Below are 447507 nucleotides of genomic sequence, written 5' to 3' on the forward strand. Positions count from 1 at the left end.
TATACGCGCCCGGCGAACGCGACGCCGAGGAGAGCCGGCGCCTGCGGCTGGCGGTGTTCACGGGGCTGGCCCGCATCCGCACCCTCGACGCGCGCCTGGCCAAGGCCCGCGCCGAGATCGACATCGCCCGCCTGACGGGCCGCGCTCCGTTCGGAGGCTGACCATGAAACTCGACGCACGCATCCTGACCACCACGGCCGCCGTGGTCGTCGCCCTGGGGGCCGGCTACGGCCTTGCCCAGCTGACCAATCGCCCTATCCCGCGAGCCGAGGCCGGTGAAACCGAGCATGGCGAGGACCACGCCGCCGAAGAGGGCTTCGTCGCCCTGACCGCCGAGGCCGCCTACGCGGCCGGCGTCGCGGTCGTGACCGCCGCCCCGGCGGGCGTCGGCGACCTGCGGCTGACCGGCCGGGTGGTCGCCGCCCCCGGCGGCCGCGCCGCCGTCGCGGCGCCGGTCAGCGGCTCGGTCGAACGGGTGCTGGCCGCGCCCGGCCTGACCATCGCCGCCGGCGCGCCGCTGGCGAGCATCCGCAGCGCCGAGGCGGCCGCCTTCGCCGCCGAGACCCGCGCCGCCGCCGCCGAGGCCCAGGCCGCTCGCGCCGCCCTGGCTCGCGAGGAACGCTTGTTCGCGGCCGGCGTCACCGCCCGCCAGGAGGTCGAGGCCGCGCGCGCCTTGGCTGCCCGCGCCGAGGCCCAAGCCGTCGCCGCCCGCGCCCGCAGCGCCGCCTCGGGCGGTCCCGGCGCTTCGGGGCTGGTGACGATCCGCAGCCCGATCGCCGGCGTGGTGCTGGCCCTGCCGGTCGCGCCGGGCGGCTTCGTCGCCCAGGGCGGACCGGTCGCCGAGGTGGCCGATCCCGGCCAGGTCGAGGCGGTGTTCAACGCGCCCGCAGAGGCGCTAGCCGCGCTGAAGGTCGGGACGTCGCTGCGCATCCTCGGCCCCGACGGGACCGAGACCGACGCCGTGATCGTCGGCGTCGCCCCCATGGCCCAGGACGCCACTGGCGCGGCCGTGGTCCGCGCCCGGCCGCGCGGCGGCCGGCTGGCGGCGGGCGCGGCGGTCAGCGCCGCCTTCGCCACCGGAAGCGGCGGCGCCCTCGCCGTGCCGTCCGAAGCCGTCCAGACCCTGGAAGGCGCGCCGGTGGTGTTCGTCGCCGAGGCCAAGGGCTTCCGCGCCCGGCCGGTGACGGTGGGCAAGTCGGGCGCGGGCCTGACCCAGATCCTGTCGGGCCTGAAGGCCGGGGAGCGGGTCGCCGGCCGCGGGGCCTTCGTGCTGAAGGCCGAACTGGCCAAGGGCGAAGCCGGGCATGGGGATCACTGAGCCATGCTGAGCAAACTCGTAGCCTTTTCGGTCCGCCACCGCTTCGCCGTGGTGGCCGCGACCCTCGCCGTCGCCGCGTTCGGGGTCGTGGAGCTGTTCAAGCTGCCGATCGACGCCACGCCCGACATCACCAACAAGCAGGTGCAGGTGACGACGGTCGCGCCTGCCCTGTCGCCCGAGGAGATCGAGCAGCGGGTGACGACACCGGTCGAGACGGGCCTGGGCGGCGTGCCGGGCCTGGTCGAGACCCGCTCGATCTCGCGCAACGGCTTCAGCCAGATCACCGCCGTCTTCGAGGAAGGCGTCGACATCTATTTCGCCCGCCAGCAGGTGGCCGAACGGCTGGAGGCAGTGCGCGGCGACCTGCCGGCCGACGCCAAGCCCGCCATCGCCCCGGTGACCACGGGCCTGGGCGAGGTGATGATGTGGACGGTCGAGTACAGGCCGGTGAAGTCGCCGCGCGCCGGCGTTCCTGGTCCCCAGCCCGACGGCAGCTACCTGACGCCCGAGGGCGAGCGGCTGGTCTCGGAGAAGGACAAGGCCACCTATCTGCGCACCGTGCAGGACTGGATCGTGACGCCGCAGCTGCGCACGACCAAGGGCCTGGCCGGGGTCGACGCCATCGGCGGCTACGTCAAGGAGTACGCCGTGCGGCCCGATCCGGCGCGGCTGGCGGCCTATGGCGTGGGCCTGAACGAACTGGTCGAGGCGGTGGAGCACGCCAACACAGTCGCAGGCGCGGGCTACATCTCGCGCGGCGGCGAGGCCTTCGTGGTGCGGGCCGACGCGCGGGTGACCTCGCTGGCTGACCTGGCCTCGGCGCCGGTGACCAGCCGGGGCGGCCTGGTGGTGCGCGTCGCCGACGTCGCGGCGGTCGAGATCGGCCAGGCCGCGCGGCTGGGCGCGGCCCAGGAGAACGGCGAGGAGGTGGTGATCGGCACGGCCCTGATGCGGGCCGGCGAGAACAGCCGCACGGTGGCCAAGGCGGTCGGCGAGCGGCTGAAGGCCATCGCCCCGTCCCTGCCGCCGGGCGTGGCGGTCAAGACGGTGCTGGACCGCACCGACCTCGTCGACCGCACCATCGCCACCGTGCGCCGGAACCTGGCCGAGGGCGCGCTGCTGGTCGTGGTGGTGCTGTTCCTGCTGCTGGGCAACGTGCGGGCGGCGCTCATCACCGCCCTGGTCATCCCGCTGGCCTTCCTGGTCGGGGTGATCGGCATGAACCGCTTCGGGGTCAGCGGAAACCTGATGAGCCTGGGGGCGCTGGACTTCGGCCTGCTGGTCGACGGGGCCGTGGTGGTGGTCGAGAGCACCCTCACCCGAATGGGCGCCCGCCGTGCGCTGGAAGGCCGCGACCTGACCCTGGCCGAGCGGCTGGAGGAAGCCGCCGGCGCCGCCGCGAAGATGGCCAAGCCGGCCGCCTTCGGCCAGGCGGTGATCCTGCTGGTCTACGCCCCGCTGCTGGCGCTGGAGGGCGTCGAGGGCAAGATGTTCCAGCCGATGGCGGCGACGGTGATGCTGGCCCTGGCCGGCGCCTTCGTCCTGACCTTCACCTTCGTGCCGGCGATGACGGCGCTGCTGGTGAAGGCGCCCACGACGGCGCACCAGGAAACCCGGGTCGAGAGCCTGGCGCGACGGCTGGTCGAGCCCGCCACCCGCTGGGCGGTCGATCGGCCGCTGGTGGTCGGCCTGGGCGCGGCGGGCGCGGTGTTGGTCGGGCTGCTGGTCTTCCTGTCGCTGGGGCGGGAGTTCATGCCCACCCTGGATGAGAAGGACGTGCTGGTTCAGGCCCTGCGCACGCCCAGCGCCTCGCTCGAGCAGTCGATCGAGATGCAGGGACGGCTGGAGAAGGCGCTGCTGAAGGTTCCCGAGGTGGCCTTCGTGTTCTCCAAGACCGGCACGGCCGAGATCTCCACCGACCCGATGCCGCCGTCGATCAGCGACACCTTCGTGGTGCTGAAACCGACGCGCGACTGGCCCGACCGCAGCCTGAAGAAGGCCCAGGTGGTCGAGAAGATCGAGCAGGCGGCCGCCGGCCAGATCGGCTCGGCCTACGAGATCACCCAGCCGATCCAGATGCGGTTCAACGAACTGATCTCGGGCGTGCGCTCGGACGTGGCGGTGAAGATCCATGGCGACGACCTGGCCGCCATGGAGCGGACGGCCGGCGAGGTGGCCGCCGCCCTGGGCAAGATCCGGGGCGCGGCCGACGTGCGGGTCGAGCAGGTCTCGGGCCTGCCGATGATCACCGCCGAGGTCGATCGGGCCGCGGCGGCGCTCTATGGCCTGCACGCGGCCGACGCCGCCGACGCGGTGCAGATCGCCCTGGCCGGTCGCGAGGCCGGACGGGTGTTCGAGGGCGACCGGCGCTTCGACGTGGTGGTGCGGCTGCCCGACGCCGCCCGCAACGACCTGGCCGTGGTCGCCCAGACCCCGCTGGCGATCAACGACGGGGCGGGCTTCGCGCCGCTGGGCTCGGTGATCCGCTTCAAGGAGGGCGAAGGTCCCAACCAGATCAGCCGCGAGAACGGCAAGCGCCGCATCGTGGTGCAGGCCAATGTGCGCGGCCGCGACCTGGGCGGTTTCGTCGACGAGGCGCGTGCGGCGATCGGTCGCGAGGTCGAGCTGCCGCCCGGGTCCTGGACCAGCTGGGGCGGGCAGTTCGAGAACCTGCAACGAGCCGAGGCGCGGCTGGGCCTGTTGGTTCCGGCCGTCGCCCTGCTGATCGGCGGGCTGCTCTACCTGGCGCTGGGCTCGGCCCGGCAGGCGGCGCTGGTGTTCGCCTGCGCGCCCCTGGCGCTGGTGGGTGGAACCCTGGCCCTGGCTGCCCGGGGCATGCCGTTCTCGGTGTCAGCCGCCGTCGGCTTCATCGCCGTGTCGGGGATCTCGACCCTGAACGGCCTCGTGCTGCTGCAGGCCATCGGCGAGCGGCTGGAGGCGGGCCTGGCGCCGGCTGTCGCGGCCGTCGAGGGGGCGATGTCACGGTTGCGGGCGGTGCTGACCACCGCCCTGGTGGCCATGCTGGGCTTCCTGCCGATGGCCCTGGCCCACGGTGCGGGCGCGGAGGTGCAGAAGCCCCTGGCCACGGCGGTGATCGGCGGCCTGGCCGTGGCCACCCTGCTGACGCTGGTGGCCCTGCCGAGCCTCGCGGCCCGGCTGGCGCGCCCGACGAGGGCTCGCGACCTCTGACGTCCGGTCGCGGCGTCCGGGGAAAGTCGGCGCGCCGACAACCCTGCGACGCCGCGACCAGCTACACACGTAGAGATGTATTCACCCGAGACGCGACCATTACCCCTCCAGTACTGCAAAATAGTGCGCATCACATATGCGCCCCAGGAAACCGTAGCGCTTTTTAATTAGGCCGATCGATGTATTTACTTACCAATCCATTAAGATCTTAATTCCCTCCGAAGGGGGAAACCTCTTCTTCGCCCGTAACAATAGAAGCTCGGGCAGGACATTAAGAGGAGGAAATGCGAATGAATACTCTGCGCAATCTGATCTTGGAGGAAGACGGCGCCGCCGCGGCGGAATACGCCCTCATCCTGGCGATCATCGGCAGCGCCATCGCCGTGGCGGCCGTGCTGCTGGGCACCAACATCGGCACCGCCATCACCGACGCCGCCACCTGCGTGGCCAATCCGTCGGCTGCCAACTGCTGAACCAAGTCGTCGGCGACGCGGGCGGCAAGCCGCGTCGCCGACCCATGGCGAAGGGCTAGGACAGGCCCGACGTCGACGTGGGGAGGGGGTCGAACGATGCAGACCAAGACCATCATATCCCTGGGCGCAGCCGCGGTGCTGGGCCTGGGCGCCGTGCTCGCCGCGCGAGTCTACATGAGCGCCGGACGCGATGACGCCCCGGCCCTGAAGGAAACCGGCTCGACGCCTGTCGTCGTCGCCTCGCAACCCCTCGCCAGGGGCTTCAAGCTGCAAGGCGCGGTGCTGAAGGTCGCCCACTATCCGGCCGACGCCGTGCCCCAGGGCGCGTTCCGCACCATTCCCGAGGCCGCTTCCGGCCCCGGCGGCGCCCGCATCGCGCTGAAGGACATCGCCGCCAACGAGCCGATCCTGGCCGACCGGGTCTCCGGCGCGGGCGGACGCTCCAACCTCGCCAGTTCTCTGGGCGAAGGCATGCGGGCTGTGTCGCTGCGCGCCAACGACGTGGCCGGCGTCGGCGGCTTCGTGCTGCCCGGCGACCGGGTGGACGTCATGCTGACCCGCAGCAAGGACAACAACCAGCCCGAGACCAGCCTGACCCAGGTGCTGGCCGAGAACGTGCGGGTCGTGGGCGTCGATCAGTCCGACGACCAGAGCGCCGACAAGCCCGTGGTGGTCAAGGCGATCACCGTCGAGGTGACGCCCGACCAGGCCCAGGCCATCACCCTGGCCCAGGCCGTGGGCGCGCTGTCGCTGGCCCTGCGCCAGATCTCCGACCAGTCGCCGCTGGGTCGCCGGACCATGACCCTGGCCGACCTGTCGCGCGGCATGGGTCCGACGCCCGTCTCCAGCCCGGCCGCGGCCGCGCCGGTGCGGGCCTCGGCGCCGCGCCGTCCGCCCGTCCGCCGTCCCGCGACGACGACCATGCCGCCGATGTCGACCGAGGTCCGCGTGACGCGCGGCGTCGAGACCACCGGCTATCGGGTGGGGCTGTGACCATGGCCGCGCCCGCTCCTCATCCCTCCAGCCGCGGCGCCAGGACGGCGCGCGGCGCAGGATCCGCTCACATGACCCTGAAACACACGCTGCTGGCCGCGGCGGCCGGGTTGCTGCCGCTGATGGCGGTCGCCCTGCCGACCACCGTAAAGGCCCAGCCCGCCGCCCTCTCCGACGCCGCCATCCGCAAGGTCGAGGTCAATGTCGCGGTCGGCAAGGCCCAGGTGCTGGAGCTGCCCGCTCCGTACACGGACATCATGATCGGCAACCCCGACACCGCCGACGTTCTGCCGCTGACTTCACGGTCGGTCTATGTGGTCGGCAAGAAGTTGGGCGGCACGACCCTCACGGCCTACGGCCCGGGCCGCCGGCTGGTGGCCGCCGCCAACGTGGTGGTCGGCGCCGACGTCGAGACCCTTCGCCAGCGGATGCGCGAGGCCCTGCCCGACGAGGACGGCCTGAAGGTGGCCTCGGGCAACCAGTCGATCGTGCTGTCGGGCACGGCCAGCAGCGGCGCGATCGCCGGCCGGGCCGCGGCCCTGGCCGAGAGCTACGCCCCCGGCCAGGTGGTCAACATGCTGTCGGTGCAGGGCAGCCAGCAGGTCACCCTGTCGGTGCGCATCGTCGAGATGGAACGCGCCACGGCCAAAGCCCTGCGGCTGAACATGAACACCGCCAACCCGGCCTCGGCGAACTACCACAACTTCGTCATCGGCACCGGCGACACCGGGGTGGCCAGCACCCTGACCGACACCTTCGGCCTGCTGAAGTTCCCGCTGCGGGCCGGCGACGTCGACCTGGACGTGCTGTTCGACGCCCTGGAGACGAAGGGCCTGGTCAAGACCCTGGCCGAGCCGAACCTGACGGCCATGTCAGGCGACACCGCCAACTTCCTGGCCGGCGGCGAATTCCCCGTCCCCGTGGCCCAGAACCAGAGCGGCGGCCAGACGACGATCACGGTCGAGTTCAAACAGTTCGGCATCGGCCTGGCCTTCACCCCCACCGTCCTGCAGGACGGGCTGGTGAACCTGGTGGTCAATCCCGAGGTCTCGAGCATCGACCCCAACGCCTCGTTCGTCAGCAACGGCCTGCGGATCCCCGGCATCAAGGTGCGGCGGGCCAAGACCACGGTCGAGCTGCGCGACGGCGAGTCCTTCACGATCGCGGGCCTGATCCGCGACGACTACCAGGACCAGATCCGCCAGTTCCCGATGCTGGGCGACCTGCCGATCCTGGGCTCGCTGTTCCGCTCCACCAGCTACCAGCGCAACCAGACCGAGCTGGTGATCCTGGTCACCCCGCATCTCGTGCGGCCGACGCGGGCCCGGCAGGCGACGCCCGCCGACCGCTTCGTTCCGCCGTCCGACACCGAGCTGTTCCTGCTGGGCAAGACCCAGTCGAGTCAGCCGTCCACGTCCAAGGGAGGGGCCGATGCGCCTCAAGGCCATGTCCTTCAATAGGATCCTGCTCGCCGCGGCGTCGCTCGCCGCTTCCGGGGCCGCCCTCGCCGGCTGCGCCGACGCCCGCAAGGACCTGTCGCCCGACTTCGGCGTGGCGCTGCGGTCCAACCTCGCCGCCCAGATCGCCGATCCGGAGGCCCGCTACGAGGGCGTGCTGCAGCCGGGCGGCGACGGGGTCCGCGCGACCCTGGCGGCCACCCGCTACGGCAAGAACCAGGTGATCCAGCCGGTCCAGGCCAGCACCTCCAGCATCGACAACAAGGGAGCGGCCAAGAGTCCGGCCAACTGACCATGTCGCGCGCTTCTTCCCTTCTCCGGCGTTTTGTCCAGGACCGTTCGGGCACGGTGGCCACCCTCACCGGCGTGGCGCTGATCGGGCTGGTGGCGATCGGGGGCCTGGCCTTCGACGTCAGCCGCGCCCTGGCGCTGCGGGCGGAACTGGAGAACGCCGTCGACGCCGCCGCCCTGGCCGGCGCCAGCCAGTTGGACGGCGCCAGCGGCGCCATGGGCCGGGCCCAGACGGCGGCCATGGGCAGCCTGGTCAGCAACCGTCAGGCCCTGGGCGACACCTACGAAAGCAACGTCGCCGTCGCCGCCAGCGACATCACCTTCCTCTCCAGCCGCGATCCGGACGTCACGGCGAGCACCGACGCCACCGCCAAGTTCATCCGCATCAACCTGGCCCCCAGGTCCCGGGGCCTGGTGTTCGGGGCGCTGACCGGCGCGTCCGGCTTCAACGCCACGGCGCGGGCGGTGGCCGGCTACGGCACGGCGATCTGCAAGTCGCCGCCGCTGATGATCTGCAATCCGAACGAGGCCGCCAGCCTGACGTTCGACGGCGACAACTATATCGGCAAGAACTTCGTCCTGACCCCGCCCCCGGGCGGCAACGGGGCCTGGGGACCGGGGAACTTCGGCTTCCTGTCGGTCGGCTCGGGCGCCGCCGACGTCAAGAACGCCATGGGCCGCAGCCCGCCCCTGACCGAGTGCTTCGGCACCACGGTGCAGACCCAGACCGGCAACATCGCCTCGGCCGACGACTACTTCAACGTCCGCTTCGACATCTACAAGTCTTCGGCCAGCGGGCTGAAGAGCGACCCGCTGTACCTGCCGGCGATGAACACCATGGTCGGTTCCAAGACTGCGGCCGGCAACAGCGCCTGCACGCCCAGCGTCTCCGTGCCCAGCAACAGCTGCTCCAGCAGCGCGGCGGTCGCCGCCGGCATGGGCCTGCCCCGCGACTGCAACCAGTCGAGCGTGGTCGGCAGCGGCATCTGGAACGTCGCCCAGTACTTCGCCACCAACCACTCGGGCATCAACCCGACCACCTACACGCCGCAGGTTCCCGCGGGCGCGACCGGCACGGGCTGGAACGCCTTTGGCCCCGCGCCGGTGGCCGGCGCCACCAGCCCCACGCGCTACCAGGTCTACAAATGGGAGCTGGCGATGCTGAACGGGACGATCTCCAAGCCCGCCGGCGCCTTCTCCGACAGCCAGACCGCCACCAGCGGCTCGCACGACTACGCCGCGCCCCAGTGCAACAAGACCGGCGCCCAGATCACCCCCGATCGCCGCACGATCTCGGCCGTCATCGTCAACTGCAACGCCGACAACGTCCACGGCAGCTCGACGGTGCACGTCATCGCCTATGTCGACCTGTTCCTGATCGGCCCGGCCGTCAGCAACTCGATCTACGGCGAGGTCATCGGCGCGACGACGGACGTCTCGGCCGTCGGCGCGGAGACCAAGCTCTATTCGGTGCGGCTCTATGACTAGCCGCCCCGCCCTCTTCCGCCGGCTACTGGCCGGGCGCAGCGGATCGGCGGCGGTCGAGTTCGCCCTGGTGCTGCCGTTCATGGTGCTGCTGTGCTTCGCCTTCGTCGGCGCGGGACGGCTGTTCTGGAACTACCACATCGCCGTCTCGGCGGTGCGCGACGCGGCCCGCTACGCCGCCCGCCTGCCGATGGACTGCGCGGGCTTCACTGGAACGAGCGCCGCCCAGAACCTGACCAACACCCAGAACCTCACCCGCACCGGCACGGTCGACGCCTCGGGCACGCCCCTGATCGCCACCTGGACCAGCAACGCCACGGTCACGGTCAGCTTCTCCTGCGTCGCCAACAGCGGCGCCTATCTGGGGCGCTACGAGGACATGACCGGCGTGCCGCGCGTGCAGGTCTCCGCCACCCCGCCCTACATCGAGTCCTTCGGCCCGCTGACGGGCGTCACCCTCACCTCGTTCACGGTCAGCGCCCAGGAGGCGTGGACAGAATGACCCGCCTCACACCTCTCATCCGGCGGCTGGCCCGCGACGACGGCGCCGCCACGGCGACCGAGTTCGGCTTGGTCTGCTTCGCCTTCGTCTCGATGCTGCTGGCCGTGATCGACATGGGCCGGCTGGGCTGGACCATCAACACCGCCAAGACCGCCACCCGCGAAGGCGTGCGCCTGGCCGTCGTCAGCCCGATGATCGCCTCGGCGATGGCCAACTACGACGGGCTGACCCAGAACATCCCTGGCGGCGGAACGGCGCCGAACGTGACCTTCAGCTGCGCCGGGTCCTCGTCCAGCTGCACCCAGACGGCCGGGACCACCCTGGCCGGCAACACCTTCAACAACAGCACCTTCAACGCCGTCGTGACGAAGATGCAGCACTACGATCCCGAGATCACGGCCGCCAAGGTCACCGTCACCTATCACCATGTCGGCATCGGCCGGGTGGGCAACCCCTACGCCCCCGACATGGAGCCGCTGGTCAGCGTCAGCGTGACCGGCCTGACCTTCCAGAGCGCCGCCCTGCAGATCTTCGGCGTCGCGCCTTTCACCCTTCCCACCATGACGTCGACACTCAGCGGAGAGAGCCTGTCATGAGCCTGCTCCATTTCGGTCGCCCGAAATCCGTCGCCCCACCGCCCCCGCCCAGCCGCCCCACAGCCTGGCGCGTGGGGCTGTGCGGCGTGGGCCTCGGCGCGGATCCGCCGGTGGCCATGCTGTCGGCGATGTTCCCGGCCGTGACCTTCCGGTTGCTGGATTGCGCCTGGCCCGAACGCGCCGCCCATACCTTCGACCTGCTGATCGTGGGGCTGAACGGCGCCGATCCGGCCGAGGTCGAGCGGATGACCCAGCGTATCGCCAGCAGCGCCGCCCGCATCGAGGTGTTGGTAGCCATGCGCGGCGCAGAGATCGACGCCACCCGCCGGCTACTGCACCAGGGCGCGGCCGACGTGCTGCCGGCTCCGGTCAGCGACACGACCCTGGCCATCGCCCTGGAGCGGATCTTCTGCCGGCTCGACACCGGCCGGGCCCACAAGCGCAGCGGCGAGATCATCAGCGTGCTGAAGGCGGGCGGCGGGGTCGGCGCGACCTCGCTGGCGGCCCAGACGGCGGTCATGCTGGCCGGGCGCTCCGGCGGCTCCGGCGTCTGTCTGGCCGATCTGGACGTGCAGATGGGCGTGGCCGCCCTCTATCTAGATGTCGGCGACGCGGTGACGGTGGGCCAGGTGCTGGCGGCCGGCGGCGCCGTGGAGGAAATGCCGTTCGCGACGTCCCTGCCCTGCCACCGCAGCGGCGTGGCCGTGCTGGGCGCGCCGCAGGAGATGATGCCGGTCGAGGCGCTGAGCCCGACCGTCGTCGACGGCCTGATCGCCGCCCTGCGCCGCGACTTCGAAACCACCCTGGTCGATCTGCCCACGGTCTGGACGGCCTGGACCAACCGCCTCCTGCGCCAGTCGCAGCGCATCGTCCTGGTCACCCACCTGTCGGTGCCGCACGTGCATCTGGTGCGCCGACAGCTGCACATGCTGGCCGCCCAGCGCCTGGACGACGTGCCTCTGACGCTGGTCTGCAACCAGGTCGAGCCCGACAACGCCAGCGGCCTGTCGCTGAAGGCCGCCGAGCAGGCCATCGGCCGCCCCTTCGACCTCGTGGTTCCCGAAGACCGCAAGCTCATGCACCAGGCGATCAACCAGGGCGTGGCGCTGAGCGCCGTGCGCCGGGGGACCAAGCTGGAGGCGGCGATCACCCGCCTGGCCGACACGCTGGTTCCCGCCCAGCCCGTCGCGCTCGCCCAGGCCGGGAGATAGCCATGCTGTGGAGTGAAGAAACCCACCGGATCGAAAGCCAGGCCGCCGCGGCCGAATTCGCCCAGGCCCCGCCGATCGACGACGCTCTTGGCCTGAAGGTGCGGCTGCACCAGCGGCTGATCGACCTGCTGAACCTCAGCCTGCTGGACCGCACCCCGCGCGAGACCCTGCGCCAGGAGATCCGCGGCGCGGTCAGCGGCCTGCTGGCGGACGAGAAGCGCCTGCTGACCCCGGCCCAGACCGACCAACTGGTCGATGAGATCCTGGACGAGCTGCTGGGCCTGGGCCCGCTCGAGCCCCTCCTGAAGGACGACACCGTCACCGACATCCTGATCAACACCCACGAGATGGTCTATGTGGAGCGGGCCGGCCGCCTGCAGCGCACCAATGTGCGCTTCCAGGACACCCGCCACCTGGTGCGGATCATCAACAAGATCGTCGCGGCCGTGGGCCGGCGGATCGACGAGAGCCAGCCGATGGTCGACGCCCGTCTGGCCGACGGTTCGCGCGTCAACGCCATCATCCCGCCGCTGGCCGTGGACGGCCCACTGGTCTCGATCCGCAAGTTCTCGCGCGTGCCCCTGGCCATGGACCGCCTGGTCGAGCTGGGCAGCATCACCCGCGAGATGGCCCTGGTGCTGGAGGCCGTGGTCCAGGCCCGGCGCAACGTGCTGATCTCGGGCGGCACCGGCTCGGGCAAGACCACCCTGCTCAACGCCATGTCGGCCTATATCGACGACCACGAGCGGATCATCACCATCGAGGACTCCGCCGAGCTTCAGCTCCAGCAGTCGCATGTCGGCCGGCTGGAGACCCGCCCGGCCAACATCGAGGGCCAGGGCGAGATCCAGCAGCGCGAGCTGGTGCGAAACGCCCTGCGCATGCGGCCCGACCGCATCATCGTCGGCGAAGTCCGCTCGGGCGAGGCCTTCGACATGCTGCAGGCCATGAACACCGGCCACGACGGCTCGATGACCACGGTGCACGCCAACACCCCGCGCGACGCCCTTTCACGGGTCGAGCAGATGGTCGGCATGGCCGGGCTCGACATCCCCGCCCGCTCGGTGCGCGGCCAGATCGCCTCGGCCATCCACGTGGTGGTGCAGGCCGAGCGGATGGAGGACGGCGCCCGCCGCATCGTGTCGGTCTCGGAGATCACCGGCATGGAGGAGGACGTCATCTGCATGCAGGAGATCTTCCGCTTCCGCCGCGCGGGGCGGACGATCGACGGCAAGGTCGCGGGCGCCTACGAGGCCACCGGCGTTCGGCCGCGGTTCATGGAAGTTCTGCACGCCCGCGGCGTGGACCTGCCGTCGAACCTGTTCTCGCCTGGCCGGATCTCGGGGTGAAGCCATGGACAGCCTGCTTTTTCCGATGGCGCTGGTGCTGGCCTTCGTCGCCGCCGTGCTGGCCGGCCAGACCATCTTCGACCTGCTGCTATCGGCCCGCGAGCACACCCAGAGGGTCAATCGCCGCCTGACGCTGATGGCCGGCGGCATGAGCCAGGACAAGGTCTATGAGGCCCTGGTGCGCGACCCGCGCGGCAGCTGGATCGATCGCTCGTCGTTCGGCGCCCTCTACGGCAAGGCCGTGCTCTATCTGCGCCAGTCGGGGATCACCGCCGGGCCGTTGCAGGTGATGGGCGCCACGGCGGCCGTCGCCGGCGGCCTGTGGCTGCTGGCGCTGGTGTTCCTGCGCAGCCAGCCGGTGGAGACGCCCGTCTCGCAGGTGCTGGTGACGGCGATCGGCGCGGCGGCCATCAGCATGGCGGTCGCGGCCATGTGGATCATCAATCGACACGCCACGCGCCTGGCCAAGCTGGAGGAACAGCTGCCCCTGTCGCTGGACGTGATGATCCGGGCCCTGCGCGCCGGCCATCCCGTGATCTCGGCCGTCGGCCTGGTGACCCAGGAGATGCCCGACCCGATCGGCAGCGAGTTCGGCCTGGTGCTGGACGAGACGACCTACGGCGTGGAGTTCCGCGACGCGCTGGCCAACCTGGCCCGGCGCACCGGTTCGCCGGACGTGGCCTTCTTCTCGGTCAGCATCGCCATCCAGAGCGAGACCGGCGGCAATCTGGCCGAGATCCTGGCGGGCCTGGCCACCGTGATCCGCGGCCGCGCCTCGCTGGCCAAGCGGATTCGGGCCCTGGCCAGCGAAGGCCGGATGTCGGCCCTGATCCTCAGCCTGCTGCCGGTGTTCTGCGTCGGCGTGGTCAGCGTCTTCCGGCCCGAATTCTACACCAGCAAGTTCTCCGATCCCGCCTTTTGGCCCGTCGTGGCCGGCGTGATCGGACTCTATTTCATCGGCCAGCTGATGATCCGCCGGATCGTCAACTTCAAATACTGAGGCCGCGACATGGACGCTCTCTTCTCCATCGCTCTGCAATTTGGGGTCTTCCTGGCCGTCGCGGCCATGGCCCTGCTGGCCTTCCGCCAGGTCGAGGCCGGCTCGGCCCTGCGGCGGCGCATGCGCGAGCGGGCCGTCAGCGGGGCGTCCCTCGCCGCCGGTCCGGCCGGGGGCCTGCTCAAGGACACCAAGCCCAAGGCCTCATGGCTGGGCTGGCTGCAGTCCAGGACCACGAGCGGTGACGAGAAGAAGCGCTCGCGCCTGGCCAAGACCCTGGCCGAGGCCGGTTTCGACTCTCCCGCGGCCGTGCCGCTCTACTTCCTGGCCCGGGTGATCGGGGCCGTGGGCCTGCCCGCCGCCCTGCTGATCGCCCAGAAGCTGTCGCCCAATCCGGTCGTCGGCCTGCCGGTGATCGCCGGCGCGCTGCTGCTGTGCGGCCTCGGCCTGGTGGTTCCGGCCATCTTCATCGACCTGCGCGCGGTGGGCCGCCGCGAGCGGCTGGAGCACCAGTTCCCCGACGCCCTGGACCTGATGGTGGTCTGCGTCGAGGCGGGCCTGGGCGTGGACGCGGCCTTCATCCGCGTCAGCCACGAGATCGCGCCCTCGCACCCGGAGATCTCGGGTGAGTTCGGCCGGGTGTCGCAGGAGCTGCGGGCCGGGCGCAGCCGCGCCGACGCCCTGCGGCGGATGGCCGACCGGGTCAATGTCGACGCCCTGCGCGCCTTCGCGGCCCTGATGATCCAGACCGACAGCCTGGGGGCCAGCATCACCCAGACCCTGCGCTCCTATTCGGGCGAGCTGCGCGAGCGGCGGTTCCTGCGCGGCGAGGAGAAGGCGATGCGCATCCCCGTGCTGCTGACCCTGCCGCTGGTGGCCTGCATCCTGCCGGTGATCATCACCGCCCTGCTGCTGCCGGCCGGGCTCGACGTCGTCCACAACCTGATGCCCGCCCTCAAGAGGCACTAGAGGAGAAGCCAAGATGCGACGCTTGCTGATCGCCCTGCTGCTGATCCCGCTTTCCGGCTGCGCGACGCTGTCGCGCCTGGCGGCCCTGGTCACGCCGCACCGCCAGCCCCCGCTGGAGATCCGCGCCCTGGCCGCCCTGCCCGCGCCCGATCCCGCCGCGGCGGTCGATCGCCTGTACGGCCGCGCCGCCGAGGCCATCAACGCCCGCGACTACGCCCTGGCGCTGGAGCTGCTGCAACTGGCGGCGACCCGCGCGCCGGCCGACGTGCGGGTGCTGAACGCCCAGGGCGTGGTCTATGACAAGCTGGGCCGCTTCGATCTCAGCGCGCGCTACTACGAACGGGCGCTGGCGGTCGATCCGAGCTCGCGCATCGTGCTCAGCAACATCGCCTATTCCGCCCGGCTGCAAGGCCGCGAGGTCGCGCCGGGCGTGCTGCAGGCCGCCGCGCCGCCGGCGCCGGCGCCCCAAGCCACCCCCTTGGCCGGCGGACCGCCCGACGACGTCGCGCCGCTTCCCGGCGGCGGGTCCTGAGACTGATCCAGGAGACCTGGGATGGAAATCGACTTCGTCCGCCTGGCTGGTTCGATCGCCTATGCCGGTTTCTTCATCGTCGCGGCGCTGTGGGACATGTGGAGCCGCAAGATCCCCAACTGGATCCCGGCCGCCCTGCTGGCCCTGTTCCTGACGGCGCAGTTCCTGTTCTGGCCGGCGCCCAGCTGGCTCTCCAGCCTGATGGCCTTCGGCCTCGTCATGCTGGCCGGCGTGCCGATGTTCGCGCGCCGTCTGGTCGGGGCCGGCGACGTCAAGCTGATGGCGGTCGCGGCCCTGTTCGCCGGCATGGAGAACCTGCTGCTGCTGACCATCGCCACGGCGATCGCCGGCGGGGCCCTGGCCCTGGTCGCGCTGGTCGCCCGCCCCTACGCCGTGGCCATGCCCGGCTGGATCAGGACCCGGGCCGGCGTGCCCTATGGCGTGGCCATCGCGGTCGGCGCCCTGCAGGTCGGCGTGGACTCGGGCCTGCTGGCCGTCAGCCACCGCCTGGTCCACCTTCAACTCTGAAAGTAGTGAAACTGCATTTCACTGCATTTACAGAGATATCGCGCGCCAGGAGAAACCGCGACGATGCGCCTCGATTTGATAGCGTTGTCTTCTCCACATAGTCTTTTTGACTACCCAATGCAGGGTATGCGACGCCCCACGAAATAATATCAAATCAATTACACAAGCCTTCAGTGTCGAAATTAAACAAATCTGTTTTTGAATTGCAGCAGTCACAATCCGTGGATGCAACGCAGACTTAAAACAAGATCTTGTTGTCGGGGACTGGAAGGCGACCAGACGGGGCGTCACACATGGGACTGATCAAGATGATCGAGGTGGTGGATTCGGAAGTCGAACGCGGCGTGTTCGAACCGCACGTCGCCAACGCCATCCTCAACCTGCTGAATTTCGGAGTCATCGTCTCCGACAGCGAGGGCTGCGTCTACGCGGCCAACGACCTGGCCTGGAGCTACGTCGCCCACGGCGACGGGCTGTCCGAGAAGGGCGGGCTGCTGACGGCCGAGAACGGCTTCGAGGCCGAGGCCCTGCACAACCGCATCGCCGCGGCCGTGCGCCAGGGCCGGTCCGGGGCCATGCTGATCCACCGCTCGCGCAGCCAGAAACCCCTGGTCGTGCTGGTCGAACCGTTCAGCACCGACGACAGCGGCTTCCGCTGCGCCCTGGTCACGGTCCGCGAGGTCGGCCGAGCCTCTCCCCGCATCGCCGAGCGCGCGCGGATGATGTTCAACTTCTCGCCGGCGGAAGCGGAGATCGTCGCCCGCGTGGCCCAGGGCCTCGAGCCGGCCGAGATCGCCGCCGAGCGCAAGGTCAGCATCAACACCCTGCGCGTCCAGATGGCCTCGGCCATGGTCAAGGTTGGCGTGCACCGCCAGGCCGAACTGGTCTCGGTTATTTCTTCCGCCGACATCATCGAATGAGATAAATTCTCGGCTCTATTCTTGCCATTAGTAAGGCTGCATTATTGTGGAGCGACCTGTATATGTTAATATTTACAGGTCGCGAGGGCAAATCCCCCCGTTTTGTCACCGCCGCGACGATGACCGGTTCGTCGGGGCTGTCCGCAACGCCTCGACGCTCCTCGGCGGAGCCGCCCCGCCCGTCGAGCGCCGGATCAGGACATCAGCACCCCCTCGTCCTGATCCGGCGTCGGTCGATCGCCGCCGCTCGCGCACGACAACCAACACAACCCAACATTCACAACACCCCTCACGGGATTTTTTATTGTCCAGATTGGACATAGTAAGAATGCATTACGCACGCATCATTAGAAGCATCGCCTAACGAATATTCTATTGCGACAGTCTGTCATTCTTACTAATGGTTTTGTTTACCATGTTTTAGGGTGCGGTGCTTAACCATCACCCGGGATGATCCTCCCATCATCCTCACTCCTGGGGTTTTAAATGCGCTTTCCGATGATCATGGCCGCCGCCTTCACCGTCCTGGCCGCCACCACCGCTTCCGCCGCGCCGGCCAGCTACGAGCTTCGCCTCGAAGGGCACGTGCCGGTCATCTGCCGCGTCAGCCTCGACGCCTCGACGGCCTCGAGCACCGAGTCGACCGACCTCGGCCGCATGACCGAGTTCTGCAACAGCGCCGCCGGCTACGAAGTGCGCCTGACCCACGCCCAGGGCCTGAGCGACGCCGCGGTCTATGTCGACGGCGAGAAGATCCAGCTGTCGTCGACCGGCGTCACCCTGATCAGCCGATCGAGCACCGCCGCCTCGCAGAGCCACGCCCTGCGCCTGGATCCGGGCGCGGACGCCGGCCAGGTCGGCGACCTGTCGGTGAACATCACCGCCCTCTGATCCTTCGCGCCCGCCCCTCTCGGGCGCGCGGATAAAAGAAAGCCCCGTCGGCGCGCGCCGGCGGGGCTTTTTCAGGCTGGGCCGAGGTCACATGCAGGAGACGGGAGTCGTACCGGTCGGCACCGCCAGAGGAGTCACGGTCACCGTCAGGATGTCCTGGTAGTTGGGCGCCGGGACCTTGCCCGCCCCGCCTTCCAGCAGGGTCGGCGTCACCGCCAGGTACTGTCCCGACAGGCCGGCCCGCGCACAGGTCACGGTGCTGAAGGTCGGCGAGGCCGTGGTCTTGGTCTGGCCGAGGAAGGCCAGCTGGTAGGGAATGCGCTGGTTGGTCGTGGCCAGGTTGCCGCCCGGATAGGTCATCCGGAACTGGTTGGCCGAGGTCAGCGCCACCGAGTACGGACCCGAGCTGGCGACGCGGACATTGCCCGTGCGCTGCTTCACCGAATTGGGCGTGGTCGGCAGGTCGGCCGTGGCCAGCGTTCCAATCTCGCCGAAATCCAGCGCGGGACCGACGAAGCTGGCCTGCAAGGCGCTGAGCACGTTGATGCGGATGTCGAGCGAGTTGGAGATCACGCCGGACTCGTCGGCCGCGCCGCCGGTGCGCTTGCAGTAGTATTTCTGGTCCAGATAGAGATCCGTCGTCCCGGCCGGCAGGTCGGCGCCGCTGGGCACGGTGATGGTGACCATGAAGGTCTTCACGTCGGGCTGGCCAACGCCGCCGAAGTTCAGCTCGACCTCGTTGGGATTGACGTTGTTGGGGTCGAGCACGTGCCCGGGCGGGTTTTCCAGGATCTGCCCGCCGGTCGAGGTCTGAACGATCGTCAGGCTCGACGGCGTGTCCGGCCGGCGCAGGTAGATGAAATCGACCTCCTGCGTCTTCTTGCCGCCCACCGCCGGCGGACGCCGGGCGGTGATGGACAGGGTCTGGACCGTCGTGCCGCTCGGATTGAACGGGTCGAAGGTGCCCGACAGGACGACGGGATCGAAGGTCACGCACTGGGCCAGGGCCGAGCCCGAGGCCAGCAGCGATCCGCCGAGGCCGGCGGCCAGGCCGAGAAGCAGGATATGCGATCGGCGTTTCATGTCAGCCTCCGGACGCGGCGGGCTTGAGGTCCCCGGCCTTGACAAAGCCCTCGGCGCTTTCCGGCACGTCGAGGTAGTAGACGGTCGGGGGCGAGGTCCCCATTTCGAGCCGCCAGCGGCCGGGCCTCAGGCCCGAGGCGCCGAAGCGGCCCACGCGGTTGGTGAAGATGGTGATCGGCTCGGCGCCCTCGCCGCTCTTGGCCATTTCGACGGCGCGGCCGGACACCAGGGCCAGCGGCTGGCCGTCAGCGTCGACCAGGCGGCCGATGGCGGTGACCGAGTAGTCCGACCCCACCACCAGGCGGTAGCCCGAACGATACGGCGGGAAGACCCGGAACGAGCCGGAGCCGAGATCGTAACCGGCCGGGGCGTTGGGCGCATCGACGGTGATCGTGCGCTCGGCGTAGGCGGCCAGGCCCGTCTCCAGCGCCGTGCCCATCTGGCCGGAATTGGAACTGTAGCCGAACGGCGTGGGGTTCACGACGATGTCCGCGCCCTTCAGGCTCTTGTGGCCCTGGATGATGGCGAAGCTGTCGTAGATCGGCCGTCCGACCGACACCGCGCCGTCGGCGAAGCCGATCGAGGTGCCGACCCGCATCGAGGTGCGGCCGTTGTCGGGCCCCTCGAAGGCCTGGAAGTGGGACAGGCCCAGCTCCGCCCGGTTGGCGATGTAGTTGACGCTGCCGTTGAAGGCGGAGTCGTCGGGCGAGCGCGAGACCTCGGCGAAGGCGTTGTAGGAGCCCACGCCCTGGCCGTGGATCGTCTGGTAGGCGATCCGCGCGCGGTCTTCGCGGCCGTCGTACTCGGCCCGCAGGCTGGAGTTGTTCGAGAACTGCCAGGACAGCGAGATCAAAGCCGAGGTTTCACGGCGTCCGGGCACGTCGTCGTACATGAGGTTGGCCGTGACCGCGAGGCTCGAGGTCAGGCGGTAGCCCATGCCCAGACGATAGGCGCTGGCGTCCGGGAACGCGTCGCGTCCGGCCGAATAGCGCCCGTCGAAGCTGGCGTAGATCGCATCGCTGAAGGCGTGCGAATAGCCGACCCCGACCTCGTAGGCGTAGCGGTTGTCAGGAATGAAGGTCCCGACCGGACCGAAGTCGCGGCTGCGGGTCTCGAACGACAGGTTCAGGGCGTCGGCGCGGCCGCCGGAGAACTGGAACAGCCGCTGGAAGCTGACGATCGCCGCATAGCCCGAGCCGTAGACATCGATGTGCGACAGGGCGAAGTCGACGCCCAGCGTGCCGATCTTGGTGCCGAACAGACCTTCGGCGCCCATCATGACGGTGGTGTCGTCGGCCTGGCCGTTGACGCCCAGGGTGACCCGGTCGGTGATGCCGCGGCGATAGAAGGCGCTGACCGTCCATTCCTCGGTGTAGTCGGGACCGTCGAGCAGCAGCGGCGCCTTGACCCCGGCGAACAGGCCGAATTCCGACAGGCCCGGATCGAGCTGGGCGCGGTCGAAGAAGACGTTGAACTGCAAGGTCTCACGCCGGCCAGTGTCGTCCTCGATGACCAGGCGGACGTCGTTGGAGCCCTGCGCGAACGGGAAGTCGCGCACATTGTAGCGTCCGGGATCCAGGCGCAGGCGCCGGGTCAGCTGGTTGTTGAGGATCACGCTGACGTCGGAGGGCCGGGCCAGGGTGAAGCTTTCGCGGCCGCGCGGGCGGGCGATCGTCTGCGGCTGCAGCACGCTGTAGGAACGGAAGATCGAGATCCCCGCCATGTCGGGCGCGGACTGGAAGCCGCGACCGACGGGCTGCAGGTCGCCGGCGGTCCAGCGCAGCACGTTCTTGACGTCGTCATAGACGAAGCGCGTGCCCAGCCGCTGGAAGTCGTTGTCAGCTCCCGGCTGCCAGACGGCCTCGTTCTCGAACACCAGCCCGTTCATGCGCAGCGCGCTGTCGAGCAGGAAGGTCGGGTCGCCGAAGCCCTCGTCGAAGCCTTGCTCGACGTAGTCGACGGAGCCGCGGATGTTCATGTAGCCGCTGAAGCCGGCCGGCGGGAGGTAGGTCCCCACGCCCGTGCGGTCCATCGGCGCGACCTGCAGGCTGCGCACCACCTTCAGCTCGGCGGGGATCACGATCCGCAGCTCGAGCGCCCGGGGGTCGTAGGTCATGCTCATGTTGGCGGCGGTCACCGCCTCGGGCGAGACCGTGCTGCGGCCGGCCAGCGACGAGCGCAGGGCCGCGATCGCCGGGGTGTCCAGCAGCGGAGCCAGCAGGCTCAGCAGCCGGTCCGACGGCATCGACAGCTGGCCGTCGGCCGAGATCGCCAGCGGCATGTCGCCCAGATAGTAGTCGCCGGTCTTCAGCGGCACCGTCAGGTTGACGTCGCGGCCGGTCGGATTGAGCTGGCGGCGAGCGTCGGCGGCGGTGGCCGCACCGGGGGAAGGCGCGCTGGTCGGCTCCTGAGCCGCGGCCAGCATCGCGTAGGGGATCGGCTCGGCCAGGGCTGCCAGGGGCGCGACGAGGGGCGTCGCGCCAGCCAGGCATCCCGCCAGCAGCCAGCGGCGGTAGGTCAAGGACCTAGCGCCCTTCGTCGGACGAGAATTGAGCCTCAAGGGAGCCTCCTGCTGCCGCCGTCAAGGGCAGTTCGATGGGAACGGCGATCCGCCGCGTCTGGCCGGGGGCGATCAGGCCGAAGCCGATCGTCTGTTGGATCTCCGGACCGGGAATGGTCCGCGTGAAGACCGCCTTGCCCGCGGCGTCCTTCTCGATGATCCGCAGCTTTCCGCGGGACAGGTATCCGTGCGTGTTGGACGTGTTGGCCACGTAGACGATCGGCACCGGCTTGCCTTCTGCGTCGGTTCCGATCTCGCTCTTGGACAGGGCCAGGGACGGCTTGCCGCCGGCGGGGCCGACGCTGGCCAGGACCTGGAAGTTGTAGAGGATCTGGATGGCCGACTGGCCCTCCGGCAGCTTCACCGGCATCTGCGCCACGGTGACGTAGTAGTGCTTGCTCTGCGCCAGGGCCGGATCGCCCACCCACTGGATCCGGAACGACTGCGTCTCGCCCGGCTGGATCACCGCCTGGGGCGGGAAGATCAGCAGGTCGTTGGTCGGCGCGTCGCTGGGATGGGCGCCCTTGTCGTCGAAGGACAGCTCCTCGGCGTGCAGCTCGACCGGCAGCGGGTTGGCGAAGGTGTTCTGCACCGTGACGATCTGGGACATGCCCCGACCGGTCGGCTTGAGGTCGATGACGACGGGCTGGACGGTCATGGCCAGGGCGCTTCCGCCCAAGCCCGGCGTCCCCTGCGCCGCCAACCCCGCGAGGGCCAGCAGGGCCGCGCAAGCGGCTCCCAGCAAGCGCCCCCGGTAGGTCTTCGCCCCGGGTATTTTCGAACGAGTCATTCGGTGTCCGCTCCTCATGGGTGTTCGAGAGTTCAGTTCTGGGCTTCCAGTTCGACGACGAGCGTTCCGGCGTAGTCGCCGGCCACCATCGGCGCCCCGCCGCCAGCCACGGCGACGACGAGGTTCATCTGTCCGGCCGCGCCGTTGGCGGTGACCAGGTCGATCGGAGTCAGGGCCGTGCTCGAGCCTGACGCGCTGGCCCCGGCCCAGTCGGCCGTGACCTGGAAGTCGAGGCTGTCGCGGAAGCCCGCGGCCGGCGCGGCGCCGGCGGTGCGCGACAGGCCCGTGCCGTCGGTGCGCACCACCAGGCGGTGGGCCGAGTTGCAGACCACCGGGAAGGCCAGGCTGATCGAGGCGTCGCGCGGCTGGGCCGTCTGGGGATCTACGAACTGCGTAAAGCGCACGACGCCGGCCTGGCCGCCCTGGGCGGTGAAGCTGGCGTTGGCGCCGCTGGCCGCTGAGGGCGGCGACAGCACGCAGGCGCTGGGCGCCTGGGCGATCAGCTCCAGTTGGCTGGCGGCCTGGTCGCCCGTGGTGTTCACGGTCTGGGCCGAAGCGATTGGAGCCAAGGGGGCGACGACGCCCAGCGTCGCGGCGGCGGCGAGGATGAGGACGGTCTTCATTGGGGTTCCACCGTCAGTCGCAGGGTGTCGCGGTAGACGCCGGACACCAGCGGAGCATTGGTCTGCAGGTTCGTGGCGCCCGGCTGGATATCCAGGCGCAGGGTCACGTCGCCGACGACCGGCTGGTCGACCGCCTGGGCGCTGTCGCGGATCTGGCGGGCGCTGGCGTCGGCCTCGAAGCGGTTGTTGATCGGGCCCCAGGCCAGGGTGGCGGTGTAGGGCACAGCGTCGCTGAAGCCGGTCGGGGCCGGGGTCAGGCCCAGTTCCGAGCGCCACAGGCCGTTGTTCTGGCTCTCCAGCACGATCTGGTGGGCGTAGTTGCACACCGCCGCGAAGGTCACCTGGGCCGAGGCGGCGCGGGTCGACAGGGTGACGGGGTCGGTCAGCTGGTCGACCTGCAGCGTGCCGCCGGTCAGGGTCAGGAAGTTGACCAGCTGGCTCGCGCCGAGCGTCGGCGAGGCGATCGTGCAGACCTTGGGCACCTGGCCCTGGACCACGAAGTCGCGGGTGTTGTCGTCGGTCTGAGCGCGGGCGATCTGGCCCAGCAGCAGCAGGGTGACGGCCGAGGCCCCGGCGAGAACGGCGGCCTTCATGCGATTGGTGCTGGTCATGGCGCCCTCCCCGCTCAACTGATCGCCGCCAGGGTGACGACGATCGCCCCCTGATAGGTGTCGTCGGCGACCGGCCTCAGGCTGGGACCGCCGGCGGTGGCGAAGTCCGACAGACTGATGGTGATCTGGCCCGATCCGCCGGTGTCGCGGGTCTGGGTGGCGGCGGCGTTGGCGGCGTCGCCCGTGGCGTAGCTGGCGTCCACCGTGGTCCAGCCCGAGGCCGTGGCCGTGTAGTCGACCCCGCGCGAGAAGCCGTTCGGCGGCGTCGTCGTGAAGGCCTGGGCCGTCATCTGGGTGGCGGAGATGGTCAGCTGGCTCGGAGCGCCGCACTGGGTTCCGGTCAGCACCTTGGGCGGCGCCGACAGCGTCGACAGCAGCAGGCCCGTGGTGGTGTCGATCATCACCCCGACGTCGAACAGGTTGTCCCCGTCGGAGAGGTCGCCGATCGTGCAGATGTTGTCAGGCACGGTGGCGGTGATCTGGATCGGCCCGGCGCTGTCGGACGGTCCGTAGGTCTGGGCCGAGGCGGCGCCCGTCATGGCAAAGGGGGCGATAGCCAGAGGCGCCAGGGCGAGGATGAGAAAGGTGCGCCGCATGGTTCAGCTCCCCGAAGCGGCCAGGCCCGCATCGGGCCCGAGGGTGATGGTCACGAGCGCGAGGTACGCGCCCGGCTGCAGCAGGTCGTCGCTGCTCACGGCGAAGTCCGAGACCACCAGGGTCAGGTCGGTTTCCTGCGGCGCGGGATTGGTCGCGCTGGAGCCCGTGCCCGAACTGCTGCCGGCGCTGGTGCGAACCGTCGCCGCCGTCGCGCCCCAGGCGCTGATCGTGCAGGTGTAGTCCACGGAGCCGACGAAGCCGGTCTGGGTGGTGGCGGTCACCGCCAGCGGCGAGGCCGAGATGGCCAGGGCCGCGCCGGCGTAGTTGCAGAAGGTGCCGGGCAGCTGGATGGACTGGCTGGCGATGGTCGTCAGCCGGCCCACCCGCGCTCCCGAGGCCTCGGAGATCTGGCCCAGAGCCAGGGTCCCGGGATTGGGCGTCCCCAGCACGCAGACCTGGGCCACCTGGGCGTCCAGGCCGACGGTTCCCTGGACGGGATCCTGGGCTTGGGCGCCGGTCGCGACGGACAGCGAGCCGAGGGCCGCGAGAGCCGCCGCAAAGCTCGTAACGCCCTTGGCGAAACAGGTCCGGTGCTGGATCATGACGACCTTCCTCCCCTTCAGGTGGCCGGAGCCAACGTCACGGCCACCGAGCCCGAATAGGACCCGGAGATCAGCCGGCCGCCGGCGGGCGTGGCCGCGTCGGCGAAGCTGACGACGATGTCGCTGGCGAAGATGCCGGTGGTGCTGGCCGAGCCGCCGCCGGACGTGACGGTGGTGTCGGACGCCGACACCGAACCGCTGGCCGGAGCGGCCGAGGCGGTGGCGGTGTAGTCGATCCGGCGTTCGAACCCGGTCGGCGCCGTGGCGGTGAAGCTGGTGTTGAAGATCGGCTGAGCCTCGACCGCCATGGTCGCCGACACGCCGTTGCACCAGCCGTTCAGCGTCGCCGTCCGGCTCGTCAGCTTGGCCTGGTCGAGGCGGCCGATGGCCGCGACGTCGCCGGTCTGCAGCGACAGTTCGCCCAGGTCGAGCACGACGTTGTCGGTGACGAACAGGCAGCGGTTGGCCACCGTTCCATTCACCTGGACCGTGCCGGTGACGCTCTGGGCCTGGGCCTGCCCCCCGGCCGCGACGAGCGTGAAGCTCGCCGCGGCGGCGGTCAGGAGAAGGGCGCTACGCATGGCGTTTCTCCCCTTTCCGCGCGATCACGAGGGCTCGATGGTGATCGAGATCGTGCTGGCGTAGTTGCCGGCCATCAGCAGCGCGCCCGAGGCGGTGTTCAGCGCGTAGGCCTTGACCGTCAGGTTGCCGGCGCTGTTGGCCAGGCTGGTCGACAGGTTCTGGACCGTGGCGGCCGGCAGGGCGGCGGCGGTCACGTAGCTGACCGTCTGGGTCGTGCTGTTGGCCAGGGCGGCGTCAAGCGCGGCGGTGTAGTCGATCACGCCGGTGTAGCCGGTCGGGGCCGAGGCGCTGGGGGTCAGGGCCAGGCGGGTCGAGCTCAGGGTCACCTTGGGGGCGGCGCTGTTGCAGTTGACCCGGAACTGGGTGGAGCCGCCGGGGCTGGCGTTGGTCGAGCCCGACAGGGTGGTCGACAGGGTGCCGTCGGCCTGGGCCAGTTCACCCAGCGGGATCGAGCCCGAGAAGGTGCCGCCGCTGCCGCCGGTGATGACCACGCACTTGGCCGCGACGGAGCCGGTGACGTTGACCGTGCCGGTCACCGTCTGGGCCATGGCGGCCGGGGCGATCGCCAGGCCCAGAAGGGCGGCGGCGCCGATGAGGATCGTCTTGTTCATGTCTTCACTCCCAAATGTCGCGCCGGCGGACCGGCTTCTCTCTGTTGTTCGGGCCGAGGCCCCCTCCCCCTGAAAGACGCCGGATCCGCCGGGGGAGCGGACCCGTAAGCGCGGTCACGGCGAGACGCTGAGCGTCACCGTGAGCGAGTCCGAATAGGTGTTGGCGGCCGCCAGGATCTGGGCGCCGACATAGGCGCCGCGATGAACCCGCACGTAGGAGCCGCTGGTGTCGTAGGACGAACCGTTCAGGCGCAGGCCCTGGCTGGCCGAGGCCGGCCCCTTGAAGCCGCACGTCGCGCCCGAGGTCGTCTTCAGGTCGCCGGTGTCGCAGGTGGCGTTGACCGTGCCGACGCCGACGTCGCCCACCAGGTTCAGGTCGACCAGATAAGGCGCCAGGTTGGTGTAGCCGGTCGCCGGGGTGACGCTGGAGGCCAGCAGGCCGCCGTTGCTCGAGATCACCGCCGCCCGGAACGGCACCGTGCACTGCAGGGTGAACGGGAAGTCGGCGGTGAAGGCGTTGTTGACCTCGCCGACGTCCTTCGTGCCGCTCGGCGCGGCGCCAGGCGAGAAGCCGCAGCGGCCGCCCACCGAAGCCGTCACCGGAATGGACAGCACGATGTTGGGGGGCGAACCACCGGCGTAGGCGGTGACCTGGGCGCGGCTTTCACCAACGCTCGCAACGAATAGAGCGCCCGCGAGCAAGCTCCCGCCAAGTATCCAGTCCTTCAAGGACGGCTTGCGCTGGCTGCGCAGAGCGCGAGGAAGCGTCGATAGCTTGTCGGCCATGTTCCGATCCCCGTTTCTCTTAACAAGTTCTTAATGAACGATTGCAGAGAACCGAGGACCTGAAATCCCCCACCTTGGGTACAGAATACAGTTTCACCCAACGGGGGAATTGATGGAAATTGAGGAGAATATTGGAAAACTAAATTGATCTTAGTAATGCAGATCGATGATCTGAATTTGGATGATAATCATTATCAGCGACTAATGCGTCAAACTGACGCGAAAGCGCCCCCATTTATCCTAGGTTGTGGATAACTCGGCCGTAACTCGATTTAAGTAAGGCATAAAAATGGCGCGCCCTAAGTAGCCGCGCCGCAAGGGAGGGAATAGGCCGATGGATGGTTCCCACGCTTCGCTCATCGACATCAGCGCGATACGCTTCTGTCTGGATGAAGACGAGATCGCCCGCATCGTCATCGACTCCCACGGGACCGTGCTGTGGCGTTCGCGCGCCGCGGCCGTGATGCTGTCGGGCGCGAGCCCGCTGGTCGATCGCGGCGGCAAGGTCGGCGGCGTCGACCGCCGGGCCCACCAGTTCCTGGTCGAGCGCATGGCCGAGGCCCTGGCCGGCCAGGAGGTCTGCCAGATCATCGACTGCGACCAGGATGAACGCTACCTGATGCGCATGCGCGTGGTGCGGGACGGCGACGACCGCGCCCTGGTCATCGTGCTCAAGGATTTCGACGCCCCGGCCCACCTGCCCCGTCTGGAAGCGATGTTCGGGCTGAGCACGATGGAGGCCCGGATTCTGGCCGAGATCATCGCCGGCAACAGCGCCGAACGGATCGCCGACCAGAAGGGTGTCTCGATCCTGACCGTCCGCACCCACATCAAGCACATTCACGGCAAGATGGGCGTGCGCTCGAAGGAAGAGATCCTGGCGTCGGTGATCAAGATCTTCGCCTGACGGCGCCTAAAACAATCGATCCTGGAGCCAGAGAATGGCGGGATAAGCCGCCAGCCAGGTCCAGAAGAAGCGGTTGAGGCCGAACAGGCAGGCGTTGGCCAAGTGGAAGGCCGCCGCCACGACCAGGCCCGCGATCAACGCCGGCCGCGACAGCAGGGTCAGCGGAAAGGCCAGCTCGAAGGCCATCACCGCCCACGACATGGCCAGCAGCAGGCGCGGACGCGCCGTCCAGCCGCGCAGGCTCTCAGCTACCGGATAGGCCGAGAACTGGAACACCTGCCGCAGCGCCACGCCCGAGCGCCAGTCGGGGTTGATGATCTTCACCCAGCCCGACACGACGTAGGACAGCATCAGCTGCGCGCCGAGATAGCCGAAGAACAACTCCTTCAGACGCGGCGCGGGCATGAGCGCCGTCAGCGTCAGACACCACAGGGCCAGCAGGCCCATGCGATCGCTGCCGCCGTTGTAGGGCCCCTGGAAGCGCCGCAGCACCATCAGCGACACCAGGGCCAGGCCGACCAGCGGCCAGGGCGAGACCAGTCCCGCCACGACCAGCAGGCATAGCACGATGCGCGCGGCGAACAGCGGACGATCCGGGCGCGAAACGGACAGATGCTCCAGGCTCTGCTGGATCAGGGCCAAGGCCAGCAGGACCTGGCTCAAGCGGGCGGCGACCTCCAGGGTCATGCCGCGTCCTTCCACCGGCGCGGCTTGGCGGTGAACAGCACCTCGCCGACGATCGCCCCGTCCTCCCAGGCCAGGAACAGCAGCCGAAAGCACAGCCAGCCGCCCGTCTCCGGACCGAAATCGGCGGCGATCCGGCGGAAGATCTCGTCCTCGCTGTGGGCGGTGGGCTGATCGACCAGGCGCTCGGCGCAGCTGACCAGGAACAGGTCCTCGTTGCGGCCCGGGTTCCAGAACAGGCGCGACAGCATGGCGGTCGCCGAGACGCGCCGCGGCCGAGGCCGAAACTCCCGCCATTCGGGAGCCGCGTCGGGCGAGGCCAGCAGCGCGTACTCGATCCGCGGCGACGGCGCGATCACGTCGAAGAAGTTCCACGACGGGATCAGGGCCGGCAGGAGGAGCTTCAGCGACTGCAGCATGGCTCCAGCAGGACGACGGATGAAAGGCCCGAGTTACGCGCCCCGCGCCGTCGTGTCGAGCATCACCCTAGCGGCGGGTCGCTCGCGGCTCGGTGGGCGTCGTGACCGCCAGCGGGCGCTCGACCGGCGGCGCGGCCGGCGCGAAGTCGGCCTGTCCGCCGCCCGCCCGGGTGAGAGGCAGCGGATCGAGCCCGCCGCGTCCCGCGCGATCCAGCGCCACCAGCAGGCCCTCCCACGGCACGGCGCCCTTGCCCCGCACCTCGCGCAGGTGGGCCGACGGATCGTAGAGCCGCACGCCGGTGGTCAGCACGCCCATCTCCAGCAGGCCAAGCTGACGCAGCAGAGCCGCCTCGGCGACAAAGGCGTCGCGGCGCGACCCCAGCAGGGCCAGTTGCGCCTCGCGCAGGGTCTGCTCGGCCACCAGCACGTCGAGCGTCGAGCGCTGGCCGACCCTGAACTCCTCGCTCATGCCGTCGAAGGCGATCTCGGCGGCCCGCACCTGGGCGAGCTGGACCTTGATGTTGGCCCGACCGGCCGCGGCCTGGTTCCAGGCCGACAGCACGTTCTGGATCACCTGGCGGCGCGCGGCCTCGACCCGCAGCAGGTCGGCGCCGTTGCGGTTCAGCGCCTCGCGGTACGAGGCCTGGTAGGCGCCGCCGGCGAACAGCGGCTTGCTGACCGCGATGGTGGCGGTCCAGGCGCTGTCCTGGTCCTGGCTGTAGAACGGAGCGAATTCGCCCGACGTGCCATAGGCGGTCCGCGCGGTCACGGTCGGCCGGGCGGCCGTCTTGGCCAGTTGGGCCTGCAAACGGCTTTCGCGTTCGGTCAGGCGGACCTGCTCGAGATCGGGATTGTCGCGCTCGGCGCGGTCGAAAGCCTCGTCCAGCGTGCCCGGCAACAGCGGCAGCGGAGTCTCGGGATCGAGCTCGCCGGGGTTCTCGCCGACCAGGGCGGCGTAGTTGGCCCGGCTGGCCTCCAGCTGCACCTGGGCGGCCATGATCTGGGCCAGGGCCGCCTCGCGCTGGGCCTGGGCCTGGGCGACGTCGGTGCGGGTCACCTCCCCCGCCTCCTGGCGGGCCTTGGTGATGTCCAGCTGCCGCTCCAGGGCCGCCAGGTTGTTGCGCCGAACCTCGAGGCTCTGGCGGTCGCGGCGGACGTCGGCATAGGCGGCGACCACCTGCAGCAGCAGGTCGCCCTCGGCGATCCGCAGGGCCGCGCGGCCGCCGCGGATGCGCAGGGCGGCCGCGTCGATCGCGCCGCTGGCCTGACCGCCGCTGTAGAGCTGCTGCTCCAGGATCACCGTGGCCTCGCCCTGGTTGGTCTCCAGGCGGCGGCCGACCGTAGGATCGGCCACCAGGCGCAGGGCCTGGGCCGCGTCGCCGAACCGGTTGTCCGCATAGTCGCCGGTCAGCCGCAGCTCGGCCGACGGCCGCACGCCCGCATGGGCGCGGACATAGACCTCGTCGAGGGCGCGCAGTTCGTAGCGCTGGCTCTGCAGGGAGGGATTGCTCTGATAGGCCCGCGCCAGGGCGTCGGCGAGGTCTTCGGCCCGGCCGGCGGCGGGCGTGGTCGCGGTCAGGCAGAGAGCGAACGCGGCGAGGCTGGTCCGCCTCACGGCGTCAGGGCGTCGCGCTCGAACGCGTCGCTCCCCGCTTCGCCGCCCGCAACGCCGCAACCATTGGCCCGCGCCGCCGCCAGGGCCCGCTCGAACCCCTTCAGGCGAAAGCGCTTGGGCGCCTGGTCGCGACCGGCCCGAATGGTCACGGTGCGCGCGCCGTCCAGCTTTTCGTGCGGGATCAGCACGACGCCGCCGGTCGGGTTGAACAGGTTGTCGGTCGACAGCGGCTCGCGCCGGGACGCCAGGGTCGGGAAGTCGTCGCGCCAGGCGACGGGCGGCTTGTCGTCGATGCTGTACCAGGCCTGCGCCACGTCGACGTCCTCGCCCAGATGGAAGCCGAGCACGTCGCGGGCATAGGTGATGCGCCCCTGAAGAACGGTCGAGGGCGCATAGAGCCGGCAGCGGGTCAGGCCCGTGAAGCCGTCGCGCTCGATGCGCATCTCCCAGCCCTTGAGGTGATAGGCCTTGGTCTTGACCTTGTAGCCGGCGCGCCGATGCATCCCTTCGGTCGGGAACGGGATGGAGTGCGGCAGGCTGGGCCAGGAAAGGCCCAGGGCGCCCGCCGCGGCGAGGGAAGCGATCAGCACGACGACACGAACTCAGGCTTGGGGCTGCGGGGGATAGGAGACGACCACGCGCTGGCCGTCGGGGTCGACGGTGTGGAACTTGAAGGTCTGGCCGGGGAAGACGTTGACGGCGAGATCGGCGAGGATCTCGTCCTGGCCGCCGAAGGGGGCGACGAGCTCCACCAGCCAGGGGCGATCGCCAGCCTGCCATTCGTCGGCCCGCAGCTTCTTGGCGCCGGCCACCAGGCGCTCTTCGGTCTCCTCGGAGACGAAGGCCCAGAAGGCCACGGCGGCGGGGCTGTTAGGGCCGTTCCAGATGCGGAACTGCTCGAGCAGCACGGCCGGCATGGCGAACCATTCCAGGTCGCCGATGAACAGCTGCTTATGCACCGGCGACTGGGTCAGCAGCCAGGTGATCTCGCCCAGGACCTGGGACACCGTCTTCTGGGGAGCGGTCGCGGAAGCAGCGCCGTCGGCCATGATCGAAACTCCGTTAGGTCGGCCGGCTCTCCATGATGGAGGGCCGGCCTTGCACTTTAGGGTAGTAGCAAGAACGGCTTAGGCCGTCAGGAGCGGCTGGGCGGCCGCGGCCTTGAGGCCGGCCGAAGCCGCCAGCGGCGTCTCGCGCGAGGCCCCGTCACGGCTCCAGACCGCCGCCCCGCCGCCGGCCTGGCCGCCGAAGCCGGCCATGGCCTGGCGCAGCAGCGCCTGGTTCTGGACCAGCGCCGGGTCGAGCGCGCCGGAGGCGGCCAAGCCCAGACCCTGGCCGGGACCGGCGTCCATCGCCGCCAGTCGCGCGGCCAGCGAGCCGCCGCCCAGCAGGTCCGAACCAGCCTCCTGACGCCACCAGGCGCCCGAGGACTGGCTGGCTCCGCCATAGGCCGAGCCGGTGTCCAGCGGCTCGCCGCCGGCCAGCGACAGACCCAGGCCCGTCGAGCCGAAGCTCACCCCCAGGCCAGAAGCGCCGGCGGCCGAAGCCCCCTGCCCCGGGGCTTCCCCCAGGCCCGAGGCGCTCACCGACCGGGCCGCCTGGGCGTAGCCCTGGTCGACCACGTCCTGGCGCGCCTTGGCCGCGGCGTTAAGGTCGTTAGCCTGGGCCTGCTGCGTCGAGATCAGCCGGACCTTGCCGCTGGTTTCCTGGCCGGTCAGCCAGCTGGCCTTTTCCGAGGCGCTCATCTTCGTCCAGCGCTGGGCGATGGTCGCGTCGACGCGGTCGTGATCGCTGAAGTCCAGCTGGGCGGCGGCCTTGACCTCGTTGTAGCTGGCCCCGATCGCGTCCAGCAGGCCCTTGCGGGCCTTGATCCGCGCGGCCTTGGCCAAGGCCTTGGGATCGTTGGACAGACGGCCAAGCTCGCCGTCTTCGTCGGCCGCGCCCCACTCGGCCTGGTAGTCGCCAGCGTAGAGCCCTTCCGAGCCCAGCACCCGCCGCGCCAAGGCCACGTCGTAGCCCTCGCCCGTGCGGCCGTCGGCCCAGATGAAGCTGATCGTGTTCTGCACGAAGCTTTCGGTGGTCTGGTCGCGGGTCTGGCCGGTGGCCAGGCCGCCCAGGTTGATGGCCGCGATCCCGGCCTGCTCCAGGGTCCGCAGTTCCTTGGCCGTCGAGCGACCGTTCTGGTTGGCGTCGACGAACAGCAGGATCCTGGAGAAGTCCTTGTCGTTCTTGTCGAGCAAGCCGTCGCCATTGCTGTCCCAGGTGCGCAGGCCTTCCAGGTCGCTGGTCGCGCCCGGCTTGTCCTGCACGAACGACAGTTCCGACAGCTGGTTGATCGCCCCGTCGCCGTTACGGTCGACCGCCAGGAAGCCGTCGCTCGGGCCCACCCAGCCGATCCGCGAGATCCCGCCGCCGGCCGTCTTGACCACCACGCTGGAGCTGTCGACCGCCGACAGATCCAGCCCGTCGCCGTCCAGGTCCAGCGCGATCGGATAGGCGTAGTCGTAGTTGTAGGTGATGCTCTGGGTCCAGGCGATGTCGAGCTTGCGCAGGTCGATTGAGGTCCCGCCGGCCAGCACGTACTCGACCGTGTTCAGGCTCTCGTACAGCACCTCGCCGGTGTAGCCGTTCTTGACCACGGTCTTGTAGCCGCCGCCCTGGATCTTGATCCGGTCGTCGACCTGGGAAGCGGTCTTGCTCAGGTTCTCCAGGTCGCGGGCGCCGATATACAGATCTCCGCCCACCACCTCGTAGATCACGTCATCGGCGGCCACGGTCGAACCGAACACGATCGTGTCCTCGCCGCCGGCGTCGATGATCGTGTCCTTGCCGTCGCCGCGATCGTAGGCGAACTGGTCGTCGCCGCCGGAGGTGCTGATGGTGTCGTCGCCCCGCCCCGCGATGATGACGTTGCCCTTGTCCTCCCACGCCGTGCCGGAGCCGGTGATGTAGTCGTTGTTGTCGTAGGCGGCGATCAGGTCGTAATAGCTGCTCGTACCGTTGATCGTATCGACGCCGTCGCTGCCGCCACGCCCGAAGTCGATCGAGCCCAGGTCCAGCGCCCCGCCGTCCTGGCTGGCGAGGGACTTGATCTTGGTGTTGTTGCGCTGGGCGAAGTTGCCGCCGATCCGGACCTGGGAACTGTAGCCCCGGACCCCGACGTCGAGCCAGCCGCCAGCCCCGCCGGCGGTGCCGAACCAGAGCTCCGAGAACTTGACGCTGTCGCCGAACGACAGCGTGTTCCAGCCGGTGTTGTCCTCGACGATCGTGTCGGCGCCGTCGTTGCGGTACATGATGTAGGTGTCGGCTCCGGCGCCGCCGTACAGATAGTCGGCGCCCGCGCCGCCGATGAAGGTCTCGTCGGCGTTCCCCCCACCGATGGAGTCGGCGTAGATCGTGCCGATCACGCCTTCAACGCTGGTGTAGCTGTGGGTGGAGACCGAACCGTCGACGCCGCGAACCTGGCCCGTCCCCGCGCCCAGGCTGATGGTCAGGGCGGCGACCGTGGAGGTCTGGCTCTCGTAGTGCCCGGTGCCGTAGGAAACCCAATACTCCGAGTTGTCCCACTGGTCCCGCTCCCAATAGCCGTCCTCGACCCACACCTGGTAGGTCGAAGTCCCGCTGGCGAAGCCCTCCGAATAATCGACGAAATCATTGCCTTCGCCGCCGACGAAGACGTCGTTGCCGGTGGTGGCGGTCAGCCAGTCGTCGCCGTCATAGCCGTCGAGCCAGTTGTCGCCGCCGTTGTAACCCTTGAGTTCGTCGCCGCCTCTGGAGCCGCGCACGTTCTCGAAACTGGAGATGACATCGCCCTCGGCGTCGCCGCCCGCCGCGAAATTGATCGACAGGTCGATAGAGACCGGAGACGAGGATCCGACATAGCTCAGCCAATCGAAGCCGCCCCAGCCGTTCAGGACGTCGGCGCCCTCTCCCCCTTCGATGGTGTCGTTGCCGCCCCAGCCGTGAAGCTCGTCGTTGCCGGCGCCGCCGCTGATCGTGTTGTCCAGATCGTTGCCGCAGAACCAGTCGTTGAACGACGAGCCCTTGATGCTCTCGATGTTGATGATCACGTCGCCGTAGGAATAGAGCCCGGTCGGCGACCAGCTCCAACCGGCGGTGTTGCGCATGTCGAGATAGGCGCTGGCGGTGAAGCGCTCGTAGGAAATCGTGTCGTTGCCGTCGCCGCCGTCGTGCCAGTCCTGTTCGCCGCCGCCGTCGACATCGACGATGAAGGTGTCGTTTCCGGCGTCGCCGTTCATCTGGTCCTGGCCCGCGCCCCCGACGAGGGTGTCGTCGCCGTCGCCGCCCGACATCAGGCCGACGCCATTGCCGTCATGACCCGCCCCGCCCGACAGGTAGTCGTCGCCTGCGCCGCCGATCAGGGTGTCGCGCCCTTCCCCGCCGAGCAGAACGTCGTTCTGGTCGCCCCCGTCGATCGTGTCGTCGCCGGCTTGGCCGTCCAGCCAGTCCCAGCCGCTGCGGCCGTAGAGCGTGTCGGCGTATTGACTACCGACGAGGATGTCGTCGCCGCCGGACCTCGTCACGGTGTTGACGTGCTCGATGTACTCGTAGTCCCAGCCGTTCCAGACGTATTCGTAGGTGATCTCGGTCTCGGTGTGGCTGTCGTCGAGCACCACGCCGCCGCCGTTCCAGCGGTACTCCATGTAGTCGGCGCCGGAGGTCGCGCCGCCAGCGTTGACCCAGGTGTAGCCGATCTTGTCCAGGCCGTTGATCGTCACCGACCGGCCATCGGCCGAGGCCGTGGACAGGACCGAGAACAGCCCCTCGGTCCCGCCCGCCGCCGACACGGTGAAGTCCACGCCGTTCCATTGGAAGTTGGCGTTCTCGTAGGCGACGCCCTTGCTCTTCATGTCGAAGCTGTCGAGGAAGCCGCGCAGCCCGCCGTAGAAGTCCGAGGTCGTGAACTTGTCGAGGCCCAGCTCCATCGCCCTTTGCAGGGTGATCAGCCAGGGGTTCGCCAGCGACTGGTTCTCGAGCGCGGCGACGATCCTGTCGATGCTCGTCTGGTAGCTGTTGTAGAAACTCAGTTCGTCGGAGGTCAGCGCCCCCAGGCCCTGGGCCGCGAACTTGTCGATCAGCGCCTTGTGCGGCGGATGGTCGTAGAAGTTCTGTTCCCACTGGCTGAGGCTGGCGTAGGCCCCGGTGATGATGCCATCCACCAGACTGCGGTTCTCGGTGTAGAAGAGGTAGTCGCTGGCGATCTTGAGATCACCCGCCAGCGACGTCAGGTCGGCGGCCGGCGACCTGGCGATGGTCCGCTTGGCGAAGATGTCGCCGCCGACGATCTTGGTGTTGCGGATCGCCGTCAGCGTTCCGTATTCGACCGCCTGGTCCGAAGAGGCGAAATTGTTCTGGACGCCGTTGATCTTCACCCAGATCTGGTTGCCGGTATGGCCGTAGACCTGGGTGGTTCCCACGCCGTTCAGGTTGGAGACATAGGCCGTGGTGTTGGTGTAGGCGACCATGTCGATCAGCGCGTTCAGCGTGTCGCGCGCCGTCGTCGCCATCGCGGTGACGAGTTCGCGATTGCCGTTGTTGGCGACCGTGATCGCGCCCAACTGGTACTGCGCATAGGGCACCTGCAGCACCGTCTCGGCGTTGGCCGACGGAATCTTCGGCTTCTTCTTGCCAAACAGGTTGCCGATCAGGGCCCCCAGGACGAAGCCGATGAAGGCGCCCACGCCCGGAATGATGGCGTTGCCGAGCATCGTGCCCGCCTTGACGCCGAAGAAGGCGGCGAAGCCTTCTGCCGCCGCCCCGATCAGTCCGATGCCCTCGAGCGCCAGATAGGTGCCCACGGCCGAGCCGATGGACGACAGCGCCACCCCGGCCTGGGTCTGGGGCGAGACGACCATGGCGCCGAGCTTGGCGCCCAGGAACGAGCCGACGGCGCTGGCCAGCAGGCCCGACAACTGAGCGGGCGGCGACTGCCCCACGGGCGGCTTGATGATGCTCTCTGTGAAGAAGCCGTCGAAGATATGGGCCGGCCCCAGTGACGAATTGAACAGGTTCGACAGCGCCTTGCCGATGACGGTCGAACCGGTGGTGTTGAACAGCTCCGCGCCGAAGCCCTTCAGCCCCAACGCCTCGCCAAGCTCCATGGTGAGCAGCGAACTCACCGTGCCGATCACGGCCTGGCCCATGCGCGCGGCGACGTCGGCGCCGAACGAGGTCTTGGTGTCGAGCGCCCCGTTCATCGATTGCGAAGAGACGTTCTCGAACTTGGCGCCGCTGATCAGGCTGCCCGCCAGGCGCTCGCCGAACTCGCCCAGCAGCGAAGAATAGACGATGCCTTTGATGGCGTTGCCGCCCGCGAGGAAATTGCCAAGGGACGAGCCGATCGAGTCGCCGATGTCGCCGGCGACTTGCCTCACGTACATCGCGTCGATCGCCTGCTGATACTGCACGATCAGCCATTCGTTCTGCGCGTCGATGCTCTTGTCCGACGTGTACGAGATCTGACTGTAGAGCGCCGAGGGATTGACGGCGTTGGCCGAGGCCGCCCCGGCATAGCTTCCGTTCTGGATCGCCGCCTGCGCCGCCGCGACGAACTCGGCCACGTTCGGCACGGTGGCCCGTCCCCACACGTAGAAGGGCGCGGATTTGCCGGTGCTGCCCGCCCAGGGATTCAGCGCCAGGAAACCCTCGTTGTAGGCCCAGCGGACCAGGTGGTCGATGCTGCTCTGGGGTAGATGGTTCTGCTTTACGAGTTGGCCGATCTCGGCGCCGATCAGGTTGTTCCACCGGTCGGCGGTCATGTTGGCCGCCCAAGGCAGGGCCGAAGCGGTGTTGTTGACCTGGCCATGAAGCAGGTCCACGGCCTGATTGTGCAGAATGGCTGCTGGCGCTTCGGCCACTTCGAGCGTGTCGCCCAAAGCGGTGGCGACCGTCTTGTTGTAGATGAACGAGAGATTGGCCGCCGCGAACATGTGGGCGAGACCGTTTCTCTTCTGGTTCGCACCCAGCTTGAAGTAGGTCTCCCCGAACGTAAGGCTCAGAACGACATTATATCTGTCGCTAGAGAAGTTCTGGTTCTTGACGTAGTTCTCGGAGTGCCCCCGAAGGAGCTTCGCCGCAAACGCCGCCTTCCTGGCCGCGTCCTTCAATTTTACCGTGAGGGCCCCCACCATCAACGAATCTCCATGAAGAGAGCGCTCGCGCTCGCCAAGTTTCCGTTTTGAGCAACAACCATCTTGCCGGGGCGGCTACAGGTGCGGCCTCCGACGTCCACCGGACGACCATCCGATGACTTCACGCTGTAGATTTTCGAAATCTTGCACTTCGATATTTCTACGACGACGTTTCGTTCTTCGTTCGTGAAGTTCAGGTAGATCGGATATTTCATGGAGTCACAGAATTCCCCCGTCGACTCCCTCAATATCTCGGGAGCATTGGAGAAAATCCGACGCTCCGGCGACAACAGGCAGATCAGGTCGGGGTCTTCGGACAACGCGCTGACCACCAGGGGCGTCCGCTCCCTGGGAACTTGCACCACCCTTTGGGCGACCTCGCCGCCGCATCCGGACAGCGCGGCCGCGGCCAGCAGTCCGCAGAAGACCTTTACCGCCCTCATCGCTCCCTCCCCGCTTCGCTGACGGTCTTGGCGACCGGCGACCAGATGAAGTCGATCACCCGGCGCTTGCCGGTGACGATCTCGACCGAGGCGCTCATGCCGGCTGACAGCAGAGCGCGACGCCCCTCTACACTAAGTTGAGTAGTTGACAGTTTCACCCGCACAGGAAAAACGAGGCCGCGCTTTTCATCGACGATGGCGTCTGGGGAGATCTGCACGACCTCGCCCTTCAACGTGCCGTAGCGGGTGAAGGGATAGGCCTCGAGCTTGACGACGGCGTGGTCGCCGGTGCGCACGAAGCCGGCGTCCTTGTTGAGGACCAGGGCCTCGACCACCAGGGCCTCGCCGTCGGGAACGATGGTGACCAGGGCCTTGCCGGTCTCGGCCACCTCGCCCAGCGTGGTCACCGACACGGCCTGGATGACGCCGCCGACCGGAGCGGTCAGGGTCTGGAGCTGGCGCTTCTGCTCGGCCTTGCGCAGGGAGTCGGCGCGGGTGGCGGCCAGCCCCTCGGCCTCGGCGCGCTCCTGGGCGGCCTGGCCGACGAACTGCTCGCGCAGTTCGGCGGCGTCGCGCGACAGCGAGGCGACCTGGGCGCGGGCCTCGTCGAGGCGGCCGCGCTGGGAAATCAGGTCCTGCTCGGCGGCGACCATGGCCTGCTCCTGCTGGAGAAGCTTCTGGCGGGCGCCGTAGCCCTTGGCCTCCAGGCCCTTCTGGTCGTCGAGCTGGCGCTGCAGGATCGGCAGGGTGCGCTGCAGCTTGACGATCTCGGACTCGGCCTGGCGAGCGCTGGCCTCGGCGCCGATGCGGCGCTCGCCCAGGGAGGCGCGCTTGGCCTCGTAGGCCTGGATGCGGGCGGCCACCAGCTGGCGCTCGGCCTCGACCGCGGTCGGCTCGGAGTCGGGCGGCGCGATCACGGCTCCGCCGCGACCGGCGGCGTAGCCCAGCAGGGCGTTGGCGCGGGCCAGGGTCAGGCCGGCGGTGGAAAGCTCGGTCACCGCGCTTTCGGCGTCGGCGTCGGCCACCGTGGGGTCGAGAGCGATCAGCAGCTGACCCGGCCGCACCCGCTCGCCCTCACGCACGGCGATGGCGCGGACCACGCCGGGGTCGGAGGGTTCGACGCTGCGCAGGCGCCCCGTGGGCACCAAGCGGCCTTCGGCGACGGCGACCATGTCGACCTTGGCCCAGCACGACCAGGCCAGCGCCCCGAAAGCGGCGGCGACGATGGTCCAGCTGATGGCGCGGCCGATCGGCGACGGCGGGCTTTCGACGATCTCCAGCGCCGCCGGCAGGAAGGCGGTCTCGACCCGCTGGCGGGCGGCGCCGGCGCGACGACGGCGGCTTTCCTCGCCCCAGGCCTGGGTGAAGACGCGGACGTGGGCGGCGAGACTCATGCCTCCACTCCGTGATGGCCATGCATCTGGGCGCGCCAGAGCTGGGCGTAGCGGCCGCCGGCGGCCATCAGCGTGTCATGGGTGCCGGTCTCGGTGACCTGGCCGTTCTCCATGGTGACGATGCGGCTGGCCATGCGGATGGCGCTGAGCCGGTGGGCGATGACGATCACCGTCCGACCACGGACGATCTGGCGCATATTGGCCTGCAGGATCGCCTCGCTCTCGGCGTCGAGGGCGCTGGTGGCCTCGTCGAGGATCAGGATGCGGGGATTGGTGATCAGCGCCCGGGCGATGGCGACGCGCTGGCGCTGGCCTCCCGAGAGGTTGGAGCCGCGCTCCTCCAGCACGGTGTCGTAGCCTTCGGGCAGCTCCAGGATGAAGTCGTGGGCGCCGGCCATGCTGGCGGCGGCCATCACCGCCTCCATCGACAGCGACGGGTCGGCCAAGGCGATGTTTTCGCGCACCGAGCGGTTGAACAGCAGGTTCTCCTGGAGCACCACGCCGACCTGCCGGCGCAGCCAGGCCGGATCGACCTGGGCCAGATCGACGCCGTCGACCAGCACGCGGCCGCTCTCGGGCACGTAGAGGCGCTGGACCAGCTTGGTCAGGGTGGACTTGCCCGAGCCCGAGGGACCGACCACGCCGATCACCTCGCCCGGCTCGACCGCCAGGCTGACGCGACGGATGGCCTCGCGGCCGCCCGGCTTGTAGCGGAAGGTGACGTCGTCGAAGGCGATGCGCCCCTCGATGCGCGGCAAAGCCGCCCGCGATGGCGAGAACTGGGCCTCGGTGGGACTGTTGAGCACGTCGCCCAGGCGCGCGATGCCCACGCGGGCTTCCTGGAACTGCTGCCACAGGCCGGCCAGTCGCAGGACGGGCTCGGCCACCCGGCCGGCCAGCATGTTGAAGGCCACCAGCTCGCCGACGGTCATGTGGCCGGTCAGGGCCAGGCGCGCGCCGATATAGAGGATCAGGACGGTCGAGGCCTTGTTGATCAACTGGATCGCCTGGCCGCCCCAGATGTTCAGCCGCGCGGCCTTGAAGCCGGCGGCGACATAGCCGGCCAGCAGGCGCTCCCAGCGGGTCTGCATCTGCGGCTCGACGGCGGCGGCCTTGAGGGTCTGCATGCCGGCGACGCTCTCGACCAGGAAGGCCTGGCTTTCAGCGCCGCGCTGGAAGCGCTCCTCGATGCGCCGGCGCAGCGGGCCGGTGATCAGGCCCGCCGTCAGGGCGTAGAGGGCGATGGCGATCAGCACGATCAGCATCAGCCACGGCGAGTAGAACCACATCACCACGAGGAAGATGATCGTGAACAGCAGGTCGATGACCAGGGTGACCGACGACGAGGTCAGGAACTCGCGGATGGTCTCCAGTTCGCGCACCCGGGCGATAGTGTCGCCCACCCGCCGGCTCTCGAAATAGGCCATCGGCAACGCCAGCAGGTGGCGATAGAGCCGCGCGCCGAGCTCGACGTCGACACGGCTGGTGGTGTGGGTGAACAGCGCCGCGCGCAGGCCGCCCAGCAGGGTTTCCAGCAGGATCACCGAGCCGAGGCCGATGGCCAGCACGTCCAGCGTGGTCAAGCCGCGGTGCACCAGCACCTTGTCGATCACCACCTGGAAGATCAGCGGCGTGGCCAGGGCGAAAAGCTGCAGGGTCAGGGAGGCTGCCAGCACCTCGCCCAGCAGGCCGCGATACTTGACCAGCGCCGGAATGAACCAGGTGACGTCGAACTTGCCGCCGCCGGGGACCTCCGAGCGCGAGGTGACGAGCACCGCCTCGCCGTCCCAGACGGCGAACAGGTCGTCCATGGACAGGGTCTTGGGCGGCTGGCCGGGCCACTGCACCAGCACCTCGCCCGCGACCGCGCGCGCCACGATGAAGAAGTCGCCGGCGCGCCCCTTGGCGATCGCCGGCAGGGGCGCATCTTCCAGCCGTCGCAGCGGCAGGCGGGTCATCTTGGCCTTGGCGCCCATGCGGCGGGCGAGGCGAACCAGATCGCCCGCATCGGCCGGCGCGCCCTTGCCCAGGGCGTGGCGGAGCTGCTGAGGATCAGCACCGATATGATGAAACCCCAGGATGAGAACGAGGCACTCCAGGCCTTCGTCCCCCTCCGCACGCGAACTGGTCACCCTACGCCCCACCACAACCAACGCGGGCAGATTACGCTTGTCACGCTAAACTTTGCAATTGAGAAACAGCATCTCAAGCGTGAAAATTATGTGTCGACAACCGGACTCTCAATCGCCGCCTACTCCGTTGTCAGCAAGGCGGATCGCCGCTCACGGGACGCACTTCCGAAATGTGTCAGACATGTCAAAAAATCAGCTGATCAAGGCGCAGGCCCGAGGCATGTGCGATCGCGCGGAGCCAAGGTTTAGAAGCGATTGACCATCATGGCGCCCCCCCATGCGCCGACGCAGTCGATTGTCCGCGAGCGTATTGAAAAGCTTGCCTTTCGGCGCTGAAAAACACGCGCTTTCGGAGGATGATCGGCGCTGGTTAGGCCGGGGCGCGGGGCGTAAAAATCCGGCGCAGGCAGGTCACTCCCTCATAGCTAGAGCGCCCCGCCGAGATATCAGCGTCATCGGACGCGTCGAGCTGCAACCAAAGGAGCAGCAACCAAGGACCGGTCGGCGCGCGAGGGCCGACCGGTCCTGTCTGGCTCAGAAGCGCTTGGTGAACGACAGGGCCACTTCGCGGCCGCGGTTGTAGGCCACCTCGGCATAGCCGGAACTAGTGCTGAGCGAGGAGTTGCCCGCCACCGGGTAGATCTCCTTGGTCAGGTTGTTGACCGACAGCTGCGCCTTCCAGTCGGCGACCTTGTTCTCCAGCACCACGCCGACGTTCAGCTTGGTGATGGCGTCGAGCTGGGCGATCTCCTTGGTGTTGCCCGCGTCGAAGAACTGGCTGTCGGTGTAGACGATCTCGCCGCGCGGGATCAGGGTCAGATCACCCGACAGGTCGACGGTGTAGGCCACCGAGACGTTGCCCTGCCACTTGGGCGTATAGGGCAGCTGGCTGTTGGTGGTGACGGCCGTGGTGGCGCCGACGATGGTGGAGACCTCGTCGATGCTGTCGTCGAGGTAGCTGAAGCCCCCTTCTATGACGAGCTTGTTGGTCGGCACGTAGGTGTACTCGACCTCCAGGCCCTTGATCGTCGCCTTGCCGGCGTTGAACAGGTAGGGCGCGGTGCCGACGCGGTAGGTGAACTGCAGATCCTCGTAGGCGGTCGAGAAGATGTCGGCGTTGATCCGCAGCTTGCCGCCGAGATCGAGCTTGGCGCCGATTTCGGTGGTCTCGGCCGTTTCCGGCTCGAACGACGGCGGCTGGCCCGAGGCGACGACGCCGTTGAAGCGGCTGTTGAAGCCGCCGCCCTTAAAGCCCTGCGACCAGCTGGCATAGGTCATCAGCGCCGAGTTCCAGCGGTACTGCGCCTGGAACGAGCCTGTCGTCGCCGAGAACTTCCGCTCATAGAGCTTGTAGGGCACGTAGAGGACGGTCGGGTTCGAGTAGTTGAACTGGTAGGGCCGCGAGCCCTTGGTCTCGTCGGTGTAGCGCAGGCCGGCGGTGACGCTCAGGGCGTCCGTCGCCTTGAAGGTCCACTGGGTGAAGGCCGCCCAGTTCTTGTTGCGGACCTCGTTGTTGTTGCTGTCGCGGGTGCCGGTCGGGGCGGTCGGCGGCGACAGGGTGACGGTCAGGATGTCGTCCACCGCCTGGCGGAACAGGAACAGCCCCGCCACACCGGTCAGGCGCGAGCCCGAATAGAGGGCCTGGAACTCCTGGCTGGCCTGGAAGCCCTTGCTTGAATAGTCGGTGGCCAGGATCGGGAACGGGGTGTTGTCGGCGTCGCGGCTGCCGGCCCATTCCAGGGTGCGATAGGCGGTGATCGACTTCAGGGTCAGGGCGTCGGCCAGCTTGTATTCCAGCAGCAGCGAGGCGCCGAGGTTCTCCAGGTCGCTGTTGACCGGATGCGTGCCGTTGTTGGCGTACTTGCCGGCGTTGTAATAGTCGTTGGCGCAGCGGGCGTCCTTGACCATCGGCACGGTCGTTCCGACCGACGCCATGCCCGGGCAGCCGGCGGCGTAGCTGACCGCTCGCGGGAAGGCCGAGGTCTCGTTGATGGCGGCGAACACCAGCGGCGCGCCGTTCTCGTCGGACTTGGTGTAGTCGCCGCGCAGTTCGGCGGTGAACTTTTCGGTCGGCGTCCAGCGGACCTTGCCGGTGATGGTGAAGGTGTTGACGTCGCCCAGCTTCTTGCCGTCGTAGAGGCGGGTGACGTAGCCGTCCTGCACGCGCGTGCCGTAGGTGAAGCGGGTCTTGACGGTGTCGGAGATCGGCACGTTCAGCGCCAGGATCCCTTCGCGCAGGTTGTCGGTGCCGAAGCCGGCCTTGAAGCTGCCGCCGAAGTCTTCGCCCGGGGCGGCCGTGGTCAGCAGGATGGCGCCGCCGATGGTGTTGCGGCCGAACAGCGTGCCCTGCGGGCCGCGCAGCACCTGCACCCCGGCGATGTCGCGGAAGTCCATGACCCCGCCGACCGCAGAGCCCATATAGACGTCGTCGATATAGAGGCCGACGCCAGGATCGACACCGGCGGTGGCGTCGGTCTGGCCGACGCCGCGGATGAAGATCTGGGCCGCCGACGAATTGCCGGTCAGCGGCGAGACCGGGGCGAACTGCAGGCTGGGCGTGGCGTCGTCGAGGTCGGCCGTGCTGTTGATCTGGCGGCGCTCCAGCATGTCGCCGGTGAAGGCCGAGACCGAGACCGGCGTATCCTGGAGGTTTTCGGTGACGCGGCGGGCGGTGACCACCACCTCCTCGATCACGAAGCCGCCCTGATCGGCCGGCGGCGGCGTCGTCTGGGCCAGAGCCCCCTGCCCCGCCCCGATCACTCCCGTGAACGCCGCCGTCGCGGCCAGGAGCATAGTCTTCCTACGCATCGCACCCCTCCTCCCTAGAGACCTTCGCCTTCGGCCTCCTCGTGGGAGACTTCTCAAGGACGGACCGAGATTTCGGCCAAGGTCAGCTAACAGCGTTCCGGGGACGCGACGGTTATAGATAAACGCGGGAACCTATAACCAAGCCCGGAGCCATCGCCCGGATCGATAGGACCCCCGCCAGGACAAGGAAAAGCCCGGCGCGAGAACGCGCCGGGCTCGAAGGTTTCGGAAGGAAAGCGGCTCGTCAGTTGCGCGAGACGGAATAGGTGATCTGGGCGTTGCGGGTGGCCAGGAAGGCCTCCAGCGTCAGCCCCTTCATGGAGGCGTAGATCTGCGGATTGGGCACGCCCAGCACCGCGCCCAGCTTTTCCAGCACGAAGAAGATGAAGCCGTAGCGGATCATGCCGCCCCAGTCGCGGCGGCGGATCAGATCGCGTTCCTCGTCGCTGAGGCCCGCCGCTTCGAACTCGGCCTCGGGATCGGTCAGGAACCGGGCGCGGGCGTCGGGATCGACGAGGTTCTGCAGGAAACGGTTGGCGCGATAGGCCTTGGCGCTGATCTCCAGGGTGAAGGGATAGGTGCCTTCGAGGTCCTCGACGCCTTCCAGCTGGCGTGTGGTCTCGTGGCGGATCCGTTCGCGCTCGGCCTGCGAAGTGTCCTCGCCCTGGTCCTCGTAACGGACGGTGGCGATGGCGGTCATCGACGGCAGGTAATAGGTGCGGTGATGGCAGGCGACCTTGTCCGACATCGCCCCGCGCATGATCAGCCACATGATCACCTCGGCGCTCTCGAAGCCGCCCAGCTTGGCGTATTCGGCATGGGTCATACTGGCCAGGCGATCGGGGTCGTTCTGCAGCATGTCGAGGAAGGCTTCGTCCCAGGCGGTGTTGTTGAACCCCGCCCGCTCGCCGTGAACCTGGTGCGACAGGCCGCCGGTGGCGACGATCACCACCCGCTTGTCCTCCGGCCAGGCGTCGATCGCCTTGCGCAGGGCCTTGCCGAGGTCGAGGCAGCGCTTGGCCGAGGGCGCGGGGAATTGCAGCACGCCGCATTGCAGGGGCACGATCGGGATCGGCCAGGTCTCTTCCGGCGGCGTCAGCAGGCACAGCGGCGAGAGGCAGCCATGGTCCAGCGGCTTGTGCTGGAACAGCGACAGGTCGAAGTCCTGGGCCATGACGGCGCGGGCCAGGTAGCGGGCGAACTCGGCGTGGCCCGGCACCGCCGGCAGGTCGCGCGGCCCGCCGCCCTCGTCGGCCACGGCGTACTGGTCGCCCACCCCGAGCGCGAATGCCGAATAGTGGTCGAACGAGAACGAGGTGACGTGGTCGTTGTAGATCATCACCAGGGCGTCGGGCTTCTGCTCGGCCAGCCAGTCCTTCAGCGGCTCGAAGGCCTCGAAGATCGGAGCCCAGACGGGATCCTGCGCCAGCTTGCGGTCGCGGGCGTAGCCGATGGTGGGGGTGTGGGAGACGCCGATCGCGCCGATGAGCTTGGCCATGGGTGCTCTCCTCAGGGCTTGGACGGCGCGCAGGCCAGGGCGGCGGCCTCGACGCGGCAGTCCTGGTGGAAGCGCGGGGCGATGAACCGGGCGGCGTAGGCGTCGCGGACGGCGGGCTCGGCGCTCGGGGTCTTGGGCGCGAAGTTCTCCGGCGCATCGATCGAACCCGAGCCCGTATAGGCCGCGACCTGCGGATAGGCGTAGACCGGCCGCACGCGCTCGGGCTTCAGGGCCGAGGCGTCGGGCATCGGCGCCTGGCGAACGTCGGCGCCGGCCGGCGGCGGACCCGTCATGGCCGGCATGTCGACCTTGGCGGCCTCGACGGCGTTCGGGGCTGCGCCGCCCTCGACCCAGGCCATCAGCGGGCTGACGATGTCAAATTGCGAGAGGCCGTCGCCGCCGAAGCAGTGATAGAGGCCGGGGAACAGGAACAGCCGCATCATGGCGTCGGCCTTGGCCTGGCCGAGCTCCGCCACCACGCCGTTGCGGTAGGCGATGGTGTTCAGCGGCGAGATGTGCGGGTCCGACCAGCCGTGCCAGAGGATCAGCTTGCCGCCCTTGGCCGCGAAGGCCGACAGGTCGGTGTCGGTGGCGTCGTAGAGGCGATGGGCCCAGCTCAGGCCCGCGAACTGCTCGGGCGTGAACTTGAAGTCGGCCAGGCTGTAGTCGGCCGGCGGATTGGTCTGCGACAACACGTACTTCACCGGCTGCTCGGCCATGCCCCAACTGCCCGGGACCTGGTCGGCCGAGCGGGGCACGAAGACGCCGGCCCAGGACAGTTCCGAGCCGACCTGCGGCTGGCCCAGGGTGAAGGGCTTGCCTGCCGCGTCGCGCGGGCCGTCATAGAGCTTGCGGGCGGTCTCGACCTCGGCGGCGGTCAGGCAGGCGTCGGTCGCCTGGCCCGGCTTGCACTGGGCCACGGCCGGGTCGAAGCGGCAGGCGCGCGGGTCGTCGATCTGGCCGTCCTTCAACCCATCCACCGCGTCGCACGAGGCCAGGGCGGCGGCGTGCAGGATCGGCAGGCGCGAGGCGATGAGGATCGCCTTGCCGCTGGCGTCCATGTTCGAGCGGGCCTGCCAGGCGTGGTAGAAGCTGTTCTGGACGGTGAAGACCATGGCCGGCGCGCCGGCGGCGACGCCGTCGAAGTCGCCGGGGAAGCGCTGGGCCTCCATCAGCGCCTCGCGGCCGCCGTCCGAGCAGCCCGAGAAGTAGCTGTAGCGCGGCGCCTGGCCGTAGAATTTCGCGATCAGGGCCCTGGAGGCGATCGAGGTCAGGTGCACGCCGCGATAGGCGAAGTCGATGCGGGCCTGGGGGTCGGCGCCGAACGCCCCGTCGCCCATGGCGGCCATGCCGCCCTTGCCCTCGTGGCCCATGTCGGTCGAGGCCAGGGCGATGGCGCCGTCCTTGACTGGGGTGCAGCCGTCGGCGTGCTCGGTGCGGATGCTCAGCACGCCGCACAGGCCGCCGCAGCCGACCTGAAGGTAGCGCTGGGTCCAGCCGCCGGCCGGCAGGCGCAGCTCGAAGCGGATCTTCGGGGCGATGACGCCCTGCACGGCGCAGAACGCCTTGTCGCCGGAACCGGAGAGCTTGGCGGAGGTGATCGTGGTCTTGGCGCCCACCGCGGCGCTGACATCGGCCGAGGCCAGGGCGGTGCAGTCGATCACCGGCTTCACGGCGGCGAGATTGGCCAGGGCCGGCGCCGGACGCGCGACGGCGACGCCCGCGCCGAACAGGGCCAGGAGGCCGGCCAGAACCGCCGACATGCCGAAGGAACGCAACGAAATCACCAACATCTCCGGTCTCTTCGGGTCATCTCCTCGACGCCGGTAGCAAGCCTTGCGGCCCGCCGCGCTATAACAAAATTCCAGGGGCTATAACGTTCTGGCCCGCGCCGTGGAGGTTTCGGCCACGAGCGGCGATTTTGGTTATAGCCGCCGCCCAAATTGCATAGCCGCTCCCCCGGGACCGGGTGCTAGCCAAGCCTCGGCCCGGCGCTTCTCGCGCCCGCGCCGCAGAGATTTTCGGCTTCGGAGCGCTCGCCTTGAACAAGGTCGTCACCAACCCGCCGCGGGCGTCGAAGGAAGCGGTCGAGGGCCTGGCGGCCTTCGGCGTCGCCACCATCCACGAGGCCCAGGGGCGCATCGGCCTGCTGTCGCCCAAGCTGCGGCCGATCTGGCCGGGCGCGCACGTCGCGGGCACGGCGGTGACCGTATCCTCGCCGCCCTGCGACAACTGGATGCTGCACGTGGCCATCGAGCAGTGCCGGCCGGGCGACATCCTCGTCGTCGCCCCGACCTCGTTCAGCGACGCGGGCTATTTCGGCGACCTCCTGGCGACCTCGCTGATCGCGCGCGGCGTCCGCGCCCTGGTCATCGACGCCGGGGTGCGAGACGTGGCCGTGCTGAAGGAGATGGGCTTTCCCGTCTGGTCCAGCGCCATCTCGGCCCAGGGCACGGTCAAGGCGGTGCTGGGCGACGTCAACGTGCCGGTGGTCTGCGGCGGCGCCCTGATCCGCCCAGGCGATGTGATCGTGGCCGACGACGACGGCGTGGTCGTGGTGGCCCGTAAGGACGCCGACGCGGTGCTGGCCGCCTCGGCCAAGCGCGAGGCCGCCGAGGTCGACAAGCGCGCCCAGCTGGCGTCCGGGGTGCTGGGCCTGGATCTCTACAAGATGCGCGAAAGGCTCGCCGCCGCCGGCCTCGTCTATGTCGAGAGCGAGGACGCCTGAGCCCATGCAGACGGCCATTCCCTGCGCCGTCCTGCGCGGCGGCACCTCCAAGGGTCTCTACTTCCGCGCGGAGGACCTGCCGGCCGACGAGGCCCTGCGTGACAAGGTGCTGCTGGCGGCCATGGGCTCGCCCGACGCGCGCCAGATCGACGGCATGGGCGGCGCCGACAGCCTGACCAGCAAGGTCGCGATCGTCTCGGCTTCGTCACGGCCGGACGCCGATGTCGACTACCTGTTCCTGCAGGTCTCGGTGGCCGAGGCCAAGGTCAGCGATCGCCAGAACTGCGGCAACATCCTCGCCGGGATCGGCCCCTACGCCATCGAGCAGGGCCTGGTCGCGGCACAGGACGGCCTGACGCCGGTGCGCATCTTCATGCGCAACACCGACGGCCTGGCGACCGCCCGCATCGAGACCCCCGGCGGGAGCGTGAACTACGAGGGCGACTGCCGGATCGACGGCGTGCCCGGTTCGGCCGCGCCGATCCCGATCGCCTTCGCCGATGTCGCCGGCTCGTCCTGCGGCGCCCTGCTGCCGACGGGCAACGTCGTCGACGTGATCGAAGGCGTCGAGGCCACCCTGATCGACAACGGCATGCCGGTGGTGGTGGTCCGCGCCGCCGACCTCGGCGTCACCGGCGACGAGGCGCCGGCCGAGCTGGAGGCCTATGCCGTGCTCCGCGCCAGGGTCGAGGCCATCCGCCTGGAGGCCGGCCGGCGCATGAACCTGGGCGACGTCACAGACGCCACCGTGCCCAAGATCACCCTGGTCTCGCCCCCGATGGCGGGCGGCGCCCTGTCGACCCGCAGCTTCATCCCGCACACGGTGCACAAGGCCATCGGCGTGTTCGGCGCGGTCAGCGTCGCCACGGCCGCCTGCCTGAAGGGCTCGGTCGCCGCCTCGGTCGCCAGCCTGCCGGACGCCTCGGGTGAGATCGCCGTCAGCGTCGAGCATCCGACCGGCGAGTTCACCGCCCTGCTGACCCTGTCGCCGCAGGGCGAGGTGGTCTCGGCCGCGCTGCTGCGCACCGCGCGGCTGCTGATGGCCGGCCAGGTCTTCGTGCCGGCCAGCGTCTGGGACGGCCGCCGATGAGCCCGCGCCTCGCCCTGATCGGCTTCGGCGAGGTCGGCCAGACCCTGCACGCGGACCTCGTCACGGCGGGGTTCGCCGACATCGTCGTCCATGACCGCATGCTTGCCGATCCGACGTCGGGACCGTCCAAGGCGGCGACCGGCGTGCGCACGGCGGGCGACATCGCCTCGGCCTGCGCGGACCGCGACCTCGTCATCAGCGCCGTCACCGCGGGTGAGGCGATCAACGTCGCCCAGACCGCCGCGCCGCATCTGGGCGAGGCCTTCTTCCTCGACCTCAACTCCGTCGCGCCCCAGACCCGCCAGGCCCAGGCGGCGTTGATCGACCGCTATGTCGAGGCGGCCGTCATGGCCCCGATCGCGCCCAGGCGGATCAGGACCCCCATCCTGCTCGGCGGACCGCACGCGATGGCGATCCTGCCCCTGCTCGAGCGCCTGGGGTTCACCGCCGAGGTGTTCGGCGACGCCGTCGGCGGACCGTCGGCCGTGAAGCTGTCGCGCAGCGTCTTCGTCAAGGGACTGGAGGCGATCGTCACCGAGAGCCTGGCCAGCGCCCGCCACTACGGCGTCGAGGCGCAGGTGCTGGCCTCGCTGAGCAACACCATCCCCCATCCAGACTGGCCGGCCCTGGCGCGCTATCTCCTCACCCGCCCCCTCGTGCACGGCCAGCGCCGCAGCGAAGAGATGGCCGAGGCGGCGGTGATGCTGGAGGCGGCCGGCCTTCCCTCGCCCATGGCCCGCGCCACGGTCGAGGTCCACGCCCGCCAGGGTTCGCTGGGTCTCGCCGCGGCCGGCGATCAGGCCACCGAGCTTGGGGACTTGCTCGACGCCATCGAGCGGCGGACAAAGTCCCTCGCCAGCCAACGGGAAATCTAGTGCGACGCTACCTGCAACAGCGCCTGAAGTTCCGGCACCTGCGCGTGATCGACGCGATCGCCACGCATGACAGCATCCTGCAGGCGGCGCGGACGCTGGGCCTCAGCCAGCCGGCCCTGACCAAGAGCCTGCAGGAGATCGAGGAGATCGTCGGCGCGCGGCTGTTCGATCGCCATGCGCGCGGGGTCGATCCGACGCCCTTCGGTCTCACGGTGGCCGCCGCCGCCCGCCGGCTGCTGGCCGAGATCGGCCGGCTGGAGGACGAACTCGACGCCCTGGAAGGCGGCGACGGCGGCCCGGTGGTGGTCGGCGCCCTGCCCGTGGCGGCGGCCGGCGTGCTGCCCGGAACCCTGGCTCGCCTGAAGATCGCCCGGCCCGACATCGAGGTGCGGGTCATCCAGGGCCGCACCGAGGAGCTGATCTCTCAGCTGTCGCGGCGCGAACTGGATCTGGTCATCGGCCGCCTCTACACCCTGGCCGAGCCCGACGGCCTGGTGCGCACGCCGTTCTATTCCGAGCCGATCTCGGTGGTGGCCCGGGCCGATCACCCGATCTTCGATCGCCGGGACGCGACGGCGGCGGTGCTGGCCGACTATTCGCTGGTGCTGCCGACGGTCTCGCAGCGCGTGGGCCAGGAGATCGACGTGCTGCTGGCGGAGATGGGCGTGGCGCCGCACCAGCCGCTGCGCTCCAGCTCGGTCGCCATGATCCGCGAGATCCTCTACGCCACCGACGGGGTGGCGGTGATCCCGCACATGATGCTGGCCGGCGACCTGCTGCGCGGGGCGCTGCGCCTGCTGCCGCTGCCGGCCACCGGACGTCCGCGTCCGGCCGGGCTGATCCGGCGCGGCGACACGGCCCTGCTGCGCAATACCCAGGCCTTCGTCGACGCCGCCCGCGCCTATGTCGGTGAGATCGAGAGCCGGCTGGCCGGACCGCCCGACTAGCCGGACGCGCCAACGACAAAAGAACCAGGCAGGGGCGAGGAAACAACGAGAATGCAACGACCAACGGCTCCCGCGCCATCCGAGAAGATCGGTCGCTATCGCTGGGTGATCGTCAGCCTGCTGTTCGCGGCGATGGTCATCAACTATGTGGACCGGCAGACGATCGGGCTGCTGAAGGCCGATCTCTCCCATGAGTTCGGCTGGAACGAGAAGCACTACGCCGACCTCGTCTTCTACTTCCAGCTGGCCTACGCCGTGGCTTACCTCGCCTGGGGCAAGATCATGGACAAGATCGGGGCCCGCTGGGGCTTCGGCGTGGCCTTCGCCATCTGGCAGATCGCCCATATCGCCCACGCCGCGGCCAAGGGCTTCGGCGGCTTCGTCTTCGCCCGCATGGGTCTTGGCATCGGCGAGGCCGGCGGCTTCCCCGGCGGCATCAAGGCCGTGGCCGAGTGGTTCCCCAAGAAGGAGCGCGCCTTCGCCACCGGCATCTTCAACGCCGGCACCAACATCGGCGCCATCGTCACGCCCCTGGTCGTGCCCGGCATCGTGCTGGCCTTCGGTTGGCAGATGGCCTTCATCGTCACCGGCGTGGCGGGGCTGATCTGGCTGCCGATCTGGCTGCTGGTCTATCGCCGTCCGCGCGAACACAAGAAGCTGGGCGCGGCCGAGCTGGCCCACATCGAGCAGGATCCCGCCGACCCGGTCGAGAAGATCGGCTGGGGCAAGCTGCTGACCAAGCGCGAGACCTGGGCCTACGCCCTGGGCAAGTTCCTGATCGATCCGATCTGGTGGATGTTCCTGTTCTGGCTGCCCGACTTCCTGGGCAAGCGCTATGGCCTCGACCTGAAGACCTTCGGCCCGCCGCTGATCGCCATCTACCTGCTTTCCGACGTCGGGTCGGTGGCCGGCGGCTGGCTGTCGTCCAACCTGATGAAGCGCGGCTGGTCGATCAACCACGCCCGCAAGCTGACCATGCTGATCTGCGCCCTGCTGGCCGTGCCGGTGATGTTCGCCTCGTTCGCCAGCTCGGTCTGGGTCGCGGTGCTGATCATCGGGGTGGCCACCGCCGCCCACCAGGGCTTCTCGGCCAACCTCTACACCCTGCCCTCCGACGTCTTCCCGCGCGGCGCCGTCGGCTCGGTCGTCGGCATCGGCGGCATGCTCGGGGCCCTGGGCGGCATGGTGTTCTCCAAGTACATCGGCCAGGTCCTTGAGACGATCGGCACCTACACCCCGATCTTCATCGTCGCCGGCAGCGCCTATCTCGTCGCCCTGCTGGTCGTGCACCTGCTCGCCCCGAAGATGGAGCCGGTGAAGATCTGAGGCGCGCGCCGCCCGGCCTATAACCGGGCGGCATAGCCGTTCCGATCATCCGATACGACAGGGTCCGGCGGCGCGGGCATTTTCCGGCCACGCGGCCCCGTCTGCGCGGTAAGGAAAGTTCTCTCCGTATGAGCCTGATCATCGACTGCCACGGCCACTACACGACCGCGCCGGAGCCCCACAACGCCTGGCGCGACGAGCAGGTGAAAGCCTTCGAGAGCAACAGCCCGCCGCCCCTCTACCCAGACATTCCCGACGACCTGATCCGCGAGTCCATCGAGGGCGCGCAGCTGCGGCTGATCCGCGAGCGCGGCGCCGACATGACCATCTTCAGCCCCCGCGCCTCGACCATGGCCCACCATGTCGGCGACGAGGGCGTCAGCCGCGCCTGGGCGCAGCGCTGCAACGACCTGATCAAGCGGGTGGTGGATCTCTATCCGGAGACCTTCGCGGGCGTGTGCATGCTGCCCCAGTCGCCCGCAGCCGACCTGCAAGGTTCGATCGCCGAGCTGGAGCGATGCGTGAACGAGCTGGGCTTCATCGGCTGCAACCTCAACCCCGATCCCGGCGGCGGCCACTTCGCCCATCCGCCGCTGACCGACCGCTACTGGTATCCCTTCTACGAGAAGATGTGCGAGCTGGACGTGCCGGCGATGATCCACGTCTCGGGCTCGTGCAACCACGCCCTGCACGCCACCGGCGCCTTCTACATCGCCGCCGACACCATCGCCTTCATGCAGTTGATCGAGGGCGACCTGTTCGCCGACTTCCCGAGCTTGAAGTTCATCATCCCGCACGGCGGCGGCGCGGTTCCCTATCACTGGGGCCGCTATCGGGGTCTGGCCGACATGCTGAAGAAGCCCGGCCTGGACAAGCACCTGATGGAGAACGTGTTCTTCGACACCTGCGTCTATCACCAGCCGGGCGTGAACCTGCTGGCCGAAGTCATCGACAGCAAGAACATCCTGTTCGGCTCGGAGATGGTCGGCGCGGTGCGCGGCATCGACCCGACCACGGGGTTCTATTTCGACGACACCAAGCGCTATGTCGACGCGCTCGACATTCCCGACGCCGACCGCCACGCGATCTTCGAGGGCAACGCCCGCCGGGTGTTCCCGCGTCTGGACGCGATCCTGAAGGCGCGGGGTCTCTAGCGGACGTTCCAGCCGGCGAGCACCGCTCGCTGGCTCATGCCCTTGGCCTCGGTTGCGGTGAGCGCGCGCCCGCGCCGGAACGCCGCCGCGCCCGGGCCGCCGGAGCCGAACTGCGAGAAGCGCACCGCCTCCGGTTGGAGCATGGTGCGCGGATTGCCGTCCTTGCCGGTGTACCACATCTCCGTCCAGCCCTCCGGCGCGAGGTGGTCGTCCATCCAGCAGTCGATGAAGGCTGCGGCCGCGACGTATTTCGGATCGCCGTACTGGCCGTCGGGAAACCGGCTGGACGGCCGCCAGGGCCGGCCGAGATAGACCGAGCCGCGCGCCGTGCCGGGCGCCTTGGTGAGCCTGCAGTCCTTGAAGACGAAGCCGAACGGCTGGTCGATCGGGGTGCTGGGCGCGACGACGTAGCCGTCGACCGGATCGACCGGACGCGGCAGCGAGCGGATCTCGCAATCGCGGAAGAACGCCCTGCCCGCCCCGAAGATGAAGTCGTAGCTGCCGGCGATCAGGCAGCGCTCGAACAGGCTGCGACCGGCGTCGGGAAACAGGGTGTCCTGGTAGCTGAGGATGTCGACATCGCTCAACCGCGCGCGATCCGAACCCTTGTCTAGCATCAGGGCCACGGCCTGCGGCCCGCCGCCGTCGTGCGAGTGCAGGCCGCCAGGCTTGCTCATTTCCGCCAGGCCGTCGAACGCGTTGCGGATGGTCAGGTTGCGGGCCGCGAAATCGGGCGCGCGCACGAACAGGGTCGGGGTGCGGAAGGTGCCCCAGCGCTTGCCGTCGGGCGCGATCAGGCCGGAGGCGGCCAGGTGGCTGATCACGCTGGCCTGGCGGTCCTCGCCGACCAGATGGACGAACGGCCTGTCGATCACGACCTGCTCGTCCCAGACGCCGCGCGTGACCAGGATGCGGAACGGCTGCTTTCCATTCTGGGGCACGGCGGCGACGGCGGCCGACAGGCGCTCGTAGGTCGGGGCGGAGAAGCGGCGGGCGTCTTCAGGCCGCTTCAGCACGGCGTCGTAACGCGGCGCCGCAGCGGCCATGCCCGGGATCAACAACAAACCGGCCGCCACGGCCCGGCGCGAAACGATCGTCATCGAAGCCTCGAAACAAAAAGACGGGCGTCGGCCGTGAAGGATCGGCCGACGCCCAACATTCCCCTGGGAGGAGGAAGCCTAGAACGAATACCGGAAGCCGAAATTGTACTGCCGGCCGGTGTGGGAATAGACGTAGACGCTGTCGCGCTGGCTGTCGGTGTACTGGTCGTTGAACGCGTCAGTCAGGTTCAGGCCCTCGAAGGTGATCTTCAGGCGCTTGTTGATCGCGTACGAAGCCGAGGCGTCGACGGTGAAGGTGTCGCGCACCCCGTCGATGTCGTTGGTCGAGGTGCCGCTGGGCACCGCGGTCAGGTACTTGTCGCGATAGGCGCCGGAGACCCGGGCGCTGAACCGGTCGTCCTCGTAGTAGAGGGTGGCGTTGAAGGCGTTCTTCGACAGGCCGACCAGGTCGTTCTGCACGAAGCCGGTGGCCGAGCGCGACGAGATGTAGTCGATCTTGGAGTCGACGATCGTGACGTTGAAGATCGCCCCGGTGTGGCGCAGCGGCCCCGGCAGGAAGCTGAACGGCTGCTGATAGCTGATCTCGATCCCCTTCAGCGGCCCGCCCTTGGTGTTGACCGGCTGGCTGAACAGGAAGGTGTCGTTGGCCGACACGCCGGCCAGGCCGTCGAGCAGGCTGACCGGGAAGCCCGACGCGGCGAAGGTCTGCGAGATCCGCTGGGTCTGGATGTAGCTGTCGATGTCCTTGTAGAACAGGCCGACCGACAGCAGGGCGTCCTTGGCGAAGTACCACTCGGCCGACAGGTCGTAGGTGGTGGCCCGGATCGGGTCGAGGTTCGGGTTGCCCGAGCTGACGCTGAACACCCCGACGACGCTGAGGCTGCCGCCCGGCGTCAGGCTGCCGAGGTTGGGACGGGTCATCACCTTGGCCGCGCCGAAGCGCAGCAGGAAGTCGGGCGTGACCTCGGCGGTCAGGTTTAGGGCCGGCAGCACGTCCTCGTAGTCGCGCTTGACGGTGGCCTGCTGGGCCGCGCCGGACACCAGCTGGTAGCCGGTCGAGCTCTGGTCGGTCTTGACGTAGCGCACGCCGACGTCGCCACGCAGGGGCCAGGCGAAGCGGTCGGTGTTGAAGTCCAGCTGCACGTAGGCGGCGGTGTCCTTCTCGGTGACGCTGCGGATGTTGCCGCGGGCGGCCGAGTTGCTGGCGCCGGACAGTTCGAACAGGCCCGTGCCGCTGTAGATGTTGAACAGCTTGGCGAAGGCGTCGAGGTCGGGGGCGGCCCAGCTGGTGGGATAGCCCGAGCCGCCGAGGTTCTTGCCGAAGCCGCTGACCAGCTTGGTCAGGGTCGCCAGGGTGACGCCGGCCGGCAGGGTCGGCACCACGGACTCATTGACCCGCGCCAGGGCCCAGGAGTCGAACTCGTACTTCTTGAGGTTCACGCCCGCCTTCAGGCGGAAGGTGTCGTTCAGCTCGTAGTCGCCGTCGAGCTGGGCGGTCTGGATGGTGTTGGTCACGCCCTGCGGCCGCAGGCGGATCTCCGAGCGCGCCGCGCCGAAGTTGTAGGCCAGCGGGTCGGTGACATCGAAGCCGAAGTTCATCGCCGGCAGGTTGGCGTTGTTCCGATAGTCGTAGGAGAAGCCGTCGGCGTTCTCGCGGTTGAGGATCACCGTCGTCTGGATCGGGTTGTCGAAGTCAGACTTCGAGAAGCCGACCAGGCCGGTCACCTTGAACCGATCGGTGAAGTGGTGATCGGCGGTGAAGGTGGCCTGGGTGTACTTGGTGTCGAGCTTGTCGAAGCGGGTCTCGCTCTCGACGTCGACGTCGTCGAACAGGCCGTAGACCATGTCGCCCTTGGAATTGACCACGCCGTCGCGGACGATGATCTCGGGCCGGCCGCCCTGGGCGGCGTTACGGGCGAAGGACAGGGCTTCCAGCCAGTTCTCGGTGCGGGTGGCCTTGAAGTCCGAATAGAGGAAGTCGGCCGAGATCAGGGTCTTCTCGTCGGGCCGGAACTGCAGCGAGCTGGTGATCCCCAGGCGCTTCTGGTCATGGGTCAGGCGGCCGTAACGCGGGAAGCGCGGGGTGAAGACGCTGGCCGAGCTGGCCTGGGTGAAGGTCGAGGCCGGGCTGAAGCCGCCCACCTCCGTGCCGTTCAGCCAGCCGCCAGAGCCGTGGCCCTCTTCCAGCAGATGGCGCTCGGTATAGGCCACCGAGACCAGAGCCCCCAGTTTTCCGTCGAACCAGGTGTTGGAGGCCAGGGCCGCGAAGCGCGGGTCCCAGCTTTCGGAGAGGTCGTTATAGCCCTGCTGGGCCGAGACCACGAAGGTCGCGCCCTTGTAGTCGAACGGCCGACCGGTCTGCAGGTCGACCGTCGCGCCCAGCGAGCCTTCCTCGGTCGAGGCAGAGGCGGTCTTGCGCACGGTGATGCTGTTGAAGAGCTCCGAGGCGAAGACGTTGAAGTCGAACGAGCGGTTGCGGTTGGCGCCGCCCGAACTGTCGGTGCCGCTGGCCGTGCTCTGGCCCTCGACGCCGTTGATGCGGACGCGGGTGAACTGCGGACCCAGGCCCCGGACGGTGATCTGGCGGCCCTCGCCGGCGTCGCGGGCGATCGAGACGCCGGGCACGCGCTGGATGGACTCGGCGAGGTTGGCGTCCGGGAAGTCGGCGATGTCCTCGGCCTTGATGACGTCCACGACGCCGCTGGCGCGCTTCTTGACGTTCAGGGCGCTGCCCAGGCTGGCGCGGAAGCCGGTGACGACCACCTCCTCGACGGCGGCGGGTTCCTCGATCGTGTCGCCGACCGGCTCGGACTGCTGCGGGATGGCGACCGGGGCGGTCGAGGCCAGCTGCACCGAGGCCTTCTGGCCCAACACCGCCGTGCGGCCGTCGTTGGAGACCACGGTCAGGTTGGCCCCGTCGAGCAGGCGCGAAAGGCCTTCGGAGACGGTGTAGGTCCCGCGTACGGCGTTGACCCGCTTGCCCTGGACGGCCGCCTGCGGCGCCAGGATCTGCAGGTCGGCCTGCTTGCCGAACTGCGGAATGCCCGTGGCCGCGGCCTGGGCGGGAATATCGAATTTACGAGCCTGCGCCTGGGCTTGCGTGCCCACCAGCACCGCCGCGGCGCCAGCCGCCAGCATCAAGGCCGACTTGCCGTAGACATATCGCGGACAACCCATTCCGCGCCCTCCCTGTTTTGTCGTTTCGCACGGCGCTTCTGGGAGCGCCTGTCTAGAGCGATGCGGCGGAAACCGGTTTCCGTCAGACATCGGCGAAATTTTCGAAAAATTCGTACGGAGCCCTATTCCGCCAGGCTCGCGCCGGCCTCGACGAGGATGGCGTCGCCGCGCACCGTCACGCGGGCGCCGAAGCTGGCGGCGGCGGCGCGGGCGAAGCTTTCGGGTTCGTTGGTGCGGAACCAGCCGACCAGCCGCTGGTTGGCCAGCCCCTGGTCGACGATGACGATCTTGCGGGCGTTGTAGCGGTTGAACTCCTCCGCCGCCGCGCCGAAGGCCTCGCCGTCGAGCACGATCTGGCCTTCGCGCCAGGCCAGTTCGCGGGTGATCTCCAGAGACGCGGCCGCCGGCCGGGCCGCGCCGGCGCTGTCGGAGACGAAGACCCGCTCGCCGGCCGCCACGCGGCGAGGCGCTTCGCCCGCGCCTGCGGACCAGACCTCGACCACGCCTTCGGTGACCAGCACCTCGCAGCCGCCGGCGCGGCGACGGACGGAGAAGGCGGTGCCGACCGCCCTCACCCGCACCGGCCCGCTCTCGACCACGAACGGCCGCTGCGCATCCTTGGCGACCTGGAACCAGGCCTCGCCCTTGTCGAGGCGGACCTCGCGCTTGCGCGGCTTCATGGCCACTTCCAGCGCGGTGTCGGTGTTGATGGCGGCCATGGAGCCGTCGGCCAGCGGCACCCGGCGGATCTCGCCCACCGCCGTGCCGTAGCGCGCCGCCAGCAGGCGCGGGACCAGCAGCGCCGCGACGCAGGCCGCCGCCGCGGCGACACCACCGCCAGCCAGCAGGGCGCGCCGCGATGGGGCCTTCGCCTTGACCGGCGCGGCCGCCTCCGGGCCGAGCACGCGAGCACGATCCAGCAGGGTCCAGCCGGCCTGGGCGCGCACATAGGCGCCGCGCCGGCGCGGATCGCCGGCCAGCCAGGCTTCGAGTTCAGCCGCCTCTTCGGCGGGGAGTTCGCCCTGATCGACGCGCACCACCCATCGGGCGGCGCGCGCCTCGATGTCAGCGGCGCTTTCGCGTTCGGTCATGCGTATTCGGCCTCCTCGCGGCCGTCGGTTGTTGCTGCGTTTCACCCTCGGCGAGGGCGGCGAGGATGGCGCGAAGCCCCCTCACGGATTCGTTCTCGACCACGTTCTCGGTCACGCCCATTCGGCGGGCGATCTCGCGCTGCGGCAGGCCCTCGATCTTGCGCATCTCGAAGATCCGGCGGCAGCGGTCGGGCAAGGCGGCGATCAGTCGTCGCACCCGCTCCAGCTCGCGCCGACCGCCGGCGATGCGCTCGGGCGAAGGCTCGTCGAGCTCGACGTTCAGAGAGTCGATCTCGGCCGCCGTGTCGATCCGCACCACCCTGGCCCGCCGAAGCTGCTCAAGCGCCACGCTGCGGGCGGCCTGGAAGAGATAGGCCCGCGGCTCGCCGATGTGCTCGACGGCGCTCAGGCCTGCCAGGCGGCAGTAGGTTTCCTGCACGATGTCGTCGACGTCGCCCGCGGCCGCGAACGCTCGCCTCAGCCAGGCGCGCAGGTCGGCTTCATGGGGCAGGATCTCCCGCCCAATCCAAGCCACGACACGCGTACGCCCGTCCGACACCGTTTCCGCCCGAGTTGTTCTGAAGGGAGCGATGCACGGCCGGGGAATTTCCGTCAAACCCGACGGCGGAAAAGTCGCCCCTCGTCCGCATGACGCGCCCGGAACCCAGGTCAAACAGCCGCGTTGTCCGCTTAGTTGAGTGGAGTTCCGCCGCTTCGGCTAGGAACTCGAGGGGGCGAAATGCGGGACACGGGGCAGACGGCCGACGAACACAAGCTGGACCAACGCCAACTGCTGGCGGCGTTGCGGGCCTTTCGACGTGGAGATTTCTCCGTCCGCCTGCCTGACGATCTCGACGGACTGGACGGCGAACTGGCCGAGGCCTTCAACGACGCCGTCGGCCTCAACGACCGGATTTCCAAGGAATTCGAGCGCCTGCGCGACTCGGTCGGCCGCCAGGGCAAGATCAACCAGCGCGCCGCCCTGCCCGGCGCCCTGGGCTCGTGGAACGACAGCGTCGAGGCGGTCAACAGCCTGATCACCGACATGGTCCACCCGACCGCCGAAATGGCCCGGGTGATCGGCGCCGTGGCCAAGGGCGACCTCTCCCAGACCATGGACCTCGAGAACGAGGACCATCCGCTGCGCGGCGAGTTCCTGCGCATCGGCAAGGTGGTCAACACCATGGTCGGGCAGCTGGGCTCGTTCGTGTCGGAAGTGACCCGCGTGGCCCGCGAGGTCGGCACCGAAGGCAAGCTGGGCGGCCAGGCCAAGGTGGCGGGCGTCGCAGGCGCCTGGAAGGACCTGACCGACAACGTCAACCTGATGGCCGCCAACCTCACCGGCCAGGTCCGCAACATCGCCGAGGTCACCACCGCCGTCGCCAACGGCGACCTGTCGCGCAAGATCACCGTCGACGTGAAGGGCGAGGTGCTGGAGCTGAAGAACACCATCAACACCATGGTGGACCAGCTGAACGCCTTCGCTTCGGAAGTCACCCGCGTCGCCCGCGAGGTCGGCACCGAAGGCAAGCTAGGCGGCCAGGCCCAGGTCGAGGGCGTCGGCGGCACGTGGAAGGAGCTGACCGACAACGTCAACCTGATGGCCGGCAACCTCACCGGCCAGGTCCGCAACATCGCCGAGGTGACCACCGCCGTGGCGCGCGGCGACCTCTCCAAGAAGATCACCGTCGACGTGCGCGGCGAGATCCTGGAACTGAAGGACACCATCAACGTGATGGTGGACCAGCTGAACGCCTTCGCCAGCGAAGTCACCCGCGTGGCCCGCGAGGTCGGCACCGAGGGCAAGCTGGGCGGTCAGGCCCAGGTGGAGGGCGTGGGCGGGACGTGGAAGGACCTCACCGACAACGTCAACTTCATGGCCGCCAACCTGACCGGCCAGGTCCGCAACATCGCCGAGGTGACCACCGCCGTGGCCAACGGCGACCTCTCCAAGAAGATCACCGTCGACGTGAAGGGCGAGATCCTGGAGCTGAAGTCGACCATCAACGTCATGGTCGATCAGCTGAACGCCTTCGCAAGCGAAGTCACCCGCGTCGCTCGCGAGGTGGGTACGGAAGGCAAGCTGGGCGGCCAGGCCAACGTCACCGGGGTCGGGGGCACCTGGAAGGAACTGACCGACAACGTCAACCTTATGGCCGGCAACCTGACCGGCCAGGTCCGCAACATCGCCGAGGTGACCACCGCCGTCGCGCGCGGCGACCTCTCCAAGAAGATCACCGTCGACGTGCGTGGCGAGATCCTGGAGCTGAAGAACACCATCAACACCATGGTGGACCAGCTGAACTCGTTCAGCTCCGAAGTGACCCGCGTGGCCCGCGAAGTCGGCACCGAGGGCAAGCTCGGCGGCCAGGCCCAGGTTCGCGGCGTGGCCGGCACCTGGAAGGACCTGACCGACAACGTCAACTTCATGGCCGCCAACCTGACCGGCCAGGTCCGCAATATCGCCGACGTGACGACCGCCGTGGCCAATGGCGACCTCTCCAAGAAGATCACCGTCGATGTGAAGGGCGAGATCCTGGAGCTGAAGAACACCATCAACGTCATGGTGGACCAGCTGAACGGCTTCGCCTCGGAAGTGACCCGCGTGGCGCGCGAGGTCGGCACCGAGGGCAAGCTCGGCGGTCAGGCGCAGGTCAAGGGCGTGGCCGGCACCTGGAAGGAGCTGACCGACAACGTCAACCTGATGGCCGGCAACCTCACCGGCCAGGTCCGCAACATCGCCGAGGTCACCACCGCCGTGGCCATGGGCGACCTCTCCAAGAAGATCACCGTCGACGTGCGCGGCGAGATCCTGGAGCTGAAGAACACCATCAACGTCATGGTCGATCAGCTGAACTCGTTCAGTTCGGAAGTGACCCGCGTGGCGCGCGAGGTCGGCACCGAGGGCAAGCTCGGCGGCCAGGCCCAGGTGAAGGGCGTGGCCGGCACCTGGAAGGACCTGACCGACAACGTCAACTTCATGGCCGCCAACCTGACCGGCCAGGTCCGTAACATCGCCGACGTCACCACCGCCGTCGCCAAGGGCGACCTGTCGAAGAAGATCACCGTCGACGTGCGCGGCGAGATCCTGGAGCTGAAGTCGACCATCAACGTCATGGTCGATCAGTTGAACGGCTTCGCGTCGGAAGTGACCCGGGTGGCGCGCGAGGTCGGCACCGAGGGCAAGCTGGGCGGCCAGGCCGCCGTGCCGGGCGTGGCCGGCACCTGGAAGGACCTCACCGACAACGTCAACATGATGGCCGCCAACCTGACCGGCCAGGTCCGCAACATCGCCGACGTCGTCACCGCCGTCGCCCAGGGCAACCTCAAGCGCAAGCTGACCCTCGACGCCAAGGGCGAGATCGCCTCGCTGGCCGACACCATCAACGGCATGATCGAGACCCTGGCCACCTTCGCCGACCAGGTGACCAACGTGGCCCGCGAGGTGGGTTCGGAAGGCAAGCTGGGCGGCCAGGCCAAGGTGCCGGGCGCGGCCGGCCTGTGGCGCGACCTGACCGACAACGTCAACGAACTGGCCGCCAACCTGACCACCCAGGTGCGCGCCATCGCCGAGGTGTCGACCGCCGTGACCAAGGGCGATCTGACCCGCTCGATCACGGTCGAAGCCTCCGGCGAAGTGGCCGCGCTGAAGGACAACATCAACGAGATGATCCGGAACCTGAAGGATCAGACGTTGAAGAACACCGAGCAGGACTGGCTGAAGACCAACCTGGCCCGGTTCAGCCGCATGCTGCAGGGCGAGCGCGACCTGTCGACGGTGTCGAACCTGGTGCTGTCAGAGCTGGCCGCCCTGATCAACGCCCAGCACGGCGTGTTCTATGTCTCGGACGCCGACGAGGCCGGCGACACGGTGCTGACCCTGGCGGCCAGCTACGCCGGCGCCCAGCGCCGCTCGCCCGCCACCCAGCTGCGCCTGCGCGAGGGTCTGGTCGGCCAGTGCGCGGCCGAGAAGAAGCGCATCCTGCTGACCGACCTGCCGGCCGACTACGTCAAGATCAGCTCGGGCCTGGGCGAGGCCGCGCCGCGCAGCATCATCGTGCTGCCGGCCCTGTTCGAGGGCGAGCTGAAGGCGGTGATCGAGCTGGCCAGTTTCGGCGCCTTCAACGAGACCCAGCAGGCCTTCCTCGACCAGCTGATGGAGTCGATCGGCATCGTGCTGTCGACCATCGCCGCCAACATGCGCACCGAGGGCCTGCTGGCCCAGTCGCAGCTGCTGACCTCGGAACTCCAGGCCCAGCAGGGCGAGCTGAAGAAGACCAACGACCGCCTCGAACTGCAGGCCGCGTCCCTGCGCCAGTCGGAAGAGCTGCTGCGCTCCAAGCAGGAGGAACTGCAGCAGACCAACGCCGAGCTCGAGGACAAGGCCCTCCTGCTGTCGGCTCAGAACAAGCAGGTCGAGGCCAAGAACACCGAGGTCGAACAGGCCAAGGCGGCGCTGGAGGAAAAGGCCGAGCAGTTGGCCCTTACCTCGAAGTACAAGTCCGAGTTCCTGGCAAACATGAGCCACGAACTGCGCACGCCGCTCAACAGCCTGCTGATCCTGTCGAAGATGCTCAGCGAGAACGCCCAGGGCAACCTGTCGGGCAAGCAAGTGGAGTTCGCCAAGAACATCCACAGCGCCGGCGCCGACCTGCTGGGCCTGATCAACGACATCCTCGACCTGTCGAAGATCGAGAGCGGCACGGTCACCCTCGACATCGGCGAGATGTCGTTCGCCAGCCTGCGCGACCAGACCGAGCGCACCTTCGCCCAGATCGCCCAGGACAAGAAGCTGGACTTCCTGATCGATCTCGACCCCGCACTGCCCCGGGCCATGTACACCGACGACAAGCGCCTGCAGCAGGTGATCAAGAACCTGCTGTCCAACGCCTTCAAGTTCACCGAGGCCGGCTCGGTCAGCCTTTCGGTCAGCCGCGCCGAGCGCGGCTGGGCCGAGGGCAACGACCACCTCAACAAGGCCGGCCAGGTGCTGGCCTTCTCGGTCGAGGACACCGGCATCGGCATTCCCGAGGAAAAGCAGCGGATCATCTTCGAGGCCTTCCAGCAGGCCGACGGCACCACCAGCCGCAAGTACGGCGGCACGGGGCTGGGGCTGTCGATCAGCCGCGAGATCACCCGCCTGCTGGGCGGCGAGCTGAGGGTGGTCTCCACCCCCGGCCAGGGCAGCACCTTCACCCTCTACCTGCCGCTGAACTTCAGCCCGACGGCGGCCTCCGCCCTCTCCGGCCCGACGCCGCGCCCGGCCGGCGCGCCGCCGGCGACCTTCGTCATCTCCACGGCCGACGCCCCCGCCTACGAGCCGGTCGAGACCGTGCAGGACGACCGCGACGGCATCGAGCCCGGCGACTCCGTAGTGCTGATCGTCGAGGACGACCCGCGCTTCGCCTCGATCCTGCTGACCCTGGCGCGCGACGCCGGCTATCGCGGGGTGGTCACCGGCGAGGGCTCGGCCGTGCCGTCCCTGGCGCGCCGGTTCTCGCCCGAGGCCATCCTGCTGGACGTTGGCCTGCCCGACATGGACGGCTTGGCCCTGCTCGACCTCCTCAAGCGCACCGCCGACACCCGCCACATCCCGGTGCAGGTGATCTCTGCCGACGATCGCGGCGGTCTTGCCCCGTCGATGGGCGCGCTGGGCTTCACCAGCAAGCCCGTCGAACAGGAAGCGGTGATCTCGACCCTGGACCGCGTGCGTCGCCTGGCCCACGGCGGCGCGCGAGCGCCGACCCTGGTCGGGGGCGGCAGCGATACGACCGGTCTGCTGCGCGAGGCCTTCGGCGACGTGCATGTGGCGCGTGACCTTTCCGCCCTCCCCGCCTTGGCCTTCTCGGGCGACGGCGGCGGCCTGGTGATCGAGGTCGAGCCGGGCGCGGCCGGGTCGGTTCTCGACGCCCTCAAGACTCGCAACCCGGCCCCCGGCGCGGTGGTGCTATACGCGCCCGGCGAACGCGACGCCGAGGAGAGCCGGCGCCTGCGGCTGGCGGTGTTCACGGGGCTGGCCCGCATCGCCCGCACCCCCGAACAGCTGATCGATCAGGCCGCCCTGCTGCTGCACGAGCGCGTGGACGGCCTGCCCGAGGCCGCCCGGGCCATGCTGGCCCAGAACCGCCACGCCGACGCCGTTCTGGCCGGCCGCACCGCCGTCGTCATCGACGACGACATCCGCAACATCTTCTCCCTGGCCAGCGCCCTGGAGGAATACGGCATCGCGCTGCGCTACGCCGAAAGCGGCCGCGCGGGCCTGGAACTGATGGATGGTCTCGACCAGGTCGACCTGGTGCTGGTCGACATCATGATGCCCGACATGGACGGCTACGAGACCATGCGCGAGATCCGCTCGCGCCGGCGCTTCGCCGACCTGCCGGTGATCGCCGTCACCGCCAAGGCCATGAAGGGCGACCGCCAGAAGTGCATCCAGGCCGGGGCGTCCGACTATGTCTCCAAGCCGGTGGACCTGGACCAGCTGATCTCGGTGCTGAGGGTCTCGGTGCAGCGGGCGGACGCGGCGCGGGCGGCCGGCGACAACGTGGTGGTGCTGGCGACGGCGGCGTCCTGATCATGGTCCCCGCCGTCCAGTTCCCGCCGGTCGAGACCGAGCCACAGCCGGTCACCAAGATCCTCATCGTCGACGACGACGAGCGCAACGCCTTCGCCGCCGTCCAGGCGCTGGAGAGCCTGGGACAGGAGCTGGTCATAGCCCGTTCCGGCGAGGAGGCCCTGCGGCGACTGCTGACCGACGACTTCGCGGTGATCCTGCTCGACCTGCACATGCCGGGCATGGACGGCTACGAGACCGCCGCCCTCATCCGCCAGCGCCGGCGCACGCGCAGCGTGCCGATCGTCTTCCTGACCGCCGTGTTCCGCGACGAGACCCACATCTTCAAGGCCTATTCGGCCGGGGCCGTGGACGTGGTGTTCAAGCCAGTCGATCCGTTCATCCTGCGCTCCAAGGTGCAGGTGCTGGTCGACCTGCACGTCAAGACGCTGGAACTGGCCCGCCAGGCCGAGCACCAGAAGGCCCTGCTGGAGGAATACGCCCGGGTCCAGGTCGAGAAGGCCGCGGCCGAGCGCTCGCTGCGCAGCAACGAGGAGCGCCAGCAGGCGATCCTGCGGGTGCTGCCGATCGTCTTCCACTCCCGCCTGGCCGAACCGCCCTACACCCCGCTGTCGCTGAGCGACAACGCCGAGCGCCTGACCGGCTTTCCGGCCGGCCAGTTGCTGGGCGAGGCCGCGCTGGGCATCGACCGGGTGCATCCCGAGGACCGCCCCGTGGTGGCCCGCGCCCAGACCGAGGCCATACGGACGGGCTCCTACAGCTGCGAATACCGCTGGCTGCGGGCCGACGGCGAGTACCGCTCGTTCATCGACCAGGGCGTCCTGGCCTTCGACGACGACACCGGCCGCGCCCTGGTGTTCGGCGCCCTGTTCGACAACACCGACCGCCGCGGCCTGGAAGAGGCCCTGTCCCACGCCCGCAAGATGGAGGCCGTCGGCCAGCTGACCGGCGGCGTGGCCCACGACTTCAACAACCTGCTGACCGTGGTGCTGGGCAATATCGACCTCGTGCAGCGCCGCTGCGGCGACGCCTTTCCCTATGCCCGGCAGATCACGGCGGCCCGCCAGGCGGCCGAGCGCGGCGCGGCCCTGACCCGCCAGCTGCTGGCCTTCTCGCGCCGGCAGCGGCTGGACCCGGCGACGGTCGAGCTCAATGACCTCGTCCGTGAGTTCTCGTCCCTGCTGCGCCAAGCGGTGGGCGACGCCGTCACCATCGAGGTCGAGCATTCGACCGAACAGGGCTGGGTGCATGTCGACGTCGCCCAGCTGGAAAGCGTGCTGCTGAACCTGGCGGTCAACGCCCGCGACGCCATGGACGGCGCGGGCCTGCTGAAGATTTCGGTGCGAACCGGCGCGGCCGGCCACCAGTTGGTGGTCAGCGACAGCGGCCCCGGCATGTCGCCGGAGGTGGCCTCGCGCATCTTCGAGCCGTTCTTCACCACCAAGGAGGTGGGCAAGGGCTCGGGCCTGGGTCTCTCACAGGTCTATGGCTTCGTGCGGCAGTCGGGCGGCGAGATCGAGGTGACGACCAGCCCCGGCGCCGGCGCGTCTTTCCGCATCGACCTGCCGGCCTGCGCGCCGTCGATTGTGGAAGCCCCAGTCGAAGGCCCCGCCGCCAGCGTGCCGGTCGGCACCGAGCGAATCCTGGTGGTCGAGGACGATCCGGCCGTGCTGGCCCTGGCGGTCGATACCCTGCGACCGCTGGGCTACCACGTCGCCGCGGCGCGCAACGCCGCCAGCGCCCTGCGCCGCCTGCGCAACGGCGACGGCTTCGACCTGCTGTTCTCAGACGTGGTGATGCCCGGCGGGATCACGGGCCTGGACCTGGCCCGCAAGGCCCGCGTCAAGCGGCCCAACCTGAAGGTGCTGCTGACCTCGGGCTTCATCGGCCAGGAGGCCGAGGACTGGGCCAACGAATACCCGATGATCGACAAGCCCTACGCGCCCTCGGCCCTGGCCGCGCGGGTGCGGGCGATCCTCGACGCGGTGAGCTAGGCGGGCGTTTTAGCCCAACCGGTCAGCCCATCCGGGCGCTGATCAGGAACCGGCTGCGGCTCTCGGCCGACTTGCGTTCAAGCGCCTGGCGCTCCTGCTGCTCGGTAGCGTCGAGCATGGCTTCCAGCAGGCGCGAGAAGTGCAGGCGCATGGCCTGGCGGGCGGCCTTGGCGTCGCGGCGGCGCAGGGCCTCGACCACGGCGGCGTGCTCGTTCTGGCGGGCGTCGCCGTCGTGATGGCAGATCGACTCGTGGGTGCGGCGCACCTCCGGATCTTCCATGCGGAACTTCCAGAGGGTCTTGATCGTGTGGATGATGACGCGATTGCCCGAAGCCGAGGCGATGGTCATGTGGAACTCGCGATCCACCGCCGTCGAGCGGGCGTCGTCGTCGCCGGCCTCGACCATCTCGATCAGCAGGGCGTCGAGCTTGGCGAGATCCGCGTCCGAGATGATCGGCGCGGCCAGGGCGGCGGCCTCGGATTCGAACAGCGAGCGGGCCTCGGTCAGCTCGAAGGCGCTGACGGTCGGCAGGGCGTCGCCGCCGGCGCTGTCGGGCGCGACCGGACCGCAGACATAGACCCCCGAGCCGGCCCGGATACGCAGAGTCCCGCGCGCCTGGAGCGCGATCTCGGCCTCGCGCACCGTCACCCGGCTGACGCCCAGCCGTTCGGACATCTCCCGCTCGCCCGGCAGCCTGGAGCCGGGCGGAAACTCTCCCGCCCGGACCATGCCGGCGATCTTGTCGGCGATTTCCTCGAACAGCCGGCGGTCGGCCATGGCGCCCCTCTAAGACGTTGTTGCGTCGCCAGATTTGCCCCAATCGGATTAAAATTGGAATAGCAAATTGGTTTGCACCACGGCCGCCAATCGGCCCTAGAAGCGCGCGCGTATCGAAGCGAAGAATTGCGGCCCGAAGTACTGGTAGTTGCGGGTGCTGCCCTGGATCGGCATCGAGTCGACCTTGACCTCGTTGAAGAGGTTGAGGCCCTGCAGGCGGATATCGACCTTCTTGTTCAGCTTGTATTGAGCCGTGAAGTCGAAGGCGTCGCCGCCCGAGATGTAGCGCAGCTGGGCGTTGCCGCCGACGAAGTCCTGATAGTAGCGCGAACGGTAGCGGTAGATGCCCTGCAGGCTCAGCGGACCAGCCTCGTAATAGAGCTGGGCCGACAGCACGTGCTTGGAATAGCCGTTCAGGCCCGCGGCCGGGATCATGCCCTCGGTCACCACGCCGGTATCGGGGTCGACGACGTCGCCCAGGCGGATGTCGTGGTTCTTGAAGTTGGTGATCGCGTAGTTGTAGCTCAGCTTGCCGCCGAAACCGTCGAGCGGCTTGGGCAACCAGCTGAACTTGTTGGAGAGCGTGAACTCCGCGCCGTAGACGTGGCTCTTGTCGTCGCTGTTCTGGGTCTGGGTGACCGGCACCGTGACGTTCTGACCGTCGATGACGAACTCTTCGTCGATGGTCACCGGGATGAAGCCGCCGGTGAACTGCTTGTAGTACAGCGTCGTCGCCAGGATGGTGTCGCGGTTGTAGTAGTATTCCAGCGCCACGTCGGCGTTCCACGACATGATCGGCTTCAGGCGCGGGCTGCCGCTGGCGACGATCTCGCCGATGGCGTCCTGGATCGAGGTGAAGTCCGTGCCGTCCTGCAGGGTGATGGTCCGCCCCGCCGCCAGGCTGCTGGGGGCCGGCCGCGACATGGCGCGGTAGAGCGCGATCCGGCCAACCGTCTTGGGATTCAGGTCGAAATTGGCGTTGACGCTGGGCAGCACGCGGAAGCTGGAAGCCTTGATCCGGGTGTCGTCGAACTCGCCGGTCTCGACCAGGCGGATCGAGCCGTCGCTGTTGTCGACCACTTCCAGGCCGGCCCGCAGGCCCTTGGAGACGACGCTGGTGTCGACGACGCGGACGCCGAAGTTGCCACGCACCGGCATGCCGGCCGCCTCGCCCTTGTAGGAGGCCATGACGTAGCCCGACCACACGGTCTCGGTGACGTCGGCGTTGGCCACCGAGCGGGTGTCGCCCGTGCCGCCGGGATCTTCCGAGCCCAGATAGTTGCGGAACTGGCAGAGGGTGTCGAAGGTCGCCCAGCTGTGGATCGAGCCGCCGGGGGCGTCGGACATGTAGTCCGACTGCGGGAAGTTGGTGCGGCAGGCCAGGTTCACCGCCCGGTCCACCGCCAGGCTGGCCTGGTCGATGGTGACCAGGTCGTCATAGGTGGTGTAGCGGCGGCGCGAGTAGCGCAGGCCGGCATCGACCTTGTTGATGAAGCCGTCGAGCGCGTAGCTGGCGTCGAAGCGGGTCGCGAAGATGCGGTCCTTCTTCTCCTCCTCCTCGCGGGTCAGGCGAGCGTCGTCGCTGAACAGCGACCAGTCGTCGAGCTTGAAGCGCGGGTCGATGGTGATGGTCGGCGCGAAACCGTTGCGGGCGTCGTAGACGTAGGGCACCCGCTGATTGTTGATCGCCGTGCGCACGCCGTAGATGTCGAGCGGATCCGAGCGCAGGCGGACCGAGCGGGTCAGGTCGGTGCGGGTGGTCTGGCTGTAGGAGATGTCGGCCTTCAGGGTCAGGCGATCGGTGGCCTCGAACTCGAAATTGCCGCCGCCGCCGATATATTCCTCTTCCCGCTGGAACAGGGTCGAGACCGATTGCAGCGTGCTCGAGCCCTCGGCGTAGAGCAGCCGGCCGTCATCGTCGTACTGCACGTTGTGCAGGTTGTAGCGGGTCTCGGCCAGGCCCAGGTCGTGGCGGTCTTCCTGGTAGTTACGCTTGGAATATTCGACGTCGAAATTGGCGTCGAAGCGGTCGTTGGGCTGCCATTGAAGAGCGCCGAAGAAGGCGTCGCGCTTCTCCTTGGCGGTCAGCTGGCGATAGGTCATCGAGTTGGGCGTCAGGTAGAACGGCGTGCCGGCGGCGGCCTGGGCGCGGCTCACCTCGGTGCAGTTGCCGGTGCTGACGATGCTGGGGTTGCAGGCCACCCAGGTGTTCGACGCCACGTAGGACTCGGCCGGGTCGTCGACCTGGTTGCGCTGGATCCCCAGCGAAATGCCGACATCGCCCAGCTTGCCCAGTTCGTACTGGTCGACATAGCTGGCCGTGCCGCGCCAGCCCCAGGGATCGGAGCCGGTGATCCGCTTCTGATAAGGATTGTAGTTGCCCTTGAGCTCCACCTGGGCCAGCCGCTTGCCGTAGTCGAGCGGCTTCTTGGTCTCCATCTCGATCGTACCGGCGACGCCGCCCTCGATCAGGTCGGCCTGCTGGGACTTGTAGATCTTGATGCCGTTGAACAGCTCGGACGGAAACTGGCCGAAGTTGACGGCGCGGTCGCCGCTGCCGTTCGAGGCCTCGCGGCCGTTGAAGGTGGTGGCCGACAGGAACGAGCCCAGGCCCCGCAGCGACACTTCGGTCGGGCCGTAGTTGCCGCGATCGGCGGTGGCGCCGGTGATGGTCATGATCGCTTCGCCGATCGACTGGCCCGGCAGGTCGCCGATCTCGTTGGCCGACAGGGCGTCGACGATGGCCGTCGTGTCGCGCTTCACCGCGATCGAATTCTGCATGGTCTGACGGACGGCGCTGACCACCACCTCATCGACCGAATTGTCGGTGATCGGCTGGTCGGCGGGCGCGGTGGCGACCGCTTCCTGAGCCGAAGCGCCGGCGGCGAACGCGATGGCCGAGGCGGCGACGCCGCAGCTCAGGACCGACCGCAGGACCGCGAACCGCGACTTGACGCCCAGAGTAGACTGGCCACGCGGAGTATTGGCGACGTGCATGTTTGCTCCCTCCCCTTCTTTTCTTATGCCGGAACCGTGCGACCTGACCGCAGGTGCGTCAAGGTGGATTCTCGGACCAATTTTAGAAATATTTAGGCCAATTTGAACTGGTCGATATGCATACCAATTTTCGCCAAGCAGGCGCGCGGAAGCGACCCCCGGCCAGGGCCGTGGCGCGAGGCCGCTTCCGCGTCCTCCCGCTTAAGGAACCAGTTGGCTGCGCAGCGCCGGCACGGCGGCGGCCAGGTCGTTGGCGACCAGCCGGGCGAACACCCGCGCGCCGGTCTCGCCGACGTGGGTGTAGTCGAACTTGCGCACCAGCTGGCCGCGCGGCCCGGTCTCGGTCGTCGGGACGTCGGGCTGGCGCGCCTCCTCCGCCGCGCGCGGCGGCAGGGTCGTGCCGGCCTTGGCGGCGGCCACCTCGTTCTCCAGCGGCTCGGCCTGGGCCAGCTTCATGGAGTCCACGGCGCCCAGCTTGCGCACGACGGCGGCGCTGGACTTGTTGAGATCCACCAGCGGCGTCTTGGTCTCGGCGGCGACCTTGCGCACCTCCTCCGACCAGGGCTCCAGCGTGTTCTTCAGCTGCCCCCCCGCGAACTCGCGGCGGGTCAGAGGGGTCAGCAGCACCGGCTCGGCGCCAGCCGCCCTCACCTCCTCGACGAACCGCTTCAGGTTGGCCGGGAACTCGGTGGTCATGTCGGTCCAGCGCTCGCCCTTGGACGACTGGTCGTTGTGGGCGAACTGGATCAGCACATAGGTGGCCGCATAGCCCTTCACCCGCGCCTCGTTCAGCGCGATGTCCCACGAGCCCTCGGCGCGATAGCTGCGGGTCGAGCGTCCGCCCCGGCCGAGGTTCAGGCAGTTCAGCGACGACTTGACGTGATAGTCGCAGAAGGCCGAGGCCCAGCCGCTGCCCGGGGCCATGGTGGAGTCGCCCACCAGAATGATCTTGTAAGGCTTGATCGGCGCTGCGTCGGTGCGCGGCTCACGATCCTTCTGCGGGCCGGGCGGCTGGGCCAGGACGGCGGCCGGAGCCGCCGCCAGGACCAGGGCCGCGAGCATCGCGGTTCTGATTTTCATTGGATCCTCCCTCCTTGTCTTTGCGGTCGCGGCCGGCCTTACGAGAAGGCCAGCCCGCCGTTGATGTCGAGATTGACCCCGGCCAGGAACGAGGCGTCCTGCGAGGCCAGGAAGGCCACGGCGGCGGCCACTTCCTCCGGCGCGCCCTCGCGGCGCAGCGGCGTGTTGCCGGCCACGGCGGCGCGGCCTTCGGGCTTGGAGAATATGTCGTGGAAGCTGGTGCCGATCAGGCCCGGGCACAGGGCGTTGACGCGGATGCCGCGCGGGCCCAGCTCCTTGGCCCAGCCGCGGGTCAGGGTCATCAGCGCGCCCTTGGAAGCGGCGTAGACGCTGGCCCCGGGGCCGCCGCCGTCGCGGCCGGCCAGCGAGGCGATGTTGATGATCGCCGCCCCGTCCGGGATGTGCGGCAGGGCCGCCTTGGTCACCAGGAAGGCCGACTTCAGGTTCAGGGTCATGACCTGGTCGAAGAAGGCCTCGTCCATGTCGGCCAGGCTCTTGCGGGCGACCATGCCGCCGGCGAGGTTGACGAGAATGTCGATCTTGCCGGTGACGCCAGCGGCGGCGGTCACCAGACCCGACACCTCGGCCGCGTCGGTGACGTCGGCGCGGTGCAGCACCGCCTTGCCGCCGGTCGCCTCGATGCGGGCCGCCGTCTCCTGGGCCGAGGCTTCGTCGCCGCGATAGTTCACCACCACGGTCGCGCCCTCGGCGGCCAGTCGCAGCGAGACCTCGCGGCCGATGTCGCGGCCGCCGCCGGTGACCAGCGCGACCTTGTCCTTGAACCTCATGGGGACCCCTCTTTTACTGAATGTCGGAAGCCGGCGCCGGCACGGGGCTTTCGCGCCCGCCCAGCAGCCAGAGAGCGATGACGCCCAGCGGCACGATGGCCGCCGCCAGGACGAAGATCGGGGCGTAGCCGTGACGGGTCATGACCGGCACCAGCCAGGTCGTGACCAGGGTTCCGGCCACGGCGGCGGTGCCGCCGACGCCGGCGATCGTGCCCACGGCCCCGCCGCCGTAATAGTCGCTGGGCAGGGTCTGGATGTTGTTGATGGCCACCTGGAAGCCGAACAGGATCACGGCGATCAGCAGCACCGCGCTCAGCGGATCGGCCGCCCGGGCCGTCAGCAGCAGGGCCGGCAGCATGATCACGCCGCCCAGGGTCACCGCGAAGCGCCGGGCGCTCAGGGTCTTCCAGCCGCGCCGGATCAGCGCGCCGGAGAGCCAGCCGCCGCCGAGGCTGCCCAGCATGGCGCCGACGAACGGCACCCAGGCGAAGAGGCCGATCTTGCGCACGTCAAAGCCGAAGCTTTCGGCCAGGTAGATCGGCAGCCAGGAGACGAACAGCCACCAGACCGGATCCAAGAAGAAGCGCGAGACGATGATCGCCCAGCTCTGCTTCTGGCGCAGCAGTTGGCGCAGGGTCGGCGACCAGCCGGCCTTCGCATTGGCCTCGCCACGATCGGCGATGTGGGCGCGCTCGGCCTCGCTCAGCCACGGGTGGGCGCCCGGGTCGGCGCGGTAGATGAAGAGCCAGGGCAGCAGCCACAGGAAGCCCAGGACCCCGACCACCAGGAAGGTCGCCCGCCAGCCCAAGAGCTCGAACAGCAGGGCCACCAGCGGCGCGGAGATGATCGCCCCGATCGCCGCCCCGGAATTGAAGATGCCTTGCGCCAGGGCGCGTTCGCGCGGCGGGAACCACAGGGCGTTGGCCTTGACCGCGCCGGGCCAGTTGCCAGCCTCGCTGATCCCCAGCGTCACGCGCAGCAGGGCCAGCAGGCCGAGCGAGCGCACCAGGCTGTGGGCGGCGATCGACAGCGACCAGACCAGGATCGAGACGGCGAAGCCCATGCGGGTGCCGATGACGTCGAACACCTTACCGAACAGCGACTGGCCGAAGGCGTAGGCGACCATGAAGATGGTCACCAGCAAGGCGTAGTCGGCCTTGTCGGCGCCGATGTCCTTCGACACCGCCGGCCACATCACGGCCAGGGCGTTGCGGTCTATGTAGTTGATGACGGTCGCCAGCCCGACGAGGCTGACGATCAGCCAGCGAAGCCCGCCCCTCATTGACCGATGTCCTCGCCGTCGAAGCGGCCGAAGTGGCCCTTCCAGCTGAAGGGCGCGCCATCGACGTTCGCCTTGTGGACGGCGCCGGGCTCGGCGCTGTCGGCGATGGCCAGGACGATCGTGCGGCCGCCGGCCAGGACGATGGTGACGACGTCGGCGTCGGCCGTCCGCACGTGGCGCAGGGCCTCGATGCGGCTGGTGCTGCCTTCGGTGGTCTCCGCCGACGGATCGTAGGCCCCATGCGGCTCGAGCACGCCGACGAAAGTCGTGTCGGTCGCGCCCTTCACCCGCTGGATCAGCACGGGTTCGCGGCGCAGGTTGAACTTCGGATCGTTGGCGCCGCTTTCGCCCAGGATCACCTCGGCCCCGGCAGGCGGCAGCATGCGCCAGGTGTAGAAACGCTCGCCGTTGATCCAGGTCAGGCGGGCGTTGGAAGCGTCGGGTGCGCCCGTCGCATCGACCCACAGGTGCTGGTAGCCGTCGTCCTTGCCCAGCACCGGGCGCTCGGCGAGGTTCTGCTTCAGCGGGAAGCCGGCGTCGATGATGTGGCCGGAAAAGTGAAGCGGCAGGTCGTACTGGGCCGGCTTGTCGCCGTGGACCTTCAGCAGGTCGAGCACCAGCGGCGGGCCCTTGCCGCCGACGTCGATCTGTACGATCGAGCGACGGAAGGTCACGCCCGGCCAGGCGCCGGCCATCTCGGCCGTGCTGATCTTCGCCTTCCCTTCGGCGGAGAAGAAGATCTGCTTCGGCGCCAGGGTGTTGGCGACCTTGACCTTGCCCTCGAACTGGCTGGTCTCGTTCACGACCAGGGTGTTGTGGGCCACCGTCTGCTTGGCCCAGGTCTCGTTTTCCTTGAGGTAGCGACCGCCGTCCTTGGCCTCGATATTGAGGAAACGGGCCGCGCCGTAGTCGGTCACGATCGAGCGGCCGGCGTCGTAGAGGATCCAGTTCAGCTTGTCGTAGTGGCCGTGACCCATGCCCTGGGCCGAGTTCTTGACCGCCACGACCTCGTCCTCGTCGCCCGGACCGGCGCGCATCACGGCGATCGCGCCCTGGTCGCCGTCGGGACCGTCGCGGAATAGCATCGAGGCGTAGGGGAACGGCCTTTCCTTGCCGGCCGCCAGGTCGCGGGCCACGGCCAGGCCGTCCGGCGTCAGGGTCGTGCGGCCCTGCCAGCGGGCGATCGACAGCAGCGACGGATCCTTGGTCGCGCCATAGGCGATGGCCACCGACTGGTAGAGCTCGTCGGTCTTGAGGCTCTTTTCCAGCAGGGCGTCGTTGAACGGGAAGAAGTAGCCGTCATAGGTCAGCTGCACCGCCGCGCGGACCGCCTTGGTCAGCACGCCGCCGCGGTATTCGAAAATCTTCCGCTGCGGCTCGTTCTCGTCGATGGCGTGGGCGAACAGCACGAAGGGCTGCAGGGCGTAGCGCTGGTAGTACGGCCCCTCGGCGTAGTAGCCGTCGGGCGAGAACAGCTGGTCGATCTGCTTGAGGAAGCCGACCTTGCCCGAGCGGTCCGTGCCCTTCAGGGCCTTCTCCACCATCACCTGGTCGCGCAGCACGTAGCCGGTCATGCCGACGGCGGCGCAGGCCCAGGTGGCGTGGTTGTGGATGATGTCGAAGACCTGCGGCTGGTCGTCGGCGATGAACTTGGCCATCGGCCGGAAGACGCCGTCGTCGATGGTCTTGCGGTCGGCGTCGCTGAGGGTGTCGCGGATCGCGTCGTAGCCCTGGATCGAATAGACCACCCAGACCGCGTCGTTCAGGCTCTGCCAGAACAGCTTGCCGGCGGAATTGTTCTTGGCGGCCGGGTGCAGCCCAAGGGTCGGATAGAGCTTGGCGTATTCCAGCAGCATCCGCCGGGCGTAGTCGGCATAGGCCTTGTCGCCAGTGGCGCGGTACAGCATGCCCGCGCCGTAGATGGCCATGTAGTTGCGCTTGTGCTGCTCGTGGGTGCGGCCGCCGCCCGGATCCTTGGGCACGGGCACGTCGATCCCGGCCTTCATGGCCGCGTCGACCTCCTTGCGCACCCGCTTCAGCTCGGCGGCGAACATCGGATAGCGCTCGCCTTCGCTGCGCATGGCCGCCAGATCCGCGCCGCCGACCAGAACAGGCCCCTGCCCGCTCGGTTGGGCCATGATGCCGACGGGCAAAGCCGCCGAGACCAGCAGGGCCAGAACCAGGCCGCCCGCGCGTCGCCGAATGTGTCGCACTCGTCTTACTCCCTCGATGCCGCCAGCTCTGTGGCTGGTCCGCAGGTTCGAGAAAACGGCATACGGCAGAGCGGACCATTTGTCCTAACAAATTTTCAGATCTCAGCCCATTTTTGGTCCGCGATATTGCCTATACCAATTTAGACCAATTTGGTACGGCGCTTGTTCGGCGGCTTACGGCCGTGGCGCGGCGAGCCCGGCGCCCCTGCGGGCCTCGGGATCGGGATGAGCATCAGGGATGAGAACGGCGCGAAGCCGTCAGTTGATCCGGCGCTTTTCCAGCTTCCGGGCCAGGGTGCGGCGGTGCATGCCCAGACGCCGGGCGGTCTCGGAGATGTTGAAGTCGGTCTCGACCAGGGTCTGGTGGATCCGCTCCCATTCCAGATTCTTCAGCGAGGTGGCGCGCTCGCCGATGGCCGCGCCGGCGTCGCCTTCGCGCTTGTCGAAAGCGGCCTCGATGTCGTCGGTGTTGGAAGGCTTGGCCAGGTAGTGGCAGGCGCCCAGCTTGATGGCCTCGACCGCCGTGGCGATGCTGGCGAAGCCGGTCAGCACCACGATCAGCATGTCCGGATCACGGGCGATCAGCGCCTGGACGCAGGACAGGCCCGACTCCCCGGCCAGCTTCAGATCCACGACGGCGTAGCGCGGCGCGAAGGTCTCCAGCGCCGCCAGGGCCTCTTCCAGGCCATGGACATGCACCACCTCGTAGCCCCGGCGCTCGAACGAGCGCTTCAGGGTGGCGGCGAACTTCTCGTCGTCCTCGACGATGATCAGCTTGCGCTCAGCGGGCATGACGCCTCCGGATCTGCAGCGAGGCCAGGGGCAGGGTCAGCACGACGCTGGCGCCGCCCTCGGGGCGGTTCTCGGCGCCGACTGCGCCGCCCAGCTTGCGCAGCACGTTGACCACCAGGAACAGGCCAAGGCCGCCCCCTGCCCGTCCCTTGGTCGAGTTGTAGGGCTTGCCGAAGTTTTCCAGCGTCTCGAGCGCGAAGCCCGGACCGTCGTCGTCCACCTCGATGACGATCAGCCCGCCGCTGACGCTCGCATGCAGACGCACCGCCTCGGGCGAGGCGTCCAGCGCGTTGTCGAGCACGTTGTGGATCACCTGCTTGAGGGTCGATTCCGCGACGATCGAGGTTGGGGTTACGAGATCGGTCTCGTAGGTCAGGACATCGCTGTTGCGGGTGGCGCGCCAGTCGGCCACCACCTCGTCCATGAAGGCCCGCAGGGTGCTGACCCGGACCTCGCCGCTGCGCGCCTCGCCGGCCGACAGCAGGACGCCGGTGACGATCTGCTTGCAGCGCTGGACCTCGCCGCGCATGTCCTCAAGCTCCTGGGCCAGTTCAGGATGCTTGGCGAACACCTTCATGCGCCGCCAGTCGCTCAGTATGACGTCCAGCGTCGCCAGCGGCGTGCCCAGCTCGTGCGCGGCGCCGGAGGCCAGGAGGCCCATGCGGACGATGTGGGTCTCTTCCGCCGCCCGCTGGCGCAGCTCGGCCAGGTGGGCGTCGTGGCGGCGCAGGTTGGTGTTGATGCGCGAGACGAACGTCACCAGCAGCACCGCGTCCAGCACCACCCCCATCAGCATGCCCATGATAAACAGGCCGAAGAAGGCCTGGTCACTGAGCCCCGTGGCGATGACCGGCCGGTTGAAGGCCACCAGCATCAGGAAGCAGAAGCTGGTCAGGAACACGATCGCCCAGGTGGCCCAGACCTCTAGCAGGACGACGCCCAGGATCACGTGCATCAGGTAGAGGGTCGTGAAGGGGTTGGTCGCGCCGCCGCTGAAATAGAGCTGGGCGGTCAGGGCCAGGGCGTCGAAGGCCAGGGCGGAGAAGAGGTCGTAGGGGCCGAGCGGCTTGGCGCTCTTCAGGCGCAGCAGGCTGGCGAGGTTCAGCACGACCAGCGCCGCCAGCACCAGCATCATCGCCGCCAGGGGCAGCTGGAAGCCGAGGCTGAAATGCACCGCCAGTATGGTGACGACCTGGCCGACCACGGCGATCCAGCGCAGGTGGATCAGCTGCAGCATATTCTGCCGGGCGATGGCGTCGGCGGGGTTCGCCGCGTTGTCCGCGGCCCGCGCCCCTGAAAGCCAGCCCGACATGCCGGCGATCAGGATGCGGGCGGTCGGCGTCATGGGGCCTCTTTAACCCGGTTCCGGCGCGCGTCGAACAGAACATAGGCGGCCGCCCCGCCGGTCAGCAGCGCCAGGCCGAACCAGGTCAGGGCGTAGACCAGGTGGCTGTTGGGGAAATTGACCACGGTCAAGCCGCCGATCGGCCAGCCGCCGGGATTGGCCGTGGCGTCGGCGTCGATGAAATAGGGCGCGGTCCGGCTCAGTCCCTTGGCCTTGGCGATGGCCTGAACGTCCCGGGAGTACCAGCGGTCGCCGGCAGGGTCGTTCGTGCGCAGGAAGCCGCCGTGCGGTTCGGTCAGGCGCAGGAGGCCGACGACGCTGACCGGACCAGCGGCCTGGGCGGCCGGACGCGTTCCGGGCGCGCGGTGATCGGCGGAAACGAAGCCGCGGTTGACCAGGACGTCGAAGCCCTGGTCGGTGGAAAGCGGGGTCATGACCCAGAAGCCGGGCCCTTCGCGGGTGACGGCCTGAACCAGGGTCTCGCGGTCGTGCAGGAAGCGACCCGTGAGGCGTACGCGGCGATAGCCGTCGGAGGCCTGGCTGATCCCCGCCCAGCGGTCGGGACCGGGGGGCGGGGTCGGCTCTGCATGGATGCGCTGCTCGACCCGGGCGATCAGGTCGAGCTTCCAGGCCCTGCGCTGGACCTGCCAGCCGCAGAGCGCCAGGAAGATCGCGGTGAAGGCCAGGCAGAGCCCGGCCAGGGCGATCGTCCGGGCGCCGCCGCGGCGGGCCGTCATCAGGGGACTTCCCGCATGTCATGCGGCATCGGGGCCATCATGTGGGTGTCGAGGTTGTGCATGACCCACAGCGAACCCGACAGCGTGATCACCACCACGACGAGGGTGAACACCAGGGCCAGCATGGTCCAGCCGCCTTCCGAACGCGAGTTCATGTGCAGGAAGTAGATCATGTGGACCAGCACCTGGATGATCGCCAGGCCCATGACGGCGATGGCGGTCATCTGGTTGCTCGGCAGGACATGGCCCATCACCAGCCAGAACGGGATGGCGGTGAGGATCACCGCCAGCACGAAGCCGATGACGTAGTCCTTCAGCGAGCCATGAGCGCCGCCGTCGTGGTCATGACCGTGGTCATCGTGCGCGTGGTGCGCATCGTGGCTGGCCGCGCTCATTTCAGGACTCCGAGCAGATAGACGAACGAGAAGACGCCGATCCAGATGACGTCGAGGAAGTGCCAGAACATCGACAGGCACATCAGGCGACGCTTCATCTCGACGCCGAGGCCGCGCTTGGCGACTTGGGTCATCAGCGTGACGAGCCAGATGATGCCGAAGGTCACGTGCAGGCCGTGGGTGCCGACGAGCACGAAGAACGACGACAGGAAGGCGCTGCGCTGCGGGCCGGCGCCCTCGTGGATCAGGTGATGGAACTCATAGAGTTCCAGCGATAGGAAGCCGAGGCCGAAGAGGCCCGTGATGGCCAGCCAGATCAGCGTCGCCGGCACCTTCTTGGCCTGAGCCGAGAGCATGGCGAAGCCATAGGTGATCGACGAGAACAGCAGCAGCGCGGTGTTCACCGCCACGATGGGCAGGTCGAACAGATCCGCCCCCGAGGGGCCGGCCGCATAGTTGCGGCCGAGCACGGCGTAGCACGCGAAGAGGACCGCGAAGATCAGGCAGTCGCTCATCAGGTAAATCCAGAACCCAAGCAGGGTCCCGTTCTCCGGATGGTGGTCCTCGGTCAGGTGGAAGCGGGTTTCGCCCGCTTCGGTCAGGGTCTGGGCGTGGGCCATGGTTACGCGAGGCTCCGCAGGGCTTCGGTCCGGGCGTCCTCGACTTGGACGACCTCCTCGGCCGGAATGTAGTAGTCACGCTTGAAGTTGAAGGTGTGGGCGATGGCCCCGCCGACCAGGGCGACGAACGACGCCACGGCCAGCCACCAGATGTGCCAGATCATCGCGAAGCCGACGACGATGCTGATGCCGGCCAGGATGATCCCCGCGCCGGTGTTCTTCGGCATGTGGATCGGGATGAACCCGGTGGTCGGACGCACGTAGCCGCGCTGCTTCATGTCATGCCAGGCGTCGACCTCGTGGATCACCGGCGTGAAGGCGAAGTTGTAGGCCGGCGGCGGCGACGAGGTCGACCACTCCAGCGTACGGCCGCCCCAGGGGTCGCCGGTCGGATCAGCCAACTGCTCGCGCTTCAGGTAGCCGACGACCATCTGCAGAACGAAGGCGATGATGCCGATCAGGATCAGAACCGCGCCGAAGGCCGAGATCACGAACCAGATCTGCAGGCTGTGGTCCTCGAAGTGGCTCATGCGGCGGGTCACGCCCATCAGGCCGAGCACATAGAGCGGCATGAAGGCGAAGAAGAAGCCGATCTGCCAGAACCAGAACGAGACCTTGCCCCAGAACGGGTCGAGCTTGAAGCCGAAGGCCTTGGGGAACCAGTAGACGATGCCGGCGAACATGCCGAACACCACGCCGCCGATGATCACGTTGTGGAAGTGGGCGATCAGGAACAGCGAGTTGTGCAGGACGAAGTCGGCGGGCGGGACGGCCAGCAGGACGCCGGTCATGCCGCCGATGACGAAGGTGACCATGAAGCCCACGGTCCACAGCATCGGCACCTCGAAGCGGATGCGGCCGCGGTACATCGTGAACAGCCAGTTGAAGATCTTCGCCCCTGTCGGGATCGAGATGATCATGGTCGTGATCCCGAAGAACGAGTTCACGCTGGCGCCCGAGCCCATGGTGAAGAAGTGGTGCAGCCACACGATGTACGACAGGATCGTGATGACGACCGTGGCGTAGACCATCGAGCTGTAGCCGAACAGGCGCTTGCCGCAGAAGGTCGAGACGACTTCCGAGAACACGCCGAAGGCCGGCAGCACCAGGATGTAGACCTCGGGGTGACCCCAGATCCAGATCAGGTTCACGTACATCATCGGGTTGCCGCCGAAGTCGTTCGTGAAGAAGTTGGTGTGCAGATAGCGGTCGGCGGTCAGCAGGGCCAGGACGGCCGTGAGGATCGGGAAGCTGGCGACGATCAGGACGTTGCTGCACAGCGAGGTCCAGGTGAACACCGGCATCTTCATCAGGCTCATGCCCGGCGCGCGCATCTTCACGATGGTCACGATCAGGTTGATGCCCGACAGGGTGGTGCCAACGCCGGCGATCTGCAGCGACCAGATGTAGTAGTCTACCCCGACATCTGGACTGTACGCCAAATTGGACAATGGCGGATAAGCCAGCCAGCCGGTGCGGGCGAACTCGCCGACGAACAGCGAGAGCATCACCGTCACCGCGCCGCCGACCGTCATCCAGAAGCTGAAGTTGTTCAGGAACGGGAAGGCCACGTCGCGGGCGCCGATCTGCAGCGGCACGACGAGGTTCATCAGGCCGGTGATCAGCGGCATCGCCACGAAGAAGATCATGATCACGCCGTGGGCGGTGAAGACCTGGTCGTAGTGGTGCGGCGGCAGGTAGCCGGCGGCGTCGCCGAAGGCCAGGGCTTGTTGCGCCCGCATCATCAGGGCGTCGGCGAAGCCGCGCAGCAGCATGATGATGGCCAGGATGATGTACATCACCCCGATCTTCTTGTGGTCGACGCTGGTCAGCCACTCACGCCACAGATAGCCCCAGACCTTGAAGTAGGTCAGGGCGGCCAGGACGGTGATACCGCCCAGCGCGACCATGGCGAACGTGCCGAGCAGGATCGGCTCGTGGAAGGGAATGGCGTCCCATGTGAGACGGCCGAAGATCGTTTTTACGAGGTCCGGGGACATGATGATCTCTAGGCTTTGATCAGCGCGCTTCGGCGGGCGCGGACTTGGGGGCGCAGAGCGCGGCGACGAACGAGCGGATGCCGCCCTCCCCGCGCCGAACCCGCTTGTCGTATTCGAGGGTGGTGACGTTGGTGGTCCCGGCCATGCCGAGGCCGCCGGCCTTGTCGATGGCCATCATGTCGTGCTGGCACATCTTGCCCGGCTCGACGCAGCGGTTGACCGCCTTGTCGAACAGGCCGGCCTCGACCGAGGCGAAGCGTTGCGGCGGCACCTTCTCGCTCGGCTTTTCCAGCACGAGGTAGCGCGTGCCGTCGAGGCGACCGTCGCTCTTGCGGACGTCGGCGGCCCACTTGTCGAAGTCGGCGCGGCTCATGCCGTGGAACTTGAAGCGCATGTGCGAGAAGCCCTCGCCGCTGTAGTTGGCCGAGAAGCCGTCGAACACGCCCGGCTTGTTGATCACGGCGTGCAGCTTCGTGCGCATGCCGGGCATGGCGTAGATCTGGCCTGCCAGGGCGGGCACGTAGAACGAGTTCATTACCGACGAGGCCGTCAGGTCGAAGTCGATCGGGGTGTCGACCGGGGCCGCCAGTTCGTTGACCGTGGCGACGCCCAGCTCGGGATAGATGAACAGCCACTTCCAATCGAGAGCGACGACCTGAACCTTCAGCGGCTTGACGCCTTCGGCCGTGCGGCCCGGCGCCAGGCGGTCGAGCGGACGGTACGGGTCGAGCAGGTGGGTGCTGGTCCAGGTGACGGCGCCCAGGATCATGATGATCACCAGCGGCGCGGCCCAGATCACGATCTCGAGCTTGGTCGAGTGGTGCCAGTCGGGATCGTACTTGGCCGTCTCGTTCGACTGCCGGTACTTCCAGGCGAAGAACAGGGTCAGGAAGATGACCGGCACGATGATGACCAGCATCAGCACGGTCGACAGGATGATCAGGTCGCGCTGCTGAACGGCGATATCGCCCGACGGGTTCATCACGACCCAGTCGCAGCCGCTCAGGGCGAGCAGCAGGGGCAGCAGGGCGAGCTTCTTCAATGGACTCGGAATCATGGGGAACCTGGACTTCGGACGCATTGGCCGGCGCGATAGTCTAACGCAGGAGGGCGCGACATTGGACCATTTGTCCTAGGGCGCCGCAGTGCAGCACGAAAATGAGGAGCCGAAGGCGCATCAAGGCGTTTGCCAGAACGGGGCAGTTGGTCTCATGCTCTCGTTCAGACCGTCGGCAAGGCGGCTGAAAAGAGTTTGGGACGGAACAACAGGAACAAGGCGCGTAGCTGCATGAATCAGGATTTCGCACTGCCGACGTCATCGGGCCTCGAGCGCGACGCGCGGCGATTGCACGCCGACCACAAGGGCGTCCGGCCTGGCGAGATCGCCATCGGCGTGATCATCGGGCGAACCTCGGAGTTCTTCGACTTCTTCGTCTACGCCATCGCTTCGGTGTTGGTGTTCCCTCACCTCTTCTTTCCGTTCGTGGACCGGCTGACGGGCGTCCTGTGCTCGTTCGCGATCTTCTCGCTGGCCTTCGTGGCCCGCCCGATCGGCTCGGCGATCTTCGGCGTCATCGACCGCAACTACGGCCGCGGCGTGAAGCTGACCATCGCCCTCTTCCTTCTGGGCGGCTCGACGGCCGCGATGAGCTTCCTGCCGGGCTACGCCACGGCTGGCGCCGCCGCGATCTGGGCCCTGGCGGCCTTCCGCATCGGCCAGGGCCTGGCCCTGGCGGGCGCCTGGGACGGCATGGCCTCGCTGCTGGCGCTGAACGCGCCTGAAAAGAAGCGCGGCTGGTACGCGATGATCCCGCAGCTGGGCGCGCCGTTCGGCTTCATGCTGGCCAGTGGCCTCTTCGCCTATTTCGTCGCCAGCCTGGGCTCGGCCGACTTCCTCGACTGGGGCTGGCGCTACCCGTTCTTCGCGGCCTTCGCGATCAACGTCGTGGCCCTGTTCGCCCGCCTGCGCATCGTCGCCACCGAGGAGTTCGGCCAGCTGTTCGAAAAGGGCCAGCTGAGCCCCGTTCCGCTGACCAGCCTGATGAAGGCGCAAGGCTCCAACGTGATCATCGGCGCCTTCGCCCCGCTGGCCACCTTCGCCATGTTCCACCTGGTGACGGTGTTCCCGCTGTCATGGGTCAGCCTGCACGACGACGGCGGCGAGGCGCTGAACTTCCTGCGCATCGAACTGGCCGGCGCCCTGGTCGGCGTGGTCGGGATCATGGTCTCCGGCTGGATCGCCGACCGCATCAGCCGCCAGAACCAGCTGGCGCTGTCGGCCGTGCTGATCGGCATCTTCAGCCTGGCGGCCCCGTGGCTGCTGGACGCCGGCAGCGTCGGCCAGACCGCCTATGTCGTGATCGGCTTCGCGATCCTGGGCCTGTCGTTCGGCCAGGCGTCGGGCGCGGTCAGTTCGGGTTTCCTGCGCAAGTTCCGCTACAGCGGCGCGGCCCTGACCTCGGACCTGTCGTGGCTGATCGGCGCGGGCTTCGCGCCCCTGGCCGCCCTGGCCCTGGCCAGCTTCTGGGGCCTGCCGGCTATCGGGCTCTACCTCGCCTCCGGCGCGGTCGCGACCCTGATCGCCCTGACCATCGACCGCCGCCGCCGGCTGCGCAAGGCCGCGCCCAAGGCCTGATCGAAGCCGTCAGCTCGAACAAAAAGGACGCCGCGGGCCCAGCCCGCGGCGTCTTTCGCATCAGAAGTCGGCCGACAGCGTGACCTGGAAGGTCCGGTGCGAGCCCGGCCGGAAGGTCGCGGCGGTGTTCACCGTGGTGCTGATCGTGCCCAGGTAATCCTCGTCGAAGATGTTATCGACGTTGATGCGGGCCTTGACCTGCTTCAGCGGCCCGACGCCGAAACCGTCGCCGAGATCCACATAGGCGTTCCAGATGGTGTAGCCGTCGGTCTTCTCGGTGTTGGTCATGTTGGTGTAGCGGTCGCTGAGATGGCGAGCCGAGACGTTGACCACGGCCCAGTCGACCGGCTCCCAGGTCACCCCGCCCTGGAACAGCCAGGTTGGGAAGTCGGGCAGCGTGTTGCCGGCGATGGCGTTGGTCCCGAAGTTGTTCTCGAACTCGGCGCGGTTGTACGACAGGTTGGTGTTGAAATAGATCTTGCCGCCCAGCAGCTCGGGCTTCCACTGGCCGCTGAACTCGGCCCCGTGCGCCTCCACGGCCCCGACGTTCTGGTAGAAGGTCTCGGTCGTCGTGCTGCCCGGCACCACCGAGGCGTAGGACTGCAGCCGGTTGTCGAAGGCGGTGTAGTAGACCACGACCGAGGCGTTGAACGTCGCCCGGTTGGCGCGGTAGCCTAGTTCCAGGTTCTGCGAGGTCTCCGGCTCGGGTCCGGGCACGCTCGGGCTGGCCGCAGAGAAGATGTCGTCGGCGCCGCGCGGCAGGGCCAGGTTCTCAGAATAGGAGGCGAACACCTGGTCGCGGCTGTTGATCGAGTAGACCAGGCCCACCTGCGGCAGGAAGCCGTCCTTCCAGTTGTCGGTGATCGTCGGCTTGCGCTGGGCGATGTAGTCGGCCGGGTTGCGATAACCGCTGATCTTGTAGTCGATGTCGGTCGACTTGAAGCCGACCTCGACCTTCAGGCGGTCGTCGAGGAGCTTGATCGTGTCCTTCAGGAAGAACTGCGTGGTCTCGCGGGTCGAGACGTAGTTGCGCTGCAGGTGCACCGGCTCGTTCAGCAGCGGCGTCCCGTCCGGGTCGCCGTTGACGGTGTTATAGCGCGCCTGGGTCCGGTGGTAGTCGTCCTTCTCCAGCCAGACGCCGGCCTGGACGGTGTGGGCGCCCGTCCGCCAGGTCCCACCGACCGCGACGCCCTTGCGGATGCCGTCGACGCCCGACAGGCCGTATTGCAACCCCTTGGGCGCGGTCAGGCCCGAGACGTAGGCCTTCTCGGCGTTGTAGCTGGCCAGCGAGGTGGCGTAGGCCTCCGGCGAGACGCCGTAGCCGCCCTTGTCCTCGTAATAGGCGGTCGAGCGGATCTCGAAGTTCTCGCCGATCGGCTTGTTCAGCGACAGGCCGTAGAGGTGGTCCTGCCGAGCGTTGACCGCGAACTTGTAGTACTGGTTGTAGAGCGCGTTCGAATAGGGAACCCCGGTCGTCGTGGCCGCCAGGCTGGGCACGTATCCGAGGTAGGCGAAGTCGCGCCCCTTGCGCCCGAAGGCGTCACCCGCCGTGCCCAGGTATTGGGCCTTGGTGATCGACGGGGAGTCGTAGTCGTAATAGTCGTTGTGCACGGTCTGGAACGTCAGGTTCCCGCCGCTCTCGAAGGCGTAGTCGACCTTGCCCTCGTAGTGCTCGCGCTTGATCGTGCCGGGGCCGCGCCACAGGTCGCCCTTGACCCACGAACCAGCCACATAGCCCGACAGATTGCCGATCTTGCCGCTCTCCAGGCGCAGGAAGCTGCGGCGCAGGTTGTCCTCGCCCCAGGTCTGGCTGGCCGAGCCGCCGGCTTCGGCGTCAGGCGTCTTGGTGAAGTAGTCGACGATCGGACCCAGCGAGGCGTAGCTGGGCAGGGCGACGTCGCCGGCGCCGGCCGAGGCCTGCACGCGGGCCAGGTTCTCGTTGTCGACATAGCGGTAGATCGGGCTGCCCCCGAACTGGTCGCTGCGCCCCATCGGAATGCCGTCGAGCAGGAAGCCGATCTGCTGGAAGTTGAAGGCCCGCACCGACACCGAGTTGCCGAACTCGTACATGCCCAAGGCGTCGTTGGCCTGGACGTTGAAGCCCGGCAGGCTCTCCAGCATCTTCAGGCCGGTGACACCGGCCGGCGCCGACAGCAGCGCCTCGCGGGTGATCGAGACCGTGGCCGTGGCCTGGTCGGTGCCGATGGCGACGCTGGCCTCGGACACGCGACGACCGGTGACCACAATGGCGTCGACTTCTTCGGGAGCGCTCTCCTGGGCCAGGGCCGGCGACGCGCCGCAGAACACGCTGGCGGCCATCAAGGCCAGCTTCCAGCGCGACGCGACGACGGGTTTCGATTGGGCTTTGGTCATGGCTATCCCCTGCTATTGACCCGACGAGCCTGACTCCCGACCCCAGGTCAAAAAACAGAAATCGCCATTTACTCAGCCCACTTTTCTTCGTGTTCCCGGGTGGCGCAAATGAGATGATTTAATATGCAGCCTGACCAGTTCTTGACTGATCGCGCACCACGACTTCGCTGGCCGCCTCCTTTCTGAAAAGTCGGAAGCTGATAAGGCTAGAAATCTATGAAGTCGGGTTACTCGTGCTGCGTGTAACATGAGTAACCCATAGCGCAGCGCCCGCCGCGTCAAGCGCACGGTCATCGGAAACGCCGCTTCGCCGCCGAACGCCCACGCGAGGGGCGCCCGGCGGGCGACAACGATCAAGCGATCCGCAACCGGACGATCCGTCCGGACCGGCTCAGCGGAACAGCGGCCTGTGGTCCAGGTGCGGCAGCACGTGCCGCGCGAAGAGGTCGGCTTCGGCGATGTGCGGGTAGCCCGACAGGATGAAGGCCTCGAGCCCGATCTCGCGATAGGCGTTGATCTTGGCCAGCACCTGATCGGGATCGCCGACGATGGCCGCGCCACAGCCCGACCGCGCCCGACCGATGCCGGTCCACAGATTGTCCTCGACATAGCCGTCGCCCGCCGAAGCCTCGCGCAGCTCGGCCTGGCGACGCACGCCGAACGAGGCCGCGTCCAGCGACTTGGCGCGGATGGCCTCGCCTTCCTTGGCGTCGAGCTTGGACAGCAGCCGGTCGGCGGCCGCCCTCGCCTCTTCCTCGGTCTCGCGCACCACGACGTGGACGCGATAGCCGAAGCGAAGGGTGCGGCCATGGGCGGCGGCGCGGGCGCGCAGATCCTCGATGGTCTCCTTCACCACCTCCATGCGGTCGGGCCACATCAGGTAGACGTCGGCGCCGTGGGCGGCGACCTCCCGGGCCTCGTGCGACAGGCCGCCGAAATAGAACGGCGGGCACTTGCCCGAGACCGTGCGCAGGCGCGGCGGATCGAGCTTCAGCTTGTAGAACTCACCCTGGAAATCGATGCTCTCACCGTTCAGCAGAGACCGCAGGATCGTCATCGCCTCCAGCGTGCGGGCGTAGCGCGGCCCGGACGCCAGGGTCTCGCCCGGCAGGTCGCTGGAGATGATGTTGAGGGTAAGGCGGCCCTCCAGCATCTGGTCCAGGGTGGCGATCTGGCGGGCCAGCTGCGGCGGCCACATCTCGCCGCAGCGGATGGCCAGGAGCAGCTTCAGCTTACGCAGGATCGGCGCCAGGCCGCCAGCGAAGGCCACGCCCTCGATGCCGAGATTGTAGCCCGACGGCAGCAGCAGGTTGTCGAACCCGCCGCTCTCGGCCGCCAAGGCGATGTCGCGGCAGTGGGCGTAGGAGGCCTTCAGCGCCGGATCGGGAACGCCGAGGAACTCGTAGTCGTCGTCGCAGAGCGCCGAAAACCACGAGACTTCGCAGGGAGGAAGGGTGCTCACGGCAGGGGAACTCCGCGGCTGGCGGTGAGGATCGCGTACCACTGGGTGCGGCTCAGCTTCACGCGCAGGGCGTCGGCCGAGGCCTTGATGCGCTCGGGCGTCTGCGAGCCGACGATGGGGATCGGCCGCGACGGGTGGGCCATGATCCAGGCGAGCGCGACGGCGGCGCGGTCGACAAGCTGCTCGCGGGCGATGACGTCGAGGGCCTCGATCACGGCGCGGCCGCGATCGTCGGTCCCCTGCCCCACCAGCCGGCCGCCGCCCAGCGGCGACCAGGCCAGCACGGCCAGGTCACGCTCCAGCGCCTGGTCGAGCACGCCGTCCGACAGCGGCTCGATGGTCAGGGGCGAGAACTCGGGCTGGATGCTGGCCAGGGCGAACGGCAGGTGGGCCTGCAGGGCCGCCACCTGGCTCGGCAGATAGTTCGACACTCCGACGGCGTCGATCTTGCCCTGCTCGCGCAGCTTGGTCAGGGCCGCGGCGATCTCGGCGGGATGGGCCAGAACGTCGGGGCGGTGGATCTGGTAGAGGTCGATCTTCTCGACGCCCAGGCGCTGAAGCGAGGCCTCGCAGGCGGCGACCAGATAGTCGGCGCTGGAGTCGTAGGGCACGCCCAGGATGATGCCGCCCTTGGAGGCCAGCACGAACTTCTCACGCAGGTGCGGGGCGTCGCGCAGCACCTTGCCGAGCAGGACTTCCGACGAGCCGAAGCCGTAGGGCGTGTCGGCGCCGTAGACGTCGGCGGTGTCCAGCAGGGTGATCCCGCTCTCCAGCGCGGTCTCGACCAGCAGGCGGGCGTCGGCGACCGATTCCCCCTTGAAACGCCACATCCCCCAGGCCAGCGGAGAAACGGAAATACCGCTCTTGCCGAGCGGACGGGGTTCGTGTGACTGGCGGCTCTCACTCATGGGTACATGCTTTCAGTTCGGGGGATTTGAAGATGGTTGAGAAGCTCAAGGTCGGTCTGATCGGGGTCGGCATGATGGGCAACGAGCATCTGCGCAACCTCGAACTGATGCCGGACGCCCACGTGGCGGCCATCGCCGATCCGACGCCGGGCTCGCTGGACTGGGCGCGGGCGACCCTGGGCGACAAGGCCAAGGACGTCGAGGCCTTCGCCGACGGCGCCGAGATGCTGGCCAAGGTCGAACTCGACGCGGTGATCATCGTCTCGCCCAACTTCACCCATCGCAAGGTGCTGGAAGCGGCGCTGGCGACCAATGTGGCGATCCTCTGCGAGAAGCCGCTTTGCAGCGACCTGGCCGACGCCCGCTGGGCGGCCGAAACCGCCGATGCGCGCACAGCGAAGACCGGCGCCCTCTTCTGGACCGCCATGGAATACCGCTTCATGCCGCCGGCGGCCGAATTCATCCGCCGGGTGCACGCCGGCGACGTCGGCAAGCTGGCCATGCTGTCGATCCGCGAGCACCGCTTTCCGTTCCTGGTCAAGGTGGGCGACTGGAACCGGTTCGCCGCCAACACCGGCGGCACCATGGTCGAGAAGTGCTGCCACTTCTTCGACCTGATGCGCCTGATCACGCGGGCCGAGCCGGTCTCGGTGTTCTGTTCGGGGGCCATGGACGTCAACCACCTGGACGAACGCTACGACGGCAGGACGCCGGACATCATCGACAACAGCTACACCGTCGTCGAGTTCGACAACGGCGTGCGGGCCATGCTGGACCTCTGCATGTTCGCAGAGGGCGTCGAGGAGCAGGAGACCCTGACCGCCACGGGCTCGGAAGCCCGGCTGGAAGCCCTGATCCCGCCCGGCGACCTGGTCTTCGCCCCGCGCGTGCCGCTGGGCTCGCCCAAGAAGATGGTCCGCGAGCACGTGCCGGTCGACGAGGCGGCGATGAAGGCGGGCACCCACCATGGTTCGACCTTCTACCAGCTGCGGGCCTTCCTCGACGCGGTGCGCGACGGCGGAAGCCCCGCCGTCACCGCCCGCGACGGCCTGATGGCCGTGGCCATCGGAACCGCCGCCGAGATCAGCGCCCGCGAGAAGCGGGTGGTGACGCTGGCTGAACTGGGGTTCTGAGAAACTCTTTTACTCCCGTCATTCCCGCCCCTGTGGCGGGAAACCCTCTTTCAGCCGCAGGTGCGAGTGAAGCGGACCGCCTGCGGTCCGCCGCATTTTCACGTGCGAGCGGACCCAGGGGTTCCCGCCACGAGGGCGGGAATGACGGGAAGTTAGGAGAAGTGTTTCAGACCCTTAGAACTCCTTGCGCACCGAGAGACCCCAGTAGCGGGCGTTGTCGCGCGGCACGTAGCGGACCACGCCGGCCAGGCCGCCATAGACCAAGTACGGCGAGTACGACTTGTCGGCGATGTTCTTGACCACCGCGCGGACCGTCCAGCCGTTCTCGACGCCGACCAGGCCGACGCCGGCGTTCCAGATGCCGTAGGCCTTCTGGATGGTGTCCGGCGTCTCGGCCAGCGAGTACTGGGTGTCGTCCTTCCAGCTGTAGTCGGTCGACAGCACGACGTCGAAGGCGCTGTTCAGGCGCGTGCGGTACTCGACGTCGGTATAGGTCTTCCACTTCGGGGCGAAGGGCAGCGGCTGGCCGTCGATGTTGCAGCTGCTGGCGGCGCCGGTCGGGCAGTTGAAGTGCTCGACCGTGGCGTCGGTGTAGGCGAACGAGAAGCCCAGCTTCAGGCCCTGGGCCGGACGCAGGGTGAAGTCGCCTTCGACGCCCTGGCTGGACACCGAACCGGCGTTGATCAGACGGCTGACGATCGCCGCCGGCGTGCCGGCCACGTCGGTGAAGTTGGCCTGGTAGTTCTCGTAGTCGGTCTTGAAGATCGCCAGGGCGCCGACGAAGCGGCCGCCCAGGGCCGTGCCCTTGATGCCCGCTTCATACGAGTCCGAGGTCTCGGGCTTCAGCGATATCTCGTCGATCGCCTGCATGTTGAAATAGGTGTTGTAGGCGGGGCCCTTGTAGCCGCGCGAGTAGGTCGCATAGACGTTGACCGTTTCGGCCACGTCGTATTGCAGGCCGGCGCGGCCGCTCCAGCCGTCCTTCTCCAGCGAGCCCGCGCTCGTGTGGTTGGGACGGATGCCGGTCAGGGCCACGGTCGTGGTGGCCTGGCGGTCATGGTAGTAGCTCAGCTCGTCGCGGATCGCGCGGGCGCCGAGGATGGCGCGGAACTTCGGCGTGAAGTTGATGTTGCCCTCGCCGAAGATCGCGTAGTTCACGCCGCGCGTGCCGTAGCGGGCGACGCCATAGTCGCTGACCGCCGAACCCGAGACGATGCGGGTCAGGTCGCGGCGATAGACCTCGTCGGTCTCGGCCTTCAGGTAGTAGAGGCCGGCCACGTAGTCGATCAGCCCGCCCTTGGGCGAGGTGATGCGCAGTTCCTGCGAGACCTGGCTGAAGTCCACCTTGCCGTCATCGAAAGCGGTCGGGATGGCCGCGGTGGCCACGGCCAGTTGGTCGAAGTCCTGGCGCTGGTGGTTCTTCCAGCTGCGGTAGCCGCTGATGGAGGTGATCGTGAAATCGCCCACCTTCCAGTCCGCCTGGGCCGAGACGCCGCCGTTGCGGTCCTCGACGAAGCTGCGGACGTCGGCGTTGGTCTTGGTGTTGTTGGCGCCCGCGGTGATGCCCGAGGCGGCCAGGGCCGCGACCAGGGTCGGGTTCGCCGTCACGACGTTGGTCGGATAGGCCACGCGGTCGCTCGAGGCGAAGACGCCGGTCGGCGGATCCTCGTCCGAACGGCTGAAGTCGGCGCTGAAGGTCAGGGTCAGGTCGTCGCTCGGCGTGGCGACGATCTTGGCGCGGCCGCCGAAGCGGTCGTAGCCGTTCACCGTCTGGCCGGTGGTGACGTTCTTGACGTTACCGTCCCAGCCGCTCTTCAGGATCGACAGGCTGGCGCCCAGCTTGCCGTCGATCAGCGGACCCGAGACGCCGGCCTTCAGGCGGTATTCGTCGCCTTCGTACCAGGCGGCTTCGGCGAAGGCGTGGGCGTCGGGGCCCGGGTTCTTGCTGACGATGTTGACCACGCCGGCCGAGGCGTTCTTGCCGAACAGCGTGCCCTGCGGGCCGCGCAGCACCTCGATGCGTTCCAGCTCGACCAGATCGAGCGTCGTCTGGCCCGGACGCGACAGCACGACGCCGTCGATCACGGTCGAGACCGAGGGCTCGACGCCCGGCGAGGTGGTGATGGTGCCGACGCCGCGGATGAACACGGTGCGGTCCTTGTTCGAGGCCCCGGTGCGGAAGTCGACCGTCGGGATCGTCGAGGCGATGTCCTGCAGGTTGTTGAGGTTCTTGGCGGCGGCCGCGTCGCCCGACACGACGCTGATGGCCACCGGCACCTTGGTCACCGACTCCTCGCGATAGCGGGCGGTGACCTTGACCTCTTCAACGGTGTTGGAGTCGGCGCCGGCGTCGGCGGCGAGCGCGGCCGAACCGGTGGCGAGAAAGGCGGCACCGGCCAGCAGGGCCAGGCGCAAGGTGTGGGCGCGGCCCCGGCGGGCGGCGGTACGAACAGTCATGGCATATCCCCAAGGGCCGGCGTTCGGCGTCGGCTTCCAGGGGAAGGTTCGTATTCCTACTAATCCGATGGGAGTAGAAAGATATTCTTGGCCGATCCTCGGATTTCCTAAGGGCGGCAAGGCTTCCCTAGCGTCACACCAACCGCCTGACTTCGCCTACTCCCGGGCCTTCAGCAGCACCGCCGGGAAGTCGGCCGGAACCGCCCCGTCGGCGTCGCGCAGCAAGTGGCGGCCTCCCACAGGCAAAGGCAGAGGGATCGACAGGCCGTCCTGCTCCTCCAGCCGCTGGAACAATCGCTCCGTCAGGCGCGCGACCACCGCCTCGTGGCCCGGGCTGTGGATCAGGTTCACCGTCTCGTTCGGATCGGCCTGCAGGTCGTAGAGTTCATCGATGTCCCAGACGCCGTGATAGTGGATGTACTTGTAGCGACCCTGGCGGATGGCGTGGACCGTCGGGGTCTGCGGGAAGTTGCGCTCCCAGTAGTATTCGTAGAGCAGCTCGGTGCGCCACGGCACGTCCTCGCCACGCGTCAGGGGCAGCATGTCCTCGCCTTGCAGGCCTTCGGGCGCCTCCAGACCGGCGACCGCCAGCAGGGTCGGCGCGATGTCGAGATTGGCCACCACCTGCTCGACCACCGTCCCGCCCGGGAACAGTTCGGGGCAGCGCGCCAGCATCGGGATGCGCATCGACTCCTCATAGGCCGTACGCTTGTCGATCAGGCCGTGCTCGCCGAACGCGAAGCCGTTGTCGCCCATGTAGAGCACCAGGGTGCTGTCGAGCTCGCCCTTGGCTTCCAGGTGGTCGAGGACGCGGCCGATGCCTTCGTCGACCGACAGCATCGTCTCGGCGTAGCGCTTGTAGTAGTGCGCCAGGTCCAGGTTGGTGTGGTACGGGAAATCGGCCCCGTGCCAGCTGTTACGCTGGTTCTTGACCCAGACCGGCTGGCCCTCGGCCTGCTCGGGGGGCAGGTTCAGGCTTTCCGGATAGCGGAACTCGGCGTCGTCGTAGCGGCCCAGGTGGCGCGGCGCGGGAATGAACTCGGCGTGCACGGCCTTGTGGGCCAGGAACAGCAGCCAGGGCTTGTCGCCGTCGCGGGCTTCCAGCCAGTCCATGGCGTAGTCGGTCAGCTCGTCGGTCAGATAGCCCTTCTGGGGCACGCGCTCGCCGTTGATGTTCAACCCATCGCCGTTGGGCCAGTAGTCGCCCTGGCCCTTGAAGCTGATCCAGTGGTCGAAGCCGCGCTGCGGGTCGTCGCCCTCCACGCCCATGTGCCACTTGCCGATGAAGGCGGTCTCATAGCCGGCCGCTTGCAGATATTCCGGGAAGAAGGTCACGTCCGGCCGGATCGGGTGGTTGTTGTCCACCACCCGGTGCTGGTGGGCGTAGAGGCCGGTGAAGATCGTGGCGCGCGACGGCGAGCACAGGGCCGTGGTGACGAAGGCGTTCTTGAAGTGCGCGCCCTGCGCCGCCAGTCGGTCGAGCACCGGGGTCTCGACGAAGGGCTGGGCGCCGGTGAAGCCCATGGCGTCGAAGCGATGGTCATCGGTCAGCACTACGACGATGTTGCGCGGCTTCACGCCGGGCTTGGCCTTCAGAACGAGGTCCTTGGGCAGCGGCGATGCGACCTCTTCGCTCGACGCGTCCCAGGAGACGGCGTGGAACGGCTTGTCCAGGCCCTCGGCGGCCAGCAGCACGCCGCGGGTGGTGGTGTCTTGCGACATGGATACTCTCTCGATCAAGCCTGGGCGGCCTGGAGGCGCGGCACGAAGATTTGCAGCCAGGCCACGGCGATCAGGTAGGAGACGGCGGCGATGGCCAGCAGCGGCAGGTAGCCCGCGCCGCGTTGGAGCAGCTCGCCCGCCAGCAGCACGATGCCCATGCCGGCGAGGTTGCCGCAGAAGGCGCCAAAGCTGGTCACCGAGCCCACCCGATCCTTGGGCGTGATGTCGGCGATGGTGGCGAACATGTTGGTCGAGAAGCCCTGGTGCGCGGCCAGGGTCAGGCCCAGCAGCAGCACCGCCAGCCAGTAGTTGTCGACCAGCACCGCCAGCGGCACCGGCGTCACCAGCAGGGCGCAGACCAGCATCGAGCCCTTGCGCACCGTGTTGATCGACAGGCCCCGGGCCAGCAGCCGCGAGGCGATCCAGCCGGAGAACACCGAGCCGACGGCCGCGAAGCCGTAGACCACGGCCAGGGGCTTGCCGATGTCGTGCATGCCGACGTGGAAGACCCGATGGAAGAAGTCCGGGGCCCAGAACAGCAGCAGCCACCAGACCTGGTCGGACAGCGCCTTGGCGCCGGCCACGCCCCAGGTGCGACGGTCCGACAGCAGGACCTTCAGGCCAATCTTGCCCGTAGGCTGCCCCGCGACCTCGACCGGCTTGTCGGGCGCGAGCTGCAAGCCGCGCGTCGAGACGAACCACAGGGCCACCCAGAGGAAACCGAGCGCGCCGACCACCACGAACGAGGCCCGCCAGCCGACCACCGCCGACAGCAGCGGCAGCAGCAGCGGCGTGACGATCGCCCCGATATTGGAGGCGCCGTTGGAGATGCCGAACGCCACCGACCGCATCCGCGCCGAGAACAGCGCCCCGATGGTCTTCACATAGGACGGCGTGCCCATCGACTCCGTCGCGCCCAGGGCGACGCGAGCCGCCGAGAACTGCAGCATGGTGTTGGCCCCGCCATGGGCCATGGCTGCTAGGCTCCAGGTCGCCACCCCGACGGGCGCGGCCCATTTGACGCCGAGCTTGTCGACGATGCCGCCGGTGAACAGGAAGGCGATCGCCGCCGAGAACTGGAACAGCGAGGCGAGGCGCCCGTAGTCGGCGTCGCTCCAGCCCATGTCCTGCTCGATGATCGGCTTGAGCACCGCGATCACCTGCCGGTCCACATAGTTGAGGATGCCGGCGAAGATGATCAGGCCCAGCAGCAGCCAGCGGCGGCGCTCGGCGGCGGTCTGGGCGGGCGTCTGACCCGCGGTCTGGGACACGGCTGCGGCGTCGATCATCGAACGGTCTCCAAAGCAAAGCCAAACCCGATGGCGACGCTAGGAATTACGCCTTAGACGAGGCCGCGCCGGGCGGGTTGGCAGAATTTCTGGACGCCCTGCCAGCACCGCCGCCGCGCCCAGCTTTACCGGCGGCAATATCCGACATGAGAACACCGCATTGGCCGCCGCCGCAAAGCCCGGTCTAGCGTCGCAGAAGGCCGCGCCCCTTCCGGGACTCGGGCCGCTCCCCTCCCCCGATCGCAAACCAGAGCCGACCACAGAAAGCTCGACGTCATGTTCCGTCCCCTCCTCCTCGCCACCGCGGGCCTGCTGGCCCTGGCGACCGCCGGCGCGACCCAGGCCGCCGATCTCGACGCCAAGGCCGTCCATGCCCGCGTCCTGGTGCTCGACAGCCACGTGGACGTACCCCAGGACCTGGGCGTCGGCGCCCACGAGGCGGCCGTCGACGGCGACGGCCAAGTCGACCTGCCCAAGCTCGAGCGCGGCGGCGTCGATGCGGCGGTGCTGGCGGTGTTCGTCTCGCAAGGCCCGCGCACGCCGGAGGGCTACGCCAAGGCCCGCAAGGACGCCGACGGCAAGCTGGCCGCCATTCGGGGGATCGCCGAGCGCCATCCCGACCGCGCCGTCCTGGCCCTGAAGGCCGCCGAAGTCGAGGCCGCCGCCAAGGCCGGCAAGCGGGCGATCATCGTCGGCTTCCTCAACGCCTACCCCTTTGGCGAAGACCTGGCGCCGATCGACGCCTACTACGCCGCGGGCGTGCGCAGCTTCGGCTTCGTCCACGCCGGCAACAACGCCTTCGCCGACTCCTCGCGTCCCAGCGGCGGGACCAAGGTCGAGTGGGGCGGGCTGTCGCCGCTGGGCAAGCAGGCGGTGGCCAAGCTCAACGACCTGGGCGTGATCATCGACGTCTCGCAGCTGACGCCGGACGGGGTGAAGCAGGTGCTGGCGCTCAGCCGCGCGCCGGTCTTGGCCAGCCACTCGGGCGTGCAGGGCGTGGTCGACAGCCCGCGCAACCTGTCGGACGCCGAACTCGACGCCATCGCCGCCAAGGGCGGGGTCGTGCAGATCGTCGCCTTCGGCCCATACCTCGTGAAGCCGGGTTCCGACTTCCCGCCCAAGGTCGCGGCCCTGCGCGCGCAATACGCCCTGCCGGTCGCCTATGTTCGCCCCGCCGACGGGACCGAGGCCCTGACGCCAGAGAAGCGGCTGGACTACAGCCACGCCGTCAACGCCCTGCTCCCCAAGGCGACGGTGAAGGACCTGGCCGACTCCGTCGACTACGCCGTCAAGCGCGTCGGGATCGACCATGTGGGCCTGTCGTCCGACTTCAACCATGGCGGCGGCGTCGTCGGCAGGAGCAATGAAGGCGAAGCCGCTAACGTCACGGCCGAACTGGTGCGGCGCGGCTATTCCGAGGCCGACATCGGCAAGCTATGGGGCGGCAACTACCTGTGCGTCTTCCGCGCCGTCGAGAAGGCCGCCAAGCGCTAGACCACGAACGCCGCCGGTTCAGTTGCCGCGATCCGCAACCAACTTTTCCGGCGGCGTCATTTCTCCGAACGCCGCGCGCTGGTCTTGGTGATCTTCAAGAGACACCAGGGAATCCAGCCTTGACCTACACCCCCGACAACGCCCGACCGATGATCGTCGGTCAGCCCGTCCTCGTCGTCATCGACGTCCAGAAGGGCTCGTTCATGGACTGGGCGCCGTCGGAGCGCCTGCCCCTGCTGCCCGACCGCGTCGAGCGCATGCACCGCGTGCGCACCCTGGTCGACGCCGCCCGCGCCGCCGACATCCCCGTGGTGTTCTTCAAGGAAGTGCACCGCCCCAACATGATCGACTTCGGCCGCGAGCTGGACGGCCGCGAGGACGTGCACTGCATCGAGACCTCGCCGGGCACCGAGTTCGCCATTGAAGAACTGGGCATCGTCGAGGGCGACTACCTGCTCGCCAAGCGCCGCTACTCCTGCTTCTACGGCACCGAGCTGGAGATCCTGCTCAAGGGCCTGAAGGCCGAGACGCTGATCCTCTGCGGCGGCTTCACCGACGTCTGCGTGCACTACACTTTCGTCGACGGCCACCAGGGCGACTACTACTGCCGCGTGGTCGAGGACTGCGTGACGGCCTCGTCGACGCCGGCCCACGACGCGGCGCTGAACGCCATGGAATACATGCAGACCGGCGCGCGCCGGATGTCGAACGAGATCGTCGACGGCTTCGAGGCCTACGCCGCCAAACAGGCGGAGAGCGCTGCATGAGCACCGCCGATCCCTACGGCGCCCAGGCCCATGCCCGCGCCCAGGGCGGCGCGGTGGTCGAGGCCATGCCCACCCTGCCCGCCTCGGCCGCGGTCGATCTGCCCGAAGGCGTCTCGCCGGACGACATGGTCTGGGCCGAGACGATCGCGGCCGGCGGCTATGCCTCGAAGCAGATCGCCCGTGGGACCCGCCTGCGCCTGACCGACCTGGCCGGCGACGGCTGCGTCTCGATGCTGCTGTTCAACGCCGAGCGCCCGGTCGAGCGGCTGAACGTGGCCGACACCCTGAAGATCCAGTGGAACGGCTATCTGGGCGCCGGCCGCTTCCTGCTGTCGGACATGGGCCGGGCGCTGATGAGCATCCTGGAGGACGAGGCGGGCACGCACGACGCCTTCTGCGGCCCGTCCACGCCCTGGAGCATCGCGGCGAAATACGGTCAGGCAGGCAACTACGGCCCGCATCCGTCGAGCCGCGAGCGGTTCGGCCTGGCGGTCGGCAAGTACGGCCTCTCCCGCAAGGACATCCATCCCTGCATCACCTGGTTCAAGGGCGCCAAGGTCGAGGCCGACGGCGCGATCACGCCGCAGGTCGGCCCGTTCGCTCCGGGCCGCAGCCTGCTGCTGCGGGCCGAGATGGACCTGATCGTGGTGCTGGCCAACACCCCGCACGTGATGGACCCGCGTCCCGACTACACGGTCACCCCCGTGCGGGCCCAGGCCTGGCGCGGCCCCGTGGCCGCCGCCGACGACCCGATCCGCACCGGCACGCCGGAGGGCCTGCGCGCCTTCCTGAACGTCGAAGACTACTACGCCCGCTAGGAGGGTCCGATGCGCGAAGACCTCAACACGACGGTGCTGCACGACGAGGTGGTGCCCGCCCGCGCACCATGGATGCACGACCTGAAGGCCGGCGAGACGCTGGAGATCATCGACCTGGAGGGCAACCAGGCGGTCGACTTCCTGATGTACGCCACCGCCGACGACGCCGAACGCTACAGCGCCCAGGACACCATCGCCGCCCAGGGCAACCTCTTCCTGCGCGACGGGGCGGTGCTGCTGTCGAACGAGGGCCGGCCGATGATGCGGATCGTGGCCACCAACGTCGCCTATCACGACACCATCGGCGGGGCCTGCTCGTGCGAGAGCAACACCCTGCGCTACGGCCATCACACCAAGAACCAGCACGCCTGTGTCGACAACTTCCTCGACGCCAACGGCCGGGCCGGCCGCAACAAGCGCGACATGGTCAGCAACATCAACTGGTTCATGAATGTCCCCGTCGAGGCCGACGGCGCCCTGGGCATCGTCGACGGCATCTCGGCGCCGGGCCTGTCGGTGACCCTGCTGGCGGAGATGGATGTCACGGTGGTGGTCTCCAACTGCCCGCAGATCAACAACCCCTGCAACGGCTTCAACCCGACGCCGGTGCGGATGGTGGTGCGGGCGTGACCGCCCGGGCCGTCGCTGTGGCCATCGCCGTCGGTGAAACGACCGCGCTGGAGGCGGCCGACGCCGCCCTGGCCCGCATAGCCGCCTACGACGCCGTCCAGCCCCAGGTCTGGATCGAGCGGCTGGATCCGGAAGCCGTCCGCGACTACGCCCGCGCCGTCGATGCGCGGATCGCGGTCGGCGAAGTCCTGCCGCTGGCGGGGGCGACCTTCGCCATCAAGGACAATATCGACCTGGCCGGCCTGCCCACGACGGCCGGCTGCCCGGACTTCGCCTATGCGCCGGAGGGCTCGGCCACCGTGGTGCAGCGGCTGATCGCGGGGGGCGCTATCCCGGTCGGCAAGACCAATCTCGACCAGTTCGCCACCGGCCTGAACGGCACGCGCAGCCCGCACGGCGCGCCGCACTGCGTGTTCAACCGCGCCTTCGTCAGCGGCGGATCGAGCTCTGGCTCGGCCGTCGCCGTAGCGGCGGGTCTCGTCGACTTCGCCTTAGGCACCGACACCGCCGGCTCGGGCCGGGTGCCGGCCGCCTTCAACAACCTGGTCGGCTTCAAGCCCACCAAGGGCCGCTGGAGCACCAGCGGCCTCGTGCCGGCCTGCCGGTCGCTGGACTGCATCAGCGTCTTCACCCGCGATCTCGACGACGCCGAACTGGTCGACGCGGTCGCCGCCGGCTTCGACGCGGCCGATCCGTTCTCGCGTCCGCTGGAGGATCGCCCGCGCGACGCCAAGCGTCTGGGCGCGCCCCTGCCCCATCAGCGCAACTTCCTCGGCGACGCGACCGCCGCCCACCTCTACGAGCAGGCGCTGGAGCGCTTCGCCGCCGACGGCGCGGAGATCGTGCCGATCGACATCGACTTCCTCAGCGAGGCCGCCCAGTTGCTCTACGGCGGCCCGTGGGTGGCCGAGCGGACGGCGGCGCTGAAGACGATGCTGGCCGACAAGCCGGACGCCATCGATCCCACCGTGCGGACCATCGTCGAGGCCGGCCTGGGCGTCACCGCCGTCGAGCTGTTCGAAGGCGAATACCGGCTGAAGGCCCTGGTCCGCCGAGCCGAAGCGATGTGGGACGAGATCGACCTGCTGGTCCTGCCCACCGCGCCGACCGCTTTCCGCATCGCCGAGATGAAGGCCGAGCCGATCCGGCTGAACGCGGCGCTGGGCCTCTACACCAACTTCGTCAACCTGCTCGACATGAGCGCCCTGGCCGTGCCGGCGGGCTTCCGGGGCGGCGATGTCGGCTTCGGCGTCACCCTGATCGGGCCGGCCCATGCCGACCGAGCCCTGATTGAAGCTGCTCGCCCCTACATCGCGCGGTTCGATGCGCCCGCTCCCGCCCTGGACCTTGGAGACAAGATGGAAACCGTCACCCTCGCCGTCGTCGGCGCCCACCTGCAAGGCATGCCGCTGCACTGGCAGCTGACCTCGCGCAACGCCCGCTTCCTGGGCGAAGCCAAGACCGCGCAGAGCTACCGCCTCTACGCCATCGCCAACTCGACCCCGCCCAAGCCGGCCCTGGTGCATGCCGAAGGCGGCGCGCCGATCGCCGTCGAGCTCTACGAACTGGACCTGGCCGCTTTCGGCAGCTTCACCGCCGAGGTGCCCGCCCCTCTGGCCATCGGCTCGGTGACCCTGGACGACGGCCGCACGGTGAAGGGCTTCGTGGCCGAGCCGCGCGCGCTGGACGGCGCGAGCGAGATCACCGGCTTCGGCGGGTGGCGGGCCTATATCGCCAGTCTTTGAGCGGCCATTTCACCCGTAAAATCCCCGCGAAAGCGGGGACCCAGGTGTTTTATCCTCGAGCGCCATGCGCTTCAGAAAAGCCTAGGCCCCCGCTTTCGCGGGGGTTTTTCGGTTTGGGGAACAGCTCAGCCTTCCGGCTCCTGCAACGCCCCCGGCGGGATCAGGCTCGAGCACAGGTTCGCCACCGGCTTGTCGTGCAGCACCTTCTCGACGAAGGCCGGCGAGTCCGCGCGCGAGCGCATCACCGCGCTGCCGTGGGTGGCGTGCGGGTAGTAGCGCCATTCGACGGTGTTGCCGGCCGCGCACATGGCCGAGACGAAGTTGTACTGGCTGACGGTCTGGGCGTCGGAGTCGGCCAGACCCGTGCCGATGAAGACCGGGGTCGGGATCTTCACGTCCGGAAAGTCGCTCAGGGCGTCGGCCCGCGCCTCGAGCGCGTCGATCGGCCGGCTGTAGAGCTTTGAGACCGGCAGGGCGATCTCACGGGCGAAGGTGCGCAGACCGCCCATGCAGGTGGTCTGGGCCTTTTCCAGCAGCGGGCGGCCCGCTTCGGCGATGTAGTCCTCGGCGCGGATGCCCTGCGGGTCGATCGAGCGCACCGTGCCAAGGAAGTAGAGGATCTCATAGGCCGCGTTCCCGCCGGCGTCGCGGTCGGTGTAGAGGCTGGGGACCGCCTCCTGCGGCGCGCCGCGGGTGTTGTTGGTGTGGGCCACGACGCCCGTGGCCACCGTACCCTTGATCTTCAGGTCGGGGGCGTAGCTCGGCGCCCAGTAGGCGGCGGCCAGGGCAGCGCCCGAGCCCTGGGACTGGCCCATGGTCACCACCTTGTTGGCCAGTTGGCCGGGATAGGCCTTCAGCACCGCCCGCACGCTGTCGAGCACGGCCAGGCCTTCCGATCGCGATTGCAGATACGGATGCGGGCCGGGCGTGCCGAGCCCGGCATAGTCGGTGGCGACGATGGCGTAGCCGGCTTCCAGCCAGGCCGACAGGTACTGCTGGTCGCGCTCGGAGCGCGGCATGAACGACGGGGCGCAGACGTCGGCGACGCCCGTCGTGCCATGGGCCCAGGCAATCACCGGCCAGCCGCCGGCCGGCGGCGCGCCCTTGGGGAAGAACACCGCGCCGGAGACCGTGACCATCTTCTTGTCGTCCAGCCAGTCGGTGGAGCTGTAGAGGATGCGCTCGGCCCGGCCAGCGCCGGCCAGCGCGTCCTCGGCGGGCAGCGCCTCCCGCCTCAGCATCATGCCGGGCAACGACGGCGTCGCGCCTGTCCAGCGATAGAAAGGCGTGACGCCGCCGTCTCCGGCCCAGCGGTCGGCCGAGGGCGGAACGGGTTGCGCCATGACCGGTCCGGCGACCATGGCCGCGGCCGCGAGAAGGCAGGAAAGACGGGTTCGAAGCATCGGCGGCGGATCCTGGCAGGCGCGAAAGCGCGGTTTCGACGCCCAGTCCGGTCGATCGCCTTAGTTGCCGAAAGCGGAAAGATCGCCTTTCCCGGCTCGCCGCCCGCTCGTCGCGTGACGGTCGCCGAACGACGAGTTTTCGCCAGCGACGCATCCCGCGCAAAATTCAGGCGCCGGCCATCAGCTTTTCAGCAAACCCCAGGGATTTCCGGTTTCTAGCCGCCGGCGATCTTAGCCCCATCCCGCCCGGTGCTATTCCGAACAGGCGTCGACCGTGGATCGCGAGCATCAGATTGCGTCGCTTCCCCGGTCTTCGGGAATGCCCGCATGGGCAATCATTGTTGTCGGACGAGCCAAGTATGGAACTGGGTCTGAAGCGTTTCACCGGCCGGGTCAGCGACAACGACCTGCGCCTGCTGCGCACCTTCGCTACAGTGGTCAAGCACGGCGGTTTCGTCGCCGCCGAGTCCGAGTTGCAGATCGGCCTGCCGTCGATCAGCCGCTACATAAAGGACCTGGAGATCCGCCTGGGCGCGCGGCTGTGCGAACGCGGCCGGCGCGGCTTCACCCTCACCGCCGAGGGCGCGCGGGTGCATGAGGCCTGCGAGAAGCTGTTCGACGAACTCGACCTGTTCGAGGCCCGGGTGCGCGACATCCACGCCAGCCCCGCGGGCGCCATCCGCATCGGCATGGTCGACGCCCTGGTCGGCGATCCCAACTTCCGCCTGCCGGAGGTGTTCGACGGCTACAAGGCGGCCTATCCGAACGTGCACTTCAACATCTCGACCACGACCTCGAACCTGATCGAGCAGGCGGTGATCGAGAACAATCTCGACGTCGGCGTGGTGTTCGAGCGCCGGCCGATGGAGCAGTTGCGCTACCACTTCCTCTACGAGGAGGTCAGCTGGCTCTACTGCACCGAGGACCACCCGGCCTGGCGTCTGCGCGCCCATGACGACCGGGTCGACCTGGAGGACATCGCCTCCTACGACTTCGTCGGCTACCCGTTCGAGCACGAGATGGAGCGGCTGGGGGTCAGCGGCCTGCTGAAGCGCACGGCGACGGTCACCCACATGGAGTCGATCGCCATGATGATCGCCTCGGGCCGCTATCTGGGCTTCCTGACCGAGCATCAGGTCGCGGGCATGGGCGGCGGCAAGCGCTTCCACAAGGTCGCCCCGGAGACCTTCTCCTACGCCAGCAAGATCTCGGTGATCACTCGCCAGGGCCATCCGCCGCCGCTGGTCGCGGCCTTCATCCAGCAGGTCGAGGCGGCCCGCGCCCGGGTGAACTGAAGACCGGGGTGAACGAAAAAGGGGCGCTCCGTGAGGAGCGCCCCTTTCTTCTTGCCCATTCGAGAACTCGCCACCCCGGCCGCAGCGAAGCGGAAAGCCGGGATGGCGCTCCTCTCGGAGACTAGAACTTCGCCTTCACGTTCAGGCCTACGGTGCGCGGACGCAGCGCCAGGCCCTGGGTGACGAACAGCACCGAGGGCTTCTGGATGATGGTGTCCTCGTTCAGCAGGTTCTTGGCGAACAGCGACAGCTGGATGTCGGCGACATCCACGCCGATGCTGGCGTCCACCAGGTCGTAGGACGGGCGGCGGTAGTCCTTGCTGGTCGTCGAGTAGGAGCCGTAGCTCTCGCCCGTGTGCGACCAGTTCACGCTGGCGAAGCCGTCGATGCGATCGGTGATCGCGTGGTCATAGTCGAAGCCCACCGAGAAGGTGTTCTCCGGCGTGCCCAGCAGCTTGGAGCCGTCGACCGCGCCGGTGCCCTTGGCGGCCTGCGTGATCTTGGCGTCGGTGACCGCGCCCGACAGATTGAGGGTCAGGTTGTCGGTCAGGGCCGCGCGCAGTTCGAACTCGCCGCCCTGGCTGCGGGCGTCGCCGGCGTTGCCGGTGATCACCGAGCCGCAGGTCGACAGGCGCACCGACTGCTGGACGTTCTTCCAGTCGATGTAGAAGGCCGAGGCGTTGAAGGTCACGCGGCCGTCGAACAGGCGGGTCTTGGCGCCGCCCTCGTAGCTCCACAGGCTGTCGGGGCGATAGCTCTTGGCGTCGGAGAGACCCAGGCTGCGCACATCGGCCGCGCAGAACGAGGTCAGGGCGTTGTTCTGGCCGCCCAGGCGGAAGCCCTTGGCGGCGTTGGCGTACAGCGACACCGACTTGGAGGCCTCGTAGGTCACCGCGAACTTCGGCGTCAGCGGCGCCGAGCGGGTGGAGGCGTCGTCATGGGCCGGCGCGCCATCGGCCAGCCAACCGCCCTCCTCCAGCGCATATTGGCTGGACGCCTTGACCTGGCGCAGGCCCACGGTGGCCTTGAGCTTGTCGGTGACCTTGAACGAGCCCTCGGCGAAGACGGCCATCTGGTTGTTGCGGCGCACCGAGTTGAAGTAGCCGATCAGGCCGCCCGGCGTGGCGTAGCCGAGCGCCGCCTGGGTCGTGGTCCCCAGTTCGGAGGCGACGGCGGCGTCGAGACCCAGCACATATTCGTGGTCGAGGCTGGTGATCTTCTGCTTGGCGAAATAGGCGCCGACCTGCCACTCGTAGCGCTTGCCGCTTTCAGCCAGCGACGGCGAGGCCAGGCGGAATTCCTGGCTATAGGTCGCCACGGCGTCCTTGTTGCGCATGATCCCCGGCAGGGCGGCGATCGTCTCGTAGGTGTCGCCATAGCTGTCGTCGAGCACGCTGGCGACGTACTCGCTGTCATAGATCGAGCCGTCGAACTGGCGGTCGAAGCTGCGATAGGCGTAGCCGCTGATCGAGGTGAAGGTCAGGTCGCCGAAGCGCTTCTCCACCGTCACGCTCGGCGCGAACAGGGTGTCCTGGCTGGGCTCGCGCACCGACCGGTTCTCCTGGAACTTGCCCAGCGACAGCTTGGTGATGCCGGTGTCGTCGGCGTCGGTCTGCTGCCACTGCACCGTCGAGCTGACCTTCAGGTCGTCGGTCGGCTCCCACAGGAAGCTGGCGCGCAGGGCCGTGGTGCGCTCGGCGTCGACGTTCTTGTTATCGACGACGCCGGCCGAATTGACGTGGTCGACGAAGCCGCTCTGGTACTCGCGCTGCACGGCAAGGCGGAAGGCGGCGTTCTCGCCGACCGGAGCATTGATCATGCCGCCGAACAGGTAGTTCACGCCGCCTTCGTCGGTGTGCGAGACCTCGCCCTCGGCGCTGCTCTCATAGCCGCCCAGCTTCGGCGTCTTGGTGATGAAGCGCAGGGTGCCGCCCAGCGAGCTGTCGCCGTAGAGCGTGCCTTGCGGCCCGCGCAGCACTTCGACGTGGTCGAGGTCGAACAGGCGCGGCAGGGTCACGCCGGTGAAGAACTGGTTCGGGATCGTCAGCGACACGTCGTTCAGATAGACGCCGACCGTCGCCGAACCCTGGGACGAGCTGATGCCACGCAGGCTGATGCGCGACAGGCCGCTGTTGCCGGTGTTGCTGAACGACAGGCCCGGGGTGCTGCGGGCAAGATCGGCGTAGTTGGCCACGTGCTGCTTGGCCAGTTGGTCGCCGGTCAGGACGCTGATGCTCAGCGGCACGTCGCGCACGTTCTCCGAACGCTTCTGGGCGGTGACGACCAGTTCGGGCACGACGTTGTCATCGGCCGGCGCCGTCGCGGTCTGCGCCCAGGCCAGGGTCGGCGACACGGCCGCCAGCATCCCGGCGACCATCAGCGTCGCCTTCAGGCCGCGCTTGCGTCGGCGAGCCGTCACGAAATCCGAATACATCACGATTATCCCCTTGAGCTTGAAAGCCTTCGGACGGGCCTGGCCTCTTGATCGAGGGTGCTGCGGACGCGGGTTCCTGGCGCTTTCCTCCTCCCGGAAAGGCCGCCCGCGTCTCGCTCAAGCCGGTCTCCATGCGAGGATTTGGCAGGAGCCCGCCAGCGAGAATGTCGCGTTGCACAATGATGGTTGCGCGAATTTGGAAGTGAACGGCGACGCTTCCCAAGCGGACCAGCGGTTCGTTACGCGGCCCGCCAAGCATGGTTGCTAAGAACGGCATCTACCCACGACACGCGCCGTGGTTCGTCGGAGGGGTCAGAGTCTCCCACGGAACCAACATGGCCGACGCCGCTATCGCCGACGCAACGCCCGCACCGGCCCCTTCGAAGGTGTCGAGCCGGGCCTGGATCGTCCTGGCCATGCTGACCCTGGTCTACACCTTCAGCTGGATCGACCGTTTCCTGCTGATCATCCTGGTCGATCCGATCAGCCGCGACCTGAAGGTCTCCAACACCGAGATCGGCCTGCTGACGGGCTTCGGCTCGTCCCTGCTCTATTCGCTGGCGGGCTTTCCGATCGCGCGCCTGGCAGACAAGGGCTCGCGCCGGGCGATCATCGCCGCCGCCATCGGGACCTGGAGCACACTGACCGTCATCAGCGGCTTCGTGGGCAACTTCATGGGCCTGGCGCTAGCGCGGTTCGGCATCGCGGTGTCATCGGCGGGATGCTCGCCGGCGGCCTATTCGCTGATTTCCGACTACTTCCCGCAGGCCCGGCGCGGGGCGGCGATCGCCGTCTACAGCCTGGGCATCTCGATCGGCATGTGGGCGGGCCTGACCTTCGGCGGCGTGCTGGAGGACCATTTCGGCTGGCGCAGCGCCTTTCTGATCGTCGGCTTCCCGGGGATGATCGTCGCCGCACTGTTCTTCCTGATCGTGCGCGAGCCGCCGCGCGGAACCTTCGACGCGGCCACCGAGGAGAACGCCCGCCAGTACTCGCTGAAGGAAGCGGCCGGCCACATCGTCAGCCACCCCTGTTTCCTGCCGATCGCCCTGGGCTTTGCCTTGATCTCGGCCTCGGCCAGCGCCTTCGAGAACTGGGTGCCGACCTACATGATCCGCGTGCAGCACATGAGCTCGACCGAGGTCGGCTCGCTGAGCGGGCTGCTGCAGGGCGTCACCGGCTTCGTCGGCACCCTGATCTTCGGCTTCGCCGCCGACCGTCTGGGCGGCCGCGACGCCCGCTGGTACCTGTGGCTGCCGATGATCGGCATCGGCGTCATGGGCCCGGCGATCCTGCTGTTCTTCCAGACCAGCGGCCCGACCGCCTATCTCTGCTACTTCATCGCCGAACTGGCCGGTTCGGCCTTCTCGGCCCCGCTGTTCGCCGCCGGCCAGATGCTGCTGCCGCCGCGCCTGCGCGCCGTCGGCATGGCCAGCATGCTGTTCGTGCTCAACGTCATCGGCATGGGCGTGGGCCCGTTCCTGACCGGCTGGCTCAGCGACCTGTTCGTCGCCCGCGGCGCGGCCGACGGCCTGGCCTCGTCGATCTCGCTGATGCAGCTCAGCGCGGTGGCCGGCGGCGCCTGCCTGGTGTTCGCCGCCGCCCGGCTGAAGCGCTCGATCCCGGCCTGACCGACGGCCCAAAGGGGTTGCGCCGACGCCCCGCAGGGCGTCTAAACCGCTCCGTGACCCTACGTTATCGCCGCCCCTCGCCCCCTGTCGCGACCTCTGAACACGAGGCCCGTGCGTGACCAGGCTGAGGCGGCGGGGCCTGGCGTCGATCAATTCCGAGGTCCGCGACGGCATCCTTCCCGCCGCCGACGGCGTCACGCGGGCTCCCGACGCGCCGGCGATCGACGACCGCAAGCGGCCGCCCTACCGCCTGGTGGCGGTCATCATCGCCTGCGCGCTCTTCATGGAGCAGATGGACGCCACGGTGCTGGCCACCGCCCTGCCGACCATGGCCCGCGACTTCGGCGTGCCCGCCCCCAGCCTGAGCTCCGCCCTCACCGCCTATCTCCTGGCGCTGGCGATCTTCATTCCGGCCAGCGGACGCCTGGCCGACCGCTTCGGCTCCAAGACCGTGTTCCGCCTGGCCATAGCCGTCTTCGTCGGCGGCTCGGTGCTGTGCGGCCAGGCGACCAGCCTGCCGCTGCTGATCCTCGCCCGCTTCCTGCAGGGGATCGGCGGCGCGATGATGATCCCGATCGGCCGGCTGGTGCTGCTGCGGTCCGTGGCCAAGCAGGACATGGTCTCGGCGATGTCGTGGCTGATCATCCCGGCCCTGATCGGCCCGATCCTGGGCCCGCCGATCGGCGGCTTCATCGTCACCTATCTGGACTGGCGCTGGATCTTCTACCTGAACATCCCGATCGGGGTGCTGGGCATCGTGCTGGTCACCCTGTTCATCGACGAGGTGCGCGGCGAGACGCCGGTGCGGGCCGATCCGGTCGGCTTCCTGCTGTCGGGCGCCTCGCTCGGCTGCCTGCTGTTCGGTTTCGAGATGACCAGCCGCAGCGGAGAGCTGCCCCAGGCCCTGGCCCTGATCGCCGTCGGCCTGATCGCGGGCGGACTCTATCTGCGTCACGCCCACCGGCGCGCCGACCCGATCCTCGATCTGTCGCTGATGGCCGTGCCGTCGTTCCGGCTGTCGGTGATCGGCGGCTCGCTGACCCGCATCACCCAGGGCGCCCAGCCGTTCCTGCTGCCGCTGATGCTGCAACTGGGCTTTGGCATGACCGCCGCGGCCAGCGGCTCGATCACCATCGCCGGAGCCATCGGCTCGCTGGCGATGAAGAGCCTGGCGCCGCGCATCCTGCGCCGCTTCGGCTTCAGAAACAGCATGATCGTCGGCGGCCTGGCGGCCAGCGCCGGCTACGCGGTCTGCGGTCTCTTCCGCCCCGAATGGCCGATCTGGCTGATCTTCCTGACCCTGATGGTCAGCGGCTTCTGCATGTCGTTCCAGTTCACCGCCTACAACACCATCGCCTATGACGAGATCCCGCCCGAGCGGATGAGCGCGGCGACCAGCTTCTACGCCACCTTCCAGCAACTGATGCTGTCGCTGGGCGTCTGCGCCGGCGCTCTGGCCCTGCACGTCGGCATGCTGGCCGGCGACCACGCCTCGCCGCGGCTGGCGGACTTCACCCTGGCCTTCCTGATCGTCACGGCGATCTCGGCCTCGGCGACGATCTGGAACCGCCGCTTCGCCCCGGACGCCGGCGCCGACCTCAGCGGACGCCCTCAGCGCGGCTGATTTTTCGCCCGCGGCCGAAACGCCTTTCGCACCCTGAAACGTCGTTCCCGACGCTCGTGTTGCGCGGCGCTCGGCCCTTGTCGGCCGTTCATGCCGCGAGACGCTTCAGCCCCGCAACAAGGCGCCCCACGCCGCATCCCAGGACTCCGAATGCGCGTCCTTCAGGCCGATCAATTCCGTCCGGATATATCGTATAATTTATTTTGACCTTGTCTGAGTTATATGCGTTCCTCCCTGTCACGAATTTGTCAGGGGAGAGGACAAATGCAGGTCCGAGGGAAGAATTGGTTGCTGGTCGCTACGAGCGCGGCGGCAATTATGGTTGGAAATCAAGCGCTAGCGCAGGACGTCAAGACGGACGCCGCAAGCGCTTCTGAAAAGTCAGACAAGAAAGCCGCGGACGACGCCAATGTCGTCGACACGGTTATCGTCAAGGGCATCCGCGGAAGCCTGAACGCGGCCGCGGAGCGCAAGCGCAAATCCGCTCAGATCGTGGAGTCGATCGAGTCCGAAGACGTCGGCAAGCTGCCCGACAACAACGTGCCCGAGGCCCTGTCGCGCATCACCGGCGTGCAGATCGAGCGTGTCCACGGCGAAGGCTCGAACGTCACCATCCGTGGCATGTCGGGCATCTCGACCACCATCAACGGCAACAGCAACAGCGTCGGCGAAGCCCGCTCGACCAACCTGGCCGACATCCCGGCCGAACTGCTGAAGTCGGTCCAGGTCTACAAGACCCGCACGGCGGACCAGGTGGAAGGCGGCATCGCCGGCACCGTGAACGTTGAACTGCGCCGGCCGCTGGATCTGCGCAACGGCTACACGATCGCCGGCAGCATCAAGAACGTCTACGGCAGCACCGGCGACACCAAGAGCCCCTACGCCAGCCTGCTGGTCGGCAACCGCTTCGACACCGCCATCGGCGAGATGGGCTTCCTGATCAACGGCTCCTACACCCGCAACAACTACGAGGAAGACTTCGTCGAGAGCGAGTCGCCCGACGAATTCTTCGAGAACACCATCTCGCGGGCGTCCCTGCCGGCGAGCCAGCAGAACATCATCGCCCCCTACGCGGTGAACTACGGCGTCGAACAGGGCAAGATCACCCGCCCGTCGATCAACGTGGTCGGCCAGTGGCGCTATGACGAACACCTCGATTTCGTCCTCGAGGGCTCCTATTTCGGCAGCGAGGAAAAGCGCGCGCGCGACCGCCTGCACGTCACCACCCGCGACCCGAACAGCAGCGTCTCGAACGTGGTGCTAGGCGACGACGGCAAGACGGTCGAGTCGCTGACGCTCACCCGCGCGGCCGGCGTCGACGCCAGCGCCCAGTCCTATTACGAGGAAGTCGACTCCGACAACTACACCACCAACGCCGAGGTCCACTGGCGCGGTGATCGCCTGCAGATCGACGGCGCCGCCCAATACAATTGGAGCTCGACGAACTACTACGGCATCCTGACCCTGGCGCACCTGCTGGACGCCTCGGGCAATCCGATCAGCTCGGTCAATGTCGACTTCAATTCGAGCAACGTTCCGGGCCGCGGCCCCTTCATCACCTTCACCGGCACCGATCTGAACCAGGTCGGCAACTACCAGATCTTCCAGGTCCACGACGAGCAGACCTACGCCAAGAGCCGCGAGTTCGTGCTCAAGGCCGACGGGACCTATCGCCTGAGCGACGACAAGTTCTTCCGCAGCATCGGCTTCGGGACGCGCTATACCGATCGCCACCTGACCCGCGACTACGGCTATCGCGACGCCTTCCCGACCACCAGCCTGACCGGCTTCGCGCCGGGCATCGGCGTTGCGACCAGCAAGCTCGCCGTCGGCGGCTTCTCCCCGACCTGGTACCACCTGTCCGGTCCCGACCTGATGGCCAACACCGCGGCTCTGCGCACGGTCGCCGGCTGGACGACCGTGAAGCCGTCCAATGACGTTGGCCAGAGCTATGTCGAGGACGAGAAGAGCCTGGCGGGCTACGTCAACCTGAACTACGCCGTGAAGAGCCGCTTCCCGATCGACGGCGTGGCCGGCGTCCGGATCGTCAAGACCGAAGGCGAGAACGTCAGCACCAAGATCAGCCTCGACCAGAACTGGAACCGGGTCGACACCCCGACCGAAGGCGGCGGCGACTATGTCGACGTGCTGCCCAGCCTGAACGCGGTGATCCACTTCACGCCGAAGATCCAGCTGCGGATGGCCTATACCTACAACATCCAGCGGCCGAGCTTCCTGGACATGTCGTCCTGGCAGACGATCCAGGCCAACAACATGGTCATCTATTCGGGCAATCCGGACCTGAAGCCGAACCGTTCCGAGAACTACGACGCCTCGCTGGAGTACTATTTCGGCCGCGGCGGCATCGTCTCGCTGGGCGCATTCCTCAAGAAGCCCGACGGCTACATCTACTACAGCGGCAGCACTGAAACCGTGAATGGCGCCGAGTACACCGTCTACAAGAACCGCAACGCCGGCCCGGGCGAGTTCCAGGGCTACGAGTTCAACACGTCGGGCTTCTTCGACTTCCTGCCCGGCAAGCTGCGCAACTTCGGCGCCAGCGCCAACTTCACCTATATGGCGAAGTACAACATCAACTACCCCTTCGAGGGGGATCAGCGGCTGATCCCGGGCGTCTTCGACGCCGACAGCACCTCGAAGTACACCTACAACCTGGCGCTCTACTACGACACGCCGCAGTTCAGCGCCCGCGTGGCCTACAACTACCGCGCCCGCTACAAGATCTTCGTCTACCAGGACAACCCCGAATACTCGCCGTACAACGACGCGACCTCGCGCCTGGATGCGGCTGTCAACTGGACCCCGGTCAAGCAGCTGACGCTGAGCTTCGAGGGCACCAACCTGCTGAAGGAAAACAACAACGTCTATTGGGGCCAGGACCGCATGCTGCCCCTGGGCGTCCGCGTGCAGGCCCGCACCCTGCAGGTCAGCGCCCGCTTCCGCTACTGACCAACACCAACCGGCGTCCGGCCCCAACCGGACGCCGTCAACGAGCGGCTCTAGTCCCCCAGCCGCTCCCAGGGGAGGAGGCGATCATCGCCCCTCCCCTTCTTCTTGTCCGCGTCACGGAGCCGGGTCGGTTATCACGGCGCGTCGTGACACAAGCCCCCGGGGCTTCAGATCGTCACCCATGAAAAAGGGGCGCGGACCGAATGGCCCGCGCCCCTCGCCTTTACGGCCCGAAAGGAAGCCTCAGCTCCCTTTCACCTTCACCATCACCACGCCGCGCGCCGGCACATCGAAGGCCTGCTCGCCAGCCGGCAGGTCGACGCCGCGCCAGAGGTCGCGCACGACCGTCAAGCCGGCGACGCCGGCGTCGGCCGCCTTCAGCTCGATCCGCGCCGGCTTGTCGCCACGGTTGAACAGCGCCACGGCCACCTGGCCGTCGGCCAGCGGCTTGCTCCAGACCTCGGACGTTCCGTCCTTGCGCTCGGCCTTGCCCTGCACGCCGCGGGCGTCCTGGTCGATGGCGATCACCTCGCGGTTCTCGAGAATCTTCAGCACCTCGACGCCGGTCTCGCGCAGGTCGTGGCCCATCATCAGCGGCGCCGCCGACATGGCCCACAGGCTCATGTGGGTCAGATACTCGTCCTTGGTCATCCCGCCGTTGCCGACCTCCAGCATGTCCGGATCGTTCCAGCCGCCGGGGCCGGCGAACTCGGGCTTGCCGTTCTTGTCGAAGCCGATCTTGGCCATGGTCGGATAGTCGTCGGTGATGTCGCCGGTGGTGCGCCACAGGTGGCCGCCGACCTGGCGGCCCCAGGCGCCGACGTCGAAGCGGCCGTACTGGCACAGCGAATAGATCATCGGCCGGCCGGTGGCCCGCAGCGCCGCGCCCATCTCGTAGTAGGTGCGCTTGACGGTGTCGGCGTCGGCATAGAACCACTCGCCCGAACACAGGTCGTACTTCAGGTAGTCGACGCCCCACTCGGCGAAGGTCTTGGCGTCCTGGGCCACGTGGCCGTAGCTGCCGGCGTAGCCCGCGCAGGTCTTGGGACCGGGCGAACTGTAGATGCCCAGCTTCAGCCCCTTCGAATGGACGTAGTCGGCCAGGGCCTTCATGTCCGGGAACTTGTCGTTGGGCCGCAGCACGCCGTCGGCGCCGCGCTCGCCCTGCCAGCCGTCATCGATATTGACATAGACATAGCCGGCGTCGCGCAGGCCGAAGGCGACCATGGCGTCGGCCATGGCGCGGACCGTCTTGTCGTCGATCGCCGCGCCGAACTTGTTCCAGCTGCTCCAGCCCATCGGCGGCTTGGCGGCCAGGCCGTCGGCGGCCAGTTCGCCCATCGGCGGCAGGCTGGTGGTGGTGAAGGCGCGGGCCTTGGCGTCGGCGGCCGTGCCCCGGCGGCCGTCCTGCTCGACATGGGCGTACCAGATGTCGCCGGCCAGGGAGACCCCGGCGCCCTTCAGGGTCGCGGTCCACTGGCGGGTGGGCTTGTCCTTGTCGTTGAGATTGCGCAGCTCGAAGGTCGCCACCCCGTCCTTCACGACGAGGTTCTGCATGTCCATCGAGCCGTACCAGGCGGTCGTCACGGTCCCGGTCGGCTTGCCGGCCTTCTGCTCGATCTTCATCAGGGTGACGCCCGGATAGGACGGCGCTTCGTCGAAGGTCCAGACGCCGGCCAGCCCCGGCTGGGCGGCGGGCGCGGCCATGGCGGCGTGCGAGGCGACGAGCCCCAGGGCGAGCGGGGTTAGCAGGCGACGCATGCGATCTCCTTAGTCTGAATAGGGTTCTGGATCAGGCTGCGAGCAGGCGCAGCAAAGCTCACGCCCGGCGCGACGCCAGAGCCTCGATAAATCGGTCAAGACGATCCGCGCGCCCGGCCCGGCGCGCGGATCGTCCATAGTCGGCTCAGCGCGCGGCCTCGCAGGGCGGCGCATGGCCCGAGCCGGCCTTGGGAAGCGCCGGGCTGGGGGCCAGCACCTCCCATTCCTGCACGGCGACGGCGGCGTAGGTCCCGCCGGCCGAAGAGGCGTCGAAGACCGCCCGCAGGCAGCGGGTCGTCACAGGCGCGAAGCTGGCGTCCTGGAAGGCGCCAACGTCCGCGCCGAAGCCCTTGGGAGCAGCGACCGGCTTCCAGCCGCCGTCCCAGTATTCCATGCGCCAGGCTTTGGGCGGGGCGACGCCGATACCCGAACCGGCCGGCTGGTCGCCCCAGAACCAGATGCGGGCGCCGTCCACGGTCACCGGCGCGTCGAAGCGGTATTCGACCCACTGGCGCGGGGGATTGTTCGGCGACCAGGTGCCCCAGGTGTCGGGCGGCAAGGGCGAGGCCTTGGTGATCCCGTCGTTCAGCGCCTTGATCCAGTATTGGACCGGGATCGGCTCGTTGGAGGCCGCCGCGGTCGCCTGGCCGGCGATGTTGCGGGTCGGGACCGGCGGAGCTTGCGGACGGCGGGTCGGGATCAGCTTGCGGATGGCCGGCGGGCTGACGCTGTCGTCCCACTCGATCGGATCGATGGCGACGCTGCGCCGGAAGTGGCCGCCGCCCGCCGCGTCGGCGGTGTGATAGGCCATGTACCAGCGACCCTTGAACTCCACCGCGCCCGAGTGCGAGGTCGTCGACGACACCGGGCCCAGCATCACGCCGCGATAGGTCCATGGCCCCAGCGGCGAGGTCGCCGTGCCGTAGGCGATGCAGGCATGATAGACGGCCGGGGTGCAGTCCGACTTCGGACCCGCGCGGTTGCCGGCGTAGAGCATGTAGTAGACGCCCTTGCGCTTCATCAGCCACGGAGCCTCGAAGAAGCCGGTCAGCCCTTCGACCTTCACCTCGCCCCCCTTGGGCGTGATCATGTCGGCGGCCAGCTCCATGCCGCGCAGCTGCCCGAACGTGCCCCAGTAGATGTAGACCCGGCCGTCGTCGTCGATCAGCACGGTGGGGTCGATGTTCTGGATGTCGTTGGCGACGGGGGTGGTCTGCGAGATGATCGGGCCGGACGGATGGGCGTCCACCCACGGCCCCGTCATGCTGTCGGAAACCGCCACGCCGATGGCGAAGCGGTCCCTGGCGTTACCGCCGGCCTGCAGCACCGGGGCGTAGAGATAGAACCTGCCGTTACGCCCTTTGACGATCTGGCCGGCATAGGCGCGGCCTTCCTCGGCCCACTTGAACACGGCCTGCGGCTTGGCGATGGCCGGATAGTGCAGCCAGTCGCCGGACGCCGGATCCTTGGTGGCCAGCAGCTGCCACTCGTTCATGATGAAGTCGTTGACGTCCGGCGCGGCCTCGTCGCGGCCGGCCAGGATCCACAGCGTGTCGCCGTCGACCACCGGGGCGGGATCGGTCGAGTAGTAGCGGCCGTCGGCCAGGATGGGATTGCCCGGGGCGTGCACCGTTTCAGGACCGGTCGCGCAGGCGGCGACCGGCGACAGCAGCAGGGCCGCGCCCGCGACCAGGGCGCGCTTAAACTCATTCCTCATCGGGATAGGGCCCCTTGCCGCCATCGGCGATCAGTTGGTCGATGCGGGCCTGGATCACCGGGATCGGCGCCGAGCCGATCTCGAGCACGGCGTCGTGGAAGGCGCGGATATTGAACTTGGGGCCCAGGGCCTTCTCGGCGCGGGCGCGGCCTTCCACGAAGGCCAGCATGCCCATGTAGTAGGACAGCGCCTGGCCCGGCCAGGCGATATAGCGATCGACCTCGGTGCCGATCTCGTGGTCGCCCATGGCGGTGTTGTCGTGCAGGTACTTCTGGGCCTGCTCGCGGGTCCAGCCCTTGGCGTGGAGCCCGGTGTCGACCACCAGGCGCGCGGCCCGCCACATCTGGTAGCTGAGCATGCCGAAGCGGTCATAGGGCGTCTCGTACATGCCCATGTCCTCGCCCAGCGCCTCGCAATAGAGCGCCCAGCCCTCGCCGTAGACCGACAGGTAGGTGTCACGGCGGAAGGCCGGCAGGTTCTTGTTCTCGGCCGCCAGCGGCATCTGGAAGGCGTGGCCCGGAGCGCTCTCGTGCAGGGTCAGGGCGACCTGCGAATAGAGCGGGCGCGACGGCAGGTCGTAGGTGTTGACCAGGTAGATGCCCGGCCCGCCGCGACCGCCGGTGTAGAACGGCGCGATCTCGTCGGGCACCGGCTTGATGGCGAAGCGGCTGCGCGGCAGGCGGCCGAACCACTGGCTGGCCTTGCCGTCGAAGGTCTTGGCGATCCAGGCCGCCCGATTGAGGAGCTCCTGCGGGGTCTTGGCGTAGAACTTCGGATCGGTGCGCAGATAGGTCAGGAAGGCCGGCAGGTCGCCCTGGAAGCCGACCTCCTTGATCACGTCCTGCATCCGGCCACGGATCTTGGCCACTTCCGCAAGACCGATGGCGTGGATCTCGTCGGGCGTGTGGTCGGTGGTGGTGAACTCGACGATCTTGGACTGGTAGTAGGCCTTGCCGTCGGGCAGGTCGTAGGCCGCCAGCGAGGTCCGCGCGCCGGGGATGTATTCGTTGCGCAGGAAGGCCAGCAGGCTGGCGTGAGCGGGCGTCACGTCTTTGCTGATCGCCTCGGCCGCTTGGCTGCGCAGTTCGGCCTGGACCGCGGCAGGGATCACCGACGGCATGGTCTTGAACGGCGCGTAGAACGGCGAGTCCTGCGGGGTCTTGGCCTCGGCGGCCAGCACCACGCCGGCGTCGCGGCCCTGCAGGGTGATCTTGGCCGCCGTGAAGCCGCGCTTCACGCCGCTGCGCATGTTGATGATCTGCTGGCCGTAGTAGCGAGGGATCTCGCGCAGCATGGCCACGTAGTTGCGGTAGTCTTCCTCGGTGCGGAACGACCCGCGCGACCACTCGGCCACGTCGCCCCAGAAGCTGGTGTCGGCGCTGAGCGGCTTCTCGTATTCGCGATACTTCTGCTCGGCCAGCAGGGCGTCGATCTGGCCCTTGTAGACGGCGAAGTTGATCTTGTTCTCGACCGACAGCTGGGCGACCGGCAGGGCGGCCAGCTGGCTCGACACCTCGGTCCAGCGCTTCAGGCGCGCGGCCTGCACGGCCGGACCGACATCGGGCAGCCGCTTGGGGGCGTTGGGATTATCCTCGTCCGGCGCGGCCTGGCTGACCCGCCAGTCGTACTCGGCGGTGTAGATCGCCTCGAACCGCTTGTCGGCCGAACCGGCGGCGGGGACCGCCCAGGCCGGCGCGGCGGCGAGGCCCAGGACGGCCGCGCCGGAGAACATCAAACCGCGACGGTTCATGCCGTGGCTCCAGCCTTGGCGCTGAACACCCGCACGCCGAACACCGGGCCGGCGCTCGACCGTTCCTTCGGCACGAAGCGCACCTTGACGCTGGTCTTGCCCTTGGTCAGGGCCTCGGCCAGCGGGTACTCGACGTCGAAGAACTTGCCCGGACGGTCGTTGTCGAGGACCTGGGTCGCCACCTTGGTCCCGTCGACCAGGATGTCGAAGGTCCGCGCGCGCTCGCCACCCCAATAGGTCGCCTGCAGGACCAGCGCCCCGGCCCGCACCTTCATGTCGAACTCGAAGAAGCCGCCGGAGCGGGCGTCACGGCCGTTACGGCCGCGATAGCTGACCGGATAGGAGATGTCGGAGGTCAGGTTGTGGTCGCGTTCGGGCTGCATTTCGCCCAGGTGCATGACGTCGACCGAGCGGGCGGCGATGTCGCGGGCCTTGGCCTGGTCGGCCAGGAAGGCGGCTTCTTCCGTCTTCCACGAGGCCTCGGTGAAGCGCTTGAAATAGACGGCGCTGCGGCGCTCGTACTGGCTGTAGAACGGCGCGAAGCTCAGGGCGCCCGGCCGCGAAACGCCGTCGACGGCGTAGAGCGCCTTCTTCGGCTCCACCGGCTTGAAGCCGGCCAGCAGGTCGGCCCCGACCATGGCCGGATCGGCGCTGTTCCATTCGGCTTCGCCGGGACCAAGGTCGGCGGCCAGCACCATGGGGCCGCGCAGGAAGGCGATGGTGTTGGGATCGCCAGGCGCCGCTTCCAGCCGCAGATCGAGCGGCAGGGCGATCGAGACCACGTCGCCGGCCTTCCACTTGCGCTCGACCAGGGCGTAACCGCCCGACAGCACCGGCGTCACCGCTTCGTCGTTGACGCTGACCACGGCCTTGCCATTGGCCCAGCCCGGCACGCGCAGGGCGATGGTGAAGCGGCCGGGCTTGGCCAGCTTGCCCAGGGTCAGGCGGCTTTCCGGCTCGAACGGATAGAGCGTCTCGAGCTTGAGGGCCGCGCCGCGCGCTTTCCACTGGGCGTCGGCCGGGATGTAGAGGTTGACCAGCAGGGTCCCCTCGCCTTCCCAGAAGATCGACTCGCCGTGCTTGGCGTGGCTCTCCATGCCGCTGCCGACGCAGCACCAGAAGGCGTCGTCGTCGGTGGTCGAGAAGCCCCGCGTCGACCCGGTCATCAGCGGCGTCATGTAGGTGAAGCCACCGGTCTTGGGGTTCTGCGCCGCCATCACGTGGTTGAGGTGCGCGCGCTCGTAGTAGTCGAACAGCGAGCCGTCCGGCTTCCAGCTGTAGAGCTGCCGGGTCAGCTTGAGCATGTTGTAGGTGTTGCAGTGCTCGCAGGTCTGCTCGGTGATGTGGTCGGCGATGCTGTCGGGCGACGAGAAGTACTCGCGGTCGGCGTTGCCGCCGATGACGTAGCTGTGGTGCTGGGTCACGGTCCGCCAGAAGAACCGCGCGGCGGTGGCGTCCTTCTCCTTGCCGGTCAGCTCATAGAGGCGGCCCAGGCCGATCAGCTTGGGCACCTGGGTGTTGGCGTGGAAGTTGGCCAGCTTGTCCTCTTGCGCGGCCAGCGGATCCAGGACCTTGCGGTCATAGATGCGCTCGGCCACGACCAGCCAGCGCGCGTCCTTGGTGCGGGCGTAGAGCTCGGCGTAGCTCTCGTTCAGGCCGCCGTATTCGCAGCCCAGCAGGGTCTGCATCTGGGCGTCGTCGAGGGCGGCGAACACCTTCTCGAAATAGGCGCCCAGCCCGGTCACGACCTCCAGGGCCTGGGCGTTGCCCCAGGCGGCGTGGATGTCGAGCAGGCCGGCGAACAGCTTGTGCACCGTGTAGAGCGGCGACCAGGAGCCGTTGAGGTCGAAGCCGCCCGAACGGATGTCGCCCTTCATGACCTCGCCGAAGATCTCCTCGCCGTCGACGACGGTCCCGTCCTTGCGCTTGCGCTGCAGGGCGCCGACGTAGCCGGTGCCGCGCTTGGCCTGGGCGAGCGCCAGTTCGGAGACGATGTAGTCGGCGCGGCGGCGGCACTCGGCGTCGCCGGTCTGCTGCCAGGTCAGCACCAGGGCGCTCATGTAGTGGCCCAGGGTGTGGCCGGCGATGGTGTCGGATTCCCAGCCGCCGTAGATTTCCCCCTTGGCGGGCAGGCCGGCGAAGATCATGAAGTTGTGCAGCAGCCGGTCGGGGCTGAGGCGCAGCAGATAGGCGTGGTTGACCTCGACCGCGGTCGCGAAGTCGGACGGCAGCAGCCGCACGTCGGAAAGCGGCAGCGGCGCGGCCTTGGTCGGAACGGAAGGCCCCTTGCCGGCGGCGAAGGCGCGGATCGGCTGGGCGGACGCCATAACGGCGGCGGTGGCGAGCAGCAAATCCCGGCGACTGGCGGACATCAAGGCACCCCAAACTTAATACGGTATACGAAATAAGTCAGACATATTTTCGAAGGTCAATCACCTGATTTGCAGGGACATGGGAAGCGGCGCCGAAACGCGCCCGACCTTCATGGCGGAGCCTACCGACCGAGCAGGCCGCGATCTCTATTCGTGCAGGCGAGTCAGGGGCTTGGCCGGCACGTCTTAGCCAGGCCGAATGGACGCCAGGGCTCCGCCTTATACAGACGCTTGCGGGGAGCGAGCACGGGACGTCAGCCGCCGCGTCGCCCCCCCATCCTCAAGCGTGCAGTCGGCAAAAAGTCTGATCATATATCGTATAATCTTCTTGACGACGCATCACGCCCCGTCGTTTCTGCAACGAAGTGAAACGGGGGTGAGCCTTGCGGACGAAGACGCGCATGTCGCGACGAGCGACCTTGTGGATGACGGCGGGCGCCGTCCTGGCCCTGTCCACGCCGGTGATTTCCGTCGCCGCGACAACGACCAAGTCCGCTTCGACCGCGACAGCCCCCTCCCCCCAGCCGCCGATCGCCGAACGTTACCGCAAGGCCGACGCCTTCCTGCGCCAGAACCTGGCCAAGCTGATCGTCGACGCCGACCTGCAGCCGGCCTTCACCGACGACGGCAAGGGCCTGCTCTATCTGAAGGGCAAGGCTGGCGAGCGGTTGGTCCGCTTTGTCGATCTGGCCACCAAGCAGGACCGCGTCCTGACCGACGACCGCGCCCTGGCCGGCAAGCTGTCGGCTGCGCTAGGCAAGCCCGTTGCGGCCGACGGCCTGTGGCTCGCCCGCCTGGCCTACGACACCGCCGGCGGCGCGCTCTCCTTCGACGCCCATGGCAAGCGCTGGACTCTCTCGGCCAAGGGCGAGCTTTCCGAGGCGCACGAGGCCGAATGGAACCCGGGCCTGTCGCCGGACGGCCGCTTCGAGATCGTCGCCCGCGACTTCAACCTCTTCGCTCGCGAACTGAAGACTGGCCGCGAGATCGCCCTGACCACCGACGGCGTGCGCGAACAGCCCTACGGCCGCGGCATCCCGCAACTGGCCGACATCCTGAAGGCCGGCCGCGAAGAGCCGGACATGCCGGTGTCGGTGCGTTGGTCGCCCGACGGCTCGAAGATCCTGACCTGGCGGCTCGACACCCGCGGCGTCGAGCGCCTGTCGATCACCCAGCAGAACCCCGGCGGCCTCTATCCGCGCAGCTTCGCCTACGTCTATCCGCTGGCGGGCGCGAAGGTGCTGCCGCAGGCCACGCGCCTGGTGATCGACGTCGACCAGGCCTTCAAGGACGGCAAGGCCAAGCAGGTCGCGCTGCAGATCCCCAGCGAGTCGCTGCTCTATCCGGCCGATCCGGACCTGGGCTGGATCGGCGATCGCGTCCGCGTGCAGTGGACCGAACGCGGCTATGGACAGCTCGCCGTCTATTCGGCCGATCCCAAGACCGGGGCTGCGACCGTGGTGGCGCGCGAGGCCGTCAAGCCGATCGTCACCGTGACCTCCACCCAGATCCAGCCGCAGCCCGAGCTCGGCGGCGAACTGGTGATCTCCGAGCGCTCGGGCTGGGCCCAGCTCTACCTGGTCAAGCCCGACGCCCCCGACGGCGGCGCGGCCCTGACGACCGGTAATTGGGAAGTCCTGTCGATCGAGCACATCGATCCGGCGGCCAAGAGCCTGGTGCTGACCGGCGTCGGTCGCGAGGCCGACCGTAACCCTTACGACCGCGCTCTCTATCGCACGGGCCTGGACGGCGCCGCGCCGCGCCTGCTGACGCCCGAGCCGCTGGACCACGACACCCGCGTCTCGCCGGACGGCCGCTGGTTCGTCGACGCCATGTCGAGCCCGACCCAGCCGACCCGCACCGTGCTGCGCGACGCCGCCGACGGAAAGATCGTGCTGGAGCTCGGCCGCGCCGACGCCAGCGCCCTGGCCGCCGCCGGCTACACCCCGCCCGAGCCCTTCCAGGGCGTGGCCGCCGATGGCAAGACACCGCTCTACGGCATGATCTTCCGCCCGGCCGGCTACGATCCCAAGCGCCGCTATCCGGTGATCGACAACGTCTACACTGGCCCGACCACCACCCAGGTTCCGGTCGAATGGAGCGAAAGTGTCCTGGCCGGCGGCAACAGCGTCGCCCAGATCGGCGCGATCGTGGTGATGATCGACGGCCGGGGCACCTCGCGCCGGGGCCAGGCCTTCCGCCTGCCCGCCTACCAGAACCTCGGCGAGGTCGGCCTCGACGACCACATCGCCATGATCAAGCAGATGGCGGCCAAGCATCCGGAGCTGGACGCGACCCGGGTCGGCGTCTACGGCGGCTCGGCCGGCGGCTACGACGCGGCCCGCTTCGTGCTGCGCCGGCCCGAGTTCTTCAAGGTCGCCGTCGCCTCGTCGGGCAATCACGACCTGCGCCTGGACAAGGCCTGGTGGCCGGAAGTCTCGATGGGTCTGGCCGACGAGGCCACCTGGGAGCGCAACTCCAACATGTCGGTCGCCGGCAACCTGCAGGGCAAGCTGCTGCTGGTGCACGGCGACATCGACGACAACGTGCCGGTCACCGAGAGCCTTCGCCTGGCCCAGGCCCTGATCAAGGCCGGCCGCGACGTCGACCTGGTGATCCTGCCCAACACCACCCACGCCGTCGGCCAGCCCTTCTTCCACAAGAAGCTGCGCGACTACTTCACCCGTAATCTGCTCGACGAAGCCCCGCCGCCGCTGACCACAGCGGCGACCTCGGCTCCGGTCACGCGATGAGGCGCCCGATGAACAAAGCACGCTCCCTTTCCCTGGCCCTGCTGCTGCTCGCCGGCGCCTCCGCCGCCCTGCCCGTCCCGATGACGGCTTTCGCGCAAGAACCGCCCAAGGAAGAAAAGAAGGTCTTCCCGCCGATCGCCAAGACGGCCTATCGCACCAAGCAGTTCCAGCTCGACCTGCGGACCGACACCCAGACCCTGGCGCGCCTGTCGCCGCTCGGCGAAGCGGCCTTCGACTTCACGCCCGGCGCCCGCGAGGCCGAGCGCGCCGAAAGCGGCTACGTGCACATCGGCGACATCCATCTGCGGGTTCGCGAGGCCGGCGGCGCCTGGCGTGACTTCAGCTCGGCCCACGCCCGCAAGCCGATCCGCGCCCTGAAGGCCGGCAGCGCGGTGTTGGCCGCCGCCGACATCACCGCCTCGCTGGGCGACGGCGCGCCGGTGCGTATCGAGCGCCGCTGGGTCAACGACAACGGCGTGCTGGCCCTGCGCTTCACCCTGGTCAACACCGGCAAGACGCCGCTGGAGATCGGGGGCCTGGGCCTGCCGATGGTGTTCGACAACATCATCACCGACCGCTCGCTGGAGGAGGCCCACGCCCAGGCCAGCTTCGTCGATCCCTATATCGGCCGCGACGCCGGCTACCTTCAGGTCACGCGTCTGAACGGCAAGGGCCCGGCCCTGCTGGTCCTGCCCGAGAAGGGCACGCCGCTGGAGGCCTACCGCCCGATCCGCGAAGCCCGCGCCACGCGCGGCGACGGCGACATCCTCACCGACAAGACCCAGCGCGGCCAGACCGCCGAGGGCTTCTACGACTGGACCGTGGCCAGCCTGGGCTTCGCCGAGAAGGAATGGAAGAACGCCGGCCAGCAGTGGAACACGCCGACCAGCGTCACCCTGCAGCCGGGCGAGAAGCGCGAGATCGGCGTGCGCTTCGTGGCCTCGCCCTCGATCCGCGCCATCGAGGACACCCTGGTCGCCAACAAGCGCCCCGTCGCCGTCGGCGTGCCCGGCTACGTGCTGCCCACCGACCAGCAGGGTTCGCTGTTCCTGAAGTCGCCCTCCAAGGTGGCCAAGGTCGAGAGCTTCCCGGCCGGCGCACTGACCGCCACGGCGAGCGGCGAAGGCAAGGGCTGGGCGCGCTATGACGTGAAGGCCTCGGGCTGGGGCCGCGCGACCCTGTCGATCACCTATGCCGACGGCCAGGTGCAGACGGTCAGCTACTTCGTCACCAAGCCGCTCGAACAGACCATGGCCGACCTTGGCCGCTTCACCACGGAAAAGCAGTGGTTCGACGACAAGGCCGACCCGTTCGGTCGCTCGCCGGCGATCCTCAGCTACGATCGCGAGACCAACAAGATCGTCACCCAGGACTCGCGGGTCTGGGTCGCGGGCATGAGCGACGAAGGCGGCGCCGGCGCCTGGGTGGCGGCGATCATGAAGCAGCTCGACAACCCCGACGCCGGCGAAGTCTCCCGGCTGGAGCGGATGGTCGACGAGACCGTCGTGGGCAACCTGCAGGTCGCCGACGGCCCGCAGGCCGGGGCGGTCAAGAAGAGCCTGTTCTACTATCAGCCCGACGAACTGCCGAACTACTACGACCCCAAGATCGACTGGCGCTCCTGGACCTCGTGGTCGAAGAAGGACGCCGGTGATCTGGGCCGGTCCTACAACTATCCGCACGTCGCCATCGGCCACTGGGTGCTCTACCGCCTGGCCCGCAACCACCAGGGCCTGGTCACCCGCCACGACTGGCGTTGGTACCTCGACCACGCGCGGATGACCGCCGTGGCGATGATGCGCGACGCCCCCTACTACGCCCAGTTCGGCCAGATGGAGGGCGACGTCTTCGTCGACATCCTCAAGGACCTGAAACGCGAAGGCATGACCGCCGAGGCGGCCGAGTACGAGGCCCTGATGAAGGGCCGCGCCGATCACTGGAAGACCCTGCCCTATCCGTTCGGCAGCGAGATGGCCTGGGACTCCACCGGCCAGCCCGAGGTCTATGCCTGGATGCGCTATTTCGGCTACCAGCCGCAGGCCGACGAGACCCGCGAGGTGATCCTCGCCTACGACCCCACCATCCCCAGCTGGGGCTACAACGGCAACGCCCGCCGCTACTGGGACTTCCTGTACGGCGGCAAGTATTCGCGCATCGAGCGGCAGATCCACCACTACGGCTCGGCCCTCAACGCGGTGCCGCTGTTCGACGCCTTCCGCGCCGATCCGGCCGACCTGCACCTGCTGCGCGTGGCCTACGGCGGCATGATGGGCGGCATCACCAACATCGACCAGGACGGCTTCGGCTCGGCCGCCTTCCACTCCTATCCCGACATGATGAAGTGGGATCCGCTGACCGGCGACTACGGCATGGGCTTCTTCGGCCATGCCTATGCGGCGGCGACCTATGCGGTGAAGGACCCGACCTTCGGCTGGCTCGGCTTCGGCGGCGACGTCAAGGCCGACGGCGCCGTGGTGCGGATCACGCCCAAGGACGGCGCCCGCGCCCGCCTGTTCGTCGCTCCCGTCGGCGCCTGGCTGACGCTGGAGGCCGGCAAGATCGAGGCGGCGACCTACGCCCCGGCCACCGGCGAGATCACGCTCACCCTCGCGGCCACCGATGCGGCCACCCCGGCGGCGCGCCTGCTGGTCGAGGCCACCACGGCCGGCGCCAAGGCCTACGTTCCGGCGGAAGGAACCTTCGAGCGCGGCGCCTACACCGTGCCGCTCGGCGACAAGGCCAAGACGATCGTCCTGCGTCCACGATAGATCCGGCGGACGCCCCTTCTACGAACGCCGTCGCTCTCGAGCGGCGGCGTTTTCGTTTGATTGGCGAGCGTGAGCAGCCGCTTCCTGCCCGAGCCAGGTCAGTTGTTGGTCAGCTTAGAGTTTTATCTGATATACGATGAACGAAGCAGCGCCGCCGGTCGCGGCCTTGGAAGATACTCCGTTCATCATGAGCATTATTGTTCGCACGCTCTCAGAGCAGACCTACGAAGTCGTCCGCCTCAAGATCCTGATGGGCGACATGTCGCCGGGAACCGCCGTGCGCCAGGACGCCATCGCCGCTGAGCTCGGCGTCTCCAAGATCCCGTTGCGCGAGGCCCTGAGCCGGCTGGAGCAGGACGGCCTGCTCAGCTCCTACCCCAATCGCGGCTACGTCGTACGCGGCGTCTCGACCGAGGAAGCCAGCGAGGTCTTCGTCCTGCGCCTGAAGCTGGAGCCGGGCGCGGCCGCCAAGGCCGCCGTCAAGGCCGGCCCCGAAGATCATGAGCGAGCCGAAGCCGCGCTGACGGCCCTGGAGGCCGCGCTCGGCAGGCCGGACGGCGACCACGTCAGCCACAACCGCGCCTTCCACATGTCGCTGGTCCGCCCCGGCGGCCACATCACCAGCCAGTTGGTCGAACGCCTGCAGATCCTGTCGGAGCGCTATGTGCGCATCCACCTGGAGCCCTTCGGTCGCGACGAGCGCGCCAGCCGCGAGCATCGGGAAATTCTCGAGGCGTGGAAGGCCGGGGACGCCGCCAAGGTCGAGGCCCTGCTCGCCGAGCACATCCAGGGCACGCTCGACGACCTGCGCCAGCAACTGGCGCTCAAGCAGGGCTGAACCGCGCGCCGCCCCTAGCGCAGCCGCGCCAGGACCCAGTCGGCGAGCGCCTCGCGTCCGGCGGCGGGATCCTCGTCCCCCCGGCAGGCGAACCAGATGGCCGACAGCAGGCGTGAGGCGACGCCAGCGGCCAGCACCACCTCTTCGGCGGAACGCCCGGTGACCCGGCCAAGGGAGTCGCGCAGGGTGCCGCCGTGGGAGTAGCGGATCACCGCCCCCGCCCCGGCGAGATCGGCGCGGCGCAGGGCCGCCAGGAACAGCCGACGGCGGCGCAGGACCGGGCTGGCGGGGCGTTCGGCGCGGGCGTGGAAGGTCAGCACTTCGCGCAGTCGCTCCAGGGTCAGCACCTCGTCGATGTGGGGCGCAGCCTCCGCGGCCTCGACGGCCTCGGCCTCCATGGCAGCCACCTGGCCGCGGATCGCGCCGCCGACCAGGTCCTCGACCGTGCGGAAGTAGTGCGTCACCGCCCCCGTCGTCACGCCGGCTCGGGCGGCGACGGCTCGGTGCGTCAGCCCCGCCAGACCCTTTTCCTCCACGACCTCGGCGGCGGCGGCGGCGATGCGCATGGCCGACAGCGGCACCGAGCCGTGCGGGCGGGCCCCTGCCGCGCGCTCGGCCGCCAGCAGGGCTCCGGCCTCGGGCCGGGCGGGAGCGTCCAGCCAGACGGCGGCGAAGTGATCGACCATGTCGCGCAGCACCGCCCGCTCCAGGGCCGGCGACCAGGGCGACAGGTGATAGAGCGCCTCGGACTCGAAGAAGGCGTGCAAGGCCCGCCCGGCGATCGGCGGCAGATCGAGCGCCTGGGCCGTCTCGCGCCAGAAACCCGCCCAGGCCCGCGTCCAGTCCAGGCCCGCGCCCTCGGCGACGGCTTCCTGGTAGAGCAGCGCCAGGGGACGAGCCGGCCCCGTCCATTCGATCAGCATGTGCTCCAGCGCCCGCGCCGCGCCGTCGGGTCCGGGTGGAAGCATGGCGACTTCGCGCGCCCGCGCCGCCAGCCAGTCGCTCGCCTCCTGCGCCCCGAGGGCGAAGGCTGACGATAACAACTGTTCCATTCCGCCCAGGTTGTAGTTGATGGCGCTGGGCGAAACGCCGGCCGCCCCGGCCACGGCGCGGGCCGTCGCCGCGGCGATTCCATCCTGCGCCACGAGCCGCGCGGCGGCCTGGACCAAGCGCGAGGCACGATCGGCGCTCTCGCTTGAATCCCGCATTGATTGAGGTTCCAGCGCGAAGGTCGCGAATGGCGGCGATACGGTCATGCCCCATGATCCTCAGCCGCCCCTGTCGGTGCAAGCCTCGCGCTCACCGAACGGCGACCTTCACGAATACGATACATAACGTTCGTTCCAGTTTCATGGAGGCTGGCTACTCGCCCCGCATCGCAGACGCCGAGACGTCGCGCTTCAGGGGATAGAGACATGCGACAGACTTCCGACCGCGCCGCGCTGCGCGCCGCCCTTTTGGCGAGCGCCGCGGCCCTGGCCATCGCCGCCCAGGCGCGCGCCGCCGACCTGCCCGTCGCCGACACGGCCGCGGCTCCGGGCGGCGACTCCGCCGCCATCAGCCTCGACGAGGTCGTGGTCACCGCCCAGAAGCGCAAGACCAACCTGCAGGACACCCCGATCTCGATCTCGGCCATGGACGCCGAGGCCCTGAAGGCCCGTAACGTCCAATCGGTCGAGGACCTGGGCGACGGCTCGATCCCTTCGCTGCGCGTGGCCCCGTTCTTCTCGCGCAAGTCGGCCCTGACGATCGGCATGCGCGGCATCGGCGCCCTGGGCGACGCCAACCAGCCGGCCCGCGACCAGGCCGTCGGCGTCTACGTCAACGGCGTCTATATGGGCCGCGCCCAGGGCCTGGGCTCGGCGCTTTACGACGTCGAGCGCATCGAGGTTCTGAAGGGTCCGCAAGGCACGCTGTTCGGCCGTAACACCGAAGGCGGCGCGGTCAGCATCATCACCAAGGCCCCGACCGGCCAGTTCGGCATGAACACCACGCTCGGCTACGGCAACTACAACGCCTACAAGGCCGAGACCCACATCGACCTGCCAGAGATCCACGACGTCAGCATCAAGATCGACGCCCTGCTCAGCAAGCGCGACGGCACCGTCACCAACCCCACCACCTCGGGCCAGCCGGACTTCAACAGCTACGACAAGCGCGGCGTGAGCGTCGAAGCCCTGTGGCGTCCGAACGACAACTTCAGCGCCGACTACGCCTTCGACTCCTCGTACGACGGCTCGACGCCCTACTACGTGCAGCTGGAGAAGAAGGGCCTCTACGCCCTCGCCCCGATGCTGAAGACGCAGTCCGACCGCGCCGAAAGCGCCAATGTCGGCGTGCCCCTGCAAGTGAGCGACGGCGACACCTGGGGCCACCGCCTGAACCTGAACTGGAAGCTGGGCGACAACCTCGAACTGAAGTCGATCAGCTCGTACCGCAAGCTGCAGCAGAACCAGTTCGACAACGGCTCGGAGATGCTCTCGGTCTATTCGCCGGGCGGGACCTTCGCCCGCTACAGCGTCGCCCGCTTCTGGCAGGACCAGGCCAGCGAAGAGCTGCAATTGGTCGGCAAGACCGATCGCATCGACTACGTGTTCGGCGCCTTCTATTTCCGTGAGAACGTGCGCGACAACGCCCAGACGCCGAACTCCCTGCAGTGGAATTCGACCGGCACCGCCTACAGCTACCTGTCGCTGAACTTCGACACGATCTCGCTGGACCGGGCCAGCCACGCCAAGACCACCAGCTACGGCGCCTTCGGCCAGGCTTCGTGGACGCCGGCCGTGCTCGACGACCGCCTGCACGTCACCGCCGGCGGCCGCTTCACCACCGACAAGAAGAGCGGCACGCTCGACATCGTCAACGGCGCCCTGCCCAGCTACGTCAACGGCGCCGGGACGACGATCACCGGCATCATCCCGTTCGACGCCAAGTGGAACCACTTCGACCCTATGGTCAGCGTCGCCTTCGACGTGACGCCGGACGTCAACGTCTATGGTCGCTGGAGCACCGGCTACAAGGCCGGCGGCGCCAATTCGCGCTCGCTGACCTACCGCACCTTCGATCCCGAGAAGGTCAAGATGTTCGAGGTCGGCGCCAAGACCGAGTTCTGGGACAACCGCGCCCGCGTGAACGTCGCGGCCTATACCGGCGACATCACCGACGCCCAGGTCGACTTCAGCGTCACCATCCTCAACCAGAACCGCGGCACGCTGGAAACCACCAACGCCGCCAGCGCCACGACCAAGGGCCTCGAGCTGGACTTCGCCTTCAAGGTCACCGACGGCCTGACGCTGTCGGGCGGCTACGCCTACACCGACCTTAAGCTGTCGAAGGCCTACAACCCCTTCACCGACACGATGGCGACCATCTATCCGCTCTACAGCCCCAAGAACGCCGGCAGCCTGGCGGCCGACTACCGTCGCCCGTTCCTCGGCGCGACGCTGAAGGCCCACCTGGACGGCAACTGGTCCGACGGCCAGTACACCACCACCACCGACCCGACGCTCAGCGACAAGTCGTTCATCGTCAACGGCCGCCTGACCCTGGCCGACATCGCCATGGGCGACAACCAGCCCGACCTGCAGCTGTCGATCTGGTCGCGCAACCTGCTCGACGAGTCGCACGCCTTCATGCGCAACACCAACGTCGCCCTGGGCACCTACGCCATCTACAACGAGCCGCGCACCTTCGGCATCGAAGCCAACGTGAAGTTCTAAACCCATGAAAACTCAAAAGATCGACCGTCGCGGCTTCATGGCCGCGACGCTGGGCGGCGGTGCGATGGTCGCCGTCTCCCCCGCAGTCACCCTCGCCGCAGCCCCGCGCCTCGAGGCCCAGGCCGAGCGCGCCGGCCCGGACGCCCTGCGTCTTAGCTGGACCGGCGCGGCCGCCGCCTCGGTGTTCGCCTCCAGCGATCCCGACGCCAAGCGCGCCGCCATGCGCCCGGCCAAGGTCGCCGTCGCCGGCGGTTCGGCCGAGGTCGAGGCCCCCGTCTCGCCGCGTCCGTACTTCCTGGTCGCCGCCGCCGACGGCCGCGCCACCCGCGTGGCCGAGCGCCTGCTGCCGCTGCAAGGCGGCCGCAACTTCCGCGACCTGGGCGGCTGGTACGCCGCCGACGGCCGCCAGGTGAAGTGGGGCAAGCTCTATCGCTCGGGCGTGACCAGCGGCCTGACCGACGGCGACCTCGACTATCTGGGCAAGCTGGGCGTCTCGGTGATCTGCGACCTGCGAAACCCGCAGGAACGGGCGGCCGAGCCCAGCGCCTTCCTGAAGGTCGCCGGCGCCAAGGTCGCGGCCTTCGACTACGACATGAACGCCTCGATGAGCATGCTGGCGGGCCTGAAGACCCGCGACCAGGCCGTCGACGCCTTCGCCGCCGCCTATGTCGCCTTCCTCGACACCCTGCAGCCGCACTTCACCGACATGTTCGCCCGGCTCGTGGCCGGCGAGGCGCCGCTGGCGTTCAACTGCTCGGCGGGCAAGGACCGCACGGGCACGGCCGCGGCCCTGATCCTGTCGATCCTGGGCGTCCCGCGCGAGACGGTGCTGGCCGACTACGCCCTGACCCAGGTCTACACCCCGCCGTCGATGTACAAGGCGCAGATGGCCAAGGCCGGCGCCGGCGCGACCGGCGGCATGACGGTCGAGCAGATGAAGGCCTTCGCGGCCATGCCGCCCGAGGTGCTGGACGTGATCATGGGCTCGGATCCGGAAGTCATGCGCCGCGCCCTGGGCCAGATCGACGCCAAGTTCGGCGGCCCGACCGCCCTGGCCAAGGCCCGCTTCGGCCTGACCGACAGCGGCGTCGCCAAGCTGAAGGCGACCTATCTCGTCTAAGGCTGGTCGGGCCTTGGAAAGGGTGCCGCGCCGCCTCCTTCGGGAGCGGCGCGGCATTTCCTCCCGACCCTCTCGACCGCGCTATAGGGCGGCTCCGACGGAGCCGCCCAGCGCTAGGTCCAGCGCCCTGTCGAGTTCGCCCTTCCACGCCGCCGGCGGCATGAAGGAATGGCGCACGCCATTGGCGACGAACAGCCGCGCCGAGGGCGTCTGGGCCACGAACGCCTCGACCGCGCCGCCGGCGCAGCCGTGCTCCTTGCCGCCCTCGACCAGCCCCCAGCCGACCTTGAGATCGACGGGGCGGTAGACCCAGCCGGGCACGTATTTCATCCGGAAGCCCATGGTATGCCCCTCGGCGTCGCCGACGGGATTGACCGTGTTTTGGTCCGGGCAGAAGCCGGCGGTGACCAGGCCGGCCACATCGCCGGGCCGCGCCTGGGCGGCGGCCGCGTAGGCCAGGGTCGCCCCGGCCGAATAGCCGCCGAAATAGATGGGGCCCTCGGCGTGATAGCGGCGCGCCCCGTCGGCCGCGACGGCCTTCATCTCGCCGGCGAGATCATAGGGCGCCTTGCCCTTGGCCATGCGCGCCATGGTCGGATTGACGTCGAGGCCGAGCGCGAGAACGCCGCGCTGGGCCAGGGCCTCGACCATCCGGCCGCTGGCCTCCCAGGGCTTCCAGCCACCGTCGCCCGACAGCACCACTGCCACGCCCCGCGGCGCTCCGGCGGGCGCGAAGACGTGAACAGCGCCGAGGTCCGCATAGGGATAGCTCGCCGTCTCGGCGGGAACGGACGCCGAGAGCGCGGCGGCTGCGGCCATGGCGACGACGGGAAGGGACATTCGGCTTGCTCCGAGGCTGGAACAGGGAAAGGCCGCGACGCTGGGGGGACGGAGCGCCGCGGCCTCTTGGGGACGGGTTTCGGGTTTTTAGTGTCTGGAACGGAGGGGCGCGGCGATCAGGCCGGCTTGGCGTGGCGCATGGCGTGAGCCTTCTTCTTGGCGGCGGTCTTGTGCACGGCCGGCTTGGCGGTCTTCGCGGCCTTGGCGGGGGTGGCGACCTTGGTCACGGTCTTGGCCGGCTTGGCGGTCGCCGGGGCCGAGGCCGGGGCGACCGCGGCGCTGGCCGAGGCGGCGACGGCCAGGCCGGCGGTCGAGAGGACGGCGGCGGCGAGGATGGCGCGGATGGTCACGATGATCTCTCCTAGGGCTGTCTTGCGGCGGGAAGCGCCGATGGAGATCACCCTGAAGCCGCGCCCTGACGCGTTGCGCTCACCAACCTTACAACGGCGCCAGGAACCGCCCCCGAACCTTACAAATCTGCGAGACGGGCGCCGTAAACCCGCAAGGGCGGTAAGGCTTTATGATCTCGCGCCGACGCTCACGGGCGCGGCCCAGGAACGCCCAGCCATGCCCCCTCGCCCACTGCCGATCGCCACACTGCTCATCGTCAGCCTGTGCGCCTCGACGCCGGCCCTGGCCTCCGCCCTCCCGCGCAAAACGCCGCCCTCCCGCACCGAGATCGCCAAGCGCGCCGCCTGCGAGAAGGTCTGGGCCGCCCAGAAGGTTCGCCACGGCGCGCGCCAGGCCTTCGTCGCCGCCTGCGTCGCCAAGGGCTAGCTCCTCGCGACGACGCGAGGCACTCTGACCTGTCGCCCAAGGAGTATCGATGAGCCGACGGATCCTGGTGGTCGAGGACGACGCCGACACCGCCGAATACATCCTCAAGGGCCTGCGCGAGGCGGGCTTCACCGCCGAGCACGTCGCCGACGGCCGCGACGGCCTCTACATGGCCAGCAGTTCCGACTTCGACGCCGTGGTCATGGACCGGATGCTGCCGGGCATGGACGGACTGTCGGTGACCAAGGCCGTGCGCGCGGCCGGCGTGCAGACCCCGATCCTGATCCTCAGCGCCCTGGCCCACCTGGACGAGCGGGTCACCGGCCTGCGCGCCGGCGCCGACGACTACCTGACCAAGCCCTTCGGTTTCGCCGAGCTGGCCGCGCGGCTGGAGAACCTGATGCGCCGCGGCGGCGCCAAGCCGGTCGAGACCAGCCTGGCCTGCGGCGACTTGACGCTCGACCTGCTGTCGCGGCGCGTGACCCGGGCCGGCCGGACGCTGGAACTGCTGCCGCGCGAGCTGAAGCTGCTTGAATACTTCCTGCGCCACCGCGACCGGGTGGTGACCCGCACCATGCTGCTGGAGGAGGTGTGGGACTATCGCTTCGACCCGCACACCAGCCTGATCGACACCCACATCAGCCGCCTGCGCAAGAAGATCGACGAAGGCTTCGACAAGCCCCTGCTGCACACCGTGCGCGGCTCGGGCTATCGCCTGTCGGAAGCGCCTTGAGCCGGCCCCGCCCCGTGCGCGGCGCCAGGCCCGCGACCCTGGCCCTGGTGGTGGCCGGCGCCGTCGCCCTGGCGTTGGCCATCGGCCTCTTCATCGTCGGCTTCGCCGGCGAGCGGCTGATCGAGCGTCGCCAGCATCTGGTCGCCGAGACGGCGCGCGACTACTTCGTCGCCTTCGCCCACGAGGACGGCCTGGCGGCCATGGCCCGCGCCCTGGACCGGCGCACGCGCAGCGAGGGCGGGGCCTTCGACTACGCCGCCTTCGACAACGACGGACGGCGGGTCGGCGGCGCCAGCCTGCTGACCGCCGAGCAGTTGCCGGCGCCGGGCTACAGCGTCCGCGAGATCGGCGACGCCGACTACGAGATCCTCGTCCAACCGATGTCGGTGGGCGGCACGCTGGTGATCTACGAAAACCTCACCGACCGCCGCGCCTTCCACTGGGCGATCGTCACCGCCGTCGGCGCGACCCTGCTGATCAGCCTGGTCATCGTCGCCGGCGCGGCCCTGTTCCTGGGCCGCCTGCTGATGCGCCGGGCCGAGGGCATCGCCCGCGCGGCCGAGGACATCGCCGGCGGGGACCTCGCCGCCCGCGCGCCGATCGCCGGGGCGGGCGACGTCTTCGACGACCTGGCGGTCGCCATCAACGCCATGCTGACGCGGATCGAGGAGCTGATGACCGGCATGCGCACGGTCACCGACAGCCTGTCGCACGACCTGCGCTCGCCGCTGACCCGTCTGCGAGGGGCGCTCAATCGCGCCCTGGACGAAGACCTCGCCCAGGCCGACCGCCTGGCGCTGATCGCCGAGGCCGAAGCTGAGTGCGACCAGGTGCTGGCCACCTTCAGCGCCCTGCTCGACATCGCCCGGGCGGAGTCGGGCCTGTCGCGCGACCTGATGGCGCCGCTCGACCTGGCCGAACTGGTGCGCGACATCGGCGACCTCTTCGAGCCGGTGATCGAGGACGCCGGCCAGGCCCTGGTCGTGACCGCCCCGGACGTCTCCGTTCCGTTCGTCGGCCACGAGCTGATCCTGCGCCAGGCCCTGGGCAACCTGCTGCACAACGCCGCCCGCTACGCCGGCGACGGCGCCCGCGTCGCCCTGTCGCTGGATACCGGAGAGGACGACGGCCCGCGCCTCGTCGTCGCCGACACCGGACCCGGCGTGCCAGCGGCCCAGCGCGGCCGGGTGCTGGAACGGTTCGTGCGGCTGGACGAAACCCGCTCAACGCCCGGCTCTGGCCTGGGCCTGGCCATCGCCGCGGCCTGCGCCAAGCTGCATGGCGGCCGCCTTACCCTGGGCGACAATCGTCCCGGCCTGCGCGTGGTGCTCGACCTGCCCGCCGCCGCGATCGACTGAACCTCACAGAAAATCCAGGTTCGCGCCAAGTCCCGGTGAGACGCCGGCGCGATCAAGCCCCTCGTCGTCAACGACAGCAGAGGGGCCAAGACCATGCGCGACGCCATCCAGAAACTCGACGCCGAAGCCCGTCGCCTGCTGGGCCACGGCTTTCGCGAACTGGAATCCGAGGAACGCCGGGTGATCCTGCAGATCGTCCGGCGCGCCGCCATCGCTCGCAACATCGCCGACGAGACGGATGAAGCCATGTCGTTCGGTCAGCGTCTGGCCGACCGCGTGGCCGAGATCGGCGGCTCCTGGGGCTTCATTATCAGCTTCGCCTTCTTCCTGGTCCTGTGGGCCGGGCTGAACGCGGGCGTCCTGCCGCGCCTGGGCCTGCGCCCGTTCGACCCCTACCCCTTCATCTTCCTCAACCTGATCCTGTCGATGATCGCGGCCGTCCAGGCGCCGATCATCATGATGAGCCAGAACCGTCAGGCCTCGAAGGACCGCGCCGCCGCCGAGCACGACTACGAGGTCAATCTGAAGTCCGAGCTCGAGATCATGGCCCTGCACGAAAAGCTCGACGCCCTGCGCACGCGCGAACTGGCCGACATGACCGCCCACCTGATCGTGCTCGGCCAGCAGACCGCCGAGGCCGCCCGCCGGGCTGAAACCGCCGCCGAAGAGATCGTCGCGGAGGTCGCCGGTGTCTGACGTCGCGCGAACCGGCTTTACCCCGGAGACGAAAGCCGCTCCCCTGCCCGTCATGGGCGTGGACACTCTGAAGACGATCCTTTCGCGACTGCTGCCGATCGCCCTGCTGGCGACGGCGGCCTTCGTGCTCTGGCGTGAGCTTCATCACCTGTCGCCGGCCGAGATCGGTCGCGAGATGCACGACTGGGGCGCGGCACGGCTGGCCATGGCCGGCGGGCTGGTCGCGCTCAGCTACAGCCTCCTGGCGGTCAACGAGCAGCTGGGGCTGCGCTGGGCCGGCGCCAAGGTGCCGCTGCGCGTGGGCCTGCCCGGCTCGTTCATCGCCTACGCCTTCGCCAACAGCATCGGCCTGACCCCGATCGTGGCGGGAGCGGTGCGCGCCCGGCTCTACGGCCGGCACGGCGCGGACGTCGGCAAGGTGGCGCGCACCACGCTCTATTGCGCCGTCTCCTTCGCCCTGGGCCTCTCCAGCCTCGCGGGGGTCAGCCTGCTGACCGCGCCGGCGGCGACCTTCGCGGTGCTGCATCTGCATCCGGGTCTGGCGCATGCGGTCGGCGTGCTGCTGCTGAGCTTTCCCATCGCCTATCTCGTCGCCTGCGCGACCCAGCGCGGTCCGCTGCGGATCTTCGGCCGCGCCTTCACCTTGCCGCCGCTGACCTGGGGTCTGGCCCAGATGGTCATCGGCGTGGCGGACAACATCGCGACCTCGGCCCTGGTCTGGCTGCTAGTCGGCGACGCCGCGCCGCCCTTCCCCGCCTTCGCCAGCGCTTACGCGGTCTCGACCGCGGCGGGCCTGTTCTCTGGCCTGCCCGGCGGCGTCGGCGTGTTCGAGGGCGCGATGCTGGCCCTGCTGCCCAACCTCGACCGCGCGGCCCTGACCGCCGCCTTCGTCGGCTATCGCCTGTTCTACTACATCGTCCCGCTGCTGGCGGCCGCCGGCCTGCTGCTGAGCCTGGAGTCCGGCGCGCGCGGCGCGGGCCTGGCCGTTCGCCGGGCCTGGCGGGCGACGGGCCCCACCGCCATCGCCGCCGTCTCCTTCGTGCTGGGTGGCGCGCTGGTGCTGATCGCCGTCGGGCGCATCCCGACCGACCGCCTGGGCCTGCTGAAATTGGTCGTGCCGCTGATCGTGGTCGAGACCAGCCACCTGATCTCGCTGGCCAGCGGCCTGGCGCTGATGGTGCTGTCGCTGGGCCTGTTCCGACGGCTGCAGACCGCAAGGCTGGCGGCCATGCCGGTGGCCCTGCTCGCGGCCTCGACCGCCCTGCTGCGGGGCCTCGACTTCGCGCCGGCCTGCGTGGCGCTCGCCCTGGCCGCGGCCCTGTTCGCGTCCGGACGACTGTTCACCCGACGCGGCGCGATCGAACGCGACGCCCTGGCGCCGTGGTTGGCGACCGGCGTGCTGGCGGTGTTCGTCGGCTCGATCGCCCTGGGGGCCTGGATCTACGAGCGCGCGCCATTCGAGACCCGGCTGCTGACCCACTTCGGCTATCACGCCGACCACGCCCGCTTCATGCGCAGCATCGCCTTCCTGGGGGCGCTGATCTTCGCCGGCGGCATCTGGCGGCTGGCGCGCCTGCCGCACGCCGAGGCCCGGCCGGCGCCGCGCGAGGCGCTGGAGGCGATCCGCCCGCTGGTCTCGGCCTCGCCCGACACCACCGCCCGCCTGGCCCTGACCGGCGACAAGGCGATCCTCGCCGCCGAGGACGGCTCGGCCTTCCTGATGTACGGCGCCGAGGGCGCGAGCCTGATCATGCTCGGCGATCCCGTGGGCGACCGCGAGGCCGGCAAGGCCCTGCTCTGGAAGTTCCGCGAACTGGCCGATCGCCAGGACGCGCGGCCGGTCGCCTATCACGCCAGCGGCGAGCGCATCACCGACTATCTCGACCTGGGTCTCTCGGCCATCAAGCTGGGCGAAGAGGCCCGCGTGCCCCTGGCCGACTTCGAGCTGGCCGGCGGGGCTCGCCGCAACCTGCGCCAGAGCTACGCGCGCGGCCAGCGCGAGGGCCTGAGCTTCGAGGTCGTCCAGCCGCCGATCGCCGACGACCTGCTGGCGCGCCTGCGGATGGTGTCGGACGCCTGGCTGCTCGACCATGGCGGACGCGAGAAGGGCTTCTCGCTGGGCCGCTTCGACCCCGCGGTGCTCCGCCACGATCCGATCGCGCTGGTTCGGCAGGGAGACGAGATCGTCGCCTTCGCCAACATCTGGACCGGCGGAGAGACCGAAGCCTCCATCGACCTGATGCGCCACTTTGCCGATGCGCCGCGCGGCGTCATGGACTTCCTGTTCGTCGAGTTGATCCTGTGGGCCAAGGCCCGGGGGTTCGCCTGGTTCAACCTCGGCATGGCCCCGCTGTCGGGCCTGGTCGATCATCGCCTCGCGCCCTTCTGGCACAAGGTCGGCCGCCAGATCGCCCGTCGCGGCGGCGCCTACTACGGCTTCGAGGGGCTACGGGCGTTCAAGAGCAAGTTCGATCCGGTCTGGACGCCGCGCTACCTGGCCGCCCCGCCGTCGGGCCTGGCCCCCGCCCTGATCGACGCCACCCGTCTGATCGGCCGCGAACCGCCCACCCTCACAAATCCGTAAGGTCGGCGGCAGGGAGAAGACAGCCGGGCCTGGGACAACACCCTCGCAGTCACGTCGAGGGAGCCTCCCCATGTCCATCCGCAAGATCCTGCTAGGCGCCGGCGCCGCCCTGGCCCTGGGCGCCGGCGGTTTCGTCGCCCTGCACGGCCGCCTCGCCGCCACCGCCGACGCGGGGACGGTCGCCGCGCCCCCGTCCCCGCCCGTCCCGATGGGTCCGCTGACCGAGACGCCCTTCCACTTCGGCTCGTTCGGCGCGGTGACGATCTATCGGCGGGCCGCCGAGCCCGGCCGGTTCGTGGTGCTGATCTCCGACAAGGCCGGATGGACGCCCGAGCTCACCGACCTGGCCCGTCGTCTGACGATGCAGGACGCCACCGTGGTCGGCGTCGACCTGCGCCATTTCCTGCCTGCCGCCGAGCAAGCGGCCGGAGGCCACGGGCTCTATCCGGCCGGCGACTTCTCCGAACTGGCGCAGGCCGCGCAGAAAACCCTGAAGTTCTCGGGCTATCACCGGCCGATCCTGATCGGACGGGGAGCCGGCGCGGCGCTGGCCTATGGGACGCTGGCTCAGTCGCCCGTCGGCATCTTCCAGGGCGGCGCGGGCCTCGACTTCCGCGCCGATCTCGCGACCACCCGCCCCCTGATCGCCGGCGACGGCGGCCTGGTCCACACGGCGGCGACGCAAGGCGGTTTCGCCTATGCGCCGAACCCGAAGCTCAGCACGCCGTTCGTCATCGTCGGCCAGGACGCAGCGCCAGCCCGCGCCTTCGCCGCCACACTGCCGCAAGGCCGTGTCGAGCCGGACCTGCCCCAGGCCCTGGCCGCGATCGCTCCCGTCGCCGTCGCAGCGCCACAAGCCTCCGCCGCCCGACTGGCCGGCCTGCCGCTTGTCGAGGTGCCGACGGCCTCGAACGGCGACACGCTGGCGGTGTTCTATTCCGGCGACGGCGGCTGGGCGGGCATCGACCGGGGCCTGGCCGAAGGCTTCGTGAAGGCGGGCGTGCCCGTGGTCGGCTACGACTCCCTACGCTACTTCTGGAGCCGGCGCACGCCGCAGGCCGCGGCCGACGACCTGGCCGCCGTGATCCGCCACTACCAGGCCGCCTGGGGCAAGAAACAGGTGATCCTGGCGGGTTATTCCTTCGGCGCCGACGCCCTGCCGATCATCGTCCAGCACCTGCCGGCCGACCTGCGCGGCCAGGTCCGCATCGTCGCCCTGCTCGGAACCGATTCCACGGGCGAGCTGGAGTTCCACCCCGGCGACTGGCTCGATGTCGGCGCCAAGGACAGCTATCCGATCGCGCCGGTCCTGGCCTCGCTGAAGGATCTGAAGATCGTCTGCGTCTATGGCTCCGAGGAGCACGGCGACGCCTGCCCGACCTTCCCCGCCCAGGTGCGCAAGATCGGCCTGCCCGGCGACCACCACTTCAACGGCGACTATGACGCCGTGGGTCGCGCCCTCAGCCAGGCGGCCGGCCTCTAGGCGACTTTGGTCAGGACGAAAAAGGAACGGCGTCTCAGAGGGAAGAGACGCCGTTCAGTTGTTCCCAGATCGTCATGAACCGGCCGATCTCGGCCGTTCCATTTCACGCCAGATCAGGCATGCTCGCCCGCGCGCCTGGCGTTGCGGAATCTTCGGTGCGACGTCGGCCAGCCTCCGGACTCGGTGGCGCGGCCTACCTCGACGACAGCGGTCACCCACTACACCGCCGCGCACGAAAATGAAACACACTTTCCCAGATGACCTTGACATGGAATATGCCTTCCACTTTTGTGTCAGCCAACGAAAGCGATGCTCAGCATCCGATAATCAAGTCCATTAGCGAGTAGAGAAACGCCATGATCCGCCCCCAGACGACGCGTCGGCGCCTCCTTGGTCTGGCAGCCGGACTCGGGCTGACGGCGGCGGCCGGCGGATTGCTGGGGGCCTGCTCGCGCGGCGGCCAGGACGCCGAGGTGGTGGTCAGCTTCAACGACCTTTCCCAGCCCTTCTTCGTGGCCATGCGCCGCGAACTGGAAGACGAGGCGACCAAGCTGGGCGTGAAGGTCCAGGTGATGGACGCCCAGAACAATTCCTCCAAGCAGATCGCCGACCTCGAGGCCGCCGCCGTGCAGGGCGCCAAGGTGGTGATCGTCGCTCCGACCGACTCCAAGGCGCTGGCGACCGCCGCCGACGAACTGGCCAAGCAGGGCGTGGCGGTGATCTCGGTCGATCGCAACATCGCCGGCGCGACGCCGCCCGTGCCCCATGTGGGCGCCGACAACGTGGCCGGCGGCCGCGCCATGGCCGACTGGGTGGTCAAGACCTATCCGGCCGGCGCGCGTGTGGTGGTGATCACCAACGACCCCGGCAGCTCCAGCTCGATCGAACGGGTCAAGGGCGTGCACGAGGGCCTGGCGGCCGGCGGCGCGGCGTTCAAGATCGTCACCGAGCAGACCGCCAACTCCAAGCGCGACCAGGCCCTGACCGTCACCCAGAACGTGCTGACCTCGATGCACGACAGCCCGCCCGACGTGATCCTGTGCCTGAACGACGACATGGCCATGGGCGCGCTGGAGGCCGTGCGCGCCGCGGGCTTCGGCCCGGCCAAGATCAAGGTGCTGGGCTTCGACGCCATCCCCGAGGCCCTGGCCCGCATCAAGACCGGCGAGATGGTCGCCTCGGTCGAGCAGAACCCCGGCCAGCAGATCCGCACCGCCCTTCGCCAGGCCGTCGACAAGATCAAGACCGGCGCCGCGCCCAAATCGGTCAGCCTGACCCCGGTGCTGATCACCAGCGCCAACCTGACCGAGGCCTCGCGCATCTCCGAGGTCAAGTAGGTCGCCATGACCCTCCTGGACGTCAGCAAGGTCAGCAAGCGCTTCCCCGGCGTGCTGGCCCTCGACCATGTGCGGCTGACCGTCGGAAACGGCGAGGTCCATGCCCTGCTGGGCGAGAACGGCGCGGGCAAGTCGACCCTGATCAAGATCCTGTCGGCCGCCCACGCCGCCGACGAGGGGACCGTGACCTTCGACGGCCATGCGCTGGACCCGCGCGATGCGCCCCTGCGTCGCCAGCAACTGGGCATCGCCACGATCTATCAGGAGTTCAACCTCTTTCCCGAGCTCAGCGTCGCCGAGAATATGTATCTCGGCCGCGAGCCCAAGCGGCTGGGACTCATCGACTGGGGCAAGTTACGCGCCGACGCCCGCAACCTGTTGGACAAACTGGGCCTGCCGCTCGATCCGAACGAGGTCGTCCGTCACCTGACGGTGGCCGAGCAACAGATGGTCGAGATCGCCAAGGCGATGACCCTGAACGCCCGGCTGATCATCATGGACGAGCCGACGGCGGCGCTCAGCAGCCGCGAGGTCGATCGCCTGCACGCCATCATCGCCGGCCTGAAGGCCCGCGGCGTCAGCGTGATCTACGTCTCGCACCGCCTGGCCGAGGTGAAGGCCATGTGCGACCGCTACACCGTCATGCGCGACGGCCGCTGGGTGGCCAGCGGCGATGTGGCCGACGTCGAGGTGGCCGACATGGTCCGGCTGATGGTCGGCCGCAATGTCGAGTTCACCCGCCGCGTCCGGCAAGGCCCGCCCGGGCCGGTGGTGCTGAAGGTGGAGGGCGTCAGCCCCCGCCGTCCTCGCCTCTCCGCGCCGAACTATCTCAAGGACATCCGCCTGGAGGTGCGCGCCGGCGAGATCGTCGGCCTGGCCGGCCTGGTCGGCGCGGGCCGCACGGACCTGGCCCGCCTGATCTTCGGCGCCGACGCCATTGCTTCGGGTTCGATCAAGCTGGACGACAAGCCGCTGAAGCTGAAGTCGCCGCGCGACGCCATCAAGGCCGGCGTCATGCTGGTGCCCGAGGACCGCAAGCAGCAGGGCTGCTTCCTCGACCATTCGATCCGACACAATCTCAGCCTGCCCAGTCTGGGCGGTCTCAGCCGCATGGGCCAATGGATCGACGAGAGCGCCGAACGCGACCTCGTCGAAACCTACCGCCAGAAGCTGCGGATCAAGATGGCCGACCAGGAGACCGCGATCGGCAAGCTGTCGGGCGGCAACCAGCAGAAGGTGCTGCTGGGCCGCTCCATGGCCCTGGCCCCGCGGGTGCTGATCGTCGACGAGCCCACCCGCGGCATCGACATCGGCGCCAAGGCCGAGGTGCACCAGGTGCTGTGCGATCTGGCCGCCCAGGGCGTGGCGATCGTCGTCATCTCCACGGAACTGGCCGAGGTCATGGCCGTCAGCGACCGCATCGTCGTCTTCCGCGAAGGCGCGGTCGTCGCCGATCTCGAGGCCGAAACGGCCACCGAAGAGGGCCTGATGGCCTACATGGCGACCGGCGCCCGTCCGGTCTCGTCAGGAATGGAACACCGCCCGCAATGACCGCCTCCCCCACCCTCTCCCCGGACCCGGCCGCCGAGCGCGCCGCGCCGCCGCCCGGCCGCCGCTTCGACCTGCTGGCCTTCGCGCGCAAGCACCGGACGATCCTGTTCCTGCTGCTGCTGATCGCCGTGTTCGGAACCGTCAACGAGCGCTTCCTGACGCTGCGCAACGCGCTGAACATCCTCAGCGAAGTGTCGATCTACGGGATCATCGCGGTCGGCATGACCTATGTGATCCTGATCGGCGGCATCGACGTGGCGGTGGGCTCGCTGCTGGCCTGCGCCTCGCTCGCAGCGGCCTATGTGGTCACCAACCTGATCGGCGGCTCGCCTGCCGCCTGGTTCGTCGCCCTGGCGATCTCCAGCGCCGTCGGCCTGATCGCCGGCTATGTCCACGGCAAGGTGGTGACCAAGCTGCACGTGCCGGCCTTCATCGTCACCCTGGGCGGCATGACCGTCTGGCGCGGGGCGACGCTGCTGCTCAACGACGGCGGCCCGATCTCGGGCTTCGACGCGGCCTATCGCTGGTGGGGCACGGGCCAGATCCTGTTCGTGCCGGTGCCGATCGTGGTCTTCGCCCTGGTGGCGGCCGTCGGCCACGTGGTGCTGCGCTACACCCGCTACGGCCGCCAGGTCTATGCGGTGGGCGGCAACGCCGAGGCCGCGCGGCTGTCGGGGGTCAACGTCGATTTCGTCGTCACCAGCGTCTACGCCGTGATCGGCGCCCTGGCCGGCCTGTCGGGTTTCCTGCTGTCGGCGCGCCTGGGCTCGGCCGAGGCCGTGGCCGGCACCGGCTACGAGCTGAGGGTCATCGCCTCGGTGGTGATCGGCGGCGCCAGCCTGTCGGGCGGCTCGGGCAATGTCGGCGGGACCATCCTGGGCGCCTTGCTGATAGGCGTCCTGTCCAACGGCCTGGTCATCATGCACGTCACCTCGTACTTCCAGCAGGTGGTGATCGGCTTGATCATTGTCGCCGCCGTCGCCTTCGACCACTACGCCCGCACCCACAAGGCCTGACTCGACTCGGCCGGTATCCAGGATGGCGACGATGCGTTCCTTTCGAGCCCTTCTGCTCGGCGCGGTCATGATCTCGACCCCGCTGGCGGCCCTCGCGCAGGCAGGGCCGCCTGATCTTACAAGCAAGGTCGATCCCTTCGTCGGGGTCGACGGCGGCGGGGTGACCGGCGGCAACACCGTGCCGGGCGCCGGCGTGCCGTTCGGCTTCGTGTCGCTGAGCCCCGACACCACCAACGCCGACACCAACGGCTACGACTCCAAGAGCCCGATCATCGGCTTCAGCTACACCCATGTCAGCGGCACGGGCGGCTCGGGCAAGTACGGCAACTTCCGGGTCACGCCGACCGTCGGCCCGCTGAAGCTGAACCACCTGCATTTCGGCAAGACCGACGAACGGGCCTCGCCCGGTTACTACGCCGTGGGCCTGGGCAACAGCGAGGCCGAGCGCATCAAGGTGGAACTGACCGCCTCGCGGCGGGTCGGCTTCCAGCGCCTAACCTATCCGGCCAATGCGCAGAGCCAGCTGATCTTCGACGTCAGTTCGGTGGTCGCCATGCGCGGGCGCGGCCAGCGGGTGCGGCTGGCCAAGGTGGAGCTGATCGACGACCACACCCTGGCCGGCGAGGTCACGGTCGAGGGCGGCTGGAATCCGGCGCCCTACACCCTCTATTTCCACGCCGTGGTCGATCGCCCGGCCAAGGCCTTCGGCTCGTGGACGGCCGGCCAAGGCTGGTTCGAGGCCAAGCCCGGCAAGGGCCGCGCCGAAGGCGGCTCGCAGGTGAAGAGCGCGGCCAACCGCCAAGGCCTGATGATCGAGTACGACACCGAGCGCGAGTTCTCCAACCGTCTGGGCGCCTGGCTGACCTTCGACACCACCACCGACCGCCAGGTGCAGATGAAGCTGGCCGTGTCGTTCGTCAGCGCCGACCAGGCCCGCGCCAACCTGGCCGAGGAAATGCCCGGCTGGGACTTCGACGGCTATCACGAGGCGGCCAAGGCCCAGTGGGCCCAGGCCCTGGCCAAGATCCAGGTGCAGGGCGGCAGCGACGAGCAGCAGCGGATCTTCTATTCCGCGCTCTACCGCTCGCACACCATGCCGCACGACCTGTCGGGCGAGAACGTCTGGTGGAAGTCCGACGAGCCCCACTACGAGGACTTCTACACCCTGTGGGACACCTTCCGGACGCTGCATCCGCTGATGACGGTGATCCAGCCGCAGCGCCAGCGCGACATGCTCCGTTCCCTGATCGACACCTACAAGCACACCGGCTGGATGCCGGACTCGCGCATCGCCGGCGCCAACGGCATGACCCAGGGCGGCTCGAACGGCGACATCCTGGTGGCCGACGCCGTGGTCAAGAAGCTGGGTGGTTTCGACCTGCCCCTGGCCTACGAGGCGCTGCGCAAGAACGGCGAGGTCGACAGCGACCAGCCCTTCCTGCAGGGCCGGGTGCTGAAGGACTACCTGAAGCTCGGCTACGTGCCCTTCACGCAGACCCGCTCGGCCTCGCGCACCCTGGAATACGCCTATGACGACTACGCCATCGGCGTGGTGGCCAAGGCCCTGGGCAAGACCGAGGACGCCAAGCGCTACATCGCGCGCTCGGGCAACTGGAAGAACATCTGGGACGATACGCTGGGCTGCGTGCGGCCGCGCTATCCCAACGGCGAGTGGGTCGAGAACTACAGCTGCACCTACGAGTATCCCGACCGTTCGGGACCGTGGTGGGACGCGGTGTTCTACGAGGGCAACGCCCTGCAGTACTCGACCTACGTCCCACAGGACGTGGCCGGGCTGATGGCCAAGACGGGCGGCGCCAAGGGGTTCGTGACCTGGCTCGACCACCTGTTCGACGGCCACTATTCGCAGGGCAACGAGCCCGACATCCTGGCGCCGTACCTCTACATCCACGCTGGGCGGCCCGACCGCACGGCCGAGATCGCCCGCCAGCTGATGGCCAAGCACTATCGGGCGACCCGCACCGGCCTGCCGGGCAATGACGACGCCGGGGCGATGTCGAGCTGGTACGTCTGGAACGCCGTCGGCCTCTACCCGAACGCGGGCCAGCCCTACTACTACATCGCCTCGCCGGTGTTCACGCGCAGCGCCATCGCGCTGGAAGGCGGCAAGACCTTCGTCGTCTCGGCTCCGGCGGCGTCGGAAGCCAACCGCTACGTGACGGCGGCCAAGCTGAACGGCAAGCCGATCGACCGCGCCTGGATCACCCACGACGAACTGGCCAAGGGCGGGGTGCTGGAGCTGACCATGGGGCCCGCGCCGTCGACCTGGGCGACGACCTTCACGGCGCCGCCGAACGGGCTTTAACAGAACTGTCTAAACTCCCTCCCCCTTGATGGGGGAGGGTTGGGGTGGGGGTGATGCGGCGCTGGACGCCGCGCGGTCGCCAACTCAGCAGACACCCCCATCCCCGGCCCTTCCCCCATCAAGGGGGAAGGGAGAAGTCACCCTCAATGGTTCTCGTGCGTCGCCACCTGCTCGGGAACAACCAGACGCACCCGGTCCAGGCCCACGCGGCCCACGCGCGCCGTCACCACCACCGTATGCCGTCCGGGCGACAGCGACGGCCCGACGACGGGCTTCAGCAGGTTGTCGAGCACGCCCTCGGCCCAGGCCGGCGAGCCGACCTTGCGCGGCAGGGTCACGCGCTCGGGCGGACCGCCGTCGATGCTGACGTCGAAGGCGATGTCCTGGGCCTGGCCGTCGGGGAAGATCGGCAGGACGCCCAACTGCACGCGGCGGCCGTCGGCGGTCGCCACATCGACCGCCAGCGTCAGGGTCGCGCCGGGCGCATCGGCCAGCATGACGCCGCGCCCGCGGCCAACGCCCTCGACCAGACGCCAGCCGGTGTTGGCGGCGAAGGCCTCGGCCTCGACGATCGGCGAATTGGCCGGCGCATTGCCATCGACCACGGCCAGGAACGCCGCCGGATTGGAGACCAGGCCAAGGCTAGGCGTCGGGATCGGACGGGCGCGGTAGATCCGCCACTGACTGTCGGCGGGCTCCTCCGGCATCAGCCAGCGCCACTTGCCGCCGGCGACTTGGTTGTTGAACCGGTCGGTCAGGGCCGTGATCTCGGCCTGGGCCTCGACGGCCGCGCCGCCGGCCGAGCGGGCCATGGCCTGCTGCTTGTCGACCAGTTCATTGTAACGCTCGGCCGCGAAGAACCGCATGTTGGCGGCGGCCGAGACGCGGATCGGGAATTCGACCAGCTCGAACCAGGCGTCAGCCAGCTCCGGCGGCACATCGGCGCTCGCCGCCTTGGTGTCGGCCGTCAGCTTGCGGAAGGCCCGCAGGCGGTCATTGACCTCGTCGGGGGTGTAGCTCGACAGGTGCCGGTTCTCGGCCTGGGGCTGCCATTCCAGGTGCTCGGGTCGGCGCTCGAAGTTCAGGCGGTAATAGGCGTCGAGCAGGTCGGCCGCCTTGCCGCCTAGCTGGGGGCCGAAGGCACGGCCGGTCCAGTCGGCCAGGAACTGGCGCTGGGTCTTGCCCCGCCAGCGGTCGATGTCCCAGGCCATCTCCAGGAAGTGGCTGGCGCCGATCTCGGCCGGCTTGATGTCGCCGACATTGGCGATCCAGACGCTGCGCGCGCCCTTGTCCCAGGCGTGGATCATCTCCTCCTGGACCAGGGCCGGCGGCGTCGTGCCCAGCCACAGATAGGCCAGCGGATAACCCAGATAGGACAGGTGGTAGTAGACCCCCGCCCCGCCCTTGCGGCCGGCTTCCTCGGCGCTGGGGAACTGGCGGATGTAGCCGAAATTGTCGTCGGGCCAGACGATGGTGACGTCGTCGGGGACCTTCACCCCGGCGCGGTAGATCTCCAGCACCTCCTTGTAGGGCACGAAGATCTGCGGAACCTTGGAAACGTCGCCCGAGACGTTCTTGGCCAGGACCTCGCGCTGGTCGGCGATGATCCTGTCCAGCAGCGCGACCTTCTCCTCCATGGTCTTGGGGCCGACCATGCCGGTATCGTGGATGCCGCGCATGCCCAGCGTCCAGAGGCTCTCATAGGGGCCGTTGGCCTTGGCGCGCTCTTCCCAATAGGCCTTCACGCCTTCGGGATTGGTCGCGTAGTTGAACTTGGCCGGGTCGTCCTTCCACTCACCGACATTGTTGCGCAGCATGGCCTCGGCGTGGGACGAGCCCATGACGATGCCGTACTCCTCGGCCAACTTGGCGTTTTCCGGATCGGAATTGAACGGCGCGGTCGTGTGGTGCATGGCCGGCCACAGGGTGTTGGCCTTCAGGCGCAGCAGCAGGGTGAAGATCCGGCGATAGGTCTTGGGCCCGATGTCGCCGCGCTCGGGATCGAAGGTCTTCACCGCCCACGGATAGAGGCCCCAGTCCTCGTCGTTGACGAAGACGCCGCGGTAGCGGACCGACGGCGGGCCGAAGCGATGGACGCCGGCGGCGACGAACAGCTTGTCGCGATGCTTGGGCGTGACGTCCGCCCACCAGGCCCAGGGCGACACGCCCATGGCCTGGGCCACCTCGTAGACGCCGAAGGCCGTGCCGCGCCGGTCGCTGCCGACCACCACCAGGGCCTTGTCGACGCCGGGCGCCGGGCGGTCGACCGAGGCGACGACGAAGCTCTCCCAAGCGCCGGAGAGCCGCGAGACGTCGATCTTCCTGGCCGCGACCAGGGCGTCGATGATTTTGCTGTGGCCCAAAGTGCCGACCAGGATGGCCGTCTTGCCCGAAGGAGCGCTCGACACGGCCGCCTGCTGGCCGGTGACGGTGTTGAGGTCCTCGGCTAGGTCGTCGGCGGCGTGGCGCACGACGGCGGCGTCGGCGGGATCGACCACGATGGTCGGCGCCCTGCCCGTCTCGACCAGCACGAAGCCGCCGCGCGAGAGGCTGTCGGTGAAGATAGCGCCAGCCTCGCCGCGTCTCTGGGCTTGGGCGGCCTGGACGGCGCCGAGGCACAGCACGAGCGCCAGGGCGCCGCGCCAGATCGACTTCGACATCTTCATAGGCCCAGGCCTCCCTACGCGTGGCGGGTCTTGTACTGGATAGGACGGCGACGACGCGCCAAACCTCAACGGCAGGCTGTCCCGGCGATCAACTCGACCTCGGAAACCTCGACCGCCTTGCCGGCGGTCAGCTCCAGGCGATAGCGGGCATAGGCCTTGCCGGACTTCAGGTCGAAGCTGCGGGTGGCGTGGCGATGCTCGAAGCGCTCGCCGCGCCGCTCGTCCAGCTTGACCCAGCGCTTGCCGTCGAAGCCGCTGAACCGCCAGGCGGTCGGATCGGCCTCCTTGGCGCCGACGCTGACGGTATAGGCCTTCAGGCAGGTCGTCGCCGAACGGGTGAACGTCGCCGACTGGCCGGCCGAGGCGGCCCAGACGGTCGAGGTCTTGCCGTCGGCCAGGGCCGAAACGCTGGCCTCGCTGCTCAGCACCGCGCCGTCATAGGCCCACTGGCCGGGCTTGTCGGTCATGGTGAAGCTCAGCACGCCGCCGGCCAGCACCTGCGCCTGGGTGATGAAGGGGCCCGGCAGCGGCTTTCCGTTCAGGCTGGCCGCGGCGATGTAGGGACGATCCGCCCCGGCGCCCTCCGCCACGACCTCCAGCGACCGCCCGCCCTCCAGGTGCAGCACGCTGCGCGGATGGCGCGGGCCGTGCAGGTAGAAGAGGTCGCTGCCCAGCTTGGGGAACAGGCCCAGGCGGTTGAAGACGTAGTTGGAGCTCATCGCCCCAGCGTCCTCGTCGCCCGGATAGGCGGTGGCGGTGAAGTGCTTGAACACCTCGCCCGACCAGTAGGACGACAGGTCCGACCGGCCCAGGGCATGGAACAGCCAGGGGGTGGCGAAGGACGGCTCGTTGGTGATGTCGATCAGGCCCGCGTCCAGGGCGTGGTTCAGGCGCTCGTTGAAGCGCACCCGGCCGCCCATGGCCTCGATCAGGCCCGGCAGGTCATGCAGCACGCCGTAGGAATAGATCCAGGCCGTGCCCTCGTAGTAGCCGACATTGTTGTGGACCTTGCCGTCCCAGCCGAGCTTGGGATCGATGTCCTGGAACTTGCCGTCCGGATAGCGCGGCATCAGGAAGCCCGCGAAGCCGTCGCTCGTGGTCTCCGGGTTCCAGATCTTGCGCCAGTTGGCCGAGCGCTTCAGCAAAGCGCCGGCCTCGTCCGCATGGCCGGCCTTGGCCGCGACCTGGGCGGCGAAATAGTCGTTGAGCGCGAAGCCCAGCGTCGAGGAGCCCGACTTGGCGCGCTGGTTGTTCGGCTCGGGGCTGCGGTCGCCGACGCCGAAATAGCCGCTCTCCAGATAGCGCGGGCGACGGCGCTCGAAGGCGTTGAAGTGGGTCAGCCGCCAGGCTTCGTTCCAGTTGACGCCCGCCGCGCCACGCAGGGCCGCTTCGCCCAGCACGTTGTCGACTTCGTCGCCCCCCTGCCCCACATGATAGTTCTGGCCGCCGATGATCGCGGTGTCGGCGGCGCCGAACTTGTCGAAGGTGTGGATCAGCGAATTGATATTGGCCACGTAGTCGCTGGGGCGCAGCACCGACATCAGCGGAAACAGCGTCCGGTAGGTGTCCCACAGGGTGTAGTGATCGTCCCAGTTGGGGCGCCCAAGCTCCTTGGCCGGCTGGTCCAGGCTGCGGTCCCGGGGATGGGTCGAGGCGTGGTACAAGGCCGTGTAGAACCGTCGGGTCTGCGCCGCGTCCAGGCCCGAGACCTCGATCTCGCCCAGCCGATCGTTCCAGGCCGCCTGGGCCTGCTGGCGGACGCGGTCGTAGTTCCAATCTGGGATCTCGCGGTCCAGCAGGGCCTCGGCCGTCTCAGCGCTGGTGAAGGACACCGCGATCTTGACCAGCAGCGGCTTGCCGGCCGTGGTCTTGAAGGTCTGCCAGGCGCCCAGGCGCTCGTCCGGACCGGTCTTGCCTTCGGTCGTGCCGGCGCGCCGATCGGCCTTGTCGAACACGCCCCAGGCGACCGGCTTCTGGTCGAACTTGGCGACGAACCAGATGTCGATCAGGGCCGGGTTCCAGTAGCCCTTGGCCTTTACGTGACCGACGATCTTGCCCTCGGCCGGATAGAGCTTCACGTCGGCCTGGTCCGAGGCGACGAGGCCGCCGACCTTGCGGGTGACGTCGAACACCAGCTGGGCGTGATCGGTGTCGGGATAGGTCAGGCGATAGATCGCCGCGTAGTGGGCCGGCGTCGCTTCGACCTTGGTGTCGTAGCGGGTCAGCCGCACCGAATAGGTGTCGGCGGCGAGCATCTCGTCGGCCTTGGGCGACAGGTGGGCCGTCTCGTCGAACTGGGCCTCGCCCACCTGGGGCGACAGCAGGAACGTGCCGTAGGTGGTGACCCCGCCGGAGCCCTGCGAATGCAGCTGCGCGAAGCCGCTGATCGGCTCGGCGGCGTTGTAGCCGGCGTTGCTGGGATTGGGCGTCTCGGGCGAGGGATGGATCGAGCCGTTGGGCAGGGTCGGCCCGGGAATGGTGTCGCCTTCGTTGTCGTTGCCGAGGCCGACCTCGAGGGCGGGAAGCTTGTAGAGGGACTGGGCGGGGGCGGCCTGGGCGATCGGGCCCGCCGCCAGCGCGGTCGTGGCCAAGAGGGTCGCCAGCAGGGTGGAAAGTCCAGCGCGTAGTCCCGGCATCGAAATCCTTCCGGTCTCAGGCTTTCCGCGAGTCGCCCGAAAGGCGCCGCGGAAGAGAAAATATAGCCGGTCCACGGAGGGACCGGCTATCGAGTGCATCACTGGGGGAAGTGAACTTTAGAACGTGGCGCGCGCCGTCAGGGTGAAGGTGCGGCCGTCGTAGTCGACCCAACGCGAGACTTGGTAGTCGTTCTCGTATTCGAAGCGGACAGCGTCGGTCAGGTTGTAGGCGTCCAGCGAGACGGTGAGCTGGTCGTTGACGTTGTAGGACGCCGACATGTCGAGCTGGCCGCGCGGTTTGACCGAGCGCGAGCCGCCGCTGTAGGTGCCGTTGGCGTTCAGGTCGTAGGCCGAGCGGTAGTTGTAGACCATGCGCACGCCAAACTTCGGCGTCTCATAGTAGCCGATGACGTTGACGTTATGCTTGGAGATGCCCGGGAACGGCGCGATCGAAGGGCTCTTCGACGTCGTGTAGGCGTAGTTGAAGCTGCCGCCGAAGTTCTTCCAGAAGCCCGGCAGGAAATCGAGGTTCTGCTGGATGTTGAACTCGACGCCCTCGACGGTGGTCGGCTTGTCGAGGTTGTAGGCGCCGCTGGCGTTGACGTGCACCTGCTTGGTGGTGCTGCTGAGCGCCGTGGCCGTGCAGTAGGTGCCGTCCCACGACAGGGCGCCGAAGCCCCAGGTCGAGCCGTCGGCCGGGCACAGCAGCGCCGGATCCGAGGTCGAGGCGATGCGGCCGGTGATGTTCTTGCGGAAATAGGCCAGCGAAACCAGGCCGTTGGGGCGGTTGTACCACTCCAGCGACAGGTCGAAGGACTCGGCCAGATAGGGCTTCAGCTTGTTGTTACCGATCTGCACCGAGACGTCGTAGACGTTGACGCTGCCCGAGGTCAGGCTGGTGTTGAGGATCTGGGTCGGGCTGACCTTGGTCGACGGCGAATACTGGCGCGGGTGCGGGCGCACATAGGTCTTGTAGTAGGCGCCGCGCAGGATCAGGTCGTCGGTGACGTCGGCCACGAAGATCGCCGAGGGCAGGAAGTAGTCGTACTTGTTGACGTACTTCTCGGTCTTGAAGGCCGTGGCCGAGCCGATCGAGTCGGTCGGCGCGGTCGTGCGATCCAGGGTCGTGATGGTGTTCTTGGTGTCTTCGTAGCGGCCACCGAAGTTGCCGCGCAGGCCATGACCGAAGATCTCGGTATCGTACTTCGCCTGGATGTAGAACTGATTGATATCGTTCTCGTTGGTGAAGTTCTTGTCGTAGTAGCTGCTGTCGGAGTACTGGATGTTGAAGCCCTGGGTCGACAGGCCGCCGCTCTGATAGGCGGTGACCGGGCGGACGGCGTTCAGGAACTCGCGGATGTTCAGCACCTGCCAGTTACGATTGTAGCTGCCGCCCTTGCCGCCCATGAAGTCGTCGACGAAGGGCGACGTGATCATCATGCTCGAGGTGATGTTCTGCAGCTGCGCGCCGTAGGCGTAGACGCGGTAGCCGGTCGACACATACTTCTCGCGCTCGAGGCGCACACCGGCCTGGATGCTCTTGATCGGGCCCAGCTCCGTGAAGCGCTCGACGTCGAACGCCGCGCTGTTCAGCTCGTTCTCGGCGAAGCTCTCGGTGCCCTGGATCTGGATCTGGTTGGTCGAGTTGGCCTTGGCGCCGTTGTTGTAGAACGACGTCGGGTCGGATGTTCCGCCCCAGGTCCAGGTCTGACCGGTCGTGATCGAGTTCTGCGGGTTGGGCGAGGTGGTGTAGATGAAGTTGCCGATGTCATCGAGGCCGGTGGTCAGCGACCCAGTGACGCCGTTGCCGCCCGCGCGAGTGTAGTTGGCGACGTCGACCTCGGTCTCGACCGAGGCGTTGTAGCCCGACGACAGGGTCAGGGCGGCGGCGACGCGCCAGTCCTCGTTCTTCCAGTCGAAGGTGCCCAGCAGGCCGTCCGACTTCTGGCGCTGTGAATACAGACGGGTCGAGGACAGCGCGTTCATGTTGGCGAACGTGTAGCTCTGGTACAGGTAGCGGCCGTCGTTGGTCTTCACCGGCGTGCCCGTCGGCGTGATCACCGTACCCGCGCCGGCCGTGGACGACGGCAGGACGGTGTTGATCAGGAAGTACTGGACGGTATCCGGCAGGTTGCGATCGGTCTTGAAGCCGATCAGGCCGATCTTGGTGTCGTCATTGGGCCGCCACTCGACGCCGGCCGTACCCGACCAGACCTCGCCCACGTTCATGCGGGTGTACTGACGGATCTGGGTGTTGGCCCAGACGCCGTTGCTGCTGGTCGAGCCGGTGTTGCTGTTGATGTAGGCCGAGGCCGCCGATTGCGACAGACCAAGCGCCTGGGCCAGCGAGCGGCAGTAGGACGTCGCGCTGGTCGCGCAGGCCGTGGGCGAATAGTACTGGCCATAGGTGGCGTTGAACTGGCTGGCCGTCAGGCCCGTCATCGCCGACGTCAGATAGTCGTAACTGTTGAGACGGATCGTATCGCGGCGGAAGTTCTCTTTCTTGTAGGCCAGGGTGCCGAACACCGCGAGATCGTCGGTGAGGTGCTTGTTGTAGCCGATGGTCGCGGCCGGCGCGCCCAGGCTGCCCAGGGTGTTGTACTCGTAGGACGCCTTCATGAAGCCGCCGTCCTTGCGCGACAGCGCCGGCGCGATCTGCAGATCGACATTGCCCGAGAGGCCGCCCGAGACGGTGTTGGCCATCGGCGACTTCTGGATCACGAAGGCCGAGAAGATGTCGGAGTTGAACGCGCCCAGCGGCGAGCCCTGGTTGTCGCGCAGCAGCGCGGGGCCGGCGAACGACTGGCCGTTCAGCGTGTTGCGGGCGTATTCGCCGGGCATGCCGCGCAGGTTGATGGTGGCGTCGCGGCCCTCGGCCTCGCGGTTGATCTGGACGCCCGGGATACGCTGCAGGGCCTCGCCGACGTTCAGGTCGGGGAAGCGGCCCAGGCCGTCGGACGAGATGCCGTCGGTGATTTCAACGGCGTTCTTCTTGGTGCGAACGGCGTCGGCGTAGCTTTTCTTGAAACCCGTGACGACGACGGTGTCGACCGTGTCGTTCTGGGTTGCGGCCGCTTCCTGAGCCAGGGCGATGGCCGGCAGGCCGCCCATGACGGTGGCGGACAGAAGCGCGACCTTCAGGACGCGCATCGAGCTGATCTTGGACTTCAATTTCGTTCCCTCCTCGTTATGGCCCGCCGTCTTGCGTGACAGCTTTTCAGCCAACCCCTCTCGCGGTACCGGTCCCAGCAATCTTGCGATTGGCCAGGGCAATGTGGAGATGGAACCCACACGGCGCCGCGCCCGTAAACCAACGACGATCAGTTTGATATCGCTGGCTTTTTTCGTATTGTTAAATTGATTTGTATATTATTTTCCCAAGACAATCTAGAAAATATTTTTCGGAATTGCAAATTGGTCAGGCCAAAATAGATAGGTCGCAACCAGCGGTGACAGCGCCTCACCTGAGCGTTGAGCGCAGCCGGACTGGAAAAGCGACGCGGGCTGAACGAGGCTCGGGTCAGGGAGTGAGTGTAATGAAGGCAAGCATGATGGCGGGCGCGGCCTGGCTGGCGATCGGCCTCGCCGCCCAGGCGGAGGAAGCGCCCCGAGTCGATCCGGTGCAGGTGGACGCGGCCCGCCCTGACTGGGAGAACCCTGCGGTCAACGCCCGCGGCAAGATGCCGGCCAGCGCCAGCCACTTCCACTTCGAGAGCCGCGCCGCCGCCCTGGCCGGCGACATGACCAGGTCGGCCCGCTACCTCAGCCTCGACGGCCAGTGGGCCTTCCAGTTCAGCCCGTCATCGGACGACGTGCCCAACGGCTTCGAAAAGTCGGACTACGACGCCTCGGCCTGGAAGAGCATCAAGGTGCCGGCCATGTGGCAGGCGCAGGGCTACGACCAGGCCCGCTACAACAACATCACCTACCCGTTCCCCGCCAACCGCCCGCTGATCCCGCACGCGACCAACCCGGTCGGTTCCTACCGCCGCACCTTCGAGGTTCCGGCCGGCTGGAGCGGCCAGGACGTCATCCTGCACATCGGCGCGGCCGGCGCGGCCTACCGCGTCTGGGTCAACGGAGCGGAGGTCGGCTACTACGAAGACTCCAAGCTGCCGGCCGAGTTCAACGTGACGAAGTGGGTGAAGCCGGGGACCAACCTCGTCGCCATCCAGGTGCACCGCTGGGCCGACGGCTCCTACCTCGAGGACCAGGACTTCTGGCGGGTCTCGGGCATCGAGCGCTCGGTCTATCTGAAGGCCGTACCGCAAACCCGCACCAGCGACGTCTTCGTCCACGCCGGCCTCGACAAGGCCTACCGCGACGGCGTGCTCTCGACGGAGCTCTCCCTGACCGCCCGCAAGGCCCCGCTGACCGCGCGGATGACCCTGCTCGACGGCGACCGCGAGGTGCTGAAGGCCGAAACCAAGGTCGCCGCCGGCGCCGCCCGCACCGTCTCGCTGAACGCCACGGTCCCAGGCGTGCGCCAATGGACCGCCGAAACGCCCAACCTCTACACCCTGCTGGTCGAGCTGTTCGACGGCCAAGGCAACGTCGTCCAGGCCACGCCGCAGCGCATCGGCTTCCGCACCGTCGAGATCAAGGACGGCAAGGTGGCGGTCAACGGCCGACCGATCGTCATCCGCGGCGTCAATCGCCACGAGCACGATCCGGAGACCTTCCACGTCATCTCCGAGGAGAGCATGCGCCGCGACATCGAGTTGATGAAGCGCGCCAACATCAACGCCGTGCGTACGGCCCACTATCCCAACGCCGAACTCTGGTACGCCCTCGCCGACGAGTACGGCCTCTATGTCATGGACGAGGCCAATATCGAGAGCCACGCCTATATGGGCTGGGGCAACGCCGATCCGGACCAGCGGGCCAAGCGCCAGATCGGCTTCGATCCGGCCTGGGAAAGCGCCCATGTCGACCGGGTGATCAACATGGTCGAGCGCGACAAGAACCACCCCTCGGTGATCTTCTGGTCGCTCGGGAACGAGGCCGGCATCGGCCAGAACTTCGAGAAGGCCGCCGCGGCCGCCCGCAAGCGCGATCCAAGCCGCCTGATCTCCTATCTCGGCTGGGGCGCCCGCCCCTGGGAGCACGTGCCCAACACCTATGTCGACATCTACGCCCCGATGTACGACGACGTGACCAAGATGGTGGACTGGGCGACCGACCCCACCCGCACCCAGCCGATGATCCAGTGCGAATACGCCCACATGCAGGGCAATTCGGGCGGCAATCTGAAGGACTACTGGGACACCATCTACAAGTACGACAAGCTGCAGGGCGGCTTCATCTGGGACTGGGTCGACCAGTCGATGTACCGCTACACCAAGGACGGTCGCCGCTATTGGGGCGACGGCGGCGAGTACGGGCCCAATCCCGGCGGCGAGATCGAATTCGGCGACGGCGTGATCCAGCCCGACCGCACGCCCAATCCCCAGTTCTACGAAGTCCGCAAGGTGCTCTCGCCGATCCAGTTCGGCGGTTTCGATCCGGCCACGGGCAAGGTGACGGTGACCAACCGCCACGACTTCCGCGACCTGTCGGGCTTCGACTTCGACTGGGTGCTGGAGGGCGACGGCGTCGAGGTCGCCTCGGGCGCCCTGCCGGCTCTGTCGACCAAGGCTCGGGGCGTCGAGACCCTCACCCTGCCGCTGCCGGCGATCGCAACCAAGCCTAGCGTCGAATACCTCGTCACCGTCCGCGCCAAGGCCAAGGCAGGCGCCGTGCCGATGACCCCGGCTGGCTTCGTGGTCGGCTGGGAGCAGTTCGCCGTTTCCGTCTCGGCCAAACCCGCCGCCGCCCGGCCGGGCGCGGTGGCGCTCGCGGACAGCAAGGACGCCGTCACCCTTTCGGCGGCCGGCGCCACGCTGAAGATCGATCGCACGACCGGCCTGCTCGCCGCCTACAGCAAGGGCGGCGTTGTCCTGGCCAAGGGCGGCCAGCCGAACTTCTTCCGGGCCGAGACCGACAACGACGCCGGCACCGGCCTGTCGGCCCAGCAACGCCCCTGGCAGGTGATGACCCAGCAGCGCCAGCTGCGCTCGGTGACCGCGCGCGCCACGGCCGACGGCAGCGAAGTGGTCGTGACCTATGGACTGGGCGCCGGCGCGGCGAAGTTCGTCACCACCTACGCCATGGCCGGCGACGGCACGGTGGCCGTGACCGGCGACCTGACGCCGCTGAAGGACGACCTGCCGCCGCCGGTGCGCGTGGGCCTGTGGTTCACGGTCCCTTCAAGCCTCAAGACCGTCGAATGGTACGGCCGCGGCCCGCACGAAACCTATGTCGACCGCTACACCTCGGCCCCGATCGGCCTGTGGCGGGGCGCGGTGGCGGACCAGAACCACGACTACATGCGGCCCCAGGACACCGGCAACAAGATCGACGTGCGCTGGCTGGAGCTGTCGGGGAACGGCGTCCCTGAAGGTAAAATTTGGGGCCTGCGGGTCGCCGGCGACAAGCCGCTGATGACCACCGCCCTCGCCTTCCCCTACGAGGACCTCTACCGTCGCCCGCCGGGGACTTGGAAGTCCACCGACATCGTCCCCCATGGCGACGGGACCCTGCTGGTCGACGCCGCCCAGTGGGGGATCGGCGGCGACACCACCTGGAACGGCTTTGGCCTGCCGCACATGAAGTACCGCACGCGGCTGGAGCCTACGCGCGTCAGTTTCCGCCTCGAGCCGTTCAGCGGCGACGGAACGACACCCGACAAGGCCCATCCCGCCGAAGCCACGCCGCCGCAATAGCCGTCCGCATGACCATCGCCTCGATTGCCGAAGCCGGCGAGTCCAAGGAGTTCCCCATGAAGCGTCTCGCCCTCTGCCTCGCCGTCCTGCTGGCCGGATCGGCTCTCGCCAGCGCCGCCCTGGCCGGCGAACCGATCAGCCCGCGCTTCAACGCCGACCCGTCGCCGCACGCCTTCAAGGGCGGCTACTACCTCTACGCCACCGACGACGCCTCCAACTCGGGCAAGTACTGGGACTCGACGACCTGGCGGCTCTACACCTCCAAGGACCTCAAGGCCTGGAAGGACGGCGGCGCGTTCCTGGGGGTCACGGTGTTCAAGTGGGCCAAGCCCGACGCCAAGGCCTGGGCGCCCGAAGCGGCCTATCGCGACGGCAAGTACTACTTCTACGCCCCCGTGGGCGGCGACAAGATCGGGGTGGCGGTAGCCGACCGTCCGGAGGGGCCGTTCGTCGACGCCATCGGCGCGCCGCTGGTCGACAAGGCCCGCGACGCCAACGCCGGCGCCGAGCCGATCGACCCGCAGGTGCTGATCGACGACGACGGCCAAGCCTACATGCTGTTCGGCACCCGCGTGCCGAAGATCGTCAAGCTGGGCAAGGACATGAAGAGCCTGGTCGGCCCGATCCAGGACATCGCCGTCACCGGCTTCCCGACCGACGATCCGAAGAAGAAGTACGGAGAGGCTCCGTTCCTGCACAAGCGCAAGGGTCTCTACTACTTCAGCTTCTCGACCGGCTGGCCGGGCCAGATCGTCTATGCGACCTCGAAGACGCCGCTGGGCCCCTACGCCTATCGCGGCGTGATCTTCGACTATCTGAAGATCTCGACCAACCACCAGGCCATCCTACAGGACAAGGGCCGGACCTGGTTCTTCTATCACGACAACCTGCTGCCCGGCGGCGGCGACCACCGCCGCTCGATCGCCATCGAGCCGCTGACCTACGGTCCCGACGGCGCGATCGTGGAAGTGCGCCCCGGGAAGAAAGCGCCGTGAAGGGCAAGGCGCGACGTCCGTACCGAGCGCTGATCGCGGCCCTGCTGCTTGGCCTGCTAGCTCCCAGCCTGGCGGCGGCGCAGACCGCGCCCAAGCCGCTCTACCGGGATCCGGTGCTGGACGGCGCGGCCGACGTGTCGATCGTCTGGGACCGCGCGGCGCATCTGTGGACGATGTTCTACACCAACCGGCGCGCCACCCTGCGCCTGCCCGATCCGGCTGACGTCGCCTGGGTGCACGCCACCCCGATCGGCGTCGCGACCTCGGCGGATGGCGTGACCTGGCGCTACAAGGGGACCGCGACCTTCCCCCAGGCCTGCACGGGCGTGACCCTGTGGGCGCCGGAGCTGTTCTACGAGCAGGGCGTCTACCACCTGTGGCTCACCATCGTGCCCGGCGTCCACCACCGCTGGGGCGAACCCGGCGCGACGACGAAGATCGTGCACCTGACCAGCGCCGACCTTTCCGACTGGACCTGCGGCGAGACGCTCGACCTGGGCTCCGACCTGGTCATCGACGCCTCGGTCGTGCGGCTGAAGGACCGCTATCGCCTGTATTATCGGGACTCTCGGCCCAAAACCCGTCTCAAGGCCGTCGACAGCCAGGATCTCAAAACCTGGACGCCCGCGCCCGAGGGCGACGTCACCAAGAGCGCGGCCGAGGGACCCAAGGTCTTTCGCTTCAAGGGGCGCTGGTGGCTGATCGCCGACGTCTGGAAGGGCCTGCTGGTGCTCCAGTCCAAGGACGGGCTGCACTGGACCGAGCAGGCCGAGCGGCTGTTGCAGACCCCAGGCGCGCTGTCGACCGATCGCGGCATCGGCCAGCATCCCGACATCGTGGTCAGCGGCGGACGGGCCTTCATCTACTACTTCGTGCACCAGGGCGCCGAGCCGGAAGCCCAGAGCGATCCGTACTGGAAGCAGAGGACCGTTATCCAGGTGGCGGAGCTCAAGCTCGTCGGAGGCCGCCTGACGGCCGACCGCGACGCGCCGGTGAAGTTCCGCCTGCGGCCGCCGCGTCGGTAGCGGGGTCGGCGACGACCGGGCGAAAACCTCGTCCTTCGACAAGCTCAGGATGAGGTTTTACAAGCGCCGCGGCCTGCAATGGTCCTCATCCTGAGCTCGTCGAAGGACGAGGACCACGCAGTGTGGTTGGGGATGAGCCCAGCCTCACCGCATGGTCGGGATGACGAAGCTCTGGTCGAGCACCGCGCCGCCCTTGGGCCAGCGCTGGGTGACGGTCTTGGTGCGGGTGTAGAAGCGCACGCCGTCCAGGCCATACTGGTTGAGGTCGCCGAAGCCCGAGCGCTTCCAGCCGCCGAAGCTGTGATAGGCTACCGGCACCGGGATCGGCACGTTGATGCCCACCATGCCGACCTCGACCTGATCGGCGAACTCGCGGGCGGCGTCGCCGTTGCGGGTGAAGATGGCCACGCCGTTGCCGTACTGGTGGCGCGAGGCGAGATGGATCCCCTCCTCAAGGCTCTCGGCGCGAACCATCTGCAGCACCGGGCCGAAGATCTCGTCCTGATAGGAGCGGCTGGTCGGCTTGACGTGGTCGAACAGGGTCGGCCCGACGAAGAAGCCGTCTTCGTGGCCTTGCAGGGCGAAGCCGCGACCATCGACGACCAGTTCAGCGCCCTCCTCGACGCCCAGCTGGATGTAGCTCTCGATCCGCGCCTTGTGGGCGGCGCTGACGACCGGGCCGTAGTGGGCGTCCTTGTCGGTGCTGACGCCGACCCGCAGGGAGCCGATCGCGGCGACCAGCTTCTCGCGCAGGGCGACGGCGGTCTTCTCGCCGACCGGCACGACCACCGGCAGGGCCATGCAGCGCTCGCCGGCCGAGCCGTAGGCCGCGCCGATGATGTCGGCGGTGGCCTGGTCGAGATCGGCGTCAGGCAGGACGACCCCATGGTTCTTGGCGCCGCCCATGGCCTGGACGCGCTTGCCGGCCGCGCCGGCGCGCTGGAACACCGACTGGGCGATGTCGGAACTGCCCACGAAGCTGACGGCCTTGATGTCCGGATGGTCGAGGATGCCCTCGACGCAGTCCTTGTCGCCCTGGACGACGTTGAGAATGCCCGGCGGCAGGCCGGCCTTGATCATCAGTTCGGCCAGGCGCACCGGCACCGACGGATCGCGCTCGGACGGCTTGAGGATGAAGGCGTTGCCGCAGGCGATGGCCGGGCCGAACATCCACATCGGGATCATGGCCGGGAAGTTGAACGGGGTGATGCCCGCCACCACGCCCAGCGGCTGGCGCATGGAATAGACGTCGATGCCGGGGCCAGCGCCTTGCGTATACTCGCCCTTCAGCAAGTGAGGAATTCCGCAAGCGAACTCAATGACTTCCAGGCCGCGCTGAATGTCGCCCTTGCTGTCGGCGATGACCTTGCCGTGCTCGGCCGACAGCAGGTGGGCCAGCTCCTCCATGTGGATTTCCAGCAGGCGCTTGAACTCGAACATCACCCGGGCGCGCCGCTGGGGATTGGTCGCGGCCCAGGCCGGCTGAGCGGCCTTGGCGTCGGCGATGGCGGCGTTCAGTTCCTCGGCCGAGGCCAGGGCGACGCGGGCCTGCACCTTGCCGGTGTTGGGATCGAAGACCTCGCCGAAACGTCCGGACGCGCCCTCGACGGCGCGGCCGCCGACGAAGTGGGGAATGCTGCGCATGACGCGCTCCTTGTCGATGTCGCCGAGGATCATGGCTTGCGCACGATCCAGTCGTGGGCCGGGTCGTTGCGGAAGATCCACTTCCGGTGCGGGCCGGCCATGACGTTGAGATAATAGAGGTCGTAGCCGTGCGGGGCCCCGACCGGGTGATAGCCGCGCGGCACCATGACCACGTCGCCGTCCTGCACGCAGACCGTCTCGTCGAGGCTGCGGTCGTCGGTGTAAACGCGCTGGAAGGCGAAGCCCTGCGGCGGGTTCAGGCGGTGATAGTAGGTCTCCTCCAGCGCCGTCTCCTCGCCCTCGGCGGCGGTGTCGTGCTTGTGCGGCGGATAGCTGGACCAGTGGCCGCCCGGAGTGATCACCTCGACCACCAGCAGCCCGTCGGCCGGCGCGGTCTCGGGCAGGATATTGCGGACATGGCGGACGTTGGTCCCCTGCCCCCGCACCTCGCGCGGCATGTCGGCCTCGGCGATCAGCCGGGCCTGGCCGCCGGGCTTACCGGGAGCGGTGCACAGGGCCAATTCGACCTCGGTGACGGCGACGACCGCGTAGGCGGCGCCGGCGGGGACGTAGACCGCACCGGGCGCCTTGTCCTCGAACACGCTGGCGCGGCCGCCGACCCTGCCGAACGCGACGCCCTCGGCGCTGACCTCGGCGGCCCCGCTCATGATCACCACACAGGTTTCGCGGTCGGGCTCGACGCCGTCGAAGGTCTCGCCAGCCGCCAGCTTGATCACCCGGAAGCCGACATGGCTCCAGCCGGCGCTTTGCGGCGTGACCTCGAGCACCGAGCCGTCGGCGGCGGGCGCGTGGGGGCGAACGAGCAGCCGGCTCATCACGCGGCCCTCAAGCCCGCCGAAGCCGCTTCGCGTTTCAGGGTGGCCAGGCCGATCTCGCCGTACTCGCGGGGATTGGCGATGGCCGGATCCTGCTCGGCCTCGACGATGATCCAGCCGGAATAGCCGATTTCGGCGAGAGCCTGCATGACGGCGGCGTAGTCCAGCGAGCCGTCGCCCGGCACGGTGAACATGCCGGCCAGCACCCCTTCGAGGAAGCTGCCGCCGTCCTGGCCGATCACCTTGCTGAACACCTCGCCCCGGATGTCCTTGCAGTGGACGTGGGCGACGCGTTCGGGGTGGTTGCGGATGATAGAGACGGGATCGAGGCCGCCCAGAGCCGCGTGACCAGTGTCGACGGTCAGGCCCACCGAAGGACCGGTGTTGGCCAGGAAGGCGTCAAGGTCCTCGGGCCGCTCGACGACGGTGCCCAGGTGATGGTGGTAAGCGAACTTCAAGCCCTGGGAGGCGATGTAGTCGGCCACCTGCGTGAGGCGCGCGCCGAATTCCTTCCAGCCCTCGGCGTCGAGGCGCGGCGTGGCCGACAGGGCCTGGGAGCGATCGCCGTGGATGGCGTTGCTGGTCTCGGCGTGGACGAAGACGGTGCAGCCCATCGCCTTCAGCAGCGACAGGTGCGGTTGCAGCGCCGCGATCTCGTCCTCGGCGGATTGCACCAAGAGATTGCCGCTGTACCAGCCGCCGACGAGGTCGAGGCCGTAGCGGTCGAGCAGCGGCTTCAGCACCGCCGGGTCGCGCGGGAACACGCCGCCCAGTTCGACGCCGGAAAAGCCGATCGCCTGGCAGTCGGCCAGCACGCTTTCCAGCGGGGTGTCGCCGCCCAGTTCGGGCATGTCGTCGTTGATCCAGGCGATGGGGCTCACGCCGAAACGGATGGTCATGGGTCAGTCCCCTGTACGCTGCTGCTTGATCTTGTCTTCGTAGTCGGCGCGGGCCGCGTTGACGGCCGGGCGCACCGAGACCTCGGGCACGGCCACGTCCCACCAGGCGCCGCCGGGCGTGGTGGGCGCCGGGTCGGTGTCGATGACCACGACATAGGTCCGGTCGCTGGCCTTGGCGCGTTGCAGCGCGGCTTCCAGTTCGGCCAGGCTGGCCACCTTCTCCGACCGCGCGCCGAGGCTCGCGGCGTGGGCGGCGAAGTCGATGTCGGGCAGGGTCTCGTGGACCACGTCGGCCAGCAGATTGTTGAACGCCGCCCCGCCGGTGGCCGCTTGCAGGCGGTTGATGCAGCCGAAGCCGCGATTGTCGAGCACGGTGACGATCAGCTTGGCGCCCAGCATCACCGAAGTGGCGAGCTCGGAATTGAGCATCAAGTAGCTGCCGTCGCCGACCATCACGTGGACCTCGCGATCAGGCGCGGCCATCTTCACCCCGACGGCGCCGGCGATCTCGTAGCCCATGCACGAAAAGCCGTATTCGACGTGGTAGCCGCCGGGCCGGCGGGTGCGCCACAGCTTGTGCAGCTCGCCCGGCAGGCCGCCGGCGGCGCAGACCACGACGCTGTCGCCAGACGAGGCCCGCCACACCGCGCCCAGCACTTGGGCGTCGGTCGGCAGCGGCCGGTCGTCGGACGCCGTCGCGGTGTCGAAGATCGCGTTCCAGCCGGCGACCCCGCCAGTCGCTTCTGCGGTCCAGCCGTCCGGCGCGCGCCAGCCGTCCAGGGCTTGCGCGAGCGCTTCGACCACCGCCTTGGCGTCGCCGACGACGGCGGTGGCGCCGTGCTTGTGGGCGTCATGCGGGGCGACGTTGACCTGCACCAGCTTGCGACCTTCGGCCCCGAACAGGGCGCGGGAGCCGCTGGTGAAGTCCTGCAGGCGCGTGCCGATGCCGACAACGAGGTCGGCCTGCTCGGCGGCGGCGACGGCGGCGCTCGTGCCGGTGACGCCGATCGCGCCGAGGTTCAGGGGATGATCCCAGACCAGGCTCCCCTTCCCGCCCTGCGTCTCGGCGACCGGCAGGCCGGCGGCGGAGACGAGGTCGGCGAGCACCGCCTCGGCGCGGGCGTAAAGCACCCCGCCGCCGGCCACGACCAACGGGCGCTTAGCCGCCTTGATCAGGGCGACGAGATCGGCAAGCTCGCGCGGATCGGGACGCGGCGCGCGGATGCGCCAGACCTTCCTGGCGAAGAAGGCTTCCGGATAGTCGAAGGCCTCGGCCTGGACGTCCTGGCAGAAGGCCAGGGTCGCGGGGCCGCAGGTCGCCGGGTCGAGCATGGTCGCAAGCGCCCGCGGCAGGGCGTCGAGGATCTGCTCGGGGCGCGTGATGCGGTCGAAATAGCGCGAGACCGGACGGAAGCAGTCGTTGGCGCTGACCGTGGCGTCGCCGAAATCCTCGATCTGCTGGAGGACGGGATCGGGCCGACGGCTGGCGTAGACGTCGCCGGGCAGGAACAGCACCGGCAGGCGGTTCACATGCGCCAGGGCGGCGGCGGTGACCATGTTGGTCGCGCCCGGCCCGATCGAGGTGGTGCAGACCATGGCCCGCTCGCGCCGCGACTGCTTGGCGAAGGCGATGGCGGCGTGGGCCATGCCCTGCTCGTTGTGGGCGCGCCAGGTCGGCAGCACGTCGCGAGCGCCGTGCAGGGCCTCGCCCAGGCCGGCGACATTGCCGTGGCCGAAGATCGCCCAGACCCCGGCGAAGTAAGGAAGCACGCCCTCGCCGGTCTCGACATGCTGCTGCGAGAGCCAACGGACGGTCGCCTGGGCGGCGGTGAGACGGACGGTGGTATGGGCGGCGGCCATTTACGCGGCTTTCTCGGCGGCGCTCCGCAGACGCTTCCAGGCGTCCACCAGCACCTTGAATTTGCTCACCAGGGCGGCGACGGCCGCTTCGTCGTCGATGCGGCCGGCCAGCCAATCGCGAGCCACATCGTAGAAGATCGTCCGCCCCACGGCGAAGCCCTTCACGATCGGGAACGGCGCGACGACCTCGAACGAGGCGACGAGTTCGGCCTCCGGCGCCGACAGCCCCAGCAGCACCACGCCACGGCAGAGCGGGTCGTTCTCGCGGATGGCGATCTCGATCTCGCGCCAGGCGGCCGGGTCGGTCAGGGGCTCGAGCTTCCACCAGTCGGGGCGGATGCCCAGGTCGTAGAGCCGGCGCACGCCGCGCGCCACGGTGCGGCTGTCGCTCTGCATGCCCGGCGGCAGGATCAGCTCGAGCAGCAGTTCGTGGCGCGTCTTGCGACAGGCGTCGAACAACCGCAGCAGCTGCCGCTCCTGCCGTTCGCGCAGTTCGACCTCGTCGTCGGGGTGATAGAAGACCAGGCACTTGACGATCTGGTTGGCCGGCCACTCGACCAGCTCGGTGGCCACGTCGGCCGAGCTTTCGAACTCCAGCGGTCGCGACTTGGGCAGCTCGATCGGGCGGGCGATCCAGTAGTCGTGGTCGGCGGCCTGCGCCAAGGCGTCGAACCCGAAACGGCCGTCCAGCAGCAGGCCGAAGCGGCTCTCGTCGCCGCCGGCCACGGCCTCGACCGCGCGCAAGGCCAGGGTCTTGAAGTGCGGAATGCGTTCGGGATCGCCGCCCGTCTCGGCGATGAGGTCGAGGAACTGGCTGCGATGGTCGACGGCCAGGACGGTCAGCTCGTCATAGACCCGGTCGCGGGTGGTGGCCCAGTGGATGTGCTCCAGCTCCACGTCCTCGCGCAGGCGGAACGGCCGCTCTCGGTCGGACAGGAAGGCCTCCAGCTCGACCCAGGTCGGCATGGCCGGGGTACAGCCGTGGCGCGAGACGACGATCGCCCCGCAGGCGTTGCCCCACTCGCAGCAGGTCTCGACGCTTTCGCCGCGCAGCCAGCCGCGCAGGAAGCCGGCCATGAAGGCGTCGCCGGCCCCCAGAACGTTGAACACCTCGACCTTGAACCCGCGCGCGCTGACGCCCTCGTCCAGGCTGTCGGGGATCGCGCCCGGGAAGGCCACGCAGCCGTCGGGCCCGCGCTTGCAGACCAGCAGCGCGCCGGGGGCCCCGCCGCGGATCGCGCGCAGGGCGGCGATGGTGTCGGTCGAGCCGCCGAGGATATGGATCTCCTCCTCGGTGCCGACGATCAGGTCGCAGAGGGCCACAACCTCCTGCAGCTTCTCGGTGACCTGCCGGTTCTCGACGAAACGGTTCTCGCCGGCGTCCTTGCCAGCCAGACCCCAGAGCACGGGGCGATAGTCGATATCGAAGACCACCCGGCCGCCGGCCGCCTTCACCGCGCGGGCGGCCTTGAGGCTGGTCTCGTAGACATTGGGTTGCGACAGGTGGGTGCCGTTGATCAGCACCGCGCCGGCCCTGGCGATCCAGGCCTCGTCGACATCGGAGGGCAGCAGCGCCATGTCGGCGCAGTTCTCGCGATAGAAGATCAGGGGAAAATTGACCCGGTCGCGGATGCCCAGGATCACCAGGGCGGTCAGGCGGTCGGGATCGGACAGCACGCCGGCGACGTCGACGCCCTCGCGGACCAGCTGCTCGCGGATGAAGCGGCCCATGTGGTCGGAGCCGACCCTCGTCAGCAGACCCGTCTTCAGGCCCAGGCGCGCACCGCCCGCGGCGGTGTTGGTCGGACTGCCGCCCAGATACTTGGCGAAGGAGGACATGTCCTCCAGCCGGCCGCCGGTCTGCTGGCCGTACAGGTCGACGGAGGAACGGCCGACGGTGATGAGATCAAGGGCCTTTTCGTCGTGCGCCATTCCGGTTCCACGCTACTTTTTTCTGACCGACCTCCCCGTCGGCGCCATGTAACGCATATTCCAAGCTTCAAAATCTCGCAACATTCATTTCATTTTTGAGCGAGAATGGAACGCACGGTTCAGCCAACCTTGCGCTTCCTGCCCTTTTCCCTGTTGGCCTCGAAGGCGAAGCCGATCACCAGGGCCTGGGCCAGGCAGATCGAGGCGGCCAGGGAGCGGAAGGTCCGCACCTCGGACTCGCGCACGTGCAGCACCAATTCGGCCGGCTTGGCGATCGGGCTGACCAGGCTGTCGCTGATCGACAGCACCTTGGCCTCGCGCTGCACCGCCATTTCGACGGCCTGCACCGTCTCCTCGGCATAGGGGTGGTAGCTGACGGCGATCAGCAGGTCCTTGGGGCCGATCGTCTGGACCTGCTGCTTGGTCAGACCCGCCACGCCATCGATGAACAGGGTGCGCTTGTTCACCTGCTGCAGCGAATAGGCCAGGTACGAGGCCACCGGGAACGAGCGGCGGAAGCCGACCACATAGACCGTCTCGGCCTTGTCGATCAGGGCGACGGCCTTGGCCATGTCGGCCTCGCTGACCGTCTGGCCGAGGTTCTGCAGGGCCAGGGTGTTGCCCTCGACGAACTCCGACAGCACATCCGCGCCGCTCTCGGGCTTGCGCGCCACGGCTTCGTTGAAGTGGCGCACGCGCTCACCGTAGCCCAGGGCCGAGTGGCCCGACAGCAGGCCGTCGCGGAACAGCCGCTGCATCTGGCTGGCGCCGGGGAAGCCGAAGGTCTTGGCGAAGCGCACGATGGCCGACGGCTGCACGCCGCAACGCTCGGAGATCACCGCCAGGGTCTCCAGGGCCATCTCGTTGGGCTCGTCCAGCACGTAGCGGGCGATCTGCTGCAAACGCTTGCTGAGCGTCTCGTAGCGATCGAGGATCGCCGCCCTCAGTTCGTCCGCGCTGGAGGGGGCGTTCGCCGCCATGATTTCGTCCGTCATCCGCGCCCCACAGTCCGATCGGTCAAATTAGAATATCCGTTCCGTGTATGAACGCCAGGGTTCAACTTACGACCAGGAATTCCACTTTACCCGTAGAGGGAATTTTTATTCCAGGCTACAGGAACACGAAGTCCCGGCCGCGTCATGAGCCGGACGAGGGAGCGATCATGGTCGAGACGACGCGATCGAACGGTCAGGCGACGGATACGCCGCCCGCTCCTGCGCTCAATCCACCGAGACCTTGAAGGTTCCCATGCACGACATCGCCATCCTCGGCGCGGGCCGCATCGGCCGCATCCACGCCAAGAACGTCGCCGGCCAGGCCGGCCTGCGGCTGAAGCATGTGGTGGATCCCGTCGCCGAGGCGGCCGAGGCGCTGGCGGCCGAGACCGGCGCCCAGGTCTCCGATCTCGACACAGCGCTGAACGATCCGTCGGTGGCCGGGGTGATCATCGCCAGCTCGACCGACACCCACCTCGACTACAGCCTGAAGGCCGTGGCGGCGGGCAAGGCGGTGTTCTGCGAGAAGCCGATCGACCAGGATCTTTCCCGCGCCCGCTCGGCGGCGGCCGAACTGGGCGCGCCTGGCGTGAAGCTGTTCCTGGGCTTCAACCGCCGCTTCGACCCCAGCTTCCAGGCCTTGCAGGCGCGGCTGGCGGCCGGCGCGGTCGGCGCGCTGGAGACGGTGCACATCACCAGCCACGACCCTGCCCCGCCGCCGGTCGCCTACGTCAAGGTGTCGGGGGGGCTCTTCAAGGACATGGCGATCCACGACTTCGACATGGCCCGCTGGCTGCTGGACGAACCGGTGACCGAGGTGTTCGCCGCCGCCAGCTGCCTGGTGGATCCGGCCATCGGCGAGGCCGGCGACGTCGACACCGCCAAGATCCTGCTGCGCACCGCCTCGGGCAAGATCTGCATGATCAGCAACAGCCGCCGCAGCGGCTACGGCTACGACCAGCGCATCGAGGCCTTCGGCTCCAAGGGCCTGGTCCGGGCCGACAACGTCACCGAGAGCACAGTCTCGGTCTGGGGCGAGGCCGGCGCGGCCAGCGACGCCTTCCAGAACTTCTTCCTCGACCGCTACGCCGAAGCCTATCGCCGGGAAATGGCCCACTTCGCCCAGATCATCCGCGGCGAAGCCCTGCCGGCGATCGGCTATATCGACGGCGTCGATGCCCTGGCCCTGGCCGAGGCGGCTGGCCAGTCGGCCCGCACGGGTCAGGTGGTCAAGCTCTAGCGATCGAGGCCGCTGGCGGGATCCGTATCGATCCCGTCAGCGGGCTGTCCGACTCTAGAATTCCAACTGCAGGCGGGCCTGGGCCACGGTGACGTCGGCGTCCAGCTGGGAGCCGGCGATCAGGCGGTTGTCGATGGTCGCCCGCGTCAGGTTCCCGGTCAGGCGCACATAGGAATAGGGATACCAGTTGGCGCCGAAGGTGACGGCCTTGTAGGTCCCGGCCGTGGAAAGGCCGGTCTGCGAGGCGAGCGTGGCGACGCCGTTGGCCGCCATGTCGCTGAAATCGGCATAGTCGTAGCGGGCGGCGAACTCCAGCGCGCCCAGGCCGCCCTTGTCGAGCGGATGGGCGACCTTGATCCGACCGAACGAGCCGTTGGGATTGTAGGGCCGCGTCTCGCCCGTCGCGAACCAGCTGGCCGAGGCGTAGGCGGTGACGATGTCGAAGTCCGGCCCGCCCAGCGTCGAGCTGAGGTTTGTGGCGATGCGGTCGACCTTGATCCGGGCCGCCTCGCCTTGCAGCGACAGCGCCCGATGGATCCAGGCGGCCTCGATCCCCAGCGTGGTGTCGCCGTCGCCGACCGCGCCGGTCGAGAACAGGGTCGCGCCGGACGAGGTCTGGGACCGGAAGGCGGTGTTGGCCGCCGCCGAATAGGTGAAGCCGGTCTCCCCTCCCCGATCACGGCGGCGCACCCAGGCGCCCAGGTGCAGGCGGTCGGCGTCGGAAAGCTGCGGCGACCAGGTGGCGCGAACGGTGGCGCCCAGGCGCTCGACGGCCTGGTTGGGGTCGTAGCCGCCCGTGGCGTCAGTCTTGTTGATGTTGTCGCCCTGCAAGGCGCCCCACAGCGACCAGTTGGAACCGGTGCGCACGGCCTCAAGCGACAGGGCGTAGCCAGCGTCGATCACGTCGCCATAGGCGCCCCGCTCCATGAAGGTGATCGACTTGAACGAAGTCAGGCCCTCCAGCGAAGCGGCCTTCTGGTTGCCGGCCAGCAGCGAGGTCTGGGCGTCGAGCTTGTACTCGATGATGGCGTCGTCCCAGCTCCAGGCGCCGCCGCTGACCGCGCCGCCTTCCAGGCGATAGCCCCAGCGGCCGGTCTGCCCCTCGACGCCCAGGAACAGCTGCCGGGCCTTGAACTGGCGGGCGTGATAGTCGGCGACGCCGTCGCGCTCGGCGATCGCATCGACGGCGTCCAGCAGGATACGGCCGCGCAGCTTGAAGGTCGAACCCGAGGCGTCGGTGAAGCGCGGCGAGTTCTCCCAGCGCACGGGCTCGGCGACCGGCTTCGGCGGCGAGGTGGTCGGGAGGGTCGCGATCGGCGCTGGCGTGGGCGCGGCGGTAGCGACAGCGGACTGGCGTTCCAGGACGTCAATCCGCGCTTGCAGCAGCTGGATCTGAGCCTTGAGGGCGGCGAGATCGGCGTCCTCGGCGCGGGCGGCGCCGGCGAAGCCGACGGCCACGAGGGCCGTGGTGGCGAAGAGAATGCGCATGGGCGTGAGTTCCCGCTCCCGCGCCAGGCGCGGGAGGAAGAGGAAGGAAAGGGCCGCCGTGCGGGCGGCCCGACTGCCTGGAAGGATCCTTACTCGGCCGCGGCCGGAACCGGCTCGACATCGGACGGCACGGCGTGACCGGCCAGGGCGGCGTCGAGGGCGTCCTTGTCGAGGGCCTTTTCCCAGCGGCTGACAACGATAGTGGCCACGGCGTTGCCGATGAAGTTGGTCAAGGCTCGGCACTCGCTCATGAACCGGTCGACGCCGAGGATCAGGGCCATGCCGGCCACCGGCACCGAGGGCACCACCGAAAGGGTGGCGGCCAGGGTGATGAAGCCCGCGCCAGTGACGCCCGCCGCGCCCTTGGACGACAGCATGGCCACCGAGAGCAGCAGCAGCTGATCGCCCAGCGACAGGTGCACGCCCGTGGCCTGGGCGATGAACAGCGCCGCCAGGGTCATGTAGATGTTGGTGCCGTCGAGATTGAACGAATAGCCGGTCGGGACCACCAGGCCGACGACGGGCTTGGCGCAGCCTGCGCGCTCCAGCTTGTCGATCAGGCTGGGCAGGGCCGATTCAGACGAGCTGGTGCCCAGCACCAGCAGCAGCTCGCTCTTCAGGTAGCGGATCAGCTTGAGGATCGAGAAGCCGTTGAACCGGGCCACCGCGCCCAGGATCACCACGACGAAGATGATGGAGGTGGCGTAGAACGTCCCGACCAGGGCGGCCAGATTCACGACCGAGCCAATGCCGTACTTGCCGATGGTGAAGGCGAAGGCCCCGAAGGCGCCGATCGGGGCGGCCTTCATCAGGATCCCGACCAGGCGGAAGAAGGCATGGGCGATCGACTCCAGCAGATCGACGACCGGCTGGCCCTTGTCGCCGACCAGCACCAGGGCGACGCCGAACAGGATCGAGAAGAACAGCACCTGCAGGATGTCGCCATCCGCGAAGGCGCCCGTGACCGTGGCGGGAATGATGTTGCTGAGGAAGCCGACGATGGTCGTCTCGTGGGCCTTGGCGGCGTAGCTGGCGACCTTCTCGCTGTGCAGCGTGGCCGGATCGATGTTCATGCCTGCGCCCGGATGGACGAGGTTGCCCACCACCATGCCCAGCACCAGGGCCAGGGTGGAGAAGGTCAGGAAGTAGGCGAAGGCTTTCAGCACCACCCGCCCGAACTTGCCCAGGTCGCGCATGCCGGCGATGCCGGTGACGACGGTGAGGAAGATCACCGGGGCGATGACCATCTTCACCAGCTTGATGAAGGCGTCGCCCAGCGGCTTCAGGCTCTCGCCGAAGCCAGGCCAGAAGTGGCCGATCAGGGCGCCGGCGGCGATGGCGACCAGCACCTGGACGTAGAGATGCGTGTACCAGGGACCGGGGCGCGGCGGGGCCGCGGCGGACGGGGCTTGCGGGATCATCTGGCGGGCTCCTGGGCTCGTTTCCTCGCGCGTCCTTGCAGGTCGGGCGCTTGGACCAAGAGTGGCGCAGGATGGTCAGGGCGGGAGTCCACGATCCGATAAAATCTGTAAAGCCATGAATAACTGAAAGAATAACCCGATACGGGCTCGCTTCGACGTGACATGCCGTGCCATAGTCCGCCCAGCTCAGATCCATATTGTGTGGAATATGGCACAACCTAAGTCGATCGCACCGGAAGCGCTCTCCGCGTCAGGCCCTGCTGTATCAAGATCCCGACTGGCGGTGTTCGCCGTGGTCGCGGCGGCGATCGGCGCGCTCCTGGTCTGGTCGGTCGGAGCCCTGGTCGAGCAGCGGGCGATGACGGCCCTGCGGGCGCGGGCAAGCGCTTCGGCGGCGCTGCACGCGGCGGTGCTGCGCAGCGAACTCGACAAGCAGCGGGCCCTGCCTCTGGTCCTGGCCGACGACGCCGACCTGGAGGCCGCCCTCGCCAGCCGCTCGCCCACCAAGCTGGAGGCCTTGTCGCGCAAGCTGGAGGCGCTGGGCGTCCAGGCGCGCGCCGCGGCTGTCTATGTCATCGCCACCGACGGCGTCACCGCGGCCGCCAGCAACTGGCGGCTGCCGACCAGCTTCGTCGGCTCCGACTACGGCTTTCGCCCCTATTTCGCGCAGGCCCTGCGCAGCGGCTACGCCGAGCAGTTCGCCCTGGGCACGGTCAGCCGCAAGCCCGGCCTCTACCTGGCCCGCCGTGTCGATGGCCCGACGGGTCCGCTGGGCGTCGTCGTGGTCAAGCTGGAGTTCGACGGCGTCGAGGCCGCCTGGCGCGCCATCGGCGAGCCGGCTTTCGTGGTCGACAGCCAAGGCCTGGTGCTGATCACCAGCCAGCCCGAATGGCGCTTCCTCGCCCGTGATCCCCTGCCCCAGGCCCGACGCGACGCCCTGCGCGCGGGGGGCCAGTACGGCGGCGCGACCTTCGCTCCCCTGCCCCTGCGCCAGAAGTCCGGCGCCGTGGCCCGGACCGATACGCCCCGCGCCGAACGCCAGATCGAGACCCGCCTGACCGATGTCGCGCCGGGATGGACGCTGCACCTCCTCAGCACCGCCGCTTCCGCCGAGCAGGCGGCGGCGGCGGCGCGATGGATCACCGCCCTTGTCTGGACCCTGCTGAGCGCGGCCCTGCTTTGGCTGTGGGTGCGGCGGCGGCGCATCCATCTGGCCGCCCTGCGCGATCGCGAGACGCGCCTGGAGCTGGAACGGCGGGTCGAGGAACGCACCCACGAACTGACCGACGCCAACCGCGCCCTGTCGCACGAGGTCGAGGAGCGCCAGCGCACCGAAACGAGGCTCCGTTCGCTACAGGCCGACCTGGTGCAGGCCAACAAGCTGGCGTCCCTCGGCCAGATCGCCGCCGGGGTGGCGCACGAGATCAACCAGCCGGTGGCGGCGATCCGGGCCAACGCCGACAACGGCCTGCTGCTGATCGGCCGAGGCCTCGCCGACGCCGCTGGCGAGACCTTCACCGCCATCGTGGCGATGACCGAGCGGATCGGCCGGATCACCGACGAACTGCGGGCCTTCTCGCGCAAGGCCGACGGCCGGGTCGAGCCGACGCTGGTCACCGAGGTGATCGACGGCTCGGTGTTGCTGACCGCCAGCCGTTCGCGACGCCAGGAGGCGCGGCTGGTCCGCCAGGGCGAAACCGCGGGCCTGAGCGTTCTGGGCGAACGGGTCCGGCTCGAGCAGGTGCTGGTCAACCTGCTGCAGAACGCCTTCGAGGCGGTGGGCAACCGCGCCGACGGCGTCGTCACCGTCACGGTGCGGGAAGACGCGGACACGGTCGAGATCGCCGTCGGCGACAACGGCCCAGGCCTGGCGCCCGAGGTGGAGCGCGCCCTCTTCACGCCCTTCCTGACCACCAAGCCGCGCGGCCTGGGCCTTGGCCTCGTCATCGCCCACGACATCGCCGTCGATTTCGGCGGCCAGCTGACGGCAGTCTCGGCGCCAGGCCAGGGCGCGACCTTCATACTGACCCTGCGCAAGGCCGTTCCATGAGCGCGCCGGCCGGCAAGATTCTGCTCGTCGACGACGACGAGGCGTTGCGGGTCGCCGTCGCCCAGGGCCTGGCCTTGCGCGGCTTCGACGTCGCGGCGTTCGACAACGCCCCGGCGGCGCTGAAGGCGGTGTCGCGCGACTTCGACGGCGTCATCGTTTCGGACGTGCGCATGCCGGGCATGGACGGCCTGGCGCTGTTCCAGCGCGCCCAGGCGATCGACCCCGACATCCCGGTGCTGCTGATCACCGGCCACGGCGACGTGGCCATGGCCGTGGCCGCCCTGCAGGACGGAGTCTACGACTTCGTCTCCAAGCCCTTCCCGATGGAGCGGCTGACGGCCGCCCTGTCGCGCGCGCTGGAGAAGCGCCGGCTGGTGCTGGACAACCGCCGCCTGGAGGCCGCCGCCCAAAACCCTGGCGGCTCGATGCTGCTCGGCGACACGCCGGTCATGCAGCGCCTGCGCGCCACCATCGCCCAGCTGGCCGAGGCCGAGGTCGATGTGCTGATCCAGGGCGAGACCGGCGTCGGCAAGGGTCTGGTGGCGCAGGCCCTGCATCGTGGGGGGGCGCGGCGCGCCCGGCCGATGGTCGCGGTCAACTGCGCGGCGCTTCCCGAGGCGGTGTTCGAGACCGAGCTGTTCGGCGCGGCCGGCGGCGCCGGCGGCCTTCGCCCCAATATCGGCCGCATCGAACGCGCCGATCGCGGGGTGCTGTTTCTCGACGAGATCGAGGGCCTCTCGCCCAGCATGCAGGCCAAGCTGCTCCGGGTGGTCGAGGAGCGCGAGATCTGGCCCGTCGGCGCGTCCGAACCGCGCCACCTGGACCTGCGGATCGTCGCCGCGAGCAAGATCGACTTGGCCGAGGCCGTGCGTGACGGCGCCTTCCGCGCCGACCTCTATTACCGCCTGAACGTGGTCACCCTGGTGGTTCCGCCCCTGAGCGAGCGGCGCGAGGACGTGCCGGCGCTATTCGGCCACTTCCTGGCCGAGGCCGCCGCCAGACTGCGGCGGCCGGCGCCGCGCCTGACGGCGACGATCCGCGACCACCTGCTGGGACATGACTGGCCTGGCAACGTCCGGGAACTGGCGCACTACGCCGAGCGCGTGGCCCTGGGGCTGTCCTCGGCCGCCCTGGGCGAAGGCGGCGCCGTCCAGGGCGCCGAAGAGGGCCTGGCCGAACGCACCGGCCGCTACGAGGCGATGGTCATCCGCGAGACCCTGGCGGCCTGCGGCGGCGACGCCCGCACGGCCATGACCCTGCTGCAAACCCCGCGAAAGACCTTCTACGACAAGCTGCGCCGCCACGGCATCGACATCGACCGCTACCGTCCGGCCAAGCCTTCGCGTCTGGGAGGATAAGCCATGGCGGCTTCCACTCAAGGCGCTCGACTGAACAGCAACGCCCACCTCAAAATTGCGCGCCAAGACTTCATGGACAGATCGCTTCAGCGACATTCAAACCTTCGACTTCAGCTATATTAGCGAACATCGCCAACGGTATTTTACAAACTCGCATGATCATTCGGAGGCCGTCGTTATAGCCTCCGCAAGCGGCCGATGATTGACCGCGCGGAGGAACATCCATGACGGTCACACTTGAGCGACGCCCCGAGGTCAAAACCGCCGGCCTCACGCTTTCGCCCCTGGAGCCGACGATCGGGGCCGAGATCGCGGGCGTCGATCTCAGCCGCCCGCTGAGCACCGAGGATCGCGATTTCATCAAGGCCGCGCTGCTGCGCTACAAGGTGGTCTTCTTCCGCGATCAGCATGCCCTGGACGCCGAAAGCCAGGCCGCCTTCGCCGCCAATTTCGGCCCGCTCTACACCCATCCCACCACCCGCTCGGACGCCAACAACAAGCCGATCCACAAGATCGAGCCGCCGGATCCCTATCTGTTCGAGACCCGCAAGGCGGCGGGCGCGGGACTGGTCCAGGCCGGCTATCACAGCGACACCAGCTGGCGACTGGTGCCGACCTGGGGCGCGGTGCTGCGGGCGATCGACCTGCCAGAGGTCGGCGGCGACACCGTCTGGGTGGACGCCGGCGCGGCCTATGAGGGTCTGAAACCCGAGACCAAGGCGCGCCTGGAAGGCCTGCACGTCACCCACGACTTCCGCGACGCCCTGCTCGCGGCCGGTCACGACTATCCGATCGTGGCCCACCCGATCGTCCGCAAGCACCGCGAGACCGGCGCCTCGATCCTGTGGGTGAACTTCACCCAGAAGCCGCAGGTCATCGGACTGGACCGCGCGGAGAGCAACGCGCTGCTGACCGAGATCCTCGACCAGTACCGCAAGCCCGAATACCAGGTGCGCTTCAAGTGGCGTCCCGGCTCGGTGGCGTTCTGGGACAACCGCGCCGCCGTCCACATCGCCATCCGGAACTACGGCGACTTCCCTCGCCTGCTCGACCGCGTGCTGATCGCCGACGAGCCGCTCTGGACCGACCTCTAAGTCCACGCCGACCAAGACCGCTTCCCCGCCAGGCGGGGAAGCGGTTTCACAGCGCTCGCCAGCCAAAGATCGATCCTTCTTGCCCCGCCCTATCGAGCGCCCCGACGCGTCCTCCGTCCTGATTCCGCTCGTCGTCGGCTGCGGCCTGCTGATGCAGGGCCTGGAGGGGACAGCGATCGCCACCGCCCTGCCGACCATGGCCAAGGCCCTGGGCGAAAGCCCGATCCGGCTGAACCTGGCGATCAGCGCCTACATGCTCAGCGTGGCCGTCTGCATCCCGCTCAGCGACTGGACGGCCAATCGCTTCGGCGCGCGCAACGTGTTCTGCGCGGCGATGGGCCTCTTCGCCCTGTCCTCGGCCCTGTGCGGCCTGGCGACCGACCTTGCGCAACTGCTGGCCGCCCGCGTGCTGCAAGGCGTGGCGGGCGCTCTGATGACGCCGGTGGGGCGGGTCGTGATCCTGCGCGCCACGCCGCGCGACCAGATCGTCAGAGCCATGTCGATCCTGACCGTCCCAGCGGTGCTAGGACCGATACTCGGCCCCTTGATCGGCGGCGTCATCGTCGAGGCGGCGTCATGGCGGTGGATCTTCCTGCTCAGCGCGCCCGTGGGACTGATCGGCCTCGCGGCCGCGCTGCTGGTCGTCCCGGACCTGCGCGGCGAAGCCGGCGGCCGTCTCGACTTCAAGGGCTTCGTCCTGGCTGGCGGCGGCGTTGCGGCCCTGGTGACGGCCCTGGGCGAAGTGGGAAGGCCAAGCTGGCCGCCCGGCGCGATCGCCGGCCTCGGGGCGCTGGGCGTGCTGGCGCTCGCGGCTTACGTCAACCACGCCCGGTCGGCGCGCTCGCCAATCCTGGACCTGTCGCTGCTGCGCATCCCGCCCATGAACGTGGCCATATTCGGCGGCGGCGTGTGGCGGGTGGCCATGGGAGCCTCGCCGATCCTGCTTGTGCTGCTGTTGCAGGTCGGCTTCGGGATGTCGCCCCTGCGGTCGGGCGTCATCTCGTTCGCCGGCGCAATGGGCGCGCTGCTGATGAAAGCGCCGGCGACGGCGCTGCTGCGGCGCTACGGCTTTCGCCGCGTGTTAATCGTCAACGGCGCCCTGACCGGCCTGCTGCTGGCGGGCATCGGCCTTTTCCGGGCCTCGACCCCGCACGCACTTATCTTCGCCCTGCTGCTGCTCGGCGGCTTCCTGCGCTCGCTGCAGTTCACCGCCCTGTCGGCGCTCTGCTACGCCGACGTGCCCGACCGGTCTCTGGGCGGCGCCAGCGCGCTGGCCAGCATGACCCAGGAACTGGCCCAGAGCCTGGGCGTGGCGCTGGCCGCCACCACCCTGCAAAGCCTGCTGACGCTGCGCCAGGGCGCGAGCTTCACGGCCCAGGACATCTCGATCAGCTTCTTCGTCATGGGCGGCCTGTCGCTGCTGTCGCTGCCGCTGTTCAGCCGCCTGCCTCCGGAGGCCGGCGACCTCCTGAGCGGTCGATCCGTGCGCCAGACCAAGGCGAAGGCCACCCATGACCCGGCTGAATATCCGGCTTGAGAACGCCTCGTTATCCCTGGCGGCGGCGAGCCCCTAGGTTCGCCCCCGACATCGAACGGAGATCGAGATGAAGGCTTACGGGGACGCATGAACGGTCAGGATCTGTCGACCGAGGTTCTGGTCATCGGCGGCGGCATGGCCGCGGCCTGGGCGGCCATCGCGGCGGCGCAGCAAGGTGCGACGGTGACGCTGGTCGACAAGGGCTTCGTCGGAACCAGCGGCGTGACCGCCACCGCGGGTCCCGGCCACTGGTGGGTTCCGCCCGATCCCAGGCAGCGCCAGGCGGCGATCGAGAAGCGCTATCCCAGCAGCTACGGCCTGGCCGAAAAGGCCTGGATGGAGCGGGTGCTGGACGTCACCTGGCGGACCCTGCCCCAGCTCGCGCCCTACTACGCCTTCGGCCGCGACGGCGATGGCCAGACCTATTATCCGGGCGTGCGCGGCCCCGAGTACCTGCGGGCCCTGCGCGCCTACGCGCTGGACAGCGGCGTGCGGGTGCTCGACCACCATCCGGCGCTGGAACTGCTCATCCATCAGGACGGCTCGGTCGCCGGAGCCGCCGGCTATGCGCGGCTGGAGCGCCGAGCCTGGACCATCCGCGCCGGGGCGGTGATCCTGGCCACGGGCGGCTGCGCCTTTCGCTCGGGCCTGATCGGCAGCCATACCAACACCGGCGACGGTCATCTGATGGCGGCCGAAGTCGGCGCCGAGCTGTCAGGCATGGAATTCTCCAGCATCTACACCCTGTCGCCCGCCTGGTGCTCGACCCGGACGCTGCCCTACACCGCCGCGCGCTTCTTCGACGCGACCGGCCAGGAACTGGATATCCCGCCGGCCCTGGCCGATCGCGACCACCACCGCGCCCTGGCCAAGGCGATGCTTGAAGGGCCGGTGTTCGCCGACCTCAGCGAAGCGCCCCCTGCCCTGCGACCGATCCTGCGCCGCATCCAGCCGGCCACCGTCGCGCCCTTCGAGCGCAAGGGCGTGCGGCTGTTCGACGAGCGCTTCGAGGTGAAGCTGTTCGGCGAGGGCACCATTCGCGGCACGGGCGGCCTGCGGATCGTCGATGACGACTGCCAGACGACGGTGCGAGGCCTGTTCGCGGCCGGCGACACGGCGACGCGGGAACTGATCGTCGGGGCCAGCAGCGGCGGCGGCTCGCCCAACTCGGCCTGGGCCCTGACCTCCGGACAAATCGCGGGGATCGCGGGCGCCAGGCTGGCCAAGGCCGACGGCGTGCGCGCCGGCGAGCGGGCCGCCCCAGCCGGTCGTGCGGGCTTGAGGCCGGCCGGCGCCATCGCGGCGGTCGATGAACGCGCCGCCGTCCAGACCGTGCAGGATGAGATGCTGAGCTACGACAAGGCCCTGTGGCGCCGCCGCGAGACGCTGGAGGCGTCCCTGGCCCGCCTCGACGACGCGTGGAGCGCCGTGGCGACCCATCGACGCCCCGAGGGCCTCGACCAGGTCGCCGCCCGCGAAACCGCCGCCCTGCTGGCCAGCGCCCGCTGGTCGACCCGCGCGGCCCTCGACCGCGACGAGACACGCGGCCTGCACGCCCGGGCCGACGCCCCGGATCTCTCCGCCGATGGCGGCAGACGGCTTCTGGTCGGCGGACTGGACCAACTCTGGACCCGCTACGAGCCGGTCTCGCAACGAAACGCCGTGGAGGCCGCGGCGTGATCACCCATATCTTCGAAGACCTGTGCAACGGCTGCGGCTCTTGCGTCAGCGCCTGCCCCACCCACGTCCTGGATCCGTCGCCGACCGGCGGACCGCCGGTGATCGCACGCCTCGATCAGTGCCAGACCTGCTTCATGTGCGAGCTCTACTGCGCGTCCGACGCGATCTATGTCGGCCCGGACCAGGGGGCGCCCGAGATCGTCGATCCGGAGGTCGTCAGGGCCTCGGGCGCGCTGGGCCAGATGCGCCGCGACCACCTCTGGGACGCGCCGCCGGGCGACCAAGAGCCGTTGGCCGAATACTGGCGCCTGGGGCCGCTGCTGATGGAAGGCGCCCAGATCTCTGCCCGCCGCTACGCCCTGAGGCGCCCGCCCACCGAACCCGCCACCTCCGCCGAGTCCGCCGCGCCGGACACGGCCGCCGCCCCTTCGCGTTAGGAGCATCCATGTCCGCTTCCGCCACCTCGCTCGCCGCCTTGCCGGCTGAAACGGCCGACCACCCGCTGCTGAGCGCTCGCTATGGACGCGATGCTCCCTCGATCGCGGCGCTGCTCAACCCGACCATCGAGGGACTTCTGGCCCACAGGTCGGTGCGGGCCTATCTGCCCGATCCTCTGGCCGATGGCGTGCTGGAAACCCTGGTCGCCAGCGCTCAGTCGGCGGCGACGTCGTCCAACCTTCAGCTCTGGAGCGTCGTCGCCGTCGAGGATCCGGAACGCAAGGCGCGGCTGGCGGATCTGGCCGGCGGCCAGGCGCATATTCGGCAAGCCCCACTACTGCTGGTCTGGCTGGCCGACCTGGCCCGGGCCGAACGCATCACCCGCCAGGCCGGCCAGGGCAAGGAGGCCCTCGACTACCTGGAAAGCTTCCTGGTGGCGGCGGTGGATGCGGCGCTGGCGGCCCAGGCCGCGGTGACCGCCCTGGAATCCCTGGGCCTGGGCTCGGTCTATATCGGCGCGATCCGCAATCGCCCCGAGGAAGTGGCGGCCGAACTTGGCCTGCCGCCGCTGGTGCTGCCGGTGTTCGGCCTCGTCGTGGGACATCCCGATCCCGCCGCGCCGGCCGCCATCAAGCCGAGGCTCTCGCAGACGGCGGTCCTGCATCACGAAACCTACGACCTCGCGGTTCAGGACGCGCCGGTGCGGGCCTATGACGAGACCCTCGGCGCCTTCCAGACCTCGCAGGGCCTGCCGCCGACCGGCTGGAGCGCGGCGATCGTCAACCGGGTCAGCAACGCCAAGGTGCTGAATGGCCGCGAACGCCTGCGCCAAGCCTTGGAAGGCTTCGGCTTCCCGTTGCGCTGATCCGTGGCGCGGCTGGCGCTCAGGATCGCCAGCGCGACTACCTCGTCGCCTTGGCGAGCGACTGCCTGGCCAGCGACGATCCCGAGCATGAGCGGGTGTCATTGCGCCACATGATCGGCAAGATCGCGCACGCCGCGACCAAAGCTGAACTCGTCGCGCGCCTTCAAGGCTAAGCGCTGATCCGGCCACGAGAACCGGCTGCCGCCGCGCGCTCGCCAGCGGCTCGGATCCGCCGACTGCCTGCATGGCGATGCTCTGACGCCAGCGCGAAAAGCCGCCTTCATGTTGAACCTTTGCCGTAGATCCGCGTTCACGGACCTTGCACGGCGATGTCCGTGATCGGGGGACTTGTGATTTTCAGATCAAATTCGAGGCCGGCGACAATCAGCCGACTGGCATGGACGTCGACGTGATCGACCCCTGTCCGCCCCTTTTCCCCTGTTCCGGCCCGACAAGCGCGGCCCACGCCCACAGTTCGAGTTTCTCATGTCGCTGACCCCTTCCACCCGCGAGGCCGCCCGCACGAACGTGGACCTGTGGACCACCCTGGGCCTCGTGACCGTGCTGGCCTTCTTCCTGATCAGCGGCACGATCGCCTATCGCAACATCCAGGTGCTGCGGACCAACAACCAGATGATCATGCACTCCCACAAGGTGCAGATCGCGTTGGACGAACTGCTCTCCACCGCCCAGGACGCCGAGACAGGCCAGCGCGGATACCTGCTGACCGGCAACGACCGCTATCTGGAGCCGTATCAGAGCGCGGTCACCGCCGCCGCGACCCGGATCGAGGCCGTCGCCTCACTGACCCAGGACAACGCCGATCAGCAGGCCAACACCCGCCAGCTGCGCAAGCACATCGACGCCAAGCTGGCCGAACTGGACGAGACCATCACCCTGCGCCGCAGCCAGGGCGCCCAGGCGGCGCTGGCGGTCGTTTCCACCGATCGCGGCAAGACCGAGATGGACGCCATCCGCAGCCAGCTCGACGTCATGCGGCAGGAGGAAAACCGGCTGCGCGCGCTGCGCATCGCCGAGATGCAGGAAGCCTACAAGACGGCCACGGCCAGCGGCGTGCTCTCGGGCCTGCTGGGCGCGCTGCTGACCATCGCGGTGTTCGTCCTGGTCCGTCGGGCGGCAACCGCCCGCGCTCGCGAGGAGTGGCTGCAGTCGGGTCAGGTCGGGCTTTCCGATGCGATGATGGGCGACAAGTCGGTCGAGGAGCTGTCCGACGGCATCCTGTCGTTCCTGGCCGGCTATCTGGGCTTCCAGGCCGGGGCGCTGTTCAAGGGCGAGAACGGCCACTTCTATCGCGCCGCCGCCCTAGGCATTCCCGCCGACGCCAACGTGCCCCTGCGGTTCAGCCTCAAGGAAGGCCTGCTGGGCAAGGTCGCCGCCGAAGGCCGGGCGACGATCGTGCGCGACGTGCCGGACGGCTACATGACCATCGGCTCGGCCCTGGGCGCCGACAAGCCGCGCCACCTCGTCCTGGTCCCGACCCATGCCGACGACACGGTCAACGCCGTCATCGAGCTTGGTTTCCTGCATCCGGTGGGCGACCAGGTGCTGAGCCTGCTCGACCAGGCCTCGGCCTCGATCGGCATCGCCCTGCGGTCGGCCCGCTATCGCGTCGAGCTGCAGAACGCCCTGGAGGAAACCCAGCGTCAGTCCGAGGAACTGCAGGTGCAGAGCGAGGAGCTGCGGGTCTCCAACGAGGAGCTGGAGGAGCAGAGCCGCGCCCTCAAGGAATCCCAGACCCGACTGGAGCAGCAGCAGGTCGAGCTGGAACAGACCAACAGCCAGCTGGAGGAACAGGCCCAGACGCTTGAGACCCAGCGCGACGAACTGGAGCGCAGCACCGCGGCCGTCACCTTGAAGGCGCGCGAGCTGGAACAGGCCAGCCAGTACAAGTCCGACTTCCTGGCCAATATGAGCCACGAACTGCGCACGCCGCTGAACTCGCTGCTGATCCTGTCCAAGCTGCTGAGCGACAACCCCGACGGCAATCTGTCGAACGAACAGGTGAAGTTCGCCCAGACCATCGCCTCGTCGGGCAACGACCTGCTGACGCTGATCAACGACATCCTCGACCTCTCGAAGATCGAGGCCGGCCACATCGAGGTGCGGCCCGAGACGGTGAGCGTGCAGCGCCTGGTGAGCGACCTGCGCCAGTTGTTCCAGCCGGTCGCCGACGAGCGGCGCCTGGCCTTCGAGATCGAGATCGACCCCGCCTGCCCGACCGCCTTCGAGACCGACCGCCAGCGCCTGGAGCAGATCCTCAAGAACCTGCTGTCCAACGCCTTCAAGTTCACCGAGAAGGGCGGCGTCACCCTGGCCATCAAGCCGGCCGCCGAGAGCCTCGCCTTCGCGGTTCGGGACACCGGCATCGGTATCGCGCGCGAGCAGCAGGAAAGCATCTTCGAAGCCTTCCGCCAGGCCGACGGCACGATCAGCCGCAGATACGGCGGCACCGGCCTTGGCCTGTCGATCTCGCGCGAGCTGTCACGGCTGCTGGGCGGCGTGATCGGCCTGGAGAGCCAGGCCGGCCAGGGCAGCACGTTCACGGTGACCCTGCCCGTCGCCTACGATCCCGCCCGTATCGCGCCGCGCGACACTCAGGTTCGCGCCGAGACGCCGGCGCCCACCGGGTCGCCTCAGCGCGCGCCGCGGCCGGTTCAGACCTTGGAGGACGACCGTGAACAGCTGGGCGGCTCGCGCCGCGTGCTGCTGGTCATCGAGGACGACGAGGTGTTCGCCGGCATCGTGCGCGACCTCTCGCGCGAGATCGGCTTCCAGTGCCTGGTGGCCGGCACCGCCGGGGAGGCCCTGAAGCTGGCCAAGCGCTTCAAGCCCAGCGCCGTGGTGCTCGACGTCGGCCTGCCCGACGAGTCCGGCCTGATGGTGCTGGACCGCCTGAAGCGCGACGACGCCACGCGCCACATCCCGATCCACGTGGTCTCGGCCAGCGACCACGCCCAGACCGCCCTGTCGCTGGGCGCCATCGGCTATCTGGTCAAGCCGGTCCGGCACGAGGACCTGGCCGACGTGCTGCGCGGGCTGGAGGCCAAGCTGGCCGGCTCGGTGCGACGGGTGCTGATCGTCGAGGACGACCCCGTGCAGCGCGACGCCGTCGGCAAGCTGCTGTCGTCGGGCGACGTCGAGACCGTCGGCGTCGGCACCGCCGCCGAGTGCCTCGAACAGCTCAAGCAGCAGACCTTCGACTGCATGGTGCTGGACCTTTCGCTGCCGGACGCCTCGGGCTTCACCCTGCTGGAAACCCTGAGCCAGGACGGCGACCGCGCCTTCCCGCCGGTGATCGTCTACACTGGCCACGACCTGTCGGCCGACGACGAGCAACGGCTGCGTCGCTATTCCAGCTCGATCATCATCAAGGGCGCCAAGTCGCCCGAGCGCCTGCTCGACGAGGTGTCGTTGTTCCTCCACCAGGTGGTGTCGGAGCTGCCGGCCGAGCAGCAGAAGATGATCCAGAAGGCGCGCAATCGGGACGCCGTGCTGGAAGGGCGGCGGATCCTCATCGTCGAGGACGACATCCGCAACGTCTACTCCCTGACCAACGTGCTGGAGCCCCGCGGCGCCATCGTCGAGATCGCCCGCAACGGCCAGGAGGCGATCGACGCCCTGGCCCGCGCGGCCAATGATCCCGCCCGCGCCGTCGACCTGGTGCTGATGGACGTGATGATGCCGGTGATGGACGGCCTGACCGCCGCTCGCGAGATCCGAAACGATCCCAGGTGGGCCAAGCTGCCGATCCTGATGCTGACCGCCAAGGCCATGCCAGACGACCAGGAACGCTGCATCGCCGCCGGCGCCAACGACTACATGGCCAAGCCCATCGACGTGGACAAGCTGCTCTCGCTCGTCCGGGTCTGGATGCCGAGATAGGCGATCCCTGTGCCCGAAGCCGTCGTCGATCTCGAAATCCAGCTGCTGCTGGAGGCGCTGTACCAGCGCTACCACTACGATTTCCGCCACTATGCGCGGGCGTCGATCAAGCGACGCCTGGTGCAGGCGCGCGACCAGTTGGCGTTCCCGACCATCTCGGCGATGCAGGACCGCGTGCTGCACGACCCGTCGTTGCTGCCGCGACTGCTCGACTATCTGACCGTCCAGGTCAGCGAGATGTTCCGCGACCCGTCCTACTTCCGGGCGCTTCGGGAGAGCGTGCTGCCGCACCTGAAGACCTATCCCTCGCTTAAGGTCTGGATCGCCGGATCCAGCACCGGCGAGGAGGTCTATTCCCTGGCCATCCTGTTCCGCGAGGAAGGCCTCTACGACCGGACGCTGTTCTACGCGACCGACATCAATCCCGAGGCCCTGGCGGCCGCCGAAGCCGGGGTCTATCCGCTCGAGCGGATCCGCAAGTTCACCGAGAACCACCAGAAGTCCGGCGGACGGTCCTCGCTCTCGGACTACTACACCGCCGCCTATGGCCGGGCCGTGTTCGACAAGACGCTGCGCGAGCGGGTGGTGTTCTCCGACCACAGCCTGGTCACCGACGCCGTCTTCGCCGAGATGCACCTGATCTCGTGCCGCAACGTGATGATCTATTTCGACCGCCCCCTGCAGGACCGCGCCATCGGCCTGTTCCACGACTCCCTGGCCCGCAAGGGTTTCCTGGGACTGGGCTCGAAGGAGAGCCTGCGGTTCTCGGCCCATGCCGGCGGCTTCTCGGACTTCGTCCCGGGCGAGAAGATCTACCAGAGGCGCGAGCCATGAGCAGCGCGTCCCCGAAAGCCGTCGTGATCGGCGCCTCGGCCGGCGCCGTCCAGGCGCTGCTGACCATCCTGCCCGCCCTGCCCGCCAGCTTCCCCCTGCCGGTGCTGGTGGTGGTGCACGTGCCGCCGGACCGCGACAATGTTCTGGTCTCCCTGCTGCAGGCCAAGTGCCGGCTGACGGTGAAGGAGGCCGAGGACAAGGAGCCTCTGGTCGGCGGGACGGTCTTCTTCGCGCCGTCCGACTATCACCTCCTCGTGGAGACGGACGGAACCCTGGCCATCTCCACCGACGAGCCGGTGAACTATTCGCGGCCGTCGATCGACGTCCTGTTCGAGAGCGCCGCCGACGCCTTCGGCGAGGCCCTGGTCGGCGTCGTCCTGACCGGCGCCAACCACGACGGCGCGGCGGGCTTGCGGGCCGTTACGCAGGCGGGCGGAACGGCGATCGTCGAGGATCCGAACTTCGCCCATTCCCGGGCCATGCCGCTCGCAGCCCTCGAAGCGAGCCCGGGAGCCGCCATCATGACCATCGATGCGATCGCATCGTACCTGTCGAGTTTGGGAACCGCGCGATGATCGCCGAAAAGCCGATCAACTTCCTCCTGGTCGACGACCTCGAAGAGAACCTGCTGGCGCTGGAAGCCCTTCTCCAGCGCGACGGCCTGACCTGCCTGAAGGCCCGATCGGGCGAGGAGGCGCTGGAGCTTCTCCTGACGCACGAGGTCGCCCTGGCCCTGCTCGACGTGCAGATGCCCGGCATGGACGGCTTCGAACTGGCCGAGTTCATGCGCGGCAGCGAGCGCGCCCGACACATCCCGATCATTTTCCTGACGGCCGGCGCCGCCAACCTGCAGCGCCGCTTCCGCGGCTACGAGGCCGGGGCGGTCGATTTCATCCAAAAGCCGATCGAGCCGAACGTCCTGCGCAGCAAGGCCGCCGTGTTCTTCGACCTGCACCAGCAGCGCCAGCAGATCGAACGGCAGCGCGACGAGCTGGAGGCGGCCGCCCAGGCCCTGCGGCGGGCCGACCGTCACAAGGACAACTTCCTGGCCGTGCTGGCGCACGAGCTTCGCAACCCGGTCGCTGCCCTGGGCGGCGGCCTTCACCTGCTCAACAAGGACATCCCGCCCGAGCGGGCCAGGGACATCCGCGTGCGCATGGACCGGATGCTGTCGCACCTCTCCCACCTGGTCGACGACCTGCTCGACGTCTCGCGCGTCAGCCAGGGCAAGATCTCGCTGAAGAAGGAGCGGATCGAACTGGGCGATGCTCTGCGGTCGGCGATCGAGGCCAGCCAGCACAACATCGACGCCGGCTCGCACCGCTTCGACGCCGACCTGCCCGACAAGGCGATCTGGCTCGACGCCGACCACACGCGCGTGGCGCAGATCGTGGCCAACCTGCTCAACAACGCCGCCAAATATACCCCGCCCGGCGGCGAGATCACGCTGACGGCGCGACGCCTGGACGCCGAGGTCGAGATCCGGGTCACCGACACCGGGGTCGGCATCCCGCCGGCGATGCAGTCGCGCATCTTCGAGATCTTCGCCCAGGTCGAAGACCATCTGACCAAGGCCCAGGGCGGTCTGGGCATCGGCCTGGCCCTGGTCAAGCAACTGGTCGCGCTGCATCGCGGGACGATCGAGGTCGAGAGCGCGGGCGAGCACCTGGGCAGCACCTTCATCGTGCGGCTGCCGACCATCGATTGATGAGCGCGGCTCACCGCGTCAGAGAGCAACGCGTTCCGACCCGAGGGCCCGGCGTCGCCTGACGTATTAGTCGCCGGCCACGAGGTTGATCTCGAACTGCAGCCCACGCGCCGAAGGCGTCACGGCGATATCGCCGCCGTGAGCGGAGACGATGGCGGCCACCGTCGCCAGGCCAAGGCCATGGCCCGCCGTGGTGCGCGACGGATCGAGACGCACGAAGCGCTTGAAGATTCTGTCGCGATCTTCTGGCGGCACGCCCGGCCCGTCATCGCCGAACACCAGCCGGACACTGTGGCCGGTCGCTCGCGTCAATATGCGGATCCGAGCCCCGGCGCCCGCGTGGAACAGGCTGTTGTCCATCAGGTTCGACAACGCCTGCAACAGCAAGGGGCGATCGCCGCGAACGGTCGCGGGCTGCAGGTCGAGCGACAGCGTCATGCCGGCCTTTTCCAGGGCCGGACCATAGGCTTCGGCCAGTTCGTGGACGAGCGCGACGAGGTCCAGAGCCACGAAACGGTCGCGCACGGAACGCCCTTCGATCTCCGCGAGCGCGAGAAGACCCGACAGCAGGCCCTGCAGGTCGTCGACCTCGCTCAAAGCGCCTTCGACACGCGCCTTCCGGGCGCCATCGGTTGTCTCCGCCTCGATATCCTCAAGGCGCGCGCGCAGGCGGGTCAGGGGAGTGCGGATGTCGTGGGCGATGTCGCCCGAGACCTGGCGCAGGTTGCTCATCAGGGCCTCGATGCGATCGAGCATGCGATTGAGCACCGCGGCCAGTTGGTCGAACTCGCCGCCCGAGCCGTCGACCGGCATGCGGCGGCGCATGTCGCCGGCCATGATCCCTTCGGCGGCGCCGTGGATCGCGTTGAGACGCCGTTGCACGACCCCGCCGAAGCCGAAGGTCGCCAGTACGCCCACCGCCGCCACCAGGCCGGCGCTGATCAGGAACACGCGCAGCAGGGCGCGGTCGATATCGAGCAGGTCGGCGCGGTCGGCGGCCACGACCAGTCGGCCGCCGCCAGGCAGGGGCGCATTCATGGCCTGGGCGACGCCGTTGCTGCCGTCGGGCCGGCGGAACCGGATGAACTCGCTCCAGCCGGGCGGCGGCGTCTCGGCCTGGAAGTCCCCGGCCCTTCGCCTGCCCGACGCGTCGAGCACGATATAGCCCATGCGGCTGCCGGCCTCGGATCGCCCCGCCAGATAACCCAGCGTGCCCCGGGCCGGACGCCGGTCGCGATCGGTCACCGCCCGCACCAGCACGTCGAAGCCTGCCCGCTCGTAGGTGGCGAGCAGCGACTGGGTTTCCAGCTCGATGCGATGATCCAGCTGCCGCTCGATCTCGTGGTGGACCATGCTGAACGTCACCACGCCGACCGCCAGCGTCAGGACACAGGAAATCCCCGCCACCACGAGGCTGAGGCCACGAACGGTCCTGGGCGTTCGACTACGCATCGTCGTTCATCATGTAGCCGGAGCCTCGGACCGTGCGGATGGCGCTGCGCTCGAAGCCTTCGTTCAGCTTGCTGCGCAGCCGGGACATGTGGGTCTCGACGATGTTGGTCTTGGGATCGAAACCGAAGTTCCAGACCTTTTCGAGCAGCATGGTCCGCGTGACGATGCGGCCGGGATTGCGCATCAGCTGCTCCAGCAAGGTGAATTCCCGGGGCTGCAGGTCGACCGAGCGCCCGCCCCGACGCACCTCCCGGCGCAGGAGGTTCATCTCGATGTCCGCCACGCGCAGGACCGTATCGAACTCGCCGGTCGGCGGTCGACGGCCCAGCGCCGCCACGCGCGCGGCGAGCTCGACGAAGGCGAACGGCTTGACGAGGTAGTCGTCAGCTCCCTCCTCCAGGCCGTCGACCCGATCAGCGATCTGGGACATGGCCGTCAGGAGCAGGACCGGCGTCGTCCGCCCCTGCGCGCGGATCGCCTTCAGGACCGACAGTCCGTCGACGCCAGGCACCATCCGATCGAGCACCAGAACGTCGAAATCACGCTCGGCCAGGCGCCGCAGCGCCACCGAGCCATCGGCCTCGACCTCCACCACATGGCCACGCTCCGTCAGGCCGCGCTCGATGAACGCAGCGGTCTCGGGATCGTCCTCGAGCAGGAAGACCTTCATGCCCGCCTTACCGTGATGTTGGCCGCGCTATACATTTTCCCAACCTTGCTTCCAGCGCATCGACACGCCAGCGCCAAACGATAAGGCTTGGCCGCGCACCGTCCGCTCGCCCACCCTAGGCCGATATCCCCCGTCGTGATCCACGCTCAAGCCCAGCCTCCGCAACAGAGCCCGCCGATGGACGGGCCTCGCCAGGCCGTGTCTGAGCGCTGCGCCCGGATCGGCCTCAAGCTCACCGACAAGCGTCGCGAACTGATCGAACTGCTCGACGGGATGGACGCGCCCTTCGACATGGAACAGGTCTGGTGGACCGCCCACAACCGGGGCCAGCGCGTCAACCGGTCGACGCTGCATCGACTGGTCGTCGACCTGGTGGCGGCGGGGGTTCTGAACGAGATCGGATCGATCGACCGCCAGCGCCGCTTCGCGCCGCCCCTGCCGGTCGATGTACAGGTCCAGACCCCCGAAGGTCGCGTAGCCGTGGACGACGCGACCCTTGCCGAGATGCTGGCGCGCGTGGCCGCCAGCAGCGGGCTGACCGTTGGCCGGGGCAGGATCGTCATCACCGTCGAACCCTAGCCCGCCGCCGGACCGGAGGCGTCCAGGCGATCGGCGAGGTCGCGATAGGCCGCGACGGGCGCGCTGCGGAGAAAAGCGACCATCTTCGCCGTGAACGCGGCCGTCGCGGTTGTCGCCGCCCGTTCGAACTGCGCCAGCGCGCCGGCGATCTCGCCCTCGGCGGCCAGCACCCGACCGAAGTTGAACTGGCCGCGAAAGTCGCCGCCGGCCGCGGCCCTGGCGTAGCAGTCCCGGGCCTTGGCGAAATCCTGAGCGACCTCCCAGCCGTCCTCGTAGAAGCCGCCCACCACGTTGATCGACTTGGCGTGGCCCAACTCGGCCGCTCGCTCAAACCAGGCCAGGGCGGCCTTGCGATCGGCCTCCACGCCCTCGCCCAGCATGAGCCGGGTGGCGAGGTTGTACATGCCCCAGCCGGAACCCGCCTCGGCGGCCTGGAGATACCACTGAGCCGCGACGGCGAGGTTGGCCGCCACGCCCCAGCCGTTCTCGTAGCAGCGGCCGACCATGTTCAGCGCCATCGGATGCCCCGCCCCGGCGGCCCGCAGGAACAGCGCCAGGGCGCCGGCCGGGTCGGCGGGACCGCCAGCGCCGTCGAGCAGCATCTGCCCCAGCAGGGCCTGGGCCTCGGCCACGCCAGCGGCGGCCTGCTGCGCCAGCCAGGCTCGCGCGGTCTCGGGCGGCCCTGAAAGGACCTTGGCGACGGCGGCGGCGATGTCGCCCGGGGAGACGTTTTCCGAGGCGGTGTCCATGGACCCTCACCAAAGCGAAAGGCCGCGCCCGCCGAAAGGCGGACGCGGCCGGTTCAGGGATGTCGTCGCGCCTAGAACTTGGCGTTCAGCGACAGGACGGCCGAGCGCCCCGGCGCGATGGTCGCGTAGTGCGAGGCGTAGGCCTGGGTGTAGTAGACCTCGTCGGTCAGGTTCTGAATGTTGAGCCTGGCCGAGAGGTTCTGGTTGATGGTGTAGGTGGCGTTCGCGTCGAACCGCCAATAGTCGGGCACCCACTTGGGCGTGGTGGCGCTGGCATTGCCCATGACCTTGGCCTGGTAGTTGGCGCCCAGGCCGACCTTCAGCTTCGGCAGAACCTCGTACGTCGTCTGCACCGCGAAGCTGTGCTTGGGCGTGTTGGGGAACTGCATGCCGTCGGTCAGACCCGCCGCCGCGCCCGAACCGCCGTTCTTGACCAGGATGGCGTCGAGATAGGTGTAGCCGCCGAAGACGTCCCACTTTTCGGTGATCGAGCCGGAGGCGCCCAGCTCGTAGCCACGCACGCGCTTCTCACCGGCCATGGCCACGGTGCCGTCGGTCTGGGTGATGCGGGCGTTGGTGGTCTTCACCTCGAACGCCGCGCCGGTCAGGCTGAGCTTGCCGCCGAACACGTCCCACTTGGCGCCGGCCTCGAGGGTGGCGTTCTCTTCCGGGCTGAGGTTGGCGTTGACCGTGCTCGACAGCGCGTTGCCGTCGCTGCCCTGGTTCAGGGCGTTGCCGGCCGGGGTCGAGGCGGTGGCGTAGGACAGGTAGATCGCGCCGGCCGTCGTCGGCTTGTAGACCACCGCGGCCTGGTAGTTCAGCAGGTCGTCCTTGCGCTCGTAGGTCGAGCGGGCGAACGGCGTGGTCGTCGCCCGGGCGCTGACGTAGCGGGCGTCGTAGCTGTCGTAACGCAGGCCCAGGTTCACCTGCCAGTGCTCGTCGAACTCGATGGTGTCGAAGCCGTAGATCGACTTGGTGACCGTGCGCGAGTTGTTGGGGTTGTTGACCCGCGAGATCGTGCCGGTGAACGGGTCGCTGGTGTTGGGATTGGCCAGCGTCGTGCAGACATAGGCGGCGATGGCCGCGGCCGAGCAGCTGCTGAACGTCGAGGCCAGGGCGCCGTTGTAATAGACGTTGTAGCTGTCGTTCTCGCCTTCCTCGCGCGACAGCTCCAGGCCCGTGGCGAAGTTGTGCTGGATCGAGCCGGTCTGGAACTTGCCGTAGAAGTCGGTCTGGTTGGTCAAGGTGCTGACCTCGCTGACGCGGCTGTTGGGACGGCGCCAGACCAGGCCGTAGTAGATGTTGCCCTTGCTGTCGTCGGGCTGGGTCCAGATGTAGTCCTGGCCCGTCTCGGCGTAGCGGGTGGTGTTACGCAGGTGCAGGTTGTCGCCGAAATCGTGCTCGAAGCGGACCGTGCCCATGTCGACCCGCTCGCGGCGGAAGTCGCGGCCCTTGACGCCGTACCAGGCGCTGCGGTCGGCGAGCAGCGGCTGGCCGTCGCCGGTCTGGTAGACGCGCGCGCGGCCGTCGGTGCGGGCCACGAAGGTCGGGTTGTTGTACGGGATCCCGCTGTCGGGGATGTCGTCGCTCTGCATGTGGTAGTAGCTGACGACGACGCGGTTGTCGGTTCCCAGGCCGAAGGCGACCGAGGGGGCCACGCCCCAGCGGCTGTAGTGGACCTCGTCGCGGCCATCGACGCCGGCGTCGTGGGCCATCAGGTTCAGGCGCACGGCCACGCCTTCCGCGACCACGTGGTTCACGTCGAAGGTGGCGCGCTTGTAGTCGGCGGTGCCGACCGCGACCTGCCCGCCGATCGAGTCCTTCAGGGTCGGGGCCTTGTTGCTGATGAAGACGCCGCCGCCGGCGCCGCCTCGGCCGCCGTAGCTGCCGGTCGCGCCCTTCACGACCTCGACGTTCTCGACGTTGAAGACCTCACGCGACTGGGAGCCGATGTCGCGCAGGCCGTCGACATAGGTGGCCGACTGGGCGTCGTAGCCGCGCAGGAACGGACGGTCGCCGACCGGATTGCCGCCCTCGCCCGCGCCGAAGGTGATGCCGGGCACGGTGCGCAGCGCCTCGACCAGGCTGACCGAACCGGTCTGGTCGATCAGGTCGCGCGGAATGACGGTGATCGACTTGGGCGTGTCGCGCAGCGGCACGGTGATCTTCGGCGAGGCGGACTGGGCCTTCTTGCTGTCGACCTGTACGCCGGAGACTTCGGTGGTGTCGCCGTTGTCCGGCGCGGCGGTGGTCACCGGCTCGTCAGCGACGGTCGCCGCGCTGGCGGCCGCAGACAGGCCCAGGCCGGCGACGCCCGCGACCGCGGCGGCGCTCAAGGCGCGCCGGCTCAAGCTGCGAACGCCTTGGGTGGAAGTGTTTCTCATGATCTCGATCCCCGAAGCCCTGCCCGGCTGGGATCAACCGAGCGCCTCTGTTCCTGACAATGCGAGGCGCTCTTAACTTCCACCTATCGCCACATCAATGAGAAGCAGTCGCAACAAACATTGATTATTCCCAATGTTCACCAAAGTCCTTCGGCTGAACCCGAAAGGTTGGTGATCCTTGGCAGCGCAAACTCATCTTCACTGAGGCCCGCGGAGACCTCAGCGCACGAAGAAATCGACCGGCACGACCACCTCGACCGGGTCGCCCGGCACGTCGTCGGGCGGCGGCGGCATCGGCGAGGCGCGGCGGACGGTGGCCAGGGCCTCCTCGTCGAGCAGCGGATAACCGCTGCCGCGCGTGATCCTGGCGCTCAGCACCGCGCCGCGCCGATCGACCGTGAAGGCGACCTGGGCGACGCCCTCCTGTCCCTGGCTCTGGGCCCTGCGCGGATAGCGGCGATAGGCCTTCAGGCGGCCGAGCAGCAGGCCTCGCCACGTGACGGCGGCGTTGCGGTCCGTGGCGGCCGAGGTGCGCGGCGCGGCCAGCGCGGGCGCGGCCGGGGCCGCCACGGCTGGCGGCGCGGAGGCTTCGCTGCGGACCGAGGGCTTGGCCTCGCCTTCGTCCTCGGACGGCGTCGGACGCTGCGGAGACGCCGGCAGCACGCCGCGCGGGTCGGGCTGGCGCGTCTTGATCTGGGGCGGATCGGGAGCCGCAGCAGCGGCGGGACTGGCCTTGGCTTCGGGTCCCGGCGGTCGTTCGTCCTTGGGCTTGGGTGGCGCGATCGGGGCGACGGCGAACTCGACCGCGATCGCCTCGATCGGCGCGGCGGGCGGCAGGTCGGTCGGCGAGGTCAGGCGGATGTACGCGCCGAGCGCCAGGGCGACATGCAGCGCCACCGCCCCCGCGAGCGCCGCCGACCACCGCCGCCTGCCGCCGGCGGCCGTGGAGCCGTCATAGGGGATCTCCAGCACGGCCGGAGACGGGAGCACCGACTGCAACATCAGAACACCCGCTCCAGCTTCAGGCTGGCCGCGACCTTCTCGTAGGAGAACAGCCAGTCGATGCTGCTGGCGGTCCTGGCGTACTGCAGGGTCAGGCTGGGCGTCAGGCCGGCCCGCGCCAGGCCCGGCGCGCGGAGGATGGCGGTGATGCTCTGCTCGTCGTCGCGGCGACGTACCTCCAGAGCCTCGTTGATGGCGTCCCAGCGCTTGCGGCGAGCCGAGGCGAACAGGCTGCCGTTCAGGCCCTTCCACGTCGGGCTGGCCGCACCAAGGCGCAGGCCGACCTGACCGTAGGCGTTGGTCGGCAGGTCGGCGTCCTTGTCGCCCAGATCCGCGCCGCCGAACACCGTCCAGCCGCCCGGCAGTCCGCGCCAGGCGGTGAGAAACAGCGAGACCAACCGGCCGTCCAGCGGCGCGAAGTCGGCCTGGCGGTAGCGCATGTCCTTATAGTCGGCCTCCAGCTTCACAAGGGTCCGGACGCCCAGCGCCCGAGTGGCCTCGGCGTGGATTCCGGGCGCGTCGTAGAGGCGCGAGGGTCCAAAGGTCGAGACGTCGAAGGACGGCGCGATCCCGAAGGCGTAGCGGGCGGTGCGATAGTCGAACCCGACCTGGCCGACCAGGGTGGCCTGGTTGTAGCGCGGCTCCTCCGGATAGAACTCGCCGTAGGAGATCGCGCGCAGCGAAAGGCCGGCCGAACCGCGCAGCGGCAGGCGGCGGGTCAGGGTCCCCTCGAAATTGACCGTCGCCGCGCCCAGGGCCTGCGGCGTCTTGCGATCGAAGAAGCAGATCCCCTCCGGGCCAGGGATCAGGCAGGCATAGCTGCCCGAGGCCTGGTTGATGTTGCTGTTGTAGCCTGGCCCCAGGGCCAGCGAGCCGCGCCACGCCCGGCGCTGATCAAGAGCGGTGACAAACCCTTCGACCGTGCGCCGCACGCCGGCCGCGCGCGGATCGCCCGTCGGCAGGTCGGCCAGGATCGCCTGGAACGCCGAGCGCGCCTCGCGGTCGCGCTGGTTCTCGAACAATACCCGCGCCAACTCGACCCTGCCCGGCATGAAGTCCGGCTGCTTGGAGAGCAGGTCGCGGAAAGCCCGCTCGGCGCCGCGCAGGTCGCCGTCCTGCCGCGCCAGCATGCCCTGGGCGTAGAGAGCCAGCATCGGATCGTGGTCCGGCAGGGCCAGATAGGCCGCCAGGAACCGGCGCGCGTCGGCCCATTGGCGACGACCGACCGACAGGTAGAGGGCCTTGCCGACGTCTTCGACGCCGGGCCCGACCGTATAGGCCTGACCGTCGATGACCAGCACCGAGGGCGAGGCGTCCTCCAGCGTCTTGGCCTCGCGCTCGGCGGCCTTGCGGGCCAAATCCTGGTCGAGACGCAGGCGGATGTCGTCGTCGACCTGGGCCCGGGCGGCGCCGGCCAGCGCCAGAACGGCGAAAGCCGCGCAGCCGGCGGCGACGCGGATGGAAAGATGCCTTGCGGACCTGCGGATCATTCGAATGCCTTCGAACGCGCTTGGGACGGGGACCGAAGTCCCCGCCCCGCGCGACGGTTACGCGCCTTAGTTCTTCGTGCCGCCGAAGGCGGTGTCGTACTGGCTGTTGCCGCCGAAGGTGACCAGGCCGGCGAGCGCCGCGGCGCTGGCGCCGAAGAACTGGCCGCTGACCGAGCCGCCCGAGGCCAGGGTGGAGGTCCCTTGCGTGGCCGTGGCGTCGGCCGTGGTGCTGGCGATGTTGACGCCCGAGATGCCCACCGAGCCGATATCGACCGTGTAGCCGGTCGAGGCGCTGGTGACGCTGCCGCTCAGCGTGCCGGCGCCGAAGTTGGCGCTGAACGTGCCGGCCAGGATGCCGTTGCTGCTGTAGCCGCTGATGCCCTTCACCGCGTAGGTGGCCGTGCCGGTGGTCGGGACGGTCGTGCCGGTGTTGTCGCCCACGTAGTAGACGGTGTGGGTGCCGTCAGCGACGTCGGCCGTGTCGGACCATTCGCCGAAATAGAGGTCGGCGTTGCTGACCTTGGCGAAGTTGAACACGCCCATGCCGTTGTGGCTGCCCGGCGCGGTCGAGGGGTTGTTGATCGTGGTCACGCCGTTGACCGGCGGAACCGACGCCTGCAGGCCGGCGAAGTCGACATAGCTGCTCAGGCCGATGGCCGCCACGGCCACGCCCGGCTTGCCCGAGGTGTGCGGACCGGCGTTGATCGTGCTGGCGCCGACGCGCAGTTGGCTGGTGTCGGTCGACTGGCCCACGATGGCGGCCTGGGCGACGCCGGCCAGGGCGACGGCGGCGATGGGGGCCAGGATCAGCGCCTTGAAGGTCGAACGGGACATCTCGTCTTCTCCGATGCTTGGTTGATGGTCTCGTTGGTGAGACCGGGGCATCCAGCGGCCGCCGCCGCGCCGGTGGGGATCCCGACGCGCCGAAGACCGTGAATTGGGGGGATCAGTAGCGGGCGGTCATGCTGAGCTTCAGCGTGCGCCCGGGGGCCGGCTGGGCCGTGCGGGTCAGCGGGTCGGTGTAGTAGCGGTCGTTGAGGTTCGTGCCGGTCAGTTCGAAGCGGATCTTCTCGTTGAGCTTGAAGTTGGCGTAGGCGTCGACGGTGACGATCTCGCCCCACAGGTAGGGCGTGTTCAGGCCCCAGCCGTCGACGCGGGTCGCCCGCGCGCCGCCAATGAAGCGATCGAGCTCGGGGTTATCGTAGGCGCTGTAGTAGACGCCTCTCACCCCCACCTCGAGACGCCGCTGGAGGAAGCGGGCGCCGAGGTTGAGATTGACCGTGTCGGTCGGCGTCGCCTGGGTCAGCAGATAGCCGCCGACGAAGCCGTAGTTGACGCAGTCGGGCACGACGCCCGTGCTCGTGGCCTTCATGATCGCCGCTTCGGGATCGCAGACCTTGTTCTTGATCATGTGCGAGGCGCCGAGGTCGGCGAAGAACCGGCCGTTGTCGTAGCGGGCCTGCAGCTCGATCCCCTCGATCAGTTGCTTGTCGATATTGGTCAGCAGCAGCTGCGAGCCGCGCTCGATGACGTTGCGGGTGTCGCTTCGGAACCAGGTCAGCTTGAAGTCGGCCCGCTGGCCTTCGGGCAGGTCGAGCAGGGCCGAGAGGTCATGCACATAGGCCGCCTCCCAGGTGCGGGCGTGTTCGGGCTTCAGCGGGCGGGTCGGGTCGGTCGAGGCCGAGAAGCCGATCGTGCTCTCGAACATGCTGGGGAAGCGGTAGGCCTCGGCGTAGCGGACATAGGCCCGCGCATTGGGCGTGAAGTTGAAGGTCGCCGAGACCACCGGCGTCAGGCCGTCGCCGCGCTTGGTCTCGGCGGTGAGGTTGACCGCTTCCTGATTGCGAGAGGCCACGCAGTAGCCGGTGGCGTTGGCGACGCTGGTCAGGAAGCCGTTGACGCACGGGTTGGTGGCGCGGGTGTAGCGGCCCTCGCTGTCAGGCAGCCAGGCGATGGTGTTGTTGACCGTGCGGCCGTTGACCAGGGTGCGATACAGCACCGAGCCGTCGGTGAAGACGTAGTTGGTGAACACCACGCCCTTGCCGATCTGCTCGGCGAGGAAGTCGTCGACCGCCCAGAAGTGCGAGTAACGCAGGCCGGCCGACAGGGTGATCTCGCTGACCGGCCGCCACTCGACCCGGGCGTGGAGATTGTACTCCTCACGGCGACCGGCGCGGGGGTACTGCCGCCAGCCGTCGAACGTGCCGGCCCAGACGTCGGGCGAGGTCAGCTTCTCGTGCTGCCAGTCACCGGCCAGGACGAGGTCGAGGCTCTGGGCAAGGCGCGTCTTGTTGCTGAGGCTCAGGCCGTAGCGGTCGTTCTTGGCGTTGGCCAGGGCGGTGTTCTTGAGGATCGGACTGGCCGCGCTCTGCGCCCAGTTGGGAAAGCCGCCGGCCGAATAGGTGTGGCTGTTGGTGCGGGTCAGCCAGAGCGTGCTCTTCAGGTCGATCCACCGGCCGCCGGGCTTGTAGCGGTAGTCGAGATTGTAGGCGGTGGCGTGGACCTCGCTCAGCGGCCACTGCACCTTGCCCATGCCGTTCTCGCCGGACGAGACGATGCGCGAGGGCATGATCTCGCCATAGGTCGAGACGCTGTCGCGAACCCCGAACTCCAGAGTCTGATCGTCGCTGATCTTCCAGGCCAGCTTGCCCAGCCACGAGCTCATCTCGCTCGAAGTGTTGGGCACCTCATTGCCGGGCTCGTAGTTGAAGGCCAAGCGCTTGATCAGGTCCTGCGGGCCGGACGGCGTGGGCAGGTTGGTCTGGCTGTAATAGCCGGGCACGGTTTCGCCGGCGTAGTAGTTGCCGCGCTCGCGCCAGGCGTAGGCGACCAGCCATTCGACGTCGTCGGTGCGGCCGGCCACCGCCATGCGGGCGGCGCGATCGCCCAGCGACACGAGGTCGTTGTCGTCCGAGGTTCTGGGCGTCACCCGCAGGGAGGGATCGGCATACGGGCTGCTGGGATAGCCGGCGGTTCCGGTCGAGCCGGGGAACCCGGACACATTGCGATAGTCCTGGCCGGTCAGCAGGGTCGGCAGATGCGGCTTGACCGAGTTGCCGCCACCTTCGATGCGGACCTCGGCGCCGTAGCGCTCGCCCTCGCGCAGGATGTCGCCCGGCGACAGGGTGCTGATGATCACCGCCCCGCCCGTCGAGGTGTGGACGCCGGCCGTCAGGGACGGACCTTTCAGCACCTGCACGCCGCCGATCAGGCTGGGATCGATGTAGCTGCGGTTGTTGGCGCCGTTGTAGCCGCGCCAGACCGTCAGAGCCTGCTCGCCGCCATCGATGATCACCGGAACGCGGCCTGGCCCTTCGATCCCGCGGACGCTGGGATCGAGCGCGCCGCTGTTGCGGGCGTCGCCGCTGAAGACGTTGACCATGCCCTTGAGCACGTCGGCGGGGCTGACGCCCTTGTAGCGCTCGACCACCGCCCGGCCGGCATAGGCGGACGAGCCGTCGAGGTCGTAGATCCCGTCATAGCCGAGGGCGTCGCGAGCGCTCAGCGTCTCGCCTTGCCCTACGGCGCCCTCGACCTGCAGGGCGTCGGTGACGACAGCGCCCTTGGACGCGCCTTGGACGGTCGGCGCGGCGTCCAGGGTGACGACGCCGGGCCTCGCCTCGCGCCAGGCGACGCCGCTGCCGGCCAGCAGGCGCGAGAGGATCTCGCCCTGGCTGAAGCGGCCGCGCACGGCGGGCGAGCGGCGGCCGTACGGCGCTTCGACGGCGTAGACGATCTGCACCTTGGTCTGCAGCGAGAACTGGGCCAGGGCCTGGGGGAGCGGCTGGGCCGGAATGTCCACCTCGTAGACGGCGGCTTCCTGGGCCGCGGCGGGAAGCGCGGCCAAGGCCAGAGGGCTGGCCGAGGCCAGGGCGAGGCACAACGACAGTCGGCGCAGGCGCGGGAGAAGACCGGGGCGGAAAACAGGCGTCGTCATGTCGTGGGCGGATCTCGTCTGGCGGCCGCCCATTGTTGCGAGCGACACTCAATTGCATCTCAATGTTGATGAGACGAAACCAGGCCGCGAGATCCCCTAGCGTCCGCGCGCATTTTTTTGCGGAACGCCGAAACCGTTTCAGTAGAGCAGGATGAAATCGCCCAGTCGGGCCGTGCGCAAGCGCAGCGACGCCGCCAGGGCGTCGATGGCGTCGTCCGGTTCGGCGACATCGAAGACGCCCGACACCGGCTTGGCCGCCAGGGCCTGGCCACGCACGAACACCTTGCCCCGGCGATAGCGGCCGATCTCGTCGACCACCTCGGACAGCGGGCGGTGGTAGACGATCAGACGCCCCTGCCGCCAGGCGTCGACCGCCGCCGGATCCTCCAGGGCCAGAACCTGGGGGGCCGCGCCGTCGAGCCAGGCCCCCTGCCCCGCGCGCACCACGGCCGCGCCGTCACCGCGCGCAGGCTGGACCCGCACGGCCCCGCGCAGCACGCTGACCCGAGCCTTGTCGCCGTTCAGCCGCACGTCGAAGGCCGTGCCCAGCACCCGGGCGCTGCCGGCCCGGCTCTCGACCACGAACGGCCGGGTCGGATCATGGACGACGTCGAAGAAGGCCTCGCCCTTCACCAGCCGCACCCTGCGCCCCTCAGGACCATAACGGACGTCGAGCACCGCGCCGGTGTTCAGGGTCACCGCGCTGCCATCGGCGAGCACATGGCGGCGCACCTCGCCGACCGGCGCGGTCAGATGATCGGGGTTCGGCGGCGCGATCGTCCTGACGGCCACGCCACTCGCGACGGCCAGCACCAGGCAGGCGGCGATCGCCGTGGGGACCGACCAGGCGCGGCGGCGCGGGCCCGCTGGCGCCGATCCCGATCGCCGGCGACGCGGCGAACTCGCGGGCGGCGTGGCGGCGAGCGCCATCAGGCCAAGGATGCGATCGGCTTCGTCCATGGCCTCGGCGCGGCTCGGACCGTCCGCCAACCAGGCGGCGTGCTCGGCTCGCGCGGCCTCGCCCGCGCCGTCGCGCAGCCGCAGCGTCCGGCGCGCCGCCGCGTCGAACAGCGCCTCGTCATCGCCTTTGCCCCTGCCTTTGACCGTGTCGTTCATGTGGACTTTCGGGTCCTCCCGATCACAGGACGAACCGGCGAGCGCCCTTCCCCTAGTCTCGTGCTCATGCATCGCCGCGGGCTTCCTTCAGGCGACGCCGGCAGTGGCTCATGGCCTTGGCCAGATGGTTCTCTACCGTGCGCGGCGAGATCCCCAGGCGATCGCCCACCTGCTGCATGGTCAGGTCCTGGCCGCGATAGAGCAGGATCACCTCGCGGCACTTGTCGGGCAGTTCGGCGATCGCCGCCTGGACGATGGCGATCTCCTGGCGGCCCGCCACCACCTGGAAGGCCGACGGCGCCTCGCTGCGGGCGTCCGCCGGCAGGTCGCCGGGCGTGACGCGGCGGGCCTGGGCCGAAGCCTGCCGCTGCCGGTCGACGACGAGGTTGGCGATGATCCGGCGCAGGTAGCTGAGCGGATTGCGCACCGCCCGGCCGTCGAAGTCCGGCGAACGAACGAGGTCGAAGAGCTTGAGCCAGGCGTCCTGCATGACGTCGTCGGCCAGGCTGGCCGACCGCGTCTTGCGAAGGGCGAAGCGCCGAAGCTCGTCGTAGTGGACTTCCAGCAGCCCCGGCAGGTCAGGCGTCGTTCCCCGCTCGCCCGTCAGCATGGCCCCACGCACCCGAAATCAATGAGAATGATTCTCAGAAACTTTCGTCGGTTTAGCGGGGGCCGCGCAGCACGTCAAAGGCCATCGTTCCCCGTAGGGCGAGCAGCCCGGGCGCCTGCGCCGAAAGCCCGCCTCGCTACGGATTCCCATCAAGCCAATTCCGGTATTGGTCGATAGCGCCTTTGGCTTAGACCCCGACACGGCGGCTCACTACCGTCACCCTCAAGAAACGGCCTCCCGGCGTGCGGGACCAGGCCGTCGCTCGGAGAGGACTTCATGAGCCAGATGTCGCCGACGGACGTGGCCCGCCAGCTCGGCGGCGGCCTGCTGTCGTTTCCCGTCACGCATTTCGACGACCAGCACCGGTTCCTGGAAGCGCCCTATCGCGAGCACTGCGCCTGGATGTTGGACCACGAACTGGCCGGCCTGTTCGCCGCCGGCGGCACGGGCGAGTTCTTCTCGCTGCGTCCGGACGAGGTGGGCCAGGTGGTGCGGGCGGCGGTCGCCGAGACCGCCGGCAAGATCCCGGTCATCGCCGGCTGCGGCTACGGCACGGCGATCGCCGTCGACTTGGCGCGCGATGCGCAGGCGGCCGGCGCGGACGGCCTGCTGCTGCTGCCGCCCTACCTGACCAACGCCACGCAGGACGGCCTGGCCGGCCACATCGAGGCGGTCTGCAAGGCCACCGACCTGGGCGTCATCGTCTACAACCGCGACAACGCCATCATCAACGAGGACACCCTCGAGAAGCTGTGCGACCGCAACCCCAACCTCGTCGGCTTCAAGGACGGGGCCGGCGACCTGGAACTGATGATGCGGGTCTACGCCCGGATGGGCGACCGGCTGACCTATATCGGCGGCCTGCCGACGGCCGAGACCTTCGCCCTGCCCTATCTGGAGATGGGGGTGACGACCTACTCCTCGGCCATCTTCAACTTCCTCCCGGATTGGGCCCTGGCCTTCTATAAGGCCGTGCGCGCCCGCGACCGCGAGACGGTGATGACCGGCCTGCGCGACTTCGTCCTGCCCTACATCGCCCTGCGCAATCGCGGGAAGGGCTACGCGGTCTCGATCGTCAAGGCGGGCATGAAGGCCGTCGGCCGCGACGCCGGTCCGGTGCGCCAGCCCCTGACCGACCTGACCGACGCTGAGTTGGCCGAGCTCGAAGCCCTGATCGCCCGCGTCCGGGGTTAGGTCCTGAACGCGCTCGTTCCGCTCCGGCCGCCGGCCCTTCTTCCCGGGAAGAAGGCGCTGGCGATCGGCCCCAACGAACGTCTAGCCTCGCGACTCCAGGGTGTTGTCGACGGGCGCTTTCCGATGTTCGAACTGAGCCAGCTTCGCTGCTTCGTCGCTACCGCCGAAGAGCTGCATTTCGGCCGCGCCGCCCAGCGGCTGAACATGACCCAGCCGCCGCTGAGCCGGCAGGTGCAACTGCTGGAGCGGATCCTCGGCGTCACCCTGCTGGACCGCACCAGCCGTTCGGTGCGCCTGACCCCGGCCGGGCGCGCCTTCCTGCTGGAGGCCCGCCGCATCCTGCGCCTGGCCGAGAGCGCGGCCCTGGCCACGCGCCGCATCGCCAGCGGCGACGCCGGCCAGATCGCCATCGGCTTCACGGCGGTCTCCGGCTACAGCTTCCTGCCGCGCCTGGTGATCCTGTCCAACGCCCGCCTGCCCAACGCCGACCTGACCCTGCGCGAGATGGTCACCCGCGAGCAGGTCGAGGCCCTGCTGACCGGCCGCATCGACATCGGCCTGGTGCGCCCGCCGATGGACCGCGCCGAGTTCGCCACCGCCCGGGTGCTCAGTGAACCGCTGGTCGCCGCCTTGCCCAACGGCGACCCTCGCCTGGCCAAGGCCGGCCTGACCCTGGCCGACTTCGACGCCGGCCCGCTGATCATGTATTCGCCCGAAGGCGCGGGCTATTTCTACAACATGCTGACCACTCTGTTCGACGCCCACGGCGTGGCCCCGAACTACGTGCAGCACGTCACCCAGATCCACTCGATGCTGGCCCTGGTCCATGCGGGCCTGGGAGCGGCGATCGTGCCGGAGTCGGCCATGAGCCTGCACTTTGACGACGTGCAGTTCCGCCCCGTCGAGACCACGCCCGACCGGCCAGTCGAGCTCTACATGGCCTGGCGCAAGGACAACGAGAGCCCGATCCTCCAGACCTTCATCGACCTCTGCCTGGCCGAGGCCTCGCCGGCGGAGACGGGCGAGCGCTGAGGCGCCGTCTCTCCCGTCGCGGGCGCACGGCCCAACGATAAAAGACGGGAGAAAACACCCATGACCCTCGACCGCCGCGCCGTGCTGGGCGCAGCCGCCGCGCTTGCCGCCCCATTGGCTGCGCCCCTGGCCGTTCCCCTGAAGGTCAACGCCGCCGGCCGCGCGGCGCCGGTGGCGACCACCACGGCCGGGCGGGTGCGCGGCGTCGAGGTCGACGGCATCAAGGTGTTCAAGGGCGTGCGCTACGGCGCCGACACCGCGCCGCGCCGCTTCCAGCCGGCGCTGGCGGCCCAGCCCTGGAAGGGGATCGCCGACGCCCTGGCCTACGGCCCGGCCTCGCCGCAGTTGAAGGCCGACGAGCCGACCTCGGAGGACTGCCTGTTCCTCAATGTCTGGACGCCGGGCCTGGCCGACGGCCGCAAGCGGCCGGTGATGGTCTATGTCCACGGCGGCGCCCACGCCAACGGCTCGGGCTCCAGCCCGCTCTATGACGGGACCTGGCTGGCCAGGACCTATGACGTCGTCGTGGTGACGGTGAACCATCGCCTCAACGCCTTCGGCTACGCCTATCTCGCGCGGTTGGGAGGGGCCGAATTGGCCGACAGCGGCAATGTCGGCAACCTCGACCTGATCCTGGCCCTGCAATGGGTGCGCGACAACATAGCCGCCTTCGGCGGAGACCCTGGCGCCGTCATGACCTTCGGCCAGTCGGGCGGCGGGGCCAAGTGCGTCACCCTGATGGCCATGCCGCGGGCGGCGGGCCTCTACCACAAGGTCGCGACCATGAGCGGCCAGCACGTCACCGCCATGGGACCGATCCACGCCACCATCCGCGTCCGGGCCTTCATGGAGAAGCTGGGCCTGAAGCCGGACGAGACCGACAAGCTCAAGACCCTGCCCGCCGGCCAGTTGGTCGAGGCGCTGAAGATGCGCGATCCGTTGGAGCGCAAGGGATCGATCGTCTTCTGGTCGGTGCTGGATCACGGCGTTCTGCCGCGCCATCCGTTCTATCCGGACGCGCCGCGCGAGAGCGGCCACATCCCGATGATCATTGGCAACACCCACGACGAGACCAAGGCCTTCCTCGGCGGCGATCCCAAGAACTTCGCCCTCACCTGGGACGAGTTGCCGGGCAAGCTGGAGAACGAGCTGGTGCTCGACATGTCGCCCGAATACCTGGTCGGCCGCTATCGGGCGCTCTATCCGGCCGCCAGCCCCTCGGACCTGTTCTTCGCCATCACCACGGCCGGGCGTTCGTGGCCGGGGCATCTGGTCCAGGCCGAGCAGCGGGCCAGGATCGGCGCGCCGGCCTGGATGTACCAGCTGGACTTCGGCGCCCAGACCGACCCGAAGATGGGCGCCTATCACAGCTACGACATCGCGCTGGTCTTCGGCACGCTGGATGCGCGGGGTTCGATGACGGGCACCGGGCCGGCGGCGATCAAGGTCCGCGACCAGATGAGCGCCGCCTTCGCCGCCTTCGCGCGGACGGGAGACCCCAACTGCGCGGCGATCCCTTCTTGGGAGCCCTACACCCTGCCCAAGCGGGCGACCCTGGTGGTCAACGAGACCTCGGCGATGGCCGATGATCCTCGCCGCGAGGAGCGGGAGATCTTCGCCGTCGCGCCGTTCATGAAGGAAGGGACGTAAGGCCCTTCCTTCCGGAGGGGCTCAGGCCTTGCGGTCCCACGGAAAGCTCAGCGTCGGAGCGTTCACGTGCCGACGCATCTTCAGGGTCAGGCGCGCGCCGCTTCCCGGCGCCAGGCGCACGGTGAAGGCCGAGGCCTCGACCGGCGCGGCGGCGGCGTCGCCGATCGAGGCGCTGACGATCTGGTGCTCGCCATAGGCGCCGCCCTGCACGGTGACGCGGCGGCCGGCGACCTGGTTCAGGTTCACCAGGGAGACCACCGTCTCGTCGTCGCTCAGCTTTTCCACCAAGGCGGCCACATCTTCCGGCACGCCAGCCCGGCGGCGGTCGGGATCAAAGTAGCGCAGGCGCACGTAGTGCAGCGCCCCGCCCTGGGCCGGCGAGGTCTTCGACCAAGGCGGCCGGGCGATGTGGATGCCGCCTTCCATCAGGTGGATGAGGGCCGTGACGCTGGCTGGGTTGATGTCCAGCGTCGCGTCGGCCAGGCGGGTGTCGGGGGTGGACGTGTCGTCCCGCCTAGCCTGGGCGCGGGCGCGCACCCGTTCGAGGTCGCCGCGCAGGGTCTTGGCGGGATATGAAGGGTCCTTGCCGTCCAGCCAGTCGAGCCAGGGATGGGCCGCCGCGCGGGCACGATCCGAGCCCTTCATCGACAGGTACCAGATCTCCAGCCCGTTCAGCTGGTGCTCCCCGGGCGCGTAGGCATACCAGCCCTTGGGGCCGTGCATGCGCGGGGTCGAGACCTTGCCGTCGATGACCTTCTTCTGGGCGTTGATGACGTCGGTCTGCCGCCGCCAGACGTCGAGATACTTGTCGTCGCCGGTCAGCAGATAGGCGTTCATGAAGCCGACGACGGCGCGGGGCGTGCGGTTGCGGTCCTCGCGCTTGCCGGTCTGGGGCACGACGGGGCTGAAGCCCCAGCCATAGACCCCGCTCCACCACTGGCCCTTGGGGCCGCCGATCCTGCCGTCCAGGCCGACCTTGCTGGGGATGACGTCGCCATTGGCCCGCGCCCGGGCGATCCAGCCGTCGACATAGGTCAGGATCCAGTCGCGATACCGGGGCTCGTGGTCGAGCATGTAGGCGTTCATCACCAGGCTGGTGGCCTGCAGGTTCAGCGGGCTGTCGCCGACCACGTCGCCGTATTCGTCGTAGTGGCGCAGGGTCTCCTCGTAGGAGCGCTCGCCGTGCTCCATGTAGAAGTGCGTCACGTCGAAGGGATCGCCGGCCCAGTCGAGCGGCGTGGCCTGGCGCAGCATCGGACCCCGGCTGCCGGTGATCATGCTGCTGATGATGTTGAGCTTGGGATCGTAGTTCGGCGTGGTCGGATCCTCGCCGGTGTAGAAGCCCGAGAACCGTCTGGCCCGCTCGCGAAAGCGCGGATCGTTGGGCGCCGACAGCCCCAGCAGGTTGAACACCGACAGCCCTTCGGAAAGGTGCTGCCAGTCGCTCATGACCGGGAATTCCTTGTAGTACATGCCCTCGCGGGCGAACGGCACGTCCTTGGTCCTGGCCGCCGTATATTGGCGGACATTGCCCTCGAAGGCCTTCTGAGCCAGCTCCAGCACCCGGTCGCCGGCGCCCAGGGCGTGCAGGGTCGGCCAGTCGTTGACGTTCTCGATGGCGTCGTCGGGGCCGTCGTTGGCGCCCCAGCGCTCATAGGCGAGCAGGTAGCCGCGGTCGTCGAAATAGCGGGCGAAGAAGGCCTCGCAGGCCTCTTCGTTGGCCTTCAGCAGTTCGCGTTGCAGCAGGGCCCATTCGGGCGCGGCCATCGGGGTCGCGACCTCGAGCGCGGTCGGAGAAGCGACGGCGGCCCGGGCGGGACCGGCGAAGGCCAGGGCCGAGGCGCCGGCCAGGACGTGGCGTCGTGAAAGCATCGATCAGGCCGCCTTCAGCTGCAGGCGCTGGATCTTGCCGACGATCAGGAAATAGGCCAGCACGGCGATCAGGCAGTGGGCGCCGACAAAGATCAAGGCGCCGTCGAACGAGCCGGTGGCCTGGACGATGTAGCCGATGACGATCGGGGTCACGATGCCGGCCGCATTGCCGAAGGTGTTGAACACCCCGCCGGTGACGCCGGCCATCTCCTTGGGCGAGGTGTCCGACACGACCGCCCAGCCCAGCGACGCCACGCCCTTGCCGAAGAAGGCCGCGGCCATGATCACGATGACCAGCCACTCCTGTTCGACGTAGTTGCAGATGACGATGCAGGTGGCGAGGATCATCCCCAGCAGCAGCGGCGTCTTGCGGGCGATGTCGAGATTGCCGGTGCGCTTGAGCAGGTGGTCCGAGATCATCCCGCCCAGCAGGCCGCCGGCGAAGCCGCAGAGGGCCGGCAGGGCTGCGGTGAACCCGGCCTGCAGGATCGACAGCCCCCGCGCCTTGACCAGGTAGATCGGAAACCAGGTGACGAAGAAGTAGGTCAGCACGTTGATGCAGTACTGGCCCACATAGACGCCCAGCAGCATTCGGCTGGTCAGCACCTGCTTGACGTTGGCCCAGGTGAAGGCCGCGCCGGCGCCTGCGGTCCTGTCCTCCATCCGCACCAGGCCGCCGCCGGCCTCGATGTAGTCGAACTCGGCCTTGTTGATCGTCGGATGCTCGACCGGGCTGTGGATCAGCTTGACGAAGAAGAAGGCCGCGACGATGCCGACCGCGCCCATGACCACGAACACTGAGCGCCAGCCGAAGCTGTGGGCCAGCCAGCCCATCAGCGGGGCGAAGGCGACCAGCGAGAAGTACTGGGCCGAGTTGAAGATCGCCGAGGCGGTGCCCCGCTCGGAGCCCGGGAACCAGGCGGCGACGATGCGGGCGTTGGCCGGGAAGGACGGCGACTCCGCCAGCCCGACCAGGAAGCGCATGGCGAACAGGGCCGCCGCGGCCGCGAAGCCGGTGAAGATCCCGGCGAAGCCCTGCAGCAGGGTGAAGAAAGACCAGAGCACGAGGGCGGCCGTATAGATCTTCTTCGAGCCGAACCGATCCAGCAGCGCCCCGCCCGGGATCTGGCCCAGGACGTAGGCCCAGGCGAAGGCCGACATGATGTAGCCCATGGCCACGGCGTCGAGACCCAGCTCCTTCGACGCCGACTGGCCGGCGATCGAGAAGGTGGCGCGGTCGGCGTAGTTGATCGTCGTGATGATGAAGAGCGTCGCGATGATCAGCCAGCGCACGCGCGTGCGCCTGGTGGATTCGGTCATGGACGCTCTCCCTGGGTCGCCGATCTGTCGTCGGCATCGTTCAGGGAAGGCTAGAGGGCGTCGCGGCGCAGGTCTAAGTCAATTCGCCTATGGACCGATCCACGGGCGACATGGATCGAACCGCGGTACGCATCGAAACCCAAGGGAATCAACAGGCCGGCCGCGCAGGTCTCGCCAAGCGCCCTTGGGGAACCCCGTCGATCTGTGCCGAACGCGCATAGGTTCATACCCGATTGGGATTGGCCCTCTGCTCGAACCCGTCCCTATGGTTCAGCCAACGAAGGAGCGGTCCGCCGCTCCCCAAAGCGACCCGCGAAGACGGGCATCGGGAGGGACCATGACGTCCAACAGGAATCCGCGCCTTCGCGCCGTGCTCGGCGCCAGCGCTTCGGCCTTCACGCTGCTGGCCGCCGCTCACGCCGCCGCCCAGGAAGCCCCCGCCCCGGCTCCGGCCCAGCCGGCCTCCGACGAGGTCGAGGCCATCGTCGTCACCGGCTTCCGCGCCAGCTTGCAAAGCGCCATCAATCTCAAGCGCAATGAAAGCGGCGTGGTCGACGCCATCAAGGCCGAAGACATCGCCCAGTTCCCCGACCTGAACCTGGCCGAGTCGCTGCAGCGCATCCCGGGCGTGTCGATCTCGCGCATCAACGGCGAAGGCCGCCAGATCACCGTGCGGGGCCTGGGCTCGGAATACACCCGCGTGCGGATCAACGGCATGGAGGCCATCTCCACCACCGGCGGCACGGCCAACAGCGGCGGCACCAACCGCGGTCGCGGCTTCGACTTCAACGTCTTCGCCTCGGATCTCTTCAACAGCATCGCCGTGCGCAAGACCGCCTCGGCCGACGTCGAGGAAGGCTCGCTGGGCGCTACGGTCGACCTGACCACGGCCCGCGCCTTCGACAGCCGCAAGCCCCAGCTCGTGCTGTCGGCCGGCGCCAGCTACAACGACCTGTCGGAGAAGACGACGCCCCGCGTCTCGGTCCTGGCCAGCAACACCTTCTTCGACGGCAAGGTCGGCGCCCTGATCTCGGTCGCCTACGAGGAGCGCCATCTGAAGGAAGAAGGCGCCAACATCACCCGCTGGGCCACCGGCGCCAGCAACGGCGGCTTCAACAGCGCCTCGACCGTGCCGGGCTACACCATCGCCCAGATCAACAGCGCCAACCTCTTCGCCCCGCGCATCCCGGCCTATGTCAGCTACGACATCGAGTCCAAGCGCCTCGGCGTGGCCGGCTCGCTGCAGTACAAGCCGACCTCCGACACCCAGGTCACGCTCGACGCCCTCTACGCCTACCTGGCCGGCACGCGGAAGGAGGCCCAGCTACAGGCGATCGGCCTGTCGCGGGCCAACACCGGCAAGCCGCAGACCATCATCCGCGACGGCGTCGTCGAGAACGGCAACCTGGTCTACGCCCGGATGGACAATGTCGATCTGCGCACCCAGTCGGCCTATGACGAGCTGAACACCGAGTTCAAGCAGTTCACCCTGTCGGCCACCCACGACTTCAACGAGCGCCTGCGGATCGGTGGCCTGGCCGGCTATTCGGACTCGACCTTCACCCAGCCGGTCTCGACCATCGTCACCTTCGACCGGGCCAACAGCCAGAACTACGTCTACGACTTCCGCAAGGGCCGCGCTCCGCAGATCCTGCTGGGCTTCGACCCGACCGACCCGACCAGCTGGGCCTCGACCAACGGCACCTCGGAAGTGCGTATCCGCCCGCAGTTCGTCGAGAACCAGTTCTCGACCGCCAAGGTCTATGGCGAGTGGGACCTCAACGACAATCTGCGCCTCAAGGCCGGCGTCGACTGGCGCAAGTTCGAGTACGACAGCTACGGCCAGTACCGGACCAGCGAGACCGTGGTCCAGACCCTGACCCCGGCCCAGCTGGCCTCGGTGTCGAAGGTGTTCAGCGGCTTTGGCCGCAACATGGACCTGCCGGCCGGCAACTTCACCAGCTGGCTGGTGCCCGACATCGACAAGTACGCCGCCCTGCTGAACATCTACAGCAACAGCGGCATCTACGCCCTGACCGACACCAACAACAGCTCGGCCCGGGGCCAGTACGGCGCGGTCGAGGAGCAGGACACCGGCGCCTACGTCCAGGCCGAGTTCAAGTTCAACGCCTTCGGCCTGCCGTTCCGCGGCGACGCCGGCGTGCGGCGGGTGCACACCCAGCAGGAGTCGGCCGGCTATGCGGCGGTCAGCGGCGCGATCCAGCGCGTCGAGGTCAAGCGCGACTACGACCTGACCCTGCCCTCGTTCAACCTGGCCGCCGACGTCAGCGACACCATCGTGGCCCGCGTCAGCGCCGCCCAGACCATCGCCCGCCCGGGCATCGGCTCGCTGTCGCCCGGCGGCGACGTGGCCGTGCAGGGCGCCAACCGCACCTACAGCTCGGGCAACCCGTACCTGACCCCGACCAAGTCGGACAATCTGGACTTCTCGCTGGAATGGTACCCCTCGCAGGGGGCGATGCTGGCGGTGGGCCTGTTCTACAAGCGCATCGACACCTTCGTGGCCACCCTGCGCCGCGAGGCCGTCTACAACACCCTGGGCCTGCCGGACTCGCTGCTGACCGGCACCGGCGCAACCTCTTCGGAAGTGTTCCAGGTCACCCAGCCGGTGAACAGCGACGGCGGCGACTTGAAGGGCTTCGAGATCAATCTCCAGCAGCCCTTCACCTTCCTGCCCGGCTTCTGGCGTCACTTCGGCGTGGTCGCCAACTACACCTATGTCGACTCCCAGATCGAGTATCTGACCTCGACCACGCCCGGCGCCCCGACCGTCAACGCCACTCTGGTGGGCCTGTCGAAGAACGCCGCCAACCTGACCCTCTACTACGAGACCGAGAAGTGGAGCGTGCGCGGCTCGCTGGCCTATCGCGACGGCTACCTGACCCAGGTGCCCGGCAGCGACGGCAACACCGTCCAGGGCACCAACGAGACCCTGAACGTCGATCTCCAGGCCAGCTGGAACATCCGCGACAACCTCAAGCTCTCGCTCGAAGGCGTGAACCTGACCGACGAGTTCAACGACCAGTACGTCGGCGATAGCAACCGCCTGAACGTCTACACCCACAGCGGTCGCCAGTTCCTGGTGGGCCTGCGGTACAACTTCTAGGCGCGACCTACCTCCCCCCGGCGCCTAGGCAGCCCGCGTCGCTCTCCTTCCAGGGCGGCGCGGGTTTTCTTTTCGGGAAGGGAGAGGCGTTCGCGAAAGCTTTGGTCGAAGACTTCAATCCGACGCGCAAAGCGCGCGACTGCGGAAACTCCATGTCTCGGGGCCATTTGAGGGCGTGGCTGGTAGGCCGCATCAAAATGGCGTCTGCAGCTTGGCCCGGGGGGGTCAGGACTGCATAAAAGGGGTCTGGGCCGACAGTCTGCCAACGGGGGATTCGACGCATGACGAACGGCGTCCAGGAGGATCGTCTGCCGCATCTGGCGGCCTGCATCGGCGCCGACTACGCCGATAGCTTCGCCGCCTGCCGCGAACTGCTGGCGACGATGTTCGAGCTGGAGGCGCCCTCGCCCGAGGCTCGCGCCGGCTACGTCATGGACTTCGCCCTCTACGACTACGGCCCGATCAAGCTGGGCATGTCGCAGGCCCCGGCCTCGATCATGATCCGCACGCCCCAGCTCATCGCCCGGACCGGCGTCGATCACTTCCATGTCCAGTTCTACCGGACCCAGGGCTTCATCCTCACGCTGGACGGCGCCGAGCAGGAGGTCAGGCCGGGCGACATCTGCATGCTCGACCTGTCCCGCCCGTCCGCCTTGCGCACCGACGGGATCGACAACCTGTCGGTCATCGTCTCCCGCGACCTGCTCCTGCCCCTGCTGGCCGACGCGGGCGATGTTCACGGGCTGATCCTGCGCCGCGACAGCGAGACCGGCGTCGCCGTCCGCGAACACCTGGAAGAGATGTGGCGGCAGGGCTCGAGCCTGACCATCGCCCAGGGACTGGAATGGAGCCACGCCACGGCGGCCCTGCTGGCCGGCGTCGTGCGGGCCAACAGCCAGAGCCGCGCGGCGACCCGCGCCGAGCTGCGCAGGAGCCAGTTCCGGGCCATCTGCCGGCGCATCGACCGGGATATCGGCGACCCCGGCCTTGGCCCGGCCGCCCTGGCCACCCAGTTCTTCGTGACGCGCCCGACCCTCTACCGCATGTTCGAACCGCACGGCGGCATCGGAAAATACATTCTTGGACGCCGGCTGACGGGCGCGTTCCGTGATCTGTCGGACCCGTCCCAGGCGCGCGAGAGGATCGCCGCCATCCTGCGTCGCTGGGGCTTCGAAAGCCACACCGCCGCCGGGCGCGCCTTTCGCGCCTCATACGGCATGACCCCCTCCAAATGCCGATCCCAGGCGCTGGACCTCCACAGAACCGGCAGTCTGGCCGGTGAAGCGGCCTTCGACATCCCGCCCGAGATGCCGGCAAACATCAGGGCGTTCCAGAGCGCCGCCGGGTCGAGCGCCTGAATACCGCTTTCGTTCAAGCCGGGAGGCGCTGATCATGGCTCTGTCGATGCGGCTTCAAGGCGCAAGGAGAATGCGATGAAGATCGTCAGGACAGGATCGGCCGCATGGAGCGGCGGCATCAAGGACGGCAAGGGCTCGATCTCGACCGAGAGCGGCGCCCTGCAGGACTATCCCTATGGCTTCGCCAGCCGGTTCGAGGGCCAGCCCGGCTCCAACCCCGAGGAACTGATCGCCGCCGCCCACTCGGCCTGCTTCACCATGGCCCTGTCCCTGGTGCTGGGCGAGGCTGGGCTGCGGGCCGACCAGCTGGACACCTCGGCCAAGGTCACGCTGGAGCAGGTCGACGGCGGCTACGCGATCACCGCCTCGCACCTGACCTTGAAGGCCAGGATCCCCGGCGCCGACCAGGAGACCTTCGAGAAGCTGGCGGCCGGCGCCAAGGCCAACTGCCCGGTCTCCAAGCTTCTGAAGGCCGAGATCACCCTGGACGCGGCGCTGGTCGACTAGGCCCGCCGGCCGCGCCCAGGCCTAGCGCGATGAGGGACTCTTCGTGAGCCGATACAGCTTCCTGGACCTCGCCAGCTCGGCGAGCGTGAGATCCGCACAGGCCGAGATGGGCGTCGATCATCTCTGGACGCCCGGGCAAGTCGATCGACAGTTCGAGGCGTTCACCGCCAACGAAGAGGCCTTCATCGCCGAGCGCGACAGCTTCTACATGGCCAGCGTGTCGGAAACCGGCTGGCCCTACGTGCAGCATCGCGGCGGGCCGCCCGGCTTCCTGAAGGTCATAGACGAGACCACGCTGGCGTTCGCCGACTACCGCGGCAATCGCCAGTACATCAGCGTCGGCAATCTGGACGCCGACGACCGCGTGGCCCTGATCCTGGTCGACTATCCCCGGCGCGCCAGATTGAAGATCCTGGCCCACGCCGAGCGCCTGGCGCTCGACGCCGATCCGGCGCTGCTGGCGCGAGTGTCCGACCCCGGCTACCGCGCCAAGCCGGAGCGCATTTTCCGGCTGCGGCTGGCGGCGTTCGACTGGAACTGCCCCCAGCACATCGTCCCACGCTTCACCGAGGCCGAGATCTCCCGCGCGATCCAGCCGCTTCGCGAGCAGTTGGAGGCGCTGGAGGCCGAGAACCGCGCCCTGCGCGAGCGCCTGGGAGAGGCCGGGCGCTAAGGCCCACGACCTTCCCAGGCGAGATGACCGGCCGCCAGTCGCCGTTGAAACCAAAGATGGCTTGTCGCCTTCGGGGATCCTCTCGATTATTGAGAACGATTCTCATAAAAGGGCGCCCATGACCGTACTCGCCGCAGCCGCCACGACGCCCCGCGCCCGAGCTTTCAGCCTCAAGCCACTGATGTTCGAGGCCTTTGCCTGTTCGCTGTCGATGATGGCGTTGTCGCTCTAGGCGGCGCGGCGCCTTCAAACGCTCATCCAGCAGATTCTGGTTGGGAAACCCCGCTCGGGATTCGTCATACCCATGAGGCGCGACCGCGACGCGATCGCGGACGCGCCCCGAAGCTCCCCACGCTCCGGAAGGCCCCATGAACGCCCACGCCTCGATCCACGACCCGTCCCGCGCCAAGCGGCTGAAGGCCCGCACCCACACCACCCACGAGCAGCTCGACAGCCGGATCATGTCGCTGGAGCCGTTCCGCGACCGCGTCCGCTACGGCCGCTTTCTGAGAGCCCAGTGGGGTTTCCACCACGAGATCGACGCGCTCTACGCCCATCCCGAACTGGCGGCCCTGGTCCCCGACCTGCCGGAACGCCGGCGGCTGGAGCTTATCGCCCAGGACATCCACGACCTGGGCCAGCCGGCGCCGAGGGCCGTCGCCCCGCCGGTGTTCGGCGCGGGACCGGTCGACGTCGCCGAGGCCTTCGGCTGGCTCTATGTGGCGGAGGGTTCCAACCTCGGCGCGGCCTTCCTGCTGAAGGCGGCGGCGCCCCTCGGCCTGGACGAGACCTTCGGCGCCCGCCACCTCGCCCCGCATCCGGGCGGCCGAGGCCGCCACTGGCGCGGCTTCGTCGCGGCCCTAGACGGCCTGGCCTTCGGCGACGTCGAGGAGACCCGCGCGGTCGATGGGGCGGCGGCCGCCTTCCGTCGGGTGCGGGGCCTGGTCGATGACGCCTTCGCCTGACCCGGCGCGTCCGCGCCTGGCCCGCTGGATCTGGCTGATCCTGGGCTTCACCTGCGTCGCGCTCGGCTTCGTCGGCGTCTTCGTGCCGCTGATGCCGACGACGGTGTTCCTGATCATGGCCGCCGCCTGCTTCGCCCGCTCGTCGCCGAGGCTCGAGGCATGGCTGCTCGAACATCCGCGCTTTGGCCCGACGCTGCGGGCCTGGCGGCGCGACCGGGCCATCCCGCCTGCCGCCAAGCTCATGGCTTGCGGCGGCATGGCGACGGGCATGGCGGTCTTCTGGTGGGCGGCCCATCCGAAGCCGCCGCTGCTGCTGGTCGTGGCGGCGGTCATCGGCCTGTGCGCGGCCTATGTGGTTTCACGCCCGTCGCGAGGCGCGCGGGGGTGAAGCCGATCGCACTGCTTGAAGGCGACAGGCCCCTGCCCTGGCGGGCGTCAACCACCCTCGCCCCGGCCTGGCCCACCGCCTCGCCCCGGCGCGGCTCTCGTGCGGTTGTAGGCCTGACAGTGTCGGTCGGCCTGCACGCCGCCCTGGCCGGCGCCCTGCTGTTCGGCGGCTTTCATCCCGACTTCGTCGCCCCGCCCCCGGTCGCGCCGATGGTGGTGGAACTGGAGACCACCTCGCCCCCGGCCCCGCCGCGCGAGGTCCCCCCCGGCCCCGAACAGGTCGAGCGTCAGGCTTCCCGGCCCACGCCACCGGATCCACCGCCGGTCAAGCCCGCGCCGAACGCGCCCGATCCGGCGTTCTTCACCCCGCCGCGCCCCAACGCCCCGACCGACCCGGGTCCGGCCGCGCCCGAGACGACCGCGCCGCCGGTGCAGGCCGCGCCGGCCGCGCCTCGCGCCGCCAGCAACGCCGTCGCCACCTGGGAGGGACAGGTGCTGGCGGCGCTGGAGAAGAAGCGGCGCTATCCGCCCGCCGCCCAGCTGCGCCGCCAGCAGGGCGTGGCCCACGTCCGCTTCCGCATGGAGCGCGGCGGCAAGGTGCTGTGGGCGCGCCTGGAGCGCTCGTCGGGGTTCGTCGAACTCGATCGCGCCGCCGTGGAGGCGCCCAAGCGGGCCCAGCCCATGCCCCCGATCCCGAACGACCGTCCCGATCAGCTGGAGCTGGTCGTGCCTGTGGAATTCTTCATCGGCGCGCCTTGATGGGGCGGCCATGACGGAGTGCGCCCAGGTCGTGACCGATCGAAATATTGAGAATGATTCTCAACTGATCTAACTAGACCGTCCCCACTGATTCACCCCCGGTCATGCCCTCCCTCGCCCAATCCCTTACGGCGCTACTCGTGTCGGAGCATGCGGCCCTGCTGCGACGCACGACGCGTATCGTCGGCAGCCTGCCGGCCGCCGAGGACGTGCTGCAGCGGCTGTGGCTGAAGGTGCAGCAGATCGAGGACGTCGCCGTTCGCAATCCTCGCGCCTACCTTTTCAAGCTGGCCTCGAACCTGGCCATCGATCACCGGCGCGCCGAGGCCGCCCGCCAGCGGATCCAGGCCAAGGCCGAGACCTATCTGTGGGGACCGACCGCGTCGGCGTCGGCCGAGACCAGCGTCATTGACCGGCAGGCGCTCGCCCGAGTGCTTGAGGTGCTGGAGGCCCTGCCCGACCCTGGCAGGACGATGTTCCGGCTCAACCGTTTCGAGGACAGGCGCATCGTCGACATCGCCGCCCTCTACGGCGTTTCGACCACCACCGTGGAAAACCACCTTCGCCGCGTGCTGGCCCGCCTGCGGGTCGCGCGCGAAAGCGGATGAGAAAACATCGTCGCCGGCTTGGGACGACGCCGACCGCAAACGTCTAAGACGAGAGTTCACCTCTGGAACGAGAACCATCCATGGCCGGCGGCGCGACGCCTCCCTCAGACGCGATCGAGCAGTCCGAATACTGGATCGTGCGCCTCGCGTCCGGTTCGATGACGGCCGACGAGATGACGGGCTTCGAGGCCTGGCTGGCAGCCGACGCCGAGAACAGAGCCGCCTTCGAGAGCACGCGAACCCTCTGGCGCAGTCTGGAAGATCGCGGCGGCCGGGTGGTGGCGCTGCGCCCCCGCCGGCCGCTGGTGCGTTCGCCCGCCGCCTGGGGCGGCGCCGTCGCGGCCTGCCTGGCCCTGGCGGTCGCCGCGCCCCAGGTCGGCCAACGACTCCTGGCCACCGACGCCACCTCGGCAGGCGAGGTGCGCAGCCTGGTGCTGCCGGATGGCACCCACGCAGTGCTGGACACCGGCAGCGCCATCGCCGTGCGCTATAAGGCCGGCGAAAGACGCGTCGATCTCCTGCGAGGACGCGTCTGGGTCGAGGTGAAGCACGACGACGCCCGCCCCTTCAGGGTCGCGACCGCCGACGGCGTCGTCGAGGACATCGGCACCGCCTTCGAAGTGGCGCGCGACGGGCGAGCCGCCGAGGTTTCGGTGACCGACGGCTCCGTCCGGGTGGAGACCGGCCATGGCGACCGCAAACTGGTGCTTCAGCGCCGACAGCGCGCGCGCTTCGGCGCCGACGCCGGCCTCCAGCGGCTGGACGACGCCGACGAGGAGGTCATCGCGGCCTGGCGGCGCGGCTACATCGTCGTCGAGGACGCGCCCCTGGCCGATGCGGTCAAGTCCGTGGCCCGCTATCGCTCGGCTCCGGTGCTGGTGCAGCCGGGCCAGGCGGCCAGGACGCCGGTCAGCGGCATCTTCCTGACCCAGGCGCCGGACGACGCCCTGAAGGTGCTGGCCGACATGGCCGGCCTGCGCCTGATCCGCCTTCCCGGCGGCGCGGTCGTGCTGGCCAAATAATTCTCACCCTGCCGTTGGGTGAAGCGACGCGGCGAACGTCAAGGCTTTGAAATGCGAATGCGGAGCAATCGCATAACGATCGCCCTACCGCCTGGAGCCTCCATGCCCTCTCGTACCTCGTCCCGTCCGCTGCGGGCCTGCCTGCTCGCCACGGCCGCGATCCTGATCGCCCTCCCCGCCGGCGCGGCCTTCGCCCAGTCGCCGACGGCCCAGCGCGCGGGGACGATCGACTTCGACATCGCCGCCCAGCCACTGCGACGGGGCCTGCAAAGGTTCGCCGAGCAATCGCGCGTCCAGGTCGGCTACGCCAAGGGCGTGCGCGCCGATGCGCGCGGCTCGGCGGTCAAGGGCGCCCACACCCCCGCCCAGGCGCTCAGCCAACTGCTGGCCGGCACGGGCCTCGACTATCGCTTCACCTCGCCGACCACCGTGATCATCGACAAGGCCCCCGACGCGGCGGGCGCCGTGCAGCTGGGCGCCCTGCGGGTCGAAGGGGCGAGCGGATCGACCGGCGACGGCGGGGCCAGCGGCGCGCAGGGCGTTGGCGAGGCAGGCGACGGCGCGGCGAGCGACGCTGTCCTGGAGGCAGGGACCTATCGCGGCGCGGGGACCTCGGCCTACCTGTCGCAGGACAAGATCGAACGGTTTCGGGGCTCGTCCACGGGCGACTTCCTGAGCGGTGTGCCGGGCGTGCTCAATGCCGAAAACCGCAACTCCGGCGCTCTCGACGTCAACATCCGCGGCATGCAGGGCCAGGGCCGCGTGCCGGTGGTCATCGACGGCGCGATGCAGGAATCGACCGTCTATCGTGGCTATGCCGGCATGGCGGGCCGGACCTATCTGGATCCGGCCCTGATCGGCGGCGTCACGATCGAAAAGGGACCCACGGCGGCGGCCGACGGCACGGGCGCGACCGGCGGCCTGCTGCGCGCCCGCACCCTCAACGCCGGCGACATCGTCGCGCCGGGCGGATCGTGGGGCCTGATCGTGCGCGGCGGCCTCAGCGGCAACAACGGCACGCCCCCGACCAAGGTCACCGTCGGCGGCTCCGAGCCGGCCGTCCGCAAGTTCGATCGCCCCGACACCCTGGCGTTCAACGGCCGCAACGCCTCGATCGCCGGCGCCTACCGCGCCGACCGGTTCGACCTCGTGGCCGCCTACGCCACCCGCAAGAACGGCAACTACTATTCGGGCTCGCAAGGCATCTCGCCCGACGCCTGGAAGGGCGGCGCCAACCGGTTCGGCTATGAGGAGCAGGTCATCAACTCCTCGCAGGACAACACGTCCTACCTGCTGCGCGGGGTGTTCCGGCCGACCACCGCCCACACCATCGACCTGTCGTACATGCGCTACGAGACCAAGTTCGGCGAGATGAAGCCCTCGCAGCTGATGTACGGCGACACGCCCTACCAGACGAACTCGGACATGAAGGTCGACACCTACACCGCCCGCTATCGCTACAGGCCCGAGGGCGACCTCGTCGATTTCCGCGCCGATCTCTGGGCGTCGCGCGTCGACAGCTTCGTCATCGATCCGGTGCGCTTCAACTTCGGCGGCGGCGACATCTACAATTCCGACAAGTTCGCCGCGACGCTGTCCAACCGCCACGGCCTGACCGTGTCGAACACCTCGCGGTTCTCGGGAACCGCCGGCTCCCTGGCCCTCGCCTACGGCGCGGCCTATGACCACGAGGACTTCGGCAAGTCCAAGGACTGGGACGAACTGAACGCCCGCTATCCCGGCGCGGCCTGGGACACAACGCTCGACGGCTGGCGCCGGCAGTACAGCGCCTTCGTGAGCGGCGAGTACAAGCCCGCCCCCTGGGCGACCTTCACCGCCGCCGCCCGCTACGTCGAAACCGTCGTCCAGGACCACAAGACCGGGACCAGCTGGGTGCAGGGCGGCCTGCAGAACCGTGACAAGGCCTCGGGCGTGGCGCCGATCATCTCGGTCGTCGTCGAACCGATCCCCGGCCTGCAGACCTACGCCCGCTACGCCGAGGCGTTCCGCTCGCCCAGCCCGTTCGAGGGCGTCGAAGGCTTCTCTGGCTCGACCAATCCCTACAGCAGCCTGCGCCCCGAGCACGCCCACAACACCGAGGTCGGCGTGAACTACCAGCGGCTGGGCCTGTTCACCGGCGATGACCTGCTGCAGGTGAAGGCCGGCTGGTTCCGCAACGACGTCACCGACTACATCACCCTGGGCAGCGAGACCCTCACCGCCCCGAACGGCAACTACACCGACATCCTGGTGCGCACGAACATCCCGCGCGTCACGACCCAAGGCGTGGAGTTGTCGGCGCGCTACGACATGGGCCTGGCCTATGTCGAGCTGGCCGGAACCGAGTACACCGAGGTCACCAGCTGCTATCGCCAGACGCCGACCCAGAACGTGCGCTGCTACGATGGCATGCCGCAAACCAGCCAGTCGTGGTTCGTCAATCACGTGCCGCCCAAGCGCACGATGTCGGCGACGGTCGGGACGCGCCTGATGGACGAGAACCTCCAGCTGGGCGCGCGCTACGTGAAGGTCGAGCGCCAGCCGGCCTATGAGACCGTCGACCTGTTCGGCAGCTACCGCTTCAGCGACAAGGCGACCTTCACACTCACCGTCGACAACGTGTTCGACCGCTACTACGTCGACGCCCTGACCCTGGGCGAAGGCGCCGGAATCCTGCCCGCGCCGGGGCGCACGGTGCGCGTCGGCTTGGTCAGCCGGTTCGGCGACGGCCAACGGCCCGCGCCCTCCTCGGCGCTCGACCGGGTGCGGGGCTACGCCGCCGGCGCGCTGGTCCAGTCGCCCTTGCAGGACTTCGACGGCGACTGGAGCGGCTTCTACGCCGGCGCCGACTGGGGCTGGAAGTTCATGCGGGCCAAGGGCGAGACCCACAACGCCAACGGCGCGACCAGCGTCGTGGCCGCTTCCGAACGCACAGATCGCCAGGTCGAGACGCCCCTGGCCGGACTGCACTTCGGCTACAACCGCCAGCTACCGTCGGGCCTGGTGGTCGGCGTCGAGGTCGAGGGCGAACTGGCCCGGGGCCGCGGCAAGAAGGGCTTCGTCTCCAAGGAACTCGACACCGGCCGCTATGACCGCAACGAGATCCTGCAGGCGGAATACGCCTATCGCTACGACGGCGGGGCCTCGGCGCGCCTGCGCGTCGGCCAGGCGGTGGGCCGGGCGCTCTACTACGGCACGGGCGGCCTGACCGTGACCCGCGAGGAGCAGACCCGGACCCAGTTCCGCTCGACCTCGGCCAGCGCGGCCTATCCCTTCGGCTTCACCACCCGCCCCTACTTCACCGAGACGGCGGACAAGACCCGCGCCGGCCTGGTGCTCGGCGGCGGCGCGGAGCTGGCCTTCAGCAACCGCGTTTCGCTGCGCGGCGAATACCTCTACGGCTACTATCCGGAGACGAGCTTCCGCTTCGACCGCGCCAGCCAGAACGTCAATCGCAGCTACACCAGCGGCGGGGTGACGACGCCCGGCGGCGTCGATGTCGCGGTCGGTCGCGACGCCAAGAACCGGCTGGAGACCCACAGCCTGCGCATCGGCCTGAACTACAGCTTCTGATCACATGACCACCAGGAGGCAGGCTCGAACCTGCCTCCTGGGCGGCCACTCAACGCCTTGCGGAGTAAGGGATCGTAGCCTCGGCGGCCCTGGCGTAGTGCGTCGTAGTCTAGCGTAAGCTTGGCGCGCCCTGCAGGATTCGAACCTGCGACCGTTCGCTTAGAAGGCGAATGCTCTATCCAACTGAGCTAAGGGCGCGCGCTGGCCAGCTTAGCCCGGGAGACCCTCAGTGGGTCCAGGGCTGCTTGCGGTTGGTCGCGAAGTTGTCGGCGTAGGCCTTGATGATCCGCTTGGGAACCTTGGGTTCGAAAAGCTGGAACGAGATCTCGTGGCGCTGGGCGTAGGCGATGGCCTCGTCGCGGGTCTCGAAGGTCAGGCGGACCTGGCCGTTCATGTCGCTCGACTGGGTCCAGCCCATCAGCGGATCGGACTTGCGGGCCGAGGTCGGTTCGAACTCGAGCACCCAGTCCTTGGTCTTGGCTCTGCCCGACTGCATGGCGTTCTTGGCGGGACGATAGATGCGGGCGAGCATGGACCTCTCCAAACGGCTCCAGCTGGTGGTCGGAGCGGCAGGATTCGAACCTGCGACCCTCTGCTCCCAAAACAGATGCGCTACCAGGCTGCGCTACGCTCCGGACACCAGCAAGGGGTTGCCTTGTAAGCGATTTCCGATTCTACGCAACAGGACAAAAGAGCAGCAGCACCAACTTTGTGGGCAGCCTGATGTGGGCCCTTCCCCGCCCCGGGCCAAGTCCTCGGCCTTTCGGCGAGATGCGACGCCGCGGATCGTCCAGAAGGGCCAGGAGCGCCTCGCTGAAGCCGCGGAACGGGCGACGAGCCTGATGGGCCCCTCGCCGTCCCGGAAAGCAGCCTCAGGCCGCCGTGATCTCGGCGACGACCAGGCCCTTGGGGCCCTGGGCGAAGCGGACCATGACGTCGTCGCCCGGCTGGAGGTCTTCGAGGCCGCCGCGACGCAGGGTCTCGATGTGCACGAAGATGTCGCCGGGGGCCTCGTCGCGGACCACGAAGCCGTAGCCCTTGGTGCGGTTGAACCACTTGACCTTGGCCCGCTCGGGCGGACCGACGGCTTCGAGGGACTGGCGCGACGCGCCGCCGCCGAAGCCGCTGCGCAGGCCGTCGCGACGGGGCGCGGCCTCGTCGAAGGTGCGCCGGGGGCGCTCCAGCGGCGGCGGGGCCGAGGTCTCGTCGAGATCGACGACCTCGCTGACCTGCCAGCCCTTGGGACGCTTGACCACGTCGCAGACGATCACGGCGCCTTCCAGCGCCGACTCGCGGCCGCAGTTGCGCAGCGAAGTGACGTGAAGCAGGACGTCCTTCAGGCCCGTCTGGCCCGGATCGTCAGGAACGATGAAGCCGTAGCCCTTTCCGACGTCGAACCATTTCACGCGGCCGCTGATGCGTACGAGATCCTCGTGCGCCGCCGATGCATCCAAGTCGTAACCAGACATTCCGCCCCTCTGGCTCGCCCAAACAGCCCAAAGGAGCGAGCGCCACAAGAATAACACTGTTCTCGCGGAGGGAGAGCCGTCAATGGCCAAATGATGCAGAGAGCGCGCAATGCGAAAGGCGCGACGTTTAGTCGCGCCTTTTGTATGCTGTCAGAAATTTTGAACGCTGCGGTTGGTAGTCCCTAGGGGAGTCGAACCCCTCTCTCCAGAATGAAAATCTGGCGTCCTAACCGATAGACGAAGGGACCACTATGCTTCGAAGAAGCAGGTAATCCGCAGCAGTTCAAAAGTACAGCCCTCGCGGCTGGTAGTCCCTAGGGGAGTCGAACCCCTCTCTCCAGAATGAAAATCTGGCGTCCTAACCGATAGACGAAGGGACCATCTCGCCGCGAGAGAGCCGGGGATATACAAAGGCTCCCCGGAGAGCGCAAGCGGTCAGATGCGTTTTTTTTATTCCGTCCACATCCGGGGATCGGCGGCGTCCTCGATCTCCAGCTGGACCTCTTCCCGACCCATGTAATCGTCGGGTTTGAGGCGGCCGACGACGTGCAGCGCCCCGCCACCGGCCAGCAGCCGACGGCCAAGATCGGTCTCGGCCGAACGCCAGGAGACGGCCTTGATGCGGTCGCCCGACGGCCCGACGAGGTCGACTCGCACGTGGCCGCCGCGCAGGGCCATGACCCGTTCGGGGCGCACGCCGGTCAGGGCGAACAGCGGCTCGACATTGCCGGGCCCGAACGGGGCCATCTGCTGGAACTCGGTCCAGAGGGCGCGATTGGCGGCGCGCGGCTGCACCAGGGCGTCGATCTCGACCGCCTCGGGGCCCACCTCGGCCATTTCGCCGGCCAGGGCCTCCTCCAGGAAGGCGCGCAGCTCGGGAATCGAATCGGGACGCACGGTCAGGCCCGCCGCCATGGCGTGTCCGCCCCCGGCCATCAGGATCCCGGCCTCGAAGGCGGCCTGCACGGCCCGGCCCAGGTTCACCCCCGGCTGCGAGCGGCCCGAGCCCTTGGCTACCCCCGCCGCCCGGTCGATGCCGATGACGATGGTCGGTTTGCGATAGCGCTCGCGCAGGCGGCTGGCGACGATGCCGACCACGCCGGGGTGCCAGTCCTCGCCGGCCACGACGATAACCGGGGCGTCGGGATTGAAGTTGCTGCCGCGCTCGAGAATCGCCGCGGCCTCCTCGACCACGGCCGCCTCGACGGCCTTGCGCTCGGTGTTGAGCGCGTCGAGCTCTTCGGCCAGGGCCTGGGCTTCGAGCGGGTCGTCGGTCGACAGCAGGCGCGCGCCGAGGTCGGAGCGGCCGATGCGGCCGCCGGCGTTGATCCGCGGCCCCAGGATGAAGCCGGCGTGGAAGACGCTGGCCGCCCCCTGCCCCTTGGCCACCTCCAGCAGGGCCTTGAGCCCCGGATTGGCCCAGTTGGACATCACCCGCAGGCCGGTGGCGGTCAGAGAGCGGTTGAAGCCGACCAGCTGGGTGACGTCGCAGACCTCGCCCAGGGCGGTCAGGTCGAGCCATTGGCGCAGGTCGGGCTCGGGCCGGTCCTCACTGAACAGCCCGCGCTTGCGGGCCTCGCGGTTGAGGGCGACCAGCAGGATGAAGGTGACGCCGGCGGCGGCCAGCACGCCCTGCCCGCTCTGGCAGCCCGGACGGTTGGGATTGACCACGGCGGCGGCGGCCGGCGGATCCTCGCGCATCAGGTGGTGGTCGATGACCACGACCTCGAGGCCGATCGTGGCGGCGCTGGCGATGGCGTCATAGGCGGCCGCGCCGCAGTCGAGGGTGACGACCAGCTCGGCGCCCGACTCGCGGATGGTCTTGAAGGCGGCCGGGCTGGGGCCGTAACCCTCCTTCAGGCGGTCGGGGATGTAGATCGGCAGCTCGACGCCCATGTGTCGGAACCAGCGCACCAGCTGGGCGGCGCTGGTGGCGCCGTCGACGTCGTAGTCGGCGAAGACCATGGTCGGCCGGCCCTGGACCAGGGCGTCGATCAGGATCTCGGCGGCCCGGTCCATGTCGGTGAAGCTGGACGGGTCGGGGAACAGCGACTTCAGGGTCGGCTGCAGGTAGTCGCGGGCGCTGGCCTGGTCGATCCCCCGCGCGACCAGGGCCCGGGCCAGGGGCTCGGACAGGCCGTGCAGGCGGGACAGGTCGCGGACGATGGCGGGATCGGCGGCGCGCTCGCGCCAGGCGCGGCCCGACAGCGAGCGCGTCACGCCCAGGAAGGCGGTGTCGGCGTCGGCGGCGACGGGAACGGCGTGACCGTCGGCCATGGGCTAAACCAGCCTGAAATCAGCGTGTTGGGGCATGGGACGAGCCTAGCCGGTTTGGGGGATTCGATCCATTGCACGCCGGTGCGGCGGAAGCGGACGTGGCTCCCTTCTCCCGTCCCCAGGAACCTCCCCCTCTGGGGGAGGCGATCGCGTAGCGATCGGTGGGGGGGTATGGGTGCGAAGACGGCCGACGCGGAAGAAGCTGAAACCGTCCCCCCACCGGCCTTCGGCCGCCTCCCCCACAGGGGGAGGTTCCTGGGGATGCGGACACGGCTTCTCGTTCTCCCGCGCGAAGGCGCGTTAGGTCGGGGAGGCGCGGAGCGGCCGGGCGGAGCCCGGAGACCGTATGGTTTGTTTGCGTTTCGGCTTCGTCAGACCGCTCCGCCGCACCGTAGGCTCGAAGGACCGGGGGCGCGGGCCTCTTTCAGCCCTGGACCCGGTTGTCCCTCGGACGGGCAGGACCAATAGCCCCGCGGTGATCCGGCGGCGCCTCGGCTGACCCTGTTAGGCCGGTTTGAAACGATCCCGACCCTGTCGACCCGCAAGTCTCGTCACCGAACGGCTGGCGGCCCAATCACGCCTTCTGAGCGATCCTGCAAACCCGCCCTTCCCATGACGCTCCAAGCGGCCCCGCTCGATGCGATCCGCAGCCGCTAACTCGGGCCGGTACCAAGAGCCCTCCCCATGGCTGGGATGGGGATGATTATGGGGCGGCTCGAGTGAGGGAGGATAAGTTGGGGTGATAAAGTTGTAGGGCGTTGAGTTGGTTGGACTCTTTTCCGATTACGCCGTGCGAGCAGCGTGCGTATCCCCGACCCTTCTCCCCTTGCGGGAGAAGGTGGCGGCCGAAGGCCGACGGATGAGGGGTCTCTCAGATGGGAGACGCTCCGCCCGGCCTGACCGCCGCACGCAGCTTTGAGTTTTGAGAGACCCCTCACCCGACCTCGCTCCGCGAGGCCACCCTCTCCCGCAAGGGGAGAGGGACGAGTTGTGCAGCTTTCGCGGGGATGGCGGTTTACCCCCTCACCCTCCCACGCTTCGCGTGGGCCCCTCCCCTCTCCCTATGGGAGAGGTGAAAAAGGAACGGGGATCAGCCCGCGGCGCTCTCGCGGGCGACTTCGTCGACTTCGTTGGCCGAGCCGAGGACCACCGGGACGCGCTGGTGGAGCTTGGTCGGGGCGAGGTCGAGGATGGGGGTGACGCCGTCGGTGGCCTTGCCGCCAGCGCGTTCGACGATCAGGGCCATGGGGTTGGCCTCGTACATCAGGCGCAGCTTGCCGGGCTTGGTCGGCTCGCGGGCGTCCCAGGGGTACAGGAAGACGCCGCCGCGCATCAGGATGCGGTGCACGTCGGCGACCATCGAGGCCACCCAGCGCATGTTGAAGTTCTTGCCCCGCGGGCCTTCCTTGCCGGCCAGGCAGCCGTCGACATAGCGACGGATCGGCGCGGCCCAATGGCGTTGGTTCGACATGTTGATGGCGAACTCGGCCGCGTCGGGCGCGATGGTCGGGGCCGCGTGGGTCAGCAGCCACTGGTCGTCGGCCGACAGGGTGAAGCCGACGACGCCCGAGGTCAGGGTCAGGACCAGCATGGTCTGCGGGCCATAGACGGCGTAGCCGGCGGCGACCTGATGGCGGCCCGGCTGCAGGAAGTCGCCTTCGGTCGGCTCGCGGCCTTCCGGCGCGGGCAGGACCGAGAAGATGGTGCCGACCGAGACGTTGACGTCGATGTTGCTGGAGCCGTCGAGCGGATCGAAGGTGACGAGGAAGCCGCCCTGGCGGCCGGTGGGCTCGATCTCTTCCAGCTCTTCGGAGGCCAGGCCCGCGACCGGCTGGCAAGCCTTCAGCGCGTCGCTCAGCAGGTCGTTGGTCAGGATGTCGAGCTTCTTCTGCTCCTCGTCCTGGACGTTGGTCACCCCGGCCGCGCCGAGATTGCCCAGGATCGCCCCGCCGGCGACGATGCGGCTGATGCGGGCGCAGGCGGCGGCGATGTCGGCGACGACGGTCTTGACCGCGGGACTGGAGGGATCGCCGGCGAGGTGGCTGGCGAGATCGATCAGGGCGGTCATAAGGAAGGGCCTCGAATGGACAGGCGGCGACGCGCGCCGCGGCTGCGAGCCGACTCGCAGACTAGTACGACAGTATTACGTGGCGGAACGGGCCAGCGATCAAAGCTGGCCCGATAAGTCTCAGACCCGACGCTTCATGCGCACTTCGCGCACGGCGCCGGTCGAGGAATTCATCACCAGGCTGTGGGTGTGGACGAAGCCGTCCTTGAAGGTCACCCCGTCCAGCAGAGCGCCGGAGGTGACGCCGGTGGCCGCGAAGATGGCGTCGGCGCGGACGATCTCGTGCAGATCGTACTTCTTGTCGAAGTCGGTGACGCCCCAGCGCGCGGCGCGGGCGCGCTCGTCGGCGTTGCGGAAGACGAGACGGCCCTGGAACTGGCCGCCGACACACTTCAGGGCCGCGCAGGCCAGCACCCCTTCGGGGGCGCCGCCGGAGCCGAGATAGAGGTCGATGCCGGTCGAGGGATCGGCGGTGTTGATGACGCCGGCGACGTCGCCATCGGTGATCAGATTGACCCGCGCGCCGGCCGAACGGACGGCGGCGATGATCTCGGTGTGGCGCGGACGGTCGAGCACGCAGACGGTGATCTGCGAGGGATCCACGCCCTTGGCTTCAGCCAACGCCTTGACGTTCTCGGCCGGCGACTTGTCCAGATCGATGACGCCCGCCGGATAGCCCGGACCGCAGGCGATCTTGTCCATGTAGGTGTCGGGGGCGTTCAGCAGCGTGCCCTTGGGCGCCCAGGCCATCACGGCCAGCGCGTTGGGCATGGCCTTGGCCGTCAGGGTGGTGCCTTCCAGCGGGTCGAGAGCGATGTCGACCTTGGGGCCGCCGCGGCCCACCTTCTCGCCGATATAGAGCATGGGCGCTTCGTCGCGCTCGCCCTCGCCGATGACGATCTCGCCGTCGATCGAAAGGTCGTTCAGCGCATTGCGCATGGCGTCGACGGCCGCCTGGTCGGCGGCCATCTCGTCACCCCGGCCCACCATGGTCCAAGACGCGATGGCGGCGGCTTCGGTCACGCGGACCGCATCCAGGACCAGAGAACGGTCCAGGGTGTTAGAACTCATCAGTGTCTCCCAGCCCGTGGCGAGGCTAAATTCCCAATGTCTTCATACCCTGGACCGCTTGTTGCTCGCGGCCTCTAGCTACGTGCGACACGCAGAAGACGGGGACGCTCTAGCACGGCCTGCAGTTTTTCGATGCGTGTAATCGCGTCGAGAAGCTTCGATTCCGGAGTCGCATGGGTGACGATCACGATCGGCACACCGCCCGCCCCTTCGACGGGCTTCTGCAGGAAAGCGTCGATCGAGACGCCGCATTCGGCCAGTGTTTCGGAGATGGCGGCGATGGCGCCGGGCTCGTCACGGACCATGATCCGCAGATAGGCCTTGCCGACGCTGCGGGCCGGATCGACCGGCACGAACGGCGCCAGCGCCCCGGCCGGGGCCTGGAACACCGGGCGGACGGCCTTGGTCATGACGTCGGCGATGTCGGCGGCGACGGCGGCGGCGGTCGGGCCAGCGCCCGCGCCCGGACCCTGGATGAAGATGCGGCCGATGCGCTTGCCCTCGATGAACAGCGCGTTGAGGGCGCCGCCGGCCTGGGCCAGCGGGTGGGTCAGCGGGATCAGGGTCGGGTGGACCTTCACCGAAACGCCGTCGTCGGACTTGGCGGTGCCGGCGATGAGCTTGATGCGATAGCCCAGGTCCTTGGCCAGCTTGATGTCGAGCAGCTCGACCTCGCTGATGCCCTCGATCTCGGCGGCCTCGTAGTCGGGGGCGCAGCCGAAGGCGAGAGCCGCCAGGATGGTGATCTTGTGGCCCGCGTCGAAGCCGCCGACGTCCATGGTCGGGTCGGCCTCGGCGTAGCCCAGCGCCTGGGCCTCGCGCAGCACGTCGCCGAAGTCGCGGCCGGTCTTCTCCATCTCGGAGAGGATGTAGTTGCAGGTGCCGTTGAGGATGCCGGCCACCGAGACGACGTCGTCGCCGACCATGGCCTCGCGCAGCATCTTCACGGCCGGGGTGCCGCCCATGACGGCGGCTTCGAACAGCAGCGGGACGTTGTTGGCCTCGGCCAGGGCGGCCAGTTCCGCGCCGTGCTCGGCGATCAGGGCCTTGTTGGCGGTGACCACGGGCTTGCCCAGTTTCAGGGCGGCCTCGACCGCGGCCTTGGCCGGGCCGTCGCTGCCGCCGACCAGCTCGACGAACAGGTCGACGTCGGGCGAGCTGGCCAGGGCGACCGGATCGTCGAACCAGGTCAGGCCCGAGATGTCGATCGTGCGCGGGCGCGACTTGGAGCGGGCCGAGACGGCGGTGACGACGGCGCGGTCGCCGGCCGGGGCGAAGTCGGGGCGTTCGGCCAGGAACTGCAGGAGGCCGCCGCCTACGGTGCCGAGGCCGGCGACGCCGACGCGCCAGGTTTTCTGAGTCATGGTGCGGTTCCTAGTCTTCCAGTCGGCCCCGGGGGGCCGCCCTCGTCCTTCGACGGTTCAGGATGAGGGCTATTGCAGGCTTTGGCAGTCGAAATCCTCACCCCGAGCCTGTCGAAGGGCGAGGATTTCGCGAGTTGGTTCAACCCTGTTCGAGGCTGTTGTGAGCCTTGGCGAGGATCTGGTCGGCGTTGGCGATGAACTTCTTCACGTTGCGCGCGGCCTGCTTGATGCGGTGCTCGTTCTCGACGAGGCCGATGCGGACATAGCCCTCGCCGTATTCGCCGAAGCCGATGCCGGGGGCGACGGCGACGCCGGCCTCCTCGATCAGCAGGCGCGAGAACAGCATCGAGCCGGCGGCTTCGAACTGCGGGGGGATCTTGGCCCAGGCGAACATCGAGGCGGGCGGGTTGGGGATGTCCCAGCCGGCGCGCTTCATCGACGACACCAGGGTGTCGCGGCGACCCTTGTAGATGCCGCGGATCTCCTCGACGCAGTCCTGCGGACCGTTCAGCGCGGCGGCGGCGGCCACCTGCACGGGCGTATAGGCGCCGTAGTCGAGATAGGACTTCACGCGGGCCAGGGCCGCGCAGATGCGGGCGTTGCCGACCACCATGCCCACGCGCCAGCCGGCCATGGCGTAGGTCTTCGACAGCGAGTTGACCTCGACGGCGATGTCCTTGGCGCCCTCCACCTGCAGGATCGACGGCGGCGGGTTGTCCTCGAAATAGATCTCGCCATAGGCCACGTCGCTGATGACCAGCAGTTCGTGCTTCTTCGCGAGCGCCACGGCGTCCTTGTAGAAGTCCAGATCCACCGTCTGGGCCGTCGGGTTGGACGGGTAGGACAGGATCAGCACGGAGGGCGGCGGCACCGAGTGCTTCACCGCGCGGCTGATGTTGGACAGGTACTGCTCGGGGCTCAGGGCCGGCACGTGGCGGATGACGCCGCCGGCCATGATGAAGCCGAAGGCGTGGATCGGATAGGCCGGGTTCGGACAGATGATGACGTCGCCGGGGGCGGTCAGGGCCTGGGCGAGGTTGGCGAAGCCCTCCTTCGAGCCGAGGGTCGAGATCACCTCGGTGTCGGGGTTCAGCTTCACGCCGAAGCGGCGGTCGTAATAGCCGGCCATGGCCTTGCGCAGGCCGGGAATGCCCTTCGAGGCCGAATAGCGGCCCGAGCGCGGATCGCGCGAGGTCTCGACCAGCTTGTCGACGATGTGCTGGGGCGTGGGCATGTCGGGGTTGCCCATGCCGAAGTCGATGATGTCGACGCCCTGGCCGCGCAGGCGGGCCTTGATGCGGTTGACCTCTTCGAAGACGTAGGGCGGCAGGCGGCGGATGCGATGAAAATCGGCGGTCATGATGGCTCGTGCGCCCTCTGGCGCTGCAGGAGCGAAAAGTCGGGCATGGATAGACCCCGAGCGGGGTATAGCCAAGCCAGTTCAAGGAAAATTATGCCTCCGTCGCCCTATTGGGGCTTGGACGGAGGCGGGGTAGCTCGGCCACGAGCAGCCTTGGCGAAGGCTTCGGTCTCGGCGCGATCGGCGACTGTCGGAATCTCCGACGGCGGAACGCGCGCCGCGCGCTGGGCGCGGGCGGCGAAGCCTTCGGTGTCGGACAGGGCGAAGGTGTCGGGCGCGGTGTCGCGCTTCAGCTGGGCGGCGGCCGCCAGCTCTTCCTGCACCTGGGCCTTGTATTGGCCGGGCTTGGGGATGTCGGTCGGGATCGCCGGGATCTCGGCGAAGCTCGGCCGCACGCCGCGCTGGTGGGCCGCGGCCTCGGCGGCGGAGGCGACCGGCGAGGTCTGATCCACCGGCGGCGGCGTGAACGGCGACGTGCCGCACGCCGACAGCAAGGTCGCGAGGACCGCCAGCGAGGCGCCGTAACGTACGATTTTACCGGTTTGGCCGTTCATCTTGTCTCAGGTCTTATGCGATGATCGCGGCGAGCGGAAGGCGCCGAACGAGAATCGGGCCGCCGATCGACGACATTCAGACGGAAGGAACGCGCATGGCAAAGGGCGGGACCACCGGCAAGGACACGGGCAAGAGCGCCAAGGCGCCGCCGAAGCCCAGAAAAGCCCCTGCCGCAGCCGCCAAGAAGCCCGCCGCCGCGCCAAAGCCCCCTCCTCCACCGCCTCAGCCTGACCCCAAGCCCGAATCAGCGGGCGCCGGCTTCTCCGCCGGTCCCGACATCGCCTCGCTGCTGACCGAAGAGCAGCGCAGGATGATGGAGACCCTGTCGGCGAACCTGGCCCGCGCGGCGGTCACCGCCCAGGGCGCGATCGCCGAGGCCGCCCTGCGCCAGGCCGACCGGCCCGCGGCCCTGTCGCCCGACCCGTTCCACGTCGGCCCGGCCCTCAACGAGGTGATCGGCAGCCTGGCGGCCCAGCCCGACCGGCTGCTGCGCGCCCAGGCCGACCTCTTCAACGGCTACATGGAACTGTGGCAGTCGGCCGCCCGCCGCGCCGTCGGCGAGGAGACCAAGCCCGTCGTCGCCCCGGCCCACGGCGACAAGCGCTTTTCCGACCCCGACTGGGTGACCAACCCGGTGTTCGACATGATGAAGCAGTCCTACCTGCTGACGTCGAACTGGCTGAACGGCCTGGTGGCCCAGGCCGAGACGGTCGATCCGCAGTCCAAGCGCCGGGTCGAGTTCTTCACCAAGATGCTGACCGACGCCTTCTCGCCGTCGAACTTCCTGATCTCCAACCCCGCGGCCCTGCGCGAGGTGATGCAGACGGGCGGCGAGAGCCTCAAGCGCGGCATGGAGAACTTCGCCGCCGACCTGGAGCGCGGCGGCGGCCAGCTGGCCATCAGCCAGACGGACCTAGCCAAGTTCAAGGTCGGCGAGAACGTCGCCACCGCGCCTGGCAAGGTGGTCTACCAGAACGACATCCTGCAGCTGCTGCAGTTCGATCCGACCACGGAGCAGCAGTACGAGATCCCGCTGCTGATCTTCCCGCCCTGGATCAACAAGTTCTACATTCTGGACCTGCGCCCCGAGAACTCGATGATCCGCTGGCTGACCGGCCAGGGCTTCACGGTGTTCGTGGCCTCGTGGGTCAATCCCGACAGCCAGCTCGCCGCCAAGACCTTCGAGGACTACATGCTCGAAGGCATCTACGACGCCAGCCAGCAGGTGATGACCCAGTGCGGCGTCGATCGGGTCAACACCGTCGGCTACTGCATCGGCGGCACGCTGTTGTCCTGCGGCATGGCCCACATGGCCGCGCGCGGCGACAAGCGGATCAACTCGGCCACCTTCTTCGCCGCCCAGCAGGACTTCGCCGAGGCCGGCGATCTCTTGCTGTTCACCGACGAGGCCTGGCTGAAGGAGATCGAGCAGCGGATGGACCAGGAAGGCGGCTTCCTGCCCAGCCAGTCGATGGCCGACACCTTCAACGCCCTGCGCGGCAACGACCTGATCTGGTCGTTCTTCATCAACAACTACCTGATGGGCAAGGAGCCGCGCCCGTTCGACCTGCTGTTCTGGAACGCCGACCAGACGCGGATGCCCAAATCGCTGCACCTGTTCTACCTGCGCAATTTCTACAAGGACAACAACCTGACCCACGGCCGCCTGAGCCTGGGCGGGGAGCAGCTGGACCTGTCGAAGGTCAAGACGCCGATCTACGTGCAGTCGTCCAGGGACGACCACATCGCCCCCTATCGCAGCGTCTATCGCGGAGCGCGGGCCTTCGGCGGGCCGGTGACCTTCACCATGGCCGGCTCGGGCCACATCGCCGGCGTGATCAACCACCCGGACGCCAAGAAGTACCAGCACTGGACCAACGATCACCTGCCCGGCTCGGTCGAGGGCTGGCTGTCGGGCGCGGTGGAGCATCCCGGCTCGTGGTGGCCGCACTGGGCGGGCTGGCTGAAGGCCAAGTCCGGCAAGCTGATCCCGGCCCGCGATCCGGCCAAGGGCCCGCTGAAGGCGTTCGAGGAGGCCCCGGGCAGCTTCGTGCGGGTGCGCTCGAACGCGGCGGCTTAATCCCCCTCTCCCCTTGCGGGAGAGGGTGGCCTGCGAAGCAGGTCGGGTGAGGGGTCGAAAGACCTGTCAGCCGCGACGGGCGGTCAGGCCGGGCGGGGTCTTTCAGTTCTGAGAGACCCCTCATCCGTCGGCTGTCGCCGACACCTTCTCCCGCAAGGGGAGAAGGAACACCTTGAAGACCCACGTTCGCCCAAAACTCGCCCCGATCACGGCGGAGCTTGCCGCCATGCTCGAGTTCGATCGCCGTTCAGCGCTGGGCCTGCTGGCCGCCGCCCCCTGGCTGGGCGCGGCGAGCCGTGGCGACGGCCTGCGACTGGCCAAGGCGGCGCGGGCCCAGGTGGGCGTGACCACCGACTATGATCCCAGCTACCGGGCGATCGGCTATCCGCACGGCGACGTGCTGCGCACCACCGGGGTCTGCGCCGACGTGCTGGTGCGGGCCGCTCGCGACGCCTGGAATGTCGATCTGCAGGAACGCGTCCACGCCGACATGGTGCGCGCCTTCTCCGCCTATCCCGCCCGCCGCGCCTGGGGCCAGAAGAGCGCCGACGCCAATATCGACCACCGGCGGGTGCTGAACCTGGAGACCTATCTCGACCGCCAGGGCGCCCGGGTGCGCGCCAGCCAGGCGGCGCGATCGGGCGACGGCTTCGAGCAGCCCGAGCCCGGCGACATCGTCACCTGGCGCCTGTTCGGCAACGGCCGCCCGCACATCGGCGTGGTGGTCGAGGGACCGGACCGTCCCCGCGTGGTGCACAACATCGGCGCCGGCGCGCGGGATGAACCGCTGTGGATGCTGAAGCTGCACAAGCCGGCGGGGCACTATCGCTGGCGGGTTTAGGGGGCGCCCCCACCAGATCCCTCTCTCTTTGAGAGAGGGCGGGGCCCGCCGCGAAGCGGTGGGAGGGTGAGAGGTAACAAACTTTCCGAACGAAGCGCGGGCGGGGCCGCCGGCCGAGGGGGCAAGAGGTCTTCCGGCCAGCGGTGAAACCTCTCACCCTCCCACGCCTTGCGGCGCGGGCCCCTCCCTCTCTCTAAGAGAGAGGGATCATGAGGTTCAGATACGCCTCTAGCCGCTCCACTCCCACCGCCGCCACGTAGCCATCCGGCCGGATCAGCACTTGATCACCATCGGCCAGACCGTAGACGCGGCTCATGGCGTCATCAGGATCGGCGAAGGCGCCCTCCCCGACCGACACGATCCGCAGCCCCTCGCGCGCCTCAGCCGGACCGACGCCCCGCACGACCAGGGTCCAGTGCGGGCCGGCCGTCAGGTCGAATAGCCGCACCGGGCCGCCCGCCGCATCGCGCAGGACGGCGTCCGGCGCGCGGTCGCCGGCCAGCAGCAGGCCCTCCTCGCGTCCGGGCGTCTCGAGGGACAGGGACGAGGCCTCATAGCCGAGGTCCAGCTGATGCACCTCGCGGCCGCGCCGCATGTCGCCCCGCCGGGCCTTTTCCAGCAGGTCGGTCGCCAGGCCCAGCATGCCGGCCGCGATCGGGCGACGCTCTTCCTCATAGGTGTCGAGCAGGCTCTCGGGCGCGCCGGCCAGCACCGCCGCCAGCTTCCAGCCCAGATTGTAGGCGTCCTGCACGCTGGTGTTCAGGCCCTGGCCGCCGGTGGGCGGATGGATATGAGCGGCGTCGCCGATCAGGAACACCCGCCCGACGCGGTAGCGGTCGGCCAGCCGGGCGTTCATGGCGTAGGCCGAGGCCCAGACGACGTCGTGGACCGCCAGATCGGTCCCCGGCGTCCGTGCGTCGATGAAGGCCTGCAATCCGGCCGCGCCAAGATCGACCTCGCCTTCAAGAGGGATCGGGGCCTGTAGCTGGAAGAGACCGGTCCCGGCCAGCGGGCACAGGGCGTACTGCCGGGCCATGTCGCCCTCGTTGAAGCGATGCCAGGCGTCGCGGCTCAGGCCCTCCAGCACCACGTCGGCGACGATGGCCCGCACGCCCAGGGTCTTGCCCGGAAAGTCGATCCCCAGCGCCTTGCGCACGAAGGAGCGGCCGCCGTCGCCGCCGACCAGGTAGCGGCAGGCGATCGTCTCGGGTCCGGACGGCCCTTCCAGGCGGACGACGACGTGGCCCACGTGCTGGTCGAACCCCGTCAACTCACGGCCGTATTCGACCGTCCCGCCCAGCTGGTTCAGCCGCTCGCGCAGCACCGCCTCGGTGGCGAACTGCGGAACCATCAGCGGGGTGCGATAGGGCTCCTGAGCCGTGGGCGCGGCCACGACCATCTCCTGCACCTCGTCGCAGCCGCCGTCGGCGCGGTGGATGCGCTGGGGCGGATAGGGTCCGCCGACCGCCAGCAGAGCGGTCACGACGCCCAGATCCTCGAACACTTCCAGGGTGCGCGGCTGAATCCCCTTGCCGCGCGAACCGGCGAAGGGGGCCGGCAGCCTGTCGACCAGGCGGAACGACAGGCCGCGGCGGGCCAGGTCGATGGCGAGGGTCAGGCCGGCGGCGCCCGCGCCGCAGATCAGGACGTCGATGGGGCTGTGGTCTTCCATGTCGGCCTCATTATGTGCATGATGCACATAATCGTTCGAGGTCGCCGCATGTCAACAAACAATGTGCAAAATGCACATATCTTGAAGTCCCTGCCCTCGCTGCACCGGTCGATGATGGATCTGGTCGGGGCGATGAACGAGCCCGAGCGGGACGCGGCCATGCTGGAGGCGGCCGGCCTTTCCCTCGAGCGGGCGCTGTTTCCGCTGCTGGTCTCGATCGAGCGGCTAGGGCCGATCGGCGTGGTCGAGCTGGCCGGCCGGGTCGGGCGCGACCACTCCACGGTCAGCCGGCAGGTGGCGCGGCTGGAAGAGCTGGGGCTGGTGAAACGGCAGGCCGGCGCGGTCGACCGCCGGGTGCGCGAGGCGGTGATCACCCCTCAGGGCAAGGTGGCCACCGACGCCGTCGACGCGGCCCGGGCGCGCATGGCCCTGGTGTTGTTCAAGGACTGGAGCACCGAGGACGTCGACCATCTGGTGCGGCTGATGCGCAAGCTGGCCGACGGGATCAACGACGTGGACATGCCCCCTCTCCCATAGGGAGAGGGAAATTCCTAGAGCCCCGCCTTCTCGTCCAGGCCCAGGGCCAGGTTGAGGTTCTGCACGGCCGCGCCCGAGGCGCCCTTGCCCAGGTTGTCGAGCAGGGCCACCAGGCGGGCCTGGCCGCTGGTGTCGGAGCCGAAGACGAAGAGCTTGATGCGGTTGGTGCCGTTCAGGCCCTCGGGGTCGAGGGTGGCCAGGCTCTTGGCCTCGTCCAGCGAGGCGACCTCGACGAAGGCCTCGCCCTTGTAGTGGGCGGCGAGCGCGGCGTGGATGTCGCCCAGCGAGCACGAGCCTTCCAGCAGGCCAAGATGCAGCGGCAGCTCGACCAGCATGCCTTGCGCGTAGCGGCCGACGGCCGGGGTGAAGATCGGACGGGTCAGCAGGCCGCCGTGCTTCTGGATCTCGGGCACGTGCTTGTGGGTCAGCGACAGGCCGTAGATGCGGTAGGCGACCTTTGTGTAGGTCGGCGAGGTCTCGTCCTCGAACTCGGCGATCATCGCCTTGCCGCCGCCGGTGTAGCCGGAGACGCCGTTGAACGAGACCGGCAGGTCGGACGACAGCAGGCCGGCCGAGACCAGCGGACGGGTCAGGGCGATGGCGCCGGTGGCGTAGCAGCCGGGGTTGGAGATCCGCTTGGCGCCGGCGATCTTCTTGCGCTGTTCCCTGTCGAGCTCGGGGAAGCCGTAGGTCCAGTCGGCGTTGGTGCGGTGGGCGCTGGAGGCGTCGATCACCTTGACCAGCGGGTTCTCGATCAGGCTGACGGCTTCCTTGGCCGCGTCGTCGGGCAGGCACAGGATCACCGCGTCGGCGGCGTTGAGCAGCTCGGCGCGGGCGGCGGCGTCCTTGCGCTTGTCGGGATCGATCGAGATCAGCTGCAGATCGGTGCGGCCGATCAGGCGCTCGCGAATCTGCAGGCCGGTGGTGCCGACTTCGCCGTCGATGAAGACCTTGGGGGCGTTCGCCATTGCCTACTCCTCGACCTGGGCCGGCCTGTGCTCAGGCCCAGTCTTGCAGCGCCGTGTGACCGACGCTCGCGTTCGGGCCATGCGGACCCGAGAAAATCGCAAGAAAAAGGGCGCTTCGGATGACCGAAGCGCCCTCTTCCAAACGCGTATAGACGCGCTTAGCGCTTCGAGAACTGGAAGCTGCGGCGGGCCTTGGCCTTGCCGTACTTCTTACGCTCGACGACGCGGCTGTCGCGGGTCAGGAAGCCGTGCGGCTTCAGGACCGGGCGCAGGGCCGGTTCGTAGTAGGTCAGGGCCTTGGACAGGCCGTGGCGGATGGCGCCAGCTTGACCCGACAGGCCCGAACCTTCGACGGTGACGTCGACGTCGAACTGGCCGAGGCGCTCGGTCACTTGCAGCGGCTGGGCGATCATCATGCGCAGCACCGGACGAGCGAAGTAAACTTCCTGGTCACGGCCGTTGACGGTGATCTTGCCGGTGCCCGGCTTGATCCACACGCGCGCGATGGCGTTCTTGCGCTTGCCGGTCGCGTAGGCGCGGCCTTGGGCGTCGATCTTGGGCTCGGCCGGAGCGGCCGCGACGGGGTTGCTGGACAGGCTGGCCAGCGCGTCAAAACCTTGAGCTTCGGACATGACTTAGGCGCTCCGGGTGTTTTTGACGTTGCGCGCCGCGAAGTCGATGACTTCCGGGTTCTGCGCTTGGTGCGGGTGCTCGGCGTCGGCGTAGACCAGCAGGTGCGTCAGTTGCTTGCGCGCCAGCGGGCTTTCCTTCGGCAGCATGCGCTCGACGGCCTTGTTCAGGACGCGTTCCGGGAAGCGACCTTCCAGGACCTTGCGCGGGGTGGTTTCCTTGATGCCGCCCGGGTGACCGGTGTGGCGGTAGTAAACCTTGTCGTCCAGCTTCTTGCCGGTGAACTTCACCTTATCGGCGTTGATCACGACGACGAAGTCGCCGCAGTCGACATGCGGGGTGTAGTCGGGACGGTGCTTGCCGCGAAGACGCATGGCGATGAACGTCGCCAGACGGCCGACAACGGCGTCCTTGGCGTCGACCACGATCCACTTCTTCTCGACCTCGGCGGGCTTCAGGGAAGCCGTGGTCTTTTGCATGGGATTGATCCGTAATTCCTGTGCGTCGGGGGCCAAGGAAACGGCTCCGTCCGCGTGAGGGGCGGCTGATACCGAAGCCTTGGCCGCCTGTCAACAATGCGCGCGCAGGAAAGTTCGGAAAGCCTTGTGGAGCAAGGGATTGCGCGATGCGGTATCTAAATACCGCATCGCGCCGTATTCCCTTACTTGGCCGCGTCGAAGCCGAAGGCGTGGCGCATGACCTGGAAGATGTAGCTCTCCTCGACCACGCCGCGGACCAGATAGGCGCCCGGGCCGTCGGCGTAGATCCCGACGTCCTCGCCGGAGTGAGCGGCGCTGGGCAGGTTGGCCAGGGCCTGCTGGTGGTAGTCGACCTCGTCGAGGTCTTCCTTGGCCGGATCGGCGCGCAGCTCGGCGCCTTCCGCACCGCCGGGACCGGTAGCGAAGCTGAGCACGGTGTAGGCCTTGCCGTCGCCGGCCACGACCGGCTCGCCCTCGTTGCCGGCCAGGCCCAGGATCGGGGCGCTGCGGGCGGCGTAACCCGAGATCACCAGGCCGTGGCTGTGGTCGGCGGTGACGATGACCAGGGTCTCGTTCAGATCCACCTTGGCCAGCACGGCCTCGATGGCCTTCGAGAACTCGACGGTCTCGGTCAGGGTGCGCTTGGCGTTGTTGAGGTGGCTGCCCATGTCGATCTTGCCGCCCTCGACGAGCAGGAAGTAGCCCTTGGGATTCTGGGCCAGGATGTCGACGGCCTTGGTCGCCATCTGGGCCAGGGTCGGCACGCCCTCGCCCAGCACCGGACGCTCGACCTCGTAGGGCAGGTGCTCGCCGGCGAAGAGGCCCAGCACCGGACCGGTCTTGGTCGCATCGATCGCCGCCAGCTGGTCGGCGGTCGTCACATAGGCGCCGCCCTTGGCCTTGGTCCATTCGGCGGTCAGGTCGCGGCCGTCGGCGCGCTTGCCGCCCTTGTCTTCCGGCAGGAAGCGCGAGCGGCCGCCGCCCAGGGCGACGTCGAGGCGCAGATTGGCAGGCGCCTCGACCAGCTGGCGGGCGATGTCCTTGCAGCCGCCGCTCAGGGCCTCGGCCGGCATGTCGCCATCGCCTTCCCAGTCGCGATAGGCGGTGTGGGCATAGGTTCCGGCGGGGGTGGCGTGGGTGATGCGGGTGGTGGTGACCGCGCCGGCCGACAGGCCGTGGGCCTTGGCGATCTCGGCGATGGTCTCGACGCGGTTGGCGGCCTCGTCGGCGCAGGCCTCGGGCTTGGCCGCGCCGGTCAGGCCGATGACCTTGTTGCGGGTCTTCACGCCGGTGGTGATGGCGGTGATGCCGGCGGCGCTGTCGGTGACCTGGGTATCGTGGCTGTAGGTCTTGGAGAGCGCCACCCACGGCAGCTTCTCGAAGGCGAGCGAGTTGGACTCGCCATCGACGCCGCGCTGCTGGCCCTCGTAGATGCGGCTGGCCACGGCGGTGGAGATGCCCATGCCGTCGCCCAGGAACAGGATGACGTTCTTGGCCTTGCCGGTCTTGGGGTTGACGGTCAGGGCCTTGGCCAGGGCGGCCTCGCCGGCCTTGTAGTAGCTGTCGGCGGCCTGGGCGGGCGTGGTGTCGGCGGCCAAAGCGGCGACGGGCGCGAAGGGCGCGAGGGCCAGGGCGCAGACGCCGGCCAGGAGCGAGGGAACGCGGATCACGAGGGGATCTCCAGCAGGGACATGCGGGTCCTGTGCTGGAGTTTCATGACAGTTCTTCGAGCGCCGACTCAGAAAGCCCGGATCGGCGAAATCCCGGCTCCCCTCCATCCGTAAAACCCCCGCGAAAGCGGGGGCCCAGGCGTTTTATCGTCGAGCGCCGTGGGTTTCAGAAAAAGCCTGGGTCCCCGCTTTCGCGGGGATTTTACGGGACGAAGGAGCAGCTCAGGGCCGCCGCACGCGCCAGGCGAAGGTCGTGGCCGCGCCCAGCAGCAGGGCCGCGCCGGCCTGGTGCAGCACGCCGAGGCTGAGCGGCACGGCGGCCATCAGGGTCCAGACGCCAAGGCCCGCCTGGACCAGCACGACGCCGAGCACGACATAGGCGACGATCCGGGCCTCGTGCGGCAGGCGGCGGGCGCGGGCCGCGCCGACGGCGAGCGCGATAGCGGCGGCGCACACGGCGTAGGCCATCAGGCGGTGATGCAGCTGCACCGCGCCCTGGCTGTGGGCGAGCGTGCCCCACAGACCCTTGCCGGCGTATTCAGTCGGCAGCAGCGAGCCGTTCATCAGCGGCCAGTCGTTGTAGACGAGCCCTGCATCGTTGCCGGCCACAAGGGCGCCCAGCAGGCTCTGGAAGAACACCGCGCCCAGGAAGGCCAGGCCCCAGCCGCGCCACTCGCTGCGCTCCTCGACGCGCGGAGCGCCGTTCCAGGCGTCGAGCGCGGTCCAGATCAGCAGCACGAAGAGAGCCAGCGCCAGGCAGAGGTGGACCATCAGCCGCTCGGGCGCGACCGAGACGCGCTCGGAAAGACCGCTGGAGACCATCCACCAGCCGACCAGCCCCTGCAGGCCGCCCAGGGCCAGCATGGCCCCGCAGCGCAGGATCAGGCGGCGCGGCAGCATGCGGCGCACCAGGAAGAAGGCGAACGGCAGGGCGAAGGCCGCGCCGACGATCCGGCCCAGCAGCCGGTGCGCCCACTCCCACCAGAAGATGCCCTTGTAGGCCTCGACGGTCATGTCGGGGTTCACCAGGTGATACTGGGGGATCTGCTTGTAGAGCTCGAAATTGGCGCGCCAGGCCTCGTCCGACATCGGCGGCAGCGCGCCCATGATCGGCTTCCACTGGGTGATCGAAAGCCCGGAGTCGGTCAGGCGAGTCGCGCCGCCGACCACGACCATGGCGAAGACCAGGGCGGCCACGACGAACAGCCAGATGGCGACGGGCCGGGAACGGTCGGAACGCAGGAAGGAAGTCATGAAGCCGAAAAAACGCCTGTTCTGGGCCTAAATGGGGCGGCAAGACCCCTACTCCCGCGCCCCTACTCCCCGCAAGGCGCCGCTGTCCATGCTCTGCTCGCGCTTAAGGATGCGAAGACGAGGGCCTGACGCGCCCCACTGCCCGTGCCATTGTGCGCCCGCTGCGGGGGCGCAGCGCGTTCCTGGGGGATGTGAGATGAGCGGCGTGGGCGTGTTCGTCGCCTTGGTGATCGGAATCCTGGCCGGCTGGATCGCGGACGTGGCCCTGGCCCGCCGCCACAGCCTGTTCATGCAGATGCTGATCGGGGTGATCGGCTCGTTCATCGGCGCCTTCATCGCCCAGCGCCTGCACATGGTGGTCCCGGGCTTCCTGGGCAGCCTGGTCGTCTCCGTCGTGGGCGCGACCCTGTTCCTGGCCGTCCTCGGCCTCTTCCGGAGATCCGCGTGAGCGCTCCCCTCATTCCGGCGCGCCTGCGCAAGCTGATCGGCTCGATCGGCGTGATCGCGATCCTGCTGGGCTGGATCTGGGCCTTCACCAGCCTCTACGACCACCTGCCCCTGAATCGGGCCGTGCACCTGCTCTATTTCGTGGCGCTGGGCATGGGCTGGATCCTGCCGGTCATTCCGCTGATCACCTGGATGGGCAAGGCGGACAAACCGCTGAACGTTGGTGAGCGATAGTCTGGGGGCGAGCGCTAATCCGGAAACGAAAAAGGCCGCCCCGAAGGGCGGCCTTTGCGTTTCTTCCGCGGTCTTCTCTCCGGGGAGAGAATGGTCGGAGCGACAGGATTCGAACCTGCGACCCCTTGACCCCCAGTCAAGTGCGCTACCAGGCTGCGCCACGCTCCGACGCGGAAGGAGCGCCCTTATAGGCGCCGCTCCCCGACTCGGCAATCGGAAATCGAGGGCTTTTCGCGAGGCCTCAGGAACGCGTCAAAAGCCCGTCCAGACGGGCCTTGATGCTGGTCAGGTCGTCCAGGGCCTCGACCAGACGCGCCCGGCGTTCGGGGCTGGGCGCCTGCGAAACGGACGAATCGCCGAAGCCGTCAGTGATGGGAGATTCGAGGAAGGCCGCGCCGTTCTGGCCGAGGCCGGCGGCGATCACGTGGGTGACGCCCTGCTCGCGGTGCAGCTTCTGGACGCCCTTGATCGTGTAGCCCTCGGCGTGCAGCAGCGCGCGCACGCCGTTGAGCACGGCGATGTCCTGCGGGCGATAGAAGCGGCGCCCGCCGGCCCGTTTCATCGGGCGGATGAACGAGAACTTGGTCTCCCAGAAACGCAATACGTGCTGGGGGACGCCTAGCTCTTCGGCGGCCTCGGAAATCGTGCGGAAGGCGTTGGGCCCCTTCGCCACCGCATCGAATCCCTTAGTCGCCCAGGGCGCTGTCGATGCGCGCCTTCATGACCTGGGAGGAGCGGAAACCGATGACCCGGCGCGGCTCGATCTCGGCCGGCTCGCCCGTCTTGGGATTGCGCCCCATCCGGGCCCGCTTCTCGCGAACCTGGAAGACGCCGAATCCGGAAAGCTTGACCGTCTCGCCCTTCTCCAGGGCCTCGGCCACCAGGTCGAGAGTACGCTCGACGAGACCGGCGCAGTCCTGACGCGTCAGGCCTACTTCCTCGTGGACCGCCTCGCAGAGGTCAGCCCGGGTCAATGTCGAACCCTTCATAACGCCCCCTTACGCAACACGCGGACGAGAAGTCCTTGCCCGCGCCAATGACCAGTCACCCGACAGGCGGGGCGCACGAATGCCCCGATCTCGCGCGACATGACCTCGTCAACTCAAGACTGCATGCCGCGAATACCGCATGAAGTCAAAGGGTCAAGCCGGACACCTCATATGCGGAGGAAGCCCGGACGCCAACCCAAGGTCAAGCTTGGTTCCTGACCATCAGAGGCGCAGGACGCAGGCGCCCCACGTCAGACCGCCGCCCATCGCCTCGAGCAGAAGCAGGTCGCCCGGCTTGATCCGGCCGTCCGCCACCCCGTGCGCGAAGGCCAGGGGAATCGATGCGGCCGAGGTGTTGGCGTGCAGCGCCACGGTCGAGATGACCTTTTCCTCGTCGATGCCGCAGCGGTTGGCCACGCCCTGGAGGATTCGCTGGTTGGCCTGGTGCGGAATGAACCAGTCCACCTCGGGCACCGTCACGCCGGCCTTCTCGGCGGCGGCGAAGATGGCCTCGGAGATGTTGATCACCGCGTGCTTGAAGACCTGATTGCCCAGCATCCGCAGCTTGCCGACCGTGCCCGTGGTCGACGGGCCGCCGTCGACATAGAGCAGGTCCTGCTTGGTGCCGTCGGCGCGCAGGGCGAAGCCCAGCATGCCGCGGTCGGCCGTGGTCCCCTGCCCTTCGCCCGGCTCCAGCACGACCGCGCCGGCGCCGTCGCCGAACAGCACGCAGGTGCCGCGGTCGGTCCAGTCCATCAGGCGGGTCATGGTCTCGGCGCCGATCACCAGGGCGCACTTGGCGTGCCCCCGGGCGACGAAGCCGTCGGCCACCGACAGGGCGTAGACGAAGCCCGAGCACACGGCCTGGACGTCGAAGGCGATGCCGACGCCCGCGCCCAGCTTGCGCTGGACGATGGCGGCGGTGGCCGGGAAGGTCAGGTCGGGCGTGGTGGTGGCCACGATGATCAGATCGACGTCGGCGGCCGACTTGCCCGCGCGCTCCAGCGCCTGCTTGGCGGCCTCGACGGCGAGGTCGGAGACGGCCTGGTCGTCGGCGGCCTTGTGGCGCTGGCGGATGCCGGTGCGCTCGATGATCCATTCGTCGGAGGTGTCGACGACCTTCGACAGGTCTTCGTTGGTGACGACGCCCGGCGGCAGGTAGGCCCCGACGCCGGTCACCACGCTACGGACTACGCTCACTCGGCGGCTCCCTGGGTTTCGACGCCATCGGCGCCGTCGTCCTTGGCCGCTTGATCTTTTTCCGCGGTCAGACGCTTCAAGTTACGATCGATCTCGGCGGTGAAGTCGCTGCGGGCGAGATCCACCGCGACGCGCACGGCCGAGGCGAAGCCGCTGGCGTCGGCGCCGCCGTGGCTCTTGACCACGATGCCGTTGAGGCCCAGCAGCGGCCCGCCGTTGACCCGGCCTGGGTCGAGACGGCGCTTCATCTTCTTCAGCGAGCCCGAGGCGATCAGCGCGCCCAGCATGGCCAGCGGGCCGGCGGTGAGCGTGGCCTTGATCTCGTTGCCGAAGAACCGGGCCAGGCCCTCGGCGGTCTTCAGGGCGACGTTGCCGGTGAAGCCGTCGGTGACCACCACGTCGACGGTGCCGTAGGCGATGTCGGTGCCCTCGACGAAGCCGCGATAGTCGAAGTCGAAGTGCGGGCTGTCCTGCAGGATGCGATGCGCCTCGCGCACCTCCTCGTGGCCCTTCTGGTCTTCGGAGCCGACATTGAGGATGCCGACCGTCGGGCGGGTCGAGCCGTGGACGGCGTGGTGGAAGGCCGCGCCCATGATCGCGAACTCGACCAGCTGCTCGGCGTCGCTCTCGACATTGGCGCCGACGTCGAGCACCGCCGAGACGCCCTTCATGGTCGGCCAGGAGGCGACGATGGCCGGACGCTCCAGATCCGCGCTCATCCGCAGGATCAGCTTGGAGATGGCCATCAGGGCGCCGGTGTTGCCGGCCGAGACGCAGGCGGCGGCCTGGCCCGAACGGAGCGCCTCGACGGCGTTCCACAGGCTGGAGCCCTTGCCCCGGCGCATGGCCTGGGCGGGCTTTTCGTCCATGGCGATGGACTTGTCGGTGTGGACGACGGTGCAGACGGCGCGGGCGGCCGGCGCGCGCGCCAGCTCGGCGTTCAGCGCCGTCTCGTCGCCATGCACCAGGAAGCGGACGTCAGGCAGGGACTTGGCGGCGATCTCAAGCGCGGGTACAACCACGGATGGTCCGTGATCCCCGCCCATGGCGTCGACCGAAATGACAACGGGTTGGGGCACGAGACGCTATCGACTCCTGTGACGGTCGCGACGCGGCCGGCTTGATTCCGGGCGTGATATCACGCCCGGAGGGAAAAGGGCCAACTCAGCCCTCTTCGTCCTTTGCTTTCAGCCCCTTCAGGGCTGCAAAGGGAGAAAGGTCGACGGGCTCGGCGGGTTGCACGAACACCGCCCCGGGCTTGCGCGGGAACGGGTCCAGCTCCAGCGCCAGATGCTCGATCACATAGCCCGAGACGTCGATCGTCTCGCCTTCCAGCACGTCGGGCGGATCGTCGCTCTCGGGATCCATGCCCAGTTCGCCGCCCTCGTCCTGGGGCGCGTGCTCGCTGTCGGCCGGCAGCACGTGCAGGCTGAAGCGGGCGTCGATGCGGGTTTCGAAGTCCTCGGCGGTGACGCCGCAGGTCTGGACCACGCGGGCGCGCAGCACGCCGGACACCTCGGCCCCGTCCATCCACGAGCGCAGATAGACGTCGGCCTCCAGCTGGTCGAGCGACACCAGGTTCAGCTGCGCGGCGATCGCCTTGCGCACGGTTTCGTCGGGAGCCAGCTTCAGATCGACCCCGCCGCGGTCGACGCGGGCCAGGGTGACGGTGCTGGGCCAGGGATCGATCAGACGTTCGGCCATTGCACCACTCCATTCAGCAGGTCGTTCAGCGATTGCCCGGCCAGGGCTTCTCGCGCGGACCGCACATAGGCGCTCACGGCGGCGATGTCTCCCTCGCCGCGCTCCTCGAACACGGTTCGGGCCAGGGCGGCGTCGAGGCCGGCCGCGTCCGGCAGGGTCTCGAACGCCTCGTCATAGGTCTTCAGCCGGCCGTAGAAGGCGCCGGCCAGCTTCTTCATCTTCTTGCCGACGGCGGTGTCGGAGACGCCGATCTCGCGGAAGGCGTCGTCGAGGCCGCGGACGTAGGAATCGAACACCGCCTGCGAGGTCTCGCTCGCCGCCTCGCCCTGCCCCTTCAGCCGCTCCATCACCAGCACCACGTGCAGGGTGAAGAGCTCGAACCGGCCCTCCAGCGAGTCGCGGACCCCGAGATCGGCGTAGAACCGAGCCGAACGCGCCTGGGCCACAGCCGAGGCATAGAGCTTTTCTCCCGCTATCCTTGCGGGGCGAGGCTTCAGAAGCCGATCCAGAAACATTCCACGCCTCTATTTCGCCGCGAGCCGGCCATAGATGGCCTGTCGAGCTACGCGGGCCATTGAACTAAGCCCGCGCGAGCGATAGGTCAAAGTCCAGCATTCTTCCGGTTCCGGAGCCTCTATGTTTCGTCCCGCCGTTTTCGCCGCCGCCGCCATCGGCCTCGCCGCCGTCGTCGGGGGCTGCACGCCGCTGACGAGCTATTCGGGCTTCCAGGCCATCGAGGCCAAGCCTGTCGACATGAAGGTCGGCGAAGACAGCAAGTCGACCGTGATGGAAAAGCTGGGCTCGCCCTCGGCCACCTCCACCTTCGACAACAACGCCTGGTACTACGTCTCGCAGACGACCGACCGCGTGGCCTTCTACAAGCCGCGGGTGATCAAGCGCGACGTGGTGGCGATCAAGTTCAACGCCGCCGACGAAAAGGTCGCCTCGGTCGACACCTTCACCCTGAAGGACGGCAAGGTCATCGCCTACAACGGTCGCGAAACCCCGACCCGCGGCCGCGAGATGACGATCCTCGAGCAGCTGCTCGGCAACGTCGGCCGTGGCGGCATGCTGCCGCAGGACGACGAGGGCGTGCCCGGCACCCGTCCTGGCGATCGCCGCTAAGTCGGCTATCCGACAGTACACGGTCGGAAACTTCACCATAAGCGCGTGATTTCGTGCGACTTTTTGTCGCCATATCAACGTTTGCTAAATCACGTGCGGAGCAACCTTCACGCTTAGCCGACGCCTGGCCCCAACCAGACGTCGCTCTGGGGGAGAAGGTTCGTGGGCGGGCCAGATCTGCGGGCGTTGACGATCCTGATCGTCGACGACAACGCCAACATGCGCGGGATCCTGTCGGCGATCCTGAAGGCCGCCGGCGTGCGGCGGATCCTCGAGGCCGGCGACGGCGTCGAGGGCCTGAAGTTTTTCGCCGAGCGCGAGATCGACATCATCTTCACCGACCTGATGATGCAGCCGGTGGACGGGCTGGCGTTCGTGCACTGGGTGCGCAACTCGCCGGCCAGTCCCAACCCCTACGCGCCGATCATCATGATGACCGGCCACGCCACCCGCCGCAGCCTGGACGAGGCGCGGATGGCCGGGGTGACCGAGTTCCTCGCCAAGCCGATCAACGCGCGCGGGGTGATGCACCGCATCAACGAGGTCATCAACAACCCGCGCGACTTCGTGCGGGTGGGCGACTATTTCGGCCCCTGCCGCCGCCGGCGCATCGACCACGACTTCACCGGCGACGAGCGTCGCGGCGTCCAGCCCACGCCGACGGTGCTGGGCGGCACGGCGGAGATCCACGAATTCGATCCGGAAGAATGCTACTGAGGCTCGCCGCTCGAAGGCGCAAAAGAAAACACCCCGAGGCCTGAGCCCCGGGGCGTTCTCGGTTCAGCGCGATCGCAAGATCAGCCGTGGGCCAGCACCGCCAGGAGCAGCAGGGCCACGATGTTGGTGATCTTGATCATCGGGTTCACAGCGGGACCCGAGGTGTCCTTGTAGGGGTCGCCGACGGTGTCGCCGGTGACGGCGGCCTTGTGGGTTTCGCCGCCCTTCTTGTGCAGGACGCCGTCCTTGTCGGTGAAGCCTTCCTCGATCACCTTCTTGGCGTTGTCCCAGGCGCCGCCGCCGCTGGTCATCGAGATGGCGACGAACAGGCCGGTGACGATCACCCCCATCAGCATGGCGCCCAGGCAGGCGAAGGCGTCGACCTTGCCGGCGATGGCGTTGATGACGAAGAACAGCACCACCGGCGAGACGACCGGCAGCAGGGACGGCACGATCATCTCGCGGATGGCGGCCTTGGTCAGGATGTCGACCGCCTTGCCGTACTCGGGCTTGGTCTCGTAGGTCATGATGCCCGGGTTTTCGCGGAACTGGCGACGGACCTCGGCCACCACCGACTCGGCCGCGCGACCGACGGCGGTCATCGAAAGACCCCCGAACAGGAACGGCAGCAGGCCGCCGAACAGCAGGCCGACCACGACGTAAGGGTTGGACAGGTCGAAGCTGACCGCCCCCATGCCGTCGAAGAAGCTGCCCGGGGCGGCGTTCTCGGAGAAGAACTTCAGGTCCTCGGTATAGGCCGCGAACAGCACGAGAGCGCCGAGGCCCGCCGAACCGATGGCGTAGCCCTTGGTGACGGCCTTGGTGGTGTTGCCGACGGCGTCGAGGGCGTCGGTGGTGACGCGGACTTCCGGCGGAAGGCCGGCCATCTCGGCGATGCCGCCGGCGTTGTCGGTGACGGGGCCGAAGGCGTCCAAGGCGACGATGAAGCCGGCCAGGGACAGCATGGTGGTGGTGGCGATGGCGATGCCGAACAGGCCCGCCAGGTTATAGGTCACGACGATGCCGACGATGATGGTCAGGGCCGGCAGGGCCGTGGACTCCAGCGACATGGCCAGGCCCTGGATGACGTTGGTGCCGTGGCCGGAGACGCTGGCCTGGGCCACCGACTTCACCGGACGGAAGCCCGTGCCGGTGTAGTACTCGGTGATCACCACGATCAGCGCCGTGACCGCCAGGCCCACGAGGCCGCAGTAGAACAGGTTGTCGGCGGTGAACAGCCGGCCGTCGAGCTCGATCGAGGTCGGGACCAGCTGGTGGATCACCCACCACACCGCCGGGATCGACAGGAGCCCGGTGACGATCAGGCCCTGGTAGAGGGCCCCCATGATGTTCTGCTTCTTGCCCAGGCGGACGAAGAAGGCGCCGATGATCGAGGTGACGATGCAGACCGCGCAGATGGCCAGCGGCAGCAGCATCATCGAGCCGACGACGTCGGTGCCGGTGAAGAAGATCGCCGCCAGCACCATGGTGGCGACGGTGGTCACCGCATAGGTCTCGAACAGGTCGGCGGCCATGCCGGCGCAGTCGCCGACATTGTCGCCCACGTTGTCGGCGATGGTGGCGGCGTTGCGGGGGTCGTCTTCCGGAATGCCGGCCTCGACCTTGCCGACGAGATCGCCGCCGACGTCAGCGCCCTTGGTGAAGATGCCGCCGCCCAGACGGGCGAAGATCGAGATCAAGCTCGCGCCAAAGCCCAGGGCCACCAGGGAGTCGATCACGACCCGGTCGGTGCCCTCATGGCCGACCGACAGCAGCAGGGCGAAATAGCCCGCCACCCCGATCAGGGCGAAGCCCGCCACCAGCATGCCGGTCACGGCGCCGGAGGTGAAGGCCATCGACAGGCCCTTGGCCAGGCTCTCGGACGAGGCCTGGGCGGTGCGCACGTTGGCCCGCACCGAGATCAGCATGCCGGCGAAGCCCGCCAGGCCCGACAGGATCGCGCCCAGCGCGAAGCCCACCGGCTGCTCCCAGCTCTTGAAGAAGAAGGCCAACAAGGCGATGACCACGACGCCGACGATGGCGATGGTGGTGTACTGACGGTTCAGATAGGCCTGAGCGCCTTCCTGAATGGCCGCGGCGATTTCCTGCATCTTCGCATCGCCGGGCGAGGCCTTCAAAAGCCTGGCGGTCTGAACCGCGCCATACAGCACCGCCAGAAGCCCGGCGCCGATGGCTACGTAAAGCCAAGAACTCATGGGTTTAGTGCCCCTTCGTGTTTCAATTCACGAGGGGTCGCGGTTCCCGGCGCGAGGCGAATACGACCGCCCCGGACCGGGAGCGGCGGGCGGGCCTTATGGCCTCATTCCCCCTCGATGCTCCCTGAACTGGCCCCGACATCGGCGCCAAGGGGAAACACTGCCATCCACCCGCAAAGCGCGCAACCGCTTGCGAGAACGGCGTTCGCGAAGGCGTCAGGGGATGATGGGAGCCGAATCGACCTGCGGGGCGGGCTTGGCCGCCCCCGGCGCTCCCGGCTTGGCGGGCGGCTTGGGCGGCGGCACGAAGTTGCGCGGGGTCTGCTTGCCGATGGTGACGCTGGCGATCTTGCCTTTGCCAACCAGCACGGCGGCCTCGCGCATCACGGTGCTCTTGAGCTTGCCCTCGTCGAGCAGGACGTAGCTGCCCGGCTTGTTGAACGGCTGCTTGTGGGCCGCGCGGACCAGGGCGTCGCGCAGCTTGGGCTCGACGCCGGCGAAGGCCGTGACGTCGCCGCCGGGCGGCAGGGTCAGGGACAGTTCGACGAAGACGTAGTTGATCAGCCGTCCGCCATCGACGATCGGCAGGGCCATGGAGCCCAGCTTGATCACCGGATCGGCCTTCTCCTTCTCGCCCTCCCCGCCTTCCTTTTCCTTCTTCTTGCCGGAGGCGAAGGCGGGCGCGGCGCACAGCACGAACGGCGCGGCGAACGCCAGGACGGCGCGACGGGAAATGGCAGGACGGGTCATGGTCAACGCCATTAACCGACAAGGCTTGAGGTTTCGCTACCGAGCCTTGCCTGGGCCAAGCCCAGACAAGACAAAGGGCGCGCCGGGGATCCGGCGCGCCCTCAACGTTCAGGATCGATCCCGCGCCTAAAAGCTGAAGCGCACGCCGACCAGGCCGCCGAAGCTCGACAGGTCGAACTCAGACTCGGTCTTGCTGGAGCCGCTGGTGATCTCGACCTTGACCGGGCCGACCCGCTGGTAGCGGCCTTCGGCGAACAGCGAGACCTTCGGCGACACCTCGACGCTGGCGCCGGCGATGGCTTGCAGGGTCAGGGCGTCGCCCCGATCGTCCAGGATGCCGTCGTCGATCTTCACCGAAGCCACGCCGATGCCGGCGCCCAGATAGGGCTTCACCTTGCCCTTCACGGGAAAGTCGTAATAGGCGTTGATGTCCACGCTGACGACCTGGGCCTTGCCGCCGTCCCAGGTCAGATTCAGCGTCCCACCGCTATAGGTGGTTTCCAGCTTCTGGCTGCGATAGCCCCCGGCCAGTTCAGCGCGCCAGTTCGGACCCAGCGACGCGCCCCAGGCGACGACGCCCTGAGCGCCGGCGTCGGCCTCGGAAGCCACCGTCGGGCCCGCGTAATTGTAGTCGAAATCGGTGCTGCCGATGACGCCGCCGGCGATCGAGATGTACTGGCCGCGGTCGTTGGCCGGAGCCTTGGCGGCGGGCTTGGTCTCTTGCGCCGAAGCGACGCCGGCCAGGGCGAAGGCGGCCACGGCCGTGGTGATGAACAAACGCATGAAGAGAAATCCCCCAGAGGATACACGCCCGAGTTGGGCGATGTCGGCGATAGGGGGTGCGCGCGGGCTCGTAAACCGAAGCTTCGCCAAGCTTGGCCGTTTGTCGCCGACTATTGCAGAGTCGCAACATATGATTGCGTAGCGATCACTCACTCCCTCATTCAGGGAGCGCGAGACGCCGCAGGGGCGCGTATTCGGTGCGGGAAGGTTCGGGCGAGGCTCTGGCGAAAAACGCTCGCCGAACCCGCCCTAGCCGTGCAGCCAGCCCAGGCGCTGGGGGGTGATGTCCTTGCCCTTGAACAGGGCCGCGACCCCCTCGCCTTCCACGAACTCGCCAATGTCGCGCACCGGCAGGCCGGCGGCGAAGGCGGCGGCCTGGAAGGCGGCGACGTCGGCGGGGGGGATGGCGCAGACGATCTCGTAGTCGTCGCCGCCCGAGGCCAGGGACATGCGGGCTTCGCCGCGCTCGGGCTGGGCTTCCAGCCAGGCGCGGGCGCCGGTCGACAGCGGCAGGCGGTCGAGGTCTACCTTGACCTGCAGGCCGCTGGCCTTGGCGATGTGGCCGGCGTCGGCCAGCAGACCGTCGGAGACGTCGGCGGCGGCGTGGGCGTACTGGCGCAGGGCCTCGCGCAAGGCCAGGCGCGGCGCGGGCGTGCGGTAGCGGCGAACGAGGCCGCCGTCGGGATCCTCGACCTCGCCCCAGTGGGCCAGCAGGCCAAGCCAGCCGTCGCCGATGCTGCCGCTGACCACGAGCCGGTCGCCGGCCTGGGCGCCGCGGCGCAGGACGGCCGCGCCTTGCGGGACCCAGCCCAGCAGGGTGGCCGAAACGACCAGCGCGCCGGAGGTGGTGACGGTGTCGCCGCCCAGCAGGTTGATCCCGAAGGCCTGGCCGTCTTCGGCCAGACCGCGGGCGAAGGTCTCGCGATCCTCGACCGTCGTGCCCGAGGGCCAGCCGACGGCCAGGAAATAGCCGTAGGGCTCGGCGCCCTTGGCGGCGAGGTCGGAAAGATTGGTGCGCAGCAGGCGACGCGCGACGATGTCGAGCTCTTCACCGGCCAGGAAGTGCACGCCGGCGACCATGGCGTCCTTGGTGATCACCAGGTCGTAGCCGGGACGCGACGGCAGCACCGCCGCGTCGTCCAGCAGGTCGAGCGCTACGGGGTCGCCGTTGGTCAGCGGCCGCAGGAATTTCTCGATCAGCTCGAACTCGTCCGGACCGGCGGGCGCGGCCGTCGGCGGGACGTCGTCGAACCACGACTCGTCGTCCTCCGCCGCCGTCGCCGGGGCGGGATCGTCGAACCAGTCGTCGTCAGACTCGGGCGTCACGCGCGATGGCGTCCAGGGCGCCGTTGATGAAGCCGGCTTCCGGCCCTTCGAAGAACGACTTGGCGATCTCGACATATTCGTCGATCACCACCTCGGTCGGAACGTCCGGGCGGTTCATCAGCTCGTAGGCGCCGGCGCGCAGCACGGCGCGGGCGGTGGCGTCGAGACGCTCCAGCTTCCAGCCCGAGGCCAGGCGGCGGACGATGGCCGGGTCGATGGCGGCCTGCTTGGAGACCACGCCCTTCACCAGGTCGGCGAAGAAGGTCTCGTCGGCCTGGGCCAGCTGGGCGCCTTCGCTGTCCTCGACGGCGCGGTCGAAGCGGTGCTCGGAGAACTCGCGCACGACGGCGTCGACGCCGGCGCCGGAGACTTCCATCTGATAGAGGGCCTGAACGGCCGCCAGACGCGAGACGGAACGAGGCTGGATGCGCTTGCTCATCGCGCTTGTCCTGACAGCTGACGCTTCAATCCCACGATCTCCAGGCATTCCCGAGCGGCTTGGCCCCCGCGGTCGCCTTGCGACAGGCGGGCGCGATTCCAAGCCTGATCCTCGTCGTCAACCGTCAACACGCCGTAACCAATGGCCAACCTTTTTCCGACGGCCAGGTCCTGGAGGCCGCGGGCGGTCTCGTTGCTGATGATCTCGAAGTGGTAGGTCTCGCCGCGGATGACCGCGCCGAGGGCGATGTAGCCGTCGTAGCGCACGCCCGACGGGCCCTTGCCGGCCTCCTCGGCGATGGCGATGGCGGCGGGGATCTGCAGGGCGTCAGACACGGTGACGACGTCGTATTCGGCGCCCTGGGCCTCGACCGCCTGCACCGCGCCGGCCAGCAGCGCGTCGGAAAGGCCCGAATAACGGCGCCCCTCGACGATCAGCAGACGAATCCTGTCTTCCACCATATGCCTCTGAACTCCTGGGCGGACGGGAGGCCTCGATGGGCCGTCTCGCGCCGACCCGAAAAATCGAATCGTAGAATGCGCCTATAGCTCGTCTTCGGCGACGTCGCTCAAGCCTTCTTCGCCCAAAAACTTCGCGAAATCGCTGGTCTCCCGAAAATCGCGGTAGACCGAGGCGTAGCGCACATAGGCCACGTCATCGAGCGCCTTGAGGGCGGTCATCACCATCTCGCCGACGGCCGACGACGGCAGCTCGGTCTCGCCCTGGCTTTCCAGCCGGCGGACGATGCCGTTGACCATCCGCTCGACCCGCTCGCCCTCGATCGGCCGCTTGCGGGTGGCCAGCGAGATCGAACGCATCAGCTTGTCACGGTCGAACGGCGAGCGACGGCCCGACCGCTTGACGATGATCAGCTCACGGAGCTGGACGCGCTCGAAGGTGGTGAAGCGGCCGGCGCACTCCGGGCAGAGGCGACGGCGACGGATGGCCGCGCCGTCTTCCGACGGGCGGCTGTCCTTCACCTGGCTTTCGGCGTGGCCGCAGAATGGGCAGCGCATGATCTTGGGCCCTCCCCTGCGGCCTCAACCCATTAGTTGTAGATCGGGAAGCGGGCCGTCAAGGCCAGCACTTCCTCGCGGACCTTGGCTTCGACGGCCGCGTTGCCGTCGGCGCCGTTGGCCGCCAGACCGTTGACCACTTCGCCGATCAGCTCGCCCACGCGGGTGAACTCGGCTTCCTTGAAGCCGCGGGTCGTGCCGGCCGGGGTGCCCAGGCGGATGCCCGAGGTGATCGTGAACGGCGCGGTGTCGAACGGCACGCCGTTCTTGTTGCAGGTCATGTGGGCGCGCTCGAGGCTGTGCTCGGCGTCGCGGCCGGTCACGCCCTTGGGACGCAGGTCGACCAGCATCAGGTGGCTGTCGGTGCCGCCCGAGACGATGTTGACGCCCGACTTGCCCAGCGCTTCGGCCAGGGCCTTGGCGTTGGCGATGATCTGCGCGGCGTATTCCTTGAACGAAGGCTGCAGCGCTTCACCGAAGGCCACGGCCTTGGCGGCGATGACGTGCTCGAGCGGGCCGCCCTGCAGGCCGGGGAACACGGCCGAATTGACCTTCTTGATGATGGCTTCGTCGTTGGTCAGCACCATGCCGCCGCGCGGGCCGCGCAGGGTCTTGTGGGTGGTGGTGGTGACGACGTGGGCGTGCGGGACGGGGCTGGGGAACACGCCGCCGGCCACCAGGCCCGCGAAGTGGGCCATGTCGACCATCAGATAGGCGCCGACCGAGTCAGCGATCTCGCGGAAGCGCGCGAAGTCGATCTCGCGGCTGTAAGCCGAACCGCCGGCGATGATCAGCTTGGGCTTCTCGCGCTGGGCGACCTCGGCGACGTTGTCATAGTCGATCAGCTGGTCCTGCTGGCGCACGGTGTAGGACACCGGCTTGAACCACTTGCCCGACTGGTTGGCGGGCGAGCCGTGAGTCAGGTGGCCGCCGGCGGCCAGGTCCATGCCCATGAAGGTGTCGCCCGGCTGCAGCAGCGACATGAACACTGACTGGTTAGCCTGCGAGCCCGAGTGCGGCTGGACGTTGGCGAAGGCCGCGCCGAACAGCTGCTTGGCGCGCTCGATGGCGATGGTCTCGATCTCGTCGACCCATTCGCAGCCGCCGTAGTAGCGCTTGCCCGGATAGCCCTCGGCGTACTTGTTGGTCAGGATCGAGCCCTGGGCTTCGAGCACCGCCTTCGAGACGATGTTTTCCGAGGCGATCAGCTCGATCTGGTTCTGCTGACGACCCAACTCCCGGCCAATGCGATCGAAGATGTCGCGGTCAGCGGTCGCGAGATCGGCGCCGAAGAACTTGGTCAGGTCGGTGGAAGTCGTCATCGGGCGCTCCTTGGGGCAGAGGCGGGGGTGCGGGCAGCGGGCTTTCTAGGCGACGCGCTCCCGCGGGCGGGAGTCGACGGGGCTCTCTTTAACTCCCTTCGCGCCGCGATCAATCACGGAACCGTCGCAGTAACCATGCGTTGCTCACGAACCCGGCCGGGTGTTGCCGCCAAGCCGGGTGTTTTTCAGTGCAACGAACAGAACGGGCGGGATGCGTATGGCGGTTTCACACGGCGAAACGGGATCGGAACTGACGGACGAGCCCGACCTGCTGGCGCTGAGCGCCGGGATCGTCGCGGCCTATGTGGGACAGAACAAGGTCTCCCACACCGCGGTGCCCGACCTGATCCGCACCGTGCACGGCGCACTTCAGACCCTGGGCGGCGAGCCCCTCGCGGCCAGGCCGACCGAGAAGGCCAAGCCCGCCGTGCCGGTCTCGCGCTCGGTGCAGCACGACTACATCGTCTGCCTGGAAGACGGGAAGAAGCTCAAGATGCTGAAGCGCTACCTGCGCTCGCACTACGACATGAGCCCCGAGGACTACCGCCGCAAATGGGGCCTGCCCTCGGACTATCCCATGGTCGCCCCGGCCTACGCCGCCCGCCGCTCGGACTTCGCCAAGCAGATCGGGCTGGGCAAGGGCGTGCGCCGAAGGGCGTAGTCGCCCTCCCCTTCCTCACGCTTCGGAGAAGATGTCGCGCTTCTTGAACGAGGCGGTCATGAACCGGCCCATGGCCTTGGGCATGGTCAGCCAGCGCACCGGCGCGGCCGTGGCCTCGCCCTTCAGCACGCCGTCGGCGATGTAGGGGGCGACGGTTTCGACGCGGTCGCCGAGGATGTTGTAGAGCTTGATCGAGCGCTCGCGATCGGCGTCGGTGGCGTCCTTCATCTCGGCCTGCAGCAGGTCGGTGGCGACGATGCCGGGGCTGATCGTGCCGATGCGCACGCTGGTGCCGTCCAGCTCCTTGCCCATCGACTTGGTGAAATAGGACACCGCCCGCTTGGTGGCGCCATACAGCGTCAGGCCCGAGGCGGTCATGCCGTCGCTGCCGAAGCCCTCGAAATTGTAGATCGCCCCGCCGCCGGGCTGGACCAGCATGCGGGTCATGGCCAGCTTGGTGGCCTTGATCACGCCCAGCAGGTTGGTGGCGACGATGGCGTCGATGTCGGCCTCTTCCACCTGGTCGAGGCGCACGCGCGGCGACACTGAGCCGGCGTTGTTGATCCAGATGTCCACCGCGCCGAACCGCTCGACGGCCGTGTTCCACAGCGCTTCCAGGTCGGCGACCTTGCTGACGTCGCAGGCCTGGGCGGCGACGGCGCCGCCTGTGGCTTCCAGCTTGGCCAGGGCCTCGGCCAGGACGGACGGGTTGCGGCCCGAAATCACCACCTGGCAGCCCCGCTCGAGGAAGGCTTCCGCCAGGCCGTAGCCGATGCCGCGGCTGCTGCCGGTGATCACGATGGTCTTCACGGTGCGACTCTCTTCTAGCGCAGGACGCCGCATCAAGCTTCAAGCCGGACGCTCTTGCAGCCGCCTCGTGGCGGGAAACCGACACGCGGAGAGGCTAGACCGCCGCTTCCCGCTCCAGCCAGGCCAGCGCTTCCGATCGCGCCCAGGCGATGCGGGGCGCGAGATCCGCAACGGCGTCGTCGTCGAGCCCGGCCAGCAGGCCACGCGCCTCGCCGAGGGCCGCGAGGTCCGCCCGCGCGTCGCCCAGATAGGCGTCGGGCAGTTCGTGCTGATGGAAGGCGATGTCGGCCAGGACGGCGGCGACGAGGTCCAGCCGCGCGGGCGCGAACAGCGGATCGCGCTCCAGCGCCTCGCGCAGGAAGGGCTGAGGCGGCGCGTGCCAGGTCGAGCCGCCGCTCGACAGCCGGGCCAGCCAGACCAACGGCCAGGGATCGGCGGACTTGGCGCTCGCCCATTCCTCCAGGGTCGGACGGACGAGCAGGCGAAACAGCGGAACCGGCAGCACGGCCTCGGGCTGGCCGCGATAGGCCATGCGCTTCTCGCCGATCCAGACGACCAGGGTCACGCGCTGCGCCAGCGGCCAGGTCACGGCGCCGGCCATGAAGACGTCGAGAGCCTCCAGCGCCTCGCGGCGCTGACCCTGGTGGCGAAAGCGGAAGTAGTCGGACAGCCCTAACCAGCCGGGATGCTCGGACGCATCCTCGGCCAGCTCGCGCAGGTAACCGAGATCGAAACCCAAGGCGGGGTTTTAGGCCGCGTGGCCGCCCATGCGGGCGACGTTGCAGTGGGCCCACAGCTTTTCCATCGCCCCGACCAGCTTGCGCATCATGTCGTCGGTGTGGAACGGCGTGGGCGTGAAGCGCAGGCGCTCGGTGCCGCGCGGCACGGTCGGATAGTTGATCGGCTGCACATAGACGCCGTGATCGGCCAGCAGCATGTCGCTGATCAGCTTGGTGTGGACCGGATCGCCGACCAGCACCGGAACGATGTGGCTGTCGTTTTCCATGACCGGCAGGCCGGCGTCCTGGAACATCTTCTTCAGGGTGCGGGCGCGCTCCTGGTGAGCGTCGCGCACTTCGGGGTGCTGCTTCAGCCACTTGACGCTGGCCAGGGCGCCGGCGGTCAGGGCCGGCGGCAGCGAGGTGGTGAAGATGAAGCCCGAGGCCATCAGGCGCACGGCGTCGATCACCTCGGCGTCGCCGGTGATGTAGCCGCCCATGACGCCGAAGGCCTTGCCCAGCGTGCCTTCGATGATGTCGATCTGGTCCATCACCCCGTCGCGCTCGGCGACGCCGCCGCCGCGCGGGCCATACATGCCGACCGCGTGGACCTCGTCCAGATAGGTCATGGCGCCGTACTTCTTGGCCAGAGCGGCCGTGGCGCCGATGTCGGCGATGTCGCCGTCCATCGAATAGACGCTCTCGAAGGCCACCAGCTTGGGCGCGTCAGCCGGGGCGGCCGCCAGCAGCTCTTCAAGATGGGCCAGGTCGTTGTGACGGAAGATGTGACGCGGGCCGCCGCCGTTGCGGATGCCGGCGATCATCGAGGCGTGGTTCTGGGCGTCGGAGAAGATGATCAGGCCCGGCAGGATCTTCTGCAGGACGCTGAGGGTGGCTTCGTTGGAGACGTAGCCCGAGGTGAACAGCAGCGCGGCTTCCTTGCCGTGCAGGTCGGCCAGCTCGGCTTCCAGCTCCACGTGGTGGTGGTTGGTGCCCGAGATGTTGCGGGTGCCGCCCGAGCCCGAGCCGTGCTCGTCGATCGCCTGGTGCATGGCGTCCAGCACGACGGGGTTCTGGCCCTGGCCGAGATAGTCGTTCGAGCACCAGACCACGACTTCGCTCTCGCCGCCGTCGGCGCGAGTCCAGGTCGCGCGCGGGAAGGCGCCGCGATGGCGCTTCAGGTCGGCGAACACCCGGTAGCGGCCTTCGTTGCGGATCTGGGAGACAGCAGCGGTGAACGCGGCTTTGTAGTCCATGCTCGTATCTTCCCCCCGGACCGAGGCCCGGCGGTCCTTGTTCTTCTAGCCCGGCTTTTCGCACCGCGCCGACGTAGTGTCCACCTAAGGGCCTCTACCTACAAATTGGAATTAGGCTTGGTGTCGCATCGATTGGTTCTATGAGCGGCGGACTCAACCCTGCCTTGTTCAGGCAAGCTCCGCAAGACGTCCGCGCAACAGTTGCAGCACGGCCGAGAAATCCTTGCCGCCGAAGCCGTTGGCGTCGAACAGGGCGTAGAGCGCCTCGGCCTGGGCGCCCATGGGCGTGCTGGCCCCGGCCCGGGCGGCGGCTTCCTGGGCGAGCTTGAGGTCCTTGAGCATCATCGCCGTGGCGAATCCGCCCTCGTAGCCGCGGTCGGCCGGCGTGGCGGGGCCAACGCCCGGCACCGGGCAATAGGTCGAGACCGACCAGCACTGGCCCGACGACTGGCTGGCGATCTCGAAGAAGCGGTCGGCGGCCAAACCGAGCTTCTCGGCCAGGGCGAAGGCCTCGCAGGTCCCCAGCATCGAGACGCCCAGCAGCATGTTGTTGCAGATCTTGGCCGCCTGCCCCGCCCCGTGGCCGCCGGCGTGGATCACCGCCCGCGCCATCGGCTTCAGCGCGGCCTCGACGGCGGCGAAGTCGGCGTCGTCGCAGCCGACCATGAAGGCCAGGCTCCCGGCCTCGGCGGCCATGATCCCGCCGGACACCGGCGCATCGGCGAAGCGGAAACCGGCCGCCCTCGCCTGCTGGGCCACCGCGCGGGCGCTGTCGACGTCGATGGTGGAGCAGTCGATCAGCAGGGCCGACTTCGGCGCATGGGCCAGCACCTGCTCGCCGTAAACGGCGCGGACGTGGGGGCCCGCCGGCAGCATGGTGATGACGATCTCCGCGTCCTTCACCGCATCGGCGATCGACTCGGCGGCCGCGCAGCCCGCGCCGACCGCGCGCTCCAGCGCCTTGGCCGACAGGTCGAACGCCGCCACGGCGTGGCCGGCCCTGGCCTGGTTGGCGGCCATGCCGCCGCCCATGTTGCCCAGGCCGATGAAGGCGATCCTGGTCATCGCTACGCTCCCTAAATGCGAACCGCGCCTACGTGGGCGCGGTCCTTGTCGTTGCAGTCCGGCGTCGGGAGCGCTTAACGCGCCCCGGCCGGCTTGCGGAACTTGTAGATGAACTGGTCGGTCTTGCCGCGGATCGACGGGTCGAACACCGAGACGTTGCGCTTGTCGGCGGCGTCGCGCAGCACGCGGCTCTCGCCCTCGAAGACGAAGCCGGCGGCGGTGACCTCGGCCTTGACGGTCTCGGGGTCGATGCGGTGCAGCTTCTCGGAGTCGCGCAGGCCCGAGCCCGGCTGGGCCGAGTGATCGAGCACCAGGTAGACGCCGCCCGGCTTCAGGGCCTGGAAGATCTTGCGGTTCACGACCGACAGGTCGGCCGGACCCATCAGCGGGGTATGCATGTCGTGATAGTTCTGGGCGGTGAACACCAGGTCCAGCTTCTCGGGCGCGCTGAAGTTGGGCAGGGTGTTGAGGATCACCGACACGTTCTTGTAGGCCGGATCGGCGGCGATGGCGTTCACCGCCGGCTCGCGCTTGGCCAGCTTGGTCAGCTCGTCCGGCACATAGGCGTAGACGTGGCCGCGCGGACCGACGGCCCGCGACAGGATGCGGGTGAAGTAGCCGCCGCCCGGGATCAGGTCGGCCACCTTGGCGCCGGTGCGCACGCCGGCGAAGGCCAGCACCTGGGCCGGCAGGCGGTCGGCGTCGCGCTTGCTGTCGGCCTCGGGGCGCAGCGGGTTCTCGACCGCGGCGATGATGTTGGCCGGAATGGCGACCGGAGCGTCGGCCGGAGGCGGCGGCGGCGGCTCGACCGGTCCCATCGGGGTCGTGGCGCAGGCGGTCAGGGCGAGCGCGGCGACGAGGCTGAGAAGCGGCTTACGCATGGTCTTCCTTCCGGAGGGTCTTCTTAGTTGCGCGCAAGCTAGCGACGCGAACCGCCACCGGCAATGCCGTTGGGGCGTCTCCCGACGCCGAACGCCGTCAGGCGTCGGCCAGGGGCGTCCACTCCTCGTCGGCCGGCAGCGGGGCGAAGATCGCCTGGATATCGGCGTCATCCACCGCCTCGACCGTCGGCGGGTCCCAGCGGGGGGCGTTGTCCTTGTCGACGATCACCGCCCGCACGCCCTCGATGAAGTCGTGGCGGCGCACGACGCGCGAGCCGATCCGGTACTCCATGGCCATGTGCTCGGCGAAGTCGGTCATGGCCTCGCCGCGCTTCAGCTGCTCGAAGGCGACCTTCAGGGTCTGAGGCGACTTGGTCTTCAGCACCGCCAGCTGGGCCTTGCCCCAGTCGCTGGAGTCGGCCTCGAGGAACTCGAAGATCTGCTCGACGCTGTCGCCGACGAACAGGCGGTTGAGATCCTGCTCGAAACCGACCAGCGGCGCCTTGCCGGCGTCGGCGCGGTACATGCGCAGGGTCTCGTCGATGCGGCGGTGGTCGGCCAGGACGGCCTTCTTCAGCCCCTCGACCGCGCCGAACTCGACGAAGTGGGTGGCGATCCCCAAGCGCATGCAGTCCGCGCCCTTGATCCGCGCTCCCGTGAGCGCCAGCCACAGCCCCGCCTTGCCCGGCAGGCGCGGCAGGTACCAGCCTCCGCCGACGTCGGGGAACAGGCCGATGCCGGTCTCGGGCATGGCGAAGGTCGTGCGCTCGGTGGCTATGCGGTAGTGGGCCGGCATCGAGATCCCGACGCCGCCGCCCATGACCACGCCGTCCATGATCGCCACCACGGGGCGGTCGTAGTGGAACAGCAGGTGGTTCAGCCGGTACTCGGTGTGGAAGAACTTGCGCGCCTCGACCCCGTCGCCCGCCCCGCTCTCTGCGAGCATGCGGATGTCGCCGCCGGCGCAGAAGCCGCGCTCGCCGGCGTGGTCGATCATGACCATGTCGATCTCGGGATCGGCCTGCCAGTCCAGCAGGGCCTGGATCATCGTCTCGCACATCGACAGCGTCAGGGCGTGCAGCGCCTGGGGCCGGTTCAGCGTGATCCGGCCCACGTTCTTCTTGACGCGGATCAGAACTTCAGGGGCCAGCTTGGGGGGAGCGTCGGTCATCTGGGATCTCAGGCGAATTCGGGGTCTTCGACGGGCGCGCAGTCGAAGCGGTCGATCTGGCCGGCCATCAGGCGATAGACCGCGTCCTGCGGCACCTCCTGGGCCAGGGTGTCGGCGCGCGACAGGCCGGCATAGGCGCCGCGCAGCAACCGGCCGGCGACGCCGTGGCTGACGACGATCAGCCGGCGCTGGCCTTCCGGAGCCTGCTCGGCCAGCCAGCCGGCGACGCGGGCGGTGACGTCCTCGAAGGTCTCGCCGCCGGGCGCGCGGAAAGCCCATTCATAGCTGGCGAACAGCTCCGGGTTATCGCGGCGAATGTCCTCGCGCAGCCGGCCCGACCAGTCGCCGACGCTGATCTCCAGCAGGCGATCGTCGAAGCTCAGCGAAAGGCCCGTGCGCTCGGCGATCGCCTCGGCCGTATGGCGCGCCCTGCGCAGCGGGCTGGCGACGATCCGCCAGGCGTCGGACGGCTCGCGCGCGACCAGGTCGGCCAGCAGGTCCCCCATGGCCCGCGCCTGGGCGCGGCCGAGCGCGGTCAGGTCGGACTCGGTCTGGCCCTGGAAGCGGCCTTCTCGGTTGAACTGCGTCTGGCCGTGGCGGCAGAGATAGATCACTTGGCTTCGAACCTGGCTTTACGCGCCGCGACGTCTTCGGCGAACAGGTCCATGTAGGGCAAACCCAGGTCGTCGTCCTCTTCGAACCAGTAGGTCGGGATGTCGCCGTCCAGAAGCTCGGCCGCGACCAGTTGCAAGGCCAGCGTCAGCGCCTGCGCCGAGTCGACGCCGCCCGCCCTCAGCTTACGAACCTCACCATCCGCCGTCGTCATGGTCGCATGGCAGAGCCAACTGGAGCCCCAAGGCTGCGGCGTGAACCACCGGCAGAGCAGCGGCTGCGGCGCGCCGTCGACCATAATCTGGTAGGTCCGCTCGCAGGCGACGCCCGCCTCCAGCGGCGGGCCGTCGACCATAATCTGGTAGGTCCGCTCGCAGGCGACGCCCGCCTCCAGCGGCGGGCCGTCCACCTCGTCGATCATGAGAGGATCGGCAGGCGCTTCATCATTGGACATCGCGCTTCAGGTCTTCCTGGTCGGTTAATCGCCGGAGCCTATCGCATCCTCACTGCCGGAACATCTCGCGGGCGATGATCACCCGCATGATCTCGTTGGTGCCTTCGAGGATCTGGTGCACCCGCAGGTCGCGGACGATGCGCTCCAGCGGATAGTCCTGCAGGTAGCCGTAGCCGCCGTGCAACTGCAGGGCGTCGTTGGCGACCTGGAAGCCGGCGTCAGTGGCGAAGCGCTTGGCCATGGCGCACAGCTTGGTGGCCTGCGGGTCCTTGTTGTCGAGCGCGTGGGCGGCGCGGCGCACCATCAGGCGGGCGGCCTCCAGCTCAGTGGCCATGTCGGCCAGCTTGAACTGCAGGGCCTGGAAATCCTTCAGCGGGCGGCCGAACTGGTTGCGGGTCTCCAGATAGGTTTTGGCCGTGTCGAGGGCGAACTGGGCGCCGCCCAGCGAGCAGGAGGCGATGTTCAGCCGCCCGCCGTCGAGGCCCATCATGGCGAAGCGGAAGCCCTCGCCCTCCCCGCCGATGCGGTTGGCGACGGGCACACGGCAGTCGTCGAAATTGACCTGGGCCGTGGGCTGGGCGTTCCAGCCCATCTTGCGCTCGTTGGCCCCGAACGACAGGCCCGGCGTTCCCTTCTCGACCACGAAGGCCGAGACGCCCTTGGGACCTTCGCCGCCGGTGCGGGCCATGACGACATAGACGTCCGACACCCCGCCGCCCGAGATGAAGGCCTTGCCGCCGTTCAGCACATAGTGGTCGCCGTCCAGGCGGGCCGTGGTGCGCATGCCGGCCGCATCGGAGCCCGAGCCCGGCTCGGTCAGGCAGTAGCTGGCGATCAGCTCCATGGTGGTCAGGCGCGGCAGGTAACGCTGGCGCAGCTCTTCGGAGCCGAAGCGGTCGATCATCCACGAAGCCATGTTGTGGATGGTCAGGTACGCCGCCGTCGGCACGTCGCCGTAGCTGAGGGCCTCGAAGATGATCGAGGCGTCGAGGCGCGAAAGGCCGCTGCCGCCGAGGTCGTCCTGCACGTAGATGCCGGCGAAGCCCAGCGCGGCGGCCTCGCGCAGCACGTCGACCGGGAAGTGCTTGCGCTCGTCCCACTGCGCCGAATGCGGGGCAAGGCGTTCCGCGGCGAAGCTGGAGGCCATCTCCTGGATGGCGCGTTGATCGTCGTTCAGCGCGAAATCCATGCGCCGTTTCCTCCCATGCGGGGCACATCCGCCCTCATCGTCTTGGCCGCTGACGTGCCTCGCCCGGCGGAGTGTGTCAATCATATCTCAGTTGGCGAATATGAATGCGGCGCCGCAGCGAAATCGGGTGCGAAACGTCGCACCTCCCTTGATCCGGAACCCTCTCGGTATCAGATCGTCGCTGTCGGAGGCGTCGTCTCGGTTCCATGCAAAAGTTCATTACCGCTTTGGCCGCGGTCGCGGCCCTGTTCACGTTTGTGTCCGCGCCGGCTCACGCCGAGAATCTGGGCGTCTGGCGCAATCCCAAGGACAACATCCGCCTGCACATCACCGACTGCGGCAAGAGCATGTGCGGCTGGGTCGTCTACGCCAGCCGCAAGGCCGAGGCGGACGCCAAGAAGAGCGGCTACGACACCCTGGTCGGCCAGCAGGTGCTGCGCGACTTCGCGCCCACCGGCAACGGCAACATGCGGGGCCGCGTCTTTGTTCCGACGCTGAAGGTGACGCTGAACGGCACGGCCGAGTTCATCGACGCCCGCACCATGCGCGCCAAGGGCTGCGTCCTGGGCGGCCTGTTCTGCAAGTCGCAGGTCTGGACCCGCGTCGACGGCGTCCAGCAGGCCAGCGTCACGACCAAGACCGAGTAGTACGCATTCGCCGCGCAAGGCTCCTTAAGGGCCTTCCGGCCTTGCCTCCCGGGACAACGCGCGCGAAACCCTTCGCATGACCGTTCCTCCTCTCGCCCCCTACCCCGCCTCGCGCCTGCGCCGCCTGCGTCAGGCCGACTGGACCCGTCGTCTCGTGCGCGAGACCGAGGTCAGGCCGTCCGACCTGATCTGGTCGATGGTGGTGCACGAGGGCGAAGGAACCGTGCCCGTCGCCTCGATGCCCGGCGTCGATCGACTGAGCGTCAAGGAGGCCGCCAAGGCCGCCGTCCGCGCCCGCGACCTGGGCATCCCCGCCATCGCCATCTTCCCGCACATCGATCCGTCGCGGAAGGACGCCACGGGCTCGATCGCCGCCGATCCGGACGGGGTGATCCCGCGCGCGGTCAAGGCCATGAAGGACGCCGCCCCCGAGGTCGGCATCATGTGCGACGTAGCCCTGGATCCCTTCACCGACCACGGCCACGACGGCGTGGTCGAGGGCGGCAAGATCCTCAACGACACCACCATCGAGCGCCTGATTGAGCAGGGCCTGATGCAGGCCGCCGCCGGCGCCGACATCCTGGCCCCTTCGGACATGATGGACGGCCGCATTGGCCGCCTGCGGGGCGCGCTGGAAGGCCATGGCCACCACGATACCCTGATCATGTCGTACGCCGCCAAGTACGCCTCGGCGTTCTACGGCCCCTATCGCGACGCCATCGGCTCGGCCAAGCTCTCGGCTGGTCAGGGCGACAAGAAGACCTACCAGATGGATCCGTCCAACACGGAAGAGGCCATCCGCGAGGTCGCGCTCGACATCGCCGAGGGCGCCGACATGGTCATGGTCAAGCCGGGCCTGCCCTATCTCGACATCCTGCGCCGCCTCGTCGACGAGTTCCGCATGCCAACCTACGCCTTCCAGGTGTCGGGCGAGTACGCGATGATCAAGGCCGCCGGGGCCAACGGCTGGATCGACGAGGAGCGCGCCATCCTCGAAAGCCTGGCCGCCTTCAAGCGGGCCGGCGCGGCCGGCATCATCACCTACTTCGCCCCCTGGGCGGCGCAGAAGCTGGGCTGATATGACCGCTCCGAGGACCGCCTTCGCACCGGGACGGTTCTATGGCGCGCCGACGGTCGAGCGTCAGCTGCCGGGCGTGCGGCTCGCGCACCTGGCGGCCACCACCAGCGCCGAGCACGTGCACGAGCACAGCCACGACGACGCCCACTTCGTGCTGGCCACCCACGGCCGCTACGAGACCACGGCCTGGGGCCCCGCCACCGAGGGTCCGGTGCTGGTCTACAATCCGCCGGGCGTCGTCCATCGCGACCGCTTCGTCGACAAGGGCGGTTACTTCCTGGCCGTCAGCTTCGGGGCGGGCGACTGGCGGGGACTGGCCGACGGCCGGGCGGCGATCGACGCCCTGCGGCTGACCGGTCCGGTCGCCCGCAGCGCCGCCCTGCGCCTGACCCGCTCGCTGCTGTCGGCCGACGCCGAGGCGCTGTCGCTGGAGGCCCTGAGCCTGGAACTGGCGGCCGAGGCCCTGGCCCCTGCGCGCGACAGCGACCATCCCCCGCCCTGGCTGGCCCTGGCCGAGACCTTCCTGGCCGACGCCTTCGACCAGCCGATCGGCGTGGCCGACCTGGCCCGCGTCGCCGGGGTGCATCCCGTCCACCTGGCGCGCGGCTATCGCCGCTGGCTGGGCGCCGCGCCGGGCGAGCGGCTGCGCACGCGACGGCTGGAACGGGCGGCCGACCTTTTGATGCAGGGCCGCGTCTCCATCGGCGAGATCGCCCTCAGCGCGGGGTTCTGCGACCAGAGCCACCTCAATCGCCAGTTCCGCCTGGCCTATGGCGTGACGCCCGGCGAGTTCGCGCGGCTGTGCGGGCGCCGGTCGGATGTTTCATGCGTCCAAGACGAGACCCCGACGCTCGCCTAAAGCTTGGGCGTGCAAGTCGGAGTCGCTTTGTCGTGAAACGCTTTCTGTTCGCCGCCGCCCTGGCGCTGGCCCCGCTTTCGTATGCTCACGCCGCCCCGGACTGGGCGAGCGCCGCGCCGGCCGCCGAGGGGATGTCGGCCGAAAAGCTGGAGGCCATGTCGGCGGCCATCAAGGCCGGCCAGTTCCAGAAGATCACCAGCGTGTTGATCGCCCGCCATGGCAAGCTGGTGTTCGAGGCCTATTACGATGACGAGGGCCCGGAAGCCCGCCGCAACACCCGCTCGGCCACCAAGACCGTCACCGCCATGCTGGCCGGGGCCGCCATCGCCCGCGGCGCCATTCCGAACGTGGATGCGCCGATCAAGCCCTACCTGAAGGGCCGCCCGCCGGCCGCCAATCCCGATCCGCGCAAGGACAAGGTCACGGTCGAGGACCTGATGACCATGAGCTCCATCGCCGAATGCGACGACGAGAACCAGTTCTCGCGCGGCAACGAGGAGCGGATGTATCTGATCGAGGACTGGGTCGGCTTCTATCTCGACCTGCCGGTGCGCGGCTTTCCCGAGTGGGCGCCCAAGCCCGAGGCCTCGCCCTACGGCCGGGCGTTCTCCTACTGCACGGCCGGCGTGACCACCCTGGGGGCCGTGGTGCAGGGCGCGGTCGGCAAGCCCCTGCCCGCCTTCGCCCGCGAGGCGCTGTTCGGGCCGCTGGGGATCGAGGGCGAGCGCTGGCAGATCTCGCCCCTGGGCCTGGCCCAGGGCGGCGGCGGGCTTGGCCTGCGCAGCCGCGACCTGCTGAAGCTGGGCCAGCTCTATCTCAACGGCGGCAAGTGGGACGGCAAGCAGGTGCTGCCGGCCTCGTTCGTCGCCGCCGCCACCGCGCCGCACGCCAACGCCCGGCCGGACACCGACTACGGCTACCTGATCTGGCTGCAGACCTTTGCGGGCCACAAGGCCTGGGTGATGAACGGCTCGGGCGGCAACAAGGTCGCCATCGTGCCCGATCTCGACCTGGTGGCGGTGGTCACCACGGTCAATTTCGACGTCCGCCAGCCGCATGCGATCAGCGAAAAGCTGCTGGCCGAGCACGTGCTGGCGGCCGCTCAACCCTGACGCGCCGAATCTCCGAAGCGGCTATGCTGGGGGCCATGACCAAGGTCCTCGACATCGTCACCGCCGTGATCCGCGACGACGCCGGCGCCATGCTGCTGGTGCGCAAGCGCGGCACGGCGATCTTCATGAAGCCGGGCGGCAAGCGCGATCCCGGCGAGGACGACCTGACGGCCCTGGCCCGGGAACTCGACGAGGAACTGGGCTGCCGGCTGGTCTCGGCCAACCTGCTGGGTCGCTTCTCTGCTCCTGCCGCCAACGAGGCGGGCTTCACGGTGCAGTCGGCGACCTATCTGGCCGTCGTCGAAGGCGACATCGCCGCCAGGGCCGAGATCGAGGAGCTGGCCTGGATCGACCCCGCCGCCCCGCCCGCCGGCCTGCCCCTGGCGCCGCTGCTGAAGGACGAAGTGATTCCGGCCCTGCTGGCCCTGGTCTGACAGCCGAGCTCAAACACTTGCCGCGCGCCTGGCGGGCTAGCCGCTCACACCTAGCCCTGGCGCGCTTTGCCTGTGCTATAGGGCGGCCATGACGACGATCTACATCGACGCCGACGCCTGCCCCGTGAAGGACGAGACCTACAAGGTCGCGGCCCGCAACGGCCTGAAGACCTATGTCGTCTCCAACAGCTGGATCCGCGTTCCCGCCACCCCCGCCATCGAGCAGATCGTGGTCGACGCCGGCCCCGACGTCGCCGACGACTGGATCGCCGAGCGCGCAGGGCCAGGCGACGTGGTGGTGACCAACGACATCCCCCTGGCCGACCGCGTGCTGAAGGCCGGCGGCGCGGCCATCGCGCCCAACGGCCGGGTGTTCACGAGCGACATGATCGGCTCGGCCCTGGCCTCGCGTTCGATCGGCGAGCACCTGCGCTCGATGGGCGAGGTCACCAGCGGCCCCAAAGCCTTCGGCCCGCAGGACCGCAGCAAGTTCCTCCAGGCCCTCGACCAAGCGGTCGTGAAGGCCCGCCGCGTGGTCCCGCGATGATCGAGATCACCTCCTGGCTGCGCATCGACGAGGACGAACTGGTCGAAAAGGCCGCCCGCGCCTCGGGCCCCGGCGGCCAGCACGTCAACAAGACCTCGACGGCGATCGAGCTGCGCTTCGACGTCGCCAACTCCCCGACCCTGACCGACGAGATCAAGGCCCGGCTGACGGCGCTGGGCGGCAGCCGCATGACCCAGGAGGGCGTGCTGGTGCTGTTCGCCCAGGGCCACCGCTCGCAGGAACTGAACCGCCAGGACGCCCGCGAGCGCCTGGTCGACCTGATCCGCCGCGCCACCGAGAAACCCGAGCCCCGCCGCCCGACCAAGCCGACCTATTCCAGTAAGCTCAAGCGCCTGGAGACCAAGACGAAGCGGTCAGGCGTGAAGTCCATGCGCGGCAAGGTCAGGCACGACGACTGACCGCGCGACACCCCGTCTAGTTGGGCCCGTCTAGTTGGGATCGACAACGCCCACGGCCAGGCGAGCACCGTTGACCTGCTGTTCGACAACGAACACCGCCTCGCCCTGGGTCAACAGGGTGAGTTGGCCATCGACGATGGTTCCGAAAAGATTGGCCAGCACGATATCGGCCGACCCCTGCCCCCCGTGCTGGATCATCGCATCCCAACCCATCATCTGATAGGTCACGCCGCCGGACTGCACGGCGATGCCCGTGGGGCCTTGCGCGTAATCCTGAATGTGCTCGGCGACCTGTTCGACGTTCATGTGATGGACCTCCCCTTAGCGGCCTCTAGCGGCCGGAGAGCTCCACCATGGAGCGCAATCACTTAATCGGAGATTGCGCTCCAGGCGTGATCGGCAGAGATCAGGCCATCGTCGGAATCGGCGGGCCGAACGAGAGGATCTCGTCTTTCCAGTCGGGTTCCGGGATCAGGCCGCCCAGCATCTTCTTCAGATAGAAGGCCAGGGCCGACTGCTCGTCGGCGCTCAGTTCCGAACAGGCTTCCTGGTGCAGGGGCGCGAGCTCGCTGCGGATCTGCTCCAACAGCGCCGCCCCCGTCTCGGTCAGGCGCACCACCACCTTGCGGCGGTCGTTCGGGGCGCCGCCGCGTTCGACCAAGCCGTCGCGGATCAGGCCGTCGATCGACCGGGTTAGCGTGGTGCGGTCCGCCGCCGAAAGCTTGGCCAGCCGCGTCATCGAACACTCGCCGAACCGGGCCAGCGACAGCATCGCCACCCATTTCGGAAACGACAGACCGTGACTCGCAACATGGTCGGCCGCCAAGGCGCGCCGATGCTGCTCGGTCTGATACATCAAATAGCTCAAATAGCTGGGCAGGGGCATGGATTGCCCCTCCCTCAGGTCATGCTGTGGCATGGTGTCCCCCCGCGCCGTGCGTCTTGATCTCACAACCTCTGCTGTTGCGCAATCGCCGCGAGGTCCCTAGCCAACGCAGCGTTCACCATCTTAGCAAACGCGGCCGTGAGAACCGCGTTCCGGATGATGTTAGCGGAACCGCCTGGCGGTCAGCGCCTGGGCGAAACGGGCGGGGCCGGAGGCGCGGGCGGGGCCGGCGGAGCAGGCATGCCCTGGATGATCGAGATCCGCGAACGGCTGCTGCGGCCGCAGGCCTTGATCGACAGCCCCGGCGGCAGGCGCGTGGCGGTGTCGCCGCAGGCCTCGTCGAGCTGGTCCTGCGTCAGGCCCTTGGCCCCGCTGAGATCGACGCCGAACAGGCGCACGCCCGAGAAGTCCGCGCCCTTGAAGTCCGCGCCCGTGAAGCTGCCGCCCCGCAGGTTGGAGGCCGTCAGCGAGGCGTTGCGGAACTGGGCGCGGTCGAACCGGCCGCCGGTGAGGTTGGAGCCGTTGATCTCGGCGTTGGAGAAGTCGGCGCCGCGGGCGTTGACCGAGGTCAGGTTGCTGCCGTGCATCTCGGAATTGGCCAGGCGCGCGTCGATCAGGCTGGCGGCCTCCAGATTGGCGCCGTGCAGCTCGGCCGAGGTCAGGTCGGCGCGGGCCAGGTTGGCGTTCTGGAAGTTGGCGGCGCTCGACTCCACGCCCGACAGGCGGGCCCCGGAGAAGTTGGCGTTCTGGAAATTGGCGCCGCGCATCTCGGCCCCGCGCAGGTCGGCGCGCGACAGGTCGGCGGACTGGAAGTTGGAGCCGAAGAACACCGCGCCGCGCAGATCCGCGCCGATCAGGTTGGCCTTGGCGAAGTTGGCGCCGGTGAACTTGGCGCCGGTCATCTTGCGGCCGGCCAGATCGCAGCTCACGCACATGCCACCGAGCGACACCAGGCGCGCCACGTCCTTGTCCTCGATCGAGGCCTTGGCCTGGGCCTGTCCGGCCAGGGTCGTCAGACCCATGACCAGGGCGGCGGCGAGCATGTTGCCCATTCGGGCCATCGGCGGTCTCCGTGCGGTCCAATAAGCGACCTTGCTGGTTACGGTTTGAGCCGCGGACCGCCGCAAGACCACTTAAATCGCGGTAATGACGGGGATTCGTCATCCCCGTCGCCCGCCGAACGCTTGTTCCATTGGGGAGACAAGCGCTCGCCGCGTCAAACCGCCACGCCCCCGAAATCCGCCTGACGGACCTCGGACGGACCTGGAAGACGGACCCGGCAAACGGACCTCAGTAGAAGGTCACATCGTCCAGCTCGAACCACAGCTTGGCGCCGGCCGGACGTTCGCCCTCGACGCCCACTTCGAAGAGGTCGGTTCCGGTCCAGGCCTTCTTCTCGGCCTTGCTCGAAGCCGGCGTGAAGGCCGAGAACGGCAGCGTCACCTTGGTCCATTGCGGACCGGCCTTGACCTTGGCCTGCCAGCGGCCGCCGGCGGTGTTGAAGCCCACCACATAGGTTCCGCCGTCGCCGCGCAGCGACAGCGACAGGCCCTTGAAGGCGCTGGCGTCCACCGGCGTCACCGAACCGCGGGTGAGCGGCAGCAGCACGCCGGCCGAGGCGTCGTCCTTGGTCGCCATGCGGGCGCCGACGCTCAGCACCTTGCCGCCGCCTTCGCGGTCGATGACCTGCGAGACCTCGAGGCTGCGGTCGCGGCCGCCGTCGAAGTCGTCCAGGCGCAGGGTGTCGAGGCTGGTGCGGCCGTCGGCGCGCTCGAAGTCGTCGATCAGGGCGGTCGCCTTCACGGCCGCCGGCGTCATGCGGTCGTTGGCGGGCGAGCGCGCCGCGCCGGGGCCGAAGGCGGCCTGGCCGTCGATGAACACCCGCTCGACCTTGTAGACGTCGGTGATCGTGTCCCACGGCTTGCCGCCGAGCAGCACGAAATCAGCGCGCTTGCCGGCCTCCAGCGTGCCGCGGTCGGCGATCAGGTTCATGGCCTTGGCGCTGCCGGCCGTGCCGACGGTCAGGGCCTGGGCCGGGGTCAGGCCGGCCTGGACCAGCAGTTCCAGCTCGCGCTGGCTGGACGAACCGTGCGGCGTGCCGGTCATGCCGGCGTCGGTGCCCAGGGCCAGCGGCACGCCAGCGTCGAACAGGGTCTTGGCGTTGGACAGCGCGTAGCCGAACTTGGCGCGGGCCTGGCGGGCGCGCGGGCTGTCGGGATCGGCCGGCGGCTTGGCGCCCGGCTTGACCGGCTCGTAGACCGCCAGGGTCGGGGCGTAGGCCATGCCCGAGGCCTTGATCGCCGCCACCGTGGCCGCATCGACCGGCTCGTCCTGCAGGCTGTGGGCGATGACGTCGACGCCGCTCTTGGCCGCCACCATGCCGCGCTCGACCGTGACGGTGTGGGTCAGGACCTTCAGGCCATACTTGTGGGCCTCGTCGGTCAGGGCCTTCAGGGTCCAGGCGTCCATGCTGGTGTTGTCGGGCGCGGAGCCATAGCGCCAGCCGTCGGTGAAGGCCTTGATGGCGTCGGGCTTGTAGGGGGCGATGGCGTCCACCGCCGCCTTGGCGCTCTCGGGGGTGTCGACCCAGCGGGTGGTGGCCTGGTCGGCCCAGTCGGCGCCGTGGCCGCCGGGCGTGCTGATGCGGGCGACGAAGTTGACGTGCGGCGCGGTCAGCGTCCCCAGCCACTGGCGGCGGGGCGCGAAGGATTCCGGCTGCTGGTGGAAGTCGTTCACCGTCGTCACCCCGGCGGCGACATAGGCGTCGGCGATCTTCGGCACGAGGCTGGGAACGCCGTTCGGGGTCCAGTGGGTGTGGACGTCGAAGAAGCCCGGCAGCAGGGCCGCGCCCTTGGCGTCGATGACGGTCGCGCCCTTGGGCGCCTTGACCCCCGCCCCTACGGCGACGATGCGGCCGTCCTTGACCACCAGCGTCCCGTGATAGGGCGCGGCGCCCGTGGCGTCGAAGATCTCGGCGTTCACGACGGCCAGCGGCTTGGTCTGGGCGGCCGCCAGGGACGTCGAGAGCGCGGCGGCGGCGAGCCCTCCGAGCAGGATGCGGGCGAAGGTCATGGACGGGCGTTCCTCGTTCGGGTCCGCGCCCCCGAGGGGACGCTCACACCTCATGACGAACCAGCTTCGCAAAACCAGCAGTCGTCGGCGCCGATCGGCATGCCGGGCGGCAGGGTTTCGACCGCGCCGGCGCGCGGGGCCGCCAGGGCCTTGCGGTCGCCCGAGGTCAGCAGCCGCGAGATCCGCGCCGCCTGGGCGGCTTCGGCCCCCTCGCCTTTCCAGGCGCCCAGGCGCTTGGCGTAGCCCAGCAGGGCCGCGTCGATCTGGGCGGCGGCGGTGGGCGACAGGGCCTTGTCGTCGAGCACGGTCACGAGATCGCCGACCAGCCGCGCCCGCACCCGGCGGCGCAGCTCGCCCGTGCGTCCGCCGGCCTGGGGACCGCCGGGCGACACCGCCGCCAGCAGCGCCTCGACCGTCTCGGCGACGTCCAGCTGGCCCGGATCGCGCCGGTTCTGCTCGACCAGGCGGTTCAGGCGCGCCGGGTTGAGCAGTTGCGACAGGGTGTGGTCGGCGGCGGTCTCGGCCGCCGTCGGCAGATCGAACACCGCCGCCCCCGAGGTCGGGAAGATCTCGATGTCGTAGGCCTTGTCGCGCGAGCCCGACTGACCTTGCGACAGCAGCGAGATCAGCGGGTCCGGCAGGTCGAGCACGGCCGGATCTAGGGTGCGCACCAGCCCCGCCAGCGCCCGGCGCTGATCGGCGGCCGGGGTGGCGGGCGCGGCTTCCCTGCCGTCGCCGACCACCGCATAGCCGTAGTCGACGCCGCCGACGAACTTCACCGCCGCGTCCACCTGATAGCGATGGAAGAGATAGATCGGCACGAGCGCGCGGCGCAGGTCGGCGGCGGGCGCGCCGGCCGGCACGCTGTTCAGCCCGAAGCGCGACAGGGCGATGCGGCGCACGGCCAGAACGTTGTCCAGCTCGACGACCGGGTCGGCCCCGTTGTCCCACAGCGAACCGTAGGGCTGGGCGGCCGACGCCCCACGGGCGTCGGCGTCGGAGACGTAGCGATAGCCCTTGGCCTGGGCGTCGCGCGCCAGGGCGTCCAGGCGCTTGGTCTCGTCGCTTCCGGGCGGCCCCTCGGAGTAGAGCCAGTCGATGGCGAAGACGTCCCAGGCCCCGACGCCCTTCGCATAGGCCTCGGAGAGGTCCAGACGATCGCCGTCCACCTTCACCAGCGGCGCGGGGTAGTCCATCACCGAGGCGCGGCCGTATACGCTGCCGGCGAAATTGTGCGACAGGCCGATGGCGTGGCCGATCTCGTGGGCCGACAGCTGGCGGATGCGCGACAGAGCGATCTGGATCGGGTCGTCCGCCCCGCCCGTCCCCGTCTTGTCGGCGCCCAGCAGGCCCTCGAAGATCATCCGGTCCTGGCGGATGCGCAGCGAGCCCAGCTGGACGACGCCGCGCACGATCTCGCCGGTGCGCGGGTCGACCACCGTGGTTCCGGTCGACCAGCCGCGCGTCTGGCGGTGGATCCAGTTGACCACGTTGTAGCGGGCGTCCATCGGATCGACGCCCTCGGGCAGCGGCTCGACGCGGAAGGCGTCGACATAGCCGGCCGCCTCGAACGCCTGGTTCCACCAGCGGCCGCCCTCGACCAGGGCGCTGCGCACCGGTTCGGGCGCGCCGCGGTCGATGTAGAACACGATCGGCTTCTTGACCGGCGACCGGGCGGCCGTCGGATCGGTCTTCTCCAGCCGGAAGCGCCGCACCAGCCGCTGCACGGTCGGCTTGTCGAGCGGGGCGGCGTAGTCGGCGAACAGCACCTGGGCCGAGGTGCCGGTGCGCGGATCGAAAACGCGCGGCGTAAAGCCCGGGGCCGGCAGGCGGATGAAGCTGTGATGGACGCCGAAGGTCACCGAGCGGGCGTCGGGAACAATGCCCGCGACCTCGCCGCCCGCGTCGTCGGCGGTGAAGGTCTGGCGGGTGTCGAACTCCAAATTGTCGGGGAAGACGCCGACATGGGCCAGATCGACATAGCTGAGGGTCGGGGCGGGCTTGAAGCCGCCCTGCTTGGCGTCCTTCATCGCGCCGGGAATGTTGAAGGCGTCGCGCAGCAGAAAGCCGGCGATGTCGACGGTGAAGCCGCCGCCGCCGCTTTCCTCGGCCACCTCGCCCGACCACACCACCGAGCCCGGGAAGCTGTCGCGGACCGTCCGCCGCTCCTCGGCGCTGCCGTCGACGGCGCGGAATCCGAAGTTCTCGAACTCGGCCAGCACCCGCTTGCCCACGCGGCGGAACACCAGCACCTGGGTGTCGCCGGTCGCCGCGCGATCCAGGCCCACCGGCGTCGCGCCGAGCCCGCCGCTGAGGCTGGGCTGATAGAGGAACCGACCCGAGACGCCGTCCGCGTCCGGCGCCGGCAGGGAGACCAGCACGACGCCCTTGGCCGCGTCGGTCTTCACCGGCAGCAGGCCCGGCGCGGCGGCGGGACGCGCGACGTCGGAGACGGGGGCAGCGGGAGCGAGCGCCAGCGCGGGCGACAGGGACAGGCCGGCCATCGCGCCCGCCAAAGCCAGGACGCGCCACGAGGCGCCGCCGAAACCCGATTTTCTCATGCCCTGCTCCGTTCCCGCCCAGCCGGACGACGCTTGCCGGTTAGCACGCCGTCGCGTCGCGGCTCGCGGAATCGCGACGCCGCCCTCCTGGACGCCCCGAGCCGGACGGTTTCGCCCGGCCGACATGCAGGCAAGCCACTTTTTGAGCGGAGGCTAGTGGATTTCCCGGGCCAGGGCGCGGGCGACAAGTTCGCTGGCCTGGCGGCAACGATCCAGCGACGGGGCGCGACGGGGCGCGAAGACGGCTTCGGCGCGGTCGGGGCGCTCCGCTCCTGGCGCTTCGGCCAAGGTCACCAGCGACAGCTCGGGTCCGGGAGGCGCTATCGACCTCATGGGCAGGCCGCGTCGAAGGCGCGGGTCTCGGCCTCGAACTCGCCCAGCGCCGCCTCGGCCTGATCGGCCATGCGCCGCCAGGCCGCCAGCACGCCGTCGATGTCGGCTTCGGTGGTTCCGGGCGCGTCGAGGCCGGCTTCGAGATCGTCGAGCACGGCGTTCCAGTCGCCGCGCAGGCCGCGAACGCCGGCGACCGTGCGGGCCAGCTCCGCCGCCGAGGCGATCAGGTCGTAGAGCCCGGTCTCGCGGCGCGAGCGCGGCGTGGGCGTGAAGGCCCACTGCTGCGACGGCAGACCCGTTTTCTCCCAAAGCCGCAGCTCGGCCCCGGCCTGCACCCCGCCCTCGCCGCCGATATCCAGAGCGTGGCCGGGAAAGGCGACGTTCTCGATGCAGGCGCCCTGGCGCGGCGGGATCAGGAAGAGGTCGGCGCGCTGCGGCAGGCCGTCCAGCGGTCCGACGCGCGGACGCGGCCCCTCGCTGACCAGCGGGAAGCCGAACGGCGTCGAGGCGTTGGCCAGGGTCCACAGCTTCTCGTCGGGCGAGATGTGCAGGTGCAGCGCCGGCTCGGCCGCCGACTGCAGGCGATGAGAGTCGGAGGCCGCGTCATGGCGCAGACGCCAGAACTGGCGGGCCGCGCCGCCCTTCACCGGCTCCAGATGGGCCTGGCCGTCGTCGTCATAGGCCAGGCAGAGTTCGGGGGCCTCGCGCAGCGAGATGCGCACGGCCGGATCGCGCTCGAAGGCGGCGAACAGGGCGGCGAAGGCCCCGGCGCGGGTGGCGAAGTCGCGCATGCGGGCGGCGAGCGCCGTGGCGCGGTCGGCGCGCATCCGCACCTGCAGGCGCAGCGCCTCCAGCGCGGCCTCGCGCTCCGGGCTCAGCAGCTTGCGATAGGACAGCGGCGCGACGTCCCGGCCGTAGGAGACGAGGTCGCGGGCGAAGGCGGCCATGCCCAGTTGCAGGTCGAGCCCCTGCCCTTCCAGCATGGCGTCGAGTTCGGTCCAGGCGTCGAACAGGCGCTGGCCCTCGGCCGACAGGTCGCCGGGCTCGATGCGTTCGGCGCCGCGTCGCGGCTCCAGCGCCGGACCGACCACTTCTCCAAGGAAACCCACGATGTCGCGGCGCTGGCGCGAGGCCTTCAGGGCCGCGCGGGTGTCGGCGGCGACCCGCCCGAGGGCGGCGACGTCACGCCAGTCGGCGAGACCCAGGTCGAACAGGGAACCGCCAGCGCCCGACCGTCCGCTGGCGTCGCCCGCGAAAAGCAGCAGGCCGGTCATCCCCGCCTCCGCGTCTGGTCCTGAACCTGTCGCAAACCCCTCGTCTCCGCACTGGAGTCGGCGATGGGTCGCTCACGGCGCGCCGCAAGCGACCCCCGCCCCGCATGCGAGAAGCCCCCCAAGACTGTCTCGCGCGCCAATGGCCTGGAAAACCCGGAGCCGTCATGGCGGGACGGCTCCGGGTCCCTTCGATCGCGCGACGTCCGCTCTGGAGGCTTTTGGCCCGGCCGTCCGTGATCTGCGACACGATGTCCCAACCGCCGCCAGGCAGCTGTGCAATTTGTCACAGGGCCGAAGCTTCGCGATCAGCGTCGGGAAAGATTGAAGATCGACAGCGGCGGAAAGCTCTTACGCAGCTTGGTTCTGCCGACATAACCGCAGCGGAATCTGTCGGCGTGGCTGGTCGCCAGGGCCCCAGCCATGGCCTCGCTGACATAGACCGCGCCGGGGGCGACGTCGGGCTCGATTCGGGCAGCGACCACCACGTGGGCGCCGACCACCGCCTGGGCGCCGGTGATCGGGTTCACCCGCAGGTGCACCGGCCCGTAGTGGCCGCCGATGCGCAGGCCAAGGTGCCGGGGCAGGCCCCGGGCGCGCAGGTTCAGCCGGCGGTGAGCCTCCAGCAGCGAAAGGGCCGCCTCGGCGGCGTCGGACGGCTGGCCGAACACCAGGAAGACGCCGTCGCCCCAGGTCTCGACATGCTCCGGCGGCGCGGCGAGGCCGCCGATCGCCTCGGCCATGCCGGCCATCACAACCTCGAAGAAGGCCGGCACCTGGTCGTCGCGCAGCGCGCCGAAGCCGCGCACGTCGATGAACAGCATGGCCTTGACCCCCCGCTCGCCATCGGCGCCGGCGGCGGCGGGCGGGCGGGCCTCGGGCTCGGGGCGCTCGAAGGGCAGGATCGCCTGCGGCCGGCCGGTCTCGCGCCAGTAGGCGACGTCGGCGGCGGCCCCGGCGGGCCCAACGGCCGGACGCCCGTCCCAGACCGCGACCTGCACGGCCTCGGTCGACAGCCCATCGGCCCGCAGGATGGCGCAGCCGGCGGCGAACCGGCTGGCGTAGGCGAAGACCTCGTCGTCGCCGGCGTAAGGATCACGGGACGCAAAGCGCACTGAGGCGGCGCGGGCCAGGCAGGCGTCGAACCGGCCCACCCAGCGCTCGCCGAACGGCCGCACCGAGGTCTCGACATAGGAGGCCAGCGACACGGGCGCGACGACGTGCAGTTCGGCCCCGGCGGCCAGCAGGGCCTCGGCCCACAGGATGTCGGCCCCGGCGGCCAGGCCCCCGTAGCCGAAACCGACGCGCTGAGCGCGCAGGACATCGGTCATCCGGGCTTTCAGCACCGTCTCCTCGGCGAAATCGCCAGCGGCGAACATGTGGCCGGTGAACTGGGCGGCGGCGGGCGGTCGCAGAATCTCCAGCCAGGCGGTCGGCCCGGCGGTCTCTGCGGCGATCATGGTCAGCTGCCGAAGGGTCGAGGCGTGGGACGAGACGCTGGAGGGGGCGCAGGCCACGGCCTTGGCCAGCATGTCGGCGGCGGCCTCGCGGCGGCCCAGCAGGAACAGGGCCTCGGCCCGGCTGGCGCGGTCGAAATAGCCGGCCTCGCCGTCGCTCGGATCACCGGCGTGCTCCAGAGCCAGGGCGGCGAGCTGGGTGGACAGGCGCGCGTCGCCGGCGACGAGGCTCATGGTGGCGGCGTTGACGAGGCCATAGCGCCCCCCGCCTTGGGCGGCGGCGGCGGAATAGCCACGGGCGGAAGCGCGGGCGAAGGCTCTGCGGCGCGCGCCGACGGCGCCCAGGGCCACGTCCTTGAGAAGCCGCGCGCCGAGCGAAAGCGCTTCGGCGTCGTCGGAAGCGGCCAGGCCCAGCCGCGCATATTCGGATCGGGCGAAGTCGGTCGCCCCGGCCCTGGCCAGGGAAAGCACGGCGGCGTGCGCCAGGACGAGCGAGCGGTCGCCGTCGTCCAGCGACCGCCGCGCCAGGTCATAGGCCTGAAGATGCTCGCCGCGCCGAAGCAGCGCGGCGAGCTCGTCGAATGACGTCAGGTCGGACAGATCAAGTGCCGGTGCCGTTTTCGATCAGCGGATCCAGGTCGATGGCCTGGCCCAGCGCGTCGAGCATGAACAGGCTGTAGACGAAGATGCCCTGGCGCTTGCATTCGAACACCACCTTGAACGCGGCGTAGGGAATGCCCTCGGCGTTCGGATCGGGATTGTACTTGGTCCAGGTGTAGCTGGAGAAGTTCTGGCCCCAGTCGTTCTCGAACGAGATCGGCGTCGGCTGGAAGCGCCAGCCCTTTTCCAGAAGGTCGTCGCTGAGGCGGAACTTCAGGAGGCAGCGCTCCGAAAGGTCCAGATCCAGGAGTTCGGGCGGATTGGGCCCGACGTCCATGAAGCTCAGGTTGTCGGGATTGAGACCGACGATGACTTCGACGATCTTATCGGGCTCGGGCCCGGTGACAGTGCTGCCTTGCATAAGAAAAATTCCCCCTTGAGGCGAGTTTAACCTAGGGGTGAATCGCGCCAAAACGCAACAAACTCAGGCTTCGCATAACCTTGTGCGCGGAGTTCGCGGACGATGGCCGACGCATCCTCGGCGCGGCCCAGGCGAGATAGCGCCCGCGCGAGGATATCGCGCCCCTCCGGCGAAAGCGATTCCCGCTGCGGCCACAACAGGCGCTCCACGTCGGCGGCCCTGCCCTGCGTCAGGCGGGCCACGCCGAGCAGCATGGCCTCGCGGTCGGCGTCGCCCTTCACGCCCGGCCGGGCCGCCAGCGAGCGTTCGATCTCGTCCGCCGCGGCCTTGGCCAGGTCCGGCCGGCCATCGATCTCGGCCAGCCTGATGGCCTCGACGCGCAGACGCCCGCTGAGCTTGGCGGTCCAGGCATAGACCTCCGGATTGAGCGCCCTCAACTTGGCCAGCCGCACGCCCGCCCGGGCGTGTATCGACCGCGCTGCAACGAGGTCGCCTCTGGCCATCGCCAGGTCGAACGCGTCCATGTCGGCCGTCGCGGTGTATTCCAGCCACGTGGCGTTCTGCGGATCCAGCGCCACCAGTTCGGCGAAGCCGCGGCCGGCCTCTTCGACCAGACGGCCGGCTTCCTGGGTCTGGCCCAGCTCCAAAGCCCGACGGGCCAGGGCCAACTGGCCAGCATAGACCTTGGCGGCCAACGGCCGGTTGTCGGGCTCCTTGGCGGCCAGCGCCTTGAGATGGGCTTGGGCGGCCGCCCGCGCGGCGTAGGACTCCCGCACGCGTCCCAGCCGCTGCAGGCAGTCGGAGACCCAGCCATGGGTGTCGGCCAGGTCGAGCACGTGGGTCCGTTCATCCGGCGCGGCGCGGTTGGCGGCGGCGAACCGGTCGCGAGCGTCGATGAACATCGCCAGGGCGTCCTTGAGCCTCCCCTGCTCGTACAGCAGGGTGCCTAGGTTGCTGCGGGCGTAGGCGACCTCCAGCCGCCACTCGGCGTTCGACGGATCCAGGCGCGTCAGCCGCTCGGCCAGCTCGCCGTAGCGGCGGAACCCGGCCTCGGCATCGGTCGCCCGCGCCAGGCGCCAGTCCACATAGGCCAGCCAGAAGACGTTCTGGGCATGGTCGTAGAGCCGCTTGCCGTCCTCGGGCTCGCGGTTCGACAGGGCCCCCGAGGTTTGAGCGGCCTGCGAGAAGGCCTGACGCGCGCCCTTCAGGTCGCCCCGCTTGTCGCGGATTTCGCCCAGCAGGGTCTGGGCCTTGGCCTGTTGGGCCAGTTCCGTATCGTCCAGGTCGCCGGTGCGCACATGGGCGTAGTGGGCGAGCGCCCGGGCGCCGACGCCGTCGAGCACGTCCAGCCGGCCGACCGGCTCCAGCTTCTTGCGAAGATCACCCAGCATGTAGGCCACCAGGTCTTCGGCCTCGGCCCGCTGGGCGTCGGCCTCGCGGCGGGCGTCGACGGCGATCAGGGCCAGGGCGCCGGTCACCACCGCCACGCCGAGCGCGCCGGTGGTGATCGCCGTCATCCAGCGCGTGCGACGGCGCGCGTCGCGTTGGATCAGGCTGTCCAGCCGCGTCCCCAGAAGGGTCGCGGCGATCTTCATGAAGGCCAGCCGGCGTCCGTCGCCGCCTGGGCGGATGTCGGCCGCCAGAGGCTCGCCCCCCGGCGGCAGCGCCTCGCGCAGAGCCTGCGGCAGGCAGTCGACGACCTCTCCCCCGCCTTCCGGCGCATCGACCAGCAGGCAGATCACCTGCTGGGGTCCGTGGGTGGAGAGGAAGCAGCGGATCTCCTCGCCGACCCATTTGGAGCGGCGGGCGGCCTCGGAACAGACGACGATCAGGAACTCGGAATGGTCCAGGGCGGTGCGAATCGCCTCGCCCAGATCGGCGGCGGCGGACAGTTCGGCGCGATCACGGAAGATCGGACGCAGCGGACGGCCGGCGGCGGCCCCCACGCCCTTGGGAGGACGATAGGCCTCCAAGCCCTTGTGCAGCCAGTCGACGAGCTTGCCGTCGCCATGGCTGTAGCTGATGAAGGCCTTGTAGTTTAAGTCCCCCATTGCCCCTCGACTCTCCCCGCACGCGAACTCTGGAGCGGCGATTATGGACTCATCCGTCACCGCGAGCACCCCGCACGCTGCAGCTTACGGCGATAACGCCTTCCGGCTGCAGGCGCTGACGGACAGTCGGCTCCTGCGCCACATGAACCCGGCCGAGATCGAAGCCCTGGTGCCGAGGGTCGAAATCCTGTCGGTGCGGCGCGGCGCGCGGCTGGTCCAGCGCCACGATCCGGGCGGCGCGGTCTACATCGTGATCAGCGGCCTGCTGCTGGTGAACCAATACGCCCGCTCGGGCCGCGAGGTCGGCTATCGCCGCCTGCAGCCGGGCTCCTACTTCGGCGAGATCGCCGCCATCGACCGCCTGCCGCGCTCGGCCAACGTCACCGCCCTGACCGAATCCATCGTCGGCCGCCTGCCCGAGCCGCTGGTCGCCGAGCTGATGGCCGGCGCGCCCAACTTCACCCGCGCGGTGCTGGAGGACCTAGCGGCCATGGTCCGGGCGCTGAGCAGCCGGGTGTTCGAGCTGAACGCCGTCTCCGCCCCCTGCCGCGTGCAGATGGAACTGGTGCGCCTGGCCACCGAGGCCGGCATCGAGGAGAATCAGGCGGTGCTGACCAAGGCGCCCACCCACGCCGAGATCGCCGTCCTCGCCGGCGCCCAGCGCGAGGCCGTGACCCGCGAGCTGAACCGCCTGGAGACCCGCCGGCTGATCGCCAAGCAGGGCCGCACCCTGACCATCCTCAACGTCGACGGCCTGGTCGAGGAGATCGAGCGCCTGGGCGGCGACGAGCCGGAGCTTTAGCTCCCGGCGCCCTCCTGGAGCGCCCGCGTCACGCCGTTGGTCCAGCCGAAGCCGTCCTGCAGCGGGTACTCCCCGCCCCCGCCGGCCTTGGCCTCCTCGACGTCGTACTTCTCCAGCATCTTGCCGCTGGCCCGGTACTCGCGCTCGACCGTGGCCAGCCAGCGATCCGAGATCTCGGACGCCAGGGCCGTCTCGCCGTAGCGACGCAGGCCGGCGACGGCCACCCATTGCAAGGGCGCCCAGCCGTTGGGGGTGTCCCACTGCTGGCCGGTGCGGCGGGTGGTGGTGCGCAAACCGCCCAAGGCCAGAAGCTGGGCGCGGGTCGCGGTCGCCACGGCCTTGGCCTGGTCGGGCGAGGCCGCCCCGACGAACAGCGGATAGAGGGTGGCGGCGCTGAGGGCGTCGGTCCGCTCGCCGCCGGTCCAGAGCCAGTCGAGATAGACCCCGCGCGAGGCGTCCCACAGCACCGCGTCCATGGCCGCCTTGCGGGCCTTGGCCCGGCCGTCGAACTCGGCGACGCAAGGCGCGTCGGCGATGCGGGCGCAGCCGGCCGAGATCGCCGTCTCCAGGCCGTACATCAGGCTGTTGAGGTCGACGGGGACGATCGCCGTCGTGCGGATGGTCTTCAGATGCTCGCCGTCGGCCATCCAGCGCGAGGAGAAGTCCCAGCCGCTCTCGGCCCCGGCCCGCAGGTCGCGGAAGACGTCGCCGGGCGGACGTCCGGTGGCCAGCGAGGCCTCGCGGGCGGTCTCCAGGTCCTCGCGGTAGGACTCGTCGCGCGGCGTGACGCGGTCGTCGTAGTAGCGGTTCAGCACCGCCCCGCCCGGCAGGGCGACGACGCGGCGATACGCCTTGCCCGGCGCCACGCTCTTCTCGCCGTCCATCCAGAAGGCGTGTTCGCGCCGCATCAGGTCGACGCGGGCCTTGACCACCGCCGGGTCGGTCGCCTCGGACAGGCCGACCATGGCGTAGAAGAACGGCGGCTGCGAACGGCTGAGATAGTAGGTCCGGGCGCCGTTGGGGATGTGGCCGTAGGCGTCGATCAGCCCGCCGAAGTCGTCGATCATGCTCTCGACCAGATCGCCACGCCCGTCGAGCTTCAGGCCCAGCATCGTGAAGTAGCTGTCCCAGTAATAAATCTCGCGAAAGCGCCCGCCGGGCACGACGAAGGGCTTGGCCATCGCCAGGGCCGAGCCTCCGGCCACGGGCTTGACCGGCTCGCGGGTCAGGTGCGGCCACAGGGCGGCGACGTGGGCTTTCAGCGTCGTACGCTCGGCGCTCGGCGCGGGCGTTGCGCCGGCCTCGGGCACGACGAAGTTGGCGCGCACGAAGCGCTTCAGCTCGGCGTCGGTGAAGCGAGCATGGGCGCGGTAGGCCTTCAGGATGGCGGCCGGGTCGCGCCTGGGCGCAGCGTCGACGAAGGTCTTGCCGTCCGGGAACAGCCGCCGCGTCTGCACCTGGTGGAAAAACTCCTGATAGGTGTCGGCCGGCGTCGGAACCTCCGCCGCCGGGGTCTGCGCCAAGGCCAAGGGCGTCAGCGCCGTCCAGGCCGCTGCGGAGACGACGGCGAGCAGGCGGGCGCGGATCATCATGGCCTCATCGAAGAAAAAGGACGCATCGGACAAAAAGAACGCGGGCCGGCAGGGAGGAAAGCCGGCCCGCGCGCAGGAACCGTTGCAGGACAGAACCCGCGAGATCGTCAGAAGTTGTAGCCGACGCTCAGCCGCACCGACCGGCCCAGGATCGGCCGGGCGTTGGCGCCGCTGGTCGAGCGCGGGTCGCCCTCGGTCAGGCCGTGGCTGTCGGTGAGATTGTCGCCGGCGATCTGGACGTCGAAGGCGCCCACCCGGAAGATCGCGCCGAGATCGAGCTTCTCGTAGCCCTTCAGCACCTGGGTGTTGGCGTTGTCGGCGTAGCGGTCGTCGACGGCGCTGAGCGTGCCGTAGAAGGTGGCGTCCACCGTGCCGAGCGCGACGTCCCAGCTGGGGGTGAATCGGATCTGCCAGTCCGGCTGGCGCTGGGCGCTGTTGCCGGCGTTGGCCGGGATCGACGACTGCTTGATCTCGGTCTTCTGGAAGGTGCCGTTCAGGGCCAGCGACAGGCCGAAGTCCGACTTCCAGCGGCCGTCCAGCTCGACGCCGTGGGCCTTGTTGGTGTTGCTTTCCTGGATGCCGCCGACATCGGCGAACTTGGCGCCCTTGAACTCGTTGGCGAAGCCGGTGGCGTAGAGCTCGAACGGCCCGCTGCGCAGCTTGTAACCCAGCTCGTACTGGTCGACCTTCAGGGTGTCGGTCAGGTTTTCGCGGAAGTTGTCGAAGCTGGGGAACTTGTAGCCCCGCGAATAGCGCACGAAGAGGCCCGAGACGTCGTTCAGATCGTAGTTGGCGCCGGCCGTGTAGGACGTCTTGCTGTGGCTGTAGTCGGTGGTGCGGATGGCCAAGCCGTCCGGATAGCCATTGCCGTCATCGACCACATAGTCGGTCTTGAACCGCTCGCGACGGACGCCCAGGTCGATGCGCAGCTTCTCGGTGGCTTGCCAGGAGTCCGCCAGGTAGAGCGCATCCACCCGCCCGTCGCCGGCCGAGACCAGGCCATAGTTCCAGCAGCCCGAGCCGCTGCCGGCCGTCGCCAGGTTGGCACAGGTGATCCCGGTCGCCAGATAGTCGCCGTTGGCCTTGACCTGCATCGGGCGGAAGTTGCCGATCGTCCAGAAGTCGTCCGACGAGAAGCTGGAGGCGTAGTAGCCGGCCGAAAGCTCGTGCGTCCCGAAGCTCTTGGAGACGCTGAAGTCATTCGTCAGCGCCTCGATCTCCTTCTCGACGATCCAGGCGCCCCAGTTCTGCACGTAGTCGCTGGAGCCGAGGGTCGCGCCGCCGCGCGTGGTCACGGCCGAGCCGGTCACCGCGGCGACCGAGGCCGCCGTCACCGCCCCGCCGTCCGGCACCAGACCGTAGGTGTTGGCGTCGCCCTTGGTGAAGCTGAAGCGGTCGCGCACCGTCCAGCCGTCGCCGAACTCATGCTCGAAGCTGCCGCCGACCACATAGCCCTTCCAGCCGCGGCCGTCGGCCAGGTCGAACTGCCGGGTCGTGCCGTCGGCGTTCACCTGCAGGGTCTGATGGCGAGAAAGCTCGCCGATCTGGGTGTAGGTCCCCTTGTCGACGCCGGGCACGTTGATGGCGAACGGCAGATACCAGGCGCCGTGGTCGTCGGTGGCGCGGGCGTAGAGGTTGATCTTGCCGTTCTCCAGCTTCTTGGTGAGGTTCACCGTGAACTGCTGGCCCTTCTCGCTGTCGAACTGGGTGTCGCGCACGCCGGGCGAGCGGGTGACGTAGCCGCCGACCATGAAGAACAGGTCGTCGGCCAGCTTGCCGCTGACCACGCCGTCGACGCGGCGCAGGCCGTAGTCGGAGGTCGAGGCCTTGATCAGGCCCTTGGTGTCCTCGCCGCCTTCCTTGAGCATGAAGTTGGTCGTCAGACCCGGCTGGCCGTTGGAGAAGATCGGGTTGGGGCCGCCGCGCAGGGCCTCCATCCGCGAGATGGTCTCGTCGACGCGGAAGATCGACGAGTTCTCGAGGAACGACAGGGTCGAGGGCGGATAGATCGGCGCGCCCTGCAGCTGGATGGTCAGGAACTCGGCGTCGCCGGTGGCGGGGAAGCCGCGCACGAAGACGTTGGCGCCGGCCACGCCGCCCGAGGTCTCGACCCAGACGCCGGGCACCAGGGCCAGCAGCTCGGCGCTCGACTTGGGCGAGGCCTTGGTGATGTCGGCGGCGTTGACTGTGCTGACCGCGAAGCTGGCCGACAGCTTGTCGATGCCGGCGCCGCCGGGGGTGCCGACGACGATCACCTCTTCAACTTCGGACGGCGCCTCGGGCGGTGTGGCCTGCGGCTCGGCCGCGACGGCCGGCGAGGCCTGGGCCGTGGCGCTGGCGGCCACCAGCAGGCTGCGGCCGCGGATGGCGTAGACGCCGCTGGCGGTGGGCTGGGCCACCATGTCGGAGCCGGCCAGCAGGCGCTTCAGACCCTCTTCGGTCGAATAGCTGCCCTTCAGGCCCGCGCTGCGCTTGCCGCGCAGTTGGGTCTCGTCGAAGGCCAGCTGCTGGCCCGACGTACGACCAAAGGCCCGCAGGGCGCCGCCCAGGTCCTGGGCCGGAATGTCGAAGCTGTAGGTCGCGCGCGCCTGGGCGTAGCCGGCGGTTGGCGCGGTCAGGGCCGCCAGGACGGCGGCGGTCGCGGTGGTGCCCCAGACGAGGCGGCGGTCGAAGCTCTTGCGCATCACTTCCCTCCCTCGCGCCGATCATTGTTCTTTGGCGGCGCTTTGGTGAGTGAGACGCCTCAGTCTGCGGAAGACTCACCAGCGCCGCTGATCTTTTTTTGTCCCCGGTCGTTTTGTCCCCGGTCGATCCGCAGCACCGTCTCGCCCGGCGAAGGCTCGGCGCGCACCGGCAGCACGGCGGTGACGCCGTCGACGAAGGCCCGCGTGTCGCCCGAGGTGAAGACGCCGCTGATCTTCAGCCGGCCCACGGCCGGATCGGCGATCCGCAGCTTTTCGCGGGCGTAGCGGTTCACCCGCTCGACGGCGAGATCCATCGGCTCGTCCTGGAACACCAGCTGGCCGTTCTCCCACGAGGCCGCGCGCGACGGGTCGGTGGGCGAGACCACCGTGGTGTCGGAGGTCGTCGAGGCGACCAGTTCGTGGTCGGGGGTCAGCAGCCGCTCGGCCGGCGCGCCGTCGACCTTGACCGTGGGCGGCGGACGACCGCGCTCCCCCTCCCCGTCCAGCACCGCCACGTGCCCCTCGTAGAGCACCACGCGCATCTGGCCAGGCAACTTCTCGACGCTGAACGTCGTCCCCGTCGCGACCACCAGCTTGCCGTCGGCGGCCACCGAGAACGGCCGCAGCGGATCCTTGGCCACCGAGAACTTGGCGCGGCCCTCGTCGAGCCACAGCCGCCTCCGCCCGCCGTCGTAGCGCACGCGCAGCACGGTGGCGGCGTCCAGGGAGGCGCGCGAGCCGTCGGGCAGCTCGACGATGCGCCGCTCGCCCTCGGTGGTGCGGTAGACGTCGGGCAGGCTGGCGCGCCAGGCCATGCCCCCGCCGGCCAGGGCCGCCACGAAGCAGGCGGCCAGCGCCCCGCCGATAACGGCGCGGCGACCGGGCTTGCGCGACCAGCGGCTGCGCTGGGCCCGGCGCAGGTCTTCCAGGGCCTCGCCGCGCAGGGCGACCATGCCGGGGCTCATCGCCTGGTCGTCGACCGCGCGCCAGGCCGACACGGCGTCGTCCAGCAGGGCGCGGTGCTCCGGATCGGCGGCGAACCAGGTTTCCAGTTCGGCGTGCTCGGCGCTCGTCAGCTCGCCCTCGGCCAGGCGCACGCACCAGGCGGCGGCGACGTCCAGGGGCTCTTCGTGCGGAGCGCCGATCATGTCGTCGGGACCGTTCATTCGCCGGCCCTCGTGCGACGCGTCAGATGGCCCATGGCCTTGAGGATATGCTTCTGCACGCCGCTGGTGGTCATGCCGTAAAGCTCGGCGAGTTCGGCCTGCTTCATGCCCTCCAGCCGGAACAGCAGGAAGATGGCGCGGGTGCGGTCGGGCAGTTCGCGCAGGGCGTCCGACACCTCGCCCAGCCGCTCGCGCCCCATCAGCACCCGGGCGGGGTCCAGCGGCTCCAGGTCGATCGGCTCGGCGCGGACGGCGGCGGTGTAGCTCGATCGCACCCGCTCGCGCCGCGCCCGGTCGCGCAGCAGGTTGGCGGCCATCTGAAAGATGTAGGCGTCGGCGTTGTCCATGGTCCGGCCGGCCTCGGTGAGGGCCAGCTTGGCGAACAGCTCCTGGGTCATGTCCTCGGCGTCGCTGTGGCTGGCGGCGCGACGCATGAAGAACGCCATCAGCGCGGGCCGATAGCGCCGATCGAGGCTTCCCAGGTCATGTTCGCTTTTCGGCCGCACGGTCCGTCTCGACAAGGTTTCCCGCAGTGCATGACGCACATCCTCGCCCGAGGCACACCGAACAACGATGATTTTTCTTCCGAGGGTCGTCAGAGCGCATGCGTGACCCGCTTGAGCCAGATGCGCAGCGGCGTCTCCACCCAGCGCCAGGCCGCCCACGAGGCCGCCGGCAGCACGAAGAAGGCCAGCACGCAGAACCACAGCGGCAGGTCGCGCTTCCAGCCGTTCGGATAGATCGAGATCATCACGTACCAGAACGCCCAGTGCAGGGCGTAGAGCGGGTACGACACCCCGCCCAGCCGCTCGCACCAGCGCGCCAGCCGGCCGCCGGGATCAAAGGCGCCGAGCAGCACCAGGACCGGGAACAGCAAGGTGGCGCAGGCGAAGTCGTAGAGGCCGTTGGCGACACGCGTCGGCCAGACCGGCAGGACCAGCACGGTCAGCAGCAGGGCCGCCGGAACCCAGGCCTTGCGGGTGGAGAAACTACCCCGATGCCGCCAGCACAGCCAGCCGATGGCGAAGGGGAACGAGGCGCGCAGCACGCCCAGGCCGAAGGTCGCCTGGTCCCAGCCCGTCTGCAGCCCGCCCATGCCCACGGCGACGAACAGCAGGGCCGCGCCCGACAGCAGCACGAACATGATGATCGCCATGTCCGGCGTGCGGCGCAGCGGGAACCAGGCCAGGCTCACCAGCACCTCCAGGCACAGCGACCAGGCCAGCGGGTTGAACGGGAACAGCGACGGGAAGGTCCCCGCCTCCATCGGCGCGAACTTGGGGATCAGCAGCAGGCCCTTGAGGACGTCGACCACGGTCTCGAGGTTCGGCCGCCCGGTCAGCAGCGCGCCGGCCACGGTGGCGATGAACAGCATCGGCCAGACCCGCACCCAGCGGGCGACCAGATAGGGCCAGAACCCGATCCGTCGGCGCTCGAAGGCGTGGGCCAGCACGAAACCGCTGAGACAGAAGAAGAAATCGACGGCCAGGTAGCCGTGCGCGAAATGCCCCCGCCGGCCCGACCAGTCGGCGATGTGGTAGAGCAGCACGCCCAGCGCCGCGACGCCGCGCAGCCCGTCCAGCGCGGTGAACCGTCCTTCGTCCTTGGTCGTCGCAAGCGTCACCAAGTGGTGGTGTCACGATGCGGGGCGGCGGGGCAAGCCCTTACCACAGCCGCTTGATCGCCGCCTTCAACGGCTTGCCCGCCTCGAAGTAGTCCGCCCAGGCCGTGCTCCTGGCGATCAGGTCCGGCGCGGTGCGGATCGTGAACCGCGAGGGATCCAGCCCCGCCTTCACCTGCGTCCAGTTCAGCGGCATCGACACGGTCGCCCCCGGCCGCGCCCGGGCCGACAGCGGGGCCACCGCCGTGCTGGTGCGGTCGTTGCGCAGGTAGTCGAGGAAGATCTTCCCGGCCCGCGCCTTCTTGCTCATGGTGATCAGGTAGCGGTCGGGGTCGTCGGCGGCCAGGCGGGCGCAGACCTCGCGGGCGAAGGCCTTGGCCTGGTCCCAGGGAACCTTGTCCGACAACGGCGTGACCACGTGCAGCCCTTTGCCGCCGGTGGTCTTGCAGAAGCTGACGAGCCCCAGTTCCTCCAGCCGGTCGCGCATCTCCCGCGCCGCCTCGATCACCGCCTCGAAGCCGACCTCGGGCGCCGGATCGAGGTCGAAGACCAGCCGGCCGGCGACCTCCGGATCGCCGGGCTGGCAGTTCCACGGATGGATCTCGACAGCGGCGATCTGGGCGGCCGCGACCAGGGCCTCGACGCGGTCGAACCTGATGTAGGGCTGGCGGTCGCCCGAAACCGTGACCGTCTCGATCAGCGACGACATCCCGCGCATAGCGTGGCGCTGGAAGAAGGTCTCGCCGTCGATGCCGTCGGGCACGCGGATCACCGAGGCCGGTCGTCCCTGAATGTGCGGCAGCATCCACTCCCCGACCGCGGCGTAGTAGCGGGCCAGATCGAGCTTCGTGCCCGGCTCGCCGTCGCCGGCGTCGGGCCACAGGGGCTTGTCGGGCTTGGAGATCGGCACGCCCAGCACGACGCTTTCAGACTTGGACGTCGCCGCCTTGACGGCTTTCGGCGTCGGTTCGGCCAGTTCGGCCTTGGCGGCCGGCACGGCGTCGGCCTCGACCTCCGAAGCCGGCTTGTCCTCGCGCAGGCCCTTGAAGGCGGCCTGGCGGATCGCGCCCTCGCCCGTGAAGCCGGCATATTCGATCTCGGCGACGAGCTGCGGCTTCACCCAGTGGATGTTGGCGGCGTTCCTGGGCGCGCCCGCCCCCTCGAACGGCGAACGGTCGGTCTCCAGGGCTTTCAGCTTCGGCAGCAACTTCGCGACCTTGTCCTTGCCAAAGCCCGTGCCGATGCGGCCGACATGCACCAGCCTGCCGCCTCGCATCACGCCGGCGATCAGCGAGCGGAAAGCCGTTCCCGTCGTCGTCCAGCCGCCGATCACCACCTCGTAGCCGGCCCGGCATTTGGACTTGGTCCAGGTCTCGCTGCGGCCAGAGCGATAGGCGGCGTCCAGCCGCTTGGAGATGATGCCTTCCAGCTCCAGCTTGCAGGCCGACAGCAGCACCGCGTCGCCCGCCGTCTCGAAGTGGTCGACATAGCGCAGCCTTGGCTCGTCCTCCCCCAGCAAGGCCTTCAACCGCGTCTTGCGCTCACGCAGGGTCTGGCCCCGCAGATCTTCGGTCCCTTCGAACAGCAGGTCGAAGGCGAAGAAGATGATCTCGCCCTCCCCGCCCTCGGCCTCCCCTACCTCAGCTAGGGCCGCCTGCAAGGCCGCGAAGTCTGGCTGGCCGTTCTCGTCCAGCACCACAGCCTCGCCGTCGATCAGGGCGTCGGGCAGGTCGGCGGCGGCCTCGGCGACGCCGGCGAACCGGTCGGTCCAGTCCAGGCCCTTGCGGGTGCGAAGCACCGCCCGGCCATCCTCGACACGCAATTGCAGGCGATAGCCGTCGAACTTGATCTCGTGCGCCCAACCCGCCCCGGCCGGCGGCCGCTCGACCGACTTGCACAGCTGCGGCTCGACGAAGTCGGGCATGGCGACGGGCTTGGCCTTTGATTTCCCGACTGCTTTCTTCGGCGCGGCCTTCTTGGGCTCGAAGCTGCGGGTCTCCTCGGCCTCCCTGGCCAGCGCCTCGCGTTCGGCCCTGGTGCGGGATTTCCAGACGGCGTCGGCCTTCCCCTTGCTCTTCAGGATGAAGGGCTTGGGCGATTTGCCCTTTCCAGCGGCGATGTCGGCCATGGTCCGGTTCGAGGCGATCGAGCGGTCCTCGTCGAGGATCGCCGCGCCCTTGCCCGGCCGCGCGGCTTCGTCCTGGTGCTTGATCAGCAGCCAGTTGGCGCGCTTGCCCTTCCCGTCCTTCGCATTGCGATCCCAGTTCATCCGCACCAGCACCCAGCCGCCGTGCAGCCGCTCGCCCTCCAGCACGAACTTCAGCTCGCCCTTCTTCAGGGCCTTGCCAATGTCTTCGAAACCGGGCTCCGGCGCCCAGAAGCCGCGATCCCACAGCTGCACCGTGCCGCCGCCGTACTGGCCCTTGGGGATCGTGCCCTCGAAGTCGCCGTAGTCGAGCGGATGGTCCTCGACCTCGACCGACAGGCGCTTGTCGGCCGGATCCAGCGACGGTCCCTTGGTCACCGCCCACGACTTCAGCACCCCGTCGACTTCGAGCCGGAAATCGTAGTGCAGCCGCGTGGCGTCGTGCTTCTGGATGACGAATCGCAGGTGCGGCGACGCCGCCACCGCCCGCTCGCCGCTGGGTTCGGCGGTCTTCTGGAAATCGCGCTTGCGGCGATACTCGGCCAGCTGCGGCTGCGTCATTTCCCGTTCCTCCGCTGAAAACAAGAGTCTCCCAGTTCGAGAACGGTTCCCCTCGCCCGTGCGACGTGTTTCAGTGGACCAATTGTCAATGACACCGGTTTCCACTAGAGACAGCGCAGGTCCGATCAACGGACCGGCATTGAGTAATTCGAGGGAGGGTACGCGGCGTGACCGTTTCTGAGGCGCAGAGCGACCTATTCGCACCGGCGTCCATCGCCCCCCAATTCGTCGAAGCCCGCCGCAAGGGCGTTTCGGTTCCCGGCTATCCCGGCGGGGTCCTGCCCCAGACCATGGCCGACGGCTATGCGGTGCAGGACATCGCCATCGATCTGTGGCCGGATGAACTGGTCGGCTGGAAAGTGGGTCTCGTCCCGCCGCAGCACCGCGAGCGTCTGGGCGTCGATCGCCTGGCCGGCTGCATCTTCAAGAACAACGTCTGGGACGCGGCCGCCGAGCCGACCCCGTTCCGCGCCATCGCCGGCGGCTTCACCGCCGTCGAGGCCGAGTTCATCATCCGCCTGTCCAAGGACGCCCCCGAGGGCAAGACCGAGTGGACCGCCGAAGAAGCCGCCGACTATGTCGGCGAGCTGATCCTCGGCGTCGAGATCGCCGGCAGCCCGCTGAAGACCATCAACGAGCTGGGCCCGCCCATCGTGGTCTCCGACTTCGGCAACAACGACGGCCAGATTCTGGGCCCGGTGATCGAAAACTGGCGCGAGCTCGGCTGGGACGCCATGCCGGCCGAGACCTTCATCAACGGCGTCAGCGTCGGCAAGGGCGGCGCGGCCTCCATCCCCGGCTCGCCGCTGGCGGCCCTGGCCTTCCTGCTGGGCCACGTCGCCTCGCGCGGTCGCCCGCTGAAGAAGGGCATGATCGTCACCACCGGCGCCAGCACCGGCATTCACGACATCGCGGCCGGCGAAGAATCGACCGTAAGCTTCGGCCCGCTGGGCGAGGTGCGCTGCAAGGCGGTCCCCGCCTGACGGGACCCCGCGTCCCAGGTCGAACAACGAAAACAAAACTAGGGTAAGGAAGACGACGTCGATGGACATCCCCGCGGCTCCCGCGCCATCCGAGAAGATCGGTCGCTATCGCTGGGTGATCGTCAGCCTGCTGTTCGCGGCGATGGTCATCAACTATGTGGACCGGCAGACGATCGGGCTGCTGAAGGCCGATCTCTCCCATGAGTTCGGCTGGAACGAGAAGCACTACGCCGACCTCGTCTTCTACTTCCAGCTGGCCTACGCCGTGGCTTACCTCGCCTGGGGCAAGATCATGGACAAGATCGGGGCCCGCTGGGGCTTCGGCGTGGCCTTCGCCATCTGGCAGATCGCCCATATCGCCCACGCCGCGGCCAAGGGCTTCGGCGGCTTCGTCTTCGCCCGCATGGGTCTTGGCATCGGCGAGGCCGGCGGCTTCCCCGGCGGCATCAAGGCCGTGGCCGAGTGGTTCCCCAAGAAGGAGCGCGCCTTCGCCACCGGCATCTTCAACGCCGGCACCAATATCGGCGCCATCGTGACGCCCCTGGTCGTGCCCGGCATCGTCCTGGCCTTCGGCTGGCAGATGGCCTTCATCGTCACCGGCGTGGCCGGCCTGATCTGGCTGCCGATCTGGCTGCTGGTCTATCGCCGTCCGCGCGAACACAAGAAGCTGGGCGCGGCCGAGCTGGCCCACATCGAGCAGGATCCCGCCGACCCGGTCGAGAAGATCGGCTGGGGCAAGCTGCTGACCAAGCGCGAGACCTGGGCCTACGCCCTGGGCAAGTTCCTGATCGACCCGATCTGGTGGATGTTCCTGTTCTGGCTGCCCGACTTCCTGGGCAAGCGCTATGGCCTGGACCTGAAGACCTTCGGCCCGCCGCTGATCGCCATCTACCTCCTTTCCGACGTCGGTTCGGTGGCCGGCGGCTGGCTGTCGTCCAACCTGATGAAGCGCGGCTGGTCGATCAACCACGCCCGCAAGCTGACCATGCTGATCTGCGCCCTGCTGGCCGTGCCGGTGATGTTCGCCTCGTTCGCCAGCTCGGTCTGGGTCGCGGTGCTGATCATCGGGGTGGCTACCGCCGCCCACCAGGGCTTCTCGGCCAACCTCTACACCCTGCCCTCCGACGTCTTCCCGCGCGGCGCCGTCGGCTCCGTCGTCGGCATCGGCGGCATGCTCGGGGCCCTCGGCGGCATGGTGTTCTCCAAGTACATCGGCCAGGTCCTCGAGACGATCGGCACCTACACCCCGATCTTCATCGTCGCCGGCAGCGCCTATCTCGTCGCCCTGCTGGTCGTGCACCTGCTCGCCCCAAAGATGGAGCCGGTGAAGATCTGATCTTCACGACCTGACTGAAATCGAGCCCCCGGACGCAGCCGCGCCGGGGGCTTTTTTTCATGGGGATTTCCGGGCGCTTTTTACCGGCGGCGCCGTGACCTCGCCGCGATCAAGGCCTAAGCTTGAAGCCATGACAACGTTGTCTCAAGCTACCGCCACCGCCCCGCTCAACGTCGCCCTCGTCGGCTACGGCTATGTCGGCAAGACCTTCCACGCCCCGCTGATTTCCACGACGCCGGGCCTCGTCCTGCACACCGTGGTCTCCAGCGACCCGGCCAAGGTCGCCGCCGACCATCCCGAGGCCAAGGTGGTCGCCAGCCTCGACGAGGCCCTGGCCGACGCCGAGATCGACCTCGTCGTCATCGCCACGCCCAACGAACTGCACGCCCCTCAGGGCCAGGCCGTGCTCGCCGCCGGCAAGCACCTGGTCGTCGACAAGCCGTTCACCGTCACCCTCGACGAGGCCCGCGCCCTGGTCGCCTCGGCCGAGACCGCCGATCGTCTGCTGTCAGTGTTCCACAACCGCCGCTGGGACGCCGACTTTCTGACCTTGAAGGCCCTGATCGCCGAGGGCGTGCTGGGCGAGGTCACGCAGTACGAAAGCCACTTCGACCGCTTCCGCCCGACCGTGCGCGACCGCTGGCGCGAGCGGGCCGGCCCGGGGGCCGGGGCCTGGTTCGACCTGGGTCCGCACCTGCTGGACCAGGCCTTGCAGCTGTTCGGCCAGCCCCTGACGGTCAGCGCCGACATCGGCGTCCAACGCGAGGGCGCCGGGGCCGACGACTATTTCCACGTCGTGCTGCGCTATGACGCCCTGCGCGTCATCCTGCACGGCAGCCTGCTGACGGCGGCCGCCGACCTGCGCCTGGCCGTGCACGGCACCAAGGGCAGTTTTATCAAGCAGGGCCTCGACGCCCAGGAGGACGCCCTCAAGCGCGGCCTGACCCCGGCCGACGAGGGCTTTGGCCTCGATCCCCGCCCAGGAACCCTGACCCGCGCCGACGGCGACGTCCTGACGACCGAGGTCGTGCCCGGCGCGCGCGGCGACTACGCGGCCTATTACGCCGGGGTGCGCGACGCGATCCTGACCGGCGCGGCCAATCCCGTGCCGGCCCGCGAGGCCTTGCAGGTGATGGAGCTGCTGGACCTGGCCGCCCGCTCGGCCGCCGAGCGTCGCGAACTGAGCGTCGAGACCGCCTGATGAGCCACCAGGACGACATCGCCCGCATCGCCGCCCAGGAAGCCGCGCTGGTGTTCGAACGCTTCGATCTCGACACCGCCTGGGCCCTGGGCGCGGGCCTGCGCGACGCGGCCCTGGCCCGCAAGGCGCCGCTGGCCATCGACGTGTCGCTGCGGGACCGGGCCCTGTTCCACGCCGCCCTGCCCGGCTCGACCGGCGAAAACGCCGACTGGCTGCGCCGCAAGCGCAACACAGTGCTGCACTTCTCCAGAAGCTCCTACGGCGTGGGCCTTGAGCTGGCCGCCAAGGGCGAGACCCTGGAGGCCAAGCACGGCCTGCCGACCCGCGACTACGCCGCCCACGGCGGCGGCTTTCCGCTGCTGGTGCGGGGCCTGGGCTGCATCGGCGCGGTCACCGTCTCGGGCCTGCCCCAGCGGCAGGACCACGTGCTGGTGGTCGAGGCCCTGGCGCTGGTGCTGGGCAAGGAGCTGGACGAACTGGCGCTGGGGTAGACCCCCTCCGGCCCTCCGGGCCACCTCCCCCAGAGGGGGAGGATCTTCTAAGCGCCGCACCACGAAGATGCTCCCCCTCTGGGGGAGCTGTCGGCGAAGCCGACTGAGGGGGTCTTTCTCCCGCACCCACCCACTTTTCGCGCAACGCCTAGCCTCCCCTCCCGGCCGCCCCTAGAAACGGACTCGCCGTTTTCGTGGGGACTTCGCCATGCGCCGCCGCACCTTCTTCGCCGCCCTCCCGGCCGCCGCCTTCGCGGGGCAGGCCTACGCCCAGTCGCAGATCATCACCGGCCCCAATCCCAACCGGAAGCGGCCCGACGTGCACGGCGGCGACCGGGTCGACGGCGCCAGCTTCGCCTCGCGCTCGGCGGCCTGGGGGACCCACGGCGCGGCGGCCACGGCCCACCCGCTGGCCACCCAGGCGGCCATCACAGTGCTCAAGAAGGGCGGCTCGGCGGCCGACGCGGCGATCGCCGCCAACGCCATGCTGGGCCTGTGCGAGCCGATCTCGTGCGGGATCGGCGGCGACTGCTACGTGCTGCTGTGGGATCCCAAGACCCGCAAGGTGGTCGGCCTCAACGGCTCGGGCCGATCGCCCAGGGGGCTGTCGCTGGAAACGGTCCGTTCGCGCGCCAAGGACGGCAAGATCCCCAGCTGGGGCGCGGTCAGCGTCAGCGTGCCCGGCGCCGTCGACGCCTGGCGGGCCCTGCACGAGCGCTACGGCAAGCTGAAGTGGGCCGACCTGTTCGAACCCGCCATCGCCACCGCCGAGGAAGGCCATCCGGTCACCCAGAACGTCGCCTATTACCTGGCCGGCAGCCATCGCCGCTTCACCAATCCGACCTCCAACATCGAGGAGGTCGAGAACTTCAAGAAGGTCTGGGCCCCCACGGGCAAGACCCCCGTCGAAGGCGAGATCTTCAAGAACCCGGCCCTGGCCCGCACCTATCGCCTGATCGCCCAGGGCGGCGGCCGCGCCTTCTACGAGGGCGAGATCGCCACCACCATCGAGGCCTATTTCAAGCGCATCGGCGGCTGGATGACCAAGGCCGACCTCGCCGCCAACCGCGCCGTCTGGACCGGCGTCCACACCACCGGCTATCGCGACGTCGACGTCCACGCCCTGGCCGACAACACGCAAGGGCTGGCCACCCTGCAGATGCTCAATATCCTCGAGCAGTTCGACGTGGCCGGCATGGGCTTCCAGTCGGCCCAGGCCATCCACCACGCCGTCGAGGCCAAGCGCCTGGCCTACGAGGACCGCGCGCGGTTCTACGCCGACCAGGACTTCTACAAGTCGCCGATCGACTGGCTGATCTCCAAGGACTACGCCAAGGAGCGCGCCAAGCTGATCTCGCCCGACAAGATCTGGACGCCGTCGTTCCCGGGCACGGCGCCGAGCAAGGGCGACACGACCTATTTCACCACCGCCGACAAGGACGGGATGATGGTGTCGATCATCCAGTCGAACTATCGCGGCATGGGGTCTGGCCTGTCGCCCGACGGCCTGGGCTTCATGTTCCAGGACCGCGGCGAGCTCTTCGCCCTGACCGACGGCCATCCCAACATCTACGCCCCCGGTAAGCGGCCCTTCCAGACGATCATCCCGGGCTTCGCCACCCGCAAGGGCGAGCCGTGGCTGAGCTTCGGCGTCATGGGCGGCGACATGCAGCCCCAGGGGCAGACCCAGATCATCAGCAACATGGTCGACTTCGGCCTGGGCGTGCAGGAAGCCGGCGACGCCCCGCGCTGGCACCACGGCGGCTCGCCCGAACCGACCGGCATCGCGGCCGAGGACATCGCGGCGCTCGACCTGGAAAGCGGCGTGCCGGCGCAGACCCGCAAGGCGCTGGAGGCCATCGGCTGGAAACTGAAGACCGACGCCGGCGGCTATGGCGGCTACCAGGCCATCGAGCGCTGGCCGGGGCGGTATGCGGCCGCGACCGAGATGCGCAAGGACGGGGTGGCGCTGGGGTACTAGAGCTCCCTTCTCCCCTTGCGGGAGAAGGTGTCATCCAAAGGATGACGGATGAGGGGTCGCGCGGACGGTTCTGAGAGACCCCTCACCCGACCTCGCTCCGCGAGGCCACCCTCTCCCGCAAGGGGAGAGGGATAAACGAAGCGCCACAAGAATTAAGACCCAAATCCGGCAGAAACGGAACCATTCCGCGACCGGCGGAACCCCACCGGAAACCTCCCGTTACTTATCCCGACAAGGATAGCTGAGGAGGATCCAAATGCCTGCCTTGAATCTCGATGGTCCTGAACCCGCGATCGCCACGACTGGCGATGGTTCTGCCCTGTTTCCGCAAGCGCCCGTCTATGCGCGCACCTCGACCCGTTCGAAGAAGTCTTCCGGCAACCTGCCGCTGCTGGTCGGCGTGCCGGTTCTGGCCCTCGCCGTCGGCGGCCTGGCCTGGGGCCTGATGAGCCAGCCGGCCCAGACGCCGGAAAGCAGCGGCGAAAGCCTGAAGGTGGCCGAGGCCGCGCCGATCACGACGCCCGCCCCGGCGCCGACCCCGGCCGCCATGCCCGAACCGGCCGCCGCCACGCCGGCCCCGGCGCCGGTCGCCCGCATGGAAGTCGCCCGCGCCGAACCGCGCCCGGCCGCCCGCCGCGCCGCCGCTCGCCCCGCGCCCAGCGCGCCGTCGGCTGAAGAGGCCTCGACCAATGTGAGCGCCACCGTCCCGGCCCCGACGCCGGCTCCGGACGCTCCGACGGCGATCGTCGCCGAGCCGGCCCCGCTGGCCATCCCCGCGCCGGCGGCTCCCGTCGCGCCGACCCCGGTCGTCCCCGCGACGCCCAATACGCCCCAGTAAGGGCCTGAAACGACGAAGGGCGGCTCCATCGCTGGAGCCGCCCTTTTTCTTTGAGTCCAGCCGAGGCTAGATCACCACCACTTGTCGGCCTTGGCCGTGAAGCCGGCGGCCTTTTCGATGGCGCCGGCCACCGAGAACACCGTGCCTTCGTCCAGCGGCTTGCCGATGATCTGCAGACCCAGCGGCAGGCCGTTGGCGTCCAGACCGGCCGGCAGCGACAGACCCGGCAGGCCAGCCAGGTTGGTCGTCACCGTGAAGACGTCGTTCAGGTACATGGCGATCGGGTCGTTGCTGTTCTCGCCCAGGCCGAACGCCGCCGAGGGCGCGGTCGGGGTGAGGATGGCGTCGACTTTCTGCCAGGCGTTGTCGAAGTCCTCGGCGATGCGGCGACGCACCTTCAGGGCCTTCAGGTAGTAGGCGTCGTAATAGCCGGCGCTCAGCACGTAGGTGCCGATCAGGATGCGGCGCTTGACCTCGTCGCCGAAGCCCGACGCGCGGGTGTTCTCGTAGATCTCGGTCAGGTTGGCGCCGTCCTCGCGCAGGCCAAAGCGCATGCCGTCGTAGCGGGCGAGGTTCGACGAGGCTTCGGCCGGAGCGACGATGTAGTAGGCCGGCAGGGCGTACTTGGTGTGCGGCAGGCTGATCTCGACGATCTCGCAGCCGGCGTCCTTCAGCCAGGCGATGCCGTCCTGCCAAAGTTTCTCGATCTCGGCCGGCATGCCGTCGACGCGGTATTCCTTCGGCACGCCGATGCGCAGGCCCTTGACCGACTTGCCGACGAACTGGGTGAAGTCCGGAACGGCGATGTCGAGGCTGGTGGAGTCCTTCTCGTCGTGACCCGACATCGAGTTCAGCAGCAGGGCCGCGTCTTCGACGGTCTTGGCGATCGGACCGGCCTGATCCAGCGAGCTGGCGAAGGCGACGACGCCCCAGCGCGAGCAGCGGCCGTAGGTCGGTTTGATGCCGACCGTGCCGGTGAAGGCGGCCGGCTGGCGGATCGAGCCGCCGGTGTCGGTGGCGGTGGCGCCCAGGCAGAGATCAGCGGCGACCGCGGCGGCGCTGCCGCCCGAGCTGCCGCCCGGGGTCAGGGCCTTGTTGCTGTTCTTGCCGCGCCAGGGATTGGTGACCGGGCCAAAGTAGGAGGTCTCGTTCGACGAGCCCATGGCGAACTGGTCGAGGTTCAGCTTGCCCAGCATCACCGCGCCGTCGCGCCACAGGTTCGACGTCACCGTCGACTCGTAGCCCGGCACGAAGTTCTCCAGGATCTTCGAGCAGGCCGTGGTGCGCACGCCCTTGGTGCAGAACAGGTCCTTCACGCCCAGCGGCGCGCCGTCCAGCACGCCGGCCTCGCCCTTGGCGCGGCGCGCGTCCGAAGCGGCGGCCATCTCCAGCGCCTTTTCAGGCGTCTCGAGAATGTAGGCGTTGAGGCCGCGCGCGGCTTCGACGGCGTCGATGTGCGCCTGGGTCAGCTCGACCGAGGTGAAGTCCTTGGCGGCCAGGCCGTCGAGGGCGCCCTTCAGGGTCAGTTTCGTGAGCGCGCTCATTATTCGACCACCTTGGGCACGACGAAGAAGTTGCCGACGGTCTTGGGCGCGTTGCCGGTGACCACTTCGGGTTCGCCGCCCATGGTGACGACGTCGTCGCGCAGCGGCAGGCCGGCGGCCACGACGCTGGTCAGCGGCTCGGCGCCGTCGGTGTCGACCTCAGCCAGCTGCTCGATCCAGGTCATGATCCCGTTGAGTTCCTGAGTCAGGGCCTCGATGCGCTCTTCGGGTTCGGCGATGCGGGCGAGCCGGGCGACCTTGCGGACGGTCGCGGCGTCGATGGCCATGGGGCCTTCTCCAAGCAGTAGTGTTGTTTGTCCGTGGGCACGGACAGTCGAGGGGTGGGTTACCCGTCTAGACTCGCCTTTGACAAGCCCGGCCTCCCCTTGGCGGGACCTTTTCGCATTGGCGGCGCTCTCGCTTCGGCGGGCGCAAAGGCGTAGAAGCCGCCCATGCCCGTTCTCGACATCGAAGAATTCACCGCCGCCATCCCCGACTACAAGCCGATCATCGGCCTGGATCCGGGCGAAAAGACCATCGGCGTGGCCGTGTCCGACGTCACCCTGACCGTCGCCAGCCCGCTGACCGTGATCCACAAGACCAAGTTCACCCAGGACGCCGAGGCCCTGTTCGACATCATCGACTACCGCAAGGTGGCCGGGATCGTCGTCGGCCTGCCGGTCAACATGGACGGCGCCGAAGGCGTGCGCTGCCAGTCCAACCGGGCGCTCGCCCGCAACCTGCTGCGCCTGCGCCCGGACCTGACCATCACCTTCTGGGACGAGCGCCTGTCGACGGCCGCCGTCACCCGCGTGCTGATCGACGAGCACGACGTCAACCGCAAGCGCCGCGGCGAGGTCGTCGACAAGATGGCCGCCGGCTGGATCCTGCAGGGCGCCCTGGAGCGGATGCGGGGGATCCGGGGGGAGCCGTAAGCCCCTTCTCCCCTTGCGGGAGAAGGTGTCGGCGCAGCCGACGGATGAGGGGTCTCTCAGAATTCCGACACCCCGCCCGGCCTGACCGCTTCCAAGCGGACAGAGTCTTCAACCCCTCACCCGACCTCCCTCCGGGAGGCCACCCTCTCCCGCAAGGGGAGAGGGATCAGGACTCTCCTTCCCTTCCCCGCCAAAGCCGCCTATGACGCGGGCTCATGACGGCTTCAGCCCATGACCCCAGCGCGGCGATCGAAACGATCCGCAAGCGCCTCTTCTCGTTCCCCAAGCGGCACTTCCTTTCGGCGGGCGATCTCAACGCTCCCCAGGCGGCCGATCTCCTGGACCTGGCCGACGCCTTCGTGGCGTTGAACCGGCAGACGTCCAAGTCCCTCGACCTGCTCAAGGGACGGACGCTGATGAACCTGTTCTTCGAGAACAGCACCCGCACCCAGAGCTCGTTCGAGCTGGCCGGCAAGCGGCTGGGCGCCGACGTCGTCAACATGAACCCCAAGACCTCGTCGGTGGCCAAGGGCGAGACCCTGATCGACACGGCGGTCACCCTGAACGCCATGCGGCCCGACCTGCTGGTCGTGCGCCACGCCTCTTCGGGCGCGGCGTCCTTGCTCAGCCAGAAGGTCAGCGGCAGCGTCGTCAACGCCGGCGACGGCCAGCACGAGCACCCGACCCAGGCCCTGCTGGACGCCCTGTCGATCCGCCGCGCCTTCGGCCGCGTCTCGGGCCTGACCGTGGCCATCTGCGGCGACGTGCTGCACAGCCGCGTGGCGCGCTCGAACGTCGCCCTGCTGCAGATCCTCGGCGCCAGCGTGCGCCTGGTCGGCCCGCCCACCCTGATGCCGGCCCAGGCCGAGCGCTGGGGCGTGACCGTGCACCACGACATGAAGTCGGGCCTGGCCGGGGTCGAGGTGGTGATGATGCTGCGCCTGCAGCTGGAGCGGATGCAGGGCGGCTTCGTGCCCTCGACCCGCGAATACTTCCGCTTCTACGGCCTGGACCGCGAGAAGCTGGCCCGCGCCGCGCCGGGGGCCAAGGTCATGCACCCGGGTCCGATGAACCGGGGCGTGGAGATCGACAGCGACGTCGCCGACGATCCCGCCGTCAGCCTGATCCAGGACCAGGTCGAGATGGGCGTCGCCGCCCGGATGGCCGTGCTTGCCGCCCTCGCCCACCGTCTTGAGGAGGAAGGCCGATGACCGCGCCCCAGCCGCTCGCCTTCGTCAACGCCCGCGTGGTGGACCCCGAAAGCGGCTATGACGGCCCCGGCGGCGTCATCGTCTCCGAAGGCGTCATCGCCGACGTGGCCAAGGGCCGCGAGTTCGGCAAGCTGACCAAGGGCGTCCGCGTCATCGACTGCGGCGGCGCAATGCTGGCCCCGGGCCTGATCGACCTGCGGGTCAAGACCGGCGAGCCGGGCGCCGAGACCAAGGAAACCCTGGCCAGCGCCGCCCGCGCGGCCGCGGCCGGCGGCGTCACCAGCTTCGTCGTCCAGCCCGACACCGATCCGGCCGTCGACGATCCCAGCACGGTCGACTTCCTGCTGCGCCGCGCCCGCGACATCGACAGCGCCCGCATCCTGTGCGCCGGCGCGGCCACCAAGGGCCTCAAGGGCGAGGAGATGGCCGAGATCGGCCTGATGCGCGAGGCCGGCTGCGTCTACGTGACCGACGCCGACCGTCCGATCGCCGACAGCAAGGTCATGCAGCGTCTGCTGACCTATGCGAAGGGCTTCGACACCATCCTGGCCCACCGCCCGCTCGACCCCTGGCTGGCCAAGGGCGGCGCAGCCACCGGCGGCGAGTTCGCCGCCCGCATGGGCCTGCCGTCGATCTCGCCGATGGCCGAGCGGATCATGCTGGAGCGCGACGTCGCGCTTCTGGAAGCCACCGGCGGCCGCCTGCTGGTCGACCAGGTGACGAGCGCCCAGGCGCTGGAGACGCTTGGCCGCGCCAAGGCCCGGGGCCTGCGCATCCACGCCAGCGTGTCGATCAACCACCTGTGCTTCAACGAACTGGACATCGGCGACTACCGCACCTTCGCCAAGCTGACCCCGCCCCTGCGCGGCGAAGACGACCGCCAGGCCCTGATCGAGGCCCTGGCGGACGGCCTGATCGACATCGTCGTCAGCGCCCACGCCCCGGCCCCGGCCGAGGACAAGCGCCTGCCGTTCGACCAGGCCGCGCCTGGCGCCGTCGGCCTGGAGACCCTGCTGCCGGCTCTGCTGGGCCTCTATCACGACGAGCGCCTGCCGCTGATCGACCTGATCAAGGCCGTGACCCTGTCGCCCGCGTCCTTGCTCGGCCTCCAGACCGGCCGCATCGCGCCGGGGGCTCCGGCCGACCTTGTGTTGTGCGACCTCGACGCGCCGATCATCGTCGACGCCGCCAAGCTGCTGTCGAAGTCGAAGAACTCGCCGTTCGACGGCCGCCGCCTGCAGGGCCAGGTGCTGATGACCGTGGTCGACGGCCGCGTGGTGCACCGCGCCGAGGGGTGATCCCGCTGGACAAGCCGGCGCAGCCGCATAGGTTGCGCCGGTCATTCCGGGGGGACGACAACATGAACACGCTCGAAACCCGCGATCGCTCGCCCCGGCTCGGAGAGCGATGGCCTCGGCTCGACTGGCCTGTCCTGGCGACGCACCTGGCGGCAGGCCCCATCCTGGGAACGGTCGCACCGACGCTTGCCCTCAAGCAGATGGCGATCCGCCAGTTCTCGCTGCCCACTCCGCCGCTCCGGGAGCAGCTTTGGGCGCTCAGCGACGCCTGGCTCCAAGGCCTGGCGCCGGCCCTGGTCGCGGGCCTCGTCCTGGCGCTCCCGTCCATGCGCGATCGAAAAAGCGCATCCGGCTCGCGGTCAGCATCGGTCTCTATGCAGCCCTGAGCCTGCTGGTGCAGATGGGCTTGATGAGCCTGGGCCCGGCCCGCATCGTCTTCTCCAACCCAGAGGTGCTGGTGAGTTCAATGGCCGCCATCGCCCGTCTCGGCGGCCTGACCGGACTGGTTTGCGGAGCCCTCGGGCTGATCGTCGCCAGGCGTCCGACGGCACGACGCGAGGAGACGGCCGGCGGCTAGCTTCGCAGCTTCGCTTCGCCGAGGGCGAGAAGCGCTGTAAGACGCGGAAAACAGGCTTGCCTCATCGGTGAAGCTTGGCCATGGTTCGCTCGCGCAAAGGTAGCATTTCTTGGAAAGCCTCGCCCCCGTCGTCTATCTGACCCTCGCGATCGCCGTGATCGGGGGCTACCTGCTGGGCTCGATCCCGTTCGGCCTGATCGCCACGCGCCTGGGCGGCGCCGGCGACATCCGCAAGATCGGCTCGGGCAACATCGGCGCGACCAACGTGCTGCGCTCGGGCCGCAAGGACCTGGCGGCCATCACCCTGCTGGGCGACGGCGGCAAGGGCGCGGTCGCGGTGGGCCTGGCCCACTGGCTGAGCCACGGCAATCCGGCGATCGTCGCCCTGGCCGGCGGCGCGGCCTTCGCCGGCCACATCTTCCCGGTCTGGCTGAAGTTCAACGGCGGCAAGGGCGTGGCCACCTTCTACGGCGTGCTGCTGGCCGCCGCCTGGCCCGTGGGCCTGCTGGCGGCGGCGACCTGGCTGGCCGTGGCGGTCCTGTTCCGCATCAGCTCGCTGGCCGCCCTGACCGCCGCCGCCCTGGCCGCGCCCTTCGCCCTGGCCACCGACCGCCCCTACCCGATCCTGGGCCTGTGCCTGTTCATGGCCGTGCTGATCTACATCCGCCACAAGGACAACATCCGCCGGCTGCTCAAGGGCGAGGAGCCCCGGATCGGCAAGAAGAAGACGGCGGAAACGCCGCCCCCGGAAGCCTGATGACGCGGGGCCTCTCGGACAAGGAACGCCTGGCCTGGCTTCGCCTGGCGCGCACCGAGACCGTTGGCCCCGTCGCCTTCGACCACCTCCTTCAGCGCTTCGGCTCGCCCGAGCGGGCGCTGGTCGCCCTGCCCGACCTGGCGCGTCGGGCGGGCCGCGCGGCCCCGCTGCGGCCGCCTCCCGAAAACGAGATCCTGCGTGAACTCGAAGACGGCGCGCGCCTCGGCGCCCGCCTGATCTGCGCCTGCGAACCCGACTTCCCGCACCGCCTGGCGAGCCTGGATCCGCCGCCGCCGGTGATCTGGGCGCTCGGCCACTACGAACTCCTGCCCCAGCCCAGCATCGCCATCGTCGGCGCCCGCATCGCCTCGGCCGCCGGCCAGCGCTTCGCCCGCCAACTGGCCGCCGAGTTGGGCCAGCACGGCCTCGTCGTGGTCTCGGGCCTGGCGCGCGGCGTCGATGGGGCGGCCCATGAGGGCTCGCTCTCGACCGGCACGATCGCCGTCCTTGGCGGCGGCATCGCCGACATCTACCCGCCCGAGCACGCCTCCCTGCACGCCCGCATCGCGCAGGACGGCTGCATCGTCAGCGAGAGCGCCCCGCTGCGCCGCGCTCAGGCCAAGGACTTCCCCCGCCGCAACCGTATCATCTCGGGCCTGTCGCTGGGCGTCGTCGTGGTCGAGGCCGAGCTGAAGTCGGGCTCGCTGATCACCGCCCGCCTGGCCGCCGAGCAGGGGCGCGACGTCTTCGCCGTGCCGGGCTCGCCGCTTGATCCCCGCGCCAAGGGTCCCAACGACCTGATCCGCCAGGGCGCGATCCTGTGCGAGGGCGTCGAGGACGTGCTGCGCTCGCTGTCGGCCTCGCCCTCGATGCGCGAGCGGGACCGGACCTGGGATCCCGACGAGGCCGCCGACGACCTCGACCACGACGCCCTACGCGAGCGCCTGGCCGCCCTGCTCTCGCCCACGCCCGTCTCGCGTGACGAACTGGTGCGGGCGACCAAGGCCCCGACCTCGGCGGTGATGGCGGCGCTGGTGGAGCTGGCCCTGGCGGATCGGGCCGAGCTGCTGCCTGGCGGGATGGTGGCGGGTGGATTGCCCTAAGTACTGGATACCCGTACTATTGACTACACGTTCGAGTGGGATGTCGAGAAGGAACGGACCAATCTCGCCAAGCATGGCGTGGACTTCGAAGAAGCCTGCTTCGCGATATTGGACCCGCATCGCCTCGAAGCCATCGACGATCGCTTCGACTACGGCGAAGAGCGATTGCAGATCGTCGGCCTAAGTCCGCAACGCATATTGTTTGTGGTGACCATCGCCTATGACCAAGACCACTACAGGATCATCTCCGCCCGCAAAGCCGACCCAGATGAAGAGGGTCGTTATCTCCGGGGCGAACCCTGAATGGCCCGTCGGCAAAACCGACTGGGCTCGCGTCCGAGCCATGACGGACGAAGAGATCATAGCGGCGGCGGAGTCCGATCCCGATTGCCCGCCGTCGACACCTGAACAGCTTGCCCGCTTCAAGCGCGTCAACGCCGTCAAGGTCATTCGCCGCCGGCTCGACATGACGCAGGCTCAGTTCGCCGAAGCCTTCCAATTACCGCTCGCAACGGTCCGAGACTGGGAACAGGAGCGCAGCTATCCCGATGCGCCCGCCAGGGCCCTTCTGACCGCCATAGCCCGCGACCCACAGACGATGCGCCGCCTGCTCGGCGGTCAGGTCGAATTAGTTCCCGAACCCTCTCTCTAAAGAGAGAGCCAGGCGGGCGCCGCGCTCGCAATTGCGAAGGTTCGCACAGCCGCCGTTGACATTGTCATAGGCTCGCCCCCACTTTCCGGCGCTCGCCCCCTGGTTCGCTTCGGTGGGCGATCCACCTCCCCTAGCCCAGAGTCGTAATGAACGTCGTCGTCGTCGAGAGCCCGGCCAAGGCCAAGACCATCAACAAGTACCTCGGGTCCGACTACACGGTTCTGGCCTCCTACGGGCACATCCGCGATCTGCCCAGCAAGGACGGCTCGGTCGAGCCCGACAACGACTTCGCCATGAGCTGGGAGGTCGACGCCAAGTCGTCCAAGCGCATCTCCGACATCGTCGACGCGCTGAAGAAGGCCGACCGCCTGATCCTCGCCACCGACCCGGATCGCGAAGGCGAGGCGATCAGCTGGCACGTGCTCGAGGTGCTGAACAAGAAGAAGGCGCTGAAGGACAAGCAGATCCAGCGCGTCACCTTCAACGCCATCACCAAGTCGGCGGTGACCGAGGCCATGCGCGCCCCGCGCGACCTCGACATGGAACTGGTCGAGGCCTACCTCGCCCGCCGCGCCCTCGACTACCTCGTCGGCTTCACCCTCTCGCCGGTGCTGTGGCGCAAGCTGCCTGGCAGCCGCTCGGCCGGCCGCGTGCAGTCGGTGGCCCTGCGCCTGGTCGTCGACCGCGAACTCGAGATCGAGCGCTTCCGGACCCAGGAATACTGGACCGTCGACGCCGACGTCTCGGCCGGCTCCGATCCGTTCCTGGCGCGCCTGGTCAAGCACGACGGCAAGAAGCTCACCAAGTTCGACCTCGGCAACGAGACCTCGGCCCTGGCCGCCAAGGCCGCCGTGCAGGCCGCGACCTTCAAGGTCGAGGCCGTCGAGAAGAAGCCCGGCAAGCGCTCGCCCGCTCCGCCCTTCACCACCTCGACCCTGCAGCAGGAAGCCTCGCGCAAGCTGGGCTTCAGCGCCCAGCGCACCATGCAGGCGGCCCAGAAGCTGTACGAGGGCATCGACATCGGCGGCGAGACCGTCGGTCTGATCACCTACATGCGTACCGACGGCGTCTCGATCGCGCCGGAAGGCATCGCCGACGCCCGCGACGTGATCGGCAGCGTCTACGGCAAGGACTACGTGCCGGACGTCCCGCGCCTCTACAAGTCGAAGGCCAAGAACGCCCAGGAGGCCCACGAAGCCATCCGCCCGACCAGCATGCGCCGCAACCCCGGCTCGCTGCGCCTGGATCCGGACCTGGGCCGCCTGTACGAGCTGATCTGGAAGCGCACCATCGCCTCGCAGATGGAAAGCGCCCGTATCGAGCGCACCACGGTCGATCTGGAAAGCCATGACGGCCGCACGGGCCTGCGCGCCACCGGCCAGGTCGTGCTGTTCCCCGGCTACCTCGCGGTCTACGAGGAAGGCCGCGACGACGAGGAGGGCGAAGACAGCGCCCGCCTGCCCGCCATCGTCGAAGGCGCCGCCGCCAAGGTCATCGAGGCCCGCGCCGACCAGCACTTCACCGAACCGCCCCCGCGCTACTCCGAAGCCAGCCTCGTCAAGAAGATGGAAGAGCTGGGCATCGGCCGTCCGTCGACCTACGCCTCGGTCCTGACCGTGCTGCGCGACCGCGAATATGTGCGGATGGAGAAGCAGCGCTTCATCCCCGAGGACAAGGGCCGCCTGGTCACCGCGTTCCTCGAGCAGTTCTTCCGCCGCTACGTCGAATACGACTTCACCGCCTCGCTGGAAGAGCGGCTCGACCTCGTCTCCGACGGCAAGCTCGACTGGAAGGAATTCCTGCGCGAGTTCTGGAAGGACTTCCACGCCGCCGTCGGCGAGATCGCCGAGCTGCGCACCACCAACGTGCTCGACGCGCTGAACGACGCCCTGGGCCCGCACATCTTCCCCGACAAGGGCGACGGCTCGAACCCGCGCCTGTGCCCGACCTGCGGCTCGGGGATGCTGTCGCTGAAGACCGGCAAGTTCGGCGCCTTCATCGGCTGCTCGAACTATCCGGAGTGCCGCTACACCCGCCAGCTGGGCGTGGCCGAGGGCGACGGCGAGGCCGAGAGCGCCGACAAGGAACTGGGGATCAACCCCGCCACCGGCCGGGCCGTTTGGCTGAAGAACGGCCGCTTCGGCCCCTATGTCGAAGAGGTCGCCGCCGAGGGCGAGAAGCCCAAACGCTCGTCCCTGCCCAAGGGCTGGACGCCGGCGGCCCTGGATCTGGAAAAGGCCCTGCGCCTGCTCAGCCTGCCGCGCGAGGTGGGCCAGCACCCGGACGACGGCAAGACGATCACGGCGGGCCTGGGGCGCTTCGGGCCGTTCGTGCTGCACGACGGCACCTACGCCAACCTGGAGAACGCCGAAGAGGTGTTCGACGTCGGTCTGAACCGCGCCGTCGCCATCCTGGCCGACAAACGGGCGGGCGGCGGGCGTCCGCAGCGCGCGGCCGCCGCGGCCCTGGCCGAACTGGGCGCCCACCCGGAAGACGGCAAGCCGGTGCGCGTGCTGTCGGGCCGCTTTGGTCCGTACATCAAGCACGGCGACGTCAACGCCAACGTGCCCAAGGGCGCCGATCCGGCGGCCCTGACCCTGGCCGAGGCTGTGACCCTGCTGGCCGAGCGGGTCGCCAAGGGCGGCGGCAAGAAGCCGGCCAAAAAGGCCGCCGCGCCGAAGAAGGCTCCAGCCAAGGCGGCGAAAGCCGAGGGCGACGACGCCGAAGCGAAGCCGAAGAAGGCCGCCGCGAAGAAACCGGTGGCCAAGAAGCCGGCCGCCAAGAAGGCGCCGGCCAAGGCCAAGACCGAGGCGTGACGAAGGGCTGTCGGGGGGAGTAGACTTTGGCCATGACCACGCTCGAACGTCCTCTGCCGCTGCCGCTGGTGGTGGTCCTGCTGTCGGCGGTCAGCGTCGTGGGCTTCGTCCTGGGGCTGCGCGGCGCGCTGGACACCGGCAAGCCGGCCGACGCGGTCTCGACCGCGCCGCTGGCCGAGGTCTCGGGCGTGCCGGTCAAGGACGCCCTGCCGGCCGCGGTCGAGGTGGAGGCGCCGCCGCCTCCGCCCGTGACCAAGCCGGTCGATGAGACCCCCGAGCCGGTGGCGGCCGAGACGCCGCCGGTCGTCGAGGCCCCGCCAGCCCCGACGACGCCCGCCCCGGCCGAGAAGAAGCCCGAGGTTCCGCCGGCCCAGCAGGCGCCGCAGCGGATCGAGGACCTGTACTAGGTTCTCCTCGTTTCCTTCGCCCGGGAAACGGCTTAGACGAGGGGAATGGCCAAACCTCGCCTTCCCAAGACCGCTTCTCCGAAGACCGCGCGCCCCAAGACCGCCTCCCACAAGGTCGCGGCCAAGGACCGTCCGCCCGCGGGCCTGCCCGACAAGGAGACGCTGCTGGCGTTCCTGCGCGACGCCGGCGAGGCCGCCAAGGCCGACATCGCCCGCCACTTCGGCCTGAAGGGCGCCGACCGCCGCGCCCTGCGCGAGATGATCCGCGAGATGGAAGCGCAAGGCCAGCTGGGCAAGCGCGGCCGCCGCGGCTTCGCCGAGGCCGGCGCCCTGCCCCCGGTCGGCGTGGCCGACGTGATCGAACGCGACACCGACGGCGACCTGTTCGTCAAGCTGACCAAGGGCGACGAGGACGTTCCCCTGGTGCGCCTGGCCCCCGACCGCAACGAAGCCGCCGCCGGCGCGCCGGGCCTGGGCGACCGCCTGCTGGTGCGCTTCGAAAAGCTGGAGAGCGGCGAGTACGAGGCCCGCCTGATCAAGCGCCTGGGCCAGAGCGCCCACAAGGTGCTGGGCGTGATCCGCAAGGAGCGCCGCGAGATCCGCGTCCAGCCGGTCGATCGCAAGTCCAAGGACAGCTACGTCCTCGATCCCGGCCAGCCGGGCGTGACTGACCTGCGCGACGGCGACCTGGTGGTCGTGCAGCAGGCCGGCCACGCCGGTCGCTACGGCCCCAAGCCCTGCCGCGTGCTGGAAACGGTCGGCCACGAGGAAGACCCCCGCGCCGCCTCGCTGATCGCCATCCACAGCCACGGCATCCCCACCGGCTTCTCCGAAGAAGCCGAGCAGGAGGCCAAGGCCGCCAAGGAGCCGACGCTGGCGGGCCGCGAAGACCTGCGCGACCTGCCGTTCGTGACGATCGACCCGGTGGACGCCCGCGACCACGACGACGCCGTCTACGCCCATCCCGACGACGCCGAGAACAACAAGGGCGGCTGGATCGTCTGGGTCGCCATCGCCGACGTCGCCGCCTATGTGCGCCCGGGCTCGGCCCTGGACCGCGACGCCCGCGACAAGGGCAACAGCGTCTACTTCCCCGACCGGGTGGAGCCGATGCTGCCCGAGACCCTGTCGAACGGCCTGTGCTCGCTGCGTGAAGGCGAGAACCGCGCCACGCTGGCCGTGCGGATGGTGTTCGACAAGACCGGCCGCAAGACCAGCCACCGCTTCGTGCGCGGCCTGATGCGCTCGGCCGCCAAGCTCTCCTACGAGCAGGCCCAGGCCGCCATCGACGGAACCCCGCCGCCGGCCGGCCAGGATCCCGACAAGGCCCCGCCCCTGCTGGACGCGATCCTGACGCCGCTGTGGGAGGCCTTCCGCCTGATGGGCCGGGGCCGCGAGCAACGCTCGCCGCTCGCCATCGAAAGCGACGAGCGCCGCATCGTCATCACCAAGGAAGGCGAGATCGCCTCGATCACCCGCCGCGCCAGCCTCGAGGCCCACAAGCTGATCGAGGAGATGATGATCCAGGCCAACGTCTCGGCCGCCGAGAGCCTGGAAGCCAAGCGCTCGCCGCTGATCTACCGCGTGCACGACACGCCCAGCCTGGAGAAGCTGCAGAACCTCGCCGACTTCCTGCAGACGCTTGAGATCCGCTGGAACAAGGGCGAGGCCCCGCAGACCTCGCGCTTCAACAAGCTGCTGGAGGAAACCCGCGAGAGCGCCCACGCGGCGATCATCAACGAGGTGGTCCTGCGCACCCAGATGCAGGCCCACTATTCCAGCGACAACATCGGCCACTTCGGCCTGAACCTGGCACGGTACGCCCACTTCACCAGCCCGATCCGGCGCTATGCCGACCTGATCGTCCACCGCGGCCTGATCCGGGCTCTGGGGCTGGGCGACGACGGCCTCACCGACCAGGACATCGCCCGCATCAAGGACACGGCCGAGGTCATCACCCACGCCGAGCGCCGGGCCATGGCCGCCGAGCGCGACGCGACCGACCGCTACATCGCCTCGTTCCTGGCCGACCGGGTGGGCGCGACCTTCAGCGGCCGCATCACCGGCGTCACCCGCTTTGGCCTGTTCGTGAAGCTGGACGAGACCGGCGCCGACGGCCTGGTGCCGATCTCGAACCTGGGCGAGGAATACTTCGTCCACGACGAGCGGCTGCACTCGCTGGTCGGCGAGCGCACCGGCAAGCGCTGGCCGCTGGGCCTGTCGGTCGAGATCCGCCTGCGCGAGGCCACGCCCGTGACCGGCGGCCTGCTGTTCGAGATGCTCAGCGACCCGGTGCCCGCGGATCCGAACCTGCCGAGGCCCCGCCTGGGCGCACGGCGCCAGGCGGCGGTGAAGCCGCGCGGCGGCCTGCCGAAAGGCGTGCGACGCGGCAAGCGGCGCTAGCGTCCTTCTCCCCTTGCGGGAGAAGGTGTCATCCGAAGGATGACGGATGAGGGGTCGCACCCACGAAAAACGCCGCGACAGCTGATCGGCTGTCGCGGCGTTTTGCTTTTGAGAGACCCCTCACCCGACCTCCCTCCGGGAGGCCACCCTCTCCCGCAGGGGGAGAGGGATCAGTCCAGGGGCTTCTCGATCTCGTAGACCACGTCGTCGAGCTTCTGCAGCATCAGGGTCTGCGCGTCGCGGACGCCCTGGTTGAAGAAGGCCGGCCCGAGCGTTTCGGACAGGAACTCCAGCAGGAAGCCCGCCTCCAGCCCGCTGACCGGCCGATCGAGCTCGTCGCGCATGTAGAGCGTCAGCTTGCGCAGGACAGCCTCGCGGACGTCCTTGTCGAGCTCGATCTTGGCCATGATCAGCCGATCGCGCCGAAGCACCAGGCCAGGACGGACTTCTGGGCGTGGATGCGGTTCTCCGCCTCGTCCCAGGCCAGCGAGCGCGGGCCGTCGAGGACGGCGTCGGTGACTTCCTCGCCGCGGTGGGCCGGCAGGCAGTGCAGGAACACGCCGTCGTTGGACAGGTCCATCAGGGCGTCGTCGACCTGGTAGGGCTCCAGGGCCTTCAGGCGCTCGTCGTGGTCGGTGTCGCCCATCGAGACCCAGGTGTCGGCCACGACCACGTCGGAACCGCGCACGGCTTCCTTGGGGTCTTCCATCATCGTCACCTTGCCGTTCAGGCCGGCGGCGCGGGCCAGGTCGTGCAGGTCGGCGTGATAGACGCTCGGGCAGGCGATCTTCAGCTCGAAGCCCAGCAGCGGCGCGGCGTGGATGAAGCTGGAGCAGACGTTGTTGCCGTCGCCGACCCAGGCGATGGTCTTGCCGCCGATGTCGCCGCGATGCTCCTCGATGGTGAGGATGTCGGCCATGATCTGGCAGGGGTGGCTCTTGTCGGTCAGGCCGTTGATCACCGGCACGGTCGAGACCTGGGCGAAGCGCTCGACGTCGGCGTGGCTGTTGGCGCGGATCATCACCGCATCGACCATGCGCGAGAGCACCTTGGCGGTGTCCTCGATGGTCTCGCCGCGGCCCAGCTGCATGTCCGACGAGGTCGAGATGATCGCCGAGCCGCCGAGCTGGCGCATGGCCGCGTCGAACGAGAAGCGGGTGCGGGTCGAGTTCTTCTGGAAGATCATCGACAGCACATGGTCCTTGGCCGGGGCGTCGGCGTCGACGCGGCCCTTGGGCCAGCCCTTGCGCGCGGTCTTGCGGGCCTTGGCGTCCTCCAGGATCAGGCGCAGCGTGGCGCCGTCGAGCTTCCAGAGGTCGATGAAGTGGCGGGGGGCGGTCATCTCAGGCCACCTTTCCGGAATGAGCTGAAGTGGACGCCTCCGCCGCTGGGACGGAGGCGTCGGGTCAGGGATGCGATCAGGCGGCCGCTTGGGCGCGGACGACCTCGCAGGTCTTTTCGAGCTTGGCCACGGCTTCCTGGGCCTCGGCCAGCGTCAGGTTCAGCGGCGGCAGCAGGCGCACGCAGTTGTCGCCGCCGCCGGCCACCAGAAGCTTCTGGTCGCGGGCCAGGGCCATGAACTCGCGGTTGTTCGAGGCCAGCTTGATGCCGATCAGCAGGCCCTTGCCGCGCACGTCGAGCACCACGTCCGGGAAGCGGTCCTTCAGGCCGTTCAGCTGCTGGGTGAAGTAGCCGGCGATGGTCTTCACGTTGTCGAGGATCTCGGGCGTGTTGATCGCATCGAAGGCCGCCGCGCCGACGGCCATGGCCAGCGGGTTGCCGCCGTAGGTCGAGCCGTGGGTGCCCGGGGTCATGCCCTTGGCGCCCTCGGTCGAGGCCAGGCACGCGCCGACCGGGAAGCCGCCGCCCAGGGCCTTGGCCACGCACATGATGTCGGGCTCGGCGCCCTCGGCCCACTCGTGGGCGAAGAGCTTGCCGGTCCGGCCCATGCCGCTCTGCACCTCGTCGAAGATCAGCAGGACGCCGGCTTCGCGGGTGATCTCGCGCAGTTCGACCAGCTGGGCCTCGGTCAGCGACCGCGCCCCGCCCTCGCCCTGCACGGGCTCGATGATGACGCCGGCCGTGGTCGGGCCGATGGCGGCCTTCAGGGCCTCCAGGTCGCCGAACGGCAGCTGGATGAAGCCCGGCAGGCGCGGGCCGAAGCCGTCCAGATAGCCGGCGTTGCCCGAGGCGTTGACCGCCGCGTACGAGCGGCCGTGGAACGAGCCGTCGAAGCCGATGATGTCGATCCGCTCCGGATTGCCGGCCACGGCGTGATAGCGGCGGGCGGCCTTCAGGGCGCACTCGATCGCCTCGGTGCCCGAGTTGGTGAAGAACACCACGTCGGCGAAGGTGGCAGCGCACAGCTTGTCGGCCAGCACTTCCTGTTCGGGGATCGTGTAGATGTTGGAGACGTGCCAGAGCTTCTCGCCCTGGGTCTTCAGCGCCTCGACCAGGGTCGGGTGGGCGTGGCCCAGGCCGCAGGTGGCGATGCCCGCCACGCAGTCCAGGTACTCTTCGCCGGCCGTCGAGAACAGTCGCGCGCCTCGGCCTCGCTCGAACGCCAGCGGGGCGCGGCTGTAGACGCCCATGATGTGGTGTTGCGAGGGGTTCGACGACGTCGCAGTGCTCAAAGCGGCCTCCCAAAAGGCAAGAAGCCCCCGGGCTTTCGCGCGGGGACTGGAAGGCCCGACGTTGTCGGCGGGAAGTCCCGGTCTGTCAATGAAATGACCGTGAATTTTGGACGTCAGGGCGCCGGGGACACACCCTGGCGACGCGGGACCGCTACCTTGCCACCGCCGAGCGATCCGTCCTAAGCCTTGGACAGGGGGAGATGCTCGGAGGATCCGCGATGAAGGCCGCCCTGCCCCTGACCCTGACCCTGCTGGCTCTGACCGGCTGCGCCTCGACGACCGCCCCGCCCGCGCCCGCCGCCGTCACCGGAACCGTGGTCTGGCGCGAGCGGCTCATGCTGCCGCCAACGACCAGGGTGATCGTGCGCCTGCAGGACGTCAGCCTGGCCGACGCGCCCGCCAAGGTGCTGGCCGAGGACGTCATCGAAGGCGTCCGCGCCCCGCCGGCGGCGTTCAAGCTGGCCTATGACCCGGCGTCGATCGTTCCCAATCACCGCTATTCGGTGTCGGCGCGCGTGGAGGTGGACGGCCAGCTGCGCTTCATCAACGACACCCACATCGCCGTGATCAACGACGGGCCGACCAGCGGCGTGGAGGTGCTGGTCAAGGGCGTGGGGCGGCCATAGCCACACCCCCACCTCCCGTCATTCCCGCCCTTGTGGCGGGAAACCCTGGTTCCGCTCGCACGTGAAGCGCAAGCGGCGTGCTGAGCACGCCGCCACTACCGCCCTAGCGGCTGACAGAAGGGTTCCCGCCACAAGGGCGGGAATGACGGGAAGAAGGAGCCGTTCAGCTCTTCAGGCGGTACCCGCTGCGGAACAGCGCCCAGCACCACAGGAAGAGGCCGACGGTCAGCACCGCCGTGACCACCACACCGATGGCGATGCTGCCATCCGCGTGGCCGATGAAGCCGTAGCGGAAGCCGTCGATCAGGTAGAAGAACGGGTTGAAGTGGCTGGCCGTGCGGAACGGCTCGGGCAGCTTGTCGACCAGGTAGAAGGTGCCCGACAGGAAGGTCATCGGCATGATGGCGAAGTTGGTCACCGCCGCCAGCTGGTCGAACTTCTCGGCCCACAGGCCGGCCAGCACGCCGGCCAGGCCCAGGATCAGGGCCGCGCCGATCGCGAAATAGAAGATCGCCCACAGGTGCGAGATCTGCAGGCCCGCGCCCGGCAGCACGCCGATCACGGCCGCCGTCACCGCGCCGACCACCACGCCGCGCGTCGCCGCGCCCAGGCCGAAGGCGGCCACCTGCTCCAGCGGGGTCAGGGGCGGCGTCAGGAAGTCGGACGTCAGGCCCATCATCTTGGCCTGGATCAGCGACGAGGACGAGTTGGCGAAGGCGTTGTTGAGCACCGCCATCATGATCAGGCCAGGCGCCACGAAATGGCCGAAGGTCACGCCCTCGACCGCCGGGCGGCTGGCGCCGACCGCGACCACGAACACCAGCATGTAGAGCAGCGTGGTGACCACGGGGGCGGCCACGGTCTGCATGCCCACCTTCCAGAACCGGCGGATCTCGCGCTGGTAGAGGGTGAGGAACCCGCTCCAGTTCCAGCCGTGATAGTCGCGCGGCTGCGGCGGAACGACGCTGTCTGCCATGTCTCTCATTGGCTCGATCCTGGAAATTCCTTCGCCATGTGCGCCCGGGAAGGGTCGGGCGCAAGCGTCCCGCTTCGAGAATCAATATATTGTTTCTGTGGACAGAGTACCTGGCGCCTATTGTGCGTCTTAACGCATTCTTTACACTATGTGGTAGGTCAGCCGCCGGCGGGGCGTGCTGTACACCAGATGTAGGGTCATGGCGAGGTGGGGTTCTCGTCGTGGCGCCTTTTTTAGGCGGAGAAGGCCATGAGCTGGACTGACGAACGGGTCTCCACCCTCAAGAAGCTTTGGCTGGACGGGCTGTCCGCCAGCCAGATCGCCAAACAACTCGGCGGGGTCACCCGCAACGCCGTGATCGGCAAGGTCCATCGTCTGGGCCTGTCGGGTCGCGCCGCGCCCTCGCAACCGGCTCGCCCGGCCTTCAAGGCGCCGCGCCCGGCTCGTCCGGCCGCCACCGCCATGCCGGCCGCGCCGCGCCGCGTGGTCGCCGCCGAACCGGTCGCCCCGGCCCCGGCTCCGGTCGCGGCTCACCAGCAGCCGTCGGTTCCGGTCCTGCGCAACGAAGCCCCCGGCTCGGCCACCGTGCTGACCCTCGGCGCCCACATGTGCAAGTGGCCGATCGGCGACCCGTCGTCGGACGGCTTCACCTTCTGCGGCCGCCGCTCGTCGGAAGGCCCCTACTGCGTCGAGCACGCCCGGGTGGCCTACCAGCCGCAGCAGACCAAGAAGAAGGGCGGCGCCACCGAGCTCGCCCGCTCGCTGCGCCGCTACATCTAGAGCGCGCCAGGGTTAGGTGTAGGCGGCTAACCCGCCCGGGCGTGCTCTGCCTCAAGAGCGCGCCGAGGGCCCGGTCCGCCGGGCCTTCGAGAGGGATACGAACAAGAAGAGAAGCGTCGGCAAGGCGCTCTCGCCATGCAGCCCTCCCCGTTCCGCGGGGAGGGCTTTATGCTGCCCCCGATGACCGACCTCTCCCCCGATTCCAACGCGCCCGCCTATTCCGTCTCGGAACTGGCCTTCGCGCTGAAGCGCACGCTGGAAGACCGCTACGGCTTCGTGCGGCTGCGCGGCGAGCTCAGCAAGGTCACCCACCACTCCAACGGCCACGTCTACCTGACCATCAAGGACGACAAGGCCGCCATCGACGGCGTCGTCTGGAAGGGCAACGTCCGTGGCCTGGGCGTACGGCCAGAGCACGGGCTCGAGGTCATCGTCACCGGCAAGATCACCACCTATCCGGCCGGCTCGCGCTACCAGATCGTCATCGACAGCATGGAGGCCGCCGGCGTCGGCGCGCTCCTGGCCCAGCTTGAGCGGCTGAAGGCCAAGCTGGCCGGCGAGGGTCTGTTCGCGGCCGAACGCAAGAAGCCCCTGCCCTCGATGCCGGCCGTGGTCGGGGTGATCACCAGCCCCACGGGCGCGGTGATCCGCGACATCCTGCACCGCATCCGCGACCGCTGGCCCTGCCGGGTCATCGTCTGGCCGGTGGTGGTGCAGGGCGACGCCGCCGCCGGCCAGGTGGCCGGCGCGATCCGGGGCTTCAACGCCCTTACGCCCGGCGGACCGGTCCCCCGCCCCGACATCCTGATCGTCGCTCGCGGCGGCGGCTCGGTGGAGGATCTCTGGGCCTTCAACGACGAGGCCCTGGCCCGCACGGTGGCCGAGGGGACGATCCCCCTGATCTCGGCCGTCGGCCACGAGACCGACACCACCCTGATCGACTTCGTCTCCGACCGCCGCGCGCCCACCCCGACGGCGGCCGCCGAGATGGCCACGCCCGTGCTGGCCGAGCTGCGGGGCCTGGTCTCCGACTACGACCGCCGCCTGTCACGTTGCGCCGGCCGGGTGGTGGAAGAGCGCCGCACGCGGCTCCAGGCGGCAGCTCGCGGCCTGCCCCGCCCCAACGACCTGCTGGCCCTGGCCCAGCAGCGCTTCGACATCGCCGCCGGCCGGCTGGACGCGGCCCTGGCCCGTAACACCTCGGTCCACGCCCAGGACCTGCTGAAGGTCACCGCCCGCCTGTCGCCCGAGGCCCTGGCCCGCCAGCGCCAGGCCAAGGCCGAGCGCCTGTCCGACCTGTCGCGCCGCCTGGACCTGGCCGCCCGCCGCGCGCCCGAGCGCGCCGCCCAGCACGCCCGCCTGCCGGCGCTGTGGGACCGCCTCAACGCCGTCGCCCGCCGCCGCCTCGACCGCGAGGCGGACCGCCTGGCGGGGCTGGACAAGCTGCGCCAGTCGCTGAACCCCGAACGGCCGCTGGAGCTGGGCTTTGCTTTGGTGCGCAAGATGGACGGCACCCTGGCCCGCTCGGCCGCCGACCTCGCCGCCGGCGAGCGCGTGAACCTGAAGTTCAAGCTGGGCGAACGCGACGCGGTGATCGACGGCGAAGGCTCGACGCCGCCGCCTCCCCCTCCGCCAGTGGCGCAAGCGGCCCCCAAGCCCGCTCCGCGCCCGAAACCCGCGCCCCCGCCGTCACCCGGCCAGGGCGATCTGTTCTAGTCCCGCGCTTTGGCGTAGAAGAGTCCCATGAACGCTTACGATCGCGACATCGGCAAATCCGGCCTGGCCGTCCTGCACTATGGCGACGGCGACTTCGCCGTGCTCAGCCCCGGCCAGTACGTGGTCTGCGCCGTCACCGGCGCCAAGGTGCCGCTGGAGGCGCTGCGCTACTGGAGCCCCGAGCTGCAGGAGGCCTACGCCACGCCGAAAGAGGCGTTGAAGCGCTGGCAGGAGACCAAGGCCTGAACCGCCGGGGGCTTCTCGCCGTCCTGGTCGGCGCCGCCCTTCCCCTCGCCTACTCCGCCCGCGCCGCGGCCCCTGGCCTGACGCTGAACGGCCGCCTGGAACAGGGCGGCTACGTCGTCGGCCGCACCGCTCCCCGCGCCGATGTGCTGGTGGACGGCGTTCCCGTCGCCCAGAGCTCGGCCGACGGCTGGTTCGTGGTCGGCTTCGACCGCGACGCTCCGCCGGTCGCCGAGATCACGGTGCAGACGCCCGACGGCTCGGCCAGCCATCGCGTGGCGATCGCGCCGGGAACCTTCGACGTCCAGCGCATCGACGGCCTGCCGCCGTCGCAGGTCACGCCCGACGATCCCGCCCTGCTGGCCCGCATCGCCGCCGAGGGCGCGCGCAAGGCGACGGGCTTCTCCAGCCGCGTCGACGGCGACTTCTTCCGCACCGGCTTCATCTGGCCGGTGAAGGCCACGCGACGATCCTCCAGCTTCGGCGGCCAGCGCATCCTCAACGGCGAGCCCAAGCGCCCGCACTACGGCGTCGACCTAGCCGCGCCGGTCGGCACGCCCGTGGTCGCCCCGGCGGCCGGCGTCGTCGCCTTCGCCGAAACCGGCCTGCACTTCGAGGGCGGCCTGATCCTGATCGATCACGGCCAGGGCCTGATCAGCGCCTATCTGCATCTTTCCCGCATCGACGTGACTCCCGGCCAGCGGGTGGCCCAGGGCGAGCGGATCGGCGCGGTCGGCAAGGAGGGCCGGGCCACCGGTCCGCACCTCTGCTGGCGCCTGAAGTGGCGCGACCGCAATCTCGACCCCAGTCTCTGGGTGGCTGACGCGGGAATGCGACAGTGAACGGTGCAAACTTCACCATTTGGGGACAGCCCCTATCGACAGCCCCCTGTGGTTATGGTTATCCCCAGCCCGCCCTGAAATTCGCGTATGAGGCGTAAACCCGCATGTCCGCGGTGCTAGACAAGCTCCGTTTCCTCCTGGTGGACGATAACCACCACATGCGGGCCATCGTCAGCACGATCCTGAAGGGCGTGGGCGTGCGCCACGTGCACGAGGCGATCGACGGGGCCGAGGGCCTGCAGATCCTCAAGGATCGGCAGATCGACATCGCCATCGTCGACTTCAAGATGTCGCCGCTGGACGGGGTGCAATTCACCCAGCTGGTGCGCAACTCGCCCGACAGCACCGACCCGTTCCTGCCGATCATCATGCTGACCGGCTTCGCCGAACGGCACCGGGTGTTCGAGGCGCGCGACGCCGGCGTCACCGAGATCGTCGTCAAGCCGGTCACGGCCCGCTCGCTGCTCGACCGCATCGACATGGTGATCTTCAAGCCGCGGCCGTTCATCCGCAGCGCCGACTATTTCGGCCCCTGCCGCCGCCGCCGCCAGGATCCGCACTACGGCGGTCCGTTCCGCCGCGGGACGGACAAGGGCGCGATCGAGCTTTAGCTCCACCCTTCTCCCCGTCATTCCCGCCCTTGTGGCGGGAAACCCTGGTTCCGCTGATACGTGAGACGCAAGCGGCGTGCCCGGCACGCCGCCCCACCTGCCCTTGCGACCGACAAAGGGGTTCCCGCCACGAGGGCGGGAATGACGGGAGTGAGGAAAGACCTTTTCTCAGGCCTTTTCGGCCGCATCCCCCGCCAGCAACGCCGCATAGACCTCGTTGGGCCAGCGGCGGTGGACCCAGAACCACTCTTCCGGCCGCTCGCGGATGCGGTCCTCCATGAAGGCGTTGATCATCCGCACGCCGGCCTCGATGTCGGCCGTGCGGTCGCCGGTGCTGGGCGGGACGATCGGGTCGTGGACCACCGCCCGGAAGCGCGCGCCCTTGGTGCGCTGCACCGACATCGGCTGCAATACGGTCCCAAAGCGGATCGCCAGGCGGGTCGGCCCCGGCGCGGTGCGCGAATCGTGGCCGAAGAACGGGGCCGCGACGCCGCCGTTGAACTTCTGGTCGTTCATCAGCGCCACCGACTCGCCGCGCTTCATGGCGTCGAGCAGCTCGCGCGCGCCGTCGCCGCCCTTGGGGGCGAACAACCGCACGCCGTAGCGGAACCGGCTCTTCTTGATGCGCTCGTCGATATAGGGGTTGTTGGCCGCCCGGTAGGTCATCTGGCAGGTGACGCCGGAATCGACGATGGCGGCCGGCATGACCTCCCAGTTCGACAGGTGGCCGGAGACGAACACCACCGGCTCGCTGTCCCGCGCGATCTGGGCCAGGCGCTCTGCGTTGACCACTTCCACCCGCCCGGTGGAGGGCAGCAGCTTGTCCATCAGCGGGAACTCGCCGAACGTCCGGCCCAGCCCGTCCCACTGCTTGCGCAGCATGCCGGCGCGCCAGGCGGCGTCCTTTTCCGGGAAGGCCAGGCGCAGGTTGCGGTCGGCGACCTTGTGGGCCCCGCTCAGCGGACCGAAGGTGCGCCCGAACCATCCGCCCAGGGCCGAGGCCGCGTCGACGCCCAGCGTCCGGAACAGGCCCATGAACAGGTCGTAGCCGATGGCCTCGATACGCCAGTAGAAATCTTGGGTGCGGGAAGCGCGGACTTGGGACATCGCCCCTTACTAGAGCGGGACAGCGCGGAACGGAAGTCACCCCAGCGCAACACCCGACCTTAAGCCTTTGAAATCGTCTGATTTTATCACCCAGAAATCGCCGCAATCGGGGCCATGACTGGTTCCTTTCGGTGCTTTCAGGCGACTCGGCCTCGCTTGGCGCGCGACTTGCGGCTGTCAGGGCAGACCGTTCCGTTTCGGGACGGGGGAAAAGCCATCGGGGGTCAAGGGTCCATCATGGGCAATGACATCGACACTCACCTGGGCAAGCGTCTTCGCCGCCGTCGCCGGCTGCTGGGCCTGACCCAACAACAACTGGCCGGCGCCGTGGGCGTCCGTTTCCAGCAGATCCAGAAGTACGAGTGCGGCGCCAACCGCATCTCGGCCGCGCGCCTGTGGCAGCTGTCCGAAGCCCTGGAAGTGCCGGTCGGCTACTTCTACGACGGGCTGTCGAACCTCGCCGCCCGCGAGGCCGCGCCGGCGCACAACGACTCCGAGGGCGGCGAGATGTTCGCCCGCAAGGAGACGATCGACCTGATCCGGGCCTACTACCTGCTCGGCGAGCGTCCGCGCCGCCGCCTGCTGGACCTGGCCAAGTCGCTGAACGGCGTCGAGCAGATCGAAGCCTGACCCACGCTTCAGTTGGGCGGTTCAGTGGAGTAGCGTCGCGGGCCAGGGCAGGCTAAAGCCCTGCCCATGACGCTCTCCGCCGATCGCATCGCCGCCCTCGACGCCTTCATCGTCGAGCTCAACAGCGCCTCCGCCGGAGCGATCCTGCCGCTGTTCCGGTCCGACCACGGGCTGGAGGACAAGGCGGCGGGCAAGAACCTGCCGCGCGAAAGCCACGCGGCGTTCGATCCGGTGACCGAGGCCGACCGCGGCGCGGAAGCGGCGATCCGCAAGCTGATTTCCGAGCGCTATCCCGAGCACGGAGTGATCGGTGAGGAATACGGCGAGGACCGCCCGGACGCCGAGTTCGTCTGGGTGCTGGACCCCGTCGACGGCACGCGCGCCTTCATCTCGGGCCTGCCCCTGTGGACCACCTTGATCGGCCTGCGCCATCAGGGCCGTCCCGTGCTGGGCTCGATCGGCCAGCCCTATCTCGACGAAATCTATGTCGGCTCGGCCGCCACCGGCTCGCGCCTGATCGCCCGCGGCGGCGAAAAGCCCCTGCGCGTGCGGCCCTGCGCGGTGCTGACCGACGCCATCATCGCCACCACCGATCCGGAAGCCTGCTTCGACGGCGCCGAACTCGGCGCCTGGCGTCAGGTGCGCGCGGCCGCCAAGCTGGCCCGCCTGGGCTGCGACGCCTACGCCTACGCCATGGTCGCGGCCGGCACGATGGACATGGTCATCGAGGCCGGCCTGAAGAGCTGGGACGTCGAGGCGGCCATTCCCCTGATCGAAGGCGCCGGCGGCGTCGTCACCGACTGGCGCGGCGCCCCGATCGGCCAGCACGGCGGCCAGATGGCCATCGCCGGCGACCAGCGCGTGCTCGACGAGGCGCTGGTGGCCCTGAAAAGGTCGGCGAAATAACTCCTTCTCCCCTTGCGGGAGAAGGTGGCCTGCGAAGCAGGTCGGATGAGGGGTCGAAGATCGGCGCCGCTGCGAAGGCTGATCGACCGGGCGATGAGGACAGGTCTGAGAGACCCCTCATCCGTCGCCTGCGGCGACACCTTCTCCCGCAAGGGGAGAAGGATCAGAGCTTGAGCCCGTCCGGCAGCAGCCGCTCACCGGCGGCGAAGCGCTCCACCGCCACCCACTCGACCCAGACGTCCTGGCTGTTCTCGTTGATCACGAAGCGGTCGCGCGCGATCGCCTTGGGATCGCTGGTCGTGATCTCGTAGACGAAGATGATCTCGTGGCCCGTATGGCCCTCGTGCTCATAGAGGTTCTCGATCACCGTCGGCGGGCCGACGATCTCGATCGCGAACCCCGTCTCCTCCAGGAACTCCCGCCGCAGGGTCTGTTCCGAGGTCTCGCCGAACTCGACGCCGCCGCCCAGCGGCCGCCAGCCCTTCACCGAGCCGTCGTCGTTGCGCACCTCGGCGACCAGCAGCCGGTCCTCGTGGCGCAGCAGGCCGATGGCGACAACCCGCACCGCCTGCTTGGGACGCCACGTGCTCATCGCGGGGCGACCGGGTCGACCGTGTCGTCGAACGCGGCCCAGAAGCGGGCGCGGCGGTCGTCGGTCTCGATCAGGATCTCGTGGAAGGCGTCCTCGATCTCGACGTAGCGCCCCTTGGGAATGCGGGCGGCGATCGCCCTCTGGGCCGAGGTCAGCACCCGGGTGTCGATCCCCGCGCCGACGATGGTCACGGGAATGGAGATGGCCTCGATACCCGGCGCGCGGGCCAGCCAGTCGCAGGCGGAGAACGCGAAATCGGTCCAGCCCCAGGTGATGCCGCCGAGCGCGATATCCGGATTGGCGCGGATCTGGGCCTGATGACGGGCGTAGCGGGCCGCGTCGTGGGTCAGGGCGTCCTGCGGGAAGACGTGCTTGAACGGATCGCCGACGTCGCCCAGCACATAGTCGCCCCGCAACGGCGTGCGGGCGGCGAGCCACGCCAGGCCCCGCGCCAGGAAGGCCGGCGTGCGTCCGGGGTTCAGCCCCAGCATCGGGGCCGACAGCACGCAGGCGGAAAAGCGGGTCTCGCCATGGGCCAGGACGAGGCTGGTCAGGCAACCGCCCATCGAATGGCCCAGCGCGATCCAGGGCTTGGGCAGACGCGCCTCGAAGGCGGCCAGCAGGGCCTGGTAGTCGCCGAGAAAGTCGTGGAAGCCGGCCGCGTGGCCCTTCAGCCGGTCGGGCAGCATGCGGTGCGAGAGCCCCTGCCCTCGCCAGTCGTGCACCAGGACGACGAAGTTCCGGGCCAGGAGGTCGGAGACGACCTCGTAGTACTTCTCGATCGGTTCGCTGCGGCCGGGGCTGACCACCACCGATCCGCGCGGCTCACTGACCGGAGAAAACAGTGCGGCGCGGAGGGTCGCCCCGTCCGCGCCGCGAAACCATTCGGCCTGGCCGTGGTCGGGAACCGGCGCCTCGGGAATCGAGACCAGAGGCGCGGGCTCCCCCATCGGCTTAGCGCAGCTTGGAGAACAGCGCCGCCATCTTGGACTGCAGCGCCATCGCCGCGCCCATGTCCGACAGCTTCAGCTTGCCGGTCATGACGGCCATGGTCGGGTCGAGCGAACCGGCGCCGATGGCCAGGAAGTCTTCCTTCGACAGGGTCATGGTCAGGTCGGCCGGACCGTCGTCGTTGGTGACCGAACCGCCATCGATCAGGATGACGCCTTCGCCCTTCAGGTCGAACTTCAGGCTCTTGCCGAGGCCGCTGTCGTCGCCGACGGCGGTTTTGATCTTGTCGGTGATTTCCTGCAGAGTGGCCATGAAACGCGATCTCCCTCTTATTTGCGCGTTCAATAATGCGCGTGAGAACTTGGCGTGCACCCTGGCCGGGCGCGGCGCGCAAGTAAACACCGTTTAGACGCTCTCCACCCTATTTTTTGCTCTGGATGAAGCGCACCTGCGAAGGCGTCCCGGACAGGCGAATACGGGTCGCGCCCTTGAAGTCGGAAAGCCGGTAGATCGGGGCTTTGCCCGCCAGCGGCAGGGCCTGGGTCTTGCCGTCCGCGCCGACCACGACGCCGCCGGAAGCGCCCGGAAAGCTGAAGCCGGTCATCTTCGGCGCCAGCATGGCCATCGGCCCGGCCGCCTTGCCGATGACGCCGTTGGTGGACTCCAGAACCACCTTCAGCTCGCCGGCCTCGTACTCGGCCGCCGGCTTCAGCACCGGCTCGATGATCAGGGTCGAACCGAACTTGGCGTCGACCGGCGCGTCGAACTCGACCTTCGCCCCGCCCTGCAGCTGGGCCAGGGTCGGCAGGCGCTCGAAGCGGCCGTCGGCGCTGATCGGCAGCGGCGTACGCGCCCCGCCCGCCTCCACCAGCATGGCCTTCAGGCCCTCGGCGGGCTTGCCGTCTCGGGTCAGGCGGTAGGCCACGCGGGTGCGCGAACGCTCCTGGGCCGGCACCTTGAGGAAGTTCTCCAGGTAGCCGAACACCTTGTCCGCCGGGGCGACCTTGTTCCCCTGAGCCAAGGCGACGGAACCGGCCGCCAGGGTCAGGACGGCGGTGGCGACGAGCGCGCGCCTCGCGATACGGCGGCTCATTTCGGCTTCACGAACTTGAGGGTCATGCGGTCGCTCTCCCCGATGGCGTCGTACTTGGCGTGGTCGAAGTCAGGCTCGGCCGGCTCGCCGCGCGGCGCCGACAGGCGGGTCGGCGGCAGGGTCCAGACGCCGAACGGATGGTCCTTGGTGTCTTTCGGATTGGCGTTGATCTCGCTGGATCCCGCCAGCTCGAACCCGGCCTCCTTGGCCAGCTGCTCGACATAGGCCTGCTGCACATAACCGTCGGCGGCCAGCACGTCCTGCACGCGGCCGGGCTCGCCCCGGTGCTCCTCGACACCCAGGATCCCGCCGGGCTTCAGCGCCGCCAGGGCGTCCTTGAAGGCCTTCTCGGCGATCCCGCCGGCCATCCAGTTGTGCAGGTTGCGCAGGAACAGCACGCGATCGACGCTGCCCGCCGGCGCGACGGGGCCGCTGCCCCGGCCGAAGGTGGTGATCTCGACCTTGCCGTAGAGCCTGGGCTTTTCCTCCAGCTTGCGGCGATAGGCGGCGACGATCTCGGCGGCGGCGGGATCGGCCGGATCGGCCTCGAGCACCGCCTCGTAGAGCTTGCCGCCGGTGGCCGCCAGGAACGGCGCCAGGATCTCGGTGTACCAGCCCGCGCCCGGCCAGAACTCGACGACGGTCTGGCCCGGACGGACGTCCCAGAACTCCAGACTCTGCACCGGATGACGCCAGGCGTCGCGAGCCTTGTCGGCGCTGGTGCGCCAGTCCCCGGCCACCGCGCCGGCCAGGGTCGACGCGCCGCCCTTGGTTTCGGCAGGTTTGGCCGCGGCCGCCTTGGCCGGTTCGTCCTTCTTGCGGCCGCAGCCGACCAGGCCCGCCGCGCCGGCGGCGACCATCAGGCCGCGACGCGACCACGAATACGCCGGATCCATCAATCCCCCTCTACTCATGGATCCAGCCTAGGCCGCGACCTTGGCGAAAACACGCCCGCGGCCCGCGGGCTCGGGGGCGAAGAAAACACGCCCGCGGCCCGCGGGCGCGGGGGCGAAATGGCGCCGACCGATCACGCCGGCTTCCGGAAGCGCAGGGTCATGCGGTCGCTCTCGCCGATCGCGTCGTACTTGGCGCGGTCGAAGTTCGGATCGGCCGGCTGCCCCGAGGGGGCCGACTGACGCACCGGCGGCAGGGTCCAGACCCCGAACGGGTGGTCCTTGGTGTCCTTGGGATTGGCGTTGATCTCGGACTTGGCGTCCAGCTTGAAGCCGGCCCGTTCGGCCAGGGCCACGACGGTGGCGGTCGACAGATAGCCGTTGGCCCCGGCGCTCTTCTCGTCGGCCGGATCGGCGCGGTGCTCCTCGATCGCCAGGATCCCGCCGGGCTTCAGCACGGCGAAGAAGTCGGCGAACAGCTTGTCGGCGACGCCCGGCTGGATGGTCCAGTTGTGGACGTTGCGGGCGGTCAGAACCAGGTCGGCCGAGCCCGGCGCGCCCAGCGGCGCGGCCACCGGCCCGAAGTCGACGAACTTGACCTTGCCGTACTTGGCCTCGTCGGCGAACCGGGCCTCGAAGGCCGCGCGGCCCTTGCGGGCGCCGTCCGAGGTCTTGGGATTGGCCAGGTCGGCGACGCCGGCCACGTAGGTTCCCTTGGTGGCCTTGGCGTAGGGCGCGAGGATCTCGGTCCAGTAGCCGCCGCCGGGCGAGACCTCGATCACCGTCTGGCCGGGCTTCAGCCCCCAGAACGCCAGGCTCTCATAGGGATGGCGGGCGCCGTCGCGGGCGACGCTGGCGGGCGTGCGGTCGGGCGAGGCGACGGCGGTCTTCAGGGCCGCGTCGGCGGCCAGGGCGCCGGTGGGGGGCGCGAGCGCCGCGAGGGCGGCGAGAATGAGCAAGTGGCGGCGGGCGGGCATGGCGTCTGTCTCCGTCGTCGGCCCGCGTTCCGGGCGCGCCGACCTTAGCCGCACGCGAACCGCGATCAAGCGATTCCGAAACTGAATGACCCACCCCTTGAAGTCGAAAATCGACCTCCCAACTATTCAACCGAAGGCGCTGGAAAACCGGGCCTTCCGGATCGCAGACGAGGCCGAGATCGGGTCGTCGAAGGTCCGAACACACATCGCAACCTTGCTTGAAGAGAAGGTTCTATATCTATGCGTACGATCGACCTGTCGCCCCTTTACCGTTCGCTCGTCGGCTTCGACCGCCTGGCCGCGCAACTCGACGCCGCCGCCAAGACCGAAGCCGCCTCCGGCTACCCGCCCTACAACATCGAGCGCACCGACGAGAATTCCTACCGCATCGAGATCGCCGTCGCCGGCTTCAAGCCGGAAGAACTGTCGATCGAGGCCAAGGAAGGCCTGCTGACCGTCTCGGGCCGCAAGGCGGCCAATGACGAAGCCAAGCGCTACCTGCATCGCGGCCTCGCCGAGCGCAATTTCGACCGCCGCTTCCAGCTGGCCGACTACGTGGTGGTGACCGACGCCGCCCTGGCCGACGGCCTGCTGACCATCTCGCTGAAGCGCGAACTGCCCGAAGCCCTCAAGGCCCGCACCATCCCGATCAACACCGGCGCCGACACCGCCAGCCTGATCGAGGGCGAACAGGCCGCCTGACGGCGTCCCGACCACTTTCTTTCTCTCTGTTCTAAGTCCCCTCCGACTTCGGGCGGCGCAGCGATGCGCCGCCCTTTTTCGTCTCTGCACCAGTTCTGCACGGCGATCGGGCGGGCCGTGCACGGCCTCGCCGCCGGGGCTGCAAGCCGCGCGGCTATCGGGAAGGCTCCGCTGATGGGGACCTCCGATGAAAGCCTTCCGCCCGCCGCCCGCCGCCGCGCCCTTCTGGATGAAGCCGGTGGCCGCCGCCCTGCTGGTGCTGGCGTCCGACCAGCTGTTCTGGGGCTATGCCGCCGGCGCGACCTTGGGCGGCTTCTGCCTGCTGGCGACCATCGCCGTCGTCCTCGTTCATCCCGCCGCGCGCCGCGCCTGGGGCGCGCTGCTGGCCGCGACGGTCTTCGGCGTCGTGATGATCGAGGCGCCCGGCCTGCTGGCCTTTGTCCTGTGGGCGGTCGCCATCGCCGTGGCGGTGCTGGCCGCCCGCGCGGGCCGGCATGAGGACGCCTGGCGCTGGCTGCAACGGCTGGCGGTCCTGCTGGTCCTGGGCCTCGTCGCCCCGTTCCGCGACTTCATGAAGGCCCGCAAGCGCGCGCCAGGATCGGGCGCGGCCCTGCGTCGCCTGCCCGTGCTGGTGCTGCCCATCGTCGGCGGCGCGGTGTTCCTGGCGCTCTTCACGATCGCCAATCCGGTGATCGCCCAGGCCGTGGCCCAGTGGCGCATCCCCCAGATCGACCTGCCCCGCATCGGCTTCGCCGTCATCGTGCTGTTCGGGGTCTGGATGCTGCTGCGGCCCAGCTTCAAGCGTCCGCTCTGGGGCCTGCCGGCCGCCAAGCCCGGCGCCGCGCCCCTGCCCGGTCTCAGCGTCGCGTCGGTGGGCCTGTCGCTGGTGGTGTTCAACACGATCTTCGCCCTGCAGAACGGCCTGGACCTGGCCTTCCTGTGGTCGCGGGCGCCGCTGCCGCAGGGCGTGACCCTGGCCGAGTACGCCCATCGCGGCGCCTATCCGCTGATCGCCACCGCCCTGCTGGCCGGCCTCTTCGTGCTGGTCGCCCTGGCGCCCGGCTCGGCGACGGCGCGATCGACGTGGTTGCGACGGCTGGTGGTGCTGTGGGTGGCGCAGAACCTCTTCCTCGTCGCCTCGTCGATCCTGCGCACCCTGGACTATGTGGAGGTCTACGCCCTGACCCGCCTGCGGCTGGCGGCCCTGATCTGGATGGCGCTGGTGGGCCTTGGCCTGCTGCTGATCTGCTGGCGGATGCTGCGCGCCAAGAGCGCCGGCTGGCTGATCAACGCCAACCTCGCCGCCGCCGGCCTGGTGCTGGCCGCCTGCACGGTGGTGGACCTCGGCTCGGTCGCCGCCGCCTGGAACGTCCGCCACGCCCGCGAGCTGGGCGGCGACGGCGAGGCGCTGGACGTCTGCTACCTGGAGCGCCTGGGTCCTTCCTCGGTCGTAGCCCTCAGCCAGCTACGCGCGACCGCCCTGCCCCCGCTGCTGGCGGCCCGCGTGGCTTGGTCGCGCGAGACGGTGCTGAACGACCTGGAACCCCGCCAGGCCCAATGGCGCGGCTGGTCCTGGCGCGGTCAGCGGCGCCTGGACGAGGCCCTGCTGATCGCACCGCGCGACCGGACAATCCCGGTTCCGGCCGGCACGCTGGACTGCCGGGGCCAGCAGATCGGTCCCAGCGCGCCCGAAACGCCGCCCCAACCCTACAGCGAACCGTTGACCCCGGACGTCGCAAGCGGAACATCTGCGCCATGACTCAGCCGATCCTGATCGTCGACGACGAGCCCCACATCCGCGAGCTGCTGGCCTTCGCCCTGGGCAAGGCCGGCTACGCCACGGTCGAGGCCGCCGACGGCGAGGCCGCGCTGGAGGCGATCGCCGCCCACAAGCCGGCCCTGGTGGTGCTGGACATCAACATGCCGCGCCTCAACGGCCTGGACGTCTGCCGCCGCATCCGCGCCGAGGGCCAGTTGCCGGTGCTGCTGCTGTCGTCGCGCGACGACGAGATCGACCGGGTGCTGGGCATCGAGCTGGGCGCCGACGACTACGTGGTCAAGCCGTTCAGCCCGCGCGAGGTGACGGCCCGGGTCGCCGCCATTCTCCGGCGCGCCTCGGCCACAGCTCCGCCGCCGGCCGAAGAGGCCAAGCTGGTCAGCCACGGCCGCCTCAGCCTCGAAGCCGACGCCTGGCGGGCGGCCTGGGGCGAGACCGAGACGACCCTCACCGTCACCGAGTTCGGCATCCTCTGGACCCTGGCCAGCGCACCCCGTCGGGTGTTCACCCGCGACGCCATCATCGACAAGCTGCGCGGGCCCGGCTTCGCCCTCACCGACCGCACCATCGACAGCCACGTGCGCAACCTGCGCGCCAAGTTCGCCAGGCTGGGCGGCGTCGACGTGGTCGAGACCCGCCCCGGGGTCGGCTACCGCCTGGGGGCCTGCCAGGGCCAGGACGCGCAGGCGTGATCGCCGCGCTGTCGGCTTTCAAGGACGCGGTGAAGCGCCGCTGGCCGGCCCTGCGCCTGCGCTCGATCCTGCTGGCGGTGCTGCTGTTCGCGGCCGCCATGCCGGCGTTGGGCGGAATCTTCCTGCGCAGCTACGAGAACACCCTGGTCCGCCAGACCGAGGCCGAGCTGAACGCCCAGGGCGCGGCCCTGGCGGCGACGGCGGCGGCGCTGTGGCCTGACGCGCCGCCCGCCTCGGCCCTGCCCGAACCGGATCCGGAAGACCCTTCCTACTACCGCCCCGAAAAGCCCAGCATCGACCTGTCGGCCGCCCGCATCCTGCCCGAGCGGCCCGCGCCCAAGCCCACCGGCGCGCCCGAACCGGAAGCCGTGGCCGCCGCCGCGCGTCTCGACCACATCTTCGCCGACACCACCCGCAGCACCCTGGCCGCCATCGTCCTGACCGACGCCCACGGCCGCGTCGTGCGCGGCCTGGGGACCGGCGGCGACCTCTCGGCCCTGCCCGAGGTGCGCGACGCCCTGTCCGGCCGGTCGGAGACCGTGCTGCGGCGGATCGGCCAGTACCGTCCGCGCTATGTCTGGGAATGGCTGAGCCGCGCCTCGGCCGTGCGCCTGCATCACGCCCGGCCGGTGATCGTCGGCGGACGCACCGTCGGCGTGCTGCTGCTGTCGCGCTCGCCGCGCGGCCTGTTCAAGGGGCTGCACGAGGATCGCGGCAAGCTGCTGGTCGGCGCGGGGGTCATCGTGCTGGTGCTGTTCGGCCTGGCGGGCCTGGTCTCGCGCGGGGTCACCCGGCCGATCGAGCAGCTCAGCGCCGCCACCCGCGCCATGGCCCAGGGCCGCGGCGAGCCGCCCGAGACCCCGACCACCGCCGCCGTCGAGATCCAGGCGCTCTATGACGACTTCCGGGCCATGGCCGCGGCGATCGACAAGCGCTCGCGCTACCTGCGCGACTTCGCCGCCGCCCTCAGCCACGAGTTCAAGACACCCCTGGCCGGGGTGCGCGGGGCCATCGAGCTCCTGCAGGACCACTATCCGACCATGAGCCAGGCCGAGCGCGAACGCTTCCTGGCCAACATCGCCGCCGACAACGCCCGGCTCTCGGCCCTGGTCGGACGGCTGCTGGAGCTGGCCCGCGCCGACATGGCCACGCCCGAGGCCGGCGTCGCCGCCGCGCCCGCCGCCGCCGCCCGCTCGGTGGCCGCCGCCCTGTCCGGCCCCGACCTCGCCGTCGCGCTGGACCTGCCGGCCGACCTGCCACCGGTCGCAGCGCCCCTGGCGGTGATCGAGACGGTGCTGACCGTGCTGGTCGAAAACAGCCGCCAGGCCGGCGCCCGGCGGGTGACGATCGGCGGCCGCCAGGACGGCGCCGAGGTCGTGCTCGAGGTCGCCGATGATGGTCCCGGCGTCGCCCCCGCCGACGCCGCGCGCTTGTTCGAGCCGTTCTTCACCACGCGCCGCACGCAGGGCGGCACGGGCCTTGGCCTCTCCATCGCCCGCTCCCTGGCTCGCGCCCACGGCGGCGAGGCGGCCTATCTGGCCGGCGACGCGGGCGCGCGCTTTTCGCTGTCGCTGCCGACGGCCTGATCCCTCCTCCTGATCGCCCTTTTGGGCGTCTGCACGGAATCTCCACAAGCGGTTCATCACCGCGCCTCAGGGCGCTTCTAGGCTTCGATCTCGCCCCCACAGGAGATCGCCCATGCTGACCGCCGCCCCGCCCGCTTCCGACTGCCAGGTCGAGCTCGACATCGCCGCCGGCCGCTGCACCTGGAGCGTCGTGCGCCCCGACGGCATGCGCCTGTCGGGTACAGCCAGCGACCCGGCCTTCGCCCAGAGCCAGACCGCCCTGGCCGCCGTGATGCTCGACGCCTTCGCCTCCCTGAAGCGGCGGCGTTTTTAGGCCTGGCCCCTCGTCTTCGCCTCGTCTTGGCCATGGGGCGGGTGTAAGCGTCGCCTTCGCTGGTTTCGCAAAGGCCCTTCATGCGCGCGCTTGTTTCCCCCGCCCTGGCCCTCGCCCTGACGCTCGGCGTCTCGGTCGCGGCCCTCTCCTCCGCCCCCGCCCTGGCCGCGCCCGAGAACTACGCGACCATCCGCATGAAGACCGACACCGCCTTCCTCAGCCCCGAGGAACGCAAGGTGGTGAACCTGCTGATCCAGGCCGCCGACCAGATGACGGCCATCTACGACAAGCAGGCGGTCGCCCAGGGCGGCGCCGACGGCCCGGGCCACGGCTTCTATCCGCCGGGCATGACCAAAGCGGAATTCGAGACCTATCTGGCCGCCCATCCCGACCAGAAGACCGCCCTGATGGACGCCTACACGGTGGTCCGCCGCGAGGGCGACAAGCTGGTCGCCGTGCCCTACTCGGTCGCCTACAAGCCTGAGCTGACCAAGGCCGCCGCCCTGCTGGACGAGGCCGCCAAGGTCACCACCAACGCCAGCCTCAAGCGCTTCCTGACCCTGCGCGCGCAATCTTTCCGGTCGAACGACTACTTCCAGTCCGAGATGGCCTGGATGGACCTGGAGGGCACGCCGATCGAGGTGGCCATCGGTCCGTACGAGACCTACACCGACGAGATGATCGGCCAGAAGGCCGCCTTCGAGGCCTTCGTCACCCTGAAGAACCCGACCGAGAGCCAGGCCCTCGACAAGTACAAGGCCTATCTGCGCGACATGGAGGCCAACCTCCCGGTCGCCGACGCCTACAAGAACTTCAAGCGCGGCGGGGCCTCGCCGATCGCCGTGGCCGAGCAGATCCGCGGCGGCGGCGACAATCTGCACGGACCGCAGACCGTGGCCTTCAACCTGCCCAACGACGAGCGGGTGCGCGAGGCCAAGGGCGCCAAGAAGGTGATCCTGTCCAACGTGCTGGCCGCCAAGTACGAGGGCATTCTCTCGCCCATCGCCTCGCGGGTGCTGGTCGCCGACCAGGCCGCCCTGGTCAGCCAGAAGTACATGACGCTGGAGACCCTGTTCCACGAGTTGTCGCACAGCCTGGGCCCGGGCTCGATCACCGTCGCCGGCCGCGCCACCACCGTCTCGGCCGAGCTGAAGGACATCGCCGGCACCGCCGAGGAGGCCAAGGCCGACGTCATGGGGGCCTGGAACATCCTCTTCATGATGGAGAAGAACGAGATCCCGGCCGCCGAGCGTCCGCAACTGTTCGCCACCTACACCGCCGGCATCTTCCGCGCCGCCCGCTGGGGCGACGAGGAGGCTCACGGCCGGGGCGCGGCCCTGCAGTACGGCTACCTGAAGGCCAAGGGCGCCTTCGTCTTCGATCCCGTCGCCAAGCGCTACCGCATCGACGACGCCAAGATGGCCGCCGGCATCCGCGACCTGGTGGCCGACATCGTCAAGCTGCAAGGCGACGGCGACTACGCCGGCATGGTCGCCTTCTTCGACCGCTACGCCCACCTCGACGACGACGCCCGCGGCGTGATCGCCACGCTGAAGGACATCCCGGTCGACATCACCCCGGTCTATCCGGCGAAGGTGTGAGATCCAGGCCCCTTCTCCCCTTGCGGGAGAAGGTGGCGGCCGAAGGCCGACGGATGAGGGGTCTCTCAGACATGAGAGACCTCACCCAGCCTGACCGCCGCACGAAGCTTCGAGGTTTGAGAGACCCCTCACCCGACCTCGCTCCGCGAGGCCACCCTCTCCCGCAAGGGGAGAGGGACTTTACGCCGGCGCGAAATCCACGCCCTGCACCTGGTTCAGGTCGCAGTCGCGGAAGCTGGCCTTGGCCAGGCGGGCGCCGGTGAAGTCGGCGCCGCGCAGGTCGGCGCCGTCGAGGATGGCTTCGGAGAGGTCGGCGGTCTGGACCATGGCGTAGCGCATGCGGGCGGCCGCCAGGTTGGCCTGGGTCTGACGCTGGGGACCCAGCGGCAGCGGCGACAGATAGGCCTGGCGCAGGTCGGCCTTGGTCAGGTTGGCGCCGGTCAGCTTGGCGCCGCGCAGGTCGGCCCCGCGCAGATTGGCCGCGCGCAGGTCGGCGTTCTGCAGGTTCGCGCCCTGCAACTGGGCGCCGGACAGGTCCATGCCGACCATGCAGGCGCCCTTGGCGGTCATGGCGGTCAGGCGCAGGCCCTTCAGCCGGTCGCCGAGCGGACGCAGGTCCTCGCCGTCGAGACGGGCCGCCTGCCCTTCCTTGCCGCCGGTCTGGCACCATTGCTGGTTGGCCAGGCAGCGGGCGTAGAGCTCGCGGGCCTTGTTCACCGCTTCCGGCGTCGAGGCCGTCAGGGCGCCGCTCATGTGCGCGCCGCTGGTCCGGGCGGTCGAGGTGTCGACCCCGGCCATCACCGAGCCTTGCAGGTTGGCGCCCTCGAGGTTGGCGCCCTTGATGTCGGCGTTGTCGAGGATCGCGCCGGCGAGGTTGGCTTCCTTCAGGTTGGCGCCCGACAGCTTGGCCCCGCGCAGGGAGCAGTCGGAGAAGTCGGCCTTGAAGGCCGAGACGCCGGTGAACTGCGAGCCGTCGAGGGTCGCGCCCGAGAAGTTGACCTCGTCGACCTCGCCGTTGCGGGTCTCGTGCTTGAGGGTGTCCAGCCCCTTGCGGGGGTGCGGGATGGCGATCTGGCCCTCGCGGAAGTCGGCCTGGGTCAGGTCGGCCTGCGAGAGGTTGGCGCCGCGCAGGCAGGCCCCGCGCAGGTCGGCGCGTTGCAGGCTGGCCTGGCGCAGGTCGGCCTTGCGCAGGTCGCAGCCGAACAGGCTGGCGCGATCCAGCTTGGTGCGCACCATGCGGCAGCCGTCGAGGATCGAGGCCGACAGGTCGGCGTCCGTCAGGTTGCGGAACGACAGGTCCAGGCCCGACAGGTTCATGAACCGCAGCGAGGCGCGCTTGCCGCCCTGCTTGCCGGTCACGAACTTCTCGTGGGCCGTGACGAGCATGTCGAGTTCGGCCTGGCTGAGCTTGCGGCGACCCGCAAGGTTCTGCACGGCGTTCATTGCGGGACCCCCTCCCGACTCTGCGTAAGTCTCTTGAATTTCATCGGATAACAGGAATCGACGAGCGAACGGTTAAGGCCGCGTCTTTTCGTCACATTTCGTCAGATGACGTCGTCCAACCCCCGCGCGCCCAGCCGGATCGCCCCGGTCAGGTCGAGATCCTTGAGGTTGCCGTTGGTGAAGTTGGCGCGCGACAGGTCCGCGCCCGCCAGGCAAGCGCCGCGCAGGTCGGCCCGGGCCAGGTCGGCGTTGGTCAGCAGCACGCCGGTCAGGTCGGCCGGCAGCAGTCGGTCCTTGCCGATCAGCAGCGGCCCGAGCTGGGCGTCGCGCAGGTCGGAACCGGAAAGCTTGGCGCCCTTCAGCCGCGCCCCGCGCAGGTCGGCCCGGCGCAGGTTGCAGGCCCGAAGGTCCGCCCCTTCCAGCTGGGCGCCCTGCATCTGCACGCCCTCCATGTCGAGGCCATAGAACACCGCGCCCTTGGCCGACAGGGCCGTCAGGTTGAAGCCGCGGATGCTTTTCAGATTGCGCAGGTCGGCCCGGTCGAACGACGACGGCTTGCCCTCGGCCCCGCCGGTTTCGCACCAGCGGGCGTGGTCGGCGATCATCTGCTCGTAGGGCATGTCGGAGACGTCGACGCCCGAGGCCTTGTCGGTCAGCGCCCCTTCCATGCTGGCCCCGGTGACGTTCCAGGACAGGGTTTTCACCCCCACCAGCACGGTGTTGCGCAGATCCGCGCCGGACAGGTTGGCGCCCGAAAGGTCGGCCCCGGCCATGTTGGCGCCGTTGAAATTGGCCTGCTTGAGGTTGGCGCGCACCAGCTTGGCGTCCTTCAGGATCGCATCGCTGAAGTCGGCCTTGGTGGCGACGATGCCCGACAGCCGCGAGCGCTCGAGATTGGCGCCCGAGAGGTTGGCGCCGGCCGCATAGGCCTCGCGCTGCACCGGCTCGATGATGCGGTAGCCCTTCTCGCGGTCGGCGGCGGCGATCTGGCCTTCGCGCAGGTCGGCCTCGAACATGTCGGCGCCGGTCAGGTTGGCGCCGCGCAGGCTGGAGCCGCGCAGGTCCGAGCGCCGCAGCGAGGAATCGGTCAGGTCCGCTCCCTGCATGTCGGCGCCGTAGAGATTGGCGTTGTCGAGCTTGCAGCGGCGCAGGTCGGCGCCCACCAGCAGCGCGCCGGTGAAGTCGGCGTCGCACAGGTTACGGCCGGCCAGCACCAGTCCGGAAAGGTCGCAGAAGGCGAACACCGCGCGCGCGCCGCCGAGCCGAGCCGACCACAGGCGGTCGTGCTTGGCGCAGATCACGTCGACTTCTTGTTGCGTCAGGCGCCGGTGTTCCTGGCCTGCCGCTGCCGGGGTGTTCATGCAAGCTCGCATCGTTTCCCCGAAGGGTACGCCTACTTGATGCGCCCGGCAGCATTAACGTCGTGTTTCCAGGCACTTCCTGCGCGCAGACAAGACCTGAAACGACCTAGGGTTCCTTTCGTCCCCGGACGAAAGGAACCCCGGAAGACCTGAAAGAACGGTTTCAGCCGATGGTCGGCAGCTTCTCGGCGCGGGCCTCGTCGAGGTAGCGGGCGCCCACCGGCTTGAGGTCGGCGTCCAGTTCGATGGCCAGCGGGTTGCCGGTGGGGATCTCGACCTTGACGATCTGGTCATCCGGCACCGCGAACAGGTGCTTGACGATGGCGCGCAGCGAGTTGCCGTGGGCGGCGACCAGGATGTTCTCGCCGGCCTTCAGCTTCGGGGCGATGGCCTCTTCCCAGTAGGGCAGCACGCGCACCAGGGTGGTGGCCAGGCTCTCGGTCGAGGGCAGGTTCGCGCCCTTGTAGCGGCGGTCGCTGGCGAAGTCGTATTCGCCGCCCGGGGCCAGTTCCGGGGGCGGAACATCGTAGGAGCGGCGCCAGATGGTGACCTGCTCCTCGCCGTGCTTCTCGGCGGTCTCGGCCTTGTTCAGGCCGGTCAGGCCGCCGTAGTGGCGCTCGTTCAAGCGCCAGTCCTTGGTCACCGGCACGAAGCTTTGCGACGCGGCGTCGAGCGCCAGGTTGCAGGTGCGGATGGCGCGGGTCTGGACCGAGGTGAAGGCCTCGTCGATGTCGAGGCCGGCGGCCTTGATCAGTTCGCCGCCCTTGCGGGCCTGGGCCTCGCCCTCGGCGGTGAGATCCACGTCCACCCAGCCGGTGAAGCGGTTCTCGAGGTTCCACTGGCTCTGGCCGTGGCGAAGCAGGACGAGGACGGGCATCGGAACTCCCTTGATTGGTCCAGCGCGGGCTAAGGCCGCGCGGGGCCGCCGTCAAGCGGCGCGACGCCCTTGCGACGCCAGGCGGCGCAAGGGCGGATGACGCAACGTAAGCATCTGTCCGAGCATCGCCCCTGTCCCGCCACGAACGACGTGCTATAGCCGGACCATGCCCGATCGCATCTTCATGCCCCTCTGCGCGCTCGTCGCCCTGGCGATGATCGCCTTCGCTATGGTCTGGCCGCAGGGCTACGGCGACCGCTCGCCCGGCCCCTTCGGCTCCACGCCCCTGCAGCAGACCCCGGAGATGAAGGCGCTGATCGAACGGGAGAAGGACTCGGCCCGCCGCAGCGACCAACGCCGCCAGCGCGAAGCCGACGCCGCGGCCGCCGCCACCGGCGACCTCGCACAATAGGCGCCCGCCCTGACGCCAAATCTCGATCAACCGTCACATTGATCGATCATCGTCATACGAAGAGGGTGGCAAGCAACCACTCCGACAGCTAAACGCACCCCACCACTCATTGAAGCGAGCTCCTATGTTCTCGACTCCCCGCGCCGATCTGGTTCCGAATACCGCCGCTTATGAAAACGAGCCGCTGGTCAAGGCGACGGGCTTCCGTGAATACGATGCGCGCTGGCTGTTTGGCCCCGAGATCAACTTGCTGGGCATTCAGGCCCTGGGCCTGGGCCTGGGCACCTACATCCAGGAACTGGGCCAGTCGAAGATCGTGGTCGGCCACGACTTCCGCTCCTACTCCTCGTCGATCAAGAACGCCCTGATCCTGGGTCTGCTGAGCGCCGGCTGCGAAGTGCACGACATCGGCCTGGCCTTGTCGCCCACCGCCTATTTCGCCCAGTTCGACCTCGACATCCCGTGCGTGGCCATGGTCACCGCCAGCCACAACGAGAACGGCTGGACCGGCGTGAAGATGGGCGCCCAGAAGCCGCTGACCTTCGGTCCGGACGAGATGGGCAAGCTCAAGGACATCGTCCTGAACGCCAAGTTCGTCGAGCGTGACGGCGGCAAGCTGATCCGCGTCGAAGGCCAGGCCGAGCGCTACATCGCCAATGTCGCCACCCGCGCCCAGATCAGCCGCCCGCTGAAGGTGCTGGCCGCCTGCGGCAACGGCACCGCCGGCGCCTTCGCCGTCGACGCCCTGCAGCGCATGGGCGTGTCGGACGTCGTCGGCATGGACACCGACCTCGACTACACCTTCCCCAAGTACAATCCGAACCCGGAAGACCTGGAAATGCTGCACGAGATGGCCAAGGCCGTCCGTGAGCACGGCGCCGACCTGGCCTTCGGCTTCGACGGCGACGGCGACCGCTGCGGCGTCGTGGACGACGAGGGCGAGGAGATCTTCGCCGACAAGATCGGTCTGATGCTGGCCCGCGACCTGGCCCCGCTGCACCCGGGCGCGACCTTCGTCGTCGACGTCAAGTCGACCGGCCTCTACGCCACCGACCCGATCCTGAAAGAACACGGCTGCAAGGTCATCTACTGGAAGACCGGCCACAGCTACATCAAGCGCAAGAGCGCCGAGACGGGCGCCTTGGCCGGCTTCGAAAAGAGCGGCCACTTCTTCATGAACGCCCCGCTGGGTTACGGCTACGACTGCGGCCTGACCGCCGCCGCCGCCGTGCTGGCCATGCTCGACCGCAACCCGGACAAGAAGCTGTCGGACCTGCGCAAGGCCCTGCCGATCGCCTTCACCTCGCTGACCATGAGCCCGCACTGCGACGACGAGAAGAAGTACGGCGTCGTCGCCGAGGTGGTGAAGGAATACGAAGACCTGTTCGCCGCCGGCGGCTCGATCCTGGGCCGCAAGATCACCGAGGTGATCACCGTCAACGGCGTGCGCGTCCACCTGGACGACGGTTCGTGGGTGCTGGTCCGCGCCTCGTCGAACAAGCCCGAAGTGGTGGTCGTGGTCGAGAGCACCCAGTCGGAAGACGACATGAAGGCTCTCTTCCACCAGGAAGTGAAGCCGCGCCTGGGCGCCCGCGTCGGCAAGTACAACCAGGAAATCTGATCGGCCCCACGGCCCTGACGAACGAAAGGCCGGGGAGCGATCCCCGGCCTTTTTGTTTGAGCCTCAGGCCTCGGCCGTCAGCACCTCGCCGATCCGATCCAGCAAGGCCTTGCCCGTAAACGGCTTCATCACGTAGCCGGCCGCGCCCAGCTGCAGGGCCTGGACGATGCGGTCCAGCCGCCCCTCCCCCGTCAGCATCAGCACCGGGATCTCGGCCCCGCCCGGCGCGGCCTTGAGGCTGCGCAGGGCGTCCAGGCCCGAAAGCCCCGGCATGCGCACGTCGAGCAGGATCAGGGCCGGCGGCGCGGCCTCGACCGCCGACAGCAGGTCCTCCACCGTCGGATAGGTGCGCACGGCGTAGCCGCCGCGCCCAAGCTGGATCTCGACCAGCTCGCGCGTCAGGGCGTCGTCGTCGGCGACATAGATCTGCGGCGGCGTGACCAGCATGGCGTCCCGAAAGGTTAACGTCGTTGCTTACCGCGCCCGGGGAGTCGCGCAAGTGCGCAGACGCACAAACAGCCCTGCTTTGGGGCCGAAGCGCGCTGGCGGGTCAGCGCGTCCCGAAAGTGCGGTCGCCGGCGTCGCCCAGGCCCGGAACGATATAGCCGTGGTCGTTGAGCGAGGCGTCCACCGCCGCGGTCCAGATCTGCACGTCGGGGTGGGCCGCGCGCAGGGTCTCCACGCCCGGGACCGAGGCCAGCAGGCAGACGAACCGCAGGTCGCGCACGCCGCGCTTCTTCAGGAGGTCGATCGCCGCGACGGCCGTGTGGCCGGTGGCCAGCATCGGATCGACGACGATGACCAGACGGTCGGCGATGTCTTCCGGGGTCTTGAAGTAGTACTCGACGGCCTCGAGGGTCTGCGGATCGCGATAGAGGCCGATGTGGGCCACGCGGGCCGACGGCACGAGGTCGAGCATGCCCTCGGCCATCCCCAGGCCCGCGCGCAGGATCGGCGCGAACACCAGCTTCTTGCCGGCGATGACCTTGGCCTTGGTCGGGGCGACGGGGGTCTGGATTTCGACCTCATCCATCGAGAGCTCGCGGGTGACCTCGTAGCAGATCAGGGTCGCGGTCTCGCGCATCAGGGCGCGGAAGGTCTTGGTGGAGGTTTCCTTGTCCCGCATCAGGGTCAGCTTGTGCTGCACCAGCGGGTGATCGACGATCGTGACGCCCTGGGCGGATTGGGTGTTCATGGGCGGCGACATCCTGGTCTTGAAACGGCTTTGCCGCTCAAGTGCCGCCTTCTTGGCCCAAGGCCAAGCGATAATCAGCCGGCCAGGCCGACGATCGTCCTGAAGGCCCACACGGTGCAGGCGATGCAGACCAGCAGCGTCATGAAGTCGGCCATTCCCGACCTCCGCTTCGCTGCTTTGATCTTCTTCGCCACGCCCGCCTCGCTGTCCCCTGCGTGCGAGCATCTTCGCGCATCAGGCTGAACGTGATGCTTCCAAACGCGGTTAAGCCGCCGTTTTCCAAAAGAAAAAGCCGCGCCGCGCTTCCTGGGGGGAGGATGAAGCGCGACGCGGCCGGTACAGCCGGGTCATTGGGGGAGGAACCCGGCCGAGGGTAGTGTGCGAGACCCTCGCCCTTCGACAGGCTCAGGGTGAGGATCTCGAATGCTCGGCCTTGGCCATGGTCCTCATCCTGAGCTTGTCGAAGGACGAGGACCAGGCATCGGGCTTAGCCGTGCAGCTTGATGGCCGCGGCGGCGATCAGTTCGCCCTGGTGGCGGGCGCCGTCCAGGTCGATCTGGGTCGGCTGGCGGCTGCCGTCGCCGCCGGCCACGGTGGTGGCGCCGTAGGGCGCGCCGCCGACGATCTCGTCGTTGTTCATCTGGCCCTGGTGGCTATAGGGCAGGCCGATGATCGTCATGCCGAAGTGCAGCAGGTTGGTGATGATCGAGAACAGGGTGGTTTCCTGGCCGCCGTGCTGGCTGGCGGTCGAGACGAACGCGCCGCCGACCTTGCCGTTCAGCGCGCCGCGGGCCCACAGGCCGCCGGCCTGGTCGAGGAACGCGGCCATCTGCGAGCTCAGGCGGCCGAAACGCGTGCCGGTGCCGATGATGATGGCGTCGTAGTCGGCCAGTTCGGCGACGGTGGCGATCGGGGCTTCCTGGTCGAGCTTGAAGTGAGCGCCCTTGGCGATCTCTTCCGGCACGGTTTCCGGAACGCGCTTGATGTCGACGGTCGCGCCGGTGCTGCGAGCGCCTTCGGCGACGGCCTTGGCCATCGTCTCGATGTGGCCGTACGACGAGTAGTAAAGGACCAGAACCTTGGCCATGGGAGTCTCCTAGAGAAAGCTCAGTCTGAGGTTGGGGAGGAAAAGACGCGGCGACTGCCGCCGCGTCTTGAAGGTTTAGGCGGCGTCCACCAGCACGAGTTCGGCGTCTTCCAGAGCCTTCACCCGGATGGTGTTCTCGTTGGCGATCGCCGCGCCGTCGCGGGTGTCCAGCGCCACGCCGTTGACTTCGACCTTGCCGGTCGAGGGCACGAGGTAGGCGTGGCGGCCGTCGCCCAGCGAATACTCGGTCTCTTCACCGGCCTTCAGCGTCGCGCCCAGGACGCGGGCGTCGGTGCGGATCGGCAGGGCGTCGGTGTCGCCTTCGAAGCCGCTGGCCAGGGCCACGAACTTGCCGGAGCGGTCGCCCTTGGGGAACGGCTTGGCGCCCCAGGCGGGCGGTTCGCCGCCGCGGTCCGGAATGATCCAGATCTGGAAGATCTTGGTCACGCCCGGCTCGAGGTTGTACTCCGAGTGGCGGATGCCGGTGCCGGCGCTCATCACCTGCACGTCGCCCGCTTCGGTGCGACCCTTGTTGCCCAGGCTGTCCTGGTGGGTGATCGCCCCCTCGCGGACATAGGTGATGATCTCCATGTCGTTGTGCGGGTGCGGCGGGAAGCCGGTGCCGGCGGCGATGGTGTCGTCGTTCCAGACCCGCAGGGCGCCCCAGTGGACGCGCTTGGGATCATGGTAGCCGGCGAACGAGAAGTGGTGCTTGGCGTCGAGCCAACCGTGATTGGCGCCGCCCAGGCTGTCGAACTTGCGAACTTCGATCATGTCGATCTCCCGGTGTGTCAGGTGGGGAAGCCGTGTCGGCGTCTCCGTTGACGAGGAAGATGGAGACAGATCGCCCGATCCGAAATAGAAATGGTCGAAAGAAACCATTTCCAAAAACGACATGATGAAACTCCCCGACTTCGAGGCCTGGGCCGTGTTCGCCAAGGTGGCCGAGACCGGCTCGTTCGCCCGGGCCGCCAAGGACCTGGGTCTGTCGAACGCGACGGTGTCCAAGGCGGTGTCACGCCTGGAGCAGCGGCTGGGCGCCACCCTCTTCCACCGCACCTCGCGCCGGCTGTCGCTGACCGACAGCGGCCAGAGCTCGCTGGAGGCCGCCAGCCGCCTGCTGGCCGACGGCGAGGCCCTGGAGCTGGAGGCCTCGGCCCAGTCGGCCGTGCCGCGCGGCCTGGTGCGGATGGCCGCGCCGATGTCGTTCGGGATCGGCTACCTCGGCCCTGCCCTCTCGGACTTCTTCACCCTCTATCCGGAGGTGTCGGTCGAGCTTTCGCTGTCGGACCAGTTGGTCGACATCGTCGAGGACGGCTTCGACCTGGCCCTGCGGATCTCGGCCCTGGAGGATTCCAGCCTGCTGGCCCGGCGCCTGTGCCCAGTGCGGGTGATGCTGGTCGGCTCGCCGGACTATTTCGACCGCCACGGCCGGCCCCAGCACCCGAAAGACCTGACCGGCCACCGCGCCCTCTTCTACACCGGCGGCCGCTCGCGCGACGCCTGGCGGTTCGAGCACGCCCAGCAGGGCCAGTACGCCATCAGCGTGCCGGCCCAGCTGCGCGCCAACAACGCCGACGTCTTCCGCGCCCTGCTGCTGGAGGGCCAGGCCCTGGCCATGCAGCCCGACTTCATGGTCTGGAACGACGTCGCCGACGGCAAGCTGGAACAAGTCCTGGCCGACTGGACCCCGCCCCCGATCGCCATGCACCTGGTCACCCCGCCCAGCGCCATCCGCCCGGCCCGGGTGCGCGTGCTGATGGAGTTCCTGGCCGAACGGCTGGCGAAAGCGCCGTGGCTGGGGTGAGCGAAACGCCTCTGGAACTTCCGGGCGACCGCTGCTAGGAAGTCGCCTCTTCGCTTCGCCCCTGGGCAAGCAGCGAAGCGCGGGCGTGGTGAAACTGGTAGACGCGCCGGACTCAAAATCCGGTTCCGAAAGGAGTGTCGGTTCGACCCCGACCGCCCGCACCAGCTTATCTGACAAGGGCTTGCGCCGTCAGGCGGCAGTTCGCCATGACGAGGCGCGCCAGTCGCTCGGATCGACAGTCACCAGCCTGCCACCCCACATCCGTCCTTCCCCGCGAAGGCGGGGACCCAAGCTGACTTTCAGGAGAAGGCCAGGCTGTGGATCATCTGTGGAGTCGGCTTGGATCCCCGCCTTCGCGGGGATGCTCGGTGAAAATCGACTCAAGCTCGTGGATATCGACCAGACCTCAAACGGCCTTCAGCCAGACCCTCACCAGCCACGCCGCGCCGTCGTCCTCGACGAAGTCCGTCGCCCAGGCCAGCACGTCGGGATGGGTGATCCAGAAGCCGTAGGGCGGCGCGTGGCCGGTGTTCTCGAAGCTCAGGTCATGCGCGCGGTCTTCCGGCACATCGGCGTTGGGCATGGCCCACTGCTCTTCCGGCGGCGGCTCCATGGCGTCGACGAAGTGCAGGCTCGCCCGCAGCAGGCCCGCCTCCGACGCATCGGTCGCCACCTCGCGCGTCGCCGGATGGCGTCGCAGGAACGCGACGCCAGCGTCATTGGTCAGGACGATGGGCTTCAGGGCGGAAAGCGGGGTGGTCATGGCGGCAAACTAGTCGAGCCCGCCGGCAGGCGCCAGCCGACCCCGTGGGCGAGATCGAGCCGCGCACGATCACGCCGCCACTAAGAGACGGTTTTGTCGATCGCTCCGCTGAGAACTTGAAAGACTAGTCGAGGTCTTCCTCGGCCGTCGCGGGCGCTTCGCGCCAATTGCGGACCAGAATCACGCCGCCCCAAACCACGACGCCGACCGCCAACGCAATCAGCGCCGGCCATTGGACCAGTTCCATTCGTTTCTCTCCCCTTATTTTTCTCGATGCAATCACAGCTTGGCGAACGGCGCTACTGGGTTTGATCGTATGGGGGGCGAATTCGAAGATCGGCGTTAGGCCTTCAGAGCCCTCTCTCTTTGAGAGAGGGAGGGGCCCGCCGCCGCAGGCGGTGGGAGGGTGAGAGGTAACAAACTCTCCGAAAAGACACCGTCGAGGCGTCATGACGACCTCGGGGGCTGACCACCATGGAGCCATGCTTCCGGAAAGGTCTTCCGACCGGAAACCGCGAGCGCTTTGGGTGAAAGAGGCCGAGATCCTCGCGGCCAGCGGTGAAACCTCTCACCCTCCCACGCCTTCAGCGTGGGCCCCTCCCTCTCTCTCAGAGAGAGGGAACTAAGCGCCCTACCCCGCCGACCGCACCCCCTCGACGTCCTGCGCCGGAGCATCCCGCTCCGTCGCCAGATAGCCCGCCACCGCCTCGCCCGGCATCGGCCGCGCGAACAGGAAGCCCTGCACCACGCGGCAGCCCAGGGGCTGGAGCAGCACCAGCTGCTCGGGGGTCTCCACGCCTTCGATGACGCAGTCGAGGCCCAGGTTGCGGCAGAGGTCGAGGATGGTCTTGACGATGGCCCGGCGCTTGTCGGCCGCCTCCAGCCCGCGCATGAAACTGCCGTCGATCTTCAGCTTGTCGATCGGCAGGCGGTGCACGTAGCTGAGGCTGGAATAGCCGGCCCCGAAGTCGTCGAGCGCGATGCGCACGCCCAGCGCCTTCAGCGCCGCCAGCGAACGGGCCGCCTGGTCGAAGTCGCGCATGACGGCGGTCTCGGTGACTTCCAGGTCGATGCGGCCGGGATCGACGCCGCTGGCCTGGATGATCTCGATGATCCGAGCGATCTGGTGCGGCGAGGCGATGTCGCGGACCGACAGGTTGAACGACAGCCGGATGTCCTCGGGCCAGGTCGCCGCGGCCTCCAGCGCCCAGCCCAGCAGCACCGGCGACATCCGCGCGATCAGGCCCGAGCGCTCGGCCACCGGCACGAAGTCGCCCGGAGAGACGACGCCCAGGGTCGGGCTGGTCCAGCGGGCCAGGGCCTCGAAGCCGATGGTGCGCTCGTCGCGGATATCGACCAGCGGCTGGAAGGCCAGGCGGAACTCGGCGTCCATGTCGGCGTGGCGCAGGGCCTGCTCGATCAGGCCGGCGGTCTTGATCGCCGTCTCGTGGTCGGCCGAGAACACCACCGCCGCGCCCCGGATGTTCTGCTTGGCGTGATAGAGGGCGTAGTCGGCGCGCTCGTAGAGCAGGTTGGGCGCGCTGGCGGCCTGCGGATAGACCGCGAAGCCCACCGAGCCAGAGACCTGGGCCGTGACGCCCGGGAAGCAGTAGGGCTCGCGCAAGGCCGCGCACAGGTCGGCGCCCAGGCGTTGCAGGGCTTCGGGATCGAGGTCGGCCTCGATGATCAGGCCGTATTCGTCGCCGCCCAGACGGGCCACGAACAGCGGCTGGCCGTGGTCGCGGGCCAGGCGCTCGCCCGCCTCGACCAGCACCCGATCCCCGACCGCGTGGCCATAGGCGTCGTTGACCGGCTTGAAGCCGTCCAGGTCGATCACCCCGACGGCGAAGCGTCGGCCCTGCGCGGCGGCCTCGTCGGTCACCCGCTGCAGGCGCGAGAAGAACTGCCGGCGATTGGGCAGGCCGGTCAGGCCGTCCATGTTGGCCAGGCGCAGATAGTCGTCGCTGAGGCTCTGGATCTCGGCCTGCCGCTCTTCGAGCCCACGTTGAGATTCCACGAGATTGGAGAAGTCGCGGTACGAGATCAGCAGGATGACCAGCATGGCCACGGCCACCAGGGCCATGTTGAAGCCGATGGCGGTCAGCACCGGATTGCCGCTGGCCAGCAGGAAGACGGTGATCGGCCCGACGACGATGCCGGTCAGCAGGAAGGCCGCCGCCCGCATGTGCATCAGGCAGAACACGCAGCCGATGGCCGTGATGGCCATGTAGAACACAACGTGCGCCTTGGCGAAGGCGTCGCCGTAGGGAAACAGGCTGAACGACCACAGGGTGAAGCCCAGGCCCAGCAGCCCGGCGAAGACCAGGGTCTGGCGCAGCAGGCGCTTGGCGGAAGCCTGGTCGATAGCGGTCTTGCGGGCCCGCCACCAGGTCACCAGCCGGACCAGGCTGGCCACGGTCAGCAGGCCGGGAAAGCCCAGGGTCAGCAGCAGCGGCGCGTCGCGAAGGTGGGTCGCCGACAGGGCGATCGTGTTGACCAGCACCAGCGCGTACATCATCGGCACCTGCCTGGAGAAGGCGCGCACCTGCGCCTTCATCAGTTCAGGGGTCGAGGGTACGGGGCGGAACCAGGGCAATCGGAACATCGCGGCGGCTGCGGGACGAGAACCGCCACCTCTGCGCCCCGTACGTTTAAGGCTTGCTTATCAGAGGCTTGCGGCGGGCCGCGTCGCTACGCCGCAGCCACGGCCAAGCTCTAGAGCCGGCGATAACCCGCCACCCGCCGCGCCCAGGTCGGGTGATCGTCGATGGCCATATCGTCCGGCAGGCCCGGCGCCAGGGACTCCGCCTCCAGCACCCAGCGCGCGGCGTCGGCGTAGCGGTCGGCCCGGCCGTAGCGCACCACGTCGTCGACCATGGCCCGCAGCAGCACGGTGGCGGCCAGCGGATGGCGGTGCTCCAGCAGGCGAACGGCCGGCTCCAGCACCTCGGGCCGGTCGCCGTGCAGGGCCGGTCCGCGCTCCATGACCAGCCGCGCCGCCCCGGCCGCCGAGGGCCAGGCGGTCAGGAAGGCCAGGGCCTTGTAAGGGTCGGGATAGGCCTGGGCGTAGTCCAGCGCCTGGTCCTCGGCCTCGACGTCCTCGAAGTCGGGCAGCCCCTTGAGGAAGGCCCGCAGCATCTCGACCGACAGGGTGGCCTTGAAGCCCGCCCAGCGCACGGCCTGGGCCTCCAGCGGCTCGCCGGCCGCTTCCAGGGCGGCGATGCGGGCCTCGTTCCAGGCCACGGCCCCGACATCGGCCTGCTCGACGATCCCCGGGCCGGGCGCCGAGACGTCCAGCGCCGCCAGGGCGTCGGCGATGCGGCCGACGGCCAGGTAGCGGCGAGCGAGCTGGGCGCCGATCGGCGGCAGCACCAGTTGCGAGGCCGTGAACAGGTCGGCGAAACCCTCGACGTCGCCTTCCAGGTCGGCCAGCACCTGGGCCGCGGCCCGCAGGCGCGGGTCCGGACGGCGTTGGGCGGCCAGGCGCTCGCGCACCTTGCCCCGCAGCACGGCCACGGCGTCGCCGGCCAGGGCCGGGGCTGCGGCGCGCAGCAGGTCGACCGACAGCTTGGTGGACGCTCCCTCGACGAAGGCCAGCAGGGCGTCGGCCAGCGAGCGGCTGTCCAGCGTCAGGGCCTTGGGCGACAGGGCCGCGACGTCCACGACGGCCTGGTCGAACACCGCCTGCAGCTCGCCCTTGGGATCCTTGATCCGGCCTTCCAGGCCTTCCGACACCCGCACCAGCCGCACCAGCACCGGCACGGCGAGGTTGGGGTCAAGCTCGCCCAGCCGCCCCGCCGCCGAGGCGCGATGGGCGTCCAGATCGCGGACAAACTCCTTGAACTTGCGCCAGTTGATGCGGGCGCGGCTGTCGGCGATGGCGTCGATGCGCTTGTCGATCTCGGCCGCCAGATCGGCCGCCCCCACCTCGCCCAGCAGGGCCAGCTTCAGCCGGCGCTTGATGGCCGCGTGGCCCTCGGCCACCTCCATCAGCAGCTCGGCCAAGGCCTCGGGGCCCAGGTGCGCCAGGTTGGCCGCGTTCACCGCCTTGCGCGGCGCGGCCTTCTTGACGGCTTTCGGCTTGGGTTCGGCCAATCCGCGCTCCCCGACCTAGTGCGCCTTCTTGCGCGGAATGACGTGCAGCACGCCGGCGATGACGCCGCCGATGACCAGACCCACCACCGCCGACGCCAGCGCCATGGCCAGCCAGCCGGTCACCGGCCCGATCACCGGAACCAGGCCGGCCCAGTGCTGCAACCCCTCGACCCAGGCCGGGATCGGCGTCAGGTGGAAATGGTGCAGGCCGTGCACGATGATGCCGCCGCCCACCCACAGCATGGCCGCGGTGCCGATATAGCCCAGGCTGCTCATCACCACCGGCATGGCCTTGACCAGGCCCCGGCCGAACTTCTGCGTCGCCGCGCGCGGGCTCTTGGCCATGTGCAGGCCGATGTCGTCCATCTTCACGATCAGCCCGACCACGCCGTAGACCAGCACGGTGATCACCACCCCGACGATGGCCAGGGCCGCGGCCTGGATCAGGATCGGCTTGCCCGACACGTCGGCCAGGGCGATGGCCATGATCTCGGCTGACAGGATGAGGTCGGTGCGGATGGCCCCGCCGACCTTTTCCTTCTCCAGCTCCGGACCGCTGAGCGCCAGTTCCTCGGTCTCCACGGCCTCGTCGTGATGGACGAAGATCTCGAGGATCTTCTCGGTCGCCTCGAAGGCCAGATAGGCGCCGCCCAGCATCAGGATCGGCGTCACCAGCCAGGGCGCGAAGGCGCTGAGCACCAGCGCGCCCGGCAGCAGGAATAACAGCTTGTTGCGCAGCGAGCCGACGGCGATCTTGGCCACGATCGGCAGTTCGCGGTCGGGCGTGAAGCCCATGGCGTAGCCCGGGGTCACGGCCGCGTCGTCGACCACCACGCCCACGGCCTTGGTCCCCGCCTTGCCGGCGGCGGCCCCGACGTCGTCGATCGAGGCGGCGGCGATCTTGGCGATGCCGGCGACGTCATCCAGGAGCGCGACGAGACCCGAGGGCATGAAGGAACCTTGTCAGATGCGGATTCGGCCGCCCCACGCGGCCCGATGCGCGTCCTGCCTAAGGGCTCGCCTGTTCCGGGTAAAGGGGCCGACGACGGCGGCGCGCGACGCCGACGGCCCCGCGCTCGTTATTTTCGCGCGGCGGCGCTGGCCGCGCGGACCGGCTTGAACTCCGAGCCGGCGTTCCAGTCGGGCCAGGCGCGCGAATTGGCGATCGCCTTGCCGGCCTCGTAGACCAGGGCCACGTCCTGGGCCGCGCCCCGCAGGTCCCAGTCGGCGCTCCAGGCGTCGCAGGGCTGGTGGTAGCAGCGGCTGGTGTAGTCGGCGACCCAGGCGTCGCCGGCCGCGCGGCCGCCGTTCAGCAGGTCGGCCCCGCCGCCCAGGCCCATCACCAGCAGCACCGGCACCCCGCGCTTGGCCAACGAGAAGTGGTCGGCGCGGTAGAACAGCGCCCGTTCCGGCTTGGCGTCCGGCGTCACGGTGCGCCCCTGCGCGGCCGCGGCCTTGGCCAGGCCCTGCTCCAGCTCGTTCTGGCCGGCCCCGACCAGCACGATGTCCTTGGCGGGGCCTGCGGTCTGGAGCACGTCGAGGGTGTAGTTGGCGGCCATCTTGCCCAGCGCCGCGTCGCCGGCCTTCACGGCGTAGTATTCCGAGCCCAGCAGGCCCCGCTCCTCGCCCGTCCAGGCGGCGAACAGGATCGAGCGCTGCGGCGCCGGCCCCTGCTTGAAGGCGCGTGCCACCTCGATCACGCCCGCAACGCCGATGGCGTCGTCGGCCGCGCCGGCCCGGATCGTCTTGCCCTGCGCGTCCGGCGCGCCGACGCCGTAGGCGTCCCAGTGGGCGGCGTACATCAGGCTCTCGTCGGCGTGGGTCGTCCCCGGCAGCCTGGCGACCACGTTGTGGCTGACCATCGGCTCATGGGCCACCTTGTAGGCGGCCGAGAAGCTCGCGCCCTTCAGGGCCACCGGCTTGAACGACGGATCGCGGGCGGCCTTCTTCAGGGCCTCGAAATCCAGGCCCGAGCGCTTGAAGAGATCGACGGCCACATCACGCTGGATCCAGCCCTGCAGCTGCAGCTTCTCCTTGGCGGGGTTGGCGCGGACGATGTCGTAGCCCTCGCCGTTCGAGGCCTTCACCGTGCTCCAGCCGTAACCCGCGCCGAGGGTCTCGTGCACGATCAGGGCGCCGACCGCCCCGCGCCGCACGGCCTCCTCGTACTTGTAGGTCCAGCGGGCGTAATAGGTGGCCGCCTTGCCGCCGAACTTGCCGAAGGCGGGCTCGCCCTCGACCGCTTCCAGGTCCGGGTCGCTGATCAGGAAGACGGCGACCTTGCCCTTCAGGTCCGCGCCCTTGAAGTCGTCCCAGCCGCGCTCGGGCGCGCTGACGCCGTAGCCGACGAAGACCAGCGGGGCGTCCTTGATCGCCACCGTATCGACCGGCAGCAGTGTCATGACCTGGGCCTGCTCGCCCTGGACAAGCGGCACCGCGCCGCCGGCGGTGGCGAAGCTCATGGCGATCGGCCCGTCGATGCGGGTGTGCACCAGCGGCACCTTCTGGGTGTAGCTGCCCGCGTCGCCGGCCGGCTCCAGGCCAAGCGCCTTGAACTGGGCGGCGATGTAGTCGGTGGTCTTCTGCTCGGCCGGACCGCCCGGGGCGCGGCCCTGGAATTCGTCGGACGCCAGCACCCGGGTGATCTCCGACAGCCTGGCCGGATCGATCGGGCCGCTGTCGATCTTCGCCTGAGCATGAGCCAGGGCCGGCAGAGCCAGGGCGGCGGTCAGCAGAAGGGCGGCGCGGGACATGGCGAACTCCGAAAACTTTCGGGGCCGACCCTAGGAAGCTTGGCGAACGAGGGCAAACTTCGCACGCTGTTCTTTGCGCGTCTGGCGCGCGACGGGCGCCGAAACCGGCTACCACTTTCGGCTGTCGCGCGCTGGCAATGTCGATTCCCCGCCAGAAACAGAACAGGAACATGCTATAGCCCCGTCGATGGTTCCGGCCGACCTGCTTCCCCCGCGCTTCACCGAGTGGTTCGCCGCCCGCGGCTGGGCGCCGCGCGCCCACCAGCTGGCGATGATCGAGAAGGCCAAGGCCGGCCGCGACGCCCTGCTGATCGCCCCGACCGGCGGCGGCAAGACCCTGGCCGGCTTCCTGCCCAGCCTGATCGAGCTGGCCGAACGGGCGCCCCGCAACACGCCGGCCGGCATCCACACCCTCTACATCTCGCCGCTCAAGGCCCTGGCCGTCGACGTCGAGCGCAACCTGATGACCCCCATCCGCGAGATGGGCCTCTCCATCGTCGCCGAGAGCCGCACCGGCGACACCGGCGAAAGCCGCAAGGCCCGCCAACGCATCCGCCCGCCCGACATCCTGCTGACCACGCCCGAGCAGCTCGCTTTGTTCTGCGCCTGGGAAGGCGCGCGCGAATACTTCGCCGACCTGTCGTGCGTCATCGTCGACGAAGCCCACGCCATGTGGCCCTCCAAGCGCGGCGACCTCCTGGCGCTCGCCATCGCACGCTTGCAGCAGTTCGCGCCGCGCATGCGCCGGGTGGGCCTGTCGGCGACGGTCGATGATCCGGATCTCGTGCGGCGGTGGTTGGGTAAAAACCCTCCCCCTGAAGGGGGAGGTGTCGGCGAAGCCGACGGAGGGGGAAGTGATCCCACCTCAGCAGCCCCTTCCCCCTCCGGCCCTCCGGGCCACCTCCCCCTTCGGGGAGAGGGTCTGAAAACCCAGAAACCTCCCCCCCTGGGGGAGGCGGCGCATCGCGCCGGTGGGGGGGCGGTTTCAGCTTCCGCAACGCCGGACACCCTCCCCCCTCCGATCGCTACGCGATCGCCTCCCCCCCTGGGGGAGGTTCCATCCGTCGACCTCGTCCTCGGCTCCGGCGGCGCGCAACCCGTCGTCGAAGTCCTCGTCTCCGGCGGCCGCGTGCCGTGGGCCGGCCACACCGCCCAGCACGCCATGGCCGAGGTCTATGCGATCATCGCCGCCAGCCGCACGGCGCTGGTCTTCGTCAACACGCGCTTTCAAGCGGAGTTTGCGTTCCAGGAGCTCTGGAAGCTCAACGACGAGGGCCTGCCGATCGCCCTGCACCACGGCAGCCTGTCGGCCGAGCAGCGGCGCAAGGTCGAGGCGGCCATGGCGCGCGGTGAGCTGCGGGCCGTGGTCTGCACCTCGACGCTCGACATGGGCATCGACTGGGGCGACGTCGATCTCGTCATCCAGCTGGCCGCGCCCAAGGGGGCCTCGCGGATGGTCCAGCGGATCGGCCGCGCCAACCACCGCCTCGACGAGCCCAGCCGCGCCCTGTTCGTGCCCGCCAGCCGCTTCGAGATGCTGGAATGCCGCGCCGCCGCCGACGCCATCCTGGAGAACCACCTCGACGGCGAGCCGGCCCGCGTCGGCGCCCTCGACGTCCTGGCCCAGCACGTCATGGGCTGCGCCTGTTCCGAGCCCTTCAAGCTGCTCGACCTCTATGACGAGGTCCGCACCGCCGGCCCCTATGCTGACCTGTCGTGGGAAGACTTCGAGACCGTCGTCGATTTCGTCTCCACCGGCGGCTATGCGCTGAAGACCTACGATCGCTTCCGCCGGATCGTGGAAGACGCGGACGGCTTCTGGAAGGCCCGCAACGCCCAGGTCGTCCAGCGCCACCGGATGAACGTCGGGGCCATCGTCTCGCCGGCCGTGGTCAATGTCCGCATCGGCGGCGGTCGCCGTCCCATGGGCGGCCGCAAGATCGGCGAGGCCGAGGAAGGCTATTTCGAGCAGCTGACGCCGGGCGACACCTTCGTCTTCGCCGGCCAGGTCTGGCGCTTCAACAGCCTGGTCGGCGCCGACGCCTTCGTGACGCCCGCCCCCGACAAGGACCCCAAGATGCCCAGTTGGGGCGGCTCGAAGTTCCCGCTCTCGACCTATCTGGCGTCGCGCGTGCGCAAGATGATGCACGACGAGGCCGAGTGGCTGGCCCTGCCCCCCGACGTCCAGGAGTGGATGGCCTACCAGAAGCTCCGCTCGCTGATCCCGGACGAGGACGAGATGCTGCTGGAGACCTTCCCGCGCGGGAAGCGCTTCCACATGGTCATGTATCCGTTCGAGGGGCGCCTGGCGCACACCACCCTGGCCATGCTGCTGACCCGCCGGCTCGACCGCCTGGGCGTCGGGCCGCTGGGCTTCGTCTGCAACGACTACGCCCTCAATATCTGGTCGCTGCGGCCGATGGACGAGCTGGATCTGGCCGACCTCTTCGACCAGGACATGCTGGGCGACGACCTCGAGGACTGGCTGAACGAGAGCTTCCTGATGAAGCGCGCCTTCAAGGCCTGCGCCCTGGTCGGCGGCCTGATCGAGCGGCGCTATCCCGGCGAGGAGAAGTCCGGCCGGCAGGTCACCTTCTCGACCGACCTGATCTACGACGTGCTGCGCAAGCACCAGCCCGACCACCTCTTGCTACGCTGCGCGCGCATGGATGCGGCGACCGGTCAGCTGGACGTGGCGCGGCTGGGGGATCTACTGGCCCGCATCAAGGGCCGCATCCGCCATGCGGCGCTGGACAAGGTTTCGCCCTTCGCCGTGCCGATCATGCTGGAGATCGGCCGCGAGCGCGCGCCCGGCGACGCGGCCAGCGACATGATCCTGGCCGAGGCGGAGGAAGACCTGATCGCGGAGGCGCTGTCTTGACGAGGTTCCAGCTCAGCGACTGCGGCGGCCTGACGGTCATGGTGTCCGAGCGGCTGGTGCTGCTGCGTGGCTCCGGCGCCCTGTGGCTGGAGGCCGAGCGCGCTCTGGTGGTCGCCGACCTGCACTTCGAGAAGGGCTCGTCCTACGCCGCGCGCTTTGGCCAGATGCTGCCGCCCTACGACACCCGCGAGACCCTGACCCGGCTGGAGGCGGAGGTGGCGGCCCTGAAGCCAGCGACCCTGATCTTCCTGGGCGACAGCTTCCACGACGGCGCGGCCGAGGATCGCCTGGCCGCCGACGACGCCGAGCGCCTGCGCGCCCTGTCCGTCGGCCGCGACCTGATCTGGGCGGTGGGCAACCACGACGCCGACGGCCCGCGCGCCCTGCCCGGCCAGGTGATCGACGAGCTTTCCATCGGCGGCCTGATCCTGCGCCACGAACCCGAGCCCGGCGTCCAGCCCGGCGAGGTCGCCGGCCACCTGCACCCGGCCGCCCGCGTCTCCAGCGGTCGCGGCAGCGTGCGCAAGCGCTGCTTCGTCACCGACGGCCAGCGCCTGATCCTGCCGGCCTTCGGGGCCTATACCGGGGGCCTCAACATCCTCGACCAGGCCTTCTCCAACCTGTTCGCCGCGCCGCCGCTGGCCGGGGCGCTCGGCGGCAAGCGGGTGCACGCCGTGGGCCCGCGCTCGCTGCGGCCGGACTGAGACCTCGTCCAAGCCTCCCCACACTCGTCATCCCGGAAAGCCCGCAGGGCTTATCCGGGACCCAGGGGCCGCCGCAACGCGCCTGCAACCGCCGGCGGATGAAGCAGCCGCCGAGCCCGGTCCCCTGGGTCCCGGCTTACGCTACGCTCCGGCCGGGATGACGATTTGAGGAAGCCGCGAAGCTACCCCTTCGCCAACCGCCGGCGATTGGCGCGCACCTTGGTCCGGTAGTCCCGGATCACCGCCCGCGTCGCCGCGTCCGGTGCCTGGGGCAAACCGCCCGTCCAGAACTTCAGCCCCACGTCGGCCGCCGCCGCCATCTTCTCGGTGGTCATGCGGATCGCCTCGCTCTGCGCCCGCGCCCCACCGCCGGCCAGGACCATGGTCCGCAGGCCGATGACGGCCGAGGCCTCCATCCCCAGCGCCCAGGCGTCGAGCATCGTCGAGGGCCAGTCTTCCTTGCGGCGCGCCATTGGCGAACTCCCTTTTCCGTAAAAGGGATCGCGCGAGCCGCCCGGCCGGTTCCGCCCTCACTGCGACAACGCAGAACTCGACGGAACAAATAGAGAACTATAGACTGTGCGGATGGCCGTTCTCGATATCCGCCGCAAGCTCTCCATCCTCGCCGACGCCGCCAAGTACGACGCCTCCTGCGCCTCATCGGGCGGGGAGAAGCGCGACTCCGTCGGCGGCAAGGGCGTCGGCTCCACCGAAGGCATGGGCATCTGTCACGCCTACGCCCCGGACGGGCGCTGCATCAGCCTGCTGAAGATCCTGCTGACTAACTTCTGCATCTACGACTGCGCCTACTGCATCAACCGGGTGTCGTCGAACACGCCCCGGGCGCGGTTCAGCGTGAAGGAAGTCGTCGACCTCACCCTCAACTTCTATAAGCGCAACTATATCGAGGGCCTCTTCCTGTCGTCGGGCGTCATCCGCAACGGCGACTACACGATGGAGGAGATGGTCCGCATCGCGAAAGCCTTGCGGCTGGACCACGACTTCCGCGGCTACATCCATCTGAAGCTCATCCCCGAGGCCTCGCCGGAACTGGCCGCGCAGGCCGGGCTCTATGCCGACCGGGTGTCGATCAACATCGAGCTGCCCCAGGACGAGAGCCTCAAGTCCCTGGCCCCCGAGAAGGACGTCGGCGACATCAAGCGGGCCATGGGCCGCATGCGCCTGGCCATCGACGAGCGCGCCGAGCCGGCCCGCACCGCGCCGCGCAAGACCTTCGCCCGCAGCCAGTCGACCCAGCTGATCGTCGGCGCCGACCAGGCGAGCGACGGCGACATCCTGGCCCGCAGCGCCTCGCTCTACGGCGCCTATCGTCTCAGCCGCGTCTACTACTCGGCCTTCAGCCCGATCCCGGATTCCAGCCACCGCCTGCCGTCCAGCCGCCCGCCGCTGCTGCGCGAGCATCGCCTGTACCAGGCCGACTGGCTGATGCGGTTCTACGGCTTCGAGCAGCCGGAGATCATCGGCGCCGGCGAGGATCTCGACCTCTCGGTCGATCCCAAGACCGGCTGGGCGCTGCGCAACCGCGACAGGTTCCCCGTCGACGTCAACGCCGCCGACCGCGAGACCCTGCTGCGCGTGCCGGGCCTGGGCGCCAAGGCCGTCGACCGCATCCTGCTGGCCCGTCGCCAGGCGCGGCTGACCATCGACGACCTCAAGCGCGTCGGCGCCGTGGTCAAGCGCGCCAGGGCCTTCGTCGTCGCCGAGGGCTGGACGCCGGGCATGGCGACCGACGGCGAGCACCTGAAGGCCCGCCTGATCGAACCGGCCCAGCTGAGCCTCTTCTGATGCGCGTGGTGCGGCTGGCCTCCGAGATCGACTTCGACGGCTGGCGAACGGCCGCGCGAGCGCTGCGGGGCGAGGGCGTCCCGCCCGAGACGGTGATCTGGACGGTGGAGCGCGACCTCTTCGAAGCCGCGCCCGTCACCCCGACCGCCGCGCCCACCGCCGGCGCCTTCAGCGTCCCGCCCGCCTTCGTCGAGCTGGCAAGGTCCGTCGTCCTGCACCGCTCCGGCGAGCGCTTCGCCCTGCTCTATCGGCTGCTATGGCGGCTGGAGCGCGAGCCCCGCCTGATCGACAACCCCGCCGATCCCGATGTCGCCAAGGCCCGCGACATGGAAAAAGCCGTCTCGCGGGCGATCCACAAGATGCACGCCTTCGTCCGCTTCCGCCTGATCGAGACTGAGCCGGAGGCCTACGCCGCCTGGTTCGAGCCGGCCCACCGCGTCACCGAGGCCGCCGCGCCGTTCTTCGCCCGCCGCTTCACCACCATGACCTGGACCATACTGACGCCCGACGCCTGCGTGGCCTGGGACGGGCAGACGCTGAAGGTCTCCGACGGCGCCGATCCGGCCGACGCGCCGGCCGAAGACGCCCAGGAGGAGCTCTGGCGCACCTACTACGCCTCGATCTTCAACCCGGCGCGGCTGAACGAGAGGATGATGCGCCAGGAGATGCCCGAGCGGTATTGGCGCAACCTTCCCGAGGCGCGGCTCATTCCGCAGCTGATCGAAACCGCCCAGGCGCGCGCCGCCGCCATGGTCGCCGCCGCCCCCTCGCCCGCTCCCGACCGCGTGCTGAAGGCCGCCCTGCGCCAGGCTCGCGACGGATCCTACAACGGCGACATCCCCACCAGCCTGGACGCGGTGGAGGCCGCCGTTCAGGTCTGCCGCCGCTGCGACCTGTGGCGCGACGCCACGCAAGGCGTGCCCGGCCATGGCGCGGCCCAGGCCCGGCTGATGTTCGTCGGCGAACAGCCCGGCGACCAGGAGGACCTGGCCGGCCGCCCCTTCGTCGGCCCCGCCGGCCAGGTGTTCGACGAGGCGCTCGAACAAGCCGGCGTGCCGCGCGATCGGACCTATGTCACCAACGCCGTGAAGCACTTCAAGCACGAGTCGCGCGGCAAGCGGCGCATCCACAAGACCCCCGATCGCGGCGAGGTGCAGGCCTGCCGCTGGTGGCTGGACGCCGAGCGGCGCCTCGTCCGCCCCCGCGTCATCGTCGCCCTCGGCGCGACGGCGGCGCAGGCGGTGATGGGCAAGGCCACGCCCATCACCGCCAATCGCGGCAAGGCGCTGCAACTGCCCGATCAAACCCGGGCGGTGCTGACCTACCACCCGTCCTTCCTGCTGCGCCTGCCGGACGCCGCCGTCCGCGAACGCGCCCGGGCCGAATTCGTCGAGGATTTGCGCCTTGCGGGCGAGCTTGCCGGACTGCTCGACTGAAGGAGGCGCGAGCGCCCGCCTGACGGACAGGCCGCGCAAAAAATCTGCTGAATCTTTTGGCGTCCGCGCACCGGGCGCAAGTCCTTGCCCCACCTCGCAATGTTACCCGCGGAAACACGGCGCATAAGCCCTCTCCGCCGTCGGGGCGCGTGTTCGCCTCTTGCCACGACGGCTTCGCCGGGGTTGGTTCCCGGCCGGGGAACGAGGGCGATGACACCAGAAGACGAACAGCGCCGAGCCTGGTTCCGCAGGGAAATCCTGCCCCTGGAACCGCGGCTTCTGGCCTATGCGCGCAAGTTTTGCCGCAACGGCGAGGCCGATCCGGAAGATCTGGTCCACGACGCCTTCGCCCGGGTCATCGCCTGCAAGACCTGGCGCGAAATCACCAATCCCGCCGCCTTCGCCTCGCGCACCATCCGCAACATCGCCTTCGACGGCCTGCGTCGCCGCAAGGTCCTGACCATCACCGCCGTCGCCGATTTCGAGCAGATCGGCGGCATGGACGAGACCCCCGGACCCGAGGCCTCGCTGGTCTCGCGCGACGAACTTCGCCAGCTGCGCGAGGCGATCGCCGAGCTGCCGACACAATGTCGGCGTGTATTCACCCTCAGGAAAGTCTATAGCCTGTCGCCGGGCGAGATAGCGGTTCGCATGGGCCTGTCCGTCTCGACTGTCGAGAAGCACCTGATCAAGGGGCTTCGCTACTGTTCCGAAAAGCTGGGCCGCCCAGGCGCGACCCAGCCAGTGCGTATCGACGAAGGGCGTTCATGGGTCGGGAAGCGGGATCGCGACGCGAAGCAGTGAGAACGGCCGCCGCCCAGTGGGTGGTGCGGCTGTCCGATCCTGCCTGCGCGCCTGACGAACGGGCCGCCTTCGAGGCCTGGCGCGCCGAAAGCTTCGAGAACGAGGCCGCCTTCGAGCGCGAGCACGCCGCCTGGGAGCGCGCCGACCGCCTGCGCGTCTTCAAGCCAGTCTCCGCCAAGCCGGACGCCGACCTGTTCGCGCCGGAAGAAGCCCGCCGGGCCTTCGACCGCCGCTCGCCCTGGACCATGATGGCCGCCGCCGTCGCCATCGCCGGCGTCCTCGGGGCCGGCATGCTCAGCGCCACCGCCTCGACCGCCTACGCCACCGACATCGGCGAGCGCCGCGTCGTGGTGCTGGCCGACAACAGCCGCATCGAGCTCAACACCGACAGCAAGGTCGTCGTGCGTTACCGCAACGGCGTGCGCGAGGTGAAGCTGGTCAAGGGCGAGGCCCTGTTCGAGGCCGCCCCCGACGCGCGTCCCTTCGTGGTCAAGGCCCGCGACGCCCGCATCGAGACCGGCGGCGGCGAGCTTTCCGTCCGCCTGGGGGCCGAGAACGCCGCCGTCACCGTCCGTCGCGGCGCCGCCGACATCGAGCCCGACGGCAAGGGGCCGGCCAAGGAGGTGCGGATCGCCGCCGGCACGGCCATGGTCTACGGCCCGCACGGCGGCCACGCCCAGCCGCTGTCGGACGCCGAGATCGACCGGGCCCTGGCCTGGCGCCAGGGCGCCATCGCGCTGAACGGCCAGTCGCTGAGCCAGGCCGTGGCCGAGTTCAACCGCTACAACCGCCAGAAGGTCCGCATCGCCGACCCGTCGATCGCCGACCTGCGCCTGGCCGGCTACTTCCAGAGCACCGAACCCCAGGCCTTCGTCACCGCCGTCACCAGCGCCTTCCCGGTCCGGGCCAGCGAAGGCGACGACGGCGTGATCCGCCTGGCGCGGAAGGGGTAGGGACCTCCCCCACGGGAGGTGGCCCAAGCCCTCTCCCGTAAAATCCCCGCGAAAGCGGAACAACTGATCCCTCTCCCCTTGCGGGAGAGGGTGGCCCTGCAGAGCAGGGTCGGGTGAGGGGTCTCTCAGACCTCGAAGCTGCGTGCGGCGGTCAGGCCGGGTGATGCGTCTCAAGTTTGAGAGACCCCTCATCCGACGGCTTCGCCGCCACCTTCTCCCGCAAGGGGAGAAGGAACGCGGACGGGGATAGAGCGCTGCCAATCCCCGTCGACCGCGCCAAAAACCCCAACCAATCCAACCCCTTGCAACTTTCTCACCGCTCTGGATCAGACGCGCTCAAACCCGCTGCATAATAACCCCGTCTCGCCGCACCGAAGGGGCGCGCGGCCAGCGACCATGCGGCGGCGGGATGCGATCGAGCGGGACTGGGGCGGATTGGGAAGATCCGTCGCGTCCGGGGACTTGGCGCTGGCCAGGCCCGCCCGCCGTCGGCTTGGGCGAGGATTACAGAGCACCCCTCTCCTCGTCGCCGTCCAAACGGGAAACCCGGCGGATGGTCCTGGTAAGGCGTTAAGAGCGCCGCCGCCCGGGAAGCCGGCAGCCAAACGACCGCGCGGAGCGTCTAGGCTTCGTCGAAACGGTATCTGTCTACACACCTCCGGGCGTCGCCTGGGCGCTCCGTTCCCCTTCGACAGCTCAGCGGTTCACCGCGTGAGGAAGAGAAGCCATGCGCTCAAGGAACCTCCCCCTGTGGGGGAGGCGGCCGAAGGCCGGTGGGGGGGCGTTTTCAGCTTTCGAGGCGGCGGATATCTCGCACCAACTCCCCCCTCCGATCGCTGCGCGATCACCTCCCCCACGGGGGGAGGTTCCTCGGGAACGGCCGCCACCTTCTCCCGCAAGGGGAGAAGGATCACTCCGCGGCGATCGGCAGCGGCGGTTCGGTCTGCGAGCCGCCGCGCTGGGCGGCGAGCGGCAGGCGGACCTGGGCCATGAGGCCGCCTTCGACGTTCTCCAGCCGGATGTCGCCACCATGCGCCCGGACGGTCGAGCGCGAGGTGGCCAGGCCAAGCCCGACGCCCTGCTTGGTCGAGGTGCGGGCCGCGACGCTGCGGTAGAACGGGGTGAAGACGCGCTTGAGTTCGTCCTCGCTCATGCCCGGACCCTTGTCGCGGATCTCGGCCACGGCCTCGTCGCCGTCGACATAGAGGCTGACCCGGGCGCTGTCGCCGTACTTGACGGCGTTGTCCACGAGGTTGGTGAACACCCGCTGCAGGCCCAGCACGTCGATCTCGACCTGCGGCGTCTGGCCCGGCTCCAGGGTCACGTCGCCGCCGGTGACCTCGGCGTCGTCGACCACGCATTCGAGCAGCGAGCGCAGGTCCACATGCTGGCGGGCGCCGGCCTCGGCGTTCTCGCGCATGAAGGCCAGCACCGAATTGATCATGGCCTCCATCTGGTCGATGTCCTGGCCGATCTCGCGGCGCAGGGAGGGCGAGGCCCGCTCGAGCCGGAAGCGCATGCGGGTCAGGGGCGTGCGCAGGTCGTGCGAGATCGCCCCGATCATCGCCGTGCGGTCGTTTATGAACCGGGTCAGGCGCGCCTGCATCTGGTTGAAGGCGCGGGCGGCGCGGCCGACCTCGGCCGGTCCGTCGGCGGCCAGAACCGGCGACGACGGGTCGCGGCCCAGGGCCTCGGCGGCGTCGGCGAAGCCGGCCAGCGGCGCGGCCAGGCGCCGGGCGAAGACGTAGCCGATCGGGCCGACGATGGCGAACGAGACCAGGAACCACAGCAGCACGCGGCGCTGCCAGCTGTTGGGGAAGCCCTCGGGCTTGGGCTGCAGGGTCACCCAGCGGCCGTCGGAGACGCGCATGGCGGCCACGAAGTCGCCCTCGATATAGGGCGCGGGGGCCAGGCCGAAGAGGCCTCGGGCCACCGGCGCGGCCAGGGGGCGGCCTTGCGGTTGCGGCTTGGCGACGGGCTTGGCGGGCGCGGCCGAGGCCAGGCGCGGCGCGGCGCCGATCGTCTCGCTGGTCGGCTTGGCGCGCGCGGTCAGGGCCGGGGCGACGGCGACCGTGTGGCTGGTCACCGGCGCGTCGTCGTCGCTGGTGTCGGGCGGCGGCAGGGCCTCGATCGGATCGACCGCCTGCGGGGTGCCGATCGTGAAGCTCGACGAGCGGAACGGGGCGGTGAACAGCGGGTCGGTGGCGAAGCGCGGTTGCAGGCGCTGGCCGACGCGCGGCGGGGCGCCGCCGCCGATGATCCCGCCGGGCGGAACGCCGCCGGCGCTGGTCCCGGGGAAGCGCTGCTGGCCATAGCGCGAAGGCGTCCCGCCGGGGCGGTAGTCGGAGCGGGCGCCGCTGTTGCCGCCGGCCAGGGCCGCGCGGGCGGCGCGCCACATGGCGGGATTGTTCTGGGCGGCGCTGACCGGGAAGCCGACCGAGCCCGGGCCGACCGACGGCTGGGCCATCATGCCGCCGCCGGCGGGACCCATGGCCCGGCCGCCGGGGGCGGGCCCCTGGGCGTAGGCGCTGGAGCCGAGCACGGCGGTGAAGGGCAGGGCGGCGGCGTCGGCCCGGCGGCTGGCCGCGCCCGCGCCGGCGAAGGGCGGCGGCGCGTAGAACAGCAGGCGCACGTCGTCGGGATCGGCGTTCAGCAGGCGGGCGAGATCGGCGCTCGACTTCTCCGAGGCCACCCAGCCGGGGCTCGACAGCGACGGCGGCTCCTTCTCGACCGTGCGCACCAGCGGACGGGTCTCGCTGGCGTCGATCGGTCCGCCCTTCAGGCCGGCGGCGATGTCGGCCAGGCTGTGCTGGGCCGGCGGCTTGGGCGGCAGAAGCAAGGTGAGCGCCAGGGTGGCCAGCTGCGCCACGACCAGGCTGGCCAGCAGCAGGGCGACGATCTGCAGGGCGATCGGGGCGCTGGGCCGGCGCAAGGAGGCGACCAGTGACTTCATTCGACCACCACCTTGGCGTCCAGCACATAGCCGACGCCGCGATAGGTCTTGATCAGTTCCTGGTCGCACTGGGCCTCGATCTTGCGGCGCAGGCGGCTGATGTGCAGGTCGACGCCGCGGCCGACGGTCTCGGCGGCCTCGCCGCGGATGACGGTCAGCAGGTCCTCGCGCGACACCACCGAGCGGGCGTTGTCGAGCAGCAGCGACAGGATGGCCAACTCGCCCCGCGTCAGCAGCAGCAGGGTCCCGCCCGGCGCGGTCAGCTGGCGGGCGGCCAGGTCCAGGCGGAAGCCGGCGAAGGCGTAGGTGTTGCGCTTGGGGTTCTTGCCCGGAGGGCCGGCGGCGCTGCGGCGGCGCAGCAGGGCCTTGACCCGGGCCAGCAGTTCGCGCGGCGGGATCGGCTTGACCACGTAGTCGTCGGCGCCGAGCTCCAGGCCCAGGATCCGGTCGACCGGCTCGCCCATGGCGCTGAGCATCAGGATGGCCGGACCATCGCCCCGCGCCAGCTGGCGGCACAGCGACAGGCCGTCCTCGCCGGGCAGGTTGACGTCGAGCACGACCACGTCGACGGCGCGGGCGTCCAGCACCTCGCGCGCCGCGCCGACCGTCGAGGCTTGGCGCACGGCGTAGCCCTGGGCGCCGAGGTAGCCGGCCATCTCGCGGCGGAGGACGTCGTCGTCTTCCACCAGGAGGACGGTCGCGGTCTCGGTGATCGAGGCGTCGGGGGTCATCGCGTCTGGACTATGACACACCAAAAGGCTCCGAGTCATAGGGGGAGGGGCTGCAAGCGGGCCTCTATGCGCGTCACGACGTCGCGCGGGGGTGGTATTTGCGACCGAGGCGGGAAACCCGATCATCGTTCCGCTCCGCAGTTGAGCGTGAGGATGTCGAGAATCCGCCGTTCGCCGCCGATTCGGCCCAGCTGCACGACGACGTCGACCATGGTCGAGACGTAGTCGATGGTCTCGCGCCGCGAGAGCGCCAGCCCCGCCTGCATCGTCATGAGGGCGATCTGCTCCAGGGCGCCGCGCGGCGTGCTGGCGTGCACTGTGCTCAGCGAGCCCGGGTGGCCGGTGTTGATCGCCCGCAGGAACGTCGCCGCCTCGCGGCCGCGCATCTCGCCCAGGATGATCCGGTCGGGACGCAGCCGCAGGGCGGCCTGCAGCAGGTCGTCGACATCGACCCGCGCCTCGCCCTCGTCGCCCTTCACGGCCACCAGGCCAAGGGCGTTGGGCTGGCTGAGGGCCAGTTCCGGCGCGTCCTCGACCAGCACGATGCGGTCCTCGATAGGCGCGGTGCGCAGCAGGGCGTTGAGGAAGGTGGTCTTGCCCGACGAGGTGCCGCCCGAGATCAGGATCGTCTTCCGCGCGGCGACGGCCTCGCGCAGGAACTCGATCGGCTCCTGGCGGGCGGCGGCGTCGAGGGCTTCGGGCGCGACGGACGCTGCGGGCGGCGGCAGCGGACCCTTGCGGAAGGCCTCCAGGTCCAGGTCGGCCAGGCGGTGGCGACGGATGGCCAGGGCCCAGCCGGCGCGGGTGGCGGGCGGTCCGACCATCTGCAACCGCTCGCCGCCGGGCAGGGTGGCGGCCAGCAGCGGGCTCTGGCGATTGACGCCCTGGAAGGTCCAGCGGGCCACCTGGGTCGCCAGCCGCTCCAGCAGCCGGTCGTCGATGGCGGGGACGAGCACGCGCTGCATGCTCCGCGCGCCGGCGGTCTCGATCCACACCTCGCCCGGCCGGTTGACCAGGATCTCCGAGACGTCGGCGCGCTCCAGCCACGGCGCGAACGGCGCCAGATAGGTGCGCAGATAGACGTCCTGCGGGGGAAAGGCGGCCGCCGGGGCGTTCACCGGCCGAACTCCAGGTCGCGGGCCACGAACACCTGCACCGGCGTGCCCTGGGCCACGCGGATGGTCGGCGAGATCTTGCCGTCGGTCTGCAGGGCCTGGCTGGCGGCGCTGGACGCGTCGCCGCTGGAGCCGATGACCACCGTGCTCGACGAGCCGTTCCCCAGCGACGAGGCCGCGCCGGAAACGACCGACAACAGGATGGCCGCGCCGAACCGCTGGGCGAAGTGGCGATCGACCTTGCCGCCGACCCCGGCCTGGCCGGTCTCGTCGGTGACGGGCGAGGCCAACTGCACCGAGACGCCGTCGGGGCGGATCAGGCGGGTCCAGACCACGAAGGCCCGGCTCTGGCCGGTGGCGACGCCGCTCTTGTACTGGCCGATCAGCCGGCTGCCGCGCGGGATCAGCACTCGCGTGCCGTCGAAGCCGCGCACGTCGCGGCTGACGATGGCGCGGGCGTAGCCGGGCAGGTCGGAGTTCAGCGCCGTCTCCAGCACCGCCGGGATGATCGCGCCCTGCACGACGGTGCCGGCCGGGTCGGAAAGGCTGGAGGCGCGGGCGCTGGGCGGGGCGTCGTTTCCGGCCCGCAACGCGAATTGCTCGTCGGCGCTGAGCTGTCCCTGCGGCGCGGCCGGGGCGGCCGGTCCGCCCGAGACGCGCGGCGCCGAGGCCTCGATCGCCGTGTTGTCGATGACCATCGGCCCGGCCCGCGACTGGTTCGGATCCACCCCGACGGGCGGCGGCGGTCCGGGCGCGACCTGGGGCGCGGCGGCGGGCGGCGGTGGAGCGGCGGCCAGGACCACCGGCGCGGGCGGCGCCGGCGTTGCGGCGAGCGTGGCGACCGGCGCGGATTCCGGCCTTGCGGGCGGCGGCGCGGTGCGTTTGGCGTTCAGCGTCAGCAGGGTGATCCCGCCCAGGGCGACGGCCGCGACCACCCCCGCCGCCAGGCCCAGGCCGTCGGCGGCGGAAGGCGGGCGGGCGACGTCCGGCGCGGCGGTCGTCGAGGCCAGCCGTAGGTCGTCGGCCGACAGCCGGCGGCGCGGGTCGTGTCCGGAGCGGTCGGCTTCAGCGAACATCGGACTTGCCCTTGCTGGAGGAGAACAGCGCCAGGCGCGAGCGCTTTGCCGGCGGCTCGGGGCGCGGCTGCGGCGAGGCGGCGTCGAGCGCGGGGGTCTGGTAGGAATCGTTGTGCAACACCGCCACGGCGTTGCCCCGTCGCAGCACGAAGGCCGGCGCCACCTGGCTGGCCACCAGCCAGTCGCCCTGCGAGGTGAAGCTGACAAGGCTCTCGGACTTGTCGGTGGCGACCGCGTAGACGGCTGGCGTGGTCGTGCCTTCGGACCACCGGAAATAGGTCGCCTTGCCGTTGTCGAACACGCGCATCGGCACGGTGTCGGCCGCGCCGGTGAAGGTGTAGGCGAGATTGCGCTGCTCGGGCGGCGGAACCACCGGCTCGGCGGGCGCGGTCGGAACGGGCGCCGCGCCGGCCAGTTCGACGGCGGGCTCGTGCGGATAGCGGAAGCGCAGGTCGTAGACGACCTGGCCCTTGGCGCAGGCGGCCGTCGGTCTGGCGACCAGCTCGAAGCTGTAGCGTCGCCTGTCGGTCGAGACGGTCATGTTGCTGTGGCTGGTCTTGTAGGCCGGCTTCACGAACAGCATGTCGGCGCGCTTGTTGGGCGCGACCAGCCATTGGGCGGCGTCGCCCAGGCCGACGTTCTCGATCCGCTCGCCGGGAGCGAACTCGATCATCGTCTGAAAGCCGAAGCAGCCGTCGACGCGCACCACGACGGCGTCGTCGTAGTCGACCATCCGGATGCGGCCGTCATTTGCTTGAGGGGCGGCTTGAGCGGCGAAGGGGGCGAGCGCGGCCGCGAGGGCCGGCAGGAGCAGGGCGTGTCTCATGATCCAGGGTTCGCGGTCAGGGGGGAGGCGGCGGGCTGGGGGCGATGACGCTGGCCCAGGCCCTCGGCGCGGGGGCGTGCGGCGGCGCGGCGCAGGGACGGCGCGGCCGAGTACGTGGCGGTCGGTTGCTGGGCGATCTCCATGCGGCGGTCGGCGGGGGCGTCGCGTCGGGTCGCCGGCGGCGCGGAGACGGCGGCGACCACGGCGGCCGTGCGGGCGTCGAGCGCCGCGCGTCCGTCGGCGCCGACAGTCCCGGCGGCGGCGTGCATGGTCCGCGCCGGCTCGGCGGAGGCGGGCGCGGCCTCGCTCGAACCGCCGAACGGCCGCCAGCCGCGGGTGATGTTCCACGCCGCCCAGGCCAGGGCCAGCAGCAGCAGGACGTAGATGATCGAGCCCAGGAAAAGGGTCAGGATCGGGCGGGTCTCGGCCACGGCGGCGGCCGGGTCGTCGCCGATGGCGGCGATCACCGGTCCCAGCGCCGCCAGCACGCCGGCGCCGCCCAGGGTCAGCAGCATCGGCGTGAAGGCCAGGGCGCTGGCGGTCTTGATCCAGCCTTCGAACAGGCCGCGCGTGCGGGGAAAGAGCGCCAGCACGACGAACACGGGGCCGACCGCCAGCAGCACCGCCAGCACGATGCGGGCGACGATCAGCAGGCCCGCCGTGCTGATCAGCAGCATCAGGGCGCTGGCCCAGGTCAGCTTGACGGCCGTCTGCGCCTGCGGGTCGTTGGCCGGTCCGGCCTGGCCGAGGTCCTTGGCCAGATCCGCCACCTGCTCGAACACCACGTCCAGCCGCGCGGCGAAGGCGCGGGCCGCGCCGTGCGGCGCGCCCAGCAGGGCCGAGGCGATCTGGTCGGGGCCGCCGGTCAGCAGGCCGTAGACCACGGCCTGATAGGCCGGCCAGGCGGTGGCGAAGGTCAGGACGAGGCCCAGCACCACCATGCGCGGCGTCAGGGTCGACAGGCCAAGGCGCGTGCGGCCGGTGATCAGGCCATAGGCGACGAAGGCGACATAGATGGTCAGCAGCCCGGTCAGGGTCGCGCCGAACACGCCGCCCATCCCGAACAGCCGGCCGTAGCCGGCGCTGACCGCCAGGTTCAGCTGGCAGTCCAGCGCCGCCATGCCGTCGGCCAGGCCGCCGTCGGCGCTCAGCAGGGCGGGGCAGGCGCTCACGAGACCGCGCTCCGCAGCGGGATGACGTCCTCGCTGGCGGCGGCGATGACCGCCACCGGCGTCGGGCCCGGATAGGGCGTCCCGGTCAGTTCCTGCCACCAGAAGGCCGGGTGGTCGCCCAGCCGCCGGCGCAGCTCGTCCAGACGGCGCACCGTGGTCTCGCGGCCCGACAGCACGGTGACGATCTCGGGCATGTCCGACAGGTCCAGCCGCGCCACCACGCTGTGGGCGCCGTGCTTGACCAGGAAGCAGCGGGCGTGGGCGGGCAGGGCGCGCACCAGGTCCAGCTCGTGCTCGGTCAGGCCGAAGCCGTCGGCGTAATCCTCGGCCTGGGCGCGCGGATTGGGCATGAAGATCTGGGTGGCGGCCTGCTCGATGATCGCCGTCGAGACCTGGCTCTCCAGGGCGTCGCGGGCGCTCTGGGTGCCGAAGCCCAGGATGGCGTTGCGCTTGCGCAGGGTCTTCATCCAGTCGCGGATGCGGGCGGCGAACACCGGATCGTCCAGGGCTTTCCAGCCCTCGTCGATCAGGATCATGGTCGGCTCGCCGTCCAGCCGCTCCTCGACGCGATGGAACAGGTACATCATCGCCGGGGTGCGAAGGACGGGCGAGTCCAGCAGCTGGGTCATGTCGAAGCCCAGGACCTTGGCGTCCAGATCCAGGCGGTCGGTCTCGTTGTCGAACAGCCAGGCGTGCGGGCCCTCGCCGCACCAGGGCGCCAGCCGCGCGGCCAGATCGCCCGGCGCGGGACGGCGACGGCCGCCCAGCAGTTCGCGGAAGTAGCGCAGGCGGCGGAAGGCCGGATCCTGGTCATAGTTGGCGTCCACCGCCCCGGCGACCAGCGCCGCCTCGTCCGGCGTCAGGGTCTCGCCCGGACCGCAGGCCAGGCGGGCGACCCAGTCGCGCAGGAAGGCGCGGTTGACCGGGCTGTCGGGCAGTTGCAGCGGGTTGAAGCCGGTCGGCTCGCCCGGCCGCAGCACCGAGTAGCCGCCGCCGATGGCCCGCACGAAGATCTCGGCCCCGCGGTCCTTGTCGAAGATCACGGTGCGCGGGCGGGCCTTCTGGGCCTGGGCGGCCAGGAAGTTCATCACCACCGTCTTGCCCGAACCCGACGGGCCGATGATCGTGAAGTTGCCGAGGTCGGCGGCGTGGAAGTTGAAGAAATAGGGCGTGGCCGAGGTGGTCTCGAGCACGGTGATCGCCTGGCCCCAGTGCACGCCCTTGGCGCGGCCGGTCGGGAAGCTGTGCAGCGAGGCCAGGCTGGCGAAGGCGCCGGTCGAGATCAGGGCTCGCCGCGCGCCATAGGCCTCGTTGCCTGGGAACTGCGCCCAGAAGGCCGGCTCCAGGCCCAGATCTTCGCGCACCGCCACGGCGCCGAGGTCGGCCAGGGTCGAGAGGCAGGCCGCCGCCGCGCCGTCCAGGCTGGCAAGGTCCGGCGCGCGGACCAGCAGGCTCATCTGGTGCTCGCCCAGCACCGAGCGGCCTGAGGAGAGGTCGTCCTTGGCCTCGACCAGGCCCTGGCGCAGGCTGGCGCCGTCGTCGTCGGCCGCGCGGAAGCGGCGCAGGGCCGTGTCCACCCGCTCCAGCCCGATCTGCCGATCGACGAAGGCGAAGCTCTCCGACAGGGTCATCTCGAAAGGCAGGCGCAGCAGTGCGTCCAGCATCCCCGGCGCGGCCGAGGGCGGATAGTCCTTCAGCGACAGGATCGCCGCGTAGTCCTTGCCCTCGCCGAGGTCCGAGCGCTCCAGGGCGTCGAGGCCGAAGCTGACCCGGCGATAGGGCAGGTGCTGGCCGACGTCGCCAGCCGGCCACAGCATCGGCCGCAGTTCGCCGTTGAACAGGGCCGACAGGAACTCCAGCGGTTCGGAGCATCGGCCGGCCGGGGTCTCGTAGCTGGCCAGCGCGCGGGGACAATAGGCCTGCAGGGCGGCGCTCAGCGCCTCGCGGGCGGCGTCGAGGTCGCGTAGGTCGCGGGCCTCCTGCGCCTGGCGGGCGGTCTCGCCCATGCCTGCGTTCAGCAGGCGGGCGGCGCGGTCCACCAGCCCCGCCTTGCCGCGCGCCGGGCGGTGCAGGATGGTCAGGAACAGGTCGTTGACGAACAGGCTGCGGCCGGCCATCCGCGCCTGCCAGCGCTGGTCGATCATCCGGCAGACCGGATCGGAGAAGCTGGCCGTCAGCCCCGCCTGCACCCGACGGCGCAGGATGTGGTGGCGGACCACGAACCGCGAGCCGCCGATCGCCCGCAGCGCCGCCTCGCGCAGGGCCTGGCGGTGGTTCAGCTCCTCGGTGTCGGCGGTCTCGAAGGCGAAGCCTTCCAGGTGCAGCACCTGCATCAGCGAGCCGTCGCGCAGGCGCACGGTGCGCTCGTCGATCAGGCCGTCATAGGGCAGGCGGTCGCCGGCGCGCTGCTCGCCTTGCGTCCAGGCGGCGAAACCGGTCCAGTTGGGCTTTGCGCGGGTCATGGCCATGCTCTCAGGGGGCGTAGCTGTTGCAGCGCCAGCGGCGCCAGTTTCCGACGCGGGGGCATTTGCTCACCCGCGTCAGCCAGAGGTCGAAGATCCTCGGCTCCTTCAGGCAGGCGACGTAGCCGATCGCGTGCACCACGACCGCGACGATCAGCGCCCAGAACGAGCGGGTCACCAGGAAGGCTTCCGTCGTCACGATCCCGTTGATCACGAAGAAGCTGTAGGTGACGCCGGCGAACATCTGCGGCTGGGTCAGGGCGCGGAAGATCGGGGTGCGGACGAGGTCGGCCATGACCGGTCAGCCCGCCGCGGCGCGGATGCCCGCGACGATGGTGCCGGCCCCGAACAGGATGAAGCAGCCCAGCACCACCGTGGCGCCGAACCGCCAGTTCATGCGGCCGGTCAGCATCAGAAAGCCGACCATGGCCACGGCGATCACCGCCACGGCCGTGGCGACGTTGCCCAGCAGCGTGCCCTGCACCCAGGCCACGGCGTTGGCGATCGGCTGGGCGCCCTGCGGGCTGGCGAAGGCCGGGGCCGCGACGGCCAGGGAAGCGGCCGTGACGGCAGTGAACAGGCGGGCGGTCATGGGGCTTCTCCAGAAAAGGCAGGGGGAGCGGCGGCCTTGGCCAGCCGGTCGAGATTGGTCGCCACGTAGGCGCGGGTTTCCTTGAAGGGCGGCACGCCGCCGTACTGGACCACCCGGCCGCCGCCGGCGTTGTAGGCGGCCAAAGCCAGGTCCACGGCGCCGTCGAAGCGGTCGAGCTGGGCGCGCAGGTGGGCCGCGCCGCCCATGATGTTCTGCGTGGGATCGGTCGGATCGACGCCCAGCGCGCGGGCGGTGGCCGGCATCAGCTGCATCACGCCGATCGCGCCGGCCGGCGAAACGGCCTTGGCGTCGTAGCCCGACTCCGAGCGGGCGACGGCGTCGATCAGGGCGGGGCTGAGGTCGTAGCGCGCGGCCGCGGCCAGCACGGCGTCGCGATAGGGCGCGGGGATGTTCGTGGTTTCAGCGAGCGGGGCGGGGGCTTTTTCGAAGGCCTGGGGCCAGCCGCCGCCGACCTGGCGCACCGCGCCGTCGTCTTCGATCTGCAACACCTGCGCGTGGGCCGCGCCGGTCGCGGCCAGCGCCAGGCCGCAGGCGGCCGCCAGCTTTCGCGATTGCTGCTGAAAAGTACGGAATCTTTGCGGTTCCCAACCCATGCAGCCAGTATTGGGAGGTCAAGTCGTCCGCAATTTGTCGTTATGTATTGGTTTTGTATCGCCTTTCGGGGTGCTGATACGCCCGAAATACCCATCCGGCATATTTCCAGCGAATTACACTGTTTCAAAAGCAGGACGCCGAAGCGCCGGCCCGAGCAACGCGGGCGGCAGCTCCGGACGCACGCACGGAGGAGCAGCGACATCATGCACGACGACCACCCCATCGAAGAGCACGATCTGGGCCTGCAGCATGACCTGGCGATCATGACCGCTCGCATCGTCGAGCGTCGCCGCATGCTGGCCTGGCTCGCCACGGGCGGCACGGCCGCCCTGGTCGCCGCCTGCGGCGGAGGCGGCGGCTCCAGCTCGGGCGGTTCGACCTCGTCTTCCTCGTCGAGCAGCAGCTCGAGCTCCAGCTCGTCCAGTTCCTCGAGCTCCAGTTCCAGCAGCAGCTCGTCGAGCTCGTCCTCGGTCAGCAGCTGCATCGCCGACCCGACCGAGACCAACGGCCCTTATCCCAGCGACGGCTCCAACAGCGTCAACGGCACGGTGTCGAACATCCTGGCCGTCAGCGGCGTGGTGCGCAGCGACATCCGGTCCAGCTTCGGCAGCTCGACGACCACGGCGCCGGGCGTGCAGCTGACCCTGACCATCACCCTGGTCAACACCAACAACAGCTGCGCGGCGCTGTCGGGCTACGCCATCTACATCTGGCACTGCACGCGCGACGGCACCTACTCGCTCTATTCCAGCGGCATCCAGAGCGAGAACTACCTGCGCGGCGTGCAGGTGACCGATAGCAACGGCCAGGTGACCTTCACCACCATCTTCCCGGGCTGCTACTCCGGTCGCTGGCCGCACATCCACTTCGAGGTCTATCCCAGCCTGGCGACGGCCACGGGCTACGCCAACCGCGTGCTGGTCTCGCAGTTCGCCATGCCCAGCGCGGCTTGCGACACGGTCTATGCCGGCGCCACAGGCTACAGCGCCAGCGTCACCAACAAGGCCGCGATCACGATCGCCAGCGACAACGTCTTCGGCGACAACACCAGCGCCCAGATCGCCGCCCAGACGCCCAGCCTCAGCGGCAGCGTGTCAGCGGGCTACACCGGCACGGTCGTGGTCGGCCTGGCGGTCTGACGCATGGCCGTGGGGGCGGGAGGAGCGACGGCGAAGGAGCGATGGCTGGCGACCCTGCTGGTCGCCGTGTTGTCGGCGCTCGTCCTCGTCCCGCGCCTGGGTTCTCCGAACCAACCGATCTGGGACGAGGCCTACTACCTGACCTCGACCCAGCGCTATCTGGAGCGCACCGCCCAGTTCGCCTCGCACCCGCCGCTCGGCCTGATGCTGATCGCGGCGGGCGCACTGGTCGTCGACGACAACCAGGACTTGCCGGTGCACCGCCTGGCAGAGACCAAGTCGGTCAAGGGCGAGGACGTCCCCGTCGGCTACAGCTATTGGGGCGTTCGCGCCGCTTCGGTGCTGTTCGGCGTGCTCGGGGCGGCGCTGTTCTTCCGGCTGGCCCTGGTGCTGACCGGCGGCCGCCTGGGCGCGGCTCTGGCCTTCGCCAATCTCTACATCTTCGACAACGCCCTGGCCGTGCAGTGCCGGGCCGGACACCTGGACGCCTTCCAGTCGGTCTTCCTGCTGGGGGCGTTGCTGGTCCTGGCCATCGCCGCGCATCGACCACGCCCCAGGCTCGTCGAGGCCCTGGCCTTCGGCGGCCTGATCGGTCTGGCGGCGATGGTGCGGCTGAATGCGCTCGTCCTGGCGCCGATCGGCCTGCTGCTGCCGGCGCTCGCCCTGCGCGGACCTCGTCCGTGGCGAACGGCGACCGTTCACGCCGGCGCCCTGGCGGTCGGCGGCCTGGCGGCGATCTTGGCGACAATGGTCGTCCATCTGGCGGTCGCGCCCCTGCCGCCGATGCGCGGCGAGCCGGCCGGCGCGCGCGACGCCGCCTTCGTCTCGCCGACCTATCGAGCCTTCCTCGAAGGACAACGCTCGCTGTCGCCGGCGGTGGTCTGGGCGGCGGGCGCGGACTATCGGCGCTACATCGCCGGCGATTTCGCCGGCACGCCCAAGGCCGACCCGAACGGCTCCTCGCCCCTGGCCTGGCCGGTGATGGGCGGGGCGATCAACTACCGCTGGGACAGCGACGGCCGCACGACCAGCTACCTGCAGCTGGCCGGCAATCCGGCGGGCTGGACGATCGGGCTGCTGGGCGTGCTCGGCGCGGCGGCTCTGCTCGTCCTGCGCGGGGCGCGAGATGGCGAGGCGGCTACGCGTCGGCGCCTGATGCTGGCCCTGCTGGCGGGGTGGGCGATCTTCATGGCCGCCCATCTGGTGCTGGCCCAGCAGCGGGTCCTGTACCTCTACCACTACTTCCCCGGACTGCTGATCAGTTGGGCCCTGGCGGTCCTGGCCTTCGAGGAGGCCAGCGCCCGCTGGCCGGTCTTCGCGCGCCGGCGCGGCCTGCTGCTGGCCGGCGGGGCGGGCGCGGTGCTGCTGGGCTTCCTGTTCTACGCGCCCTTCACCTATCACCGCCCCCTGACCCACGCGGCCTGCGCCGCCCGGACCCTGCTGGATCCCCGCGTCGTCGATTGCCGTTAGGGCAGGGCTTGCGAGGTGATCGCGTCGCCCGCTACCACAGGCGTTCGCGGTGGTCCGCGAAGGGCCGAGCGGGACGCATGAGCGACATCACCATCGTCGATATCGCCAAGCAGGCGGGCGTCTCGATCAAGACCGTCTCGCGGGTGATCAACCGCGAGGAAGGCGTCGGTCCCGAGACCCGCGCCCGGGTCGAGGACCTGATCACCAAGCTGGGCTACCGCCCCAACGTCTCGGCCCGCTCGCTGTCGAGCCGTCGCAGCTACCTGATCGGCGTGGTCTTCATGCGGGTCGGCGCCTATCACTATGTCGGCGAAGTTCAGGTCGGGGCCATGCGCGCCTGCCGCCGTGCCGGCTATCACCTCGTCATCGAGCAGGTCGACGACCTGGGGCAGGGCAGGGGGCCGACCTTCGCCGAGGCGCTGAAGGCCGGACGCTTCGACGGTCTCGTCCTGACGCCGCCGATCTGCGACGACCCCGAGATTTTGGCGACCATCGAGGCCCAGGGACTGGCCTATGTGCGCGTCGCGCCCGGTCGCGACTTCGGCCGCTCGCCCTACGTGTTCATGGACGACCAGCAGGCCGCCCACGACATGACCGCCCGCCTGTGGGATCTCGGGCATCGGCGGATCGCCTTCATCGACGGCCCCGCCGACCACGGCTCGGCCCGTCGCCGGCGCGAGGGCTACATGACCGCCATGGCCGAACGCGGCGCGCGGGTGCAGCCCGAATGGATCGCCAATGGAGATTTCATGCCGCTGTCGGGCCTGGAGGCGGGCGACCGACTGCTGGCGCTGTCTGAGTCGCCGACCGCGATCTTCGCCGCCAACGACGCCATGGCCCTGGGCGTGATCTCGGCGGCGTCGAAGCGCGGCCTTTCCCTGCCGCAGGACCTCACCGTGGTCGGTTTCGACGATGGTCCGCTGGCGGAATCGTCCTGGCCCAGCCTCACCACCGTGCACCAGCCGATCGCCGAAATGGCCGAGGCGGCGGCGCAGATGCTGATCGAAGGATTCGGCGACCCCCGTTTCCGCAACCGCACGGCCGCCAGGCAGCTCGACTATCACCTCGTGGAGCGCGGCTCGTCGGCGGCTCCGAAGCCCTGAGCTCTCGGGCCGGTTGAGGTGGGTTGTGGTCGAGTTTTCGAGGTTTTGGGGATTTTGAATCCCTTAATATCCATGATTTAGCAATCAAAATTCCAGACAGCGGTGTCTTTCGAAAATGGCATAGACAACGTTGTCGTATCGTGATGTCAATCTACGACAACGTTGTCGTCATCGGGACATCCCGCCAGCGCAGCGTCGGCTCAAGCCCCGGGACAAGGGGCGGAGGAAACATATCCCGGACGTCCAAAACGGCGCCGGGAACCGGCTGGAACCGGCGACGCGAAAGCGTCGATCCGTCGTCCGGTCCGCGCAGGAAAGGGGACAGACATGCGCACCATGCTCTTCGCTTCGGCCGCCCTGGCGGTCGTCTGCTTCAACGCGCCCGCCGCCTTCGCCCAAGAGGGCGAAGCCGTGCAGCTCGACGAGGTCGTCATCACCGCTCAGCGGCGTAGTGAGAACCTGCAAAAGACGCCGCTGACCGTCTCGGCGGTCACCGGCGACAAGCTGGAATCCCAGGGGGTCAAGACCGTGGTCGACCTGGCCAGCCAGGTGCCCGCCCTGCAGATCACCAACAGCGGCGCCGGCACGGCCCAGGTCTTCCTGCGCGGCATCGGCAGCACCAACACCACCGAGGTCGGCGACCCGGCGGTGGCCTACCACATCGACGGCATCTACCAGGCCCGCGCCACCTCGCTGGGCGCGCTGTTCTACGACATCGACCGCGTGGAAGTGCTGCGCGGCCCGCAAGGCACGCTCTACGGCCGTAACGCCACCGCCGGCGCCATCAACGTCATCACCAAGAAGCCGCTCCTCGGCGAGTACCAGGGCGCAGGTTCGCTCGACGTCGGCAACTACAGCGCCATCACCACCTCGGGCATGATCAACGTGCCGCTCGGTGAGGATCTGGCCGTCCGCGCTTCGTTCCAGCAGAGCCGCCACGACGGCTACGTCAACGCCATCAACGCCGGCCCCGGCACCGGCGGCAACGACCGCTACGACCAGGACGACAAGTCGGCCCGCGTGCGGGTGCTGTGGAAGCCTAGCGACAGCTTCTCGCTGCTGGTCAACGCCGACTACCTGCACCAGGGCGGCGCCGGCGGAGGCGACCAGACCTATGGCACCACCAAGGTCACCGGCGATCCCTGGACCTGCTACTGCGCCACCAACATCTATCGCAACAACCGCTTCTTCAGCACCGGCGCCGAGGCCAACTGGGAGCTGGGCTTCGCGACCCTGACCTATCTGGTCGGCTACAACTTCTCCAAGCTCGACCGCAGCGGCGAGAACGCCAGCACGGGCGCGCCGAACTACTTCCTGGGCAAGGACTACACCTGGTCGCACGAGCTGCGCCTGGGCGGCGACACCGGCAAGCTGAAGTGGGTGGTGGGCCTCTACCGCTTCACCGAAGACAACAACGTCGACTTCCGCGTCTTCCTGGCGACCAACTCGTACCTGTCGTTCATCCAGCCCGAGATCACCGCCGAAAGCATCGCGGTCTTCGGCCAGACCACCTACGAGGTCACCGACCGGTTCCGCGTCACCGGCGGCCTGCGCTACACCGAAGACAAGAAGGGCCGCACCGGCGGCACCTACCTGACCAACTCCAGCGGGGCGATCGTCTCGACGGTGGTGGCCAACATCGCCAACGCCAAGTGGGACGCCACCAACTGGAAGATCGGCGCCGACTTCGACCTGACCTCGACCTCGATGCTCTATGCGAACATCGCCACGGGCTACAAGGCGGGCGGCTACTACGACGGCGTCACCGACAACGTCTACGCGCCGGAGAAGATCACCTCCTACGAGGCCGGCGTGAAGAACCGCTTCCTCGACAACCGCCTGCAGGTGAACGCCACGGCGTTCCTCTATGACTACCGCGACTTCCAGGTCAGCGCCCTGGGCACCATCGGCGGGCAGGACGCCACGGTCACCCTCAACGCCGACAAGGCCAAGATCTATGGCCTGGAGTTCGAGACCAATCTGGCGATCACCGAGCACGACCGCATCGACGCCACCCTGGGCTGGCTGCACGCCGAATACACCGACTTCGTGCTGCCGCGCGGGGACTCGTTCTCCAATAACAGCGCCAATGCGTCGGTGGCGGCCTGCTACACGACCAACTACTCGGCCGCCGCGCCGCGCTCGACCGACTTCTCCGGTTGCCGCATGGCCCGCACGCCGGAGTGGAGCATCAACCTCGGCTACCAGCACATCTGGGACCTGAGCTTCGGCGGCACGCTGACGGGGCGGATCCAGAGCCACTACGAAAGCGCCAAGAACCTCGAGTACCACGGCTTCGCCCAGAACCGGGAAGGGGCCTTCACCAAGACCGACGTCAGCCTGACCTACGCCAGCGCCGACGATCGCTGGACCCTGCAGGGCTATGTCCGCAACCTCGAGGACGACACGGTCCGCACCGCCTCGTCGCCCAACTCGACGACGGGCCTGGCCACCAACGGGGCCGGTGAATACTACGCCCCGCCGCGCACCTACGGCCTGCGTCTGGGCGTGACCTTCTAGCCTTCTCTACTTCCCCCTCGCGCCCGGCGGACCCTGCCCGCCGGGCGTGCTTTGTTTTCGTGTCACCAAGCGAGTTTAGCCGATGATCCTCGACCGCCGCCTTCTGCTCCTGGCCGCCTCGGCCGCGATCCTCGGCGGTGCGGCCTCCGCCGCACCTAAGCAACCCGAACTGGGCGTTCGCGACGGCAAGGTCATCACGGTCGACGGCCTGAAGTTCCGCGACCTCGACCGGGACGGCAAGCTCGAGCCCTACGAGGACTGGCGCCTGTCGCCCGAGGCTCGCGCCGCCGACCTGACCCAGCGCATGACGCTGGACGAGAAGGCCGGCCAGATGATGCACGGCACCCTGCCGGCGACCGGCCCGATGGGCGTGGCCGGCATGGGCTCGGGCTACGACATGGCCAAGGCGACGCCGCTGGTCATCGACCGCCACGTCACCACCTTCATCACCCGTCTCGCCGGCGCTCCGGCCTTCCTGGCCGAGCAGAACAACGCCATCCAGGCCGTCGCCGAGAAGGGCCGCCTGGGCGTGCCGGCGACCATCAGCACCGATCCGCGCCACCACTTCCAGTTCACGGCCGGCGCCAGTGTCGAGGCCGGCGGTTTCTCCAAGTGGCCCGAGGCCCCGGGCCTGGCCGCCATCGGCGACACCAAGCTAGTGCGGCGCTTCGGCGACGTCGCCCGCCAGGAGTACCGCGCGGTCGGCATCCACCAGGCCCTTTCGCCGATGGCCGACCTGTCGACCGAGCCGCGCTGGCCGCGCACCAATGGCACCTTCGGTGAGGACGCCGACCTCGTCGGCAAGATGACCAAGGCCTACATCCAGGGTTTCCAGGGCGGCGACACCGGTCTCGTCGCGAACGGCGTCTCGGCCGTGGTCAAGCACTGGGTCGGCTACGGCGCTTCGGCCAAGGGCTTCGACGGCCATAACAGCTATGGCCGCTACGCCGTCTTCCCCAAGGGCCAGTTCGACCTGCACGTGAAGCCGTTCGATGAGGCCTTCTCCGCCGGCGTCGTCGGCGTGATGCCGACCTACGCCATTCTCCAGGGCGTCTCCCTCGAAGGTACGGCTCTGGAGCCGGTCGCCGCCGGCTTCTCCAAGCAGCTGCTGACCGATCTGCTGCGCGGCAAGCACGGCTTCAAGGGCGTGGTGGTGTCCGACTGGGCGATCACCAATGACTGCGGAGAGACCTGCCGCAACGGCTTCCCGGCCGGCGTGCGCCCCGGCTTCGAGGGCTTCTCCACCGCCTGGGGCGTCGAGGACCTGGCCAAGGTCGACCGCTACGCCAAGGGCGTCAATGCGGGTCTGGATCAGTTCGGCGGCGTCGAGGACACGGCCGAGCTGGTGGCCGCCGTGAAGGCCGGCAAGATCACCGAAGCGCGCATCGACGAATCCGTGAAGCGCATCCTGGTGGTGAAGTTCGAGCAGGGCCTGTTCGAGAACCCCTATGTCGATCCCAAGGCCGCGACGGCCGTTGTCGGCTCCAAGACCTTCGTCGCCGAGGGCCAGGCGGCCCAGAGCGCGGCCCTGACGGTGCTGGAGAACAAGAATGGCCTCCTGCCGCTGAAGGCCGCCGGCCGCAAGGTCTGGCTGAAGGGCGTCTCACCCGAAGTCGCCAAGGCCTATGGCCTGACGCCGGTCGAGGATCTTGCCCAGGCGGATCTGGCCATCATCCGCGCCGCGACGCCGTTCGAGACCCTGCACCCGAACTACACCTTCGGCAGCTTCCAGCACGAGGGCGACCTGTCGTTCAAGGACGGTAACGCCGACTACGAGGCCATCAAGGCCGCCTCGGCCAAGGTCCCGACCATCGTCAGCGTCTATCTCGACCGTCCGGCGATCCTGACCAATGTCCGCAACAAGGCCGCCGTGCTGATCGGCGACTTCGGCGCCAGCGACGAGGCCTTCCTCGACGCCGTGACGGGCAAGGCGCACGCTCGCGGCAAGCTGCCCTTCGAGCTGCCCTCGTCGATGGCCGCCGTCGAGGCCCAGGCCGAGGACGCCCCGCACGACAGCGAAAAGCCGCTCTACCCGATCCACTACGGCCTGACCTACTGAGGACCCGCGACCATGATCCGTCTGACGACCGCCGCCAGCATCGCGGCCCTTTCGCTGGCCTCCGCCGCGTCCGCCCAAACCGCCCAGCCGTGGATGAACACCAAGCTCTCGCCCGACGAGCGCGCGGCCCTGCTGGAGAAGGAGCTGACTCTCGACGAGCGCATCGGCCTGGTTCACGGCCCGATGTCGATGCCGATCTTCGGCATCAAGAAGCCCGAGGGCGCCATCGGCTCGGCCGGCTACATCCCCGGCATCCCGCGTCTGGGCGTGCCGGCCCTGCAGGAAAGCGACGCCAGCCTCGGCGTCACCAATCCGCTGGGCGTGCGTCCCGGCGACGGCGCCACGGCCCTGGCCTCGGGCCTGTCGCTGGCCGCGACCTTCAACAGCAAGCTGGCCTATGAGGGCGGGGCGGTGGTCGGCCGCGAGGCGCGCGCCAAGGGCTTCAACGTCCAGCTGGCCGGCGGCGTGAACCTGGCCCGCGACCCGCGCAACGGCCGCAACTTCGAATATCTTGGCGAGGACCCCTGGCTGGCCGCCAACCTCGCGGCCGCCCAGATCAAGGGCATCCAGGACCAGGGCATCATCTCGACGATCAAGCACTTCTCGCTGAACGGCCAGGAGACCAGCCGCCACTTCGCCAATTCCATCATCGACGAGGCCGCGCATCGCGAGAGCGACCTGCTGGCCTTCCAGATCGCCGTCGAAAAGGGCCAGCCCGGCTCGGTGATGTGCGCCTACAACCTCGTCAACGGCGACTACAGCTGCGGCAATCCCCACCTGCTTAACGACGTCCTGAAGGGCGACTGGGGCTACAAGGGCTGGGTGATGTCGGACTGGGGCGCGGTCCACGCCACCGACTACATCCTCAAGGGTCTGGACCAGCAGTCGGGCGAGCAGCTCGACGCCAAGATCTGGTTCGGCGAGCCGCTGAAGGCCGCCGTCGAGAAGGGCGAGGTCCCGGCCGCGCGCCTGGCCGACGCCAGCCGCCGCATCCTGCGCTCGATGTTCGCCGCCGGCCTGTTCGACAAGCCGGTGACCTCGGGCGGGACCATCGACTACGACGCCAACGCCGAGACCGCTCGCGCTGCGGCGACCGAAGGCGTGGTGCTGCTGAAGAACCGCGAGGGCCTGCTGCCGCTGGCCAAGACCGCCAAGACGATCGCCGTGATTGGCGGTCACGCCGACGCCGGCGTGCTGTCGGGCGGCGGCTCCTCGCAGGTCGTGCCTCCGGGCGGCGCCAAGCGCGTCGTGCCGTTGGGCGGCGAGGGCATGATGGGGCCGTTCCGCAGCCAGTACTTCAACGGCTCCTCGCCGCTGGCCGCGATCCGCAAGAGCGCGCCTGACGCCAAGGTCACCTTCGACGACGGCCGCTACATCGCCTCGGCCGTGGCCGCCGCAAAGGCCGCCGATGTCGTGGTGGTGTTCGGCAACCAGTGGATGGGCGAGGGCGAGGACGCCTTCGACCTGTCCCTGCCCAACGGCCAGGACGAGCTGATCGCCGCCGTCACGGCCGCCAACCCCAACGCCATCGTCGTGCTGCAGACCGGCGGCCCGGTCTCCATGCCCTGGCTGAACGACGCCGGCGCGGTGGTCGAGGCCTGGTACTCGGGCGCCAAGGGCGGCGAAGCCATCGCCGACGTGCTGTTCGGCGCGGTCAATCCGTCGGGCCGCCTGCCGATGACCTTCCCGGCCTCGCAGGCCCAGTATCCGCGCGAGGCCCTGCCGGGCCGCGGCCTGCCGGAAAAGACCCAGTTCGACGTCAACTACACCGAGGGCGCCGACGTCGGTTACCGCCGCTTCGCCGTCACGGGCGACAAGCCGCTGTTCCCGTTCGGCTACGGCCTGTCCTACACCTCGTTCGCCTATTCGAACCTCAAGGTGGAAGGCGGACAAACGGTCACGGTCAGCTTCGACGTCGCCAACACCGGCAAGGTCGAGGGCAAGGACGCCCCGCAGGTCTATCTGACCGGCGCGGCCGGCAAGCCGTTGCAGCGCCTGATCGGCTTCGACAAGCTGGCCCTCAAGCCGGGCGAGACCCGTCGCGTGACCCTGACTGCCGATCCGCGCCTGCTGGCCAGCTTCGACGCCAAGGGTCATCGTTGGGTCGTCACGGGCGGCGACTATCAGGTGGCGGTCGGCGCCTCGGCGACCGATCTGGCCCTGAAGGGCGGCGCCAAGGTCAAGGCGCGGACGCTGAAGCCGTAGGGGAGGGCGTAGTGATGAAGTCTCTGGTTTCCGGCCTGGCGCTCGCGCTCACCGTCGGGCTTCCCGTTCTCGCGGGTCCCGTGGTCAAGACCACGAACGGTCCGGTCGAAGGCGTCGAGACCGGTCCGGTCGCGGCCTTCAAGGGCGTGCCCTTCGCCGCGCCGCCGGTCGGTCCGCTGCGCTGGCGCGCGCCCCAGGCCCCCAAGGCCTGGACCGCCGTCCGCTCGGCCGCCGAATATGGCCCCGACTGCGCGCAGAACCCGTTCCCGGGCGACGCCGCGCCCCTGGGCGTCAAGCCGGCCGAGGACTGCCTCTATGTGAACGTCTGGACGCCGAAGGACGCCATCAAGGCCAAGGCCAAGAAGCCGGTCATGGTCTGGATCTACGGCGGCGGCTTCGTCAACGGCGGCTCCTCGCCCGAGGTCTATGCCGGCGACCGCTTCGCCCGCGACGGCGTCGTGCTGGTCAGCTTCAACTACCGGGTCGGCCGCTTCGGCTTCTTCGCCCATCCGGCCCTGAGCGCCGAGAACGCCGACGGCGGCCTCTTGGGCAACTACGCCTTCATGGACCAGATCGCGGCCCTGAAGTGGGTCAAGGCCAACATCGCCGCCTTCGGGGGCGATCCGGACAACGTCACGATCTTCGGGGAGTCGGCCGGCGGCATGTCGGTCCACGCCCTGCTGACCACGCCCCTGGCCGAGGGCCTGTTCGACAAGGCCATCATCCAGTCGGGCGGCGGGCGGCCGCGCCTCTTGCCCTCGCTGCCGATCAAGGCCGCGCCGGGCGAGCGCTCGGCCGAGAGCGTCGGCGTCGCCTTCGCCGCCAAGGCCGGCGTGACCGGGGAGGGCGCTGAAGCCCTCGCGGCCCTGCGCGCCCTGCCGGCCGACGCCGTAGTCGACGGCCTGAACATGGCCACCTCCGGCGTTCCCACCTGGAACGGCGGGCCGATGGTCGACGGCAAGCTCGTCACCAAGCCGGTGCTCGACGCCTACGCGGCCGGGGAGTGGACCAAGACGCCCGTGCTGGTCGGCGCCACCGGCGCCGACGGCTTCTTCTTCGGCGGGACGCGCGACCAGGTCTTCGCCCCGTTCGGCGACAGGCGCGCCGAGGCCGAGACGCTCTACGACCCGACCGGCGACGGCGACATCAAGGTCTATGGCTGGAAGGCCGCCGGCGACCGGATGTTCATCGAGCCGGCCCGCGAGGTCGCCCGCACCCTGGCCGCCCAGGGCGCGCCGGTCTGGTCGTTCCGCTTCTCCTACGTGGCCGAAAGCCAGCGCGAGGGCTGGTGGAGCGCCCCGCACGCCACCGAGATTCCGTTCGTGTTCGACACCGTCGACGCCCGCTACGGCGCGGCCCTGACCCCGGCCGACGCGGCCGCCGCCAAGGCCGCCCACGCCTACTGGATCGCCTTCGCAACCAAGGGCGCGCCTGACGCCGCCGGTCAGCCGGCCTGGCCGAAGTACGACGCGGCGGGCGACGTGATCATCGACTTCACCAATGACGGCGTGAGGGTCGGTCCGGATCCGTCGAAGGCGCGCCTCGACCTCGTCAAGGCGACCACGCCGCCGTCGGCGGGGAAGTGACATGGCCGAGCGTCTGGCCGACGCGGTGATCGACCGCGAAACCTTCCTGGCCCTGCGACGGGTCCTGCCGGCGGCCACCAAGGCCTGCCTGCAGGACACCTTCGGCATCAGCGAGACCACCTGGGTCAAGCTGCGCGACGGCCGGCCGGTCAAGCGCGCGACGCTGGACCGGCTGCTGGAGCGCTATCGGCGGATGTGCGGCGAGACGAGCCGCAGGGCGGCCTAGATCCTGGGCAGCCCGTCCATGATCGCCGTCAGGGCCAGAACCGTCTGGCCCTCCATGGCGCTGTGGCCAGCGTCGGTCTTCACATAGCTGGCCGGCGGGGCGCCGACCTCGTTAAGCGCCGCGACCAGGCGCGAGGCCTGCGACAGCGGACAGACCTGATCGAAGCGGCCGTGGACGATGTGGATGTCGAGACCCTTCAGCGCGCCCGCGTTGCGCACGATGTAGTCCGGCTCCAGGAACAGGCCGTTGGCGAAGAAGTGGGCCTCGATCTGGGCGAAGCACAGGGCGAAGTCGGCCTCGCCGAACTTCCCGGCGTCGGCGTTGTCGGGGATCATGTTCGAGATCGTGCCTTCCCAGACCGACCAGGCCACGGCGGCTTCGAGCTGGCGACGACGCTCGGCCTCGCTCGCCGGGACCATGTCGAAGATCGCCTTGTAGGCGCCCATGATGTCGCCCCGGTCTTCCGGTGCGATCACCTCGACGAAGGCCTTCCACTCGTCGGGATAGGCGATGTAGGCGCCGGGCTCGGTCAGGGCGTAGGGCGTCTGGGTGAAGGCCGCCGCATTGCCCTGGTACATGTAGAGCAGGTCTTCGGTCGCGCCGAGGAAGATGCCGCGCAGGATCAGCGAGGCCACCTTGTCGGCGTGGCGGATGGCGTAGGTCAGCGCCAGGGTGCTGCCCCAGCTGCCGCCGAACACGTGCATGCGGCCGGTGATGCCCAGCGCGTCGCGCAGCTTGTTGATGTCGTCGACCAGATGATCGGTGGTGTTGTGGGTCAGGGCGACCTGCGGACCGGCCGAGGCCACGGTCGGCTGGCTTTTGCCGCAGCCGCGCTGGTCGAACAGGATGACGCGATAGCGGTCGGGATCGAAGAAGCGGGCCATCGGCGGGGCGCAGGCGCCGCCGGGGCCGCCATGCAGGAACATCACCGGCTCGCCGTCCGGATTGCCGTATTCTTCCCAGTAGAGCTTGTGGTCGGGCGCGGTGTCGACCTGCAGCAGGCCGCTCTTGCTGGCGGTCGGCTGGGCGTACTTCCACTCGGTGGTGACCTTGCTGGTCGTGCGCAGCGTCGAGAAATTCATGACCGGTCTTCCGTAAGCGACTCCGTGAGGGTGGCTTACCAGTTCGGCCGGATCGAGGCTTGCAGCAAATGGCCTCGGCCGCGCGCACTGGGGGGGCGCGCGGCCGGGGTTTCAGAGGGCTAGTACTTGTAGGTGAAGCCCATGAAGAAGCGGCGACCGAAGTAGCCTTGCTCGATCAGGCGGATGTCGCCGGCCGTCGAGACTTCTTCTTCCTTGGTCAGGTTCTTGCCTTCGACGAAGAGCTGCAGACCCTTCGGGCCCGGCTTCCAGGTGATCTTGCCGTCCAGATAGCCGGTCGGCTCCTTGAACACCGGCTGGCCCGAGGTGTCGGCCGCCGATGACAGGTACTTCGAACGATAGTTGTAGGCGAGACGGGCGTTGATCGGGCCCTTGTCGTACCAGACCGTCAGGTTGGCGCTGCTCTTCGACAGGCCGGGGAACGGCAGCGGCGAGCCGTCGAGCGTGGAATAGAGCTCGACGTCCTTGGCTTCCTGGTAGGTGTAGTTGGCGTCGACGCCGAAGCCCGACAGCGCGCCCGGCAGCCAGGTCAGGGCCGTCTTGCCGGTCAGTTCCAGGCCCGAGATCTTCGCACCCTGGCCGTTGATGTAGGTGTTGTAGTTGTAGAGCACGCCGTCGCCGTAGACGTCGACCTTGCCGATCAGCGTGCGCGAGCTGACGTAGAACGACTTGATGTCCTTGTAGAACAGGCCCAGCGACAGCTGGGTGTCGCTGTTGGGGTACCACTCGAACGACAGGTCGTACTGGTTGGCGCGATAGGGCTTCAGGTTCGGATTGCCGGCCGAGCAACTGGGTTCGTCATATTCGCCGCTGGCGTCGGGGGAATTGTCGGTCGTGCAGCTGACCGTCGGCATAAGGTAGTCCATCCGCGGACGGGCCATCAGCTGGGCGAAGCCGGCGCGGGCCGACAGCTTGTTGGGCTGCAGCCAAAGGCCCACGTTGAAGCTCGGAAGCCAGACCGTGTAGTCCTTGGTCATGGTCGCGATCGAGTTGCTCAGCACATAGGTCGTCGAGGTGCCGCCGTTGGTCGCCGCATAGGTCTCGCTGCGGGTTTGAGCGCCCGTGCCAGAGGTCTTGGTATGGACCCGGCGCCAGCCGAAGTTACCCACCACGTCGTAGTCGAACAGCGGGAACTCGTAGTCGAATTTCAGGTACAGGGCGTCGGTCTGCTCGGCGATCCGGTAGGGGATCTGCTCGTAGGTCTTGCCGTCGTTGCCGGTGGTGGTCACCAGGTTGTTCAGGTTGAAGTGCGACGTGTCGAGGTACTGGGCGACCTGGTTGAAGTTCGGATAGAGCCAGGTCGAGGGCAGGGAGCCGCCGCCGTAGTAGAAGGCGTCGGGCAGCTGGGTCATCGCCTGCGAGAAGACCGCGTTCGAGAACGCCCGCGACCAGGTCTCGGTCGTCGACCAATAGCCGGTGGTGTAGGCCGCCGAGGCGGCGGTCGGGCTGGTCTGGTCAGCCGTCTGGGTGCTCAGGATCGTCGCCGTCGAATTGACCGCGTTGGTGTAGAGGACGGTGTCGTCGGCGGTGGAGTAGTCGTTCGTGCCGCCGTCGAGGATGTAGCCGCCGTAGCCGTAGCCCTTGGTCGAGAAGTCGGTGGCGCGGCCGCCGAACTCGATCTTCTTGAGGAACGGCAGGTTGGTCTCGTAGTCGAAGTCGATCTTGTACTGCTTCTCTTCCGTGGCCGAGTTCGACGGACGGTACTGGATCTGCCATTGGCGGATCGCCGAGGCGTCCGACGGGCTGTAGCCGGTGGCGAAAGTGAACGACGGCGCGCCGGTGGTCGGGTCGAGGGTGACCGTCATGCCGGGCGTGTCGAAGCTGACGCTGACGTTATTGGTCTGCGAGACGGTCGAGGTCTCGGCGCTGGAGGCCTGGAACTCGACCTGCAGGCGGTCGCCACGGTAGTTGGCGCCGACGTTGTAGTAGTCGCTCGAGGAGTCGTAGGCGAAGTCGCGCGAACTGATGCCGAAGCCGTTGTAGCCGCCGGCGCCCGAGGTGGTGAGGCAGTTGCCCAGGGTGTACTGGATGACGTTGTGGTTGGCGTCCACGACGACGGAACTGGCCGTGGTGTTGGTCGACGAGCAGGCGCTGGCCGAGGCCGCGTTGCGCAGGCGCGTCGCCGAGGTGAAGTCGGTGCCGTAGTTGATGTCGTTCAGGCGCTGCGACCGCTCATTGCGGTTGTAGCTGGCCCAGACGTCGATCTTGTCGCTGACCCGGTACTGCACCGTGAACTCGGCCGAGAGGCGCTCGTCCTCGCGAGTCCAGACGCCGTAGCGGGCCACGCGCGGGGCGTAGTCGTACCACTGGCTCTGGCAGGCGGTGCGCAGGTTGCTGGTCGAGATCTGGCTGGTGTCGGGCGAGGTCAGGCTGGAGCAGCCGGCATAGGTGCTGACGCCGCTGGCCAGGTCGTTGATCTCCTGGCTGTAGGCGGTCGAATAGTAGTCGACCGTCTTGTCGGTCGAACCGTCGAAGTCGGCGAACCGGCCCCACGACGAGTTGCGGACATAGTCGCCCCGGGTGTTGACCTTGTCGTAGGTGACATTGGCCATCAGGCCCAGGCGCCCGTCGAACAGCTGGGTGGCGGCGAACAGGTTGCCGCGCGGCTTCCAGCCCTTGGCCGTGTCGAGGTTCTGCATCGAACCGGTCAGCGACAGGGTCGGCTTCTTGAAGTCCAGCGGCTTGCGGGTGGTCACCGAGACCGTGCCGCCGACGCCGCCTTCGGTCATGTCGGCGGTGAAGCCCTTGAACACGTCGATCGACTTGACCAGCTCCGAGGCCAGTTCACGGAAGTCGTTGGCGCGGCCGCCGCCGCCGTAGACGGCCAGGTTGCCGGCGGTCGACAGCGTGCTCATGCCGTTGATCTCGACCCGGTTCAGGTCGGGCTCGACGCCGCGGATCGACACCGCGTTGCCTTCGCCGAAGTCGCGGGCCAACTGCACGCCGGTCACCCGGCCCAGGGCCTCGCCGACGTTCTTGTCGGGAAACTGGCTGATGTCCTCGGCGACGATGGAGTCCGAGATCGTGCCCGCGCGCTTCTTGCGGCCCATGGCCGACTGCAGGCTGGCGCGGGTGCCGACGACGACGATTTCCGCGACCTTGTTCTCGACCGTCGCTTCCGGCGCGGCCTTGGCCGTATCGGTGGGCTGGGCGGCTTGGGCCAGGGCGATCGACGAGCTCGAGCCCAGGATGGCCGCGGCCAGGCCCGTGGTCATCAGCAATTGGGTTTCGAAGCGTGGTCTGCGGACGTTCTTCATGAGTTCCCTCCGAGAGTGCAGGCGGTGACCGCCCTTGTTCAGCGCGGCGCCCCCTCCGGTCGCCGCGGTGTGTGTTGGCCGAAATCGAGACGCGCCAAGTCGAGCCGCCGGACGCCGCTGTGATCGCGGGCGTTGCGGTTGGATCGAAGCTGGCGTGTGGAAACACCGGGGCCTTGGCGATCGGTCGCCGACGCTTCGTTGCGTCGGGAGCAGCGCTCGTTGGCAGAATACGAGCGCCGAAGTTTCGACGTCATGCCTCGATGTGTTGGCGATCATACGCGGGGGTTATCGCGGCGTCGCCTATGTGAGCGGTCTTCACGTTCGCTGCGGATCTTTGCGATCTCTGCAACGATTTTGGCAATCTTGTCGAAGTCGATGGTTTGTCAATTCGGAAGCGTGCGCTTCATGACTATATAACGGCGAATTTCGGCCAATCTGCATTCAGCGAAAACGATTGGAAATCTATTGGAAACCTATGTTTCAGAGATGAAGTGAAATCTCAGCCTTCGAGGCGCTGTTTCCCAATTTGTGAAACGTTCGGCAGGCTTGTGGGAATCAAGATCGCCGCGCCCGAAGCCTGCTCACGCCGCCAGCGGTTCGGCGAGCTGCCGACGATGGCGCGGAAGGTGCGGGACATGTGCGCCTGGTCGCTGAAGCCGCAATCCATCGCGATCTGGCACAGCGGCAAGCGGGTGTGCAGCATCAGGCTCTTGGCGCGTTCCAGGCGTCTGCGGATCACATATGCGCGCGGGGCGACGCCGAAGCTGCTCTTGAAGCAGCGCGAGAAGTGGCTGGGGCTGAAGCCGACGCCTTCGGCCAGTTCGGCGACGCTGATCGGCTGACCCAGGCGCTCGTCGATATGGCGCACGACCCTGCGCTCCTGCCATGGCGCGAGCGTCAGGTCCGAACGCCGCCTCGGCGCGAGGCGGACGTCGCGGGCCGGCGCCAGAAGGCGCGACGCCTGGCCGATGAGAATCCGGGCCTGGCGGGGATCGACCTCCACCGCCCGGTCGGCGCGATCCAGCATGTCCAGCACGGTCTGCGCCATCAGGTCGATCGGCGAAGCGAGTTCTGTCTTGTCCATCGAGGGATCGCACATCGTCATTTCCGTCGGCGACCGTCGCTTGCGCCCGCCCGGGGAGGCATTACGCACGGGCGACGAAAACCCTCATTCGCCACCAGGGCGCGCCAGGTGATCCCGCCGGTCGATCCAGGAAATATTTTTGATGAGGACTTTCGCCGGCGCTGCGTTCTGCCCTCTCGAAAGCCCGCGCCACATGCCGTTGGACAGGGATCGGAGTCTCTGATGGGAATGGCGCGAGGGGAGCCCATGTCCGACGCCTCCGAGGCCGCTGCGCGCGCGGACGTCTTCGCCCGCCAGGCGTCGGCGATGCGCGGACCGCTGGCCGCCTATTTCCGACGCCGGGTGCGCAACCCCGTCGAGGTCGAGGATCTGGTCCAGGAGGTGTTCCTGCGCCTGACCGTGCGCGGCACGCCCTCGAACACCGATCACGCCAGCGCCTACATCTTCCAGATCGCCGCCAGCGTCCTGGCCGACCGCTACCGGCGTCGGGCGGTCCGGCACGCCGACGGGCACGTGGTGCTGGATCCCAGCCTGCGCGACGAACACGACTTCGACCCTGATCGCATCTATGCCGGCAAGCAGGCGCTGAACGCCGCCGCCGCCGCCCTCATGACCATGCCGGAGCGAACGCGGACGATCTTCCTGCTGCGCCGGATCGACGGCCTGCGCCATCAGGCTATCGCCACGCGCCTTGGCCTTTCGATCAGCACGGTGGAAAAGCACATGGTTCGCGCCATCGAGCACCTCATGGCCCACGCGGGAGACGCCCGATGACCCGCGACGCCATGACCCCCGCCCAGGCCGCGGCGCGCTGGCTGGCCCGCGACGACCTCGATCAGTCGCCCCAGCGCGAGCAGTTCGCGGCCTGGCTGGAGGAAAGCCAGGACAACCGCGACGCCTGGATTCAGGCCCATCGCGTCTGGGACGTCTTCGAGGACGCCGAGGACAGCGACCTGATCGCGGCCATGGCGCGGGCGGCGCGGCGGGCCAGCCCCGAGCCGGCCGCCGAGCCGTTCTGGCCTCGGGCGGTCGCGGCGTCGATCGCGGCTCTGGCGCTATCGGCGACGCTGCTCACGGGCGTTCATCAGGGCTGGTTCGGCGGTTCAGGCGAGCCGGCCAAGGTGGCGGTCGAGGCGGGGCCTTCGCTCACCGCCGTCGGCCGGGCCGACTACGTCACCGGCAAGGGCCAGAAATCCATCGTCGACCTGCCGGACGGCACCCGGGTGACGCTGGACGTCGACAGCGGGATCGACGTGGCCTTTTCAGGCGGCCGGCGCGAGGTGCGCCTGCTGAGCGGCCGGGCGTTCTTCGATGTCGCCCATGACCGGGCTCATCCCTTCGCGGTTCGCGCCGGCGGGCGCGTGGTCACCGCGCTGGGCACCCAGTTCGACGTGCGCCTGACGCCGGGAGCCTTGCGGGTCGTGCTGGCCGAAGGCGTCGTGTCGGTGGCCCCGGTCCAGGCGAGGGCGAGCGAGCCGCCGATCCGGCTCGCGCCCGGCCAGGCCTTCACCGCCAGGAACGGCGCGCAGGGCACGGTGGCGCCGGTCGATCTCGACGAGGCCCTCGGCTGGAAGCAGGGCGTCCTGGAGTTTCATGACCAGCCGCTGTCCGAAGCCGTCGGCCTGCTGAACCGCTACACGCGAGCCAAGATCGTCATCCGCGACCCGAAGGTCGCGGCCCTGCGCATCACCGGCGTCTTCAGGACGGGCGACGCCAGGCGGTTCGGACGCTCGGTGTCGCAGGTGTTGCCGGTCCGGATGGTCGCCCGCGACGCCGACACCTACGAACTCGTCTCCACGCGGCGCTGAACCTCGTTCCGATCGAACGAAGGGGGCAAGGCGTCGGCCTTGCCCCCAAGGTCGATGTCGTCAGGGCTTGGGTGCGTCGGCCGCCTCGACATAGTCGGTGCTGGTCGGGCCGAAGCCGGAGATGTAGACGCTGGCGCCCTCCGGTCCGGTCATGGCGAAATGGTCCACCCCGGCTGGCTCGCTGTAGAAGCTGCCCGGCGGCAGGGTCTTGACCAGGGTCTCGTCGGCCTTGCGCCCGTAGCCGAAGCGCCAGACGCCGGCGACGACCACGGCGGTGCGGTCGTCGCGGTGCCCGTGGGCGGCGATGCGGGTGTTGGGCGGGACCTGCAGCGCGATCGTGTAGGGGCCGGCCTTGGTCGGGTCGCCGTACAGGACCGTCGTGCGGATGCCCGATACGCCCGAGGTGCCGGCCGTGGCGCCGCCCTTGGCCAGGCCGTCGATCTCGAGCGGCGTCAGGCGAACCAGAGGCTCCGCGGCCCAAGCACCGCCCGCGATGGCGAAGGTCGCCAGCAGGATCGCGGCGCTGGCTGATACTGGAACGATGCGGTTCACGGCTTGGCGTCCAGGAAGTCGCGCACCATCGCCACGGTGGCCTTGGGGTTTTCCTCCATGATCCAGTGACCGGAGTCGGGGACGACGCCCTCGGTAACGTTGCTGGCCGCGAAGCGCATCACCGTCGCCATCATCGGTCCGAACGACTTCTCGCCGCCCAGCGCGAGCACCGGCACGGTCAGCTTGCCCTCGGCGACGAAGGCCTTGTTGTCGATGGCGTCCTGGTCGAAGGCGGCGAACTGCGAGAAGCCGCCGTGCATGGCGCCAGGTTGGGCGTAGAGCTTGGCGTAGTGCTGGCGCGAAGCCTCGGTGAACCGGGCGGGATTGGCCGAGAACTCGTTCCAGAAGCGGTCGAGATAGATGCGTTCGCGACCGGCGACCAGGCGCTCCATGTCGGGACCGCCGAACCGGAAATGCCACAGCAGCGGGTTCTTCAGGATCTCGTCCCACGGCCCGACGCCGGGCAGAGGCGCGTCGATCAGCACGAAGCGGCCGACGCGATCGCGATGCTCGGCGGCGAAGGCGTAGCCGACCATGTTGCCGATGTCGTGGGTGACGAGGTCAGCCTTGGTGATCTTCAGGGCGTCGAGCACGCCGGCCACGTCCTGGCCCTGGTTCTTCTTGTCGTAGCCGCCGGAAACCGGCTTGGACGACAGGCCAAGGCCCCGCAGGTCGGGCACGACGACGGTGTGATCCTTGGCCAGTTCGACGGCCAGCGGCTCCCACATGTCGCCGGTCTCGCCATAGCCGTGCAGCAGCACGACGGCCGGTCCCGAACCGCCGACGCGGACGTGGATCGTCGCGCCGTTGGTGGCGATCTCCTGGGTCTTGAAGCTGGCCGGGAAAGGCTTGACCTGCGCCATGGCGGGGGTCGCGAGAAGTAGGGTCGCCAAGGCGATCGGCGCGAGCTTGAACACTTGCTGTCCTCCAGGGATGAGGCGCGGCGCAAGGCCGCGTCTGGGCGTCCGGGCGGACGCCTTCAGCGGGGGAGAACGCAGGTTTTCCAGGAACCCTCATCCGGGCTCGCCCGGCCCTAGAAATGACCGACCAGGCCGAATTCGAAACGCCGCCCGCGCGGGTCGCCATAGGGGCTGTAGGGCAGGGAGCGGTCTGACGGGCTCGACTGCGCGATCAGGGGCGGATCGTGGTCGAGGACGTTCTGTACGCCGAAGCGCAGCTGGACTTCCCGCAGCCCGCCGACCGTGGTTTCGAGCGCCACGCGACGGGTCGCGTAGAGATCGACATAGGCCTGTGGCGGAACCCGGCTCGCGCCCTGCTGCAACACCTTCCTGGCCACGGTGTCAGCGCTGTCGGTGCTGTCGAACACGCGATAGCCGTCGTAGAAGGCGATGTTCACCCCGAGCGTCGTGGCCCCCTTCGCCCAGTCCAGGCCGCCGTTCGCGCGCCAGACCAGCGGACCGTCGGCGTAGCCCGCCGCTTCGACCGCCTCGCTCCGCGGATCGGCCCGCCGTCTCAGATGCGGCTGCCAGGTCGCCGCCGCGCGTAGCTTGAAGTCTCCCAGACGCGTGGTCGGGATCAGGTAGTCGCCCTGCAGGTCGATCGCCTCGACCAGCGTCCTGCCGATGTTCAGGGCCGTGGTGTCCACGGCGGTGACGACCCCGACGGTGAAGCCCTTGGCGCGATCGGCGTCGCTGAGCGGCGCGCGCGTCACGCGTCCGGGAAACAGCGCCTCGTTGTCGAGGAAGTAGTCCACGTCATGGGCGCTGGCGCTGACGATCTCCCGCCGCTTGTCGATCCGGGTGTAGTCGATGGAGACCCGCAGCCGCTCCAGCCAGGTCGGCGTCAGCACGACGCCGGCGGACAGGCTGCGCGCGCGCTCCGGCAGCAGGTTCGTCGACCCGCCCTCGACGATGTCATAGCCGCCCGCGAGGCCCAGGGCCTCACCGCCACGCTGGGGGTCCTTCGGAGCGAACGAGGCCGGCAGGTACAGATAGCGCGACGAGTTCGCGAACGTGTCTGGATCCGAGGTGTAGGCGCCGGTCGTCGACCACAGCTGGTCGGTCCGAGGCGGCAGGAAGCCCGACGCCGCGCTGGCTCGGATCATCACGCCGGTGACGGGAAGGAACTTGAAGCCCGCGGTGTAGACCGTGGTGGTCTGGGCGGCCTCCTTCGTCGTGGCGTAGCGTGGGTCCTCGGAGGCGAGGTTGGCGGCCAGGCGTTCCCGGTTGCGCTCGCGGCTGAGGGCCAGCTGGAACTCCAGTCCCTTCAATCCGGTCGGGCCGTCACGGCGGTCCGTCAGCGGCGCTCGGAGCTCGGCGTAGTAGTGGCGCGCCGATTGGGTCAGGCTCGTCATCGGCGTCTCGGTGGCGAGGCCGGTCAGCGGGTCCCATCGACGATAGACGGAGCTTGGGACATGGTCGCGCCGGTCCTCCGCCTTCAGCGATAGGGTCAATGGACCGCCCCCCAGGTCTAGGATCGGTCCCGCCAGCCGGATCGACCGGTCCTTGAAGCGATCGACTTGCGAAAACGCATAGCCGGCGTCGACGGTATGACTGGCCAGCGCGCCGAGCAGCGCCTCCAGCCCGCCCAGGGGACTGAGCGGCGCGCCGCCATCAAGGCCTCGGCCCTGCATGACCGCGGTGGAGACGATCGGCCCCGGCGGTTTGGCGGTCAGGGCGACGTCGATCCGCGCGCTGCCGGCGCTGTAGTCGGCGCTCAGCTTCCAGCCGCGCGACAGCTCCGCGATCACCCCGACCGTTCCTCTCGTCGTCCGGCTGCGGTTGCGGACGACCGGGTCGAAGCCGGGCGTCGGAAAGGTGACGTAGATGTCCTGCTGGAACGGATTGGTCGGCGCGCCCGCGACGATGCGGACGGCTTGCGACGTGTTCCACGGGATCACCGCCTCGCCGTCGTTCTGCAGGACCAGCAGGTCGGCATAGGCCTCGATCGCCTCGCCGAACCGGCGGCGGACGCTGCCGATCAGGGACGAGGTCTCGCGCTTGCTCAGGAGCGTCTGGCGCTCGCCGCTGACGTCCGGCGACAGGCTGAGGTCCAGCCGTCCGGCGTTGGCCAACAGCAGGGCGGCGCCGTCGCTCGTCGCGCCGCCGTAGGACGCTGGCGCGAAGGTCGTCGCCGCGCCCAGGCTGGCGCCGCCATAGGCGGGATCGAGCACCAGGGCGGCGCCGGAGGCGCTGAAGATGTTGATCGACCGGCTGACCGGGTAGTCGGCGAGGGCCGAGGCCGGATCGTTCGCGAAACGTCTCGTGCGGGCCCTGGCGCTGTAGGCGCGGTCTCCGGCGCTCAGGGCGTCGGCGCGCAGCAGGCCGAACGCGACCATCACTTCCGTGCGGCCGTCGTCAGGGGAAAAGCCGACGCGCCCGTCGAGCCGGCGGGTCGCGGCGTCGCCGCCGTCGGTGATCCCGTAGGCGCCGGAGAGGTCGGCGCCCTGATAGTCGCGTTTGAGCACGACGTTGATCGCGCCGGCGGTCGCTCCCGACCCGTAGACGCCGCCGGCCGTGGAATTCAGGACCTCGATCCGCTCGACCGCCGCGAGCGGCAGGCCGTTGAGGTCCGATTGCAGGATGGATGCGGATGCGCCCGAGGGCAGGGCGGGCATTCGCCGGCCGTCCACCAGGACGAGCGTCTGGTTGGAGCCCAGGCCCCGCAGGTCGACCTCGGAGCGGTTGCTGGCGTTGGTGTCGGCCGGGGTCTGCAGCGCCGACGCGATCTGGGCGTTGGCGGTCGTCGTCACGCGCAGGAAGTCGTTGATGTCGGTCGAGCCGGTCTGCTCGATGCCGCGACTGGTCCAGACCTTGTAGGGCTGGATGTCGTTCTCTGTGCGCTGGATGTCGCTGTTCTGGGTGCGCGCGGTCACGAGCAGTTCGGGCAAGGCGACCGGAACCTCTGGCGCTGGCGGCGGCAGCCTCGGCGCGACCTCGATGATGTAGACGCCATCGGCGGAGCGGCGGTGGCCAAGGCCCGATCCGGCCAGCAGCAGCGGCAGTGCCTGGTCGAGCGTGTAGCGGCCCTTGAGGCGGGGCGCGTCCCGCCCGCCGATCGTCGGCGCGGCCAGCAGCAATTCGCGTCCCGATCGCCGGGCGATGTCGGTCAGGGCCGTGGCCAGCGACTGGCCCGTCGTGTCGATCTGCAGAGCGCGCGCGCTCTGCGCCTGCGCCGGCGACACCGTGCTCGCCGCCGCGGCAATGCCCCAGGCCAACAGCGCTGCGTACGCACCGTTCCTGCGCATTAGGGATCCCCTCACGCGCCGCCCACTAGCAGGTAGAGTAACGACGATCAATCAACCGCGCCGCAAGAAAGCGGCGACCATGGGATCCGGCGTCCTAGGTGCAGCGCAGCCGGTCAGCCCATCCAGCGGCTGACCGGCACGGCGGCTTCCTCCAGCGGCTGGGAGATCACGTCGATCAGGGTGGGTCCGTCATGGGCCAGGGCCTGGCGGACCACGTTGTCCAGCTGCGCCGGATCGCTCACCGACCAGGCCTTCAGCCCGAAGGCCTCGGCGATGCGGGCATGGTCGGAACGACCGAAATCGACCGAGAAGTAGCGCTCGCCATAGCCGCTCTTCTGGCTGGCCTTGATCCAGCCGTACGAGGAATTGGAGAACACGATCAGGGTGATCGGCAGTCGCTTGCGGACGATGGTCTCCAGCTCGCCCACGGCGAAACCGAAGCTGCCGTCGCCCATCACCGCCACCACCTTGGAATTGGGCGCGCCATAGGCCGCGCCGATCGAGGCGGGCAGGGAGAAACCCAGCGCCCCGTGCGCCCGGTTGGTGATGAACCGCCGGCCGGTGACGTTGAAGTCGAAATAGCCCGAGAAGTAGGGACAGGGCGTGCCTGGGTCGGCGACGATGATCCCGTCGCGGGGCAGGGCGGCTTGCAGCGCCGCCAGCACGCGCTCGGGGCGGATCGGGCGATCCGTGGACCGGGCCAGGTCTTCGAACCGCGCGCGCTTGGCCAGACGCATGGCCTTAAGGCGTTCGGCCGCGCCGGTGTCGCGCGCCTCGCCGTCCAGCCGGCGAGCGATGACCGCGCCCAAGGCGGCCAGACACAGCCGGGCGTCGCCGACCAGACCGGCCTCGACGCGATAGTTGGCCCCGACCACCATCGGATCGACGTCGATATGGACGATCGGCACGTCGCGGCCGGGGACCTCGCCATGCTCGGTGGTGGTCGAGCCGGCGCGGCAGCCGACGAAGATCACCGTGTCGGCGTTCGCCACGATCTCCCGCGTCTGGTCCACCCCGCCATTGGCCCCCACCACGCCGACAGCGAGCGGATGGTCGTCGGCGATCGCGCCATGGCCGCTGACGGTCGAGGCGACCGGCGCGTCGAGCAGTTCCGCCAAGGCGGCGAGTTCGGCGCTGGCGCCCGAGATGATCACGCCGCCGCCGACCACGAACACCGGCCGCTTCGCCGCAAGGATCACCTCGGCCGCCGCCGCCACCAGATCGGGCGACGGCCCGGTCCGGAAAGCGGGAAAGGACCCATGCTCGGCCTGGGCCCAGAGGTCGAAGTCCGCCGTCTGCTTCTGCAGGTCGTAGGGCAGGCCGATGTGGGTCGCGCCCGGACGGCCGGTGGTCGCGGCGCGGAAGGCGGTGCGGAAGACGTGCGGGATCTGGCCGACGTGATCGACCACGGTGTTCCACTTGGTCAGCGGCCGAAACAGGGCCTTCTGGTCCAGCTCGGTCAGCGGGTAGCGGCCGCGCGCGGTCACCGGCACGTCCGAGGTGATGGAAAGCAGAGCGATCGAAGACTCGTTGGCCTCGACCACCCCGGGCAGGATGTAGGTCGCCCCGCCGCCGCTGGGGCCTTCGCAGACACCGACCTTGCCGGTCACCCGGGCATAGGCGTCGGCCATGTAGGCGGCGCTGCGCTCGTCGCGGGTCAGCACGTGCTCCATGCCGTGGTCCAGGCGCGCCAGCGCGTCGTAGAACGGCAGGCTGGTGTCGCCGCACAGGCCGAAGATGTGCTTCACGCCGTGATGCTGCAGCATCCGCACGGCGGCCTCTGCGCCCGTGGTCATGGTCCTGGCTCCTCCCGTAGCCGTCCTTGGTACGGGGGCGCGCCATACGCCGGCCATTCAAGACGGGCCGGGGGCTATCGGTTCTGTGCGAAAGAACGCGCCCCAAGGACGCGCCTGGCGTGACTGTCCCGTCTGGGCGGCGCTAAAGGTGCGCACCGCCGCCGTCCGATCGCGGCCAGGAGTATTCGATGGCCCAGCCGCGCCACCCCTTCGCGTTCGCCAGCTTCCGCTATTTCTGGACGGCGCGGATGTGTTCGGTCCTGGCCCAGAACATCCTGGTCATCGTCGTCGGCTGGCAGGTCTACGACCTGGCGCGCGCCACCATGAACACCAAGGACGCCGCGCTTCAGCTCGGCTTCGTCGGCCTGGCCCAGTTCGCGCCGCTGTTCGCCCTGACCCTGGTGACCGGCTGGGCGGCCGACCGCTACGATCGCCGGCTGATCGTCTGCCTCACCACCTCGCTGCAACTGCTGTGCGCCGTCGCCCTGGGCTGGCTGACCTGGTCGGGCGGGGCGACCATTCCGGCCCTGCTGGGCGTGGCGGTGTTTCTCGGCGTGGCCCGGGCCTTCTCGATGCCGGCGCTGAACGCCCTGGGACCCAACATCGTACCGCCCGAGGTGCTGCCCCTGGCCATCGCCACCAACGCCATCGCCGGCCGTGTCGGCTCGATCCTCGGCCCGGCCGCCGGCGGTTATCTCTACGCCTGGTCGCCGCCGGTTCCCTATGTTGTCAGCGCCTTGCTGTTCGCCCTGTCGCTGCTGTGCATGCTGCTGGTGCGACCGGCCGCCCGTACGATCGGCCCGCCGCGCAAGCCCTGGAAGCTGATGATCGAGGGCCTGTCCTACGTCCGCGCCAACAAGCTGGTGCTGGGGGCGATCTCGCTCGACCTCTTCGCCGTGCTGCTGGGCGGGGCCACGGCCATGCTGCCGATTTTCGCGCGCGACATCCTGCATGTCGGGCCGGAGGGACTGGGCCACCTGCGCGCCGCTCCGGCGGCCGGGGCCATGGCCACGGCGCTGCTGTTCTCCTGGCGGCCGTTGAAGCACGACGTGGGCGTGAGGATGCTGGTCTCGGTCGCCGTCTTCGGCGTCGCCACCGTGGTCTTCGGCCTGTCGCGTTGGCTTCCGCTGTCCCTGGGCTGCCTGGCCGTGCTGGGCGCGGCCGACATGTTGTCGGTCTATGTCCGCCAGTCGCTGATCCAGCTGTCGACGCCGGACGCGATGCGGGGACGCGTGGCGGCGGTCTCGTCGCTGTTCATCTCGGCTTCCAACGAACTGGGCGAGGCGGAGTCCGGCTTCCTCGCCGCCGCCATCGGACCGGTGCCGGCGGTGGTGTTCGGCGGCGTTGGCGCGATCATCGTCACCGGCCTCTGGGCCTGGTGGTTCCCGGCCCTGCGCCGGGCGCGGACCTTCGAATCCGCCCAGGTCGAGTAGGCTCCGCGCCGAAATGGATAGGGCCGGACGCAATTGTGATCGACACGCCGGGCCTTCCTCCGGCTTAGCCTAGAAGAACAAGAAGACGGAGCCGACGCCGTCCGACGAACACCAAGCCGCCGCGTGACAGGCGGCGCGTACCAGGAGGAATACATGGACCGCCGACACTTCCTCGCCGCTGTCCCGGCCGCGTTGATGGCGGGCAAGGCGATGGCCGCGGCGCCCGCATCGTCTCCGGCGGGGGGCAAAGGCGTGATGCTGATGAACCGCATCGGCCCGTCGTCGTCCGAGCTCTACATCGCCAATGCCGACGGCTCCAACGAGCGCAAGCTGCTGTCGAACTCGGTGTTCGACTATCACGCCAGCTTCAGCGCCGACGGCAAGTCGGTGGTCTTCACTTCCGAGCGCAACGGCGACGGCCAGTCGGACCTGTTCCGCGCCAATCTCGACGGCTCCAACATCCAGCCCCTGGTCGTCGGCTCGGCGGTCGACGACTCCGGCGAGCTGTCGCCCGACGGCTCGCGCCTGGCCTTCGTCTCGACCCGCCAGGGCTACGTCGCCAACGTCTGGATCCTGGACCTGAAGACCAAGCGACTGACCAACCTGACCGGCGCGCCCGAGGTGCAGGGCGATCCCAGCCTGCCCAACGGCTTCTTCCGCCCGTCCTGGTCGCCCGACGGCAAATGGATCGCCTTCTCGTCCGACCGCAACACCGACTGGCGCGGCCACCACGAGGGCAAGGGCTGGGAGCACACCCAGGAGCTGTCGATCTATGTCATCGGCGCCGACGGCAAGGGCTTCCGCCGCATCGCCTCCAAGCCCGGCTACTGCCTGGGCTCGCCCAAGTGGTCGCCGGACGGCAAGCGCGTGGCCTTCTACGAACTGACCACGGAAGACACCTGGTTCACCCGCCGTCCCGACACGGTCGGCGGCGTCACCTCGCAGATCGTCTCGGTCGACGTGACCACCGGCGCGCGCGCCGAGCTGACCTCGGGCCCGGGCTTCAAGCTCTTCCCGCAGTTCCTCAGCAACGACGTCGTCGCCTATCAGCTGAAGGGCGGACCGGAGGAGGGGCTCTACACCACCGACGGCAAGCCCCCGGTGAAGCGCGTGGTGCGCTCGCCCGTCTGGTCGCCCGACGGCAAGAGCCTCATCTACGAGAAGGTCGGCTTCAAGGCCCGTGGGCAGTTCAAGCCGCTCTACAGCTGGGACCCGAAGTTCGACTACCTGCACACCGACGTCTTCCCGGTCGTCTCCAAGGACGGCGTCCTGGCGATCACCGAGAAGCAGCAGGGCAATTCCTCGCTGGTGACCATGAACCGCGACGGCTCCAACCGCCGCGTGGTGTTCGACGTCGAGGGCAAGGGGCTGGACCCGGTGCTGCTCAAGAAGGGCCTGGCCGGCGCCTTCATGCCGGGCTGGTCGCCCGACGGCCAGTGGCTGACTTTCGGCATGGGCGTCTGGTTCCAGGAACGCGCCAAGGGCAAGGCCACCCTGATGCGGGTGCGCGCCGACGGGACCGACTACGAGCCGCTGACCGACGGCACGATCCATTCGGGCTTCCCCAGCTACTCGGCCGACGGCAAGGAGATCGTCTTCCGGGTCTGGGGCGAGAGCGAGAAGGGCCTGCGGGTCATCAATCTCGACACCCGCCAGATCCGGGTGCTGACCACCGGCTATGACAACCTTCCGTTCTGGTCGCCGGACGGCAAGCGCATCGTCTTCACCCGAAAAGTGGACGCGGTGAACTTCGACGTCTTCACGATCCGGCCGGACGGCTCGGATTTGCAGCGCCTGACCACCAACCGGGGCAACGACGGCCACGCCGTCTGGAGCGCCGACGGCCGCATCCTGTTCAGCACCGGCATGTACGGCTTCCGCGAGGAGGCCGCGCTCTACGACAACACCTTCCAGCCCTACGGCCAGATCATGGTCATGAACGCCGACGGCACGGGCAAGCGCCTGCTGACCGACAGTCTGTGGGAAGACTCCATGCCCATGTACCTGCCGGCCAGATAAGGGAAACGGCGTTCGGTAAAGCTATCGGGCGCTGCGGGTTTTCGATCCCTCTCTTCCGTCTTCCGCCTGATCTACTTCAACTCGGAGATCAGCGGGGGCGGGAGAGACCTCAGGGGATCGTCAGCAGGACATCGAGAGCGCGTCTCGGCGCAGGGCTCCGCATGCGACATCGCGGCGGGCGCGCGAGGCTTCGCGTCTTGATCTCTGGCGATCCACCGAGGGCTCGACCCCGTGAAATTCAGGTCGGCGACCGGTCGTGTGCGGGGCCGTCGATCCAAGAACCAATCAACGACCCCAGTCCAAAGAGGCGGGGCGATGACATATGAGGGAGGTTACGAATGAGGGGTCAAACCATGCCCGGACGTCGCCCGCTGAAGGCCGCGCTGCTCGCCGGGGTCGGCATCGCGATCGGCTGGAGCGCCGTCGCCAACGCCCAGGCCGCCGGCCAGGCGCCGGTCGAACCCGCCGCGCTGGAAGAGGTGGTCGTCACCGCCCAGAAGCGCAGCGAAAACGTCCAGAACATTCCGGTGGCCGTCACGGCCATCAGCGCCGACAGCCTGGAAAAGCAGGCCGCGCCGAACCTGCAGGCGCTGCAAGGTTCTGCTCCCAACGTCGAGATCAACTCCAGCAACGCCGCCACCGGCGTCGCCATCCGCGGCATCTTCAGCACCAATGACGGCCCGCAAGGCGACCCGGCCGTCGCCTATCACATCGACGGCGTCTATCTGGGCCGGCCGCAGTCGACCGGCGGTCTGATCTACGACATCCAGCAGGTCGAGGTGCTGCGCGGTCCGCAAGGCACCCTCTACGGCCGCAACGCCACCGCCGGCGCCATCAACGTCATCTCGGCCCGCCCGCGCTTCGACTTCGAGGCCGCTCTGGGCGCTGAGTACGGCTCCTACAATCAGGTCGGCGTCAGCGGCATGGCCAACCTGCCGCTCAGCGACAAGGTCGCCGCCCGGATCGCCATGCGCACCCTGAAGCGCGACGGCTACGCCGCCGACGGCAAGAGCGAGGACCAGGATTCCCGTGCCTTCCGCGGCCAACTGCTGGTCAAGCCGACCGACGACCTGTCGATCCTGCTGGGCGCCGACTACGACCTGCGCACGGGCGTGGGGCCGGCCGCCTACAAGCTGAACGTGGCCGGCGTGGATCCGCGCTCGACCAACACCACCAACCCCGGCGCCCACATCGACAACCGCAACTGGGGCGTCCACAGCGAGATCACCTGGGACTTCGGCCCGGCCACCCTGACGGTGCTGCCGGCCTATCACGAGATGAAGCTGGACAACCTCTACGCCAGCGACCGCCGCATCCAGCTGAACCAGGAAGCCAAGCAGCAATCGGTGGAAGTGCGCCTGGCCTCGCCCGGCGACCAGACCGTGTCGTGGATCCTCGGCGCCTACTACTGGGGCGAGGCCCAGAGCTCGTACCAGGTGCTGCTGGCGCCGCCGACCCAGGTCACGTTCGGCTATCCGGACATCGACGCCTTCTCGCGCGCGCTGTTCGGCCAGGCCACCTGGCACGTCACCGACAAGCTGCGCCTGACCGGCGGCCTGCGCTACACGAACGACCAGAAGAAGCAGACCGGCAGCACCCAGGTGCGCAACGCCGCGGGCGTACTGTTGTCCAACATCACCAACTCCGCCAACGCCGAGTGGAAGGCCACCAACTGGAAGGCCTCGGCCGAGTACCAGCTGGCCGAGCGCTCGCTGATCTATGTCACCGCCGCGACCGGCTACAAGGCCGGCGGCAACTACGACGGCCTGCCGCCCAACTCCTACGAGCCCGAGAAGGTGCTGTCGTTCGAGGCGGGGTCGAAGAACCGTCTGTTCAGCAACGCGCTGCAGCTGAACCTCACGGCCTTCCACTACGGCTACAAGAACTACCAGGCCAGCCAGCTGGGCTGCCTGAACCTGCCGTCCAACCTGGCGGCCTGCACCGCCTCGGGTCGGATCACCTACAACGCCGACAAGGCGACGGTGTACGGCCTGGAGCTGGAATCGCAGTGGGCCATCACCTCCGCCGACCGTCTCGGCGTGGTCGCGGCCCTGACCCATTCGGAGTTCAACGACTTCGTGCTGCCGGTCACGCCCTATTCGTCGGGCGGCGACTTCTCGGGCAACCCGCTGCCCAAGTCGCCGAAGTCGATGGTGACGGTGGACTACTCGCACCGTTTCGACCTGCCCAACGGCGGCAGCCTGACGGCGGCGGCCCGGGCCCGGTTCGTCAGCAAGCAGTACCTGCTGTTCGACATCCGCAGCCCGATCATCCGCCAGGACGCCTACACCACGGGCGACCTGAACCTGAGCTACGACTCGCCGGAAGGCGTGTGGTCGGTCACGGCCTACGCCAACAACATCACCGACGAACTGGTGAAGTCCTACGCCTTCGCCACCTCGACCGCCGGCGTTTACTACGGCTCCTACCTGCCGCCCCGCACCTACGGCCTGCGGGTGGGCGCGAAGTTCTAGCGCAAGGCCTGGCCGGAGGCGCTGGGGCGCTTCCGGCCGCTTTTTCGAGAATGCAGAAAGGGCGAAGCCGCAAGGCTTCGCCCTTCTTTGCTTGCCTCTCAAATGCCTCCCTCGCCCTTGTGGCGAGGGCCCATGCCGGCGGCCGCTCAGACCCGAGCAGGTTCTCCAAGGTCTGAGAAGCTGAACGATGGGTCCTGGGCACGAGGCCCAGGAAGGCGTTCTGGTTTTGCCTTTGAAAGCGGGAAAGGTCTGAACGCTCTAAGCCAGCACCTCGTCCGGCAGCAGCTCGGTGTCGATCTGCGCCTGGGCCTCGGCCGGGTAGCGCGGTCCCCGCACGGCGTCGCCGGCGAACAGGGCGTCGATGCGCGCAAGCACCTCGACCGAAAGCTCGACTTCAGCCGCGCCGAGGTTCTCCTCCAGGTGCGCCAGGCTCGTGGTCCCGGGGATCGGCACGACGTGCTCGCCGCGCGCCAGGGTCCAGGCCAGCGACAGCTGGGCCGGCGTCAGGGAAAGCTCGCTGGCCAGAGCGTCGAAGGCCCTCACGGCGACCAGGTTGTGGGCCAGGTTCGGCTCGACGAAGCGCGGCATCCAGGCGCGGATGTCGCCCTTGGCGTAGGCGGCGCTGGTGACGCCGCCGGCCAGCAGGCCCCGCGCCACCGGAGAGAAGGCCACGAAAGCGACGCCCAGCCGCTCGCAGGCCTCCAGCACCGCCACCTCGGGATTGCGCACCATCGGCGAATACTCGCTCTGCATGGCGGCGACCGGATGGACGGCGTGGGCCCGTTCCAGCGTGGCGGTCGACATCTCCGACAGGCCGATCGCCCGGATCTTCCCGGCCTCGACCGCGCGCGACAGGGCGCCGACCGAGTCCTCGATCGGCACGTTCCGGTCCAGGCGGTGCAGGTAGAAGAGGTCGATGTGATCGACGCCCAGCCGCTGCAGCGAGCGGTCCAGGCTGGCCGTGATGGCCCCGGGCGAGCCGTCCAGCACCCGTCTGGCGCCGTCCATGTCGAGCACGCACTTGCTGGCCAGCACATAGTCGTCGCGGCGATGGCCGACCGCGCGGCCGACCAGCTTCTCGTTGTTCCCGCCGCCATAGAGGGCGGCGGTGTCGAGCAGGGTGACGCCCAGGTCCAGCGCCCGGTTCAGCAGTCGCTCGCCATCCTCGGCCGGCGGCGGCGCGCCGTAGGCGTGGCTGAGGTTCATGCAGCCCAGACCGATCGGGGCGACCTCGAACGGGCCGATCTTGCGGGGTGGGGAAGCTTTCACTGAAACGTCCGTCGATGGGTGCGACCTAGCGGGCGGCCAGGAACGCGAGGCTGGTGGGCTTGCCGACCGCCAGGGACTGGCCGGTGGCGGCGAGACGACCAGAGGCCGGATCCCGCGCCAGGACGGTCACCGTATTCGAGCCCTGGTTGGCCGCCAACAGCCAGCGGCCGGTCTGGTCGATCGTGAAGCTCCACGGCGTCTGGCCGCCCGAGGAAATCCGCTGAATCTCGGTCAGGGCGCCGGTGCGCGGATCGACGGCGAAGGCGACGATGACGTTCTCCACCCGCACCGAGGCGTAGACGAAGCGGCCGTCGCGGCTGACGGCGATCTCGGCCCCGCTGGCCTTCGGCGTCTCGGACAGCGGCGGCGTCGCATGCGCCGGCGTCAGGCGTCCCTGGCGGGCGTCCCAGGCGTAGGTGCGAAGTTGCGGAACCAGTTCGCTGATCAGGAAGACGAAACGGCCGCCCGGATGGAGGGCCAGGTGCCGCGGTCCCGAGCCGGGCGGCAGGGCGAGGCTGCCGGTGCTCGCCGGTCCCAGCCGTCGCGCGCGGCGATCGTAGGGATAGACGAACACCCGGTCGGCCCCGAGATCGGCGACCAGCGCGAAGCGGCCCGACGGATCGACGACCGAGCCATGGGCGTGCGGACCCTTCTGGCGCGGCGAGGGGCCGGAGCCTTGGTCGGCCTGCACCGACGCTGGCGGCTCCAGCCCGCCATCGGCGCGGACAGGCAGGGCGGCGACATGGCCCGAGGCGTAGTTGGCGACCAGCAACCCCTTGGCCGCGACATCGAGCGCCAGGTGGGTCGGGCCGCCGCCGCCCGAGTCCACGGTCGAGATCGGGCTCAGCCGACCCGTGGCCGGATCGGCGCGCAGGGCGTGGACCTTGCCCTGCACCTGGCCGTCGGCGGCGCCGGTCTCGCTGACGGCGTAGAGCACCGGACGCGAGGGATGGGCCAGCACCCAGGTCGGGCGGGCGATCTCGGCGACGACGCCGAGCGGCCTCAGTCGGCCGGTCTTCGCGTCCAGCCGCGCGGCGACCACGCCTTGTCCGGCTTCGTTGGCCTGGGTCCCGACATAGACCAGCGTCTCGGTCGGCGGCGCGGCGCGCGCGGCCCCGGCCGTCAGCAGCGACAGGGCGCCGGCGCCGACCGCTCGGCGGGTCGGCGTGCGATGTGGGGAACCGGTCATGCTTTTCCTTCGTCCGGCTTTAACGGGGCGGGTCGCGCCGGGCTTTGCGAACCGGCGCGCTTTTCGGGATCAGGGGTCGACCCCCAGTTCGACGCCGGCTTCCACCAGCGCCTCTTGCAGGCGGGCCGTCTGGTCGCCCGCGCCATGGACGGCGGCCTTGCCGTCCTTCAGGTGCAGGAAGGGAACCTCCCCGGTAGACGAATCCAAGACGTTGTTCAGCAGCCCGACGCCGATCATCGCCGCGTTGTAGAGCTGGCCAAGCCAAGCGCCGCCCTGACTTTGCAACGCGGCGGGGCTGGACCACACGAACGGTTGGGCGGCGTTCGTCGCCGGTTCCGGTGTCAGCACCGCATATCCGGACGACGCCAGTCGTTCGGCGATCTCCTGCGCTCGGGGCGCGCCGTCCGGCTCGTCCACGTGGAGGAACACCCCGGGCCAAGGGCCTTCGCCGGCGGGCGTGTGGAGGAAGGCTGGGTGCGGGCCGTCGGCCGTTTCGAGTTCCACGGTCTGGATGGGCATGTTCGAAGTGTCCCGGATTACCTGTGCGGGCGTCGATGCTAGCCGCCTTCAGTCAAGCTGGCGACGAAAGGGGCGGAAGGACCGTCAGCCGGCGCGCCGCACCAGGGTCGGGGTCGTGGTGTCGGCGGTGTGACGGCGCAGCAGGTCGATGAACTCCTGGTGCAGGGCCGTCGGCAGCCAGCCCGCCCGCATGGTCACGCCGATGGCCGGCGCCGGTCCGGCGGGGCCGAAGGGCAGGGCGGTCAGGTCGCTTTCGTGCATCACCTCGTACGAGGTCATCAGCGCCAGGCGGTCGCTGCGTAGCAAGAGGTGGCGAACGATCGGCAGGGCGCTGGTGGCGATTGAGGTCTTGGGGCCCGGGCCGCCCTCGAACATCCGCTCGAAACAGGCCCGGCGGCTGGAGCCGGGCGTGCCGACCACCCAGTCGTATTGCAGCAGGTCCTCGAGCCTGATCTCGCCCTGCCGCGCCAGCTTGTGGCCGCGGCGGGCGACGACGGTGTAGGGCGTGCGGGCCAGGGCCTCGTTGACCAGATCGTCGGCCGTGGTCTCCTGCACCAGGCCGATGACGAAATCGACCTCGCCGTCTCTCAAGCGCTTCAGCATCTCCGAAGCGCTTTCGTTGACGATCTTGACGTCGACCTTGGGGTTGGCTTGCACGAAGGCGTCGAGCACCGAGGCCAGCAGCATGCTGCCGCCGAACGGCATGGCCCCGATGGCGATCTGGCTGGCGACGCTGCCGCGCGCGGCCTCGATCTCCTGGATGCCCCACTCGATCTCCTGGGTGGCCAGCTTGATCCGGCGGCCGAACTCGACCCCGGCCGGCGTCACCATCACGCCGGCGGCGGTGCGGTAGTAGATCGACTTCTTGAGGTTGCCCTCCAGGTCGCGCGCCGCCCTTTGCAGCGAGGCCTGGGACAACTCCAGAGACTGCGCCGCCTGGGCGAACGAGCCGCTCTCGACGATGGCGATCAGGCTGCGGGCCTGGGAGCGGGAGATGCGCTTGGCGATCACCGGCGCGGTGTCTTCCGGCACGCCCAGGATCGTCAGCGCCTGCTCGAACTGCTCGAACAGGCGGGTGGTGCGGCGGTGGAAAATCTCGCCCAGCTCGTTGAGGTAGCTGCCGCTGGCGCGGCGCTCCAGCAGGACGGCGCCGATCTGCTGCTCCAGCTTGGCCAGGGCCTGGGTCACGGCGGGCTGGGAGAGATTGCACTCCTCCGACGCCCTGCGGACGCTGCAAAGCCGCCCCACGCTTTCGAACAGCTTCAGCTGGCGAAAGCTCAGCGACGCGGCCCTGTGTTCAGGATCCATGTCGATCATTTTTCTTCCTCCGATCGCCAACGGGTAACAGGAATCAATCGGGGTGCAAGTCGGGCGGGAAGGGGCCGAATACGGTCGGTTCGGGCGCCGATCCGGCCATGACGACGCCTTTGAAGGCCTCCATCTCAAGAGCGAAAATAGCGAAAAACATCGGGAATTCCACAATCATTCCGGGCTCTTGGCCAGGGTGTTTGGTTGCGGTCGAAACACGTGCGTTTGCGCTGAAGTGGATCTCCGGGGTGATAAGAAACCCGTCTCCAGGCGCACGATCTATGACGCCGCGAGGCGCAAAACTTATCACCCGTCGCGCCGAACCTATCGCGGGCCTCGCCCGCCGCCGATAGGAAATGGAGCGCGCCCTGAAGGTTTCGCGGCGCGTCGGTTGCGATCGTTCGAGCGTCAACGCCTCTGTCGGTGCGAACGGGGACGACGCCTGGTCCGATGACCGCCGGCCATTCCCCGGATACAGACAGATCCAAGGAGAGGAACTTTGGCCGGGAAGAAGGTGCCCCTTAAGATCGCCGTGGCGGAACATCCGCACACGTCGGCCATCCGCGACGGCTCGATCCCCATCGAGGGCGTCGAGGCCGAGATCATCACCGTCAAGCCGCAGATCGGGGCGTTCCGGCGGATGGTGCGCGATGTCGAGTTCGACGTCTGCGAGATCGCGCCCACGACCTACATCATCGCGCGGGCCTATGGCGCGCCGTTCAAGGCGCTGCCGATCTTCGTGGTCCGCCGCTTCCACCACTCGGGCATGCTGATCCGCCCCGACGCCGGCATCGTCACGGCCAAGGACCTGGAAGGCAAGAAGGTCGGGGTGCGCGCCTACTCCGTCACCACCGGCGTCTGGCTGCGCCAGGCCCTGATGGACGACTGCGGCCTGGATGCCTCCAAAGTCACCTGGGTGGTCGACGACGAGGAGCACGTCCGCGAGCTGAAGCTGCCGGGCAACGTCATCCATGCGACCCGCCCGCTGGCCGAAATGATGGCCGATGGCGAGCTGTCGGCGGGCGTCGAGGGCGCGGCCGGAATCGGTCGCACCGGCGCCCCGACCGGCGGCTGGCAGGAGGTCGAGGCCGACTATCCGGACCTGCTGCCCAACGCCGCCGAGCTTGAGGCCGACTACTTCCGCCGCACCGGCGTCTATCCGATGCACGGCACCATCGTGGTCAAGGACTCGGTGCTGGAAGAGCATCCGTGGGTGGCCCAGTCGCTGTACAAGGCCTTCAAGCAGGCCAAGGACGAGTGGCTGGAACGCGTGCGCGCCAATGGTCCGCAGAACGCCACCGAGAAGAAGTACGTCAAGCTGACCGAGATCGTCGGTCCCGACCCGCTGCCCTACGGCGTCGAGGCCAATCGTCCGACCATCGAGGCGCTCGAGCGCACCGCCTTCGCCCAGGGGCTCACCCCCAAGCGGATGAGTATCGACGACCTGTTCGTCGATCCGGACAAGCAGTGAGCGTTGGGGAAGACACGACCATGATCATCGATTGCCACGGCCACTTCACCACCGTTCCGAAGTCGTTCCGCGACTGGCGCCAGCGCCAGGTCGACGCCGCCGACAGCCCGTCCACCGCGCCGCCCGTCTCCGAGGCTCACGTCAGCGACGACGAGATCCGCGAAGGCGTCGGCAACGGCCAGCTGAAGCTCCAGCAGGAGCGGGGATCCGATGTCACCCTGTTCTCGCCGATCGCCGGCCTGATGAGCCACCATCTCGGCAACGAGCGCACCAGCCTGCAATGGGCCGAGGTCTCCAACAACCTGGTCAAGCGGGTGACCGAGATCTATCCGGACAACTTCGTGCCGGTCTGCCAGCTGCCGCAGTCGCCCGGCGCGCCGCCGGCCAACTCGATCCCCGAGCTGCGCCGCTGCGTCGAGGAACTGGGCTTCGTTGGCGCCAACGTGAACCCCGACCCGACCGGCGGTTACTGGACCGGCAAGCCGCTGACCGATCGCGAGTGGTATCCGCTGTTCGAGGCCCTGTGCGATCTGGACGTGCCGGCCATGGTCCACGTGGCCGCCTCGTGCAATCCGAACTTCCACGGCACCGGCGCCCACTACCTGAACGCCGACACCTCGGTGTTCATGCAGATCCTGCAGAGCGACCTCTTCAAGGATTTCCCGACCCTGCGCCTGGTGATCCCGCACGGCGGCGGCGCGGTGCCCTACCACTGGGGCCGCTATCGCGGCATGTCGCTGGAGATGGCCAACCGGCCGCTGGAAGGCCTGCTGGACAACATCTTCTTCGACAGCTGCGTCTATCACCACCCGGGGGTGGACCTGCTGACCAAGGTCATCCCGTCGAAGAACGTGCTGTTCGGTTCGGAGATGATCGGCGCCGTCCGCGGCAAGGATCCGGACACCGGCCACTACTTCGACGACACCAAGCGCTATGTCGACGCCTGCGTGGGCCTGACCGACGAGGACCGCTTCAACATCTACGAAGGCAACGCCCGTCGGGTCTATCCGCGCCTCGACGCCCACCTGAAGGCGCAGGGGAAATAGGCTAGCATATCAAGGTGCTAGGAGGGCGTGGCGCGGGTGATCCGCGCCGCGCCCTGCGTCGTTTTCGACGGGTTTTCGGCGGCCCGAAACTTATACCTCGCCGCATAGCTTCGACTGCTCCCAGCCTGCGATCTCGCGTTCCATGGCCCTCGAAACAACGGCGGCGAACAACCCGCCGGAGGCCAGTCTAGGGAGCGCTTATGTCCTCGGTGATCGACATCCATCCGCACGTGATTTCGGATGACGAGGGCCGCTATCCGCCGGCGCCGCTGTTCGGCAAGCGCTCGGACTGGTCGCAGGAGCGGCCCTGCGTCGTCGAGACCCTGATCGCGGCCATGGACGCGGCGGGCGTGGCCAAGGCGGCCGTCGTGCACTCTTCCACCACCTATGGCTTCGACAACAGCTATGTCGTCGACGCCTGCAATCGCTATTCCGATCGCCTGATCGCCGTCGGCTCGGTCGACGTGCGTGCGCCCGACGCGGTCGAGACCATCAGGGCCTGGACCGACAAGGGTCTGGCCGGCCTGCGCATCTTCACCGGCGGCAGCACCAAGGACTTCGACCCCACCGAACTGGAGGACGAAAGCGCCTATCCGGCCTGGGAGCTGCTCGGTGAGCTGGGCCTGACCATGTGCATCCAGACCGGTCCCGTCGGCCTGCCGCAGGTGCGGGCCCTGGCCGAGCGCTTCCCCAACGTGCCGATCATCCTCGACCACCTGGGCCGTCCGGAGGTCGCCGACGGCCCTCCCTACGCCGCCGCCCAGAGCCTGTTCGACCTGGCCGACCTGCCGTCGATCTACATGAAGCTCACCCCGCGGATCATGGGCGACAGCACCAAGGGCTCGGCCACGCCGGAGACCTGGTTCCCCAAGCTGGTCGAAGTGTTCGGCGCCCAGCGCCTGGCCTGGGGCTCCAATTTCCCGACCTCGCCGGGGACGCTGTCGGAGATCCTCGACACCGCCCGCCAGCGCCTGGCCACGCTTTCGCCAGCCGACCAGGAATGGGTCTTCGGCAAAACCGCCCGGACGCTGTATCCGAAGCTGGGCGAATAAGATGACAAACGCTCGGGAGGAAAACATGGCCAGCATCGATCCGGCCGCGACGGCCGCCCCCGCCGGGGTCACGGCGGTCGAGAACGCCGCCTGGAAGCGGTGGGCGATCCTCGCGCTGCTGGCCGCCGGAGCGCTGATCGCCTTCGTCGACCGCACCAGCATCTCGTCGGCCCTGGCGGTGCCTTCGTTCAAGGCGCACTTCCATCTCTCCAACCTCGATCGGGGCTGGATCAACTCGGCGTTCTTCTGGTCGTACGCGGCCCTGCAGATCCCGATGGGCTGGGTGGTCGACCGCTACGGCGTCAAGGTGCCCTACACGATCTGCTTCGTGCTCTGGTGTCTGGCCTCGGCCCTGACCGGCCTGACGACCACCCTGGCGGCCCTGATCGTCATGCGCCTGATCGTCGGCGCGGCCGAGGCGGTGGTGGTGCCGGCCAGCTACCGCTGGATCCGCAACAACTTCCATGAGGGGCAGAGCGGCACGGCCGTCGGCCTCTACATGCTGGGCAACAAGTTCGGTCCCGCCATCGGCGCGCCGGTCGCCGCCTGGCTGATCGTCGCCTACGACTGGCGCGCCATGTTCGTGATCACCGGCGCGGTCGGCCTGTTGTGGCTGGTGCCGTGGCTGTTCGGGGTCAAGAACGACCTGCCGGCCAAGAGCGACATGGTCGCCGTGCGGGCCAAGGCCTCGGCCGTGCCGCTGAAGAACATCCTGGCCAGCCCGCTCGTCTGGGGCACGCTGGTGGTCAACTTCTGCTACAACTACTTCACCTTCTACTGCATGACCTGGATGCCGGCCTATCTGGTCGAGCATCGCGGCCTGACGCTGGAGAAGATGGGGCTCTATTCCTTCTTCAGTTTCGCGGGCATCGCCATCGTCGCGCTGGTCGCCGGCTGGACGGCCGACAAGCTGATCGCCCGGGGCGGCGACGCCGTGGTGGTGCGCAAGAGCTTCGTGGTCGCCGGCTTCCTGGTCGCTTCGACGGTGATCCTGGGCGCCAAGACCGAGAACACGGCCCTGGCCCTGTTCTGGAACGTGTTCTCGCTGTCGGGCCTGGGCCTGGCCACCGCCAACAACCTGGCCCTCTGCCGCCTGACCCTGATCCCCAAGCCCGCCGTCGGCGTGGTCACGGGCATCCAGCAGGTGGCCGTCAGCCTGGCCGGCATGGTCGCGCCGATCCTGTCGGGCTGGCTGCTCGACGTCAGCGGCGGCTACGCCGTGCCGATGTACGTGATCTTCGCCTTCCTGCTGCTGGGCGCCCTGACGACCCTGTTCGTCCTGCGCCGCGACTGGGCCCCGAAAGTGCCCGAGGGCGTGGTGGTCTGATCCGAATATCCCGGCGTGAAGCGATCACGCCGGGCCCGAAACGAATTGGCGGGTCTGGGGTGCGAGCCCTAGGCCTCGCCGATCAAGGAGACGCGTATGGCCAAGATCGTATTTGGCATGGCTGTGCCGCACAGCGGCATGCTGGGGCAGGCGCCCGAGGACTGGCTGACCAACGGCGAGCGGGACCGCAAGAACCCCGAGCTGTGGTTCCGCAACCGCACCTGGACCTATCCGGAACTGGAAGCCCACCGCGAGGCCGCCTTCGAACCGTTCCTGACGATCGAGGAGCGCACCGAGCGCGCCGGCCGCTGCCGCGCCGCGCTCGACAAGATGGCGCAGGCCTATGGCCGGGCCAAGATCGACGTGGCCATCGTGCTGGGCAAGGACCAGAAGGAGATCTGGCCCGACCAGTCGCCGTCGATCACCATCTACACCGGCGAAGACGTCCACAACGGCCCGCCCCAGCGTCCCGTCTACGCGCCCGACCATCACGTCGTGCACAAGGCCTATCCGGAGCTGGCGACCTATCTGATCAAGGCCTTCCAGAAGGAGGGCTTCGATCTCAACGACCTGCAGGCCTGGCCCGACAACGTCTGGATGGAGCAGCGCCAGGGCATGAAGCCGGACTATCCGGTGGTGCCGCACGCCTACAGCTTCGTCTATCACCAGATCATGGGCGACCAGCCGCCGCCGCACGTGCCGGTGCTGTTCAACCTGTTCTATCCGCCGACCCAGCCGTCGATGAGCCGCTGCATCGAGTTCGGCCGCGTGCTGCGCGAGGCGATCGAGGCCTGGCCCGCCGACGTGCGCGTGGCGATCATCGCTTCGGGCGGGCTGTCGCACTTCGTCAACGACGAGGAGTTCGACCGCGACGTCATGGGCAAGCTGGCGGCCTACGACTACGACGGCCTGGCCGCGATCCCCGACGGCTACTACCAGTCGGGCACTTCCGAGGTGAAGATCTACAGCATCGTCATGATGGCCCTGCAGCACACCGGCGCTCAGATGACCCTGGTCGACTACGTGCCCTGCTGGCGCACCGCCGCCGGCACCGGCGAGGGCATGGGCTTCATGTACTGGAACCCCGAGGAGACCGCCGTCTCCACCTGATCTCTCCCGATCCTCTTCTCGAAGCGCATGAGGACGACTCGCGCGCGGGGGCTTGACCGGCTCCCGCGCGCTTTTTCTATCGGCGGGGAAGGTTCATCGATCAGGGCGAGACGGCCGCGCGGGTCTAGCTCAGTCGGACAGAAACCACGGGGAAGAACCATGACCGACACCCGCCTGAACGGCGTCATCCGCGCCTGGGAAGCCGGCAAGCCCGCCTTCACCTGCTTCGCCAAGGCCGACAAGCAGAGCGCCATCGACCTCTCGGACTCGCCCTATGACGGCCTGGTGTTCGAGATGGAGCACAATCCCTGGGACATGGCCGCCCTCGGCGATTCCCTGCAGTACCTGCTGAACCGCAAGCAGATCCATTCGGCCGCGACCCTGGCGCCGCAGGTCACCCCGATCGTCCGCGTGCCGGCCAACGGCGTCGAGATGAACCAGGCCTACGCCAAGCAGGCGCTCGACCGCGGCGTCTACGGCGTGATCTGGCCGCACATCAACGACGTGGCCCAGGCCTACAATGCCGTCGCCTCCTGCCGCTACGCTCGCCCCAGGAACGCCCCGCTGTACGAGCCGCGCGGCGTGCGCGGCGATGGTCCCGCCACCGCCGCCCGCTACTGGGGTCTGTCGATGGCCGACTACTACGCCAAGGCCGATGTCTGGCCGCTGGCCCCGCAGGGCGAGCTGCTGGTCGGGCTGATGATCGAGAGCGTCAAGGGCGTCGAGAACCTCGACGAGATCCTGAAAGAGGTGCCCGGCATCGGCTTCGTGCTGATCGGGGAGGGCGACCTTTCCCAGGAAATGGGCTTCCCGCGCCAGTACGACCATCCGGACGTTCGCGACGCCATGAAGAAGGTCGCCGAGACCTGCGTGCGCCACGGCGTGCCGGTCGGCAATCCGCACACCAACGCGGGCAATCTCGAACGCCTGCTGTCGGAAGGCTATCGCTGGCTGATGGCCGCCCCGCAGCGCTCCTACGGCGTGGTCGGCAAGGGCAAGGAACTGGCGGGGTATTAGGCGTAGGCAGCGCGTCCAGGGGCCGGCTTCTCGTCATTTTCGATGTGGAATGACGAGAAGCGGGCGGCGGCGCTAATAGCCGCCGGTATCGAGAACGCGTCCTTCATATTCGGGGCGGCGCCGCCATGCCCAAGGAAAGGTTGGCGTGCGCTCCCATGCTTCGAGGACCTCAAGCTGGATCGCGCCCATTGTCTCGCCGGCGCATCGGCTTCCATCGGGATGATCGTGCCGCGGCGGATCGCCGACGTTCAGGTCGCCGGAATGCAGTTCAGCGAGCGTCTCGCTTTCGAAATGGCCGCCTTCGACGCCGATTAGAAATTCGGTGCGGCAATCCTGGCAGGCGATCCGAGCCAGAGCCCTCTGTTCGTGGCCAACACCAAGAGCGTCGGGCTCGAATTTCTTATATCGCGGCACGCCATTGAACCACCACGTCGGCGGCTCGGGTATTCGGGAAATGATGTCGTCGTAAAGCGTGTGCATGGCTTCATTCTGGCCTGATGGCGGCTTGGCGCAAGTATCAGCCATCCCCTGCACGCTTTGAGCGCCGACACCATCCGGACGCTGGGGCGCATCGCTGAGAACGCCCGGAAATCTATCGCTTTCCGGCCCGATTGGATTGGAGGCCGCCCCCTTCGCCGTGGTCTCAACTTCCCATGATCGAACAACACCCGGCCGCGTAATCGCCGGGGAACGGGGAGTGACCATGAACGGCGCCGAAAGCCTTGTGAACACGCTGGCCGACCAGGGCGTCGAGGTCTGTTTCGCCAATCCCGGCACCTCGGAAATGCACTTCCTGGCGGCGCTGGAAAATCCCCGCATCCGCAGCGTCCTGTGCCTGTTCGAGGGCGTGGCCACCGGCGCCGCCGACGGCTGGGCCCGGATGAAGGACAAGCCGGCTTCCACCCTGCTGCATCTGGGTCCAGGCCTCGCCAACGGCCTGGCCAACATCCACAACGCCAAGCGCGCCGGCGTCGGCATGGTCAACATCATCGGCGAACACGCCGCCTCGCACCTGAAGTACGACGCTCCGCTGACCTCCGACATCCAGGGCCTGGCTCGCCCGCTGTGTCACTGGGTGCGCACCACCGACAGCTCGGAGTCCATCGCCACCGACACCGCCGCCGCCGTCGCCAAGGCCAACGAGGGCCTGGTCTCGGCCCTGATCCTGCCCGGCGACGCCAGCTGGGGCGAGGCGGGCGAGGTTCCCAAGCTTCCCAAGCGCGAGCCGACCCGCCGCGCGCCGCCGGCCGAGAAGGTCGAGCACATCGCCAAGGTGCTGGCCTCGGGCGAGCCGACCCTGATCATCTTCGGCGGCAAGTCCATGCGGGGTCGTTCGCTGGATCTGGCCGGCCGCGTCGCCGCCAACACGGGCTGCCGCATCGCCACCCAGTTCTTCAGCGTCCGCATCGAGCGTGGCGCGGGCCGCACGCCGCTGGAGCGCATCCCCTACGCCGTGAACCAGGCCGTGACCTTCCTCAGCGGCTTCAAGCACATCGTCACGGTCGAGACCGGCGAGCCGATCGCCTTCTTCAGCTATCCTGATAAGCCCAGCGTGCTGAAGCCCGCCGGTTGCCAGGTGCACGAACTGGTCGCCAAGGACGAGGACAGCATCCTCGGGCTCGAAATGCTGGCCGAGGCCTTGGGGGCGCTGAAGACCGACCCGGTGCTGCAAGCGCGCTCGGAGCAGGCGGCCCCGCAGGGCGCGCTGAACCCGGTCAGCATCGCTAATGCGCTCAGCTACGCCATGCCCGAAAACTGCATCCTCGTGGACGAGTCCCTGACCACCGGCCGCGAGTCGATGGGCCTGACCGCCGGGGCGCGGCCGCACGACACCATCCAGAACATGGGCGGCTCGATCGGCTACGGCACGCCGGTGGCGACGGGGGCGGCCATGGCCTGCCCGGACCGCCGGACCTTCTGCATGGTGGGCGACGGCAGCGCCATGTACACGATCCAGTCGCTGTGGACCCAGGCCCGCGAAGGCCTGCCGGTCACGACGATCATCTTCGCCAACAACAGCTACGCCATCCTCAAGGCCGAATACTCGAACATGGGCGCGGGCGCCGCGCCGGGGCCGCGCGCCCTGTCGATGATCGACATCGGCAACCCGACCATCGACTGGGTCGCCATGGCCAAGAGCATGGGCGTGCCGGCGGTCAGCGTCGAGACGGCGGAAGACTTCACCCAGGCCATGATCAACTCCACCCGCGAGGCGGGCCCGGTGCTGATCGAAGTCAAACTCTAAGAACGAACCGGGAGGGACCGCGTCATGAGCGACGTTGCGGCCGAAGTGCTGACTCTGAAGACCAACCTGGCCAACTATCCGGTGACCAAGGCCATGAAGGACGGCCGTGTGACGTCCGACATGGTCACCCTGGACTTCTGCGGCCCCGAACAGGCCCACAACGGCTTCAAGGACATGGTTCGCCGCAACCAGTACGACGCCGGCGAGCTGGCGATCGTCACCTACCTGCAGGCCAAGTGCTACGGGAAGCCCTACGTCCTGCTGCCGGCCCCGATCTCGGGCCGCTTCCAGCACCACTGCGCGGGCTTCAACAAGGAGCTCGGCCACCTCGATCCCAAGGATATCGAGGGCAGGGAAGTGGGCGTGCGCACCTACGCCCAGACCACCGGCCTGTGGATCCGCGGCGTGCTCCAGCACGAATACGGCGTCGACCTCGACAAGGTCACCTGGCGCACCACCGGCGACGGCCACCTGGAGGAATACAGCGATCCGGCCAACTGCGTGCGCCTGCCCAAGGGCTCGGACATCGGTCAGATGATGCTGGACGGGCAACTGGCCGCCACGCTGCAAGGCGTCGATCTGCCCAAGGATCCGCGCGTGCAGTACCTGGTGCCGGACCCGTTCAACGCCGCCAAGGCCTGGTTCGAGCGCGAGCAGGTCGTGCCGATCAACCACATCTTCGTGGTCCACGAGGATGTCGCCAAACAGCGCCCTGACGTGGTTCGCGAGATCTACCGGATGATCGTCGAGAGCCGCGCCCTGACCGAGGGCGGCCCGCCGGCCGTCTATCCGCCGTTCGGCCTGGACGCCAACCGCAAGGGCCTGCAACTGGCCATCGACTGGGCGTTCGACCAGAAGATCATCCCGCGCAAGCTGTCGGTCGACGAACTGTTCGACGACCTCACCGCCAGCCTCGGCGCCTGATCCAGATCATCTCGGTTGCTTCGACGCCGGCGCGTCTGGATCTCGCGGTCCGGACGCGCCGGCGTTCGTCGTTGTGAAGTCGTCACAGAATATTTCTTGAGATTCCGGCCGGTCGCGGCGGCGAAAAATGAATAGGCCTGTCCGGTAAAGCAATCATCGGGCGAGGCGAAGGCGCGTCATCCTCCTGACGCTGCGTCAATGAACGCGGCGAACCATAAGAACAGGCCGACCGGGCAGCGGATACGGCGTGGAGGGAACGATGAAGAACCTCGGAAGGACCGCCGTCTTTCTGGCCGGGGCCAGCGCGCTCGCGCTCGCCACCTCGGCCTTCGCCCAGACCAATCCGCCAGAAACCCCGCACGCCGGCGAAACCGTGGAGACCACCGTCGACGCCGTGGTCGTCACCGGCTCGCGCGTGATCCGCAACGGCGACGCCAGCCCGTCGCCCGTCACCGTCGTCCAGACCGACGACGTGCTGCGCGCCGCGCCCGGCAGCCTGGCCGAAGCCCTCAACGTCCTGCCGGTGTTCGCCGGTTCGCGCGGGGCGGGGGTCAACCCGACCTCGACGGGCAGTGTCGGGGCCGGCAACGCTTCGGCCAACCAGCTGAACCTGCGCAACATCGGCGCCAACCGCACCCTGATCCTGCTGGACGGCCTGCGCGTGCCGCCGACCTTGCTGAACGGCGTCGTCGACGTGGATTTGATCCCGCAGATGCTGGTGCAGCGGGTCGACACCGTCACCGGCGGCGTCTCGGCGGTCTATGGCTCCGACGCCGTCACCGGCGTCGTGAACTACATCGTCGACAAGAAGTTCGAGGGGCTGAAGATGCTGGCCCAGGCCGGCGTCTCCCAGCAGGGCGACGGCGAGAAGGTCGATGTCGGCGTCGCCGCCGGAACCCGCTTCGCCGGCGGTCGTGGCCATGTCGAGGCCAGCTACGAGTATCGCGACGAGAAGGGCATCGCCTACCGCTCCGACCGCGACTGGATGAACGTCTGGGGCGTGGCCGGAGCCGGCACGGCGGCCAATCCCTATGTGCTCTACAGCGACCTGCGTCAGGCTGGCTTCCCGTTCGGCGGCCTGATCACCAGCGGCGCGCTGTCGGGTCAGACCTTCGCCACGAACGGGACCCTGCGGGCCTTCGTCCCGGGGACCGCCACCGGCTCGTCCGCCCTCCAGGTCGGCGGCGACGGCGGCTACTACGACTCCTCGCTGCTGGCGCCGATGAAGGGCCACCAGCTGTTCGGCCGCGTCGACTACGACCTCACCGACAACGTCCACGGCTATCTGCAGGTCGGCGGCAACCTCAAGACCAACGCCAACTATTCCGACTACGTCCGGCTGACCAACGTCACGCTCAGCTCGACCAACGCCTTCCTGTCGCCGACCTACCAGGCGCAGCTGGCCGGCGCGAACCAGTCGACCTTCCGGCTTAGCGAACTGATGAGCAGCGGCGGCAGGTTGGAAGCGCGCTCGAAGTCACGGCAGTGGATCTACATGGGCGGGCTGAACGGTTCGCTCGGCGACTCCAAGTGGGGCGTCGACTTCACCCACGGCCAGACGCGCCTGGGCACGACCCTGGCCAACAACCTCAACAACCAGCGCCTGGCCGACGCTCTGGACGCCGTCGTCGACCCGTCCAGCGGCAAGATCGTCTGCAACATCGCCCTGACCAATCCGAGCCTGGCCCAGGGTTGCGCGCCGCTCAACGTCTTCGGCCCCACCGCCGCCAGCGCCGCGGCCATCGACTACATCTTCCAGGAGACCCACTACACGGCCCGCACGGTGATGGACTCGGTGTCGGGCCATATCGACGGCTCGCCGTTCAGCACCTGGGCCGGCCCCGTGGGCCTGGCCTTGTCGGGCGAGTGGCGCAAGCTGAGCTTCGAGTCCTCCAGCGACGCTCTGCCGTCCGACGTCGTGAACTGCACGGGCATCCGCTACAACTGCACCGCCGGTTCGGCCCTGTGGACCCAGACCTTCGCCAGCAGCCCCAAGGTCAGCCAGACCGTCAAGGAGGCCGCGCTCGAAGCCGACGTGCCGTTGGTCAAGGACCTGCCCCTGATGCGCGCGCTCAGCATCAACGGCGCGGCCCGCTTCACCAGCTACGACACCAGCGGCGACTACTGGACCTGGAAGCTGGGCCTCGACTGGCGGCTGAACGACACCGTGCGCCTGCGCGGCACCCGCTCGCGCGACATCCGCGCGCCGACGCTCTACGAGCTGTTCGCGCCGGTCAATTCGGTGCCCGTCAGCACCCAGGATCTGCTGACGACGCTCAGCCCGACGGTGGCCTCGGTCGATCTCTCCAACCCCGACCTCAAGGCCGAGATCGGCGACACCGCCACGCTAGGCGTGGTCTGGAGCCCGATCCCGCGCTTCTCGGTGGCGCTGGACGCCTACCACATCACCGTCAAGGACGCGGTCACCCAGGTGAACGGCGCCACGGCCGCCTATCAGCGGGCCTGCTACGACAGCGGCGGGACCTCGCCGTTCTGCGCCTTGCAGGACCGCCTCAACGGCTATGCCGACAAGAGCGCCTCCAACGTCGTGCAGCGCTGGTACACCAAGTACTACAACATCGCCCAGGTCGAGACCTGGGGCGCGGACCTGGAGGTCAACTACGCCACGACGGCTTTCGAGCGGCCCGCCTCGCTGCGCTTCCTGGCGGCCTTCCAGCCGCACGTCTACTACCGCCAGCCGGGGGTCACGACCACCGACCAGGGCGGGGTCGCCTTCGGCCCGCTGGGGGCTGCCGCCGGCCCGTCCCTGCGCCTTACGGCGCTCGCCCGCTTCCAGCCGCTGGAGAACCTGACGGTCGACGTCATGCAGCGCTGGCGCGACGACATGAAGCTGGGCGGCGACCCGTCGCAGATCTGGGCGAACAACAAGATCGCCTCCTTCGCCACCACAAGCCTGACCCTGACCTATCAGGCCGACACCCGAGCCGGGCGGACGGACTTCTTCTTCAACGTCCAGAACCTGTTCGACGCCGATCCGCCGCCCGGAGCCTACGCCCTCAACGGCACGCGGGCGGGCCTGCGCGACGGCTACGCCATCGGCGACGACGTCATGGGCCGCTATTTCACGATCGGCGCGCGGCTGAAGATGTAGCGACAAGCGGAAACGGCCGGAGAGCGTCTCCGGCCGTTTCACGTCGTGGTCTATGGCGAGAGGTCAGCCGACCGGATGGCCCTCGAACCAGAAGGCGGCCGAGGCCAGCATGAGCGTCCAGGCGGACGCCGGGCGCGCGGCTTGCGGGCGAGGGGGCTTCTGCGCCGGCGAACGCGTGGAAACCGAGGCGCGCGGCGCCGTCGCGGCAATTGACCTGGACACTTCCAACCCTCGTATTTTTCGCGAGTAGGCGCGGAAGGCGCTGGCGAAGCAACGGGGCGGGGCGGCGAGGACCCCGGCCGTGCGCGAAACTTATCGCGCCGAACGACAAACTAATATGCGGGCCGCGTCACGGCGGTGCGGGCGCCCATCCATGCGAGGGCGCGGCCAGGGCGCCGTCCTCGGGTTTCGTTCAGCGCGCCGGCAGGGGACGCGTTGAAGCCGTGCGGAGCATCTTACGCAGAGCTGGCCGAATGGCCGGCCGGCGTTTGCTACCGCATTGGATTTAAAGAAGGAAAATGGTGGATGCTGCAGGGATTGAACCTGCGACCCCCTCGGTGTGAACGAGGTGCTCTCCCGCTGAGCTAAGCATCCGCCGGGTGGGCTGGGCCTTCCGAAGAAGTCCCCGCCGCGAGAGGAAGGGGGCTATAGACCGCTCTTTTCCGCGCCGCAAGAGCCCAAAAGCGAGATTGCGGCCTCGGGGACCTCGGAAAAGCGATCTATCAACAGATCTCCGCCGAGGGTCTCGACCGGAGCCTCGGTGTAGCCGAACGAGACCAGCAGGGCCGGCACGTTCGCGGCCTTGGCGCTCAGGACGTCGTTGATGCTGTCGCCGACCATCACCGCCCGAGTGGGATCGCCGCCGACCGCGGCGATGGCCGCCAGCACGTGGCGTGGGTCGGGCTTGGGGGCGGGGGCGTCGTCGGCGCCGACCACGGCGTCGAAGAATCGGGTCAGGTCGACGGCGTCCAGCAGGGCGACCGACAGGTGGGTCAGCTTGTTGGTGCAGACGACGAGGCGCGCGCCGGCGGCCTTCAGGTCGGCAAGCACTTCGACCACGCCCTCGAACGGCGCGCTCTCGTGGGCGATGCGGCCCAGATAGATGGCGATGAAGCGCTCGACCAGCCGGGGCGCGCGCTCGGCGTCCAGCGGCGCGCCGGCGGCGGCGAAGCCTCGCTCCAGCAGCGCCTTGGCTCCCCGGCCGACCATCTTGCGCACGTCGTCGAAGGGCAGGGCGGGCAGGCCCTCCTCGGCGAGGATGGTGTTCAGCGCGCCCACCAGGTCCGGCGCGGTGTCGACCAGGGTGCCGTCGAGGTCGAAGGCGATGGTGGCGTCCCGAAGGGCGGTTTCGTGGGCGTGCGGAAGAGACATGCTCTGGCCTTTCGGCTAAAGGCGCGGCTAATGCAACTTTGGTTCGCTTCGGAGTCGCTCTGGTCATGACTACGACCACCTCATCCCACGGCAGTGGCCGTCCGCGCGCGGCGGTGATCCTGGCCGCCGGCCAGGGCACCCGGATGAAGTCGCCGACGCCCAAGGTGCTGCACAAGGTCGGCGGCCGGCCGATGCTCGACCACGCCATCGACGCCGCGCAGGCCCTGGGCTGCGAGCGCATCGTGGTGGTCGTGGGCGCGCACAGCCCGCAGGTCGGCGAGCACGCCAGGAAGCGCCTGGGCCCGAACGCCACCGTCGTGCAGGACCCGCCGCTGGGAACCGGCCACGCCGTGCTGGCCGCCAAGGACGCCCTGGCCGACTTCGACGGCGACGTGGTCGTCACCTATGCCGACTGCCCGCTGCTCAACGCCCCGGTGATCGCGCCGCTGTTCGACCTGCGCGCCGCCGGGACCGACGTCGCCGTGCTGGGCTTCGAGGCCGCCGATCCCGGCGCCTACGGCCGCCTGGTGCTGGCGCCCGGCCACGTGCTGCTGCGCATCGTCGAGGCCAAGGACGCCGAGCCGGCCGTGCTGGCGCTCAAGCACTGCAATTCCGGCGTCCTGGCCGCCGACCGCGCCCAGTTGTTCGACCTGCTCGCCGCCGTCGGCAACGACAACGCCAAGGGCGAATACTATCTGACCGACATCGTCGGCATCGCCCACGATCGCAAGCTGGCCACCCGCGCCGCCTTCGCGCCGGAAGCGGCCGTGCAGGGCGTCAATTCCCAGGCCGAGTTGGCCGCCGCCGAGGCGGTCTGGCAGGCCGGCCGCCGCGCGGTGCTGATGGCCGAGGGCGTGACCATGCCCGCGCCCGAGACCGTCCACCTGTCGTGGGACACGGCGATCGCCGCGGGCGTCACGGTCGAGCCGTTCGTGGTGTTCGGCGCGGGCGTCAGCGTCGCTTCCGGCGCGGTGATCAAGGCTTTCAGCCATCTGGAAGGGGCCTTGGTCGGGGAGGGCGCCCTGATCGGTCCCTACGCCCGCCTGCGCCCTGGGGCCGAGATCGGTCCGGAGGCCCACATCGGCAACTTCGTCGAGGTCAAGAAGGTCAAGGTCGGGGCCGGCGCCAAGGCCAACCACCTGAGCTACCTGGGCGACGGCTCGGTGGGGCCGAAGGCCAACATCGGGGCCGGCACGATCTTCTGCAATTACGACGGCTTCGAGAAGTTCGAGACCCATGTCGGCGCGGGCGCCTTCATCGGCTCCAACTCGGCCCTGGTCGCCCCGGTGCGGATCGGCGACGGGGCGATGACCGGTTCGGGCTCGGTGATCACCGCCGACGTTCCCGCCGGCGACCTGGCGCTGAGCCGCGCCCTGCAAGCCAACAAGACCGGGTGGGCGGCCAGGTTCCGCGCCCTCAAGCAGGCCAAGAAGGACAAGAAGGCATGAGCGCCGACGACCAGAAGAGAATTTCGGGCGAAGCGGCCGCGCAGCTGGTTGAATCCGGCATGGTCGTGGGCCTGGGCACCGGCTCGACCGCCGCCTGGTTCGTCAAGGCCCTGGCCGCCCGCAAGCTCGACATCCGCGGCGTGCCGACCTCGGAAGCCACCGCCAGCCTCGCCCGCGAACTCGGCATTACGCTGGTGGCGCTGGACGACGTCAAGACGATCGACCTCACCGTCGACGGCGCCGACGAGATCGGCCCGGGCCTGTCCCTGATCAAGGGCGGCGGCGCGGCCCTGCTGCGCGAGAAGCTGGTCTGGGAAGCCTCCAGCCGCTGCGTCGTCATCGCCGACGCCGCCAAGCACGTGAAGGTGCTGGGCAAGTTCCCGCTGCCGATCGAGGTAGTGCGCTTCGGCCATCCTCACACCGGTTACCGACTGGCCGACATCGCCGCCGAGTTCGACCTGCCGCCCCCGCGTCTGCGCATGGCCGACCGCGGCGTCGTCGCCACCGACGGCGGCAATGTGATCTACGACATGGCCTCGGGCGCGATCCCCGACCCGGCGGCCCTGGCGGCGGCCCTGAAGACCGTCACCGGCGTGGTCGACCACGGCCTGTTCCTCGATTTGGCCGACGAGGCCCTGATCGGGACCGACGAAGGGGTGGTCAAGCTTCTGCCTTGATCCCATATCCCGATCCCGCTGTTTCCAGTTCGCTTTGATCCGGAGCCGATGATGGCTGAGTACGACTTCGACCTCTTCGTCATCGGCGCCGGTTCGGGCGGCGTGCGCGCCGCGCGGCTGGCGGCCCTGTCGGGCGCCAAGGTGGCCGTGGCCGAGGAATACCGGGTCGGCGGCACCTGCGTGGTGCGCGGCTGCGTGCCCAAGAAGTTCATGGTCTACGCCAGCGAGGTCTCCAGCCAACTGAAGACCGCCAAGGGCTACGGCTGGACGGTCGGGCAGGCCAGCTTCGACTGGAAGACCTTCCTGCACGACAAGGACGTCGAGATCGCGCGGCTGTCGGGCATCTACGTCACCAACCTGCGCAAGGCCGGCGCCCACCTGCTGCACGGCAAGGCCCGCATCCTCGACGCCCACACCGTCGAGGTGCTGCCCAAGGAAGGCTCCGAAGGCGACGCCGGCCGCTACACCGCCAGGCGGATCCTGGTGGCCACGGGCGGCCGCCCCGTGCGTCCGGCGTTCGAGGGGGCCGAGCACGGCATCACCTCGGACGAGGCCTTCCACCTGCCGACCCTGCCCAAGCGGGTGCTGGTGGTCGGCGGCGGTTACATCGCCGTCGAGTTCGCCGGCATCTATGCCGGCCTCGGCGTCGAGACCACGCTCTGCTATCGCGGCTCCAACATCCTGCGCGGCTTCGACGACGACGTCCGCGCCCATCTCGCCGACGAGATGGAGAAGCGCGGCGTCAAGGTGGTGCTGGGCTGCTCGCACAAGTCGATCGAAAAGACCGACGCCGGCCTCGTCAGCACCTTCAACAACAACCTGACCTTCGAGAGCGACGTGGTGCTCTTCGCCACCGGCCGCGACCCCTATGTCGAGGGGCTGGGCCTCGAGAACGCCGGGGTGAGGCTGAACGACAAGGGCGCCATCGCCGTCGACGCCCATTCGAAGACCAATGTCGACAGCATCTGGGCCGTCGGCGACGTCACCGACCGCATCAACCTGACGCCGGTGGCGATCCGCGAGGGCGCGGCCTTCGCCCAGACCGAGTTCTACGGCAATCCGACCACCTTCGACCACGACCTCGTCGCCTCGGCCGTGTTCTCGCAACCGCCGATCGGCGCGGTGGGCATGAGCGAGGCCGAGGCCCGCCACGCCTTCGGCAAGGTCGACATCTATCGCGCCGTCTTCCGGCCGATGAAGCTGACCTTCTACGGCGGCCAGGAGCGCTGCCTGATGAAGCTGGTCGTCCGCCAGGACAACGAGCAGGTCGTCGGCGTCCACGTGGTCGGTCCAGACGCGCCCGAGATCATCCAGATGGCCGCCATCGCCGTGAAGATGGGCGTGACCAAGCCGCAGTGGGACAGCACCTGCGCCGTCCACCCGACCCTGGCCGAGGAACTGGTGACCATGCGCGAGAAGTACGTCCCGGCCGAGGTGGGCGGCGTATGAACCAGACGGCCGTGACCGAGAAGCCGACGCCGTGGCTGGGCGGCGTCATGATCTTCCTGTTCGTGATGACCCCGTTGCTGGGCTATCTCGCGCAGCTCGGTTTCGCGCCTCTGCTGTCCCTGGTCGGTCTATTGGCCCTGCCGGTGATCGGCCGTCCGCGCGCCCCGATCGCTCCGGCCTTCATCCTGCTGTTGCTGGCCCTGTGGGGCGTGTGGAGCATGGCCTGGAGCCCGGCCGCCCCGCCGCCCGGCTCGCTGAAGGCGTATGGCGACATCGAGAAGCTGACGGCCGCCAAGCTCGTCCTGCAGCTCGTGCTCTATGGCGCGGCGGTGGGCGCGGCCTTCCGCCTGTCGGGCCGCGCGGCCGACCGCGCCGCGACCGTCATGGGGTTCGGCGTCCTGGCCCTGGCGATCGTCATCGGCGTCGATGCGCTGACCGGCGCGGCGATCTTCCAGAAGTTTCGCGTGCTGACCGGCGATCCGGTGCGCCCGGACGTCGCCAAGGTGAAGATCAGCATCGGCTGCTACGTGCTGGCGGTGATGTTCTGGCCGGCCGCCGCGGCGCTGGCGCGGCGCGGCAAGGCGGCGGCCGTGCTGCTGCTGCTGGCCGGCGCGGTCGTCACCTCGGTGCTGTCGAGCGCGGACTCCTGTCTCGTCGCGCTCGCGGCGGGACTGGTGACCTGGGCGCTGATCAAGTTCGGCGGCAAGTTCGGCGGGCGGGCGCTGACCCTGTTCGTGGCGTTGCCGTTCGTGGTGGCCCCGATCGCCGTGCTCTGGGCCATCCAGAGCGGCTTCTGGGCCTGGCTGCACGTCCTGGTGCCGCCGTCCTGGGACGCGCGACTGAACATCTGGGCCTTCGCCGCCGACCACGTGCAGACCCATCCGTTCCGCGGCTGGGGCCTGGACGCCAGCCGCACCTTCGGCGACGCCATCCCGCTGCACACCCACAACGCCCAGCTCCAGCTGTGGCTCGAACTCGGCGCGATCGGCGCGGCCCTGGCCGGCGCCTTCTTCTGCTGGCTGGCCTATGGCGTGACGCGTACTGCCGAGACAGACCGTGGCGCGGCGGCGACGGCGGGCGCGGCCCTGGTCAGCTACCTGGTCATCGGCGCGCTCAGCTTCGGGGTCTGGCAGGAGTGGTGGATCGCCGTCGGCGCCCTGGCCATCATCGCCTGCGTCGCCTTGCGTCGTTCGAGCAGCGAATACAGCGACGAGTTGGTTGAAATTTCCCCGCTGAGCTAAAATATACAGCTTCGCCGCACGATTTTTGCTTTTACCCTCGGGGTGCGCTATCAGCGCTCCCCTTTAGAACGTTTGAGAACATCATGACCGCCCGGTGGACCCCCGCGACCTGGAGAGCCAAACCCGCCAAGCACGTGCCGACGGATTATCCGGACGCCGGCGCTGTCGAGCGGGTCGAGCAGACCCTCCGCCAGATGCCGCCGCTGGTCTTCGCCGGCGAGGCGCGTCGTCTGAAGAGCCTGCTGGGCGACGTGGCCGAAGGCCGGGCCTTCCTGCTGCAGGGCGGCGACTGCGCCGAGAGCTTCAAGGAATTCCACGCCGACAACATCCGCGACACCTTCCGCCTGATCCTGCAGATGGCGGTGGTGCTGACCTTCGCCGGCGGCAAGCCGGTGGTGAAGGTGGGCCGCATCGCCGGCCAGTTCGCCAAGCCGCGCTCCGAGCCGATCGAGACGATCGACGATGTGACCCTGCCGTCCTATCGCGGCGACATCATCAACGGCATGGACTTCAACGAGGCCGAGCGGGTTCCCGACCCGGACCGCCTGCTGAAGGCCTACGGCCAGTCGGCGGCGACCCTGAACCTGCTGCGCGCCTTCGCCAGCGGCGGCTATGCCGACCTCTACAACATCCACCGCTGGACCCTGGGCTTCGTCGGCGACAGCCCGCAGGGCGCGCGCTACCGCGAACTGTCGGAGAAGATCTCCGAGGCCCTGACCTTCATGTCGGCCGTCGGCGTCACGCCCGACACCCAGCCCGACCTGAAGCGCGTGGAGTTCTTCACCAGCCACGAGGCCCTGCTGCTGGGCTTCGAGGAAGCCATGACCCGCGTCGATAGCACTTCGGGCGACTGGTACGACACCAGCGCCCACCTGCTGTGGATCGGCGAGCGCACCCGCCAGCTGGACGGCGCCCACATCGAGTTCATGCGCGGCGTGAAGAACCCGATCGGCCTGAAGTGCGGTCCGACCATGGAGGGCGACGACCTCCTGCGCCTGATCGACGTGCTGAACCCCAACAACGAGCCGGGCCGCCTGACCCTCTACGGCCGTTTCGGTTCGGACAAGATCGCCGACCGCCTGCCGCGCCTGATGAAAGCCACCAAGGCCGACGGCCGCGCTGTGGTCTGGGCCACCGACCCGATGCACGGCAACACGCTGAAGGCCTCGACCGGCTACAAGACCCGTCCGTTCGACCGCATCCTCTCCGAAGTGAAGAGCTTCGTGGAAGTGGCCCATTCGGAAGGCGTCCACCCCGGCGGCGTGCACCTGGAGATGACCGGCCAGAACGTCACCGAATGCCTGGGCGGCGCCCGTGCGGTGTCGGAGACCGATCTCGCCGACCGCTACCATACCCACTGCGACCCGCGTCTGAACGGCGAGCAGGCGCTGGAGCTGGCGTTCCTGGTGGCTGAAAAGCTGAAGGCCGCCCGCGACGACCAACGCAAGGCCGCCAACGGCTAAGCACAGTTCAAGCTGACCCTAAGGGAAAGCTCGAATCCGAGACCAAAGGGGCCGCGTGGATCAGTTCCACGCGGCCCTTTCAATAGTGCCCTTACGGCATGTGAGACGATTTCGCCGCTGCGAGCGATTGCGTTTCGCAGATGCACACGCAAGACCTTCCAACGACTTGACCGCTAGCCCGGCGCTCTCCAATGGTTGTTTGAAGGGAGTGAATTTATGCGTCTGCAGGCCAAGTTGAAGCGGGAGTGGCGGTTCCTCAAGGGGCTGACTCGCACTCTGAAGCGCGTGAACTCGATAGCGCCGGACAGCGACAACCTGATCTGCGACGACCTCGAGGCCGCCGTCGACAAGTGGAAGTCCAGCCCCGCGATCACCTTCGAGGGCAATACGATCACCTATGGCGAGCTCGACGCCATCGCCAACCGCTACGCCCACTGGGCGAAGGGGCAGGGGATCACGCGAGGCCAGACCGTGGCCCTCTTCATGCCCAACCGCATCGAGTACCTGGCGATCTGGTATGGCCTTTCGAAGGTCGGCGTCGCCACCGCTCTCATCAATAACCAACTGACGGGCGCCGCCCTGGCGCACTGCCTCAACATCTCCCAGGCGCTGCACTGCATCGTCGACCCGGAAACCTCGCCCTGCTTCGAGCAGGTGAAGGACCAGCTGGGCCGTCACATCCAGCAGTGGGTGCTGGGTCCTGTCCACGGCGACCAGCGCGACCTCGTCAACGCGCTCAAGAGCTGCAGCCAGCTGCGCCCCGACCGCGAGACCGCCCGCGGCGGCCTGACCGCCAAGGACACCGCCCTCTACATCTTCACCAGCGGCACCACCGGCCTGCCCAAGGCCGCGCGCATCACCCACATGCGCGCCCAGCTCTACATGCGCGGCTTCGCCGGCTCGACGGACTCGCGAGCCAGCGACCGCATCTACGTCACCCTGCCGCTCTATCACGCCACCGGCGGCCTCTGCGCCATGGGCGCTGGCCTGCTGAACGGCGGCAGCATCGTGCTGCGCAAGAAGTTCTCGGCCACCCACTTCTGGAGCGACATCGTCGCCGAGAAGTGCACCATGTTCGTCTATATCGGCGAGCTGTGCCGCTACCTCGCCAACCAGCCCGAGAACGAGTACGAGCGCGCCCACAAGATCCGCCTGATCTTCGGCAACGGCCTGCGCCCCGACGTCTGGGACGACATGCTCGACCGCTTCAAGGTCGGCGGCGTGCTCGAGTTCTACGGCGCGACCGAAGGCAACGTCTCGCTGTTCAACTTCGACGGCCGCCGCGGCGCCATCGGCCGTGTGCCGGGCTATCTGCGCAAGAAGTTCAACATCCGCATCGTCAAGTTCGACGTCGAGACCGAGACCCCGGTGCGTGGCCCCAACGGCTGCTGCGTCGAGGTCAAGCCCGGCGAGATCGGCGAGTGCATCGGCCACATCGCCAGCGACGCCCGCTCCAACTTCACCGGCTACGCCGACAAGGCCGCCACCGAGAAGAAGGTGCTGCACGACGTCTTCGAAAAGGGCGACGCCTGGTTCCGCACCGGCGATCTGATGCGCCAGGACAGCGACGGCTACATCTATTTCGTCGACCGCATCGGCGACACCTTCCGCTGGAAGGGCGAGAACGTCGCCACCAGCGAAGTGTCCGAGCGCCTCGCGGGCTTCCCGGGCGTCAAGGAGATCAACGTCTACGGCGTTCCGGTGGGCGACCTCGACGGCAAGGCCGGCATGGCCTCGCTGGTCGTCGGCCCCGAGTTCGAGATCGAAAACCTGGCCGAATATGTCGACCGCGAGATGCCGGCCTACGCCCGTCCGGTGTTCGTGCGCCTGCAGCCCGAGATCGAGACCACCGGCACCTTCAAGTACCGCAAGATCGACCTTGTCCAGGAAGGCTTCGACCCGGCCAAGATCAAGGATCCGCTGTACTTCCGCGAGCCCGGCAAGGGCTATGTGAAGATCACCAAGGCGGTGCACGCCAAGATCGTCGCGGGCGGATTCAAGCTGTAGCCTTGCCTCCGATCGCCTCCCGCTTCCGTATCTCTTGCGAACGCGAGGGACGGATGCGGGCATGGATCTTCGAATGACGCGCCGGACGGGCCTTGCGACCCTGGCGGCGAGCCTGGCTTCGGCCTGCTCGCCGCTGTCGCTGTTCGCCACCCTGACGCCCAAGGACGCGGCCACCTCTCCTCTGCGCGGGACCACCTATGGCGGGCATCCGCGCCAGCGGCTGGACGTCTACGCCCCGCCGGGCGGGATCCAGGGCGCGCCGGTGCTGGTGTTCTTCTACGGCGGCGGTTGGAACTCTGGCCGGCGCGCGGAATACGGCTGGGTCGGACGGGCGCTGGCGGCCCAGGGCTTCCTCGTCGTCGTGCCCGACTACCGGCTCTATCCCGAGGTGCGGTTCCCGAGCTTCCTGGAGGACGCGGCCCTGGCCGTGCGCTGGACCGTCGACCACGCCGCCGGTCTGGGCGGGGATTCGTCCCGCGTGCTGTTCGCCGGTCATTCGGCCGGCGCCTATATCGCCGCCATGCTGGCGCTGGACGCCCGATACCTCCAGGCCGCCGGCGTCGATCCCCGCGCGGTGAAGGCCTTCGCGGGCCTTTCGGGGCCTTACGCCTTCCTGCCGCTGGACGGGGAGATCTCCACCCGCACCTTCGGCGGCGCGCCCGACCTGCTGGCCACCCAACCGATCAGCTTCGTCCGCGCCGACGCCCCGGCCGCTTTCCTGGCCACCGGCGAGGCCGACACCACCGTCCGGCCGCGCAACACCCGCAAGCTGGCCAAGGCCCTGCGCGAGGCGGGCGTCGTCGTGGAAGAGCAGGTCTATCCCGGCCTCGACCACGCAGCCCCGCTGCTGGCCCTGTCGCGGCCGTTGCGGAACAAGGCGCCGGTGCTGGCGGGAATGACGGCGTTCCTGAAGGCCGCGGCGGCCTGATCGGCTGCAGCCATCCACCGCGCCGTGTTGCGCTGCGATTGAACGCGCGGCCCATCCTGTCTATATGGCCCTGACTGAACGCGGGTCATGTGTGTGGCGACCTCGCGAAATCCCAGTGACTCAAAGAGATAAGAAGGGGCGTCGCCATGCTTCTGACCATGATGAAGGCCAAGCTGCACCGCGCCACGGTGACCCAGGCCGATCTCGACTACGAAGGCTCGATCGCCATCGACCGCGACCTGCTGGACGCCTCAGGCATCCTGCCCAACGAACAGGTCGATGTGCTCAACATCACCACCGGCGCGCGCTTCACCACCTACGCCATCGAGGCCCCGCGCGGCTCGAAGGTGATCGGCGTCAACGGCGCCGCCGCCCGCCTGGTGCAGAAGAACGACACCGTCATCGTCGTCACCTACTGCCAGATGCCGGCCGAAGAGGCGCGCAACTACGCCCCGACCGTCGTGCTGCTCGACGAAGGCAACCTCATCAAGAAGGCCGCCTGATGCGGTCCGGCGCCGTCCTGGTTCTCCTGGCCGGCGCCTTGGCGCTCGCCGGCTGCGCCCCGAAACTGCCCAAGGCCGTCGACGAGGACGCCCTGACCCAGTACGTCGGCCGAGCCATCGGTTCGGCCTCGACCTGCGTGCTGGTCGCCGACGCCAAGGGCAAGACCGTCTGGACCGGCGGCGGCTACGTCACCTGCGCCCGCAACCTGCCGACCTGCGAAGGCAAGGTGACGACGGCGCAGGAGGTTCTGAAGGCCAACCTGTCCGGCGAGGCCCGCTTCCTCAGTTGCGACAGCGCCGGCGCCAACACCGTCGGCTGGGCCATGGGCCCGGTCCCGGCCGGCAAGGGCCGCCAGCCCTCCGGCCTGCGCTATCTCGCCGTCATGGAGGGCGAGCGCGCCCTGCCGGGCATCGAGATCCAGGACCGCGTCGAGCGAGCCTTCGTCCGCGCTGGCTTCTAACCAGCGCGGACTTCGCGTTCGCTTACTGGCGCGCCTCGTAGGTCGCGCTGACTTCAATCCGCACCTTCAGTTCGCCGCCGGAGATCGCCGTCGAGTCGGCCATCTCGCGCTTGGCCATGGCGAACATCGGCACGGGCTGCGGGGAGGGCGTGTAGCCGCCGGCCTCGTTCAGGCTGACCAGGCGCACCACCTTGTAGCCGGTGGCCCGGGCATAGAGGTCGGACTTGGCCTTCAGGGCCTCGACCGCCTTCACGCGCGCGGCGTCCTCGGCCTTCTGCGGGTCTTGCAGGCCGAAGCTGATGCCGCCCACGGTGTTGGCCCCGGCCGAGGCGGCCGCGTCGATCGTCTGGCCCAGCTTGGAAAGGTCGCGCGCCAGGATCGTCACCTGGTTGCTGGCCTGGTAGCCGGTCAGGCGCGGCGGCTGGTTCTGCTCGTAGACGTACTGCGGATTGACGTTGAGGTTCGAGGTCTGGATGTCGCGCTCGGCGACGCCGGCCTTCTTCAGCGCCGCGAGCACCTTGTTCATCGCCGTCCCGTTGGCCGACAGGGCCGCCTGGGCGCTGGCGCCTTCGGTTTGGACGCCCAGGGTGATGGTCGCCATGTCCGGCGCGATCACCGTCTCGCCCGAGGCCGACAGGTTGAAGGTGGTGGCGCGGAACGCCGCGTCGTTGGCGCTTTGGGCGCTCGCGGGCAGGGCCGACAGGGCCAGGGCGGCGGCGCCGAAAGAGGCGATGGCCAGGGCGGTCGTGCGGGTGCGGGTCATGCTCGTTCTCCAGCGAAGGGCAGGACGCCACAGTGCGTCGCCCCTCGGTTGGTTCCCGTGTCGCAAACTCAACCTGAACCGCACCTTTAAGCCGCGTGCAGCCCATGCTAATCGACCCGTCCTGGCCCGCGCCGACTCTACTGTTCCGCGCGGTCCTCGGGGGCCTGTAGCTCAATGGTTAGAGCCGACCGCTCATAACGGTCTGGTTGGGGGTTCGAGTCCCTCCAGGCCTACCACCCACCTATGCAAACCGTTGCCTTGAAACGATCTCCGCTTGGTTTGACAGTCAGGTTTGACGCTGTCGGTTCACCCTTCGTCCAGTTTCGCGATCGCCGAGCGGGCCAAGTGCTCCTGGCGAACGCTGCGCGTATACCGCTCCACCTCCTTCAAGGACCGGTGGCCGGTGACGGCCGCGATTTGGTGAGGCGTGCAGTTTGCCTCAGCAAGGCGGCGGCTTCCGGCCTTGCGCAGACCGTGCGGCGTCGAGTCTTCAGGCAGCCCGGCGGCGATCGCCTTCTCCCTGAACCATTTGGTGAATCCGGCGGCTGAGAACGGCTTGCCGTATTCGGTGACAATGAAGGTCAGGTTGTCAGAGGGGAGGGCGTCAAGGCCGGCCTTTAGCTCGGGGTGCAGGGGAATGACGAGTTGCACCGCCTCGTCTAGCTTGCGGGCGCCGGCACCCTTTAGCTGGGTGAAGATCAGTGCATCACCTTTCCGGTGCTGCCGGCCCATCAGGACCACGTCCGAGCGGCGCTGGACGGTGTAGAGCAGCAGTTGGAGCGCTAGGCGCGGCTTCGATCCGATCGGCCACTTTTTCTCGAACATGGCGATGTCGTCGTCGGACCAAGGTCGAAAACCCTTGCCCTCGCGCGGAAGCTCGACGTCTTCGAAAGGATTATGCGTCACCAGGTCTCGCGCCTTCCCGACGTCGTAGACCTTGCGCAGGCGCTTGATCAGGTTGCGCGTCGCGCCCGGTGTATCCTGGCCGCGGTCTATGATCTGCAGAGCGTGACGACGCTGAAGTCCGCGCGCGGGTAGGTCTCCGTACTTGATCCCCTTGGCGCCGACGGTCTCGCGGAAGCGGTCCAGGGCATGGCGGTACGTTCGCTGGGTGTCGGCGCCCAGCTGTCGCCAGTCGCTCGATTGGTAATAGGCCACGATCAGGGCGGAGATCGAACCGGCCTTGGACTTCCCTTCGCCGGCGCCGGCCTTGCTCTCGTGCGCGGCGGCATAGGCCGCCATGAACTCCTCCGACCCCGGGTCGCCGGGCAACGCTATCCGGGTGAAGCCTGGGCGCCGGTAATAGTGCCGCACCCGACCGTGACGGTCCTTAAACCGCTGGACGAACTTCAGCGTCAGCTTGGTCATCAGTCGAAGGCTTCATCCCACGCGACGGCCGCGTCGCCCTCAGAAGGCGCGTTGGCAGGCGCCGGCGTCAAGGCTTCAGGAAGAGCGCCAGCAACGTGGATCGAGCCATCCTTGGCGATCCAGACGTGCGGGTTCAGGCCGGCGGCCTGGGCGGCGCGCAGGGCGCGGGTGACGTCAGTCTGGCGGAAGGCTCTAGGGTGTCCCATGGCTATCCTCCCTGGCAGCGCCATTGCTGGGGCCTTTCGATTGGAGGGCTTCAGACCGCCACGGCCGCATGTCGCGGATGACGATGGTGTGCGCGACGGCGAGGTGGTTGCGGAGCGCGTGCGCTTGGTGGAAGCCGCGCCCGCACGACGGGCAGATGAACGCCTCAGGCTTCCACATCGCACGCCTCCTCAGCCAGGGCTTGGCCTCCGGTGGCGGCTCGCTCCGAACCGAAAATCCGATCAGCCAGGCCGCCGGCCGTCTTCCAGGTGATCCATTTTCCAAACCGCTGCTTGACCCAGTGGCGGATCTCTTCGGCAGCCCAGCAATGGCACTCAGCTAGGCGCACCTGAGCGTCGTCGCGGGCGCGGCGCGCCTCGACCATGGCCGGCCTCAGCGCTTTAGCGTCGATGATCACGATGTCGTCGTCGCGGTCTTCCTTGAGCGGCCCCGGCCTGAATCCGATGGCCTGGCGAAGCGCGTCGCGGTCTCCCTCGGCCTTTACGAGGGCCTCCCGAAGGCGGCGGATCTCGGCGGCCGCGACTGTGACCGCCTCGCCGTCTAGGTGGTCCCAGAGGTTGCCGGGGCCGTAGTTGCTGGCCATGGCCTCCAGGGTGGTTTCAATGCTGGACGGCTTAGGCATCTGCCTCCCCCTCCATACCAAGGGCGGAGGCTTGGACGCGGTCCTCGGCTTCAATTTCCGCGAGGACTCGGTCTTTCTCCTCGTCCGTGAGGCTGAACCGGTGGGGCTCGACCTTGATCGGTCCCGGCCAGTCGAAGGCGCGGTAGCGCATGGACGCCGACCCGTCAGGCCCCGTGCGAAGCTGGTAGACGGTCGGCGCGGCGCTGAAGTCGGTGTAGTAGACGTCTTTGCCCATCGCCTTGGCGTGAGAGATTTCGCGGCGGGTGCTTTCGCCGATGTAGCCACCATAGTTGATGACGACGATCATGTGCGATGCGTCGATCTTGGCTAGGTGGATTTGATCCAGGCGCACCTTCTCCTCGTCGGTGAAGGTGTCGCCGCTGTGGCCGAAGCCGGCGACCGAGTAGACGAGGAAGCCGGCCAGCGTCAGGCGCTTGTTCCACAACTCGAATTGGTCGCGGAACTTCGTGGACCCACACAACGTGATCCGGGCCACTTCGCGCTTTACGACGTTGCTGTGAGCGAGTTGTTCAGCCACGGCTCAGCCCTCCGCTTTCTGTGCGGCGAGGATTGCGGCTAGAGCCTTACGAAGGTCGCCGTGCGTAATCCGAGGTCCGGGCAGATCGAAGCCTCCGGTCCATGCAAACGCCAACTCGTCGTCAGGTTGGACTACGAATTTTGGCCACCGTTCACGAAGCTTTTCTTCGAACTCGGCAAATGCCGCGAACGGTTTCAGCGCCTCCACCAGAGCCCCCATACCCGGAGAGGCGACAGCAACCCGCGTCACCTTCACATCGCCGTTGATGGCATCTCGCAGGCCGTCCGCGATCTTGTTGGGCGTAACCGGAGAGGTGGCGGGAGGGGCGGAGGCGAGCATGGCGGCGTAGGCGTCGCGGACGATGAAGGTCATGCCGTCCAGGCCCTCGCCTTGCTGCCGCTGGCCCAGGCCGCGCCAAGCCCAGTGCTTGTCGTCGCCGGCGACCTGTCCAGCTTTCTGCATCGCCTCGGTCGGCTCGACCGGCACCAGCTTCCACCCCTCGGCCGTGACCGTAGAGGGCGGGGCGAGTGCTGCATCGACCCTAGCGATGACGTACTCAGTTGCGCCAGGATGGTCCGACCCTTCCAAAGTGGCCGAAAGCAACATGCTCAGGCGCCCGCGCGCCAATTCCAGCGCATCCACCAACGCTCTCACGTCCGAGGGTGGGTTGGAGGCGGCCCGCTCGACAGCGTCCAGCGGCATCCAGGCGACGGCCGCGAACTTCTGCTGGCTGAACGTGCGGATCTCGTCGGTGCGTGACGATGGCGCGGCCCGCCAGCAGCGGCGAATGTCGCCCTTCGCGTTCTTGGCCAGGAAATCGGGGCCGTTCTTCGGCGCGGCGGTCATGTCCTCGTTCCACGCCACCGGCTCGGACGGCGCTACAGGGGCGCGGCGGTTCCAGGCAGCGATCGCTTCGTCCAGCGTTGCCCGGCGCGGACCATCCGTCGCTTCAGTCTCGGAGCAAGACAGGCAGAAAACGGAATACCCCTCACCTTCCTTGCCGGAAAAGAAGAAGCTTTGATCGTTGAGGTCCCCGCCACAGAACGGACAGGGCTCCAGGCGCTCGCTGAGGGTGGTGTTCTGGGTCATGTCAGGCCCTTCCGATCGGTTCTTCGAAGATTTCGCGGTAGCGCTCCAGCCCCTCATCCGAGACGAGGAACCGCTTCACCTGTTCGGCCAGGTCGTTCGGGTCGTCGAAACCCCACTCAAAAATGGCGGTCACGAAGTCGCCGAGTTCTTCCCAACGGTCAGGGTTCACCGTCTGAACGGTCTCGATGTCAGCGCTCATGCGGAGGGCTCCGTAGTGGTGAGGGCGCGGCCGTAGTCAAAGGCGGGGCGTATGGAGACGCGGATGGTGCGCCATCCCTTTCGGTAAGCTCGCCGCCAGCCTTGCCGTGGGCTTTCTCCGGGCCTGGTCCAGACGCGGCCAACGCAGTCTTGGGCTTCTGAGCGAAGCGATCTGACAGAACTGTCGAGTATGAAGTGGGGAGGACTGGCCCACGATGGCGCCTAAGCCGCCCATGCGAATACCTCACGCATCCCCATTCTCCCGCTCCCCAGGGGTGGCCAGAAGCTCCCGAAGGCGGAAAGCGATCACGGCCTCGTCAATGAGGGCTTGCTGATCGGACCACGTCAGCGTCGCGCTGTCGTTCGGGCCGCACAGTTGCCGGTAGCTCTCTTGGAAATCGAGGATGCGATCCAGGCGCTCGGGGCTCATGGGGCGCACCTCGCGGTCTCCGGCCAGCAAAGCCGACACAGCGGTCAGCCTCTCCTCTAGGGAGGCGCGGCCTTGGGCGCGGGCGGCGTCCAGAAGTTTGGCGAGGTTCGACCATTCGGCGTCGCTGCCAGTCATGGTATTGCCCGTGACCTGAAGCACGAGCGCCACGTTTTCAGGCGATAGCTTTGGTGACAGGGCCATGGTTACGCCTCCGCCTGATCGTGGTCGGCGCGCTCGTAGGCGCGTTCAGCCTCTTCGCCCTCGGAAATGAAGGCGTCGATTTCGTCGCAGGCGTCCTCTAATGTGCGCCCTTCGACCTTCTCGCCGTTGTCCACCCAGCCGTCTTCCGGGCCTTCATAAGAGGCGTCGTAGTTCGGGCTGATGGCGTGCCACTGGCCGTCCGGCTCCAGGCCGATCGACCAACCGCGATAGCGGTAGGCGCTGGTGGCGGAGATGAACTCGGCTCGCGGTCCCGGCTTGCAGTCGCATCCGTCGATCGACGAGCAGCCAGCCTTGCAGATCGTGACGTCCGCCATGGTCAGCCCTCGCCTTGGGTGGTGGCCAGGACGTCTTCCGCCTTGTCGATGGCTCGGTTCAGATCGCCCCATCGCGGGTCAATGCCGTCCATTTGGTCGATGAGGTTGCGCAGCGCCGCCTTCAGTTGCCCGACCTTTGCCTCCAGCGAAATCGCGCGCTCGGCTTCGCCATGCCACGACGCCGTGTTCTGGCGGGCCACGTCGAGGATCGACTGAAGAGGCAGGCTCGCGGCGTATCCCGGCGCGTCTTCGCCGCCACAGATCGCGAGGCGGAGCTGTTCGACCTCTGCCGTCAGGTCGGCGATGGTGGCGGCTTGGCGCTCTGATGCGAGCTTAACTTCGTCAGGCACGTTGGCCATGAACTCGACAGACGCGCCTTCGCTGACCATCGCTCCGTTGCCGATGGCCTGCGCCGTCCGGGCCACGACCGCTCGCAGCGCCAAGTTCTCGCGCCCCTGCTCTGCATAGGCGTCGAGGAGGGCGTCTCGCTCAGCCAAGAGAGTCGAGACATTGGCGGGGTTGGCGAGGGCGATGAAGACGTGATCGGCTCGCACTCGGAGGTTTCCGGCGGACCCAAAGACATCACAGATGTGCTCTGGAGCGCTGGGGGCCACAACGTGAGGAAATTGCCCGGCAGACCACGGCCCGGGCGTGGCGTTCCCTGCCGCTTCACGCAGCGCCACGACGAGCGCAGCCAGGTCAGGTGTGGTGGTCTTGCTCATGTCCATCGAGGCGCTGGAATTGCGGGCCGCGCTCTCGGGCGCGGAGACGGGCTGGCTCTGGGATGAGCCCTTGTTCTGGTCGCTCATGCGGCAGGCCTTTGCTGGGAGAGGTGGGCGTCCATCAGCCGAACAAGTTCAGCTGCGCCGGCGGAGCGGCGTGCGAGGTCAGTTGCGAGAGTGCGGAGCGCATACGCTGCTTGAAGCGGCTTAACTCCGTTGCCGAGCATGCGAAGGCGGTCCACCCGGTGGGCCAGCCCATCAGCCATTCCACGAACAGCGGGTTGAGCTGAAGGCCAGAGGTCGAGGACTTCTCGCCAGGCGTCGAGGTCGTTTGGCCTAGGTGGCCAGAGAGGGAGTCCGCTTGGCCGTTCAAAAGGAGCTCGCTCGAGCGATCCCCAGACCGCGCCTTCCGGCCGCCCGTCACGCCCGTCACGGCCGCCACGGCCGGCGTCGACCAATGGTGCGCCACGAAGTTCGGCAGTTGCTGGCCCGTCGGCTCGGTGCGACCGCGGCTGTCCTGGCTGTCCTGGCTGTCCTGGCTGTCCTGGCTGTTGGGCGACCTGTAGTCGCGCGTCGCCGGCGTCGGCCAGTTCTGCACCTCGTGGTGCAGACTGATCCCCTTCCTCGCCCCGCGCTCTCCGGCGTCGATCGTCATCTGACGTAGCGCCGCGCTGTTCCGCTCTGCGTCGATCACTGCTGGGGTCGGCCAGGCCGACCCCAGTGGAAAGGCTCTGGCCGCCGCCTTCGCTTGACCCGAAATCGTCAGGCGCTCCGCGCCCTTCTGCCCGCGATCGCGCGTGTAGTCGCCCGTCACCACCCTCGGCGTCGCCCTGGGCGACGCCGAGGGTGAAGATGCGCTGGCGCTCATCCGTGCCGCCAACTTCCGGCGCCTCGAACAGGCCTCCCTCAACCTCGAAACCCAGGCGCTGTAGGTCTCGCCAGACACGCTCTGCACCCGGAGTTTCGCCGGGCTTAGCCGAGAGCATGCCGGGGACGTTCTCGATGAGGACGAACCACGGGCGGGCCTGGACGATGATGCGGCGGGTCGGCGACCAGAGGTCGCGCTCGTCGGCGGCGCCGAGGCGGCGGCCGGCGTGGCTGTGCGGCTGACACGGGATGCCGCCAATGACGCCGTCCACGCATCCACGCCAGCGTCGGCCTTGGAAGGTTCGGGCATCTGACCAGATAGGCGCTTGAGCCAGGAGGCCCGTTCGCATCGCTTCGACCAAGTGAGCGACGGCGAAGGCTTCCCTCTCCACCAGACAGACTGGGCGAGCGCTTGGGATTGCCAGCTCGACGCCGAGGTCGAGGCCTCCGCCTCCGGTGCAGAGGCTGATGAGGTTGAGGGCGTCAGGCCCGGAACGTAGAGCCAGGTCATTCACTTCACCCCTCCGTCATTAGCCGTGGCGAACCGACGAACAGCAGGCTCGCCGGCGAGGAAGGCGGCATAGAAGCGCGCGGCGTTGTCGTAGGCGTCGACGCCCACGGCGGCCCAGAAGTCGCGCTCCCGGCGCTGGTGCTGGTCGCCCTGGTGGTGGAAGCGGCAGAGGGGGTTGCAGTGCCGGTCGTGGTTCTTGTTCTGCAGGCCCGGGTTCATCACGCCGTGGGCGGCGGACGAGTAGCGGACGTGGGCGGCCTCGATCGGGCCCTCGCATCCGCCCAGGTGCTCGGCGGCGCACGGCTGGCGGCGGATGAAAGCCCGGAACGCGTTGTCCTTCTCCCGCGGCTGGCGCTTTCCTGGCGCCTTGCTGGCCACCAGGGCGCGGATGTGCTCGCGCGCGGCCTCCTTCCGGGCCAGGCGCTTTGCCTTGCTCTCTCGGCGCTTTATCGCGGCGGCGGCGGTGAGGACTTCACGGTCCTCGGCGGAGCGGGTGAGGGTCATGAGGCCCTCGCGGCGCCCAGCGCCTTGACGTCGGCGCCGATCATTTCGGCGACCACCTGCAGGACCGCTTCCTTGCTGGCCTGGAATTCGACCTTGCCCATGGCGCGAGCCGACTGGCTCTTGGCCGTCATCACCACGACCGTCGCCTCCATCACGACCACGACGGCGTAGTCGTCGAGCGGCTTGACGAAGGCCCCGACGCGCTGGGCCTCGGCCTTGGACGCGCACGCGATCGAGCGCTCATCGCGGTAGCCGGCCTTGATCAGAGCGAACTTACGAAGGTGCTCGGCCGACGGAAAGCGCTCGGCCCAGGACTCGGGCAGGTTCATCCACGCCTCGTTGATCGAAGCGAAGTAGTGCCGGTGGCTGGCAGACGAGCGGTCCTGCACCTCGGCGAGGGTGTAGGTCTCGCCGATGACGAACTGCTGGTCGGCCTGGCGGGCGAAGCGCGGCGCAATGCGCATGGCTTCGCCGTCCCAGGTGAAGGGGAAGGGTGCTTGGCTCATGCCGTTTCCGCCTCCCGCTCAGCGGCGGCCAGCTCGGCGCGGCGGCCCTCCAGGAACTTCTTCACCTCCAGGGCGTCGCCGGCGGCGCGCGCCCAGAACTCCTGCAGCGGCGCCTTGTTGACCCCCTCGAACCACGACTGATGGGCGACGCTGGTGAAATCGCGGGCGGCGGAGATGACGCGGTCGGCGATCTGGCCGAGCGGAACGTTCTCCATGGCGGCGTTGGGCGCGAACTGGAACAGGATGCCGGTCGCGCCGACGCGTTGAAGGCGTTCCTGGGTGGCGGCGGCTTCAACCTGCTCGCTGGGCAGCAGATCGCCAGCGATCGCCTGGTCGAGTTCGGCGCGCTCGTAGAGCGACGACATGTCCTCGGGAAAGGCCTTGCGCAGGGCCTGGGCCTCGGCGCACTTGGCCAGCATCAGGCGGGGCATGCGCGACCAGTTGCCGCCGGTGTCGAGCACCTTGCGCCCCGTCGGCCGGCGGCGGCCATCGTCGCCTTCCTTCCACTCGTCGGAGACCGGGGCAAACTCGTCCCAGTAGGCGACGCCCGTGACGCGCTTCCAGCCGCCTTCGCGCGCGGCGTCGGCGATGTAGATCCGGACCAGGGCCTTCTCCAGACCAAGCGGGTTGGTCTCCGAACGCAGAGTCGGGTCGGCGTGGAATTCCGGCTCATCCTCGTCGGGGCGGTAGCGCCGCGACCGGGCCGCGATCACCCGCAGGCCGTCGATCGTGGTCACGATGGCCATGCGGCGCTTGTCGGCCTTAGCCTTGTTGAAGACCAGGGCGCTGATCTGCTTGCGGAACGGGTCGAGGCCCGCGTTCTGGGCTACCGTCACGAACAGGTCGAATTCCTGGGCGTTGCAGTCGGCCGCGACGGTGCGCTTGATGAGGGCCAACTGCGAGCCGGACCAGATGTTGGCGGCGGCGATGGGCGTGATGGCGTTCATGGTCACTTCACCCGGATCGTGAGGGAGGGAGCGGCGTTCGACAGGGTCGCGCCGGGAATGGAGGTCGAGAGAGCGGCAAGGGCGGCGGCGCGCTCTTCCTCGTCTGCGATCTCCAGGGCGGCTTCGCGGGCCTTGGCGGCCTCGCGCAGAGCAGCCGTGAGGGCGGGCCGGTCGAGCGTCGGCTTGCCGGCCTTCCAGTAGGCCGACGGGATCTCGGCCTCGTCGGTCACGACCAAGGACGGCGCCCGCGTGGACAGCGAGAGCGTGCCGCCGGGGCGGACGATCGGCGCGTCCACCTCCGCGATCATCAGGGCCTGCTCGATCAGGGCGCGGGCGCGGCTCACCCGGCCCTCGAAACGGGCCTTGCGGCTGTCCAGCGTGGCGATCATCGCCGCGACGCCCTGGGCGGCGCCCTCGTCGGCGGCGATCCCGACCAGCAACTCGTCGATCGTCTCGAACAGGTTGGTCTCGCCCTCGATCATGTCGACCAGCAGTTCGCCGTCGTCGCCGACGGTGGCCAGCAGGCTCTCGCGCAGCGCGGCCGCAGCCTTGGCTTCGCGGATCGGGTCGGGCTCGTAGACCTTCTTCTTGGCAGCCATCAGTGAGGCTCTTTCAACTCAGCCATGCGGGCGACGAAAGCGGTCCGGTTGGCGGGAAGGGTTTCGGGATGGGCCTGGAGAGCGGCAGCGTTGGCCGCGCCCCAGGCCTTCAGGTCGTCAGCGGATCGGGCCAGGCCGATGCAGAGGGAGACGAGAGCGCGCACGAACTCGTCCTCCGTCACGCCGCCGTCGGCAGGTCGCCGACCAGACGCAGGGCGAGGCGCTCCAGGTCGCCGATGGTCTTGACCTGCTCGGCCTCGTCGTCGGAGATCTCCGCGTCCAGGCGGTCTTCCACCTCCATGAGCACTTCGATCATGGTGAGGTCGCAGACGCCGGCCTGGGCGAAGATCAGGCCCGGACCGAGGTCGGTCGGGTCCACCTTCAGCCGCTTGGCGACGATCCAGTGGACCATGGAGGTGGTGGAGCAGGTCACGCGCGGCCTCCGAACGGAGCGACCAGAACGTCGAGCCAGGACCGACGGGCAGGACGGTTGATCTCCGCCCTCCAGTCCTCGTACTCGGTGCGAACCCGAGCCTTTCGGCCCGTGCCGGGAGGCGCGCAGCTGGCCTCCGGGCTGGTGACGACGCCCTTACGAGCGGCTGCGGTCGTGGAAGGGGCGGGCGCCATCAGGCGGCGGCCTTGGTGCGGAGCCACGCCCGCGCCTGTTCGTCGGTGACGAAGAAGTGCTGAGCGGCCTCGACACCGAGGAGGATGGCGCCGGCGGCGGCAGAGCCAACCTTGCCCTCCAGCTTGTAGCCATCCTCGCCGGCCAGATGGACGCCCCAGCCAGCGATGCAGTGCGACGTGCCGCAGCTGTGCCAGGCGTTCATCTTCAGCGCGTCGTCCGTGAGGAGCGCTGCGCCGGCGACATCGCGCAGGCGGGCGGCGACCGTTTCTGCATCGGGCAACTCGTGGCCCTTGATTTCGCTCAGCGCCGGCAGGCTGACCTTTCCGCCATCACGCACTTCCAGGCCGCCGCCCACCGAGGTGAGCACCGGGGCCTGGAAGTCGGCCCTGACCCACAGGTAGCCGCCCACCGAGGTGAGCACCGG

At 69.0% G+C, this 447507-nt stretch carries 365 protein-coding genes, 8 tRNA genes and 4 pseudogenes; 171 read left to right on the plus strand and 206 right to left on the minus strand.

Features of this window, described 5'->3' with window-relative positions:
* Positions 1–163 precede the first annotated feature (163 nt).
* The 17 genes from AC1RRS_RS06745 (at position 164) to AC1RRS_RS06825 (ending at position 17701) form a co-directional block, all read left to right on the plus strand.
* Positions 164–1318 (plus strand): efflux RND transporter periplasmic adaptor subunit, encoded by a 1155-nt coding sequence (locus AC1RRS_RS06745; RefSeq protein ID WP_492854468.1) that lies wholly within the window; start codon positions 164–166, stop codon positions 1316–1318.
* Positions 1319–1321: 3 nt separating this feature from the next.
* Positions 1322–4507: an efflux RND transporter permease subunit gene (locus AC1RRS_RS06750; RefSeq protein ID WP_492854469.1), complete on the plus strand. Its 3186-nt coding sequence runs from the start codon at positions 1322–1324 to the stop codon at positions 4505–4507.
* A gap of 284 nt (positions 4508–4791) precedes the next feature.
* On the plus strand, positions 4792–4980 hold the full coding sequence (locus tag AC1RRS_RS06755; RefSeq protein WP_199228579.1) for a Flp family type IVb pilin: 189 nt from the start codon (positions 4792–4794) through the stop codon (positions 4978–4980).
* 96 nt (positions 4981–5076) lie between these two features.
* A complete protein-coding gene (cpaB, locus tag AC1RRS_RS06760) occupies positions 5077–5973 on the plus strand; it encodes a Flp pilus assembly protein CpaB (RefSeq protein WP_492854470.1) in 897 nt (298 codons plus the stop codon).
* 71 nt (positions 5974–6044) lie between these two features.
* Entirely contained in the window at positions 6045–7433 is a 1389-nt protein-coding gene (locus tag AC1RRS_RS06765; RefSeq protein ID WP_492854471.1) for a type II and III secretion system protein family protein, read from the plus strand.
* Positions 7405–7722 carry a hypothetical protein gene (locus tag AC1RRS_RS06770; RefSeq protein WP_492854472.1) on the plus strand — a complete coding sequence of 106 codons (318 nt, stop codon included), beginning with the start codon at positions 7405–7407 and terminating at the stop codon, positions 7720–7722. The genes AC1RRS_RS06765 and AC1RRS_RS06770 overlap by 29 nt, the downstream gene beginning before the upstream one ends.
* A 56-nt stretch (positions 7723–7778) precedes the next feature.
* Complete coding sequence (locus AC1RRS_RS06775) at positions 7779–9209, plus strand: pilus assembly protein TadG-related protein (RefSeq protein WP_492854473.1); 1431 nt, start codon at positions 7779–7781, stop codon at positions 9207–9209.
* Positions 9202–9708, plus strand: coding sequence for a TadE/TadG family type IV pilus assembly protein (locus AC1RRS_RS06780; RefSeq protein ID WP_487292287.1), 507 nt, complete (start codon positions 9202–9204; stop codon positions 9706–9708). The genes AC1RRS_RS06775 and AC1RRS_RS06780 overlap by 8 nt, the downstream gene beginning before the upstream one ends.
* Positions 9705–10304, plus strand: coding sequence for a TadE/TadG family type IV pilus assembly protein (locus AC1RRS_RS06785; protein WP_492854474.1), 600 nt, complete (start codon positions 9705–9707; stop codon positions 10302–10304). The genes AC1RRS_RS06780 and AC1RRS_RS06785 overlap by 4 nt, the downstream gene beginning before the upstream one ends.
* Positions 10301–11515, plus strand: coding sequence for a CpaE/TadZ family protein (locus AC1RRS_RS06790; RefSeq protein ID WP_492854475.1), 1215 nt, complete (start codon positions 10301–10303; stop codon positions 11513–11515). Before AC1RRS_RS06785 ends, AC1RRS_RS06790 begins: the two co-directional genes overlap by 4 nt.
* A 2-nt stretch (positions 11516–11517) precedes the next feature.
* Complete coding sequence (locus tag AC1RRS_RS06795) at positions 11518–12864, plus strand: TadA family conjugal transfer-associated ATPase (RefSeq protein WP_487292284.1); 1347 nt, start codon at positions 11518–11520, stop codon at positions 12862–12864.
* A gap of 4 nt (positions 12865–12868) precedes the next feature.
* A complete protein-coding gene (locus tag AC1RRS_RS06800; protein ID WP_487292283.1) occupies positions 12869–13864 on the plus strand; it encodes a type II secretion system F family protein in 996 nt (331 codons plus the stop codon).
* Between the two features lie 9 nt (positions 13865–13873).
* Positions 13874–14830 (plus strand): type II secretion system F family protein, encoded by a 957-nt coding sequence (locus AC1RRS_RS06805; RefSeq protein WP_492854476.1) that lies wholly within the window; start codon positions 13874–13876, stop codon positions 14828–14830.
* A gap of 13 nt (positions 14831–14843) precedes the next feature.
* Positions 14844–15362 (plus strand): tetratricopeptide repeat protein, encoded by a 519-nt coding sequence (locus tag AC1RRS_RS06810; RefSeq protein ID WP_492854477.1) that lies wholly within the window; start codon positions 14844–14846, stop codon positions 15360–15362.
* A 21-nt stretch (positions 15363–15383) separates the two neighbouring features.
* A complete protein-coding gene (locus AC1RRS_RS06815; protein ID WP_492854478.1) occupies positions 15384–15890 on the plus strand; it encodes an A24 family peptidase in 507 nt (168 codons plus the stop codon).
* A gap of 293 nt (positions 15891–16183) precedes the next feature.
* Complete coding sequence (locus AC1RRS_RS06820; RefSeq protein ID WP_487292279.1) at positions 16184–16810, plus strand: helix-turn-helix transcriptional regulator; 627 nt, start codon at positions 16184–16186, stop codon at positions 16808–16810.
* A gap of 486 nt (positions 16811–17296) precedes the next feature.
* Complete coding sequence (locus AC1RRS_RS06825) at positions 17297–17701, plus strand: hypothetical protein (protein WP_492854479.1); 405 nt, start codon at positions 17297–17299, stop codon at positions 17699–17701.
* 87 nt (positions 17702–17788) lie between these two features.
* Here AC1RRS_RS06825 and AC1RRS_RS06830 read toward each other — a convergent pair whose 3' ends face one another.
* The 10 genes from AC1RRS_RS06830 to AC1RRS_RS06875 form a co-directional block, all read right to left on the minus strand.
* A complete protein-coding gene (locus AC1RRS_RS06830; RefSeq protein ID WP_492854480.1) occupies positions 17789–18784 on the minus strand; it encodes a hypothetical protein in 996 nt (331 codons plus the stop codon).
* Between the two features lies 1 nt (position 18785).
* Positions 18786–21305, minus strand: a complete 2520-nt coding sequence (locus AC1RRS_RS06835; protein ID WP_492854481.1) for a fimbria/pilus outer membrane usher protein — start codon at positions 21303–21305, stop codon at positions 18786–18788.
* Between the two features lie 4 nt (positions 21306–21309).
* Positions 21310–22089: a fimbrial biogenesis chaperone gene (locus tag AC1RRS_RS06840; RefSeq protein ID WP_492854482.1), complete on the minus strand. Its 780-nt coding sequence runs from the start codon at positions 22087–22089 to the stop codon at positions 21310–21312.
* Positions 22090–22166: 77 nt separating this feature from the next.
* A complete protein-coding gene (locus tag AC1RRS_RS06845; protein ID WP_492854483.1) occupies positions 22167–22757 on the minus strand; it encodes a hypothetical protein in 591 nt (196 codons plus the stop codon).
* Entirely contained in the window at positions 22754–23368 is a 615-nt protein-coding gene (locus AC1RRS_RS06850; protein ID WP_110119379.1) for a hypothetical protein, read from the minus strand. The genes AC1RRS_RS06845 and AC1RRS_RS06850 overlap by 4 nt, the downstream gene beginning before the upstream one ends.
* A 14-nt stretch (positions 23369–23382) precedes the next feature.
* Positions 23383–23964: a hypothetical protein gene (locus tag AC1RRS_RS06855; RefSeq protein WP_492854484.1), complete on the minus strand. Its 582-nt coding sequence runs from the start codon at positions 23962–23964 to the stop codon at positions 23383–23385.
* Between the two features lie 3 nt (positions 23965–23967).
* Positions 23968–24567: a hypothetical protein gene (locus tag AC1RRS_RS06860; protein ID WP_492854485.1), complete on the minus strand. Its 600-nt coding sequence runs from the start codon at positions 24565–24567 to the stop codon at positions 23968–23970.
* Between the two features lie 17 nt (positions 24568–24584).
* Entirely contained in the window at positions 24585–25148 is a 564-nt protein-coding gene (locus tag AC1RRS_RS06865; RefSeq protein ID WP_492854486.1) for a hypothetical protein, read from the minus strand.
* 24 nt (positions 25149–25172) lie between these two features.
* The gene (locus AC1RRS_RS06870) at positions 25173–25760 is read right to left on the minus strand and encodes a hypothetical protein (protein ID WP_110119383.1); all 588 of its coding nucleotides are present in this window, start codon (positions 25758–25760) and stop codon (positions 25173–25175) included.
* A gap of 114 nt (positions 25761–25874) precedes the next feature.
* Positions 25875–26546, minus strand: coding sequence for a hypothetical protein (locus AC1RRS_RS06875; protein ID WP_492854487.1), 672 nt, complete (start codon positions 26544–26546; stop codon positions 25875–25877).
* Between the two features lie 334 nt (positions 26547–26880).
* Between AC1RRS_RS06875 and AC1RRS_RS06880 the strand changes: the two genes are divergently transcribed.
* Positions 26881–27453: a helix-turn-helix transcriptional regulator gene (locus AC1RRS_RS06880; RefSeq protein WP_492854488.1), complete on the plus strand. Its 573-nt coding sequence runs from the start codon at positions 26881–26883 to the stop codon at positions 27451–27453.
* A gap of 6 nt (positions 27454–27459) precedes the next feature.
* On the opposite strand, the gene AC1RRS_RS06885 is transcribed toward AC1RRS_RS06880, so the two are convergent.
* The 12 genes from AC1RRS_RS06885 to AC1RRS_RS06940 all read right to left on the minus strand — a co-directional run bounded on the left by AC1RRS_RS06885 (position 27460) and on the right by AC1RRS_RS06940 (position 47384).
* Positions 27460–28140 carry an HTTM domain-containing protein gene (locus AC1RRS_RS06885; RefSeq protein ID WP_492854489.1) on the minus strand — a complete coding sequence of 227 codons (681 nt, stop codon included), beginning with the start codon at positions 28138–28140 and terminating at the stop codon, positions 27460–27462.
* Positions 28137–28556, minus strand: a complete 420-nt coding sequence (locus AC1RRS_RS06890) for a hypothetical protein (RefSeq protein WP_492854490.1) — start codon at positions 28554–28556, stop codon at positions 28137–28139. The genes AC1RRS_RS06885 and AC1RRS_RS06890 overlap by 4 nt, the downstream gene beginning before the upstream one ends.
* A gap of 67 nt (positions 28557–28623) precedes the next feature.
* The gene (locus AC1RRS_RS06895; RefSeq protein ID WP_492854491.1) at positions 28624–30171 is read right to left on the minus strand and encodes a TolC family outer membrane protein; all 1548 of its coding nucleotides are present in this window, start codon (positions 30169–30171) and stop codon (positions 28624–28626) included.
* Positions 30168–30761, minus strand: coding sequence for a hypothetical protein (locus AC1RRS_RS06900; RefSeq protein ID WP_492854492.1), 594 nt, complete (start codon positions 30759–30761; stop codon positions 30168–30170). The genes AC1RRS_RS06895 and AC1RRS_RS06900 overlap by 4 nt, the downstream gene beginning before the upstream one ends.
* A gap of 12 nt (positions 30762–30773) precedes the next feature.
* Positions 30774–31220 carry a toxin-activating lysine-acyltransferase gene (locus AC1RRS_RS06905; RefSeq protein ID WP_492854493.1) on the minus strand — a complete coding sequence of 149 codons (447 nt, stop codon included), beginning with the start codon at positions 31218–31220 and terminating at the stop codon, positions 30774–30776.
* Positions 31221–31298: 78 nt separating this feature from the next.
* On the minus strand, positions 31299–37121 hold the full coding sequence (locus AC1RRS_RS06910; protein ID WP_492854494.1) for an SPM autocatalytic domain-containing protein: 5823 nt from the start codon (positions 37119–37121) through the stop codon (positions 31299–31301).
* A gap of 200 nt (positions 37122–37321) precedes the next feature.
* Positions 37322–37765 (minus strand): hypothetical protein, encoded by a 444-nt coding sequence (locus AC1RRS_RS06915; RefSeq protein WP_492854495.1) that lies wholly within the window; start codon positions 37763–37765, stop codon positions 37322–37324.
* Complete coding sequence (locus AC1RRS_RS06920) at positions 37762–39159, minus strand: HlyD family type I secretion periplasmic adaptor subunit (RefSeq protein ID WP_492854496.1); 1398 nt, start codon at positions 39157–39159, stop codon at positions 37762–37764. The genes AC1RRS_RS06915 and AC1RRS_RS06920 overlap by 4 nt, the downstream gene beginning before the upstream one ends.
* Positions 39156–41291 (minus strand): type I secretion system permease/ATPase, encoded by a 2136-nt coding sequence (locus tag AC1RRS_RS06925; protein ID WP_492854497.1) that lies wholly within the window; start codon positions 41289–41291, stop codon positions 39156–39158. The genes AC1RRS_RS06920 and AC1RRS_RS06925 overlap by 4 nt, the downstream gene beginning before the upstream one ends.
* A gap of 534 nt (positions 41292–41825) precedes the next feature.
* The gene (locus AC1RRS_RS06930) at positions 41826–44099 is read right to left on the minus strand and encodes a TonB-dependent receptor (RefSeq protein ID WP_492854498.1); all 2274 of its coding nucleotides are present in this window, start codon (positions 44097–44099) and stop codon (positions 41826–41828) included.
* A 244-nt stretch (positions 44100–44343) separates the two neighbouring features.
* Entirely contained in the window at positions 44344–45597 is a 1254-nt protein-coding gene (locus AC1RRS_RS06935) for a gallate dioxygenase (RefSeq protein WP_492854499.1), read from the minus strand.
* Positions 45598–45608: 11 nt separating this feature from the next.
* Entirely contained in the window at positions 45609–47384 is a 1776-nt protein-coding gene (locus tag AC1RRS_RS06940; RefSeq protein WP_492854500.1) for a tannase/feruloyl esterase family alpha/beta hydrolase, read from the minus strand.
* 254 nt (positions 47385–47638) lie between these two features.
* Between AC1RRS_RS06940 and AC1RRS_RS06945 the strand changes: the two genes are divergently transcribed.
* From AC1RRS_RS06945 to AC1RRS_RS06970, 6 genes are all read left to right on the plus strand, one after another.
* Positions 47639–48325: a 4-carboxy-4-hydroxy-2-oxoadipate aldolase/oxaloacetate decarboxylase gene (locus AC1RRS_RS06945; RefSeq protein ID WP_492854501.1), complete on the plus strand. Its 687-nt coding sequence runs from the start codon at positions 47639–47641 to the stop codon at positions 48323–48325.
* A 4-nt stretch (positions 48326–48329) separates the two neighbouring features.
* Positions 48330–49415 (plus strand): 4-oxalomesaconate tautomerase, encoded by a 1086-nt coding sequence (locus AC1RRS_RS06950; protein WP_492854502.1) that lies wholly within the window; start codon positions 48330–48332, stop codon positions 49413–49415.
* The gene (locus tag AC1RRS_RS06955) at positions 49412–50290 is read left to right on the plus strand and encodes a DUF1932 domain-containing protein (protein ID WP_492854503.1); all 879 of its coding nucleotides are present in this window, start codon (positions 49412–49414) and stop codon (positions 50288–50290) included. The genes AC1RRS_RS06950 and AC1RRS_RS06955 overlap by 4 nt, the downstream gene beginning before the upstream one ends.
* A complete protein-coding gene (locus tag AC1RRS_RS06960; protein ID WP_158285822.1) occupies positions 50290–51237 on the plus strand; it encodes a LysR substrate-binding domain-containing protein in 948 nt (315 codons plus the stop codon). Before AC1RRS_RS06955 ends, AC1RRS_RS06960 begins: the two co-directional genes overlap by 1 nt.
* A 51-nt stretch (positions 51238–51288) precedes the next feature.
* On the plus strand, positions 51289–52563 hold the full coding sequence (locus AC1RRS_RS06965; protein ID WP_492854505.1) for an MFS transporter: 1275 nt from the start codon (positions 51289–51291) through the stop codon (positions 52561–52563).
* A 128-nt stretch (positions 52564–52691) separates the two neighbouring features.
* Positions 52692–53717 (plus strand): amidohydrolase family protein, encoded by a 1026-nt coding sequence (locus tag AC1RRS_RS06970; RefSeq protein WP_492854506.1) that lies wholly within the window; start codon positions 52692–52694, stop codon positions 53715–53717.
* Here AC1RRS_RS06970 and AC1RRS_RS06975 read toward each other — a convergent pair.
* The 4 genes from AC1RRS_RS06975 to AC1RRS_RS06990 all read right to left on the minus strand — a co-directional run bounded on the left by AC1RRS_RS06975 (position 53714) and on the right by AC1RRS_RS06990 (position 59605).
* Positions 53714–54817 carry a pectinesterase family protein gene (locus tag AC1RRS_RS06975; protein WP_492854507.1) on the minus strand — a complete coding sequence of 368 codons (1104 nt, stop codon included), beginning with the start codon at positions 54815–54817 and terminating at the stop codon, positions 53714–53716. The two genes, AC1RRS_RS06970 and AC1RRS_RS06975, sit on opposite strands and share 4 nt — an antisense overlap.
* Positions 54818–54895: 78 nt before the next feature.
* Positions 54896–57955, minus strand: a complete 3060-nt coding sequence (locus AC1RRS_RS06980) for a TonB-dependent receptor (protein ID WP_492854508.1) — start codon at positions 57953–57955, stop codon at positions 54896–54898.
* Between the two features lie 122 nt (positions 57956–58077).
* Positions 58078–59046 (minus strand): FecR family protein, encoded by a 969-nt coding sequence (locus tag AC1RRS_RS06985; RefSeq protein WP_492854509.1) that lies wholly within the window; start codon positions 59044–59046, stop codon positions 58078–58080.
* A complete protein-coding gene (locus tag AC1RRS_RS06990) occupies positions 59021–59605 on the minus strand; it encodes an RNA polymerase sigma factor (protein WP_487290934.1) in 585 nt (194 codons plus the stop codon). The genes AC1RRS_RS06985 and AC1RRS_RS06990 overlap by 26 nt, the downstream gene beginning before the upstream one ends.
* Before the next feature lie 180 nt (positions 59606–59785).
* On the opposite strand from AC1RRS_RS06990, the gene AC1RRS_RS06995 reads away from it, so the two are divergent.
* Positions 59786–65620: a HAMP domain-containing protein gene (locus tag AC1RRS_RS06995; RefSeq protein ID WP_492854510.1), complete on the plus strand. Its 5835-nt coding sequence runs from the start codon at positions 59786–59788 to the stop codon at positions 65618–65620.
* Between the two features lie 2 nt (positions 65621–65622).
* Positions 65623–67614 carry a response regulator gene (locus AC1RRS_RS07000; RefSeq protein ID WP_492854511.1) on the plus strand — a complete coding sequence of 664 codons (1992 nt, stop codon included), beginning with the start codon at positions 65623–65625 and terminating at the stop codon, positions 67612–67614.
* Between the two features lie 22 nt (positions 67615–67636).
* Here AC1RRS_RS07000 and AC1RRS_RS07005 read toward each other — a convergent pair whose 3' ends face one another.
* The 13 genes from AC1RRS_RS07005 to cyoA form a co-directional block, all read right to left on the minus strand.
* On the minus strand, positions 67637–68392 hold the full coding sequence (locus AC1RRS_RS07005) for a FadR/GntR family transcriptional regulator (protein WP_487290931.1): 756 nt from the start codon (positions 68390–68392) through the stop codon (positions 67637–67639).
* A gap of 96 nt (positions 68393–68488) precedes the next feature.
* Entirely contained in the window at positions 68489–71389 is a 2901-nt protein-coding gene (locus AC1RRS_RS07010; RefSeq protein ID WP_492854512.1) for a TonB-dependent receptor, read from the minus strand.
* Positions 71390–71590: 201 nt separating this feature from the next.
* A complete protein-coding gene (locus tag AC1RRS_RS07015; RefSeq protein WP_492854513.1) occupies positions 71591–72469 on the minus strand; it encodes a rhamnogalacturonan acetylesterase in 879 nt (292 codons plus the stop codon).
* Between the two features lie 38 nt (positions 72470–72507).
* Positions 72508–73257, minus strand: a complete 750-nt coding sequence (locus tag AC1RRS_RS07020; RefSeq protein ID WP_492854514.1) for an SDR family NAD(P)-dependent oxidoreductase — start codon at positions 73255–73257, stop codon at positions 72508–72510.
* A 13-nt stretch (positions 73258–73270) separates the two neighbouring features.
* Complete coding sequence (locus AC1RRS_RS07025; RefSeq protein ID WP_492854515.1) at positions 73271–74539, minus strand: MFS transporter; 1269 nt, start codon at positions 74537–74539, stop codon at positions 73271–73273.
* Positions 74536–76752, minus strand: a complete 2217-nt coding sequence (locus tag AC1RRS_RS07030) for an alginate lyase family protein (RefSeq protein WP_492854516.1) — start codon at positions 76750–76752, stop codon at positions 74536–74538. The genes AC1RRS_RS07025 and AC1RRS_RS07030 overlap by 4 nt, the downstream gene beginning before the upstream one ends.
* Before the next feature lie 258 nt (positions 76753–77010).
* On the minus strand, positions 77011–77544 hold the full coding sequence (locus AC1RRS_RS07035) for a response regulator transcription factor (protein ID WP_487290925.1): 534 nt from the start codon (positions 77542–77544) through the stop codon (positions 77011–77013).
* Complete coding sequence (locus tag AC1RRS_RS07040) at positions 77534–78889, minus strand: ATP-binding protein (RefSeq protein ID WP_492854517.1); 1356 nt, start codon at positions 78887–78889, stop codon at positions 77534–77536. Before AC1RRS_RS07040 ends, AC1RRS_RS07035 begins: the two co-directional genes overlap by 11 nt.
* Positions 78886–79626: an SURF1 family protein gene (locus AC1RRS_RS07045; RefSeq protein ID WP_492854518.1), complete on the minus strand. Its 741-nt coding sequence runs from the start codon at positions 79624–79626 to the stop codon at positions 78886–78888. Before AC1RRS_RS07045 ends, AC1RRS_RS07040 begins: the two co-directional genes overlap by 4 nt.
* The gene (gene cyoD, locus AC1RRS_RS07050) at positions 79626–80021 is read right to left on the minus strand and encodes a cytochrome o ubiquinol oxidase subunit IV (protein WP_487290922.1); all 396 of its coding nucleotides are present in this window, start codon (positions 80019–80021) and stop codon (positions 79626–79628) included. Before cyoD ends, AC1RRS_RS07045 begins: the two co-directional genes overlap by 1 nt.
* Positions 80018–80641, minus strand: coding sequence for a cytochrome o ubiquinol oxidase subunit III (gene cyoC, locus AC1RRS_RS07055; RefSeq protein ID WP_110120518.1), 624 nt, complete (start codon positions 80639–80641; stop codon positions 80018–80020). Before cyoC ends, cyoD begins: the two co-directional genes overlap by 4 nt.
* A gap of 2 nt (positions 80642–80643) precedes the next feature.
* On the minus strand, positions 80644–82641 hold the full coding sequence (gene cyoB / locus AC1RRS_RS07060; protein WP_487290920.1) for a cytochrome o ubiquinol oxidase subunit I: 1998 nt from the start codon (positions 82639–82641) through the stop codon (positions 80644–80646).
* A 19-nt stretch (positions 82642–82660) separates the two neighbouring features.
* Positions 82661–83722: a ubiquinol oxidase subunit II gene (gene cyoA / locus AC1RRS_RS07065; RefSeq protein ID WP_492854519.1), complete on the minus strand. Its 1062-nt coding sequence runs from the start codon at positions 83720–83722 to the stop codon at positions 82661–82663.
* Between the two features lie 207 nt (positions 83723–83929).
* On the opposite strand from cyoA, the gene AC1RRS_RS07070 reads away from it, so the two are divergent.
* Positions 83930–85276, plus strand: coding sequence for an MFS transporter (locus AC1RRS_RS07070; RefSeq protein WP_492854520.1), 1347 nt, complete (start codon positions 83930–83932; stop codon positions 85274–85276).
* 60 nt (positions 85277–85336) lie between these two features.
* On the opposite strand, the gene AC1RRS_RS07075 is transcribed toward AC1RRS_RS07070, so the two are convergent.
* From AC1RRS_RS07075 to AC1RRS_RS07085, 3 genes are all read right to left on the minus strand, one after another.
* On the minus strand, positions 85337–87649 hold the full coding sequence (locus AC1RRS_RS07075) for a TonB-dependent receptor family protein (protein ID WP_492854521.1): 2313 nt from the start codon (positions 87647–87649) through the stop codon (positions 85337–85339).
* Positions 87650–88040: 391 nt separating this feature from the next.
* Positions 88041–89111: an LLM class flavin-dependent oxidoreductase gene (locus tag AC1RRS_RS07080; protein WP_492854522.1), complete on the minus strand. Its 1071-nt coding sequence runs from the start codon at positions 89109–89111 to the stop codon at positions 88041–88043.
* Positions 89108–89941 carry an aldo/keto reductase gene (locus AC1RRS_RS07085; RefSeq protein ID WP_492854523.1) on the minus strand — a complete coding sequence of 278 codons (834 nt, stop codon included), beginning with the start codon at positions 89939–89941 and terminating at the stop codon, positions 89108–89110. The genes AC1RRS_RS07080 and AC1RRS_RS07085 overlap by 4 nt, the downstream gene beginning before the upstream one ends.
* A gap of 110 nt (positions 89942–90051) precedes the next feature.
* Here AC1RRS_RS07085 and AC1RRS_RS07090 point away from each other — a divergent pair, with 110 nt between their 5' ends.
* A complete protein-coding gene (locus AC1RRS_RS07090) occupies positions 90052–91152 on the plus strand; it encodes a Gfo/Idh/MocA family protein (protein ID WP_492854524.1) in 1101 nt (366 codons plus the stop codon).
* A 174-nt stretch (positions 91153–91326) separates the two neighbouring features.
* Here AC1RRS_RS07090 and AC1RRS_RS07095 read toward each other — a convergent pair whose 3' ends face one another.
* From AC1RRS_RS07095 to AC1RRS_RS07105, 3 genes are all read right to left on the minus strand, one after another.
* The gene (locus AC1RRS_RS07095; RefSeq protein WP_492854525.1) at positions 91327–93609 is read right to left on the minus strand and encodes a TonB-dependent receptor; all 2283 of its coding nucleotides are present in this window, start codon (positions 93607–93609) and stop codon (positions 91327–91329) included.
* Positions 93610–93765: 156 nt separating this feature from the next.
* Entirely contained in the window at positions 93766–95331 is a 1566-nt protein-coding gene (locus AC1RRS_RS07100; RefSeq protein WP_492854526.1) for a sulfatase family protein, read from the minus strand.
* A gap of 14 nt (positions 95332–95345) precedes the next feature.
* Positions 95346–96620, minus strand: coding sequence for an MFS transporter (locus tag AC1RRS_RS07105; protein WP_492854527.1), 1275 nt, complete (start codon positions 96618–96620; stop codon positions 95346–95348).
* Between the two features lie 276 nt (positions 96621–96896).
* Here AC1RRS_RS07105 and AC1RRS_RS07110 point away from each other — a divergent pair, with 276 nt between their 5' ends.
* The 5 genes from AC1RRS_RS07110 (at position 96897) to atzF (ending at position 102074) form a co-directional block, all read left to right on the plus strand.
* Positions 96897–98114: a dipeptidase gene (locus tag AC1RRS_RS07110; RefSeq protein WP_492854528.1), complete on the plus strand. Its 1218-nt coding sequence runs from the start codon at positions 96897–96899 to the stop codon at positions 98112–98114.
* A gap of 119 nt (positions 98115–98233) precedes the next feature.
* Positions 98234–98881, plus strand: a complete 648-nt coding sequence (locus tag AC1RRS_RS07115) for a cysteine hydrolase family protein (protein ID WP_492854529.1) — start codon at positions 98234–98236, stop codon at positions 98879–98881.
* Positions 98878–99699: an urea amidolyase associated protein UAAP1 gene (locus tag AC1RRS_RS07120; protein WP_492854530.1), complete on the plus strand. Its 822-nt coding sequence runs from the start codon at positions 98878–98880 to the stop codon at positions 99697–99699. Before AC1RRS_RS07115 ends, AC1RRS_RS07120 begins: the two co-directional genes overlap by 4 nt.
* Before the next feature lie 9 nt (positions 99700–99708).
* The gene (locus tag AC1RRS_RS07125; RefSeq protein ID WP_110120530.1) at positions 99709–100329 is read left to right on the plus strand and encodes an urea amidolyase associated protein UAAP2; all 621 of its coding nucleotides are present in this window, start codon (positions 99709–99711) and stop codon (positions 100327–100329) included.
* Entirely contained in the window at positions 100326–102074 is a 1749-nt protein-coding gene (atzF, locus tag AC1RRS_RS07130) for an allophanate hydrolase (protein WP_492854532.1), read from the plus strand. Before AC1RRS_RS07125 ends, atzF begins: the two co-directional genes overlap by 4 nt.
* A 125-nt stretch (positions 102075–102199) precedes the next feature.
* Here atzF and AC1RRS_RS07135 read toward each other — a convergent pair whose 3' ends face one another.
* Positions 102200–103477, minus strand: coding sequence for a lipase family protein (locus AC1RRS_RS07135; protein ID WP_492854533.1), 1278 nt, complete (start codon positions 103475–103477; stop codon positions 102200–102202).
* 359 nt (positions 103478–103836) lie between these two features.
* Here AC1RRS_RS07135 and AC1RRS_RS07140 point away from each other — a divergent pair, with 359 nt between their 5' ends.
* On the plus strand, positions 103837–104772 hold the full coding sequence (locus AC1RRS_RS07140; RefSeq protein WP_487290908.1) for a LysR family transcriptional regulator: 936 nt from the start codon (positions 103837–103839) through the stop codon (positions 104770–104772).
* Between the two features lie 121 nt (positions 104773–104893).
* Here the strand turns inward: AC1RRS_RS07140 and AC1RRS_RS07145 are convergent, their stop codons facing one another.
* On the minus strand, positions 104894–107206 hold the full coding sequence (locus tag AC1RRS_RS07145; RefSeq protein ID WP_492854534.1) for a TonB-dependent receptor: 2313 nt from the start codon (positions 107204–107206) through the stop codon (positions 104894–104896).
* Positions 107207–107541: 335 nt separating this feature from the next.
* Here AC1RRS_RS07145 and AC1RRS_RS07150 point away from each other — a divergent pair, with 335 nt between their 5' ends.
* From AC1RRS_RS07150 to AC1RRS_RS07160, 3 genes are all read left to right on the plus strand, one after another.
* Positions 107542–108837, plus strand: a complete 1296-nt coding sequence (locus AC1RRS_RS07150; RefSeq protein ID WP_487290906.1) for a spinster family MFS transporter — start codon at positions 107542–107544, stop codon at positions 108835–108837.
* A gap of 115 nt (positions 108838–108952) precedes the next feature.
* Positions 108953–110461 carry a DHA2 family efflux MFS transporter permease subunit gene (locus AC1RRS_RS07155; RefSeq protein WP_492854535.1) on the plus strand — a complete coding sequence of 503 codons (1509 nt, stop codon included), beginning with the start codon at positions 108953–108955 and terminating at the stop codon, positions 110459–110461.
* Between the two features lie 318 nt (positions 110462–110779).
* Entirely contained in the window at positions 110780–113431 is a 2652-nt protein-coding gene (locus AC1RRS_RS07160; protein WP_492854536.1) for a TonB-dependent receptor, read from the plus strand.
* Between the two features lie 243 nt (positions 113432–113674).
* Here the strand turns inward: AC1RRS_RS07160 and AC1RRS_RS07165 are convergent, their stop codons facing one another.
* The 4 genes from AC1RRS_RS07165 to AC1RRS_RS07180 all read right to left on the minus strand — a co-directional run bounded on the left by AC1RRS_RS07165 (position 113675) and on the right by AC1RRS_RS07180 (position 121031).
* Positions 113675–115192, minus strand: a complete 1518-nt coding sequence (locus tag AC1RRS_RS07165; RefSeq protein ID WP_492854537.1) for a glycoside hydrolase family 27 protein — start codon at positions 115190–115192, stop codon at positions 113675–113677.
* 145 nt (positions 115193–115337) lie between these two features.
* A complete protein-coding gene (locus AC1RRS_RS07170) occupies positions 115338–116909 on the minus strand; it encodes a family 43 glycosylhydrolase (RefSeq protein WP_492854538.1) in 1572 nt (523 codons plus the stop codon).
* Complete coding sequence (locus tag AC1RRS_RS07175) at positions 116899–118659, minus strand: DUF885 domain-containing protein (RefSeq protein WP_492854539.1); 1761 nt, start codon at positions 118657–118659, stop codon at positions 116899–116901. Before AC1RRS_RS07175 ends, AC1RRS_RS07170 begins: the two co-directional genes overlap by 11 nt.
* A complete protein-coding gene (locus AC1RRS_RS07180) occupies positions 118656–121031 on the minus strand; it encodes a beta-L-arabinofuranosidase domain-containing protein (RefSeq protein ID WP_492854540.1) in 2376 nt (791 codons plus the stop codon). The genes AC1RRS_RS07175 and AC1RRS_RS07180 overlap by 4 nt, the downstream gene beginning before the upstream one ends.
* 401 nt (positions 121032–121432) lie before the next feature.
* On the opposite strand from AC1RRS_RS07180, the gene AC1RRS_RS07185 reads away from it, so the two are divergent.
* The 3 genes from AC1RRS_RS07185 (at position 121433) to AC1RRS_RS07195 (ending at position 127390) form a co-directional block, all read left to right on the plus strand.
* The gene (locus tag AC1RRS_RS07185; RefSeq protein ID WP_492854541.1) at positions 121433–123784 is read left to right on the plus strand and encodes a S9 family peptidase; all 2352 of its coding nucleotides are present in this window, start codon (positions 121433–121435) and stop codon (positions 123782–123784) included.
* A gap of 8 nt (positions 123785–123792) precedes the next feature.
* Positions 123793–126552, plus strand: coding sequence for a DUF5695 domain-containing protein (locus AC1RRS_RS07190; protein WP_492854542.1), 2760 nt, complete (start codon positions 123793–123795; stop codon positions 126550–126552).
* 187 nt (positions 126553–126739) lie between these two features.
* Positions 126740–127390, plus strand: a complete 651-nt coding sequence (locus AC1RRS_RS07195) for a GntR family transcriptional regulator (RefSeq protein ID WP_492854543.1) — start codon at positions 126740–126742, stop codon at positions 127388–127390.
* A gap of 14 nt (positions 127391–127404) precedes the next feature.
* On the opposite strand, the gene AC1RRS_RS07200 is transcribed toward AC1RRS_RS07195, so the two are convergent.
* Positions 127405–128646, minus strand: a complete 1242-nt coding sequence (locus tag AC1RRS_RS07200; protein WP_492854544.1) for a TetR family transcriptional regulator — start codon at positions 128644–128646, stop codon at positions 127405–127407.
* A 159-nt stretch (positions 128647–128805) separates the two neighbouring features.
* Between AC1RRS_RS07200 and AC1RRS_RS07205 the strand changes: the two genes are divergently transcribed.
* Positions 128806–131109: a TonB-dependent receptor gene (locus tag AC1RRS_RS07205; RefSeq protein WP_492854545.1), complete on the plus strand. Its 2304-nt coding sequence runs from the start codon at positions 128806–128808 to the stop codon at positions 131107–131109.
* A 4-nt stretch (positions 131110–131113) separates the two neighbouring features.
* Positions 131114–132229 carry a tyrosine-protein phosphatase gene (locus tag AC1RRS_RS07210; protein WP_492854546.1) on the plus strand — a complete coding sequence of 372 codons (1116 nt, stop codon included), beginning with the start codon at positions 131114–131116 and terminating at the stop codon, positions 132227–132229.
* 81 nt (positions 132230–132310) lie between these two features.
* On the opposite strand, the gene AC1RRS_RS07215 is transcribed toward AC1RRS_RS07210, so the two are convergent.
* Positions 132311–133069 carry a thioesterase domain-containing protein gene (locus AC1RRS_RS07215; protein WP_492854547.1) on the minus strand — a complete coding sequence of 253 codons (759 nt, stop codon included), beginning with the start codon at positions 133067–133069 and terminating at the stop codon, positions 132311–132313.
* A 116-nt stretch (positions 133070–133185) separates the two neighbouring features.
* On the minus strand, positions 133186–133419 hold the full coding sequence (locus AC1RRS_RS07220) for a hypothetical protein (protein WP_492854548.1): 234 nt from the start codon (positions 133417–133419) through the stop codon (positions 133186–133188).
* Between the two features lie 217 nt (positions 133420–133636).
* Between AC1RRS_RS07220 and AC1RRS_RS07225 the strand changes: the two genes are divergently transcribed.
* From AC1RRS_RS07225 to AC1RRS_RS07270, 10 genes are all read left to right on the plus strand, one after another.
* On the plus strand, positions 133637–133846 hold the full coding sequence (locus AC1RRS_RS07225; protein WP_492854549.1) for a hypothetical protein: 210 nt from the start codon (positions 133637–133639) through the stop codon (positions 133844–133846).
* Between the two features lie 49 nt (positions 133847–133895).
* On the plus strand, positions 133896–134579 hold the full coding sequence (locus tag AC1RRS_RS07230; RefSeq protein ID WP_110117620.1) for a response regulator transcription factor: 684 nt from the start codon (positions 133896–133898) through the stop codon (positions 134577–134579).
* Complete coding sequence (locus AC1RRS_RS07235; RefSeq protein WP_492854550.1) at positions 134576–135937, plus strand: sensor histidine kinase; 1362 nt, start codon at positions 134576–134578, stop codon at positions 135935–135937. Before AC1RRS_RS07230 ends, AC1RRS_RS07235 begins: the two co-directional genes overlap by 4 nt.
* Before the next feature lie 93 nt (positions 135938–136030).
* Complete coding sequence (locus tag AC1RRS_RS07240) at positions 136031–136633, plus strand: DUF1003 domain-containing protein (protein WP_492854552.1); 603 nt, start codon at positions 136031–136033, stop codon at positions 136631–136633.
* Positions 136626–139217 carry a bifunctional lysylphosphatidylglycerol flippase/synthetase MprF gene (gene mprF, locus AC1RRS_RS07245; protein WP_492854553.1) on the plus strand — a complete coding sequence of 864 codons (2592 nt, stop codon included), beginning with the start codon at positions 136626–136628 and terminating at the stop codon, positions 139215–139217. The genes AC1RRS_RS07240 and mprF overlap by 8 nt, the downstream gene beginning before the upstream one ends.
* Before the next feature lie 70 nt (positions 139218–139287).
* Positions 139288–140700 (plus strand): AcvB/VirJ family lysyl-phosphatidylglycerol hydrolase, encoded by a 1413-nt coding sequence (locus AC1RRS_RS07250; protein WP_492854554.1) that lies wholly within the window; start codon positions 139288–139290, stop codon positions 140698–140700.
* A gap of 356 nt (positions 140701–141056) precedes the next feature.
* Positions 141057–142037 (plus strand): sugar ABC transporter substrate-binding protein, encoded by a 981-nt coding sequence (locus AC1RRS_RS07255; protein ID WP_492854555.1) that lies wholly within the window; start codon positions 141057–141059, stop codon positions 142035–142037.
* 6 nt (positions 142038–142043) lie between these two features.
* Positions 142044–143588: a sugar ABC transporter ATP-binding protein gene (locus AC1RRS_RS07260; protein WP_492854556.1), complete on the plus strand. Its 1545-nt coding sequence runs from the start codon at positions 142044–142046 to the stop codon at positions 143586–143588.
* Positions 143585–144604, plus strand: coding sequence for an ABC transporter permease (locus AC1RRS_RS07265; protein ID WP_492854557.1), 1020 nt, complete (start codon positions 143585–143587; stop codon positions 144602–144604). The genes AC1RRS_RS07260 and AC1RRS_RS07265 overlap by 4 nt, the downstream gene beginning before the upstream one ends.
* Positions 144605–144626: 22 nt before the next feature.
* Complete coding sequence (locus AC1RRS_RS07270) at positions 144627–146930, plus strand: GH92 family glycosyl hydrolase (RefSeq protein ID WP_492854558.1); 2304 nt, start codon at positions 144627–144629, stop codon at positions 146928–146930.
* A 143-nt stretch (positions 146931–147073) separates the two neighbouring features.
* Here the strand turns inward: AC1RRS_RS07270 and AC1RRS_RS07275 are convergent.
* The 3 genes and pseudogenes from AC1RRS_RS07275 to AC1RRS_RS07285 all read right to left on the minus strand — a co-directional run.
* Positions 147074–149500, minus strand: a pseudogene (locus tag AC1RRS_RS07275) (glycosyl hydrolase 115 family protein); the annotation flags it as partial.
* A gap of 161 nt (positions 149501–149661) precedes the next feature.
* Positions 149662–152232 (minus strand): GH92 family glycosyl hydrolase, encoded by a 2571-nt coding sequence (locus tag AC1RRS_RS07280; RefSeq protein WP_492854559.1) that lies wholly within the window; start codon positions 152230–152232, stop codon positions 149662–149664.
* A 117-nt stretch (positions 152233–152349) separates the two neighbouring features.
* The gene (locus tag AC1RRS_RS07285; RefSeq protein ID WP_492854932.1) at positions 152350–155382 is read right to left on the minus strand and encodes a TonB-dependent receptor; all 3033 of its coding nucleotides are present in this window, start codon (positions 155380–155382) and stop codon (positions 152350–152352) included.
* A 386-nt stretch (positions 155383–155768) separates the two neighbouring features.
* Between AC1RRS_RS07285 and AC1RRS_RS07290 the strand changes: the two genes are divergently transcribed.
* From AC1RRS_RS07290 to AC1RRS_RS07300, 3 genes are read left to right on the plus strand one after another with little or no spacing between them, the layout of a single operon-like run.
* Positions 155769–158996 (plus strand): glycoside hydrolase family 2 TIM barrel-domain containing protein, encoded by a 3228-nt coding sequence (locus AC1RRS_RS07290; RefSeq protein WP_492854560.1) that lies wholly within the window; start codon positions 155769–155771, stop codon positions 158994–158996.
* A gap of 56 nt (positions 158997–159052) precedes the next feature.
* Positions 159053–159991: a family 43 glycosylhydrolase gene (locus AC1RRS_RS07295; protein WP_492854561.1), complete on the plus strand. Its 939-nt coding sequence runs from the start codon at positions 159053–159055 to the stop codon at positions 159989–159991.
* Positions 159988–161016: a glycoside hydrolase family protein gene (locus AC1RRS_RS07300; RefSeq protein WP_492854562.1), complete on the plus strand. Its 1029-nt coding sequence runs from the start codon at positions 159988–159990 to the stop codon at positions 161014–161016. The genes AC1RRS_RS07295 and AC1RRS_RS07300 overlap by 4 nt, the downstream gene beginning before the upstream one ends.
* 144 nt (positions 161017–161160) lie before the next feature.
* Here AC1RRS_RS07300 and AC1RRS_RS07305 read toward each other — a convergent pair whose 3' ends face one another.
* From AC1RRS_RS07305 to AC1RRS_RS07330, 6 genes are all read right to left on the minus strand, one after another.
* A complete protein-coding gene (locus AC1RRS_RS07305; protein WP_492854563.1) occupies positions 161161–162693 on the minus strand; it encodes a CoA-acylating methylmalonate-semialdehyde dehydrogenase in 1533 nt (510 codons plus the stop codon).
* The gene (iolB, locus tag AC1RRS_RS07310; protein ID WP_492854564.1) at positions 162690–163499 is read right to left on the minus strand and encodes a 5-deoxy-glucuronate isomerase; all 810 of its coding nucleotides are present in this window, start codon (positions 163497–163499) and stop codon (positions 162690–162692) included. Before iolB ends, AC1RRS_RS07305 begins: the two co-directional genes overlap by 4 nt.
* A complete protein-coding gene (gene iolE, locus AC1RRS_RS07315) occupies positions 163496–164395 on the minus strand; it encodes a myo-inosose-2 dehydratase (protein ID WP_492854565.1) in 900 nt (299 codons plus the stop codon). The genes iolB and iolE overlap by 4 nt, the downstream gene beginning before the upstream one ends.
* A gap of 3 nt (positions 164396–164398) precedes the next feature.
* Positions 164399–166255 carry a 3D-(3,5/4)-trihydroxycyclohexane-1,2-dione acylhydrolase (decyclizing) gene (iolD, locus tag AC1RRS_RS07320; RefSeq protein ID WP_492854566.1) on the minus strand — a complete coding sequence of 619 codons (1857 nt, stop codon included), beginning with the start codon at positions 166253–166255 and terminating at the stop codon, positions 164399–164401.
* Positions 166256–168187 carry a bifunctional 5-dehydro-2-deoxygluconokinase/5-dehydro-2-deoxyphosphogluconate aldolase gene (locus AC1RRS_RS07325; protein WP_492854567.1) on the minus strand — a complete coding sequence of 644 codons (1932 nt, stop codon included), beginning with the start codon at positions 168185–168187 and terminating at the stop codon, positions 166256–166258.
* 119 nt (positions 168188–168306) lie between these two features.
* Positions 168307–169182, minus strand: a complete 876-nt coding sequence (locus AC1RRS_RS07330) for a MurR/RpiR family transcriptional regulator (RefSeq protein ID WP_492854568.1) — start codon at positions 169180–169182, stop codon at positions 168307–168309.
* A 253-nt stretch (positions 169183–169435) separates the two neighbouring features.
* On the opposite strand from AC1RRS_RS07330, the gene iolG reads away from it, so the two are divergent.
* On the plus strand, positions 169436–170422 hold the full coding sequence (gene iolG / locus AC1RRS_RS07335) for an inositol 2-dehydrogenase (RefSeq protein ID WP_492854569.1): 987 nt from the start codon (positions 169436–169438) through the stop codon (positions 170420–170422).
* A gap of 54 nt (positions 170423–170476) precedes the next feature.
* Here iolG and AC1RRS_RS07340 read toward each other — a convergent pair whose 3' ends face one another.
* Positions 170477–171910, minus strand: a complete 1434-nt coding sequence (locus AC1RRS_RS07340; RefSeq protein WP_492854570.1) for an OprO/OprP family phosphate-selective porin — start codon at positions 171908–171910, stop codon at positions 170477–170479.
* An 89-nt stretch (positions 171911–171999) separates the two neighbouring features.
* A complete protein-coding gene (locus tag AC1RRS_RS07345) occupies positions 172000–173331 on the minus strand; it encodes a dicarboxylate/amino acid:cation symporter (protein ID WP_492854571.1) in 1332 nt (443 codons plus the stop codon).
* A 283-nt stretch (positions 173332–173614) separates the two neighbouring features.
* Here AC1RRS_RS07345 and AC1RRS_RS07350 point away from each other — a divergent pair, with 283 nt between their 5' ends.
* The 11 genes from AC1RRS_RS07350 to AC1RRS_RS07400 all read left to right on the plus strand — a co-directional run bounded on the left by AC1RRS_RS07350 (position 173615) and on the right by AC1RRS_RS07400 (position 188798).
* On the plus strand, positions 173615–175381 hold the full coding sequence (locus AC1RRS_RS07350) for a sensor histidine kinase (RefSeq protein WP_492854572.1): 1767 nt from the start codon (positions 173615–173617) through the stop codon (positions 175379–175381).
* Positions 175378–176739, plus strand: coding sequence for a sigma-54-dependent transcriptional regulator (locus AC1RRS_RS07355; protein WP_492854573.1), 1362 nt, complete (start codon positions 175378–175380; stop codon positions 176737–176739). Before AC1RRS_RS07350 ends, AC1RRS_RS07355 begins: the two co-directional genes overlap by 4 nt.
* Before the next feature lie 224 nt (positions 176740–176963).
* Positions 176964–177833 carry a TauD/TfdA dioxygenase family protein gene (locus tag AC1RRS_RS07360; RefSeq protein WP_492854574.1) on the plus strand — a complete coding sequence of 290 codons (870 nt, stop codon included), beginning with the start codon at positions 176964–176966 and terminating at the stop codon, positions 177831–177833.
* Positions 177834–177912: 79 nt separating this feature from the next.
* Complete coding sequence (locus tag AC1RRS_RS07365; protein ID WP_492854575.1) at positions 177913–179370, plus strand: MFS transporter; 1458 nt, start codon at positions 177913–177915, stop codon at positions 179368–179370.
* Positions 179371–179457: 87 nt separating this feature from the next.
* Entirely contained in the window at positions 179458–181050 is a 1593-nt protein-coding gene (locus AC1RRS_RS07370) for an FAD-binding protein (protein WP_492854576.1), read from the plus strand.
* Positions 181047–181487, plus strand: coding sequence for a 4Fe-4S dicluster domain-containing protein (locus tag AC1RRS_RS07375; RefSeq protein WP_492854577.1), 441 nt, complete (start codon positions 181047–181049; stop codon positions 181485–181487). The genes AC1RRS_RS07370 and AC1RRS_RS07375 overlap by 4 nt, the downstream gene beginning before the upstream one ends.
* Positions 181488–181495: 8 nt before the next feature.
* Positions 181496–182353: a nitroreductase family protein gene (locus tag AC1RRS_RS07380; RefSeq protein ID WP_492854578.1), complete on the plus strand. Its 858-nt coding sequence runs from the start codon at positions 181496–181498 to the stop codon at positions 182351–182353.
* 486 nt (positions 182354–182839) lie between these two features.
* On the plus strand, positions 182840–186256 hold the full coding sequence (locus tag AC1RRS_RS07385) for a response regulator (protein WP_492854579.1): 3417 nt from the start codon (positions 182840–182842) through the stop codon (positions 186254–186256).
* 9 nt (positions 186257–186265) lie between these two features.
* Positions 186266–187090 carry a CheR family methyltransferase gene (locus AC1RRS_RS07390; RefSeq protein ID WP_492854580.1) on the plus strand — a complete coding sequence of 275 codons (825 nt, stop codon included), beginning with the start codon at positions 186266–186268 and terminating at the stop codon, positions 187088–187090.
* Positions 187087–187665 carry a chemotaxis protein CheB gene (locus AC1RRS_RS07395; RefSeq protein ID WP_492854581.1) on the plus strand — a complete coding sequence of 193 codons (579 nt, stop codon included), beginning with the start codon at positions 187087–187089 and terminating at the stop codon, positions 187663–187665. The genes AC1RRS_RS07390 and AC1RRS_RS07395 overlap by 4 nt, the downstream gene beginning before the upstream one ends.
* A complete protein-coding gene (locus AC1RRS_RS07400; RefSeq protein WP_492854582.1) occupies positions 187662–188798 on the plus strand; it encodes a hybrid sensor histidine kinase/response regulator in 1137 nt (378 codons plus the stop codon). Before AC1RRS_RS07395 ends, AC1RRS_RS07400 begins: the two co-directional genes overlap by 4 nt.
* A 66-nt stretch (positions 188799–188864) precedes the next feature.
* Here AC1RRS_RS07400 and AC1RRS_RS07405 read toward each other — a convergent pair whose 3' ends face one another.
* On the minus strand, positions 188865–190250 hold the full coding sequence (locus AC1RRS_RS07405) for a sensor histidine kinase (protein WP_492854583.1): 1386 nt from the start codon (positions 190248–190250) through the stop codon (positions 188865–188867).
* The gene (locus AC1RRS_RS07410; protein ID WP_492854584.1) at positions 190243–190920 is read right to left on the minus strand and encodes a response regulator transcription factor; all 678 of its coding nucleotides are present in this window, start codon (positions 190918–190920) and stop codon (positions 190243–190245) included. Before AC1RRS_RS07410 ends, AC1RRS_RS07405 begins: the two co-directional genes overlap by 8 nt.
* Positions 190921–191097: 177 nt before the next feature.
* Between AC1RRS_RS07410 and AC1RRS_RS07415 the strand changes: the two genes are divergently transcribed.
* Positions 191098–191499 carry a hypothetical protein gene (locus AC1RRS_RS07415; protein WP_492854585.1) on the plus strand — a complete coding sequence of 134 codons (402 nt, stop codon included), beginning with the start codon at positions 191098–191100 and terminating at the stop codon, positions 191497–191499.
* Here AC1RRS_RS07415 and AC1RRS_RS07420 read toward each other — a convergent pair.
* From AC1RRS_RS07420 to AC1RRS_RS07455, 8 genes are all read right to left on the minus strand, one after another.
* Positions 191496–192248, minus strand: coding sequence for a tetratricopeptide repeat protein (locus AC1RRS_RS07420; protein ID WP_492854586.1), 753 nt, complete (start codon positions 192246–192248; stop codon positions 191496–191498). The two genes, AC1RRS_RS07415 and AC1RRS_RS07420, sit on opposite strands and share 4 nt — an antisense overlap.
* A 71-nt stretch (positions 192249–192319) precedes the next feature.
* Positions 192320–194632 (minus strand): TonB-dependent receptor, encoded by a 2313-nt coding sequence (locus tag AC1RRS_RS07425; protein WP_492854587.1) that lies wholly within the window; start codon positions 194630–194632, stop codon positions 192320–192322.
* A 219-nt stretch (positions 194633–194851) separates the two neighbouring features.
* Complete coding sequence (locus AC1RRS_RS07430; RefSeq protein WP_492854588.1) at positions 194852–195634, minus strand: energy transducer TonB; 783 nt, start codon at positions 195632–195634, stop codon at positions 194852–194854.
* Positions 195634–197124, minus strand: a complete 1491-nt coding sequence (locus AC1RRS_RS07435) for a surface lipoprotein assembly modifier (RefSeq protein ID WP_492854589.1) — start codon at positions 197122–197124, stop codon at positions 195634–195636. The genes AC1RRS_RS07430 and AC1RRS_RS07435 overlap by 1 nt, the downstream gene beginning before the upstream one ends.
* A gap of 66 nt (positions 197125–197190) precedes the next feature.
* Entirely contained in the window at positions 197191–197958 is a 768-nt protein-coding gene (locus tag AC1RRS_RS07440; protein ID WP_492854590.1) for a Slam-dependent surface lipoprotein, read from the minus strand.
* 112 nt (positions 197959–198070) lie between these two features.
* A complete protein-coding gene (locus AC1RRS_RS07445; RefSeq protein WP_492854591.1) occupies positions 198071–201061 on the minus strand; it encodes a TonB-dependent receptor in 2991 nt (996 codons plus the stop codon).
* Positions 201062–201199: 138 nt separating this feature from the next.
* On the minus strand, positions 201200–202177 hold the full coding sequence (locus AC1RRS_RS07450; RefSeq protein ID WP_492854592.1) for a FecR family protein: 978 nt from the start codon (positions 202175–202177) through the stop codon (positions 201200–201202).
* Between the two features lie 64 nt (positions 202178–202241).
* On the minus strand, positions 202242–202787 hold the full coding sequence (locus tag AC1RRS_RS07455) for an RNA polymerase sigma factor (protein WP_492854593.1): 546 nt from the start codon (positions 202785–202787) through the stop codon (positions 202242–202244).
* Positions 202788–203063: 276 nt separating this feature from the next.
* Here AC1RRS_RS07455 and kdgD point away from each other — a divergent pair, with 276 nt between their 5' ends.
* The 3 genes from kdgD (at position 203064) to AC1RRS_RS07470 (ending at position 206663) form a co-directional block, all read left to right on the plus strand.
* Complete coding sequence (gene kdgD, locus AC1RRS_RS07460; RefSeq protein ID WP_492854594.1) at positions 203064–203981, plus strand: 5-dehydro-4-deoxyglucarate dehydratase; 918 nt, start codon at positions 203064–203066, stop codon at positions 203979–203981.
* Positions 203982–204104: 123 nt separating this feature from the next.
* Entirely contained in the window at positions 204105–205013 is a 909-nt protein-coding gene (locus AC1RRS_RS07465) for a LysR substrate-binding domain-containing protein (RefSeq protein WP_487290349.1), read from the plus strand.
* 60 nt (positions 205014–205073) lie between these two features.
* Entirely contained in the window at positions 205074–206663 is a 1590-nt protein-coding gene (locus AC1RRS_RS07470) for a carboxylesterase/lipase family protein (protein WP_492854595.1), read from the plus strand.
* A 21-nt stretch (positions 206664–206684) separates the two neighbouring features.
* Here AC1RRS_RS07470 and AC1RRS_RS07475 read toward each other — a convergent pair whose 3' ends face one another.
* Positions 206685–208535 (minus strand): DUF8034 domain-containing protein, encoded by a 1851-nt coding sequence (locus AC1RRS_RS07475; protein WP_492854596.1) that lies wholly within the window; start codon positions 208533–208535, stop codon positions 206685–206687.
* Positions 208536–208538: 3 nt separating this feature from the next.
* Positions 208539–209855: an MFS transporter gene (locus tag AC1RRS_RS07480; protein WP_492854597.1), complete on the minus strand. Its 1317-nt coding sequence runs from the start codon at positions 209853–209855 to the stop codon at positions 208539–208541.
* 337 nt (positions 209856–210192) lie between these two features.
* On the opposite strand from AC1RRS_RS07480, the gene AC1RRS_RS07485 reads away from it, so the two are divergent.
* The 10 genes from AC1RRS_RS07485 to AC1RRS_RS07530 all read left to right on the plus strand — a co-directional run bounded on the left by AC1RRS_RS07485 (position 210193) and on the right by AC1RRS_RS07530 (position 222834).
* Positions 210193–212982, plus strand: coding sequence for a TonB-dependent receptor (locus AC1RRS_RS07485; protein WP_492854598.1), 2790 nt, complete (start codon positions 210193–210195; stop codon positions 212980–212982).
* A gap of 281 nt (positions 212983–213263) precedes the next feature.
* Positions 213264–214340, plus strand: coding sequence for a helix-turn-helix domain-containing protein (locus tag AC1RRS_RS07490; RefSeq protein WP_492854599.1), 1077 nt, complete (start codon positions 213264–213266; stop codon positions 214338–214340).
* 75 nt (positions 214341–214415) lie between these two features.
* Positions 214416–214847 carry an OsmC family protein gene (locus AC1RRS_RS07495; protein ID WP_487290341.1) on the plus strand — a complete coding sequence of 144 codons (432 nt, stop codon included), beginning with the start codon at positions 214416–214418 and terminating at the stop codon, positions 214845–214847.
* A gap of 43 nt (positions 214848–214890) precedes the next feature.
* Positions 214891–215520, plus strand: coding sequence for a pyridoxamine 5'-phosphate oxidase family protein (locus AC1RRS_RS07500; RefSeq protein ID WP_492854600.1), 630 nt, complete (start codon positions 214891–214893; stop codon positions 215518–215520).
* A 368-nt stretch (positions 215521–215888) separates the two neighbouring features.
* Positions 215889–216485: a biliverdin-producing heme oxygenase gene (locus tag AC1RRS_RS07505; RefSeq protein WP_492854601.1), complete on the plus strand. Its 597-nt coding sequence runs from the start codon at positions 215889–215891 to the stop codon at positions 216483–216485.
* Complete coding sequence (locus AC1RRS_RS07510) at positions 216469–216873, plus strand: YbaN family protein (RefSeq protein ID WP_492854602.1); 405 nt, start codon at positions 216469–216471, stop codon at positions 216871–216873. Before AC1RRS_RS07505 ends, AC1RRS_RS07510 begins: the two co-directional genes overlap by 17 nt.
* 119 nt (positions 216874–216992) lie before the next feature.
* A complete protein-coding gene (locus AC1RRS_RS07515; protein WP_492854603.1) occupies positions 216993–217631 on the plus strand; it encodes an energy transducer TonB family protein in 639 nt (212 codons plus the stop codon).
* Between the two features lie 140 nt (positions 217632–217771).
* The gene (locus AC1RRS_RS07520) at positions 217772–218239 is read left to right on the plus strand and encodes an RNA polymerase sigma factor (protein ID WP_492854604.1); all 468 of its coding nucleotides are present in this window, start codon (positions 217772–217774) and stop codon (positions 218237–218239) included.
* An 80-nt stretch (positions 218240–218319) separates the two neighbouring features.
* The gene (locus AC1RRS_RS07525; RefSeq protein ID WP_492854605.1) at positions 218320–219261 is read left to right on the plus strand and encodes a FecR family protein; all 942 of its coding nucleotides are present in this window, start codon (positions 218320–218322) and stop codon (positions 219259–219261) included.
* A gap of 102 nt (positions 219262–219363) precedes the next feature.
* Positions 219364–222834: a TonB-dependent receptor domain-containing protein gene (locus tag AC1RRS_RS07530; RefSeq protein WP_492854606.1), complete on the plus strand. Its 3471-nt coding sequence runs from the start codon at positions 219364–219366 to the stop codon at positions 222832–222834.
* 121 nt (positions 222835–222955) lie between these two features.
* Here AC1RRS_RS07530 and AC1RRS_RS07535 read toward each other — a convergent pair.
* From AC1RRS_RS07535 to AC1RRS_RS07590, 12 genes are all read right to left on the minus strand, one after another.
* Positions 222956–223032 (minus strand) — tRNA-Arg (locus AC1RRS_RS07535).
* A 28-nt stretch (positions 223033–223060) separates the two neighbouring features.
* Positions 223061–223366: an ETC complex I subunit gene (locus AC1RRS_RS07540; protein ID WP_492854607.1), complete on the minus strand. Its 306-nt coding sequence runs from the start codon at positions 223364–223366 to the stop codon at positions 223061–223063.
* A gap of 26 nt (positions 223367–223392) precedes the next feature.
* Positions 223393–223469: transfer RNA gene (locus tag AC1RRS_RS07545), tRNA-Pro, on the minus strand.
* A 237-nt stretch (positions 223470–223706) separates the two neighbouring features.
* Complete coding sequence (gene cspD, locus AC1RRS_RS07550; protein WP_492854608.1) at positions 223707–224303, minus strand: stationary phase survival cold shock domain protein CspD; 597 nt, start codon at positions 224301–224303, stop codon at positions 223707–223709.
* Between the two features lie 173 nt (positions 224304–224476).
* Positions 224477–224551: transfer RNA gene (locus AC1RRS_RS07555), tRNA-Glu, on the minus strand.
* A gap of 57 nt (positions 224552–224608) precedes the next feature.
* Positions 224609–224683, minus strand: a tRNA-Glu gene (locus tag AC1RRS_RS07560).
* A gap of 70 nt (positions 224684–224753) precedes the next feature.
* Positions 224754–226580 carry a single-stranded-DNA-specific exonuclease RecJ gene (gene recJ, locus AC1RRS_RS07565; RefSeq protein ID WP_492854609.1) on the minus strand — a complete coding sequence of 609 codons (1827 nt, stop codon included), beginning with the start codon at positions 226578–226580 and terminating at the stop codon, positions 224754–224756.
* Positions 226581–227670: 1090 nt separating this feature from the next.
* On the minus strand, positions 227671–228648 hold the full coding sequence (locus AC1RRS_RS07570; RefSeq protein WP_492854610.1) for a class 1 fructose-bisphosphatase: 978 nt from the start codon (positions 228646–228648) through the stop codon (positions 227671–227673).
* A 120-nt stretch (positions 228649–228768) separates the two neighbouring features.
* A complete protein-coding gene (gene glpX, locus AC1RRS_RS07575; protein ID WP_487291096.1) occupies positions 228769–229719 on the minus strand; it encodes a class II fructose-bisphosphatase in 951 nt (316 codons plus the stop codon).
* 74 nt (positions 229720–229793) lie between these two features.
* Positions 229794–231083 carry a homoserine dehydrogenase gene (locus AC1RRS_RS07580; protein ID WP_110118263.1) on the minus strand — a complete coding sequence of 430 codons (1290 nt, stop codon included), beginning with the start codon at positions 231081–231083 and terminating at the stop codon, positions 229794–229796.
* A 139-nt stretch (positions 231084–231222) separates the two neighbouring features.
* Entirely contained in the window at positions 231223–232443 is a 1221-nt protein-coding gene (locus AC1RRS_RS07585; protein WP_492854611.1) for an LL-diaminopimelate aminotransferase, read from the minus strand.
* Between the two features lie 107 nt (positions 232444–232550).
* On the minus strand, positions 232551–232997 hold the full coding sequence (locus AC1RRS_RS07590; RefSeq protein WP_492854612.1) for a hypothetical protein: 447 nt from the start codon (positions 232995–232997) through the stop codon (positions 232551–232553).
* 311 nt (positions 232998–233308) lie between these two features.
* Between AC1RRS_RS07590 and phaC the strand changes: the two genes are divergently transcribed.
* Positions 233309–235078 (plus strand): class I poly(R)-hydroxyalkanoic acid synthase, encoded by a 1770-nt coding sequence (gene phaC / locus AC1RRS_RS07595; protein ID WP_492854933.1) that lies wholly within the window; start codon positions 233309–233311, stop codon positions 235076–235078.
* Between the two features lie 226 nt (positions 235079–235304).
* Positions 235305–235919, plus strand: coding sequence for a DUF1287 domain-containing protein (locus AC1RRS_RS07600; protein WP_492854613.1), 615 nt, complete (start codon positions 235305–235307; stop codon positions 235917–235919).
* A gap of 193 nt (positions 235920–236112) precedes the next feature.
* On the opposite strand, the gene AC1RRS_RS07605 is transcribed toward AC1RRS_RS07600, so the two are convergent.
* Complete coding sequence (locus AC1RRS_RS07605) at positions 236113–237591, minus strand: FAD-dependent oxidoreductase (RefSeq protein ID WP_492854614.1); 1479 nt, start codon at positions 237589–237591, stop codon at positions 236113–236115.
* 81 nt (positions 237592–237672) lie between these two features.
* Here AC1RRS_RS07605 and AC1RRS_RS07610 point away from each other — a divergent pair, with 81 nt between their 5' ends.
* Positions 237673–238128, plus strand: coding sequence for a MarR family winged helix-turn-helix transcriptional regulator (locus AC1RRS_RS07610; protein ID WP_492854615.1), 456 nt, complete (start codon positions 237673–237675; stop codon positions 238126–238128).
* A gap of 14 nt (positions 238129–238142) precedes the next feature.
* Here AC1RRS_RS07610 and argC read toward each other — a convergent pair whose 3' ends face one another.
* The 5 genes from argC to AC1RRS_RS07635 all read right to left on the minus strand — a co-directional run bounded on the left by argC (position 238143) and on the right by AC1RRS_RS07635 (position 243129).
* Positions 238143–239096 (minus strand): N-acetyl-gamma-glutamyl-phosphate reductase, encoded by a 954-nt coding sequence (argC, locus tag AC1RRS_RS07615; RefSeq protein WP_492854616.1) that lies wholly within the window; start codon positions 239094–239096, stop codon positions 238143–238145.
* 158 nt (positions 239097–239254) lie between these two features.
* Positions 239255–239728: a 30S ribosomal protein S9 gene (gene rpsI, locus AC1RRS_RS07620; protein WP_487291104.1), complete on the minus strand. Its 474-nt coding sequence runs from the start codon at positions 239726–239728 to the stop codon at positions 239255–239257.
* Between the two features lie 3 nt (positions 239729–239731).
* Positions 239732–240205: a 50S ribosomal protein L13 gene (gene rplM / locus AC1RRS_RS07625; RefSeq protein WP_110118255.1), complete on the minus strand. Its 474-nt coding sequence runs from the start codon at positions 240203–240205 to the stop codon at positions 239732–239734.
* 182 nt (positions 240206–240387) lie between these two features.
* Entirely contained in the window at positions 240388–241875 is a 1488-nt protein-coding gene (locus AC1RRS_RS07630; RefSeq protein WP_492854617.1) for an alkaline phosphatase, read from the minus strand.
* Between the two features lie 222 nt (positions 241876–242097).
* Positions 242098–243129, minus strand: coding sequence for a COX15/CtaA family protein (locus AC1RRS_RS07635; RefSeq protein ID WP_492854618.1), 1032 nt, complete (start codon positions 243127–243129; stop codon positions 242098–242100).
* 196 nt (positions 243130–243325) lie between these two features.
* Here AC1RRS_RS07635 and AC1RRS_RS07640 point away from each other — a divergent pair, with 196 nt between their 5' ends.
* Both AC1RRS_RS07640 and AC1RRS_RS07645 read left to right on the plus strand, forming a co-directional pair.
* A complete protein-coding gene (locus AC1RRS_RS07640) occupies positions 243326–243577 on the plus strand; it encodes a GlsB/YeaQ/YmgE family stress response membrane protein (protein ID WP_487291107.1) in 252 nt (83 codons plus the stop codon).
* On the plus strand, positions 243568–243810 hold the full coding sequence (locus AC1RRS_RS07645; RefSeq protein WP_487291183.1) for a DUF2842 domain-containing protein: 243 nt from the start codon (positions 243568–243570) through the stop codon (positions 243808–243810). Before AC1RRS_RS07640 ends, AC1RRS_RS07645 begins: the two co-directional genes overlap by 10 nt.
* A gap of 91 nt (positions 243811–243901) precedes the next feature.
* On the opposite strand, the gene AC1RRS_RS07650 is transcribed toward AC1RRS_RS07645, so the two are convergent.
* The 7 genes from AC1RRS_RS07650 to AC1RRS_RS07680 all read right to left on the minus strand — a co-directional run bounded on the left by AC1RRS_RS07650 (position 243902) and on the right by AC1RRS_RS07680 (position 248218).
* Positions 243902–243978 (minus strand) — tRNA-Pro (locus AC1RRS_RS07650).
* A 73-nt stretch (positions 243979–244051) separates the two neighbouring features.
* Positions 244052–244483 carry a MerR family transcriptional regulator gene (locus AC1RRS_RS07655; RefSeq protein WP_487291108.1) on the minus strand — a complete coding sequence of 144 codons (432 nt, stop codon included), beginning with the start codon at positions 244481–244483 and terminating at the stop codon, positions 244052–244054.
* 13 nt (positions 244484–244496) lie between these two features.
* Positions 244497–244799, minus strand: a complete 303-nt coding sequence (locus AC1RRS_RS07660; RefSeq protein ID WP_110118249.1) for an integration host factor subunit alpha — start codon at positions 244797–244799, stop codon at positions 244497–244499.
* A gap of 222 nt (positions 244800–245021) precedes the next feature.
* A complete protein-coding gene (locus AC1RRS_RS07665; RefSeq protein ID WP_492854619.1) occupies positions 245022–245999 on the minus strand; it encodes a beta-ketoacyl-ACP synthase III in 978 nt (325 codons plus the stop codon).
* A complete protein-coding gene (gene plsX / locus AC1RRS_RS07670) occupies positions 245996–247078 on the minus strand; it encodes a phosphate acyltransferase PlsX (protein WP_487291110.1) in 1083 nt (360 codons plus the stop codon). Before plsX ends, AC1RRS_RS07665 begins: the two co-directional genes overlap by 4 nt.
* An 85-nt stretch (positions 247079–247163) precedes the next feature.
* Positions 247164–247703 (minus strand): YceD family protein, encoded by a 540-nt coding sequence (locus AC1RRS_RS07675; RefSeq protein ID WP_110118246.1) that lies wholly within the window; start codon positions 247701–247703, stop codon positions 247164–247166.
* On the minus strand, positions 247688–248218 hold the full coding sequence (locus AC1RRS_RS07680) for a ubiquinol-cytochrome C chaperone family protein (RefSeq protein ID WP_487291112.1): 531 nt from the start codon (positions 248216–248218) through the stop codon (positions 247688–247690). Before AC1RRS_RS07680 ends, AC1RRS_RS07675 begins: the two co-directional genes overlap by 16 nt.
* A 121-nt stretch (positions 248219–248339) precedes the next feature.
* Here AC1RRS_RS07680 and AC1RRS_RS07685 point away from each other — a divergent pair, with 121 nt between their 5' ends.
* Together AC1RRS_RS07685 and AC1RRS_RS07690 are read left to right on the plus strand one after the other, a co-directional pair.
* The gene (locus AC1RRS_RS07685; protein WP_110118244.1) at positions 248340–248828 is read left to right on the plus strand and encodes an outer membrane protein assembly factor BamE; all 489 of its coding nucleotides are present in this window, start codon (positions 248340–248342) and stop codon (positions 248826–248828) included.
* 162 nt (positions 248829–248990) lie between these two features.
* Complete coding sequence (locus AC1RRS_RS07690; protein ID WP_492854620.1) at positions 248991–249545, plus strand: response regulator; 555 nt, start codon at positions 248991–248993, stop codon at positions 249543–249545.
* A gap of 80 nt (positions 249546–249625) precedes the next feature.
* Here the strand turns inward: AC1RRS_RS07690 and AC1RRS_RS07695 are convergent, their stop codons facing one another.
* The 8 genes from AC1RRS_RS07695 to glyA form a co-directional block, all read right to left on the minus strand.
* Positions 249626–251761: a sodium-translocating pyrophosphatase gene (locus AC1RRS_RS07695; protein ID WP_487291114.1), complete on the minus strand. Its 2136-nt coding sequence runs from the start codon at positions 251759–251761 to the stop codon at positions 249626–249628.
* Between the two features lie 216 nt (positions 251762–251977).
* Positions 251978–252511: a hypothetical protein gene (locus AC1RRS_RS07700; RefSeq protein WP_487291115.1), complete on the minus strand. Its 534-nt coding sequence runs from the start codon at positions 252509–252511 to the stop codon at positions 251978–251980.
* 126 nt (positions 252512–252637) lie between these two features.
* On the minus strand, positions 252638–253294 hold the full coding sequence (locus AC1RRS_RS07705) for an outer membrane protein (protein WP_492854621.1): 657 nt from the start codon (positions 253292–253294) through the stop codon (positions 252638–252640).
* 249 nt (positions 253295–253543) lie between these two features.
* Positions 253544–254695: a thiamine-phosphate kinase gene (gene thiL / locus AC1RRS_RS07710; protein WP_487291117.1), complete on the minus strand. Its 1152-nt coding sequence runs from the start codon at positions 254693–254695 to the stop codon at positions 253544–253546.
* Entirely contained in the window at positions 254604–255059 is a 456-nt protein-coding gene (nusB, locus tag AC1RRS_RS07715; RefSeq protein ID WP_110118236.1) for a transcription antitermination factor NusB, read from the minus strand. The genes thiL and nusB overlap by 92 nt, the downstream gene beginning before the upstream one ends.
* Entirely contained in the window at positions 255056–255520 is a 465-nt protein-coding gene (locus AC1RRS_RS07720; protein WP_487291118.1) for a 6,7-dimethyl-8-ribityllumazine synthase, read from the minus strand. Before AC1RRS_RS07720 ends, nusB begins: the two co-directional genes overlap by 4 nt.
* Positions 255521–255601: 81 nt before the next feature.
* Complete coding sequence (gene nrdR, locus AC1RRS_RS07725; RefSeq protein ID WP_110118234.1) at positions 255602–256075, minus strand: transcriptional regulator NrdR; 474 nt, start codon at positions 256073–256075, stop codon at positions 255602–255604.
* Between the two features lie 32 nt (positions 256076–256107).
* On the minus strand, positions 256108–257397 hold the full coding sequence (glyA, locus tag AC1RRS_RS07730) for a serine hydroxymethyltransferase (RefSeq protein WP_492854623.1): 1290 nt from the start codon (positions 257395–257397) through the stop codon (positions 256108–256110).
* Between the two features lie 217 nt (positions 257398–257614).
* Between glyA and AC1RRS_RS07735 the strand changes: the two genes are divergently transcribed.
* Entirely contained in the window at positions 257615–258058 is a 444-nt protein-coding gene (locus AC1RRS_RS07735) for a Ros/MucR family transcriptional regulator (RefSeq protein ID WP_492854624.1), read from the plus strand.
* 15 nt (positions 258059–258073) lie between these two features.
* Here the strand turns inward: AC1RRS_RS07735 and AC1RRS_RS07740 are convergent, their stop codons facing one another.
* The 9 genes from AC1RRS_RS07740 to AC1RRS_RS07780 form a co-directional block, all read right to left on the minus strand.
* Positions 258074–258868 carry an SDR family NAD(P)-dependent oxidoreductase gene (locus tag AC1RRS_RS07740; protein WP_492854625.1) on the minus strand — a complete coding sequence of 265 codons (795 nt, stop codon included), beginning with the start codon at positions 258866–258868 and terminating at the stop codon, positions 258074–258076.
* Positions 258869–258962: 94 nt separating this feature from the next.
* Positions 258963–259607 (minus strand): hypothetical protein, encoded by a 645-nt coding sequence (locus AC1RRS_RS07745; protein ID WP_492854626.1) that lies wholly within the window; start codon positions 259605–259607, stop codon positions 258963–258965.
* 9 nt (positions 259608–259616) lie between these two features.
* Positions 259617–260843: a 5-aminolevulinate synthase gene (gene hemA, locus AC1RRS_RS07750; protein ID WP_492854627.1), complete on the minus strand. Its 1227-nt coding sequence runs from the start codon at positions 260841–260843 to the stop codon at positions 259617–259619.
* A gap of 168 nt (positions 260844–261011) precedes the next feature.
* Positions 261012–261965, minus strand: a complete 954-nt coding sequence (gene mmsB / locus AC1RRS_RS07755) for a 3-hydroxyisobutyrate dehydrogenase (RefSeq protein WP_492854935.1) — start codon at positions 261963–261965, stop codon at positions 261012–261014.
* A gap of 17 nt (positions 261966–261982) precedes the next feature.
* Complete coding sequence (locus tag AC1RRS_RS07760) at positions 261983–262789, minus strand: class I SAM-dependent methyltransferase (RefSeq protein ID WP_492854629.1); 807 nt, start codon at positions 262787–262789, stop codon at positions 261983–261985.
* Positions 262790–262886: 97 nt separating this feature from the next.
* The gene (locus AC1RRS_RS07765; RefSeq protein ID WP_492854630.1) at positions 262887–263960 is read right to left on the minus strand and encodes an enoyl-CoA hydratase/isomerase family protein; all 1074 of its coding nucleotides are present in this window, start codon (positions 263958–263960) and stop codon (positions 262887–262889) included.
* A gap of 8 nt (positions 263961–263968) precedes the next feature.
* Complete coding sequence (locus tag AC1RRS_RS07770; protein ID WP_492854631.1) at positions 263969–264574, minus strand: histidine phosphatase family protein; 606 nt, start codon at positions 264572–264574, stop codon at positions 263969–263971.
* Entirely contained in the window at positions 264571–265026 is a 456-nt protein-coding gene (locus AC1RRS_RS07775) for a DUF6968 family protein (RefSeq protein ID WP_492854632.1), read from the minus strand. The genes AC1RRS_RS07770 and AC1RRS_RS07775 overlap by 4 nt, the downstream gene beginning before the upstream one ends.
* 49 nt (positions 265027–265075) lie before the next feature.
* On the minus strand, positions 265076–266215 hold the full coding sequence (locus AC1RRS_RS07780; protein WP_492854633.1) for an isobutyryl-CoA dehydrogenase: 1140 nt from the start codon (positions 266213–266215) through the stop codon (positions 265076–265078).
* Between the two features lie 206 nt (positions 266216–266421).
* Here AC1RRS_RS07780 and AC1RRS_RS07785 point away from each other — a divergent pair, with 206 nt between their 5' ends.
* From AC1RRS_RS07785 to arfB, 7 genes are all read left to right on the plus strand, one after another.
* Positions 266422–266862 (plus strand): DUF2147 domain-containing protein, encoded by a 441-nt coding sequence (locus AC1RRS_RS07785; RefSeq protein ID WP_487291138.1) that lies wholly within the window; start codon positions 266422–266424, stop codon positions 266860–266862.
* 76 nt (positions 266863–266938) lie between these two features.
* The gene (gene hemB, locus AC1RRS_RS07790; RefSeq protein ID WP_492854634.1) at positions 266939–267940 is read left to right on the plus strand and encodes a porphobilinogen synthase; all 1002 of its coding nucleotides are present in this window, start codon (positions 266939–266941) and stop codon (positions 267938–267940) included.
* A gap of 1 nt (position 267941) precedes the next feature.
* Complete coding sequence (locus tag AC1RRS_RS07795) at positions 267942–268799, plus strand: helix-turn-helix transcriptional regulator (RefSeq protein ID WP_492854635.1); 858 nt, start codon at positions 267942–267944, stop codon at positions 268797–268799.
* Between the two features lie 32 nt (positions 268800–268831).
* Positions 268832–269911: a serine hydrolase domain-containing protein gene (locus tag AC1RRS_RS07800; protein ID WP_492854636.1), complete on the plus strand. Its 1080-nt coding sequence runs from the start codon at positions 268832–268834 to the stop codon at positions 269909–269911.
* A gap of 35 nt (positions 269912–269946) precedes the next feature.
* Positions 269947–270345 carry an NUDIX hydrolase gene (locus AC1RRS_RS07805; protein ID WP_492854637.1) on the plus strand — a complete coding sequence of 133 codons (399 nt, stop codon included), beginning with the start codon at positions 269947–269949 and terminating at the stop codon, positions 270343–270345.
* 88 nt (positions 270346–270433) lie between these two features.
* Complete coding sequence (locus tag AC1RRS_RS07810) at positions 270434–270892, plus strand: YaiI/YqxD family protein (RefSeq protein ID WP_492854638.1); 459 nt, start codon at positions 270434–270436, stop codon at positions 270890–270892.
* A complete protein-coding gene (arfB, locus tag AC1RRS_RS07815) occupies positions 270889–271311 on the plus strand; it encodes an alternative ribosome rescue aminoacyl-tRNA hydrolase ArfB (protein WP_492854639.1) in 423 nt (140 codons plus the stop codon). Before AC1RRS_RS07810 ends, arfB begins: the two co-directional genes overlap by 4 nt.
* A 30-nt stretch (positions 271312–271341) precedes the next feature.
* Here the strand turns inward: arfB and AC1RRS_RS07820 are convergent, their stop codons facing one another.
* From AC1RRS_RS07820 to AC1RRS_RS07865, 10 genes are all read right to left on the minus strand, one after another.
* Positions 271342–271617 (minus strand): hypothetical protein, encoded by a 276-nt coding sequence (locus tag AC1RRS_RS07820; protein ID WP_492854640.1) that lies wholly within the window; start codon positions 271615–271617, stop codon positions 271342–271344.
* A 100-nt stretch (positions 271618–271717) separates the two neighbouring features.
* Positions 271718–272197: a MarR family winged helix-turn-helix transcriptional regulator gene (locus tag AC1RRS_RS07825; RefSeq protein ID WP_487291149.1), complete on the minus strand. Its 480-nt coding sequence runs from the start codon at positions 272195–272197 to the stop codon at positions 271718–271720.
* Between the two features lie 182 nt (positions 272198–272379).
* Entirely contained in the window at positions 272380–273258 is an 879-nt protein-coding gene (locus tag AC1RRS_RS07830) for a pentapeptide repeat-containing protein (protein ID WP_492854641.1), read from the minus strand.
* Between the two features lie 229 nt (positions 273259–273487).
* On the minus strand, positions 273488–275269 hold the full coding sequence (locus AC1RRS_RS07835; RefSeq protein WP_492854642.1) for a CIA30 family protein: 1782 nt from the start codon (positions 275267–275269) through the stop codon (positions 273488–273490).
* A gap of 50 nt (positions 275270–275319) precedes the next feature.
* Positions 275320–277830, minus strand: a complete 2511-nt coding sequence (locus tag AC1RRS_RS07840) for a zinc-dependent metalloprotease (protein ID WP_492854643.1) — start codon at positions 277828–277830, stop codon at positions 275320–275322.
* 153 nt (positions 277831–277983) lie between these two features.
* On the minus strand, positions 277984–278124 hold the full coding sequence (locus AC1RRS_RS07845; protein ID WP_492854644.1) for a hypothetical protein: 141 nt from the start codon (positions 278122–278124) through the stop codon (positions 277984–277986).
* Positions 278125–278159: 35 nt separating this feature from the next.
* Positions 278160–279437 (minus strand): RICIN domain-containing protein, encoded by a 1278-nt coding sequence (locus AC1RRS_RS07850; RefSeq protein ID WP_492854645.1) that lies wholly within the window; start codon positions 279435–279437, stop codon positions 278160–278162.
* A 305-nt stretch (positions 279438–279742) separates the two neighbouring features.
* Complete coding sequence (locus tag AC1RRS_RS07855; protein ID WP_492854646.1) at positions 279743–281362, minus strand: adenylate/guanylate cyclase domain-containing protein; 1620 nt, start codon at positions 281360–281362, stop codon at positions 279743–279745.
* 130 nt (positions 281363–281492) lie between these two features.
* The gene (locus AC1RRS_RS07860) at positions 281493–281912 is read right to left on the minus strand and encodes a hypothetical protein (protein ID WP_487291161.1); all 420 of its coding nucleotides are present in this window, start codon (positions 281910–281912) and stop codon (positions 281493–281495) included.
* Positions 281913–281938: 26 nt separating this feature from the next.
* Positions 281939–283963, minus strand: coding sequence for a toll/interleukin-1 receptor domain-containing protein (locus AC1RRS_RS07865; RefSeq protein ID WP_492854647.1), 2025 nt, complete (start codon positions 283961–283963; stop codon positions 281939–281941).
* A gap of 43 nt (positions 283964–284006) precedes the next feature.
* Between AC1RRS_RS07865 and AC1RRS_RS07870 the strand changes: the two genes are divergently transcribed.
* The gene (locus AC1RRS_RS07870; RefSeq protein ID WP_492854648.1) at positions 284007–284765 is read left to right on the plus strand and encodes a Crp/Fnr family transcriptional regulator; all 759 of its coding nucleotides are present in this window, start codon (positions 284007–284009) and stop codon (positions 284763–284765) included.
* Here AC1RRS_RS07870 and treF read toward each other — a convergent pair.
* From treF to ligD, 6 genes are all read right to left on the minus strand, one after another.
* Positions 284762–286354, minus strand: coding sequence for an alpha,alpha-trehalase TreF (treF, locus tag AC1RRS_RS07875; protein WP_492854649.1), 1593 nt, complete (start codon positions 286352–286354; stop codon positions 284762–284764). The two genes, AC1RRS_RS07870 and treF, sit on opposite strands and share 4 nt — an antisense overlap.
* Before the next feature lie 110 nt (positions 286355–286464).
* The gene (locus AC1RRS_RS07880) at positions 286465–289041 is read right to left on the minus strand and encodes a TonB-dependent receptor (RefSeq protein ID WP_492854650.1); all 2577 of its coding nucleotides are present in this window, start codon (positions 289039–289041) and stop codon (positions 286465–286467) included.
* Positions 289042–289100: 59 nt separating this feature from the next.
* Positions 289101–290207: a FecR family protein gene (locus tag AC1RRS_RS07885; protein ID WP_492854651.1), complete on the minus strand. Its 1107-nt coding sequence runs from the start codon at positions 290205–290207 to the stop codon at positions 289101–289103.
* On the minus strand, positions 290204–290752 hold the full coding sequence (locus tag AC1RRS_RS07890) for an RNA polymerase sigma factor (RefSeq protein WP_492854652.1): 549 nt from the start codon (positions 290750–290752) through the stop codon (positions 290204–290206). Before AC1RRS_RS07890 ends, AC1RRS_RS07885 begins: the two co-directional genes overlap by 4 nt.
* A gap of 50 nt (positions 290753–290802) precedes the next feature.
* Positions 290803–291831, minus strand: coding sequence for an acyltransferase family protein (locus AC1RRS_RS07895; protein WP_492854653.1), 1029 nt, complete (start codon positions 291829–291831; stop codon positions 290803–290805).
* Between the two features lie 40 nt (positions 291832–291871).
* Positions 291872–294535 (minus strand): DNA ligase D, encoded by a 2664-nt coding sequence (ligD, locus tag AC1RRS_RS07900; RefSeq protein WP_492854654.1) that lies wholly within the window; start codon positions 294533–294535, stop codon positions 291872–291874.
* Between the two features lie 167 nt (positions 294536–294702).
* Between ligD and AC1RRS_RS07905 the strand changes: the two genes are divergently transcribed.
* From AC1RRS_RS07905 to AC1RRS_RS07930, 6 genes are all read left to right on the plus strand, one after another.
* Positions 294703–295518 (plus strand): 2-keto-4-pentenoate hydratase, encoded by an 816-nt coding sequence (locus tag AC1RRS_RS07905; protein WP_492854655.1) that lies wholly within the window; start codon positions 294703–294705, stop codon positions 295516–295518.
* A gap of 61 nt (positions 295519–295579) precedes the next feature.
* Entirely contained in the window at positions 295580–296854 is a 1275-nt protein-coding gene (locus AC1RRS_RS07910) for an MFS transporter (protein WP_492854656.1), read from the plus strand.
* A 139-nt stretch (positions 296855–296993) separates the two neighbouring features.
* Positions 296994–298055: an oxidoreductase gene (locus AC1RRS_RS07915; protein WP_492854657.1), complete on the plus strand. Its 1062-nt coding sequence runs from the start codon at positions 296994–296996 to the stop codon at positions 298053–298055.
* Positions 298055–298546 (plus strand): heme-degrading domain-containing protein, encoded by a 492-nt coding sequence (locus tag AC1RRS_RS07920; protein ID WP_492854658.1) that lies wholly within the window; start codon positions 298055–298057, stop codon positions 298544–298546. The genes AC1RRS_RS07915 and AC1RRS_RS07920 overlap by 1 nt, the downstream gene beginning before the upstream one ends.
* A 208-nt stretch (positions 298547–298754) precedes the next feature.
* Entirely contained in the window at positions 298755–300527 is a 1773-nt protein-coding gene (locus tag AC1RRS_RS07925) for a gamma-glutamyltransferase family protein (RefSeq protein WP_492854659.1), read from the plus strand.
* A gap of 256 nt (positions 300528–300783) precedes the next feature.
* Positions 300784–301365 (plus strand): hypothetical protein, encoded by a 582-nt coding sequence (locus AC1RRS_RS07930; RefSeq protein ID WP_492854660.1) that lies wholly within the window; start codon positions 300784–300786, stop codon positions 301363–301365.
* 71 nt (positions 301366–301436) lie between these two features.
* On the opposite strand, the gene gatA is transcribed toward AC1RRS_RS07930, so the two are convergent.
* Positions 301437–302909, minus strand: coding sequence for an Asp-tRNA(Asn)/Glu-tRNA(Gln) amidotransferase subunit GatA (gene gatA / locus AC1RRS_RS07935; protein WP_492854661.1), 1473 nt, complete (start codon positions 302907–302909; stop codon positions 301437–301439).
* Complete coding sequence (gene gatC / locus AC1RRS_RS07940) at positions 302909–303196, minus strand: Asp-tRNA(Asn)/Glu-tRNA(Gln) amidotransferase subunit GatC (RefSeq protein WP_110119070.1); 288 nt, start codon at positions 303194–303196, stop codon at positions 302909–302911. Before gatC ends, gatA begins: the two co-directional genes overlap by 1 nt.
* A gap of 165 nt (positions 303197–303361) precedes the next feature.
* On the opposite strand from gatC, the gene ruvX reads away from it, so the two are divergent.
* The 12 genes from ruvX (at position 303362) to rnr (ending at position 315068) form a co-directional block, all read left to right on the plus strand.
* A complete protein-coding gene (gene ruvX, locus AC1RRS_RS07945) occupies positions 303362–303844 on the plus strand; it encodes a Holliday junction resolvase RuvX (protein ID WP_492854662.1) in 483 nt (160 codons plus the stop codon).
* A 215-nt stretch (positions 303845–304059) separates the two neighbouring features.
* On the plus strand, positions 304060–305055 hold the full coding sequence (locus tag AC1RRS_RS07950; protein ID WP_487292442.1) for an aspartate carbamoyltransferase catalytic subunit: 996 nt from the start codon (positions 304060–304062) through the stop codon (positions 305053–305055).
* Positions 305052–306353: a dihydroorotase gene (pyrC, locus tag AC1RRS_RS07955; protein WP_487292443.1), complete on the plus strand. Its 1302-nt coding sequence runs from the start codon at positions 305052–305054 to the stop codon at positions 306351–306353. Before AC1RRS_RS07950 ends, pyrC begins: the two co-directional genes overlap by 4 nt.
* A gap of 62 nt (positions 306354–306415) precedes the next feature.
* Positions 306416–306739, plus strand: coding sequence for a hypothetical protein (locus tag AC1RRS_RS07960; RefSeq protein ID WP_492854663.1), 324 nt, complete (start codon positions 306416–306418; stop codon positions 306737–306739).
* A gap of 23 nt (positions 306740–306762) precedes the next feature.
* Complete coding sequence (locus tag AC1RRS_RS07965; protein ID WP_492854664.1) at positions 306763–306930, plus strand: hypothetical protein; 168 nt, start codon at positions 306763–306765, stop codon at positions 306928–306930.
* A 109-nt stretch (positions 306931–307039) separates the two neighbouring features.
* Complete coding sequence (gene plsY / locus AC1RRS_RS07970; protein ID WP_492854665.1) at positions 307040–307687, plus strand: glycerol-3-phosphate 1-O-acyltransferase PlsY; 648 nt, start codon at positions 307040–307042, stop codon at positions 307685–307687.
* Positions 307687–308790 (plus strand): DNA-processing protein DprA, encoded by a 1104-nt coding sequence (gene dprA, locus AC1RRS_RS07975; protein ID WP_492854666.1) that lies wholly within the window; start codon positions 307687–307689, stop codon positions 308788–308790. The genes plsY and dprA overlap by 1 nt, the downstream gene beginning before the upstream one ends.
* Before the next feature lie 18 nt (positions 308791–308808).
* Positions 308809–309093, plus strand: a complete 285-nt coding sequence (locus AC1RRS_RS07980) for a BrnT family toxin (RefSeq protein ID WP_492854936.1) — start codon at positions 308809–308811, stop codon at positions 309091–309093.
* 40 nt (positions 309094–309133) lie between these two features.
* On the plus strand, positions 309134–309442 hold the full coding sequence (locus tag AC1RRS_RS07985) for a helix-turn-helix domain-containing protein (protein WP_492854667.1): 309 nt from the start codon (positions 309134–309136) through the stop codon (positions 309440–309442).
* Positions 309443–309588: 146 nt separating this feature from the next.
* Positions 309589–312258 carry a type I DNA topoisomerase gene (topA, locus tag AC1RRS_RS07990; protein WP_492854668.1) on the plus strand — a complete coding sequence of 890 codons (2670 nt, stop codon included), beginning with the start codon at positions 309589–309591 and terminating at the stop codon, positions 312256–312258.
* Between the two features lie 32 nt (positions 312259–312290).
* Complete coding sequence (locus AC1RRS_RS07995; RefSeq protein ID WP_492854670.1) at positions 312291–312665, plus strand: hypothetical protein; 375 nt, start codon at positions 312291–312293, stop codon at positions 312663–312665.
* 45 nt (positions 312666–312710) lie between these two features.
* A complete protein-coding gene (gene rnr / locus AC1RRS_RS08000; RefSeq protein WP_492854671.1) occupies positions 312711–315068 on the plus strand; it encodes a ribonuclease R in 2358 nt (785 codons plus the stop codon).
* A 170-nt stretch (positions 315069–315238) separates the two neighbouring features.
* Here the strand turns inward: rnr and AC1RRS_RS08005 are convergent, their stop codons facing one another.
* The 3 genes from AC1RRS_RS08005 to AC1RRS_RS08015 form a co-directional block, all read right to left on the minus strand.
* Positions 315239–315475, minus strand: a complete 237-nt coding sequence (locus AC1RRS_RS08005; protein ID WP_487292452.1) for a DUF2164 domain-containing protein — start codon at positions 315473–315475, stop codon at positions 315239–315241.
* 2 nt (positions 315476–315477) lie between these two features.
* Complete coding sequence (gene argF, locus AC1RRS_RS08010) at positions 315478–316410, minus strand: ornithine carbamoyltransferase (RefSeq protein WP_487292453.1); 933 nt, start codon at positions 316408–316410, stop codon at positions 315478–315480.
* 76 nt (positions 316411–316486) lie between these two features.
* A complete protein-coding gene (locus tag AC1RRS_RS08015; RefSeq protein ID WP_492854672.1) occupies positions 316487–317701 on the minus strand; it encodes an aspartate aminotransferase family protein in 1215 nt (404 codons plus the stop codon).
* Positions 317702–317919: 218 nt separating this feature from the next.
* Between AC1RRS_RS08015 and AC1RRS_RS08020 the strand changes: the two genes are divergently transcribed.
* Positions 317920–318327 (plus strand): YbaY family lipoprotein, encoded by a 408-nt coding sequence (locus AC1RRS_RS08020; RefSeq protein WP_492854674.1) that lies wholly within the window; start codon positions 317920–317922, stop codon positions 318325–318327.
* A gap of 163 nt (positions 318328–318490) precedes the next feature.
* Here the strand turns inward: AC1RRS_RS08020 and AC1RRS_RS08025 are convergent, their stop codons facing one another.
* Complete coding sequence (locus tag AC1RRS_RS08025; RefSeq protein ID WP_492854675.1) at positions 318491–319312, minus strand: ABC transporter permease; 822 nt, start codon at positions 319310–319312, stop codon at positions 318491–318493.
* A 240-nt stretch (positions 319313–319552) separates the two neighbouring features.
* Between AC1RRS_RS08025 and gcrA the strand changes: the two genes are divergently transcribed.
* The 5 genes from gcrA (at position 319553) to AC1RRS_RS08050 (ending at position 323495) form a co-directional block, all read left to right on the plus strand.
* Positions 319553–320083 carry a cell cycle sigma 70 cofactor GcrA gene (gcrA, locus tag AC1RRS_RS08030; protein WP_492854676.1) on the plus strand — a complete coding sequence of 177 codons (531 nt, stop codon included), beginning with the start codon at positions 319553–319555 and terminating at the stop codon, positions 320081–320083.
* 180 nt (positions 320084–320263) lie between these two features.
* A complete protein-coding gene (gene xseA / locus AC1RRS_RS08035; RefSeq protein WP_492854937.1) occupies positions 320264–321799 on the plus strand; it encodes an exodeoxyribonuclease VII large subunit in 1536 nt (511 codons plus the stop codon).
* Positions 321800–321826: 27 nt separating this feature from the next.
* Entirely contained in the window at positions 321827–322045 is a 219-nt protein-coding gene (locus AC1RRS_RS08040) for a DUF2093 domain-containing protein (protein ID WP_110119052.1), read from the plus strand.
* Between the two features lie 149 nt (positions 322046–322194).
* Positions 322195–322884, plus strand: a complete 690-nt coding sequence (locus AC1RRS_RS08045) for a M23 family metallopeptidase (RefSeq protein WP_492854677.1) — start codon at positions 322195–322197, stop codon at positions 322882–322884.
* 104 nt (positions 322885–322988) lie between these two features.
* Positions 322989–323495, plus strand: coding sequence for a response regulator (locus AC1RRS_RS08050; RefSeq protein WP_110119050.1), 507 nt, complete (start codon positions 322989–322991; stop codon positions 323493–323495).
* 168 nt (positions 323496–323663) lie between these two features.
* Here the strand turns inward: AC1RRS_RS08050 and AC1RRS_RS08055 are convergent, their stop codons facing one another.
* Positions 323664–324602 (minus strand): lysophospholipid acyltransferase family protein, encoded by a 939-nt coding sequence (locus AC1RRS_RS08055; protein WP_492854678.1) that lies wholly within the window; start codon positions 324600–324602, stop codon positions 323664–323666.
* A gap of 237 nt (positions 324603–324839) precedes the next feature.
* Between AC1RRS_RS08055 and AC1RRS_RS08060 the strand changes: the two genes are divergently transcribed.
* Together AC1RRS_RS08060 and hisN are read left to right on the plus strand one after the other, a co-directional pair.
* Entirely contained in the window at positions 324840–325232 is a 393-nt protein-coding gene (locus AC1RRS_RS08060) for a helix-turn-helix domain-containing protein (protein ID WP_110119048.1), read from the plus strand.
* 66 nt (positions 325233–325298) lie between these two features.
* Entirely contained in the window at positions 325299–326138 is an 840-nt protein-coding gene (gene hisN / locus AC1RRS_RS08065; protein ID WP_487292460.1) for a histidinol-phosphatase, read from the plus strand.
* Here the strand turns inward: hisN and AC1RRS_RS08070 are convergent.
* From AC1RRS_RS08070 to AC1RRS_RS08100, 7 genes and pseudogenes are all read right to left on the minus strand, one after another.
* Positions 326137–326305, minus strand: a pseudogene (locus AC1RRS_RS08070) (hypothetical protein); the annotation flags it as partial. The gene hisN and the pseudogene AC1RRS_RS08070 overlap by 2 nt on opposite strands.
* Positions 326302–326730, minus strand: coding sequence for an NUDIX hydrolase (locus tag AC1RRS_RS08075; protein ID WP_487292461.1), 429 nt, complete (start codon positions 326728–326730; stop codon positions 326302–326304). The pseudogene AC1RRS_RS08070 and the gene AC1RRS_RS08075, both read right to left, overlap by 4 nt.
* The gene (locus AC1RRS_RS08080) at positions 326727–327680 is read right to left on the minus strand and encodes an alpha/beta fold hydrolase (protein WP_492854679.1); all 954 of its coding nucleotides are present in this window, start codon (positions 327678–327680) and stop codon (positions 326727–326729) included. Before AC1RRS_RS08080 ends, AC1RRS_RS08075 begins: the two co-directional genes overlap by 4 nt.
* Positions 327681–327684: 4 nt before the next feature.
* Positions 327685–327993, minus strand: a complete 309-nt coding sequence (locus tag AC1RRS_RS08085) for an SCP2 sterol-binding domain-containing protein (protein WP_110119043.1) — start codon at positions 327991–327993, stop codon at positions 327685–327687.
* 109 nt (positions 327994–328102) lie between these two features.
* Positions 328103–328774 (minus strand): hypothetical protein, encoded by a 672-nt coding sequence (locus AC1RRS_RS08090; RefSeq protein WP_492854680.1) that lies wholly within the window; start codon positions 328772–328774, stop codon positions 328103–328105.
* Positions 328771–329670, minus strand: coding sequence for a class I SAM-dependent methyltransferase (locus tag AC1RRS_RS08095; RefSeq protein WP_492854681.1), 900 nt, complete (start codon positions 329668–329670; stop codon positions 328771–328773). Before AC1RRS_RS08095 ends, AC1RRS_RS08090 begins: the two co-directional genes overlap by 4 nt.
* Positions 329671–329801: 131 nt before the next feature.
* The gene (locus AC1RRS_RS08100) at positions 329802–330644 is read right to left on the minus strand and encodes a class I SAM-dependent methyltransferase (RefSeq protein ID WP_492854682.1); all 843 of its coding nucleotides are present in this window, start codon (positions 330642–330644) and stop codon (positions 329802–329804) included.
* 240 nt (positions 330645–330884) lie between these two features.
* Here AC1RRS_RS08100 and AC1RRS_RS08105 point away from each other — a divergent pair, with 240 nt between their 5' ends.
* The 6 genes from AC1RRS_RS08105 (at position 330885) to AC1RRS_RS08130 (ending at position 337315) form a co-directional block, all read left to right on the plus strand.
* Positions 330885–331346: an Hsp20 family protein gene (locus AC1RRS_RS08105; RefSeq protein ID WP_110119039.1), complete on the plus strand. Its 462-nt coding sequence runs from the start codon at positions 330885–330887 to the stop codon at positions 331344–331346.
* Between the two features lie 187 nt (positions 331347–331533).
* Positions 331534–333105 (plus strand): DUF4153 domain-containing protein, encoded by a 1572-nt coding sequence (locus AC1RRS_RS08110; protein WP_492854683.1) that lies wholly within the window; start codon positions 331534–331536, stop codon positions 333103–333105.
* Positions 333102–333815, plus strand: a complete 714-nt coding sequence (locus tag AC1RRS_RS08115) for a response regulator transcription factor (protein ID WP_492854684.1) — start codon at positions 333102–333104, stop codon at positions 333813–333815. The genes AC1RRS_RS08110 and AC1RRS_RS08115 overlap by 4 nt, the downstream gene beginning before the upstream one ends.
* Positions 333812–335401, plus strand: a complete 1590-nt coding sequence (locus tag AC1RRS_RS08120; protein WP_492854685.1) for a HAMP domain-containing sensor histidine kinase — start codon at positions 333812–333814, stop codon at positions 335399–335401. The genes AC1RRS_RS08115 and AC1RRS_RS08120 overlap by 4 nt, the downstream gene beginning before the upstream one ends.
* A 112-nt stretch (positions 335402–335513) precedes the next feature.
* Positions 335514–335714 carry a hypothetical protein gene (locus tag AC1RRS_RS08125; RefSeq protein ID WP_492854686.1) on the plus strand — a complete coding sequence of 67 codons (201 nt, stop codon included), beginning with the start codon at positions 335514–335516 and terminating at the stop codon, positions 335712–335714.
* 80 nt (positions 335715–335794) lie between these two features.
* A complete protein-coding gene (locus AC1RRS_RS08130; RefSeq protein WP_492854687.1) occupies positions 335795–337315 on the plus strand; it encodes a DUF8614 domain-containing protein in 1521 nt (506 codons plus the stop codon).
* 180 nt (positions 337316–337495) lie between these two features.
* Here the strand turns inward: AC1RRS_RS08130 and AC1RRS_RS08135 are convergent, their stop codons facing one another.
* The 3 genes from AC1RRS_RS08135 to gpmA all read right to left on the minus strand — a co-directional run bounded on the left by AC1RRS_RS08135 (position 337496) and on the right by gpmA (position 340996).
* Complete coding sequence (locus AC1RRS_RS08135; protein ID WP_492854688.1) at positions 337496–338758, minus strand: pentapeptide repeat-containing protein; 1263 nt, start codon at positions 338756–338758, stop codon at positions 337496–337498.
* Between the two features lie 101 nt (positions 338759–338859).
* Complete coding sequence (locus AC1RRS_RS08140) at positions 338860–340119, minus strand: pentapeptide repeat-containing protein (RefSeq protein WP_487292539.1); 1260 nt, start codon at positions 340117–340119, stop codon at positions 338860–338862.
* 163 nt (positions 340120–340282) lie between these two features.
* Positions 340283–340996, minus strand: coding sequence for a 2,3-diphosphoglycerate-dependent phosphoglycerate mutase (gene gpmA, locus AC1RRS_RS08145; RefSeq protein WP_487292540.1), 714 nt, complete (start codon positions 340994–340996; stop codon positions 340283–340285).
* A gap of 166 nt (positions 340997–341162) precedes the next feature.
* Here gpmA and AC1RRS_RS08150 point away from each other — a divergent pair, with 166 nt between their 5' ends.
* Both AC1RRS_RS08150 and AC1RRS_RS08155 read left to right on the plus strand, forming a co-directional pair.
* Complete coding sequence (locus tag AC1RRS_RS08150; RefSeq protein ID WP_487292541.1) at positions 341163–341408, plus strand: hypothetical protein; 246 nt, start codon at positions 341163–341165, stop codon at positions 341406–341408.
* 124 nt (positions 341409–341532) lie between these two features.
* Complete coding sequence (locus tag AC1RRS_RS08155) at positions 341533–343029, plus strand: phosphomannomutase/phosphoglucomutase (RefSeq protein WP_110119680.1); 1497 nt, start codon at positions 341533–341535, stop codon at positions 343027–343029.
* Between the two features lie 63 nt (positions 343030–343092).
* On the opposite strand, the gene AC1RRS_RS08160 is transcribed toward AC1RRS_RS08155, so the two are convergent.
* The 4 genes from AC1RRS_RS08160 to AC1RRS_RS08175 form a co-directional block, all read right to left on the minus strand.
* Positions 343093–343476: a response regulator gene (locus AC1RRS_RS08160; RefSeq protein WP_492854689.1), complete on the minus strand. Its 384-nt coding sequence runs from the start codon at positions 343474–343476 to the stop codon at positions 343093–343095.
* 103 nt (positions 343477–343579) lie between these two features.
* Positions 343580–344224 carry a uracil phosphoribosyltransferase gene (gene upp, locus AC1RRS_RS08165; protein ID WP_492854690.1) on the minus strand — a complete coding sequence of 215 codons (645 nt, stop codon included), beginning with the start codon at positions 344222–344224 and terminating at the stop codon, positions 343580–343582.
* A 487-nt stretch (positions 344225–344711) separates the two neighbouring features.
* A complete protein-coding gene (gene wrbA, locus AC1RRS_RS08170) occupies positions 344712–345311 on the minus strand; it encodes an NAD(P)H:quinone oxidoreductase (protein WP_492854692.1) in 600 nt (199 codons plus the stop codon).
* Between the two features lie 75 nt (positions 345312–345386).
* Positions 345387–346085: a pirin family protein gene (locus tag AC1RRS_RS08175; protein WP_110119677.1), complete on the minus strand. Its 699-nt coding sequence runs from the start codon at positions 346083–346085 to the stop codon at positions 345387–345389.
* Positions 346086–346209: 124 nt separating this feature from the next.
* On the opposite strand from AC1RRS_RS08175, the gene AC1RRS_RS08180 reads away from it, so the two are divergent.
* Positions 346210–347118, plus strand: a complete 909-nt coding sequence (locus tag AC1RRS_RS08180) for a LysR family transcriptional regulator (protein WP_492854693.1) — start codon at positions 346210–346212, stop codon at positions 347116–347118.
* Positions 347119–347197: 79 nt separating this feature from the next.
* Positions 347198–347282: transfer RNA gene (locus AC1RRS_RS08185), tRNA-Leu, on the plus strand.
* Between the two features lie 242 nt (positions 347283–347524).
* Here the strand turns inward: AC1RRS_RS08185 and AC1RRS_RS08190 are convergent.
* From AC1RRS_RS08190 to AC1RRS_RS08215, 6 genes are all read right to left on the minus strand, one after another.
* Positions 347525–347881 (minus strand): hypothetical protein, encoded by a 357-nt coding sequence (locus AC1RRS_RS08190; RefSeq protein WP_492854694.1) that lies wholly within the window; start codon positions 347879–347881, stop codon positions 347525–347527.
* Positions 347882–348005: 124 nt separating this feature from the next.
* Entirely contained in the window at positions 348006–348128 is a 123-nt protein-coding gene (locus tag AC1RRS_RS08195; protein WP_487292547.1) for a hypothetical protein, read from the minus strand.
* A gap of 384 nt (positions 348129–348512) precedes the next feature.
* Positions 348513–350486 carry a putative bifunctional diguanylate cyclase/phosphodiesterase gene (locus tag AC1RRS_RS08200; RefSeq protein WP_492854695.1) on the minus strand — a complete coding sequence of 658 codons (1974 nt, stop codon included), beginning with the start codon at positions 350484–350486 and terminating at the stop codon, positions 348513–348515.
* Between the two features lie 110 nt (positions 350487–350596).
* The gene (locus AC1RRS_RS08205) at positions 350597–351976 is read right to left on the minus strand and encodes a DUF6880 family protein (protein ID WP_492854696.1); all 1380 of its coding nucleotides are present in this window, start codon (positions 351974–351976) and stop codon (positions 350597–350599) included.
* Positions 351977–351991: 15 nt separating this feature from the next.
* Positions 351992–352927 (minus strand): DUF808 domain-containing protein, encoded by a 936-nt coding sequence (locus AC1RRS_RS08210; RefSeq protein WP_492854697.1) that lies wholly within the window; start codon positions 352925–352927, stop codon positions 351992–351994.
* A gap of 128 nt (positions 352928–353055) precedes the next feature.
* A complete protein-coding gene (locus AC1RRS_RS08215) occupies positions 353056–354729 on the minus strand; it encodes a M28 family metallopeptidase (protein ID WP_492854698.1) in 1674 nt (557 codons plus the stop codon).
* 187 nt (positions 354730–354916) lie between these two features.
* On the opposite strand from AC1RRS_RS08215, the pseudogene AC1RRS_RS08220 reads away from it, so the two are divergent.
* Positions 354917–357610 (plus strand): annotated as a pseudogene (locus tag AC1RRS_RS08220) (ligase-associated DNA damage response DEXH box helicase).
* Positions 357607–358314, plus strand: coding sequence for a ligase-associated DNA damage response endonuclease PdeM (gene pdeM / locus AC1RRS_RS08225; RefSeq protein ID WP_492854700.1), 708 nt, complete (start codon positions 357607–357609; stop codon positions 358312–358314). The pseudogene AC1RRS_RS08220 and the gene pdeM overlap by 4 nt, the downstream one beginning before the upstream one ends.
* Before the next feature lie 182 nt (positions 358315–358496).
* Here the strand turns inward: pdeM and AC1RRS_RS08230 are convergent, their stop codons facing one another.
* Positions 358497–358787: a hypothetical protein gene (locus AC1RRS_RS08230; RefSeq protein WP_199228418.1), complete on the minus strand. Its 291-nt coding sequence runs from the start codon at positions 358785–358787 to the stop codon at positions 358497–358499.
* Positions 358788–358899: 112 nt separating this feature from the next.
* Here AC1RRS_RS08230 and AC1RRS_RS08235 point away from each other — a divergent pair, with 112 nt between their 5' ends.
* The 4 genes from AC1RRS_RS08235 to AC1RRS_RS08250 all read left to right on the plus strand — a co-directional run bounded on the left by AC1RRS_RS08235 (position 358900) and on the right by AC1RRS_RS08250 (position 363313).
* The gene (locus AC1RRS_RS08235; RefSeq protein WP_492854702.1) at positions 358900–360120 is read left to right on the plus strand and encodes a putative DNA modification/repair radical SAM protein; all 1221 of its coding nucleotides are present in this window, start codon (positions 358900–358902) and stop codon (positions 360118–360120) included.
* Positions 360120–361556: a UdgX family uracil-DNA binding protein gene (locus AC1RRS_RS08240; RefSeq protein WP_492854704.1), complete on the plus strand. Its 1437-nt coding sequence runs from the start codon at positions 360120–360122 to the stop codon at positions 361554–361556. Before AC1RRS_RS08235 ends, AC1RRS_RS08240 begins: the two co-directional genes overlap by 1 nt.
* 183 nt (positions 361557–361739) lie before the next feature.
* Positions 361740–362360: an RNA polymerase sigma factor gene (locus AC1RRS_RS08245; RefSeq protein ID WP_370444613.1), complete on the plus strand. Its 621-nt coding sequence runs from the start codon at positions 361740–361742 to the stop codon at positions 362358–362360.
* Complete coding sequence (locus AC1RRS_RS08250; protein ID WP_492854705.1) at positions 362357–363313, plus strand: FecR family protein; 957 nt, start codon at positions 362357–362359, stop codon at positions 363311–363313. Before AC1RRS_RS08245 ends, AC1RRS_RS08250 begins: the two co-directional genes overlap by 4 nt.
* Before the next feature lie 910 nt (positions 363314–364223).
* Here the strand turns inward: AC1RRS_RS08250 and AC1RRS_RS08255 are convergent.
* The 10 genes from AC1RRS_RS08255 to AC1RRS_RS08300 all read right to left on the minus strand — a co-directional run bounded on the left by AC1RRS_RS08255 (position 364224) and on the right by AC1RRS_RS08300 (position 374854).
* On the minus strand, positions 364224–366266 hold the full coding sequence (locus AC1RRS_RS08255; RefSeq protein ID WP_492854706.1) for an ATP-binding protein: 2043 nt from the start codon (positions 366264–366266) through the stop codon (positions 364224–364226).
* Positions 366263–367018 carry a response regulator gene (locus AC1RRS_RS08260; RefSeq protein WP_492854707.1) on the minus strand — a complete coding sequence of 252 codons (756 nt, stop codon included), beginning with the start codon at positions 367016–367018 and terminating at the stop codon, positions 366263–366265. The genes AC1RRS_RS08255 and AC1RRS_RS08260 overlap by 4 nt, the downstream gene beginning before the upstream one ends.
* A 101-nt stretch (positions 367019–367119) precedes the next feature.
* Positions 367120–368115: a P-type DNA transfer ATPase VirB11 gene (gene virB11 / locus AC1RRS_RS08265; protein WP_492854708.1), complete on the minus strand. Its 996-nt coding sequence runs from the start codon at positions 368113–368115 to the stop codon at positions 367120–367122.
* Positions 368112–369188 (minus strand): TrbI/VirB10 family protein, encoded by a 1077-nt coding sequence (locus tag AC1RRS_RS08270; protein ID WP_492854709.1) that lies wholly within the window; start codon positions 369186–369188, stop codon positions 368112–368114. Before AC1RRS_RS08270 ends, virB11 begins: the two co-directional genes overlap by 4 nt.
* Positions 369178–370014 (minus strand): TrbG/VirB9 family P-type conjugative transfer protein, encoded by an 837-nt coding sequence (locus AC1RRS_RS08275; RefSeq protein WP_492854710.1) that lies wholly within the window; start codon positions 370012–370014, stop codon positions 369178–369180. The genes AC1RRS_RS08270 and AC1RRS_RS08275 overlap by 11 nt, the downstream gene beginning before the upstream one ends.
* Entirely contained in the window at positions 370011–371186 is a 1176-nt protein-coding gene (locus AC1RRS_RS08280; protein ID WP_492854711.1) for a TrbL/VirB6 family protein, read from the minus strand. Before AC1RRS_RS08280 ends, AC1RRS_RS08275 begins: the two co-directional genes overlap by 4 nt.
* Positions 371183–373648 (minus strand): VirB4 family type IV secretion/conjugal transfer ATPase, encoded by a 2466-nt coding sequence (locus tag AC1RRS_RS08285; RefSeq protein ID WP_492854712.1) that lies wholly within the window; start codon positions 373646–373648, stop codon positions 371183–371185. Before AC1RRS_RS08285 ends, AC1RRS_RS08280 begins: the two co-directional genes overlap by 4 nt.
* A gap of 10 nt (positions 373649–373658) precedes the next feature.
* Complete coding sequence (locus AC1RRS_RS08290; protein WP_110119444.1) at positions 373659–373943, minus strand: VirB3 family type IV secretion system protein; 285 nt, start codon at positions 373941–373943, stop codon at positions 373659–373661.
* A 6-nt stretch (positions 373944–373949) separates the two neighbouring features.
* Complete coding sequence (locus tag AC1RRS_RS08295) at positions 373950–374240, minus strand: TrbC/VirB2 family protein (protein WP_492854713.1); 291 nt, start codon at positions 374238–374240, stop codon at positions 373950–373952.
* Positions 374237–374854, minus strand: coding sequence for a lytic transglycosylase domain-containing protein (locus AC1RRS_RS08300; RefSeq protein WP_492854714.1), 618 nt, complete (start codon positions 374852–374854; stop codon positions 374237–374239). Before AC1RRS_RS08300 ends, AC1RRS_RS08295 begins: the two co-directional genes overlap by 4 nt.
* Before the next feature lie 204 nt (positions 374855–375058).
* Here AC1RRS_RS08300 and AC1RRS_RS08305 point away from each other — a divergent pair, with 204 nt between their 5' ends.
* The 8 genes from AC1RRS_RS08305 to AC1RRS_RS08340 all read left to right on the plus strand — a co-directional run bounded on the left by AC1RRS_RS08305 (position 375059) and on the right by AC1RRS_RS08340 (position 387163).
* On the plus strand, positions 375059–375994 hold the full coding sequence (locus tag AC1RRS_RS08305; protein WP_492854716.1) for an intradiol ring-cleavage dioxygenase: 936 nt from the start codon (positions 375059–375061) through the stop codon (positions 375992–375994).
* 3 nt (positions 375995–375997) lie between these two features.
* Entirely contained in the window at positions 375998–377464 is a 1467-nt protein-coding gene (locus tag AC1RRS_RS08310; RefSeq protein WP_492854718.1) for a phospholipid carrier-dependent glycosyltransferase, read from the plus strand.
* Between the two features lie 77 nt (positions 377465–377541).
* Positions 377542–378567 (plus strand): LacI family DNA-binding transcriptional regulator, encoded by a 1026-nt coding sequence (locus tag AC1RRS_RS08315; protein WP_492854719.1) that lies wholly within the window; start codon positions 377542–377544, stop codon positions 378565–378567.
* A gap of 327 nt (positions 378568–378894) precedes the next feature.
* Positions 378895–381087: a TonB-dependent receptor gene (locus tag AC1RRS_RS08320; RefSeq protein ID WP_492854720.1), complete on the plus strand. Its 2193-nt coding sequence runs from the start codon at positions 378895–378897 to the stop codon at positions 381085–381087.
* Between the two features lie 82 nt (positions 381088–381169).
* Positions 381170–383146: a glycoside hydrolase family 3 protein gene (locus AC1RRS_RS08325; RefSeq protein WP_492854722.1), complete on the plus strand. Its 1977-nt coding sequence runs from the start codon at positions 381170–381172 to the stop codon at positions 383144–383146.
* Positions 383147–383158: 12 nt separating this feature from the next.
* Positions 383159–385351: a beta-glucosidase family protein gene (locus AC1RRS_RS08330; protein WP_492854723.1), complete on the plus strand. Its 2193-nt coding sequence runs from the start codon at positions 383159–383161 to the stop codon at positions 385349–385351.
* A 14-nt stretch (positions 385352–385365) separates the two neighbouring features.
* Positions 385366–386937 carry a carboxylesterase/lipase family protein gene (locus tag AC1RRS_RS08335; protein WP_492854724.1) on the plus strand — a complete coding sequence of 524 codons (1572 nt, stop codon included), beginning with the start codon at positions 385366–385368 and terminating at the stop codon, positions 386935–386937.
* A 1-nt stretch (position 386938) separates the two neighbouring features.
* Positions 386939–387163: a hypothetical protein gene (locus AC1RRS_RS08340; protein WP_110119434.1), complete on the plus strand. Its 225-nt coding sequence runs from the start codon at positions 386939–386941 to the stop codon at positions 387161–387163.
* On the opposite strand, the gene pip is transcribed toward AC1RRS_RS08340, so the two are convergent.
* From pip to AC1RRS_RS08355, 3 genes are all read right to left on the minus strand, one after another.
* Positions 387160–388245, minus strand: a complete 1086-nt coding sequence (pip, locus tag AC1RRS_RS08345; protein ID WP_492854725.1) for a prolyl aminopeptidase — start codon at positions 388243–388245, stop codon at positions 387160–387162. The two genes, AC1RRS_RS08340 and pip, sit on opposite strands and share 4 nt — an antisense overlap.
* Before the next feature lie 119 nt (positions 388246–388364).
* A complete protein-coding gene (locus AC1RRS_RS08350) occupies positions 388365–391520 on the minus strand; it encodes a TonB-dependent receptor (protein WP_492854726.1) in 3156 nt (1051 codons plus the stop codon).
* 499 nt (positions 391521–392019) lie between these two features.
* A complete protein-coding gene (locus tag AC1RRS_RS08355; protein WP_492854727.1) occupies positions 392020–392604 on the minus strand; it encodes a helix-turn-helix domain-containing protein in 585 nt (194 codons plus the stop codon).
* Positions 392605–392850: 246 nt separating this feature from the next.
* Between AC1RRS_RS08355 and AC1RRS_RS08360 the strand changes: the two genes are divergently transcribed.
* Positions 392851–393378: an RNA polymerase sigma factor gene (locus AC1RRS_RS08360; RefSeq protein WP_492854728.1), complete on the plus strand. Its 528-nt coding sequence runs from the start codon at positions 392851–392853 to the stop codon at positions 393376–393378.
* On the plus strand, positions 393375–394412 hold the full coding sequence (locus AC1RRS_RS08365) for a FecR family protein (RefSeq protein WP_492854729.1): 1038 nt from the start codon (positions 393375–393377) through the stop codon (positions 394410–394412). Before AC1RRS_RS08360 ends, AC1RRS_RS08365 begins: the two co-directional genes overlap by 4 nt.
* Before the next feature lie 60 nt (positions 394413–394472).
* Here AC1RRS_RS08365 and AC1RRS_RS08370 read toward each other — a convergent pair whose 3' ends face one another.
* From AC1RRS_RS08370 to AC1RRS_RS08385, 4 genes are all read right to left on the minus strand, one after another.
* The gene (locus AC1RRS_RS08370; protein ID WP_492854730.1) at positions 394473–394964 is read right to left on the minus strand and encodes a cupin domain-containing protein; all 492 of its coding nucleotides are present in this window, start codon (positions 394962–394964) and stop codon (positions 394473–394475) included.
* Complete coding sequence (locus AC1RRS_RS08375; RefSeq protein WP_487291528.1) at positions 394961–395881, minus strand: alpha/beta fold hydrolase; 921 nt, start codon at positions 395879–395881, stop codon at positions 394961–394963. The genes AC1RRS_RS08370 and AC1RRS_RS08375 overlap by 4 nt, the downstream gene beginning before the upstream one ends.
* A gap of 116 nt (positions 395882–395997) precedes the next feature.
* Positions 395998–399171: a TonB-dependent receptor domain-containing protein gene (locus AC1RRS_RS08380; RefSeq protein ID WP_492854731.1), complete on the minus strand. Its 3174-nt coding sequence runs from the start codon at positions 399169–399171 to the stop codon at positions 395998–396000.
* Positions 399172–399284: 113 nt separating this feature from the next.
* Complete coding sequence (locus tag AC1RRS_RS08385) at positions 399285–400967, minus strand: thiamine pyrophosphate-binding protein (protein ID WP_492854732.1); 1683 nt, start codon at positions 400965–400967, stop codon at positions 399285–399287.
* A gap of 188 nt (positions 400968–401155) precedes the next feature.
* Here AC1RRS_RS08385 and AC1RRS_RS08390 point away from each other — a divergent pair, with 188 nt between their 5' ends.
* From AC1RRS_RS08390 to AC1RRS_RS08400, 3 genes are all read left to right on the plus strand, one after another.
* Positions 401156–402400 (plus strand): MFS transporter, encoded by a 1245-nt coding sequence (locus tag AC1RRS_RS08390; RefSeq protein WP_492854733.1) that lies wholly within the window; start codon positions 401156–401158, stop codon positions 402398–402400.
* Between the two features lie 153 nt (positions 402401–402553).
* On the plus strand, positions 402554–404419 hold the full coding sequence (locus AC1RRS_RS08395) for a hypothetical protein (protein WP_492854734.1): 1866 nt from the start codon (positions 402554–402556) through the stop codon (positions 404417–404419).
* A gap of 353 nt (positions 404420–404772) precedes the next feature.
* The gene (locus AC1RRS_RS08400) at positions 404773–406893 is read left to right on the plus strand and encodes a TonB-dependent receptor (RefSeq protein ID WP_492854735.1); all 2121 of its coding nucleotides are present in this window, start codon (positions 404773–404775) and stop codon (positions 406891–406893) included.
* Between the two features lie 258 nt (positions 406894–407151).
* Here AC1RRS_RS08400 and AC1RRS_RS08405 read toward each other — a convergent pair whose 3' ends face one another.
* The 5 genes from AC1RRS_RS08405 to AC1RRS_RS08425 form a co-directional block, all read right to left on the minus strand.
* Positions 407152–408162 carry an aldo/keto reductase gene (locus AC1RRS_RS08405; RefSeq protein ID WP_492854736.1) on the minus strand — a complete coding sequence of 337 codons (1011 nt, stop codon included), beginning with the start codon at positions 408160–408162 and terminating at the stop codon, positions 407152–407154.
* A 25-nt stretch (positions 408163–408187) separates the two neighbouring features.
* Positions 408188–409351, minus strand: a complete 1164-nt coding sequence (locus tag AC1RRS_RS08410; protein WP_492854737.1) for a lactonase family protein — start codon at positions 409349–409351, stop codon at positions 408188–408190.
* A 69-nt stretch (positions 409352–409420) separates the two neighbouring features.
* Positions 409421–409870: a hypothetical protein gene (locus tag AC1RRS_RS08415; RefSeq protein ID WP_492854738.1), complete on the minus strand. Its 450-nt coding sequence runs from the start codon at positions 409868–409870 to the stop codon at positions 409421–409423.
* Between the two features lie 84 nt (positions 409871–409954).
* A complete protein-coding gene (locus AC1RRS_RS08420) occupies positions 409955–411187 on the minus strand; it encodes a LysR family transcriptional regulator (protein WP_492854739.1) in 1233 nt (410 codons plus the stop codon).
* Positions 411188–411221: 34 nt separating this feature from the next.
* Positions 411222–411356, minus strand: a complete 135-nt coding sequence (locus AC1RRS_RS08425; RefSeq protein WP_492854740.1) for a hypothetical protein — start codon at positions 411354–411356, stop codon at positions 411222–411224.
* A gap of 321 nt (positions 411357–411677) precedes the next feature.
* On the opposite strand from AC1RRS_RS08425, the gene AC1RRS_RS08430 reads away from it, so the two are divergent.
* The 6 genes from AC1RRS_RS08430 to AC1RRS_RS08455 all read left to right on the plus strand — a co-directional run bounded on the left by AC1RRS_RS08430 (position 411678) and on the right by AC1RRS_RS08455 (position 418201).
* Positions 411678–412649, plus strand: a complete 972-nt coding sequence (locus tag AC1RRS_RS08430; RefSeq protein ID WP_492854742.1) for an ABC transporter substrate-binding protein — start codon at positions 411678–411680, stop codon at positions 412647–412649.
* A 20-nt stretch (positions 412650–412669) separates the two neighbouring features.
* On the plus strand, positions 412670–413695 hold the full coding sequence (locus tag AC1RRS_RS08435) for an amidohydrolase family protein (protein WP_110118528.1): 1026 nt from the start codon (positions 412670–412672) through the stop codon (positions 413693–413695).
* Between the two features lie 200 nt (positions 413696–413895).
* A complete protein-coding gene (locus AC1RRS_RS08440; RefSeq protein WP_492854743.1) occupies positions 413896–414747 on the plus strand; it encodes an amidohydrolase family protein in 852 nt (283 codons plus the stop codon).
* A gap of 25 nt (positions 414748–414772) precedes the next feature.
* Positions 414773–416074 carry an MFS transporter gene (locus AC1RRS_RS08445; RefSeq protein WP_492854744.1) on the plus strand — a complete coding sequence of 434 codons (1302 nt, stop codon included), beginning with the start codon at positions 414773–414775 and terminating at the stop codon, positions 416072–416074.
* Between the two features lie 96 nt (positions 416075–416170).
* The gene (locus tag AC1RRS_RS08450; RefSeq protein WP_492854745.1) at positions 416171–417184 is read left to right on the plus strand and encodes a DODA-type extradiol aromatic ring-opening family dioxygenase; all 1014 of its coding nucleotides are present in this window, start codon (positions 416171–416173) and stop codon (positions 417182–417184) included.
* 159 nt (positions 417185–417343) lie between these two features.
* Positions 417344–418201 (plus strand): HpcH/HpaI aldolase family protein, encoded by an 858-nt coding sequence (locus AC1RRS_RS08455; protein ID WP_492854746.1) that lies wholly within the window; start codon positions 417344–417346, stop codon positions 418199–418201.
* Positions 418202–418273: 72 nt separating this feature from the next.
* Here AC1RRS_RS08455 and AC1RRS_RS08460 read toward each other — a convergent pair whose 3' ends face one another.
* The gene (locus AC1RRS_RS08460) at positions 418274–418681 is read right to left on the minus strand and encodes a hypothetical protein (RefSeq protein WP_492854747.1); all 408 of its coding nucleotides are present in this window, start codon (positions 418679–418681) and stop codon (positions 418274–418276) included.
* A 223-nt stretch (positions 418682–418904) separates the two neighbouring features.
* Between AC1RRS_RS08460 and AC1RRS_RS08465 the strand changes: the two genes are divergently transcribed.
* The 3 genes from AC1RRS_RS08465 to AC1RRS_RS08475 all read left to right on the plus strand — a co-directional run bounded on the left by AC1RRS_RS08465 (position 418905) and on the right by AC1RRS_RS08475 (position 424482).
* Positions 418905–420446, plus strand: a complete 1542-nt coding sequence (locus AC1RRS_RS08465) for an acetolactate synthase large subunit (RefSeq protein WP_492854748.1) — start codon at positions 418905–418907, stop codon at positions 420444–420446.
* A 24-nt stretch (positions 420447–420470) separates the two neighbouring features.
* Positions 420471–421370, plus strand: coding sequence for a substrate-binding domain-containing protein (locus AC1RRS_RS08470; protein ID WP_492854749.1), 900 nt, complete (start codon positions 420471–420473; stop codon positions 421368–421370).
* A gap of 259 nt (positions 421371–421629) precedes the next feature.
* On the plus strand, positions 421630–424482 hold the full coding sequence (locus AC1RRS_RS08475; protein ID WP_492854750.1) for a TonB-dependent receptor domain-containing protein: 2853 nt from the start codon (positions 421630–421632) through the stop codon (positions 424480–424482).
* Positions 424483–425001: 519 nt separating this feature from the next.
* Here AC1RRS_RS08475 and AC1RRS_RS08480 read toward each other — a convergent pair.
* Both AC1RRS_RS08480 and gph read right to left on the minus strand, forming a co-directional pair.
* Positions 425002–425076 (minus strand) — tRNA-Val (locus AC1RRS_RS08480).
* 51 nt (positions 425077–425127) lie between these two features.
* Complete coding sequence (gph, locus tag AC1RRS_RS08485; RefSeq protein ID WP_487291546.1) at positions 425128–425853, minus strand: phosphoglycolate phosphatase; 726 nt, start codon at positions 425851–425853, stop codon at positions 425128–425130.
* Between the two features lie 65 nt (positions 425854–425918).
* Here gph and glmU point away from each other — a divergent pair, with 65 nt between their 5' ends.
* The 9 genes from glmU (at position 425919) to AC1RRS_RS08530 (ending at position 436030) form a co-directional block, all read left to right on the plus strand.
* Positions 425919–427301, plus strand: coding sequence for a bifunctional UDP-N-acetylglucosamine diphosphorylase/glucosamine-1-phosphate N-acetyltransferase GlmU (gene glmU, locus AC1RRS_RS08490; RefSeq protein ID WP_492854751.1), 1383 nt, complete (start codon positions 425919–425921; stop codon positions 427299–427301).
* On the plus strand, positions 427298–427978 hold the full coding sequence (gene rpiA, locus AC1RRS_RS08495; RefSeq protein ID WP_492854753.1) for a ribose-5-phosphate isomerase RpiA: 681 nt from the start codon (positions 427298–427300) through the stop codon (positions 427976–427978). Before glmU ends, rpiA begins: the two co-directional genes overlap by 4 nt.
* Positions 427979–428029: 51 nt before the next feature.
* Positions 428030–429427 (plus strand): glutathione-disulfide reductase, encoded by a 1398-nt coding sequence (gor, locus tag AC1RRS_RS08500; RefSeq protein WP_492854754.1) that lies wholly within the window; start codon positions 428030–428032, stop codon positions 429425–429427.
* Entirely contained in the window at positions 429424–430668 is a 1245-nt protein-coding gene (locus AC1RRS_RS08505) for an O-antigen ligase family protein (RefSeq protein WP_492854755.1), read from the plus strand. Before gor ends, AC1RRS_RS08505 begins: the two co-directional genes overlap by 4 nt.
* 83 nt (positions 430669–430751) lie before the next feature.
* Entirely contained in the window at positions 430752–432131 is a 1380-nt protein-coding gene (locus AC1RRS_RS08510; RefSeq protein WP_487291551.1) for a class II 3-deoxy-7-phosphoheptulonate synthase, read from the plus strand.
* 216 nt (positions 432132–432347) lie between these two features.
* Positions 432348–434138 (plus strand): long-chain-acyl-CoA synthetase, encoded by a 1791-nt coding sequence (locus tag AC1RRS_RS08515; RefSeq protein ID WP_492854756.1) that lies wholly within the window; start codon positions 432348–432350, stop codon positions 434136–434138.
* A gap of 73 nt (positions 434139–434211) precedes the next feature.
* Positions 434212–435066: an alpha/beta hydrolase gene (locus tag AC1RRS_RS08520; RefSeq protein WP_492854758.1), complete on the plus strand. Its 855-nt coding sequence runs from the start codon at positions 434212–434214 to the stop codon at positions 435064–435066.
* 146 nt (positions 435067–435212) lie between these two features.
* Complete coding sequence (gene panD / locus AC1RRS_RS08525; RefSeq protein WP_110118544.1) at positions 435213–435569, plus strand: aspartate 1-decarboxylase; 357 nt, start codon at positions 435213–435215, stop codon at positions 435567–435569.
* Positions 435569–436030: a hypothetical protein gene (locus tag AC1RRS_RS08530; protein ID WP_492854759.1), complete on the plus strand. Its 462-nt coding sequence runs from the start codon at positions 435569–435571 to the stop codon at positions 436028–436030. Before panD ends, AC1RRS_RS08530 begins: the two co-directional genes overlap by 1 nt.
* A 22-nt stretch (positions 436031–436052) precedes the next feature.
* Here the strand turns inward: AC1RRS_RS08530 and AC1RRS_RS08535 are convergent, their stop codons facing one another.
* The gene (locus AC1RRS_RS08535; RefSeq protein ID WP_492854760.1) at positions 436053–436793 is read right to left on the minus strand and encodes an SIMPL domain-containing protein; all 741 of its coding nucleotides are present in this window, start codon (positions 436791–436793) and stop codon (positions 436053–436055) included.
* A 160-nt stretch (positions 436794–436953) separates the two neighbouring features.
* Between AC1RRS_RS08535 and AC1RRS_RS08540 the strand changes: the two genes are divergently transcribed.
* Positions 436954–437029 (plus strand) — tRNA-Ile (locus tag AC1RRS_RS08540).
* A gap of 70 nt (positions 437030–437099) precedes the next feature.
* Here the strand turns inward: AC1RRS_RS08540 and AC1RRS_RS08545 are convergent.
* The 17 genes and pseudogenes from AC1RRS_RS08545 to AC1RRS_RS08625 all read right to left on the minus strand — a co-directional run.
* Positions 437100–438161 carry a tyrosine-type recombinase/integrase gene (locus AC1RRS_RS08545; RefSeq protein ID WP_492854761.1) on the minus strand — a complete coding sequence of 354 codons (1062 nt, stop codon included), beginning with the start codon at positions 438159–438161 and terminating at the stop codon, positions 437100–437102.
* Positions 438161–438367 carry a hypothetical protein gene (locus tag AC1RRS_RS08550; protein ID WP_492854762.1) on the minus strand — a complete coding sequence of 69 codons (207 nt, stop codon included), beginning with the start codon at positions 438365–438367 and terminating at the stop codon, positions 438161–438163. The genes AC1RRS_RS08545 and AC1RRS_RS08550 overlap by 1 nt, the downstream gene beginning before the upstream one ends.
* Before the next feature lie 164 nt (positions 438368–438531).
* Positions 438532–439008, minus strand: a complete 477-nt coding sequence (locus AC1RRS_RS08555) for a hypothetical protein (protein ID WP_492854763.1) — start codon at positions 439006–439008, stop codon at positions 438532–438534.
* Entirely contained in the window at positions 439001–439546 is a 546-nt protein-coding gene (locus tag AC1RRS_RS08560) for a hypothetical protein (protein WP_492854764.1), read from the minus strand. The genes AC1RRS_RS08555 and AC1RRS_RS08560 overlap by 8 nt, the downstream gene beginning before the upstream one ends.
* Before the next feature lie 3 nt (positions 439547–439549).
* Positions 439550–440635: a Lar family restriction alleviation protein gene (locus AC1RRS_RS08565; RefSeq protein WP_492854765.1), complete on the minus strand. Its 1086-nt coding sequence runs from the start codon at positions 440633–440635 to the stop codon at positions 439550–439552.
* A 1-nt stretch (position 440636) separates the two neighbouring features.
* Positions 440637–440834, minus strand: a complete 198-nt coding sequence (locus AC1RRS_RS08570; RefSeq protein ID WP_492854766.1) for a hypothetical protein — start codon at positions 440832–440834, stop codon at positions 440637–440639.
* 243 nt (positions 440835–441077) lie between these two features.
* The gene (locus AC1RRS_RS08575; RefSeq protein ID WP_492854767.1) at positions 441078–441464 is read right to left on the minus strand and encodes a hypothetical protein; all 387 of its coding nucleotides are present in this window, start codon (positions 441462–441464) and stop codon (positions 441078–441080) included.
* Between the two features lie 2 nt (positions 441465–441466).
* Positions 441467–441799, minus strand: coding sequence for a hypothetical protein (locus AC1RRS_RS08580; protein WP_492854768.1), 333 nt, complete (start codon positions 441797–441799; stop codon positions 441467–441469).
* A 2-nt stretch (positions 441800–441801) separates the two neighbouring features.
* Positions 441802–442608: an ead/Ea22-like family protein gene (locus tag AC1RRS_RS08585; protein ID WP_492854769.1), complete on the minus strand. Its 807-nt coding sequence runs from the start codon at positions 442606–442608 to the stop codon at positions 441802–441804.
* 34 nt (positions 442609–442642) lie between these two features.
* Positions 442643–443335: a hypothetical protein gene (locus tag AC1RRS_RS08590; RefSeq protein WP_492854940.1), complete on the minus strand. Its 693-nt coding sequence runs from the start codon at positions 443333–443335 to the stop codon at positions 442643–442645.
* Between the two features lie 25 nt (positions 443336–443360).
* Positions 443361–443903: pseudogene (locus AC1RRS_RS08595) on the minus strand (DNA cytosine methyltransferase); the annotation flags it as partial.
* Positions 443900–444403, minus strand: a complete 504-nt coding sequence (locus tag AC1RRS_RS08600; protein WP_492854770.1) for a hypothetical protein — start codon at positions 444401–444403, stop codon at positions 443900–443902. The gene AC1RRS_RS08600 and the pseudogene AC1RRS_RS08595, both read right to left, overlap by 4 nt.
* Positions 444400–444909 (minus strand): hypothetical protein, encoded by a 510-nt coding sequence (locus AC1RRS_RS08605; protein ID WP_492854771.1) that lies wholly within the window; start codon positions 444907–444909, stop codon positions 444400–444402. The genes AC1RRS_RS08600 and AC1RRS_RS08605 overlap by 4 nt, the downstream gene beginning before the upstream one ends.
* Complete coding sequence (gene bet, locus AC1RRS_RS08610; RefSeq protein WP_492854773.1) at positions 444906–445856, minus strand: phage recombination protein Bet; 951 nt, start codon at positions 445854–445856, stop codon at positions 444906–444908. Before bet ends, AC1RRS_RS08605 begins: the two co-directional genes overlap by 4 nt.
* Positions 445857–445858: 2 nt before the next feature.
* A complete protein-coding gene (locus tag AC1RRS_RS08615; RefSeq protein WP_492854774.1) occupies positions 445859–446455 on the minus strand; it encodes a siphovirus Gp157 family protein in 597 nt (198 codons plus the stop codon).
* Positions 446456–446633: 178 nt separating this feature from the next.
* Complete coding sequence (locus AC1RRS_RS08620) at positions 446634–446888, minus strand: phosphopantetheine-binding protein (RefSeq protein WP_492854776.1); 255 nt, start codon at positions 446886–446888, stop codon at positions 446634–446636.
* A gap of 193 nt (positions 446889–447081) precedes the next feature.
* Positions 447082–447507: hypothetical protein (locus AC1RRS_RS08625; protein ID WP_492854777.1), on the minus strand; the 426-nt coding region annotated here is incomplete at its 5' end.

The organism is Caulobacter sp. GW821-FHT12A07, from assembly GCF_058807655.1.

Coding starts and splice junctions, on each gene's coding strand:
- AC1RRS_RS07830 (WP_492854641.1), bottom strand. CDS start 273,258: ATGGCCCGAATGGGCAACATGCTCGCCGCCGCCCTGGTCATGGGTCTG.
- AC1RRS_RS07700 (WP_487291115.1), bottom strand. CDS start 252,511: ATGACCCGTCCTGCCATTTCCCGTCGCGCCGTCCTGGCGTTCGCCGCG.
- AC1RRS_RS07345 (WP_492854571.1), bottom strand. CDS start 173,331: ATGATCCCGCAAGCCCCGTCCGCCGCGGCCCCGCCGCGCCCCGGTCCC.
- AC1RRS_RS07405 (WP_492854583.1), bottom strand. CDS start 190,250: ATGCGTAGTCGAACGCCCAGGACCGTTCGTGGCCTCAGCCTCGTGGTG.
- AC1RRS_RS07175 (WP_492854539.1), bottom strand. CDS start 118,659: ATGAACCGTCGCGGTTTGATGTTCTCCGGCGCGGCCGTCCTGGGCCTC.
- AC1RRS_RS08285 (WP_492854712.1), bottom strand. CDS start 373,648: ATGACCCGCGCAAAGCCCAACTGGACCGGTTTCGCCGCCTGGACGCAA.
- AC1RRS_RS07210 (WP_492854546.1), top strand. CDS start 131,114: ATGAAAACTCAAAAGATCGACCGTCGCGGCTTCATGGCCGCGACGCTG.
- AC1RRS_RS06800 (WP_487292283.1), top strand. CDS start 12,869: ATGGACAGCCTGCTTTTTCCGATGGCGCTGGTGCTGGCCTTCGTCGCC.
- AC1RRS_RS08160 (WP_492854689.1), bottom strand. CDS start 343,476: ATGCTGGTCACGCCGCCGCAGATCTATGTCGCCGACGACGACGCCCTG.
- AC1RRS_RS06950 (WP_492854502.1), top strand. CDS start 48,330: ATGCAGACGGCCATTCCCTGCGCCGTCCTGCGCGGCGGCACCTCCAAG.
- AC1RRS_RS07795 (WP_492854635.1), top strand. CDS start 267,942: ATGACCGCTCCGAGGACCGCCTTCGCACCGGGACGGTTCTATGGCGCG.
- AC1RRS_RS08055 (WP_492854678.1), bottom strand. CDS start 324,602: ATGTCCCAAGTCCGCGCTTCCCGCACCCAAGATTTCTACTGGCGTATC.
- nrdR (WP_110118234.1), bottom strand. CDS start 256,075: ATGCGCTGCCCATTCTGCGGCCACGCCGAAAGCCAGGTGAAGGACAGC.
- gatC (WP_110119070.1), bottom strand. CDS start 303,196: ATGGCCATCGACGCCGCGACCGTCCGCAAGGTCGCCCGGCTCGCCCGC.
- AC1RRS_RS07985 (WP_492854667.1), top strand. CDS start 309,134: ATGACGGACGAAGAGATCATAGCGGCGGCGGAGTCCGATCCCGATTGC.
- AC1RRS_RS07695 (WP_487291114.1), bottom strand. CDS start 251,761: ATGAGTTCTTGGCTTTACGTAGCCATCGGCGCCGGGCTTCTGGCGGTG.
- AC1RRS_RS07260 (WP_492854556.1), top strand. CDS start 142,044: ATGACCCTCCTGGACGTCAGCAAGGTCAGCAAGCGCTTCCCCGGCGTG.
- AC1RRS_RS08445 (WP_492854744.1), top strand. CDS start 414,773: ATGGCCAGCATCGATCCGGCCGCGACGGCCGCCCCCGCCGGGGTCACG.
- AC1RRS_RS06995 (WP_492854510.1), top strand. CDS start 59,786: ATGCGGGACACGGGGCAGACGGCCGACGAACACAAGCTGGACCAACGC.
- kdgD (WP_492854594.1), top strand. CDS start 203,064: ATGAGCCAGATGTCGCCGACGGACGTGGCCCGCCAGCTCGGCGGCGGC.
- AC1RRS_RS07950 (WP_487292442.1), top strand. CDS start 304,060: ATGACGGCTTCAGCCCATGACCCCAGCGCGGCGATCGAAACGATCCGC.
- AC1RRS_RS06860 (WP_492854485.1), bottom strand. CDS start 24,567: ATGATCCAGCACCGGACCTGTTTCGCCAAGGGCGTTACGAGCTTTGCG.
- AC1RRS_RS07355 (WP_492854573.1), top strand. CDS start 175,378: ATGAGCGCGCCGGCCGGCAAGATTCTGCTCGTCGACGACGACGAGGCG.
- AC1RRS_RS07860 (WP_487291161.1), bottom strand. CDS start 281,912: ATGCAAGGCAGCACTGTCACCGGGCCCGAGCCCGATAAGATCGTCGAA.
- AC1RRS_RS07070 (WP_492854520.1), top strand. CDS start 83,930: ATGAATCAGGATTTCGCACTGCCGACGTCATCGGGCCTCGAGCGCGAC.
- AC1RRS_RS08040 (WP_110119052.1), top strand. CDS start 321,827: ATGAACGCTTACGATCGCGACATCGGCAAATCCGGCCTGGCCGTCCTG.
- hisN (WP_487292460.1), top strand. CDS start 325,299: ATGACGCTCTCCGCCGATCGCATCGCCGCCCTCGACGCCTTCATCGTC.
- iolG (WP_492854569.1), top strand. CDS start 169,436: ATGCACGACATCGCCATCCTCGGCGCGGGCCGCATCGGCCGCATCCAC.
- AC1RRS_RS07445 (WP_492854591.1), bottom strand. CDS start 201,061: ATGACGACGCCTGTTTTCCGCCCCGGTCTTCTCCCGCGCCTGCGCCGA.
- AC1RRS_RS07380 (WP_492854578.1), top strand. CDS start 181,496: ATGTCCGCTTCCGCCACCTCGCTCGCCGCCTTGCCGGCTGAAACGGCC.
- AC1RRS_RS08440 (WP_492854743.1), top strand. CDS start 413,896: ATGTCCTCGGTGATCGACATCCATCCGCACGTGATTTCGGATGACGAG.
- AC1RRS_RS07465 (WP_487290349.1), top strand. CDS start 204,105: ATGTTCGAACTGAGCCAGCTTCGCTGCTTCGTCGCTACCGCCGAAGAG.
- argF (WP_487292453.1), bottom strand. CDS start 316,410: ATGACCGCCCCCCGCCACTTCATCGACCTCTGGAAGCTCGACGGCGCC.
- AC1RRS_RS06820 (WP_487292279.1), top strand. CDS start 16,184: ATGGGACTGATCAAGATGATCGAGGTGGTGGATTCGGAAGTCGAACGC.
- AC1RRS_RS08340 (WP_110119434.1), top strand. CDS start 386,939: ATGGCCGAGCGTCTGGCCGACGCGGTGATCGACCGCGAAACCTTCCTG.
- AC1RRS_RS07720 (WP_487291118.1), bottom strand. CDS start 255,520: ATGGTGGAAGACAGGATTCGTCTGCTGATCGTCGAGGGGCGCCGTTAT.
- AC1RRS_RS07805 (WP_492854637.1), top strand. CDS start 269,947: ATGACCAAGGTCCTCGACATCGTCACCGCCGTGATCCGCGACGACGCC.
- AC1RRS_RS08270 (WP_492854709.1), bottom strand. CDS start 369,188: ATGTTCGCTGAAGCCGACCGCTCCGGACACGACCCGCGCCGCCGGCTG.
- AC1RRS_RS07190 (WP_492854542.1), top strand. CDS start 123,793: ATGAACAAAGCACGCTCCCTTTCCCTGGCCCTGCTGCTGCTCGCCGGC.
- AC1RRS_RS07255 (WP_492854555.1), top strand. CDS start 141,057: ATGATCCGCCCCCAGACGACGCGTCGGCGCCTCCTTGGTCTGGCAGCC.
- AC1RRS_RS08175 (WP_110119677.1), bottom strand. CDS start 346,085: ATGATCGAAGTTCGCAAGTTCGACAGCCTGGGCGGCGCCAATCACGGT.
- AC1RRS_RS08060 (WP_110119048.1), top strand. CDS start 324,840: ATGGGCAATGACATCGACACTCACCTGGGCAAGCGTCTTCGCCGCCGT.
- AC1RRS_RS08115 (WP_492854684.1), top strand. CDS start 333,102: ATGACTCAGCCGATCCTGATCGTCGACGACGAGCCCCACATCCGCGAG.
- AC1RRS_RS08435 (WP_110118528.1), top strand. CDS start 412,670: ATGATCATCGATTGCCACGGCCACTTCACCACCGTTCCGAAGTCGTTC.
- iolD (WP_492854566.1), bottom strand. CDS start 166,255: ATGGCCGCCGCCCATACCACCGTCCGTCTCACCGCCGCCCAGGCGACC.
- gpmA (WP_487292540.1), bottom strand. CDS start 340,996: ATGCCCGTCCTCGTCCTGCTTCGCCACGGCCAGAGCCAGTGGAACCTC.
- AC1RRS_RS06965 (WP_492854505.1), top strand. CDS start 51,289: ATGCAACGACCAACGGCTCCCGCGCCATCCGAGAAGATCGGTCGCTAT.
- AC1RRS_RS08200 (WP_492854695.1), bottom strand. CDS start 350,486: ATGTTCCGATTGCCCTGGTTCCGCCCCGTACCCTCGACCCCTGAACTG.
- AC1RRS_RS08235 (WP_492854702.1), top strand. CDS start 358,900: ATGGCCGTTCTCGATATCCGCCGCAAGCTCTCCATCCTCGCCGACGCC.
- AC1RRS_RS08075 (WP_487292461.1), bottom strand. CDS start 326,730: ATGAGCACGTGGCGTCCCAAGCAGGCGGTGCGGGTTGTCGCCATCGGC.
- AC1RRS_RS08100 (WP_492854682.1), bottom strand. CDS start 330,644: ATGCCCGCCCGCCGCCACTTGCTCATTCTCGCCGCCCTCGCGGCGCTC.
- rpsI (WP_487291104.1), bottom strand. CDS start 239,728: ATGTCCGAAGCTCAAGGTTTTGACGCGCTGGCCAGCCTGTCCAGCAAC.
- AC1RRS_RS06905 (WP_492854493.1), bottom strand. CDS start 31,220: ATGGCCGACGGCGCTGCTTCCGCGACCGCTCCCCAGAAGACGGTGTCC.
- AC1RRS_RS07020 (WP_492854514.1), bottom strand. CDS start 73,257: ATGAGGTTCAAGGACAAGGTCGCGCTGGTCACCGGCGGCGGCCGCGAC.
- wrbA (WP_492854692.1), bottom strand. CDS start 345,311: ATGGCCAAGGTTCTGGTCCTTTACTACTCGTCGTACGGCCACATCGAG.
- AC1RRS_RS07910 (WP_492854656.1), top strand. CDS start 295,580: ATGGACATCCCCGCGGCTCCCGCGCCATCCGAGAAGATCGGTCGCTAT.
- cyoC (WP_110120518.1), bottom strand. CDS start 80,641: ATGGCCCACGCCCAGACCCTGACCGAAGCGGGCGAAACCCGCTTCCAC.
- AC1RRS_RS07270 (WP_492854558.1), top strand. CDS start 144,627: ATGGCGACGATGCGTTCCTTTCGAGCCCTTCTGCTCGGCGCGGTCATG.
- AC1RRS_RS07490 (WP_492854599.1), top strand. CDS start 213,264: ATGACGAACGGCGTCCAGGAGGATCGTCTGCCGCATCTGGCGGCCTGC.
- AC1RRS_RS07585 (WP_492854611.1), bottom strand. CDS start 232,443: ATGACCGCCGATTTTCATCGCATCCGCCGCCTGCCGCCCTACGTCTTC.
- rpiA (WP_492854753.1), top strand. CDS start 427,298: ATGAGCGCCGACGACCAGAAGAGAATTTCGGGCGAAGCGGCCGCGCAG.
- cyoD (WP_487290922.1), bottom strand. CDS start 80,021: ATGAGCGCGGCCAGCCACGATGCGCACCACGCGCACGATGACCACGGT.
- pip (WP_492854725.1), bottom strand. CDS start 388,245: ATGAATTTCTCGACGCTGCGCACGACCAGCAAGGTCACCACCGAGTGG.
- cpaB (WP_492854470.1), top strand. CDS start 5,077: ATGCAGACCAAGACCATCATATCCCTGGGCGCAGCCGCGGTGCTGGGC.
- AC1RRS_RS08580 (WP_492854768.1), bottom strand. CDS start 441,799: ATGGCGGACGTCACGATCTGCAAGGCTGGCTGCTCGTCGATCGACGGA.
- AC1RRS_RS08315 (WP_492854719.1), top strand. CDS start 377,542: ATGAGCGACATCACCATCGTCGATATCGCCAAGCAGGCGGGCGTCTCG.
- AC1RRS_RS08465 (WP_492854748.1), top strand. CDS start 418,905: ATGAACGGCGCCGAAAGCCTTGTGAACACGCTGGCCGACCAGGGCGTC.
- AC1RRS_RS07705 (WP_492854621.1), bottom strand. CDS start 253,294: ATGCGTTTGTTCATCACCACGGCCGTGGCCGCCTTCGCCCTGGCCGGC.
- AC1RRS_RS07090 (WP_492854524.1), top strand. CDS start 90,052: ATGGTTGAGAAGCTCAAGGTCGGTCTGATCGGGGTCGGCATGATGGGC.
- AC1RRS_RS08390 (WP_492854733.1), top strand. CDS start 401,156: ATGGCCCAGCCGCGCCACCCCTTCGCGTTCGCCAGCTTCCGCTATTTC.
- AC1RRS_RS08515 (WP_492854756.1), top strand. CDS start 432,348: ATGCGTCTGCAGGCCAAGTTGAAGCGGGAGTGGCGGTTCCTCAAGGGG.
- AC1RRS_RS07305 (WP_492854563.1), bottom strand. CDS start 162,693: ATGATCCTCGGCGACATCGACAAGGAGCGCGTCATGCGCAGCATTCCC.
- AC1RRS_RS06750 (WP_492854469.1), top strand. CDS start 1,322: ATGCTGAGCAAACTCGTAGCCTTTTCGGTCCGCCACCGCTTCGCCGTG.
- AC1RRS_RS08025 (WP_492854675.1), bottom strand. CDS start 319,312: ATGAGAGACATGGCAGACAGCGTCGTTCCGCCGCAGCCGCGCGACTAT.
- AC1RRS_RS07150 (WP_487290906.1), top strand. CDS start 107,542: ATGGCCGACGCCGCTATCGCCGACGCAACGCCCGCACCGGCCCCTTCG.
- AC1RRS_RS08585 (WP_492854769.1), bottom strand. CDS start 442,608: ATGAGCGACCAGAACAAGGGCTCATCCCAGAGCCAGCCCGTCTCCGCG.
- AC1RRS_RS07085 (WP_492854523.1), bottom strand. CDS start 89,941: ATGTGGCGTTTCAAGGGGGAATCGGTCGCCGACGCCCGCCTGCTGGTC.
- AC1RRS_RS07100 (WP_492854526.1), bottom strand. CDS start 95,331: ATGTCGCAAGACACCACCACCCGCGGCGTGCTGCTGGCCGCCGAGGGC.
- AC1RRS_RS08420 (WP_492854739.1), bottom strand. CDS start 411,187: ATGATCGACATGGATCCTGAACACAGGGCCGCGTCGCTGAGCTTTCGC.
- AC1RRS_RS08505 (WP_492854755.1), top strand. CDS start 429,424: ATGAACCAGACGGCCGTGACCGAGAAGCCGACGCCGTGGCTGGGCGGC.
- AC1RRS_RS07835 (WP_492854642.1), bottom strand. CDS start 275,269: ATGACCTTCGCCCGCATCCTGCTCGGAGGGCTCGCCGCCGCCGCGCTC.
- AC1RRS_RS08455 (WP_492854746.1), top strand. CDS start 417,344: ATGACCGACACCCGCCTGAACGGCGTCATCCGCGCCTGGGAAGCCGGC.
- AC1RRS_RS07850 (WP_492854645.1), bottom strand. CDS start 279,437: ATGACCGGCCTGCTGCTTTTCGCGGGCGACGCCAGCGGACGGTCGGGC.
- AC1RRS_RS08380 (WP_492854731.1), bottom strand. CDS start 399,171: ATGCGCAGGAACGGTGCGTACGCAGCGCTGTTGGCCTGGGGCATTGCC.
- AC1RRS_RS08130 (WP_492854687.1), top strand. CDS start 335,795: ATGCGCGCGCTTGTTTCCCCCGCCCTGGCCCTCGCCCTGACGCTCGGC.
- AC1RRS_RS06875 (WP_492854487.1), bottom strand. CDS start 26,546: ATGGCCGACAAGCTATCGACGCTTCCTCGCGCTCTGCGCAGCCAGCGC.
- AC1RRS_RS08470 (WP_492854749.1), top strand. CDS start 420,471: ATGAGCGACGTTGCGGCCGAAGTGCTGACTCTGAAGACCAACCTGGCC.
- AC1RRS_RS06880 (WP_492854488.1), top strand. CDS start 26,881: ATGGATGGTTCCCACGCTTCGCTCATCGACATCAGCGCGATACGCTTC.
- AC1RRS_RS08310 (WP_492854718.1), top strand. CDS start 375,998: ATGGCCGTGGGGGCGGGAGGAGCGACGGCGAAGGAGCGATGGCTGGCG.
- AC1RRS_RS07430 (WP_492854588.1), bottom strand. CDS start 195,634: ATGTTGCAGTCGGTGCTCCCGTCTCCGGCCGTGCTGGAGATCCCCTAT.
- gcrA (WP_492854676.1), top strand. CDS start 319,553: ATGAGCTGGACTGACGAACGGGTCTCCACCCTCAAGAAGCTTTGGCTG.
- AC1RRS_RS07810 (WP_492854638.1), top strand. CDS start 270,434: ATGACGACGATCTACATCGACGCCGACGCCTGCCCCGTGAAGGACGAG.
- AC1RRS_RS07285 (WP_492854932.1), bottom strand. CDS start 155,382: ATGCGCGTCCTGAAGGTCGCGCTTCTGTCCGCCACCGTCATGGGCGGC.
- AC1RRS_RS08110 (WP_492854683.1), top strand. CDS start 331,534: ATGAAAGCCTTCCGCCCGCCGCCCGCCGCCGCGCCCTTCTGGATGAAG.
- AC1RRS_RS07135 (WP_492854533.1), bottom strand. CDS start 103,477: ATGCTTCGAACCCGTCTTTCCTGCCTTCTCGCGGCCGCGGCCATGGTC.
- AC1RRS_RS06855 (WP_492854484.1), bottom strand. CDS start 23,964: ATGCGGCGCACCTTTCTCATCCTCGCCCTGGCGCCTCTGGCTATCGCC.
- AC1RRS_RS08230 (WP_199228418.1), bottom strand. CDS start 358,787: ATGGCGCGCCGCAAGGAAGACTGGCCCTCGACGATGCTCGACGCCTGG.
- AC1RRS_RS08005 (WP_487292452.1), bottom strand. CDS start 315,475: ATGGCCAAGATCGAGCTCGACAAGGACGTCCGCGAGGCTGTCCTGCGC.
- AC1RRS_RS07510 (WP_492854602.1), top strand. CDS start 216,469: ATGACGCCTTCGCCTGACCCGGCGCGTCCGCGCCTGGCCCGCTGGATC.
- thiL (WP_487291117.1), bottom strand. CDS start 254,695: ATGTCGAGATCGCCAAGTCGTTCTTCGAAGGGCCGGAAGCCGGCTTCA.
- AC1RRS_RS07015 (WP_492854513.1), bottom strand. CDS start 72,469: ATGAAAATCAGAACCGCGATGCTCGCGGCCCTGGTCCTGGCGGCGGCT.
- AC1RRS_RS07170 (WP_492854538.1), bottom strand. CDS start 116,909: ATGAGGAATGAGTTTAAGCGCGCCCTGGTCGCGGGCGCGGCCCTGCTG.
- argC (WP_492854616.1), bottom strand. CDS start 239,096: ATGGCGAACGCCCCCAAGGTCTTCATCGACGGCGAAGTCGGCACCACC.
- AC1RRS_RS08550 (WP_492854762.1), bottom strand. CDS start 438,367: ATGGGACACCCTAGAGCCTTCCGCCAGACTGACGTCACCCGCGCCCTG.
- AC1RRS_RS07640 (WP_487291107.1), top strand. CDS start 243,326: ATGAGCGGCGTGGGCGTGTTCGTCGCCTTGGTGATCGGAATCCTGGCC.
- AC1RRS_RS07680 (WP_487291112.1), bottom strand. CDS start 248,218: ATGTTTCTGGATCGGCTTCTGAAGCCTCGCCCCGCAAGGATAGCGGGA.
- cspD (WP_492854608.1), bottom strand. CDS start 224,303: ATGTCTGGTTACGACTTGGATGCATCGGCGGCGCACGAGGATCTCGTA.
- AC1RRS_RS07425 (WP_492854587.1), bottom strand. CDS start 194,632: ATGAGAAACACTTCCACCCAAGGCGTTCGCAGCTTGAGCCGGCGCGCC.
- panD (WP_110118544.1), top strand. CDS start 435,213: ATGCTTCTGACCATGATGAAGGCCAAGCTGCACCGCGCCACGGTGACC.
- recJ (WP_492854609.1), bottom strand. CDS start 226,580: ATGGCCGACGGTCACGCCGTTCCCGTCGCCGCCGACGCCGACACCGCC.
- AC1RRS_RS07505 (WP_492854601.1), top strand. CDS start 215,889: ATGAACGCCCACGCCTCGATCCACGACCCGTCCCGCGCCAAGCGGCTG.
- AC1RRS_RS06745 (WP_492854468.1), top strand. CDS start 164: ATGAAACTCGACGCACGCATCCTGACCACCACGGCCGCCGTGGTCGTC.
- AC1RRS_RS06870 (WP_110119383.1), bottom strand. CDS start 25,760: ATGAACAAGACGATCCTCATCGGCGCCGCCGCCCTTCTGGGCCTGGCG.
- AC1RRS_RS08400 (WP_492854735.1), top strand. CDS start 404,773: ATGCCCGGACGTCGCCCGCTGAAGGCCGCGCTGCTCGCCGGGGTCGGC.
- AC1RRS_RS06955 (WP_492854503.1), top strand. CDS start 49,412: ATGAGCCCGCGCCTCGCCCTGATCGGCTTCGGCGAGGTCGGCCAGACC.
- AC1RRS_RS08095 (WP_492854681.1), bottom strand. CDS start 329,670: ATGGATCCGGCGTATTCGTGGTCGCGTCGCGGCCTGATGGTCGCCGCC.
- AC1RRS_RS08360 (WP_492854728.1), top strand. CDS start 392,851: ATGTCCGACGCCTCCGAGGCCGCTGCGCGCGCGGACGTCTTCGCCCGC.
- iolE (WP_492854565.1), bottom strand. CDS start 164,395: ATGACCATCCGTTTCGGCGTGAGCCCCATCGCCTGGATCAACGACGAC.
- AC1RRS_RS07200 (WP_492854544.1), bottom strand. CDS start 128,646: ATGACCGTATCGCCGCCATTCGCGACCTTCGCGCTGGAACCTCAATCA.
- AC1RRS_RS06935 (WP_492854499.1), bottom strand. CDS start 45,597: ATGGCCAAGCTCATCGGCGCGATCGGCGTCTCCCACACCCCCACCATC.
- AC1RRS_RS07110 (WP_492854528.1), top strand. CDS start 96,897: ATGTTCCGTCCCCTCCTCCTCGCCACCGCGGGCCTGCTGGCCCTGGCG.
- AC1RRS_RS07035 (WP_487290925.1), bottom strand. CDS start 77,544: ATGCCCGCTGAGCGCAAGCTGATCATCGTCGAGGACGACGAGAAGTTC.
- AC1RRS_RS08600 (WP_492854770.1), bottom strand. CDS start 444,403: ATGACCCTCACCCGCTCCGCCGAGGACCGTGAAGTCCTCACCGCCGCC.
- AC1RRS_RS08415 (WP_492854738.1), bottom strand. CDS start 409,870: ATGCCCATCCAGACCGTGGAACTCGAAACGGCCGACGGCCCGCACCCA.
- AC1RRS_RS08425 (WP_492854740.1), bottom strand. CDS start 411,356: ATGATTGTGGAATTCCCGATGTTTTTCGCTATTTTCGCTCTTGAGATG.
- AC1RRS_RS07010 (WP_492854512.1), bottom strand. CDS start 71,389: ATGCACGTCGCCAATACTCCGCGTGGCCAGTCTACTCTGGGCGTCAAG.
- AC1RRS_RS07765 (WP_492854630.1), bottom strand. CDS start 263,960: ATGACCGACGCTCCCCCCAAGCTGGCCCCTGAAGTTCTGATCCGCGTC.
- AC1RRS_RS07280 (WP_492854559.1), bottom strand. CDS start 152,232: ATGCCGGGACTACGCGCTGGACTTTCCACCCTGCTGGCGACCCTCTTG.
- AC1RRS_RS08320 (WP_492854720.1), top strand. CDS start 378,895: ATGCGCACCATGCTCTTCGCTTCGGCCGCCCTGGCGGTCGTCTGCTTC.
- AC1RRS_RS08290 (WP_110119444.1), bottom strand. CDS start 373,943: ATGGCCGACCTCGTCCGCACCCCGATCTTCCGCGCCCTGACCCAGCCG.
- AC1RRS_RS08565 (WP_492854765.1), bottom strand. CDS start 440,635: ATGACCCAGAACACCACCCTCAGCGAGCGCCTGGAGCCCTGTCCGTTC.
- AC1RRS_RS06755 (WP_199228579.1), top strand. CDS start 4,792: ATGCGAATGAATACTCTGCGCAATCTGATCTTGGAGGAAGACGGCGCC.
- cyoB (WP_487290920.1), bottom strand. CDS start 82,641: ATGTCCCCGGACCTCGTAAAAACGATCTTCGGCCGTCTCACATGGGAC.
- AC1RRS_RS07590 (WP_492854612.1), bottom strand. CDS start 232,997: ATGAACGGCCAAACCGGTAAAATCGTACGTTACGGCGCCTCGCTGGCG.
- AC1RRS_RS07600 (WP_492854613.1), top strand. CDS start 235,305: ATGCTCGAGTTCGATCGCCGTTCAGCGCTGGGCCTGCTGGCCGCCGCC.
- AC1RRS_RS07165 (WP_492854537.1), bottom strand. CDS start 115,192: ATGCGTCGCCTGCTAACCCCGCTCGCCCTGGGGCTCGTCGCCTCGCAC.
- AC1RRS_RS06825 (WP_492854479.1), top strand. CDS start 17,297: ATGCGCTTTCCGATGATCATGGCCGCCGCCTTCACCGTCCTGGCCGCC.
- AC1RRS_RS08410 (WP_492854737.1), bottom strand. CDS start 409,351: ATGACCGGTTCCCCACATCGCACGCCGACCCGCCGAGCGGTCGGCGCC.
- AC1RRS_RS08575 (WP_492854767.1), bottom strand. CDS start 441,464: ATGGCCCTGTCACCAAAGCTATCGCCTGAAAACGTGGCGCTCGTGCTT.
- AC1RRS_RS07925 (WP_492854659.1), top strand. CDS start 298,755: ATGCGCCGCCGCACCTTCTTCGCCGCCCTCCCGGCCGCCGCCTTCGCG.
- AC1RRS_RS07920 (WP_492854658.1), top strand. CDS start 298,055: ATGAGCCACCAGGACGACATCGCCCGCATCGCCGCCCAGGAAGCCGCG.
- AC1RRS_RS08150 (WP_487292541.1), top strand. CDS start 341,163: ATGCCCGATCGCATCTTCATGCCCCTCTGCGCGCTCGTCGCCCTGGCG.
- AC1RRS_RS07025 (WP_492854515.1), bottom strand. CDS start 74,539: ATGAGGGGCGGGCTTCGCTGGCTGATCGTCAGCCTCGTCGGGCTGGCG.
- arfB (WP_492854639.1), top strand. CDS start 270,889: ATGATCGAGATCACCTCCTGGCTGCGCATCGACGAGGACGAACTGGTC.
- AC1RRS_RS07605 (WP_492854614.1), bottom strand. CDS start 237,591: ATGGAAGACCACAGCCCCATCGACGTCCTGATCTGCGGCGCGGGCGCC.
- AC1RRS_RS08305 (WP_492854716.1), top strand. CDS start 375,059: ATGCACGACGACCACCCCATCGAAGAGCACGATCTGGGCCTGCAGCAT.
- AC1RRS_RS07530 (WP_492854606.1), top strand. CDS start 219,364: ATGCCCTCTCGTACCTCGTCCCGTCCGCTGCGGGCCTGCCTGCTCGCC.
- AC1RRS_RS07930 (WP_492854660.1), top strand. CDS start 300,784: ATGCCTGCCTTGAATCTCGATGGTCCTGAACCCGCGATCGCCACGACT.
- AC1RRS_RS08195 (WP_487292547.1), bottom strand. CDS start 348,128: ATGGAACTGGTCCAATGGCCGGCGCTGATTGCGTTGGCGGTCGGCGTC.
- AC1RRS_RS08460 (WP_492854747.1), bottom strand. CDS start 418,681: ATGCACACGCTTTACGACGACATCATTTCCCGAATACCCGAGCCGCCG.
- AC1RRS_RS08240 (WP_492854704.1), top strand. CDS start 360,120: ATGCGCGTGGTGCGGCTGGCCTCCGAGATCGACTTCGACGGCTGGCGA.
- AC1RRS_RS07095 (WP_492854525.1), bottom strand. CDS start 93,609: ATGACTGTTCGTACCGCCGCCCGCCGGGGCCGCGCCCACACCTTGCGC.
- AC1RRS_RS06980 (WP_492854508.1), bottom strand. CDS start 57,955: ATGGGTTGTCCGCGATATGTCTACGGCAAGTCGGCCTTGATGCTGGCG.
- cyoA (WP_492854519.1), bottom strand. CDS start 83,722: ATGCGTCCGAAGTCCAGGTTCCCCATGATTCCGAGTCCATTGAAGAAG.
- AC1RRS_RS06790 (WP_492854475.1), top strand. CDS start 10,301: ATGAGCCTGCTCCATTTCGGTCGCCCGAAATCCGTCGCCCCACCGCCC.
- glmU (WP_492854751.1), top strand. CDS start 425,919: ATGACTACGACCACCTCATCCCACGGCAGTGGCCGTCCGCGCGCGGCG.
- hemA (WP_492854627.1), bottom strand. CDS start 260,843: ATGGACTACAAAGCCGCGTTCACCGCTGCTGTCTCCCAGATCCGCAAC.
- AC1RRS_RS07000 (WP_492854511.1), top strand. CDS start 65,623: ATGGTCCCCGCCGTCCAGTTCCCGCCGGTCGAGACCGAGCCACAGCCG.
- AC1RRS_RS08450 (WP_492854745.1), top strand. CDS start 416,171: ATGGCCAAGATCGTATTTGGCATGGCTGTGCCGCACAGCGGCATGCTG.
- AC1RRS_RS07685 (WP_110118244.1), top strand. CDS start 248,340: ATGTTTCGTCCCGCCGTTTTCGCCGCCGCCGCCATCGGCCTCGCCGCC.
- pyrC (WP_487292443.1), top strand. CDS start 305,052: ATGACCGCGCCCCAGCCGCTCGCCTTCGTCAACGCCCGCGTGGTGGAC.
- AC1RRS_RS07400 (WP_492854582.1), top strand. CDS start 187,662: ATGATCGCCGAAAAGCCGATCAACTTCCTCCTGGTCGACGACCTCGAA.
- AC1RRS_RS07885 (WP_492854651.1), bottom strand. CDS start 290,207: ATGAACGGTCCCGACGACATGATCGGCGCTCCGCACGAAGAGCCCCTG.
- AC1RRS_RS06850 (WP_110119379.1), bottom strand. CDS start 23,368: ATGACCAGCACCAATCGCATGAAGGCCGCCGTTCTCGCCGGGGCCTCG.
- AC1RRS_RS07635 (WP_492854618.1), bottom strand. CDS start 243,129: ATGACTTCCTTCCTGCGTTCCGACCGTTCCCGGCCCGTCGCCATCTGG.
- AC1RRS_RS08475 (WP_492854750.1), top strand. CDS start 421,630: ATGAAGAACCTCGGAAGGACCGCCGTCTTTCTGGCCGGGGCCAGCGCG.
- AC1RRS_RS06930 (WP_492854498.1), bottom strand. CDS start 44,099: ATGCGTAGGAAGACTATGCTCCTGGCCGCGACGGCGGCGTTCACGGGA.
- AC1RRS_RS07370 (WP_492854576.1), top strand. CDS start 179,458: ATGAACGGTCAGGATCTGTCGACCGAGGTTCTGGTCATCGGCGGCGGC.
- AC1RRS_RS08140 (WP_487292539.1), bottom strand. CDS start 340,119: ATGAACACCCCGGCAGCGGCAGGCCAGGAACACCGGCGCCTGACGCAA.
- AC1RRS_RS07735 (WP_492854624.1), top strand. CDS start 257,615: ATGGCGGTTTCACACGGCGAAACGGGATCGGAACTGACGGACGAGCCC.
- AC1RRS_RS06970 (WP_492854506.1), top strand. CDS start 52,692: ATGAGCCTGATCATCGACTGCCACGGCCACTACACGACCGCGCCGGAG.
- AC1RRS_RS07525 (WP_492854605.1), top strand. CDS start 218,320: ATGGCCGGCGGCGCGACGCCTCCCTCAGACGCGATCGAGCAGTCCGAA.
- AC1RRS_RS06915 (WP_492854495.1), bottom strand. CDS start 37,765: ATGAGGGCGGTAAAGGTCTTCTGCGGACTGCTGGCCGCGGCCGCGCTG.
- AC1RRS_RS07180 (WP_492854540.1), bottom strand. CDS start 121,031: ATGTCCGCCAGTCGCCGGGATTTGCTGCTCGCCACCGCCGCCGTTATG.
- AC1RRS_RS07185 (WP_492854541.1), top strand. CDS start 121,433: ATGTCGCGACGAGCGACCTTGTGGATGACGGCGGGCGCCGTCCTGGCC.
- AC1RRS_RS08155 (WP_110119680.1), top strand. CDS start 341,533: ATGTTCTCGACTCCCCGCGCCGATCTGGTTCCGAATACCGCCGCTTAT.
- AC1RRS_RS08090 (WP_492854680.1), bottom strand. CDS start 328,774: ATGAGCCGCCGTATCGCGAGGCGCGCGCTCGTCGCCACCGCCGTCCTG.
- AC1RRS_RS06780 (WP_487292287.1), top strand. CDS start 9,202: ATGACTAGCCGCCCCGCCCTCTTCCGCCGGCTACTGGCCGGGCGCAGC.
- AC1RRS_RS07125 (WP_110120530.1), top strand. CDS start 99,709: ATGCGCGAAGACCTCAACACGACGGTGCTGCACGACGAGGTGGTGCCC.
- AC1RRS_RS08510 (WP_487291551.1), top strand. CDS start 430,752: ATGACCGCCCGGTGGACCCCCGCGACCTGGAGAGCCAAACCCGCCAAG.
- AC1RRS_RS07450 (WP_492854592.1), bottom strand. CDS start 202,177: ATGAACGACACGGTCAAAGGCAGGGGCAAAGGCGATGACGAGGCGCTG.
- AC1RRS_RS07775 (WP_492854632.1), bottom strand. CDS start 265,026: ATGTCCAATGATGAAGCGCCTGCCGATCCTCTCATGATCGACGAGGTG.
- AC1RRS_RS07215 (WP_492854547.1), bottom strand. CDS start 133,069: ATGTCCCTTCCCGTCGTCGCCATGGCCGCAGCCGCCGCGCTCTCGGCG.
- AC1RRS_RS08395 (WP_492854734.1), top strand. CDS start 402,554: ATGGACCGCCGACACTTCCTCGCCGCTGTCCCGGCCGCGTTGATGGCG.
- AC1RRS_RS07675 (WP_110118246.1), bottom strand. CDS start 247,703: ATGGCCGAACGTCTGATCGATCCCTGGCCCAGCACCGTCACCCTGGCC.
- AC1RRS_RS07290 (WP_492854560.1), top strand. CDS start 155,769: ATGAAGGCAAGCATGATGGCGGGCGCGGCCTGGCTGGCGATCGGCCTC.
- AC1RRS_RS06910 (WP_492854494.1), bottom strand. CDS start 37,121: ATGTTCGCGGCGGCCAATCTCTCGTTCATCTACAACAAGACGGTCGCC.
- AC1RRS_RS08530 (WP_492854759.1), top strand. CDS start 435,569: ATGCGGTCCGGCGCCGTCCTGGTTCTCCTGGCCGGCGCCTTGGCGCTC.
- AC1RRS_RS07420 (WP_492854586.1), bottom strand. CDS start 192,248: ATGGACACCGCCTCGGAAAACGTCTCCCCGGGCGACATCGCCGCCGCC.
- AC1RRS_RS08135 (WP_492854688.1), bottom strand. CDS start 338,758: ATGAACGCCGTGCAGAACCTTGCGGGTCGCCGCAAGCTCAGCCAGGCC.
- AC1RRS_RS06845 (WP_492854483.1), bottom strand. CDS start 22,757: ATGAAGACCGTCCTCATCCTCGCCGCCGCCGCGACGCTGGGCGTCGTC.
- AC1RRS_RS08605 (WP_492854771.1), bottom strand. CDS start 444,909: ATGAGCCAAGCACCCTTCCCCTTCACCTGGGACGGCGAAGCCATGCGC.
- AC1RRS_RS08295 (WP_492854713.1), bottom strand. CDS start 374,240: ATGACCGCCCGCCTGTTCACTGCCGTCACGGCCGCTTCCCTGGCCGTC.
- AC1RRS_RS08535 (WP_492854760.1), bottom strand. CDS start 436,793: ATGACCCGCACCCGCACGACCGCCCTGGCCATCGCCTCTTTCGGCGCC.
- hemB (WP_492854634.1), top strand. CDS start 266,939: ATGACCGTTCCTCCTCTCGCCCCCTACCCCGCCTCGCGCCTGCGCCGC.
- AC1RRS_RS08020 (WP_492854674.1), top strand. CDS start 317,920: ATGAAGGCCGCCCTGCCCCTGACCCTGACCCTGCTGGCTCTGACCGGC.
- AC1RRS_RS07295 (WP_492854561.1), top strand. CDS start 159,053: ATGAAGCGTCTCGCCCTCTGCCTCGCCGTCCTGCTGGCCGGATCGGCT.
- AC1RRS_RS07865 (WP_492854647.1), bottom strand. CDS start 283,963: ATGGGGGACTTAAACTACAAGGCCTTCATCAGCTACAGCCATGGCGAC.
- AC1RRS_RS07105 (WP_492854527.1), bottom strand. CDS start 96,620: ATGATCGACGCCGCAGCCGTGTCCCAGACCGCGGGTCAGACGCCCGCC.
- AC1RRS_RS07330 (WP_492854568.1), bottom strand. CDS start 169,182: ATGACGGACGAAATCATGGCGGCGAACGCCCCCTCCAGCGCGGACGAA.
- AC1RRS_RS07570 (WP_492854610.1), bottom strand. CDS start 228,648: ATGACCGCCCTGATCGATCTCGCCAGCCACCTCGCCGGCGATCCCTCC.
- AC1RRS_RS06765 (WP_492854471.1), top strand. CDS start 6,045: ATGACCCTGAAACACACGCTGCTGGCCGCGGCGGCCGGGTTGCTGCCG.
- AC1RRS_RS07410 (WP_492854584.1), bottom strand. CDS start 190,920: ATGAAGGTCTTCCTGCTCGAGGACGATCCCGAGACCGCTGCGTTCATC.
- AC1RRS_RS08555 (WP_492854763.1), bottom strand. CDS start 439,008: ATGCCTAAGCCGTCCAGCATTGAAACCACCCTGGAGGCCATGGCCAGC.
- AC1RRS_RS07475 (WP_492854596.1), bottom strand. CDS start 208,535: ATGCTTTCACGACGCCACGTCCTGGCCGGCGCCTCGGCCCTGGCCTTC.
- AC1RRS_RS08085 (WP_110119043.1), bottom strand. CDS start 327,993: ATGGCCACTCTGCAGGAAATCACCGACAAGATCAAAACCGCCGTCGGC.
- AC1RRS_RS08355 (WP_492854727.1), bottom strand. CDS start 392,604: ATGGACAAGACAGAACTCGCTTCGCCGATCGACCTGATGGCGCAGACC.
- AC1RRS_RS06865 (WP_492854486.1), bottom strand. CDS start 25,148: ATGCGTAGCGCCCTTCTCCTGACCGCCGCCGCGGCGAGCTTCACGCTC.
- gph (WP_487291546.1), bottom strand. CDS start 425,853: ATGTCTCTTCCGCACGCCCACGAAACCGCCCTTCGGGACGCCACCATC.
- AC1RRS_RS08570 (WP_492854766.1), bottom strand. CDS start 440,834: ATGAGCGCTGACATCGAGACCGTTCAGACGGTGAACCCTGACCGTTGG.
- AC1RRS_RS06815 (WP_492854478.1), top strand. CDS start 15,384: ATGGAAATCGACTTCGTCCGCCTGGCTGGTTCGATCGCCTATGCCGGT.
- AC1RRS_RS07660 (WP_110118249.1), bottom strand. CDS start 244,799: ATGAAGGGTTCGACATTGACCCGGGCTGACCTCTGCGAGGCGGTCCAC.
- ligD (WP_492854654.1), bottom strand. CDS start 294,535: ATGACGCAGCCGCAGCTGGCCGAGTATCGCCGCAAGCGCGATTTCCAG.
- AC1RRS_RS08350 (WP_492854726.1), bottom strand. CDS start 391,520: ATGAAGAACGTCCGCAGACCACGCTTCGAAACCCAATTGCTGATGACC.
- AC1RRS_RS07145 (WP_492854534.1), bottom strand. CDS start 107,206: ATGTATTCGGATTTCGTGACGGCTCGCCGACGCAAGCGCGGCCTGAAG.
- AC1RRS_RS07075 (WP_492854521.1), bottom strand. CDS start 87,649: ATGACCAAAGCCCAATCGAAACCCGTCGTCGCGTCGCGCTGGAAGCTG.
- AC1RRS_RS06795 (WP_487292284.1), top strand. CDS start 11,518: ATGCTGTGGAGTGAAGAAACCCACCGGATCGAAAGCCAGGCCGCCGCG.
- gatA (WP_492854661.1), bottom strand. CDS start 302,909: ATGAGCGCGCTCACGAAACTGACCCTGAAGGGCGCCCTCGACGGCCTG.
- ruvX (WP_492854662.1), top strand. CDS start 303,362: ATGCCCGTTCTCGACATCGAAGAATTCACCGCCGCCATCCCCGACTAC.
- AC1RRS_RS07470 (WP_492854595.1), top strand. CDS start 205,074: ATGACCCTCGACCGCCGCGCCGTGCTGGGCGCAGCCGCCGCGCTTGCC.
- AC1RRS_RS08330 (WP_492854723.1), top strand. CDS start 383,159: ATGATCCGTCTGACGACCGCCGCCAGCATCGCGGCCCTTTCGCTGGCC.
- AC1RRS_RS07440 (WP_492854590.1), bottom strand. CDS start 197,958: ATGTCCCGTTCGACCTTCAAGGCGCTGATCCTGGCCCCCATCGCCGCC.
- AC1RRS_RS07760 (WP_492854629.1), bottom strand. CDS start 262,789: ATGCGTAAGCCGCTTCTCAGCCTCGTCGCCGCGCTCGCCCTGACCGCC.
- AC1RRS_RS08105 (WP_110119039.1), top strand. CDS start 330,885: ATGCGTACGATCGACCTGTCGCCCCTTTACCGTTCGCTCGTCGGCTTC.
- AC1RRS_RS07140 (WP_487290908.1), top strand. CDS start 103,837: ATGGAACTGGGTCTGAAGCGTTTCACCGGCCGGGTCAGCGACAACGAC.
- AC1RRS_RS07870 (WP_492854648.1), top strand. CDS start 284,007: ATGGACTCATCCGTCACCGCGAGCACCCCGCACGCTGCAGCTTACGGC.
- AC1RRS_RS08335 (WP_492854724.1), top strand. CDS start 385,366: ATGAAGTCTCTGGTTTCCGGCCTGGCGCTCGCGCTCACCGTCGGGCTT.
- AC1RRS_RS06890 (WP_492854490.1), bottom strand. CDS start 28,556: ATGCTGCAGTCGCTGAAGCTCCTCCTGCCGGCCCTGATCCCGTCGTGG.
- AC1RRS_RS06985 (WP_492854509.1), bottom strand. CDS start 59,046: ATGACCGAACGCGAAAGCGCCGCTGACATCGAGGCGCGCGCCGCCCGA.
- AC1RRS_RS07040 (WP_492854517.1), bottom strand. CDS start 78,889: ATGACGCCGACCGCCCGCATCCTGATCGCCGGCATGTCGGGCTGGCTT.
- AC1RRS_RS07435 (WP_492854589.1), bottom strand. CDS start 197,124: ATGATCCGCAGGTCCGCAAGGCATCTTTCCATCCGCGTCGCCGCCGGC.
- gor (WP_492854754.1), top strand. CDS start 428,030: ATGGCTGAGTACGACTTCGACCTCTTCGTCATCGGCGCCGGTTCGGGC.
- AC1RRS_RS08255 (WP_492854706.1), bottom strand. CDS start 366,266: ATGAAGTCACTGGTCGCCTCCTTGCGCCGGCCCAGCGCCCCGATCGCC.
- AC1RRS_RS07265 (WP_492854557.1), top strand. CDS start 143,585: ATGACCGCCTCCCCCACCCTCTCCCCGGACCCGGCCGCCGAGCGCGCC.
- AC1RRS_RS07205 (WP_492854545.1), top strand. CDS start 128,806: ATGCGACAGACTTCCGACCGCGCCGCGCTGCGCGCCGCCCTTTTGGCG.
- AC1RRS_RS08300 (WP_492854714.1), bottom strand. CDS start 374,854: ATGGGTTGGGAACCGCAAAGATTCCGTACTTTTCAGCAGCAATCGCGA.
- AC1RRS_RS06920 (WP_492854496.1), bottom strand. CDS start 39,159: ATGAGTCTCGCCGCCCACGTCCGCGTCTTCACCCAGGCCTGGGGCGAG.
- xseA (WP_492854937.1), top strand. CDS start 320,264: ATGACCGACCTCTCCCCCGATTCCAACGCGCCCGCCTATTCCGTCTCG.
- AC1RRS_RS06785 (WP_492854474.1), top strand. CDS start 9,705: ATGACCCGCCTCACACCTCTCATCCGGCGGCTGGCCCGCGACGACGGC.
- AC1RRS_RS06975 (WP_492854507.1), bottom strand. CDS start 54,817: ATGACGATCGTTTCGCGCCGGGCCGTGGCGGCCGGTTTGTTGTTGATC.
- AC1RRS_RS07495 (WP_487290341.1), top strand. CDS start 214,416: ATGAAGATCGTCAGGACAGGATCGGCCGCATGGAGCGGCGGCATCAAG.
- AC1RRS_RS08275 (WP_492854710.1), bottom strand. CDS start 370,014: ATGAGACACGCCCTGCTCCTGCCGGCCCTCGCGGCCGCGCTCGCCCCC.
- AC1RRS_RS07960 (WP_492854663.1), top strand. CDS start 306,416: ATGAACACGCTCGAAACCCGCGATCGCTCGCCCCGGCTCGGAGAGCGA.
- treF (WP_492854649.1), bottom strand. CDS start 286,354: ATGATCCGCGCCCGCCTGCTCGCCGTCGTCTCCGCAGCGGCCTGGACG.
- rplM (WP_110118255.1), bottom strand. CDS start 240,205: ATGCAAAAGACCACGGCTTCCCTGAAGCCCGCCGAGGTCGAGAAGAAG.
- AC1RRS_RS08050 (WP_110119050.1), top strand. CDS start 322,989: ATGTCCGCGGTGCTAGACAAGCTCCGTTTCCTCCTGGTGGACGATAAC.
- bet (WP_492854773.1), bottom strand. CDS start 445,856: ATGAACGCCATCACGCCCATCGCCGCCGCCAACATCTGGTCCGGCTCG.
- AC1RRS_RS08615 (WP_492854774.1), bottom strand. CDS start 446,455: ATGGCTGCCAAGAAGAAGGTCTACGAGCCCGACCCGATCCGCGAAGCC.
- AC1RRS_RS07480 (WP_492854597.1), bottom strand. CDS start 209,855: ATGACCGAATCCACCAGGCGCACGCGCGTGCGCTGGCTGATCATCGCG.
- AC1RRS_RS06805 (WP_492854476.1), top strand. CDS start 13,874: ATGGACGCTCTCTTCTCCATCGCTCTGCAATTTGGGGTCTTCCTGGCC.
- AC1RRS_RS08210 (WP_492854697.1), bottom strand. CDS start 352,927: ATGCCCTCGGGTCTCGTCGCGCTCCTGGATGACGTCGCCGGCATCGCC.
- AC1RRS_RS07005 (WP_487290931.1), bottom strand. CDS start 68,392: ATGGCCGACCGCCGGCTGTTCGAGGAAATCGCCGACAAGATCGCCGGC.
- AC1RRS_RS07780 (WP_492854633.1), bottom strand. CDS start 266,215: ATGGATTTCGCGCTGAACGACGATCAACGCGCCATCCAGGAGATGGCC.
- glpX (WP_487291096.1), bottom strand. CDS start 229,719: ATGAGTTCTAACACCCTGGACCGTTCTCTGGTCCTGGATGCGGTCCGC.
- AC1RRS_RS07325 (WP_492854567.1), bottom strand. CDS start 168,187: ATGGCGCACGACGAAAAGGCCCTTGATCTCATCACCGTCGGCCGTTCC.
- AC1RRS_RS06770 (WP_492854472.1), top strand. CDS start 7,405: ATGCGCCTCAAGGCCATGTCCTTCAATAGGATCCTGCTCGCCGCGGCG.
- AC1RRS_RS07965 (WP_492854664.1), top strand. CDS start 306,763: ATGAGCCTGGGCCCGGCCCGCATCGTCTTCTCCAACCCAGAGGTGCTG.
- AC1RRS_RS07195 (WP_492854543.1), top strand. CDS start 126,740: ATGAGCATTATTGTTCGCACGCTCTCAGAGCAGACCTACGAAGTCGTC.
- AC1RRS_RS07395 (WP_492854581.1), top strand. CDS start 187,087: ATGAGCAGCGCGTCCCCGAAAGCCGTCGTGATCGGCGCCTCGGCCGGC.
- AC1RRS_RS07415 (WP_492854585.1), top strand. CDS start 191,098: ATGGACGGGCCTCGCCAGGCCGTGTCTGAGCGCTGCGCCCGGATCGGC.
- AC1RRS_RS08325 (WP_492854722.1), top strand. CDS start 381,170: ATGATCCTCGACCGCCGCCTTCTGCTCCTGGCCGCCTCGGCCGCGATC.
- AC1RRS_RS07225 (WP_492854549.1), top strand. CDS start 133,637: ATGCCCCCTCGCCCACTGCCGATCGCCACACTGCTCATCGTCAGCCTG.
- AC1RRS_RS08215 (WP_492854698.1), bottom strand. CDS start 354,729: ATGTCCCGCGCCGCCCTTCTGCTGACCGCCGCCCTGGCTCTGCCGGCC.
- AC1RRS_RS07250 (WP_492854554.1), top strand. CDS start 139,288: ATGTCCATCCGCAAGATCCTGCTAGGCGCCGGCGCCGCCCTGGCCCTG.
- dprA (WP_492854666.1), top strand. CDS start 307,687: ATGACGCGGGGCCTCTCGGACAAGGAACGCCTGGCCTGGCTTCGCCTG.
- AC1RRS_RS08385 (WP_492854732.1), bottom strand. CDS start 400,967: ATGACCACGGGCGCAGAGGCCGCCGTGCGGATGCTGCAGCATCACGGC.
- AC1RRS_RS07995 (WP_492854670.1), top strand. CDS start 312,291: ATGACCACGCTCGAACGTCCTCTGCCGCTGCCGCTGGTGGTGGTCCTG.
- nusB (WP_110118236.1), bottom strand. CDS start 255,059: ATGAGCAAGCGCATCCAGCCTCGTTCCGTCTCGCGTCTGGCGGCCGTT.
- AC1RRS_RS07485 (WP_492854598.1), top strand. CDS start 210,193: ATGACGTCCAACAGGAATCCGCGCCTTCGCGCCGTGCTCGGCGCCAGC.
- AC1RRS_RS08125 (WP_492854686.1), top strand. CDS start 335,514: ATGCTGACCGCCGCCCCGCCCGCTTCCGACTGCCAGGTCGAGCTCGAC.
- AC1RRS_RS07120 (WP_492854530.1), top strand. CDS start 98,878: ATGAGCACCGCCGATCCCTACGGCGCCCAGGCCCATGCCCGCGCCCAG.
- AC1RRS_RS06830 (WP_492854480.1), bottom strand. CDS start 18,784: ATGAAACGCCGATCGCATATCCTGCTTCTCGGCCTGGCCGCCGGCCTC.
- AC1RRS_RS07540 (WP_492854607.1), bottom strand. CDS start 223,366: ATGCTCGCCCGCATCTATCGTCCCGCCAAGAACGCCATGCAGTCGGGC.
- AC1RRS_RS07580 (WP_110118263.1), bottom strand. CDS start 231,083: ATGACTCAGAAAACCTGGCGCGTCGGCGTCGCCGGCCTCGGCACCGTA.
- AC1RRS_RS07880 (WP_492854650.1), bottom strand. CDS start 289,041: ATGCGCAAGAGCTTCGACCGCCGCCTCGTCTGGGGCACCACCGCGACC.
- rnr (WP_492854671.1), top strand. CDS start 312,711: ATGGCCAAACCTCGCCTTCCCAAGACCGCTTCTCCGAAGACCGCGCGC.
- AC1RRS_RS07360 (WP_492854574.1), top strand. CDS start 176,964: ATGACGGTCACACTTGAGCGACGCCCCGAGGTCAAAACCGCCGGCCTC.
- AC1RRS_RS07340 (WP_492854570.1), bottom strand. CDS start 171,910: ATGCGCATTCTCTTCGCCACCACGGCCCTCGTGGCCGTCGGCTTCGCC.
- AC1RRS_RS06885 (WP_492854489.1), bottom strand. CDS start 28,140: ATGACCCTGGAGGTCGCCGCCCGCTTGAGCCAGGTCCTGCTGGCCTTG.
- AC1RRS_RS07160 (WP_492854536.1), top strand. CDS start 110,780: ATGGTTGGAAATCAAGCGCTAGCGCAGGACGTCAAGACGGACGCCGCA.
- AC1RRS_RS08190 (WP_492854694.1), bottom strand. CDS start 347,881: ATGACCACCCCGCTTTCCGCCCTGAAGCCCATCGTCCTGACCAATGAC.
- topA (WP_492854668.1), top strand. CDS start 309,589: ATGAACGTCGTCGTCGTCGAGAGCCCGGCCAAGGCCAAGACCATCAAC.
- AC1RRS_RS06810 (WP_492854477.1), top strand. CDS start 14,844: ATGCGACGCTTGCTGATCGCCCTGCTGCTGATCCCGCTTTCCGGCTGC.
- AC1RRS_RS07385 (WP_492854579.1), top strand. CDS start 182,840: ATGTCGCTGACCCCTTCCACCCGCGAGGCCGCCCGCACGAACGTGGAC.
- AC1RRS_RS07840 (WP_492854643.1), bottom strand. CDS start 277,830: ATGAGAAAATCGGGTTTCGGCGGCGCCTCGTGGCGCGTCCTGGCTTTG.
- AC1RRS_RS08365 (WP_492854729.1), top strand. CDS start 393,375: ATGACCCGCGACGCCATGACCCCCGCCCAGGCCGCGGCGCGCTGGCTG.
- AC1RRS_RS07240 (WP_492854552.1), top strand. CDS start 136,031: ATGCGCGACGCCATCCAGAAACTCGACGCCGAAGCCCGTCGCCTGCTG.
- AC1RRS_RS08180 (WP_492854693.1), top strand. CDS start 346,210: ATGAAACTCCCCGACTTCGAGGCCTGGGCCGTGTTCGCCAAGGTGGCC.
- AC1RRS_RS07820 (WP_492854640.1), bottom strand. CDS start 271,617: ATGAACGTCGAACAGGTCGCCGAGCACATTCAGGATTACGCGCAAGGC.
- upp (WP_492854690.1), bottom strand. CDS start 344,224: ATGAACACCCAATCCGCCCAGGGCGTCACGATCGTCGATCACCCGCTG.
- AC1RRS_RS08080 (WP_492854679.1), bottom strand. CDS start 327,680: ATGGGGGAGCCCGCGCCTCTGGTCTCGATTCCCGAGGCGCCGGTTCCC.
- AC1RRS_RS07825 (WP_487291149.1), bottom strand. CDS start 272,197: ATGCCCCTGCCCAGCTATTTGAGCTATTTGATGTATCAGACCGAGCAG.
- phaC (WP_492854933.1), top strand. CDS start 233,309: ATGATGGAGACCCTGTCGGCGAACCTGGCCCGCGCGGCGGTCACCGCC.
- AC1RRS_RS08520 (WP_492854758.1), top strand. CDS start 434,212: ATGACGCGCCGGACGGGCCTTGCGACCCTGGCGGCGAGCCTGGCTTCG.
- AC1RRS_RS07455 (WP_492854593.1), bottom strand. CDS start 202,787: ATGCTGACGGGCGAGCGGGGAACGACGCCTGACCTGCCGGGGCTGCTG.
- AC1RRS_RS07785 (WP_487291138.1), top strand. CDS start 266,422: ATGCAAAAGTTCATTACCGCTTTGGCCGCGGTCGCGGCCCTGTTCACG.
- glyA (WP_492854623.1), bottom strand. CDS start 257,397: ATGACGACTTCCACCGACCTGACCAAGTTCTTCGGCGCCGATCTCGCG.
- AC1RRS_RS08545 (WP_492854761.1), bottom strand. CDS start 438,161: ATGACCAAGCTGACGCTGAAGTTCGTCCAGCGGTTTAAGGACCGTCAC.
- AC1RRS_RS07230 (WP_110117620.1), top strand. CDS start 133,896: ATGAGCCGACGGATCCTGGTGGTCGAGGACGACGCCGACACCGCCGAA.
- AC1RRS_RS07045 (WP_492854518.1), bottom strand. CDS start 79,626: ATGACGGCCCGCCGCGGCGGCGCCCGGACGATCGCCCTGGCCGGGCTC.